Source organism: Aquabacterium sp. NJ1 (assembly GCF_000768065.1).
GTDB lineage: Bacteria > Pseudomonadota > Gammaproteobacteria > Burkholderiales > Burkholderiaceae_C > Aquabacterium.
The window spans coordinates 3,020,001-3,481,373 of the sequence record NZ_JRKM01000001.1; the positions used below are offsets into that span (position 1 = coordinate 3,020,001).

Annotated in this window: 394 protein-coding genes, 2 tRNA genes, 5 rRNA genes, 1 other RNA gene, 2 pseudogenes and 1 riboswitch (2 of these 405 running past the window's edge); of the genes and pseudogenes, 244 read left to right on the forward strand and 160 right to left on the reverse strand. The window is 64.5% G+C overall.

The genetic code is table 11. The annotated features are described in order from the left end of the window. From JY96_RS12955 to JY96_RS13010, 12 genes are all read left to right on the forward strand, one after another. Window positions 1–2,369, forward strand: a 23S ribosomal RNA gene (locus JY96_RS12955) (it extends 511 nt beyond the left edge of the window). A 207-nt stretch (window positions 2,370–2,576) separates the two neighbouring features. Then, a 5S ribosomal RNA gene (gene rrf / locus JY96_RS12960) occupies window positions 2,577–2,689 on the forward strand. A gap of 422 nt (window positions 2,690–3,111) precedes the next feature. Further along, a 16S ribosomal RNA gene (locus tag JY96_RS12965) occupies window positions 3,112–4,642 on the forward strand. 129 nt (window positions 4,643–4,771) lie between these two features. Further along, a tRNA-Ile gene (locus JY96_RS12970) sits at window positions 4,772–4,848 on the forward strand. A gap of 56 nt (window positions 4,849–4,904) precedes the next feature. Beyond that, a tRNA-Ala gene (locus tag JY96_RS12975) sits at window positions 4,905–4,980 on the forward strand. A 309-nt stretch (window positions 4,981–5,289) separates the two neighbouring features. Next, a 23S ribosomal RNA gene (locus JY96_RS12980) occupies window positions 5,290–8,169 on the forward strand. A 207-nt stretch (window positions 8,170–8,376) separates the two neighbouring features. Then, window positions 8,377–8,489 (forward strand): 5S ribosomal RNA (rrf, locus tag JY96_RS12985). The 16S, 23S and 5S rRNA genes sit together here with 2 tRNA genes alongside, the layout of an rRNA operon. Window positions 8,490–8,710: 221 nt before the next feature. Then, window positions 8,711–9,163, forward strand: coding sequence for a DUF494 family protein (locus tag JY96_RS12990; RefSeq protein ID WP_035038019.1), 453 nt, complete (start codon window positions 8,711–8,713; stop codon window positions 9,161–9,163). A gap of 257 nt (window positions 9,164–9,420) precedes the next feature. Continuing rightward, a complete protein-coding gene (locus JY96_RS22295; protein ID WP_235333916.1) occupies window positions 9,421–9,768 on the forward strand; it encodes a hypothetical protein in 348 nt (115 codons plus the stop codon). 54 nt (window positions 9,769–9,822) lie between these two features. Continuing rightward, complete coding sequence (locus JY96_RS13000) at window positions 9,823–10,635, forward strand: AzlC family ABC transporter permease (protein ID WP_081961235.1); 813 nt, start codon at window positions 9,823–9,825, stop codon at window positions 10,633–10,635. After that, a complete protein-coding gene (locus JY96_RS13005; RefSeq protein ID WP_035038020.1) occupies window positions 10,628–10,957 on the forward strand; it encodes an AzlD domain-containing protein in 330 nt (109 codons plus the stop codon). The genes JY96_RS13000 and JY96_RS13005 overlap by 8 nt, the downstream gene beginning before the upstream one ends. A gap of 108 nt (window positions 10,958–11,065) precedes the next feature. Continuing rightward, window positions 11,066–12,259 (forward strand): phosphoglycerate kinase, encoded by a 1,194-nt coding sequence (locus JY96_RS13010; protein WP_035038022.1) that lies wholly within the window; start codon window positions 11,066–11,068, stop codon window positions 12,257–12,259. A 223-nt stretch (window positions 12,260–12,482) separates the two neighbouring features. Here the strand turns inward: JY96_RS13010 and JY96_RS13015 are convergent, their stop codons facing one another. From JY96_RS13015 to JY96_RS13035, 5 genes are all read right to left on the reverse strand, one after another. Further along, on the reverse strand, window positions 12,483–13,388 hold the full coding sequence (locus JY96_RS13015) for a metal-dependent hydrolase (protein ID WP_052162478.1): 906 nt from the start codon (window positions 13,386–13,388) through the stop codon (window positions 12,483–12,485). Window positions 13,389–13,724: 336 nt separating this feature from the next. Then, window positions 13,725–14,606 carry a metal-dependent hydrolase gene (locus JY96_RS13020; RefSeq protein WP_035038024.1) on the reverse strand — a complete coding sequence of 294 codons (882 nt, stop codon included), beginning with the start codon at window positions 14,604–14,606 and terminating at the stop codon, window positions 13,725–13,727. A gap of 37 nt (window positions 14,607–14,643) precedes the next feature. After that, the gene (locus JY96_RS13025) at window positions 14,644–15,543 is read right to left on the reverse strand and encodes a metal-dependent hydrolase (RefSeq protein ID WP_052162479.1); all 900 of its coding nucleotides are present in this window, start codon (window positions 15,541–15,543) and stop codon (window positions 14,644–14,646) included. 161 nt (window positions 15,544–15,704) lie between these two features. Beyond that, window positions 15,705–16,784, reverse strand: a complete 1,080-nt coding sequence (locus JY96_RS22300) for an AraC family transcriptional regulator (protein ID WP_052162480.1) — start codon at window positions 16,782–16,784, stop codon at window positions 15,705–15,707. A gap of 10 nt (window positions 16,785–16,794) precedes the next feature. Then, complete coding sequence (locus tag JY96_RS13035) at window positions 16,795–17,646, reverse strand: alpha/beta hydrolase (protein WP_035042650.1); 852 nt, start codon at window positions 17,644–17,646, stop codon at window positions 16,795–16,797. A gap of 221 nt (window positions 17,647–17,867) precedes the next feature. On the opposite strand from JY96_RS13035, the gene pyk reads away from it, so the two are divergent. The 7 genes from pyk to JY96_RS13070 all read left to right on the forward strand — a co-directional run bounded on the left by pyk (window position 17,868) and on the right by JY96_RS13070 (window position 26,184). After that, a complete protein-coding gene (gene pyk, locus JY96_RS13040) occupies window positions 17,868–19,298 on the forward strand; it encodes a pyruvate kinase (RefSeq protein WP_035038026.1) in 1,431 nt (476 codons plus the stop codon). Between the two features lie 140 nt (window positions 19,299–19,438). Beyond that, window positions 19,439–20,503 carry a class II fructose-bisphosphate aldolase gene (fba, locus tag JY96_RS13045; RefSeq protein ID WP_035038028.1) on the forward strand — a complete coding sequence of 355 codons (1,065 nt, stop codon included), beginning with the start codon at window positions 19,439–19,441 and terminating at the stop codon, window positions 20,501–20,503. Window positions 20,504–20,621: 118 nt separating this feature from the next. Continuing rightward, complete coding sequence (locus tag JY96_RS13050) at window positions 20,622–21,608, forward strand: triacylglycerol lipase (RefSeq protein ID WP_152606491.1); 987 nt, start codon at window positions 20,622–20,624, stop codon at window positions 21,606–21,608. Between the two features lie 77 nt (window positions 21,609–21,685). After that, on the forward strand, window positions 21,686–22,339 hold the full coding sequence (locus JY96_RS13055) for a glutathione S-transferase family protein (protein WP_035042656.1): 654 nt from the start codon (window positions 21,686–21,688) through the stop codon (window positions 22,337–22,339). Window positions 22,340–22,448: 109 nt separating this feature from the next. Beyond that, the gene (locus JY96_RS13060) at window positions 22,449–23,258 is read left to right on the forward strand and encodes an alpha/beta fold hydrolase (RefSeq protein WP_035038031.1); all 810 of its coding nucleotides are present in this window, start codon (window positions 22,449–22,451) and stop codon (window positions 23,256–23,258) included. A 19-nt stretch (window positions 23,259–23,277) separates the two neighbouring features. Beyond that, window positions 23,278–25,218 (forward strand): PAS domain-containing hybrid sensor histidine kinase/response regulator, encoded by a 1,941-nt coding sequence (locus JY96_RS22305; protein ID WP_052162482.1) that lies wholly within the window; start codon window positions 23,278–23,280, stop codon window positions 25,216–25,218. Between the two features lie 54 nt (window positions 25,219–25,272). Then, a complete protein-coding gene (locus tag JY96_RS13070; RefSeq protein ID WP_035038034.1) occupies window positions 25,273–26,184 on the forward strand; it encodes a phosphoribosylaminoimidazolesuccinocarboxamide synthase in 912 nt (303 codons plus the stop codon). A 126-nt stretch (window positions 26,185–26,310) separates the two neighbouring features. Here the strand turns inward: JY96_RS13070 and JY96_RS22310 are convergent, their stop codons facing one another. Together JY96_RS22310 and yihA are read right to left on the reverse strand one after the other, a co-directional pair. Continuing rightward, a complete protein-coding gene (locus tag JY96_RS22310; protein WP_052162483.1) occupies window positions 26,311–26,862 on the reverse strand; it encodes an FxDxF family PEP-CTERM protein in 552 nt (183 codons plus the stop codon). A 157-nt stretch (window positions 26,863–27,019) separates the two neighbouring features. After that, on the reverse strand, window positions 27,020–27,838 hold the full coding sequence (gene yihA / locus JY96_RS13080; RefSeq protein ID WP_081961236.1) for a ribosome biogenesis GTP-binding protein YihA/YsxC: 819 nt from the start codon (window positions 27,836–27,838) through the stop codon (window positions 27,020–27,022). Between the two features lie 68 nt (window positions 27,839–27,906). Between yihA and JY96_RS13085 the strand changes: the two genes are divergently transcribed. From JY96_RS13085 to JY96_RS13115, 7 genes are all read left to right on the forward strand, one after another. After that, window positions 27,907–28,536 carry a cytochrome c gene (locus tag JY96_RS13085; RefSeq protein ID WP_035042665.1) on the forward strand — a complete coding sequence of 210 codons (630 nt, stop codon included), beginning with the start codon at window positions 27,907–27,909 and terminating at the stop codon, window positions 28,534–28,536. A 185-nt stretch (window positions 28,537–28,721) separates the two neighbouring features. Beyond that, window positions 28,722–30,935 (forward strand): cytochrome c biogenesis protein ResB, encoded by a 2,214-nt coding sequence (locus JY96_RS13090; protein ID WP_035038036.1) that lies wholly within the window; start codon window positions 28,722–28,724, stop codon window positions 30,933–30,935. Between the two features lie 18 nt (window positions 30,936–30,953). Beyond that, window positions 30,954–32,321, forward strand: coding sequence for a c-type cytochrome biogenesis protein CcsB (ccsB, locus tag JY96_RS13095; protein ID WP_035038038.1), 1,368 nt, complete (start codon window positions 30,954–30,956; stop codon window positions 32,319–32,321). A 20-nt stretch (window positions 32,322–32,341) separates the two neighbouring features. After that, on the forward strand, window positions 32,342–33,112 hold the full coding sequence (locus JY96_RS13100) for a Crp/Fnr family transcriptional regulator (protein WP_081961237.1): 771 nt from the start codon (window positions 32,342–32,344) through the stop codon (window positions 33,110–33,112). Between the two features lie 87 nt (window positions 33,113–33,199). Further along, window positions 33,200–33,952, forward strand: a complete 753-nt coding sequence (locus JY96_RS13105) for a Crp/Fnr family transcriptional regulator (RefSeq protein WP_081961238.1) — start codon at window positions 33,200–33,202, stop codon at window positions 33,950–33,952. A gap of 134 nt (window positions 33,953–34,086) precedes the next feature. Next, window positions 34,087–36,420 carry an IPT/TIG domain-containing protein gene (locus JY96_RS13110; RefSeq protein WP_200883515.1) on the forward strand — a complete coding sequence of 778 codons (2,334 nt, stop codon included), beginning with the start codon at window positions 34,087–34,089 and terminating at the stop codon, window positions 36,418–36,420. Window positions 36,421–36,746: 326 nt separating this feature from the next. Next, on the forward strand, window positions 36,747–37,118 hold the full coding sequence (locus JY96_RS13115; protein ID WP_035038040.1) for a hypothetical protein: 372 nt from the start codon (window positions 36,747–36,749) through the stop codon (window positions 37,116–37,118). A 12-nt stretch (window positions 37,119–37,130) separates the two neighbouring features. On the opposite strand, the gene JY96_RS13120 is transcribed toward JY96_RS13115, so the two are convergent. Next, window positions 37,131–37,976 (reverse strand): carbon-nitrogen hydrolase family protein, encoded by an 846-nt coding sequence (locus JY96_RS13120; RefSeq protein ID WP_035038042.1) that lies wholly within the window; start codon window positions 37,974–37,976, stop codon window positions 37,131–37,133. 79 nt (window positions 37,977–38,055) lie between these two features. Between JY96_RS13120 and glcE the strand changes: the two genes are divergently transcribed. Together glcE and glcF are read left to right on the forward strand one after the other, a co-directional pair. Then, window positions 38,056–39,249, forward strand: a complete 1,194-nt coding sequence (gene glcE, locus JY96_RS13125) for a glycolate oxidase subunit GlcE (protein ID WP_235333918.1) — start codon at window positions 38,056–38,058, stop codon at window positions 39,247–39,249. 2 nt (window positions 39,250–39,251) lie between these two features. Then, window positions 39,252–40,523, forward strand: coding sequence for a glycolate oxidase subunit GlcF (glcF, locus tag JY96_RS13130; RefSeq protein WP_035038044.1), 1,272 nt, complete (start codon window positions 39,252–39,254; stop codon window positions 40,521–40,523). Between the two features lie 49 nt (window positions 40,524–40,572). On the opposite strand, the gene JY96_RS13135 is transcribed toward glcF, so the two are convergent. From JY96_RS13135 to JY96_RS13180, 10 genes are all read right to left on the reverse strand, one after another. Further along, window positions 40,573–44,406, reverse strand: a complete 3,834-nt coding sequence (locus JY96_RS13135) for a pilus assembly protein (protein WP_161784321.1) — start codon at window positions 44,404–44,406, stop codon at window positions 40,573–40,575. Window positions 44,407–44,423: 17 nt separating this feature from the next. Beyond that, complete coding sequence (locus JY96_RS13140; RefSeq protein ID WP_035038048.1) at window positions 44,424–45,011, reverse strand: hypothetical protein; 588 nt, start codon at window positions 45,009–45,011, stop codon at window positions 44,424–44,426. Between the two features lie 65 nt (window positions 45,012–45,076). Further along, window positions 45,077–46,225, reverse strand: a complete 1,149-nt coding sequence (locus tag JY96_RS13145) for a PilW family protein (RefSeq protein ID WP_161784322.1) — start codon at window positions 46,223–46,225, stop codon at window positions 45,077–45,079. 11 nt (window positions 46,226–46,236) lie between these two features. Beyond that, window positions 46,237–46,647: a type IV pilus modification protein PilV gene (pilV, locus tag JY96_RS22315; protein WP_052162484.1), complete on the reverse strand. Its 411-nt coding sequence runs from the start codon at window positions 46,645–46,647 to the stop codon at window positions 46,237–46,239. A gap of 38 nt (window positions 46,648–46,685) precedes the next feature. Beyond that, on the reverse strand, window positions 46,686–47,330 hold the full coding sequence (locus JY96_RS13155; RefSeq protein ID WP_081961241.1) for a GspH/FimT family pseudopilin: 645 nt from the start codon (window positions 47,328–47,330) through the stop codon (window positions 46,686–46,688). Then, window positions 47,324–47,791, reverse strand: a complete 468-nt coding sequence (locus JY96_RS13160; protein ID WP_052162485.1) for a type IV pilin protein — start codon at window positions 47,789–47,791, stop codon at window positions 47,324–47,326. Before JY96_RS13160 ends, JY96_RS13155 begins: the two co-directional genes overlap by 7 nt. A 214-nt stretch (window positions 47,792–48,005) precedes the next feature. Further along, window positions 48,006–48,860 carry a sulfurtransferase gene (locus JY96_RS13165; RefSeq protein ID WP_035038055.1) on the reverse strand — a complete coding sequence of 285 codons (855 nt, stop codon included), beginning with the start codon at window positions 48,858–48,860 and terminating at the stop codon, window positions 48,006–48,008. Window positions 48,861–48,966: 106 nt separating this feature from the next. Beyond that, the gene (locus JY96_RS13170) at window positions 48,967–49,938 is read right to left on the reverse strand and encodes an alpha/beta fold hydrolase (RefSeq protein WP_235333920.1); all 972 of its coding nucleotides are present in this window, start codon (window positions 49,936–49,938) and stop codon (window positions 48,967–48,969) included. Window positions 49,939–50,014: 76 nt separating this feature from the next. Then, the gene (locus tag JY96_RS13175; RefSeq protein WP_035038057.1) at window positions 50,015–50,911 is read right to left on the reverse strand and encodes an alpha/beta hydrolase; all 897 of its coding nucleotides are present in this window, start codon (window positions 50,909–50,911) and stop codon (window positions 50,015–50,017) included. A 122-nt stretch (window positions 50,912–51,033) separates the two neighbouring features. Beyond that, window positions 51,034–52,011, reverse strand: a complete 978-nt coding sequence (locus JY96_RS13180) for a tetratricopeptide repeat protein (RefSeq protein WP_035038059.1) — start codon at window positions 52,009–52,011, stop codon at window positions 51,034–51,036. Window positions 52,012–52,127: 116 nt separating this feature from the next. Between JY96_RS13180 and purE the strand changes: the two genes are divergently transcribed. The 4 genes from purE to JY96_RS13200 all read left to right on the forward strand — a co-directional run bounded on the left by purE (window position 52,128) and on the right by JY96_RS13200 (window position 56,331). Beyond that, entirely contained in the window at window positions 52,128–52,634 is a 507-nt protein-coding gene (gene purE, locus JY96_RS13185) for a 5-(carboxyamino)imidazole ribonucleotide mutase (protein WP_035042689.1), read from the forward strand. After that, window positions 52,631–53,803, forward strand: coding sequence for a 5-(carboxyamino)imidazole ribonucleotide synthase (locus tag JY96_RS13190; RefSeq protein WP_035038060.1), 1,173 nt, complete (start codon window positions 52,631–52,633; stop codon window positions 53,801–53,803). Before purE ends, JY96_RS13190 begins: the two co-directional genes overlap by 4 nt. Window positions 53,804–53,827: 24 nt before the next feature. Beyond that, entirely contained in the window at window positions 53,828–54,886 is a 1,059-nt protein-coding gene (locus tag JY96_RS13195; RefSeq protein WP_035038063.1) for an L-threonylcarbamoyladenylate synthase, read from the forward strand. A gap of 155 nt (window positions 54,887–55,041) precedes the next feature. Next, window positions 55,042–56,331, forward strand: coding sequence for a hypothetical protein (locus JY96_RS13200; RefSeq protein WP_035038065.1), 1,290 nt, complete (start codon window positions 55,042–55,044; stop codon window positions 56,329–56,331). A 56-nt stretch (window positions 56,332–56,387) separates the two neighbouring features. On the opposite strand, the gene JY96_RS23995 is transcribed toward JY96_RS13200, so the two are convergent. Then, the gene (locus JY96_RS23995) at window positions 56,388–57,962 is read right to left on the reverse strand and encodes a D-alanyl-D-alanine carboxypeptidase/D-alanyl-D-alanine-endopeptidase (RefSeq protein WP_035042693.1); all 1,575 of its coding nucleotides are present in this window, start codon (window positions 57,960–57,962) and stop codon (window positions 56,388–56,390) included. A 33-nt stretch (window positions 57,963–57,995) separates the two neighbouring features. Between JY96_RS23995 and tsaB the strand changes: the two genes are divergently transcribed. From tsaB to JY96_RS13220, 3 genes are read left to right on the forward strand one after another with little or no spacing between them, the layout of a single operon-like run. Continuing rightward, entirely contained in the window at window positions 57,996–58,769 is a 774-nt protein-coding gene (tsaB, locus tag JY96_RS13210) for a tRNA (adenosine(37)-N6)-threonylcarbamoyltransferase complex dimerization subunit type 1 TsaB (protein ID WP_035038068.1), read from the forward strand. Window positions 58,770–58,794: 25 nt separating this feature from the next. Further along, complete coding sequence (gene rimI, locus JY96_RS13215) at window positions 58,795–59,301, forward strand: ribosomal protein S18-alanine N-acetyltransferase (protein ID WP_052162486.1); 507 nt, start codon at window positions 58,795–58,797, stop codon at window positions 59,299–59,301. Beyond that, on the forward strand, window positions 59,288–60,211 hold the full coding sequence (locus JY96_RS13220; RefSeq protein ID WP_035038071.1) for a uracil-DNA glycosylase family protein: 924 nt from the start codon (window positions 59,288–59,290) through the stop codon (window positions 60,209–60,211). Before rimI ends, JY96_RS13220 begins: the two co-directional genes overlap by 14 nt. 66 nt (window positions 60,212–60,277) lie before the next feature. Here JY96_RS13220 and JY96_RS13225 read toward each other — a convergent pair whose 3' ends face one another. Next, window positions 60,278–61,432, reverse strand: coding sequence for a magnesium transporter CorA family protein (locus tag JY96_RS13225; protein WP_369796199.1), 1,155 nt, complete (start codon window positions 61,430–61,432; stop codon window positions 60,278–60,280). Window positions 61,433–61,646: 214 nt separating this feature from the next. Next, window positions 61,647–62,660: a porphobilinogen synthase gene (hemB, locus tag JY96_RS13230; protein WP_035038076.1), complete on the reverse strand. Its 1,014-nt coding sequence runs from the start codon at window positions 62,658–62,660 to the stop codon at window positions 61,647–61,649. Between the two features lie 289 nt (window positions 62,661–62,949). On the opposite strand from hemB, the gene JY96_RS13235 reads away from it, so the two are divergent. From JY96_RS13235 to JY96_RS13345, 23 genes are all read left to right on the forward strand, one after another. After that, window positions 62,950–63,396, forward strand: coding sequence for a CopD family protein (locus JY96_RS13235; RefSeq protein ID WP_035038078.1), 447 nt, complete (start codon window positions 62,950–62,952; stop codon window positions 63,394–63,396). A gap of 15 nt (window positions 63,397–63,411) precedes the next feature. Then, entirely contained in the window at window positions 63,412–64,560 is a 1,149-nt protein-coding gene (locus JY96_RS13240; protein WP_052162487.1) for a VanZ family protein, read from the forward strand. 17 nt (window positions 64,561–64,577) lie between these two features. Further along, the gene (locus tag JY96_RS13245; RefSeq protein ID WP_035038080.1) at window positions 64,578–64,904 is read left to right on the forward strand and encodes a ferredoxin; all 327 of its coding nucleotides are present in this window, start codon (window positions 64,578–64,580) and stop codon (window positions 64,902–64,904) included. A gap of 24 nt (window positions 64,905–64,928) precedes the next feature. Beyond that, the gene (locus JY96_RS13250) at window positions 64,929–65,600 is read left to right on the forward strand and encodes an alpha/beta hydrolase (RefSeq protein ID WP_035038081.1); all 672 of its coding nucleotides are present in this window, start codon (window positions 64,929–64,931) and stop codon (window positions 65,598–65,600) included. 307 nt (window positions 65,601–65,907) lie between these two features. Further along, entirely contained in the window at window positions 65,908–67,017 is a 1,110-nt protein-coding gene (locus tag JY96_RS13255) for a D-alanyl-D-alanine carboxypeptidase family protein (protein WP_052162948.1), read from the forward strand. A 39-nt stretch (window positions 67,018–67,056) separates the two neighbouring features. After that, window positions 67,057–67,359, forward strand: coding sequence for a YbeD family protein (locus JY96_RS13260; protein WP_035038083.1), 303 nt, complete (start codon window positions 67,057–67,059; stop codon window positions 67,357–67,359). A 111-nt stretch (window positions 67,360–67,470) separates the two neighbouring features. Next, window positions 67,471–67,794 (forward strand): preprotein translocase subunit YajC, encoded by a 324-nt coding sequence (gene yajC, locus JY96_RS13265; RefSeq protein WP_035038092.1) that lies wholly within the window; start codon window positions 67,471–67,473, stop codon window positions 67,792–67,794. A 39-nt stretch (window positions 67,795–67,833) separates the two neighbouring features. Next, window positions 67,834–69,693 carry a protein translocase subunit SecD gene (gene secD / locus JY96_RS13270; protein WP_035038094.1) on the forward strand — a complete coding sequence of 620 codons (1,860 nt, stop codon included), beginning with the start codon at window positions 67,834–67,836 and terminating at the stop codon, window positions 69,691–69,693. Window positions 69,694–69,708: 15 nt separating this feature from the next. Continuing rightward, window positions 69,709–70,725, forward strand: coding sequence for a protein translocase subunit SecF (secF, locus tag JY96_RS13275; RefSeq protein WP_035038096.1), 1,017 nt, complete (start codon window positions 69,709–69,711; stop codon window positions 70,723–70,725). A 77-nt stretch (window positions 70,726–70,802) separates the two neighbouring features. Further along, window positions 70,803–73,121, forward strand: coding sequence for a DUF1631 family protein (locus tag JY96_RS13280; protein ID WP_035038098.1), 2,319 nt, complete (start codon window positions 70,803–70,805; stop codon window positions 73,119–73,121). 118 nt (window positions 73,122–73,239) lie between these two features. Further along, complete coding sequence (locus tag JY96_RS13285) at window positions 73,240–74,856, forward strand: PilN domain-containing protein (RefSeq protein WP_035038100.1); 1,617 nt, start codon at window positions 73,240–73,242, stop codon at window positions 74,854–74,856. Next, window positions 74,853–75,548, forward strand: coding sequence for a hypothetical protein (locus tag JY96_RS13290; protein ID WP_152606494.1), 696 nt, complete (start codon window positions 74,853–74,855; stop codon window positions 75,546–75,548). The genes JY96_RS13285 and JY96_RS13290 overlap by 4 nt, the downstream gene beginning before the upstream one ends. Then, window positions 75,545–76,027: a hypothetical protein gene (locus JY96_RS13295; protein WP_035038104.1), complete on the forward strand. Its 483-nt coding sequence runs from the start codon at window positions 75,545–75,547 to the stop codon at window positions 76,025–76,027. Before JY96_RS13290 ends, JY96_RS13295 begins: the two co-directional genes overlap by 4 nt. Further along, the gene (mshL, locus tag JY96_RS13300; RefSeq protein WP_052162488.1) at window positions 76,024–77,718 is read left to right on the forward strand and encodes a pilus (MSHA type) biogenesis protein MshL; all 1,695 of its coding nucleotides are present in this window, start codon (window positions 76,024–76,026) and stop codon (window positions 77,716–77,718) included. The genes JY96_RS13295 and mshL overlap by 4 nt, the downstream gene beginning before the upstream one ends. 12 nt (window positions 77,719–77,730) lie before the next feature. After that, window positions 77,731–79,440 carry a GspE/PulE family protein gene (locus JY96_RS13305; RefSeq protein ID WP_035038105.1) on the forward strand — a complete coding sequence of 570 codons (1,710 nt, stop codon included), beginning with the start codon at window positions 77,731–77,733 and terminating at the stop codon, window positions 79,438–79,440. Then, a complete protein-coding gene (locus JY96_RS13310; protein ID WP_035038106.1) occupies window positions 79,437–80,684 on the forward strand; it encodes a type II secretion system F family protein in 1,248 nt (415 codons plus the stop codon). Before JY96_RS13305 ends, JY96_RS13310 begins: the two co-directional genes overlap by 4 nt. Before the next feature lie 15 nt (window positions 80,685–80,699). Then, the gene (locus JY96_RS13315; protein ID WP_035038107.1) at window positions 80,700–81,110 is read left to right on the forward strand and encodes a type II secretion system protein; all 411 of its coding nucleotides are present in this window, start codon (window positions 80,700–80,702) and stop codon (window positions 81,108–81,110) included. 134 nt (window positions 81,111–81,244) lie between these two features. Beyond that, the gene (locus tag JY96_RS24235; RefSeq protein ID WP_035038109.1) at window positions 81,245–81,640 is read left to right on the forward strand and encodes a prepilin-type N-terminal cleavage/methylation domain-containing protein; all 396 of its coding nucleotides are present in this window, start codon (window positions 81,245–81,247) and stop codon (window positions 81,638–81,640) included. A 202-nt stretch (window positions 81,641–81,842) separates the two neighbouring features. Continuing rightward, on the forward strand, window positions 81,843–82,325 hold the full coding sequence (locus tag JY96_RS13325) for a GspH/FimT family pseudopilin (protein ID WP_161784323.1): 483 nt from the start codon (window positions 81,843–81,845) through the stop codon (window positions 82,323–82,325). Further along, window positions 82,315–82,935, forward strand: coding sequence for a hypothetical protein (locus tag JY96_RS23610; RefSeq protein ID WP_035038113.1), 621 nt, complete (start codon window positions 82,315–82,317; stop codon window positions 82,933–82,935). Before JY96_RS13325 ends, JY96_RS23610 begins: the two co-directional genes overlap by 11 nt. Next, window positions 82,932–83,855 (forward strand): type II secretion system protein J, encoded by a 924-nt coding sequence (locus JY96_RS13335; RefSeq protein WP_035038114.1) that lies wholly within the window; start codon window positions 82,932–82,934, stop codon window positions 83,853–83,855. The genes JY96_RS23610 and JY96_RS13335 overlap by 4 nt, the downstream gene beginning before the upstream one ends. Then, window positions 83,852–84,271 (forward strand): hypothetical protein, encoded by a 420-nt coding sequence (locus JY96_RS13340; RefSeq protein ID WP_035038116.1) that lies wholly within the window; start codon window positions 83,852–83,854, stop codon window positions 84,269–84,271. Before JY96_RS13335 ends, JY96_RS13340 begins: the two co-directional genes overlap by 4 nt. Before the next feature lie 63 nt (window positions 84,272–84,334). Then, on the forward strand, window positions 84,335–86,254 hold the full coding sequence (locus tag JY96_RS13345; RefSeq protein ID WP_152606496.1) for a DUF6701 domain-containing protein: 1,920 nt from the start codon (window positions 84,335–84,337) through the stop codon (window positions 86,252–86,254). On the opposite strand, the gene JY96_RS13350 is transcribed toward JY96_RS13345, so the two are convergent. From JY96_RS13350 to def, 5 genes are all read right to left on the reverse strand, one after another. Then, on the reverse strand, window positions 86,233–87,786 hold the full coding sequence (locus JY96_RS13350) for a glycosyltransferase family 39 protein (RefSeq protein WP_035038121.1): 1,554 nt from the start codon (window positions 87,784–87,786) through the stop codon (window positions 86,233–86,235). The genes JY96_RS13345 and JY96_RS13350 overlap by 22 nt on opposite strands. A 99-nt stretch (window positions 87,787–87,885) precedes the next feature. After that, entirely contained in the window at window positions 87,886–91,224 is a 3,339-nt protein-coding gene (locus JY96_RS22320) for an EAL domain-containing protein (RefSeq protein ID WP_052162489.1), read from the reverse strand. Window positions 91,225–91,402: 178 nt separating this feature from the next. Further along, on the reverse strand, window positions 91,403–92,245 hold the full coding sequence (gene htpX / locus JY96_RS13360) for a zinc metalloprotease HtpX (protein ID WP_035038123.1): 843 nt from the start codon (window positions 92,243–92,245) through the stop codon (window positions 91,403–91,405). 81 nt (window positions 92,246–92,326) lie between these two features. Then, window positions 92,327–93,325: a methionyl-tRNA formyltransferase gene (gene fmt, locus JY96_RS13365; RefSeq protein WP_035038125.1), complete on the reverse strand. Its 999-nt coding sequence runs from the start codon at window positions 93,323–93,325 to the stop codon at window positions 92,327–92,329. Continuing rightward, complete coding sequence (gene def / locus JY96_RS13370; protein WP_035038127.1) at window positions 93,322–93,840, reverse strand: peptide deformylase; 519 nt, start codon at window positions 93,838–93,840, stop codon at window positions 93,322–93,324. Before def ends, fmt begins: the two co-directional genes overlap by 4 nt. A gap of 223 nt (window positions 93,841–94,063) precedes the next feature. Between def and JY96_RS13375 the strand changes: the two genes are divergently transcribed. From JY96_RS13375 to lipA, 4 genes are all read left to right on the forward strand, one after another. Then, on the forward strand, window positions 94,064–95,293 hold the full coding sequence (locus JY96_RS13375) for a LysM peptidoglycan-binding domain-containing protein (protein WP_081961244.1): 1,230 nt from the start codon (window positions 94,064–94,066) through the stop codon (window positions 95,291–95,293). 140 nt (window positions 95,294–95,433) lie between these two features. Next, complete coding sequence (gene dprA, locus JY96_RS13380) at window positions 95,434–96,609, forward strand: DNA-processing protein DprA (RefSeq protein WP_035042713.1); 1,176 nt, start codon at window positions 95,434–95,436, stop codon at window positions 96,607–96,609. Between the two features lie 31 nt (window positions 96,610–96,640). Continuing rightward, on the forward strand, window positions 96,641–97,330 hold the full coding sequence (gene lipB, locus JY96_RS13385; protein WP_255352693.1) for a lipoyl(octanoyl) transferase LipB: 690 nt from the start codon (window positions 96,641–96,643) through the stop codon (window positions 97,328–97,330). 195 nt (window positions 97,331–97,525) lie between these two features. After that, entirely contained in the window at window positions 97,526–98,539 is a 1,014-nt protein-coding gene (gene lipA, locus JY96_RS13390) for a lipoyl synthase (protein WP_035038130.1), read from the forward strand. 263 nt (window positions 98,540–98,802) lie between these two features. On the opposite strand, the gene JY96_RS23225 is transcribed toward lipA, so the two are convergent. Further along, window positions 98,803–99,210, reverse strand: a complete 408-nt coding sequence (locus tag JY96_RS23225; protein WP_152606497.1) for a hypothetical protein — start codon at window positions 99,208–99,210, stop codon at window positions 98,803–98,805. Between the two features lie 262 nt (window positions 99,211–99,472). Here JY96_RS23225 and JY96_RS13395 point away from each other — a divergent pair, with 262 nt between their 5' ends. The 7 genes from JY96_RS13395 (at window position 99,473) to dsbD (JY96_RS13425) (ending at window position 108,321) form a co-directional block, all read left to right on the forward strand. Beyond that, the gene (locus JY96_RS13395; RefSeq protein ID WP_161784324.1) at window positions 99,473–102,223 is read left to right on the forward strand and encodes a choice-of-anchor D domain-containing protein; all 2,751 of its coding nucleotides are present in this window, start codon (window positions 99,473–99,475) and stop codon (window positions 102,221–102,223) included. 105 nt (window positions 102,224–102,328) lie between these two features. Then, entirely contained in the window at window positions 102,329–103,480 is a 1,152-nt protein-coding gene (locus tag JY96_RS13400; RefSeq protein ID WP_035038133.1) for a hypothetical protein, read from the forward strand. Between the two features lie 46 nt (window positions 103,481–103,526). After that, complete coding sequence (locus JY96_RS13405; protein WP_235333922.1) at window positions 103,527–104,045, forward strand: TlpA disulfide reductase family protein; 519 nt, start codon at window positions 103,527–103,529, stop codon at window positions 104,043–104,045. Beyond that, window positions 104,042–104,293 carry a DUF4266 domain-containing protein gene (locus tag JY96_RS13410; RefSeq protein ID WP_235333924.1) on the forward strand — a complete coding sequence of 84 codons (252 nt, stop codon included), beginning with the start codon at window positions 104,042–104,044 and terminating at the stop codon, window positions 104,291–104,293. Before JY96_RS13405 ends, JY96_RS13410 begins: the two co-directional genes overlap by 4 nt. Beyond that, the gene (locus JY96_RS13415; protein WP_152606498.1) at window positions 104,280–105,410 is read left to right on the forward strand and encodes a DUF3570 domain-containing protein; all 1,131 of its coding nucleotides are present in this window, start codon (window positions 104,280–104,282) and stop codon (window positions 105,408–105,410) included. The genes JY96_RS13410 and JY96_RS13415 overlap by 14 nt, the downstream gene beginning before the upstream one ends. 2 nt (window positions 105,411–105,412) lie before the next feature. After that, window positions 105,413–106,336, forward strand: coding sequence for an FAD:protein FMN transferase (locus JY96_RS13420; protein WP_035038137.1), 924 nt, complete (start codon window positions 105,413–105,415; stop codon window positions 106,334–106,336). Between the two features lie 119 nt (window positions 106,337–106,455). Next, entirely contained in the window at window positions 106,456–108,321 is a 1,866-nt protein-coding gene (dsbD, locus tag JY96_RS13425; protein WP_235333925.1) for a protein-disulfide reductase DsbD, read from the forward strand. On the opposite strand, the gene JY96_RS13430 is transcribed toward dsbD (JY96_RS13425), so the two are convergent. The 3 genes from JY96_RS13430 to JY96_RS13440 all read right to left on the reverse strand — a co-directional run bounded on the left by JY96_RS13430 (window position 108,307) and on the right by JY96_RS13440 (window position 111,777). Then, on the reverse strand, window positions 108,307–109,740 hold the full coding sequence (locus JY96_RS13430; protein WP_035038142.1) for a heavy metal sensor histidine kinase: 1,434 nt from the start codon (window positions 109,738–109,740) through the stop codon (window positions 108,307–108,309). The two genes, dsbD (JY96_RS13425) and JY96_RS13430, sit on opposite strands and share 15 nt — an antisense overlap. Next, window positions 109,730–110,413, reverse strand: a complete 684-nt coding sequence (locus JY96_RS13435; protein ID WP_052162492.1) for a heavy metal response regulator transcription factor — start codon at window positions 110,411–110,413, stop codon at window positions 109,730–109,732. The genes JY96_RS13430 and JY96_RS13435 overlap by 11 nt, the downstream gene beginning before the upstream one ends. 290 nt (window positions 110,414–110,703) lie before the next feature. Then, window positions 110,704–111,777, reverse strand: coding sequence for a PEP-CTERM sorting domain-containing protein (locus JY96_RS13440; RefSeq protein WP_035038144.1), 1,074 nt, complete (start codon window positions 111,775–111,777; stop codon window positions 110,704–110,706). A 292-nt stretch (window positions 111,778–112,069) separates the two neighbouring features. On the opposite strand from JY96_RS13440, the gene trxB reads away from it, so the two are divergent. The 3 genes from trxB to JY96_RS13455 all read left to right on the forward strand — a co-directional run bounded on the left by trxB (window position 112,070) and on the right by JY96_RS13455 (window position 114,308). Beyond that, window positions 112,070–113,011: a thioredoxin-disulfide reductase gene (gene trxB / locus JY96_RS13445; protein ID WP_035038146.1), complete on the forward strand. Its 942-nt coding sequence runs from the start codon at window positions 112,070–112,072 to the stop codon at window positions 113,009–113,011. Beyond that, on the forward strand, window positions 113,008–113,445 hold the full coding sequence (mrtJ, locus tag JY96_RS13450; protein WP_052162493.1) for a JDVT-CTERM system glutamic-type intramembrane protease: 438 nt from the start codon (window positions 113,008–113,010) through the stop codon (window positions 113,443–113,445). Before trxB ends, mrtJ begins: the two co-directional genes overlap by 4 nt. Window positions 113,446–113,642: 197 nt before the next feature. After that, window positions 113,643–114,308, forward strand: coding sequence for a chalcone isomerase family protein (locus tag JY96_RS13455; protein ID WP_161784326.1), 666 nt, complete (start codon window positions 113,643–113,645; stop codon window positions 114,306–114,308). Window positions 114,309–114,362: 54 nt separating this feature from the next. Here JY96_RS13455 and JY96_RS13460 read toward each other — a convergent pair whose 3' ends face one another. Next, the gene (locus JY96_RS13460; protein ID WP_035038149.1) at window positions 114,363–115,310 is read right to left on the reverse strand and encodes an alpha/beta fold hydrolase; all 948 of its coding nucleotides are present in this window, start codon (window positions 115,308–115,310) and stop codon (window positions 114,363–114,365) included. On the opposite strand from JY96_RS13460, the gene JY96_RS23230 reads away from it, so the two are divergent. Next, a complete protein-coding gene (locus JY96_RS23230) occupies window positions 115,297–115,479 on the forward strand; it encodes a hypothetical protein (protein ID WP_152606499.1) in 183 nt (60 codons plus the stop codon). The two genes, JY96_RS13460 and JY96_RS23230, sit on opposite strands and share 14 nt — an antisense overlap. A gap of 18 nt (window positions 115,480–115,497) precedes the next feature. On the opposite strand, the gene JY96_RS13465 is transcribed toward JY96_RS23230, so the two are convergent. Further along, window positions 115,498–117,447: an acyl-CoA synthetase gene (locus tag JY96_RS13465; protein WP_052162494.1), complete on the reverse strand. Its 1,950-nt coding sequence runs from the start codon at window positions 117,445–117,447 to the stop codon at window positions 115,498–115,500. A 243-nt stretch (window positions 117,448–117,690) separates the two neighbouring features. Between JY96_RS13465 and JY96_RS13470 the strand changes: the two genes are divergently transcribed. Beyond that, window positions 117,691–118,419, forward strand: a complete 729-nt coding sequence (locus JY96_RS13470) for a Crp/Fnr family transcriptional regulator (RefSeq protein WP_052162495.1) — start codon at window positions 117,691–117,693, stop codon at window positions 118,417–118,419. A gap of 69 nt (window positions 118,420–118,488) precedes the next feature. Here JY96_RS13470 and JY96_RS13475 read toward each other — a convergent pair whose 3' ends face one another. After that, window positions 118,489–118,956, reverse strand: a complete 468-nt coding sequence (locus tag JY96_RS13475; RefSeq protein WP_035038152.1) for a lipase secretion chaperone — start codon at window positions 118,954–118,956, stop codon at window positions 118,489–118,491. A 70-nt stretch (window positions 118,957–119,026) separates the two neighbouring features. On the opposite strand from JY96_RS13475, the gene JY96_RS23615 reads away from it, so the two are divergent. Further along, window positions 119,027–119,281, forward strand: coding sequence for a hypothetical protein (locus JY96_RS23615; protein ID WP_035038154.1), 255 nt, complete (start codon window positions 119,027–119,029; stop codon window positions 119,279–119,281). On the opposite strand, the gene JY96_RS24005 is transcribed toward JY96_RS23615, so the two are convergent. Continuing rightward, complete coding sequence (locus tag JY96_RS24005; protein WP_035038156.1) at window positions 119,253–120,092, reverse strand: alpha/beta hydrolase; 840 nt, start codon at window positions 120,090–120,092, stop codon at window positions 119,253–119,255. The two genes, JY96_RS23615 and JY96_RS24005, sit on opposite strands and share 29 nt — an antisense overlap. An 89-nt stretch (window positions 120,093–120,181) precedes the next feature. Continuing rightward, window positions 120,182–120,958 (reverse strand): hypothetical protein, encoded by a 777-nt coding sequence (locus JY96_RS24010; RefSeq protein WP_035038158.1) that lies wholly within the window; start codon window positions 120,956–120,958, stop codon window positions 120,182–120,184. A gap of 811 nt (window positions 120,959–121,769) precedes the next feature. Here JY96_RS24010 and JY96_RS13500 point away from each other — a divergent pair. The 3 genes from JY96_RS13500 to JY96_RS13510 all read left to right on the forward strand — a co-directional run bounded on the left by JY96_RS13500 (window position 121,770) and on the right by JY96_RS13510 (window position 124,114). After that, complete coding sequence (locus JY96_RS13500; RefSeq protein WP_035038163.1) at window positions 121,770–122,534, forward strand: fused MFS/spermidine synthase; 765 nt, start codon at window positions 121,770–121,772, stop codon at window positions 122,532–122,534. Between the two features lie 51 nt (window positions 122,535–122,585). After that, window positions 122,586–122,786 (forward strand): ribbon-helix-helix protein, CopG family, encoded by a 201-nt coding sequence (locus tag JY96_RS13505; RefSeq protein ID WP_035038165.1) that lies wholly within the window; start codon window positions 122,586–122,588, stop codon window positions 122,784–122,786. 281 nt (window positions 122,787–123,067) lie between these two features. Next, window positions 123,068–124,114, forward strand: coding sequence for a putative solute-binding protein (locus JY96_RS13510; RefSeq protein WP_052162496.1), 1,047 nt, complete (start codon window positions 123,068–123,070; stop codon window positions 124,112–124,114). Window positions 124,115–124,205: 91 nt separating this feature from the next. Here JY96_RS13510 and JY96_RS13515 read toward each other — a convergent pair whose 3' ends face one another. Continuing rightward, window positions 124,206–124,904 carry a TetR/AcrR family transcriptional regulator gene (locus tag JY96_RS13515; RefSeq protein WP_035038168.1) on the reverse strand — a complete coding sequence of 233 codons (699 nt, stop codon included), beginning with the start codon at window positions 124,902–124,904 and terminating at the stop codon, window positions 124,206–124,208. Window positions 124,905–125,140: 236 nt separating this feature from the next. Between JY96_RS13515 and JY96_RS13520 the strand changes: the two genes are divergently transcribed. From JY96_RS13520 to JY96_RS22325, 3 genes are all read left to right on the forward strand, one after another. After that, window positions 125,141–125,983, forward strand: coding sequence for an SDR family oxidoreductase (locus JY96_RS13520; RefSeq protein ID WP_035038170.1), 843 nt, complete (start codon window positions 125,141–125,143; stop codon window positions 125,981–125,983). A gap of 34 nt (window positions 125,984–126,017) precedes the next feature. Then, on the forward strand, window positions 126,018–127,007 hold the full coding sequence (locus tag JY96_RS13525; RefSeq protein ID WP_052162497.1) for an alpha/beta hydrolase: 990 nt from the start codon (window positions 126,018–126,020) through the stop codon (window positions 127,005–127,007). A gap of 112 nt (window positions 127,008–127,119) precedes the next feature. Further along, window positions 127,120–127,794 carry a TetR/AcrR family transcriptional regulator gene (locus tag JY96_RS22325; RefSeq protein ID WP_052162498.1) on the forward strand — a complete coding sequence of 225 codons (675 nt, stop codon included), beginning with the start codon at window positions 127,120–127,122 and terminating at the stop codon, window positions 127,792–127,794. Window positions 127,795–128,062: 268 nt separating this feature from the next. On the opposite strand, the gene JY96_RS13535 is transcribed toward JY96_RS22325, so the two are convergent. Further along, window positions 128,063–128,803, reverse strand: coding sequence for a TetR/AcrR family transcriptional regulator (locus JY96_RS13535; RefSeq protein WP_035038172.1), 741 nt, complete (start codon window positions 128,801–128,803; stop codon window positions 128,063–128,065). A gap of 421 nt (window positions 128,804–129,224) precedes the next feature. Beyond that, window positions 129,225–131,045 (reverse strand): acyl-CoA dehydrogenase C-terminal domain-containing protein, encoded by a 1,821-nt coding sequence (locus JY96_RS13540; protein ID WP_035038175.1) that lies wholly within the window; start codon window positions 131,043–131,045, stop codon window positions 129,225–129,227. A gap of 505 nt (window positions 131,046–131,550) precedes the next feature. On the opposite strand from JY96_RS13540, the gene JY96_RS13545 reads away from it, so the two are divergent. From JY96_RS13545 to JY96_RS13620, 16 genes are all read left to right on the forward strand, one after another. After that, entirely contained in the window at window positions 131,551–133,365 is a 1,815-nt protein-coding gene (locus tag JY96_RS13545) for a lipase family protein (protein ID WP_035038177.1), read from the forward strand. Between the two features lie 215 nt (window positions 133,366–133,580). Continuing rightward, window positions 133,581–134,261, forward strand: a complete 681-nt coding sequence (locus JY96_RS13550) for a hypothetical protein (protein WP_035038180.1) — start codon at window positions 133,581–133,583, stop codon at window positions 134,259–134,261. A gap of 80 nt (window positions 134,262–134,341) precedes the next feature. Beyond that, complete coding sequence (locus JY96_RS13555; RefSeq protein WP_235333926.1) at window positions 134,342–135,061, forward strand: glutathione S-transferase family protein; 720 nt, start codon at window positions 134,342–134,344, stop codon at window positions 135,059–135,061. 113 nt (window positions 135,062–135,174) lie between these two features. Beyond that, entirely contained in the window at window positions 135,175–135,462 is a 288-nt protein-coding gene (locus tag JY96_RS13560; RefSeq protein WP_035038185.1) for a hypothetical protein, read from the forward strand. Window positions 135,463–135,477: 15 nt separating this feature from the next. Continuing rightward, window positions 135,478–136,338, forward strand: a complete 861-nt coding sequence (locus JY96_RS13565) for a DUF692 domain-containing protein (RefSeq protein ID WP_235333927.1) — start codon at window positions 135,478–135,480, stop codon at window positions 136,336–136,338. Continuing rightward, complete coding sequence (locus JY96_RS13570) at window positions 136,335–137,237, forward strand: DUF2063 domain-containing protein (protein ID WP_052162500.1); 903 nt, start codon at window positions 136,335–136,337, stop codon at window positions 137,235–137,237. Before JY96_RS13565 ends, JY96_RS13570 begins: the two co-directional genes overlap by 4 nt. Before the next feature lie 117 nt (window positions 137,238–137,354). Next, on the forward strand, window positions 137,355–138,473 hold the full coding sequence (locus JY96_RS13575; protein ID WP_035042753.1) for a BMP family ABC transporter substrate-binding protein: 1,119 nt from the start codon (window positions 137,355–137,357) through the stop codon (window positions 138,471–138,473). Window positions 138,474–138,499: 26 nt separating this feature from the next. Beyond that, the gene (locus JY96_RS13580) at window positions 138,500–139,645 is read left to right on the forward strand and encodes an ABC transporter permease (protein ID WP_081961251.1); all 1,146 of its coding nucleotides are present in this window, start codon (window positions 138,500–138,502) and stop codon (window positions 139,643–139,645) included. After that, window positions 139,642–140,565 carry an ABC transporter permease gene (locus JY96_RS13585; RefSeq protein ID WP_035038188.1) on the forward strand — a complete coding sequence of 308 codons (924 nt, stop codon included), beginning with the start codon at window positions 139,642–139,644 and terminating at the stop codon, window positions 140,563–140,565. Before JY96_RS13580 ends, JY96_RS13585 begins: the two co-directional genes overlap by 4 nt. Before the next feature lie 26 nt (window positions 140,566–140,591). After that, window positions 140,592–141,656 (forward strand): formamidase, encoded by a 1,065-nt coding sequence (locus JY96_RS13590; protein WP_052162501.1) that lies wholly within the window; start codon window positions 140,592–140,594, stop codon window positions 141,654–141,656. Further along, on the forward strand, window positions 141,653–142,348 hold the full coding sequence (locus tag JY96_RS13595; protein WP_035038191.1) for a cysteine hydrolase family protein: 696 nt from the start codon (window positions 141,653–141,655) through the stop codon (window positions 142,346–142,348). Before JY96_RS13590 ends, JY96_RS13595 begins: the two co-directional genes overlap by 4 nt. Before the next feature lie 449 nt (window positions 142,349–142,797). Further along, complete coding sequence (locus JY96_RS13600) at window positions 142,798–144,399, forward strand: ABC transporter ATP-binding protein (RefSeq protein ID WP_035038194.1); 1,602 nt, start codon at window positions 142,798–142,800, stop codon at window positions 144,397–144,399. Next, complete coding sequence (locus JY96_RS13605) at window positions 144,396–145,097, forward strand: cysteine hydrolase family protein (protein ID WP_035038197.1); 702 nt, start codon at window positions 144,396–144,398, stop codon at window positions 145,095–145,097. Before JY96_RS13600 ends, JY96_RS13605 begins: the two co-directional genes overlap by 4 nt. A 65-nt stretch (window positions 145,098–145,162) precedes the next feature. Beyond that, window positions 145,163–147,124 (forward strand): allophanate hydrolase, encoded by a 1,962-nt coding sequence (atzF, locus tag JY96_RS13610; RefSeq protein WP_081961642.1) that lies wholly within the window; start codon window positions 145,163–145,165, stop codon window positions 147,122–147,124. Next, window positions 147,121–147,531: an oxalurate catabolism protein HpxZ gene (gene hpxZ, locus JY96_RS13615; protein ID WP_035038199.1), complete on the forward strand. Its 411-nt coding sequence runs from the start codon at window positions 147,121–147,123 to the stop codon at window positions 147,529–147,531. The genes atzF and hpxZ overlap by 4 nt, the downstream gene beginning before the upstream one ends. Further along, window positions 147,528–148,238 carry a GntR family transcriptional regulator gene (locus tag JY96_RS13620; protein WP_035038201.1) on the forward strand — a complete coding sequence of 237 codons (711 nt, stop codon included), beginning with the start codon at window positions 147,528–147,530 and terminating at the stop codon, window positions 148,236–148,238. Before hpxZ ends, JY96_RS13620 begins: the two co-directional genes overlap by 4 nt. A gap of 65 nt (window positions 148,239–148,303) precedes the next feature. Here the strand turns inward: JY96_RS13620 and JY96_RS13625 are convergent, their stop codons facing one another. The 4 genes from JY96_RS13625 to JY96_RS13640 form a co-directional block, all read right to left on the reverse strand. Further along, window positions 148,304–149,827, reverse strand: a complete 1,524-nt coding sequence (locus tag JY96_RS13625; protein ID WP_035042762.1) for an FAD-linked oxidase C-terminal domain-containing protein — start codon at window positions 149,825–149,827, stop codon at window positions 148,304–148,306. A gap of 74 nt (window positions 149,828–149,901) precedes the next feature. Next, entirely contained in the window at window positions 149,902–150,378 is a 477-nt protein-coding gene (locus JY96_RS13630) for a hypothetical protein (RefSeq protein WP_035038203.1), read from the reverse strand. Window positions 150,379–150,518: 140 nt separating this feature from the next. Continuing rightward, window positions 150,519–151,727 (reverse strand): FIST N-terminal domain-containing protein, encoded by a 1,209-nt coding sequence (locus tag JY96_RS13635; protein ID WP_200883560.1) that lies wholly within the window; start codon window positions 151,725–151,727, stop codon window positions 150,519–150,521. Window positions 151,728–151,796: 69 nt separating this feature from the next. Further along, the gene (locus tag JY96_RS13640; protein ID WP_152606501.1) at window positions 151,797–152,606 is read right to left on the reverse strand and encodes a PhaM family polyhydroxyalkanoate granule multifunctional regulatory protein; all 810 of its coding nucleotides are present in this window, start codon (window positions 152,604–152,606) and stop codon (window positions 151,797–151,799) included. Between the two features lie 134 nt (window positions 152,607–152,740). Between JY96_RS13640 and JY96_RS13645 the strand changes: the two genes are divergently transcribed. From JY96_RS13645 to JY96_RS13655, 3 genes are all read left to right on the forward strand, one after another. Beyond that, on the forward strand, window positions 152,741–154,339 hold the full coding sequence (locus JY96_RS13645) for an alkaline phosphatase (protein WP_035038205.1): 1,599 nt from the start codon (window positions 152,741–152,743) through the stop codon (window positions 154,337–154,339). A gap of 53 nt (window positions 154,340–154,392) precedes the next feature. Continuing rightward, the gene (locus JY96_RS13650) at window positions 154,393–154,998 is read left to right on the forward strand and encodes a TetR/AcrR family transcriptional regulator (RefSeq protein ID WP_035038208.1); all 606 of its coding nucleotides are present in this window, start codon (window positions 154,393–154,395) and stop codon (window positions 154,996–154,998) included. A 189-nt stretch (window positions 154,999–155,187) separates the two neighbouring features. Then, window positions 155,188–159,327, forward strand: a complete 4,140-nt coding sequence (locus JY96_RS13655; protein ID WP_035038211.1) for a calcium-binding protein — start codon at window positions 155,188–155,190, stop codon at window positions 159,325–159,327. A gap of 12 nt (window positions 159,328–159,339) precedes the next feature. Here JY96_RS13655 and JY96_RS13660 read toward each other — a convergent pair whose 3' ends face one another. Continuing rightward, complete coding sequence (locus JY96_RS13660) at window positions 159,340–159,897, reverse strand: HNH endonuclease (RefSeq protein ID WP_035038213.1); 558 nt, start codon at window positions 159,895–159,897, stop codon at window positions 159,340–159,342. Between the two features lie 262 nt (window positions 159,898–160,159). Here JY96_RS13660 and JY96_RS13665 point away from each other — a divergent pair, with 262 nt between their 5' ends. The 10 genes from JY96_RS13665 to JY96_RS13715 all read left to right on the forward strand — a co-directional run bounded on the left by JY96_RS13665 (window position 160,160) and on the right by JY96_RS13715 (window position 176,690). Next, on the forward strand, window positions 160,160–160,909 hold the full coding sequence (locus JY96_RS13665; RefSeq protein WP_081961253.1) for a TetR/AcrR family transcriptional regulator: 750 nt from the start codon (window positions 160,160–160,162) through the stop codon (window positions 160,907–160,909). A 74-nt stretch (window positions 160,910–160,983) separates the two neighbouring features. Continuing rightward, window positions 160,984–162,774: an acyl-CoA dehydrogenase C-terminal domain-containing protein gene (locus tag JY96_RS13670; RefSeq protein ID WP_035038215.1), complete on the forward strand. Its 1,791-nt coding sequence runs from the start codon at window positions 160,984–160,986 to the stop codon at window positions 162,772–162,774. A gap of 79 nt (window positions 162,775–162,853) precedes the next feature. Continuing rightward, the gene (locus tag JY96_RS13675) at window positions 162,854–165,253 is read left to right on the forward strand and encodes a 3-hydroxyacyl-CoA dehydrogenase/enoyl-CoA hydratase family protein (RefSeq protein ID WP_035038217.1); all 2,400 of its coding nucleotides are present in this window, start codon (window positions 162,854–162,856) and stop codon (window positions 165,251–165,253) included. Window positions 165,254–165,271: 18 nt separating this feature from the next. Then, window positions 165,272–166,495 carry an acetyl-CoA C-acyltransferase gene (locus tag JY96_RS13680; protein WP_035038220.1) on the forward strand — a complete coding sequence of 408 codons (1,224 nt, stop codon included), beginning with the start codon at window positions 165,272–165,274 and terminating at the stop codon, window positions 166,493–166,495. 613 nt (window positions 166,496–167,108) lie between these two features. Continuing rightward, window positions 167,109–167,978: an alpha/beta fold hydrolase gene (locus tag JY96_RS13690; protein ID WP_035038225.1), complete on the forward strand. Its 870-nt coding sequence runs from the start codon at window positions 167,109–167,111 to the stop codon at window positions 167,976–167,978. A gap of 138 nt (window positions 167,979–168,116) precedes the next feature. Further along, the gene (locus JY96_RS13695; protein WP_052162503.1) at window positions 168,117–169,472 is read left to right on the forward strand and encodes a pectin acetylesterase-family hydrolase; all 1,356 of its coding nucleotides are present in this window, start codon (window positions 168,117–168,119) and stop codon (window positions 169,470–169,472) included. Between the two features lie 181 nt (window positions 169,473–169,653). Beyond that, window positions 169,654–170,427 (forward strand): enoyl-CoA hydratase, encoded by a 774-nt coding sequence (locus tag JY96_RS13700; protein ID WP_035038228.1) that lies wholly within the window; start codon window positions 169,654–169,656, stop codon window positions 170,425–170,427. Between the two features lie 70 nt (window positions 170,428–170,497). Further along, on the forward strand, window positions 170,498–173,149 hold the full coding sequence (locus JY96_RS22330) for a transporter substrate-binding domain-containing protein (RefSeq protein WP_052162504.1): 2,652 nt from the start codon (window positions 170,498–170,500) through the stop codon (window positions 173,147–173,149). Then, window positions 173,142–175,682 (forward strand): cation-translocating P-type ATPase, encoded by a 2,541-nt coding sequence (locus JY96_RS13710; RefSeq protein WP_235333928.1) that lies wholly within the window; start codon window positions 173,142–173,144, stop codon window positions 175,680–175,682. The genes JY96_RS22330 and JY96_RS13710 overlap by 8 nt, the downstream gene beginning before the upstream one ends. A 78-nt stretch (window positions 175,683–175,760) precedes the next feature. Beyond that, window positions 175,761–176,690, forward strand: a complete 930-nt coding sequence (locus JY96_RS13715; protein ID WP_152606503.1) for a GGDEF domain-containing protein — start codon at window positions 175,761–175,763, stop codon at window positions 176,688–176,690. Between the two features lie 13 nt (window positions 176,691–176,703). On the opposite strand, the gene JY96_RS22335 is transcribed toward JY96_RS13715, so the two are convergent. The 5 genes from JY96_RS22335 to JY96_RS13740 form a co-directional block, all read right to left on the reverse strand. Continuing rightward, entirely contained in the window at window positions 176,704–178,218 is a 1,515-nt protein-coding gene (locus tag JY96_RS22335) for a hypothetical protein (protein ID WP_152606504.1), read from the reverse strand. 69 nt (window positions 178,219–178,287) lie between these two features. Next, window positions 178,288–180,531 carry a TonB-dependent siderophore receptor gene (locus JY96_RS13725; protein ID WP_052162508.1) on the reverse strand — a complete coding sequence of 748 codons (2,244 nt, stop codon included), beginning with the start codon at window positions 180,529–180,531 and terminating at the stop codon, window positions 178,288–178,290. 114 nt (window positions 180,532–180,645) lie between these two features. Beyond that, entirely contained in the window at window positions 180,646–181,410 is a 765-nt protein-coding gene (locus JY96_RS13730) for a PEP-CTERM sorting domain-containing protein (protein WP_035038234.1), read from the reverse strand. 43 nt (window positions 181,411–181,453) lie between these two features. Then, window positions 181,454–182,323: a PEP-CTERM sorting domain-containing protein gene (locus tag JY96_RS13735; protein ID WP_152606505.1), complete on the reverse strand. Its 870-nt coding sequence runs from the start codon at window positions 182,321–182,323 to the stop codon at window positions 181,454–181,456. Window positions 182,324–182,513: 190 nt separating this feature from the next. Then, window positions 182,514–182,909: a DUF2946 family protein gene (locus JY96_RS13740; protein WP_035038245.1), complete on the reverse strand. Its 396-nt coding sequence runs from the start codon at window positions 182,907–182,909 to the stop codon at window positions 182,514–182,516. A 153-nt stretch (window positions 182,910–183,062) separates the two neighbouring features. On the opposite strand from JY96_RS13740, the gene JY96_RS13745 reads away from it, so the two are divergent. Then, on the forward strand, window positions 183,063–183,953 hold the full coding sequence (locus tag JY96_RS13745; RefSeq protein WP_052162509.1) for a DUF6502 family protein: 891 nt from the start codon (window positions 183,063–183,065) through the stop codon (window positions 183,951–183,953). 1 nt (window position 183,954) lies between these two features. Continuing rightward, on the forward strand, window positions 183,955–185,130 hold the full coding sequence (locus JY96_RS13750) for a DUF5666 domain-containing protein (protein WP_035038248.1): 1,176 nt from the start codon (window positions 183,955–183,957) through the stop codon (window positions 185,128–185,130). Between the two features lie 34 nt (window positions 185,131–185,164). On the opposite strand, the gene JY96_RS22340 is transcribed toward JY96_RS13750, so the two are convergent. From JY96_RS22340 to JY96_RS22345, 13 genes are read right to left on the reverse strand one after another with little or no spacing between them, the layout of a single operon-like run. Then, window positions 185,165–186,460: a tetratricopeptide repeat protein gene (locus JY96_RS22340; RefSeq protein ID WP_052162510.1), complete on the reverse strand. Its 1,296-nt coding sequence runs from the start codon at window positions 186,458–186,460 to the stop codon at window positions 185,165–185,167. A 36-nt stretch (window positions 186,461–186,496) separates the two neighbouring features. After that, a complete protein-coding gene (locus JY96_RS13760; RefSeq protein ID WP_052162954.1) occupies window positions 186,497–186,985 on the reverse strand; it encodes a cytochrome c-type biogenesis protein in 489 nt (162 codons plus the stop codon). A gap of 31 nt (window positions 186,986–187,016) precedes the next feature. Further along, window positions 187,017–187,541, reverse strand: a complete 525-nt coding sequence (locus JY96_RS13765) for a DsbE family thiol:disulfide interchange protein (protein ID WP_035038251.1) — start codon at window positions 187,539–187,541, stop codon at window positions 187,017–187,019. After that, window positions 187,538–189,511 (reverse strand): heme lyase CcmF/NrfE family subunit, encoded by a 1,974-nt coding sequence (locus JY96_RS13770; RefSeq protein ID WP_035038253.1) that lies wholly within the window; start codon window positions 189,509–189,511, stop codon window positions 187,538–187,540. The genes JY96_RS13765 and JY96_RS13770 overlap by 4 nt, the downstream gene beginning before the upstream one ends. Next, a complete protein-coding gene (gene ccmE, locus JY96_RS13775) occupies window positions 189,508–189,969 on the reverse strand; it encodes a cytochrome c maturation protein CcmE (RefSeq protein WP_035038255.1) in 462 nt (153 codons plus the stop codon). Before ccmE ends, JY96_RS13770 begins: the two co-directional genes overlap by 4 nt. A 1-nt stretch (window position 189,970) precedes the next feature. Continuing rightward, window positions 189,971–190,159, reverse strand: a complete 189-nt coding sequence (gene ccmD / locus JY96_RS13780) for a heme exporter protein CcmD (protein WP_035038257.1) — start codon at window positions 190,157–190,159, stop codon at window positions 189,971–189,973. Between the two features lie 3 nt (window positions 190,160–190,162). Further along, window positions 190,163–190,927, reverse strand: coding sequence for a heme ABC transporter permease CcmC (ccmC, locus tag JY96_RS13785; RefSeq protein WP_035038259.1), 765 nt, complete (start codon window positions 190,925–190,927; stop codon window positions 190,163–190,165). Between the two features lie 19 nt (window positions 190,928–190,946). Further along, entirely contained in the window at window positions 190,947–191,603 is a 657-nt protein-coding gene (ccmB, locus tag JY96_RS13790) for a heme exporter protein CcmB (protein WP_035038261.1), read from the reverse strand. A 5-nt stretch (window positions 191,604–191,608) separates the two neighbouring features. Continuing rightward, window positions 191,609–192,205, reverse strand: coding sequence for a cytochrome c biogenesis heme-transporting ATPase CcmA (gene ccmA, locus JY96_RS13795; protein ID WP_035038263.1), 597 nt, complete (start codon window positions 192,203–192,205; stop codon window positions 191,609–191,611). A gap of 16 nt (window positions 192,206–192,221) precedes the next feature. Continuing rightward, the gene (locus JY96_RS13800) at window positions 192,222–194,738 is read right to left on the reverse strand and encodes a tol-pal system YbgF family protein (RefSeq protein WP_035038265.1); all 2,517 of its coding nucleotides are present in this window, start codon (window positions 194,736–194,738) and stop codon (window positions 192,222–192,224) included. An 18-nt stretch (window positions 194,739–194,756) separates the two neighbouring features. After that, a complete protein-coding gene (locus JY96_RS23620) occupies window positions 194,757–198,152 on the reverse strand; it encodes a cytochrome c3 family protein (RefSeq protein ID WP_052162512.1) in 3,396 nt (1,131 codons plus the stop codon). Then, window positions 198,082–200,082, reverse strand: coding sequence for a cytochrome c3 family protein (locus JY96_RS13815; RefSeq protein ID WP_200883518.1), 2,001 nt, complete (start codon window positions 200,080–200,082; stop codon window positions 198,082–198,084). Before JY96_RS13815 ends, JY96_RS23620 begins: the two co-directional genes overlap by 71 nt. Before the next feature lie 33 nt (window positions 200,083–200,115). Further along, window positions 200,116–201,075, reverse strand: a complete 960-nt coding sequence (locus JY96_RS22345; protein WP_052162513.1) for a hypothetical protein — start codon at window positions 201,073–201,075, stop codon at window positions 200,116–200,118. A gap of 180 nt (window positions 201,076–201,255) precedes the next feature. Between JY96_RS22345 and JY96_RS13825 the strand changes: the two genes are divergently transcribed. Then, window positions 201,256–202,569 (forward strand): NAD(P)-binding domain-containing protein, encoded by a 1,314-nt coding sequence (locus tag JY96_RS13825; RefSeq protein WP_035042799.1) that lies wholly within the window; start codon window positions 201,256–201,258, stop codon window positions 202,567–202,569. Between the two features lie 20 nt (window positions 202,570–202,589). On the opposite strand, the gene JY96_RS13830 is transcribed toward JY96_RS13825, so the two are convergent. From JY96_RS13830 to JY96_RS13840, 3 genes are all read right to left on the reverse strand, one after another. Next, window positions 202,590–203,324, reverse strand: a complete 735-nt coding sequence (locus JY96_RS13830) for a 2OG-Fe dioxygenase family protein (protein WP_035038272.1) — start codon at window positions 203,322–203,324, stop codon at window positions 202,590–202,592. A 70-nt stretch (window positions 203,325–203,394) separates the two neighbouring features. After that, on the reverse strand, window positions 203,395–203,931 hold the full coding sequence (locus tag JY96_RS13835) for a glycine zipper 2TM domain-containing protein (protein WP_052162514.1): 537 nt from the start codon (window positions 203,929–203,931) through the stop codon (window positions 203,395–203,397). A gap of 115 nt (window positions 203,932–204,046) precedes the next feature. After that, window positions 204,047–204,469, reverse strand: a complete 423-nt coding sequence (locus JY96_RS13840) for an acyl-CoA thioesterase (RefSeq protein ID WP_035038275.1) — start codon at window positions 204,467–204,469, stop codon at window positions 204,047–204,049. 56 nt (window positions 204,470–204,525) lie between these two features. Between JY96_RS13840 and JY96_RS13845 the strand changes: the two genes are divergently transcribed. Next, a complete protein-coding gene (locus JY96_RS13845) occupies window positions 204,526–206,385 on the forward strand; it encodes an ABC transporter ATP-binding protein/permease (protein WP_035038278.1) in 1,860 nt (619 codons plus the stop codon). 188 nt (window positions 206,386–206,573) lie between these two features. Here JY96_RS13845 and JY96_RS13850 read toward each other — a convergent pair whose 3' ends face one another. After that, a complete protein-coding gene (locus JY96_RS13850) occupies window positions 206,574–207,281 on the reverse strand; it encodes an autoinducer binding domain-containing protein (protein WP_152606506.1) in 708 nt (235 codons plus the stop codon). 65 nt (window positions 207,282–207,346) lie between these two features. Between JY96_RS13850 and JY96_RS13855 the strand changes: the two genes are divergently transcribed. Then, window positions 207,347–207,790, forward strand: coding sequence for a DUF4902 domain-containing protein (locus JY96_RS13855; protein WP_081961257.1), 444 nt, complete (start codon window positions 207,347–207,349; stop codon window positions 207,788–207,790). A 105-nt stretch (window positions 207,791–207,895) separates the two neighbouring features. Continuing rightward, a complete protein-coding gene (locus tag JY96_RS13860; RefSeq protein WP_035038281.1) occupies window positions 207,896–208,498 on the forward strand; it encodes an acyl-homoserine-lactone synthase in 603 nt (200 codons plus the stop codon). Between the two features lie 21 nt (window positions 208,499–208,519). Here the strand turns inward: JY96_RS13860 and dapA are convergent, their stop codons facing one another. After that, the gene (gene dapA, locus JY96_RS13865) at window positions 208,520–209,416 is read right to left on the reverse strand and encodes a 4-hydroxy-tetrahydrodipicolinate synthase (RefSeq protein ID WP_035042809.1); all 897 of its coding nucleotides are present in this window, start codon (window positions 209,414–209,416) and stop codon (window positions 208,520–208,522) included. Window positions 209,417–209,675: 259 nt separating this feature from the next. Next, window positions 209,676–210,512: a prohibitin family protein gene (locus tag JY96_RS13870; RefSeq protein WP_035038284.1), complete on the reverse strand. Its 837-nt coding sequence runs from the start codon at window positions 210,510–210,512 to the stop codon at window positions 209,676–209,678. A 146-nt stretch (window positions 210,513–210,658) separates the two neighbouring features. On the opposite strand from JY96_RS13870, the gene JY96_RS13875 reads away from it, so the two are divergent. Continuing rightward, window positions 210,659–211,711, forward strand: a complete 1,053-nt coding sequence (locus tag JY96_RS13875; RefSeq protein WP_161784328.1) for an AraC family transcriptional regulator — start codon at window positions 210,659–210,661, stop codon at window positions 211,709–211,711. Here the strand turns inward: JY96_RS13875 and JY96_RS13880 are convergent, their stop codons facing one another. The 5 genes from JY96_RS13880 to JY96_RS23625 all read right to left on the reverse strand — a co-directional run bounded on the left by JY96_RS13880 (window position 211,712) and on the right by JY96_RS23625 (window position 218,118). Continuing rightward, window positions 211,712–212,419 carry a lipase secretion chaperone gene (locus JY96_RS13880; RefSeq protein ID WP_035038289.1) on the reverse strand — a complete coding sequence of 236 codons (708 nt, stop codon included), beginning with the start codon at window positions 212,417–212,419 and terminating at the stop codon, window positions 211,712–211,714. A 115-nt stretch (window positions 212,420–212,534) separates the two neighbouring features. Next, the gene (locus JY96_RS13885; protein ID WP_052162517.1) at window positions 212,535–213,362 is read right to left on the reverse strand and encodes a dienelactone hydrolase family protein; all 828 of its coding nucleotides are present in this window, start codon (window positions 213,360–213,362) and stop codon (window positions 212,535–212,537) included. A 213-nt stretch (window positions 213,363–213,575) separates the two neighbouring features. Further along, window positions 213,576–214,631 (reverse strand): putative solute-binding protein, encoded by a 1,056-nt coding sequence (locus JY96_RS13890; RefSeq protein ID WP_035038291.1) that lies wholly within the window; start codon window positions 214,629–214,631, stop codon window positions 213,576–213,578. Window positions 214,632–214,841: 210 nt separating this feature from the next. Then, window positions 214,842–215,393: a cohesin domain-containing protein gene (locus JY96_RS13895; RefSeq protein ID WP_161784329.1), complete on the reverse strand. Its 552-nt coding sequence runs from the start codon at window positions 215,391–215,393 to the stop codon at window positions 214,842–214,844. 49 nt (window positions 215,394–215,442) lie between these two features. After that, on the reverse strand, window positions 215,443–218,118 hold the full coding sequence (locus tag JY96_RS23625) for a C25 family cysteine peptidase (RefSeq protein ID WP_161784330.1): 2,676 nt from the start codon (window positions 218,116–218,118) through the stop codon (window positions 215,443–215,445). A gap of 265 nt (window positions 218,119–218,383) precedes the next feature. Between JY96_RS23625 and pyrC the strand changes: the two genes are divergently transcribed. Both pyrC and JY96_RS22350 read left to right on the forward strand, forming a co-directional pair. Beyond that, window positions 218,384–219,427 carry a dihydroorotase gene (pyrC, locus tag JY96_RS13905; protein WP_035038298.1) on the forward strand — a complete coding sequence of 348 codons (1,044 nt, stop codon included), beginning with the start codon at window positions 218,384–218,386 and terminating at the stop codon, window positions 219,425–219,427. A gap of 5 nt (window positions 219,428–219,432) precedes the next feature. Further along, window positions 219,433–220,821 (forward strand): PAS domain-containing protein, encoded by a 1,389-nt coding sequence (locus tag JY96_RS22350; protein ID WP_052162518.1) that lies wholly within the window; start codon window positions 219,433–219,435, stop codon window positions 220,819–220,821. 29 nt (window positions 220,822–220,850) lie between these two features. Here the strand turns inward: JY96_RS22350 and JY96_RS13915 are convergent, their stop codons facing one another. The 5 genes from JY96_RS13915 to cysK all read right to left on the reverse strand — a co-directional run bounded on the left by JY96_RS13915 (window position 220,851) and on the right by cysK (window position 226,694). Continuing rightward, window positions 220,851–221,468 (reverse strand): response regulator transcription factor, encoded by a 618-nt coding sequence (locus JY96_RS13915; RefSeq protein WP_035038301.1) that lies wholly within the window; start codon window positions 221,466–221,468, stop codon window positions 220,851–220,853. Window positions 221,469–221,607: 139 nt separating this feature from the next. Continuing rightward, window positions 221,608–223,125 (reverse strand): PAS domain-containing sensor histidine kinase, encoded by a 1,518-nt coding sequence (locus JY96_RS13920; protein ID WP_035038305.1) that lies wholly within the window; start codon window positions 223,123–223,125, stop codon window positions 221,608–221,610. After that, window positions 223,122–224,771 (reverse strand): PAS domain-containing methyl-accepting chemotaxis protein, encoded by a 1,650-nt coding sequence (locus JY96_RS13925; protein ID WP_081961261.1) that lies wholly within the window; start codon window positions 224,769–224,771, stop codon window positions 223,122–223,124. Before JY96_RS13925 ends, JY96_RS13920 begins: the two co-directional genes overlap by 4 nt. Window positions 224,772–224,913: 142 nt before the next feature. Then, a complete protein-coding gene (locus JY96_RS24015; RefSeq protein ID WP_235333929.1) occupies window positions 224,914–225,741 on the reverse strand; it encodes a potassium channel family protein in 828 nt (275 codons plus the stop codon). 35 nt (window positions 225,742–225,776) lie between these two features. Next, window positions 225,777–226,694: a cysteine synthase A gene (cysK, locus tag JY96_RS13935; RefSeq protein WP_035038307.1), complete on the reverse strand. Its 918-nt coding sequence runs from the start codon at window positions 226,692–226,694 to the stop codon at window positions 225,777–225,779. A 93-nt stretch (window positions 226,695–226,787) separates the two neighbouring features. Here cysK and dsbD (JY96_RS13940) point away from each other — a divergent pair, with 93 nt between their 5' ends. The 3 genes from dsbD (JY96_RS13940) to JY96_RS22355 all read left to right on the forward strand — a co-directional run bounded on the left by dsbD (JY96_RS13940) (window position 226,788) and on the right by JY96_RS22355 (window position 230,313). Continuing rightward, the gene (gene dsbD, locus JY96_RS13940) at window positions 226,788–228,458 is read left to right on the forward strand and encodes a protein-disulfide reductase DsbD (RefSeq protein WP_052162520.1); all 1,671 of its coding nucleotides are present in this window, start codon (window positions 226,788–226,790) and stop codon (window positions 228,456–228,458) included. A gap of 28 nt (window positions 228,459–228,486) precedes the next feature. Then, window positions 228,487–228,924, forward strand: an RNA gene (gene rnpB / locus JY96_RS22630) — RNase P RNA component class A. Between the two features lie 105 nt (window positions 228,925–229,029). After that, window positions 229,030–230,313 carry a carbonic anhydrase gene (locus tag JY96_RS22355; protein ID WP_235333930.1) on the forward strand — a complete coding sequence of 428 codons (1,284 nt, stop codon included), beginning with the start codon at window positions 229,030–229,032 and terminating at the stop codon, window positions 230,311–230,313. A gap of 4 nt (window positions 230,314–230,317) precedes the next feature. Here JY96_RS22355 and ruvC read toward each other — a convergent pair whose 3' ends face one another. From ruvC to dusB, 4 genes are all read right to left on the reverse strand, one after another. Continuing rightward, on the reverse strand, window positions 230,318–230,872 hold the full coding sequence (gene ruvC / locus JY96_RS13950) for a crossover junction endodeoxyribonuclease RuvC (protein WP_035038310.1): 555 nt from the start codon (window positions 230,870–230,872) through the stop codon (window positions 230,318–230,320). A 119-nt stretch (window positions 230,873–230,991) separates the two neighbouring features. After that, entirely contained in the window at window positions 230,992–232,581 is a 1,590-nt protein-coding gene (gene purH, locus JY96_RS13955; RefSeq protein ID WP_035038312.1) for a bifunctional phosphoribosylaminoimidazolecarboxamide formyltransferase/IMP cyclohydrolase, read from the reverse strand. A 24-nt stretch (window positions 232,582–232,605) separates the two neighbouring features. Then, entirely contained in the window at window positions 232,606–232,842 is a 237-nt protein-coding gene (locus JY96_RS13960) for a Fis family transcriptional regulator (protein ID WP_035038315.1), read from the reverse strand. Window positions 232,843–232,851: 9 nt separating this feature from the next. Continuing rightward, a complete protein-coding gene (dusB, locus tag JY96_RS13965; protein WP_369796156.1) occupies window positions 232,852–233,946 on the reverse strand; it encodes a tRNA dihydrouridine synthase DusB in 1,095 nt (364 codons plus the stop codon). A gap of 344 nt (window positions 233,947–234,290) precedes the next feature. Between dusB and JY96_RS22360 the strand changes: the two genes are divergently transcribed. From JY96_RS22360 to JY96_RS13980, 3 genes are all read left to right on the forward strand, one after another. Continuing rightward, on the forward strand, window positions 234,291–235,085 hold the full coding sequence (locus JY96_RS22360) for an OmpW family protein (protein ID WP_052162522.1): 795 nt from the start codon (window positions 234,291–234,293) through the stop codon (window positions 235,083–235,085). Window positions 235,086–235,238: 153 nt separating this feature from the next. Beyond that, window positions 235,239–236,702: an esterase-like activity of phytase family protein gene (locus JY96_RS13975; protein WP_035042829.1), complete on the forward strand. Its 1,464-nt coding sequence runs from the start codon at window positions 235,239–235,241 to the stop codon at window positions 236,700–236,702. 72 nt (window positions 236,703–236,774) lie between these two features. Beyond that, the gene (locus tag JY96_RS13980) at window positions 236,775–237,290 is read left to right on the forward strand and encodes a YqaA family protein (protein ID WP_035038318.1); all 516 of its coding nucleotides are present in this window, start codon (window positions 236,775–236,777) and stop codon (window positions 237,288–237,290) included. Window positions 237,291–237,548: 258 nt separating this feature from the next. Here the strand turns inward: JY96_RS13980 and JY96_RS13985 are convergent, their stop codons facing one another. Then, window positions 237,549–237,854: a copper-binding protein gene (locus JY96_RS13985; RefSeq protein WP_235333931.1), complete on the reverse strand. Its 306-nt coding sequence runs from the start codon at window positions 237,852–237,854 to the stop codon at window positions 237,549–237,551. Window positions 237,855–238,304: 450 nt separating this feature from the next. On the opposite strand from JY96_RS13985, the gene argB reads away from it, so the two are divergent. From argB to JY96_RS14025, 8 genes are all read left to right on the forward strand, one after another. Beyond that, window positions 238,305–239,222, forward strand: a complete 918-nt coding sequence (gene argB, locus JY96_RS13990) for an acetylglutamate kinase (RefSeq protein WP_035038320.1) — start codon at window positions 238,305–238,307, stop codon at window positions 239,220–239,222. 113 nt (window positions 239,223–239,335) lie between these two features. Beyond that, window positions 239,336–240,046, forward strand: a complete 711-nt coding sequence (locus JY96_RS13995) for a pyrimidine 5'-nucleotidase (protein WP_035038322.1) — start codon at window positions 239,336–239,338, stop codon at window positions 240,044–240,046. Continuing rightward, a complete protein-coding gene (gene slmA / locus JY96_RS14000) occupies window positions 240,027–240,677 on the forward strand; it encodes a nucleoid occlusion factor SlmA (protein WP_035038324.1) in 651 nt (216 codons plus the stop codon). Before JY96_RS13995 ends, slmA begins: the two co-directional genes overlap by 20 nt. A 101-nt stretch (window positions 240,678–240,778) precedes the next feature. Then, window positions 240,779–241,393, forward strand: coding sequence for a PEP-CTERM sorting domain-containing protein (locus JY96_RS14005; RefSeq protein ID WP_161784331.1), 615 nt, complete (start codon window positions 240,779–240,781; stop codon window positions 241,391–241,393). Between the two features lie 66 nt (window positions 241,394–241,459). Beyond that, entirely contained in the window at window positions 241,460–243,403 is a 1,944-nt protein-coding gene (locus JY96_RS14010; RefSeq protein WP_035038328.1) for a bifunctional UDP-sugar hydrolase/5'-nucleotidase, read from the forward strand. A 173-nt stretch (window positions 243,404–243,576) separates the two neighbouring features. Next, entirely contained in the window at window positions 243,577–244,761 is a 1,185-nt protein-coding gene (locus JY96_RS14015) for a hypothetical protein (protein WP_161784332.1), read from the forward strand. 88 nt (window positions 244,762–244,849) lie between these two features. Next, on the forward strand, window positions 244,850–245,737 hold the full coding sequence (locus tag JY96_RS14020; protein WP_035038333.1) for an ATP-binding protein: 888 nt from the start codon (window positions 244,850–244,852) through the stop codon (window positions 245,735–245,737). Continuing rightward, window positions 245,730–246,215, forward strand: a complete 486-nt coding sequence (locus tag JY96_RS14025; protein WP_035038336.1) for an NUDIX domain-containing protein — start codon at window positions 245,730–245,732, stop codon at window positions 246,213–246,215. The genes JY96_RS14020 and JY96_RS14025 overlap by 8 nt, the downstream gene beginning before the upstream one ends. 26 nt (window positions 246,216–246,241) lie before the next feature. Here the strand turns inward: JY96_RS14025 and JY96_RS14030 are convergent, their stop codons facing one another. Then, a complete protein-coding gene (locus tag JY96_RS14030) occupies window positions 246,242–246,424 on the reverse strand; it encodes a hypothetical protein (RefSeq protein ID WP_035038338.1) in 183 nt (60 codons plus the stop codon). Between the two features lie 192 nt (window positions 246,425–246,616). On the opposite strand from JY96_RS14030, the gene JY96_RS14035 reads away from it, so the two are divergent. Beyond that, window positions 246,617–247,498, forward strand: coding sequence for a crotonase/enoyl-CoA hydratase family protein (locus tag JY96_RS14035; protein ID WP_035038341.1), 882 nt, complete (start codon window positions 246,617–246,619; stop codon window positions 247,496–247,498). Between the two features lie 156 nt (window positions 247,499–247,654). On the opposite strand, the gene JY96_RS14040 is transcribed toward JY96_RS14035, so the two are convergent. Continuing rightward, on the reverse strand, window positions 247,655–247,990 hold the full coding sequence (locus JY96_RS14040; RefSeq protein WP_035038343.1) for an SWIB/MDM2 domain-containing protein: 336 nt from the start codon (window positions 247,988–247,990) through the stop codon (window positions 247,655–247,657). A 331-nt stretch (window positions 247,991–248,321) separates the two neighbouring features. On the opposite strand from JY96_RS14040, the gene JY96_RS14045 reads away from it, so the two are divergent. The 6 genes from JY96_RS14045 (at window position 248,322) to JY96_RS14070 (ending at window position 254,370) form a co-directional block, all read left to right on the forward strand. After that, window positions 248,322–249,584 (forward strand): NADH:flavin oxidoreductase/NADH oxidase family protein, encoded by a 1,263-nt coding sequence (locus tag JY96_RS14045; protein ID WP_035038346.1) that lies wholly within the window; start codon window positions 248,322–248,324, stop codon window positions 249,582–249,584. A gap of 155 nt (window positions 249,585–249,739) precedes the next feature. Further along, window positions 249,740–251,035, forward strand: coding sequence for a cytochrome-c peroxidase (locus JY96_RS14050; protein ID WP_052162524.1), 1,296 nt, complete (start codon window positions 249,740–249,742; stop codon window positions 251,033–251,035). A gap of 65 nt (window positions 251,036–251,100) precedes the next feature. Beyond that, entirely contained in the window at window positions 251,101–252,561 is a 1,461-nt protein-coding gene (locus tag JY96_RS14055) for a porin (RefSeq protein WP_152606510.1), read from the forward strand. Window positions 252,562–252,563: 2 nt separating this feature from the next. Further along, window positions 252,564–253,142 (forward strand): FMN-binding protein, encoded by a 579-nt coding sequence (locus JY96_RS14060; RefSeq protein ID WP_035038349.1) that lies wholly within the window; start codon window positions 252,564–252,566, stop codon window positions 253,140–253,142. A 2-nt stretch (window positions 253,143–253,144) separates the two neighbouring features. Next, window positions 253,145–253,933 carry an FAD:protein FMN transferase gene (locus JY96_RS22365; RefSeq protein WP_081961262.1) on the forward strand — a complete coding sequence of 263 codons (789 nt, stop codon included), beginning with the start codon at window positions 253,145–253,147 and terminating at the stop codon, window positions 253,931–253,933. Beyond that, complete coding sequence (locus tag JY96_RS14070; protein WP_035038351.1) at window positions 253,930–254,370, forward strand: hypothetical protein; 441 nt, start codon at window positions 253,930–253,932, stop codon at window positions 254,368–254,370. Before JY96_RS22365 ends, JY96_RS14070 begins: the two co-directional genes overlap by 4 nt. Here JY96_RS14070 and JY96_RS14075 read toward each other — a convergent pair whose 3' ends face one another. Together JY96_RS14075 and JY96_RS14080 are read right to left on the reverse strand one after the other, a co-directional pair. After that, window positions 254,371–255,339, reverse strand: coding sequence for a TerC family protein (locus JY96_RS14075; protein WP_035038353.1), 969 nt, complete (start codon window positions 255,337–255,339; stop codon window positions 254,371–254,373). A 261-nt stretch (window positions 255,340–255,600) separates the two neighbouring features. Continuing rightward, window positions 255,601–257,247, reverse strand: coding sequence for a M48 family metalloprotease (locus tag JY96_RS14080; protein WP_081961645.1), 1,647 nt, complete (start codon window positions 257,245–257,247; stop codon window positions 255,601–255,603). 131 nt (window positions 257,248–257,378) lie between these two features. Between JY96_RS14080 and moaC the strand changes: the two genes are divergently transcribed. Further along, window positions 257,379–257,858, forward strand: coding sequence for a cyclic pyranopterin monophosphate synthase MoaC (gene moaC / locus JY96_RS14085; protein ID WP_035038354.1), 480 nt, complete (start codon window positions 257,379–257,381; stop codon window positions 257,856–257,858). Between the two features lie 13 nt (window positions 257,859–257,871). Here moaC and JY96_RS14090 read toward each other — a convergent pair whose 3' ends face one another. Continuing rightward, window positions 257,872–259,671: an O-antigen ligase family protein gene (locus JY96_RS14090; protein ID WP_052162526.1), complete on the reverse strand. Its 1,800-nt coding sequence runs from the start codon at window positions 259,669–259,671 to the stop codon at window positions 257,872–257,874. A 165-nt stretch (window positions 259,672–259,836) separates the two neighbouring features. Here JY96_RS14090 and JY96_RS14095 point away from each other — a divergent pair, with 165 nt between their 5' ends. The 4 genes from JY96_RS14095 (at window position 259,837) to hprK (ending at window position 263,505) form a co-directional block, all read left to right on the forward strand. Further along, on the forward strand, window positions 259,837–261,087 hold the full coding sequence (locus JY96_RS14095; RefSeq protein WP_052162527.1) for an MFS transporter: 1,251 nt from the start codon (window positions 259,837–259,839) through the stop codon (window positions 261,085–261,087). A 239-nt stretch (window positions 261,088–261,326) separates the two neighbouring features. Continuing rightward, window positions 261,327–261,677: a ribosome hibernation-promoting factor, HPF/YfiA family gene (gene hpf / locus JY96_RS14100; RefSeq protein ID WP_035038355.1), complete on the forward strand. Its 351-nt coding sequence runs from the start codon at window positions 261,327–261,329 to the stop codon at window positions 261,675–261,677. Between the two features lie 336 nt (window positions 261,678–262,013). Then, window positions 262,014–262,484 carry a PTS sugar transporter subunit IIA gene (locus JY96_RS14105; RefSeq protein ID WP_035038356.1) on the forward strand — a complete coding sequence of 157 codons (471 nt, stop codon included), beginning with the start codon at window positions 262,014–262,016 and terminating at the stop codon, window positions 262,482–262,484. Window positions 262,485–262,542: 58 nt separating this feature from the next. Next, on the forward strand, window positions 262,543–263,505 hold the full coding sequence (gene hprK / locus JY96_RS14110; protein WP_235333932.1) for an HPr(Ser) kinase/phosphatase: 963 nt from the start codon (window positions 262,543–262,545) through the stop codon (window positions 263,503–263,505). A 24-nt stretch (window positions 263,506–263,529) separates the two neighbouring features. Here the strand turns inward: hprK and fur are convergent, their stop codons facing one another. Next, window positions 263,530–263,976: a ferric iron uptake transcriptional regulator gene (gene fur / locus JY96_RS14115; RefSeq protein ID WP_035038357.1), complete on the reverse strand. Its 447-nt coding sequence runs from the start codon at window positions 263,974–263,976 to the stop codon at window positions 263,530–263,532. A gap of 177 nt (window positions 263,977–264,153) precedes the next feature. Here fur and JY96_RS14120 point away from each other — a divergent pair, with 177 nt between their 5' ends. From JY96_RS14120 to JY96_RS14140, 5 genes are all read left to right on the forward strand, one after another. Further along, window positions 264,154–264,690 (forward strand): outer membrane protein assembly factor BamE, encoded by a 537-nt coding sequence (locus JY96_RS14120; protein WP_052162528.1) that lies wholly within the window; start codon window positions 264,154–264,156, stop codon window positions 264,688–264,690. 47 nt (window positions 264,691–264,737) lie between these two features. Further along, the gene (gene dapB, locus JY96_RS14125) at window positions 264,738–265,565 is read left to right on the forward strand and encodes a 4-hydroxy-tetrahydrodipicolinate reductase (protein ID WP_035038358.1); all 828 of its coding nucleotides are present in this window, start codon (window positions 264,738–264,740) and stop codon (window positions 265,563–265,565) included. 27 nt (window positions 265,566–265,592) lie between these two features. After that, window positions 265,593–266,249, forward strand: a complete 657-nt coding sequence (locus tag JY96_RS14130) for a MotA/TolQ/ExbB proton channel family protein (protein ID WP_035038361.1) — start codon at window positions 265,593–265,595, stop codon at window positions 266,247–266,249. A 29-nt stretch (window positions 266,250–266,278) separates the two neighbouring features. Continuing rightward, complete coding sequence (locus tag JY96_RS14135) at window positions 266,279–266,731, forward strand: biopolymer transporter ExbD (protein WP_035038362.1); 453 nt, start codon at window positions 266,279–266,281, stop codon at window positions 266,729–266,731. Window positions 266,732–266,921: 190 nt separating this feature from the next. Continuing rightward, entirely contained in the window at window positions 266,922–268,421 is a 1,500-nt protein-coding gene (locus tag JY96_RS14140) for an AMP nucleosidase (protein ID WP_035038364.1), read from the forward strand. Window positions 268,422–268,539: 118 nt separating this feature from the next. On the opposite strand, the gene JY96_RS14145 is transcribed toward JY96_RS14140, so the two are convergent. Next, window positions 268,540–268,863, reverse strand: a complete 324-nt coding sequence (locus JY96_RS14145) for a HigA family addiction module antitoxin (protein WP_035038366.1) — start codon at window positions 268,861–268,863, stop codon at window positions 268,540–268,542. Window positions 268,864–269,012: 149 nt separating this feature from the next. Between JY96_RS14145 and JY96_RS14150 the strand changes: the two genes are divergently transcribed. Beyond that, on the forward strand, window positions 269,013–269,780 hold the full coding sequence (locus tag JY96_RS14150) for a Crp/Fnr family transcriptional regulator (protein ID WP_052162529.1): 768 nt from the start codon (window positions 269,013–269,015) through the stop codon (window positions 269,778–269,780). A gap of 30 nt (window positions 269,781–269,810) precedes the next feature. On the opposite strand, the gene purT is transcribed toward JY96_RS14150, so the two are convergent. Genes purT through JY96_RS14165 form a run of 3 tightly spaced genes read right to left on the reverse strand, consistent with a single transcriptional unit; the run spans window position 269,811 to window position 273,282 of the window. Next, entirely contained in the window at window positions 269,811–271,043 is a 1,233-nt protein-coding gene (purT, locus tag JY96_RS14155; RefSeq protein WP_035038369.1) for a formate-dependent phosphoribosylglycinamide formyltransferase, read from the reverse strand. Window positions 271,044–271,082: 39 nt separating this feature from the next. Further along, complete coding sequence (locus JY96_RS22370) at window positions 271,083–272,360, reverse strand: sensor histidine kinase KdpD (protein WP_152606512.1); 1,278 nt, start codon at window positions 272,358–272,360, stop codon at window positions 271,083–271,085. Then, a complete protein-coding gene (locus JY96_RS14165) occupies window positions 272,353–273,282 on the reverse strand; it encodes a helix-turn-helix domain-containing protein (RefSeq protein ID WP_035038372.1) in 930 nt (309 codons plus the stop codon). Before JY96_RS14165 ends, JY96_RS22370 begins: the two co-directional genes overlap by 8 nt. Before the next feature lie 358 nt (window positions 273,283–273,640). On the opposite strand from JY96_RS14165, the gene JY96_RS14170 reads away from it, so the two are divergent. Next, window positions 273,641–274,417, forward strand: coding sequence for a 5'-methylthioadenosine/adenosylhomocysteine nucleosidase (locus JY96_RS14170; protein WP_035038375.1), 777 nt, complete (start codon window positions 273,641–273,643; stop codon window positions 274,415–274,417). Window positions 274,418–274,491: 74 nt separating this feature from the next. Next, window positions 274,492–274,794 (forward strand): DUF962 domain-containing protein, encoded by a 303-nt coding sequence (locus tag JY96_RS14175; RefSeq protein WP_152606513.1) that lies wholly within the window; start codon window positions 274,492–274,494, stop codon window positions 274,792–274,794. A gap of 29 nt (window positions 274,795–274,823) precedes the next feature. Here JY96_RS14175 and JY96_RS14180 read toward each other — a convergent pair whose 3' ends face one another. Next, window positions 274,824–276,098: a diguanylate cyclase gene (locus tag JY96_RS14180; RefSeq protein WP_035038380.1), complete on the reverse strand. Its 1,275-nt coding sequence runs from the start codon at window positions 276,096–276,098 to the stop codon at window positions 274,824–274,826. After that, complete coding sequence (locus JY96_RS22375; RefSeq protein WP_052162531.1) at window positions 276,095–277,396, reverse strand: diguanylate cyclase; 1,302 nt, start codon at window positions 277,394–277,396, stop codon at window positions 276,095–276,097. Before JY96_RS22375 ends, JY96_RS14180 begins: the two co-directional genes overlap by 4 nt. 317 nt (window positions 277,397–277,713) lie before the next feature. Here JY96_RS22375 and JY96_RS22380 point away from each other — a divergent pair, with 317 nt between their 5' ends. Further along, window positions 277,714–279,576, forward strand: a complete 1,863-nt coding sequence (locus tag JY96_RS22380) for a hypothetical protein (RefSeq protein WP_052162532.1) — start codon at window positions 277,714–277,716, stop codon at window positions 279,574–279,576. Window positions 279,577–279,660: 84 nt separating this feature from the next. On the opposite strand, the gene ssb is transcribed toward JY96_RS22380, so the two are convergent. After that, window positions 279,661–280,185: a single-stranded DNA-binding protein gene (gene ssb, locus JY96_RS14195; RefSeq protein ID WP_035038383.1), complete on the reverse strand. Its 525-nt coding sequence runs from the start codon at window positions 280,183–280,185 to the stop codon at window positions 279,661–279,663. 568 nt (window positions 280,186–280,753) lie between these two features. Between ssb and JY96_RS14200 the strand changes: the two genes are divergently transcribed. From JY96_RS14200 to JY96_RS14210, 3 genes are all read left to right on the forward strand, one after another. Next, complete coding sequence (locus tag JY96_RS14200) at window positions 280,754–281,110, forward strand: chemotaxis protein CheD (RefSeq protein ID WP_235333933.1); 357 nt, start codon at window positions 280,754–280,756, stop codon at window positions 281,108–281,110. A 4-nt stretch (window positions 281,111–281,114) separates the two neighbouring features. After that, on the forward strand, window positions 281,115–282,209 hold the full coding sequence (locus JY96_RS14205; RefSeq protein WP_035038387.1) for a chemotaxis response regulator protein-glutamate methylesterase: 1,095 nt from the start codon (window positions 281,115–281,117) through the stop codon (window positions 282,207–282,209). Between the two features lie 96 nt (window positions 282,210–282,305). Continuing rightward, complete coding sequence (locus JY96_RS14210) at window positions 282,306–283,064, forward strand: class II glutamine amidotransferase (protein WP_035038389.1); 759 nt, start codon at window positions 282,306–282,308, stop codon at window positions 283,062–283,064. Here the strand turns inward: JY96_RS14210 and JY96_RS14215 are convergent. Continuing rightward, window positions 283,047–283,655: a TetR/AcrR family transcriptional regulator gene (locus JY96_RS14215; protein WP_052162533.1), complete on the reverse strand. Its 609-nt coding sequence runs from the start codon at window positions 283,653–283,655 to the stop codon at window positions 283,047–283,049. The genes JY96_RS14210 and JY96_RS14215 overlap by 18 nt on opposite strands. A gap of 110 nt (window positions 283,656–283,765) precedes the next feature. On the opposite strand from JY96_RS14215, the gene JY96_RS14220 reads away from it, so the two are divergent. The 6 genes from JY96_RS14220 (at window position 283,766) to JY96_RS14245 (ending at window position 289,861) form a co-directional block, all read left to right on the forward strand. Beyond that, window positions 283,766–284,584 carry a creatininase family protein gene (locus JY96_RS14220; protein ID WP_052162534.1) on the forward strand — a complete coding sequence of 273 codons (819 nt, stop codon included), beginning with the start codon at window positions 283,766–283,768 and terminating at the stop codon, window positions 284,582–284,584. A gap of 25 nt (window positions 284,585–284,609) precedes the next feature. Further along, window positions 284,610–285,893: a YncE family protein gene (locus JY96_RS14225; protein ID WP_035038391.1), complete on the forward strand. Its 1,284-nt coding sequence runs from the start codon at window positions 284,610–284,612 to the stop codon at window positions 285,891–285,893. Between the two features lie 159 nt (window positions 285,894–286,052). Then, complete coding sequence (locus JY96_RS14230) at window positions 286,053–286,886, forward strand: PEP-CTERM sorting domain-containing protein (protein WP_035038393.1); 834 nt, start codon at window positions 286,053–286,055, stop codon at window positions 286,884–286,886. Between the two features lie 33 nt (window positions 286,887–286,919). Further along, a complete protein-coding gene (locus JY96_RS14235) occupies window positions 286,920–287,720 on the forward strand; it encodes a PEP-CTERM sorting domain-containing protein (protein ID WP_081961265.1) in 801 nt (266 codons plus the stop codon). Window positions 287,721–288,018: 298 nt separating this feature from the next. Continuing rightward, a complete protein-coding gene (locus JY96_RS14240) occupies window positions 288,019–288,828 on the forward strand; it encodes a PEP-CTERM sorting domain-containing protein (RefSeq protein ID WP_035038397.1) in 810 nt (269 codons plus the stop codon). Between the two features lie 265 nt (window positions 288,829–289,093). Continuing rightward, entirely contained in the window at window positions 289,094–289,861 is a 768-nt protein-coding gene (locus tag JY96_RS14245) for a PEP-CTERM sorting domain-containing protein (protein WP_035038400.1), read from the forward strand. A gap of 15 nt (window positions 289,862–289,876) precedes the next feature. Here JY96_RS14245 and JY96_RS14250 read toward each other — a convergent pair whose 3' ends face one another. The 7 genes from JY96_RS14250 to JY96_RS14280 form a co-directional block, all read right to left on the reverse strand. Further along, the gene (locus JY96_RS14250; RefSeq protein WP_035038402.1) at window positions 289,877–291,055 is read right to left on the reverse strand and encodes an isovaleryl-CoA dehydrogenase; all 1,179 of its coding nucleotides are present in this window, start codon (window positions 291,053–291,055) and stop codon (window positions 289,877–289,879) included. 46 nt (window positions 291,056–291,101) lie between these two features. Next, window positions 291,102–292,031, reverse strand: coding sequence for a hydroxymethylglutaryl-CoA lyase (locus JY96_RS14255; RefSeq protein ID WP_035038404.1), 930 nt, complete (start codon window positions 292,029–292,031; stop codon window positions 291,102–291,104). Between the two features lie 9 nt (window positions 292,032–292,040). Then, on the reverse strand, window positions 292,041–294,041 hold the full coding sequence (locus JY96_RS14260; protein WP_035038406.1) for an acetyl/propionyl/methylcrotonyl-CoA carboxylase subunit alpha: 2,001 nt from the start codon (window positions 294,039–294,041) through the stop codon (window positions 292,041–292,043). Between the two features lie 137 nt (window positions 294,042–294,178). Next, window positions 294,179–294,976 (reverse strand): enoyl-CoA hydratase/isomerase family protein, encoded by a 798-nt coding sequence (locus JY96_RS14265; RefSeq protein WP_035038408.1) that lies wholly within the window; start codon window positions 294,974–294,976, stop codon window positions 294,179–294,181. Window positions 294,977–294,987: 11 nt separating this feature from the next. Then, entirely contained in the window at window positions 294,988–296,610 is a 1,623-nt protein-coding gene (locus JY96_RS14270) for a carboxyl transferase domain-containing protein (RefSeq protein WP_035038410.1), read from the reverse strand. A 7-nt stretch (window positions 296,611–296,617) separates the two neighbouring features. Continuing rightward, on the reverse strand, window positions 296,618–297,310 hold the full coding sequence (locus JY96_RS14275) for a TetR/AcrR family transcriptional regulator (RefSeq protein ID WP_235333934.1): 693 nt from the start codon (window positions 297,308–297,310) through the stop codon (window positions 296,618–296,620). Window positions 297,311–297,442: 132 nt separating this feature from the next. Further along, on the reverse strand, window positions 297,443–298,231 hold the full coding sequence (locus JY96_RS14280; RefSeq protein WP_035038413.1) for an SDR family NAD(P)-dependent oxidoreductase: 789 nt from the start codon (window positions 298,229–298,231) through the stop codon (window positions 297,443–297,445). Window positions 298,232–298,289: 58 nt separating this feature from the next. Here JY96_RS14280 and JY96_RS14285 point away from each other — a divergent pair, with 58 nt between their 5' ends. The 4 genes from JY96_RS14285 (at window position 298,290) to JY96_RS14300 (ending at window position 304,003) form a co-directional block, all read left to right on the forward strand. Then, entirely contained in the window at window positions 298,290–298,736 is a 447-nt protein-coding gene (locus JY96_RS14285; protein WP_052162536.1) for a thioesterase family protein, read from the forward strand. 137 nt (window positions 298,737–298,873) lie between these two features. After that, complete coding sequence (locus JY96_RS24150; protein WP_035038415.1) at window positions 298,874–300,442, forward strand: methyl-accepting chemotaxis protein; 1,569 nt, start codon at window positions 298,874–298,876, stop codon at window positions 300,440–300,442. Window positions 300,443–300,600: 158 nt separating this feature from the next. After that, a complete protein-coding gene (locus JY96_RS14295) occupies window positions 300,601–302,577 on the forward strand; it encodes a RecQ family ATP-dependent DNA helicase (RefSeq protein ID WP_035038418.1) in 1,977 nt (658 codons plus the stop codon). A gap of 349 nt (window positions 302,578–302,926) precedes the next feature. Continuing rightward, the gene (locus tag JY96_RS14300; protein ID WP_035038419.1) at window positions 302,927–304,003 is read left to right on the forward strand and encodes a porin; all 1,077 of its coding nucleotides are present in this window, start codon (window positions 302,927–302,929) and stop codon (window positions 304,001–304,003) included. Window positions 304,004–304,105: 102 nt separating this feature from the next. On the opposite strand, the gene metW is transcribed toward JY96_RS14300, so the two are convergent. Beyond that, window positions 304,106–304,693: a methionine biosynthesis protein MetW gene (metW, locus tag JY96_RS14305; protein WP_035042878.1), complete on the reverse strand. Its 588-nt coding sequence runs from the start codon at window positions 304,691–304,693 to the stop codon at window positions 304,106–304,108. An 11-nt stretch (window positions 304,694–304,704) separates the two neighbouring features. Then, a complete protein-coding gene (locus tag JY96_RS14310) occupies window positions 304,705–305,916 on the reverse strand; it encodes a homoserine O-acetyltransferase (protein WP_052162537.1) in 1,212 nt (403 codons plus the stop codon). A 52-nt stretch (window positions 305,917–305,968) separates the two neighbouring features. Continuing rightward, a riboswitch (SAM riboswitch) is annotated at window positions 305,969–306,043 on the reverse strand. Between the two features lie 191 nt (window positions 306,044–306,234). On the opposite strand from JY96_RS14310, the gene JY96_RS14315 reads away from it, so the two are divergent. Further along, the gene (locus tag JY96_RS14315; RefSeq protein WP_035038421.1) at window positions 306,235–307,899 is read left to right on the forward strand and encodes an FMN-binding glutamate synthase family protein; all 1,665 of its coding nucleotides are present in this window, start codon (window positions 306,235–306,237) and stop codon (window positions 307,897–307,899) included. Between the two features lie 26 nt (window positions 307,900–307,925). On the opposite strand, the gene JY96_RS14320 is transcribed toward JY96_RS14315, so the two are convergent. After that, window positions 307,926–308,546 carry a glutathione S-transferase N-terminal domain-containing protein gene (locus JY96_RS14320; protein ID WP_035038425.1) on the reverse strand — a complete coding sequence of 207 codons (621 nt, stop codon included), beginning with the start codon at window positions 308,544–308,546 and terminating at the stop codon, window positions 307,926–307,928. Between the two features lie 144 nt (window positions 308,547–308,690). Between JY96_RS14320 and JY96_RS14325 the strand changes: the two genes are divergently transcribed. From JY96_RS14325 to JY96_RS14390, 14 genes are all read left to right on the forward strand, one after another. Then, window positions 308,691–310,088: a DUF898 family protein gene (locus tag JY96_RS14325; protein WP_035038427.1), complete on the forward strand. Its 1,398-nt coding sequence runs from the start codon at window positions 308,691–308,693 to the stop codon at window positions 310,086–310,088. 38 nt (window positions 310,089–310,126) lie between these two features. After that, window positions 310,127–311,494: an adenylosuccinate lyase gene (gene purB, locus JY96_RS14330; RefSeq protein ID WP_035038429.1), complete on the forward strand. Its 1,368-nt coding sequence runs from the start codon at window positions 310,127–310,129 to the stop codon at window positions 311,492–311,494. A gap of 216 nt (window positions 311,495–311,710) precedes the next feature. Beyond that, window positions 311,711–312,397, forward strand: a complete 687-nt coding sequence (locus JY96_RS14335) for a PEP-CTERM sorting domain-containing protein (protein WP_035038431.1) — start codon at window positions 311,711–311,713, stop codon at window positions 312,395–312,397. 33 nt (window positions 312,398–312,430) lie between these two features. Next, window positions 312,431–313,270, forward strand: a complete 840-nt coding sequence (gene pyrF, locus JY96_RS14340) for an orotidine-5'-phosphate decarboxylase (protein ID WP_035038433.1) — start codon at window positions 312,431–312,433, stop codon at window positions 313,268–313,270. 63 nt (window positions 313,271–313,333) lie between these two features. After that, complete coding sequence (locus JY96_RS14345; protein WP_035038435.1) at window positions 313,334–314,497, forward strand: FtsX-like permease family protein; 1,164 nt, start codon at window positions 313,334–313,336, stop codon at window positions 314,495–314,497. 122 nt (window positions 314,498–314,619) lie between these two features. Continuing rightward, complete coding sequence (locus JY96_RS14350) at window positions 314,620–315,258, forward strand: CDP-alcohol phosphatidyltransferase family protein (protein WP_255352697.1); 639 nt, start codon at window positions 314,620–314,622, stop codon at window positions 315,256–315,258. Further along, window positions 315,242–317,041: a bifunctional alpha/beta hydrolase/class I SAM-dependent methyltransferase gene (locus JY96_RS14355; RefSeq protein WP_052162538.1), complete on the forward strand. Its 1,800-nt coding sequence runs from the start codon at window positions 315,242–315,244 to the stop codon at window positions 317,039–317,041. The genes JY96_RS14350 and JY96_RS14355 overlap by 17 nt, the downstream gene beginning before the upstream one ends. Beyond that, a complete protein-coding gene (locus tag JY96_RS14360; protein WP_035038437.1) occupies window positions 317,038–318,384 on the forward strand; it encodes a phosphatase PAP2/dual specificity phosphatase family protein in 1,347 nt (448 codons plus the stop codon). The genes JY96_RS14355 and JY96_RS14360 overlap by 4 nt, the downstream gene beginning before the upstream one ends. Further along, window positions 318,381–318,851 carry a hypothetical protein gene (locus tag JY96_RS14365; protein ID WP_152606515.1) on the forward strand — a complete coding sequence of 157 codons (471 nt, stop codon included), beginning with the start codon at window positions 318,381–318,383 and terminating at the stop codon, window positions 318,849–318,851. Before JY96_RS14360 ends, JY96_RS14365 begins: the two co-directional genes overlap by 4 nt. Before the next feature lie 13 nt (window positions 318,852–318,864). After that, window positions 318,865–319,527, forward strand: coding sequence for a 1-acyl-sn-glycerol-3-phosphate acyltransferase (locus tag JY96_RS14370; protein ID WP_235333935.1), 663 nt, complete (start codon window positions 318,865–318,867; stop codon window positions 319,525–319,527). Further along, on the forward strand, window positions 319,521–320,483 hold the full coding sequence (locus JY96_RS14375; RefSeq protein WP_035038450.1) for a phosphatidate cytidylyltransferase: 963 nt from the start codon (window positions 319,521–319,523) through the stop codon (window positions 320,481–320,483). Before JY96_RS14370 ends, JY96_RS14375 begins: the two co-directional genes overlap by 7 nt. Then, window positions 320,483–321,127 carry a hypothetical protein gene (locus tag JY96_RS14380; RefSeq protein ID WP_035038454.1) on the forward strand — a complete coding sequence of 215 codons (645 nt, stop codon included), beginning with the start codon at window positions 320,483–320,485 and terminating at the stop codon, window positions 321,125–321,127. Before JY96_RS14375 ends, JY96_RS14380 begins: the two co-directional genes overlap by 1 nt. A gap of 32 nt (window positions 321,128–321,159) precedes the next feature. Then, window positions 321,160–322,338, forward strand: a complete 1,179-nt coding sequence (locus JY96_RS14385) for an ABC transporter permease (RefSeq protein WP_035042892.1) — start codon at window positions 321,160–321,162, stop codon at window positions 322,336–322,338. Between the two features lie 24 nt (window positions 322,339–322,362). After that, window positions 322,363–323,271, forward strand: a complete 909-nt coding sequence (locus JY96_RS14390; protein ID WP_035038457.1) for a fumarylacetoacetate hydrolase family protein — start codon at window positions 322,363–322,365, stop codon at window positions 323,269–323,271. A 55-nt stretch (window positions 323,272–323,326) separates the two neighbouring features. Here JY96_RS14390 and JY96_RS14395 read toward each other — a convergent pair whose 3' ends face one another. Further along, window positions 323,327–323,986: a TetR/AcrR family transcriptional regulator gene (locus JY96_RS14395; protein ID WP_052162540.1), complete on the reverse strand. Its 660-nt coding sequence runs from the start codon at window positions 323,984–323,986 to the stop codon at window positions 323,327–323,329. A gap of 135 nt (window positions 323,987–324,121) precedes the next feature. Between JY96_RS14395 and JY96_RS14400 the strand changes: the two genes are divergently transcribed. After that, window positions 324,122–325,162, forward strand: coding sequence for an alpha/beta hydrolase (locus JY96_RS14400; protein ID WP_081961267.1), 1,041 nt, complete (start codon window positions 324,122–324,124; stop codon window positions 325,160–325,162). A gap of 615 nt (window positions 325,163–325,777) precedes the next feature. After that, window positions 325,778–328,735, forward strand: a complete 2,958-nt coding sequence (gene uvrA, locus JY96_RS14405; protein WP_081961268.1) for an excinuclease ABC subunit UvrA — start codon at window positions 325,778–325,780, stop codon at window positions 328,733–328,735. A 21-nt stretch (window positions 328,736–328,756) separates the two neighbouring features. On the opposite strand, the gene JY96_RS14410 is transcribed toward uvrA, so the two are convergent. The 5 genes from JY96_RS14410 to JY96_RS14430 all read right to left on the reverse strand — a co-directional run bounded on the left by JY96_RS14410 (window position 328,757) and on the right by JY96_RS14430 (window position 336,951). Continuing rightward, a complete protein-coding gene (locus tag JY96_RS14410; RefSeq protein ID WP_081961269.1) occupies window positions 328,757–330,364 on the reverse strand; it encodes a DUF1501 domain-containing protein in 1,608 nt (535 codons plus the stop codon). Between the two features lie 26 nt (window positions 330,365–330,390). Then, window positions 330,391–332,184 carry a DUF1800 family protein gene (locus JY96_RS14415; protein WP_081961270.1) on the reverse strand — a complete coding sequence of 598 codons (1,794 nt, stop codon included), beginning with the start codon at window positions 332,182–332,184 and terminating at the stop codon, window positions 330,391–330,393. Window positions 332,185–332,378: 194 nt separating this feature from the next. After that, the gene (metH, locus tag JY96_RS14420) at window positions 332,379–335,123 is read right to left on the reverse strand and encodes a methionine synthase (protein WP_081961647.1); all 2,745 of its coding nucleotides are present in this window, start codon (window positions 335,121–335,123) and stop codon (window positions 332,379–332,381) included. 256 nt (window positions 335,124–335,379) lie between these two features. After that, window positions 335,380–335,616, reverse strand: coding sequence for a YdcH family protein (locus JY96_RS14425; RefSeq protein ID WP_035038459.1), 237 nt, complete (start codon window positions 335,614–335,616; stop codon window positions 335,380–335,382). An 87-nt stretch (window positions 335,617–335,703) separates the two neighbouring features. After that, window positions 335,704–336,951, reverse strand: a complete 1,248-nt coding sequence (locus JY96_RS14430; RefSeq protein ID WP_081961271.1) for a patatin-like phospholipase family protein — start codon at window positions 336,949–336,951, stop codon at window positions 335,704–335,706. Between the two features lie 177 nt (window positions 336,952–337,128). On the opposite strand from JY96_RS14430, the gene recA reads away from it, so the two are divergent. The 15 genes from recA (at window position 337,129) to JY96_RS14505 (ending at window position 356,350) form a co-directional block, all read left to right on the forward strand. Then, complete coding sequence (gene recA, locus JY96_RS14435) at window positions 337,129–338,184, forward strand: recombinase RecA (protein ID WP_035038462.1); 1,056 nt, start codon at window positions 337,129–337,131, stop codon at window positions 338,182–338,184. Beyond that, complete coding sequence (gene recX, locus JY96_RS14440; RefSeq protein ID WP_052162544.1) at window positions 338,171–338,659, forward strand: recombination regulator RecX; 489 nt, start codon at window positions 338,171–338,173, stop codon at window positions 338,657–338,659. The genes recA and recX overlap by 14 nt, the downstream gene beginning before the upstream one ends. 174 nt (window positions 338,660–338,833) lie before the next feature. Continuing rightward, window positions 338,834–339,994 (forward strand): ADP-forming succinate--CoA ligase subunit beta, encoded by a 1,161-nt coding sequence (gene sucC, locus JY96_RS14445; protein ID WP_035038467.1) that lies wholly within the window; start codon window positions 338,834–338,836, stop codon window positions 339,992–339,994. A gap of 113 nt (window positions 339,995–340,107) precedes the next feature. Continuing rightward, window positions 340,108–341,001: a succinate--CoA ligase subunit alpha gene (gene sucD / locus JY96_RS14450; protein ID WP_035038469.1), complete on the forward strand. Its 894-nt coding sequence runs from the start codon at window positions 340,108–340,110 to the stop codon at window positions 340,999–341,001. Window positions 341,002–341,096: 95 nt separating this feature from the next. Beyond that, window positions 341,097–341,798, forward strand: coding sequence for a TerC family protein (locus JY96_RS14455; protein ID WP_035038471.1), 702 nt, complete (start codon window positions 341,097–341,099; stop codon window positions 341,796–341,798). A 17-nt stretch (window positions 341,799–341,815) separates the two neighbouring features. Beyond that, window positions 341,816–343,345, forward strand: coding sequence for a serine/threonine-protein kinase (locus JY96_RS24030; protein ID WP_235333936.1), 1,530 nt, complete (start codon window positions 341,816–341,818; stop codon window positions 343,343–343,345). A gap of 68 nt (window positions 343,346–343,413) precedes the next feature. Continuing rightward, complete coding sequence (locus JY96_RS14465; protein WP_035038473.1) at window positions 343,414–344,214, forward strand: Stp1/IreP family PP2C-type Ser/Thr phosphatase; 801 nt, start codon at window positions 343,414–343,416, stop codon at window positions 344,212–344,214. A 35-nt stretch (window positions 344,215–344,249) separates the two neighbouring features. Further along, complete coding sequence (locus JY96_RS14470; RefSeq protein WP_035038475.1) at window positions 344,250–344,975, forward strand: FHA domain-containing protein; 726 nt, start codon at window positions 344,250–344,252, stop codon at window positions 344,973–344,975. 30 nt (window positions 344,976–345,005) lie between these two features. Further along, entirely contained in the window at window positions 345,006–345,821 is an 816-nt protein-coding gene (locus JY96_RS14475) for a 3',5'-cyclic-nucleotide phosphodiesterase (protein ID WP_035038477.1), read from the forward strand. Window positions 345,822–346,054: 233 nt separating this feature from the next. Continuing rightward, a complete protein-coding gene (locus JY96_RS14480; RefSeq protein WP_304413407.1) occupies window positions 346,055–346,585 on the forward strand; it encodes a pilin in 531 nt (176 codons plus the stop codon). Between the two features lie 49 nt (window positions 346,586–346,634). Beyond that, complete coding sequence (locus JY96_RS22385; RefSeq protein WP_052162546.1) at window positions 346,635–348,374, forward strand: phosphoethanolamine transferase; 1,740 nt, start codon at window positions 346,635–346,637, stop codon at window positions 348,372–348,374. A 64-nt stretch (window positions 348,375–348,438) separates the two neighbouring features. Beyond that, complete coding sequence (gene tkt, locus JY96_RS14490) at window positions 348,439–350,484, forward strand: transketolase (protein WP_081961272.1); 2,046 nt, start codon at window positions 348,439–348,441, stop codon at window positions 350,482–350,484. 68 nt (window positions 350,485–350,552) lie between these two features. Beyond that, a complete protein-coding gene (gap, locus tag JY96_RS14495) occupies window positions 350,553–351,551 on the forward strand; it encodes a type I glyceraldehyde-3-phosphate dehydrogenase (protein ID WP_035038480.1) in 999 nt (332 codons plus the stop codon). 80 nt (window positions 351,552–351,631) lie between these two features. After that, window positions 351,632–354,277: an alkaline phosphatase family protein gene (locus JY96_RS14500; RefSeq protein ID WP_035038483.1), complete on the forward strand. Its 2,646-nt coding sequence runs from the start codon at window positions 351,632–351,634 to the stop codon at window positions 354,275–354,277. 267 nt (window positions 354,278–354,544) lie between these two features. Next, the gene (locus tag JY96_RS14505) at window positions 354,545–356,350 is read left to right on the forward strand and encodes a S8 family serine peptidase (RefSeq protein ID WP_035038485.1); all 1,806 of its coding nucleotides are present in this window, start codon (window positions 354,545–354,547) and stop codon (window positions 356,348–356,350) included. Here JY96_RS14505 and JY96_RS22390 read toward each other — a convergent pair. The 3 genes from JY96_RS22390 to JY96_RS14520 all read right to left on the reverse strand — a co-directional run bounded on the left by JY96_RS22390 (window position 356,331) and on the right by JY96_RS14520 (window position 358,536). Continuing rightward, entirely contained in the window at window positions 356,331–357,128 is a 798-nt protein-coding gene (locus tag JY96_RS22390; RefSeq protein ID WP_052162547.1) for a hypothetical protein, read from the reverse strand. The genes JY96_RS14505 and JY96_RS22390 overlap by 20 nt on opposite strands. A gap of 42 nt (window positions 357,129–357,170) precedes the next feature. Next, window positions 357,171–358,055 carry a biotin--[acetyl-CoA-carboxylase] ligase gene (locus tag JY96_RS14515; RefSeq protein ID WP_035038487.1) on the reverse strand — a complete coding sequence of 295 codons (885 nt, stop codon included), beginning with the start codon at window positions 358,053–358,055 and terminating at the stop codon, window positions 357,171–357,173. A 64-nt stretch (window positions 358,056–358,119) separates the two neighbouring features. Then, on the reverse strand, window positions 358,120–358,536 hold the full coding sequence (locus JY96_RS14520) for an SET domain-containing protein (RefSeq protein WP_369796200.1): 417 nt from the start codon (window positions 358,534–358,536) through the stop codon (window positions 358,120–358,122). Between JY96_RS14520 and JY96_RS24280 the strand changes: the two genes are divergently transcribed. The 3 genes from JY96_RS24280 to pstS all read left to right on the forward strand — a co-directional run bounded on the left by JY96_RS24280 (window position 358,531) and on the right by pstS (window position 362,628). After that, window positions 358,531–358,659: a hypothetical protein gene (locus tag JY96_RS24280; RefSeq protein WP_369796157.1), complete on the forward strand. Its 129-nt coding sequence runs from the start codon at window positions 358,531–358,533 to the stop codon at window positions 358,657–358,659. The genes JY96_RS14520 and JY96_RS24280 overlap by 6 nt on opposite strands. Before the next feature lie 93 nt (window positions 358,660–358,752). Next, complete coding sequence (locus JY96_RS14525; RefSeq protein ID WP_035038491.1) at window positions 358,753–361,389, forward strand: DNA topoisomerase III; 2,637 nt, start codon at window positions 358,753–358,755, stop codon at window positions 361,387–361,389. Window positions 361,390–361,554: 165 nt separating this feature from the next. After that, on the forward strand, window positions 361,555–362,628 hold the full coding sequence (pstS, locus tag JY96_RS14530) for a phosphate ABC transporter substrate-binding protein PstS (protein WP_052162548.1): 1,074 nt from the start codon (window positions 361,555–361,557) through the stop codon (window positions 362,626–362,628). A 30-nt stretch (window positions 362,629–362,658) separates the two neighbouring features. Here pstS and JY96_RS14535 read toward each other — a convergent pair whose 3' ends face one another. Next, on the reverse strand, window positions 362,659–363,375 hold the full coding sequence (locus JY96_RS14535; RefSeq protein ID WP_035038493.1) for a PEP-CTERM sorting domain-containing protein: 717 nt from the start codon (window positions 363,373–363,375) through the stop codon (window positions 362,659–362,661). Window positions 363,376–363,582: 207 nt separating this feature from the next. Here JY96_RS14535 and msrP point away from each other — a divergent pair, with 207 nt between their 5' ends. From msrP to JY96_RS14555, 4 genes are read left to right on the forward strand one after another with little or no spacing between them, the layout of a single operon-like run. Then, the gene (gene msrP, locus JY96_RS14540; protein WP_152606516.1) at window positions 363,583–364,629 is read left to right on the forward strand and encodes a protein-methionine-sulfoxide reductase catalytic subunit MsrP; all 1,047 of its coding nucleotides are present in this window, start codon (window positions 363,583–363,585) and stop codon (window positions 364,627–364,629) included. Then, entirely contained in the window at window positions 364,629–365,261 is a 633-nt protein-coding gene (locus JY96_RS14545; protein ID WP_052162549.1) for a sulfite oxidase heme-binding subunit YedZ, read from the forward strand. The genes msrP and JY96_RS14545 overlap by 1 nt, the downstream gene beginning before the upstream one ends. Window positions 365,262–365,283: 22 nt before the next feature. Then, a complete protein-coding gene (locus JY96_RS14550) occupies window positions 365,284–366,339 on the forward strand; it encodes a nitronate monooxygenase family protein (protein ID WP_035038495.1) in 1,056 nt (351 codons plus the stop codon). A gap of 48 nt (window positions 366,340–366,387) precedes the next feature. Beyond that, window positions 366,388–367,380 carry an AEC family transporter gene (locus tag JY96_RS14555; protein WP_035038497.1) on the forward strand — a complete coding sequence of 331 codons (993 nt, stop codon included), beginning with the start codon at window positions 366,388–366,390 and terminating at the stop codon, window positions 367,378–367,380. On the opposite strand, the gene JY96_RS14560 is transcribed toward JY96_RS14555, so the two are convergent. The 5 genes from JY96_RS14560 to JY96_RS24040 all read right to left on the reverse strand — a co-directional run bounded on the left by JY96_RS14560 (window position 367,362) and on the right by JY96_RS24040 (window position 379,645). Next, a complete protein-coding gene (locus tag JY96_RS14560) occupies window positions 367,362–369,209 on the reverse strand; it encodes a tetratricopeptide repeat protein (protein WP_035038498.1) in 1,848 nt (615 codons plus the stop codon). The genes JY96_RS14555 and JY96_RS14560 overlap by 19 nt on opposite strands. After that, entirely contained in the window at window positions 369,199–370,785 is a 1,587-nt protein-coding gene (locus JY96_RS14565) for a hypothetical protein (protein ID WP_052162550.1), read from the reverse strand. The genes JY96_RS14560 and JY96_RS14565 overlap by 11 nt, the downstream gene beginning before the upstream one ends. Continuing rightward, complete coding sequence (locus JY96_RS14570) at window positions 370,782–372,179, reverse strand: aminotransferase class V-fold PLP-dependent enzyme (RefSeq protein WP_081961275.1); 1,398 nt, start codon at window positions 372,177–372,179, stop codon at window positions 370,782–370,784. The genes JY96_RS14565 and JY96_RS14570 overlap by 4 nt, the downstream gene beginning before the upstream one ends. A gap of 207 nt (window positions 372,180–372,386) precedes the next feature. Next, complete coding sequence (locus tag JY96_RS14575) at window positions 372,387–373,433, reverse strand: GGDEF domain-containing protein (protein WP_035038502.1); 1,047 nt, start codon at window positions 373,431–373,433, stop codon at window positions 372,387–372,389. 95 nt (window positions 373,434–373,528) lie between these two features. Beyond that, window positions 373,529–379,645, reverse strand: coding sequence for an excinuclease ABC subunit UvrA (locus tag JY96_RS24040; protein WP_035038505.1), 6,117 nt, complete (start codon window positions 379,643–379,645; stop codon window positions 373,529–373,531). A gap of 324 nt (window positions 379,646–379,969) precedes the next feature. Between JY96_RS24040 and JY96_RS14585 the strand changes: the two genes are divergently transcribed. Together JY96_RS14585 and JY96_RS14590 are read left to right on the forward strand one after the other, a co-directional pair. Next, window positions 379,970–381,898 carry a methyl-accepting chemotaxis protein gene (locus tag JY96_RS14585; RefSeq protein WP_152606517.1) on the forward strand — a complete coding sequence of 643 codons (1,929 nt, stop codon included), beginning with the start codon at window positions 379,970–379,972 and terminating at the stop codon, window positions 381,896–381,898. A gap of 72 nt (window positions 381,899–381,970) precedes the next feature. Continuing rightward, entirely contained in the window at window positions 381,971–382,423 is a 453-nt protein-coding gene (locus JY96_RS14590) for a hypothetical protein (protein WP_035038508.1), read from the forward strand. Window positions 382,424–382,535: 112 nt separating this feature from the next. Here the strand turns inward: JY96_RS14590 and JY96_RS14595 are convergent, their stop codons facing one another. Genes JY96_RS14595 through JY96_RS14605 form a run of 3 tightly spaced genes read right to left on the reverse strand, consistent with a single transcriptional unit; the run spans window position 382,536 to window position 384,589 of the window. After that, a complete protein-coding gene (locus JY96_RS14595) occupies window positions 382,536–382,958 on the reverse strand; it encodes a universal stress protein (protein ID WP_035038511.1) in 423 nt (140 codons plus the stop codon). Beyond that, complete coding sequence (locus tag JY96_RS14600; protein WP_052162553.1) at window positions 382,955–383,833, reverse strand: metallophosphoesterase; 879 nt, start codon at window positions 383,831–383,833, stop codon at window positions 382,955–382,957. The genes JY96_RS14595 and JY96_RS14600 overlap by 4 nt, the downstream gene beginning before the upstream one ends. Window positions 383,834–383,869: 36 nt before the next feature. Next, a complete protein-coding gene (locus JY96_RS14605) occupies window positions 383,870–384,589 on the reverse strand; it encodes a UPF0149 family protein (protein WP_052162554.1) in 720 nt (239 codons plus the stop codon). A 99-nt stretch (window positions 384,590–384,688) separates the two neighbouring features. On the opposite strand from JY96_RS14605, the gene JY96_RS14610 reads away from it, so the two are divergent. After that, window positions 384,689–385,123, forward strand: coding sequence for a cupin domain-containing protein (locus JY96_RS14610; protein WP_035038513.1), 435 nt, complete (start codon window positions 384,689–384,691; stop codon window positions 385,121–385,123). 18 nt (window positions 385,124–385,141) lie between these two features. On the opposite strand, the gene JY96_RS14615 is transcribed toward JY96_RS14610, so the two are convergent. Further along, entirely contained in the window at window positions 385,142–385,918 is a 777-nt protein-coding gene (locus tag JY96_RS14615) for a glutathione S-transferase family protein (protein ID WP_081961277.1), read from the reverse strand. Between the two features lie 164 nt (window positions 385,919–386,082). Here JY96_RS14615 and JY96_RS14620 point away from each other — a divergent pair, with 164 nt between their 5' ends. After that, window positions 386,083–387,333 carry a polyhydroxyalkanoate depolymerase gene (locus JY96_RS14620; RefSeq protein WP_035038515.1) on the forward strand — a complete coding sequence of 417 codons (1,251 nt, stop codon included), beginning with the start codon at window positions 386,083–386,085 and terminating at the stop codon, window positions 387,331–387,333. 10 nt (window positions 387,334–387,343) lie between these two features. On the opposite strand, the gene JY96_RS14625 is transcribed toward JY96_RS14620, so the two are convergent. The 4 genes from JY96_RS14625 to lpxC form a co-directional block, all read right to left on the reverse strand. After that, window positions 387,344–388,027, reverse strand: coding sequence for a hypothetical protein (locus JY96_RS14625; protein WP_035038517.1), 684 nt, complete (start codon window positions 388,025–388,027; stop codon window positions 387,344–387,346). A gap of 94 nt (window positions 388,028–388,121) precedes the next feature. Further along, window positions 388,122–390,017 (reverse strand): propionate--CoA ligase, encoded by a 1,896-nt coding sequence (locus JY96_RS14630; RefSeq protein WP_035038519.1) that lies wholly within the window; start codon window positions 390,015–390,017, stop codon window positions 388,122–388,124. Between the two features lie 150 nt (window positions 390,018–390,167). Next, window positions 390,168–390,356, reverse strand: a complete 189-nt coding sequence (locus tag JY96_RS14635) for a hypothetical protein (protein WP_035038521.1) — start codon at window positions 390,354–390,356, stop codon at window positions 390,168–390,170. 9 nt (window positions 390,357–390,365) lie between these two features. Beyond that, the gene (gene lpxC / locus JY96_RS14640; RefSeq protein ID WP_035042974.1) at window positions 390,366–391,301 is read right to left on the reverse strand and encodes a UDP-3-O-acyl-N-acetylglucosamine deacetylase; all 936 of its coding nucleotides are present in this window, start codon (window positions 391,299–391,301) and stop codon (window positions 390,366–390,368) included. 350 nt (window positions 391,302–391,651) lie between these two features. Between lpxC and JY96_RS14645 the strand changes: the two genes are divergently transcribed. Then, window positions 391,652–392,653, forward strand: a complete 1,002-nt coding sequence (locus JY96_RS14645) for a DUF535 family protein (RefSeq protein ID WP_161784333.1) — start codon at window positions 391,652–391,654, stop codon at window positions 392,651–392,653. A 21-nt stretch (window positions 392,654–392,674) separates the two neighbouring features. On the opposite strand, the gene JY96_RS14650 is transcribed toward JY96_RS14645, so the two are convergent. Continuing rightward, window positions 392,675–393,859 (reverse strand): SAM-dependent methyltransferase, encoded by a 1,185-nt coding sequence (locus JY96_RS14650; protein WP_052162555.1) that lies wholly within the window; start codon window positions 393,857–393,859, stop codon window positions 392,675–392,677. Window positions 393,860–393,878: 19 nt separating this feature from the next. On the opposite strand from JY96_RS14650, the gene JY96_RS14655 reads away from it, so the two are divergent. Next, window positions 393,879–394,694, forward strand: a complete 816-nt coding sequence (locus JY96_RS14655) for an SDR family oxidoreductase (RefSeq protein ID WP_052162556.1) — start codon at window positions 393,879–393,881, stop codon at window positions 394,692–394,694. Further along, a complete protein-coding gene (locus tag JY96_RS14660; RefSeq protein WP_035038529.1) occupies window positions 394,685–395,056 on the forward strand; it encodes a dihydroneopterin aldolase in 372 nt (123 codons plus the stop codon). The genes JY96_RS14655 and JY96_RS14660 overlap by 10 nt, the downstream gene beginning before the upstream one ends. Before the next feature lie 32 nt (window positions 395,057–395,088). Here the strand turns inward: JY96_RS14660 and JY96_RS14665 are convergent, their stop codons facing one another. Beyond that, the gene (locus JY96_RS14665; RefSeq protein WP_035038531.1) at window positions 395,089–396,381 is read right to left on the reverse strand and encodes a hypothetical protein; all 1,293 of its coding nucleotides are present in this window, start codon (window positions 396,379–396,381) and stop codon (window positions 395,089–395,091) included. 128 nt (window positions 396,382–396,509) lie between these two features. Here JY96_RS14665 and ttcA point away from each other — a divergent pair, with 128 nt between their 5' ends. From ttcA to JY96_RS14685, 4 genes are all read left to right on the forward strand, one after another. Next, entirely contained in the window at window positions 396,510–397,493 is a 984-nt protein-coding gene (gene ttcA, locus JY96_RS14670; protein WP_052162557.1) for a tRNA 2-thiocytidine(32) synthetase TtcA, read from the forward strand. 20 nt (window positions 397,494–397,513) lie between these two features. Continuing rightward, entirely contained in the window at window positions 397,514–398,152 is a 639-nt protein-coding gene (locus tag JY96_RS14675; protein WP_052162558.1) for a DUF4136 domain-containing protein, read from the forward strand. Between the two features lie 21 nt (window positions 398,153–398,173). Beyond that, complete coding sequence (glmU, locus tag JY96_RS14680) at window positions 398,174–399,568, forward strand: bifunctional UDP-N-acetylglucosamine diphosphorylase/glucosamine-1-phosphate N-acetyltransferase GlmU (RefSeq protein WP_035038532.1); 1,395 nt, start codon at window positions 398,174–398,176, stop codon at window positions 399,566–399,568. A gap of 77 nt (window positions 399,569–399,645) precedes the next feature. Continuing rightward, window positions 399,646–400,542, forward strand: a complete 897-nt coding sequence (locus JY96_RS14685) for a J domain-containing protein (RefSeq protein WP_035038535.1) — start codon at window positions 399,646–399,648, stop codon at window positions 400,540–400,542. A gap of 48 nt (window positions 400,543–400,590) precedes the next feature. Here JY96_RS14685 and JY96_RS14690 read toward each other — a convergent pair whose 3' ends face one another. Beyond that, window positions 400,591–401,115, reverse strand: a complete 525-nt coding sequence (locus tag JY96_RS14690) for an Lrp/AsnC family transcriptional regulator (protein ID WP_035038538.1) — start codon at window positions 401,113–401,115, stop codon at window positions 400,591–400,593. 173 nt (window positions 401,116–401,288) lie between these two features. Between JY96_RS14690 and glmS the strand changes: the two genes are divergently transcribed. Beyond that, complete coding sequence (glmS, locus tag JY96_RS14695) at window positions 401,289–403,172, forward strand: glutamine--fructose-6-phosphate transaminase (isomerizing) (RefSeq protein WP_035038540.1); 1,884 nt, start codon at window positions 401,289–401,291, stop codon at window positions 403,170–403,172. Window positions 403,173–403,911: 739 nt separating this feature from the next. Further along, a complete protein-coding gene (locus JY96_RS14700) occupies window positions 403,912–410,592 on the forward strand; it encodes a DUF3320 domain-containing protein (RefSeq protein WP_081961280.1) in 6,681 nt (2,226 codons plus the stop codon). A gap of 85 nt (window positions 410,593–410,677) precedes the next feature. Here JY96_RS14700 and JY96_RS14705 read toward each other — a convergent pair whose 3' ends face one another. Then, a complete protein-coding gene (locus JY96_RS14705) occupies window positions 410,678–411,685 on the reverse strand; it encodes an aldo/keto reductase (RefSeq protein WP_035038542.1) in 1,008 nt (335 codons plus the stop codon). 199 nt (window positions 411,686–411,884) lie between these two features. Here JY96_RS14705 and JY96_RS14710 point away from each other — a divergent pair, with 199 nt between their 5' ends. Then, a complete protein-coding gene (locus JY96_RS14710) occupies window positions 411,885–412,787 on the forward strand; it encodes an AraC family transcriptional regulator (protein ID WP_235333938.1) in 903 nt (300 codons plus the stop codon). A 95-nt stretch (window positions 412,788–412,882) separates the two neighbouring features. Here the strand turns inward: JY96_RS14710 and JY96_RS14715 are convergent, their stop codons facing one another. Then, window positions 412,883–413,779: a hypothetical protein gene (locus tag JY96_RS14715; protein ID WP_035038547.1), complete on the reverse strand. Its 897-nt coding sequence runs from the start codon at window positions 413,777–413,779 to the stop codon at window positions 412,883–412,885. Between the two features lie 51 nt (window positions 413,780–413,830). Further along, the gene (locus JY96_RS24285; RefSeq protein ID WP_035038549.1) at window positions 413,831–414,016 is read right to left on the reverse strand and encodes a PEP-CTERM sorting domain-containing protein; all 186 of its coding nucleotides are present in this window, start codon (window positions 414,014–414,016) and stop codon (window positions 413,831–413,833) included. Window positions 414,017–414,091: 75 nt separating this feature from the next. Here JY96_RS24285 and JY96_RS14725 point away from each other — a divergent pair. Then, window positions 414,092–414,448 (forward strand): annotated as a pseudogene (locus JY96_RS14725) (GreA/GreB family elongation factor); the annotation flags it as partial. Window positions 414,449–414,482: 34 nt separating this feature from the next. Here JY96_RS14725 and JY96_RS14730 read toward each other — a convergent pair. The 6 genes from JY96_RS14730 to JY96_RS14755 all read right to left on the reverse strand — a co-directional run bounded on the left by JY96_RS14730 (window position 414,483) and on the right by JY96_RS14755 (window position 421,839). Then, window positions 414,483–415,094: a YdeI family protein gene (locus tag JY96_RS14730; RefSeq protein ID WP_035038551.1), complete on the reverse strand. Its 612-nt coding sequence runs from the start codon at window positions 415,092–415,094 to the stop codon at window positions 414,483–414,485. A gap of 115 nt (window positions 415,095–415,209) precedes the next feature. After that, on the reverse strand, window positions 415,210–416,697 hold the full coding sequence (locus JY96_RS14735) for a hypothetical protein (RefSeq protein ID WP_052162559.1): 1,488 nt from the start codon (window positions 416,695–416,697) through the stop codon (window positions 415,210–415,212). Between the two features lie 313 nt (window positions 416,698–417,010). Beyond that, entirely contained in the window at window positions 417,011–418,594 is a 1,584-nt protein-coding gene (locus JY96_RS14740; protein WP_035038554.1) for a bifunctional 3-(3-hydroxy-phenyl)propionate/3-hydroxycinnamic acid hydroxylase, read from the reverse strand. A 20-nt stretch (window positions 418,595–418,614) separates the two neighbouring features. Next, on the reverse strand, window positions 418,615–419,655 hold the full coding sequence (locus tag JY96_RS14745; protein ID WP_035038556.1) for an alcohol dehydrogenase catalytic domain-containing protein: 1,041 nt from the start codon (window positions 419,653–419,655) through the stop codon (window positions 418,615–418,617). Next, window positions 419,652–420,623, reverse strand: a complete 972-nt coding sequence (locus tag JY96_RS14750) for a fumarylacetoacetate hydrolase family protein (RefSeq protein WP_035038558.1) — start codon at window positions 420,621–420,623, stop codon at window positions 419,652–419,654. Before JY96_RS14750 ends, JY96_RS14745 begins: the two co-directional genes overlap by 4 nt. 76 nt (window positions 420,624–420,699) lie before the next feature. Beyond that, window positions 420,700–421,839: a VOC family protein gene (locus JY96_RS14755; protein WP_052162560.1), complete on the reverse strand. Its 1,140-nt coding sequence runs from the start codon at window positions 421,837–421,839 to the stop codon at window positions 420,700–420,702. Window positions 421,840–421,999: 160 nt separating this feature from the next. Between JY96_RS14755 and JY96_RS14760 the strand changes: the two genes are divergently transcribed. Together JY96_RS14760 and JY96_RS14765 are read left to right on the forward strand one after the other, a co-directional pair. Next, on the forward strand, window positions 422,000–422,695 hold the full coding sequence (locus JY96_RS14760; protein WP_035038560.1) for a TetR/AcrR family transcriptional regulator: 696 nt from the start codon (window positions 422,000–422,002) through the stop codon (window positions 422,693–422,695). Window positions 422,696–422,761: 66 nt separating this feature from the next. Further along, window positions 422,762–424,732: an acyl-CoA synthetase gene (locus tag JY96_RS14765; protein WP_052162562.1), complete on the forward strand. Its 1,971-nt coding sequence runs from the start codon at window positions 422,762–422,764 to the stop codon at window positions 424,730–424,732. 59 nt (window positions 424,733–424,791) lie between these two features. Here the strand turns inward: JY96_RS14765 and JY96_RS14770 are convergent, their stop codons facing one another. Next, window positions 424,792–425,358, reverse strand: a complete 567-nt coding sequence (locus JY96_RS14770; RefSeq protein ID WP_035038563.1) for a YceI family protein — start codon at window positions 425,356–425,358, stop codon at window positions 424,792–424,794. A gap of 328 nt (window positions 425,359–425,686) precedes the next feature. On the opposite strand from JY96_RS14770, the gene JY96_RS14775 reads away from it, so the two are divergent. Then, complete coding sequence (locus tag JY96_RS14775; protein ID WP_035038565.1) at window positions 425,687–426,568, forward strand: metal-dependent hydrolase; 882 nt, start codon at window positions 425,687–425,689, stop codon at window positions 426,566–426,568. A 44-nt stretch (window positions 426,569–426,612) separates the two neighbouring features. Here JY96_RS14775 and JY96_RS14780 read toward each other — a convergent pair whose 3' ends face one another. Continuing rightward, window positions 426,613–427,188, reverse strand: coding sequence for a flavodoxin family protein (locus JY96_RS14780; protein ID WP_035038567.1), 576 nt, complete (start codon window positions 427,186–427,188; stop codon window positions 426,613–426,615). Between the two features lie 34 nt (window positions 427,189–427,222). After that, window positions 427,223–427,717 (reverse strand): DUF2938 domain-containing protein, encoded by a 495-nt coding sequence (locus JY96_RS14785; RefSeq protein ID WP_052162563.1) that lies wholly within the window; start codon window positions 427,715–427,717, stop codon window positions 427,223–427,225. A gap of 83 nt (window positions 427,718–427,800) precedes the next feature. On the opposite strand from JY96_RS14785, the gene JY96_RS14790 reads away from it, so the two are divergent. Then, window positions 427,801–428,238 (forward strand): helix-turn-helix domain-containing protein, encoded by a 438-nt coding sequence (locus JY96_RS14790; RefSeq protein ID WP_152606519.1) that lies wholly within the window; start codon window positions 427,801–427,803, stop codon window positions 428,236–428,238. A gap of 72 nt (window positions 428,239–428,310) precedes the next feature. Here the strand turns inward: JY96_RS14790 and JY96_RS14795 are convergent, their stop codons facing one another. The 6 genes and pseudogenes from JY96_RS14795 to JY96_RS14820 all read right to left on the reverse strand — a co-directional run bounded on the left by JY96_RS14795 (window position 428,311) and on the right by JY96_RS14820 (window position 432,495). Further along, a complete protein-coding gene (locus JY96_RS14795) occupies window positions 428,311–428,751 on the reverse strand; it encodes a hypothetical protein (RefSeq protein WP_035038572.1) in 441 nt (146 codons plus the stop codon). A 203-nt stretch (window positions 428,752–428,954) separates the two neighbouring features. Further along, window positions 428,955–429,341, reverse strand: a complete 387-nt coding sequence (locus JY96_RS14800; protein WP_035038574.1) for a VOC family protein — start codon at window positions 429,339–429,341, stop codon at window positions 428,955–428,957. 53 nt (window positions 429,342–429,394) lie between these two features. Then, window positions 429,395–429,958 carry an NADPH-dependent FMN reductase gene (locus JY96_RS14805; protein ID WP_081961649.1) on the reverse strand — a complete coding sequence of 188 codons (564 nt, stop codon included), beginning with the start codon at window positions 429,956–429,958 and terminating at the stop codon, window positions 429,395–429,397. A 36-nt stretch (window positions 429,959–429,994) separates the two neighbouring features. Then, window positions 429,995–430,381: pseudogene (locus JY96_RS14810) on the reverse strand (VOC family protein); the annotation flags it as partial. Window positions 430,382–430,440: 59 nt separating this feature from the next. Continuing rightward, window positions 430,441–431,058 carry a hypothetical protein gene (locus JY96_RS14815; protein WP_035038576.1) on the reverse strand — a complete coding sequence of 206 codons (618 nt, stop codon included), beginning with the start codon at window positions 431,056–431,058 and terminating at the stop codon, window positions 430,441–430,443. Window positions 431,059–431,196: 138 nt separating this feature from the next. Continuing rightward, a complete protein-coding gene (locus JY96_RS14820; protein ID WP_052162959.1) occupies window positions 431,197–432,495 on the reverse strand; it encodes an MFS transporter in 1,299 nt (432 codons plus the stop codon). 147 nt (window positions 432,496–432,642) lie between these two features. Here JY96_RS14820 and cyoA point away from each other — a divergent pair, with 147 nt between their 5' ends. The 7 genes from cyoA to JY96_RS14855 all read left to right on the forward strand — a co-directional run bounded on the left by cyoA (window position 432,643) and on the right by JY96_RS14855 (window position 439,592). After that, complete coding sequence (cyoA, locus tag JY96_RS14825; protein ID WP_081961284.1) at window positions 432,643–433,737, forward strand: ubiquinol oxidase subunit II; 1,095 nt, start codon at window positions 432,643–432,645, stop codon at window positions 433,735–433,737. A 57-nt stretch (window positions 433,738–433,794) separates the two neighbouring features. Then, on the forward strand, window positions 433,795–435,795 hold the full coding sequence (gene cyoB / locus JY96_RS14830) for a cytochrome o ubiquinol oxidase subunit I (protein WP_035038578.1): 2,001 nt from the start codon (window positions 433,795–433,797) through the stop codon (window positions 435,793–435,795). 26 nt (window positions 435,796–435,821) lie between these two features. Further along, window positions 435,822–436,439 carry a cytochrome o ubiquinol oxidase subunit III gene (cyoC, locus tag JY96_RS14835; RefSeq protein WP_052162564.1) on the forward strand — a complete coding sequence of 206 codons (618 nt, stop codon included), beginning with the start codon at window positions 435,822–435,824 and terminating at the stop codon, window positions 436,437–436,439. 125 nt (window positions 436,440–436,564) lie between these two features. Then, window positions 436,565–436,939 (forward strand): cytochrome o ubiquinol oxidase subunit IV, encoded by a 375-nt coding sequence (cyoD, locus tag JY96_RS14840; protein WP_035038580.1) that lies wholly within the window; start codon window positions 436,565–436,567, stop codon window positions 436,937–436,939. Next, window positions 436,936–437,721, forward strand: a complete 786-nt coding sequence (locus tag JY96_RS14845) for an SURF1 family protein (RefSeq protein WP_200883520.1) — start codon at window positions 436,936–436,938, stop codon at window positions 437,719–437,721. The genes cyoD and JY96_RS14845 overlap by 4 nt, the downstream gene beginning before the upstream one ends. Further along, the gene (locus JY96_RS14850; RefSeq protein WP_035038582.1) at window positions 437,718–439,049 is read left to right on the forward strand and encodes an ATP-binding protein; all 1,332 of its coding nucleotides are present in this window, start codon (window positions 437,718–437,720) and stop codon (window positions 439,047–439,049) included. The genes JY96_RS14845 and JY96_RS14850 overlap by 4 nt, the downstream gene beginning before the upstream one ends. Window positions 439,050–439,055: 6 nt before the next feature. Beyond that, window positions 439,056–439,592 carry a response regulator transcription factor gene (locus tag JY96_RS14855; RefSeq protein WP_035038584.1) on the forward strand — a complete coding sequence of 179 codons (537 nt, stop codon included), beginning with the start codon at window positions 439,056–439,058 and terminating at the stop codon, window positions 439,590–439,592. A 22-nt stretch (window positions 439,593–439,614) separates the two neighbouring features. Here JY96_RS14855 and JY96_RS14860 read toward each other — a convergent pair whose 3' ends face one another. Then, complete coding sequence (locus JY96_RS14860; protein WP_081961285.1) at window positions 439,615–440,028, reverse strand: hypothetical protein; 414 nt, start codon at window positions 440,026–440,028, stop codon at window positions 439,615–439,617. Window positions 440,029–440,363: 335 nt separating this feature from the next. Here JY96_RS14860 and JY96_RS23630 point away from each other — a divergent pair, with 335 nt between their 5' ends. From JY96_RS23630 to JY96_RS14875, 3 genes are read left to right on the forward strand one after another with little or no spacing between them, the layout of a single operon-like run. After that, entirely contained in the window at window positions 440,364–442,853 is a 2,490-nt protein-coding gene (locus tag JY96_RS23630) for a PAS domain S-box protein (protein WP_052162565.1), read from the forward strand. A gap of 24 nt (window positions 442,854–442,877) precedes the next feature. After that, window positions 442,878–443,684 carry a protein-glutamate O-methyltransferase CheR gene (locus JY96_RS14870; RefSeq protein ID WP_035038586.1) on the forward strand — a complete coding sequence of 269 codons (807 nt, stop codon included), beginning with the start codon at window positions 442,878–442,880 and terminating at the stop codon, window positions 443,682–443,684. A gap of 48 nt (window positions 443,685–443,732) precedes the next feature. Further along, on the forward strand, window positions 443,733–444,665 hold the full coding sequence (locus JY96_RS14875; protein ID WP_035038589.1) for a class I SAM-dependent methyltransferase: 933 nt from the start codon (window positions 443,733–443,735) through the stop codon (window positions 444,663–444,665). Between the two features lie 13 nt (window positions 444,666–444,678). Here the strand turns inward: JY96_RS14875 and JY96_RS14880 are convergent, their stop codons facing one another. After that, window positions 444,679–445,146, reverse strand: a complete 468-nt coding sequence (locus tag JY96_RS14880; RefSeq protein WP_035038591.1) for a hypothetical protein — start codon at window positions 445,144–445,146, stop codon at window positions 444,679–444,681. Window positions 445,147–445,511: 365 nt separating this feature from the next. On the opposite strand from JY96_RS14880, the gene JY96_RS14885 reads away from it, so the two are divergent. Together JY96_RS14885 and JY96_RS14890 are read left to right on the forward strand one after the other, a co-directional pair. Continuing rightward, window positions 445,512–447,038: a PAS domain-containing methyl-accepting chemotaxis protein gene (locus JY96_RS14885; RefSeq protein ID WP_235333939.1), complete on the forward strand. Its 1,527-nt coding sequence runs from the start codon at window positions 445,512–445,514 to the stop codon at window positions 447,036–447,038. 42 nt (window positions 447,039–447,080) lie between these two features. After that, window positions 447,081–447,305, forward strand: coding sequence for a VF530 family DNA-binding protein (locus tag JY96_RS14890; protein ID WP_035043028.1), 225 nt, complete (start codon window positions 447,081–447,083; stop codon window positions 447,303–447,305). A gap of 27 nt (window positions 447,306–447,332) precedes the next feature. On the opposite strand, the gene JY96_RS14895 is transcribed toward JY96_RS14890, so the two are convergent. Beyond that, window positions 447,333–448,172 carry an alpha/beta hydrolase gene (locus tag JY96_RS14895; RefSeq protein WP_035038593.1) on the reverse strand — a complete coding sequence of 280 codons (840 nt, stop codon included), beginning with the start codon at window positions 448,170–448,172 and terminating at the stop codon, window positions 447,333–447,335. An 84-nt stretch (window positions 448,173–448,256) separates the two neighbouring features. Here JY96_RS14895 and JY96_RS14900 point away from each other — a divergent pair, with 84 nt between their 5' ends. Next, window positions 448,257–448,757 carry a GNAT family N-acetyltransferase gene (locus JY96_RS14900; RefSeq protein WP_035038595.1) on the forward strand — a complete coding sequence of 167 codons (501 nt, stop codon included), beginning with the start codon at window positions 448,257–448,259 and terminating at the stop codon, window positions 448,755–448,757. Between the two features lie 102 nt (window positions 448,758–448,859). Then, entirely contained in the window at window positions 448,860–450,071 is a 1,212-nt protein-coding gene (locus tag JY96_RS14905; protein WP_035038597.1) for an MFS transporter, read from the forward strand. A 53-nt stretch (window positions 450,072–450,124) separates the two neighbouring features. Here JY96_RS14905 and JY96_RS14910 read toward each other — a convergent pair whose 3' ends face one another. Next, window positions 450,125–451,768 (reverse strand): isovaleryl-CoA dehydrogenase, encoded by a 1,644-nt coding sequence (locus JY96_RS14910; RefSeq protein WP_035038599.1) that lies wholly within the window; start codon window positions 451,766–451,768, stop codon window positions 450,125–450,127. A 123-nt stretch (window positions 451,769–451,891) separates the two neighbouring features. Here JY96_RS14910 and JY96_RS14915 point away from each other — a divergent pair, with 123 nt between their 5' ends. Next, window positions 451,892–452,455, forward strand: coding sequence for a TetR/AcrR family transcriptional regulator (locus tag JY96_RS14915; RefSeq protein WP_235333941.1), 564 nt, complete (start codon window positions 451,892–451,894; stop codon window positions 452,453–452,455). Here the strand turns inward: JY96_RS14915 and JY96_RS14920 are convergent, their stop codons facing one another. Further along, a complete protein-coding gene (locus JY96_RS14920) occupies window positions 452,456–453,136 on the reverse strand; it encodes a PEP-CTERM sorting domain-containing protein (RefSeq protein WP_035038603.1) in 681 nt (226 codons plus the stop codon). It lies immediately after the preceding gene. Window positions 453,137–453,266: 130 nt separating this feature from the next. On the opposite strand from JY96_RS14920, the gene JY96_RS14925 reads away from it, so the two are divergent. Continuing rightward, window positions 453,267–453,929, forward strand: a complete 663-nt coding sequence (locus JY96_RS14925; RefSeq protein ID WP_035038605.1) for a chloramphenicol acetyltransferase — start codon at window positions 453,267–453,269, stop codon at window positions 453,927–453,929. On the opposite strand, the gene JY96_RS14930 is transcribed toward JY96_RS14925, so the two are convergent. Together JY96_RS14930 and JY96_RS14935 are read right to left on the reverse strand one after the other, a co-directional pair. Further along, window positions 453,904–454,785, reverse strand: coding sequence for a hypothetical protein (locus JY96_RS14930; protein WP_035038607.1), 882 nt, complete (start codon window positions 454,783–454,785; stop codon window positions 453,904–453,906). The two genes, JY96_RS14925 and JY96_RS14930, sit on opposite strands and share 26 nt — an antisense overlap. 44 nt (window positions 454,786–454,829) lie before the next feature. Next, a complete protein-coding gene (locus JY96_RS14935; protein ID WP_035038609.1) occupies window positions 454,830–455,417 on the reverse strand; it encodes an NnrU family protein in 588 nt (195 codons plus the stop codon). A gap of 89 nt (window positions 455,418–455,506) precedes the next feature. Here JY96_RS14935 and JY96_RS14940 point away from each other — a divergent pair, with 89 nt between their 5' ends. From JY96_RS14940 to JY96_RS14950, 3 genes are read left to right on the forward strand one after another with little or no spacing between them, the layout of a single operon-like run. Continuing rightward, a complete protein-coding gene (locus JY96_RS14940) occupies window positions 455,507–456,925 on the forward strand; it encodes a serine protease (RefSeq protein ID WP_081961289.1) in 1,419 nt (472 codons plus the stop codon). Continuing rightward, complete coding sequence (locus tag JY96_RS14945; RefSeq protein WP_035038612.1) at window positions 456,874–457,917, forward strand: FHA domain-containing protein; 1,044 nt, start codon at window positions 456,874–456,876, stop codon at window positions 457,915–457,917. The genes JY96_RS14940 and JY96_RS14945 overlap by 52 nt, the downstream gene beginning before the upstream one ends. Before the next feature lie 23 nt (window positions 457,918–457,940). Then, window positions 457,941–458,651 carry a phytochelatin synthase family protein gene (locus tag JY96_RS14950; RefSeq protein WP_081961290.1) on the forward strand — a complete coding sequence of 237 codons (711 nt, stop codon included), beginning with the start codon at window positions 457,941–457,943 and terminating at the stop codon, window positions 458,649–458,651. Between the two features lie 60 nt (window positions 458,652–458,711). Here JY96_RS14950 and JY96_RS14955 read toward each other — a convergent pair whose 3' ends face one another. The 3 genes in view from JY96_RS14955 to JY96_RS14965 are tightly spaced (at most 23 nt apart) and all read right to left on the reverse strand, a layout consistent with a single transcriptional unit that may run on beyond the window. Beyond that, on the reverse strand, window positions 458,712–460,061 hold the full coding sequence (locus JY96_RS14955; RefSeq protein WP_035038616.1) for an ATP-binding protein: 1,350 nt from the start codon (window positions 460,059–460,061) through the stop codon (window positions 458,712–458,714). Then, window positions 460,058–460,732, reverse strand: coding sequence for a winged helix-turn-helix domain-containing protein (locus JY96_RS14960; protein ID WP_035038618.1), 675 nt, complete (start codon window positions 460,730–460,732; stop codon window positions 460,058–460,060). The genes JY96_RS14955 and JY96_RS14960 overlap by 4 nt, the downstream gene beginning before the upstream one ends. 23 nt (window positions 460,733–460,755) lie before the next feature. Further along, on the reverse strand, window positions 460,756–461,373 hold the 3' portion of the coding sequence (locus JY96_RS14965) for a cytochrome b/b6 domain-containing protein (protein ID WP_052162568.1). 87 nt of this gene lie beyond the right edge of the window; only the last 618 of its 705 coding nucleotides appear in the window; the start codon falls outside the window, past its right edge — the gene reads right to left on this strand; the stop codon is at window positions 460,756–460,758.

Consider the following 461,373-nt stretch of genomic DNA (forward strand, 5'->3'; position numbering starts at 1 on the left):
CCGCATGCATACAAAAAGTCGGAGCCTGGAAACGGGTGACGGCGTACCTTTTGTATAATGGGTCAGCGACTTACATTCAGTGGCAAGCTTAACCGAATAGGGAAGGCGAAGGGAAACCGAGTCCGAACAGGGCGTCTAGTCGCTGGGTGTAGACCCGAAACCAAGTGATCTATCCATGGCCAGGATGAAGGTGCGGTAACACGCACTGGAGGTCCGAACCGACTAGTGTTGCAAAACTAGCGGATGAGCTGTGGATAGGGGTGAAAGGCTAAACAAACTTGGAAATAGCTGGTTCTCTCCGAAAACTATTTAGGTAGTGCCTCAAGTATTACCATCGGGGGTAGAGCACTGTTTAGGCTAGGGGGTCATGGCGACTTACCAAACCTATGCAAACTCCGAATACCGATGAGTACAGCTTGGGAGACAGAGCACCGGGTGCTAACGTCCGGACTCAAGAGGGAAACAACCCAGACCGCCAGCTAAGGTCCCTAAAATTGGCTAAGTGGGAAACGAAGTGGGAAGGCTAAAACAGTCAGGATGTTGGCTTAGAAGCAGCCATCATTTAAAGAAAGCGTAATAGCTCACTGATCGAGTCGTCCTGCGCGGAAGATGTAACGGGGCTAAGCCAGTTACCGAAGCTGCGGATTCACAGTTTACTGTGAGTGGTAGGAGAGCGTTCTGTAAGCCTGAGAAGGTGTCTTGAGAAGGATGCTGGAGGTATCAGAAGTGCGAATGCTGACATGAGTAGCGTTAAAGGGGGTGAAAAGCCCCCTCGCCGAAAGCGCAAGGTTTCCTACGCAACGTTCATCGGCGTAGGGTGAGTCGGCCCCTAAGGCGAGGCAGAGATGCGTAGCTGATGGGAAACAGGTTAATATTCCTGTACCGATCTATAGTGCGATGTGGGGACGGAGAAGGTTAGCTCAGCCAACTGTTGGATATGTTGGTTCAAGCCTGTAGTCGTGCCTGGTAGGCAAATCCGCCGGGCTTAGATGAGGGGTGATAACGAGGCTGCTTGCAGCCGAAGTGAGTGATACCCTGCTTCCAGGAAAAGCCACTAAGCTTCAGCTATAGACGACCGTACCGCAAACCGACACTGGTGCGCGAGATGAGTATTCTAAGGCGCTTGAGAGAACTCTGGAGAAGGAACTCGGCAAATTGACACCGTAACTTCGGAAGAAGGTGTGCCTTTAGTAGGTGAACCATTTACTTGGGGAGCCCAATGAGGTCGCAGAGAATCGGTGGCTGCAACTGTTTAATAAAAACACAGCACTCTGCAAAGACGAAAGTCGACGTATAGGGTGTGACGCCTGCCCGGTGCTGGAAGATTAATTGATGGGGTGCAAGCTCTTGATCGAAGTCCCAGTAAACGGCGGCCGTAACTATAACGGTCCTAAGGTAGCGAAATTCCTTGTCGGGTAAGTTCCGACCTGCACGAATGGCGTAATGATGGCCACACTGTCTCCTCCAGAGACTCAGCGAAGTTGAAATGTTTGTGATGATGCAATCTCCCCGCGGAAAGACGGAAAGACCCCATGAACCTTTACTGTAGCTTTACATTGGACTTTGAACAGATCTGTGTAGGATAGGTGGGAGGCTTTGAAGCATGAACGCTAGTTTGTGTGGAGCCGACGTTGAAATACCACCCTGGTGTGTTTGAGGTTCTAACCTTGGCCCGTTATCCGGGTTGGGGACAGTGTATGGTGGGCAGTTTGACTGGGGCGGTCTCCTCCCAAAGTGTAACGGAGGAGTTCGAAGGTACGCTAGGCACGGTCGGAAATCGTGCTGATAGTGCATAGGCATAAGCGTGCTTGACTGCGAGACTGACAAGTCGAGCAGGTAGGAAACTAGGACTAAGTGATCCGGTGGTTCTGTATGGAAGGGCCATCGCTCAACGGATAAAAGGTACTCTGGGGATAACAGGCTGATACCGCCCAAGAGTTCATATCGACGGCGGTGTTTGGCACCTCGATGTCGGCTCATCTCATCCTGGGGCTGTAGCCGGTCCCAAGGGTATGGCTGTTCGCCATTTAAAGAGGTACGTGAGCTGGGTTTAAAACGTCGTGAGACAGTTTGGTCCCTATCTTCCGTGGGCGCTGCAAGATTGAGAGAGCCTGCTCCTAGTACGAGAGGACCGGAGTGGACACACCTCTGGTGTATCGGTTGTCACGCCAGTGGCATTGCCGAGTAGCTAAGTGTGGAAGAGATAACCGCTGAAAGCATCTAAGCGGGAAACTCGTCTCAAGATGAGTCTTGCCGGGGCCTTGAGCCCCCTGAAGGGTCGTTGTAGACCACGACGTTGATAGGTTGGGTGTGGAAGCGCAGTAATGCGTTAAGCTAACCAATACTAATTGCCCGTGCGGCTTGACCCTATAACTTTGATGGATCTGTGCTGGAAAACTGAGCAATCAGTACCAGACGGTTCGGACTGTTTGAATACCAATACGTTATATCGATGGATCCCCAAACTCTGGGTGATTCTCTGTGACGCGCAATCAAGATACGCTGTCAAAAGCGCTGATAATCGACTCTTCGAATTGACTGCGCCAGGCCCTGCCTGGCACAGGTAACGTTTTAAGCCTGATGACCATAGCGAGTTGGTCCCACTCCTTCCCATCCCGAACAGGACAGTGAAACGACTCAGCGCCGATGATAGTGCGGATGCCCGTGTGAAAGTAGGACATCGTCAGGCTACCTATAGCGATCAAAGCCCCTGCGAAAGCAGGGGCTTTGTCTTCTCTAGGGTGTGACAGGCGAACGCCGGATTGTGAGATCCTGGTGCGCGCTTGCTTCTCCTGTGAGGCTCCAGCGCTTTGGGCGAACTTGGTAGATCAAGCATGATCGCCAGTGTTGGCAGCAAGGCGAAGCAAAAAAAGTTGCGCTGGTGCTTGACAAGATAAGCAAAAGCGAGTGATAATCTCGCTTCTGTGCTGATGACGCATCAGCAACGTTCTTTAAAAATTAACAGCCGATAAGCGTGGGTGTTTGGAGTAGATCAGCAGGTCTTAGGACTTGTCTTGAGACCAAACACTCATGGATAGATGAAGAAATGAAATTCACTTGTAGTGAAGTTCACTTCAATTCCGTTTAGTGAGTGAGTTTTAAACAGAGATTGAACTGAAGAGTTTGATCCTGGCTCAGATTGAACGCTGGCGGCATGCCTTACACATGCAAGTCGAACGGCAGCGCGGGAGCAATCCTGGCGGCGAGTGGCGAACGGGTGAGTAATATATCGGAACGTGCCCAGTAGTGGGGGATAGCCCGGCGAAAGCCGGATTAATACCGCATACGACCTGAGGGTGAAAGCGGGGGATCGCAAGACCTCGCGCTATTGGAGCGGCCGATATCAGATTAGCTAGTTGGTGGGGTAAAGGCCTACCAAGGCAACGATCTGTAGTTGGTCTGAGAGGACGACCAGCCACACTGGGACTGAGACACGGCCCAGACTCCTACGGGAGGCAGCAGTGGGGAATTTTGGACAATGGGCGCAAGCCTGATCCAGCAATGCCGCGTGCAGGAAGAAGGCCTTCGGGTTGTAAACTGCTTTTGTCAGGGAAGAAATCTTCTGGGCTAATACCCCGGGAGGATGACGGTACCTGAAGAATAAGCACCGGCTAACTACGTGCCAGCAGCCGCGGTAATACGTAGGGTGCGAGCGTTAATCGGAATTACTGGGCGTAAAGCGTGCGCAGGCGGCTTTGCAAGACAGAGGTGAAATCCCCGGGCTCAACCTGGGAACTGCCTTTGTGACTGCAAGGCTAGAGTACGGCAGAGGGGGATGGAATTCCGCGTGTAGCAGTGAAATGCGTAGATATGCGGAGGAACACCGATGGCGAAGGCAATCCCCTGGGCCTGTACTGACGCTCATGCACGAAAGCGTGGGGAGCAAACAGGATTAGATACCCTGGTAGTCCACGCCCTAAACGATGTCAACTGGTTGTTGGACGGCTTGCTGTTCAGTAACGAAGCTAACGCGTGAAGTTGACCGCCTGGGGAGTACGGCCGCAAGGTTGAAACTCAAAGGAATTGACGGGGACCCGCACAAGCGGTGGATGATGTGGTTTAATTCGATGCAACGCGAAAAACCTTACCTACCCTTGACATGTCAAGAATTCTGCAGAGATGTGGAAGTGCTCGAAAGAGAACTTGAACACAGGTGCTGCATGGCCGTCGTCAGCTCGTGTCGTGAGATGTTGGGTTAAGTCCCGCAACGAGCGCAACCCTTGTCATTAGTTGCTACGAAAGGGCACTCTAATGAGACTGCCGGTGACAAACCGGAGGAAGGTGGGGATGACGTCAGGTCCTCATGGCCCTTATGGGTAGGGCTACACACGTCATACAATGGCCGGTACAGAGGGCTGCCAACCCGCGAGGGGGAGCCAATCCCAGAAAACCGGTCGTAGTCCGGATCGCAGTCTGCAACTCGACTGCGTGAAGTCGGAATCGCTAGTAATCGCGGATCAGCTTGCCGCGGTGAATACGTTCCCGGGTCTTGTACACACCGCCCGTCACACCATGGGAGCGGGTTCTGCCAGAAGTAGTTAGCCTAACCGCAAGGAGGGCGATTACCACGGCAGGGTTCGTGACTGGGGTGAAGTCGTAACAAGGTAGCCGTATCGGAAGGTGCGGCTGGATCACCTCCTTTCTGGAAAATGCTTGGTCATTACCGCAGCCTTCGGGTTGTGAGCAGATGCCAAGACATAAACAGTAGCTGATTGAATTCAAGCACCCACACTTATCGGCTGTTGATTGAGCAAGAAGAGTGAAGACAGTTGGGTCTGTAGCTCAGTCGGTTAGAGCACCGTCTTGATAAGGCGGGGGTCGTTGGTTCGAATCCAACCAGACCCACCAACTTACCCAAGATAGCGAATCTGATTGATGAAAGATCAGGCAAGCGATTCTCAAACGGGGGATTAGCTCAGCTGGGAGAGCACCTGCTTTGCAAGCAGGGGGTCGTCGGTTCGATCCCGTCATCCTCCACCACCCACTCTTTTTAGCAAGGTTTGAAAGCAAACCTTAAGGTCTGGCAGCGGCGCGCTGTTGGGATATTAAGGTTTGCAGTTGAACTGCAAATGCTCTTTAACAATTCGTAGAGTCGAAATAATCAGCATTGCTGGCGGAAAGTACTTCGATGTACACCGTGCCGTCAGCAATGATCTTGATTGCGTCAAAACAGACATTCATTGAAAGATATGAATGATCGGCATAACGCGAAGTCACATACTTAAACCGGTATGTGGCGCTCAAACAGTCCTTGACCGACGCTCTTAGCATTGGGCGTCAAAGTTATAGGGTCAAGTGACTAAGTGCATGTGGTGGATGCCTTGGCGATTACAGGCGATGAAGGACGTGATAGCCTGCGAAAAGCTTCGGGGAGCTGGCAAATTAGCTTTGATCCGGAGATATCCGAATGGGGAAACCCACCCGCAAGGGTATCGCATACTGAATACATAGGTATGCGAGGCGAACCGAGTGAACTGAAACATCTAAGTAGCTCGAGGAAAAGACATCAACCGAGATTCCGAAAGTAGTGGCGAGCGAAATCGGAAGAGCCTAGTCCTCTTTAGCATCGAACTTATCAAAACAGCTTGGAAACGCTGGCCATAGTGGGTGATAGCCCCGTATGAGAAAAGTTTGGTGTGGAACTGAGTGGACGATAAGTAGGGCGGGACACGAGAAATCCTGTCTGAAGATGGGGGGACCATCCTCCAAGGCTAAATACTCGTAATCGACCGATAGTGAACAAGTACCGTGAGGGAAAGGCGAAAAGAACCCCGGGAGGGGAGTGAAATAGATCCTGAAACCGCATGCATACAAAAAGTCGGAGCCTGGAAACGGGTGACGGCGTACCTTTTGTATAATGGGTCAGCGACTTACATTCAGTGGCAAGCTTAACCGAATAGGGAAGGCGAAGGGAAACCGAGTCCGAACAGGGCGTCTAGTCGCTGGGTGTAGACCCGAAACCAAGTGATCTATCCATGGCCAGGATGAAGGTGCGGTAACACGCACTGGAGGTCCGAACCGACTAGTGTTGCAAAACTAGCGGATGAGCTGTGGATAGGGGTGAAAGGCTAAACAAACTTGGAAATAGCTGGTTCTCTCCGAAAACTATTTAGGTAGTGCCTCAAGTATTACCATCGGGGGTAGAGCACTGTTTAGGCTAGGGGGTCATGGCGACTTACCAAACCTATGCAAACTCCGAATACCGATGAGTACAGCTTGGGAGACAGAGCACCGGGTGCTAACGTCCGGACTCAAGAGGGAAACAACCCAGACCGCCAGCTAAGGTCCCTAAAATTGGCTAAGTGGGAAACGAAGTGGGAAGGCTAAAACAGTCAGGATGTTGGCTTAGAAGCAGCCATCATTTAAAGAAAGCGTAATAGCTCACTGATCGAGTCGTCCTGCGCGGAAGATGTAACGGGGCTAAGCCAGTTACCGAAGCTGCGGATTCACAGTTTACTGTGAGTGGTAGGAGAGCGTTCTGTAAGCCTGAGAAGGTGTCTTGAGAAGGATGCTGGAGGTATCAGAAGTGCGAATGCTGACATGAGTAGCGTTAAAGGGGGTGAAAAGCCCCCTCGCCGAAAGCGCAAGGTTTCCTACGCAACGTTCATCGGCGTAGGGTGAGTCGGCCCCTAAGGCGAGGCAGAGATGCGTAGCTGATGGGAAACAGGTTAATATTCCTGTACCGATCTATAGTGCGATGTGGGGACGGAGAAGGTTAGCTCAGCCAACTGTTGGATATGTTGGTTCAAGCCTGTAGTCGTGCCTGGTAGGCAAATCCGCCGGGCTTAGATGAGGGGTGATAACGAGGCTGCTTGCAGCCGAAGTGAGTGATACCCTGCTTCCAGGAAAAGCCACTAAGCTTCAGCTATAGACGACCGTACCGCAAACCGACACTGGTGCGCGAGATGAGTATTCTAAGGCGCTTGAGAGAACTCTGGAGAAGGAACTCGGCAAATTGACACCGTAACTTCGGAAGAAGGTGTGCCTTTAGTAGGTGAACCATTTACTTGGGGAGCCCAATGAGGTCGCAGAGAATCGGTGGCTGCAACTGTTTAATAAAAACACAGCACTCTGCAAAGACGAAAGTCGACGTATAGGGTGTGACGCCTGCCCGGTGCTGGAAGATTAATTGATGGGGTGCAAGCTCTTGATCGAAGTCCCAGTAAACGGCGGCCGTAACTATAACGGTCCTAAGGTAGCGAAATTCCTTGTCGGGTAAGTTCCGACCTGCACGAATGGCGTAATGATGGCCACACTGTCTCCTCCAGAGACTCAGCGAAGTTGAAATGTTTGTGATGATGCAATCTCCCCGCGGAAAGACGGAAAGACCCCATGAACCTTTACTGTAGCTTTACATTGGACTTTGAACAGATCTGTGTAGGATAGGTGGGAGGCTTTGAAGCATGAACGCTAGTTTGTGTGGAGCCGACGTTGAAATACCACCCTGGTGTGTTTGAGGTTCTAACCTTGGCCCGTTATCCGGGTTGGGGACAGTGTATGGTGGGCAGTTTGACTGGGGCGGTCTCCTCCCAAAGTGTAACGGAGGAGTTCGAAGGTACGCTAGGCACGGTCGGAAATCGTGCTGATAGTGCATAGGCATAAGCGTGCTTGACTGCGAGACTGACAAGTCGAGCAGGTAGGAAACTAGGACTAAGTGATCCGGTGGTTCTGTATGGAAGGGCCATCGCTCAACGGATAAAAGGTACTCTGGGGATAACAGGCTGATACCGCCCAAGAGTTCATATCGACGGCGGTGTTTGGCACCTCGATGTCGGCTCATCTCATCCTGGGGCTGTAGCCGGTCCCAAGGGTATGGCTGTTCGCCATTTAAAGAGGTACGTGAGCTGGGTTTAAAACGTCGTGAGACAGTTTGGTCCCTATCTTCCGTGGGCGCTGCAAGATTGAGAGAGCCTGCTCCTAGTACGAGAGGACCGGAGTGGACACACCTCTGGTGTATCGGTTGTCACGCCAGTGGCATTGCCGAGTAGCTAAGTGTGGAAGAGATAACCGCTGAAAGCATCTAAGCGGGAAACTCGTCTCAAGATGAGTCTTGCCGGGGCCTTGAGCCCCCTGAAGGGTCGTTGTAGACCACGACGTTGATAGGTTGGGTGTGGAAGCGCAGTAATGCGTTAAGCTAACCAATACTAATTGCCCGTGCGGCTTGACCCTATAACTTTGATGGATCTGTGCTGGAAAACTGAGCAATCAGTACCAGACGGTTCGGACTGTTTGAATACCAATACGTTATATCGATGGATCCCCAAACTCTGGGTGATTCTCTGTGACGCGCAATCAAGATACGCTGTCAAAAGCGCTGATAATCGACTCTTCGAATTGACTGCGCCAGGCCCTGCCTGGCACAGGTAACGTTTTAAGCCTGATGACCATAGCGAGTTGGTCCCACTCCTTCCCATCCCGAACAGGACAGTGAAACGACTCAGCGCCGATGATAGTGCGGATGCCCGTGTGAAAGTAGGACATCGTCAGGCTACCTATAGCGATCAAAGCCCCTGCGAAAGCAGGGGCTTTTGTCGTTTCAGGACCGAGAAGATTGCCGCGCTCGAAGGGGCTTCTGTTTCTTCCGGCTTGTCATTGGTGGGTTTTCGGTTGTCGTTGGCGGTTTGAGTCCGGGGCCCCAGCCGCGGCGCTTGTGCACGGTCTGGGGGGCAATGCACATGCGTGTCCATTCGGCTTAAGTTATAGTGATTCCATGTTTGATGTACTGGTCTATCTCTACGAACATTACTGGCGTCCTGACGCTTGCCCAGAGTCGGATCTGCTGGTGCGCAAGCTCTCTGCCGTCGGTTTCGAGGAGGAAGAGATCAGCGAGGCGTTGGCGTGGTTGGACGGCTTGCAGACCGTGACTCACGATGCCGTCGTGGCGCCGTCTGACAGGGCCTCGCGGGTTTTCGCCGAGCAGGAACTGGAGCGATTGGGCCCGGAGGCTTTGGGCTTCCTTCAGTTTCTGGAGTCGGCGGGCGTGTTGACGCCATTGCTGCGCGAAGTGGTACTGGACCGTGTGGTGGCCGTGCCGAGAGGGCCGGTTGCATTGGATGATTTCAAGATTCTGGTGTTGCTTGTTTTCTGGAGCTTGGGCGAGGAACCCGATGCCTTGATCCTCGACGAGTTGTTCGTCGATGACGAAGACCGGCTGATCCACTGAGGCTTTGCGGCTTACTCCGGGAGGAGTGGCCCGCTTTTCAGGCTTTCAAGGTTCGCAAGAAAGTGCCGTAATCATGTGGGCGTGGGCGGATTCCCGCTGCGCTTTCATCTATTTCGGCCATGTTCCTCTCATTTTTCTCCATTGATTTGCCAGCCCTTCATGGGGCGCTGGATCATCGCCGTGTTGTGGGGCGGGGGCGCTTGGTGCGGGTTGCCGCCTGGGCGGCTTGTTTCGCAGCCTTGTCGGGGTGTGACCAGTTGGGTATCGAGACGCCACAAAAGGTGGTCGAGCATCAACAGGCTGAAGCCAAGGCGATTGGCAGTGCGTGCAGGCATGCCATGCGTGCCATTGAGGATTGCTACACCCTGAACCCGAAGGCAGAGAAGGCGTCGATCTTCGCGGGGTGGCGTGAGATGGATGAATACATGAGGGACAACAAGTTGGACGGTGTTGTGCCCGTGGTGCCTCGTCCCGCGCCGCAGGCGGCATCCAAGGCCTCTGCGCCAGCGAAGGATGATGAGGAAGACACCGCTGACAAGGCCGACTCGGGTGATAACGAGGTGGCCAGCAAGCCCTCAAAGCAAGGTAAATCCAAGTCCCATTGATGCGGGCCGACGCCCCTTGCGGCGCGAAGCGGTGAATACCGTGACAATGGCGGGATGAACGGTTCCCCGTCACAGTTGAGTTTGCTCGATCGTCGCTTGTGGCGGCATCCGCAGCGGGTGCAAGGCATGAAGGACATGGCCAGGGTGATGCCCGGGCTCATGGCCTGGGGCTTGGTGACCGGCGTCGCGATGACGAAATCAGGCTTGCCGCTGGGGATTGCTCTACTGATGAGCTTGTCGGTTTTTGCGGCCAGTGCCCAACTCTCGGCCGTGCCGCTGATGCTGGCGGGTGCGCCCATCTGGGTGGTGTGGCTGACCGCGCTATGTGTGAATCTCCGATTTGTGATCTTCAGCGCGCAGATGCGGGCGCACATGATGTGCCTGCCTTTGCGCTGGCGTCTGGCTGCGGGATACCTGACCGCCGATGTGACTTACGTGCTAGCGGTGCATCGATATGGTGGCAAGCCGCCGGCAAGCCGCGAGCACGTCGAGCCGATGGCTTACTTCCTGGGCCTGGCGCTGGTGAATTGGTCGGGCTGGAACATCGCTTCGCTGCTGGGGGTGCTGTGTGCGGCATGGGTGCCTACATCCTGGGGATTGGGTTTTGCGGGTACCTTGGCTTTGTTGGCCTTGCTGGTGACCTTGGCCAAGGACCGCAAGACCTTGTGGGCGGCGGGGCTGGCGGGCAGCGCGGCGGTGGGTGCTTATGCCCTGCCGTTCCGGCTTTACATCGTGGTGGCGGTGGCAGCTGCCGTGGCGGCGGGGTTGTTGATGGAGGAATGGGCCCAGCCCGCGGCGGGTGACTCGGCCGATGCCGTGCGTGGTGGGGCCGCGAAGCGGCCTCCAGGGAGTGCGGGCCATGAGTGAGTGGGCGATGACGGTAGCGGTGCTGGGCCTGATCGTGCTGTCGGTGGTGACCCGGTCTGCGTTCTTCCTGACTGAGCGGCCATGGCGTTTGCCCGGCTGGGCGGAGCGTGGGCTGAAATACGCGCCGCTGGCCGCCCTGGCGGCGGTGGTGGCGCCCGAGATTTTGTTGACGCAGGGGCATTTTGCGCCGACGTGGCAGGACGCGCGTTTTGTGGCGGCGCCGGTCGCTGCGGCGTGGGCGTGGTGGCGCAAGGACATGCTGACGACCATCGCCGTGGGCATGGCGGTGTACCTGGCACTCAAACTGGGCTGTGGTTGGTAGCAGGCCAGGGGCGGAAATCGGCCTTGGCCACCGAATCGGGGGGCGCAAGGCGCGCAGACCTTTCTACAATGTTGGACTTTCGTTTTCACAGCCGAAGCGGCAGCCAACATGAACATCCTCCGATTTGAAGACCTCGTGGCCCAGGGCAAAGCAGCGGGCCAGCGCGTGTTCATCCGCGCCGATCTGAACGTGCCGCAGGACGATGCGGGCAACATCACTGAAGACACCCGTATCCGTGCGTCGGTGCCGGCGATCGAGATGGCCTTGAAGGCCGGCGCCGCGGTGATGGTGACGTCGCACCTGGGCCGTCCGACAGAGGGCGAGTTCAAACCCGAGGATTCGCTGGCACCGGTGGCCAAGCGCCTGGGCGAGCTGATGGGCCGTGAGGTCAAGCTGGTGAGCAACTGGGTGGACGGCGTGAGCGTGAACCCTGGCGACGTGGTGTTGCTCGAGAACTGCCGCCTGAACAAGGGCGAGAAGAAGAACAACGAGGAACTGGCTCGCAAGATGGCCGCGCTGTGCGACATCTTTGTCAACGATGCGTTCGGCACGGCGCACCGCGCGGAAGGCACGACCTACGGTATTGCCCAGTTCGCGAAGATCGCCTGTGCCGGCCCGCTGCTGTCGGCTGAGATCGATGCGATCAGCAAGGCGCTGGAGGCGCCCAAGCGCCCGCTGCTGGCCATCGTGGCTGGCTCGAAGGTGTCGACCAAGCTGACCATTTTGCAATCGCTGGCCAAGAATGTGGATGGGCTGATCGTGGGGGGTGGTATTGCCAACACTTTCATGCTGGCTGCTGGTTTGAAGATCGGCAAGTCCTTGGCTGAGCCGGATCTGCTGGGTGAAGCGACGGCCGTGATCGAAGCCATGAAGGCGCGTGGCGCCGAGGTGCCGATTCCTGAGGACGTGGTGGTGGCCAAGACGTTTGCGGCGGATGCGCCGGCCACGATCAAGGCTGCAACGGATGTGGCCGATGACGACCTGATCCTGGACATCGGGCCCAAGACGGCGGCCAAACTGGCAACGCAGTTGAAGGCGGCTGGCACGATCGTGTGGAACGGCCCGATGGGGGTGTTCGAGTTCGATGCCTTCTCGAAGGGCACGGAGACGGTGGCGCGCGCGATTGCCGAGTCGGCTGCGTTCAGCATCGCCGGCGGTGGTGACACCTTGGCTGCGATCGCCAAGTACGGCATCGAGAAGGATGTGGGTTACATCTCGACCGGTGGCGGGGCCTTCCTGGAGGTGCTGGAAGGCAAGACGTTGCCGGCGTTCGAGATCCTGAGCAAGCGCGCTGCTGGCTGATAGGCAGGATCGCGGGGAACGCGCCTGGTTGCGCGGTGACTGTCGAGGCGCTGTTGCTACGCGATGAGGCTCGCTCCAGTTGGGGCGGGCCTTTTTCATGATGGGTGCAGATGGTGGACGCGTGAGGGCGAGGGGCGCGCGGTGCTGATGCTGATATTTGGCCGTGGCCCCTTGCGCCCGGGGCCTGCGCAGATGGCAAGCCGCGGCTGCGTTCTTGATGTGATCAGGCGCGCGGCTGCAGGGCGTTGCTGGCGGCAACCGGGTCGCCGCTTTGTTGCATGACGCGCAGCCAGGTGGCGAATTCGGGTGAGGCCGGTTCGTCCCAGGGGTGAAAGCCGGGGCGGTACCAGGCGAGGTAGGGCCACAGCAGGGGGCCCATCAGGCCGCCGGGTTTGTACAGCCACCACAGGCCTTTGAGCCAGATGCCCCAGCGCTGGTGGCGCTGGTAGCCGTCAACCTTGAGCATGTGGTTGAGGATCTGGAAGACGAAGAGCGGGAACTGGATGCTGACCAGCAGCAGGGCCCAGACGCGGTGCCAGTAACCAACCTTGGCCACCTGCTGCATGATGTCGAAGGCGACGCCTTTGTGTTCGACTTCCTCGATGGCGTGCCACACATACATGGCGCGCACGCGGGGATCGGCGTCGTCGAAGTGGTGGCGGTTTTGCATGAAGGCGTGGGACATCAGCGCGGTGAGGTGTTCGGCCGCCGCGGTGAGGGCGAGCGTATGCGGCTTGCTCAGGTGCTTGCGTGCGTGCTCGAACAGGTGTTGGCGCTGGTTGGCCAGGATCTTGTCAACCTTGACGCCTTGTGCCGCCAGGTGCTGGTTGAAGGCGTTGTGGACCTTGGTGTGCTGGGCTTCCTGCCGGGCGAAGTCCAGCATGGCCTGCCGTTGCGCGGGGGTGTCGAGCTGGTCCTTGAAGTCGCGCACGCAGGCGATGAAGAAGCGCTCGCCCTCGGGGAAGAGCACGGACATGGCGTCGAAGAAGCGCGTCTTGAACGCGTCGCCGCCGAACCAGTGGCGCGGGATGTCGCCGTCGAGGCCGAAGTCCAGGCCTTCGCGCACGGTGATGGGCAGCGTGGGCGCAGGCTGTTGTGACGAGGGTGTGCTGAGATCGGGCGCGTTCATGGCTGGACCTTTCGGATCACTTTGCCATGGGCTTGATGCGTGTGGTTCGCTGCGAGGGGCTCTGAGGTGCGCGAGCCGGGCGAAAGCGTGTGGCTTGCACGGTTTGCCCGGGGGCAAACGCGTGGCTTGCCTGTTGCGAGGGGCAGACCTTGCCGCGTGAGGCGAAAAAAAGCCACGACACCCGGGGGGGTCATGGCACAAGGCGCTGGTCAGGGCTTCAGGACGGCGACCGTCTGAAGCCTGGTGGCGCGTGAGGCATCACGCTGTGGCAGGAAGGACGTGGAGAAAAAGCCGTGATGCCTCGGATTGGTCTGCTGCGCACTGCTTGGTTGGCCCTCAGGCGCCGGCAGCGTACACGGCTTCGCCGGCCTGGATGGGGTCGCCAGTGCGGTTGTAGGTGTCCAGCCAGAGCTTGTAGCTGCGCATCTGTCCGTTCTGCCAGGGGTGGAAGCCGGGCTTGTAGTATTGGATGTAGTGGCCGAACAGGGACATGAACAGGCCACCCGGACGGTAGAGCCACCACAGGCCCTTGGCCCAGAGCTTGGTGCGTTGCCAGCGGCTGAAGCCGTCCACCTTGAGCATGTAGCGGGTGACCAGCAGGGCGTGGAGGTTGAAGCCCAGCGTGACGATCATCATGGCCAGGATGCGCTGGAAGTAGTTGACCTTGGCGACCTTCTGCATCACGTCAAAAGCCACGGCCTTGTGCTCGACTTCTTCCATGGCGTGCCAGGCGTACATGGCGCGCATGCGGTGGTCGGCGTTGGCCAGCAGGGTTTTGTCTTCGCAGAAGCTGTGCGCCATGATGGCGGTGAGGTGCTCGGCGGCGGCCGTGTCGGCCAGCGTCATCTTCTTGGGCACCTTCTTGCGCACGATGTCGAACAGGATGTGATGCTCGATGCGCTCGAGCATGTCCACGTCGATGCCCTGGTCCTTCAGGCGCTGGTTGTAGGTGGTGTGCACGATGCCGTGCTGACCCTCTTGCCGCATGAAATCCTTGATCTCTTGCAGCAGCTTGGGGTCCGTGACCTGGTCGCGGAAGTCGCGCACACAGGAGATGAAGTAGCGCTCGCCCTCGGGGAAGATGGTCGACATCGCGTCGAAGAAACGCGACTTGAAGGGGTGGTTGTCGAACCAGTACTTGGGGATGTCGCCATCCAGGCCGAAGTCGAGCTTTTCGCGCGGGACGATGGGGGGCGATGCGGAGGTGGTCGGGCTCATGATGTCACTCCTTGGATTGAGTCACACAGGCGTTGGGTCAGGCGTGAGCCAGGCCTTGGGTCAGGTCGGCATGCAGGCGGTTGCCGGCTTCGATGGGGTCGCCGGTTTCCTTGAGCAGGCGCACCCAGGGTTCGTAGCTGGGCACGACCGGGTCTTGCCAGGGGTGGAAGCCGGGCTTGAGGTAAGAGAAGTACTTGCCGAGCATGGGCAGGAAGATGCCACCGGGCTTGTACAGCCACCACAGGCCCTTGGCCCAGATCTTGGTGCGCTGCCAGCGGGTGAAGCCGTCGGCCTGCAGCATGTGCTTCATGATGCGGAAGACGTGGTAGGGGAAGAGCAGCGTCACCAGCATCATGGAGCTGACGCGCGTCCAGTAGCTGGCCTTGGCGATGTCGACCAGCACGTCGTAGGCCACGCCCTTGTGTTCCATCTCTTCCATGGCGTGCCAGACGTAGAGGGCGCGCATGCGCTCGTCGGCGCCGTTGAAGATGTGCGGACGCTCAACGAAGCAGTCGGCCATGATGGCGGTGATGTGCTCGGAAGCCGCGGTGATGCCCAGCGTGAATTCGCGCGAGCAGTGCTGGCGGATGATGCCGAAGAGGCGCTTTTCCTGGCCTTCGAGGATGGCGTCCACGCCGATGCCGTGCTTCTTGAGGCGGTCGTTGTAGCGGGTGTGCAGCATGCTGTGCTGCGCTTCCTGGCGCGTGAAGTCCTTGATGTCTTGCTGCATCTTGGGGTCGGTGATCTTGTCCTTGAAGTCACGCACGCAGGTGATGAAGAACTTTTCGCCCACGGGGAACAGGGTGGACATGGCGTCGAAGAAGCGGGTCTTGAACGGGTCGTTGTCCAGCCAGTGCTTGGGGATGTTGCCGTCCAGGTCGAAATCCAGCTTTTCACGCGGGATGATCGGGGGCGGCGTCAGTTTGGTCTTGCTCATGTTTTTGTCTCCGCGGACTCCAGTTGTCACAAGTTGTGACGGGCGTCTGTCAGATTGAGACTTTAGGGATCCCCCTTGATCTGCGCTATGTGGAGCAGCGACAGCAAGGTAAGTTTGGCGACAGCCTTGACCTAGGGAAAACGCGGGGAATGAGGGGCGTTTCAGCCACGTTGGCGGCGGTACTGGCTGGGCGTGACGCCAGACCAGCGAGTGAAGGCCTGGGTGAAGCTGCGGCGGTCGGAGAAGCCCAGGCGGTCGCTGATGTCTTCGATGGCGAGCGACTCGTTTTTGAGCCATTGCTGGGCCAGCTTGTAGCGCACGCGGCCCTGGATGGCGGAGTGGCTGTCGTTGACGTCCTTGAGGCGACGCTGCAGGGTGCGGGCGTGCATGCCCAGCTCTTCGGCCAGTGCTTCGAGACCCAGGCCCATGAGGCGCGGTTTGTCGTTGAAGGCGCGTTCGATCTGCTTGATCAGTTGCCGGCCTTGGTGGCTGCCCGCCTGCGCGGGCTGGGCTTCGGTACGTTGTGCGACCTTCTGGGCCAGGCGCTGGGCGGCTTGTTCATGCAGCACCGGGAAGGCGCCACCGAGTGGCTGGTCCAGCAAGGCGCGGTCAAACCAGAGGGCGTCCATGGGCGCGCCCCATTCGACAGGCGCCTGGAAGGCCGCTTCGACCTGGTCGCTGTTGGCGTGACGCGGGTGGCGCATCGTGATGCGGCCAATCAGGGCTTGCCCACCGAGCAACAGGCGGCTGAACTTGATGGTGGTGGTGATGACGCCCTCGGTGAACGGCCAGGTGCGCTCGAAGGATTCGTCCGGGACGCTGAAATTCAGGGCGATGCGGGCTTCGTTGCCGTGCTCGGCCAGCGAGAAGGTCAGGTAGGGGTTGATCAGCGGGGGGATCCACTCCAGCGCGCGGGCGGCATCCCGCAAGGTGGCGCTGGTGGTGATGAAGGTTTCGACGTCCGACATGTACTCGAACGCGAAGGTCTCGCCCAGCGCGACGGGGAAGTGGCGGGGGCTGCCCACCCGTCGCGTTTCCTCGACGCAGCGTTGCATCAGGCGCTGCATGGCATCGCGCGAGATGGTCGAGGTCTCGGGATGCAGGCTGGCGGTGTCGATGCCTTCCTGGCGGAAGATGGCCTCGATGTCGATGCCGCACAGACGGGCCGCACGCACCCAGTTCGTCACGGTGACGAAGGGGATGGGCTGGTCGAGCGAGGTGTCCGTGGTCGGCTGGTTCATGAGGCCTTGATCAGGCGTTGGCGGGTGCGGCCTTGGCCGGCAGGGTCTGGAAATGCTGCAGCCATTTCAAGACCTCGGCCGTGGTGAGGTCGGGCATCTCGAAAGGATACAGGTGCGAGCCATTGAGCCACGACATGTTGCGCCCAACGAGTTGCTTGATGCCCTCAATGCCGACCTTGCGGGTCTCGCGCGAATGTTCGCCGCCGATGAAGGCCAGCGGGCACTGGTGCGGGTGGCGACGGAAAACCTGCAGCAGGTTGTGCGGCATCGACGCGTAGATGGCCGATTCGATGTCGCGGCGAAAGCTCAGCCTGCGCGACTTGCCGTCCAGATGGGTTTCGGTGCCGTGGGCCAGGTAGTCGTTGAGGATGCGGGGGTGGAAGGCGGCGAACTTGGGCTTGGACGAGAAGTGCTCGTGCGCGACCTGCAGGCTGGCCCATTCCTGGGTGCGCTGCGCGGCGATGCGGGCCGGTGTGACCACGCGGTCCAGCGTGCCGAGTTTCTTGGCCAGGCCCACGCCGGCGCTCTTCCAGCCGTGCAACACGGGCGAATCCATGACCACCACACCCTGGGCCAGGTGGGGGTAGCGGCTGGCGGCCATCAGACTGAGGTAGCCGCCCAGCGAGTGGCCGACCAGGTAGGCGGGGTGGCCCACTTCGCGCTCGATGAAATCCTTGAGCTGGACCACCAGGTGCGGCCAGTCCATGGTGACGGGGTAGCGCGGGTCGTGGCCGAACTTGTCGAGGGCGTGCACCTCGTAGCCGGCGGCGCGCCAACCCTCGAACAGCGCCTGGTAGGTGCTGGCCGGGAAGCTGTTGGCGTGCGAAAAAACAATGGTGCGGTGCGCGGTGCTTGGCTTCATGTTGGTCTCATCTGCAAGGCCCATGTGCCCGTTTTCGGCCGTCGGCCCGCCGCGCTGAACAGCTTGACAACATTACTTCAGATGTCATTTGTGTGTCGCCGAGTGTAAGGTCGTTGCGTCAGGGCATCAAGCTTGCGATCTGGGGATGCATTTCGGGCCTTCAAGCCAGGGGCTTTGGTGTGACACTGAAAGCAGATAGACAACCCGTTGAGCTTTTAGCCATGCAGCGTGCCACCAAGATCGTCGCCACCCTCGGTCCCGCATCCTCGACGCCGGATGTGCTCGAAAAAATGCTGCTGGCGGGGGTCGATGTGGTGCGCCTGAATTTCTCGCACGGCAAGGCCCAGGACCACATCGACCGCGCGCAGGCCGTGCGGGATGCGGCGGCCAAGGTCGGCAAGGTCGTGGCCATCATGGCCGACTTGCAAGGCCCCAAGATCCGCGTGGGCAAATTCGCCGAAGGCAAGGTGATGCTGGAGCCGGGCCAGGCCTTCGTGCTGGACGCCAGCCGCACCGAGCTTGGTGACATCAACGGCGTGGGCCTGGATTACAAGGAGTTGCCGCGCGACGTGAAGCCCGGCGACACGCTGCTGCTCAACGACGGCCTGATCGTGATGACGGTGGAGGCCGTCAAGGGCGAAGCGGTGCACACCATCGTCAAGCTGGGTGGCGAGCTGTCCAACAACAAAGGCATCAACAAGCAGGGCGGCGGGCTGACCGCGCCAGCGCTGACGGCCAAGGACATGGAAGACATCAAGACGGCGGCGAGCTTCCAGTGCGATTTCATCGCCGTGTCCTTCCCCAAGAGTGCCACCGACATGGAGATGGCGCGCCAGCTGTGCAATGTGGCGGGCGAGCCCTGGAAGCACCGCCCCGCGCTGATCGCCAAGATCGAGCGCACGGAAGCGATCCCGAATCTGGAAAGCATCCTGCGGGCATCGGACGGCATCATGGTGGCGCGCGGCGACCTGGCCGTGGAGGTGGGCAATGCCGCCGTGCCGGCCCTGCAAAAGCGCATGATCAAGATGGCGCGCCACATGGACAAGGTGGTGATCACGGCCACGCAGATGATGGAGTCCATGATCGTCAACCCGGTGCCCACGCGCGCCGAGGTGTCCGACGTGGCCAATGCCGTGCTGGACGGCACCGATGCGGTGATGCTCAGCGCCGAGACGGCGGCCGGCAAGTACCCGATCGAGACCGTCGAGCAGATGGCCAATATCGCGCAGGCTGCCGAGGGCGCGGAAGAGGTGTCGCTGGATGCGGACTTCACCAACACCACCTTCGGCCGCATCGACCAGTCGATCGCCATGGGCGCGCTGTTCACGGCCTACCACCTGGGCTGCAAGGCCATCATCGCGCTGACCGAATCGGGCTCGACCGCCTTGTGGATGAGCCGGCACAAGATCCACGTGCCCATCTTCGGCCTGACGGCGCAGCCGATTTCACAGCGCAAGATGGCGCTCTACCGCAATGTGCGCCCCCTGCTGATCCCCAGCTACTCGGACCGCGACGAGGCGCTCAAGCACGCCGAGGCCATGCTGGTCGAGCGCGGTGTGCTGCGCCCGGGCGACACCTATGCCATCACCTGCGGCGAGCCCATGGGCCACCCGGGCGGCACCAACATGCTCAAGGTGTGTGAGGTGAAGTAAAACCCTCCCCGGAAACCTCCGCCCGAAACTGGGGGTAGGTAAGGCGGCCGGGCTTCGTTAGAATTCGGCCCAGTTCCAACGCGCGAACGATGCGGTTCTGCGCGTTTCATTTTTTCTGTTTCCGCTTACCTGGGGGTTTCATGGCACTCGTTTCGATGCGTCAGCTGCTGGATCACGCCGCTGAAAACAATTACGGCATTCCGGCTTTCAACGTGAACAACCTGGAACAAGTCCAGGCCGTGATGGCCGCCGCTGATGAAGTGGGCGCCCCCGTGATCCTGCAGGCCAGCGCCGGCGCCCGCAAGTACGCCGGCGAATCCTTCATCAAGCACCTGATCCAGGCTGCGGTGGAGATGTACCCCCATATCCCCCTGGTGATGCACCAGGATCACGGCACCAGCCCCAAGGTCTGCGAAGGCGCCATCAACCTGGGCTTCGGCTCGGTGATGATGGACGGCTCGCTGATGGAAGACGGCAAGACCCCGGCTTCGTTCGACTACAACGTCGACGTGACCCGCAAGGTCGTCGAGATGGCCCACAAGGTCGGCGTGACCGTGGAAGGCGAACTGGGCTGCCTGGGCAACCTGGAAACCGGTGAAGCCGGCGAAGAAGACGGCATCGGCGCCGAAGGCAAGCTGGACCACAGCCAGATGCTGACCGACCCCGAAGAGGCCGCCGTGTTCGTCAAGGCCACCCAGCTGGACGCCCTGGCGATCGCCATCGGCACCAGCCACGGCGCCTACAAGTTCTCGCGCAAGCCCACGGGCGACATCCTGGCCATCAGCCGCGTCAAGGAAATCCACAAGCGCATCCCCAACACCCACCTGGTGATGCACGGCTCATCCTCGGTGCCGCAAGAGCTGCTGGCCATCATCAACCAGTACGGCGGCAAGATGAAGGAAACCTACGGCGTGCCCGTGGAAGAAATCCAGGAAGCCATCAAGCACGGCGTGCGCAAGATCAACATCGACACCGACATCCGCCTGGCGATGACCGGTGCCGTGCGCAAGTTCCTGTTTGAGAACCCCGACAAGTTCGACGCCCGCGAGTGGCTCAAGCCCGCTCGCGAAGCCGCCAAGCAGGTTTGCAAGCAGCGCTACATGGAGTTCGGCTGCGAAGGCCAGGCTTCGAAGATCAAGGCCATCTCGATGACCGAGATCGCCGCGATGTACGCCAGCGGCAAGCTGGCCCAGGTCGTGGCCTGATCACCTGATCAGACCCGGCATGTGCAAGTGCCCGGTGGTCGCCAATCGGTGGCCCGGGCTCAGATGGGCGAGGGCGCAAGTGCCTCGCCTTTTTTGTCTTTGAGCGTTTGGGAATCCCGTGGCGAATCGTCTGGTGAAGTGGGTCTTGGGGGGCGTGCTGGCCGTGGCCGTGGCTGGTGCGGCGGTGTTGGTGGTGCCCACGTGGCTGACCTTGTCGGGCACGCCGGTGTCGTCCACCCAGGTGGCGGACGATGCGCAGACGCGCTACCCCATCGTGCTCGCGCACGGCGTGATGGGCTTTGGCTACGCGGGTGAAGGCAAGCAGTCTTACTGGCGTGATATCCCCGAAACGCTGCGGGCGCATGGCGCCAAGGTGTACGTCACGCAGGTGTCGGCGTTCAACAGCTCCGATGTGCGCGGTGAGCAATTGATGGCCCAGGTGCGCCAGATCATGCAGGAGACCGGCGCCAAGAAGGTCAACCTGATCGGGCACAGCCATGGCGGCCAGTCCGTGCGCTACGTGGCGGGTACGCACCCTGAGTGGGTGGCGTCGGTGACGACAGTGTCCGGGGCGACGACGGGCTCCGAGGTGGCCGACTGGTTGTTCGAGTTGACCAAGACCAAGCCCTGGCTGGCCGATGCGCTGCTGGGCCTGGGCAACAAGTTGGGCGCCCTGATCAACTGGATCACCGGGGTGGACTTGCCGATCGATGCGGCAGAGGCCATGAAGTCGCTGACGCACTCTGGTGCGGCCTTCTTCAACCAGCGTTTCCCGGCGGGCGTGCCAGAGCAGGCCTGCGGCGAAGGCGCGCATGTGGTGGACGGCGTGCACTACTACTCATGGAGCAGCGTCGGGCAGTTCTACCGCGCCACGAACCTGGCGGATTACCTCATGAGCCTGTCGAGCAAGGCCTTCGTGCGCGAGACGGACAACGACGGCCTGGTGGGCCGCTGTGCCAGCCACCTGGGCGAGGTCATCCGTGACGACTACCCGATGAACCACTTCCAGGCCGTGAACCAGTTCTCCGGGCTGGTGGGGCCGGGTGCCGACCCGGTTGGCCTGTTCGTGATCCATGCACATCGCCTGAAAGAAGCCGGCTTCTGAGTGAGGGAAGGCGGCGTTGCTTGCCGTATGCTGTGCGCGGTTTTACCCACAACGATGCCCTTCTGACGGAGACCTTCATGCTCAAGCTCTACGGATTCCCGCTGTCCAACTACTACAACAAGGTCAAGCTGGCCTTGCTGGAAAAGGGCGTGCCCTTTGAAGAGGTGCAGGTGCCGTTTGGCCGCGAGGGCAAGGAAGACAAATCCCCGCTGGGCAAGGTGCCTTACATCGAAACCGAGAACGGCTTCCTGTGCGAGAGCCAGGTCATCGTCGAGTACATCGAGGCGCGCTGGCCCACGCCCGCCCTCATCCCTGCAGACCCCTGGCAGGCCGCCAAGGTGCGCGAGGTCATCACCTATTGCGACCTGCATGTGGAGCTGTGCGCACGCCAGCTGTATTCACAGGCTTTCTTTGGCGGCACCCTGCCCGAGAAGTTCATCGAGCGCGTCAAGGGTGATCTGATCAAGAACATCGCCGCGTTCAAGCAGGTGGTGAAGTTTGCCCCCTATGCCGCGGGCGACACCTTCACCATGGCCGATTGCGCCGTGTATGTGAGCCTGCCCCTGGCCGCCCTGGCCAGCAAGCTGGTGTGCGGCGAAGACCTGGTGGCCGCCGCCGGTATTGACTGGAAGAGCTACGTCAAGCTCATCGAGGAGCGGCCCACGGCGCAGAAGGTGGCCGCTGACCGTAAGGCGGACATGGCGCGGGCGTCCGCCAAAGCCAAGGGCTGAGCCCTACAGGCATGTCTCCCAATCCCGGCTGTGGTACAAAACACAGCACGGGTGCCGCCTGGGGCAAGCCAGTGCGCGACACCTGATTCAAACAACAGGAGGTGCGCACATGACCAAGGGTGTGCTGGCTCGCCACCATGTCACGGACATGGGTTCTGGCGAACGGGTGATGGTGCTGGCCCACGGGTTCGGTTGCGACCAACGCATGTGGCGTCATGTGGCGCCCGAGCTGGCCGAAACCCATCGTGTGATCTTGTTCGACCTCATGGGCAGCGGGCGCTCGGATGCATCCTGCTGGCGCCCTGAGCGTTACGCCAGCCTGGCTGATTACGGGCGCGACGTGATCGAGATCCTGGATGCGCTGGACTGCGGGCCCGTCGTGTTCTTCGGGCACTCGGTGGGGAGCGCCATGGGCATGCTGGCGGCCATCGCCCGACCGGAACTGTTCGAGCACCTGATCATGCTGTGCCCCAACCCTTGTTTCGTCAACCACCCGCCCGACTACGAGGGCGGCTTCGAGCGCGAGGACATCATCGACCTGCTGGAGCTGATGGACCGCAACATGAGCGACTGGGCCAACTTTTTCGCGCCGGTGGCCATGAAGAACGAGGAGCGCCCGGCCTTGCGCGCCGAACTGGCGCAAAGCCTGTGTGCGGGCGACCCGGTGATCGTGCGTCACTTTGCGCAACTGGTGTTCTGGGCCGATGTGCGTGACCAGTTGCCGCTGTTGCAGGTGCCCACCTTGATCCTGCAGGGCAGTGACGACAGTGTCGCGCCCTTGTCGGTGGGCGACTACATGCATGCGCGCCTGCCGCGCTCAACCCTGGTGCGCATGGCGGCCAGCGGGCATTGCCCTCACATGAGTCACCCGGCTGAAACCACGCAACTGGTTCAAGCCTATTTGAACGCCACGGCCTAGGCCCGGGGCCGTTTCGCTGATGCCCGCCTCTGCACACCATTTTGATGACCTGCCTGTCGCCGTGGCGGTGGTGAACGACGATGGCCTCTTGCGGGATGTGAACCAGACGCTGGCGGGCCTGCGAGGGCGAGAAGCCGCCCAGCTGCGCGGGCAGCAGGTCGGGGTGTTGCTGTCCCGGGCCTCGACCCTGCTGTACCACTCGTACATCTTCCCGCTGTTGAAGATGTCCGGCCAGGTCGACGAGGTCTCGATCCAGCTGCAAGGCGACAAGGGGCAACGCATCGACGCCTTGTTGAGTGCGCGCCGCGAGGTGGCGCACGACATGGGGGTGGTGCGCTGCGTCTTCATGCGCTTGAAAGAGCGCGGGCGGCTGGAGTACCAGCTCTTGACCGCCAAGCGGGCGGCGGACGAAGCGCCCGGGCTGTTGTTCCAGCTGCGCCGCATGCGTGGTGAGCCGGCCCGTTTTACTTACGTCACCGATGCCCTGAGGCGCTTGTTCAAGGTGGCGCCGGCCCAGGCGCTGGAGGATGCCGACGTGGTCTGGCGCCTGATCCACCCAGATGACGCGCCACAGTTGCGCGAGACCCTGGACGCGTCTGCCCGGGACCTGAGCCCCTGGCGCTGCGAGTGTCGCGCCGTGATCGATCAATGGCCGATCTGGCTGGAGCTGCATGCCACACCGTCCCAGGAGCCCGATGGCGCCGTGGTGTGGAACGGCTACATCGCCGACATCACCGAGCGCAAGGACATGGAGCTGGGCTTGCGCGAGAAGGCGTCGGCGGAGCGCGCCAACCAGGCCAAGAGCGAGTTCATGGCCCACATGAGCCATGAGTTGCGCACGCCCCTCAACGGCATCCTGGGGTTTGCACAGCTCTTGCAACTGCAGGATGCGGGCAACCTGCGCGCGGACCAGCGCAGCAAGCTGGGCTACATCGAGGCGGCCGGGCACAGCCTCTTGCGCCTCATCAACGAGGTGCTGGAGATCTCGCGCATCGAAGCGGGTCACATGGCCGTGGAAATGGCCCCTCTGCCTCTGGATGAAGTCATCCAGTCGGCCCTGTTGATGGCCGAACCGCTCGCGGCCAGGCGGGCGGTCAGCCTGAGCTGGGTCGGGGGCCGGGGGGCGATGGTGCAGGCCGACCGGCATCGCCTGGGGCAGGTGCTGTTGAACCTCCTGAGCAATGCCATCAAGTACGGCCCGGAGCGCGGGCGGGTTGAGGTGCAGGTGGCGCAAGGCGCTGGCGAGGCCGTCGAGTTGCACGTGCAGGACCAGGGGCCGGGCCTGAGCCCTGCCCAGCAGGCCCAGCTGTTTCAGCCCTTCAACCGCCTGGGGGCGGAGCATGGCCAGGTCGAGGGGGTGGGGCTGGGGCTGGTGATCACGCGGGGCCTGATCGAGCTGATGGGCGGGCAACTGCATGTGCGCAGCCGGCCGGGCGAAGGGGCCTGCTTCGTGGTGCGCCTGATGCCCGCCACGGTGCCAATGCCAGACAACGGCGATCCGGGCCTTCCGTTGTCGCCCGATCACCAGGAGGCGCAGGCGGCTGCGGGCTCGGGCGTGCGGCGGCGCGTGCTTTACGTCGAGGACAACCCCATCAACGCTTTGCTGATGCAGTCACTGTTCGAGGGCTCCACCGCGTTCGAGCTGCAGGTGCTGGACTCGGGTGCCAAGGCGCTGGCCGCCTTGCGTGACGGCGCGTGGCCGGACGCCTTGCTGCTGGACATGCACCTGGCCGATACGGATGGCGTGAGCCTGCTGCAGGCGATCCGGCGGCTGCCCACCTGGGCGCAGCAGCCCGTGGTGGCCGTCTCGGCCGATGCCATGCCCGACGAGATCCGCCGTGCGCTGGACGCCGGCTTCGACGATTACTGGACGAAACCCCTGGACGTCACCCGCATCCAGCCGGCGCTGCATCGTTTATTGAGCGCGCGGGGCGCCAGTGGCGGCACAATGTCGGTTTGACGATTTCGGTGGCGGGATTTTTCCGGGCCGCCGCCCAGACCTGGCGTTTCATCCATGACCTCTGCCCTGCATACCTCCGCTCTGACCTCTCTGCCCCTCCTTGCCCGTGGCAAGGTGCGCGACAACTACGCCGTGGGCAACGACCGCATCCTGATGGTGGCTTCGGACCGCATCAGTGCGTTCGACGTGATCATGGGCGAGCCCATTCCTGGCAAGGGCGCCTTGCTGACCAAGATGGCGCTGTTCTGGTTCGAGCTGCTCAAGGATGTGGCCCCCAATCACCTGACGGGCGAAGACCCCGTGAGCGTGGTGACACCGGCCGAGCGCCCTCAGGTGGAAGGCCGCGCCATGCTGGTCAAGAAGCTCAAGCCCCTGCCCGTCGAGGCGGTGGTGCGCGGCTACCTGGCCGGCAGCGGCTGGAAGGAGTACCAGCACAACGGCGAGGTCTGCGGCGTGAAGCTGCCTGCCGGCCTGCAGAACGCCAGCAAGCTGCCTGAGCCCATCTTCACCCCGGCCACCAAGGCCGACGTGGGTGACCACGACGAGAACATCAGCTACGACAAGATGGTCGAGATCATCGGTGCCGACCTGGCTGCGCAGGTGCGTGAGCTGGCCATCAAGCTGTACAAGAAGGCGGCCGACTACGCGCTGACCAAGGGCATCATCATTGCCGACACCAAGTTCGAGTTCGGCCTGGATGACAAGGGCACGCTGACCGTGATGGACGAGGTGCTGACGCCGGATTCGTCGCGCTTCTGGCCTGTGGAAGGTTATGAGGCCGCCTTCAAGGCCGGCGCGAATCCGCCCAGCTACGACAAGCAGTTCGTGCGCGACTGGCTGGAGCAGGCCACGGTCAACGGCAAGCCATGGGACAAGACCGCGCCTTCGCCCGCCTTGCCCCAAAGCGTGATCGACAACACCGCGGCCAAGTACCAGGAAGCCTTGACCCGCCTGACGGGGCAGTGAACCCTTGGCGGCAGCTGAGGCTGCCGCCATGCAGAACAAAACGAGCAGGCCAAACAAAAGGGCGTCCATTGGACGCCCTTTTTGCTGGGTTGGCGGCTTGTGAGGCTCGCCGCTGATCCAGGAAGATCAGCTGGCCTTGCGGCGACGAGCCAGCAGGCCCACCACACCCAGGCCGGCCAGACTCAGGGCCAGCACTTCGGGCTCGGGCACCGCGGCGGTCACGCCCAGGTTGCCGTAGTAGTTGCCACCGGACTTGCCTGCGGCCTGGCCGGTCAGGGCGATGGTGTAGTCGCCGGCCGTCAGCTTGCTGAAGCTGAGGCTGGTGTAGATGCCGGTGGCATTGATGGTGCCGCCGCCCATGAAGTCATTGGGGCCGGTGAGCTTGATGGAGTCGAAGACGGCGACCTTCAACAGCACATTGCCCTTGGCGTTGTACAGGGGGTCGGAGATGGCGCTGAAGCTCACGTCACTGACACCGTCCAGGTGGAAGGTGTAGTAGTCGTTGAATACCTGATTGGGGCTCAGTTGGCGCACGTCCACCGTGGCAAACGAATAGCTGGGGTCGGTGTCATCGGCCACCAGCGTCAGTGGCGCGGTGATGCTGTCGGGATTGGCGGCCAGGGCGGCGCTGCTTGCCAGCAGGGCGGCCAGGGCGGCAGAGGCGAATTTGAAGGTCATCTGGGTACTCCCGTTTATGCGGTGCAGGATGGCGGCGGGGACAAACATCCCTAGCGAATGCCATGCCAAAGCTTGTGTGACATTTTACGCGCCTGGCTTGTGCCGCATCCCCTTGTCTCGAGGGGAACAAGGGGTTTAGGGGCCGGGATATCCCTTATCAGGCCTCCTCGGGCGGGACAAACGCGTGCGCGGCGGCCAGGGTTTGCGCCAACTCGGGGGATGCCGCCCATTGTTTGAGCATCTCGGCCGCGTCGCCCACGCCCATCTTCTTGAGCGAGGAGAACAGGGTGATGCTGATGTCCGCTTCGTCCGTGGCCAGCTCGGACAGCACCTCCTGCGCCTGGCGCAGCGAATCGGCGCTTTCCTTGCGGTTGAGCTTGTCCGCCTTGGTCAGCAGCACCAGCAGCTTGATCTCGCCGTTGCGCACGCGCGGGGTGACGAACTCCAGCAACTGGCGGTCCAGATCGGTGAAGCCATGGCGCGAGTCCACCATCTGCACCACGGCCGTGAGGTTGCGGCGCAGTTTCAGGTAATTGGCCATGACCTCCTGCCAGCGCAGCTTGGCGGTGCGCTCCACCGCGGCATAACCGTAGCCGGGCAGGTCGGCCCAGACCTGGTCGGGCGCGGCCTTGGGGCCCAGGTGGAAGAGGTTGATGTGCTGGGTGCGGCCGGGTGTCTTGGAGGCAAAGGCCAGTTGCCTTTGCTGGGCCAGGGTGTTGATGGCCGTGGACTTGCCCGCGTTGGAGCGGCCGACGAAAGCCACTTCGGGCAATTCGCTGACGGGCAGCTGGTTCAGCTGGGCCGCTGTGGTGAAAAAACGAGCCGAGTGGGCCCAGGCCAGCGCCTCCTTGGCGGGATCCGGGGCTGGGGCCGGGGTATTTTGTGCAGTCTGCGCAGTGGCTTGAGTGGGGGCCTGGGCCCCCTGTTTGTCGCCCTTCTCGGGGCGCTTTGATCTGGTGGTGCTTGGACGGGTCATAGGACATTGTAAAATCTCTCGGTTTATCTGCCTAATCAACCTACAGCCCACCCGCCATGACGAACGCCATGAAGCGCTTTTTGACCCAGATTGCCTTTGCCTCTGTGGCCTTGTCCCTGTCGGGCGTGGCATACAGCTCGGAAACCAAAGCCGCTGCCAAGCCTGATCTGGCGGCCGGTGAAGCCAAGGCCACCACCGTGTGCGCTGCCTGCCACGTGGCAGACGGCTCGCGCGGCATGCCCACCTACCCGATCCTGCAGGGCCAGCACCCCGAGTACCTCGTCAAGCAGCTGACGGAGTTCAAGGAAGGCAAACGCAAGAACGCCATCATGAATGGCATGGCGGCTGTCCTGACGCCTGAAGACATGCGCAATGTGGCGGCGTTCTACGCCACCAAGAAGGCCAAGGACGGCACCGCCAAGAACCCTGAGCTGGTGGCTGCCGGCGAGCGGATCTACCGCGGTGGCATCGCCAAGAAGGGCGTGCCCGCTTGTGCCGGTTGCCACAGCCCCAACGGTGCTGGCATGCCGGCGCAGTACCCCCGTCTGGCTGGCCAGCATGGCGACTACACCAAGGCCCAGCTGACGGCCTTCCGCCAGGGTGACCGCACCAACAGCGCCCAGATGGCCAGCATCGCTGCCAACCTGAGCGACAAGGAAATCGAAGCGCTGGCCGATTACATCGCCGGTCTGCGTTGATGCCCGAAACGGCATGCCGCCCTGAAGGGCATGCCGGTTGTGAGATCCAAGGCGGGATGCCCTTTTGCGGGCTGCCCGCCTTTTGTCTTCCTGGCCTCAGCGTTTTCACCTGCGAGACAGGTCGTCTGCCCGACTTTTGTGCAGACTGGCCGTCGTTATAGTTGGCCCATGCCCGATCAGAACCTATGTCTGCTGCTGTAGTTCCTTCCCAGGCCCCGGTGCCGAATCGCCCCCTGGTGCGCGAGTTGACGGAGTTGCTGGCCTCGATGCGGTTTGCGATCGCGCTGCTGACCGTGATCTGCATTGCCTCGGCCATCGGCACCGTGGTCAAGCAGGGCGAGCCCTTTGTCAACTATGTGGACCAGTTCGGGCCGTTCTGGGCCGAGGTCTTCGGGGCGCTGGGCCTGTACCGCGTGTACAGCACCGCCTGGTTCCTGGTGATCCTGGCGTTTCTGGTGACCTCCACCAGCCTGTGCATCGCGCGCAATGCGCCCAAGATCCTGGTGGACTGGCGCACGCACAAGGAATACATCCGCGAAAAGGCGTTGCAGGCCTTCCCGCACAAGGCTTCAGGTTTGCTGGCCATGCCGCTGGAGCAGGTGCGTGAACACGTGATCAACCTGCTGGCCCTGCAGGGCTGGTCGGTCAAGACACAGCAGCGCGAGGCCTCGGCCAAGGGCGAGGCCGGTTTCATGATCGCGGCCCGCCTGGGTGCCATCAACAAGCTGGGCTACATCGCCGCGCACTCGGCCATCGTGCTGGTGTGCCTGGGTGGCTTGTTCGACGGTGACCTCATCGTCAAGACGCAGGCCTGGCTGCAGGACCTCAAGCCCTTCAAGGGCGGCGTGGAGACCGCGCACAGCCGTCTCAACGAGAACAACCCGGCTTACCGAGCGCAGCTGTTCGTGCCGGAGGGCCAGCGCACCAACACGGCGGTGATCGCGCTGGACCAGGGCATGCTGGTGCAGCCCCTGCCGTTCGACATCGAGCTCAAGAAGTTCACGGTGGATTACTACAACACGGGCATGCCCAAGCGCTTTGCCAGTGACATCGTCATCCACGACCCCAAGCTCAAGCAGGCCAAGGCCTTCACGGTCGAGGTCAACCACCCGGTGGTGTACGACGGCGTGACCATCTTCCAGTCCAGCTTCGAGGATGGCGGCTCGGTGGTGCACCTGCGCCCGCACAATCTGATCGGCACGCGTGATGAGGGCGAGCAGACCATCGAGGGCGTGGTGGGCGGCGAGCCCCGCCAGCTGCTGGGCACCGCCGCCAATGGGCAGACGGCCGCCAATGTGCGGCTGGAGGTGACCGGCCTGCGCGTGATCAACGTGGAAGACCTGTCCTCGGCGCAGCGCGCGCGCGACAACGCGGCCGATGCTGGCGGTGCGGGCAGCGGCACGGACGTACGCGGCGTCAACCTCGCGGAGCTGAGCAAGCACCTGGGATCGGGCGCCAAGCCGCCTGGTGAAAAGAAGCTGGTCAACATCGGGCCTTCGGTGACCTACAAGCTGCGTGATGCGGCGGGCCAGGCACGCGAGTTTCAGAACTACATGGCCCCCGTGCAGATCGATGGGCAGGCCATGTTCCTGTGGGGCGTGCGGGATTCGCCCGCCGAGGGCTTCCGTTACCTGCGCGCACCGGCCGATGAAGACATGAGCATGCAGGGCTGGCTGCGCCTGCGTCAGGCCTTGAATGATCCGGCCGCACGCGCCGAGGCGGCCCGCCGTTTTGGCGATGGTGCGGCGCCCGCTGACAAGCCCGAGTTGCGCGAGCAATTGACGGTGTCGGCGCAGCGCTCGCTGGACTTGTTCTCGGGTTCGGTGCAGCTCAAGCCGCAGCCAGGTGATGCCCTGCCGGCCGGGGCGCTCAACGGGGGCTTGCAGGCCTTGTCCAACTTCATCGAGCAGGTGGTGCCGGCCGACCAGCGCGAGCACACCTCGTCCACCTTGATCCGCATCCTCAATGGCGCGATGTTCGAGTTGTGGAACATCAGCCGCGAGCGGGCGGGCCTGGAGAAGCGTTCACCCGAGCAGGAGTCGGCGCGCAACTTCATGACCGCGGCGGTGCTGTCGATTTCGGATTCGATGTACTACCCCGCGCCCATGCTGCTGACGCTCGACGGCTTCGAGCAGAAGCAGGCCAGCGTGTTCCAGGTCACCCGCACCCCTGGCCGCAATGTGGTCTATCTGGGCTGCGTGCTGTTGATCATTGGCGTTTTCTCGATGCTTTACATCCGTGAACGCCGGGTGTGGGTCTGGCTGCAGGATGATGGGCAAGGCGGTACGCGCGTGAGCATGGCCTTGTCGTCGACACGGCAAACACTGGATACCGATCGGGAATTCGATCGCCTGCGTGAAAGCGTGCTGGGCCAGGATGCGCCCCGCGCCGACACCTGATTTGCAAGGATGCATGAAATGAGCAGCACCTCCACGACCAACCGCGCGCCCATGGCTGGCCTTTCTCTCGGGCAGCGCCACTGGACCGACTGGTTGTTTGCGCTGGCCGTGGCCGCCCTGGGCGGATGGGCCTTCATGAACTTTGGCGCGTCGATGGACGTTTATGAAAAAGGCATCCTGGCGGCGGCCGTGCCCAGCCTGATCGGGCTGGGTTGGTTCTGGCGGCCCTTGCGTTTGTTGATGCTGCTGGTGGGCCTGGCCACATGGGCCGCGGTGGCGCTGTACATGCGTGCCACGGATGACTATGGCGCGGACTTGTCCAAAGCGGATCAGGTGTTCTGGTTGAAGTACCTGCTGTCCAGCCAGAGCGCCATCTTGTGGATGAGCTTGCTCTTCTTCATGAGCACGCTGTTTTACTGGATCGGCGTGGCCACGCGCAGTGATACGGGCACGAAATTGGGCTCGCGCATCGCCTGGGCAGGGGTGTTCATGGCGCTGACGGGCACGATGGTGCGCTGGTTCGAGAGCCACCAGATCGGGCCTGACATCGGCCACATCCCGGTGAGCAACCTGTATGAAGTGTTCGTGCTGTTCTCGTGGCTGACCACGATTTTCTGGCTCTACTACGAGGACCGTTTTGCGCGCATGGGGCAGTCGCTGGGCTCCCTGGGGGCCTTTGTGATGCTGGTGGTGAGCGCTGCCGTGGGCTTCCTGCTGTGGTACGCCCTGGTGCGTGGTGCCAGCGAGATCCAGCCACTGGTGCCGGCGCTGCAAAGCTGGTGGATGAAGATCCACGTGCCGGCCAACTTCGTGGGTTACGGCACCTTTGCGATGTCGGCCATGGTGGCGCTGGCCTACCTGCTCAAGACCGCCGAGCCGGGCGCCTTGTGGAAGGGCCTGGTCGGCCTGCCGGTGGTGTTCATCGGCCTGCCTCTGTTGGGCTTTGGCCTGTTCGGTGGCTTGTCGGCCGATAACATGGCGGCGGTGGCCAAGGCCGGGCGCATGGTGGGTGGCCTGGTCGTGTTCTTCGCCCTGGTGATCAGCGCGCGCAGCTGGATCAACGAACGCACGCCCGCCCCTGAAGTGGCTGACGACGTCATGTACAAGGCCATTGCCGTGGGCTTTGCCTTCTTCACCATCGCCACCATCCTGGGCGCCTTCTGGGCGGCCGAGGCCTGGGGTGGCTACTGGAGCTGGGACCCCAAGGAAACCTGGGCCCTCATCGTGTGGTTGAACTACGCGGCCTGGCTGCACATGCGTTTGATGAAGGGCCTGCGCGGCACCTTTGCCGCATGGTGGGCACTGGTGGGCCTGGTCGTGACGACCTTCGCCTTCCTGGGCGTCAACATGTTCCTGTCTGGTTTGCACTCCTACGGTCAGCTGTAAACCGTTGAAAGGTCGCGTGCATGCGTGAATGGATTTCCCCCGGAGCCCTGGCCCTGTTGCGCGCCGACCCCTGGTTCGGCAGCGTGCCCAAGGACTTCGAGCAAGCCCTGCTGGACCTGGCGACCCCGCGGCGCCTGCAGCATGGCGAACACCTGTTCTTCCGGGGGGATGCGCCCGATGGCCTGTACGCCATTCTGGAGGGCACCTTGCGCGTGTCTGGCGTGACCGAGGCGGGCAAGGAGGCCATCCTGTCGCTGGTGGACGCGCCCAGCTGGTTTGGCGAGATCGCCTTGTTCGACCGCCTGCCACGCACGCACAACGCCGTGGCCGAAGGGCCGGTCAAGCTGCTGCATGTGCCCCAGCAGGACTTGCTGACCATGCTGGAGCGCCAGCCGCACTATTGGCGCGAGCTGGGCGTGTTGATGGCCTTGCGCCTGCGCCTGACCTTCATCGGCATGGAGGACCTGGCCCTGCTGCCCGCCGAAGCGCGCCTGGCGCGTCGCCTGGTGTGGCTGGTGGAGGCCTCGGCCTTGACACCCCATGAGGGCCCTTGCGTGGTGCCCATCAGCCAGACGCAGCTGGGGCTGATGCTTTCGCTGTCGCGCCAGACGACCAACCAGGTGCTGCAGGCCTTGCAGGACCAGGGCGTGCTGCGCGTGGCCTATGGCCGCATCGAGGTGCTGGACCGTGCGCGGCTGATGGAGGTGGCGGGGGTGTCGGCCACGGAAAAGCGCATCCTGGGCCAGTTGCAACCGGGTGGCCCCAAGGGCCGGGCGCCCGACCCTGCCTGACCGCTTCGTCTGACTCGGGGCGGGCTTTCCCTCGATTGTCGGGGAGGTGACATGAGCGGCTGAGGCGCGCTTGCATCATCGCCCGCCATGGCAACCCTCACGGCAGTACAGCGCGAGCTTTTGCGCAGCGACATCTGGTTTTCACAGGTGCCGCCGCCCCTGGCCGAGTCCTTGATGAACCAGGCCTTGCTCAAGACCCTGCGTGATGGCGAGACCCTGTTCAGCCGGGGCGAGGCGGTGGACGGCCTGTATGCCGTGCTGGAAGGCGCGCTGCACATCTCCGGGGTGACGCGCGATGGCCGGGAGGCCGTGCTGTCCTTGATCGAGCCGCCGATGTGGTTTGGCGAGATCGCCTTGTTCGATCGCCTGCCGCGCACCCATGATGCCGTGGCCGAAGGGGCCACCACCGTGGTGTTCGTGCCTTTGTCGGTGCTGGACACCTTGCTGGACGCCCACCCGATCTACTGGCGCTACTTTGGTGTGCTGATGGCCTTCAAGGTGCGCATGGCCTTCATCGCGCTGGAAGACCTGGCCATCGTGCAACCGGCCGAGCGTCTGGCGCGCCGCCTGGTCTGGCTGACGTATTGCGCGGTCACCGGTGGCGAGATGGGGCGGCGCAGGCTGACCATCAAGCAGACCCAGCTGGCCTTGATGATGTCCTTGTCGCGCCAGACCGTGAACCAGTTGCTGCGGGCGCTGGAACAGCGCGGTGTGATCCGCCTGTCCTACGGCCTGATCGATGTGCTGGACACCGCCGCGCTGGTGGACGCGGCCATGCTGACGCCGGTCGAGCGCCGCATGCTGGAGCGTGCCGGTTTCTTTCTGCCGGCCACGTCTTGATCTGGCCTTGCGCCCCGTATCCATCGGGGTTCTGAGGTCTTTCCCTGATTTGTCGTTGTCTTGACATGGATGAAGGGCGGCCTTGCCCACCATGACGCCATCGTTCATCCAACCAAGTGTTTGAGGAGATGGTCATGTCCAGACAATCGCGTTTTGCCCGGGCCCGCGTGCCCGTGATGGGGGCCGTGGCCTTCGCTGCGCAGGCGGCCTTGCTGGCCGGTGTGCAGGCCGCACCGGCTTTCCCGAATCAGGAGACGCTGTGCAACTTCAACGCCGCACGCGAGCAGCAGCGTGCGGCCTCGGCGCAGAACTTCGGCACACCCACGGTGTCGCAGATGCTGGTCAATGGCGCCGTGGTGTGGACGGCCGGTGCCGCCAATGCCACGCCCGTGCTCAAGCCGGGCGACACGGTCACGCTCAAGGGCAGTGGTTTCGGGCAGGGCACCGACATCGACTTCAGCAAGATCATGATCGGCAACGCGCGCGTGCTGGAGACCGACCTGGTGATGTACGAGCAGAAGCTTGACCTCATCTCGACGGCCAACTACGAAACCGGCGTGGTGCGCAGCAGCTGGCCCAAGGACGTGCTGGCCTGGTCGGACACGCAGGTGCAGTTCCGCGTGCCACCGCATGCCAGCAAGGGCCCCTTGAAGCTGCAGGTGCAAAAGCGCACGGGCTACCTCAACTCGCTGATCAAGTCCGGCCCGCACAACGTGATCGATGCGCAGGTCTACCGTGTGCCGGCGCCAGCCAACCCCAATTGCGACGTGGTGTCCACGCTGTCGGAAGAGACCAAGGCCATCACGCCCATCGATGTGGCCGTGAGCAACCCCAGCTTCGCGGCGATGGTGACGCTGGGGCGGCAGATGTTCTGGTCTTACGACTACAACCTGGGCCTGAGCCACAAGTTCAAGAACCTGGACTGGGCCAAGATCCTCAGCTACAAGACGACGGACCCGTACACCCGTGCGGCAGCCGACCCGCAGGTCCTGTTCGGGGCTTACAAGATCAACAGCAGCGAGGTGCCAGCCGAGGCTTACACCGATGTGTACTTCAAGCCTTATCCGCAGCTCAACCCCACGCCGGGCCTGCTGGGCATCGGCCCGCAACTGACCGAGGGCAACACGAGCTCGACGGGGTGGGTGGGTTACCGCAAGGCCGAGTCCATTCACCCGCTGCTGGGCAAGGGCGCATGGGCCGGCTTCAACTGCGCGTCCTGCCACGGCTACCGCATCAGCTACAGCAAGGGCGCGGGCACCATCACAAAGGTGTTCCCTGGGCTGCCCAACCCGGGCTGGTCCATGAAGTGGGCGGTGCTGGGTGACAAGACCGGCGCGACCACGGCGACCTTCTCATACATCACGGGCACCGAGCCGGGGCCAAGCTGGATGCCCGGTAGCAAGAACGTGGACAAGACCGCGCTGATCTACCACATGCCGGCCGGTGCCGCCGAGGCCACCATCACCCGCACGGCCGGTGAAGGCACGCTGTACGACAACGATTACCTCTTCTCGCCAATCGCGATTCCGAACGTCACCTTCCATTTGCCGATCCGGCGTTCGCTGTCGCACACGGAGTCGTACGTGGGCTTTGAGGGCTCCTACATCCATGCCGAGGAGCCGGACGGCGCCATGGGCTCGATGGACGCGACTTCGCTCAAGGCCCTGACCGCCTACATGTCCACGCTGGACGAGAACGATGGCGACCTGCGCAATGTGGGCCTGTACCGCTGGCTCAAGTCCAGCGGCAAGCTGGCGCAGACGGGCAGCACCAGCACGAGCGAAGGCAGCTTCGTGCAGAACGGCTGGCAGAGCTACCCACTGGTGGCCGCTTCGGTGGCCGCAGGCAAGGCCAGCTATGACCAGGCTTGCGCCAGCTGCCACGCGGACAAGGTCGGGGCGAACACGAACGAGCGCATGATCCCGCTCAACCAGGTGGGGCGCTTCTTTGAGCCGACGGACTTCCAGATCAAGCGCCAGTCGATCCGGGCCACCTATCTGCGTGACCTGTACTGGGTGACCTCGCGTGGCCTGCTGAGCGATGGCCATGTGCGCAACCTGGAGGACCTGGTCAACCCGGATCGCTGCACCGAGGGCTCGGCCCTGTACAACCAGTACTACACGCTGCATGCGCCGGTGCGCCCGGTGCCCGGCACGGCCGACCAGCCCACGCCCGCGCCGGACCTGAATCGCAAGGGCGATGTGTTCCGTGTGCCCAAGGCCAAGCAGGCCAGCATCTTCGACGGGACCTCGCCGGCGCGCAACCTGTTCATCGAGCGGCACAAGTACTTCACGGTGCCTTCGTTTGACGCGGCCAACTACTACTGGGACTTCCAGAAGATGCGCCGCGAGTTCGGGCCCGAGATGGGCGCGGCCGGGCCGATCGGGCTGCCCGCCACGCCGCACCCCTGGTGCGCCAAGTCAGGGGCGGAAGTGGCCAATCTGGTGCAGTACCTGCTGACCTTGTAAGCGCGAGATGGACCCAGGCTGGTGCATGGCCGGCGCCCTGCATGAGGCAAGGGGCAGCGTGCGAGCTGGCCTGGGATTTGCAAAGTTCACTGCAGCAGTGGTCTGCTCTCCTGTGACGCCAGGCTTGTTGGTGTGATGGCGTTGCTTCATGGCCCCCGGCTTCGGTCGGGGGCATTTTTTTGTGCGACCGTCAAGCTCGGTTCCCGCATGGCAAATCTGCATCCCGCCATGTGGATGTGGCGTGCAAAACCACCGGGCACCCCTCAAGAATGCACAAGCCCTGCCGATAAACGGACATCAGCCATCCGCTTGTTGTCGAGGTTCCCATGTTCTACGTTTTGCGCGACGCTACCGGTCAGATCAGCAGTCTGCACCGTGATCCCGTGGTCGGGGCGCAAACCCTGCCCGAAGACCACCCCGAGGTGCGGCAGTTCATGGGGCTGGACTCGGAGCAGCAACAGTTCGCGTCCCTGGACGCCAGCTTCCTGCGCGTGCTGGAAGACTTGATCGACGCCCTGATCCGCCGCAATGTGCTGTGCATCACCGACTTGCCAATGGAAGCCCAGCTCAAGCTGTTCGACCGCAAGCATTTCCGCGAAGGCGTCAGCTCGCATGCGCTGAACCTGTTCAATCCCAATGGCTCGCGCAACCCGGAGTCCAACACCGTGATCGCCGAGTGGACGGATCTGGCTGAATAAGCCGCACCAGCTTCAGCCCAGCACGCGGTGCGTCAGCGCCGGCAATTGCGTGCGCACCGTGGTCTGGCGTTCGTGGGTGATGTCGGCCAGCACCACGCCCGGGCCTTCGGCCTGCACCGCCAGCACCTCGCCCCAGGGCTCGATCACCAGTGAATGGCCAAACGTGCGGCGCCCGTTTTCATGCAGCCCGCCTTGGGCCGGGGCCAGCACATGGCACAGGTTCTCGACCGCGCGGGCGCGCAGCAGCAGCTCCCAATGGGCCTTGCCCGTGGTGTCGGTGAAGGCGGCGGGCAGCACGATCAAATCCAGCGGTTTGGCCGCGCCCAAGGTGCGGAACAGCTCGGGGAAGCGCAGGTCATAACAGACGCTCAGGCCGATGTGCCAGTGCTCGCCGGCCTTGTCCTGCATCTCGAACGACACCGGCTGGCGGCCCGGCGTCAATGAGGCGGCTTCGTCGTAGCGGCGTTCGCCATCATCAAAGCAGAACAGGTGGATCTTGTCGTAGCGGGCCACGCGCTCGCCTTGCGGGTTGAAGACCAGCACGGTGTTGAACACGCGTTCGGGCTCGTGGCTGAGGATCGGCAAGGTGCCCCCTATGACCCAGATGCCCTGTTCGCGCGCGGCTTGCGCCAGCATGTGCTGCATCGGGGTGGTGGCTGGATCGGGCTCGCGCGCATCGGCCAGCGGCTCCGCAATGGCCAGTTTGTCCTTGTCGCGCAGGCCCATCAGGCAGAAGTACTCGGGCAGGGCGACCAGCTCGGCGCCAGCCTGCGCGGCCTGGGCCATCAGCTTGCGGGCCTGGGCCAGGTTCTCGTCCACACGCGGGGTGGACACCATTTGCAGCGCAGCAACTTTCATGTGATCAGGGGCAACGAATCAGGGGTAAGAAATGGCCAGTCTGTAAGAGGGGCAGGCCAGACGGGCCTGGCCTTGCCTTATGCTTGCCGCCATCATGGCCGAACAAGACGCGAACGCGCAAGCCGAAGGCCCTTCGGCAGGCGACGCCCCCGCACAGTGGGCACAACACATTCAGGACGCTGCCAGGCGGGGCGCCTGCCTGCGCGTGCGTGGCGGGGGCAGCAAGGACCACCTGGGCGACACCACCCGTGGCGAGTTGCTGGACACCCGGGCGTGGCAGGGCATCGAATCGTATGAACCCAGCGAGCTGGTGATCCGGGTTCGGGCGGGCACGCCCCTGCGTGAGGTCGAGGCCGTGCTGGCCGAGCAGGGGCAGCACCTGGCTTTTGAGCCGCCGCGTTATGGCTTCGTGGCCAGCCAGAGCAGCGAGCCTACGCTGGGCGGTGCGGTCGCCAGCGGGCTGAGCGGCCCGGGCCGGGTTTCTCGTGGGGCGGTGCGTGACCATGTGCTGGGCTGCACCGTCTTGACCGGCCGCGCCGAGCTGCTGCGCTTTGGCGGGGCGGTGATGAAGAACGTGGCGGGCTTCGACCTGTCGCGCCTGATGGCAGGCTCCATGGGCACGCTGGGCGTGCTGGTGGACGTGACGCTCAAGGTGATGCCGCAGCCCACGGTGTCGGCCACCATGCGTTTCGACGTGAACGAGGCCGAGGCGCTGGCCCAGATCAACAAATGGGCCGCACAGCCTTTGCCCATTGATGCTTCGGCCTGGTGGGACGGCACGCTGCTGGTGCGCCTGCGCGGGGCACGTGCAGCGGTGGCCAGTGCCGTACAGGCCATGTACCGCGAGCGCCGCGGCGAGTTGCTGGCGCCACCCGTGGCAGAGGGCTTCTGGCAGGGCGTGCGTGACCACAGCGATGAATTTTTCGTGCGGGCTCGCCAGGCCGTGATGCAGGCCGGTCAGCATGGCGTCACCTTGTGGCGCATTTCGGTACCACCCACCACGGCGCCGCTGGGCCTGCACGGTGAGCTGCTGGCCGAGTGGTTTGGTGGCCTGCGCTGGGTGTGCACGCCCGCGCCTGCCGCCGCCGTGCACGAGGTGGTGGCCAAGGCTGGCGGCCATGCCCAGGCGTTCCTGTCTTTGCAGACGGGCGCTCTGGTGGCGCCATTGGCCCTTTCAGCTGTCCAGCAGCGCCTGCATGAGCAGGTGCAAAAAGCCTTTGACCCCCATGGCGTGTTTGACACAGGCCGCCTGTGGCCGCACCGCGCGGATTGACCATGCAGACCCAGCTTGCCCCCCAACACCAGAGCACCCCTGAAGGCCTCAAGGCCCAGGAGGTGCTGCGCCAATGCGTGCACTGCGGCTTCTGTAACGCCACCTGCCCGACCTACCGGGTGACCGGTAACGAGCTGGATGGCCCGCGTGGCCGCATCTACCTGATGAAGCAGGTGTTCGAGGGCCAGACGCCCACGCGCACCACGCAGGAACACCTGGACCATTGCATCGGTTGTCGCCATTGCGAAAGCACCTGCCCATCGGGCGTGCAGTACCACGAGCTGCTGGCCGTGGGCCAGCCCGTGGTGGACGCGCAGGTGCAGCGCCCCTGGCGTGAACGCCTGCTGCGCTGGGGCCTGGTCAAGCTGATGCCTTCGCCCTGGTTCACGCCCGCGCTCAAGCTGGGGCAGGCCGTGCGGCCCTTGTTGCCCGCGGCTTGGCGTGAGCAGGTGCCCTCCAGGCCGCCGATGGCGGCACCCGCCTGGCCGGACCCGCGCAAGAGCCTGCACGCCCGCCGCGTGCTGCTGCTCAAGGGCTGCGTGCAGCCGGGCTTGCGGCCTCACATCGATGCGTCCACGGCGCGCGTGCTCGATGCCATTGGCATCCGGGCTGTGGTGGCCTCGGCGTCGACCTGTTGTGGCGCCGTGCAAGGCCACATGGGGGATCTGGACGGCGCCAAGGCGCGCGCACGGCGCAACATCGACGCCTGGTGGCCCTACATCGAGTCGCCCACGCCGGTGGAGGCCATCCTGATCAACGCCTCCGGCTGCGGTGCCTGGGTGAAGGACTACGCCAGCCTGCTGGCCGATGACCCCGCTTATGCCGACAAGGCCGGGCGCGTGGTGGCCATGGTGCGTGACCCCGGCGAGATGCTCGCCAGCTGGATGCCCATGCTCAAGCGCAAGCTGGGCAAGCGGGCGCAAACAGGCCTGGGTGCGGTGACCTTTCACCCGCCTTGCAGCCTGAGCCATGCGCAAAAGCTCAGCAGTGCGGCCAAGCCGGGCCCGATCGAAACCGGCTTGCGTGAACTGGGTTTTGAAGTGAAGCTGGCCGTGCAGGACAGCCACCAGTGCTGCGGCGCGGGTGGAGCCTACAGCGTGCTGCAGCCCGAGCTGTCACGCCAGTTGCGTGACCTCAAGCTCAAGTCCCTGCAGGCCACCGAGCCGCATCTGATTGCCAGTGCCAACATCGGCTGCATCGTGCACCTGCAGTCGGGTACCGACACGCCGGTCAAGCATTGGCTGGAGGTGCTGGACGAGGCCCTGTCGCTGTAAGCAACAAGGCCTCGTCAAACCGGGTGACACCGGCCGGTGGTGGCGCTGGTCAGTTCGCGCCGATCAGTTCGCGCCAGGACAGGCGACGCGTGCGCATGCTGGACGGCGAGACCGGGGTGTCTGTGGTGATGGTCGAGCCGTCTGACAGGTTCGTGATGCCGATGATCTTGCCGTTCGGCAGGCGAACCAAGGTCGGTGCTGTGGCCAGGGCCGTGGTGGAGCCGTTGTGAAGCAGCACACCAACGGTTTTCGCTCCGGGGACTGCGAGCCCCGTGCGATAGTCCACGAAATTGAAATAGCTCGAACCACCTGCGCTGCAACTGCTTTCTGTGCTGGGGATGTTGGTGGTGAAGGCCAATGTGCCCAGCTGCAGGTCCGGATCCGTGTTCATGCGCTCACCCGACAGGGGCAGGTCGATGTACCAGCCATTCATCGTGGTGAAATCCATTGGGTAGGTTGTGGAGCTGCTAGCCACACGAACGTTCTCGGAACCCAGCACGGACTGCGTCATGTGTTGCTGCATGAAGCAGTTCGTCTTGATGGTGTCGTTGCAGCTGTTGCTGCGAGGGCTGCCGTATAGCCCCGAAGCGCCCCCCGCGGTGGCAAGGGTGTCCTTGATGGCATACATGGACTGCACGCGCGTGGTAGCGATGTCCGACACGCCCATGTAGGAGCCCGTGCCCACGAACACGACCGTCTGGTTGGCCACCTTGCCCACTTCAGGGCGAGCCGTCACAGGCTGGCGTACACCCGTGCTGTCGGCGAGCGTCGCGAGAAGCTGGACCGGTGCGGTGCCGCCGCTGGCGGTCAGTCCGCTCACGTCGATGCGCCACACGTTGCCCAGATAGTCTCCACCATACACACGCAACGCTGTGTTGTTGGTGGCACCGCTTTCCACGTAGGCACTGATCTTGGCCAGGCCCGCAGGGCAAGGCGCTGTAGAGCAACCTGCGGTGGTCGAGGTGCTACCCGCACCGGTATCGATCTTTTTGATGATCGCTCCGGTCTTGGCATTGAGAACCCACACGATGCCGTGGCCATTGCCGGGCGAGACGTTGTTGTAGCCCGATGTCACCATCACGCTCCAGGTGCCGTCCGACAGCTTGGTGATGATGGGCGAACCATACGAGTAGCCCAGGTCGGCATCGGTGGTGTAGCCGGTACCCTTGCTGGTGTCATGCGTGAACTCCCACAGCACCTTGGGTGTACTTGGGTCGGTGATGTCCAGGGCAAAGAAGCCGCGTCCACCGGCACCAAGGCCACTGACCAGGATGGTGTGCCAGGCGCCGTCGAAGTAGACATCGCCCTGGCGTGGCGTGGCGTTGATGTAGTAGTTGTGGTTGACGGCGTAGCTCTTGTCGGCAAGCTTGTACAGCTTGGGCAGCAGCATCGAGGGGATGTAGGCCCATGCCTCAACACCTGAAACCGCATTGAACGCGTGCAGCATGCCATCGTTGGCGCCCACATAGAGCATGGGTTGACGGCCCGGCTGGGTCGGCGTGTCCTGCAGGGAAGTGCGGAACTGGGTGTAACCACTGTCAAGGTACGAGAACAGGGGGGCTTTCACATAAACCGCTTGCGAGTCCACGATGTCGCCCAGGATGTGCTCGCGCTCACGGTAATACGTTGCGTTCGTGTCACCCTGGTTGCTCTGATCGCCGCGCAGGAAGTTGACAAGGTTGATGCCGCCTGCGCCTGTGTTGGTGCCGGCCGTGGTGCTGTCCACCTGCGATGTGCTGGCCAGACACAGGGTGCCTGCGCCGCACATCTGCGATAGCGAGCCAATGGCGCTCATCTTGAAGTACGACTGCATGGTCGTGCTCATCGAACTCCAGACGAAAGGCAGCAAGGGCGTTGCAGCTGTCGGGTCATAGGTGTAGATCTTGCGCGTTGTGTAGTCCAGCGTGTCCAGCAAGCCGGGCGTCTTGGTGCCTGCAGCGGTTTCAATCTGGCCCGATTCGGTCCAGCTTGGGTAGGCAGAAAGTTTGCCTGTGCTGATGTCGATCGTGTAGCGCGCCATCTCCCCATCCCAGGCCTTGGAGCGGAACGTCGACTTGAAGACGAAGTTGTCGCCAGCAGACACGTTGGGGTTGCTGGTGGTGGCAGCCGAAGCCGATGCGGTCTTCGTGTCGATGTCGTTGAGGAAGTTGGTCAGCCCAGTCCGGATGTCGGAAGGGTTGGCAGCGCTGTAGTACGTGCCGTGCCCATTCACTGCAGCGTGCCAAAGATCGTCGATGGTGGTTTGCTTGTTGCTCGCCACGGCCGGCCAGTTGCAGTTGCCTGACGTTTGCCAGGTGCATACGCCGTTGCGGGCCGTCGTGGTGCTGGTTGTGGTGCCCTGTGCCACATCGTAATAGTCGCCGGATTTGGCCGTCTGGTAGTTCGACTGGAACAGCATGTAGCCGGATGCACCCAGGCCCAGCGTGGACGTGTACATGCGTTGCTGCAGGTCTGCCAGGCCGACATTGCTGGACACGTCTGTGCCCAAAGCCCCGGTGGTGTTGCCATTGGTCGAATCGCGCAGGTCGGTGCTGTAGTAGTACTGCGCCACGTCGGCCAGGGTGTTGGCCGTGGCCGTGCCGTCGAACTGCGGGCGCTGTACAGCCGTGCCGCTGTCCTGGTCACCAATGTCCGTCGAGCCGTTGATTTGCTTGGGGTTGTTCGATTCGTTCCAGTAGCCGTCAGTCGACAACATCGTGTAGTTGCGCTGGCAGGCGTACTGCATGGGGTCGGTGGCGCTCACCGAGTTGACGGTGCTGAGCTTGCCGGCGTAATAGCGGCCCGCTGTGGACAGGGCCGTGCGCAGCGGCGTGCTGTTATTGGGCCGGGCGGCAATGAGCTTGGCGTACCACTGGGCCTTTTGGCCCGTGGCGCCGCTGGTGAGGTCGGACACGTTCAGGAAGTCGCTGCCCGTGTTGTTGTTGATGCTCATGTACCCGAGACGCTTTTGCGAATCGAGCGTCGCAAACGCAATGCTGGCAGCCGATTTGGCCATTTGCATGCGCATGCGGTAGTACGCCCACCAGTTGGCGAAGTTGGTCATCTCTTCGGCATACGTGCACGTGGTGCCGGCGCAATCCGCGCGCTGCGAGTGTTTGGCCGTCGTGCCGGGGTAGGGGTAGCTGTCGACTGCGGCGGTGATGGTTACCTTGCTGTTGCTGCCTGGAACCGTGGTGGTGACGCCGAAGCGGCTGGTCTTGTAGCTCTTGCCGGGATAGCGTGGGTAGGTGTAGGTCGAGCCGTTTGTGGGCGCCGTGTCGATGCGGGTTGCGCGGCAGGTGCCCAGATAGGTGTCCGTGCACCAGCGTAGTTTGGCTGGGACGGAGTATGCGGCGGTTGGCGCCGATTGCGTGGTGCAGCTTTGCTGGCTGGCGGTGGTGCAGTATTCGCCCGGAATGAAGACGTAGTAATACGCCGAACTGGTGAGGTCTTGCGTGGTGCCGGAGTAGGCGTCCGTGAACAGGTTGGTGGTGCCGGTATTGGGGAAGTTTGACGGCGTCTGTACGCCGAAGCCGTCATACGGCACTCTTGTCCAGCCGGTCGTGTTGGCCGACGTCATGCTCGCGTAGCTCGTACCGTCGTACTTCAACGGCGGGGTGTACGTGATGGCAGGGTTGTAGTAGATGCTGTTGTAGCCGCTGTTGCGGGCCAGCGAATCGGTGGAGCTGTTGGCCCAGTCGGGCATGAAGTCCCACGTCATGGAACCCGAGTCGTCCAGCACGAACAAGATGTTGGGCTTGACCAGCGTGGAGGCCGAGGTCTCCAGTGGCGCGGAGGCCAGGTCCGTCAGCGCTGCGGGCGCATACTGTGTCAGCGTGGCCAGAACCAGGCCACAGCCGATGGACCGGGCGAAAGCGGGGGCGTTGAGACGTGCGTGTTGCATGATGCTCTCCAGGTGCATTACAGCGCGACCATGGACTGGACGTAGCTTTGCGCGTTGCGGGGGCCGGTGACTTTGACGGTGATGCGGTAGTACACCTGGCTGACCGAGGCCAGGTTGACTTTTTGAGCGTCGCAGCTGCTGCCGCCGGAGCAGGTGCTGTCAGAGGCCACGGGGGATGTGGCGCAGTCGTTGCCGGTGGCCTGAGAGTCGCCGGCCTTCAAGCACATCCGCTGGATCACGTACGACACGCTGTTGCCTGCGTCGTCGACTCCCAGCAGTTTGGCCTGGCCGTCCAGGGTTTGATCCCAGAACGTGGCCCAGCTCTCTCCGCTGGGATCTTGCCGGTGTGCGATGTAGCCGCGCGCGGTTTGGTCACAGGCCAGCACGGTGCTGCTTTGGGGCTCGGTACAGGTGAGGGCCGTGGTGGAATTGGCTTGACCATTATTGGCTTCCAGCCAGGCGATGGCTTCTTCAATGCCGCGATCAGCCGCGTGCGTCGCGGCTTGCTGGAAAGCCACATTGCCTGCGATGGCGTTGGAGGTGTACACCGAGCGTGTGAGCGCCAGACCGGCCAGCGTCAGCGCGACCAGTACGATCAGCGCCATGAGCAGGACAATGCCCTTTTGTGGGCCTGATGCGCGCCGACGAGTACGTGGGTAGACAGAGGATGTCAGCATCCCTGGCCTCCTTGATAAGTGGGCTGGCCGCCCTGCCAGATCGCGTTGCGCAAGGGCACGGTGGTTTCCAGCGTCTTGTAGCGGTAGTTTTGCCAGTCGCTGTTGGCGCTCAGGTCGATGGGCGTGGCTGTGGGGTTCTTGGGCGAGGTACCGGATGTCACGCTGCCGCTCCACGTTGGTGCCACGGTGGTCGGGCCCGTCTTGTCATAGGCGCTGCTGCGCGCTACCACCACCAGGCGTACGGCAAGCGCCCGAGCCCATGCGCATTGCGGTGTGCCGTTCAGTGGGTCGGCCGAACTGGCGGGTGTGATCTGGTCGTAGGTGTCCACGATACCCACCATGGGGGCCGGTGGCGGCGTCGTGTCGCGCCCGTACTGCGCACGCAATCCTGTGATGTTGCCGGCGATGGGCACCCAGATCGTCGGGTCCGCTGCCGCGGCAGCCGTGGCGTTACCGCAATCGGTTGCCGTGTAGTCGCACATGGTCAGATTGCCTTTGCGGATGGCATAAGCGTGGATGACCGGGGCGCTTCCCATGTTGTAGATCACGCTGCCCAGCGCCAGGCCCGAGACGCCGGGGTCAACCGTCAGCGTCGAGGTCGTGTCATCAGCGCTGAGGACCTTGTCAGAGGTCACGGTACAAGGTTCAGGAGGCCGCACGGAGCCCTGTGCGATCAGCACATCGTCTTTGCGGAAGCTGCTGCTGGTTGCAACCTGGTAGCTGTTCGCCGTCGATGTGCTGATGAGCGCATCGCCTTCAGAGGAGCCATTGCTGTTGCCGTACACCACGAGCAACGTGTCGGTGTTGGCGTCCCCGGCGGGGACCACCGTGGCGTTGATGGTCGTCGGCGCCAGCGGCACGGAGACCGTCGTGCCCGAAGTCGTCGTGAACGTGAGCTTGCAGCCCAGGATGTTGAAGGCACTGATGCCGTAGCCAGACTCCCGGATGTCGCGCTCCAGTGTGTACAGCGCCAGTGTGCCGGTCATCTGAGCGTCGTTGCCGCCTGATGCCGTGCGCTTCATGGCGTCCGAGTTGGACAGCATCTGCATCATGATCACGACGGTGGCCATGCCAATGGCCAGGCCGACCATGACTTCGACCAGGCTGAAGCCGCGATGCTGATTTGGGTGGGTGTTGTGCATGCTCATCCCGCCTACTTGAGTTGGGCCACAAGCTCGTAGTTGTGAGTGTCTGTCTCGCCAGGTGCCTTCCAGAACACCTTGATGGTGGCCTGGGTGCTGGCCGCGCCCGTTGTGGAGGCGGGCCCGGCCGTGAACGACACAGTCGGCGGGTTGCTGCTGACGTTGGGCAAGCCCGAGTTGCGCACCGTAGCGAGCCATTGCGTGTAGTTGGTACCGGCCGGGTTGCTGGCGAAGTTGGCTTGCAGCGATTCAGGCGCCTTGTCGCTGGCCCACATGCGGCTGACCAGATCATTGGCGAGCAAGGCCGCCGTGGACCGGTACTGCGCGCCGGAGGCCTGCTTGACCGACACCGCCTGCAACTGGATCACGGCCAGCACCCCCAGCGAAAAGATGAGGATGGCGACCATGGCTTCGATCAGCATGACACCCGCCTGGGTGTGAGTGTGAGCGTTCGTTTTCATCATGAGCAGGCCATGGGTTGGGTGCTGGTGGGGCCACTCAGGCTGGGGTCGCACATGCGTGCCTGGCCAGCGGGTGAGACGACGATTTGCAGGCAGCGCACCTCGCCGCCACCTTGTTTGTCCAGGCAGGTGCCCGAAGCGCCCTTGACGAGGATCGTCATGGTGGTCGGTGCGAGGTCCAGCTCCGTGGTCTTTGTTTGTTGCCCGAAACCATTGAAGGTGACCACGGGATTGGGCGAGGCTTCAATGACCGTGCTGCTTGAGCCACTGCCCGCCACGCTCTTTTGCACGATGAAAGGCGCGACGGTGTCGGAGGCATCGCTGGCACACGAGCCCGCCGGTGTCTGGCTGGCGTTCAGGTTGATGACCCAGTTGCTGCCCGCCGTGGACAAGGCGCAGTCATTGCTTAGCGTGGTCGTGAGTTGGAAACGCACGGTCGTGTTGCGCTTGACGGCCTCGGCGCGCGCGTGATGCAGACCTGTGATGATGGACTCGGCCGCGCTGCGGATGCGCGAATTGCGGATCCAGTCAGCCAGCGAGGGCGCGCCCGAGAGCAGCAGGAAGGCCATGATGGTCAGGCCGACCATCAGCTCGATCATGGTCATACCCCGAGCAGGGCGTGGGGTTTGACGGGGGCTCAGCATACGCCGCCCTTCTTGGTGACCCAGCAGTCGTAAGGAGCTGATCCCCAACCGCTTGGTACGCCAGTTGTTTTACGTACGCCCCCCTGGTCCACGGTGAACACAAAGCCATTCAACTGGCCGGAGCCGGTGGCCGTGATCGTGTACGTGGACGTGGTGTCGTCAGCCACGCAAGTGAAGGTGAAGTACTTGCTGGATGTGGTGTCAGACGCCGGCGTGGCGCCGCAGTTGCCGGCCGCATTCTTGTATTTGCGCTGGTCCTGGAACCACTGTTCCATCTTGACCTGGTTGGTGGACAGGTAGGAGGTGGCGTCCGGGATCTTGCTGCGGACGATGTAGTCCTGATAGGCCGGGTAGGCCACAGCAGAGAGGATGGCGACGATGGCCACGACGATCATCACCTCGATGAGCGTGAAGCCGGAGGCGATCAGGCGCGCAGGCCTTTGTTTGGTGGATGTGTGCATACGCAAAACCCCTTGTCTTGAGGAAATGATGTCCTCGCGACAGGAATTCTGGGATGCCCACCCCGGGCTGGAAGGCCGGATAACCGTGACAAATCCGACGCTTTAGAAGCGGTTTACGACTTGTTGCGAGCAGCTGTTCACGGGCCTGCCGCGGCCTCAAACCGTTTGTCTGGCGAGCGCGACCGTTCAGCGGTGGCTCGATGGGCGCGGGTGTTCAGCGTTCGACGGGCCGGGCCGGGTCGGCGCACCACTCGCTCCAGGAGCCGGCGTACAGGCGGGTGGCCGGCAGGCCGGCCTGTGCCATGGCCAGCAGGTTGTGGCAGGCCGTGACGCCCGAGCCGCACTGGTGCACGACGGTGTTCATGGGCGATGCCGCCAGCAAGGCCTCGAACTCGGCCTTCAGCTGATCCGCCGGCTTGAAGCGGCCGTCAGCCTGCAGATTGAGCTGGAAGAAGCGGTTGCGCGCACCGGGGATGTGGCCGCCCACCGGGTCCATGGTTTCGTTTTCGCCGCGGAAGCGATCGGCGGCGCGCGCATCGATCAGCAGTTGCTGCTCGGGCTGGCCAAGTCGGGCTTGCACGTCAGCCGCGCGCACGACCCAGTCGGCACGCGGCTGGATCTGGAAGGCGCTGGGCGAGCGGCGTGTTGCCGCGTGCGTGTCCACCGGGCCTTGTGCGGCCAGCCAGGCTTGCCAGCCGCCATCAAGCACCTGTACCTGCTCGAACCCCGCCCAGCGCAGCAGCCACCACAAGCGTGCGGCGAACATGCCGCCTGCGTCGTCATAAGCCACCACGCGCGTGCCAGGCTGGATGCCCCAGCTTTGCACCGTGCATTCGAAGGTTTCGGGTGAGGGCATCGGGTGGCGGCCATTGGTCCCGGTCTTGGGGCCGGACAGATCCCGATCCAGATGCGCATACAGCGCGCCGGGCAAGTGGCCTTGCGCATACGCGGCTTCACCTGCGGCGGTGTTGCCCAGGTTGAAGCGGCAGTCGATGAGCAGCCAGTCTTGATCGGCGCGGCTCAGGGCCTGGCGAAGTTCGTCTGCGGAGATGAGGGGCGAGGTGGGCATGGTGGGCGTCGGATGAAGCTGGCGGATCGAGCCGGTGGTGATGGGTTGTTGATGCGTTGCCTGGTCGTGCGGATCCGTTGTTCAGCGGTCGCTCAATGGGTGCTCATCAACGTCGCAGCGCTGCCGCAATGGCCGCGCGCACTTCGGTGGGTGCTTCATGCACCAGCCAGTGCGTGGCATGGGGTAGTCGGGTGATGTGCAGATCAGGCACGTGTTGCGCCAGGCCATCCAGCAGGCAGGGCGGCAGGGCCGTGTCGGCTTCGCCCCAGATCACGCTGGTGGGCACGTTCACGCGCAGCAAGGCATCGGGTAACTGCAGCGTGTGGATCGCGTCAGTGGGTGAGGTGGGCGGGTGCAGTGGCGAGGCGCGGTAGTAGTTCAAGGGGCCGGTGAGGGCCGAGCTGGCCGTGGCCACGCCTGCGATGGGTTCGGGTGTGGCCGACCAGGCTTGGCGGTATTGCGCGCGCAAGTCGGGCGTGAGCCAGGTGGCGCCGCCAAAGCGCTCGAAGAAGCCCCACATCTGCTCAAAGTCGTTGGCGGCGAGTTGCGCTTCGATGCCGGGTGTGCGCAGCAGGTTCATGTAGCTGCTGGCGGCCTGCTGCGCCGGGTCATCGCGCAGGGCGGCCAGAAACAGCCCGGGGTGCGGCGCGTTGAGGATGATCAGCCTTTGCATGCATTGCGGCGCCGCCGCAGCCAGACCCCAGGCCAGCGCGCCGCCCCAGTCATGCGCGATCACGGCCGCGGCCGGTGTCTCCGGCGTGGCCGCTTGCTGGCGGATCAACGCGATCAGGTCACCCAGCACCACCTGCGCGCGATAGGCCTTGGCATCGGCCGGTGCGTACGAGCCCGGATAGCCGCGCAGATTGGGCGCCACGCAGCGGTAGTGCGCGCCGAAGTGGGCCAGCAGTTCGTCCCACACGAAGGCGGCTTCGGGGAAGCCGTGCAGGAAGAGCAGCAGCGGTGCACCGCGCGGCCCGGCCACACGGCAGTTCAGGAAGGGCTGCTCGGTGCCGTTGGCCGGCAGGGCGACAAGCTCCGTGGAGATCTCGGGTGCGTTCAAGGGCACGTTCATGGACATGTTCTGGGGTGCTTGGGCGGATCAAGCTGCGGCCCATTGTCCATGAAAGCTTTGCGCCGTCACCGGCCCTGCTGGCCTATCGCCCGATCTGCACATCGACCTTGGAATAGGTCGGTGCGCTGGCACCGGTGATGAAGGGCTCGTAGCGCTGGTCTTCATCGACATAACGCTTGAGCCAGCTGATCACGGTCTTGCCCACGGTGTTCTGCACGCTGGCCTTGGCCAACGATGTCGGGCACAGATGGTCGGCCGCCGCCACTTCGAGGTAGGCGTGGTTGATGTGGGGATTGAGCGTGGCGTAGTACTTGGCCGAGAAGGTCTTGTTGGGCGCGATGGCATCCTTCTCGCACGCCAGGATCATCGTGGGCACGGTGATGCCGGAGAAGTCCGAGCCCGTGGTGGCCGGGTTCATCGGGATCGCGGCTTTGAGCGTGGTGTCCTTGAGTGCGGCAGTCAGCGTCCCGCCGCCGCCCGCTGAGTGGCCCATCAGGGCGCGGCGGCTGGTGTCCGTGGCGCTGCCAAATGGGGTCTCCGGCAGGGTAGCCAGGCTGGCCACTTGCTTGAGCGCAGCGGCCATTTCGCGGGCACGCGCATCCGGCACATCCAAGATGGTGTTGGTGCCGATGTTGACCACCACGAAGCCGTGCGAGGCCACGCGCTCGGCCAGCCACTGGTAGTAGCCCGGCACGCCCAGGAAGCCCGGGGTCAGCATGACCAGGCCGAACTTGCCCTGGCTGGTGTCCCGCGGGAAGTAGACGGTGGCGCTGCCATAACCTTCGGGCTTGGCGATGGTGGCCGTGGCGATGGCAAACGGGCCCTTGGCCTCCAGCGCACCGGGCGTCGGCGCCGGGCCGCGTTCGAAGTCGGAGGCCTGAGTGCCCAGCGAGAACGTGAGGGCGCTGACGCACAGGGTGATCCGCGTCAAGGCGTGCGTCGGGCTGGCTGATTTCGGGCGGGCAGGTGGCGTGGGCATGGCTTGTCTTCCTCGTGTTCGTCAACCGATGGGTGCGCACCATGCTAGGCGGTGCGCCCTCGGTTTAACACTAGGTGTTTACACGCCAATGTGCCTGCTCGGCCCGGCCGAGCGCCCACCCATCAGAACAAGGCCATGCTCAGCTTGCGGCGGTACTGATCGATCACCGGGTCATTGCCCGTGATCTCGACTTTGCCCGAGATCTCCAGCTTGGGCTTGTCCTGCGCGCCCGGCGCGCCGGCCACAGGCTTGCCCGCCACCGGCTTGGGCTGCGGCTTGGTCATCACCTCCAGGATGGCGACATAAGTCTTGCGCGGCAGCTCCTCGTTCCAGGCCTTGTCGCGCATGATGATCTCGAGCAGCTCGTCCATGGCCATGGTGGGCTGGCTGGCCGCCCAGAAGAGTTGCGCCAGCTCGAAGCGCGCCTCGAAATCGCGCTTGTTGGCGCTGATGGCCGCTTCCAGCTCCTGCGGGGCACGGCCCTGGCGCGCGGCCTGCACCGCGGAGATGTAGCGGCTGAAAGCCAGCGGGCGCTGCTCGGGCACCGGGCCCGTGGCGCGGCCTGCGATCGGCAGGAACACGTGCTTGGCCGCTTCCACCTGGCCTTCGCCGAGCAGCAGCTTGATCAGGTCATAGCGGGCTTCGTCGTTGTTCGGGTCCTTGGACAGGGCGTCTTCCAGCTTGGCCAGGGCCGAGTCGGTGTCGCCCTCTTCGGCCAGTTCCTCCGCTTCAGCCGTCTCTTCGGCCGACGCGATCTCGCCTTCACCCGGCACATGCTTGCTCAAGAACTCGCGGATCTTTTCTGCGGGCAGGGCGCCCACAAAGCCATCCACCGGCTGCCCGCCCACGAACATCACGCAAAACGGGATCGAGCGCACCCCGAACATCTGCGACAGCTGGCCGGCGATTTCCTGCTGCTCGTCGGCATTGACCTTGGCCAGCACGAAACGGCCGGCGTATTCCTCTTCCAGCCGCTCCAGCACGGGGCCCAGGGCCTTGCAGGGGCCGCACCATTCGGCCCAGATGTCGAGCAGCACGGGAACCTGCATCGAGGTGGTGATCAGGTCGGATTCGAAGTTTTCGAGCGTGATGTCGATCATGGTGGGCAGATCTTTGCGAGGATGAAGGTGGGCGGTTAGTGTGCCAACGCCTAAAATCCGGGGTTTGACGAGTCGATTTGACGAAAAAGGATCAAGCCGTGACTGACACGACTGGCGTGAACACTGTGAAAGTGGGTGTGGTGATGGGTTCCAGCAGCGACTGGGACGTCATGCGCCATGCTGCCGACATTCTGACCGAGTTCGGCGTGCCTTTCGAGGCGCAGGTGGTCTCGGCTCACCGCATGCCGGACGACATGTTCCGCTACGCCGAAGCCGCTGCGGACCGCGGCCTGGTCGCCATCATCGCCGGTGCCGGCGGTGCGGCCCACCTGCCCGGCATGCTGGCCGCCAAGACCACGGTGCCCGTGCTGGGCGTGCCCGTGCCGTCCCGCCATCTGCAAGGCGTCGACTCGCTGCACTCCATCGTGCAAATGCCCAAAGGCATCCCCGTGGCCACCTTCGCCATCGGCACGGCCGGTGCGGGCAATGCGGCCCTGTTCGCGGTCGCGATGCTGGCCAACGGTGACGCCGCCCTGCGCGCCAAGCTGGACGCCTTCCGCGCCCGCCAGACGGAAGTGGCCCGTGCCATGACCCAGGACCTGACCATGGACACCAAGGCATGACGGTCAACAAAGACGTGATCCTGCCTGGTGCCACGCTGGGCGTGATGGGCGGCGGCCAGCTGGGCCGCATGTTCGTGCACGCTGCGCAGGCCATGGGCTACCGCACCGCCGTGCTGGACGCCGACCCGAGCAGCCCGGCCGGCCTGGTGTCGCATGAGCACATCCAGACCGCCTACCTGGACGCCGCCGGCCTGGCCGAGCTGGCCAAGGTATCGGCCGCCATCACCACCGAGTTCGAGAACGTGCCCGCCCAGGCACTGGACAAGCTGGCCGAGACCCGCCCCGTGGCCCCGGCCGGCAGCGCCGTGGCCATCTGCCAGGACCGCGCCCGTGAGAAGGCCCATTTCGTGGGCTGCGGCGTGGACTGCGCCCCGCACGCCCTGATCGAAACGCCCGAGCAACTGGCCGCCGTCGGCGACGACCTGTTGCCCGGCATCCTGAAAACCGCGCGCCTGGGTTACGACGGCAAGGGTCAGATCCGCGTCAAGACCCGCGCCGAGCTCATCGCCGCCTGGGACGAACTGCAGCGCGTGGGCTGCGTGCTCGAAAAGATGCTGCCGCTGGCTTATGAAGTCAGCGTGCTGGTGGCCCGTGGCCGCGACGGCCAGGTCGTGCACTTCCCGCTGCAGCAGAACCTGCACCGCGACGGCATCCTGGCCGTGACCACCGTGCCCGCGCCCAATGTGACCGAAGCCGTGTCGCAGCAGGCCTATGCCTCGGCCCACAAGATCGCCGCGTCCATGAACTACGTGGGCGTGCTGTGCATCGAGTTCTTCGTGCTGCAGGACGGCCGCATCGTGGCCAATGAAATGGCCCCGCGCCCGCACAACTCCGGCCACCACACGATCGACGCGTGCGACGTGTCGCAGTTCGAGCTGCAAGTGCGCGCCATGACCGGCCTGCCGCTGGTCGAGCCCGTGCTGCACAGCCCCTGCCTGATGCTCAACCTGCTGGGTGACCTGTGGTTCCCCGCTGGTGCGACCGAGCAGCAAGAGCCCGACTGGGCCGCCGTGCTGGCGCTCAGTGGCACGCACCTGCACCTGTACGGCAAGACCGAAGCCCGCAAGGGCCGCAAGATGGGCCACCTGACGGTGACCGGCGCCACACCGGCTGCGGCACGCGAGGTGGCGCTCAAGGCCGCGGCCATCCTGGGCATCACGCCTTTCTGATCGCCCAGCACCCGACCACCCACCATGCACCTGCTCGATCCCCAACACCAAGCTGATGCCATCGAGCAAGCGGCACAAAGGCTGGCCGACGGGGGCTTGCTGGCCATGCCCACCGAAACGGTCTACGGCCTGGCCGCCCGCGCCGATGACGATGCCGCCGTGGCGCGCATCTTCGCCGCCAAGGGCCGCCCGGCCGATCACCCCCTGATCGTGCACGTGCCCAACCAGGCCGCCGCCTTCAGCTTCGTCTCGGCATTTCCGCCCGTCGCACAACGCCTGACCCAAGCCTTCTGGCCAGGCCCGCTGACCGTGATCGTGCCCCGCAACCCCGAGATCGCCACGGCCGCCGCAGGTGGGCATGACACCATCGGCCTGCGCTGCCCGGATCACCCGGTGGCCCGCGCCCTGCTGGATGAATGCGCCAAGCGCGACATCCTCGGGCTGGCCGCGCCCAGCGCCAACCGCTTTGGCCGCATCAGCCCCACGCGGGCCGAACACGTGGTCGAAGAGTTCAAGGGCCAGGGCCAAGGCCTGGACGAAGTCTGGGTGCTCGAAGGCGGCCCTTGCGGCGTGGGCATCGAGTCCACCATCATCGATTGCTCGCGCGGCCACCCCGTGCTGCTGCGCCCCGGCAAGCTCACCCTGGCCGAGATCGAAGCCGTGGCCGGCGAGCCCGTGCAATGGTCCCGCCCCGAGGCGCCGGACCCGCTCGCGCCCAAGGCCTCCGGCACCCTGGAGTCGCACTACGCGCCGCGCGCCAAGGTGCGCCTGATGGACGACGAACGCCTCAACGCCGCGCTGGACGTGATGGAGCCCGAGCTCTCCGCCGCCGTCATCCGCGACCCCCAGCAAGCGCCCCGCATCGCCGTGTACTCGCGCAGCCTGTGGGCCTGGCGCCCCAAGCACAAGGCCATCGTCCACCTGTCCATGCCGGGTGACGCCGCCACCGCCGCGCACGACCTGTTCGCCGACCTGCGCGAGCTGGACGCCACCGGCGTGGAGCTGATCTGGGTGGAGACGCCGCCCGACGACCCCGCCTGGGACGGCGTGCGCGATCGACTCAACCGCGCTGCGGCATCCTGACCCTGCCAGCAGCGTCCTGATAATGGGGGCTCGTGGCCGATTCAAAGGCCTGCCAGCCCGATTGCCCTACTTTACGTGGCAGACTTCGCGACGCCCCGGTGCACCGTTATGCTCTGGGGCTGAGTGCCCTGACCCGACCGTTTGACGGAGATTTCATGTTTCGTTTCCCTGCCTCTGTGATGCCCGTGTCGCTGCGCCTGCTTGGCGCCGCGGCCGTGGTCTGTTCCGCCATGAACCTGGTGGGGTGTGGTGGCGGGAGTCGGGCGAAGGATTACCAGCCAGATCGCATTGTGGTGTTCGGGGATGAAAACAGTGCGTTCACGACCGCGACAGTGAACACGGATACCTCCTACACCATCCACGGCCTGGTCTACACGGTCAACTCGACGCCCGTGTTGCCAGGAACCGTTTATTTCTGCGGCAACCAGACCGCGACGACGGTGTGTGACGCCTCCTCCACAACAGACCTGTTTACCAGCGTAACGAACTTTGTTGCGACCGACACCAACTCCCCTCAGGGCACGGCCTATCGCCTGACCCACGCGGATCCGGTCGACTTCAACCTGCTGACCATGATTGCCGTGGGCACGGGCTCCAACACCGTGTCGGGAACGACGACCGATGGCCTTCCGATGAAGCGCAGCCTGGATGTTGTCTATGACTGCTCCGCTTCTGCAACTTGGATGCAAACCCTCGCTCACGCGTTTGGCAAGGGCTTCCAGGCCGATTGCACCAAGGACCTCGCCGGTGCGGTCACCCACGCAACCTATGGCGCCTACGTGGCTGATATTCAGACGCAGATCAATGCCAGTCTGAACGCTTCCGAGTTGGGGGATGGGACACTGGTGGCCATCTGGGCAGGCCACAACGACATCATCCAAGTTTATGAGAGCGGCACTTACGGCACGATCGACGCGAAGGTGCTGGAGATCAGGAACCGCGCCCAGCTGTTGGCCAACATGGTCATCCAAGTCATGAACACGGGAGCCAAGGTGGTCGTGATCGGCGCGGCCGACCTCGGTTACTCGCCCTACGGCAAGGATAAGAAGGCCGCGATCACGGGCACCCCGGCCTGCGACAGCGGCGTGTCGACCTGCAACGGCGACTTGCAACGCATGGCCAAGGAGTTCAATGACGCGCTGTTGCTGACCGGCTTGAGGGACTATGTCTACCAGGGGCGCAAGGTCGCCTTCATTGACCCGCGTGAGACGACGGATTTCTTGGCAACCAACTCCTCGTACGTCAACGACCGCGTCTGCGATGCCTCCAAGATGGTCCAGCCTGACGGCACCAAAAACAGCGCCGTGCAGTTCTGCAACGCCTTGGGTTTCGTTACCAATGGCAGCACCGCCACCTACCTCTGGGCTGACGACACCCATCCGGCCTGGGTCTTGCACAGCAATATCGGCGTGTCGGCCTACAACCGGGCTGCCAACCAGTTCTGACCCTCACGCCATCACGCGCCCGAACGGCCCCTCAGGCATGCCTGACGGGCCGTTTCTCATTGGTCCTTCATCGCCCACTCCAGCAGCGCCGCCAGTGCCGGCCGCGCCGCATCGGCCTGCGGGTGGTTGACCACGCCCACCACCACCCAGCGCCGGCCTGAGTCGCCTTCCACATATCCGGCCAGCGCGGCCACGCCATCCAGCGAGCCGGTCTTGATGTGGGCCCGGCCGCTCACGTTCTGCAGCTTGCGGGCCGTGCCGTCCAGGCCGGTGATGGGCAGCGAGGCGATGAACTCGGGCATGGTCGGACTGGCCCACATGGCTTGCAGCCAGCGGCCCAGGCAGCGTGCGTTGCTGCGCGCCAGCCGTGACAGGCCGGAGCCGTTGTCCAGCACCAGGGCCTCGCCTTCGCACGCCGAGCGCCCGCTGCCGTCTGGTGTGGCCTGGCGCACCACCTGGCTGACCACCGCACGCGCCTTGTCCAGCGTGGCCGGGCCTGATGCGGGCCCTGACGCGGGCCCTGGCGTGGCCCCGGATGCCGGCACCTCGGCCGAACTGGCCCCCGCGCTCGCCGCAGGCAGATGGGGCAGGGCCATGCTCAACAAGAGCTGCCGCGCCATCACGTTGTTGCTGAACTTGTTGATGTCGCGCACCTGCTGGCCCAGGGGGGCAGAGGCCCAGCTTTGCCACACGGTGGCGTCTGCCGGCCAGTCACCCGCCTTGATGTCGCCGCTCAGCTTGCCCCCCAGCTGGCGCCAGGTGGCATGCAGCAGGCGCGCCGCGTAGTCACCCGGACCTTCGCCTTGCCACAGCACCGGCCAGTCCCTGGCGCCACAGGCAGCGGGGTAGGGCCCTTGCACCGACAGCACCCAGGGGCGGAGGCCATGCTGCGTCCAGCCGCTGGCCGGGCGCATGTCCAGGTTCATGGCTTCACGCCAATCACCGCAAACACCCGTGGCCTTGAGCTGGATGCGGGCCTGCAGGCGGACCTCATCGAGCGCCGGCTCCATGCTCACCCGCACCTGCCCGGGCCGGGCCGCATCAGGCATGACATGCAGGATCACCGACTGGTGGTTGAGCAGCAGGGCATCGGGCCCCGCGTTGTACGGCTTGAAGCCCTGGCCATCGAAGGCCGCCGGGTCGTGCGCCGGCACCTCAAACGCCCCCCGATCGATGAGCAGATCCCCCTTGATGTCCTTGAGCCCGGCGCCACGCCAGCGCGCCATCATCAGCTGCACGTTTTCCAGCACCAGGCCCGGGTCGCCGCTGCCGCGCAGGACCAGCGGCCCATCCAGCTTGCCATTGGGCTTGAGCGGGCCACCGAGGGCCACGTCCGTGCGCCACACATAGGCGGGCCCCAGCGTGCTCAGGGCTGCACCGGTTGTGAACAGCTTCATGACTGACGCCATCTGCCGCACGGTCTGCGCCTGGTGGGCCAGGCGGGCCGGGCCAACATCCACCGGCAGCACCAGCAGCGACACGGCTTCAGCGGGCACGCCGGCGGTCTGCAGCGCCGAGGCGATGGCCGGTGGCAAGGTGGAGGCCGGTTCGGCTGCCCAGGCGCCCTGGTGGAGCTGAGGCAAAACGGTGGCGACGGTGGCGAACAGCGCGAGCAGGGGGAGTCGGGTCATGCCGGTGATCATAGAAGCCCTACACTCCCGCTCATGTCTTCGTCTGCTTCCGTCGCGCCCGTGTTGGTGGCGCTTGACACCGCCACCGACCGCATCCACGCCGCGCTGAGCGTGGGCACCACGGTGCACGCGCTGGATCTGCCCGGCGGCGCCCAGGCTTCCGCCAGCTTGCTGCCCGCATTGCAAGGCCTGTTGGGCCAGGCGGGTCAAACCTGGGCCGATGTGGACGCCATCGCGTTCGGGCGCGGCCCGGGCGCTTTCACCGGGCTGCGTACGGCCTGCTCCGTCACCCAGGGCCTGGCCCTGGCGCTGGGCTGCCCCGTGATCGCGCTCGACACCCTGATGGCCGTGGCCGAACACGCCCGCCAGGCCGCACCGGCCACGCTTGCGGCGGGCGACGTGGTCTGGGTGCTGCAGGACGCCCGCATGGACGAACTCTACGTGGGCGCCTTCCGCTGGGACGGGACGCAATGGCAGATCGAACAGACGGCGCAACTGTGGTCGCTGGACGAGCCCTTGCACCGCTGGGCGCCCGAAGGCGCCATCCAGGCCGGCGTGCGCTGGGCAGGCAACGCCTTGCGCGCCTACCCCGACAAGCTGGCGGCGTTGCACCCCGCGCAATGGCTGGCCCATGGCGAGCCGGCCTTGCCGGCAGGGGTTGCGCTGGCCGAACTGGCCCAACGCGCCTGGCAGCATGGCGACAAGCTGGATGCCGCCCTGGCGCTGCCGCTGTATGTGCGTGACAAAGTGGCCCAGACGACCGCCGAGCGCCAGGCGGCGAAAGCGGCGCCCGCAGTTGGGGCATGATGCGGCCTTCGCATTGACTCCTGACATGACGATCTTGCAGACCCGCTACGTTGACCGCCCCATGACCGAGGCCGACATCCCGGCCGTGATGGCCATGGAGCACGAGGCCTGCCTGCACCCGGTCCATGCCTGGAGCGACGACAACTACCGTTCGTCCATGCGCGCCGCTTACTGGGCGCGCGTGCGCTGCGAGGCCGACACCGGCCGCGTGGTGGCCGTGTGCGTGGCCATGGATGGCGTCGATGAGGTCCACCTGCTCAACATCGCCGTGGCGCGTGACCTGCATGGCCGGGGCATCGCGCGCGATTTCCTTTCGGTGCTGTACGAGCGCTGCCGTCAGCGCCGGGCCGCCTTGCTCTGGCTGGAGGTGCGCCCCAGCAACGAGCCGGCCCTGGCCCTGTACCGACGCGAGGGTTTCGTCGAGGTGGGGGTGCGCAAGAACTACTACCCCGCGGCCCTGGGCCGTGAAGACGCGCTCGTCATGAAGCGTGACATCGACCTGATCAACGGGGCGCGCCATGAGCTGGACTGAACGCCAGCGCGCCATGCTGCGCGAAATGGGCATCCCGCCGTTCTGGCCCGTCCCGGTCGAGCCTGCTGAGGCGCTGCCGGCGCAGGCTGCCGCGCCTCAGTCCGCCGATCTGGATCAGCCCATGCGTCGAGTCGCCGCGGTGGCCGAAGAGGCGATTCAGCGTGCCGCAGGTACGGCTGCACCAGCCGATACGGCCGCGCCGTTTGCCCAGGCGGGTGGGCAGTCAAGTGGGTCATCGAGTGCCCGCCCTGCTGGCCGGCCGCCCGCCGCCCCCGCCCGTTCACCCAGCGCCCAGCCCATCGAGGTGCCGCTCGGCCCCCGCCCTGTAGGCGTCGAGACGATGAGTTGGCCCGCCTTGCGCGAAGCCGTCGCGTCCTGCCAGGCCTGCAGCCTGTGCCAGAGCCGCACCCAGCCCGTGTTCGGTGTCGGCAACGAGCAGGCGCAGTGGATGATCGTGGGCGAAGCCCCCGGCGAGCAGGAAGACAAACAAGGCGAGCCCTTCGTAGGCCGGGCCGGGCAACTGCTCGATCGCATGCTCGCCGCGCTGGACCTGACCCGCGCCGAGGCCGAGTCCACCCGCCAGGTCTTCATCGCCAACGTGCTCAAGTGCCGCCCGCCGGCCAACCGCAACCCGCAGCCGCAGGAGGTTGCGCAGTGCGAGCCCTATCTGCTGCGCCAGATCGCGCTGGTCCAGCCCAAGGTGATCCTGGCCATGGGGCGCTTTGCCGTGCAGTCCCTGCTCAAGTCGGCCGAGCCCATCGGCAAGCTGCGTGGCCGGGTGCACGAGGTGGCCGGTGTGCCGGTCATCGTGACCTACCACCCTGCCTATCTGCTGCGCAGCCCGGCTGACAAGGCCCTGGCCTGGGATGACCTGTGCCTGGCGCGCGAGGTCATGCGCAGCCGGGGTTGATCGTCAAGATCAGGCGCCTGGATCAGACAGACTCCTGGATCAGCCCCTTCAGATCAGCGTGCCAGATCAGTCACCCAGGTAGCGCTGGCGGCGGAACCACCACACCAGGCCGATCCCCACCAGCACCATCAGGCCGCAGGCGATCCAGAAGCCGACCTTGGCGTGGATCAGGGGCAGGGCGTCGAAGTTCATGCCGAAGACGCCGGTGATCAGGTTCAGCGGCAGGAACACGGCCGTCAGCACGGTCAGCGTGCGCATGATGTCGTTGGTGCGGCTGCCCTGGGCTGAGAAGTGCATCTGCACGGCGCTTTCGGCGGAGCTTTCCAGCCGGCGCACATGGCCCAGCACGCGCTCGATGTGCTCTTGCACGTCCTTGGAGCGCACCCGCAGCAGCTCGCGTTCGCGCGAGGCCTGTGCCTCGGTCGGGATGGGCCATTCTTCCAGCGCGTCGATCCATTCCTGCACGGCGCTGCGCTGGTCCTCGCAGGTGTCTTCCAGCATGTGCAGGGTATTGCGCGAATCCAGCAGGGCCTGCCAGTTGGTGAACTGGTTGCGGTTGCTCAGCAGCTCTTGCTGCAGGTAGCCGAACTGCTTGGTCAGCAGGCGGCGCAAGTCCAGGTAGCTGTCCACCATGTGGTTGACGATGCGCAGCATCAGGTCGGCCGGGTTGGGTGGCAGGCGCGAGGTGCTGCCGCGGCCCTCGTGGCGCGGCACCTGGGCGTGGTCCAGCCCGTGGTCGTGCACGGGCGGCAGCACGTTGTCGTCGGTCTGGGCGTCGGCCTGGCCTGAGCTGGCTTGCGCAACTTCGCTGGCATAGCTGGGGCCTTGCGCCAGCACGCTCACGTCCTGCGCATCCTGGCGCGGCGGGTGCGGGATCATCTGGCTCAGGCGCGCCTCGAAGAAGTCGCGCACCGAGCAATCGGCCGGGTGCACGGTCAGCAAGACGCGGTCGAACAGGGCAAAACCCACGGGGCTGGTGTCGATGGCCGCCATGGCCTGGCGCGCACTCGACGCGGTGCCGCGCTCCTCATCCAGGAACAGGCGCTCGGTGCCGTGGCCGGCGGCCAGGCGGCGAAACACCAGCAAGTCGTACCACGAGGTGTAGTCGTACTGCGAAGGCAGTTGCGGGTTGAGCAGATCGGAGATGTGCAGGTCCACCAGCGTGCCGCCTGCCAGGCGATGCAGGTGCTGCTGCACCTGGGGCAGTTGCACCTCGAACACGCGCCGGCTGGTCGTCACCCACAAGAAGCCGTGGGCCGGCAGGGCCTTGGGCCAGTCCGTCAGTTCGGTGAAGTTGTCATTGATCAGGAAAAAACGCACTACCGGCTCCCGGGTCTCCACCCGAGAGCTTATGCGATTTGAGCAGGCGCACCAGCAGGCATCGGCCTGCCCGTCTGCGCTTGTGCCTGGATCAGCCGCGCACTCAGTTGCGCACTCAGCCGCGCAGTTTCTCGGCCGCGTCCAGCGCGAAGTAGGTCAGCACGCCATCGGCGCCAGCGCGCTTGAAGGCCAGCAGCGCCTCCATCATGGTGGCGTCGTGGTCCAGCCAGCCGTTCTGGGCGGCGGCCTTGATCATGGCGTACTCGCCGCTGACCTGGTAGGCGAAGGTCGGCACCTTGAACTCGTCCTTCACGCGGCGCACGATGTCCAGGTAGGGCATGCCGGGTTTGACCATCACCATGTCGGCACCCTCGGCGATGTCCATGGCCACTTCGCGCAGGGCCTCGTCGCTGTTGGCCGGGTCCATCTGGTAGACCTTCTTGTTGCTCTTGCCCAGGTTGGCCGCCGAGCCCACGGCATCGCGGAAGGGGCCATAGAAAGCGCTGGCGTACTTGGCGCTGTAGGCCATGATGCGGGTGTGGATCAGGCCCTGCGACTCGAAGGCGTTGCGGATGGCGCCGATGCGGCCGTCCATCATGTCGCTGGGGGCGACGATGTCCACGCCGGCTTCGGCCTGCACCAGGGCCTGGCGCGTCAGCACGGCCACGGTCTCGTCGTTGAGGATGTAGCCGTTGTTTTTGGGATCTGGATCCAGCAGGCCGTCCTGGCCGTGGCTGGTGAAGGGGTCCAGCGCCACATCGGTCATCACGCCCAGCTCGGGGAAGCGCTGCTTCAACTCGCGCACGGTGCGGGGCACCAGGCCTTCGGGGTTGAGGGCTTCCTGGCCGTCCGGCGTCTTCAGGCTGGCGTCGATCACGGGGAACAGGGCCAGCACGGGCACACCCAGTTCAACGCAGCGCTCGGCCGCGGCGAACAACGGGCCACGCCCCAAACGGGCTACCCCGGGCATCGAGGAGACGGCCTGTGTGCCGTCGTCCTGGTCCAACACGAACACGGGGTAGATCAGATCGGCAGATGTTAGTGCGTGCTCTCTTACGAGGCGACGCGTGAACTCATCCTTGCGCAGGCGACGTGGGCGGTGCTGGGGGAAATGCTGCGAAAAGTTCATTTTGGTCGGACGTTAAAAATCTGTGAAGGAATGCAAAGCGCGCAAAAAAACACGTCCGAAAAGGGTTTTTCCGGACATGGCCTGGAGACATGCCACCCGATCCCATCTATAATTGTTCCTGAATGATACGCCGCAAGGCCTTCATTCCCTGCTTTTCCTCCCTGAGCAGGTGCCTTACCGTGATGACAGCGTTAAGGCTTGAAAGCCCCGGCTCGCGCCGGGGCTCTTTTTTTTCTACCGTGGCATTTGGTAACCCGAGGCCGTGCAGGCAGCTGTTCATAATCCCACCATGAGCAACGCCTATCTCTGGGTCAAGGCCCTGCACATCATCTTCGTGGCCAGCTGGTTTGCCGGCTTGTTCTACCTGCCTCGCCTGTTTGTCAACCTGGCCATGGTGCCGTCTGACAGCCATGCCGAGCGCGAGCGCCTGCTGCTCATGGCCCGCAAGCTCTACCGCTTCAGCAGCCTGCTGATGGTGCCGGCGCTGACCTTCGGTCTCGTGCTGTGGCTTTACTTTGGCATGGGCAAGGGCGGCGGGCAAATCTGGCTGCACCTCAAGTTGATCCTGGTCATAGGGGTGGTGGGCTATCACCACGTTTGTCGCCGGATCCTGCGCGATTTCGAGTCGCTGGCCAACCGCCGCAGCCACCGCTGGTTCCGCGTGTTCAATGAGGTGTCGGTGCTGCTGTTTGCCACGATCGTGTGCCTGGTGGTGCTCAAGCCGGTCATCTCCTGACGCGGGTGTCGGCCCATGTCCGTGCACCGCAGTTCCGCATGGCCTTTGACCTGGGTGGCGGCCGCCCTGATCGTGTACGCCTCGCTGTTCCCCTGGAGCGGCTGGCGCTGGCCCGAGAGCCAGGTCTTCCACTGGGTCTTGCCCAAGCTGGGTTTCGAGGTGGCCAACGACCTGGTGGCCAACATCCTGGGCTATCTGCCTTTTGGTTTGATCATGGGCATTGCCCACCTGCGCAGCGGCAGGGGGCCTCTGGCGGCGGCCCTGCTCACGGTGCTGGCTGGCTCGGCCATGTCCTACCTGGTCGAGCTGATCCAGTACACCTTGCCGTCGCGCGTGCCCTCCATCACCGACTGGATGCTCAACACCCTGGGCATGGCCTGGGGCGCGCTGGCGGCCCTGACCCTCAGTGCGCTGGGCCTGGTCGACCTCTGGCACCGCCTGCGCGAGCGCTGGTTCATTCCGCAGGCCGGGCATGGGCTGGCGCTCTTGTCGATGTGGCCACTGGGCTTGCTGTATCCCACGCCCTGGCCGCTGGGGCAGGGGCAGTTGTTGCCGCGTGTGCGCATCACCCTCATGGAGTGGACGCAGGACACGCCCTTGCAGGAATGGATCCTGCCCGCTGACCCGCTGACCATGTGGGCCTCGTTCCACTCGGCCGTGGTGTCCTCCAGCTGGCTGCCGGTGGTGGAAACGTTGACCACGACCACCGGCTTGCTGGTGCCGATGTGCGTGGCCTGTGCCGTGGCGCGGCCGCGTTCGCTGCGGCTGGCGCTGATGTCGGTGCTGGTGCTGCTGGGCATCGGGGTGACGTCCTTGTCGGCCGGGCTCAATTTCGGGCCGACCCACGCCTTCAGCTGGTTGACGCTGCCCTCTGCCATCGGGATGCTGCTGGGCGCCCTGGGGGGTGCGGTGCTGGTCGGTCGCTCGCGCACCACCTGTGCCGTGCTGGGCGTGCTGATGGTGCTGTCCTTGATCGGGCTCATCCACCTGGCCCCGATGGACCCTTACTATGCGCAAACGCTGCAGGCTTGGGAAAACGGGCGCTTCATCCGCTTCCACGGGCTGTCGCGCTGGATGGGGATCTTGTGGCCCTACGTGGCCCTGGTCTGGTTGATCGGGCGCCTGGCAGGCCGAGAAACCCATCACCCCGATGCCGTCGAGTGAACACCTAAAATGCTGCCATGAGCTATTACCAGCGCCACATCTTCTTCTGCCTGAACCAGCGCATCAATGGCGAGGCCTCCTGCGGCGACCACGCGGCCAAGGACGGTTTTGATCATTGCAAGCAGCGCATTGCCGAGGCCGGTGCCAACGGGCCGGGCAAGGTGCGTGTCAACAAGGCCGGTTGCCTGGACCGCTGTGCCGGCGGCCCCGTGGCCGTGGTCTACCCCGAAGGCACCTGGTACACCTTTGTGGACAAGACCGACATCGACGAGATCGTCGACCGTCATCTGCTCAAGGGTGAAGTGGTCGAGCGCCTGGTGTTGCCACCGGACGTGGGTCGCTGAGCCACCGCGGTCAAGCCCAAAACCATGCTTGGACGCCCCGCCTCCAGCACCATCGACGGGCCCGCCGGCCTGATCGAGGTGGTGGTTGAAGACCCTCAAAGCCCGCCTATCGGCCTGGCCGTGATCGCCCACCCGCACCCCTTGATGGGCGGCACCATGGACAACAAGGTGGTCCACACCCTGGTGCGTGCTTTTGTGCTGGCGGGCTGGCGGGCCGTGCGCTTCAACTTCCGCGGGGTTGGCCAGTCCGAATCCAGCTGGGACGAAGGGCGTGGCGAGACCGTGGACATGATGGCCGTGCTGGGGCATTTCCAGGCTGATCCCGCCATGCGTGGCCTGCCTGTGGCACTGGCCGGCTTCTCGTTTGGCGGTTATGTGGCCGCGCAGGTCTACGCCCGGCTGGCCCAGGCCGCGGCCAACCAGCCGGCCATTGAGGTGCCCGCGCAACTCGTGCTGGTCAGCCCGGCCGTGTCACGCTTCGAGGTGCCGCAGGTGCCGGTGCACACCCTGGTGGTGGAGGGCGAGCAGGACGACGTCGTGCCGCTGGCCAGCATCCTGGAATGGGCGCGCCCTCAAGCGGTGCCCGTCACGGTGATCCCGGGAACGGGGCACTTCTTCCATGGGCAGCTGTCGCGGCTGCGCGAGGTGGTGCTGCGGCACCTGCAGGCGGCCTCGGTGGCGGCCAGCGGGGGCTGAGTGCCTGGCCCTGGTTTGCCTGCCTGATCCACCCGCCCGCGTCTGCGCATCTTTTGCTTTCAGCTTCTCATCGCGTGTCAATACGCTGTGTGTTGACCCTCATCCCCGTTTTTGCAGGCCTTGTATTTCCGGCCAATGGACCCCATATCGACGCATGCCCATCACCATCCCTTCCATGCCCCGCGCCCTGATGCTGGCTCTGACGCTGACCGCGCTGACCGCATCGGCATCCGCCAGCACCTCGCCGGCCAAAGCCCCCGTGCCCGCGCCGCAGGTGCCCGTCGTGTCGGCGCCTGTGGCGTCCGGCATGTTCTCGCAGCCTGCCGTGGCCATGCCCCTGCCGCCCGAGATCGCCGCGCGCGCCTTCATCCTGCAGGACATGGGCTCGCGCCAGACCCTGGCCGCGCGCAATGCCGACACGCCCGTCGAGCCCGCCTCGCTGACCAAGCTGATGAGCGCCTATCTGGTGTTCCAGGCCCTGCAAAACGGCAAGCTGAGCCCCACCAAGGAGCTGACCATTTCGGACCGCGCCTGGCGCACCGGCATGAACGGCGTCTCGCGCTCGTTCATGGAGGTCAACAACCGCGTCAAGGTTGACGACCTGATCAAGGGCATGGTGGTGCAAAACGGCAATGACGCCACCGTGGCGCTGGCCGAAGGCGTGGCCGGCTCGGTCGAGGCCTTTGTCGAGATGATGAACCGCCAGGCCCAGGTGTTTGGCCTGAAGGCCACCCACTTCGCCAACCCCGAGGGCCTGAGCACCCGGGGGCATGTCAGCACCGCGCGCGAGCTGTCCATCATCGCCGCGCGCCTGCTCACCGATTACCCCCAGGCGCTGGCCTATTTCAGCCTCAAGGAGTTCAGCTACAACGGCTACCGCCAGCTCAGCCGCAACCTGCTGCTGCACCGCGACCCGACTGTGGACGGGCTGATGACCGGCTACACCGATGCGGCCGGCTACGGCCTGGTTGCCACCGCACACCGCACGGCGCAGGGCAGCGAGCGGCGCCTGATCAGTGTGGTGCTGGGCGCCGTTTCGCCTGAAACCCGGGCCAACGAGAGCCAGAAACTGCTCAACTGGGGCTACAGTGCGTTTGACGTGGTCAAGCTGTTCGATGCCAACCAGAGTGTGGCCACGGCCCGGGTCTGGAAGGGCCAGTCCGGCACGGTGCGGCTGGGGGCCACGCAGCCCGTGCTGGTGGTGGTGCCGCGCGGCCAGGGTCGCACCGTGCAGACCAGCTTGACGCGAAATGACCCCTTGACGGCGCCCCTGACCCGCGGGCAAACGGTGGGCACCTTGACGATCACCCTGGGCAACCAGCCCTGGCAGACGCTGCCGCTGCAGGCCCTGGAGGCCGTGCCCAGCGCAGGCTGGCTGGGCCGCATGTGGGATGCCGTTCGCCTGGGCATCCAGTAAGTTGTTTCGCACCGGTTTTTGTAGAAGAAGGAGGCCGACATGAGTCAGCCAGATCACACCCCCGCCAACCCGTACATCCCGCCCGAGCAGTCGCTGATCGAGTACCCGAGCGCCTTCCCGATCAAGGTGATGGGCGCGCACCAGGAAACCTTCGTGGAGGCCGTGGTGGCCATCGTGCTCGAACACGACCCGGGTTTTGACGCCTGCACCATCGAGCGCCGCCCCAGCAGCAGCGGCAACTACCTGGGCTTGACCATCACCGTCACGGCCACCAGCCGCACGCAACTGGACAACATCTACCGCGGATTGACCGCCCACCCCCTGGTCAAGTACGTGCTGTAAGCCCCCGGCGCGGGCTGTCACGCCCGCGGCATACAATCGATCGGTTTTGGCCGGCGCGCCTGTCACTCTGCCGAGTGAGGTGCCTCGGCCCTTTGTTTGAAGGATATTGCCGTGTTTATTTCCGAAGCCTATGCCCAGGCCGCTGCCCCTGCCGCAGGTGCGCAGGGTGGTTTGATGAGCTTTCTGCCCCTGGTCCTCATGTTCGTGGTCCTGTACTTCGTCATGATCCGCCCGCAGATGAAGCGCCAGAAAGAGACCAAGGCCATGCTCGACGCGCTGGCCAAGGGCGACGAAGTCGTCACGCAAGGTGGCGTGATCGGCAAGATCACCAAGATCGGCGAGACCTTTGTCAGCGTGGAAGTGGCCAATGGCGTGGAGCTGCAACTGCAGCGCGTGGCCATCGTCCAGGTCCTGCCCAAGGGCTCCTACAAATAAGAAGCAACCCGCGCAAGCGGGCAGTCAGTCGAGGATTTCATGAACCGCTATTCCTGGTGGAAGTACCTGATCATCGCCGTGGCCCTGTTCATCGGCCTGATCTACACCTTGCCCAACTTCTTTGGTGAAGCGCCGGCCGTGCAGCTCTCCAGTGGCAAGGCCACGGTCAAGCTCAATGCCGAGGCCGTGGCCAAGGTGGAGTCGGCCCTCAAGGATGGCGGCGTGACGGCTGACTTCGTCGAGTTCGACGGCAGTTCGGTGCGGGCCCGCTTCAAGGACACCGACACCCAGCTCAAGGCCAAGGACCTGTTGATCAAGGCCTTCAACCCGGACGCCACGGACCCGCACTACATCGTGGCGCTGAACCTGCTGTCGCGCTCGCCTTCGTGGCTGCGTGCGCTGCATGCCCAGCCCATGTACCTGGGCCTGGACTTGCGCGGTGGCGTGCACTTCCTGATGCAGGTGGACATGAAGGCCGCGCTCACGCAGAAGCTCGAGAGCCTCAGCGGTGACATGCGCACCCTGTTGCGCGACAAGGACATCCGCCACAGCGGCATCCGCCGTGACGGCCAGCAGGTGATCGTGCGCTTCCGTGACGAGGCCGGCCGCAAGGCTGCCCGCCCGGTGCTGAACGATGGCTTGCTGGACCTGGTCTGGTCCGACGGCACCGATGAATCCGGTGACCTGACCCTGGTCGGCAAGCTGACCCCGAAGTCCGAGCGCGCCATCCAGGATCAGGCCATCAAGCAGAACATCACCACCCTGCACAACCGGATCAATGAACTCGGCGTGGCCGAGCCCGTGATCCAGCAGCAGGGCGCCGACCGCGTCGTGGTGCAGCTGCCCGGCGTGCAGGACACCGCCAAGGCCAAGGACATCATCGGCCGCACCGCCACCCTGGAAGTGCGCATGGTCGATGACAGCACCGAAGCGCAGGCCGCGCTCAGCGGCGCTGGCGCCGTGCCCTTTGGCGACGAACGCTATCTGGAGCGTGGTGGCCTGCCCGTCATCGTCAAGCGCCAGGTCATCCTGACGGGTGACAACCTGACCGACGCGCAAGCCGGCTTCGACGAAAACCACGAAGCCGCCGTGCACCTGACGCTGGACGCCCGTGGCGCCCGCATCTTCCGCGACATCACCCGCGAAAACGTGGGCAAGCGCATGGCCATCCTCTTGTTCGAAAAGGGCAAGGGCGAGGTCGTGACGGCGCCGGTGATCCGTGGAGAGATCGGTGGCGGCCGCGTGCAGATCTCCGGCCGCATGAGCACGGAAGAAGCCAATGACACCGCGCTGCTGCTGCGCGCCGGCTCGCTGGCCGCCCCGATGGAGATCATCGAAGAGCGCACCGTCGGCCCCAGCCTGGGCGCCGAGAACATCGCGCAGGGCTTCAACAGCCTGATCTACGGTTTTGCCGCGATCACGGTGTTCATGATCTTTTACTACATGCTGTTTGGCGTGTTCTCGACCATCGCCCTGTCGGTCAACCTGCTGCTGCTGGTGGCCGTGTTGTCCATGCTGCAGGCTACGCTGACACTGCCCGGTATCGCCGCCATTGCGCTGACCCTGGGCATGGCCATTGACTCGAACGTGCTGATCAACGAGCGGGTGCGCGAAGAGTTGCGCAACGGCTCGGCGCCGCAGTCGGCGATCGCCGCCGGTTACGAGCACGCCTGGGCCACGATCCTGGACTCCAACGTGACCACGCTGATCGCCGGCCTGTCGCTGCTGGCCTTTGGCTCCGGCCCGGTCAAGGGCTTTGCCGTGGTGCACTGCCTGGGCATCCTGACGTCGATGTTCTCCGCGGTGTTCTTCTCGCGCGGCCTGGTCAACCTCTGGTATGGCCGTCAAAAGAAGCTCAAGAGCGTGTCCATCGGGCAGGTCTGGAAAGCCCAGCAATAAGAGGGAGCACACACCATGGAATTCTTCCGCATCAAGCGCGACATCCCCTTCATGCGCCACGCGTTGGTCTTCAACGCGATTTCTTTCCTGACCTTTGCGGCCGCCGTCTTCTTCCTGGCGACGCGTGGCCTGCACCTGTCCATCGAGTTCACCGGTGGCTCGCTGATCGAGGTGCAGTACGCGCAGAGCGCCGACATCGCCAAGGCGCGCACCGCCATCGAGAAGCTGAATTACGGCGAGGTGCAGGTGCAGAACTTCGGCTCCTCGCGCGACGTGCTGATCCGCATCCCGCTGCGCGCCGGCATGAAGCAGGGTGACGTGGTCAACCAGGTGTTCGGTGCACTGTGCACGGCCGAAGGTGGCCAGGTCACCAAGCAGGATGCCGACAAGGGCCCCACCCAGGTCTGCCAGGCGGGTGCCACCCAGCCTGTGAACCTGCAACGCAGTGAGTTTGTCGGCCCGCAGGTCGGTGACGAGCTGGCCCACGACGGCGCCCTGGCACTCGGCGTGACCGTGCTGGGCATCATGATCTACCTGGCGATGCGCTTCGAGTGGAAGTTCTCGGTCGCGGCCATCATCGCCAACCTGCACGACGTCGTCATCATCCTGGGCTTCTTCGCCTTCTTCCAGTGGGAGTTCTCGCTCTCCGTGCTGGCGGCGGTGCTGGCGGTGCTGGGTTACTCGGTGAACGAGTCGGTGGTGATCTTCGACCGGATCCGTGAAACCTTCCGGCGCATGCGCAAGCTCAACACGCACGAGGTGATCGACCATGCCATCACCAGCACCATGAGCCGCACGATCATCACCCACGGCTGTACCGAAATGATGGTGCTGGCCATGCTGATCTTCGGCGGCCCGACGCTGCACTACTTTGCGCTGGCACTGACCATCGGCATCCTGTTTGGCATCTACTCGTCGGTCTTCGTGGCCGCGGCCATCGCGATGTGGCTGGGCGTCAAACGTGAGGATCTGATTAAAACGGGTAAAAAAGACCTCGATCCCAACGATCCGCACGCCGGCGCGGTGGTGTAGAGTCTTTGGCAGTATTTGAATAAATCCAGCCTGGCCGGGGAGGCTGTCACCCGGCCGGCTGCACTACTGCCACATCCATGACTGTTGGTTCACACCGCGCGCTGGCGCTGACGGCCCGCGTCTGCTTCCTGGAGTCCCTGGCCAAAGGCGTGGGCGCCCTGGTGCAGGCCTCGCTGGAGGGTGCCCGGATGCTGTCCATGCAGTCGGCCGAGGCCACGCTGCGCCAGCGTCGTCAGGATCTGGTGCTGGACCTGCCCCGCGCCACCGCGGCTTGGCAGGCCGAGATCGACAAACGCATCCACGACGCCCTGCGCGACCTGCGCACCGGGCGGCCGGTTAGTTTGCGGCCTTTGGGCAACGGTGAACCCAAGATCGACATCCCCTTGAGCCTGGTCGACGACAGCGACATGGACCGTGACCTCACGGCCTCGCGCCTGTCGCAGGCTGTGTCCGACCTGACGGGGCAGGAGTACACCGACCTCAATGCGCGCCTGCAAGCCGTGGGCGGGCAGGTGGAGTTGGCCAATGGCCAGGTGGACGTGCTGGCACCCCAATGGCTGGCCAAGGGCGTGGTCGAGGGCTGGCTGGCGGCCGGCATGACGATCGCACATTGGGCCACGCTGCAGACGGTGCTGCAAAACGAGGTGTCGCACTGGGCCCAGGAGGCCTACCACCACGCCAACCGCGTGTTGCTGGACCACGGGGTGCGCCCGGAAATCGACCTGCGCCCCTTCATCAAGCGCACGCGTGACAGCGGCCAGCCCCGCGCCACCGCGCCGGGCGGCCTGGGCGGCCCCGCGCCGCACCGTGGGCCGGGGGTGGGGCAGCCCCCATCCGGCAACAGCGGCCTGCAGCCCCTGGGCCAGGCCTACGACGAAACCCACATGCTGACGGAAACCCCGGGCATGCGTGCCCCCGCGCAGCAGCAGGTGGTGCTCAGCAAGCTCAACCAGGTGGTCTCGCGCCAGGTGCCCGGTTTTGCGCCAACGGCACCCGTGCAGGCGCCCGTGGCCCTCAGCCCGGGACTGGGGCAGGCCATCCAGGCGGTGGACCAGGTGGTGCGCCGGCATGCCGAGGACCAGCAGGGGCAGATGGTCAGCACGCCCGCGGCCTTGCTTCAGGATCTGCAACAGAGCAAGCAGGCGCTCAAACAAGCGGCCTCCACGCCGGTCGAGCGCGCCACCATCGAGATCGTGGCCCTGTTGTTCCAGGCCATCCTGCAGGAAGAGCGCCTGCCCGCCGCCATCCGGGTGTGGTTCGCACGCTTGCAGATGCCGGTGTTGCGCGTGGCCGTCAGCGAGCCGGACTTTTTTGCCACCACCAGCCACCCGGCGCGCGTGCTGATCGACCGCATGGGGGCCTGCGTGATGGGCTTCGTGTCCGGCGCGCAGGAGCATGACGACGCCCTGCACCGCGAAATCAAGCGCATCGTGCAGGTGGTGGAGGCTTACCCCGATACCGGTCGGCGCGTGTTCCAGACGGTGCTCACCGAGTTCGAGCGCTTTCTGGAGAGCTATTTCCGCGAGCACAACGAGGCCAGCCGCAAGGGGGTCTCGCTGGCGCAGCAGGTTGAGCAGCGCGAAACCTATGCCATCCAGTACACCATCGAGCTGCGCAAGATGCTCGAAGGCGTGCCGGTGCACGAAGGCGTGCGCGAGTTCCTGTTCAAGGTCTGGGCCGATGTGCTGGCGCACAACGCCGTGCAGACCAGCCAGTCCAGCGATGAAACCCGGGCGCTCAAGAAGGCGGCCGCTGATCTGATCTGGTCGGCCAGTGCCAAGACCTCGCGCGAAGAGCGCGCCGATGTGCTGATGCGCCTGCCGCCGCTGCTGAAAACCGTGCGCGAAGGCATGGCCCGCTCCGGCGTGGCGGTCGAGAAGCAGGACGAGCACATCCAGTCGCTCAACACGGCGCTCGCGGCGGCCTTCTCGGCCCGCTCGGCGGCCTTGTCGGCGGCGCACCTGAAAGCGGTCACCGACCGCCTGGAATCGTTGTCTGATGTCTTGCCTGACATCGGCGAGGTCGAGCTTGATGAGCAGACTTTGCGTGATTTGTCTGGACATGAGAGCGATAACCTGGAGATCGTGGCAGAAGGCGGCACGATGCCGACGCCGGCCATGATGGGCTGGGCCCGCGACCTGCAGGTGGGCGCTTGGTTCAAGCTGGACTACCGCGGCCACACCGAATCGGTCCAGCTGGCCTGGCAGGGCTTGCAAAAGCAGCTGATCCTGTTCGTGTCACCCAATGGTCGCGGGGTGCTGTTCCAGCTGCATCGCCTGGCCGCCTTCCTGCAGGCCGGCTTGCTCGTGCCTGTTGAAGATGAGCCATTGACCACCCGCGCCACGCGTGAAGCGCTGGCCAAGCTCGACGCCGACCCTGCGCGCCTGCTGAGCTGAAGCGGGTTCGTCCCTCGGAACAGGCTTCCGAGAAATACGACACGAACCCGCCTTTATTCCTTCCACTTGGTGGAATCCCTTCTGTCAGCATTCCGATGTAAGAGTCTCGGAGTGCGGAATGTTTTTTCGACGCCAGTCACATGATGGTTCGCAGTGGGTCACGGTGATCCAGGATGGATCGGCTGTGCACGCTGCGCAAGTGGCGTACAACGCCGAGGGCCGCCCCTGCGTGAGCTGGATGTGGCAGGGCGAGGCCGATGGCATCGGCGCAGGGCTGCGCACCTTGCAGGCTGCCAAGCGCCTGCGGGGCTGTTCGCTGGTGGGGGTGCTGGGTCGCCAGCACTACCGCATGCTCGCCACGGACACGCCCGACGTGCCTCGCGGGGACTTGCGCGACGCCATGCGCTGGCACCTCAAGGAGCAGGTGGACTTTCCGGTGGACGACGCCGTGCTCGATGTGCTGGACGTGCCCCAGAGCACGCTGCGCAGCAGCAGCGCCGTGATGAGCTTCCTGATCTCGCGCGCGGACTACACCACCATCGAACTCGCTGCGGATGACCTGGGCCTGAACTGGACGGCCCTGGACGTGCCGGAAACGGCCTTGCGCAACCTGTGCGCCCTGGCCGAAGAGGGCGAAAAAGCCCATGCCTTGATGGTGTTCGGCGACGCGCACGGCATGCTGGTCATCACGCTCAAGGGCGAGCTGCTGATGGCCCGCCACATCGAGGTGACGCTGTCGGCGGTGACCGGTGACGAAGAAACGCGCGGTGCAGCGCTCAGCCGTGCCGCCCTGGAAATCCTGCGCACGGTGGACACCTTCGAGCGCATGCACAGCCAGGTCCACCTGTCGTCGATGACGGTGGCGTTGCCTCCCGGCTGCGGTGAAGGCGCGCTGGAGATGCTGTCCGAGCTGATCTACGTGCCGCTGACGGCCATGGATCTGCGGCAATGGTTTGACCTGGACGCCCTGGGCGAGCGCGCCGACGTGCTGGCGCAAGGGGCCACCTTCAGCGAGTTGTGCGTGCTGGGCGCGGCCTTGCGTGCCCATGCGAATTTTGCCGAACGGGTGCAGTTGCAATTGCTGGACCCCAACAGCGTGCTGGGCCAGGCCCCGCCCTGGGGGGCTTTGCTGGGCGTGCGTGTGGCTGCGGGCGTGCTGGCGCTGGGCCTGGTGGCGGGGCTGGGCCTGCGGGCGGCAGCCAGTGCGATCGGCATGCGCGCCACCCAGACCGAGCAGGACATCAACGTCCTGCGCATGGCCGCCGCAGCCAACCCGCCTTCGCCCATCGTGAAGGAACTGGAAGGCCTGCGCCAGAAGGAGGCGCAGCAGCGCCAGGTGCAGGACGCCCTGCAGGGCAGCATGGTGTGGGCTTCGCAAGGCTATTCGGACTACCTGATGGCCCTGGGCCGCCAGACCTATCCCGGCGTGTGGATCACCGGCCTGAGTGTGCAGGGTGATGGCAGCGACATCGTGCTGACGGGCCGCACCACCAGTGCGTCGGTGCTGCCCGGCTACCTGCAGAAGCTGGGTGCCGAGGAGCGCTTCAAGGGCCGCCGTTTCGCGCAGCTGGAGATGACCGCGGTGGACGGCACCGGCGGCATGGTCGAAGGCGTGGTGCAGTTCACGCTCAAGGGCCTGCGCAAGGACCAGGGCGACACGACCACGCGCGAAGCCGCGCTGCGCGCGGTGAGCCGGGCGACCGAAGAAGCCAACAGAGAGGCACAAAAGAAATGAGTGCAATGCATCGCACCCTGGTGCCCTTGATCCAGACCCGCTGGCGACAGGGCCGCCGCCTGTTTGACGCGCGCCTGCTCAATGAGCGCCGCTTGATCATCGTGGCCGTGGTCGCCCTGATCTGGTTCGTGCTCGATTCGACCCTGGTGACCCCGGCGTTCAAGCAGTTTGCCGAGGCGAGCAAGCGCAGCAAGGCGGCCCATACCGACCGTGATGCGCTGGTGCTGGAAACCCAGCGCCGCAAGCAGGACATGGCCCTCAAGGAAGTCGAGGCCAAGCAGGAAATCACGCGCATCAAGGAGCGCATCGAGCGCAGCAAGCAGGCGCTGGCCCAGCAACAGGCCATGCTGATCTCGGCGCGCGAGATGCGCAGCCTGCTGGAGGGCTTGCTGGTTCAGAACGGGCGCCTGCAGCTGGATGTGATGCGGACCTTGCCGCCCGAAGACGTGAAGTTCGCCCCTGTGCCCGGCGTGGCCCTGTCGCAATCCATGCTGTACAGGCAGAGCATGGAGGTGGGCGTGTCGGGCAGCTTCATCGAGGTGCTGACCTGGTTGCGCAGCGTGGAGGCCTTGCCTCGCAAATTGTTGTGGGACGGGCTGACGCTCAAGACCAATGACCGTGGGGTGGTGAGCCTGAACATGCGTGTTCACACCTTCAGCCCCGATCGGGATGCCCTGGAGATCTCGCCATGAGACACAGCGTGCGCACTTGCGTGAATGGCTGGCTGGCGCTGCTGGCCCTGCTGCCCTTGCTGGCGATGTCCGCCGAGCCGGATCTGCGCGGCGTGGGTGACCCGACCAGGCCGCCGCCCGGCGTCTGGGCACACCAGCTGGGCGCGGCGACGGGCAGCTCGCCCGAGGAGGCCGCTTCAGCGGCTGCGGCGGCCTCTGCCGCCAGTGCAGCGGCCGCCGAGGCCGAGGCCACCGCCCGCGCCTTGACCGTCACGGCCATTCGCATCGACCTGGCCACGGGCGAGGGCGTGGCCGTGGTGGGTGAAGACGTGGTGAAGGTGGGTGACAAGGTACGGGGCATGACGGTCGTGGCCATCACGCACGACGCGGTTCAGCTCAAGGGCCCGAAAGAATCCAGGCGGCTGGTGCTGCCCGACGTGATCGAATCAAGCAGGGCTGCTGCCCGTGCCGCCAAGCGCGGTCGAAAGGAAAGAAAATGAAGTCATTGCACACCATCCCGGGCGCGCTGGTTCTGGGCTTGAGCATGGCTGGGGGAAGCGGGGCCCATGCTGCCAATGTCGATGAGTCGGGCTTGGGCGAGTCCCTCGCACTGGCCGGCCGCATGAGCACGAGCTTGAACTTGTCGCAGATGCAGGCGGCCTTGCAGGCGCGCCCACCGGCCGCAGGGCCGGCGAGCGCCAGGCAGGGTGAGGCCCGTTTCGACCTGGCCGTGCGCAATGCGCCGGCCGCACAGGTCTTTGCGCAGATCGGTGCCGGCAGCAACTACAACATGCTGGTGCCTCCCGACATCACGGGCACCATCAGCCTGACCTTGAAGAACACCACTATGCACGAAGCGCTCGACACCCTGCGCGAGATGTATGGCTATGACTACCGCATCACCGGCAACCGCGTGTTCGTGGCGTCGAACACCGTGCAGACGCGCTTGTACCGCATCAACTACCTGCCCGGCCGCCGCGTTGGTTCGTCGGAGTTGAGCATCTCGTCGGCCGCGCAGGCCAATGCCTCGGGTGCTAACGCCAATTCAGGCACGGGCGCCACGGGCAGCACCGGCACGCCCACCGGGACGACCGGCAGTGGCGGCAACAGCCTGACCTCGTCGGTGCGCACCACCTCGGATGCGGACTTCTGGAAGGACGTGAGCGAATCGCTCACCTCGATGATCGGCAGCAAGGATGGCCGCAGCGTGACGATCAATGCCGGTGCCGGCGTGATCCTGGTGCGCGCGACACCCGCCGAGTTGCGCCAGGTCACCGAGTACCTGCGTGCCGTGCAGATCACCATCGAACGCCAGGTGATGCTCGAAGCCAAGATCGTCGAGGTGCAGTTGTCCAAGGGCTCGGAGACGGGCATCAACTGGGGTGCCTTCCGCTCGCAAGGTGTGGACGGCCATTTGGGCCTGCTCAACCTGGCGCCGGGCACGACCCTGACGGGCTCCGTGCTGAGCAACAGCAATGTGTCGGTCACGCCGGGCACGGGTGTGAGCTCGACCAGCACCGGCAAGGGCTTCTATGGCCTGGCCATCCAGACGCCGAACTTCGCCGCGCTGCTCTCCTTCCTGGAAACGCAGGGCAATGTGCAGGTGCTCTCCAGCCCCCGCATCGCCGCGCTCAACAACCAGAAGGCCGTGTTGAAGGTGGGCAGCGACGACACCTTCGTGACCTCGGTGACCAACAACGTCACGACCTCGAACAATGGCAACACCGTGAACTCGCCGACGGTGGGCACCAAGACCTACTTCAGCGGCATCTCGCTGGACGTGACACCACAGATCGACGACAGCGGCACGGTGATGCTGCATGTGCACCCCGCCATCAGCGTGGCCACGACCAAGAACCTGTCGCTGCAACTGGGCGATGCCGGTACCTACCAGGTGCCTGGCGTGGCCATCTCGATCAACGAGACCGACAGCATGGTGCGCGTGCGTGATGGCCAGATCGTGGCCATCGGCGGGCTGATGCAGCAGTCGGGCAACAGCAGCACGGCCGGCTTGCCCATCCTGAGCGATGCCCCCGTGGTGGGCAACCTGTTTCGCTACAAATCGACCAGCAACACCAAGCGCGAGCTGGTCATCCTGATCAAGCCGACCGTGATCAGCGACGATGGCAATGGCGCCAACCCGGTGGTCCCTGCGACGCCGTTGCTGGATCAGGAAACCGCGTCCAACTAAGGGGGGCAGGCCATGTCACGCCCACAAAAATTCAGGCTCGGTGACCTGCTGGTCCAGGACAAGCTCGTTACCGAAGAACAGTTGAACCAGGCGCTCGGCGAGCAGCGCGGCAGTGGCCGCAAGCTCGGGCAGGTGCTGGTGGACCACGGCTGGATCACCGAAGCGCAGATCGCCAAGGCGGTGGCGCGCCAGCTGCGTGCGCCTTACATCGACCTGGCGCACTTCCCTTTGCGGCCGGAGCTCGCGCAGCTGCTGCCCGAAGCCCACGCACGGCGCATGCACGCCATCGTGCTGGACGACCCTCCCAGCGGCCTGATGGTGGGCATGGCCGACCCGACGGACATCTACGCCTTTGATGAAATCGGGCGCCTGCTCAAGCGCAGCATCGACCTGGCCGTCATCACCGAGACGCACCTCCATGCCGCGCTGGACCGGGTCTACCACAGCACCGAAGAAATCGAAGGCCTGGCGCGCGAGCTGACCACCGAGCTGGCTGGCGCGGAAACCGATCTGGGCGATTTGCTGGGTGTGGACTCGACCAGCAATGAAGACGCGCCCGTGGTGCGCCTGCTGTACTCGGTCTTCGAGCAGGCATTGCGCCTGCGCGCCTCCGACATCCACATCGAGCCGCAGGAAAAGCAGCTGCGCATCCGCTTCCGCATCGACGGTGTGCTGCATGTGCAGACAGAAGCCGACCCCAAGATCTCCAGTGCCGTGGCGCTGCGCCTGAAGCTGATGTCGGGCCTGGACATTTCGGAGAAGCGCCTGCCGCAGGACGGCCGCTTTGCCGTGCGCCTCAAAGATGGCACGGTCGACATCCGTATCTCGACCATGCCCGCGCAATATGGCGAGTCGGTCGTGATGCGTCTGCTCAGCCAGAGCACCGGCATGCTGGACCTGGAGAAGATGAAGATGCCGGCGCCCATGCTGGCTGCGCTGCGCCGCGCCATCGACAAGCCCAGCGGCATGATCCTGGTGACCGGCCCGACCGGCTCCGGCAAGACCACGACCCTGTACGGCGCGCTCAACGCCTTGAACAGCACCGAGCGCAAGATCATCACCGTGGAAGACCCGGTGGAATACCGCCTGCCCGGCCTCAACCAGGTGCAGGTGATGGAGAAGATCGACCTGGGTTTTGACCGTGTGCTGCGCGCCGCCTTGCGTCAGGACCCGGACGTGATCCTGGTGGGTGAAATCCGGGACAAGGCCACGGCCGAGATCGGCCTGCGTGCCGCGATGACGGGTCACCTGGTCTTGTCCACGCTGCACACCAACGATGCGGCGTCGACGCCGGCCCGCCTGATCGACATGGGGGTGCCCCGCTGGATGGTGGCCCTGTCGCTGCAACTGGTGGTGGCCCAGCGCCTGGTGCGCACGCTTTGCCAGGCTTGCGCCGTGCCGCACGAGCCCACGCCGCAGGAGCACACCTGGCTGCGCAGCCTGCTGGGTGCGGAGGCTGACAACGCCACCTACAAGTTCGGCAAGGGCTGCCCCGAGTGCAACCACTCCGGCTTCCGCGGCCGTACCGGTGTCTACGAGTTCCTGGAGATGAACCTGGGCCTGATCGACGCCCTCAACCACCCCGAGCCCGGCGTGTTTGCCAAGGCGGCCCGCGCGCACATGGGCGGGCACACGCTGCGCCGTGATGCGGCCCGGCTGGTCGTGGAAGGCCGCACCACGGTCGACGAGGCCATGCGGGTGAGCGCCGAGGTTGACGAATGAGTCGCTTCACCTATGTGGCCAAAGGGCCGCACGGCTCGATACAAGGCACGCAGGACGCGGCCTCGGCTGCGGCGTTGGCCGGTGAGCTTCAAGCCAAAGGCCTGGTCCCGCTGAAGATCACGCCCGATGGCCCGGTCACGCCCAGCGCCGGGGGCGGGGCGCCCAGCGGGGCCATGGCCACGCCGGAGTTCATGAAGCCCAAAGTGCTGCCCATGGACGTGATGATGTTCGCCAAGCAGCTCTACACGCTGTTCAAGGCGGGTGTGCCCATCCTGCGGGCCCTGGCCGGCCTGCAGGAGACCACGCAGAACGCCACGCTCAAGGAAGTGCTGCTGGACCTGCGCCGCAACCTGGAGGGCGGCGTGGAGCTGTCCGCCTGCATGGCCCAGCACCCCAAGGTGTTCGATGGCTTCTTCGTGGCCATGGTCAAGGTGGGCGAGGCATCCGGCCGCCTGGAAGAAATTTTTCTGCGCCTGTCCGAGCACATCGGCTTCGAGCTGTTCATGCGCCAGCAGGTGAAGTCGGCCACGCGCTACCCCAGCTTCGTGGTCATGGCCATGGTGGGCGCCCTGGGTGTCATCAACATCATGGTGATCCCCGCTTTTGCCAACGTCTTCAAGTCGCTGGGCTCCGAGTTGCCCTTGCCGACCAAGATCCTGGTGGCCACCTCCAATTTCACCATCCAGCACGGCTGGTCCCTTCTCGGGGCGGCGGTGGCGAGTTTCTTCATCTGGCGCCATTGGAAGAGCACGCCAGAGGGCAAGCTGGAGTGGGACCGCATCGTGCTGCGCATCCCGGTGGTGGGCAACATCGTGACCAAGGCGGCACTGGCACGGTTCACGCGAGCCTTCGCCCTGTCCTTGCGCAGCGGCGTGCCGCTGGAGCGCGCGCTCATCGGCGTGGCGCAAACCGCGGACAACGCCTATTTGACGCAACAGATCGATCAGATGCGCGACCACATCATGCGCGGTGAAACCCTGGCGCGCGCGGCGGCCGGTACCGGCATCTTCACGCCCATGGTGCTGCAGATGATCGCCATCGGTGAAGAAACCGGCATGGTCGACGAACTGCTGGAAGAGGTGGGCGAGCTCTACACCGAAGAGGTGCAGTACTCGCTCAAGACGCTGTCGCAGCAGATCGAGCCCATCCTGATCGTGTTCATGGGCGGCCTGGTGCTGATCCTGGCGCTGGGCGTGTTCCTGCCGATGTGGAACCTGGGCAGCGCGGCCATGAAGCATCATTGATCAAAGGCGTACAACATGAAGCAAAAGCAAGACGGCTTCACGATGATCGAGCTGATCGTGGTCATCGTCATCCTCGGCATCCTGGCGGCCGTGGCGCTGCCCAAGTTCCTGGACTTGTCCGGGGATGCCAAGGCGGCCGCGTTCAAAGGCATGACGGCCACGGTGACGAGTGCGATGACGGTCAACTACGGCGGGTGTTCGGCAACAGGCCACTCGACCAGTGGCGCCAACGCGGCCAAGTGCAAGACGGTGCGCTATTGCGACGACATCATCGCCGTGATGGTGCAGCCGATCGATGCAACCGAGTACACCATTTCGCACACTGATCTGACCACGAGCAATGGCAGCACGGGCACCTGCACGATGACGCAGGTCAGCACCGGCAACACTCTGGCGTTTTCGGGCATTTCTGCCGGAAATCCATGACCAAACAAATTCGAGGCAATGCTAAAGCTTGCCAAGAAGTGGACGAAAACGTGTTCAACCGTGCAATTTTGATAACGCCGGGCTGCACGACCGGCTACCCTGAAACGGCCTTCATCCAAACGCGAGGTACTGATATGAAACGCAACCAATCCGGCTTCACCATGATCGAATTGATCGTGGTCATCGTCATCCTGGGCATCCTGGCGGCCACGGCCCTGCCCAAGTTCATTGACCTGAGTGGCGATGCCAAGACGGCTGCCGTCAAGGGCATGGCAGGCTCGGCCAACAGTGCCATGTCCGTCAATTACGCGGGTTGCGCGGCCAATGGCCAGGTTGCGGCAAGCGGCAAGTGCGTGGCCATCACCAACTGCACCGACGTGAGCAACCTGATGCAGACGCCCCTGACCGGCTACACCGTGACCTCTGCCGCCATCGCATCGCCCGTTGGAACGGCCGTGACCTGCACGCTCACGGACGACACGGACGCCACCAAGACGGCCACCTTCACGGGCATCCGCACGATCAACTGATCGATCCTGCCTGGCTTTGGCGAGCCACCCCAACCAGCGTGCGTTCTGGTTCGGGTGGCTTGTGTCTTTTGCGCGCAGGTCTGGCAGGGGATACCGGGCTTATTCGGCAGTTTTGGATTTGCAACTTTTATCAGAATGGGTCTCAGTTCCGGCTTTGCCTCTTCAGAGGGAGCCGGGGTCATGATTGGATGGAGCGCCTGTGGTGAAAGCGTGGCAGTCAAGGGGCGAAAGCGGGTTCACGCTGGTTGAACTCGTGACGGTCATGAGCCTGATCGGCATCATGGCCTTCTTTGCCTTGCCCAAACTCACCCAGGTCATGTCCCTGCAATCGGCGGGCTTCAAGGATCAGGTCAAGGCCACCATCGACTACGCACGCAAGATCGCCGTGGCCCAGCGCCGGCACGTGTGCGTGAGCATCGCGGCCTCCACCATCACGGTGACGTCCGACGCCGGCCTGCCGGTCAACCACACGAACGGCAACTGCCCCAGCACCTTGTTGTTGCCCTCCGGCTCGAACGTCGTCACGGCGCCCACCAGCGTCACGATGAGCCCGGTGGTGTCGTTCGACTTCGACGCCGAAGGCCGTCCGGTGACCGGGGCACCCGCCACGATCACGATCACCAATGCCAGCGTGAGCCAGTCGTCCACCCTGACGGTGGAAGCGGAAAGCGGCTATGTCCACTGACCCGACAACGCAACGCGGCATCTCGCTCATCGAGCTCATCATCTTCATCATGGTGGTGGGCACGGCGCTGGCCGGGGTGGTGTCCATGCTGGACATGGGCGTGCTGCACAGCGCCGACCCGATGGTGCGCAAGCAGATGCTGACCATCGCCGAAGGCCTGCTCGACGAGATCGACCAGATGCCTTTCAGCGCCTGCGACCCGGTGACCAACACCAACCCCACGGCCACGACCACGGCGCAGTGCACGCCCGCATCGAGTTACCAGCAATTTGGCTACCCGACCGCAGGGGTCTCGCCGCGCAGCAACTTCAACAACCTGGGCAACTACTGCAGCAATGCCGGGCCCAGCGCGGCCACATGCAGCACCTTGACGCTGGGTTCGGCGTCCACGGCGATACCCGACCTGACCGGCAGCACGACCGGTGCGCCCGTGGGCTATTGGGCCACCGTGGCCTTGACGCCCGAAAGCCTGTGGGGCACCAGCTCCAACGCCACGGCGGCGACGATGAATGTGCTGCGCGTGACCGTCACCGTCTACTATGGCAGCGACAGCCTGCGCCTGGACACCTACCGGACGCGCTGGTCCCCCGCGCCGATGATCGCGCCATGAACCACGCCCGCACCACCACCCGATCGAGGCTGCGTCAGGCAGGCTTCACGCTGATCGAGATGATCATGGCCATGGTGCTGACCGGCATCCTGGCGGGCATCGTCGCGCAGATCATCATGGGGCCGGTCAAAGGTTATTTCGACTCGGCCCGGCGCGCCGAGCTCACCGACGCGGCCGATCTCGCCTTGCGCCGCCTGACACGGGAGTTGCGGCACGGCGTGCCCAACAGCCTGCGCATTTCCGACTCGGCCGGCAATGTGGGTTCGTGCGTGTCCGGGACCTGCTACATCGAATACATCGCGGCCAGCGGTGGGGGCGCCTTCTCCACGGGCACGGGCTTCTTTGCCGGCCTGACGACCTGCCTGGTCACGCCCGCCAACTGTCAGCTCACGGTGACCAGCCCCATGCCCAGCAACCCGTCCCTGGCGGTGGGCGACTACATCGTCCTGAACAACACCAACAACAACGACACCACCAGCCAGTACAACGCCTACGCCTGTGCTTCGCTGTCGAACTGCAACATCACCCGTGTCACCAGCCTGGCGGGCAGCCTGCTGACCCTGGCGGCGGGTGGCAGCGGCTTCAATGTGTTTGGCTTTCCCGCGCCGTCCACCACGCGCTTTCAGGTCGTGCCGGGCGGCACCAAGGCAGTCATGTACGCGTGCACGATTGCGCCCAGCAAGGGCACGATGAAGCGCTACTGGAACTATGGCCTCAATGGCACCCCATCCGCGGCGGTGGCGGCGGCAACCGGCGGGGGCTCGTCCACCACCGTGGCCAGCAATGCCGGCTGCAGCGTCAGCTACCCCGCGTCGGCGCAGACGTTCGGCGTCCTGATCGTGTCGCTCACGCTGACGGACACCTCCGGGGTCGACAGCGTCACGTTGATGCGCGAAATCCACGTGGACAACACACCATGAAACAGCAGGTGCAAGGCGGTTTTGCGCTCATCACGGCGATCATCATCCTGGTCGTGCTGGCCGGCCTGGGGGCCTTCGCGGCGAGCTTCATCCCGATGCAGCAACTGGGCTCGGCGGCCGACATCCAGGGCGCCCGCACCCTGATGGCCGCACGCAGTGGCCTGGAGTGGGGGGCCTATCAGGTGACCCAGGCCAGTGGCACCTGTGCCGCTTCCACCACCAACACCTTGCCTGCCACGGCGGCCTCGCTGCAGGGCATCACGGTGACCGTGAACTGCGACAACTCCAAGGCGCCGCTGTACAAAATCACGGCAACTGCTTGTAATCAGCCGTCTGGCGGGGCTTGCCCTAATACGGTATCGCCCAATGTCAGCTACGTTGAACGGCAGGTCGAGATGGTTGTGCAGTATCCATGAGTCGTCTGGCCCGGCTTCCCACCAGGATGCGCCATGGGCCAACGCGAACCCGGAGATGACAACATGAAAACGATGCTTCGATACGCCTCCTGCCTGGGCCAGCGCCGCATGACGCGCATCCTCCTGGCCATGCTGATGGTGCCGTTCGTGTTCGCGGGCTGCGCCTCCCTGGGCGTCAAGAGCGCCTACCTGGACGCCACCGAGGTGGGCACGGCGTTCCCGACGAAGGTGCCGGCGAACACCCAGATCTATACCAAGGTCGCGGGCGTCGCCTTCAGCCTGGACATCCTGGCGGGCGTCTACATGACGGACAACACCAGCATCCAGAGCAGCGTGTACGCCGGGTTTCTTTACGGCACGGTCTACGCGCAGGGCCAGTCCTACATTGATTTCGTTGATCTGACCAAATCGGGCGGCAGCTGCGGCACGGTGGGCGATGCCAACCAGGTGAGCGGCGTGACGAATGGCACCGGGGGGGTTGGCGCTTATGGCGGCGGCACCAGCATGTCGTACAACTGGACCGGCTCGGAGCACGGCCGCAAGACCTACACCTTCACCGCGTCGCAGGCCGTGGCCAAAGCCAAGGTGCGCATCTATGGCTACAACTCCAGCCAGGGCGTATCGGCCACAAGCTGTTCGATCGACTCCTTCACGATTCGCCCCTCATCCTTCACCGTCAGCTCCACGCCGGCCAGCGGGGCCACGCAGGCCGCCGGCAGCAACTACACGATGACGGTCAAGGCCGTCAACAGTGGTGGCACGACCGTCACCGGCTACACCGGGACACCCTCGATCACCACGACGGGCGTGACGGACTGGAAGTCCCTGGCCATAGCGGGGGGCTCGTTCAGCGGCAGCTTTGGCGCGGCGGTGTCCGGCGTCGCCAGTGGCAGCAATTTCAACTACGCCGACTTCGGCCCGCTGACCATTCCCGCAGGCGCCATCGTGGACAACACCTATGTGGCCAATTCGGGTTCGGGTGACGTGGCCGGTGCCGACTGCATCAGCAACTCCAGCTCGAACGTGCTGTCCGGTGGCCAGTACGGCTGCAACATCGCCAACCAGGCCAGTGTGACCACCCCCAGCTTCATCGCCCACCACTACACGGCCACGCACACGATCACGCCGGCCTGCAACAGCAAGTTCACCTACTTCGGCCAGCCGCTGACGTATGGCGTGACCATCGACGCGTTCAACGCCCTGGGCAACCGCATGACCCGCCTGACGTCGAGCGCGCCGGGCAAGCCGACCTTCACCTTCTCGCAGCTCAACAGCGGTGCAGGCACGATCAACCCGCTCACGATCGGGTCGCCCGCTTGGGTTTCCGATGCCAACTATGGTCTGGCCACCGGCGGCGAGTACGCCCTGAGCGCCACGTCCACCACCACCACGCGGCCTGCCGGGCTGTCGCCTTCGTCTGCATCGCCGCCCAGCTACGAGTCCTTCCAGGTGCGGGTGACGTCGAGCGACGCCAACATCACCACGTGCAATGGCGTGGCCGCGGCGGGCACGCAGTCGTGCGATTCGGCCGCCACCAAGCTGCGCTACGGCGTGCTCAAGTTGTCCGACGGGCAGAGCACGGCGGTGTCACCCGCTTCGATGCAGGTCATCGCCCAGTACTGGAACGGCTCGTCCTTCGTCACCAATACCGATGATGTGTGCACGGTCGTGAACTTCAATACCGGCACGATTGCTTCCAGCACCTTGCCCAGGCCCTCCGCCAAGAACAGCAGCACCACGCTGTCCAATGGTGTCGGGGCCTTGATGCTCAACGCGAGTACGGCCTCCAATGTGGCGATCAAGATGGGGGCCAGCGACAACAACTGCGTGAGCGCCACCGCCACGGCCGGCGCACCGCTCAATGCCTTGAGCGGCTACCTGGGTGGGGTGTCGTGCTCCAGCAGTTACGACAAGGACCCGAGTGCGCGGCTCACCTTCGGCACCTTGCGCAGCCCCTACATTTACCGGGCCGAGAAGTTCTGAGCCGGGCCGGGCGGCAAGATCGCCCAGGCCACAGCCACCGTGTAGGCCTTGCCCATCCAGTGGCTTTGCACCAGCAGCGTGGGTTGCACCTGCAGTGCTGGGTAGCGCGCCAGAAGCGGCGTGACCTGCTCGCGGCTGTCGGCGGGCAGCTTGCCCACATCGGCTTCACCACGGCTGAGCGGCCACACGAACAAGGCACCTTGTTGGGCGACCTGCTCGGGGCGCAGCCACAGTGATTCGCTGAAATCGGCGTCATAGAACACCGAGGGGCGGTCGGGGCTGTAGTGGGCCACCGTGCCGGCCACGAACTCTTCGCCGGCCACGATGGCCAGATCCCGGCCGGTCTGCGCGTGCCATTTCGCCGTCAGGATGCGGGCGATCTCCAGGCCCGGGTAGCCGGTGCGGTCCAGCTTGTGCTTCTTCTGCGGGCCGAGCAGGGCCGTGCTGGAGAAGATGGCCACGGTGATCAGCATCCAGGCTGACCAGGCCCAGGTGAACCGGGTGAGCTGGCTGGCGTTCGGCGAGGCGGGTTGGCGCCAGGCCAGCCACAGCGGGACCGCGCACAGGAAGAAGGGCGAGGCCCACATGTGCAGCATCTGCGCTTGCGCCAGGGTGGCCGCCAGCATGATGAGCAGCAGCGGGGCCAGGCCCAGGGTGAACAGCAGCCAGCGTTCGTGCGAGGGGCGGGCCACGGGCTGGCTGGCCCCCAGGGTGCGCACCAGCGCCCAGGCGGGCAACAAGGTCAAGGTCTGGGCCAGCACGAAGTTGATGAACTCCTGACGCCAGCTGCCTTGCTGCGCCAGCGTGTCGCTGTGGCCACGGCCAATGGCGTAGTGCAGCGTGGCCCAGTCGTGGTCAACGGCCCATTTCAGATGCGGCGCGATCACCAGCAGGAAGATGAACGCAGCGGCCCAGGGCCCGGCCGTGCGCCAGGCCCGGCGTGCCACCGGATTGAGCCAGGTGTACAGCACCAGGCAGGCGGGCAGCAGCAGGAACACATACTTGCCCAGCGCGCCCAGCCCGCAGCACAGCCCCAACGCCATCCACCAGCCCAGCTTGCCGCTGCGCAAGGCGCGCCAGCCGCACCAGGTGGCGCAGGCCCACATCGGGAACATCACCACATTGGCGTTGAACTCGGTGCTGGACATGTTGAAGTAATGGATGCCCTCCGTGGCCATCAGGCCCAGCGTGGCCAGGCGCGTGCCCAGCAGCTCGCGCCCCAGGGCCCAGCTCGCGGCCATGCCGCCGGTCACCATGAGCTGGGCCAGCAAGAAGAGGCGCCAGTTCGACGGGCCCACGCGCGCCAGCTCGGCCAGCCAGCCTGACAGCGGCGGGTGCTTGTAATAGCCCCATTGCCATTCGCGTCCCCAGGCCAGGGCCTCGACCACGTCCAGTGGCAGGTTGCGAGAGACCAGCAGGGGCAGGGCGGTCCAGAGCAGCAGGTGCAGCACCAGCAGGGCGGCGGCGGTACGGCTGTCGTCCAGGATGGACGTGGGGGCGGAGTGGGGGGCGTGGGCGAGGGATGCGGTCATGTCGGCGTCGGCATCGGGCGTGGCGGGGCCACGCGGGTGCGGTGCGGCATTGTAGGGATGCCGCGCCGTGCCAAGGGCATGCCGCGCTTCAGTCGAGCTTCAGTCGATCAAGGTGGGGCTGGCGGCTGTGCGCTCGGACGTGGGGGGCTCAGGCTCCTTGGCGGCGGGCGCCGTGGCCTTGCGCTCGGTCGGGGTGGCGGGCTGGAGCGCCTGCGCCCGGCTGTGCTCCATCAACAAGGCCTCGAAGGCGGCCTCGTTCATGGGGCGGCCCAGGTGGTAGCCCTGCGCCTCGTCGCAACCGTGCGTGACCAGGAAGGCCGCCTGCTCGGGCGTTTCGACGCCCTCGGCGACGATGCCCACCTCCAGCCGGTGCCCCATGGCGATCAAGGCGGCCACCAGGCGGCTGTCGCCTGGCGAATCGGGGATGGACGACAGGAAGCTACGGTCCAGCTTGAGCCGGTCCACGGGCAGTTCGCGCAGGTAGGCGAAGCTGGAGTAGCCCACGCCGAAATCGTCGATGGCGATGCTCACGCCCACGGCGCGCAATTGCGTCAGGATGTCGGCGGCGCGCAGCGATTCACGCACCACCACGCTCTCGGTGATCTCCAGCTCCAGCGCGGTGGGCGGCAGGCCGGTTTCTTTGAGCACCTGCGCCACCAGGCCGGGGATGTCGGCCTGGTCCAGCTGCACGGCCGACAGGTTCACGGCCACACGCAGCGGCCAGCCCGAGCGCTCGCGCCATTGCTGCGCCATGATGCAGGCGCGGCGCAGCACCCACTCGCCCATGGCGACGATGAGGCCGGTTTCTTCGGCCAGGGGGATGAAGTCAGATGGGGGCACCAGCTTGCCGCCATGCTCCCAGCGCAGCAGGGCTTCGGCGCCGCTGATTCGGCCCGTGGCGCAATCAAACTGGGGCTGGAAGTGCAGGCGCAGCTCGTCGCGCTCCAGCGCCTTGTACAGGTCGTTTTCCAGCACCAGGGCTTCGGCCGTCGGGGCCTGCATCTTGTCGCTGTAGAGCTGCACGCGGTTGCGGCCATTGCTCTTGGCCTGGTACATGGCCAGGTCGGCGTGGCGCATCAGCGTGATGGTGTCGGCGCCATGTTCGGGGTAGATGGCCAGGCCGATGCTGGGCGTGACACGCAGCTCGTGCGAGCCGATGCGCAGCGGGTCGGCAAACAGGTCCAGCACCTTCTGCGCCACACGCTCGCCGTCTTCCACGGCGGTGATCTGGGGCAGCAGGATCACGAACTCGTCGCCACCCAGGCGGGCCACGATGTCCGAGGTGCGCATGCCGGTGCGCAGGCGGCGGGCGATCTCGGCCAGCACGCTGTCGCCCACATGGTGGCCCAGGCTGTCGTTGATCTTCTTGAAGCGGTCCACGTCCAGGAACATCATGGCCATGTGGTACCCGTGGCGCTCGGCGATGCCCATGCAGGCCTTGAGCTGCTCCTGCAGCATATTGCGGTTGGGCAGCGAGGTCAGCGCATCATGCTGGGCCATGTGCTGCAGCTGGTGTTCGGCATCGCGGCGCGAGGTCACGTCGTAGGCCATCGCCAGGTAACCGCTGCGTTGGCCGTACTCGTTGCTCAACTCGGTCACGGTGATCTCGGCGATCAGGAAGCTGCCGTCATCGCGGCGCATGGTCCATTCACTGGGCAGGCCGGGCGATTCGTGCGCCAGATGCGTGAGCACATCCAGCTCCCGGACCGGCTCGTTGAGCCGCAAGGCCAGCATGCGCGCACGCTCGCTCACCTGGTCGGCATCGAAGAAGCGCCGGGTCGTGCAGCGGCCCACCAGATCCTGCGCCTTGGTGCCCAGCAGCTTTTCGCCTGCCGGGTTGACGGTCTGGATCACCCCTTGCGGGTTGAGCACGAAGATCGCATACGGCGCGTTGTGCACGATGACGCGCCGCATCTCGTCGACTTCATTGAGCTGGCGCTGGGCTTCGAGGATGGCTTTTTCGGCCGACACCTGCGCGGAGAGGTCACGCAGCACCGCGATGAACTGGGTCTGCCCATTGAGCGCCATGCTGCTAACGGCCATGTCCACGGGGAAATCGGCCCCATTGGCGCGCACCCCTTCGGTACGGCGTCCGACGCCGTCGATGCCCACGGTCTGCGCTTGCAGGAAGGCGTCCATGCGCAATGGCTGGCCCACCTGGGCGGCAGAGGGCAGCAACCGGCTCAGGTGCTGGCCGACCATGCTGGCTTCGTCATGGCCGAAGATCAGGCAGATGGCGCGGTTCACGCCGAGGATCTCGCCGGAAGGCGACAGGGTCAGGATGCCGTCCACGGTGTTGTCCAGCAAGGAGCGCAGGCGGCTTTCGCTGTCACGCGCCTGCTGGCTGAGGTCCATGGCCATCGAGGCGGCCAGGGCATGGCGGTTGGCCGCATTGCGGATGGCCCACCACAGCCCGATGGAGGCCAGGATGCCGCCCAGCAGCAAGACCAGCGGGTAGGCCTGCGTGCGCGCGCGCACGGGTTCACGCACGAAGCGCATCTCCCAATGCCGGCCACCCAGATCCAGCCGCGTGGTGCGCCGGTCAAGGTCGTCGCTGGTGGCCGCGCTGCGGTAGCCCTTGTCCATCTCGCTCGCACTGTCGAACACCAGTTGGGCCGTGGCCCGTTCCGGGTCGAGGTCCGAGCCCATGTCGTTGACCGTCCAGTGCAGGTGCTGCCAGTCCTTGAGCTGGGCAGCCTGCTTCATCAGGTCCGCCGTGCGGATGACGCCGCTGATCAGGCCGACAAAGGCGGCACGGCGGCTGTGGGTGTCATCTACGCGCGTGCCGGGCCGGTAGACCGGCACGCGCACGATGATGCCTTGGTGGTCGGATGTACCTTGCACGGTGCTCATGGGCGCAGACACCTGGGCCAGGCCGCTGTCGCGGGCGCGTTCCATCACCTCGCGCCGGGCTGGATCAAAAGCCGCGTCCAGTCCCAGCACGCGCTTGTTGGGCGTCATGGGTTCGTTGAACAGCACGGGCAGGTATTGCGCGCGCTCGCCCTCGGGCAGGATCTTGTAGCCCGGGTAGCCCTGCGCATCCAGGCTGGTATCGGCCCGCACGGCGGCCTCGAAGCCGGCCTTGTCCGGGTGGCCGATCAATTGCGCATACTGAACCGCCACGAACGCCGGGTACTCCGACGTGATGTTCATGTTCATGTAGTGCTGATGGAAGGCCGGGCGCGTGACCTTCTCGCTCACCAGGTACATGGCCTGGAAGCTGCGCAGCACGTCCAGATAGTGGTCCACAAGCTGGTCGACGTGCTCGGTGACATCGGCCGTTTGCTGGGCAAAGGTGGCGTCAGCTGCTTTCTGGATGCGGTCACTGGTACGCCACCAGGCAAAGCCGCTGAGCAGCAAGCCAACGACGAGCACCGCCCACGCGCAGCGATGCAGCCATTGCGATTCTTCTTCTGTCTTGCGAATGTCGATCAGCATCCAGTGTCCTTGACATGCCGTTGCCCGCCTTGGCAGGCGAAGCGCGTTGTCGGTGTATCGGACGGGTGCTGGCGGGCTTGACCCTCAAATCAGGGGGTGGTGCCCTTGCGTGGTGCAAGGGCTGCCCGGAGCGTGAAGACTGTCACGCCCTTTGTCATGCTGGGTAACGATTGAATGTTCAACGGACCATGGCCATCAAGCGGGCCACGCGCTCCTCGGTGGCCGGGTGCGTGGAGAACAGGCTGCGCAGGCCACCACCCGACAGCGGGTTCATGATCATCATCTGCGCCGTCTCGGGGTGGGCTTCGGCGGTTTCCAGCGGGATGCCTTGCGCATAACGGTGGATCTTTTCCAGGGCGCTGGCCAGGGCCTGCGGGTCCCCGCTGATCTCGGCGCCGCCGCGGTCGGCCTCGAACTCGCGCGCACGGCTGATGGCCATCTGGATCAGGCTGGCGGCCAGAGGGGCCAGGATGGCCACGGCGATGCCGGCAATCGGGTTGGCGGGGCGGCCTTCCGAATCTCGGCCACCAAAGAAGGCGGCGAAGTTGGCCAGCATCGAGATGGCACCGGCCATGGTGGCGCTGATGGTGCTGATGAGGATGTCGCGGTGTTGGACGTGGGCCAGCTCGTGCGCCATTACGCCGCGCAGTTCGCGGTCGGTCAGCACATTGATGATGCCGGTGGTGGCGGCCACGGCCGCATGCTCGGGGTTGCGGCCCGTGGCGAAGGCGTTGGGCGCGGCCTCGTCGATCAGGTAGACGCGGGGCATGGGCAGCTGGGCACGCTGGGCCAGCTCCTTGACCATGGCGTAGAAGCGCGGCGCGGAGGTTTCATCCACCTCGCGGGCGTTGTACATCTTGAGCACCATCTGGTCGCTGAACCAGTAGCTGAAGAAGTTCATGCCCAGGGCGACGACCAGCGCCAGCATCATGCCGGAGCGGCCACCGATCATGCCGCCAATGGCCATGAACAGGGCGGTGATTGCCGCCATGAGGATGGCGGTTTTCATCATGTTGAACATCTTGTCGGGCCTCCTGACCCGCGAATGGGGACACACCACCTCATGGTGGCAGCAAATTAGATGGGCGCACGGCCCGAAAGTTCAAGCCAGGGTTGACGGGATGGTCCTTGCGTTTTGCAGGAAATCACGTGCGGAAATGCGCTTGCCGCCCGGTTTCTGCAGCGTGCGCAAGGCCAGCGCCTGCTCGCCACAGGCCACCACCAGGGTGTCGCCCTGGGCTTGCAGGATCTGGCCGGGTGTGCCGCTGGCATCGGGCACCAGGTCGGCGGCCCATAACTTGATGATGTCCTTGATGGTGTCCCGGGTGGTGTCTGCCCCGCCGTCCTCCTCGCCAGGCCACTGGAAAGTCGTGCCGGGGAAGGGGTCGAAGGCCCGCACGCGGCGGGCGATCTGCGATGCAGGCTGCGCCCAGTCGATGGCGGCTTCGGCCTTTTCGATCTTGTGGGCGTAGTTCACGCCTTCAGCGGGCTGCGGCGTGGCCTTCAGGCCGCTGCAGGCCGCGCATTCCAGGGCCTCCACGATCAGGCGTCCGCCCAGTGCCGCCAGGCGGTCGTGCAGCGAGGCGGTGGTGTCGTCCGGTCGAATGGCTTCCTTTTCGACCAGCAGCATGTCGCCGGTGTCCAGGCCCGCGTCCATCTGCATGATGGTGATGCCGGTCTCCGCGTCGCCGGCTTCGATGGCGCGGTGGATGGGGGCCGCACCACGCCAGCGCGGCAGCAGCGAACCGTGGATGTTGAGGCAGCCCAGGCGAGGCAGGTCCAGCGTCCACTGAGGCAGGATCAGGCCATAGGCGGCCACCACCAGCACATCGGGGGCGGCGGCCTGCAAGGCGGCTTGCGCGGCCTTGGCCTCATCGGGGTACTTGCCGTCCAGCTTCAGGCTGTGGGGCTGCGCCACCGTGATGCCATGCTGCTGGGCCAGTTGCTTGACCGGCGAGGCCTGCAGCTTCATGCCGCGGCCAGCGGGGCGATCGGGCTGGGTCAGCACCAGGGGCACGTCAAAGCCTGCGGCCAGGATGGCGCGCAGGGCTTCACTGGCAAATTCGGGCGTGCCGGCGAACGCGACTCGGAGCTTGCTCATGCCGGCGTGCGTTCTTCGCGGGCCTTTTTCTGCATCTTGGCCTTGATGCGGTTGCGCTTGAGCGGCGACAGGTATTCCACGAACACCTTGCCCAGCAGGTGATCGAGTTCATGCTGCACGCACACGGACAGCAGGTCGTCGTCGGTCTCCAGCTCGAAGGTCTTGCCGTCGCGGTCGAGCGCGCGCACCTTCACGCGCACATGGCGGTGCACCTTGTCGTAGATGGTCGGCACCGACAGGCAGCCCTCTTCCCAGGTCAGCATCTCGTGGCTGGCCCAGGTGATCTCGGGGTTGATCAGCACCAGCGGCTTGTTGCGCTCTTCGCTGGTGTCGATCACGACCACACGTTCGTGCACGTCCACCTGGGTGGCGGCCAGGCCCACGCCCTTGGCTTCGTACATGGTTTCCAGCATGTCATCAACCAGTTGGCGGATGCGGTCGTCCACCTGGGCAACAGGCTTGGCCACCGTGTGCAGGCGGTTGTCGGGGTAGGTCAGGATGGGCAGCAGGGCCATGGTCAGCTCTTGTCTCAGCGAGGGAAATCAACAATATCGTTGTGGAAGCGGCGCAACGACCCGGCCGCCAATGGCTCGGCAACCACTGGTAACACGGGGCAATTTTCGTTGCGACTGCCTTCGTTTTGCGGGCAGAATCAAACGATCATTGACCAGATTTTGCCGAATTTGAGGAGCCCCTGTCTGCGGGAATCTCTTTGAACGGTAATTGGAGACTGTTTTCATGACCCAGCGATCGCTGTCCCGTACGGCTCGGATCACGCAGACTGGCGGCCCCGCCCTTGTGCGCCAGGCCCGCGCCCTGAGTGTATCGGCGCTTGCTGCGCTGGGCGTGCTGGCTGGTAGTTTGGCCACGACGGCGCATGCCGAGGGCTTCCCCAACTACCCCATCACCCCGCAGCAAAAGGCCACGGCCGCCAAGGTGGCCGAAGCCGGCGTACCCCTGTCCGAGTTGTCGCCCAATGCGCCTGACACCTACACCGTCAAGCGCGGCGACACCCTGTGGGACATCTCCAGCCTGTTCCTGAAGACCCCCTGGCGCTGGCCCGAGCTCTGGGGCATGAACATGCAGCAGATCCGCAACCCGCACCTGATCTTCCCGGGGCAGATGCTGTACCTGGACAAGAGCAATGGCCGCGCCCGCCTGCGCGTGGGTGAGCCGGTTGTGGGCTCGGGCGGCACCGTCAAGCTGTCGCCACGCGTGCGTGAAGGCAGCCTGGACGACGCCATCAGCAGCGTGCGCGTGCACCTGCTGGAGCCCTTCTTCAACGAGGCCGTGGTGTTCGACACCAGCGAAGAGCTGCTGCAGGCGCCCCGCGTGGTGGCCACGCAAGAGGGCCGCGTGGTGCTGTCCCGCGGTGAAACCGCCTACGTGCGCGGTGACCTGGGTGACCGCCGTGACTGGCGCCTGTTCCGCGAGCCCAAGCCCCTGCGCGACCCGACCACGCACGAAGTGCTGGGCTATGAGGCGCAGTACGTGGGCACCGCCACCATGACGCGCGAGGGTGCGGAAGGGACCGGCGCCGATGGCGGCCCGGTGGTCATCCCCTCTACCTTCACCATCACCAGCCTGCGCCAGGAGTCTGTGGTGGGCGACCGCCTGGCCCCCGTGCCGCCGCGCGAGTACACCAACATGGTGCCGCACGCGCCCGCTCAGGACATCTCCGGCCAGATCGTGTCGATCTATGGCGATGCACTGACCGCCGGCCAGAATCAGATCGTGGCCCTCAACAAGGGCGCCAAGGACGGCATCGAGCGTGGCCACGTGCTGGCGCTGTGGCGCGCGGGTGTGGCCATGCGCGACAAGACCAGCGACGACAAGGCCATGATGGCCCTGCCGGACGAACGCCATGGCCTGCTGTTCGTGTTCCGCGTGTTTGATCGCGTGTCCTATGCCTTGATCCTCAACGTCAAGGAGCCGGTCAAGGCGGGCGACCGTTTCACGCAGCCTTGACGAGGCCGCGTCGGGCTCTTGACGGGCCTGAGCTTCAGCGGTGCGGATGCGGCTGAGTTACAAGGGCAGATTTGGGTTTTCCAATCTGCCCTTTTGTTTATTGGATGGAAGACGGACAAGAAAAAATGGAGAGGGAGTGCATGGAGCGGGAGGAGTTGCGCACCTGGTTGCGCCTGGTGCTGACGCCACGCGTTGGCCCCGGCAGCGCCCGCAAGCTGCTGGCCGCGCTGGGTTCACCCCAGGCGGTGTTTGCCGCGGACGAGGCCGCCCTGGCTGCCTTGGTGAGCAAGCGCGAGCGCACGGCCCTGGGCAAGGAGCCCGAAGGGCTGGACGAGCAGGTGGACGCCACCCTGGCCTGGCTGGCGCAGTCACCTCAGCTGGCCAGTGGCCGCATGGTGCGGCGCCTGCTGAGTCTGGCCGATCCCGCCTACCCCCCCATGCTGCTGCAGGCCGCAGACCCACCCTTGTTGCTGTTCGCGCAAGGCAGGTTGGAACTCCTGACGCGCCCCGCCGTGGCCGTGGTGGGCAGCCGTCACCCCAGCCCGCAGGGCCGGGACAACGCCTACGCCTTTGCCAAGGCCATGAGCCAGGCGGGCGTCACGGTGGTGTCAGGGCTGGCGCTGGGGGTGGATGGCGCCGCCCACACCGGTGCGCTGGACGGCGGCCTGGGCAGCACCATCGCGGTGGTCGGCACGGGGCTGGACCTTGTCTACCCCAAGGCGCACCAGGCCCTGGCGCACCGCCTGGGCGAGCAGGGCTTGATGCTCAGCGAGTTCGCGCTGGGCACGCCGCCGCTCACCACCAACTTCCCCAAACGCAACCGCATCGTGGCGGCCTTGAGCCGGGGCACGCTGGTGGTCGAAGCCGCGGTGCAATCGGGCTCGCTGATCACGGCGCGCCTGGCCGCCGAGATGGGGCGCGAGGTGCTGGCGATCCCCGGCTCCATCCACTCACCACACGCGCGTGGCTGCCACGCCTTGATCAAGCAGGGCGCCAAGCTGGTGGAGACCGCGCAAGACGTGCTCGAAGAACTGCGCCTGGAGGGCGTTCCCCTGGGCACGCCTTTGCCCGCCGGTGCAGATGAGCGCCACGCCGATGCAGGTGCCGATGCAGGAGCCGATGCAGACGCCACCACCCCGGCGCATGAAGACCCCATCCTGGCCGCCATGGGCTACGACCCCGTCAGCCAGGATGCCTTGTCGGCCCGCACGGGCTGGGGCGCGGCCGACCTGGGCGCCCGCCTGCTGGAGCTGGAGCTGATGGGGCAGGTGGCCCGCCTGCCTGGCCAGTTGTTCCAGCGCGTGGCCTCGGCCTGATGGCATCCGGCATGGGTGTCAAAATGCACCCGTGAGCTCGACCATCATCCACAACCTGGGCCTGGTGCCCTACGCCCCCACGATGGAGGCCATGCAGGCCTTCACCGATGCCCGCACGGCCGACACGCCCGATGAAATCTGGGTGTGCCAGCACCCGCCCACCTTCACGCAAGGCCTGGCCGGCAAGGCCGACCACGTGCTGTTCAACCCCGAAGGCCCCGACCACATCCCCGTGGTGCAGACCAATCGGGGCGGGCAGGTGACCTACCATGGGCCGGGCCAGGTCGTGGCCTACCCCTTGCTCAACCTCCAGCGCCGCGGCTACTTCGTCAAGGAGTACGTGTACCGGCTGGAAGAAGCCATCATCCGCACCCTGGCGCACTTTGGCGTCACCGGGCACCGTGTGGCCGGTGCCCCCGGCATCTACGTGCGCCTGGATGACCCTTTCGCGCATGCCGCCTTGAGCACCCCCGCCGACCCGCGTGACCCCTTCAAGGGCCTGGGCAAGATCGCCGCCCTGGGCATCAAGGTCAGCCGGCACTGCACCTACCACGGCATGGCGCTCAATGTGGCCATGGACCTGCGCCCTTATGGCCGCATCAACCCCTGCGGTTACCAGGGGCTGCGCACGGTGGACCTGGCCAGCATCGGTGTGGACGTGGGCTGGGATGAAGTGGCGGCCGTGCAGGCCCATCAGCTGGACCTGCGGCTGGCACCCTGAGCCCACCTTGCACGCCAGGCGCTGGCCCTGCCTGCACGCCCTCCACACCCTCCACACCCTCCACGGGCCGTGTCCGCGTGCCTGATTCACCGGCCTGCGGCTTTCCACACCGTGGCTTTCCCCCGCCACGGGCCCCAATCGGCTAAAGTGGCAGGTGGCCCAGCCAAAAGCCGGGCGTTGTTGTCAAGCGTTGCCATGTCCACAGAAAACACCCCCGCTGATCCCGCCGCCGGCCAGACCCCTGCTGCGGCCTACGACCCCACCGCCAAGCAAAAAGCCCAGGCCAAGACGGCCCGCATCCCCATCAAGGTGGTGCCCGCGGAGGAAGTGCTGCGCAAGCCGGAATGGATCCGCGTCAAGGCGGGTTCGCCCAGCACGCGCTTTTACGAGATCAAGAACATCCTGCGCGAGCACAAGCTGCACACGGTGTGTGAAGAGGCTTCCTGCCCCAACATCGGCGAGTGCTTCGGCCATGGCACGGCCACCTTCATGATCATGGGTGACAAGTGCACGCGCCGCTGCCCCTTCTGTGACGTGGGCCACGGCCGCCCCGACCCGCTGGACGCCAACGAGCCGGCCAACCTGGCCAAGACCATTGCCGCGCTCAAACTCAAGTACGTGGTCATCACCAGCGTGGACCGCGATGACCTGCGTGACGGCGGCGCGGGCCACTTTGTCGAGTGCATCAAGCAGATCCGCGAACAGTCGCCCGCCACCCGCATCGAGATCCTGGTGCCTGACTTCCGCGGCCGCGACGAGCGCGCACTGGAGATCCTCAAGGCCGCGCCGCCGGATGTGATGAACCACAACCTGGAAACCGCGCCCCGCCTGTACAAGGAAGCGCGCCCGGGCAGCGATTACCAATTCAGCCTGAACCTGCTCAAGAAGTTCAAGGCCCTGCACCCGGACATCCCGACCAAGAGCGGCATCATGGTTGGCCTGGGTGAAACCGATGAAGAGATCCTGCAGGTGATGCGCGACATGCGCGCGCACGACATCGACATGATCACCATCGGCCAGTACCTGGCGCCCTCAGGCCACCACCTGCCGGTGCGCCGTTATGTGCACCCTGATACCTTCAAGATGTTCGAGGAAGAAGCCCGCAAGATGGGCTTCACGCACGCTGCCGTGGGCGCCATGGTGCGCAGCAGTTACCACGCGGACCAGCAGGCGATGCAGGCCGGGGTCGGTGTGGGCGACTCGAACTGAACGACTCCGCGCCTGCAAGACAAGGCCCCTGAATGGCCTGGGGCGCGGTTGTTGGCGCTTTCCTGCTCGCCTTCTTGCTGGCGCAGGAGGCTGCATAACCAGCATGCCGCCCGATTGCTGACGGATTTGTCATCTTCCGCTCAACAGGCTGTCACCTGTCGGGCTGGCCGGGAGCGGGGCCTTGGCGCGCACGCCCGCGCTGGCTGCCGATGGCTTCCCTGTTGATTCGCATGAGGTACTTGGGGCGGGGCACGAGTCGCTGCCTATTCCCCGGTACCCGGTTTCATGTCTGCACCTTTTTCAGCAGTGGCCGCCGCCCAAGCGCCCTGGCGCATCGTTGTTTCAAACAAGAGCATCGCGCAATTAATTTGAGCAGGGCGGGGCGTGCGTCGTTCGATGTGTGTGCCTCGTACAGGATTCATTTGCACCGTATCTGTGCCGCATGGAGGGTGATATGCCTGGCCCGGTTTGGGTGCTTTTGAAAGGGGTGGGTTGCCAGATTGGATTAATGGGGGCAGTCGGGTGTTTTTAATTTTTGATGACGACGTGGGTGGTTTTGAATTGGTTGCGTTTTTAATTGATTGATTTGATTGATTTGAATGATTTGGATCGTTGTGGAAATAACTCCGGTCGATGTGTTCTGACTTGTTCGCCTGACGCGATTTGTACAAGTCTCGCTCGAGCAGTGAGGGTCTACGCCAGGGTGATGTGGCTTGATGAAGTAAATGTCACCTATATTGTTATATTCATGTAATCCAGCGTGAGTGGTATCACTTGTACAGGGGGAGTTTGGTGCTATCCCGTATGACGTGATGTGATCCGCACCGCATGATTGGCCACGTTTGTTGATGCTGCTTACTTGTTTATATAAATAGGTTTTGCACGCCGGCATCAACTGGTTATGTCATGCAACTAATTTGTGAAGGATCAACCATGAGCAGGATTGATATGGGGCGTGCAGGTGTGCGTTCTATGGGTAAAACAGCTTTCAGTTTGTCGCTCCTGGCGCTGTCGATGGCGTCAGCCACAACGGCGTACGCCGCCAGTATTGACAACGGCAAGCTGCTGTACAACGACGACACTCGGACCTTCTGGAATGACTCCTGCGCGAGCTGCCACAACGCCAACCCCGCCCGCAATGTGAGCTTCATTCTCAATGGTGCCAACAACCCCGGTGCGATCCAGACGGCCATCGACAACAACGTGGGCGGCATGGGGGAGTTCAAGGGGAAGTTCACGTCCTCGGAAGTGGCGGACATGGCCGCTTATCTGGCGACCTGTAACGCCACGACCAGAACGTGCACCACGCCAGCGCCCGCGGCACAGATCGCCATGGCACCGGCTTCCGTCACATTTGCTTCCACGGCGCTGACGACATCGAGCACGGCACAGACGCTGACCGTCAGCAATGCCGGCGCCGCGCCCCTGACGCTGACAGGCATCACCTTGGCGGGCAGCAATCCAGGTGACTTCACCAAGGGCGGGACCTGCTCCACCGCCACCGCCGTGCCCGCAGGCGGCAGCTGTACGGTGACGGTCGGCTTCACGCCAACCGCGACTGGCACGCGCAGTGCCAGCCTGTCGCTCACCTCGGCAGTCGGCAACGTCTCATCCACCTTGTCGGGCACCGGCGCCCCCGCCCCCGCGCCCTCTGCGAGCGTATCCACGAAGAACCTGTCCTTCGGATCCATCGTGGTTGGCGCGTCTGCCGCATCGCAGTCTGTGACGGTCTCCAATGGCGGTACGGCCAATCTGTCGTTCAGCGCCATCGCCACGGGCACGTCCGAGTTCCCGATCACCGGTGGAACCTGCACCACAGCCGCCACCGTGGCGCCGGGTGCGAGCTGTACCGTCGGTATCGGCTTCAAGCCCACGGCGGCCGGCGCACGCAGCGGCAGCCTGACCATCACCAACAACGGCTCGGGCTCGCCCTTGGCCGTGGCCCTGTCGGGTACCGGTATCGCGGCCAACCCGGTGGCGCAGGTCTCCCCTGGCAGCCTGTCCTTCAGTCAGACCATCGGCGTGGCCAGCGCTGCGCAAACCGTCGCGGTCAGCAACACCGGCACAGCCGCGCTGACACTGTCGTCCATCAACCTGAGTGGTGCGGCCGCCGCCGACTACCAGATTGACCCGACTTCGACGTGCGCCAACGGCGGGACCGTCGCCGTCAACAACAGCTGCAACGTCAAGCTCGTGTTCAAGCCTTCGGCAACGGGTTCGCGTGCGGCCACCCTGAACGTCGCCCACAACGCGACGAACAGCCCCAGCATGGTGGCCCTCAACGGGATCGGCAATGCCGCCCCCCAAGGGACCCTGACGCTGAATCAGTCCAGCATGACCTTTGCGTCGACCGCCATCGGTGGCACCAGCCAGCAGGCCGTGACCCTGGGCAACAACGGTGCCGCGCCGCTGACCCTGTCATCGATGAGCATCACGGGCGCCAATGGCGCGGACTTCGTTGTGGGCGGCGACTGCGCCACCGGTGCGTCCTTGGCTGTGGGCAGCAACTGTACGGCGAAGGTGACCTTCTCCCCTGCCGCCGTGGGTACGCGTACTGGAACCTTGACCATCAACACCAGCGGCTCGTCGAACCCGACGGCCACCCTGGCACTGAGTGGCACGGCCGTCGCAGCGCCTGCCCCGCTGGTCAGCGTGACGCCGGGTCAGCTCGATCTGGGCAGCGTGACCGTGGGCCAGACCTCGGCCGCCAAGGCGCTTGCCATCAAGAACACGGGCAATGCCGCGTTGAGCGTCTCGTCGATTGCCACCACGCCGAGCAGCTTTGCGCAAACCAATGACTGCGGGGCCTCTCTGGCTGCGGGTGCATCCTGCACGGTGAACACCACCTTCTCCGCCGCATCGGCGGGCGCCGCAAGCGGCACGCTGACGATTGTCAGCAACGCTGCAGGTTCGCCCACCAGGATCGGCCTGTCCGCGCAAGGTGTGGCTGTGGTCTTGCCTGTGCTGTCATGGCAGTCCTCGGCGACCGGCTTGAGCTTCGCGGATACCAATGTGGGTTCCGTCGCATCGACTCAAACGCTGGTTTTGAGCAATGCAGGGCCGGGCAATGCCACGTTGACACAGATTCAGAAGTCCGGTGCCAATGCGGATGACTTTACGATCACGGGTTCGACGTGTGCCAACGGTACAAGCCTGACCGCAGGTGCAAGCTGTTCTGTTGGCGTGGCCTTCCAGCCCGCTGCAGCAGGCGCTCGTACCGCGTCCCTGGCCGTGCTCGGCAATGCAACAGGACCTGGTGCGATTGCGCTGTCGGGAACCGGGGTGGCACCAGCCGTGCCGGCCATGACGGTGGCGCCATTGGCCATCAACCTGATCCCTGCCAAGACTGGTCTCTTCATGCAGCCGCAGGTGTTTACCGTGTCCAACACAGGTTCGGGCCAACTGAAGGTGACGACCTTGGCTGCCAGCCTGCCTGTGATGCTGCTGTCTCGTCAGGTGCCGGAAGGTGGTACGTGTGACCGTGTGCCGTTCACGCTCAACGCTGGTCAGTCTTGCACGATGAAGGTGACATCGCTCGTCATGTCCTCCACCTTGAACAGCAAGATCACCGTTGTCAGCAACGCCAGCGCGACGCCTGTGGTGGTGCCTGTCACCAGCTCTCCTCGCCCCCCCAAGGCTGCGTGCCCGAGCCTGCTGGCTTTCCTGTCGCACCGCTGCGACTGATCGAGTGAGCTGAGCCGATTGAGCCGGGTTGCGTGTCGGACACGTGGCCTGGTTCACCGGCAGGCTCAGCCAATTCGGCGGCATTTGAAATCAATGGACAAGTCAATGACGACGTATCGCAGTCAGGTTCGCAGTCATCTGTTTGCCTTCACGCTGGTTTTGCTGGCGGGCTCTGGCGAGGCGCTCGCCGCAGGGGATCCCGTGAACGGCAAGCAGCTCTACAACGATGAAGCCAGAACGGGAGGGGCGAGTTGCAGTGGGTGCCACAACGTGGACCCAACACGCAACATATCGAATGTGCTCACCGGTTCAGGGCAGCCGGATGTCATCCAGCATGCAGTGGACAACAACACGGGGGACATGGGGCAGCTGGCTGGCATTTTCTCCGCCAGCGAGTACGCGGACATCGCAGCCTATCTGTCTGCCATGTCTGCAGCCAATACGCCATCACTCAGCTTCGGCGCCACGCTGAACGGCAACGACGCGCGCAGCGTCACCTTGAGCAACAACGGCGGGTTGTACTTCAGCTTGGGCAGTGCCACGCTGGAGGGCTCGGGGGCGGCCTCATTCACGATCGATTCATCAGCCTGTTCGGGCCTGGTCATCGGAGGCCCTCAAACCAAGGCCACGGCGCTGGCCGTGAGCGAGTGCCAGATTCAGGTGCGTTATGAGGCGACATCGGCATCTCAGCAGGACGCCGTGCTGGTGATCCAGGGTGATGCCATCAATGCAAGGGGTGGGGCCCTGCAAGCTGCTTCACCTGCTTTGCGCATCCCTCTGATCGGCAGCTTGTCGGCGGTCAGCCTGTCTCCCAACGCGCTGAAGTTCAACAATGTCGAGGCCGGGCATAGCTATGCCGGGTCCAGCACTTTGCTCAACGCAGGCGGTGTGGCCGTCACGGTCGGAGATATCAGCCTGAACGATGCCAGCGACCATGTTCGTCTGGCGAGTGGCCCCGGGTATTGCAACAAGGGTGACGTGTTGGAGGCGGGGCAGCAATGTTTGCTGGCTGTGATGGTCAGCGGGCCCGCGTCGGCTTCCATCCAGGTCCAGTCCAGCGCGGGTGCACAGGTCCTGGCGGTAGAGGCTGACGAGGCTTCTGTTGCAGCGGCCAGCACGTTGTCGACGCCGCAAGCCAGCAACGACGGGGCAGGTGGCTGCGCCATCGTCGGCCCCTCGGCCGATTTTGACCCCATGTTGCTGTTCATGTCCGTGGTCGCCCTGGTGGTGAGCTGCGGCCGATCGCGCCGCCCCTGACTGGCAGGGTGCTCGTCTTCAACCCCTTTCCCTCTGGAATCTATCAATGAACGACATGTATCGATTGAAGTCCCGTCTGGTGGCCTTGTCTTTGGGTGTGTTGTGCCTGTCGGCGCACGCCTTGGATGTTGGGCAAAGCCTGCCCTCATTCAATTGGGAAAAGATGGGCGGCGGTGGGCTTTCGCCTGCCGATCTGAAGGGCAGTGTGGTCTACGTTGACTTCTGGGCTTCATGGTGCGGCCCATGCAAACACTCCTTCCCCTGGATGAACGACATGCAGGCGAAGTACGGCGACAAGGGCTTGAAGATCATCGCCGTCAACCTGGATCAGAAGATGGCAGACGCGCAAGCGTTTTTGAAAGGCACGCCGGCATCGTTCACGGTGGCCTTCGACAGCAAGGGGGAGTCACCACGCAAGTTCGGGGTGAAGGGCATGCCGTCGTCGTATTTGGTTGGCCCGGATGGTCGAGTGGTGCTGGTGCATTCCGGCTTCCGGCATGACGATGGCGCAGAGCTGGAGGCCTTGATCCAGGACGCGCTCAAAGGCGCCGGGGGAAGCAAGTGAAGCACGGGCAACAGCACCTGATGCGCGTGGCGCGTTGCCTCGCCGCGCTGATCGCCATGGGTTCACTGACCGCTTGCGCAGGCCTGATCAATCCGCCCCAACCCTGGGAAAAGAGCCTGCTCGCCAAACCTGAAATGACCATGGACAGCGACGGGCTGGAGGCCCAGTTTACCCAGCATATTTTGGGGAGCAAAGAGGGCTCATCCGGTGGCTATGGCGTAGGTGGGGGTGGTTGTGGCTGTAACTGATCTCAAGGCGCTCAGCTCGATGACCGGCACGGTGCTGGTCGCGGCGCTGGCTTTGCCGGGCTTGTGTCCTTCGCCTGCCCACGCGGAAAACCCGCCCGAACAAACGACCCTGGCTTTCAAGTACCTGTACTACAAGGAAAAGCAGCCTGGCCATGACCGCATCACGGTGCATGCACCGGCGGTGTCCATTGAGGCGCCGTTGGGCTCGCAGTGGTCGATGTCGGCCACCGCAGTCAACGATGCGGTCTCGGGAGCCTCGCCCAGAAGCTATACCTATATTCCGTCCCGAGCGTCCATGCATGACAACCGGACGGCGCTGAATGGCAGCGTGACCTACTATCTGCCACGCAGTTCCTACAGCTTCTCCTTGAGCAGATCGAAGGAGCATGATTACCTGTCGGAGTCGGCGGGGCTCAACGCCAGCTTCTCCAGCGACGATCACAACACCACGTGGGCGGTTGGTGCTGCGGTGTCGAAGGACACGATCACGTCGCGCGAAAGCGCTTCATTGCACGAGCGCAAGCGCACCAACGAGTATCTGCTTGGGGTAACCCAGGCCTTGAGCCAGACGGACCTGATCCAGTTCAATGTCGGCTTCAGCGTGGGGGCGGGCTATTTCTCCGACAGCTACAAGGGTGACTCACGACCACGCCGGCGTGAGCAGTTGACCCAGTTGCTGCGATGGAACCACCACGTCGAGCCGCTTGACGCGACACTGCGAGCCAGCTACCGACATTACTCTGACACGTGGGACTTGCGCTCTCACACATGGCAGATCGAGTGGGTTCAGAACCTCAATGAGCAGTGGCAATTGACGCCCTTGCTGCGCTACTACACGCAAAGCGCGGCCTACTTCTATCTGGATCCTGTTCCGGGGACACACAACTCGCCTGACAGCGACCAGGAGTTCCTGGCAACGGATCAGCGTCTGGCCGCGTTTGGCGCGAGGACGATGGGCGTGAAAGTCACCTGCAAGTTTGCCAAGGGTTGGTCAACCGATCTGCGCGGCGACTGGTATGAGCAGCGAGCCGATTGGCGTGCCGGTGGTAATGGGTCCCCTGGGCTGGATCCGTTCAAGGCGATGAGTGTGCAGTGGGGACTCAAGCGTAGTTACTGATCATGAAGCAGTTGGATGATGAACTGGGCGTCCGCTTCCTGGCCATGGGGTGTGGTGGGGACATTCGTCTTGCCGGCGTACCCATGGACGAGGCCAGGGCGCTTGCCGAGCTGGCGATCAGAGAGGTGCTGCGCATCGAGTACAAGTACTCCCGGTACCGGAGCGACAGCATCGTCAGCCAGATCAATGCCGCTGCGGGCAATGGCGAGTTCATCGTCCTGGATGACGAAACCGCACAACTGATGGCCTACGCAGACAAGCTCTGGGACTTCAGCGAAGGGCTGTTTGACATCACCAGCGGCGTGTTGAGGCGGGCATGGGACTTCAAGTCTGGGCGCGTGCCCTCCACGGCCCAACTGGAAGCGTTGCGCCCGCTGGTTGGCTGGCGTCAGCTGGAGCTCGTGTTCGATGTGCAGATCTCCTCCACCAGCGTGCGCCTGACGCGCCCCGGCATGGAGATCGACTTTGGCGGCTTTGGCAAGGAGTACGCGGCCGATCGGGCCGCTGCGCTTTTGATGGGCAAAGGGGTTCGCCATGGCTACGTCAACCTGGGTGGAGACATCCGGCTCATGGGCCCCAGGCCGGATGGTGAGCCCTGGGATATCGGTGTGGCGCACCCACGTGAGGCTGATCACGCCATTGCCACGATGAAGCTGTCGTCTGGCGCCATGGCGACCAGCGGAGATTACGAACGCTACATGGATGTCGATGGGCACCGGTATTGCCACATCCTGCATCCGTGGACCCTGATGCCGGTGATGTTCTGGCGGTCCATCAGCGTGGTGTCATCGGTTTGCTCAGCAGCCGGTGCCTTGAGCACGATTGCCATGCTCAAGCAGGATCAGGCCCCGGCGTTTTTGCGCTCGCAAGGGGTTACGTGGCTGGGCGTGGATCAGTCTGGGCAGGTTTGCAGAGGTGCACCATGAGTAAGTTCAAGAACGTATTTGCATTTGAGAACGGGGTATCGAACATGCTGAGGATATGGACGGCTCATGGGCTTCGCGCCGGGCTGGTTGGGCTGTTGGCGTTGTTGACAGCCTTTTGCGTGAACGCGCACGCTGGTGACGACTTTTTGGCTGTCGAGGACGCGTTCAAGGTTGAGGCCAGCGTGGCGCCCTCTGGCCACGACGTGCGCATCGAGGTTGCCATTGCGCCGAGAACGCATCTGTATCGAGATCGGCTGTCGTTTCAGCCGATCTCAGATGCGATGAAACTGGGCACCCCATTCTTGCCACCTGGAAAGCGGCAGTATGACGAAACCTTCGGCAAGGTCGAGGAGGTCTACTACGACCATCTGAGCATCAGCCTGCCTGTCCTTGATGGCCTCAAGTCAAAAGGGTATGTGATGGTGGGCTACCAGGGCTGCGCCGATGATGGCTTGTGTTACCCGCCTCAGGTGCTGTACCTGAGGGTGCGACCGGGCGTGGATGGAAGGCTGGCATCGGTTGAGTTGGCGCAGGCCGAAGAGGTGGCGGGAGGGGCTGCCGCCCAGCCTGAAGGCGCTGCCAGCTTGGCTGCGCTGGCGACGTCGGCGAGCGCACCTGTTGTGAAGGATGCGTTGCCACCAAAGGCGGCCGATGGTGGCTCCAGCATTGAGCGTGCCTTGGCCTCCGGCAACCTCTTCAAGATCGTGGGTGTGTTCTTCCTGGCGGGCTTGTTGCTGTCCTTCACCCCCTGCGTCTTGCCCATGGTGCCCATTCTGTCGTCGATCATCGTCGGGGAGGGCTCGGACGTCGGGCGAGTTCGAGGCTTCGTGCTGGCGTTGAGCTATTCACAAGGCATGGCGCTGGTGTACACCGCGATGGGGGTGGCTGCAGGGCTTCTGGGCGAGGGGTTGGCGTCCTATCTGCAAAACCCGATTGTCCTTTCCGTCTTTGCCTTGATGCTGGTGGCCTTCGCCTTGTCGATGTTTGGTGCGTATGAATTGCAGATGCCCAGCTTCATTCAAGGCCACCTGACGGCGCGTTCCACTCAGTTGAAGGGGGGCAGCCTGATTGGCGTGTTCCTGATGGGCCTGCTTTCCGCGCTCATCGTCGGGCCTTGCGTGACGGGGCCGCTGGCCGGTGCCTTGCTCTACATCAGCCAGACGAGAGACGTGGTGTTCGGTGGCACCGCGCTTTATGCACTGGCCTGTGGCATGAGCGTGCCACTGTTGCTGGTGGGCGTGTCCGCAGGTTCCTTGTTGCCCAACACGGGCATGTGGATGGAGTCGGTCAAGACCTTCTTCGGCATGGTGATGCTGGGTGTGGCGCTGTGGCTGGTATCGCCCGTCTTGCCTTCCATGGCCTTGCTTGGCTTGCTGGGGGTGTGGCTGGCCTTGGGGGGTGCGTTGTTTGGCGCCTTCGACGCCATTGGTCCTCAGTCCAGTGTGCGGCACCGGGCCGTCAAGGGGCTTGGGTCCGTGTTCGTGGTGTTGGGGCTCTTTGAGCTCGTCGGGGCCTTGACCGGTGCGACCAATCCTTGGGCTCCACTGAGTGAGGTGAGGGGGGGCGCGGTGTCTTCGGCCGTTGCCGCAACGACCTCGGCGACCACTGACAAGAAGGCTGGGTTGCCATTCAGAACGGTGGCCAACGCGGCTGCCCTGGAGGCGGCATTGGCGGAGGCGTCCGCGCAGGGCAAGTTGGCCATGGTTGACTTCTATGCGGATTGGTGTGTGGCTTGCAAGGAAATGGAGCACCTGACCTTCTCGGACAAGCGTGTCCAGGACAGGTTGGCCAAGGTGGTCTTGATTCAAGCCAATGTGACCGAGACCAACGCTGAAACCAAGGGGCTGCTCAAGCGCTTCAGTCTCTTTGGCCCGCCGGGCGTCGTGTTCTTTGACGCCAACGGGCGCGAGTTGTCAGACAAGCGAGTCGTCGGCTTTCAGCGGGTGGAGGAGTTCTTGCGCAGCCTGGCTTCAGCGGGGGCCTGACGAGCCATTTTTGGGCAAGATCGCTTCAATGGCGGTCATGCCGTTGGCCGACGTGACGGTGATGCGGCCGTCATGCAGCTCCACGATGGATTTCACGATGGCCAAGCCCAGGCCCGCGCCTTCACCCTGGCGCTGTCTGGATGGGTCAACGCGGTAGAAGCGATCAAACAGGTGGGGCAAGTGTTCGGGCGCAATAGGCGGGGCTGGATTGACCACCTCCACGTGCACGTACTGACCAATTTCAAGCAGCGTGACGGTAATGGTCTGATTGGCTTGGGTGTGCAAGATGGCATTGGACAGCAAATTGCTCAATGCACGACGAAGCATCAACCGATCGCCCTGGATCCAGGTGGCGGGCCCGCTCAGGGACAGTTGAACCTGACGCTCCTCAGCAAAGGCTTCGAAGTAGTCGAACAGGTCGGTCACCTCCTGGGCGAGGTTGACTCGGCTGAATTCAGGTTTGATGCGGTGGTTGTCTGTCTGGGCCAGGTAGAGCATGTCGCCCACCATCTTGGCCATCCGCTCGTATTCCTCCAGGTCGGAATAGAGCACCTCCTGGTACTCCTCAATCGAGCGAGCTTTCGTGAGCAGAACCTGAGTTTGCGTGATGAGGTTGGTGATGGGGGTCCGCAACTCGTGCGCAATGTCAGCCGAGAAGTCTTGAAGACGCTGAAAGTCCTGGCGCACGCGCTTGAGCATGGCGTTGAAGGAATTGGCCAACTCCGCCAGTTCAATGGGGACGCGTTCAGGATCAAGCTGAATGTCCAGCCGCTCTGCTGACACACTCCGAATACGCGCGCTGATGCTTCTCAGTGGGGCGTGCCCGGTGTAGATCACCAACCAGGCGATCAGGACTGCAATCAGCCCGATAACGGGTATGGCAGTCCACATCGTGCGATGGATGCTGTTCAAAAAATTTTCGTTGAACGTCATGCTCGTGGCGACCACGGCCTGGTATGGCGCCTTGCCGCTCACGGGGTGCGCAACGAGAACGAGCGCGCCACGATAGGCCTGCCCCTGTACTCGCCAGACGCGAAGCGCGTCTTTGCTGACTCGCTCGCCGATCGGCTTGGGCCAGTCAACGTTCGTGACCTTGAAGTCGGGCGTGGCGAAGACGGGGTGGCCTGCGCTGTCCACGACGCAATAGAACATTTTGTGGCGCCCTTTGATGGCGCCAGCCAGGCGTTGGTCCACCTCGGCGGTGGGTTGCCCCAGCATGAAGGTTTGCAGCAAGTGCTGCAGCGTGGTGGCGAAGACATCGAGTTCTTCCGCGTCCTGCTCGGCAAAGCGCTGCTCAATGGTGCGTTCAATCAGGCAACCAAAGCCCATGACGGTCACGGCGATGGCCATGGCAATCAAGGTGGTCAAACGCAATGTCAGTGAGACTGGCCGCCTGCGTCGCCGGCGCTCAGTCTCCATCAGGCGCCTCCATGCAATACCCCATGCCTCGCACGGTGCGAATCAGCTTGGGTTCGAAGGGGTCGTCGATCTTGGCTCGCAAGCGTCGGATGGCCACTTCGATCACATTGGTGTCGCTGTCGAAGTTCATGTCCCACACCTGCGAGGCGATCAGCGAGCGAGGGAGCACTTCGCCTTGTCTGCGGACCAGCAGCTCCAGCAAGGCGAATTCCTTGCTTGTCAGGCTGATGCGGTGGCCCGATCGGGTTGCGCGACGACGGGTGAGGTCCAGTGCCAGATCGGCAATCTGGAGCACATCAGACTGCACCGGTGCATGACCACGGCGCAGCAGTGTGCGAACCCGGGCCAGCAGCTCCGCAAAGGCAAACGGCTTGACCAGGTAGTCGTCTGCCCCCAGTTCCAGGCCTTTGACCCTGTCTTCGATGCTGTCTCGGGCGGTGACGAACATCACTGGTGTGAGCTTGCCGGTCTCTCTCAGTGAGCGAATGATGCGCCAGCCATCAACGTCAGGCAGCATCACGTCCAACAGGATGAGGTCGTAGCTTTCTGTCATGGCCAGATAGTGCCCATCCAGCCCGGTTCGGGCCAGATCCACCATGAAGCCTGCTTCCATGAGACCTTGTTTGAGGTATTCGCCCGTCTTGCTTTCGTCTTCAACGACGAGGAGTTTCACTTCTGTTCTCACTGTTGGCTGCAGCGCCAGCCGTTCCTGTGGTGACAGGGGGGCGCTGATCGGCAGAGGGCCCCAACATGTCAAGCCGCACGGGTTACCTTGAGGTCACGGCCTACCCTTGAGCATGGCGCGCCTTGTTGGGGCGGCTGTCGACATCCTGCAGGATTCTGCTTGTCCTCACCAGAGGTGTTTCACGTAGGCTCGACTGTTCAACACCATGAGCCCCGCCACGTGCCCATCCGGTGCAGGGGCTTGGCGGGGCATCAGTGGCACAGGCTTGGCTGCAGGGTTCAGACACCTCGGGCCTTGGTGGGCCTGCTTCGTGTCAGCGCAATCCCGACCAGGCCCAGCCCCATCGTCAGCCACATGGCGGGCTCGGGGACGGCAGGGGGGCTCGATTGCAGGATCACGGTTCCCAGGTCATTGTTGCCCGTGTCATAGACGGTCATGACCAGTTGTCCCTGATCGTTGAGCCCGATTTGGGTGTCGTCAAGGCGCTGCAGCCCCAGGGAGGCGAGGTTGGCATTCAGCAAGGTCACGCCATGGCTGTCGTCCCACAGGAAGGCCTGGGTGTTGGCGTTGCTGTCAACGAACTGGCCCACGATCTGCCCGAGGTTGTTGATGTCGTATATGCGGGCGTTGCTCGCTCCTGCGTAACCGGCCAGAACGTCGGTGGCATGGCCGCTTGCATTGATCACCACGGCGCGGCCGTTGCTGATGCCTGCGGTGCTGCCTTGGTCATTGAGTCCCGCGACGGAGGTCATGGGGGCCAGCGATTGACGCAGCCCTGCCGCTTCCAGGAAGGTCTGGACCTGGCCGTTGTTGGGATCCACGGTGCTCAGGACGCGATTGCCTTGTCCGTTGATGGCCATGTAGCCCGCGTGGGCGCCGTTGACGCAGGTGGTGCCACTGACTGAGCCTGCTGGGCCGATGGCCACCCCGCATGCCATGGCACCGTTGGCCATGGTCATGCCCACGGCGGTGCCTGCGTCATTGAGGCCATTGAGGGTCAGGTTCGCCAGGCCGTTGCCCATGGCCTGCGTGGCGCCTTGACGCCAGACCGTGTAGTGCAGGCCGCCGTTGGTGTCAACGCTGTTGAACAGCACGGTGTTCTGGTTGTTGATGCCCACCACTTCCAGCGTGTCCAGGCTTGTGCCCAGCGTGGTGAATTGGCCTGCTTGCCAGACCTGCACGCTGTTGTCGTATCCGTTCAGGCCGGCTACCGTGCCCAGGGCGTTGATGTCCGTGGCCTGGAAGCCGCTACCGAGCCCGAATTCGCTGACCAGCGACAGCGGATCGGCCGAGGCCACGAAACTGGCTGAGGCCAAGAGCAGCGCCAGTGTGGGACGCAATGCAAATTTCATCTGAATCTCCAGAAAAAAGAATGGGTTTGGAGATTCTGGTGTTTGATTCAAACGGTGTGTTGGTTTGGCACCGGGATGCGGGGCGGCATCAACCCTAGGGTTATTCGTTAGCTTACGCAAATGTAATTCCGCGGAAATCCGGGCGCAATTTTCGAGCCATACATTGGGTAGCAAGAGGCGTGACGACGCCAGGGTGCGGCGGAGCAAGGTCGCACTCAAGGCGCACGGAAGCCCCTTTTGGAATTCTATTTAATTGTTTCGTTTCAAACGGATGTTATTCGTGTGAGGTGGTATGCATAGCAAGGTTTTGATATTGGGCTCCGGGCCCGCTGGATATACGGCGGCGATTTACGCCGCGAGGGCAAATCTGGCGCCAACCTTGGTGACCGGGTTGGCGCAAGGCGGGCAGTTGATGACGACCACGGAGGTCGACAACTGGCCCGCTGATGTGCTGGGTGTACAAGGCCCGGAATTGATGCAGCGCTTTGAGGCGCATGCTGCTCGGTTCAACACGAACATGGTGTTTGATCACATCCATGAGGCGGATCTGTCTCGTCGCCCGTTCGTGCTCAAAGGTGACTCGGGCGTCTATACCGCTGATGCACTGATCGTTGCGACGGGCGCTTCTGCCAATTACCTGGGGTTGCCGTCGGAGGCTGCTTTCATGGGGCGGGGGGTCAGCGGTTGCGCCACATGCGACGGCTTCTTCTACAAGGGGCAGGAGGTGTGTGTGGTGGGCGGGGGCAACACGGCAGTGGAGGAGGCCCTTTACCTCAGCAACATCGCCAGCAAGGTGCACTTGATTCATCGGCGCGACTCCTTCAGGGCCGAGGCCATCATGGTCGACAGGCTGCTCGCCAAAGTGGCCGAGGGGCGCGTGGCGTTGCACCTCTTCATGCAATTGGATGAGGTGCTGGGTGACGCTGGCGGCGTCACGGGTGTGCGGATGCGCCATGTGGTGGATGGTCACCTTCAGGCCTTGTCGCTCACGGGGTGTTTCATCGCCATTGGCCATCGGCCCAACACCGATATTTTCCGTGGGCAGCTGGAAATGCGTGATGGCTACATCCTGACCCAAGGCGGTGGGCAAGGCTTCGCCACCATGACCAGCATCCCCGGCGTTTTTGCCGCGGGTGATGTTCAGGACCATGTTTATCGCCAGGCCATCACCAGTGCGGCGTCGGGTTGCATGGCCGCCTTGGATGCGCAGCGCTACCTGGAGCAAGGTGCGTGAGCGACAGTGCCTGGCGTGCCTGGCTGGGGGATCCGCTCTTCGTGGCCGCGCTGATGCTGGCGATCCCTGTGTGGGTGCTGGCATCGTGGCTTCACATCCATGCGGCGCCTGCTGGCAGTGATGCGGGTGTGTTGCTCTCGGTTGCCGTCATTCAGCCAGTGTGTGAAGAGCTGCTGTTCAGAGGGGTGATTCAGGGCGCTTTGAGGCGACGCTTCCCTGGCTTCCATATGGGGAGCCTGAGCGGGGCCAATGTCATCACGGCGCTGCTGTTTGCGGCCGCTCATCTGTGGCGCCAGCCACCTTGGCTGGCGGGGGCCGTTCTGGTGCCCGGCTTGATCTATGGCTGTCAACGTGATCGCTGGGGTTCCATCTGGCCGGGGGCGCTTCTTCACGTTTGCCACAACGCAGGTCTGCTTGCGACGGGCTATCTGTAGGTGGTGGACGTCTGTCATTCAAACCATTGGTCAATTGGACGAGATGACGCAGCAAAACGCAGCCCTGGTTGAGAAAGGTGCAGGAGCTTCGCAAAGCTTGCCGCAACCGGCTGAACGACTGGCAGAGGTCGTCGATGTGTTTCCTTGATTCCAATCGCGCGCCTGGTCATGAGCTGTTCGTCGCGAGGAGCATGCAGATGTTGAGCTTTACCAAATATGGTGTCGGGCGCGGTCTTGCAGGCCGTGTGTGCATTCTGGGCTGGGGCAGGCAAGGGCTGGTCGCGAGCCTGCTGACGGGCGCCGTGCTGGCATCGGTACCAGCGGCTCATGCCGCCATGGTCAAGGTGGAGGGTGTGGTGGTGGAGCCCGTGGCGACCGTGGCAGGCAACCGCCTTGTGCTCAATGGCGCGGCTTTGCGCAAACGCGGCTATTTCAAGGCCAATGTGGTGGCCCTGTACCTGCCGGAAAGACTGACCGTGCCGGACTCTGTCTATCGGGCCAGTGGCGCCAAGCGCATCCAGTTGCACGTGCTGCGGGACTTTACATCCTCGACGATCTCCCGGATGTTCATCTCTGACTTCCAGAAAACCGCGACCGAGGCAGAGTTCAAGCAGTTGATCGACACCGTAGCCGAGATCGGCAGCATCTACGCGGAGGTCAAGCGCGTGGCGCCTGGCGACGTGGTCAACATCGACTGGGTACCCGGCAAGGGGATCGTGACCACCTTCAATGATCGGCCGCTGGGCACTCGCCCTATCCCCAGTGAACTGGCCTACCAAATCTTCCTGCGCATGTTCATCGGGCCGGATGCCTCTGCGGACTTGCGCAATGGTCTGCTGGGCCTGACACGCCAAACTGAATAGGCAGGCTTCTTCTGTGAAGGTCCAATCGCTGATGCCCGGCGCCGGGGCGCCATCTCACAGAAGGCTCCTTGCATCGATCCGTGCACGGAATCTGAGGTAGTCCTCGGCGGACTGCCTGGGCTGTTCAATCATGGGCGCGTGGCCGACGTGCGGCATGATGATGGCTTCTGAACGAGGCAGGAGCGACCTTAGCACGGGGGCAGCGCCTGCTGACAGCACGCGGTCTTCCGCGCCCCAGACGATCAGCGTGGGCGTTGTGAGCCCGCGGATCTCCTTGCTGACGGAGTCCAGCGCGATCTGTTTGAACACACTTCGCTCAAGCGACTGATTGGCGATGCGTTGCCGGGCCAGGACATTCATCACAGGCGTTGGCAGGTAAGGCGGATCGCTCATGGCGAACTGCATCATGGCCGGGAAGTCGCTTTCTTTCGTGATGATCAACGGGTTCGGTTTGCCGGCCAGAAGCGTTCGGGCCAAGTCTCCGTATGGTGCCTCGGCGATACCTGCGGGGTCCAGCAGCCACAGGCTTTCCACGTCTTGCGGGTGCTGTGCCGCGTAGCTCAGCGCGATGGCGCCGCCCATCGAGTTGCCCCCCAGGCTCACACGTTTCAGGCCGAGTGACTGGACGAAGTCGTGCACGCGCGCGGCCTGTGCTGCAAAGCGGTAGTCGACTTCAGGCAGGTGCGATGATTCGCCGAACCCAATGAGGTCGGGAATGATGACGCGGTAATGCGGTGTGAGCCAACGCGCGACACGCGTGAAGTTGTCCTTGTCCGTGCCAAAGCCATGGACCAGGACCAAGGGGGCGCCTTTGCCGCCCTCAAGATAGGCCATATGCGCGCCATTGGGGAGATCGATTTCCTTGCGCTGGAGATCGGATCGCCAGCGCTCTATGCTGAGTGCGGTGCGGGTCATCGGCGGGCCGATGTCATCGCATCCGGAAAGCAGGATCAAGAGACCGCCCATCAAAGAAGCAGTCAGGAGTTTGATGTTGAGTTTCATGCCATCAATCCCGCACCCTGTTGGCAAAGTGCACGGTTGCCCGTTTCAATATGTCGTGTTCTTGCATGACTTCAGTCAAGTCATTCATCAAGCGGCTGAGCGCCATGTGTCGCTGTGGATTGTTCCGGCTTCGCCATCGGGCAGCTTGACCATCAATGCCATCGATTGATGAATGGCGCCAGCCACTCTAGATGAGTGACATCGGCGTGCTCGCCGGGGTGTGCTGTAGTGGTGCTGCGCCGAATGTGTAGCGGCTTAGCGCGTCCTGCAACAGCTCGGATGAATCTTGCGCGTCATAGATGACCACAAAGCCGCGGCGCGGGTCCTGCTCAATTCGCATTTGATTGAGGGTGACATTCGCGTTTCGAGCTTCGGTTCGCACCACATCCTCGATTTCCAGCTTGATCAAGTCTGGCTTGAAGACTTTTCCTACAGCAGTCGTGGGTAGTGCCTTTAGAACATGAATGCGTTTGGGAATGGCCGCTCGTTCACCGATATGGGTTGCCACGTGTTGTGCCAGTGCCTGGGCGTCTGTATGGCAGCCTGGCCGAAGTTCGATGTAGGCAACGGGAATTTCTCCCAAGTGCGCATCGGGCCGGCCCACGGCGGCAGCCTGGGCAACGGAGGGATGCTTGTGAAGGGCCTCTTCGATTTCCCGTGGGTCGATGTTGTGTCCGCCGCGGATGATCAGGTCCTTTTTTCTTCCGTTCAAGAAGACAAAGCCATCCTTGTCAATGTGCCCTAAATCGCCGGTATTGAGCCATCGCAAAATGCGGCCGGTGCATGGTTCCGGCCGATGAATCCAGATGCCGTCGTTATGCATGGGATCCAGGTAGCCGGCAAAGGTATTGGGGCCGTGTATGGCCAAGACGCCCACTTCGTCAGTTGAAGCGTCGCGTACATAGCGGCCTTGTTCATCCAGAATCACGCTGATCAAGCGTTGGCCTGGCAGGCATAAGCCGATGGAGCCTGCCTTGCCGCCAACTTTCGGGTTGAGCGTTGATACGCAGCCTGCTTCCGTCAAGCCGTATCCCTCCAGAATCTTGACGCCTGTTTCGGCCTCGAATGTCTTGATGGTTTGTGAGGCAAGCGGCGCTGCGCCACAGATGCCCACTTTGAGGCTGGCCAAGGATCGCCCGTTGACCGGGACGTTCATCAAGGCCGTGTAGACGGTGGGCACGCCGGAGAAGGACACGATGCGGTGATGCTCAACCAGCTCCCAGAACCGTTGAATGACATCTTTGCCCCTGTATCCCTGGGGTGTCGCCAGAACAACGTGTGCACCACGCGACCACGGGACCAAGCCGCTGCCCAACTGCGCATTGACATGAAACAGGGGCAGGCCACAAAAAAGGACGGCACCGGGGTTCAGCTCTCCTGAGAGAACGCGTGCCACCATGCTGGCGTTGCTGACCTCGGTGCGGTGTGTGCGCTTGGCGATCTTTGGGGCGCCGGTCGTGCCGCCCGTGCAGAAATAGGATGCGATGTCGTCAAGGCACGGTGGCGCGAAGACCAGGTCGTTATCTCGCGAGCACCTCATCTCTTGAGTGAGGCTGTACACCTTTGCTTGACCTGCGGTCCTGGGCGTTTTCAGCCTGGCCTGCAGTCTGAGGATGGGGGCCAGGACACCGAGGTGATAGTCAAGTGGACTGACTGTGAAGACCTTTCGGACGGACGGAACCTTGGGTAGCAGTGCCGTGACTTTTTCCCACAGATCGACCATGGGTGTAGGCGCGAGCGTGACGATTGCGCGAGCGTTTGCTGCTTTCAGCAGGGATGCAATCGTGTCTGGCTCCAGCATGGGATTGACGGGCATGACGATGGCAGCTGCTTCGCCGCCCCATATCGTCCAGTGAGCCTCTGGCATGTTGGGCAGCACCATCGCGATGACGTCGCCGCGCCTCAGGCCATGGCGATAAAAGGCGTTGGCTGCGCGTACGATCTGCTGCTTGATTTCGGCGTGGGTCCATTTGAATGGTCGCTTATGGTTCTCCACGTCGAGAAAGAATGACAGAGCGGTTGCGTCGGGGGCGCTGCCGGCGCCTGCCGTGACCATGTCGAAGGTGTTCTGAGGTGCAGCCGCGAGTGGCGCGCCTGTGCCATGTGCGGCATTGTCTTGCGGGTGGGCTTTGCTCATGGGAAGGGGACCTGACGGTTCGTTGCGAGGCCTTGAGGGTTCCCGTCAGGATGGCCATATCCAGGTCACCTGTCTGCGCGAAAATCAACAATTCCGGGATTCCCCTTCCTGTACTCAGGGGGGTGTTTTCCGAGGTTGCCAAAGTCTGGTCAAACGCGTCTTGGAGGCGTAGCATGACCAGTCAACCTGACTGTGTATGCCGTGGTTCGCGGCGCATGTCGAAACTCGGATCGTGATCCTGATATGTTGGCGGATGTTGTTGAGATCATGCGCGGTGATCCCTGGTTTGCCGGCTTGCCTGTGGAGCTTCAAACGGATCTGCAGGGTATCGCTTTGATCAAACATATCAAGGCGAGAACACGGTTGTTTTCTCGGGGGGATGCGCCTTCAGGGCTATACGGCTTGCTTGCCGGTAGCCTGTGGGTGTTCAGCGAACTGGAGCCGGGTAGCGAGGGCTTGTTGACGCCCTTGCACGCGCCCGCATGGTTTGGCGAGGTCGGGCTTTTCGACGGCTTGTGCCGGACACATAACGTGGAGGCAGGAACCGATTGCACGCTGCTGTACCTGCCACAGACGCTGTTGACCAGGCTCCTGGAGCAGAAGCCGCATTATTGGCGGTACCTTGCGTTGTTGTTGACGCAAAAGTTGCGCTGGACCTTCCTCGCCTTGGATGAGTTGGTCAGAGCTTCAGTCGAGGTCAGGTTGGCTCGCCGATTGATTTTCGCGTCGATGGGGCTGGGCTCCTTGAGTGCCACCAGAGACTCTCTGGAGCTGAGCCAAGAGACCTTGGCTCAAATGGTGGGGATGTCCAGGGCATCGATTAGCCCGGTACTGCGGCAGTTCAAGGCTCGCGGTCTGGTTCGGCTGGCGTATGGGCGCATTCACATCCTCGACATGGCTGAGTTGAAGAAGGTCGCAGACGTTGACAACTGGTTGCCCACCACAAAGATGCCTGATAGTCGTCTTCCGTAGGCTGCCGCTGCTGATGGGCCTTGTTGCGCCGCCTGATCGTCGAGCGCTTCGTGCGGCGCTCGCCTCGACTCAAGGGCGGCTTGATTTCGCGGTGCCTTGGCCTTGGGCGAGTTCGTCCTGAGCCTGCTTGACCTTGTCGTCAAACGACATCTTGGGCGCCTTGTTTGCTTCGATGCGGCTCAGCAGTTCCTCGGACACGTTTTCTTCCTCGCCAAACATGAGCTTTGCTCGCTCTGGACCGAAGTACTGTTGGCGCATCTGCTTCAACTCAGCCAGTTGACGCCTGGCCTCTTCCAGCGAGTCTGCTGAAGGCTCTGCGGGAAAGGCTTGCATCACGGCCTGAGCGTATTGCGTCCATTGTTGGTAGAGGTCTTTGAGTTGACGCCTGGTCGTGTCGGGTAGCTCTGCGGAGAAGGCTTCCAGCTTCTTCGGGCCGTCATGGGCGTAAAGCGCGTGAACGCGTTCGACATCGCTGCGTGTTTGCGGGTCGATGATCAGGTTGCCCTGGCCATCGGTGCGAAAGACGGGTGGACGCACGGTATCCAGTGGAGAGGCCGCGACAGGGGGCGGTGGCTCCGCCACCCTTGCCTGAGATTGCGCCGCCTGGTTGCGTGTGCCTGAAGGGGGCGCCATCGGCATCGACCACCACGGTTGGGTCAGCCGCGATGGGGCATGGGATTCGGATGCTGGCTTGAGCCGGGCTACCCATGTGCCACTCACGATCGCCAAGGCGATCAATGCACCCATCCAGACGCGTTTTTGCAGTGCCACGGCAGTTGCCTTGTCCTTCCTTGAGCTGGAAAAGACCGGTGCCTTGACACCGGTCGTCGGCGTCAGAACGGGCCTGTCGAGGTCAGGCTGACTTCGGCTGGATCCTGTGCATTCAGGAACTGGCTGTAGCGCATGTCGCCGTCAGCAAAGCGCTTCATCCAGGAGATGTTGGTATAGCTGCTTGGCTCGGATGCCGTGGTCGGAAAGAAATGGTCCAGACCCTTGATGACGGCCAGCATCTTGGTCACGGTGGATGGGATGGCGTTGTAGTACCTCTGGGCATATTGGGAGACCGGGGCTGTTTGATCGCCCGTGGCACCAATGATGCAAGTTGGGATCTTGATGGACTTGAACTTCGTGGCGCTGAAATCCCAGGGGGCAAACGCCACGGTCGCCTTGAGGTCAGGTGCAGCCGCGGCTGCTTCAAGCGCGCCGCCGCCCCCCATCGACCAGCCTCCAACTGCTTGCCGGGAGGCGTCGACCTTGCCGGCCACCGGGCCTGTTTGAGCGGTCGTGACGGCCTTCAAGACGGCCAGCAGTTGCGAGGCGCGGCTGGCCGCAAAGTCCAGCAGGGTGTTGGTCGAGATGGTCACGACCACGAAGCCGTGCGTGGCCAGGCGTTGCCCCATCTTCTGCATGGAGCTTTGGGCCGCCCCGAATCCAGGGGAAATGGCCATGACAGCGTATTTGCCGGCGGCGGTGGGGACGTAAATCGTGCCGACACGAAAACCACTGCCCGTGATTTGTTGTGTTGTGACGGCATAAGGCCCGTCTTTCTGAATATCGGCCAGGGTGGGGGAAGGGCCATTTTCAATGGCCTGTGCGGGTGTCGCAAGCATCGCCGCGATGCTGAGGGTTGCGACGTTGATCGCAAAATTGATCGAACGCATGTCTTTCTCCATAATGGGGGCATTCAAGCGGGCTCTCGTGATGGCCCGCGAGAGAGGCGCGAAGTATTTGTTGCCTCTTTTTGCTGTTCGTCTGCAGGCTATTAAGGCCTGGCGCTGTCTCGCTTGTAAAGGCTGACGGTATAGGCCGCCAATAATCCCAGAACCATTAATTTGAGCGCAGAGGGTTCGGGAATGGGGGCGGCCGCTTTGCTGACATTCCATGTGGAAGTCATCACGCCAAAATCCGTACCCTTTGTGAGGTTGGCGGCCAGGCTTCCCAGCCCCAGTGCCTTGGTGATGTAATCCATGGCGGTACTGGTCAAGTACAAGCCGGACAATCTGGTGGAGAAAGATCCTGCCCCGGTTATGAGCGTCGATCCGGTGACGTAGTTGACGGTAAAAAAGGCCATTTGGTTGACGGTGCCCAGGTCCCCCGCAACATTGCCGACCCCATGCACATTCGCATACAGCGTCTTGGTCGCGGAGTTGTAGGACATGTCCGTCACATCCAATGTGCCGCCAGTCATCAATCCATTCTTGACGGCCACTTGGCGCCCGCCCCCGGCGCCTTGCACCTGCAGAATGGCCCCGCTTGCATTGTCGAACGTGCCATTGGTAATGGCCGCTGTTGATGTCCCCAGGAATGAGTCATAGGTGGCCGGCGCAATGGCGCTGTTGACAATGCCAGCAATATTATCGTTTCCGATCTTGGCGCCAGAATATGCCAGGACAGCCGAGCCACTCATGGCGTAATAGTTGCCGTTCAATGAAAACGTTTCATTTGCATTGACGGTGATCGGTGCCGCTTGTGCGGAAGCGATGGTCATGATCGCAAAAGCGATCGGGTAAAGTATTCTGGCCTTGCGAATTTTACTCATGGCATTGCACTCCTATGTCAGTATGAGTTTCAGTTGGTTTGACGGTGAGGTTGTCACGGATGCTTGGGGCGGCCCAAAGTGGCAAGATGAAAAATGCCCTGCTGATGGCAGCTTATCTTCTGCCACCTGTTCACCATGCTCATGGTTGCCCCTTCGCAAGTTGGTGGCGCCAAATAGACCATTTCAGGCTGCTTGGTAATAAATTCTTTAACCGCATCAACACACGCTGCAAAGCATGCGGTATAGGCGGTTTCGTGAAATGCGGGGTATTACCACCTTCCCCCTGTACGGGTGGCGTCACCGCGTCAAGATTGCGGGGAGATAACAAATTGGCGCTCACAGCCAAAAAGGCAGCGCTGCCGGGTGCGGCCTCTCCCGGAGCCTGTTTGATATGGGTATATTGCGGCGCGAGTGAGGTTGGCGGTCTGCGCGCGATGAATATGGTGTCGCGGTTTCGCCGAATTCGTCCAGATTGATTTGATAACAGAACTGAAATGAATTTGTCAGCAAAGGGCTTGTGCGCGCGGCAAGCCCTGCTCATCGCGCTGGGCCTGATGCGCGATGAAGCGCACTTCGAATTGGCGCGGCGCCAATCCTTCTGGATGCGGGGCTCAACCGGCCCGTTTTGCCTGGGGCCGCGCGCCTACTTCAAGTTCGCCTTCGGTGTGGCCCTGACCCAGGCTGGCTGGCGGGGACGTGGTTCATCTGCTCGATCGAGCGCTGGCCGTGGGCGTTTATTCAGCGATCACATTGCATGTTAATGTGATGATAATTAAAAGCGCATAAACACTGCTGCCCAAGCTGACCCCGGATGCCCGACACCCTTGACCCCGACGAGTTCGTCAAACCCTTTGTTTCCGAGACCTTGGGCTCCAAGTCCTTGTACTTTTCGATCTCGGCCATTCAAAGCAGCATGAACCTGATGCAGCCCGATGCCCTGGTGCTTGAGTACACCCGGACGATGATGGGCTTCCTGCTGTTCAACCCCAGGCCCGACCACATCGCCATGATTGGTCTGGGCGGGGGCTCCATGGCCAAGTTCTGCCACCGCTACCTGCCTCGCACCCGCCTCGTGGTGGTGGAGATCAACCCCCACGTGGTGGCCCTGCGCGATGCCTTCCTGATCCCCCCGGACGACAAGCGCTTCACGGTGCTGCAAGGTGACGGTGCGCTGTTCGTGCGCCGCCCGCCCAAGCAGTACGACGTGCTGCTGGTGGACGGTTTCGAGCTCCGTGGCATCCCGGCCAGGCTGTGTTCGCAGCGCTTTTACGAGCACTGCTACGAGGCCCTGCAACCCGGTGGCATCCTCGTGGTCAACCTGCACTACAGGCATCCGCAATTCGACACCTATGTGGCGCGCATCCAGGCGGCCTTCAAGGGTGAGGTGCGGATGGTGGTTGAACCTGAGGCGGACAACGCCACCGTGTTTGCCTGCAAGGGGCATTTGCAGGCGGTGCATGAGGCTTCGCCGGGCAAGCATGGCGCGTCGCTGCGCCCGGCCGGCTTGCCCGATGCGGCCTGGAGCCAGCTGGAAGCCGCCTTTACCCACATCGCACAAAGCCCACGCTGCGCATGAACGCGAGCGGGCTGCCTCCTACAATGTTTTGACTGACCCCTGCGCGCCATCATGGAATCCAAAACTGCTCGCCTCACGCTCCTGATCGACCCTGACAAGAAGGCCGCGTTCGAGGCCCTGTGCGCCAGCCAGGACCTCACGCCCTCGCAGGTGGTGCGCCAGATGATCCGGGACTACCTGGCCGCGCACCAGGTGACGTATGCGAGCCAGCAAGCCACGCCGGGCCGCAAGCCGGTATCGGCCCGCAAGTGAGCGGTTGATGTGCCGAATGTCGCTTTGCCGGTATCAAACACGGTGGCGCCCGTCACTTGTGTAACCGAGTGGTTCGACTGGCGCGCGCAGCCTGGCCCTGGGAAGGCGCCTTGATCGCCCGATGAGCACGTGGCCTGCACCGTGCGGGCCGCGCTGCAAGCGAATGTAAGTCGTTACATCGACGCTGGTGCGGCCCCTAGCATCCGCCGGCGTCGACCTGAACAAGGCCTGACGTGATCACTGCGGCCGTGCGGCCGTCCCCTCACACAGGAGAGAACGAAATGAAATTCCAAGCCAAGGCTGTCAAGCACGTTGGCGCCGCGCTGGCGCTGACCGCAGTTGCCGTTTCTGCGCAGGCCGCCAACACGATGTGCGTGTTCGACATCATCGGCGCCAGCGGCGATGCCTTCAACATGGCCAAGGACTATGCCGTGGCCATGCAGAAGAACGGCGTGACGGTCGAGCTCAAGGCGTACAACAACGAGGCCATGGCGGTCAACGAGTTCCGCGCCGGCAAGTGCGATGCGCTGATGGCCACGGCCTTCCGCACACGTGAGTTCAACGCGGTGGCCGGTGCCATTGACTCCCTGGGCGCCACCACCGTGGTGCGTGATGGCAAGGTGGACCTGCCCGCCAGCTACGACGTGGTGCGCAAGGTCATCCAGACTTTTTCTTCGCCGCAGGCTGCCAAGCTGATGGTCGAGGGCAACTACGAAGTAGGCGGCATCGTGCCTTTCGGTGCGGCCTACCCGATGGTCAACAACCGGGCGATCGACTCGGTCGAGGCGCTGGCCGGCAAGCGGATCGCCGCGCTGGAGTATGACAAGGCCCAGGCCCTGATGGTGGAGCGCGTGGGTGGCAAGCCCGTGGCCGTGGACATCAACAACCTGTCGGCCAAGTTCAATGGCGGCGAGGTGGACATGATTGCCGCGCCCACGCTGGCCTACAAGCCTCTGGAGCTCAACAAGGGCATTGGCGCCAAGGGCGGCATCGCGCGCTTCCCGCTGCTGATCCTGACCTACCAGGTGGTGCTCAACCAGTCCAAGTTCCCCGCTGGTTTTGGCGAGAAGTCGCGTGAGCACTGGGTGGGCGAGTTCGATCGCGCCATGAAGCTGGTGCAAAACGCCGATGCCAGCATCCCCGCCGCGACATGGATGGATGTGTCGCCCGACCACGTCAAGAAGTACACCAACATCCTGCGTGAGTCGCGCATCGCGATCACCGGCCAGGGCGTCTACAACAAGCAGGGCCTGAAGGTGATCAAGAAGGTGCGTTGTGCTGCCAACCCGGCTGAAGCCGATTGCAGCTCGCCTTCCGAAGAAGGTTGAGGCATGACCCGAGCTGACGTTTTGTCAGCTTGATGCAGACACGGGGCGGCTGGGGCTGCCCCGTGGCGCTTTGGGGTGTGCGTAAAGGGGCTCAGTCCTTGAGCTCGGCTTCCAGCGTGCGCGCGTAGCCGATGCAGGCCTTGAACAGGGTCAGCGTGTTGGTCAGCACGTCTTCGAGTGGGGCCTTGCAGCGGTCGGCCACCCATTGCGTGGCGATGCGCGTGTTGGCGCCCACGAGGCCATTGGCCAGTATCTTGAAGTTGAGTTTGCCCTGGGCGTCCAGCTTGGGGAACATCTGGTGCATGAAGCCGGCAATCAGCTGGGCAAAGTCCTGCGAGGCCTTGTCGGCCAGGATGTTCATGCCTTCGCCCACATTGAGCGCGTCGATCAGGGCCACGCGGGCGCGGTGCGGGTCCTGGCGGATGAACTCCAGGAAGTTGCGCAAGGCCGCCTCGGCCAGCTTCTCGGGGTCGGGCTGGCAACTGGCCAGCGACATGATGGTGGTCTGCATCAGCTCGCGGTTCACCGAGGTGTACACGGCCTTGAACAGCGCTTCCATGCCATCGAAGTTCTCGTAGAAATAGCGCGAGGTCAACTGGGCCTGCTTGCACACGTCCCGCACGGTCGAGTTGTGATAACCCTGCTCGCCGAACACGGCCAGGCCCGCCTCGATCAGTTTGGCCTTGCGCTGGCGCTGGCGTTCTTCGGGGTCGATGCCGCCATAACGCCGCCCGGTAGTCCCCGGAGTGGAGGGTGTTTCAGGGTTAACCCTGTTTCTGGAAACGGGCATTGTCAAATACTATTTCTGAAATTGACCATTGTCAAAATATCGGGTTTGATCCGGCAATGGTTCAGCTAACTTGCGCTGCGCAAGGCGGCATCTTGCCCCACGTTCGTGACAACGCCAATGTGGGGAATGCCTGCCTTGATCAACTACCTTCACTTGAGTGGGGCAAACGGGCCACGGGGCCGCTTTTCCGACTCGATGATGGGCCCTGACCACGACAGAACGGACCGAGCAGAGACATGAAGAACTTCAAGAACAAGGTGGCGGCCATCACGGGCGCCGCGTCGGGCATGGGCCGCACCCTGGCCCTGGAGCTGGCGCGCCGAGGCTGCCATCTGGCGCTGAGTGATGTCAACGAGGTCGGCCTGGCTGAAACCGCCCAGATGGCCGGCAAGCTGGGCGTCAAGGTCACCACCGCCAAGGTGAACGTGGCCGACCGCGAGGCGGTGACCGCCTGGGCCGATCAGGCCGCGGCCGACCATGGCAAGGTCAACCTGGTGTTCAACAACGCCGGCGTGGCGCTGGGCGCCTTCCTGGACACCGTGAGCCCCAAAGATTTCGAGTGGATCATGGGCATCAACTTCTGGGGCGTGGTGTGGGGCACGCAGGCCTTCCTGCCGCACCTGAAGAAGGCCGGCGAGGGCCACATCATCAACACCTCCAGCCTGTTCGGCCTGCTGTCGCTGCCCACGCAAGGCACGTACAACGCCAGCAAGTTCGCGGTACGCGGTTTCACCGAAGCCCTGCGCCAGGAGCTGGACATCGAGAACTGCGGCGTGAGCGCCACCTGCGTGCACCCGGGCGGCATCCGCACCAACATCGCCCGTGATGCCAAGATGGACCACAGCATCACCGCCAAGACCGGCGGCAGCGCCCAAGCCGCCAAGGAGCGTTTCGACAAGCTGCTCAACACGACCAGCGCCGAGAGCGCCGCGCTGCAGATCCTGCGCGCCGTGGAAGGCAACAAGCGCCGTGTGGTCGTGGGCCCGGACGCCAAGTTCCTGGACCTGCTGGTGCGTTTCTGCGGCTCCTGGTACCAGCCCCTGACCACCTTCTTCGCCAAAAAGGGCATGCTGGGCTGATGGCCCGGGCATGACGCTTCACAGGAGTCCCTCCATGTCGGCTGCACAAATCGATCCCGTCGCCCAACAGGCCCAGGCTCACCCGGTCATTCGCCGTTACCAGCCGCCCGCCGGGCTGCAGGAGTCGGTGGTGGCGGCCATCATGCGCGTGGCCTTGCGCGTGAGCCTCAAGCCCTTCCTGGGCCCGCCCTGGCCGTTCGCGGTGCAGCGTGCCTCGCTGGCCATCGGGTCGGCGCTGATGCCGCAAGATGGCCGCGCACAGGTCAAGGCCGATCGCATCGACCACATCCCGGTGGAGCGCATCACGCCCAAGGGCCAGTCGAAGAAGCCGCGCCACGCCATCCTGTATCTCCATGGTGGCGCTTTTGTGGCGGGCAGCCCCCGCACGCACCGCAGCATCACCCGCCGCCTGTCGGCCTTGACGGGCGCGATGGTGCTGGTGCCGGATTACCGTCTGGCCCCGGAGGCACCGTTTCCGGCGCAGCTCGATGACTGTGTGGCCTGCTACCGGCAGTTGCTCAAGGAAGGCTTCGACCCCAGCCGCATCGCCATCGTGGGTGACTCGGCTGGTGGCAACTTGACCTTCATGACCGCCATCGCCGCGATGAAGGCCGGCATGCCCGGGCCGGCTTCGCTGGTGATGATGTCGCCGGCGTTCAGCCTGCACCCGCTGCCCAACTCGACCTACCAGGAGCGCGAGGCGCGCGACCCGATGATCCGCCTGGCCTGGGGCGACGATGTCGAGCGGGCCCTGAAGGTGCCGGCGGATCACCCCTTGGGCAACCCCTTGGCGCAGGACCTGTCCAGGCTGCCACCTTCGCTGATCCAGGTGGGTGACGATGAGGTGCTGTACGACAACGCCATCTGGGCGGTGGAGGCGGCCACGGCTGCGGGCCGCACATCCGAGCTGGAGATCTACCTCAAGCGCTGGCACGTGTTCCAGGCGCATGCCAGCCTGATGCCCAGCTCCGTGAAGGCGCTGGACCGCCAGGCCGACTTCATGAAGCGCCACTGGGCGGCCTGAGCGCGGCCCCTGAGCGGCCAGGCTGGCGCACATTGTTCCTGCCGGGGTGAACGGAGGGTCGCCCGACCGGGTGATCCTCTCTAAGATGCGACTGTCGTCTTCAGAGCCCTTCATGAGCCAGCAGTCTGCCCCCCTTGATGTGAACACCGCGCGCCGCTACGGTGGCGCTTCGGCGGCCGAGCGTGCGGCCCAACGGCGTGAGCGGCTGCTCGAGGCCGCGTTCGACGTCTTCGGTCGACATGGCTGGCGCCACGGCACCATGCGCCTGATCTGTGCGCAGGCTCGTTTGAATGACCGGTATTTTTACGAGCATTTTGCGACGCTCGACGAGATATTCCTGGCCGTGCACAAACAATTATCGGCCGATGTCGCGGCGCGCATCATGTTGCAAGTGGCGCAACAACCCGATGACCCCATATTGCAGACCCGGGCGGGTTTGAAAGCCTTTTTTGAATATATCAAAGAGGATGCGCGCCGCGCCCAGATTCTGCTGGTGGATGCCGTGACCACCGGTCTGACCAATCCCCATAATCTGAATGCGCGTGTCAGCCAATATGCCGGGCTGCTGCGCGAGCGCTTCAAGGCGCGCTACCCGAAACTCACGATTGCGCTGGATGTGGAATTGGTGGTGGGCGGGTTTGTCGGCATGGTGGTCCACACGGCCACCGTCTGGTTTCAACGGCAGTTCGATACCCCGGTTGATATTCTGGTGGACCATAATATCTACGCGTGGTCCGGCCTGCACCAGTGGTTGTCTTCCCAGGGGGAAGGGCCCTCGCCAGGCTGATCGGCGCCTGATCCTGTGGCCCCTGCTGGGGGCGCTGGCATCAATCTGGTGATGTGTTTCATCAGATTAACCTGAATATCTGCACATTCAAATCCTCAAGTGCGTGCGCGCAGCCCGCCCTAGGGGTTTGTTGGTGATCCTGAAGGGGTGTTTCCCGGTGTCCGTTAATCCGGGCCTGGGGTGGCCATGTGCCTGCGCGATGAGGGCGGGCCTGGGCGCGCCGAAATTCACCGCTTAATGGGCTCAATTTGCGGCCCAATCTGGTGGCTTAATCCTTGGCCAAACCCGGTGGCACGCCAAACTCGCCGGGTTTGGGGTCCGTGGCGCGGCGCCGCATGTTTTTTTCCTTGGCGTCTGAAATCATCCGCCCGATCCAGGCCTCCAGGCCCTGCCAGGCGTACAGGTTGTAGGCCAGCACCTCTTCGATGGGCTGTTTGTAGCCACCTTGCGCCCAGTTGATGCCCACCTGCAGCGTCATGCCCAGCAGGCCCCCGGTCATCATCTCGATGTTGAAGTCCTGCTGCCGCATATTGGGGTAGAGCTCTTGCGCCAGCTGGTTGACCAGGGTGGCGTACTGGCCCATGGCGGCCTGCGACTTGGCCAGCGTCTGCTGGTTGGCGCTGAACGCGTCGATCAGCAGCACCTGGGCCCGCCGCGGGTCTTCCTTCATGAACTCGTAGAACGCCCGCAGGCCGGCCCGGGCCAGTTCCATCAGGCTGCGCGGCGCGTCCTGCATGGCGCCGGTCAGGCGTGTCATCAACTGCCCCTTTTGCCACTGGTAGACCGCCTCGAAGGCGTCTTCCGTGTTGCGGAAGGACTCGTAGAAGTAGCGGTCCGTCAGGCGGGCCACCGCGCAGATGTCGCGCATCGTCGTGCGGGTGATGCCGTGCCGCGCGAAGCTCTCGAACGCGGCCTCCAGGAGCCGCTCATGGCGCTGCTGGCGCCGGTCTTCAGCTGTGGCGCCCCGGTAGACGCGGGAGCTGCTGCTGGTGGGGGTAGGGGACTTCATATGGCGGCCGTGCCGGCACTGGACGACATGACGACGGTTTGATCGAGTTGATGCAACACAGGAATGATAACGTTGCGTAACTATATTGACGGGATTGTGAATGGAAAAGGTGGATTTTCAGAATATCGCATACCCTTATTGGGGAGGTGGGGGATTCAATCAGGGTTCGAAAAATGAATAACCATATTCAAGGGAATTCGGGGGCGATGGGCTGGCAGCCTGGCATCAACCTTCTGTTTTTCTGATATTCCACTTGGCCGGGCTGATGTCGACAATTCATCGATTGTCGGTGGTCATGCCGGTTACCTTGTTTATCTGGAGAGCGGCATGAATCAAAACATGCCCAAAGAAAAAAGCCCGCCGGGCGCGAGGCCGTGGCGGGCTGGTCGTCATGCGGCCTGCAAGCCGCATCCGTGCAGGGTCAGACGAAGCTGAAGTGCTCCTTGTCCATCTGCATGAGCGAGCTGGTGGGCGACAGCATGGCCTTCTTGTGGCCATCGGCGCGTGGCAGCAGGCGGTCGAAGTAGAACTCGGCCGTTTGCAGCTTGGCCTTGTAGAAGTCGGCCGAATCCTTGCCGCCCTTGGCCAGCTTCTCGTTGGCCACCAGGGCCTGCTTGAGCCAGAAGTGGCCCATCATGGCGTAGCCCGAGTACATCAGGTAGTCGTTGCAGGCGGCGCTGACCACGTCGCGGTCCTTGGCAGCGCGCAGCATGATGCGCAGCGTCAGCATCTTCCACTGGATGGCGCGCTTGAAGGCCAGGCGGGCCATCTTGCCGATGGGGCCACCGTCCAGCAGGTGTGGCTTGGCCTGGGCGATCATCTCGTTGGTGAACTCCTTGATGCACTTGCCGCGGGTCTGCAGCAGCACCTTGCGGCCCAGCAGGTCCAGCGCCTGGATGCCGGTGGTGCCTTCATACAGCGTGGAGATGCGCGCGTCACGGGCGATCTGCTCCATGCCGTGCTCCTTGATGTAGCCGTGGCCACCGAAGACCTGCATGCCGATGTTGGCGCACTCCAGGCCCATTTCGGTGATGAAGCCCTTGAGGATGGGGGTGTAGAAGCCCAGGCGGTCGTCGAACTCTTCGTACTTGGCCTTGTTGCCCTCGGCCACACCGGCCACCATGTTGTCGGCCAGCTTGGCAGCGTGGTAGATCATGGCGCGGGCACCTTCGGCCACGGCGCGCTGGGTCAGCAGCATGCGGCGCACGTCGGCGTGCCAGATCAGGGCGTCGTTCGGGTGATCGGCGTCTTTCTTGCCAGACAGGGCGCGCATGGAGCGGCGCTCCTTGGCGTAGGGCAGGGCGCCCTGGTACGACAGCTCGGCGTGAGCCAGACCTTGCACGGCGGTGCCGATACGGGCCGTGTTCATGAAGGTGAACATGGCTTCCAGGCCCTTGTTGGGCTCGGCGATCATGTAGCCGACGGCTTCGTCGAAGTTCATGACGCAGGTGGCCGATGCACGGATACCCATCTTGTGTTCGATGGCGCCGGCTTTCACGGTGTTGCGCTCACCCAGGGAGCCGTCGGCGTTGACCAGGAACTTGGGCACGATGAACAGCGAGATGCCACGGGTGCCCTTGGGGGCGTCGGGCAGGCGGGCCAGCACGATGTGGATGATGTTCTCGGACAGGTCATGTTCGCCGGCCGAGATGAAGATCTTGGTGCCGGTGATCTTGTAGGTGCCGTCGCCCTTGGGCTCGGCCTTGGTCTTGACCTGGCCCAGGTCGGTGCCGCACTGGGGTTCGGTCAGGCACATGGTGCCGGTCCATTCGCCGGAGACCAGCGGCGGCATGTAGGTGTTCTTCTGGGCGTCAGAGCCGAACTGGAAGATGGTGTTCATGCAGCCCAGCGACAGGCCGGGGTACATGGTGAACGACCAGTTGGCCGTGCCCATCATTTCCGACTTCAGCAGGTTCAGCGACATGGGCAGCTCCTGGCCACCGTACTGCTTGGGGTGGGAGATGCCCTGCCAGCCGCCGGCCACGTACTCGGCATAGGCTTCCTTGAAGCCCTTGGGCGTGGTCACGACGCCGTCTTTGAAGGTGCAACCTTCCTGGTCACCGGACAGGTTCAGCGGGGCCAGCACTTCTTCGCAGAAGGTGGCGCAGCCTTCCAGGATGGCGTCCACCATGTCGGGGGTGGCGTCTTCGGCATTGGGCTGCTGCGCGTAGTGCGCGCTGTAGTCAAACACTTCGTTGAGCAGGAAGCGCACGTCGCGCAAAGGGGCCTTGTACTGCGGCATATGTCACCTCGGTTCGGGTCGGGCGCCAGAGTCGAGTGGCGCTGTTGGGGGTAAGGGTTGCATTTCGAACGATCGTTCTTTTCAAACGGTCGTTCGAATCAGGACGCGTTTATACCCCAGAGTCGGCCGCTTGTGGCAAGTCTTTCCGCACGATCGTGCGGGTTTTGGCATTTCAGCGGGGGCGGCCCCCTGAATCGAAGGGGCTGTTTCGCGGCAGACGCGATGGTGGCGGCCGTGCCCGAAGCGGCGCGCCCATGCCCCGTAAGACCGGCTTTTCCGGAGGGTTAGGCGGCCTCTTTTTCTGGGTTAACCCTCTCGGGGGAGAGGGGGAACCCAAGCCAGTTTGTGTGTTTTGTATCTCCCGCGATCACGGGGTTTTGGGTGGATTTCCCGTCAGTCGCGCCAAAACCCTATTCGTGTAGCCGGCCACAGTTCGAGAGACTAACGATGACAGTTAACCGATTGTTGGCGTTCGATAAATCGCCAAGTTCACATGGAGAGACACATGATCCGTACCCTGCGCAAGTCTGTTCTGAGCGTGCCCCTGGCTGCCATCGCCCTGGCGGTGTCGTCTGCTTACGCCGCCCCGGTGATCGGCCCGTCCGACGCCACCTTCTACACCAACCCGGCTTCCTTGGGCGGCGCCCATGGTGACCTGATTCAGTACCGTCCCACCACGGTCAACCTGGGCACGGGCGCTCCGGCGACCAAGGCCTTCAACGTGCTGTACCAGTCGACCGACTCGCTGGGCAAGCCCAACGCCGTGTCCGGTACCGTGCTGGTGCCGACCACCGCCTGGTCGGGCACGGGCCCCCGCCCTGTGATCCTGTACGCCGTGGGCACGCAGGGTCTGGCTCAGGACTGCGCACCTTCGCGCCAGTTCGCTGCCGGCAGCAACGAGTATGAAAACGCCAACATCAACGCCGCCCTGAAGGCCGGTTACACCGTGCTGGTGACCGACTACGCTGGCTACCTGGCGGGCACCGAGTCCACCTACCTGTCCGGCCAGTCGCAAGGCAATGCCGTGCTGGACATCTTCAAGGCCGCAACGTCCATCCCGTCGGTGGGCATCGATGCCGCCGCACCGGTTGGTATCTGGGGCTTCTCGCAAGGTGGTCAATCGGCTGCCTGGGCTGCTGAAGTGCTGCCCAACTACGCACCTGGCCTGAACGTCAAGGGTGTGGCCGCTGGCGGCATCCCCGCCGACTTCATGGCCTCTGCCCACTTCCTGGACGGCAACCTGGGCGCCGCCTTCCTGGCCTCTGGCGTGGCTGGCCTGAGCGTGCAGTACCCCAAGACCGTGGGCAACAACTTCAACCTGCTGGCCAGCGCCGACGGCAAGGCCCAGATCGCCAAGCTGAAGACCGAGTGCGTGTTCACGGCCCTGTTCGACCTGCAGAACAAGACCCTGGCCCAGTTCACGGTTGACCCCGCCAACACCACGCTGGACGACCTGCTGGGCGTGCCCGCTGTGGAAACCACCCTGCTGGCTCAGAACCTGGGCAAGCAACCGCTGACCGTGCCGATGTACCAGTACCACGGCAAGGCTGACGAGTTCATCCCCCTGGCGCAAGACATCGACCTGAAGCGCTACTACTGCGCCAACGGTGGCAAGGTCCAGTTTGACCTGTACCCCAGCGAGCACATCGTGACCCAGTTCCAGGCAGCCCCCAAGGCCCTGGCCTGGATGGCTGACCGCTTTGCTGGCAAGGCTGCACCGAGCTCTTGCTCGACCAACACCACCGGCTACCCCACGCCCACCAACACCAACACGGCGCCTGGTGGCAACTTCGTGGTGAAGCTTGACGCCTGGCCGCTGACGGCCACGGTGGGTCTGAAGACCCTGGGTCAGACCGTGTACCTGCCCGCAGCGTCCACCTTCACGGCCACGACCGACATCACCGCCAAGACCCTGAACGGGACCTTGAGCGTGCCTGACTTCAAGCAGTCGCTGAAGATCATCGGCATCGGTTCGCAGATCGGCATGAAGGTCACCCCGAACGGCGCCACCACTGGCACCGCTTCGCTGGACAACGCTGGCAAGCTGCACGTGCATGGCACGGCTTACGCCGACATCACCATCACGTCGGTGTCGGGCATCCCTGTGGGCTCGTGCAAGACGGTCACGCCCGTGGCCTTCCCGCTGAACTTCGACGGCCCTGTGTCCTCGCTGGGTAATGGTGGCCTGAACTTCTCGGGCACCACCACCTTCCCGCAAGTCAAGGGTTGCTTCATCTCGGCCATCCTGTCGGCCCTGATGTCGGGTTCGGGTCAGACCTACTCGTTCACCGTGAACCCGCCCGCACCGACCTCTTTCTGATCGTTTTTCGATCCTGAGTGGTTGATGTCCAGCCCACCCGGTTTGCCCCGGGTGGGCTGTTTTTTTTGGCGTCAGGCAAACGGCGTTTGTCGGCTTGCATTCCCGCTCGTTCCCGGGGGGCGGCGGGGCAATCTGGGGTTACTGCTCAGGAACCGGCAAGGGCCATCCGATCAAACTGAAGGGGACGTCATCGTTGCAAACAGACAGGTCTGAAAATGGCACAAGTTCATCTGGAAAACAAATCGAACACGAAGTGGGTTGTCGTGGCTGGCAGCATGGCGGTGGTGGCGGCTGCGGCGATGTGGTGGTCGCGCTCATCACCCAATCCCGAGGATGCGGGGCGTGTGACTGCGGTGGCCCCGGCGGCTTCGCAAGCCATGGCCGCGCAGGCGCCCGCCAGCAGCACGATGACCGCTGCCCAGATCGAGGCTGAAACCAAGGTCTTGCAGGAACGCCAGCAAGAGGCGGCCAGGGAGCTGGAGAACCAGCCCGGCATGAAGCCCATTGTGGGCCCGATCACGGAACGGCCGTCGTTCGTCTCGGTCATGGAGTGGCAGATGCTCAAGGGTGTGGCGCAGCAGGCCGGAGACCCGGACCGCGAGCTCACGCGCCTGGTCAATTTCCTGCGCTTCAACAAGCAGCTGGAGCTGTGGGAAGGGATGTCGCAGTCACCGGACAAGGCGCATCGCAAGGAGTTGGCCGAGCAGCTGATGGCCGAGCTGCCCACACGCATCACCAATGGCGAGATGGACCTCACCGAAGCCAAGCGCATCATGACCGGGCTGCTCAATGACGCCGAGCCCGATGCGCAGGCGCGCGCCAAGCGGGCGGCAGCCGAGACGGCGCGGCTGGCGTCGACCGCCGAGGCTGCGGCTGCGGCCTCGCAGGCCCATTGAGCCACAGCACCATCCAAAAACCGCACCAGGGTGTTGGCCTCTGGGGTGTGGGCCAGGGTGTAGCGCGCTAAGCTGCGGGCTTGATCGCCACCGCCCTGGGAGCTTGTGTGTACGACCTCTACATCGCCAACAAGAACTACTCGTCCTGGTCCTTGCGGCCATGGGTTTTGTTCACGCAACTGGGGCTGCCGTTCAATGAGCGCCTGCAGGTGTTCGCGGCAGGGCCCAACTGGGGCGCCTTCAGGTCGTTTTCGCCCACCGGCAAGGTGCCCTGCCTGCATCACGCGGGCGAGGTGGTGTGGGATTCACTGGCCATTGCCGAGTACCTGGCCGAGCGCCACCCCGGCGTCTGGCCCGAGCGGGCCGATGCCCGTGCCTGGGCGCGCTGCGCAGCCGCCGAGATGCATTCGGGTTTTGGCGAGCTGCGCGAAGTCTGTTCGATGAACTGCGGCCTGCGGGTCGAATTGCGCGACGAGTCCCTGGCGCGCATCCAGGCTGACCTGACCCGGCTCGATGAGCTCTGGCGCCAGGGGCTCACGCGCTTTGGCGGCCCTTATCTGGCCGGTGCGGCCTTCACGGCGGTGGACGCCTTTTATGCGCCCGTGGCGTTTCGCATCCAGACCTTTGGGCTGACTCTGTCGCCCTTGGCGCAGGCCTATGCACAGCGCCTGCTGGATCTGCCGGCCATGCGGCAATGGTACGAAGCCGCCCTGGCCGAACCCTGGCGCGAGCCGGCGCATGACGAGGCCACCTTGATGTATGGCGCCTTGCTGGAAGACCTGCGTGTGAATCCAGCCTGAAGATTTTTCCGTAAGGGTGTAAGGACTGGGCGGTCTCCTCGACTACCCAGTGTCCCCGGCGAACAAAGCTGCCGTGGCATCACCTCAACACCTCACCTGACGGAGAAATCAACATGACCCAACGTACTTCCGCTTCCCTGGCCGCAGCTGCCGCCCTGATGGCCCTGAGCACCGCCGTGTTCGCCGCCGAGGCCCCTGCTGGCAGCATGGGTGGCGCCGTGGCCGCCAGCGACAAGGTGCACTGCTATGGCGTGAACAGCTGCAAGGGCAGCAGCGACTGCAAGACCACCGAGCACGCCTGCAAGGGCCAGAACGCCTGCAAGGGCCACGGCTTCAAGGCGCTGGACGCCAAGTCCTGCCTGATGAAGGACGGCACCATCGGCGACATCGGCGCCAAGTAAGGCGAGGGCGCGATCATGAGCATGCTCCATCTGGCTCATGGGCGCCTGACGCAGCCTTCGCCCGGTTTCGGGCTGGGCCTGCGCACGGCGCACTACGCGGACTTTCTGGCCCAGCCCCAGCGTGTGGACTGGTTGGAGATCATCAGCGACAACTACATGGTGCCAGGTGGCAAGCCCTTGCGCATGCTCGACGCCATCCGCGTGCGTTACCCCATGGCCATGCATGGTGTGGCCTTGTCCATCGGCTCGGTGGGCGGGCCCGATCGGGCCTACCTTCAACAGCTGAAGCACCTGGTGAACCATGTGCAGCCCTTGTGGGTGTCCGACCACCTGTGCTGGACGGGCGTGCATGGCCGCCAGTTGCATGACCTGATGCCACTGCCTTACACCGATGAGGCGCTGGACGTGGTCGTGCGCAATGTGCGCCAGGTACAGGATGTGCTGGGGCGGCGCCTGGTGCTGGAGAACGTGTCCAGCTACGTGAACTTTCAGCAATCGCACATGAGCGAGTGGGACTTCGTCGCCGCCGTGTGCGAACAAGCCGATTGCCTGCTGCTGCTGGATGTGAACAACATCTACGTGAGCAGCGTGAATCACGGGTTCGACCCCGTGACCTACATCGACCGCATGCCTGCGCACCGTGTGCAACAAATGCACCTGGCGGGCCATTCGCACAACGGGGATCACATCATCGACACGCATGACCAGCCTGTGTCTGGCCCGGTGTGGGATCTGTACGCGCACGCGTGCCGGCGCTTCGGGCATGTGGCCACGATGATCGAACGTGACGAGCACATCCCGCCTTTGCCCGAGTTGATCCACGAGCTGGACCAGGCGAGGCTGATGGCGGCGGGTGTGTGGCGGGAGGCGGCATGAACACCGTGGTCATTGACGCCGGCGACAGCCTGGCGGCCATCCAGGCGCGCATGCAGGCGCATGTGCTGGCCGCAGATGTGGCGGGTGAGGTTGCGCAAGAACCTGCTGACATGGCCACGCGTGGCACCGGGGCCCTCGCCGATGTGCAGGCCAGTGACACTTTCAGTGCGGCGCGCCGGCTGGGCATCTACCACCACGCCTACCGCGCACGTTTGCTGGAGACCTTGCGCGACACCTTTGCGCACACCCTGAGCTACCTGGGTGATGCGTGGTTTGACCACCTGGCGCGGGCCTACATCGAGCAGCACCCGTCACGCCATGCCAATTTGCGCTGGTATGGCGACACCTGGCCCGATTGGCTGGCCGGCGACCGACTGCTTGAAGCGGGGGCGGGCGAGCACCCCGAGGTGGCGGAGCTCGCCCGCCTGGACTGGTCCTTGCGGCGGGCGTTTGACGCGGCCGATCAGCCGGTGGCGACCCTGGCTGACCTGGCCGTCGTGCCCGCCGAGGCCTGGGCAGAGGTGACGCTGAAGGCGCAGCCCTGCGTGGCGGTGCTGAGCCTGCAGCACAACACCTTGAGCCTGTGGCATGCCCTGGACCAGGGCGGCGAGGTGCCCGAGGCCCAGGCCTTGCCCGCGCCGATGGGGGTGCTCGTCTGGCGGCAGGACGAGCGCCCCCATTTCCGCAGCGTGTCCCCACCAGAAGACGTGGCCTTGACCGCCATGCTGCTGGGCCGCCCCTTTGACGACATCTGCGCCCTGCTGGCCGAGCGTTTTCCGGATAACGACGTGGCCATGCTGGCCTCCAGCCTGCTGCGCCGCTGGATCGACGACGGCCTGCTGATGCCGATCACGGCGCCCACGCAGGATGAACGCGAGGAAAGAGACGCCTCGACCTGAAGATCAGGCATAGCCATTGCTTGTATACCAGCCTGTACATCACCCGGTATGTCAGTGCCGCCTCAAGGCGGTGCACGGGAGATGGGTTGCGCAACAGACTGGTGCAAGGAGAGCTGCATGGCTATGGATCAATGGAATCGTCGGACGTGGATCAAGGGTGTCGGTGCAACGGGTGCCGGCCTGGCGCTTGGGGGCTTGTCTGACCTGGTGATGGCCCAGAAACCGCTGACGATCGGCATGATCTATGTTGGCCCGAAGGACGACTTCGGCTACAACCAGTCGCACTACGAGGCGGCCTCCGAGATCAAGAAGATGCCTGGCATCAAGATCGTCGGCGAAGAAAACGTGCCCGAGACGCAGGTCGTGCAGAAGACCATGCAGGGCATGATCTCGCAGGACGGCGCCACGCTGCTGTTCCCCACCTCGTTCGGTTACTTCAACCCGCACATCCTCGATGTGGCCAAGAAGAACCCCGATGTGCGCTTCGCCCATTGCGGCGGCATGTGGGACGCGGCCAAGCACCCCAAGAACGTGGGCAGCTTCTTTGGCTACATCGATGAATGCCAGTATCTGAACGGCGTGATCGCTGGCCACATGACCAAGTCCAAGAAGATTGGTTTTGTGGCGGCCAAGCCCATTCCGCAGGTGCTGCGCAACATCAATGCCTTCACGATGGGTGCGCGTTCGGTGCACCCGGACATCACCTGCTCGGTCATCTTCACGGGTGACTGGTCCATGCCGGTGAAAGAGGCCGAAGCCACCAACAGCCTGGCCGACCAGGGCGTGGACGTGTTCACCATGCACGTGGACGGCCCCAAGGTCATCGTCGAGACGGCGGCCAAGCGCGGCAAGTTCGTGTGCGGCTACCACGCCTCGCAAGCCAAGCTGGCGCCCAATGCCTACCTCACAGGTGCCGAGTGGAACTGGGTCACGCCTTACAAGCAGATCGTGGACGCTGCTCGCACTGGCAAGCCGCATCCCAACTTCCTGCGCGGTGGCTTGAAGGAGGGCTTCGTCAAGACCTCGCCTTATGGCGCCATGGTGCCCGAAGGCGCGCGCAAGCAGGCCGATGCCATCAAGGCCGCCATGCTCAAGGACGAGTTCGAGATCTTCAAGGGTGAGATCAAGGACAACACCGGCAAGGTCGTGATCCCCAAGGGCACCACGATGAAGCAGATCGATCCGGCGCTGGAGGGCATGAACTACCTGGTTGAAGGTGTGATCGGCAAGGTCTGACACGAGATCCACCCAAGGGAGACCTCATGAGCGATTCACGCCTGGCTGTGGTGTTCGACAGCGTGGTCCTGCCCGTGCTGGCATTGGCCGGCGCGGTGCTGCTGTTCGGTGGCTTCGTGTGGCTGGGTGGCACCAGCCCGACCGAGACCTGGCTCTTGTTGTTCAAGGGGGCCTTCGGTGATGCCTTCTCATGGCAGAACACCTTGCAGCGTGCCTCACCGTTGATGCTCACGGCCTTGTGCGTGGCCATCCCGCAGCGTGCGGGCCTGATGGTGATCGGGGGCGAGGGCGCGCTGGTGCTGGGCGGTCTGGCTTGTGCGGGCCTGCCTTATCTGTTCGCGCCGCCTGCCGGCGTGGCCGGGACGGTGCTGGTGCTGCTGGCCAGTGCGCTGGCGGGGGGCGCCTGGATCGCCCTGGCTGGCGTGCTGCGGCAATACCGCGGCGTCAACGAAACCATCAGCTCGCTGCTGATGAGCTACCTGGCCATCGGCTTGTTCAAGCACTTTGTGGAAGGCCCCATGCGGGACCCGAGCAGCTTGAACAAGCCTTCCACCTTGCCTTTGAACGAGAGCAACCTGCTGGGCTTGTTGCCTGGCTACGAGGTGCATTGGGGCCTGGTATGGGGCGCGGTGGCCTGTGTCGCTGCGGGTTTCTGGCTGTTTGGTTCGACGCATGGTTTTGCCACGCGGGTGGTGGGTGGCAATGCCCGCGCGGCCCGTCTGGTGGGCCTGCCCAGCCATCGGCTCATCATCACCGCGTGCGGCCTGGGTGGCGCCTGCGCTGGCCTGGCTGGTGGCATCGAGGTGGCCGCGGTGCACACCAATGCCAACGCAGCCTTGATCGCCGGCTTGGGCTACACGGGCATCCTGGTGTCCTTCGTGGCGCGTCACAACCCGTTTGCCGTGATCCCGGTGGCGATTCTGTTTGGTGGCTTCGGTTCGGCGGGCAGCCTGTTGCAGCGCCGGCTGGATCTGCCTGATGCCTCGGTGCTGGTGCTCCAGGGCTTTGCCTTTGTGATGATCCTGGCCAGTGAAGCCTTGCGTGGTCGCATGGGCGAATGGCTGGTGCAGCAACAGGCTGTGCGGGCCGAACGGGCTGCGCACGAAACCAGCCGTGCCCGCCTGGCACGCGAGCAGGCGGCGCTGGATGCCGCGCGCAAGGAGGCCGCATGAGCGACGCGTCTTTATGGGCCGATGTGGCCGTGGCGGTGCTGGGCGGTGCGATCCGCGTGGGCACACCGTTTCTGTTCGTGAGCCTGGGCGAGTGCCTGACGGAGAAATCCGGTCGCATCAACTTGGGGCTGGAAGGCGTGCTGGTCTTGTCGGCCATGGCGGGCTTTGCGGGCAGCTACCTCACCGGCTCGCCATGGGCCGGGGTCTTGCTGGCCGGTGTGGCGGGGGCTTTGCTGGCCATGCTGCATGGGCTTTTGTGCTCGCTGCCTCGTGTCAATGACATCGCCACGGGCATCGCCTTGATGCTGCTGGGCTCGGGGCTGGCCTTCTACCTGGGCAAAGGCTTGATCCAGCCGCAGGCCGCGCAGATCCCGTCCATCGAGCTGGGCATGTGGAGTGATTCGGCGCAGGTGCAGGCGGCGCTGCGCATCAACGCCTTGTTCCCGGTCGGGGTGGTGCTGGCGGCCCTGATGGCCTGGGCGCTGGCCGACACACGCTGGGGTTTGATCGTGCGCATGGCTGGTGACAGCAGCGACGCGGCGCGGGCCCTGGGCTACTCGGTCAACACCGTGCGGGTGCTGGCCACCATGGCAGGCGGCTTCATTGCGGGGATCGGCGGGGCGTCCTTGTCGCTGTACTACCCCGGCAGCTGGAACGAAGGTTTGTCCAGTGGCCAGGGCCTGATCGCCGTGGCGCTGGTGATCTTTGCGCGCTGGCGGCCCATGGCCTGCCTGGGCGCTGCCTTGCTGTTTGGCGGCGCGGGGGCCTTGGGCCCGGCGCTGCAGTCGGTGGGCATCGGCTGGGGCTACCACCTGTTCAATGCCATGCCCTACGCCTTGACCTTGTTGATCCTGGTGTGGACCTGCAGCCCCAAGCGCTCCTTGCAAGGTGCGCCGATGGAGCTGGGTGTGTCGCGTTGAGTGGGTGATCGGTAGAGGAGCGTGTGATGAGTGGACTCAGTGGCTTGAACAAATCACCATCGGGCATGGTGATCGGTATGGTGCAGCTGCAGCTGCCGGTGGTGGAAACGCCGGCACAGCTGGCAGCACAGACGCAACGCATCGTGGACATGGTGGGCAAGGCCCGGCGCAGCTACCCGGGCATGGACCTGGTCGTGTTCCCTGAATACGCCCTGCACGGCTTGTCGATGAGCACGGCCGATGCGTTGATGGTCACGCTGGATGGCCCGGAGGTGGCGGCATTCAGGGCGGCTTGCGTGCAGCACCGCATCTGGGGTTGCTTCTCGATCATGGAGAAGAACGCGCAAGGCAACCCGTACAACACGGGGCTCATCATCGACGACCAGGGCCAGCTGCAGCTGTACTACCGCAAGTTCCACCCCTGGGTGCCGGTCGAGCCCTGGGAGCCGGGCAACATGGGCATCCCCGTCATCACGGGGCCCAAGGGCGTGAAGCTGGCGCTCATCATCTGCCATGACGGCATGTTCCCTGAAATGGCGCGTGAGTGCGCCTACAAGGGCGCCGAGTTGATGATCCGGACCGCGGGCTACACCGCGCCCATCCGGCATGCATGGTCCATCACCAACCAGGCCAATGCTTTCCAGAATCTGATGGCCACGGCCAGCGTGTGCTTGTGCGGCAGCGACGGGACCTTCGACTCCATGGGCGAGGCCATGGTGTGCAACTTCGATGGCACCGTGATGGCACAAGGCGGTGGGCGGCCTGACGAGATCGTCTGCGCGGAGATCCGGGCGGATCTGATTCGCGAGGCCCGCCAGCACTGGGGCGTGGAGAACAACATCTACCAGCTCTATCACCGCGGTTATGTGGCCGTGAAGGGTGGGGCGCAGGATTGCCCTTACACCTTCATGCAGGACATGGTCCGGGGGCAGTTCAGCCTGCCCTGGGAAGCCGACGTGGTGCACACGGATGGCCAGTCCTGTGGCTTTGCGCCACCTGAGCGTGCGTTCATGGGCCATGAGCCCAATCTGCTGGAGGCGGCCGAGCAGCCTTCTTTGTTTGCCACCCCTGCCATCAAGGAGGCCGCATGACGACCTATGTGGACGCCCAACCCTATGCCTGGCCCTACAACGGTGACCTGCGCACCAGCAACACGGCCCTGATCATCATCGACATGCAGACCGACTTCTGCGGGGTGGGCGGGTATGTGGACAAGATGGGCTACGACATCTCGGCCACACGCGCGCCCATCGAGCCGATCAAGGCCTTGCTGGCCGTGGCGCGGCAGGTGGGCATGCTGGTGATCCACACGCGCGAAGGCCATCGGCCTGATCTGAGTGACCTGCCGGCCAACAAGCGCTGGCGCTCGCGGCAGATCGGCACCAATGGCATTGGCATTGGTGATGAGGGGCCGTGTGGGCGCATCCTGGTGCGGGGCGAGCCGGGCTGGGACATCATCCCTGAGCTGTACCCGATCGACGGGGAGCCCGTTGTGGACAAGCCGGGCAAGGGCTCGTTCTACGCGACCGATCTGGAGCTGATCCTGCACACCAAGGGGATCGAGAACATCATCCTTACGGGCATCACGACCGATGTGTGCGTGCACACCACGATGCGCGATGCGAATGACCGCGGCTTCGAGTGCGTGATGTTGACGGACTGCACGGGCGCGACCGATGCGGGCAACCATGCGGCTGCGTTTTCGATGATCAAGATGCAAGGTGGGGTGTTTGGGGCGGTGTCGGATTCGAAGGCGGTGATCAAGGCGTTGCGGGCGCTTTGAGACGGGGTGGGGTGTGGCGACATGATTTGGTTTGAACGCTTCGCTCAGGGTGCTGCTTCGGTTGAGCGGGCAGAGAGGCTCGGGTGGACAGCTCCGCTCATGTCCTCCGCCCAGGCTGTGCCTGGTCTCCCCCTTTACTTCGCTGCGCCATCCACCCGAGCCTCTCTGGCCAGCAACGCTCTGGCAGCGCCTTCGCTCCGCGAAGGCTTGGGAAGTTGCAGCGGCGTGAGCCGCTGCAACTTCCCCTCCCACCCATCCCGCGGTGTGAGGGGTAGACCACTGGGGTACATGGCGAAGCGAAGTAAAGGAGGAGAAATGGGCTTAGCCCATTTCGGGGGACATGAGCGTAGCCGTGTGCCCCAGTGGTTTGCCCCGGCTTCACCGCACCACCACCACCTCCTCCTCCAAACCAACTCACTCACGCACAAAGCAGCAGGAGGACCTCACCCATGACCGCGCCCCTCGACCCCGCCCTGCAGCCACAACCTAAAACTGGCGCCCTGGCCCTGTCCACCTACCAGCTCACCAAACGCTTTGGCAGCTTCACCGCGCTGGACCACGTCTCCATCGACGTGCGCCCCGGTACCGTGCATGCCCTGCTCGGTGAAAACGGTGCGGGCAAGAGCACCCTCGTCAAGGCCATCGTCGGCTACCACCAGCCTGACGACGGTGCCGTGCTCATCGATGGTCGAGAACACGCCATCACCTCGCCCGTCGTCGCGCGCCACCTGGGCATCGGCATGGTCTACCAGCACTTCACCGTCGTGCCCGGCATGACCGTGGCCGAGAACCTGCTGCTGGCCAAGGGCGAGCTGCCCGCCATCGTGCCCTGGCGCAAGGTGCGGCAGGAGCTCGAAGCCTTCATGGCCACCACCCCCTTCAAGCTGGACCTGGACGCCCGCCCCATGGATTTGTCTGCGGGTGAAAAGCAGAAGCTCGAGATCCTCAAGCAGCTCTTCCTCAAGCCCCGCCTGTTGATCCTGGATGAGCCCACCTCGGTGCTGACCCCACAGGAAGCCGATGAAGTGCTGGGTGCACTGCGGGACCGTGCGCACGCCGGCGAGGTCAGCGTGATCATGATCTCGCACAAGTTCCGCGAGGTCATGGAAGTGGCCGACGATGTCAGCGTGCTGCGGCGCGGCCAGCTCATGGGCAGCCACCGCGTGGCCGAGACCACGCCGGCCTTGCTCGGCGCCGAGATGATGGGGTTGAGCGCCGGTGCCAGCACCGCGGCCGCGGTCGCCGCCGAGGAGATGCCCCGCGAGCCCTTTCCCGAAGCGCCCTTGCGTTTGCGCGTCAAGCAGCTGAGCGTGGCGGGCGACCGTGGTGAGCGCGCGGTGCACGAGCTGTCCTTGCAGGTGCGCGGCGGTGAGGTCGTGGGCATCGCGGGCGTGTCAGGCAACGGCCAGCGCGAACTGATGGAGGCCCTGGTCGGCCAGCGCGACCGTGAGTCCGGTGAGGTCTGGATGGCCGATGAACGCTACCACGCACGGCGCGAACAGAACCAGCGCCTGAACGTGCGCAGCCTGCCCGAAGAGCCTTTGCGCAATGCCTGTGTGGGTGACCTGAGCGTGGCGCTCAACATGGGCTTGCGCCGGTTTGACCAGGCCCCGGTGGCCCGTCTGGGCTGGATGCGCGCCAGCTTGTTGCGCGACAAGGCCCGCGAGCTGATCACCGCCTACAAGGTCAAGACCCAAGGTGAGAACGCCGCGATCCGATCCCTGTCCGGTGGCAATGTGCAGCGTGCCGTGCTGGCGCGCGAGCTCGATGGCCAGGTCGACGTGCTGCTGGTGTCCAACCCCGTGTTCGGCCTGGACTTCGCCGCCGTCGCCGAGATCCACAGCCGCATCATGGCCGTGCGCAACAAGGGCGGGGCTGTGCTGCTGGTCAGCGAGGATCTGGACGAGTTGCTCAAGCTGGCCGACCGCATCGTGGTCATGAGCGAAGGCCGCATCGTGCATGAATGCGATGCACGCGATGCCGATCGGCACGTGCTCGGCGCCTTCATGGGCGGGGCGCATCACCACCATCCCGTTGCGGAGGCCGCATGATCACCACCGTTCACGCTCAGCCCTTTGATTTCAGCTTCAACATCCGCCACACGGCGCTGCTCATCATCGACATGCAGCGCGATTTCGTCGAGCCAGGTGGCTTTGGGGCCTCGCTGGGCAATGACGTCAGCCTGCTGCAGGCCATCGTGCCCACCTGCCAGCGCGTTTTGCAGGCCTGGCGCGACATGGGCGGCTGGGTGGTGCACACCCGCGAGGCCCACCGGCCCGATCTGTCGGACTGCCCGCCCGCCAAGCTCAATCGCGGTTCACCCATGCTGCGCATTGGTGATGCCGGCCCCATGGGGCGCATCCTGATCCGTGGCGAGCCCGGTCACGCCATCATCCCCGAGCTGGCACCCATCGAAGGCGAGCTGGTCATCGACAAGCCGGGCAAGGGCGCGTTCTATGCCACCTGCCTGAGCGAGGCGCTCACCGTGCGCGAGATCACCCACCTCATCGTGATGGGCGTCACCACCGAGGTGTGCGTGCAGACCACCATGCGCGAAGCCAATGACCGTGGTTACGACTGCCTGCTCGTTGAAGACGGCACCGAAAGCTACTTCCCTGCGTTCAAGCAGGCCACGCTGGAGATGATCCGCGCGCAAGGCGCCATCGTCGGGTGGACGGCACCGAGCGCCGCCCTGCTGGCCGCGCTGGACACGTCGGTATCGCCGCCCGCCCTGGCCCGCAGTGCATGAGCGCCTGCATCACGACCCCTGCCATTCAGCCCCTGCAACAGCCCCATTTCAAGACCCCACCGAGCATGTCCTTCACCTCCGTTCAAGCTGTTGATGCCTTCCCTGCCACCATCGCCGGCTTGCTGGCCGCTTATGGCGATGGCCGCCTCACCCCCGCGCAGGTCGTGGCCACCTTGTGGTCGCGCTGGCAGACCTTGCCCATCGATCAGGACCCCGCCTGGATCACCCGCGCCAGCGCAGCCTTTCTGCAGGCGCAACTCGACGCCTTGCAAGGCCAGTCTCCTGCCAGCCTGCCGTTGTACGGCATCCCCTTTGCGGTCAAGGACAACATCGATGTCGCCGGCCTGCCCACCACGGCGGCCTGCCCCGCGTTCGCGCATGAACCCGCCGAGTCGGCCGAAGTGGTCCGCCGCCTGATGGCCGCGGGCGCCATCGTGGTCGGCAAGACCAATCTGGATCAGTTCGCCACGGGGCTGGTGGGCCAGCGCTCGCCCTATGGTGCACCCACTTCCACCTTCAGTGAAGCGCATGTCAGCGGGGGCTCCAGCTCGGGCTCGGCGGTGGTGGTGGCGCGTGGCGATGTGCCGTTTGCGCTGGGCACGGACACGGCAGGGTCGGGCCGCGTGCCTGCGGGCTTCAACAACCTCGTGGGGCTCAAGCCCACACCCGGGCTGGTGCCCACGCATGGCGTGTTGCCTGCCTGCAAGAGCCTGGACTGCGTGTCGGTGTTCAGCTTGACGGCCTCAGATGCCGCGCGCGTGCTGCACGTGGCGCAAGGCCCCATGGCCGGGCAGCCGGTCTTCAACACCGTCACGCCGCAATTGCCGCGGCTGCCTCGCCCCTTGCGCATCGGTGTGCCGGCCGCGCCCGAGTTCTTTGGTGATGCGGACTATGCCGCGGCGTTCGAGCAAGCCAAAGCGCAGTGGGCCATGCTCCGCGAGCCTGATGGCTCACCCTGGCCCGTGAGCCTCGTGCCGGTGGACATGCAGCCTTTCCTGAATGTGGCGCGCCTGCTGTACGAAGGCCCCTGGGTGGCCGAACGGTATGCAGCCATCGCTGGGTTCATCGGCCAGCATGCTGCAGACATGAACCCGGTGGTGCGCGGCATCATCGAAGGGGCGCACCGGCACGACGCCGTCTCTGCCTTCAATGGCCTGTACCGCCTGCGCGAACTGGCCGCCTTGACCACGCCCGTCTGGCGCGACATCGACGTGCTGATGGTGCCCACCGCACCCACCATGCCCACGGTGGCCAGCGTGCAGGCTGACCCCGTGGGCCGCAATGCGCAACTGGGCACCTACACCAACTTTGTCAACTTGCTGGGGCTGTCGGCCCTGGCCCTACCGGCTGGCTTCACTGCGGGCAGCCTGCCCTTTGGCATCACCCTGATCGGCCCCGGTGGCGCTGACGCCGCCCTGCTGGACGTAGGCGCTTGCTGGCAGATGGCCAGTGCCTGTGTGGCGGGGCTGGACGGCCAGGAGCCGATCGATGGCCCGGTCAATGTCTGCGCATTGGGTCACGGCTTGCAGGCCGCAGCGGACAGCGAGTTGAGCCTGCCCACGGCCTGCCCCATTGAAGCCGAGCCCGTGATCGCGCTGGCCGTGGTGGGCGCCCACCTCAGCGGCATGCCCTTGCATGGGCAACTGGTGGAACGCAAGGCCCGCTTGCTGGCCGCCACGCAAACCGCGCCACGTTACCGTCTGCATGCCTTGCCGGGCACGGTGCCGCCCAAGCCGGGCCTGGCACGCATCCCGGATGATGCCCCGCCCGAAGAAGGCCACGCCATTGACCTGGAGGTGTATGCCATGCCCTTGTCCAGCATCGGCTCCTTCCTGGCCCTGATCCCGCCGCCCTTGGGGCTGGGGTCGGTCGAGCTGGCCGATGGCAGCTGGGTCAAGGGCTTCATCTGCGAGCCCTGCGGTCTGGCCGGTGCGCAGGACATCAGCCACTTCGGCGGCTGGCGCGCCTACATGGCCCACGTCAAGGCGCAAAGCGCTGCAGCCGATGCAGACCGGAGGGCCGCATGACCCTGGGCCAGGCACAGATCAACCTGCACGAGGTGGTGCAGGAAGTCACCCGCCTCTTTCTGGATTACGAGTCCGCCCTGATGCGCAATGATGCCGACGCCCTCAATGCCTACTTCTGGCGACACCCGGCCGTGACCCGCTATGGCATCAACGACCGACAACTGGGCCACGAGGCCCTGGTGGCCTACCGCGCTGCCGTGCCCGCGCCGGACTTCACCCGCACGCTGCACGATGTGCGCATCACGGCTTTCGGGCCTGACATGGCCGTGGCCATGTGCGAGTTCAAACGCAGCGACACCGATCTGCATGGCTTTCAGACGCAGACCTGGGTGCGTCTGCCCGAAGGCTGGCGCATCGTTTCGGCGCACGTCAGCATGGTGCCCTTCCAACCTGGCCTGTCTCCATGAAACTGGTTGCCGTCACCCCACCGAGCGCGCTGCCCAACGTGACCTTGGCCGAGCGCGTCTATGCCCAGATCAAGCAGCTGATCTTCGACTTCGTCCTGCTGCCCGGCGACCGCTTTTCAGAAAGTGACCTGGCCAATCAGGTGCAGGTCAGCCGCACGCCTTTGCGACAGGCCTTGCAACGCCTGCAGCGTGAGGGCTTCCTGCTGGTCTTTCCCAAAAGCGGCTGGCAAGTGGCCCCGCTGGATTTTGAAACCTTCGACCAGCTGTATGACCTGCGCGTGCTGCTGGAAACCCACGCCGTGGCCAAGCTGTGTGAAGCCGAAGAGCGCCCCGTGCTCAAGGAACTGGCCGATGTCTGGCTCATCAAGCCGCACGAACGCCAGACGGCTTTCATCACGGTGGACAAGCTCGATGAGGCCTTTCACGCCGCGCTGGTGCGCTCTACGGGCAATGCCGAGATGATCCGCGTGCATGAGGACATCACCGAGCGCATCCGCATCATCCGCCGGCTGGACTTCACCAAGCCCGCGCGGGTCGAGGCGACGTATGACGAGCACGCCCGCATCCTGCGCGCCATCACCCGCCGGCGGGCCGACGAGGCCTTGCGCCTGCTCAAGGCCCACGTGGCGCAAAGCAAGGCGGAGGTACGGCACATCACGCTGGACATGCTTTATCAGGCCAGGCAGCGTATTGCAGCAGGCGCGTGATGCCAGGTGCAGCTGAGTGAAGTGCGGTGTGGCTGCGCGGGGCGGCCGTGACGCGCAGGCAGACCTCAGAACCTCGGCAAGTCGGCCAGCGCCTCACGCAGCGCCGGCGTCTGCCCCAGCTTCTGTCCAGGCGCGGGCCGCAGCTCCCCACAGCGCGCCAGCATCGGGATCAGCTTGCCCGGGTTGAGCATGGCCTTGGGGTCAAACGCGGCCTTGAAGGCCAGCATCTGCGCGCGTTCGGCGTCGGTGAACTGCGTGCACATGGCGTCCAGTTTTTCGATGCCCACGCCGTGTTCGCCGGTGATGCTGCCGCCCAGTTGCACCGCGGTGAGCAAGATGGCATTGCCAAAGGCCTCGGCGCGCTGGAGCTGATCCGGGTCATTGGCATCAAACAGGATCAGCGGGTGCATGTTGCCGTCACCCGCGTGGAACACGTTCACGCAGCGCAGCCCGTAGGCGCCTTGCATCTCGTTGATGGCCGCCAGCATGGTGGCCAGGGCCCTGCGCGGGATGGAGGCATCCATGCACAGGTAGTCCGGGCTGATGCGGCCGGTGGCGGGGAAGGCGTTCTTGCGCCCGCTCCAGAAACGCAGGCGCTGGGCCTCGTCTTCGCTGATGTCCAGCTTCGTGGCGCCGGCCTGTTGCAGCACCGCGCGCAGGCGCTCGATTTCTTCATCGACCTCTTCAGGGCTGCCATCACTTTCAACCAGCAGGATGGCGGCGGCGTCCAGGTCATAACCGGCATGGACGAAGTCTTCCACCGCGGCGGTCATGGGCTTGTCCATCATTTCCAGGCCCGCGGGGATCAGGCCGGCGGCGATGATGGCGGCCACGGCATCGCCGGCCTTGCCCACGTCGTCGAAGCTGGCCATCAGGCAGCGCGCCACCTGCGGCTTGGGCAAGAGGCGCACGGTGATCTCGGTGGCCACGCCCAGCAGGCCTTCGCTGCCGATGAAGGCGGCCAGCAGGTCCAGGCCGGCGGCGTCCAGCGCCTCGCTGCCCAACTCCAGCACCTCGCCCTCGACCGTGAAGCCACGCACGCGCAGCACGTTGTGCACGGTCAGGCCGTATTTGAGGCAGTGCACACCGCCCGCGTTCTCGGCCACATTGCCGCCGATGGTGCAGGCGATCTGGCTGCTGGGGTCGGGTGCGTAATACAGGCCGTGCTGCGCCGCGGCTTCGCTGATGGCGAGGTTGCGCACACCGCACTCGACCACGGCCGTGCGGGCCAGCGGGTCGATGTGCAGGATGCGGTTGAGGCGCGCCAATGACAGCGTCACACCCATGGTGTGGGGCAGGGAGCCGCCTGACAGGCCGGTGCCCCCACCACGTGCCACCACGGGCACGCCCAGCTCATGGCAGGCTCGCAACACGGCGCCAACCTGCTCATGGGTCTCAGGCAAGGCCACGGCCAGCGGGCGCTGGCGGTAGGCGCTCAGGCCATCGCATTCAAAGGGGGTGACGGCTTCGTCCTGCCACAACAGGCTGCGCTCGGGCAGCACGCGTTGCAGGGCCTTGACCACGGCTTGCTGCCGCTGCGCGCGGCTGGCCGTGGTGGCGTCGGGTGATGGGGTGACCGTGGTGTCCATCTGCATCACTGTATACCCAACGGCACCCGACGCAGAGGCCGCCGCCAGCAACGCAATGTGTCATGCCCTGGGCGTCAGCTGACGATCAGATCAGGGATGCGGCGGAGCATCATCATGTCGTGCTTGTCGATCTTCTGGCAGTCGCCATGGCCCTGGAAGCGGTAATGCCGCCCGGTGACCGATGAGCGCACGCTCAAGGCGCCATGCCCCGTGAACCGGGCTTGCAGTTCGCCGCTGGCCGGGGTGCCCGAGGCCGTGGGGGTGGCTGTGGCCGCTTGCCGGGCTGCTTGGCGCGGTGGGGTGGCGGCGGCATCGTTGGCTGCGTTCTGGACGACGTCATTGGCGGCCACGCGCACGGGGGAGCGGCGCGCGGGCGCGGTGGGTGCCAGCAAGGTGGCCACGGTCCGGGGTGGGGGGGCTGCTGCGGGCATGCCGGCCAATGGCGCGGGGCCGGATGAGGCCGCCCAACTCACGGGGCTGGTGGTTTTGCTGCCCGGTGCCTGTTCGGCATACGGGATGGGGCGGGGGCGGGTGACAGGGCGAGCGATCATGGCGTACTCCGGCTGGTGTCCAAAGCAGACAAGGCAATGCAGACAACGGGCGGGAGTGTGCGAGCCTGTTCACGCCATGAAAATCCCCTCGGGAGGTGCAGCCACAAGGGGGCCCACCGAAGGGGGAAACCGTGTCGGTTTCAGCCGCCAAATACCGTGAGCACGCCGGTGTAGCCGTACAGGTGGTGGCGGGCGATTTCGCCGCTGGCAAAGAAGCCCACCAGGGGGATGTCACCCAGTGCGTGGGCGATGATCTCCATCTCGGCATTGGGGGCGCCGAAATGCGGCCCGCCCCGGCCGGTGCAACTCACGTACACCGCGCCAACAGGGGCGCTGCCCGGGTGATCCACCGGGTCGAACTCTTCGCGGATCTCGGCGCAGATGCGCACCAGATCCTGCCGGGCGGCTGCCACATGGCGCTGGCAGAAGGCCAGTTGCATGCCGGGCTCCACCAGGTCACTCAGGGCCACGCCATAACGGCTGGGGTCCAGGCCCACGAGGTGGCGCACGCGGGTGTCGGCGCCAAAGTGCTGGCCGTGGCTGAGCAGGTCGCTGCCGGCGTCGCTCAGGCCCACCAGGGTGGCGCGCACCTTGGGCAGGGCGTCGCGGTGCCAGTCGCTCTCGCTCACGGTCACCGGCACACCCAGGTCCTTGAGCAGGCAGTTCAGGGCGGGCAGCCCGTCCAGCTCATAGACCACATTGCGGTGCGCGGCCGTGACCTCGCGCCGGGGCCCGATGGGCTCGCAGCCTTGTGTCACGCGGGACACCACGCGCACATGGTCATTGAAGGCCACGCCTGAGAGGCCGCCATGCCAGATGCCGCTGGGCGGCGCGGCGCCTGGCTCGCCATGGACTTGCGCATGAGGGTCCAGCGCCATGTGCAGGCTTTGGGATTGCCCCGCGCTGACGCCGCCAAACAGGTAGCCCGTGTCCGTGCGCTCGGCCAGCTCCTGAATCAGTTCGGGCAGGTCGGGCGAGTGGCCATCGGCATGCACCATCGCGGTGTGGGCGCGCCACATGCCTTCACGCGCGGCCAGCGGTTGGTTGGGGGCCAGCGGCTGACGGCCGTGGAACACCCGGAAGTCGCTCATGGGCATGTTGCACAGCATCACGGCCAGTGCCGGCTCGTCGATGTACTCCACGCCGCTGGCCAGCACGCCCGCACCCACGGCGCCCACCCAGGCCACATGCGGCAGGCGTTCGCGCAGGCCGCCCAGGATGGCCTGGGCGCTGTCGGCCAGCTCTTCGGTGAGGTAGCACCAGCCCAGCGTGGCCTCCATGCTCTGCGCCCCTTGCGAGGCCAGTTGCGCCCAGACCAGCTCCAGCGCCAGGTCACCGCGGGGGTGCATGGCGTGGGCGTGGAGGAAGCGCAGGGGCGTGCTCACTTTGGGCTTTCCGCAGGGGCTGTAGGCAAACGATCAGGACGAGGTCGAGGTGCCGCGCGCCGATTTGCCGCTGGCCGCTCTGGCCTTGCCGGTGGCGGGCTTGCTGGCCGTTGATTTCGTGCTGGCCCGGGCACCGGCCTTGCTGCTGGACGAGCGCGCCTGTTTGGCTGGCGCCGCCGCAAACTCGGCCACTTGTTCAGCCGCCTGGGCCTGCGCCTGCTTGATCATGTCCATGGACTCGCCCACCGAGTCGCCCACCGTCTGGGCGGCCTGGGAGGCCAGGTGCGTGAACTGCTGCGTGAGCGTGTCCCACCAGCGGATGGGGTTGATCAGCTCGGGGCTGTCCTGGCCGGAGGCGCCTGCTTGCGTGGTGTCCGCAGGGGCGTCATCCGAGCCCGAGGCGGCTGGTGCTGGTGCGGCCGAAGCCGTGGGGCCGGACGCCGGCGCCTGCGCACGGGCCTTGAGCGAATCCCGCAACGCGTCCATCGACACATTCATGCCCTTGAGCGTGGACAGCGTCATGCGCTGCACTTCCAGGCCCTGGATGGTCATGGCGATCATGCGCGCGTTCTGTTCCAGCCAGAACTGCACGGTCTTGAGATCCTGGATGCGCTTTTCCAGCTCGGCCGGGTCCAGCGTCGGCATGGTCCAGGCCGACATGCCCGAGGTGGCCGCGCCGGTGGCGCCTTGCAGATTGGGCAGGGCGCTGCCGGCGGCCTTGATCCAGTCCTGGAAGAAACCGAGGCTGGCGCCCATGCCGGCGCTGAGCGAATCAAACGGGTTGGCGCCTGGGGCGGCGGAGCTGGCGCCGGTGGGGTCCGGGCTCGGTGGGCGTGTGGGCATGGCTGTCTCCCGAAAGGGTCATCAGGGTCATCACATTGGCAAGGCCATTGTGCCCCCGGCGGGCGCGGGTGTCGCGCTTTGGTGATGCTTTGGTGGCGCTTTGCACTTTGTCGCAACGCATAATCGGCGCCTTCATGCAACGCCGCCAGCTATTGACCCGTCTCAGCCAGCTTGCTGCTGCCCTCGCCTGGCAGCAGGTGTTCGCGCCTGGGGTGCGGGCCCAAGGAGCTGATCCGGGCAATGCGGGCAACTGGAGCGAGCCCGGCGAGGTGTTCACCCTGGGCGTGGCCAGTGGCGAGCCCCGGCCGGATGCCGTCGTGCTGTGGACGCGCCTGGCGCCCAAGCCCCTGTCGCCCGATGGTGGCATGCCGGCCCGCGCCGTGCCCGTGCTGTGGGAAGTCGCCGCTGACCAGCGCTTCAACCAGATCGTGCGTTATGGCGCCGTGGTCGCCGAGCCCTTGTCTGCGCATTGCGTGCACGTCGATGTGGACGGGCTGGCACCGGGGCGAACTTACTACTACCGCTTCCGCGCGGGTGGCCAGCTCAGCCCCGTCGGGCGCACGCGCACCGCACCTGCGGCAGATGAGCGCGTCGAGCGCCTGCGCATGGCCGTGGCGTCCTGTCAGCACTACGAGACGGGTTATTACGCCGTCCACCGCGAAATCGCCGCGGCGGACCTCGACCTCGTGCTCTTCCTGGGCGACTACATCTACGAAACCGAGGCGCCGGCGTTTGCCAAGGTCCGCCAGCATCCGCATGTGTTCCCGGATGACGAGGCGCATTACAGCCTGAGCGATTACCGCCTGCACCATGCCAGCTACAAGCTGGACGCAGACCTGCGGGCCAGCCATGCGGCCCACCCCTGGCTGATGGTCTGGGATGACCACGAGGTGGTCAACGATTACGCTGGCTCGACATCGCTCGACCTGGATGACCAGCACGCCTTCCTGCGCGTGCGCACGGCGGCCTACCAGGCCTATTTCGAGCACCTGCCCGTGTCGCCCACGCGCGCGCCGGTGGGTGCCAGCATGCGCATGAACGAGCATTACCAGTGGGGCATGCTGGCCGACATCTGGACCATCGACGGGCGCCAGTTCCGCGACCCGCACGTCTGCAGCGGGGTGCACGCGCCCCAGGGCGGGCGGGCGCTGTGGCGTTGCGCCAAGGCCGAGCAGCCCGATCGCACCCTGATGGGCGTCGAGCAGGAGTACTGGCTGGCCGATGGCCTGGCCTCCAGTGAGCGGGCCTGGAAGTTCATTGCCCAGCCCACCCAGATCGCACCCGGTGGGGTGCGCACACCGTTCGGCCCGGTGGTGTACGCCGATGGTTGGGACGCCTACCCGGCGGCGCGTGAGCGGCTCATGGCGGCCATCGCGCAACCGCGTGTGCCCGACGTCGTCTGCCTGGGCGGCGACGTGCACCGCCACGTGGCGGCCAACCTGCGCCTGAACCCGCTGGATCCGAGCTCGCCCATCGTGGCCAGCGAGTTGGTCACCACCTCGGTCTCCAGCCGCGGGCTCAGCGAGTTCCTCTCCGGCCTGGTCCGCAAGAGCAACCCGGACTTGCTGCACGTGCGCGGCGACGAGCGCGGCTACCTGCTGCTGGACGTCTCCCCCCAGCAGGTGCAATGCGAGTTCCGCGCCACGCCCCACCCCGTGCACCCGGACGCCCGCTTGCGCACGCAGGCCCGCTACGTGGTCGAGCGTGGCGTGCCGGGTCCCCACAAGGCCTGAGCGCCAATCAGCCCTGTCAGACGGCGGGCATCGCAGGCCTTCTACAATGCGTCATGGCCAGACTCCCGTTCAAGCAGCAGGTTCTCAAGGCGCGTGAAGACGCCATCATCGATGCCGTCAACCGCTTGCTGGCGGAAAAAGGCTTCGACCTGATGACCGTGGACGCCGTGGCCGCCGAAGTCGGCATCGCCAAGGCCAGCCTCTACAAGCACTTCGACTCCAAGGAAGCCCTGGCCGGCGCCGCCATGAAACGCCTGCTGACGCGGGCCATGGCCCAGCTCGATCAGGTCGCCCAGGAAGACCACCTTGATGCGCTCAGCCGGCTCAAGGCCGTGACCCGCTGGACCATGGAGGTGCAACTGGCCGGCGAAATGCCTTCCTTGCCCGCGCAGAACTCCAGCCTGCGCACCGCACTCGTCAACGACATGGACTACATGGGCCAGCTGATCGCCGTGAGCGAACGCCTGGGCGCCTGGATCGGCGAAGCACAGAGCCAGGGGCAACTGAGCCAGGCCGTGCCAGCCGAAGTGGTGCTCTACACCCTGTTTGCGCGCGCCTGCGACCCGGTGCTGGGCGTGCTCAAGGCCGGTGGCCATGCGCCTGATCAGATCATCGAGTGGGTCTTGTCGACCACGTTTGACGGCTTGTCGCGCCGCTGACACGCCGAATCACCACGCAGGTGCGCCACCCAGGACGGGGGCTTGCCCCTGTTTCGCATATTGATATGCTGGCGGCGTTTTACGCACTGGGCCTCTCGGCGGGCGTCGTGAAACGATGGCATGGCGCAAAAGGCTCCGATGAGGGCTGCGCTGTGCCCCAACCCACATCAAAAAGCACAGGGAGCCAGCATGGCGAATCTCATTCAGGGTACGGATGGTGTCGATTTCTTGAGCGGCACGCCGGGTGATGACCGCATCGAAGGTGGTGCAGGCGATGACCATTTGATCGGCGATGCCGGCAACGACACCTTGTCTGGAGACGCCGGCCGCGACTTCCTGGACGGAGGCGAGGGCGCTGACACCTTCCTGTTCGGCCGTGGTGACGGCCAGGACACCGTGACGGCGGGCTGGAGCGACGCCCCCGGCGTCATCGACACCTTGAGCCTGGGAGTGGGCATCAGCCTGGCCGATGTGGACTTCAGCGCCCAGAACGGCAGTGACCTGTTGCTCAAGTTGCGCGGCAGCAGCGACAGCGTGACGCTGGCGGGGTACTTCAACACGCCTTTCGACCGCCGCCCGCTCATCACCTTTGCCGACGGCAGCAGCCTCAACGGCATGAACGTCGACACGCTGGTCAACACCGACGGCACTTCGCAGTTCGGCACACCGCAGTCAGAGCTGGTGGTGGGCGGTCGAGGCGATGACCAGCTCAACGGCATGGAAGGTGACGACACGCTGTACGGTGACGCCGGCCGTGACTTCATGGACGGCGGCTCCGGCGCCGACACCTACCTGTTTGGCCGAGGTGATGGCCAGGACACGATCGTGGCCTACAGCGGGGACGCCCCCGGCATCCAGGACACGGTGCGCCTGGGCAGTGGCATCAGCCTGGCTGATGTGGATGTGAGTACCCAGAACGGCAGCGACCTGCTGCTCAAATTGCGTGGTGGCACGGACAGCGTGACCTTGGCCGGCTACTTCAGTTTGCCCTTTGAGCAGCGCCCGCTGATCGCCTTCGCGGATGGCAGCAGCCTCAACGGCATGAGCGTGGACAACCTGGTCAACGCCTACGGCCTCTACCAGGGCGGCACACCGCAATCGGAGATGCTCGTGGGCAGCCGCGGTGACGACCAACTCAATGGCATGGAAGGCGACGACACACTGTACGGTGGCGCGGGGCGCGATCTCATGGACGGCGGCCAGGGGGCCGACACCTACCTGTTTGGTCAAGGCGACGGTCAGGACACCGTGATGGCCGGTTGGGGCGATGCCCCCGGCGTCACCGACACCTTGCGCCTGGGCAGCGGCATCAGCCTCGCCGATGTCGACTTGAGTTCCCAGAACGACATCGATCTCTTGCTCAAGCTGCGCGGCAGCAGCGACAGCGTGATGCTGTCGGGCTACTTCAACACGCCCTTCGACCGCCGCCCGCTCATCACCTTTGCCGATGGCAGCAGCCTCAACGGCATGAACGTGGACGTGCTGCGCAAGACCTACGGCAGCTACCAGGGCGGTACGCCGCAATCGGAGATGGTCGTGGGCGGCCATGGTGACGACCAGCTCAGCGGCATGGAGGGCGACGACACGCTGTATGGTGCTGCCGGGCGTGATCTCATGGACGGTGGCCCAGGCGCCGACACCTACCTGTTTGGCCGCGGCGACGGCCAGGACACCGTGATGGCCGGCTGGGGTGATGCGCCGGGCGTCACCGACACCTTGCGCCTGGGCAGCGGCATCAGCCTCGCCGACCTGGACTGGCTCATCCTGAATGGCAGCGATTTGCTGCTCAAACTGCGTGGCAGCAGCGACAGCGTGACCTTGGCGGGTTACTTCTACACGTCCTTCGACCGCCGCCCGCTCATCACCTTTGCCGATGGCAGCAGCCTCAACGGCATGAACGTCGACACGCTGGTCAACACCGACGGCACCTCACAGTTCGGTACACCGCAGGCAGGGCTGGTGGTGGGTGGCCGAGGTGATGACCAGCTCAATGGCATGGAGGGCGACGACACGCTGTACGGTGCCGCCGGCCGTGACTTCATGGACGGCGGCCAGGGCGCTGACACCTACCTGTTCGGCCGTGGCGATGGCCAGGACACGGTGATGGCCTACAGCGGCTACGGTGACGCGCCAGGCACCAGCGACACCCTGCGCCTGGGGGCGGGCATCAGCCTGTCCGATGTGGATGTGAGCGCTCAGAACGGCAGCGACCTCTTGCTCCAGCTGCGCGGCAGCAGCGACAGCGTGACCCTGGCGGGCTACTTCTACACGTCCTTCGATCGCCGCCCGCTCATCGCTTTTGCCGACGGCAGCAGCCTCAACGGCATTGGCGTGGACAACCTGGTCTGGGGCAATACCATCAACCAATCCGGTTCGCAGCAAGCCGAGATGCTGGTGGGCAGCCGGGGCGACGACCAGCTCATGGGGCAGGAGGGCGACGACACGCTGTACGGTGCGGCCGGCCGTGACTTCATGGATGGCGGCTCAGGTGCCGACACCTACCTGTTTGGCCTCGGTGACGGCCAGGACACGGTGATGACCGGCTGGGGCGATGCCCCTGGTGTCACTGACACCTTGCGCCTGGGCAGCGGCATCAGCCTGGCCGATGTGGATGTGAACACCCAGAACGGCAGCGACCTGTTGGTCCAGCTGCGCGGCAGCAGCGACAGCGTGACCTTGTCGGGCTACTTCAACACGTCCTTCGATCGCCGCCCGCTGATCACCTTTGCCGACGGCAGCAGCCTCAACGGCATGGCGGTGGACAACCTGGTCAACGCCTATGGTCTCTACCAGGGCGGCACACCGCAGTCGGAAACGGTCGTGGGCAGCCGTGGGGACGACCAGCTCAACGGCATGGAAGGCGACGACACGCTGTACGGTGGCGCCGGGCGCGATGTCATGGACGGCGGCCCCGGCGCTGACACCTACCTGTTTGGCCGTGGTGACGGCCAGGACACGGTGATGGCCGGCTGGGGCGACCTCCCGGGCGTCATCGACACCGTGCGCCTGGGTAGTGACATCAGCCTGGCCGATGTCGACCTGAGCACGCAAAACGGCGACCTGCTGATCACCTTGTTCGGCAGCAGCGACAGCGTGACCCTGTCAGGGTACTTCAACACGCCTTTCGACCGCACCCCGCTCATCACCTTTGCCGACGGCCTCAGCCTCGATGCGGCGAGCGCCGGCAATCTGGCCGATGGCACGGGCGTGTACCAGGTCGGTACCTCGCAAGCAGACGCGCTGGTGGGCAGCCATGGCGATGACCAGTTCAACGGCATGGACGGCGACGACAGGCTGTACGCAGGCGCCGGGCGCGACCTGCTGGACGGTGGCCTGGGCGCCGACACCATGGCCGGTGGTGCGGACGATGACACCTACATCGTCGACAACACGGGCGACGTGGTCGTCGAAAAGCTCGAAGCCGACAGCGCCATCAGCTACGACACCATCCTGTCCTCGGTGAGCTACACCGCCCCCGACAACGTCGAAGCCCTGGTGCTCACCGGCACGGCCGACATCAACGCCACCTCCAACAACGCCGGTTGCGACCTCACGGGCAACAGCGGCAACAACTACCTCAAGGGCGGCGACGGCCTGGACTTCATCTATGGTGACGACGGCGCCGACACGCTCGAAGGCGGCGCGGGCGACGACTACTACTACCTCACCGACAACAGCGACACCGTGATCGAGCAGGCCGGTGGTGGCCTGGACCAGATCTGGGCCTATGGCGACGGCATCAAGATGGCGGCCAACGTCGAGCGCCTGTACATGCAGAGCTACCTGGCTCGCACGGCCTATGGCAACGATGGCAACAACCTGATGGCCGGCAACAACCGCGCCAACACCCTGTATGGCAATGGCGGCAACGACAAGCTCTTTGGCTACAGCGGCAACGACACGATCTACGGCGGTCTGGGCAACGACAGCCTGTACGGTTCGGTCGGCAACGACACCTACCACTTCTCGCGTGGTGACGGCGCCGACACCATCTACGACGTGGACGCCACCGCCGGCAACCAGGACCAGCTGATGTTCGATGGCGCGGTCAACGCCGATCAGGTCTGGCTGGCCAAGTCCGGCAACGACCTGGTGGTGAGCCTCATCGGCACCACCGACAAGGTCACCATCAACAGCTGGTACCTGGGGGGGATCTACCAGGTCGAGTCCATCGTGGCCGGCGGCAATGGCAAGACGCTGTCGGCGGCCAATGTGCAGAACCTGGTCAATGCCATGGCCAGCTTCACGCCACCGGCCGCCGGGCAGACCACCTTGCCTGCCAACTACCAGACGGCGCTTGGCGGCGTGATTGCTGCCAACTGGACCTGAGGCGCTGCCTGCTCAAGAGCGCAGCCGGCTGTGCGCCGGCACGCTCGCCAGAAGGAACTCCATCTGGTCGGCCACGATGCGCCGCCCGCGCAGGATCATGTCCTCGTGCAGGCTGGGCACATAGGGCAGGTAGTACATCGACCAGCCCAGCTCATTGAGCGTGCGGTTGCCCTTGCGGCCGTTGCAGCCGCGGCAGGCCGTGATGCAGTTCATCCAGGTGTCGAGCCCGCCACGCGAGGTCGGCATGATGTGCTCACGCGTGAGGTCATCGAGGTGAAAGCGCCCGCCGCAGTAGGCGCAGACCTGGCGGTCCCGGGCAAACAGCTTGGGGTTGGACAGCGCCGGTTGCTGGCGCCAGGCCCGGCTGGGCATTGCGCCATGCACGGCCACGATCGGGTGCAGCTCCAGCCGGGACTGCAGCCCCGTTCGCCGCTGAACCCCCCCGCGCAGCACGATAAAGGGGTCCCCCAGCGTCCACGCGACACCGTTGCTGGCATACAGAACCGCCGCTTCCTTGGCCGACAGCCAAGCCTGCGGACGGCCTGACACGTCAAGTTGCAGCACGTCCATACAGCCCTCACAAGGCGATGATGAGCACAGGATAGTGCGGCTTGCATGACTTTTTCAACCATTTGAGTGCAGGGTGCCCGGTTTCTCGCGGTCGCATCGCAACACTCAGGGTGACTACCTAGGCCGAAGGGCGGGGGAAAGGCAGGTCCTGATGCACCAAGCCGCACGATGCAAGAAATGCCACAAAAAAAAGTTTGGGAAAGCTCACACAGCTGTCATCTTTTTTTGCAAAATAGCACGACCGTTCGTTTTATTCCGAGGAATGCCCTTGTCCGATTTGCTGCCCCAAGACGCCAAGCCCGCCCATGAGGTGGTGCGTGAGCGTGGGCGCGGCGCACACAAGGGCCAGCAGACCCGGGCGGCCATCCTGGAGGCCGCGCTGAACCTGGCCTCCCAGATGGGCATCGAGGGTCTGTCCATCGGTGCCCTGGCCGAAGTCACCGGCATGAGCAAGTCCGGCGTGTTCGCCCACTTCGGCTCGCGTGAGGAACTGCAGATTTCCGTCATCCGGGAGTACCACGAGCGCTTTGAAGAAGAAGTCTTCATGCCGGCCATCCGCCAGCCTCGTGGCCTGCCGCGTCTGCGTGCATTGTTTGACAACTGGGTGGCCAAGGTCGCCACTGAAATCGATTCCGGTTGCATTTACATCAGCGGTGCGGTTGAATTCGACGACCGTCCGGGCCCGGTGCGCGACGCGCTGGCCGGCATGGTCGTGACCTGGCACGGGTCACTGGTGCGCGCCATCAAGATGGCCATCGACATGGGCCACCTGCGCGCCGACACCGACCCGATGCAAATGCAGTTCGAGATCCATGGCCTGATCCTTTCGCTTCATCATGACGCGCGCTTCTTGCGTTCGCCTGATGCAATCGATCGGGCCCGCACGGCGTTCGAGCGTCTCATCCAGTACTACACCCTGGGTGCGCCGACGTCGTCTGGAGCAGCCGGGCCTTCGGGCTCGTCTACTGTCGGGGGCGCGGCCACACAGGCTGCGCCGCTGACTTCTGTTTGATCCCCCCTGTCGCCTGGCCACGTAGATCAGGTTTTTCATTGTTTAACGTGTATTTCTGACCGAGGAGCTTCACGATGCCTTCCTACAATCCCCCGCTGCGCGACATGCAATTCGTGATGCATGAACTGCTGGGCGCTGTTGATGAACTCAAGCAGATCCCTGCTTACGCAGACCTGGACGAAGACACCGTCAATGCCGTGCTCGAAGAAGGCGGCAAGTTCGCCTCCAAGGTGCTGGCCCCCCTGAACCTGGTTGGCGACACCCAAGGTTGCGTCCTGAACAAGGAAACCCACGAAGTCAAGACACCTGACGGTTTCAAGGAAGCCTACAAGCAGTACACCGAAAACGGCTGGTCGGCTCTGTCGGCTGATCCGGAGTGGGGCGGTCAGGGTATGCCTCAGCTGGTCAACCAGGCCATCTATGAAATGAACAACTCGGCCAACCAGGCCTGGACGATGTACCCTGGCCTGAGCCACGGTGCCCATGCCGCCCTGGAAGCCCACGGTACCGACGCTCAAAAGAAGCTGTACCTGCCCAAGCTGACCTCCGGCGAGTGGACCGGCACGATGTGCCTGACCGAACCCCATTGCGGTACCGACCTGGGCCTGCTGCGCACCAAGGCCGAGCCCGTGGGCGACGGCACCTACAAGATCACCGGCGCCAAGATCTTCATCTCGGCCGGTGAACATGACATGGCCGAGAACATCGTCCATCTGGTGCTGGCTCGCCTGCCGGATGCTCCCGCTGGTTCCAAGGGCATCTCCCTGTTCGTGGTGCCCAAGTTCAACGTGAACGCCGACGGTTCGCTGGGTTCGCGCAACGGCATCTTCTGCGCTGGCCTGGAGCACAAGATGGGCATCCATGGCAACGCCACCGCCCAGATCGTTCTGGAAGAAGCCATCGGCACCCTGGTGGGCCAACCTCACCGTGGTCTGCCAGCCATGTTCGTGATGATGAACGGTGCCCGTCTGGGCGTGGGCAACCAGTCCCTGGGCCTGACCCAAGTCGCTTACGAAAACGCCGTGAACTACGCCAAGGACCGCGTGCAGATGCGTGCCCTGTCGGGCCCCAAGCGCCCCGACCTGGCTGCCGACCCCATCATCGTGCACCCCGATGTGCGCAAGATGCTGCTGACCGCCCGCGCCTGGGCTGAAGGTGCTCGCGCTCTGGTTTACTTCACCGCCATCGAGCTGGACAAGGCCCACAACCACCCTGATGAAGCCGTCCGCAAGGAATCCGACGACACCGTCGCCCTGCTGACCCCGATCGTCAAGGCCTTCATCACCGACAACGCCTGGGCTGCCACGACGCATTGCCAGCAGGTCTACGGTGGCCACGGCTTCATCCACGAGTGGGGCATGGAGCAGTTCGTGCGCGACGCCCGCATCAACATGATCTACGAAGGCACGAACACCGTGCAATCGCTGGACCTGCTGGGCCGCAAGGTGCTGGGCGATGCTGGCGCCAAGCTGACCAAGTTCGGCAAGCTCGTGGGCAAGTTCGTCAAGGAAAACGCCGACAACGAAGCCATGCAAGAGTTCACCAAGCCCCTGGCTGACCTGGGCCAGAAGGTGCAAGCCTTCACCATGGAAATCGGCATGAAGGGCATGCAGAACCCTGACGAAGTCGGCGCCGCTGCAGTGGATTACCTGCGCGTGGTCGGCCACCTGGTCTACTCGTACTTCTTTGCCCGCATGGCCAAGATCGCCCTGGAGAAGCAATCCTCCGGCGACAAGTTCTACATCGCCAAGCTGGCCACCGCCCGCTTCTACTTCGCCAAGCTGCTGCCTGAAGTCGAGACCCTGATGATCACGGCCAAGGCCGGTCTGAAGCCCCTGGTGGAAATGGACGAAGCCCTGTTCTAATCAACAGGCCGTTCAAAGGGAGGTGGGTCCACTGCCTCCCTTTTCCATCTCCATTTCCCAAGTTCTGCTAGGAGAGAACATGAGTCAATTCAATGTGCGCAAGGTTGCCGTGCTCGGCGCCGGCGTCATGGGCGCCCAGATCGCGGCCCACCTGGTCAACTGCAAGGTGCCGGTCGTTCTGTTCGACCTGCCCGCCAAGGAAGGCCCCAAGAACGGCATCGTGACCAAGGCTGTCGAAGGCCTGAAGAAGCTGAAGCCTTCGCCCCTGGGCGTGGCCGAAGACGCCGTGCTGATCCAGCAAGCCAACTACGAAGAGCACCTCGAAGAGCTGCGTGGTTGCGACCTGATCATCGAAGCCATCGCCGAGCGTCTGGACTGGAAGGAAGATCTGTACAAGAAGATCGCGCCCTTCGTGAACGACAAGGCCATCCTGGCCACCAACACCTCCGGTCTGTCCATCACGGCCATGGCCAATGTGTTGCCCGAGCAGCTGCGTTCGCGCTTCCTGGGTATCCACTTCTTCAACCCCCCCCGCTACATGTTCCTGCTGGAACTGATCCCCACCGAGTTCACCGCGCCTGACGTGGTCGACAAGCTGGAGACCTTCTCGGCCTCCGTGGTGGGCAAGGGCGTGGTTCGTGCATACGACACCCCCAACTTCATCGCCAACCGCGTGGGCGTGGCCGGCATGATGCTGACCTTCCGCGAAGTCGAGCGTTCGGGCCTGGGTTACGACGTCGTCGACGACCTGACCGGCAAGAAGATGGGCCGTGCTTCGTCGGCCACCTTCCGTACCGCCGACGTGGTGGGTCTGGACACGATGGCACATGTCATCAAGACCCTGCAGAACGGCGCCAAGGATGACCCGTTCAACAGCTGCTTCGCCAACCCCGTGGCGCTGGACAAGCTGCTGGCCCTGGGCAACTTCGGCCAGAAGACCAAGGCTGGTTTCTTCAAGAAGGAAGGCAAGACCATCCTTCAGTTCAACGCTGAAACCGGTGAATACGTGCCTGCTGGCGCCAAGGCCGACAAGGAAGTCACCGACATCCTCAAGAAGCCTGCTGCCGAGCGCGTGAAGGCCCTGCGTGAGTCCGCTCACCCGCAAGCCCAGTTCATCTGGGCCCTGCTGCGCAACGCCTTCCACTACGCTGCCGTGACGCTGGAATCGATCGCCGAATCCGCTCGCGAAGTGGACTTCGCCATGCGCTGGGGCTTCGGCATGAAGCAAGGCCCGTTCGAAATCTGGCAAGAAGCCGGCTGGAAGCAAGTGGCTGAATGGGTGAAGGCCGACATCGATTCGGGCAAGGCCCTGTCGAAGGCCCCGCTGCCCGCCTGGGTGTTCGACGGCCGCGACGGTGTGCACACCGCCGAAGGTTCGTGGTCGCCCAAGACCGGCAAGTACGTGCCCATCCGCGATCTGCCCGTCTACAAGCGTCAGGCCTTCCGTGAAAACGTGCTGGGCTCGCAAGCCCCGAACGCGGCCACCGCTGGCAAGACCCTGTTTGAAGACGCCGCCATCCGCCTGTGGACCTTGGACGACGAAGTGGTCATCGCTTCGATCAAGTCCAAGATGCACACCATCAGCGCCGAAGTGACCGCTGGCCTGGCCAAGGGTCTGGAAATCGCTGAAGCCGGCTACAAGGGCATGGTCATCTGGACGCAAGACGGCCCCTTCTCTGCTGGTGCCGACCTGCAATCCATGATGCCCGCCTTCATGAGCGGTGGTGGCAAGGCCATCGCCCCGTTCGAGAAGCAACTGCAGGACTTCATGCTGTCGCTGCGCTACTCCAACGTGCCGACCGTGGCTGCGATGCACGGCCTGGCCCTGGGTGGTGGTTGCGAACTGGCTGTGCACGCTGCCAAGCGTGTGGCCGCCATGGAAACCTATGTGGGTCTGGTCGAAGTCGGCGTGGGTCTGATCCCTGGCGGCGGCGGTCTGGCTTACCTGGCTCGCCGTGCTGCTGAGCAAGTCGAAGCGTCCAAGGGCGTGTCCGGCATGGTCGGCGCCGAGCTGATGGGCTTCGTCAAGGAAGGTTTCCAGGCTGCGGCCATGGCCAAGGTGGCAACCTCTGCCATCGAAGCCCGCAAGTTCGGCTACCTGCTGGACAGCGACGTGATCGTGCCCAACAAGGACGAAGTCCTGTACGTGGCCATCGCCCAAGCCAAGGCCATGTTCGAGTCCGGCTACCGCGCACCTGCCAAGAAGCAATTCGCTGTGGCCGGCCGCAACGTGAAGGCCACGCTGCAGTCGTCGCTGATCAACATGCGTGATGGCGGCTTCATCTCTGCCCACGACTACTACATCAGCTCCTGCATCGCCGATGTGCTGACCGGCGGCGACGTCGATGGCGGCACCCTGGTGAGCGAGGAATACCTGCACGCCCTGGAGCGCAAGCACTTCTGCACGCTGTTGGACAACCCCAAGACGCAAGAACGCATCATGGGCATGCTGTCGACCGGCAAGCCTGTCCGCAACTGATCGATCGGAGACAAATCTATGTCTAAGCAACTCCGCGACGTTTACGTCGTTGCCGCCACCCGCACCCCGATCGGCAAGTCTGGCCGCGGCGTGTTCAAGAACACCCGCCCTGACGATCTGCTGGTCGCCACCATCAAGAGCGCCCTCAAGCAAGTTCCCACGCTGGACCCTGCTGCCATCGAAGACGCCATCGTGGGCTGCGCGATGCCTGAAGGCGAACAAGGCATGAACGTGGCCAAGATCGCCACGCTGCTGTCTGGCCTGCCCAAGACCGTGGCCGGTGCCACCGTGAACCGCTTCTGCGCGGCCGGTATCACCGCCGTGTCGATCGCTGCTGACCGCATTCGTGTGGGCGAAGCCGAAGTCATGATCGCCGGTGGCGTGGAATCGATGTCCATGGTGCCCATGGGCGGTTCCAAGCCTTCGTTCAACCCCAAGGTCGTGGACCTGGACGAGAACGTCGGTATCGCCTACGGCATGGGCATGACCGCCGAGAAGGTGGCCGAGCAGTGGAAGGTGACCCGCGAAGAGCAGGACGCTTTCGCTGTGGAATCGCACCGTCGTGCCATCGCCGCTCAACAAGCTGGCTGGTTCGATGCCGAGACCACCCCGATCGAAGTCGAAGTGCGTACACCTAACCTGGAAACAGGCGAAGTGACGATCACCAAGAAGGTCATCAACCGTGACGAAGGCGCCCGTCCTGACACCTCGATGGAGGGCCTGGCCAAGCTGCGTGCCGTGTTCGCTGCCAAGGGTTCGGTCACGGCCGGTAACTCGTCGCAGACGTCTGACGGCGCTGGCTGCCTGATCCTGGCTTCGAAGGAAGCTTGCGAGAAGTACGGCCTGAAGCCTCTGGCCAAGTTCGTGGCTTTCGCCGTGAAGGGCGTGCCTCCAGAAATCATGGGTATCGGCCCGATCGAAGCCATCCCCAAGGCTCTGGAATACGCAGGCCTGAAGGCTTCGGACATGGACTGGGTTGAGCTGAACGAAGCGTTCGCTGCTCAGTCGCTGGCTGTGCTGAAGGATCTGGACAGCAAGGGCCACGTGCTGGACCGCGCCAAGGTGAACCCGATGGGCGGCGCGATCGCCCTGGGTCACCCGCTGGGTGCAACCGGTGCCATCCGCGCTGCGACCGTGGTGCACGGTCTGCGTCGCACGGGCGGCAAGTACGGCATGGTGACGATGTGTATCGGTACCGGCCAAGGTGCTGCTGGCATTTTCGAGCGCGTCGACAGCCTGTGATGATCGGCTTCAGACAGGCTGTTGATCGGGTGCTTGTAGAGGCCCGGTTGATGGCGGTTTGAACGACGAGCCCGCATGGAGTGATCCTTGCGGGCTTTTTTGTATGTGCGTGTTTGGGTGAGGTTTTTGGGTTGTGGTGGTTGACGGTGAGGGTTTCGGGACGGTGGCGGTGTGTGCCTGCGCCGCTCCTGACGCGGGGCACCACCGAGCTGGTTCACTTTGGCCTCTTGAACACGGGCCTGCCCATGCAGCTGATCAGGACACCGCGAATGGTCGCTTTGCAGGCACACACCACCACCATCCCGCGACACACCGTGGCGGGGCGGGGCGGTCGGGGCAGAGGGCGGCTTGCCGCCCTCTGCCCCGACCTTCTCACCACCGCGCGCTTGCTGGCGTTGTTGGGGGGGCGGGCCTCGGTGTGGATGGGCCTGGGGGTGCGGGTGAGCGGGCGCAGCGACCATTCGCGGTGTCCTGACTCATGCCTAGCCAGGCTCGTGTTGACGAGGTCATCCATGCGTGGCGCGGTGGTGGCCCGCGTCAGGAGCGAAGCCCGATCACCCGCGCCCCCAGGTCGCGCCCAACCGCACTGAAGTCCGCCCCCAAACAAAAGACCATGCAAGACGCCCTCCACATCACCACCCAAGACGGTCATCGTCTGGCTGCACGTGTCTACACCCCCGACACGCCTCACGGCCCTGTGCAACGCGCCGTGCTGATCACCTCGGCCATGGGCGTACCGCAGCGCTTCTACGAGGCCTTTGCGCAATGGCTGAGCACGCAAGGTATCGCCGTCATGAGCTTTGACTGGCGCGGCATGGGCGAGTCCGCGCCGCCGCGCTTGCGGGGCTACAAGGCCAGCATCACCGACTGGGCCACGAAAGACTTGCCCGCCGTGGTGGATGCCTTCTGCGCCCGCTGGCCCGATGTGCCGCGTACCTACCTGGGCCACAGCCTGGGCGGCCAGCTGTTCGGCTGGCTGGACCAGCCCGAGCGCTTCGAGCGTGTGCTCACCGTGGCCAGCGGCAATGGTTACTGGCGGCTCAACGCGCCGGCCGTGCGCCTGCAGGCCCCATTGCTGTGGTGGGTGCTCGCGCCCGTGGCCATCGGCGTGGCCGGCTACTTCCCGGGCAAGCGCCTGGGCGCTGTGGGCGACCTGCCCGCAGCGGCCATGTGGCAGTGGCGCAAATGGTGCCTGCACCCTGATTATCTCGGCGCCGAAGGCCCCGCCTTGCGCGCCCGTTATGCGCAGGTGCAGGTGCCCATCACAGCCGTGGTGCTGGACGACGACGAGCTGCTGCAGCCGGCCGGCATCCGCAAGCTCTACCGCCTGTACGAAAAGGCGCCGGTGCGTTTCGAGCATCTGCATCCGCATCAGCTGGGCATGAAGCAGATCGGGCACTTCGGCTTGTTCAAGCCCAGTTCGGCCGAGCGCCTGTGGCCCATGGCCCTGGGCTGGTTGTCGGGGCATGCCCCTGCGGGATAACGCGGCCCCCTGATCGGGCTATGCCGTTTGCACCGATGCTGCGCGTTAAGCGAGTCGACACAATGCACTTCAAATTCATTCTGTGACGCTCTGATCCCTTTTCCATGGTGGCGGGCGTGACCACCCCGGAGCAACCCCATGCAACGCCACGTTGTGCAGTTCGGCCTGAGCGCCATCGCCACGGTTTTCACGGCCCTTGTCACCACCGGCCTCACCGTTTCGTCTGCCTGGGCCGTCGCCACACCCTGGACGCCCAACACCACCGGCAACGTGGGCGCCGCACCCGCCAGCTTCAACAAGTGGGAAGCCATCGAGGCCCCGGCCGAATCCGGCGCCAGCTGCGGCAATGGCACGCCTTACCGCTTCTTCGTCAACCGCACCACCAAAGCGGCCAACATGGCCAAGACCGTGATCGTGTTCGAAGGTGGTGGCGCCTGCTGGGAGCAGAACGCCTGCCAGATGAAGGACGGCGTGCTGGGTGCCACCAACTACAAGGGCATCCCCACCAACTACATGAGCACCGGCCTGGCGCTGGGTGGCCTGATCACGCCCTTCACCTCGCGCACGCACCCGCTGCAGAAGGTGCAGACGCAAAGCTGGAACATCATCTACGCGCCTTATTGCACGGGTGACGTGCACACCGGCAACAAGACGGCCGTGTACGGCGATGCCGACCCAAGCGCGCCCATCACCTACTACCACCGCGGCTTCAAGAACGGTGAGGCCATCGCCAACTGGGTGGGCCGCTACCTGCCCAGGCAGGACCAGCTGCTGGTGACCGGCTTCTCGGCTGGCGGCGTGGGCGCCACGGCCATGTACGGCCTGATCCGCCTGGCTGACCAGCCCAAGCAATCGGCGCTGATGGCCGATTCGGGCCCTTTGTTCCAGGTGGACCGCAATGCCACGCCGGACGAGGCTCCTTCGGTGCTGCTGCACAACAAGATCCGCGCGGCCTGGGGCCTCGACGGTGACAACGGCCTGGCCTCCAAGATGATCGCCACCTTCCCGACGGCGGGCACGGTGGACAACCTGGGTAGCCTGACCACCGGCCTGGCCAAGGTCTTCCCGCAGGACCGCCTGGGCTACGCCCTGTTCCAGCGCGACGCGATCTTCTCGTCCTTCTCGTACACCAAGTTCTACCCCGAGATTGCCGCGGTACTCGCTGGCGCCAGGCGCGACGAGCTGCTCAACGCCAAGTGGATCAAGGAAGTGGGCACCTGGGTGAACGCCATGAAGCCGTACAGCAACACGGGCTACTACGTGCCCTATGGCCGCGATTTCCTCAAGTCGCACACGCTGACCACCGCCACCTTCAGCGGCACGGGCATCAAGGAAGCCAACCTGCCTGACGTGGGCGCCTTCGTGGACAACCTGCTGGACTCGAGCAAGCCGGTGATGCGCGCCTATGAAACCCAGCGCACCGTGCAGAACGCCGAGGGCATCGCCCTGTTCAGCTGGATCAGCAACGCGCTGTATGCCCTGCTGGGGCTTTGACGGGTCGCTGTTTTTCACATCACGCCAGCGCGGATGACACCGCGCGTTGAACGGGCCCGGTGATCACCGGGCCTTTGTCATTTGTCGCCGATCCTGTCCTGCCGATGTCGCCCAAACCGCCCGAATGTGGCGTCTAATTCAGGCTCCCCGTGAATTTCGAAGAACCTGGAGACTGTGGCCCATGAGCGAGATCCTGCAACACCGTGAAGCCGGTGTGTTGACGCTGACCTTCAACCGCCTGGACAAGAAAAACGCCATCACGACGGCGATGTACAGCCGTCTGGCCGAAGAGCTGGAAGCCGCCACCGGCGACGACAGCATCCGCGTGGCCGTGATCCAGGGCGCCGTCGAGATCTTCACCGCCGGCAATGACCTGGCCGACTTCCTCAACAACCCGCCCGTCAGCAAGCCGGGTGGCGAGGTGGCGCCCGTGGTGCGTTTCCTCAACGCGATCCGCGACTTCCCCAAGCCCATCGTGGCCGCCGTGGCCGGCCCGGCCGTGGGCATCGGCACCACGCTGCTGCTGCACTGCGACCTGGTCTACGCGGGTGACAACGCCGCCTTCAGCCTGCCCTTCGTGAACCTGGGCCTGTGCCCCGAGGCCGGCGCCAGCCTGCTGCTGCCGCAGATCATCGGCTACCCCAAGGCTGCCGAGAAGCTGATGCTGGGCGAGGCTTTCTACGCTGAAGAGGCGCTGGAAATGGGCCTGATCAACCGCATCCTGCCACCGCACGAGGTGAACGGCTATGCCCAGGCGCAGGCCGCCAAGCTGGCCGCCAAGCCGGCGGCCTCGCTGCGTGTGACCAAGTCGCTGATGAAGATGTCGCAGACGCAACTGGCGCCCGTGATGAACGAAGAGCTCAAGCACTTCGGCCAGCTGCTGCAAGGCCCGGCCGCCAAGGAGGCGATCAGCGCCGTGATGGAAAAGCGCAAGCCCGATTTCTCGAAGTGTTGAGGACATAATGCTTCCCACAATGTTTTCGGGACAGGCCCTTGTCCAGAAAACAAACGGGGAAGCGTTCGAGATGTCTGTCCGTGAGTCTGGTTCGGGGCACCGGCATGGCGCCGGTTGGGCACGCCTGATCGTGTCCGTTCGGGCGTGGCTCGGCATCTGGCCGCTGGCGGGCCTGCTCTGCTTTTGGGGGCTGGCTGGTCTGGTGCATGCCCAGCCTATGCCCCCTCAGGCCTTGTCGTTCCAACCGGCTGGGCCTGTATCGCTTGCTGGCGCGCCGCACAGCATCACCGTTGTCATCGACGACAGCTACCCACCCTATGTGTTCCGGGACCATGCAGGCCGTCTGCAAGGCATCCGCAAGGATGTGTGGGACCTGTGGTCGGCCCGCACGGGCATCAAGGTCAACCTGGTCGGCATGGACTGGGCCAAGGCGCAGGCGCAGATCCTGACAGGGCGTGCCGATGTCATCGACACCATGTTCGAGACGGCTGCGCGCAAGGGGCTCTATGAATTCGGCCCCGCCTACAGCGACGTCGAGGTCCCGATCTACTTTCATGAAAGCATCGGCGGCCTGAGCAACACGGAGTCGCTCAAGGGCTTCACCATCGGGGTGAAGGAGGGCGATGCCTGTATCGATTACCTGACCAACCAGGGCCTGGAGTCCTTCAGGCGCTACCCGAGCTACGAGGCTGTGGTCGACGCGGCTGCGGTGGGCGAGGTGCGCGTGTTCTGCGAGGACAAGCCGCCGGCCACCTACTTCCTGGTCCGCAAGCAGCTGGAGCAACAGTTCCGCAGCACCCGGCCGCTGTACATCGGGCAGTTCCACTGGGCGGTGCGCAAGGGCGATGCGGCCACCTTCAAGCTGGTGCAGGATGGCTTTGCGCGCATCACGCCGGCGGAGATGCACGACTTGCAGGCGCACTGGCTGGGCTCGGCGATCGAGTCGCCGGTCGTGCCGGTCTACCTGCGCGATGGCGTGTATGCCGTGCTGGCCGTGGCGGTGCTGGCCCTCATGCTGGGCGCCTGGAACATCGGCCTTCGGCGTCGCGTGCAGGCGCGCACGGCCCAGCTGTCGGAGTCCCTGGTGCAATTGACCGCATCCAAGCAGGAGACCGAGCGCACGCTGGCGCAACTCAATGCCACGCTGGAGGCCATCCCCGACCTGCTGTTCGAGCTGGATCTGGATGGCCGTTATGTGGACTTCCGTGCCAGCCGCACCGATCTGCTGGCTGCACCACCAGAGGATCTGCGAGGCCGCCGTGTGCAGGACGTGATGCCACCGGAGGCCGCCGACGGGGTCATGCAGGCCTTGCATGAGGCTGCCGCACAGGGAGCGTCTTCAGGCACGCACATCAAGCTGCCGCTGCCGCAAGGCGAGCGCTGGTTCGAGCTGTCGGTAGCGCGCAAGCGCATGCCTGGCCACGGGCGGGATCACTTCATCATGCTCTCGCGCGACATCTCGGACCGCAAGCTGGCCGAGCAGGCCCTGGCGCGCCATGGCGAAGAGCTGGAGAAAATCGTGCAGGAGCGCTCGCGCCAACTGGTGCTGGCACGTGACGCTTCGGAGCAGGCCAGCCGGGCCAAGAGCGAGTTCCTGTCGCGCATGAGCCATGAGCTGCGCACCCCCATGAACGCCATCCTGGGCTTCTCCCAGCTCATCGAGATGGATGCGGGCAGCTCGCCGCGCACCAAAGGCCATGTGCAGGAGATCTTGCGTGCCGGCAAGCACCTGCTGCACCTCATCAACGATGTGCTGGACCTGGAGCAGGTCGAGGCTGGGCGGGTGGCGCTCAACACCGAAGTGGTGGAGGTCTCGGAACTGGTGGGTGAGCTGCTGTCACTGATGCAGCCGCTGGCCGACAAGCAGCAAGTGCGTCTGCACACCGGTGACATGCAGGGCCTGGCCGTGATGGCCGATGCCATCCGTGTCCGGCAGATCGTGCTGAACCTGCTGTCCAACGCCATCAAGTACAACCGGGTGGGCGGCGAGGTGTGGCTGGAGGCCCAGGTGCAGGCCGGGCAGTTTGTGCGCATCAGCGTGCGTGACACGGGCATGGGCATTGCCGAACGCCATCTCGGGCTGTTGTTCCAGCCCTTCAATCGCCTGGGGGCCGAGGCCGGCCCGATCGAAGGCACGGGCATCGGGCTGAGCCTGTGCCGGCGCCTGGCCGAGTTGATGCGCGGCAGCATGGGGGTGCGCAGCCAGGAAGGGGAAGGCAGCGTGTTCTGGGTGGACCTGCCGCAGGCCATGCCACACGTGCAAGCGCTGGATGCCCAGGGCGCCGGTGCCACGATGCCTGCGCCCATGGGGCCGACCAAGTCGGGTGTGCTGCCCTCTCCCCGCACGGCCACGCTGCTGTATGTGGAAGACAACCCCGCCAACCTGCAGCTGATGACGCAGATCGTGTCGCGCCACCAGGGCGTGTCGCTGATCTCGGCGCCGCTTGGGCAGCTCGGGCTGGATCTGGCCCGGGCGCATCGGCCTGATCTGATCCTGCTGGACATCCACCTGCCCGACATGGACGGTTATGCCGTGCTGGGGCAATTGCGCAGCAAGCCCGAGACCCGCAACACGCCGGTGATCGCGGTCACGGCCAATGCCATGCCCATGGACGTGCAGCGCATCCGGGATGCCGGCTTTGACGACTATGTGCCCAAGCCCATCCGGGTCACGCACATCGATGTGCTGCTGCACGAGCGTCTGGGGAGCACCCTTGCCTGAATTGATCGGCCTCACGGAGGCACAAGCCGCAGAGCGCCTGCGCGAGCACGGGCCTAACGAGCTGCCACAGGCGGCGCGGCGCACCGGCTGGCGCATCGCCGCCGAGGTGGCACGCGAACCCATGCTGCAACTGCTGGCCGGCGCCGGGGCCATCTACCTGGTGCTGGGTGATGTGGGCGAGGCCTGCGTGCTGCTGGCCTTTGTGATCCTGTCGATGCTGATCTCGCTGGTGCAGGAGACCCGCACCGAGCGCGTGCTGGAAGCCTTGCGGGACCTGAGCAGCCCGCGTGCCCTGGTGCTGCGGGGCGGCGAGCGCAAGCGCATTGCCGGCCGCGAGGTGGTGCCGGGTGACCTGGTGGTGCTGGAAGAGGGTGACCGTGTGCCTGCCGATGGGCGCCTCTTGCAGGCCAATGACCTGCTGACCGATGAGTCACTGTTGACGGGCGAGTCCGTGCCTGTGGGCAAGGTGCCCTGGGCTGAAGGCTTGGGCCAGCCCCGCCCTGGTGGCGACGGCCAGGCCTGGGTGTATGCCGGTTCGATGGTGGTGCGTGGGCAGGGCGTGGTCGAGGTCAGCGCCACCGGCGCACGCAGCGAGATGGGCCGCATCGGCGTGGCCTTGCGGCAGATCGAATCATCGCAGCCGGCCTTGCAACAGCAGACGCGTGCGCTGGTCCGCACCTTTGCCGTGGCCGGGGTGAGCCTGAGCGTGCTGGCCGCCTTGCTGTACATCTGGACGCGTGGTGATGTGCTGGCGGCCGTGCTGGCCGGCATCACCTTGGCCATGTCCTTGCTGCCGCAGGAGTTCCCGCTGATCCTGACGGTGTTCATGGCCATGGGCGCCTGGCGCATCTCGCAACAGCGTGTGCTGGTGCGGCGCGCCAGCGCCATCGAGGCCCTGGGCACGGCAACCGTCTTGTGCACGGACAAGACCGGCACCCTCACGCTCAACCGCATGCACATCGTGGCCATGCAGGTGCCGGGGCAGACCTGGCTGGTGCAGGACGAGGGCGGTGCCCCTTTGTCGCCCGCCTTGCGCACGCTGCTGCAGCACGGCATCCTGGCCAGCGAGCGCGACCCGTTCGACCCGATGGAAAAGGCCTTCTGGGCCCTGGGCGAGCAATGCCTGTCCGCCGACGAGGTGGCCCACATCGAGTGGGAAATGGTGCATGAATACGGGCTGAGCCCGGAGATGCTGGCCATGTCGCATGTGTGGCGGGCGCCGGGGCACGATGGGCATGTGATCGCGACCAAGGGCGCACCAGAAGCCATTGCCGATCTGTGCCACCTGGATGCCGCCAGGCTGGCCGAGGTGCGCCAGGCGGCCGATGTGTTCGCGCGCCAGGGCATGCGCGTGCTGGGCGTGGCGCGCTCGACGCACCACGGCCCCGATGCGCACAGCACCTGGCCGGCCTTGCAGCACGATTTCGACTTCGAGTACCTGGGCCTGGTGGCGCTGGCCGACCCGCTGCGCCCCACGGTGCGTGACGCGGTGCAGGCCTGTCGCGAGGCAGGCATCCACGTGGCCATGATCACCGGGGATCACCCGGTCACGGCGCTGGCGATCGCGGCCCAGGCCGGCCTGGACGTGCAAGGTGGCGTGGTGCAGGGCGAGGACCTGGCGGCCTTGTCTGATGAGGCCTTGCGTGAACGCGTGGCGCAGGCGGCCGTGTTTGCCCGCGTGATGCCCGAGCAGAAGCTGCGCATCGTCAAGGCCTTGCAGGCCAGTGGCCAGGTGGTGGCCATGACGGGTGATGGGGTCAACGATGCACCGTCCCTGAAAGCCGCCGACATCGGCATCGCCATGGGCGCACGCGGCACCGACGTGGCCCGTGAGGCGGCGGCCATGGTGCTGCTGGACGATGACTTCGGCACGATCGCGCAGGCGGTGCGCTCCGGTCGGCGCATTGACGACAACCTGCGCAAGGCCATGGCCTTCGTGCTGGCCGTGCATGTGCCCATTGCGGGGCTCACGCTGCTGCCTTTGCTGATGGGTTGGCCGCTGCTGTTCAACCCCGTGCACATCGCCTTCCTGGAGCTGATCATCGATCCGGTGTGCTCCATCGTGTTCGAGGCCGAGCCCGAGGAGCGCGACATCATGCGCCGCCCGCCGCGTGAGCCCGGCCGGCCCTTGCTGACGCGCAGCATGATGGCCTGGAGCCTGCTGCAAGGCCTGTTCGTGCTGGCCATCGTGGCCGCGGCTTATGCCTGGTTGCTGCATCAGGGGGTGGGTGAGACGGTGGCCAGGGCCGGTGGCTTCCTGTCGCTGGTGGCGGCCAATGTGGTGCTGATCCTGAGCAACCGCAGCTTCGGTGGCCACATCCTGGCCGCGGCGTTCAAACCCAATCCCGCCTTGTGGCGCATGCTGGCGCTGACGGCCGGCCTGCTGGGGCTGGTCTTCTCGGTGCCCGCCTTGAGGGCCTTGTTCAAGTTTGATCTGCCCGATGCCCACAGCGGCGTGGCGGTGGGCGTGGCCGTGGTGAGCACCATGTTGGTGCTGCAACTGGTGAAGGCCCTCAGAAGCCCCAAAGCGTGAATCCTGCGCGTGACTTTCAAACCATTACATTGATAATGTCAGATAGGTTTTGATCTCATCCGGGGCGGTGAATTGCTGTTGTCTCACTTGTTACCTGACCAGGTTCAGGACGTGCTGGATGCGCTGCCCACACCGGTGTTCTTCAAGGACCGGCGCGGTGTCTACAGCGGCTGCAACCGGGCTTTTGCACGCCTCATCGGGCGCCGCCGCCGCGAGATCATCGGGCTGACGGTGTTCGACATCTCGCCCGAGGAATATGCCAAGTCACACTTCGATGCCGATGCGGCCTTGATGCAGGCGGGTGGCGAGCAACGCTACGAGGCGCAGATCAAGCGCTGCGATGGCGAGCGCCGCCACGTGGTGTTCCACAAGGCGGCCTTGTATGACGCGCAAGGCGAGCTCAGCGGCATCGTGGGCACCATCCTCGACATCACCGAGCGCAAGGCGCTTGAAGTGCAATTGGCCGACATGGCCGAGCGTGATGCGCTCACCGGCTTGTTCAACCGCCGAGCCATCCTGGCGCACCTGGAAGCCTTGCACCGGGATCGCCGCCAAGCCAGCCAGAGTCTGTGCCTGATGATGTGTGACGTCGACCACTTCAAGCGCATCAACGATCGCCATGGGCATGGCAAGGGCGACGAGGTTTTGCGCGAGGTGGCCCACCTGTTGAACGCGCGCCTGCGTGAGGGTGACCGTGTCGGGCGCATCGGCGGTGAGGAGTTCCTCATCGTGCTGGCCACGGCCGACCTGGAAGACGCACGCCAGGTGGCGGAGCGCTTGCGCCAGCAGGTGGCGCAGATGGACGTGGTGTGCAGCGAAGGCCGGCGCCTTGAGTTGACCATCAGCATCGGCGTGGCCCAGAGCCTGCATCAGGACGAGGACTGGGCCGAAGTGATCGCACGCGCCGACGCGAGCCTGTACGCGGCCAAACGGGCCGGGCGCGACAAGGTGGTCGTGGCCGATGGCAGCATCTTGCCGGCCCATCACAAGGACTGGCATCAGCCCTGATACCGGCCCCGGTTCAGTCGGCGATCTTCGTGATCACCTGGCTGAAGGGTTCGCCGCTCATGGTGCCGACAGCGCCATAGCCCGCCGGGCTGGTGCCGGTCATGCACACCGCGCCCATCATCCCGCCGCCGTTCTGCATGCCGCCTGCTGCGGTGGGCACGCAGTCGGCGTACGCGATCCGGGCAAGCTGGGCTGGCGTCAGCGCGGCCGTGGGGTCACTGGTGTTCACGAAGATCATGGCGTAGGCGTTGCCCGGGTTGGCGATGCCGGTGGCCTTGCTGGGGTAGCCGTAGTGCAGCCCGCCCACCGCGACACCGGTCGCGGGTGACCAGTCATCGCTGCCCAGGCCTGTCCAGAAGGTGGGGGTGCTGCTGTTGCGGAAGGTGCTGACCAGCACGCCGCCCAGCGCGTCATCCTTGATCACCGAGAGCTGATGGCTCAGCGTCACTTGGGCCATGTCGAAGTAGGGGGCCGTACCGGATGCAGAGCCGGTCATCGATTCCGTGAGCGTGCCGCTGAGCTGCGAGACCGTGCCTGTGGTGGCATCCAGCATGAAGCTGCCCGTGAAGAGGGTGTTGCGGGGATAGGTGTCCGGCTCCTTGAACGTGGTGATCACCTTGTAGCGTGTGATCACGTGCGCCGCGACGGAGGCCGGGCCCTGGCCCAGGCTGTTGCGCGCCGAGACGGTGAAGGCGTAGCCCGCACAAGTCACGGGGCAGGTGAGGGTGGCAGGCAGGGTGCTGCTGTCCACCTGGATGCCTGCGGGCACGGAGGCCACGGTGTAGCGTGTGATGGGCAGCCCGCCGCTGTCCACGGCGCCGGCCTTGACGATGACGGTGCGCAGGTTGTCACCCGCCGTGGCCGTGACGGCCTGGGCTTGACCCGGCACGGAAAGGTTGGCGGGCACCTCGATGGGGATCGTCTGCGTGGCCTGCGGTGCCGGCAGGATGCCGTCTGCGCCGGCCTGATCGGCGGCGACGATGCAGTCCCCTGTGGTCAGTGCCTGGAGTTCACCACTGCGTTCGTTCACCGAGCACACCTCGGGGCTGAGGCTGCTGTAGCGCACGGGCAGGCCCGATGTGGACGTGGCCTCGACGGTGGCCGTGCCCCCGAGTGCCAGTGTGGGTGGTGTGCCAAATTGAATGAGCTGGTGCGGGTCGGGCATCACCGTGAACACGATGGCTTGCGATGTGGCCGGCGCATAAGTTTCGTTGCCGCTTTGCGCCACCTCGATGCGGCAAGGGCCTGTTGCCTTGGCCGTGACCACGCCGGTGTCGGCTTCGACAGAACACGTCTCGGGCGTGGTGCTGCGGTAGGTGGCCGGCAGTCCCGAGCTGGCTGTGGCCGCCAGCGTGACCGAGCCGTTCACGGCCATGGTTGATGAAGGGCTGGCGGTGACCGACAAGGTTTGGGGTCGCGCTTCAACCTCTGCGCCGCCACCACCGCCACCGCAGGCGCTCAGCGTCAGGGTCAGCGAAGTGGCCAGCAGCATTGACAAACAGGCTGGTGTGGAGGAGGTGATGTTCATGATGGTGCTTTGGAATGCGAGGTGCGGTTCGAGGTGCAGCGTCAAGGGCGCAGGGGGCATGGCGCCTGATCAATAGCGCAGGGTCATCGCCAGCTTCATGGCGCGACCCATGCCCGGCACCACGGTGCCCCAGGGGATGGTGTTGGTGCTCATCGAGGCGCCCTGGCCGACATAAGCGCCGCCCAGAGGCTGTTCGTAAAAGCGGTTGAAGACGTTGTCGATGCCCATGTCCAGTTGCACCGGGCCCCAGTCGCGGCTGGTCTTGACATGGACCAGGCTGTAGCCGCCTGTCTGCATCTCGTTGCGCACGGCCGAGACGCGGCGCTTGCCTTGCACGCCTTGCAGTTCCAGCGTGCTGGTCCAGCCGGCCAGCCGATGGACGAGGCCCACGCGTGCATTGACGGGCATGATGTTGTAGAGCGGTTCATCGGTGACCGTGTTCTGGCCGTGCACCAGGTTGAGCAGGGCGGTGCCACTGAAGCGGCCCCAGGTGTCGGAGCGGCCCAGCTCCACCTCGCCCGAGGCATCCAGGCCATGCAGCCGCGCACCCTGGTTGACGTACTGCAGCAGCACGAAGCCGGACGTGGCCGTCTGGTTGGCCGGGCTGCACTGGCCGGTGTGGCAACGCTGTGCGTCGATGTAGTCCTGGATGTAGGTGGCGTAGCCGGTGAGCTTGATCTGCCAGGCCTGTTGATCGGCGCCCTGCCATTGCGCGGAGGCACTCAGCGTGTGGGCCACTTCCGGCTGCAGGTCTTCGTTGCCGATGTAGCCGTTGCCGTCGCCCACGTAGTTGTTCATCAAGGCGGCCATGGGCTGGGTGGACCAGGGGTAGCGCTGGTACAGGCTCGGTGAGCGGCTCTTGCGGGCGTAGGCCAGCTCCAGCGTTTCATGGGCGTCCTGGCGATAACGGGTCAGCGCCACGAAGTCCCAGTTGCGGTCGGTGTGCGCATGGTCGCGGGCGTTGAACGCGCTGGCATCCTGGCCCCAGGTGGCCTGCAGGCCATTGTCATAGCCTTGCACGGCCGAGGTGTCGGCGTGCACGATGTCATGGCGCAAGCCCAGCTCGCTGGACCACTGCGACGTCCAGCTGGCTTCCCATTCGGCAAAGGCGCCCAGGCGGTTGCGCCGCCCGTTGTCGATGTTCCAGAAGGCGCGTGGCCCCATGGCTCCGCCCACAGGTGGCCACCAGTCGTACAAGTTGTAGCGCAGCGCTTCGCTGCCCACACGCAAGGTGTCTTGCGGCGTGAGCTGCAGCGAGGCCGTCAACTGCAGGCCGTCGGTGCTGGCCCGCGTGAGCATGGGCATGCCGGTGCCGTACTGGTAGCGGTCCGGGCCCATGTCCATGGTGTGGTGCGTGCGTTGCGTGTAGGCGCGCGCATCGAGCTCGCCCCATGCGAAGTCGCCCTTGTAATGCAGGTTGACCAGCGTGTTGCGGTTGCCGGTCATGTCCATGCGCTGGTTGGGAAAGCCCTCGAACAGCACGTGCTGTTCACCGAGCTTGAGCTCCAGCAGGTGCTCGTCATGCTGCCAGGCGAGCTTCACATCCTGGTTGATGAACTTGTAGGCCGACGAGGCCACCTCGTCAGCGGGGATGATGCGCCCGCCCTCCGTGCCGGCTTGCGCGGGCTTGAACCCGCGTGCCGCGCGGTAGTTGTCGGCCTGGCCTGTGACGCCGCTGTAGCTCAGGCTCAAAGACCGGGTGGCGTAGGTGGCAGACAGCTGGCTGCTTTGGGCCCGGCCATTGCTGCGCAGCGAAAAGCCCGCTTCACCCTGCACGAGGGGCTGGTCGTCGTCATCGGCAAAGCGCGGTGCAGCCTGGTTGACCTGGATGCTGCCGCCCAGGCTGTCGCCGCCCGCGCTGACCGGCGTGATGCCCGCGTATACCTTGATCTCGCCCACATTGGCCGGTGCGATGTAGCTCAGGGCCGAGTTCATGTGGTTGGGGCAGGCGGCTTGCAGATCCATGCCATCGACCTGCACGCGCACGCGATCATCGGCCAGGCCGTGGATGGCGGGCAGGCTCGACAGGCCGCCCGCGCTGTAAGCGCTCACACCGGGGGTCTGCTCGATCAGCCTGGTGGTGTCGGTTTCGCCGGCCTTCAAGCGGTTCAGGCCCTTGCGTTGATCCAGCTGGCTGCTGGTCGGGGACTTGGGTATGCGCCTGGCCTTGACCGTGATGGCGGGCAGCACCCCGCTGGCAGCGGTCGATGTGGCCAAGGCTGGGCTGGGCTCGTTGGCGAGCGAGGGCAGGGCAGCCAGGCACAACAGGGCGCCCAGCGTGTGGCCGGCATGGCGGTGATACAGACTTGTCATGGCGTAGGGGCGCGGTGATCGATGCCCTGTGCAGGACAGGGCATCGAGCCTTTTCAGACCGTCATGAGCGCGCGGCCAGGCAAAGGCCGCGCGCCCTGTTCAGTGGTGACGGATTCAGCAGGCGCGGCGGCGGAGCGCCATGCCCACCGAGCCCAGGCCAACCAGGGCCAGCAGCACGCTGGAAGGTTCAGGCACGGCCGCGGTGATGGTTTGCATCTTCGGGTAGCCATCCATCGAGCCGGCCGAACCATAAGCGGCCAGGCTGGTGCCGGTCATGCAGACCGAGCCCATCATGCCGCCGCCCATCATCATGCCGCCCGCTGCGGTTGGTGTGCAGTCGGCGTAGGCCAGCTTGTCCACTTGCGCCTGGGTCAGGGCGGCCAGCGGGTCATCGGGCACGAAGATGAGCGCGTAGGCGTTACCCGGGTTGCTGGCCTTGGTCGGGAAGCCGTAGAAGATGGCCCCGTTGTCCACGCCGACCTGGGGCGACCAGAAGTCACTGGCACCGGGGGCTGCGTTGTAGAAGGTGTTGGTGTTGTTGTTCTTGAAGGCCGCCGCGAATGTGCCGCCGAGCGTGGTGTCGTGCCATGACACGAGCTGGTAGCTCAGGTCCAGCCACACCATGCTGTCGTTCGGGTAGGCCAGTTTGGCGCCCGTGCGGGTCATGGCCTCGCTGAGCTGGCCTTGCAGGTTGCTCACGGTGTGGGTGGCGCTGTCGTAGTCAAAACTGCCGACGAAGACCGTGTCTCGTGGCTGCGTCTGCGGCTCGAACCAGGTCGTGGTCACGTTGTAGCTGGATGTGGCGGCGTGCGATGGCGAGGCCACGAGCACGAGGCCTGCAGCCATGGCGATGGTGGTTTGAATGAACTTGGATGTCATGGTGTTTCCTTGATGAAGATGAGACAGATGAATGAAGGGGGCGTCAGGCTCGGGTGTGATGGCGACGGACGACCAGCAGGCCAGCCAGACCGATCAAGGCCATTGCCTTGCTGGCGGGCTCGGGTACGGCCGTGGCGCTCACGCTCAGTGCGAAGGCGTAGCTGGCTGCCGAATCGGCCAGGCTTTTGCTGGTGATGTCGTTGCCACCCACGAACACGGTGTAGTCGCCTGGCCCCAGGGTCAGGGTCGTGCTGGCCACGCCGTTGGCCGTCGTGGTGGCGCCAAAGCCCATGAACTGGAAGTGGTCCAGGGCGGCGTCATCACCCGTGGGGTCGCCGTCACCGCCCAGGGCCCAGTCGCCCTTGGCATTCCAGCTGCCGTTGGTGGCCAGGTAGTTGAAGGCCGGGCCAGCTGCACCCTGGGCGAAGCTGGTGCGCCACGCCTGCGAGGCCTGGGCATAGTCGTGGTCGGCGCTGGTTTGCGGCGCAGTGAACGGCGAAGCCGCAGCCAGGCCCTGGTAGACCGAGAACGCTGGTGTCAGGCCACTGTTGTTGAGCGCCGATGCGGTGATGCTCACGTTGAGCGTGCCGTCGAGGTGCAGCTTGAAAGCCTTGCCTTTGTGGCTGTCGCCCAGGTAGAGGTCATCCGTGCCGGTGCCACTCACGAAGGCGGCCTCGTCGGTGCGCGGGGTGGTGGCCAGTGTGCTGTTGAACACCAGCGAGTCGTCCGATGCATCGGCCCAGCCGTAGTTGCTGGTGACTTTCTGCGTGGCGATGCTGGCACTGGTGCCCTCCACCAGGGTGCCGAAGTCTCGGCCGCTGTAGCTGACGTGGGCTTGTGCGGGCAGGGCCCAGGTGCACAGGCAGACGGCCACACTCAGTGCCGTCCGGCTAGGGTTAAGCGGGAACTTCAAAGGAAGTCCTTTCAGATTGGGTGGCCATCGAAGGCCGTGTGACGGGCAGGCTCGATCCCGCAAGCAAGGGGGAGCCTGTGGTCCTGACGTGCCAGTGCCAAAGGCGAGCCTTGTCGGGCCTGCTTGTCAGGCGCAACAAGACCAGGCCGAGTACCGGCCGAACGTCAAGCGGGGAGTGGGAAAGGGCCGATCAGGCCAGCACGGCAGGTGGTGCGCGTGCCTGCGCCGCAGCCCAGATGGCCAGGGTGCGGGGGGCATGCAGGAAGAGGGCAGGGACTTCGTCCCTCAGGCTGCTGGCGGGCAGCATGGCCTGTTGGGTGGGCGGCAGGCCATGCTGATCAGCCTGCAGCGTGCACAGGGGGCAGTGGTCCAGCAACACATGGTCGCCAGCCGGTGCAGTCTTGGCCTTGAGCACGATGACCGATGGGCCGGCGCTGCGGCTGACGCAGATCTCTTGCAAGGCCAGCGGCCCCGCCTGGGTGGACGCCAGCCAACGCGACACGGTGGGCGCGAGCGCCGCCATCAGGACGACCAGGGCGGTCACCCAGATGAGCCAGCGGTGATGGTGTGTGCGGCGCGCGTGCATGTATGTTGCGCAGTGTAAAGCAGCTTGGTCGTGTGACACGCGACGCGGTAAAGCCGGCTTTGTGCAAGGTCAATTTCTTCTGTCGAACGGGGTGGGTGAATTAAAATGGGCGTAGCACCCATTTCATGGTGCACCGTCTGGATTGTTTGACTGATGGCCTCCAACTCGGGCTCTACGCCGCCTACTGATCACGATGCCCTGCTGGAGGCCCTGGCGGCCGTGATGGCACCGCTGGCGGATCTGGCTGTGGCCAAGGGGCTGCCTTTTGCCACGGTCGAGGAGTCGCTCAAGCAGGCCTTCGTGCGCGCCGCCCAGCAGGCGCAACTGGCCCAGGGTCTGCCGGCACACCGTCTGGTCAGCCGCATCAGCGCGGCCACAGGCATCAACCGCCGCGAGGTCACCCGCCTGACGCAGTCCGACACGGGCGCCCCCACGCCGGCTGGCGCATCGCTGGTGTCCCAGCTGTTCACGCGCTGGGCCTCGGATCGCACGTTGCGTGTCAAGGGCAAGCCTCGGGCTTTGCCCCGGCAAGGCGCCGCGCCCAGTTTCGAGACGCTGGCCCGCTCGGTCACGCAGGACGTGCACCCCCGCACCTTGCTGGACGAGTTGTGCCGCCTGAACCTGGCGCGCTGGGATGCCAAGACCGACACGGTGCAACTGACGCAGGACGGCTTCACCCCGCGCGGCGACTGGCAGCGCATGATCGCCTTCCTGGGCGACAACGTGGGTGACCACCTGCACGCCGCCGTGGTCAACGTGCTGAGCGACGAGCCCGCGCATTTCGAGCAGGCCGTGTTTGCCGAAGGCCTGGCCCCGGCCTCGGTCGAGCAGGTGCGCACGCTGGCCCGCAAGCACTGGAAGGCCTTGATGGCTGACGCCGTGCCGCTGCTAGAGCGCCGCATCGAAGCCGATGCGAAAACCCCCGAGCAGGCCACGCATCGCGTGCGGCTGGGGCTGTTCACCTTCCATGAAGACTTGGCACAGACCGAGCCTGAAACCGGTGACGGGGGGCAGGTGCCTCGCCGTCTGCCAAGCGGGAAATGACATGTTGAGAATCATCCGACTGAGCGTTGTGCTCATGCTGAGTACCTTGCTGGGCCTGGTCAGTTGTGGCGGGGGCGGCGGTGACACGCAGGCCAATGGCAGCGGGGTGGGGTCGGGTGGAACTGGGTCCTACACCAACGGGCCGGTGTCGGGCCTGGGCTCCATCATCGTCAACAACGTGCGTTATGACGTCAATGGCGCGCAGGTCCACCGTGACGACGATGTCGACGACAGCGTGATGCACGACCCCGCCGAGGTGAAGGTGGGCATGGTGGTGGAGGTGAACGGTTCAGGCATCCTGCCGTCGCCCACTGGTAGCGGGCCATCGCTGGCCACCGCCTACACCGTGCGTTATGGCAGCAGCCTGGTGGGGCCGGTGTCGGCCGTTGATGCGAGCACATCGACGATCACCGTGCTGGGCCAGACGGTGCGCATCACGGCGCAGACCGTGCAGCCCCTCTCGTTGGGCGTCAACGATGTGGTGGCGGTCTATGGCCTGGCCAACGGCGCCGGCGTCTATGAAGCCACCCGCATTGACCAACTGGACGCCTCGACTGGCACCTACAAGATCGTGGCGCTGGTCAACAGCGTGGACAGCCAGGCCTTGCACCTGGGGCTCAATGGCAACCTGGCCGTGTCTTACGCGGCCGTGGGCTTGCCCGGTGGCGTGACGCGAGGTGCGCGTGTGCGCGTCTGGTTCGATGCCACCCCGGTCAATGGGCAATGGTCGGCCAGCCGGATCCGCGTGGACCAGCCGCTGGTGACGGATCGGGATGAGGCCAGCCTGGAGGGCTTGATCACCCGCTTGCCGGACAACGGCGTGATGCTGGTAGACGGTTCACCGGTGGATGTGAGCCGCTTGTCGCCCGCGCTCATCTTCACGCTGGGGGAGCGCGTGCGCGTGGAAGGCCGTTTGCAAGCGGGGGTGCTGGTGGCCACCGAACTGGAAGACCCGACTGCACTGGAAAGCGAAGAGACCGAGCTGTATGGCACGGTCAGCCAGTTGTCCAGCCAGGCCCAGACCTTCGTGGTGCGGGGCGTGACCGTGGCCTATACGCCGTCGGTGGTTGAAGGCACCCTGGCCAACAACGCCTGCGTCGAGGTGCACGGGAAGAACTACAACGGCAGCGGCCAGTTGATCGCCACCGAGGTCGACGTGCACAGCAGCTGCAACTGAGCCTGTGCGCTGTTGCCTGCTGGGCTCTCAGCGTTCAGCGTACAGCGTCGGTGATGTCGATCTGCAGGCCTTGTGTGCCGACCTTGACCGGCGAGGACTGGCCCGACCAGTCGCCCGGCTGAGGCATGGCGTCACCACTGTGTGACACGCGTGCTCCCACCACCACCTCGCTGAAGCCCGAGAGCTTGAACTGTGGTGCCATGGCCATGGCGTCGGTCAGCTCGAAGCGGTAGGGCAGGTCCTTGACCTGCTTGCGCACGATGGCCAGCGGCATCTTGGGGCCTTGGGCCGCCTTGGCGAAGATGAAGACCGTGTCCTCAGATGAGACCTTGCCGGCCAGCGCCTTGGACAGGGTCACCGTGCCGGAGACTGTGCCGCCGCCCACGGCCGTTGAGGCCTCCTTTTGATCCGCTTGCTGCGCCGGCACTGGTGCCGCTTGCTGTACGGGCAGGCCGGCACGTTGACGCGCATCGTCCAGTGCAACCTGCATCTGGCGAGCCAGGTCGGGGTTGTCGGCCGGGGCATGTTGTACCGCGCGCTCCCACAGGGCGGCGGCGGCCTTGAAGTCCTGCTTGTCGTAGGCGATGGTGCCCGACAGCGACAAGGCCTTGAAGTTGTTGGGGTCCAGGCTGAGCGCCTTGTCAATCAACTTGACGGGCTCACCTTCCAGCTTGCGGCCTTGTGTGACAGCCAGCGCATCGGCGTAGTCGGCATACAGCTGGGCATCGTCAGGGCGTTGCTCGATGGCCGTGCGGTAAGCGGGCAGAGCCTCTTGAAAACGTTTGAGCGCGGCATAGGTGCGCGCCAGCATGGCCCAGCCCTCGGCATTCTGGGGTTGCGCCTTGAGCTTGGCCACCAGGCCATCGACCATGGCGTTGATCTGGTCCTGGTTCATGGTGTGGGGGGCGCTGCCGCTGGCCTGGGCGCCCGGAGCCTGTTCGCCGGAGGCCGATGCGGCCTCGCTGCTGCCGCTGGCCGGGCCCACATGCCAGGCCTCGGGCGTGCCCACCAAGTAATAACCACCTGCGCCTACAGCGGCCACGAAGGCCACCATGGACCACAGCACCTTGCGCGATACCCGGCTGGCGGCGGGGGATGCGGCCGCTGGCGTGGCGCCAAGGGGGGGGGTGTGGGTGACGTTGTCATGCCCGCTGTGGGCCCCGCTGTCGGTGTGCGAAGGCTGATCAGGCGACGCCATCACGGCTTCCAGCAATTGCCGCTCCAGCCTGGCCTTGGCCGCCTGGACCTGGTCTTCGGGCAAGGCGCCGCTGCGGGCCAGTTCATCCAGTTGGCGCAATTGCGTCTTGAGTTGGTCGATGGCGCTGCTCATGGGTGCTTCAAGGTTGGGCGGGCGGGTTGGTTTGGATCAAGCCTGGTCCGGGGTATCGGGTGCATCTGGCGTGTCGGGGTCGAAGGCGTCGGGCGCCATGCGGGCACGGCGGCGCAGGTTCCACCACAGGAAGCCCAGGCCGCCGACGGCCAGCAGGCCGGGGCCGAACCACAGCAGCAAGGTGTTGTTCTCAACCGGTGGGCGGTAGAGGATGAAGTTGCCGTAGCGCGCGGTCATGTAGTCGCGGATCTGCTGCTCGTTCTTGCCTTGCTGCAGCTGCTCACGGATCTGCTGGCGCAGGTCGATGGCCAGGCCGGCATGCGAATCGGCGATGGTCTGGTTCTGGCAGACCAGGCAACGCAGCTCGCTGGCAATGGCCATCATGCGGGCTTCCTGCTCGGGGTTGGCGGCCAGGGGCGCGGCCTCGCCGGCATGGGCCGGGTCAGCCATCAGGCCTGACAAGGCCAGACAAAGGACGAGAGACAGGCTCAGCCAGGCACTGCGCCAGGCCGGCAAGAAGCGCATGGATGTGCGCGTTGATGCATGCAACACAGGTTCAGCCATTCAGTTGCCTCAGCAAAGGTTCGATCTTGTCGCGCAGCACTTCGGGCGTGATGGGGCCGATCTGCTTGTAGCGGATCACACCTTGCTGGTCGATGATGAAGGTCTCGGGCACGCCGTACACACCGAAGTCGATGCCGACGCGGCCGTCCTGGTCGAACAGGGATTCGACATACGGGTTGCCGCCTTCGCGCAGCCAGGCCTGGCCGTCAGGGCGTTCGTCCTTGTAGTTCAGGCCGTAGATGGGCACGAGCTTGCGTTGCGCGAACTCGACCAGCACGGGGTGCTCTTCACGGCAGGCACCGCACCACGAGGCCCAGACATTGAGCATCCACACCTTGCCCAGCATGTCCTCCTTGCGCAAGGACCGTTGGGCGTCGGCCAGGGTGGGCAGGTTGAAGGTGGGCGCGGGCTTGCCGATCAAGGGCGAGGGCACTTCACGCGGGTCATGCTTGAGGCCCAGGCCCAAGAACACGGCCAGCGCCAGGAAGATGCCCAGCGGCAGCAAAAAGCGTTTCATGCGGCAGCCCCTTTCACGGCTTGCGGGGTGGTGGCCTCGGCCGTCTTGCGGGCACGGTAACGGCGGTCACTGGCGGCCAGCACGCCGCCGATGGCCATGATCAGGCAGCCGCCCCAGATCCAGTCCACAAAGGGCTTGTGGTAGATGCGGATGATCCAGGCGCCCGAGTCCAGCTGCTCGCCCATGGACACGTACAGGTCACGCGTCACGCCGGCATCGATGGCGGCTTCGGTCATGGGGTTGGTCTGCACGCGGTAGATGCGCTTTTCGGGGTAGAGCGTGGTGACGGCCTTGTCGCCCCGGGTGATGGCCATCTCGCCGCGTGCCGCCACATAGTTGGGGCCCTGCACCTCGCGCACATCGCGCAGGGTGAACACATAACCGCCCACCTCGGTGGTGTCGTTGACGTTCATCTTGACGTCGCGCTCGGTCTCGTAGGTCTTGACCATGCTGACGCCAAAGGCGAAGGCGGCCACGCCCAGGTGGGCCACCATCATGCCGATCATGGCGGTGGGCAGCTTGCGCAGCCCGTTGACGATGTTGCTGGCGGGCTTGATCTTGTCCCACAGGTCCACCAGCACCGAGCTGACGATCCAGAAGGCCATCCACAAGCCGACGGAGGTGCCCAGCGTGATCTTGCCGGCCAGCCATTGCGTGGCCAATGTGGCGACCACGGACACCACCAGCGCCCAGCGCAGGCGCACGGCCAGCTCAGGCAGCGCGGCCTGCTTCCAGCGTGCCAGCGGGCCCACGCCCATCAGGAAGACCAGCGGGGTCATCAAGGGCACGAAGACGGTGTCGAAGTAGGGCGGGCCCACCGAGATCTTGCCCAGGCCCATGGCGTCCAGGAACAGCGGGTAGAGCGTGCCCAGCAGCACCGAGCCGGTGGCCACGATCAGCAGCACGTTGTTGGCCAGCAGCATGGACTCTTTGGACAGCAGGCCAAAGCGCTGGCCCAGGCCCACGGTGGGCGCGCGCCAGGCATACAGCATCAGCGAGCTGCCGATGACCAGCACCAGGAAGGCCAGGATGAACAGGCCGCGCTTGGGGTCCGAGGCGAAGGCGTGCACCGATGACAGCACGCCCGAGCGCACGAGGAAGGTGCCCAGCAGCGACAGCGAGAAGGCCGTGATGGCCAGCAGCACCGTCCAGTTCTTGAAGCTGCCGCGCTTTTCCGTCACGGCCAGCGAGTGGATCAGGGCGGTGCCGGCCAGCCAGGGCATGAAGGAGGCGTTTTCAACCGGGTCCCAGAACCACCAGCCGCCCCAGCCCAGTTCGTAATAAGCCCACACGCTGCCCAGCATGATGCCGATGGTCAGGCAGACCCAGGCGGCAATGGTCCAGGGCCGTGTCCAGCGGGCCCAGTTGGCATCGAGCTGGCCGCCCAGCAGGGCCGCGATCGAAAAGGCGAAGGCGACCGAGAAGCCCACATAACCCATGTAGAGCATGGGCGGGTGCGCCACCATGCCAGGGTCTTGCAACAGGGGGTTGAGGTCACGGCCATCGAGGGCCATGGGCAGCAGGCGCTCGAAGGGGTTGGAGGTGACCAGCATGAAGAGCAGAAAGCCCACGCTGATCATGCCCATGACCGCCAGGATGCGCGCCAGCACGGCCTGTGGCAGGTGCTGACTGAACTGCGCCACGCACAGCATCCAGAAGGACAGCATCATCACCCACAGCAGCAGCGAGCCTTCGTGGCCACCCCACACGCCGGCAATGCGGTAGGGCAGGGGCAAGGCGCTGTTGGAGTTCGAGGCCACATACAGCACCGAAAAATCATTGCGGATGAAGGACGCCATCAGCGCGAGGAAGGCCGCACCGATCAGCACGAACAGCACACGCGCCAGCGGGCGGGCCAGGCGCATCAGGGCCGCATCGTTCTTGTAGGCGCCCCACATGGGGACGGCGGAGAGCAGCAGCGACACGGCCAGCGCCAGCACCAGGGCAAGCAGGCCCAGTTCGGGAATCATTTCATCTCCTTGGCTTGCCCGGCTTCGATGCGGGCGTTGGCTTGTGCGGCGCGCTTGAGCGCTTCAGCGGCTTCAGGCGGCATGTAGTTCTCGTCGTGCTTGGCCAGGACTTCCTGCGCCACGAAGACACCATCGGGGCCCAGCTTGCCTTGGGCCACCACGCCTTTGCCTTCCTTGAACAGGTCGGGCAGGATGCCCTGGTAGCGCACCGACACCTTGCGGAAGGTGTCGGTCACCACGAAGTTCACCATCACGCCGTCGCGCGTGACCGAGCCCTTCTCGACCAGGCCACCGAGGCGGAAGGTGCGGTCCAGCGGGGCCTCCTTGGCCACGATCTGCGAGGGCGTGAAGAAGAACACCAGGTTCTTCTGGAAGGCGTTGAGCACCAGGGCGGTGGCCACGCCCAGGATGGCCAGGCCACCCAGGATCAGCGTCAGGCGCTTTTTGCGCGGGGTCATGTCAGTATTCCTCTTGTTCGGTGGCGTCCACCTCTTGGGCGGACTGCCAGGCCTGGCGGCGACGGTGTGCCGCCATCAGTGGCTCGACCACCATGCACAGCAGGGTCACGCCATAAGCGCCCCAGATGTACCGGCCGTAGCCATCCATGGCGATGAATTGAGACAGGCTGTGCCATTGCGGTGTCGACATGGCTTACTCCTTGGGGCCCGTTGGCCCGGCAGGCCCGTTTACCAGCGCCTGCACCCACTGCGTTTCACGCTCGCGCTCCAGCACGATGGCGCGGGTGCGGGTGAAGACCACGGCAAAGGCGTAGGCCCAGAACGCGATCGTCATCAGCAGCATGGCGGTGAGCATGGTCGAGGCCATCTTGGGCGCGGCCGTCATGCTGATGGAGGCGCCCTGGTGCAGGGTGTTCCACCAGCGCACAGAGAAATAGATGATGGGCACGTTGATGGCGCCCACCAGCGCAATCAGGGCGCCAGCCGCATCGCTGCGACGCGGGTCGTCAATGGCTTCGGTCAGGGCCATGTAGCCCAGGTACAGGAAGAGCAGGATCAGCTCGGAGGTGAGGCGCGCGTCCCACACCCACCAGGCACCCCAGGTGGGCTTGCCCCAGAAGGCGCCCGTCCACAAGGCGATGAAGGTGAACAGCGCGCCGGTGGGGGCGATGGCGCGCGCCAGCATGGAAGCCAACCGCACCTTGAAGGCCCAGCCCACGGCAGCCCACAAGGCCATGGCCATGTACAGCACCATGGACATCCACGCAGCGGGCACATGGATGAAGATGATGCGGTAGGACTGGCCTTGCTGGAAGTCCGTCGGGGCCACGATGAAGCCCTGGTACAGGCCGGCTGCCGACATGATCAGGCACAGGGCCCATAACCAGGGCATCAGGGCCGAGGCCAGGCGCTCGAACTTCGAGGGCGCAGCGAAAGTGGTCCAGCTCAGCTTTGACATGGTGGTGTGGTTCGGGGCATCAATCCAGGGCGATCTTCAAGGCGGCGGCGGTGGCCCAGGGCGCGCCCAGCACGGTCAGCAGCAACAAGGCGCCCAGCAGCGACAAATGGCCTTCGGGCGACAAGCCCGAGGATACGGCCACCACGGCGCCCGCGCCAAAGATCAGCACCGGCACGGCCAGGGGCAAGACCAGCAGCACGATGAGCATGCCACCGCTGCGTAAACCCAGTGTTAACGCCGCGCCCACGCCACCCAGCAGGCTGAGCACCGGCGTGCCCAGCAGCAGGCTGATGACCAGGGTGAGCAGTTGTTCGCCGGGCAGGTCAAACAACAGGCCCAGCACCGGCGAGGCCAGTACCAGGGGCAGGCCGTTGATCGTCCAGTGGGAAAAGGCTTTGGCCAGGGCCAGGCCGGGCAGCGAGCGGCCGCTCAACAGCATCTGCTCCAGGCTGCCGTCGGCGAAGTCGCTGCCGTACAGGCTGCCCAGCGAGAGCAGCGAGGCCAGCAGGGCGCAGACCCACACCACGCCCGGTGCAATGGTGCGCAGGGTTTGCGGCTCGGGCCCCACGCCCAGCGGGAACAGGCTGGCCGCCACGATGAAGAACACGAGCGGCAACAGGGCTTCGACGCGGCGCCTTGCGGCCAGTCGCCAGTCACGCAGGATCAGGGGCCACATCGCGTTCAGCTCCGTGCCAGGCTGGCCACCGCGGCCAGGTCCAGCTCGATGCGGTCGGGCAGGGTCAGCGCCTGGTGGCTGGTCAGCACCACCGAGCCGCCTGCCTGACGGTGCGCCTGCAGCAGGGCGTTGAGCGTGGCCACGCCGGTGTCGTCCAGCGCGTCGAAGGGTTCGTCCAGCACCCAGCAGGTGTCGGGCGGCGTCAGCAGCAGGCGCGCCAGGGCGACGCGGCGGCGCTGGCCTTGCGACAGGGTGCGCACCGGGTTGTGGCGCTTGCCTTTGACACCCATGTGGGCCAGGGCGGCCAGCAGCTGGGCTTCGTCGGCCTGATCACCATGCAGCTCCACCAGGAAGGCCAGGGCCTCCTGGGCGCTGAGGTCATCTTTCAAGGCGTGCTGGTGGCCCAGGTAGACCACGCGGGCGGCACGCGCCAGTTGGCCTTCAGCCGGTTCGGACAGCCCTGCCAGCAGGCGCAGCAGGCTGGTCTTGCCCTGGCCGTTGGGGCCGCGTACCCACAGCAGCTGCCCGGCCTGCACAGTCAGGTCCAGCCGGTCAAACAGCAGGCGGGCACCCCGGCGGCAGGCCAGTGCCTGGGCGCGCACGTGCCAGTGTCCGGGGTCAGTAGTCGTATCGGTAGCCAAGGAAGTAGGTGTAGCGGGTGCTGCGGTCGATGCTGGTGCCCTCGGTGCGGGTGTAGTCCACGTTCAGGTTGGACTCCAGCGTGACGGTGGGGCGAGGCTTGAATGATGCCTTCAAACCGGGCCCCCAGGCGACCGTCGTGATGTTGAGGCCTGAGGTCAGGTCCTGGCTGACGTTGCGCTGCCAGCGCAGGCCGGGCTCGACCTGCCAGGCATCACCCAGCGGCGTCATGTTGTTGTAGTTGAGCATGTAGGTCTTGATCATGCGCCCGCGCATGACCGAGGCGGTGAACACATTGGTGTCACGCTCCGAGTACAGGTTGGAGCCGATGGCCAGCAGGCTCAGCGTGCGGGACTGGCCGCTGTCGGGCTGGCCGGTGGGCAGCACCGGGTTGGGGGCGATGGGGCCGGTGCGGTTGAGGTCCACCGTGGCGCCAGTCTGCCATTGCGTGGTGACCGGCCGGGTCACCGAGAGCATGGCGTGCGTCCAGTACGACACATTGGATCGCACCAGCTCGCGCAACTGGTCGACGCTGTAGCCGTGGCTCTTCAGGTCATCGATGGTCTGCGGGATGACGCCCGCGTCCACGAAGTCCTGGAACTGGAAGAACAGGGTCTGGCTCAAGGCCGCCGGGGTGAGGGCGCGCCGCTCGTACAGGGCGTTGACCGTGGTGTTGTCTTCGGCCATGTACATGCCCTGCAGGCTGGCCACGTTGAGCTTCTTGAAGATCACGTCGTAGTCGGTCGAGCCCATCAGCGAGGCGTTCTGCGTGAAGTAGCGCAGGTCGGCGCCCACGGCGCGGCGGTCCACCTCGCCATCGACCATGCGTTGCAGCACGAAGAGGGAACCACCCAGGTTGGGTGTGAGTGCGTCGGCGTCCAGCGCCGTGCCCATGAAGTAGCGCTTTGACTGGCCCAGCTGGTCGGTGGGTGAACCCACGGCGGCCGAGACCTTGAGCTTGGGCTTGAGCAGGTAGCTGCCGGATGCGCCGTCATAACGGCCTTCGCCACCCCACATCGCCGATTGGCGGCCCAGCCGGGTGCGCAGGCCGTTCTTCAGGCCCTGGTAGTCGAAGTAGGCGGCGGTCAGGCGGTTGCGGCTGCGGCTCTTGCCCTTGAGCTGGGCGTCGCTCAGCAGGTTGTAGTCGTACTGGTCGCGGAACACCATCTTCATGTCGCGCTCGGTGTCACGTGAGCGCCAGGTGGTGTCCACATTGGTCGACAGCAGGCGCTGGTCGGTGGTGCTGATGGGGGCCTTGCTGCGCTTGTCGATCTCGTCGGCGCTCAAGGGCGAGCCGTCGGTGTCGCGCAAGGCCTGGGTTTCGGTGGTGGACTTGCCGCCGTAGTAGTACTGCGAAATCGAGCCGGTGACCGTGTTGATGGTGCGCTCGGGCTTGGCCAGCGACTCGATGGTGGTGGCCGGCTTCAGTTCGGTGGGCTGCAGGCCGGCCAGCGCCGCCTTGACGCGCTCGGCGCCCGCGCCTTGCGGGTACTGCTTGAGGTAGTTCTCGAACTCGGCCTGGGCCTTGGTGGGCTCGCCTTGCGCCAGCCGCACCATGCCCAGCAGTTCCTGGGCATCGGGGGTGATGGCGGTGGGCGGCAGTTCCAGCAACTGGTTGAGCAGCTTGGCGGCGTCGTCCAGCCTTTGTTGTTCATAGGCCTGGCGGGACTGATCCAGGAGGTCACGCGCCTGTTGCTCGGGGGCTTGCGGCGTGGCCGGTGTCGACGGGGTGGCGGGTGATGTGGCCGCTGAGGGGGCCGTGGCGGCGCCGGTTTCAGCCTTGGGCCGAGTCGGCTCGGCCAGCTTGACGATCACGGCCTGCGGGAAGCGAGCCAGCTGTTTGATCGCTGCCTCGGCCTCTGCCTGCGTGGCGAAATAACCCAGGTCCATTTCGTAGACCTGTTTGCCGTCCACGATGCGCCGCGCGGTGAACACCTGGTAGTTCTGCAAGGCCTGAGGAATGGGCACATCCACACTGATCTTGGGATCGTTGGATCGGGCCAGCGCGATGACGTAGCGCTGTTCAGGCGTGAGCGCGGGTTCGGCTTTGGCCGAAGCTTGTCTGACCGCCGCCCCCAGGCCTTCGAGCACCACCTCGATCGTGCGGTCGCCCTTGCCGGTGCGCACCTTGAACGGCGTGCTCTGGCTGAACGAGATCACCAGGCGGCGGTTGATGTCGTCGAGCTTGTCGGTGCGCACGGGCTCGTCTTCGATGGTGAGCGTGGGCAGGCCATCGTTCTTGACCACGCGGCGCTCACCGGCCACGTAGACCGGCGGCACATCGGTGAGCCGCACCTGGTAGTAGGCCTGGGTCAGGTCCTTGGTGCGAGACGTGGTTGATCGCAGCAGGCTGACTGGCGTGCTCAGGCGAATCTGCACCACGGCGTTGTTGCCGTCGCGGTGGACGTCGATGTCTTCGAGGATCTCGGCCTGCGCGGACCAGGTGCTCAAGGCGATCAGCGCGGCCAGCAGCCGGGGGCGTGTCACAAGGTTCATGTTGGTTTTCAGGGGACTTCAATCCCAGCTGCGGTAGGCCGTGCCGCGTGTGCCCAAGGGGCGGTGGCAGCCGGATTGAGAGCAGTCGGTGACACCGGTCTTTTGTCTGTGGGTCAGCGACTTGCGCTCCATGCTGCCCAGATAGGCCGTACCGGCGTTGTGGCAGGCATAACACCAGCCTGATCCGCTGCCCTGGCTGTTGTTGTGGTTCATCACGGCGGTGCCGAAGCCGCCCGCATTGGTGTTGGTGTGGCAGGCCTTGCAGTCCAGCGTCGCGCCATTGATCAGCTGCGTTTCAGGGATGTGGTTGTTGGGCTTGGCGGTGGCGCCGGCGCCGGCATAGGTGGGTGTGTGGCAGGTCTTGCAGGCCTGCGCGCTCACGGCCGTGTGGTTCATGGTGACGCTGGTCGTCCAGGCCTGCTGCGACTTGTGGCAGCTGTCGCACTTCACGCCGCCCACCTGGATGGGGATGTGGCTGCTGGGCTTGCCGGTGGCCGTGCTGCCGTTGTGGCAGTTGTCGCAGGTGCCCGTGCCTACCGCATTGGCGGCCGAGTGCGTGTAGGTGACGCTGGTCCACGAGGCGGTGGACTTGTGGCACGACTCGCAGTTGCTGGCAATGCCCGCGTGCAGCGCGGTGTTGGGCTTGCTGGTCAGGCCATAGGCTGCGGTGAGGTGGCAGGTGGCGCACTGCCCGATGATGCTGACATTGCTGTGGAAGCGGCCCGGGTTCCAGGCCGCGTAGCCGCTCTTGTGGCAGCTGTCGCAATTGGTGATGGCCACGCCCGTGATGGATTGATAGGGGATGTGGTTGCTGGGGCGGCCATCGGCTGGCGGGTAGGCGCCAGAGTGGCAGGTCGAACACACGCCTGTGACGGTGACCTGGGTGTGGTTCCACTTGGTGGGCGTCCAGCCCGTGGTGTTGTGGCAGCTGTAGCAGTTGGCTGTCACGGGGATGTGGCTGCCCGGCTTGCCGGTGGCGGCGCTGCCGTTGTGGCAGCTGGCGCACTGCGTGGCGGCGGTGAACTTGCTGTGGTCCACCTTGGCACCGGTCCAGCCACTGGTGTTGTGGCAGGACTCGCAGCCGCCGGTCACCGTGGCGTGCAGGCTGTCGGCGGGTTTGCTGGTCAGGCCATAAACCGAGCTGAGGTGGCAGGTGGCGCACTGCCCGATGATGCTGACATTGCTGTGGAAGCGGCCGGGGTTCCAGGCGCTGTAGCCGCTCTTGTGGCAGCTGTCGCAGTTGGTGATGGCCGCGCCTGTGAGCGATTGATAAGGGATGTGGTTGGCGGGCCGGCCGTCCGCTGGCGGGAAGGCGCCGGAGTGGCAAGTCGAGCAGGTGCCGGCCACGGTGACCTGGGTGTGGTTCCACTTCGTGGGTGTCCAGCCGGTCACGTTGTGGCAGCTGTAGCAGTTGGCTGTCACGGGGATGTGGCTGCCCGGCTTGCCGGTGGCGGCGCTGCCGTTGTGGCAGCTGGCGCACTGCGTGGCGGCGGTGAACTTGCTGTGGTCCACCTTGGCACCGGCCCAGCCGCCCGTGTTGTGGCAGGACTCGCAGCCCCCGGTCACCGTGCTGTGGGTGGCGTCGGCGGGCTTGCTGGTCAGGCCATAGGCGCTGTTGAGGTGGCAGCTGGCGCACTGGCCCACGATGCTCACATTGCTGTGGAAGCGGCCCGGGTTCCAGCTGCTGTAGCCGCCCTTGTGGCAGCTGTCGCAGTTGCTGATGGCCACACCCGTGAGCGATTGATAGGGGATGTGGTTGCTGGGGCGGCCGTCCGCCGGCGGGAAGGCGCCGGAGTGGCAGGTCGAGCAGGTGCCGGCCACGGTGACCTGGGTGTGGTTCCACTTGGTCGGCGTCCAGCCCGTGGTGGCGTGGCAGCTGAAGCAGTTGGCTGTCACGGGGATGTGGCTGCCCGGCTTGCCGGTGGCCGTGCCGCCGTTGTGGCAGCTGGCGCACTGTGTGCTGGCATTGAAGCCGCTGTGGTCCACCTTGGCACCGGCCCAGCCGCTCGTGTTGTGGCAGGACTCGCAGTTGCCCGTCACGGTGCTGTGCGTGCTGTCATTGGGCTTGGCCGTGAGGCCATAAGCCGAACTCAGATGGCAGCTGGCGCACTGGCTGCTGATGTTGACATTGCTGTGGAAGCGCCCGGGGTTCCAGCTGCTGAAGCCACCCTTGTGGCAGCTGTCGCAGTTGCCGATGGCCACACCGCTGAGCGACTGGTAGGGGATGTGGTTGGCAGGCCGTCCATCAGCGGGCGGGAACGAGCCGGAGTGGCAGGTCGAGCAGGTGCCGGTCACGTTGACCTGGGTGTGGTTCCAGCTCGTGGGCTTCCAGCCCGTGGTGCTGTGGCAGGTGCTGCAGTTGGCCGTGACCGGGATGTGGCTGCCCGGTTTGCCCGTGGCGGTCGAGCCATTGTGGCAAGTGGCGCATTGCGTGCCCGGTTGCAGCTTGTTGTGGTCAACCTTGACGTTGCCCCAGCCCGTGCTGTTGTGGCAGGACTCGCAATTGCCCGTCACCGTGCTGTGCGTGGGTGTGGCGGGCTTGGCCGTCAGGCCAAAGGCCGAGGTGAGGTGGCAGCTGGCGCACTGGCCCGATACCGCCACGTTGGCGTGGAACAGCCCGGGGTTCCAGCTGCTGAAGCCCCCTTTGTGGCAGCTGTCGCAGTTGCCGATGGCCACGCCGCTGAGCGACTGATAAGGGATGTGGTTGGCCGGCCGCCCGTCAGCCGGCGGGAACGAACCGGAGTGGCAGGTCGAGCAGGTGCCGGCCACATTGACCTGCGTGTGGTTCCAGCTCGTGGGCTTCCAGCCGTTCACGTTGTGGCAGCTGATGCAGTTGGCCGTGACCGGGATGTGGTTGGCCGACTTGCCGCTGGCTGTGGCGCCGTTGTGGCACGAGGCGCAGTTGGTCGACGTATTGAAGCCGCTGTGATCGGGCTTGGCGCTGGCCCAGTTGCGTGTGGTGTGGCAGCTGTCGCACGCGGCGCGCGTGGGGATGTGGGTGGCGGGCTTGCCCTGCGTGCGCACGCCATCGTGACAGGTCTGGCAACTGGTGCCGGGCGGCACGCCCGTGGTGTGGCTGAAGCGCGGGTTGGTGAACGACTGCGTGCCGTGGCAGCTGTCGCAGGTCTGGGTCGTCGTGTTGGTCGGGATGTGGGTGGCGGGCATCACCACGTTGGACTTGGACAGACGCGAGCCGGTGGTGTGGCAGGTCTGGCAGTCCTTGGGCGTGCCCTTGAAGACCCCGTTGGTGTGGCAGGACTCGCATCGCAGCGTGCTGTGCGCGCCACTGAGCGGGAAGCCCGTCTTGAAGTGGTCGAACTTGCTGGTGGCGGCGCTCTGGGCCTCAGCCCGCCCGGGCACCACACCCAGCATCAAGCCCAGAACCAGCAACAGCGCGAACGCGGCGGCTTGCATCCAGGGTTTGATGAGGTGAGTGGGTGTCATGAAGGAAGGGCGGGGTACTGCAAACGGCTACTGCAACTGCTAAATGTGAAAACTGCACATTCATTGTAGGGTCTTGTTGCTGACCCAGGCTGAAGTGTTTTTCAAGTTGTTTCCAGCCTTTGGTCGAATGGCACTGCTCGCAGCGGCCGCCGAACTGGCCGTCATGGGTGTCGTCCTTGCTGTGGCAGTCGAAGCAGCGCTGGCCCGTCTCGGCCACGGCTTTGCCTCTGGGCGCCGGCTGGGCGTGACACGCTTCACAACTCACGCGGATGTGCTCGCCGGTGAGGGGGTAAGACGTCTGCTTGTCGTGATTGAAGTCCCAGGATTTCCAGCTGCGGGTGTTGTGGCAGGTTTCGCAGCGGGCCCCGAACCGGGCCTTGTGCCGATCGTCTTTTCGGTGGCAGGCCACGCATTCGCGCTGCACGTCATTGAAACGTTTTGTTGCATGACAGGCTTTGCATTCGATGCGGTTGTGGCTTCCGGTTAACGGGAACCGTGTCTTGCCATGGTCGAACAAGGTGGTCTTCCAGTCCTTGTCGCTGTGGCATTGCGCGCATTGCTTGCCCTGCGTGCCTTCGTGCTTGTCGTCCTTCTTGTGGCAGCTGTAGCAGGCCATGTCCGTGTTGCGGAAGGCCTTGAGCCCGCCCTGGTGGCAGTCGCTGCACTTGATGGCGCTGCGCGCGTGCGCGTTGCGCAGCGCAAAGCGGGTCTTGTCATGGTCGAAGCGGCCGGCGGTGGCGCGCCAGTCGCGCTCGGAGTGGCAGTCCACACAGGCCTTGCCCAGCGTGCCTTCGTGCTTGTCGTCCTTCTTGTGGCAGGCGTAGCAGTCCATGGGCGCTTCTTTGTACATCGCGCTCTTGTGGCAGTCCTTGCAGTCTACCTTGCCGTGTTTGCCCAGCAGCGGGAAGCGCGTCTTGCCGTGGTCGAAACGGGGTGGGTCCTTCCAGCTGCTTTCGCTGTGGCAGGCCGCGCAGTCCTTGCCCAGGCTTTCCTTGTGCTTGTCGTCCTTCTTGTGGCAATCCCAGCAGGTCTCGGGCAGCTTCTGCTTGTACAGCGTGCCGGTGTGGCAGTCGGTGCAGGCGGTCTTGCGGTGCTTGCCCTTGAGGTCGAAAGACGTGTCGGTGTCGTGGTTGAAGTTGACCGTCTTCCATGACTTGGCGCCGTGGCAGGTCTCGCACTTGGCGCCGAACTGGCCTTTGTGCTCGTCATCCTTCTTGTGGCAGCCGATGCAGGTCTTGGGCGTGTCCTTGTAGCGGCCGTTGTTGTGGCAGTCGTCGCACTTGGCCTTGGTGGCGTGTTTGTCTTCCAGCACGAAGTGGGTCTTCTTGCCGTGGTCGAAATCGGTGTTCTTCCAGCCGGTCTCGCTGTGGCAGTCCGAGCACTTGCCGCTGATGCCGCCCTTGTGCACATCGTCCTTCTTGTGGCAGCTCAGGCAGTCGCTGGCGGCTTGCCAGTACTTCTTGCCAGCGGTGTGGCACTTGTCGCAGGCTACGTCCAGGTGCTTGGCCTTGAGCCCGTAGTCGGTCTGCTTGTGGTCAAAGCGTTTGGTGTCCAGCTGCACGATTTTGGCCTGCCGGCCCTTGTGGTCGGTGTGGCAGCTGCGGCAGGTGGCGTTGGGCTGGCGGCCGTGAAAGCCCGTGTGCGCCTTCATGTCCTGGCCGACTTCCTTGTGGCAGGCCATGCACAGGGCGTCCTGGCCCTTGGGGTTGAAGCGCACATGGCAGTTGGCGCATTCGTGCTCGACCTTGGCGTGGCCTGTGATGACCTCACCCGGCGCCAGCACGGATTCGATGGATTGTGCGTGCGCAGGCGAGCACAGGGCCGCCAACAGGGCTGCCAGCAGCAGCCCGATCAGCAAGCCGACGATCGCGCCACCGCGGCGCAGCCAGCGCAGGTTCATGGTGTCGCCTTGGTGCGCGGCCGATCCCGACGGTCAATAAGCATGCACGGCCACGACATGGAAGAGCGCGCACAGCACCATGATCCACACAAAGGGCACATGGGCCACGTGCCACATCGAGAACAGGCGCTCGAAGGTCTGGAACTGCGCGGCTCGCTGCACGGCCATGGCGTAATCGTCCACCTGGGCGCAGCAGGCGCGGTAGCGGGCCACGGCTTGCGTCTTGGACCAATTCTGCCCGTGTGCCGGCTCATTGGCGCCCTGCTTGATGCGTTGCTTCACCTCGGCCTTGCACTGCTGGGCCACGCGCTGGCGCTGGATGGGCAGCACGAACAGGCGCCACAGGTGGCGTGCGCCTCGCGCCGGGCCGTTTTCCAGGGCGTCACGCTCGAAGGCGTGCAGGGCTTCCAGCACACTGGGCATGGCCTGCAGGCGGCTGTCGGCGGCCTGATGCTGGTTGCTCATGGCGCTGCGCAGCCCGGCCAGGGTGGCCTTTTCGCCGCGCAGATCGGCATGCAGCCGCACATACAGGAAGCGCCCGACCACGCCGCTGAGCGCCACGATGACCATGGAAAACAACGCCACGGCCGCGTTGGTGGAGCCGATGTGAAAGGTCGAGTGCAGCAGGATCAGCCAGGGCCCCATGATGCCCAGCACCATGTGCGCCATGAACCAGTATTTGGAGGCGCCCCAGTTGTAGGTGACGCGCCAGCGCTTGCGCAAGGGGTAGGTGAACAGCAGCAGCATGGACACGCCGCCTGCGACGCCCAGCCAGTAGCCAGTGCGCGACCAGGGCGTGAACCAGCCTTGCCGCGAGACCCACCAGGCGCTCAGCGTGAGGGCGGCCACACCGAAGTAGATGAGCAGGTCGGTGCGCAGCCGGGCACGTGCTGCGCCCAGGCCGCCCTTGGCCTCGGCCTTGCCAGCCTGGCCGGCAGAGGGCGGTGCACTGGCCGTGTCGGCCGCGTTGAAGGTGGAACTGGTGGCACTCATGGGAGCCTGTGCTGCAAGCGTTGGAGGAAGGCCTGTTGAGCCTGTCGGGCCGATTCTAGCCAGAGTGACCTGTTGAAAATGTGCGATTTGCACACGTTTAACATCGCTTACAGAATTCAGGCGGGCGGGATGATCCTGGTCAGTTCGACCGAACTTCATCGCTGGCACATTCACGTCTTCATGTTGATACCTGCATATTTCGCTGTTTATGGTGGTGCGGCCGTGCTGGCCGTGGGCGTGCATCTCTTGCTGCGTCGGCGCAAGCTGCAGGCGGCCGAGCAGGCCTTGAACGCATCTCGCCAGGCGGGCCTGAACGAACCAGCCTCGCTGCACCCCGTGGTGGACCCCAATCGTTGCTTCGGCTCGGGTGCCTGTGTGAAGGCCTGCCCTGAGCAGGCGCTGGGCATCGTTGATGGCAAGGCCACGCTGATCAACGCGTCGGCCTGCATCGGCCATGGCGCCTGCGTCACGGCCTGCCCCAGCCAGGCCTTGTCCCTGGTGTTCGGCACGGCCGAGCGTGGTGTGGACATCCCGGTGCTGAGCCAGGCGTTCGAGACCAATGTGCCGGGCATTTTCATTGCCGGTGAGCTGGGCGGCATGGGCCTGATCCGCAAGACGACCGAGCAGGGCCGCCAGGCCATGCAGGCCATACGCCAGCGCGTGGCACAAAGCCGGGCCGAGGCCCCGCTCGACGTGGTGATCGTGGGCTCTGGCCCCGCAGGCATCTCCGCGGGCCTGAGCGCGCTGCACCACAAGCTGCGCTACGCCATCCTGGAGCAGGAAGACGCGCTGGGCGGCACCGTCTACCACTACCCGCGCAACAAGGTGGTGATGACCGCGGCCGCCAAGCTCGACATCGTCGGCAGCATGAACCTGGGCACCGAGGTGGCCAAGGAAAGCCTGCTGAGCTTCTGGCAGGGCGTGGTCAAACAGACCGGGCTGCGCTTCCAGTTCAGCGAGCGACTCGAAGGCATCGAGCAGCATGCCGATGGCAGCTTCACCGTGCGCAGCAGCAAGGCCAGTTACCACACGAAGGCGGTCTTGCTGGCCCTGGGTCGCCGTGGTTCACCGCGCAAGCTGGATGTGCCTGGTGAAGAGCAGGCCAAGGTGGTCTACCGCCTGATCGATGCCGAGCAGTACCGCGGCCAGCGTGTGCTGGTGGTGGGTGGCGGCGACAGCGCCCTGGAAGCCGCCATCGCGCTGGCCGAAGAGCCGGGCACCACGGTGACCTTGTCCTACCGCAGCCAGGCCTTCTCGCGCGTGAAGGACAAGAACCGGCAGAAGCTCAAGCAACTGCAGGAGGCCGGACGCATCGAGGTCTGCCTGCAATCGAACGTGCTGCGCATCGAGGCGGACCAGGTGCAGTTGAAGACGCTCGAGGGCGAGCGTGCGCTGCCCAACGATGCGGTGATCGTGTGTGCGGGCGGTGTGCTGCCCACCCCGCTGCTGCAGGCCATCGGCATCCGGCTGGAGACCAAATACGGCACGGCCTGATGCGGCGCGGCCCGTGCGCCTCAGCTCGGATCCTGGAAGGCGCTTTGGCGGAAGGTCAGTACCAGCGTGTCGCGCCAGCCGTGTTCACCCAAAGGCTGAATCGGCGTGGACTCGTGGATCACGCGTTCGTCGTCCAGCAGCAGGGTGCTCCAGGGCTGGGTGAGCGTGAAACGCACACCGTGCGGGCCATCGGCCTCGAACACGCGCGTCTCGCCGCCTTTGACCTCGTGGCGCTCCAGCATGAGCACGGCCACGAAGTCGACGCCATCGCGGTGGGCGCCCTCAGGCGTGGGGCGGCCAATGCCACCGGTGGTGTCCACGCGGAACTGGTGGGCCTCGATGTACCAGGCGGGCACGGGCTTGGCTTGCGCCAGCAGGCCACCCAGGGCGCTGAGCAAGGCGCGCCACACCGGGTGCGTGCAGACGGCGGGCTCGATGGGCTGGAACATCCGCTCGAAGCCGCCATGCAGGGCGTTGTAGGTCACCGGCTGCCAGTGGGCACGGTGCGGTGTCTGCGTCAAGGTGCCGGTCGCCGTCTCCAGCTTGAAGCAGCTGTGTCGCCGAAAACGGTAGTGACCACCGTCGCGCAGGTGTTGATCGGGGGGGAGGTCGTTCCAGCTGGTGTGCAAGGCATCCAGCGTGGCCTGGTCGGTGTGCAGCGCGTTCAGCAGGGTATCGGCGCTGATCACGGCCCAGCCTTGCTTGTGCAGCGAAGCGGGGGCCTGTTCGAGCGGGGTAGGGTTCAAAGCGTCCATCCCGCGATCCTCGCACGAACCGCGAGCCCCGCTTGCCAGCAGGGCTTGAGACGCATCAAATCAGGTGGCCTCAGTTGGCGGGTGTCAGGTTCTTGCCCGACACCTTGACCTTGGCGCCCACGGCAAACTGCTGGCTGACGGTGTACTCGTGCACCGAGCCGTCGTCGAGCTTGACCGTGGTCTTGTACACGGTGTGCTTCTTGACGTTCTTCTCGACCTCGTTGCCGGCATAACCACCGGCCACGGCGCCACCCACAGTCATGACCGTGTTGCCGGTGCCCTTGCCCATCTGGTTGCCCACCAGGCCGCCCAGCACGGCACCGGCCACCACGCCCACGCCGCTGCCTTTGCCCTTGACCTGAACGGCTTGCACGGACTGCACCGTGCCATGCGTGGCGGCTGCCGCAGAAGCCGCCGAGGCCGTGGACGGGGTGGTGGCCGTGGTGCCGGCATGCGCGTTGAGCGCCGTCAGCAAGCCACCCGCAACCAGCGTCAGGCCGACGAGGGCGCTGACCACGCGCATCACCATCCGCTGGCGTTGCGCCTGCAAGCTGATGGCACGTGCCTGGCGGGACGGGGCTTGGATGTGGCGGTAGCGGTGTGTCATGGCGGTAAGACGATGCAGTGACAGAGGGACACAGTGTGACACGCGCCGGCGCGCTTTGTTCCCCTCGCAGGGCAACATGCGCTCACATCATGGTCAATGGCCCGGCGCGGTGGCTTCAGGCGGGGCGAACCGGCCGCGGCTTGCCGTCGCGGTCGATGGCCACATAGGTGACGTGGGCCTCGGTGACCTTGACCAGCAGCGGGTCGGCCGGGCGGCGCTCGGCCCAGACCTCGACATGCACCTTGATCGAGGTGTTGCCGATCTTCTCGACGCGGGCGTAGAAGGACAACACGTCCCCCACGGACACCGCATTGCGGAAAACGAACTCGTTGACCGCCACCGTGGTGACGCGGCCTCGGGACACGCGGGCGGGCAGCACGCAGGCCGCCAGGTCCACCTGCGACATGATCCAGCCGCCAAAGATGTCGCCGTTGCCATTGGCGTCCTTGGGCATGGGCATCACCCGCATGACCAGCTCCATCTCGGGGTGCAGGTCGGTCGGGGTCAGCAGGGTATTGGGCGGTGGTGCAACGGTCATGGGGAATCGGGCTGACAATCGCCAGCTACTACATCAGAAAGAAGCATTGTTCCAGAATGCGCCGCTACGCACACATCCCCGCGCCTGAAAACCAGGCTTCCGCCACGGAACCCCCCCGTTCCGACCGCGATACCCTGGCCCGCCTGTGGCCCTATCTGTGGGCCTACAAGGGCCGCGTGGTGCTGGCCCTGGCCTTCATGATCGGTGCCAAGGTGGCCAACGTGGGCGTGCCGCTGTTGCTCAAGTCCCTGGTGGACAAGCTGGCCCCGCATCCCGACAGCGCCCAGGCCATGCTGGTGGTGCCGGTGGGCCTGCTGGTGGCTTACGGGTTGCTGCGCCTGTCGACTTCGCTGTTCACCGAGCTGCGCGAGCTGGTGTTTGCCAAGGCCACGGAAGGCGCAGCACGCAGCATCTCGCTGCAGGTGTTCTCGCACCTGCATGCCCTGAGCCTGCGCTTTCACCTGGAGCGCCAGACCGGCGGCATGACGCGCGACATCGAGCGTGGCACGCGTGCCGTGCATTCGCTGATCTCGTATTCGCTCTACAGCATCGTGCCCACCTTGATCGAGGTCACGATGGTGCTGTCCTTGCTGGCCGTCAAGTTCGACATGGCCTTTGCCTGGATCACGCTGGCCGCACTGGTGATCTACATCACCTTCACCGTGTCGGTCACACAATGGCGCACGCGCTTTCGCCGTGAGATGAACGAGCTGGACTCCAAGGCCCACACGCGCGCCATCGATTCGCTGCTCAACTACGAAACCGTCAAGTACTTCAACAACGAAGCCTTCGAGACGCGCCGTTACGACGAGGCCCTGGAGCGCCTGCGCCGTGCCGGGGTCAAGAGCCAGCAGACCTTGTCCCTGCTCAACACCGGTCAGCAGACCATCATCGCCATCGGCCTGATCCTGATGCTGTGGCGCGCCACCGGCGGCGTGGTGGCCGGGCGCATGACGGTGGGCGACCTGGTCATGGTCAACGCCTTCATGATCCAGCTCTACATCCCGCTGAACTTCCTGGGCGTGATCTACCGCGAGATCAAGCAGTCGCTGGCCGACCTGGACAAGATGTTCACGCTGATGCAGCGTGACCGCGAGGTGGCCGACTCGCCTGACGCCAAGCCGCTGCTGCTCAAGGGGCCGCCCTACCAGTCACCTTCCGTGCGCTTTGATCACGTCGAGTTTGCCTACGACCCCGCACGCCCCATCCTGCATGACGTGAGCTTCGAGATCCCGGCCGGGCAGACCGTGGCCGTGGTGGGCCCGTCGGGCTCGGGCAAGTCCACGCTGGCGCGCCTGCTGTACCGCTTCTATGACGTGCAGGGCGGCCGTGTCACCGTCAATGGCCACGACATCAAGGGCCTGACGCAAGACAGCCTGCGCCGCAGCATCGGCATCGTGCCGCAGGACACCGTGCTGTTCAATGACACGGTGGCCTACAACATCGCTTATGGCCGCCCCGAGGCCACGCAGGACGAGGTGATCGCCGCGGCCAAGGCGGCGCGCATCCACGACTTCATCACCAGTACGCCCAAGGGCTACGAGACCATGGTGGGCGAGCGGGGGCTCAAGCTCTCGGGCGGCGAGAAGCAGCGCGTGGCCATTGCCCGCACCTTGCTGAAAGACCCGCCCATCCTCGTGTTCGACGAGGCCACCTCGGCCCTGGACTCGGCCAACGAGCGCGCCATCCAGGCCGAGCTGGCGGCGGTGGCGCAAGGCAAGACGGTGCTGGTCATCGCGCACCGCCTGTCCACCATCGTGCACGCGCACGAGATCCTGGTGATGGACCATGGCCGCATCATCGAGCGTGGCACGCACCCGCAGTTGCTGGCCGCCAACGGGCGGTATGCACAGATGTGGCGCCTGCAGCAGGCCGGTGGCCATGATGCGCCGGTGAGCGAGCCCGCTCAGGCCTGATCCGCCCCGTACACGCATCCCCGCATGAACGCGGCCTGGCGGGAACTGTCAACCATGACAGTTGCCCGGATGCGGGCGCGTGCACACACTCCCTGCCCATACACAAAAATCCAGGGAGCCTTTTTCGATGTTCAAGGAGCGTGCAGACCTTCGATGAAGGCGTCAACCTGCTGAAGAAGCCGAGGAGATCAGCCCAGCAGGCCCGACATGGCCGCCTTGACCGCTGCGTGCAGCTTGTTGGAGGCGTCCAGCTTCACGATGCAGTTGCTGATGTGGAAGTTCACGGTGCGCTCGGTGATGTTCATGATCATGGCCACCTCGCCGGAGGTCTTGCCTTCGGCGGTCCACTTGAGCACTTCCAGTTCCCGCTCGCTGAGTGCGGGCCCAGGCTGGCTGCTGCGCTGGGTGAGTTTTTCCACCAGGGCGGCGTGCGTGAGTTGCCCCAGCAAGGCCAGGTTGCCTTCGATGTGGGCAAATTCATCAGGCGTGCACAGCGTCTGGTCGCGGGCCAGGGTCACCATGCCGAGACGGCCCTGGGCGTCCCGCACACCGATCGAGACCCCGTTGCGGATGCCGTGGGCCATGGCTTGTTCGCCGAAGACGCGCTCGTCAAAGGCCGAGGCATCCCACAACACGGGCGTGGGCGCCCTGGTGCAGTGCCGCACGGTGGGGTCGATCTGGACGTAGTGGTGGCTCTGGTACTGCTGTTGCCAGGCCTCGGGGTAGTTGCTGACCATCTCGATGCGGGGCTGAGAGATCGGCAGCGGGCATTTCACGCCGTAGGCAAAGAAGGGGAAGCCCAGGTTCTGGGAGACCTGGGTGAGGTGCCCGATGGCCGCGGTCAAGCCGCCACTGCCGATGGCCTCTTGCAGAATCGTCTGGCTGGACAGGATCAAGCGCACCTCTTCGACCTGATATTTCTGACATCCCGCGATGTGATCGAATCACCTAACATCATTTGATGATGAAACGATTACCGCAAACCCAGCACCACCCTGACGGTTACCTGCGCCTGACGCTGGCGGAGTTGAAAGCCATGCGGCTGGTGCATTTGTGCAGCGCACAAGACCCCAGTGTAAAAGGCATGCTGGACAGCCTTTGCATACCCTGTCGTCAGGCTGGGTATACGGAATGGTGGGTGCCGGCCATCCATCTGTCAATCGGGTGGGATTGGTATGTCGATGCGCTGACCGCACAGTGGCGCATGGTGCCCTGGGACGTGCGCAGCAACGTGATGCTGGTCACCGTGGAGGCCATGACCGACCTCGGTGCCAAGGCATCCGAGTACCTGTTGCGCCAGCACCTGGCCAGCCTGTCGTGGCCGCAACAGCTGGCGGTGGAGCTGGCGCATGTGGCGCCTCTGGTGCCCGCGGTTTCCGTGGGGGTGCCCTCGGTGCTGCACTGAGGCGCACAGGCTCGATGCACAAGCGCCAGGGCGTGGCAACTGTCATTGGTTTCAGTTGAGCGCGTGGAGGGCGTGCACTTGAATATCCCCATTTGGGGAGTGTTCATGAAGACGATCTTCGGTAAAAAAGCGGATATGTCAGATATCGCGTACAGGGATTTGTCTGCATACCGGTACGAGGTGTTCGTCAACCGATTGGGCTGGCCGCTCGATTGCCCTGTCGGGCAGGAGCAGGACCAGTTTGATCGCGTGGACACGGAATACGTCCTCGCCAGTCAGGATGACGGCAGCCTCTGTGGCTGCGCCCGCTTGCTGCCCACGGACCGCCCGTATCTGCTGGGCGAAGTGTTCCCCGTGCTGATGCATGGGCAGCCCCTGCCGGCGGATGCCACCGTGTGGGAGGTGTCCCGCTTTGCCACCTGGGCCAGCTCGGCCAACCGCGCGGATGCGGACGCCAACGACTGCATCAACCCCATCAGCAACAGCAATGGCCTGGACACCGAGGGCGACCTGATGCGCACCCGCCTGCTGGCTCACGCCGTGCTGGAGCGGGCCGCCGAGCTGGGCGCCAAGCGCCTGATCACCGTCTCGCCTTATGGCATGGAGCGCCTGCTGCGCCGCGTGGGTGTGGATGCGCGACGCAGCGGGCCCCCGGTCATGTGGGGCGGGCAGCTGTTGATCGCATGCTGGATCGACGTGCCGGCCTGATCACTGGGTCTTCAACGCGCATCACGACCCGCTGGCCAGTGCGCGCATATCGGCTTCAACGGCCTGCACGGCGCTTGAGCTGGCCTCCAGAAACGGCGGGCGCACATGCGGCAGCACCAGCCCTTGCCGCGCCAGCTCGGCCTTGACCAGCACCGGGTTGGGCTCGGCAAACAGGCTGCGCATCAATGGGGCCAGCCGGTGCTGCAGTTCACGTGCCGGTGCCAGTTGCCCCTGGCGCAGCGCCTGGTACAGGGCCATGAATTCGCGCGGGGCCACTTGCGCAGCGGCCGTGATGGCCCCCGCCCCACCCAGGCACAGGTTGTGGAAGATCAGGGCGTCTTCGCCACTGAGCACCTGCAAGCGCCCGTCGGCGATCAACTGCTGGGTCTTGTCGATCGAGCCACCGCAGTCCTTGAGGCCGATGATGTGCTCGTGCGCGGCCAGCGTGAGCAGCGTGTCCAGTGTCATCTGCACACCCGTCCGGTAGGGGATGTCATACAGCATCAGCGGCGCGCGCGAGGCATCGGCCAGCGCCTGGAAATGCGTGATCAAACCGGCTTGCGAAGGCCGCACGTAATACGGCGCGGGGCTGAGCACGGCGTGCAGGGGCAAGGTGTTGAGGTGGGCCAGCCTGGCGTGCAGGTGGCCCACATGGTTGCCCGCCAGCCCGGCGATCACCGGCAGGCCTTGTGCGGCATCCAGCACCGTGTCGAGCACGGCATCCTGTTCGGTGTCGTCCAGTGCCGAGGGCTCGCCCGTGCTGCCCAGGGCCACCAGGCCGGTCACACCGGCATCACGCAGGTGCGCGATCAGCCGGCGCAGTGAACGGTGGTCCACCGCCGGGCCTTCAGTCGGGCTGTGGTCCGGGTTGAGAAAGGGGGTGACGAGGGCCACCCAGATCCCTGAAAGATCAGTCATGAAACGCTCCAATGCACATACCAACAGACCGGTATCAAGAACCGTCCGGATGGGCTTGGGCGTTGTCTGGGCTGGGGTGGGGCTGCAAGGCCCTGACCGCTGGCAGGCTGTTACCGTCGCTCATCTGACGGCAGCAGCAGCCCCGGTCAGACGAGCAGCTGTTTTTTGGCTTTGGATGCGACGACCCCGGCTTCGCGGGTGCGGAGGCTGGTGAAGGTGGTCGAGCGCGTGTCCATGCGGGGCATTCTAGCGGTGGCGCTCAGGGCTTGCCATCCACTTGAATGAAGGGCACGGTGCCACCGGTCACATTGGGCAGCTTGCCGTCCCACTTGCGGATGGCTTCGCGCTCGTTTTCAATGCGGCGCAGGGCCAGCAGGTCGGCGGTGATCTGCTGGCGTTGCAAGGCCAGGGCATCGGCTTCGGCCTTGGCACTGGCCACCTTCTGCTTGGCCTCCACCTCGATGCGCTGCAGGTCACGCTCGGCCTTGAGTTTTTCCTGCTCGGCCTTGACCTTGGCCTCGATGGCCTCCGAGAACGAGCGCGAGAACGCAAAGTTCACGATGGCGAATTCATCGAGCATCAGGCCGTGGCGCTGCATCTTTTCACGCAGCAGCGCCCCGATGGCATCACGCACTTCGGTGCGGCGCGACACCAGCTCTTCCGCGGTGAAGCGCGCCGTCACGGCTTTCACGGCCTCTTGCGCGGCGGGGATGATGATGCGGTCGGCCGCGATGTCGGCGCTGGGCCCGATGTTGCGAAACACGTTGACGACCTCTTTGGGGTCCAGGTGGTAGTTGATGGCGATGCGCGTGTGCACGGACTGCAGGTCCTTGGAGGCTGCATCGCCTTCCCCTTCGCCCTTTTGCAGGCGCACGTCCATCATGTGCATGGACTGGGCCAGCGGGATGCGGAAGTGGATGCCGGGCTGGTAGACCTGGTCATCGGCGCGGCCGAAGGTGGTCATCACCCCGCGATCGCCCGCCGTGATCACCACCACGGGGCTGAGCAGGTACAGGCCCAACAGCACGAAGCCCGTGACCGCCACCTTGCGGACGAGGCTCTGGTTGCGGTTGGGGAAGTTGTCGATCACGGGCATGTGCCTCTCCTTTTGTTTTGATGCGTGGAGTGATTCTGTCATGGCCTTTGTGAGTGCCTTGGGTGGGTGAGATTACCGATGTGCATGCAATGCCTTGCGGTCAACAATGGCCCTGCGCGACTCCCCGCTGTTTGCATTTGGTGCCCATGCCTGCCACCCGTCTGCCCCCCGCTCTCGCACCCCGCACGCTCAACGTGACCTTTGCGCGCACGCTGGTCAGCCAGTTGCAGCAGAGCCGGCCGGACCTGATGCCCCGGCTGGATCCCGCTCACCTGCGCTACCTGGACGAGCGTGACCCGCTGGCGCGCTGCACGCTCACCGAGTGGCATGCGCTGATGGACGAGGTGGAGGCCTTGCTGGGCTTGCAGGATCTGGTGCCGCAACTGGCCGAGCAATTCAAGCCCTGGCATGCCGGGCTGCTGGGCTTCACCTTGATGACCAGCGGCACGGTGGTGGAGCTGGCCAAGCTGCTGCGGCGCTTTCACCACCTGCTCAATGACGTGTTCGAGGTGGAGCGCGGCTTCGAGGGCGCGCGCTTCTTCTTGCGCGTACGGCCTGCGTCGGCCGAGTCATCCTGCCGGCTGGCACGCTTGTCGCTGACGGTGTGGGCGCAACGGCTGCGTTGGCTGACCGGCCGGCCGGACTTGAAGCTGGACGCCGCTTTTGTGGGGCCCGCACCGACGGACGTGGCACCCTATCGCCAGATCTTCGGCGGCACGGTGCGTTTTGATCAGGAGGCGGACACCATGTGGGGTGACGCGGCCTGTGTGGATCTGCCCATCGTCTCGCATGACACGGCCAGCCACAGCCTGCTCCAAAGCCAGGCGCTCAAGCAGCTGGAGCAGCTCTCGCGGGGCGAAGATGGCATCGTTGACAAGGTGCGGGGCCTGATCCGCAGCCGGCTGGACACGGGGCAGGTGAGCCTGGAAGACATCGCGGCCGAACTCAAGCTGCCCACGCGCACGATGCAGCGCCGGCTGGACGAGGCCGGTGCCAATTTCAGGTTGATGGTGGACGAGGTGCGCAAGGTGCAGGCCCAGCGCTACCTGCGTGACACGGCCATGCCCTTGTCGGAGCTGGCGGTGGCGCTGGGCTTTGCCGACCACGCGAGCTTCAACCGTGCGTTCAAGCGCTGGATGGGGTGCTCGCCGGGGGCGTTCCGGCGTGAGCAGGCCGGGCGTGGGGCCGGGGCGGGCTGATCAGGGCTTGCTGGCTGTTTGTTGCTGCTGCCATTCGGCTTGCGCCAACTCGGCCTTTTCCTGCAGCGACAGCTTGGGGTCGGTCTGTTTGCGCATCAGCTCCAGCAGCGCCTGCGAGGTCTTCTCTTCCTGGCCAAACAAGGCCTCGGCACCTTCGGCACCGAAGTACTGCTGGCGCAGCTCGTGCAGGCCTTTGAGTTGCGCTGCGGCCTCGTCCAGCGTGCCTTCGCTCAAGCCAGGCGGGTAGGTTTGTGCCACCGCTTGCGCGTACTGGCTGTACTGCTGGTAGAGCGCCTTGAGCTCGCGTTGCGCTTGAGCGGGCAGCGTGCTGGCCTGGATGTCGAGCCGGGCCAGGGCTTCGTCACGCGGGAAGAGGGCCTGGATGCGTTCGACGTCCTGGCGTGTCTGTTGGTCCATGACCAGCGTGCCTTTGTCGGTGGCGCGAAACGTGGGCAGGGTCATGGTGTCCAGGGGCGAGGCGGGCTTTTGGTGGTCAGGTGCGGATGCGCCATCAGCCGTCGGTGTCGCTTCGCTGGTGGCTTGGCCTGGCACGTTGCCCTGGCTGAACCATGAGGCCACGCCATCACGATGGGTCACCTGGCCGTTGGTGTCGACGGCTGGGCCCGTGCTCGGGCTCAAGGCCCACAGGCCCAGGCCTGCCAGGCCAGCAGCCAGGCTCGCCATCACCAGCCACTTCTTGGGTGTCACTTTGCTTGGGTCTCCGGGAGCCATGAAAAAGAGACCGGCCCCAATCGGTTCGGGTCCGGTCTCTCAGGAAGGGCTTGAGCCACGTCCGCTCAAACAGGCGTGGCCATCAAGGCCATCAGAACGGGCCGTTGGACGAGAAGCTCGACAAGGCCGCGTCGTTGCCGTTGAGGAAGCTGCTGTAGCGCGTGTCGCCATCGGCAAAGCGCTTCATCCACGAGATGTTGGTGTAGCTGGCGGGCTCGCTGGCCTTGGTGGGGAAGAAGTGGTCGGCGCCATTGATCACGGCCAGCAGCTTGGGCGTGGTGGCGGGGATGGCGTCATAGAACTTCTGCGAGTGGCTGGCCACCGGTGCGATCACGTCAGAGGAGCCCCCGATGATGGCGGCGGGCACCTTGTTGACCTTCATCTTGGTGGTGGAGGTGTCCCACGGGGCAAAGGCCACCGCGGCCACCAGGCCCGGCGTGGCGCCCGCCGCTTCCAGCGTGCCGCCGCCACCCATGGACCAGCCCGACACGGCCTGGCGGGTGGTGTCGATCTTGCCGACCACGGCACCGGTGTTGAGTGCGCTCACGGTCTTGAGTGCGGCCAGCAACTGTGTGGCCCGGCTGGAGGGGAAGTCAAACAGCGTGTTGGTGGAGATGGCGACCACCACGAAGCCGTGCGTGGCCAGGCGCTTGGCCATGCCGGCCATGGTGCTCTGTGCGGACACGAAGCCCGGGCAGATCGCGACCAGCGCGTACTTGCCTGCGGCCGTGGGCATGTAGATGGTGCCGGCGCCAAAGCCATTGCCGGCCACGGCTTGCGAGGTGATGGCATAGGGGCCGTCGGCCTTGATGGCGTCCAGCGTGGGGTTGGGGCCGTTCTGCACGGCATGGGCCGTGGTGCCACTCAGGGCCAGAAAGCCCAGCGCCAATGCGCCGAGCGTGTGCTTGATCTTGAACATGCTGTCGTCCTTTCAGTGTGCTGTCGAAATGGGGCATCGCCGCCCTTGAATCAGAGGTGCGACGAGTTGACGCATTGTTCTGGCACGCCCGCGATCATTCTTTACTTTGGATGCGGGCCACTTGGCTCGCGGCGCCAAACGCGGGTATCTCCTGCTGGGAATAGCGCTATAAACCGAACGGGTTGGGGTGAAGGTGCGACGCGGTGGCGCGCCTCAGTTCTCCGTGGGCATCGTGCATTCCTGGTCGGCCGGGTTGAGCTTGCAGCGGATGCGTTTGAGCAGCTTGAGGCCTTGCTCGTTGTAGATGCCTTGTTCGGCCAGCTCCACGCGCGTCTGCCGCAGGAACTCGGCGTACTTGGGCGTGTTCTCTGCGGAGAGGTCCATCCAGACGCTGGCGGGCAAGTCCGCCTCGGCCTTGTTGATGCGGGCCAGCACCTCGTCGAAGTGGCTGAACCAGTAACGCCTGGAGGCATCGGCAAAGGCCGGTGCAAAGCGGGTGCGGTCGATGATGAGCTGGTAGCTCATGATCATGTAAGGAAAGCGGCAGACCGCACCTTGCGGGCCCATGCCCTTGAGCAGTTCCAGCGGCTTGAAGGCGATGGCCGGTGCGGCCGCCATGTCGGCCATGCCGTTGTTGAACTTGTTGGCGAAGTTGGTGACGTCGGCCGTGACGGGCTGCGCGCCCGCCTTGAGGATGAGGTGGGCCTGTGCCTTGTCGTGATCAAAGGCCAGGATCTTCTTGCCAGCCATGGCCTCGGGCGTGCTCATGCGCTTGTCGCGCACCACGGCGTACACCGCGCCCACGTCGATCAGGCCGGCCATCTCGTACTTGCCTTGCACCACGTAGCTCGATGCCGATGGGGCGTTGAAGATCTGGCTGGCCATGCGGATGACCTCGTGGCCGGCGGCATGGTCCACCTTGCCCTGGCGCAGGATCAGGGCCGCGCCGAAGGAGTCTGTGGCAGCCGTGACCGGGTTGAAGGCGCGTGTGCGAAAGGCCGTGGCCAGTACGGCATCACATTGCCCGGTGCGGAAGTCGTCCACCGCCACGCGCTCGTCCACATACGACTTGAGCACGAGGTTGAAGCCGGCACCCTGCATGGCCAGCGCGTAGTCCTTGGCGGCATTGAACATCTCGCCGCTGGCGCCCTGCAGGTCGAAGACGCACAGCTTCGGATCAGCGGCATGCGCGGCAGCCGGTGCCAGCAGAGCCAGGGCGGTGAACAGGGTGGCGGCCAGGATGGGCTGTCGGCGTGAAGGCTGGGGCATGGTGGGCAGGCGAGATTGGGCAGGTGAGCAGGTGACGGAGGGGCCAACAGGCCTGGCCTCGAACCCTAAGCGAAGCGCGATGCGGTGTCGATGCGCATGCGACAAAAAAGGGCCTCCGCGTCGCGAAGGCCCTTGAATCTGGTGCCAGTGGTCGCCCTGGCAGGCCAGATGCCGCTGTGTGGGGCGGTGTGCGCTTGCCTGCCCTGGTGATCAGGCGCGCTTGCGCCAGCCGATCAGGCCCATGCAGGCCACACCGGCCAGCATCAGGGTCAGGCTGGAGGGCTCGGGCACGGCCGCCACGTTCACGCTGCCGTTGACATAGGTGACGGCCACCGGGTTGCCGAGTTCATTGCCAAAAGGGAAGGAGCCCGACTCGCTCACGCTGATGGCCGAGGTGCCGCTGCCCACGGCGGTGAATTGCAGGGTGGCGGTCAGGAAGTCCCCTTTGATGGGGGCGACAAAGGTGTTGAAGTACACGTCGCTGACCGTGCCGGATGCCGGGTCCAGCAGGCCCGTGGAGGTGGCGAACTCCCACGAGGCCGGGATGGTGATGGCGTTGAGTTGCAAGATGGCCGGGTCAAAGGCGAGGTTGTAGCCGCCGCCAAAGATCTTGTCGGGGAAGCCCGTCGCGGCCACGTCCACCGAGAAGGTGTCGCCCAGGTTCACATTGCTCAGTGAGGGGGTGATGGACACGGTCTGGGCTTGAACGGCCAGGCAGGCGAACAGGGTGGCCGAGGCCAGCAGGGTGTGATGCAGTTTCATGGTGATCTCCATTGAGTGCTTGAAGGTGCTTGAGGGTGATCAAGCGGGTTTACTTGCGGGTGAGGGTGTCGAGGTGGAAGGCGGATGGGCCAGGAGCCTTGCCGAACAGCTTGGCGAACAGGCTGATGTCCAGCGAGTTGACGATGCCGTCGCCGTTGAGGTCGCCCGGCACCTTGCGCTTGCTGAACTGGTTGCGCATGGCGGCCAGGTCCAGCGAGTTGACGAAGCCGTCGTTGTTCAGGTCGGCATCGCAGGCATTGCCGTAACCGTCGCCATCGGTGTCGAGCTGGTCCTTGTTGGGCACGAGGATGCAGTTGTCGCGGCTGTCAGGGATGCCGTCGCCATCGGTGTCCGTCTCGATCGCGGCGGCTTGCGTGGTGGCGCCATCCGGCGAGCCCACGCGCACCCACACGTTGTTGCCCTTGAAGTCACCCAGGTCGATCGAGCCGTTGCCGTTGTCGTCGACCAGGCCACGCCCCACCGTGCCGCCGGTGGCCGGGTCGATGGCGATGGCGGTGATCCACTCAGGCTTGGCCAGATTGGGCGGGCAAGTCAGGCAACCAGGTTGGAAGGGCACCTTGATCTTCGCCAGGTTCGATTCCAGCGTGATGATGGGGATGCTGAACTTCCACGGCGGGGCCACGCGCAGCTTGACGGTCGGGTCACCCAGCAGGTTGTAGATGTTGAGCTCTTGCTGCAGGTTGACGATGCCGGGGCGCGTCTGGGTGCTGTCCAGTGGGTGCTGGTTGGCTTGCGAGCCGTTGGCCACATCGGCCACATAGGTCTTGGCGTAGTTCAACAGGTCGCCCAGGCGTTGCACCGGGCTGCTGGTGCCGTAGGTGGTGATCAGGCCGGGGAAGACGCCATCGAACAGGCCCAGCGTGAGCTGGTTGTTGTCGGTGGTGCTGCTCTGGCGGCTGTCGCCGATCACGGCCAGGGCACCATCGGCCTTGCGCAGGAAGGCTTCGGCCCAGTAGGTGGTGCTGGCGGACATGCCGTAACCCGATCCCCAGATGTTGCCCGGCAGGTCCACCGTTTCGTTGTCGAACACACCGCTGGCGCAGTTGATGCTGAACACGACCGGGAACTGGTTGTTGGTCACCGACACGAGCGACAGGTCGCTGGTGCTGAATGAGGGGTCACCCCAGCCATCCCACCAGCCGTGGTCGCGGTGGTAGACCAGGGCCGAGCCCTGGTTGATGGCGTTGGCGATGTCGGTGCGGGTGGCGTTCCACGCCAGCGTGGGCTTGTTCAGCGCCGCCGGCATGGGGGCACCGCTGTTGTAGAACATCGGGTTGGATGTGCTGGACGCGGTGTACAGGCGCGGCACGCTGTAGCCCAGGCCCACGGCATGGTCACGCACGCGCTCGGTGGTTTCCACAAACCAGCGCTGGTCGGTGCTGCCGTTGCCCTGGAAGTAGGAGGCAAAGGTCAGGCGGCTGTAGAAGTCCTGCCCGAAGATGGGGTTGGGTGGGGGCGAGTTCTCGAACGCCATCACCTTGGACACCACCGTGTTGGCCTGGGCCAGGGTGTCCACCGGGAAGCGGCCGATGCCAAACGGCGGGATGGTGGTAGCCGTGGCACCAGGCAGGAACTGGCCGAACCAGATGTCGCCCGCGTTCTTCGCGCTGTCCCAGATGTTCTTGGCGTCGTAGTGCGTGGGCACGTACTCGGCGTCCCCCATGAACAGCACCCACTTGGGCCGCACGAGGTGGCTGTTGTAGTAGCTGCTGATCCAGTTGCGGATCTGGGCATCGGTGGCATTGGCGCCAGCGCCCGTGATCTCGCTGGTGGTGACCACGCGTGTGGAGATGCCCAGCGCCTGCTTGTGGGCCTTGAGCGCATCGGCCGCGGCCTTGAAGTTGGGGTGCGTGATGATCAGGTAGCGCGCACCCAGGAAGGCCGGGTCCAGCGTGATGGGCGGTGCGCAGGTGAGCTCGTTGACCAGACCCTTGTTGAGCGTGAATTGCACGGCGGGCAGCAGCAGCTTTTCAATGCGCTGGTCGATGCCATCGAAGCCGGCTTTCTGCGTGCTGCCCAGCACGCCCTTGAGCTTGAGCCGGTCGTACTGGAAGCAGCTGCCCGGGTGTTTGATGGTGACCAGGTAGCTGGGGTAGTAGGTGATCAACTGCTGGCTGGGGTCGTAGCCATAGGGGCTGAGCTGGTAGCCCTGCACATTGGCGTCGCCCTTGAAGATGCTGCGCTCGCCTTGTTTCTGCCCGGGTGTCTTCACGCCCTTGGCCCAGATGTCGGCGTTGAACGCGAACTTGGGCAGTTCATGGTCACCGGTCCTGGTCGAGATGGGCGGCTGGATGGGGTACAGGCGTGCGGGCAGTCGCTGGATGCCGCCTTCGGGGGCGATGTCGATGGTGCCGCCCTTGCCGTCCACCGGCAGGGCCAGCGAGAAGCCGGCCACCGGCACTTCGGGCAGGCCGATTTCATCGCTGTCATTGCTCACGGCGCCGGGGCCGCTGCTTTGCGCAAAGCGCTGGAACACGCCGCTGCTGGTCTCCACATTGGCCAGCATGGGCTTTGGCACAGTCACGCGCAGCACGGTGGCCTCGGGGCTGATCGACACGGTGTCGATGCGCACGCCGGGTGCGGTCTGGGCCATCGACGTCTGGCTCAAGGCCAGTTGCGCCAGCAGCACCAGGCTGCCTTGGGCGCAAGCCCGCAGCGGCTGCCGAAGCAGGCGAGGGGCAGGGGGATTCAACAAGGGGTTCATGGTCACCTCCAAAAGCGGTCTTGCAACAACACCGAGCCGGACTGCGTCGGTATGGGGCGAAGACTAGGCAGCGGGCCGCGGGGCCACAAGGCTGCATGCGGGGCTTGCCCCTAAGGGTGGGGAGCGCTTTGTTGGGTGGGGCCTAGAACAGGGGCCCTAATTTCACGGACTTGGCCGGTTTGATCTCCCTACCCTTTGGGGTTTGGACAAAGGTCATGTCGGAAATGAGAAAATCCTTGTTTTCGCCTTCCGTGCCCGATTCACCATGACCGCCTCCACGCCTTCTTCCCTGGTTCTGACCCGCCCCGATGACTGGCACCTGCATGTGCGGGACGGCGCGGCCATGGCCGCCGTGGTGCCGGCCACGGCGCGGCAGTTCGCGCGGGCCATCGTCATGCCCAATCTGCGCCCGCCCGTGACCACGGCCGAGCAGGCTCAGGCCTACCGCGAGCGCATCCTGGCAGCGGTGCCTGCAGGCGTGGCCTTCGAGCCCCTGATGGTGCTCTACCTCACCGACAACACCCCCGCCGAAGAAGCCGCCAAGGCCAAGGCCATGGGCGCCGTGGCCTTCAAGCTCTACCCCGCGGGGGCCACCACGAACAGCGATGCCGGCGTGACCGACCTGCGCAAGACCTACAAGGTGCTGGAGGCCATGCAGCGCGAAGGCCTGGTGCTGTGCGTGCACGGCGAAGTGACCGACGGTGACGTGGACGTGTTCGACCGCGAGAAGGCCTTCATCGACGACAAGCTGATCCCGCTGCGCCGTGACTTCCCCGAGCTGAAGGTGGTGTTCGAGCACATCACCACCAAGGAGGCTGCGCAGTACGTGAGCGAGGCGGACCGCTTCGTGGGCGCCACCATCACGCCGCAGCACCTGCTGTACAACCGCAATGCCATCTTCATGGGGGGGGTGCGCCCGCACTACTACTGCCTGCCCATCCTCAAGCGCGAAGAGCACCGCGTGGCCCTGGTGCAGGCCGCCACCAGCGGCAGCCCCAAGTTCTTCCTGGGCACCGACAGCGCGCCGCATGCCTCGCACCTGAAAGAACACGCATCGGGCTGCGCCGGTTGCTACACCGCACCTTGCGCCATCGAGCTGTATGCCGAGGCCTTCGAGGCCGCGGGCGCGCTCGACAAGCTGGAAGCCTTCGCCAGCTTCTACGGTGCCGATTACTACGGCCTGCCGCGCAACACCGACCAGATCACGTTGCAGCGCGAAGAATGGGTCGTGCCCGAAGTCCTGCCCTTCGGCGAGGCCCAGATCAAGCCCCTGCGTGGTGGCGAAACCCTGCACTGGCGCATGGTCTGAAGCCTGTGAAGGTCGCTCCACGCATCCAGGTCCTGCTGGACGAGTTGCCCGCGCTGGTGGGCTACTGGGACACGGCCGTGCGCAACTGCTATGGCAACCGGGCCTATCTGGACTGGTTCGGCATGAGCCCGGCGCAGATGCATGGGCGCCACATGTCCGAGGTGATCGGCCCGCAGCTGTATGCCTTGAACAAGCCGTATGTGGATGCGGCCCTGGCCGGGCAGGTGCAGACCTTCGACCGCACCATCGTGGACCTGCGCGGTGACCGGCATCACACGCAGGCGCACTACATCCCCGATTGCGTGGACGGTGTCGTGCAAGGCTTTTTCGCACTGGTGTCCGACATCACGGACCTCAAGCAGACCAGCGAAGAGCTCAAGGAAGCGCAGCGCATCGGCCGTCTGGGCAGCTGGTGCTGGGACATCCAGGCCGACACCGTGGACTGGTCACCCGAGCTGTACAGCTTCTTCGGGCGCGACCCGGGCTCGGCGCCCCCTTGCTTCAACGAACTGCAAGCGTTCCACCCGCCGCAGAGCTGGCAGACCCTCCAGGCCTGCGTGACGCGGGCCATCGAAGCGGGTGAGCCTTATGCCCTGGAGTTGCCCTTCGTGCGGGCCGACGGCAGCCAGGGCTGGTTGCTGGCGCACGGGCACCCGGTGCGTGGCGCCGACGGGGCCGTGGTCAAGCTGCGTGGCACCGCGCAGGACGTGAGCGAGCGCAAGGCCATGGAGCTGGCCTTGCTGGCGTCTCGCAATGAATTGCGCGAGATGGTGGCCCACCACGAGGTGGCCTGCGAAGAAGACCGCAAGCACATCTCGCGTGAGCTGCATGACGAGCTGGGCCAGTTGCTGTCGGCCATGCGCTTGGACATCGCCCAGCTGCGCCACGAACTCGCTGGCAGCCGCGACCAGGTGGCCAGCACCATCGACGACATGCAGGGCCTGGTCGACAAGATGTTCCGGGTGGTGCGCAGCGTCAGCACCAGCTTGCGGCCAGCGGTGCTGGACTTCGGCTTGCTGCCTGCGCTGGAGTGGCTGGCGCAAGACACGGCTCAACGCAGCCGGATCGTCTGCAACCTGGATTTTGATGGCTCGGATCTCGCTTTGCGCGACGCGCAGGCGGCCACCATCTTCCGGGTGGTGCAGGAGTCGCTGACCAATGTGATCCGGCATGCGCAGGCGGCGCAGGTCGACATCAGCTTGCGTCACACCGCACTCGACCTGGCCTTGTGCATCCGCGACAACGGCCGCGGGTTCGATGCCACGGCCAAACGCCCGCGGGCGGGCTTTGGCCTCTTGAGCATGCGCGAGCGCGTGCTGTCCCTGGGCGGCCAGATGCACCTGGACACCGCACCCGGCCAGGGCACGACCATCCGGATCAGCATCCCCTTGTGACCGGCCTGAGCGGCCTCGGCTCAGGCCACTCAGCTCAAGCCGTGCTTGAGCGCGTACTTCACCAGGTCGGCGTTGTTGCCGATGTCGAGCTTGTGCATGATGCGTGTCTTGTGTGTGCTGATGGTCTTGGGGCTGAGGTTCAGGCGTTCGGCGATGTGGCCGATGGGCACGCCTGACACGATCAGCCGCAGCACCTGTTCTTCGCGTGCAGACAGGAGTTCATGGCGCGCATGTGAGAAGGACGAGGCCACCGAGTCCATCAGGGCCGGGTCGATGTACTTGCCACCTCGGGCAACCCTGCGGATGGCCGTGAGCACGCACGTCGGGTCGCTGTCCTTGGTCACGTAGGCCGATGCGCCCAGCTTCATGGCGCGCTGGATGATCTGCCCTTCGTTGTGCATGGACAGGATCACGATGGGGGGCGCTTCGTCCTGTTCCACGAGCTCTTGCAGCAACGACAGGCCTTGTGCCCCGGGGATGGACAGGTCCAGCACCAGCACGTCCAGGGGTGTCTCGCTCAGCAGGCGCAGCACCTCCAGGCGGTTGACGGCATGCCCCACCACGGCCATGTCGGTGGTGGCGGAGATCAATTGCTGGAGGCCTCCGAACACGATCGGATGATCATCGGCGATGGCGACACGAATCATCACGGTACTGCTGACTGCTTGAATGCGATTGAAATGCAAAGCGAAAGGGCCCTGGCCCACGCTCGTGCATGAGGACAGGGACTATATGGTTGTGGCCCCCGGGAAGACAATGCGGGCGCCGTTGATGTGGGTCAAGCTTTCATGAGGCCCATGCGCTTGTGGGTGCGGCGTTTTCACATGGCGAGGCTGCCGGCAGCTCCATCCAGAAGGTGCTGCCCTGGTTTTCCACGCTGTGCACGCCGATGTGGCCGTCCATGTTGTCCAGCAGCTTTTTGCAGATGGCCAGGCCGATGCCGGTGCCCTCGATGCCGCGAGCCCGGGCGCCCAGGCGATTGAAGGGCTTGAACAACTCGCTCATCTGCTCGGGGGGGATGCCAAAGCCTCGGTCGGTGATGGCCAGGCGCACGCGCCCCTCGGGGGCCGCCACCTGCGCCAGCGTGACGTGGCCACTGGTGTGGCTGTACTTGATTGCGTTGGACAGCAAGTTGAGCAGCACCTGCCGCACACGCAGCCGATCGGCCTTCACCCAGGTTGGCGCCAGCATGGTGTTGACGACGCTGATCTGCTTGTCGCAGGCCAGCGGGTGGAGCAGGGACAGGCAGGCCTGCGCCTGGTCGACCAGGTCGACGGCCTCCAGCGTCATCACATCCTGCCCGCTCTCGATCTGGGCCAGGTCCAGGAGGCCGTTGATCAGGCTCATCAGGTGCTGGCCCGCAAACAGGATCTCGCGCGCAAAGCTGGCCTGCCTGGGTTGGGTCAGATCCTTGCTCAGCAACTGGCCAAAGCCCAGGATGGCGTTGAGCGGCGTGCGCAGTTCATGGCTGATGTTGGAGAGCACCGCCGTCTTGGCGGCACTGGCCTGCTCGGCGCTTTGCTTGGCGGCGTGCAGGGCGGCCTGCCGGGCCATTTCATCCGAGCAGTCCGAGAAGATGTTGAAGATGAAGGCCGGCGTGCCTTCGTGATTGGCAACGACCCCCACATGGCTGGACGAGATCATGTGCGTGCCATCTGCCCGCAGCAGTGGCACCTTGCCCTGCCATTGAAAGTCGCATGTGGTGATGCGGTTGAGGCGTTGGAGGTAGCGCCGCTTCAGGGCCGGTGGCACGAAATCCAGGATGGACCGGCCTTGCAGGTCGGACGTGGCGTGGCCCAGCAGAGAAGCGGCTGCATGGTTGGTGTAAATCATCTGCCCGCCACGGTCGGCGATCACCACGCCCTGGTCGGTCAGGTCCAGCACCTGCGTGAGCAGGGACGAATGCGCCTGGGCCAGCAGCCGGTCGGTGATGTCGGTGCGGATGGACACGTACTCCTGCACGCTGCCCTGTGCATCACACAGCGGCACGATGGTGGACTTCACCCAGTAATAACCACCGTTCTTGCGGCGGTTGCAGATCACGCCGTGCCAGACCTGGCCACTGGCGATGGTGCGCCACAGATCCCGGTACAGGGTTTCGCCGTGGCGGCCCGACTTGAGGATGCCGTGCGTTCGGCCAATCAGCTCCTCGCGCTCATAACCGCTGATGGCGCAGAAGCGGTCGTTGGCCTGGGTGATCACGCCGTGCCGGTCGGTGACGCTCACGATGGCGTGGTGGTCGAGGGCGAGCCGCATTTTGGCCAAGGTGCTGTCGGCGGTTTCCATGGCTGGGTGCAGGTTCATGCAGGCACGTCCATCCCGGTGAAGGCCATCTGTGCCTGTCCTGGTGTCTCGGCAGGCAGGGGCGCGTGCGTGTCGGCCGGATCGTCGGTCAAGCCCGCCTGATGGCAGAGCTGGTAGATCGAGGCGGCTTCACTCAGGCGCATGGCCTGTTCATGCAGGGACATCGTGGCCGCGGCGCCGGTCTCCACCAGGTCGCCGTTTTGCCGGGTCAGGGTTTCCAGTTCGGTGATGGCCTCGTTGACACAGGCCACGCCATCGGCCTGCTGCTGCGCAGCCTGGCGGATCTCCTGCGTCAACTGGTTGAGCGTGCCCACCACGCGCTGGATGTTGTTCATGGAGCTGCCCGCCTGTTCGACCACGTTCAAGCCCGCGTCCACCTGGGTCTTGGAGGCCTCGATCACGGCCTTGATCTCGTTGGCCGCATCCGCGCTTTTCTTGGACAGGGCCCGCACCTCGGCGGCCACCACGGCAAAGCCCCGGCCGTGCTCGCCGGCACGCGCGGCCTCGACAGCGGCGTTGAGCGCCAGGATGTTGGTCTGGAAGGCGATGGCGTCGATCATGGCGGTGATCTCCGAGACGCGCTGGCCGGACTGGGCAATGCCGTGCATGGTCTCCAGGGTGCGCGCCATCATGGCCTTGCCATTGCTGGTGGCCTGGTCGGCCTCGCTGGCCAGGCCGGCGAGCGATTGCGCGGTGTCCTGGTTGGTCGTGATGGTGGCGGCAAGCTGCTCCATGGCCGAGGCGGTCTCGGCCAGCTTCTCGGTGGCGCGGCCCGTGCGGCCATACAGGTCCAGGTTGCCGTCCTGCATGGCCGCCACGGACACCTTGACCTTTTCAACCTGCCCGCGGATGTCGCAGCCCAGGGCGACCAGGTTGAGCCCGGCCTGCTCGATGCCGCGCATCAGGGCGCCGATCTCATCGGCCCGATCAGGAAACAGTGGCTGGGGCTTTTGCCCGCTGGCCACCAGCCGGGCCTGCGTCACGAGTTCGCGCAGGGGCTGCAGCACGGTGGCGCGCCACCAGGCCAGCACGAGGGCGCAGGTGCAGGCCATGATCGTGATGGCGATCGCGCGGGACGTGGTGCTTTGCGGCAGCAGGTCCAGCAGGCTGGCGGCGGCAATGGCTGCGACGCCCAGCGTCAGCCGGTGGGCCACCGACATGTTGCGCAGGCGATCCAGCCAGACCATGGCGCCGGACCGCACCAGGCGGCCCTGGCGGATGCACCAGCCGCGCAGGCGGCCGTCCCGCAGGCCCTCGTACAAGGGCGCGGTGGCGCGCACCGCCTCCGGGTCGGCGCGGGTGCGCACGGACATGTAACCCACCACCTCGGTGCCATTGCGGATGGGGGTGACGTTGGCGCGAACCCAGTAGTGGTCGCCGTCACTGCGGCGGTTCTTGACCAGGGCGGACCAGGTGGCGCCTGACTTCACGGTCTGCCACAGGTCGGCAAAGGCCTCGGGCGGCATGTCGGGGTGGCGCACCATGTTGTGCGGCTGGCCATACAGCTCGTCCTTGCTGTAGCCCGCTACACGCAGGAAGGCGTCATTGGCGTAGCGGATGCGGCCCTTGGTGTCCGTGGTGGACAGCAGGGTTTCAAATTCATCGACCGGATATTCTTTTTGTGTGATCGGCAGGTTTTCACGCATGCACGCTCCGTTATCCCTGTTGTGCGCATGGGAAATGATAGGGAGCGGGCTCTGCGCTGTCTGTCAGCAGAACACGTAATCGCATTCAGGAAATCCTGAAGGCTTGGGGCGGGATGGCGGGCATCGGGGCCCCGCCCCGACGTCAAGGCTGCTCGGCGTGCGTGGCCGGGGCTTCGTCGGTGTCAGCATCGGGCTGCTCGGCCTTCAGCGCTTCCACCACCTGGCGCAGGGCCACGAGTTCCTGCCGCACGGCTTGCAGCTGCTGGTGCATGTCACGCAGGATGTCGTGCTCGACCTTGCGCTCCTGCGTGCCCACGAACATGGCGGCGATGCTGGCCGTCACCAGTGACAGCAGGCCATAACCCAGCAGCACCACGAACACCGAGAAGATGCGCGAGGCCGTGCTGCTGGGCACCACGTCGCCATAACCCACGGTGGCTGCGGTCGAGAACGCGAGCCAGAGCCCGTCGTGCAGGGAGGTGACCTCAGGGTCCAGCCAGTAAAAACCGATGCCGCACAAGGCCAGCACCGTGCCACCCATGGCCAGCAGGCGAACCAGGCCGGTTTCGGTGAACAAGGGCAGGCTGATCTTGAGCAGGCGGTAGAGCATCAACACCGCGACGATCAGGCGCCAGATCAGGGCCGGTTCGGATTCGTTGCTCTGCGGCAGCACCGCGTTGAGCAGCAGCGCCACCCCGAGGAACCAGTCCAGCTTGAGCTCCAGTGGGTGCTGCCCCCAGGTCCGGGTCCTGCCGTTGGGCCGCGAGGCGCCACGGCCCGCCACCAGCTTCTGGACGCGCCATGCCGACACCAGGATCACCACCCCGCTGACCACGTACATCCAGGTCGCCCAACTGGCCGGTGTCGGCATCATCGAATCGTAAAAAGCCGGCACGCTCGCGATCAAGGCGATGAGCATGGGCCAGGGGGATGAAGCGTCGTCGAGGAAGCGGTGGCGTCTGGTTGGCATGAACGGTGTCTGGCGGGGTGGGCGGCAGGTGGGCCTCAGGCTGGCAGGTAGCCTTCCACCGACAGGTAACGTTCGCCGGTGTCATAGCAAAAGCCCAGGACCTTGGCCCCATAAGGCAAGTCTGGCAGTTTTTGCGCGATGGCCGCCAGCGTGGCCCCCGAGGAAATCCCCACCAGCATGCCTTCTTCACGGCCTGCTCGGCGCCCATATTCGCGCGCGTCTTCCGCGTCGACCTGGATCACGCCATCCAGCAGATCGGTGTGCAGGTTGGCCGGGATGAAGCCCGCGCCAATGCCCTGGATGGGGTGCGGTGCAGGCTGCCCACCCGAGATGACGGGCGAGGCCTTGGGCTCCACCGCAAACACCTTCAGCTTGGGCCAGGCGGCCTTGAGCACCTTGGCGCAACCCGTGAGGTGGCCGCCCGTGCCCACGCCGGTGATCAGCGCATCCAGGCCTTCGGGGAAATCGGCCAGGATCTCCTGGGCGGTGGTCTGCTCGTGCACCGCGATGTTGGCCGGGTTCTCGAACTGCTGCGGGATCCAGGCCAGCGGGGTTTCGGCGGCCAGCTCCTGGGCGCGGGCGATGGCGCCCTTCATGCCCTTTTCGCGCGGGGTCAGGTCGAAAGTGGCGCCATACGCCAGCATCAGGCGGCGGCGTTCAATGGACATGCTGTCGGGCATGACCAGGATCAGGCGGTAGCCCTTGACCGCGGCCACCATGGCCAGGCCGATGCCGGTGTTGCCCGAGGTCGGCTCGATGATGGTGCCACCCGGCTTGAGGGCGCCGCTGCGCTCGGCGTCTTCCACCATGGCCAGGGCGATGCGGTCCTTGATGGAGCCGCCGGGGTTGGCGCGCTCGGCCTTGATCCACACTTCCGGCCCGGTGCCGAACAGGCGGTTCATGCGGACGTGCGGCGTCTTGCCGATGGTGTCGAGGATGTTGAGGGCTTTCATCTTGAACTCCAGAATTGGTGTGCGTGCCGATGAACTGGCGGCAAAAGGACGCTGGCCGGACAGGATAAGCCCAGCCCGGGCAGAATGTCGGCCATGAATGACATCAAGCGGATTGTCGCGCCTTGGCGCGTGGTGTGGGTGATCCTGGGCATGATCCTGGTGCTCTGTGTGGGCAGGGCGCAGGCGCAAACCTTCCTGCCGCCGGACAAGGCTTTTCAGGCCAGCGTCAGCCAGGTGGGCCCGCATGCCCTGCAGGTGGATTTCACCCTGGCGCGTGGCGTGTACCTGTACCGCGAGCGGCTGGAAGCCCGCGTTGATGCGGGTTCGGGTGTGCCGCCCCTCTTGCTGAAGTGGGATCTGCCGCCCGGCCAGCCCAAGCATGACCCCACGTTCGACAAGGTGCTGGAGGTCTACCACGGTGATGTCTCCGGCACGGTCACGGTGCCTGACACGCTGCGCGGCGAACTGCCGCTGACCATCGTGTACCAGGGCTGCGCCGACGCCGGTCTGTGCTACCCGCCGCAGAAAAAACAGCTGCGTTTGAAGCTGGATGACCACGGGCAGATCCTGGCGGTGAGTGGGGCTGCCGGCGCCCAGGCATCGGTTTCATCCAATGGGGCGGACAAGGCCCTGCAGGCGGACGCGGGTGATGACGGCGGCATCAACCGTGCCCTGGCCACCGGCCAATGGTGGACGGTGGTGCCCGTGTTCCTGCTGGCCGGCATCCTGCTGTCGCTGACGCCTTGCGTGCTGCCCATGGTGCCCATCCTGTCGTCCATCATCGTGGGCCAGAAGGAGCACGTCAGCCGCGGGCGCGGCTTTGCCCTGGCGCTGAGCTATTCGCAGGGCATGGCCCTGGTCTACACCGCCCTGGGCGTGGCCGCGGGGTTGCTGGGGCAGGGCTTGTCGGCCTATTTGCAGCACCCCTGGGTGGTGCTGGGTTTTGCCGTGCTGATGGTGCTGCTGGCCTTGTCGATGTTCGGCCTGTATGAGCTGCAGCTGCCCCCCGCCGTACAAAGCTGGCTGGGCGCCGGCACCAGCCAACTGCCCGGCGGCAAGTTCATCAGCGTGTTCGTGATGGGTGTGGTGTCGGCCCTGGTGGTGAGCCCTTGTGTGTCGGCCCCGCTGGCTGGGGCCTTGCTCTACATCAGCCAGACGCACGATGTGGTGCTGGGCGGCACGGCGCTGTACGCCATGGCCTGGGGCATGAGCGTGCCGCTGCTGCTGGTGGGCCTGTCTGCAGGCAGCCTGTTGCCGCGCACCGGGCCCTGGATGAAAGCGGTCAAGGCCTTGTTCGGCGTGCTGATGCTGGGCATCGCCGTGTGGGTGGCGCGCCCGGCCTGGCCTTATCTGCAGTCGCTGGTGGGGCAGGCGCCAGCCGTATCGGCCCACCACAGCGTGTTGCCCTTCGAGCGGGTGCGCACCGTGGCCGAGCTGGATGCCGCGCTGGCGCAGGCCAAGGCGCAGGGCAAGCCGGTGATGCTGGATTTCTATGCGGACTGGTGCACCTCCTGCCTGGAGATGGAGCACGAGACCTTTGCTGACCCGCAGGTGCAGGCGCGCTTGAAAGGCGCCGTGCTGCTGCAGGCCGATGTGACCGTCAACACGGCCGACGACCGCGCCTTGCTGCAGCGCTTCAAGCTCTTTGGCCCACCCGGCCTGATCTTCTTTGATGTGCAGGGGCGCGAACTGAGCAGCGCCCAGGTCGTGGGCTTCCAGAAGCCGCAGGACTTCCTGCGCAGCCTCGAAAAAGCTGGGCTTTGAGCGCTGGCGGGGCGATAATCCCGCCTGTGAAGTCAGCCAGACCGCCGCTGGTGCAAGGCCCGAAAGGGCGCACTGGAGGAAGGTCCGGACTGCACAGGGCAGCGTAGGAGGTAACACCTCTCCACCGCAAGGTGAGGATCAGAGCAACAGAGACGAGTCCGGACGGGTTCCGCTACGGGTGGTCTGTGAGGCGTCGGCGTCAGCCGACGGCCCTTGCGAAGGCAAGGGCTCGTGTGAAAGCACGAACCGAGCAGCACCCCAGGCGGGCAAAGCCCGCCTGGGGTGAAACGGGCAATCTCTACGCGCAGCAACACCAAATAGGCACACATTGACCTGGCCCGGGGAGTGTGCGGGTAGGTGGCATCGAGCCGTTCTGGTGACAGGCGGCCCAGAGGAATGGCGGTCACGGCCCAGCGTCGCGAGACACGGGGCTGCACAGAATCCGGCCTATCGGCTGACTTCACACTTTTTTCACATTGATGGCCTGCGCCAGGTCATTTGTTCGCGCTGAGGCATTCAAGTTCTGCGTTTTACTGGCCGAAATCTCCGACGTATTGCGGAGAGTCCGACCATGAAAGTAGCGTTGCGCGAACGTCTTGCCCCTGTTTTTGCCCTGGCCGCCAGCATGGCCCTGGTGATGGGCGCCTATGCGGCCGAGGGCCACGGCCGTGCGGTTGACGAGTCCCTGGACCCGGGCGAGACCAAGGAGGCCAGCATCAAGCCTTCGCTCAAGCCCAACCTGAAGGCCGACGTGCAAAGGCCGGAGGCCGCCAGTGATGCCCTGGGTGAAGCGCGTGCCGAGCCGCGCAGCGAGGGCAAGGCCACCAAGGGCGGCAAGGGTGAGAAACGCGAAGCCGTGCGCGAATCCAGCCGCGAATCATCGGGCAAGGCCGAGGCCAGGGCTGACAGCGCCTCGGATGCCAGAGATGGCAAGGCCAATGTGTCCATGGCCGAACTGCGTGACCTGATCGACCAGAAGATCGCCGAGGTGCGTACCAAGCGCGAGGCCGCGCCGGTGTTGCGCTTGCGGCCCAAGCCGGTGGTCCGCGGGAACGCCAGGGCCGCTTCCGGCACCCATGGTGCGGGCAAGCATCTGGCGATGAATGATTCGCAGGGCGCGTTGCTGCCGCAGGATCCGCATGGTGCGGCTGCGACCGGGCTGCTGGACACCCATGGCCATGACGTGCACTGGGCCTACAGCGGTGACACCGGCCCTGAGAGCTGGGGCCGGCTCAAGCCCGAGTTCCAGCAGTGCATGGTGGGCAAGCGCCAGAGCCCCATCGACATCCGCGACGGCATCCCCGTGCAACTGGACCCGATCCAGTTCGATTACCGCCCCTCCAACTTCCGCGTGATCGACAACGGCCACACCGTGCAGGTCAACGTCGAGCCCGGCAACGGCATCACCGTGATGGGCCACCGCTACGAGCTGGTGCAGTTCCACTTCCACCGTCCGAGCGAAGAACGCATCAACGGCCGCCAGTACGAAATGGTGGCCCACCTGGTGCACAAGGACATGGACGGCCATCTGGCTGTGGTGGCCGTGCTGATGGAGCAGGGCAAGGCCAACCCGCTGGTGCAACAGGTGTGGAACAACCTGCCGCTGGAAAAGAACATGGAGCAGGGTGCCATGAGCCAGATCGACCTGAGCCAGCTGGTACCGGAGCAGCGCCAGTACTACACCTACATGGGTTCGCTGACCACGCCGCCGTGTACCGAGGGTGTGCTGTGGATGGTGATGAAGCAGCCCGCCGGCGCGTCACGCGAGCAGATCGGCGTGTTTGCCAGGCTCTACCCGATGAACGCTCGCCCTGTGCAGTCGCAGTCCGGCCGCCTGATCAAGGACGGGCAGTGAAGCCTCAATAAACGCGCCCGCCCTTGATCTGGGCGTGCGTGCGGCGCGACAGGTCCGTCGCCTTGGCCATCTGCGCCATGGCATGGCCGGCATGCGCATGGCAGATCGCCAGCCCCAAGGCATCGGCTGCATCGTTGTGCGGCTCACGTGGCAGGTTCAGCAGGCGCATCACCATGTGGCGGATCTGGGCCTTGGCCGCGTGGCCATGCCCCACCACGGCCTTCTTCATCTGCAAGGCCGTGTACTCTGAAACCGTCGGTGAAGCCGGCGTGCTGAGCAAGCCCGCAATGGCCGCACCACGCGCCTGGCCCAACAGCAGCGTGGACTGCGGGTTCACGTTGACGAACACGATTTCAACCGAGGCCTGCTGTGGCTCGTAGCGGCCCACCACTTCGCGCACGCCTTCGAAGATCAGCTTCAGGCGCGTGGGCAGGTCGCCCTGTGCGGCCTCTTTGGTCTTGATGGTGCCGCTGGCCACATAGTGCAGGCGCGGGCCATCGGCTTCGATGACGCCAAAGCCGGTGGTCTGCAAGCCGGGGTCGATGCCGAGGATGATCATGAGAACGACAGGATAAGCCCTGTCAGGCCTGTTGCCCGCACAGGGCCGAGCGCAAAAAACAAAAGGCCCCTCGGGGCCTTTTGTGTGTGCACTGAAGCACGTGGCGGATCAGTGACGAATCAGTGACGGAAGTGGCGCGTGCCCGTGAACACCATGGCGATGCCGCGCTCGTCCGCAGCGGCGATCACTTCGTCATCGCGCATCGAGCCACCCGGGTGGATCACGCAGGTCGCGCCCGCATCGACCACCACATCCAGGCCGTCGCGGAACGGGAAGAAGGCGTCCGACGCCACGGCCGTGCCTTGCAGCGTCAAACCAGCGTGGCCCGCCTTGATCGAGGCGATGCGGGCCGAGTCCAGGCGGCTCATCTGGCCGGCACCCACGCCCATGGTCATGCCGTCCTTGCAGAACACGATGGCATTGCTCTTGACGAAGCGGGCCACGGTCCAGGCAAACAGCATGTCCTTCATCTGCTGCTCTGTGGGCTGCAGCTTGGACACCACCTTGACGTCGCCGACCAGGTCGATGTTGTCAGCCGATTGCAGCAGCATGCCGCCGCCCACGCGCTTGAAGTCCAGCGCGTTGGACAGGCCGCGTGTGGCGTCCGTCAAAGGCACTTCCAGCAGCCGCACGTTTTGCTTCGAAGCGTAGGCAGCGCGGGCAGCGTCCGTGAACTTGGGTGCGATCACCACTTCCACGAACTGCTTGTTGGCGTTGATGGCCTCGATCACATCGGCGTCCACCGTGCGGTTGAAGGCCATGATGCCGCCAAAGGCCGAGGTCGGGTCGGTCTTGAGCGCCTTGGAATAGGCCTCCAGCGGGCCGGCACCGATGGCCACGCCACAGGGGTTGGCGTGCTTGATGATCACGCAGGCCGGCACTTCAAAAGCCTTCACGCATTCCCAGGCCGCATCGGCATCAGCAATGTTGTTGAAGGACAGCTCCTTGCCTTGAATCTGCGTCCAGTTGGCCAGCGTGCTGACCACGGGCGAAGCTTCACGGTAGAAGGCCGCCGACTGGTGCGGGTTCTCGCCGTAACGCATGCCCTGCACCTTGTGCAGCTGCAGGTTGAACACGGCGGGGTAGGCTTCCTTGGCTGGCACGGCTTCGGTCTTCAGTTCCGAGCCGGCTTCCAGCGAGGTCAGGTAGTTGGTGATCATGCCGTCGTAGGCGGCGGTGTGGGCGAACACCTTCTTGGCCAGCATGAACTTGGTCGAACGGGTGATGCCCTCGGCCTTCATTTCCGACAGCACTTGTTCGTAGTCCACCGGGTCGATGATCACGGCCACGTCCTGCCAGTTCTTGGCAGCGGCGCGCAGCATGGTGGGGCCGCCGATGTCGATGTTCTCGATGGCGTTTTCCAGCGTGCAGTCGGCCTTGGCGGTGGCTTGCGCGAAGGGGTAGAGGTTGACCACCAGCATGTCGATGGTCTCGATGCCGTGCTGCTTCAGGGCGGCCATGTGCTCGGGCAGGTCACGACGGGCCAGGATGCCACCGTGCACGCGCGGGTGCAGGGTCTTGACGCGGCCGTCCAGCATCTCGGGGAAGCCGGTCACTTCCGACACCTCGGTCACGGGCAGGCCCTTTTCGGCCAGCAGCTTGGCGGTGCCGCCGGTGGACAGCAGGCGCACGCCCTGGGCATGCAGGGCCTGGGCAAATTCAACGATGCCGGTCTTGTCGGACACGGACAGCAAGGCGGTCAAAGCCATGGTTTTTCCTTCAGTTCAAAAATATCACTTGATGAGCTTGTGCTCGAGCAGCTTGCGGCGCAGCGTGTTGCGGTTGATGCCCAGCCATTCGGCGGCCTTGGACTGGTTGCCCTCGGCGCGTTGCATCACCACCTCCAGCATGGGGCGCTCCACCGCGTTGACGACCATGTCGTACACGGCATTGGGTTCGGCGCCACGCAGATCGTGGAAGTAGCTGTCCAGATTGTCTCGGATGCAGTCTTGGATGTTCTTCTTGCTCATGATGCTCGTTCAATTCGCGGCACACGAGGCTGCGCTGTCCTCGTGGGCGTTGTCTTCTTCGTCGATGGCGGGCGCCGCGTCCGGCAGGCGGTCGTGGTGCAGGCTGAGTTCGTCGAAGAAATGGGTCACGGCCTGGATCTGGCTGTCGATGCTGTCCAGGGTGTTCATGTGGGCACGGAAATCCTCCCCACCGGGCAGGGCGCGCACCGCCCAGCCGATGTGTTTGCGTGCCGTGCGCACGCCGGCGAATTCGCCGTACAAACCATAGTGTTCGTGCAGGTGCTCGACCAGCCACTGCCTGACCTGCAGGGTCAGGGGCCGGGCACGGTGCGTACCCGTGGCCAGGTAGTGGGCGATGTCTCCGAAGATCCAGGGGCGGCCCTGCGCGGCGCGGCCCACCATGATGGCGTCCGCACCGGTGAGCTTGAGCACCAGCTCGGCCTTCTCGGGCGTGGTGATGTCGCCATTGGCCACCACGGGCACCTTCACCGCGGCCTTGACGGCGGCGATCGTGTCGTACTCGGCCTGGCCTTTGTAGCCCTGCTCGCGCGTGCGGCCGTGCACAGTCAGCATGGCCACGCCGGCGCTCTCGGCCGCGCGGGCAATGCGCACGGCGTTCTTGTTTTGCTGGCTCCAGCCCGTGCGCATCTTCAGGGTCACGGGCACCTTGTGCGGCGCGCAGGCGGCCACCACGGCTTCCACGATCGCCAGTGCCAGGGCCTCGTCCTGCATCAGGGCCGAGCCCGCCCACTTGTTGCACACCTTCTTGGCGGGGCAACCCATGTTGATGTCGATGATCTGGGCGCCACGGTCGATGTTGTAGGCGGCCGCCTCGGCCATCATGGCCGCATCCGTGCCGGCGATCTGCACCGAGATCGGGGCGGTTTCACCCTCGTGGTTGGCGCGGCGCGAGGTCTTCAGGCTGTGCCACAGGTCCTTGCGCGAGGTCACCATCTCGCTGACGGCGTAGCCCGCGCCCAGGCGCTTGCACAGCATGCGGAAGGGGCGGTCCGTCACCCCGGCCATCGGCGCCACGAACAGGCGGTTGGGCAGCTCGATCGAGCCGACCATCAGCGTGCTGGTGGGAAGGGCGGAGGTGGACATCGGGGTGGCGCGACAACGGTTGCTTCAGAAAAACGGACAAGCTCGTTTGACCGAAAGAGACAGGAAAGCCCTGACCGACCAGACGCGTGGCGCGGGCTCAGGGCTGCTTAAAAAGGAGGCAGAGTATAGCCGTCCGGGTGAACCCTGTGCACCCCCTTTGATCAAATTTTGATCTGCGGATTTGGGCCGTGCCATACGTCACAAGTGGACGTTGTGTGGCGCCCTGATCCGGGCATGGCTTGGGGTGTGTTGCATAGAATGTGCAACTGTTGCAGTCAATCTGCAATGTTGTACGGTCCCAGCCAGAACCCTCGGGGGCGGCATTTTTACCTCCATCGGAACTTATGAAAACATCCTTCTTCCAGCTGAACGCTCGTGCGGTTTTGTGTGCGGTCGCTTGCGGCGTGATCCCGTTTGCCGCCTCGGCTCAGACCTATACCTTCAAGATCGGCGCTGGCCGGATTGACCCGCGCGCGACCAGCAGTGATCTGGAAGGTACCTTGCCTGCGGCCAATCCCTTGCGCGCCACCTACGGTCTCGGCGTGCCGACCGGCTTGCAAATGGAAGTGCAGCCCAAGTCGACATTGCTGTTCAGCATCGAGCGCGCTTTCAACGACCACTGGGGCGTTGAGCTGGTATTGGGCGTTCCCCCCAAGCATGACGTGAAGCTGCGCATCAATGACGCGTCCAAGCTGGCTCCGGCCGGTTATGGCGCGTTGAGCAGCATCCCCACCGCCAGCTACGGCTTGTTTGCCACGACCAACAACCAGGTGGTGGCCACCGTCAAGGAAGTTGCGCCCACGGTGTTCTTCAATTACAAGTTTGGCGAGGCAACCAGTGCGTTGCGCCCCTATGTGGGCGTGGGGGTGAACTACACCCATTTCAAAGCCGATGCCACGCAGACCGGTACCAATTTCTACACCGATGGTCCGGTCAAGATCGAGTTGACCGACTCTTTCGGTTTGGCCTTCCAGACTGGCGTCAACTACAAGTTCGACAAGAACTGGCTGCTCAGCGCGGGCTGGTCGACAGCGGCGGTCAAGAACAACATGACCATTTCGACCAACACGAGCAGGCAGACGGCTTCCTACCGCTTCCACCCCTCCGTGTTCTCGCTGATGGTGGGTTACAGCTACTGATGAGATGACGCATCGGGCGCAGGCCCCTTCATCGCCAAAGCAAAGCCGGGCATGCCCCGGCTTTTTTCATGTGCATGGCGTGCCTTCAAGGAACTGTCACGAAGCGCAGGCAAGCTGCCGCGCAACGTCGTCATCCCTGTTGGAGAAGTCCCCATGCGTTTCGCCTTGAGCCCTGTGGCTGCCCGTCTGGCCAGCGTTTTCGTTCTCACCACGGCCATGGGGTCTGCCCATGCGGCATTCGAATTGATCGGCATTGGTTCGCTGGGCGGCACCAGCGACCTCTCGGGCCTGACCGGCACGCTGGAGAACGGCAACGCCGCCAACATCCTCGGTGGGATGGGCTCGGGCCTGGCCTGGGCTGGCGACAACACCTTCCTGGCCTTGCCTGATCGCGGCCCCAACGCCGCGGCCTACACCGGCGGCGCGGCGGTGGACAACACCACCTCCTACATCGCCCGCTTCAACACCATCAGCATGAACGTCACGGCCACGCCGTCGGCGGTCCCTGCTGGCACGCTGCCTTACACGGTCACCCCGACGCTGCAGAGCACCACCTTGTTGTGGAGCAGCACGCCCTTGAACTACGGCAGCACCGCGGGCCTGGCCAGCGGCGTGCCCGGCATCAATGCCGACGGCAAGTACTACTTCACCGGCCGCTCCGACGGTTTTGTGGCCGGTACCTCGGGCAACCCCAACAATGCGCGCCTGGACCCGGAATCCATCCGTGTCTCCAAGGATGGCAAGAGCGTGTTCGTGTCCGATGAATACGGCCCCTACGTCTACCAGTTCGACCGCAGCACCGGTGAGCGCATCCGCTCGTTCACGCTGCCCACCAACCTGGCGGTGACCAACCAGAGCGCCATCGGCGCCAACGAGATCAGCGGCAACACCGTGGGCCGCGTGGCCAACAAGGGCATGGAAGGCCTGGCCATCAGCCCGGACGGCACCAAGCTCTACGGCATCATGCAAAGCTCCCTGCTGCAAGACGGTGGCGACACCTCGGCCGGCAAGACCAACCGCATCGTCGAAATCGACATCGCCACCGGCAACACCAAGGAATACGCCGTCAGCAACCAGATCGGCACCAAGGGCTACAACAACAGCGAGCTCGTGGCCATCAACGACCACACGCTGGCCTTCCTGCCGCGTGACGGCAAGGGCCTGGGCGATGGCACCAGCGCCGTCATCAAGCAGATGTGGTCCATCGACCTCAATGGTGCAGCCGATGTCACCGCGCTGAGTGGCGATGCCGCCTTGCAGGGGCAACTGCTGGCCAAGACCCAGTTGGTGGATTTCGTCGCCTTGCTCAAGGCCGCCGGTTTTGCCGACACGCAGATCCCCTCCAAGCTGGAAGGCCTGTCCTTCGGGGCCGACCTGGTCGAGGGTGGCACGACCTACCACACCCTGCTGCTGGCCAATGACAACGACTTCGTGCCCGGCGTGGCCGGTGACAACAAGTTCTTCATGTTCCGCTTCACCGATGCCGACCTGCTGGCCAAGGGCGTGAGCGGTGGCCTGCAGATGCAGAGCATCAATGCCGTGCCCGAGCCCGAGAGCTATGCCCTGGCCTTGATGGGCCTGGGCCTGATCGGCCTGGTGCGTCGCCGCCGCGCCTGATCGGTCCTGGCCCGCGTGCGTGCCGAGGCCACGCACGCAACAGGGCGCTCACAACCCCCGCACAATGCACCCATGGAAGATGCATTGATGGCGGGGGTTTCCGCTTTGCTGCACTGGCTGGCCATCCCCGAGGTCGGGCTGGGTGCGATTTTCGTGATTGCCTTCGTGTCGGCCACGCTGCTGCCGATGGGCTCGGAGCCGGCGGTCTTTGGCCTGGTCAAGCTGCAGCCGGAGTTGTTCTGGCCGGCCATCCTCGTGGCCACGGTGGGCAACACCCTCGGTGGCGGGCTGACCTGGTGGATGGGGCTGGCTGCCCGGCAGGCGGCTGACCGCGTCCGGCATGAGCGAGGGCATGGGCCCGAGCTGCAACCCGGGCACGATACTCCGGCGGATCACCGCGCCCTGCGGTGGTTGCAACGTTATGGGGCGCCCGCCTGCCTCTTGTCCTGGCTACCTGTGGTGGGCGACCCGCTGTGTGCCGTGGCCGGCTGGTTGCGCCTGCCGTTCTGGCCCTGCCTGCTCTACATGGGTGTCGGCAAATTCCTGCGCTACCTGAGCATGACCGCCGTCCTCATCCATGTGATCTGATTTCACCTCATGGGATGAGGCGTGGTCACATGAACATGGGATTGCATCTTGTAACCACTTCCCGGGCGAATATGCCAACTTTGACATGTTCGGACACTAGACTTGATGGAACTGCACACGACAGGCATGACGCCCACACAACAAGTGCAGCTTCAACGCTGTCTACACAGAATCACGTCCAGGGAGGACTAATGCAGCGAGACAGGCCCCAACGGTCGCCGTTGGGGCCTGTTTTTTTATGTGCGTTTTGATGCGCGTTTATTTGCGCACTTCGATCGCGGTGATGGTGAACTGGCCGCCCACCTTGTCCGCAGAAAACCGGACCTTGTCATGCACCTGCAAGGTCTTGAGCCAGTTGGGGTCAGCCACCCGGAAGGCCATCTGCATGGCGGGGATGTCCAGGTTCTTGATCTCGCCGTGCTTGAGGGTGATCTTGCCGGCTTCCTGGTCGATGCGCATGACTTCGCCATCAACAGGCTGGGCCGCGGCAGCCACGGCCACACCAAGTCCCAGCATCAGGCCGGCAAGTTGGCGAGCAAGTGGGCGGGCAAAGTTCAGTTTCACGTCGTGCTCCTAAAAAAGGGCAGGGCCCTTGTGATCTTCAACGGGGCAGGCCGCCTGGGCGTTGACCCGGCGAGGGCCCCCTCATCTGGTGGGTTTTCAAATGCTGACATGACAAGCGACGGGCTTGTTCACCGTCCGTGCGGCAAGCCCTATTTGAACAGGGCCTTCCCGTGTCTGGCGAGGCCCAATCGTTTTTCCGCACCCTGACGCCCGTGGCCCTGGCCGCCGGTGGCACCCAATTGACACCTGAGACCCCACGGCTGCGCTGACCTTCACCGCCGCCGCTCCCGCGCCCGCACCGATGCCTGAGCCCACCACCTGGGCCATGCTGATGGTCGGCTTGACCGGGCTGCCAGCCACACGTGGGGCTTCGGCCATGCGTGTGGCTTTTTTCTTGTGCCTGCCGATGGCTCTTAAAATGCACGTCCCGTCCATCGCTCCGAGTTGTCCATGACCGCCTCCACCCACCTGCCGCAATCCGACTCCGTTGCCAGCATCGCCCCGCGTGACAAGGCCGAGATCCTGGCCCAGGCGCTGCCCTACATCCGCAAGTTCCACGGCAAGACCATCGTCATCAAGTACGGCGGCAACGCCATGACCGACCCGGAGCTGCAGGCCGACTTCGCCGAAGACGTGGTGCTGCTCAAGCTGGTGGGCCTCAACCCGGTGGTGGTGCACGGCGGTGGCCCGCAGATCGATGCGGCGCTCAACAAGATCGGCAAGAAGGGGCAGTTCATCCAGGGCATGCGTGTCACCGACGAAGAAACCATGGAAGTGGTCGAGTGGGTGCTGGCCGGTGAAGTGCAGCAAGACATCGTCGGCCTGATCAACGCCGCAGGTGGCAAGGCCGTGGGCCTGACGGGCCGTGACGGCGGCATGATCCGCGCGCGCAAGCTCAAGCTGATCGATCTGGAAGACCCGACCAAGGAGCACGATGTGGGTTCGGTCGGCGAGATCGAGGCCATCGACCCCAGCGTGGTCAAGGCCCTGCAGGATGACCAGTTCATCCCCGTCATCAGCCCCATCGGCTTTGGCGAGCACAACGAGAGCTACAACATCAACGCCGACCTGGTGGCGTCCAAGCTGGCCGAGATCCTCAAGGCTGAAAAGCTCATGCTGCTCACCAACATCAAGGGTGTGCTGGACAAACAAGGCAACTTGCTGACGGACCTGACCGCGCGCCGCATCGACGAGCTGGTCGCCGACGGCACCATCAGCGGCGGCATGCTGCCCAAGATCGCCGGTGCCCTGGATGCTGCCAAGAGCGGCGTCAACGCGGTGCACATCGTGGACGGCCGCGTGCCGCACGCCATGCTGCTGGAGATCCTGACGGAGTCGGCTTACGGCACCATGATCCGTAGTCATTGAGACTGATGCCCCCCAGCTTGTCGCTTCGCGCCTTCGCAGCCCCCCGAGGGGGAGGCGCCGGCCTTGGGGCGGCCCGGCGGCCGGCCTGCCCGCAATAAGGAACGCTGCGCCCCATGCATCCGGATTCGCCCATCTGGTTATTTGATCTGGACAACACCCTGCACGACGCCAGCCGTGCGGTGTTCTGGCGGCTCAATGGTTCGATGACCGATTACATCGAACAGCAACTGGGCCTGCCGCGTGATGAGGCCGATCGCCTGCGCATCCATTACTGGCGGCGTTATGGCGCCACCTTGCTGGGCCTGGAGCGCCACCATGGCATCCGGGCTGCGCACTTTCTGGCGCAAACGCATGTGCTGCCGGGGCTGGAGGCGCAGCTGCACATGCCGCCCGCCGACCGCGCCGCGCTGCGCCGCCTGCCTGGCCGCAAGTTCCTGCTGACCAACGCGCCTGCCGAGTACGCCAAGCGCGTGCTGACCGCGCTGGACCTGGCCTCGTGCTTTGAAGGTGTGATCGCCATCGAAGGCATGCGTGTCTTTGGCGACCTTCGCCCCAAGCCGGATGCCCGCATGCTGCGCGTGGTGCTGGCGCGCTACAAGCTGCCGGCCTCACGCTGCATCCTGGTCGAAGACACCGTGGCCAACCTCAAGAGCGCCCGCCGCGTGGGGCTGCAAACCGTGTGGATGCAGCACTACCTGCGCCACAACCCGCACGGGCCCGAAGTGGGCATTCACCTGCACGGCCGCCCGCCTGCTGTCTGTGTCAGAATCAAAAAGCTCAGGGCACTGCACGCTTGGAGACGACATGGCACCACAGGGGCTTGATGACCCAGACAAGGACGCACCAGATGGTGCGCCTGCGGCCCCCGCGCGCAAGCGCCCCAAGCCGGGGGAGCGGCGCGTGCAGATCCTGCAAGCCCTGGCCACCATGCTGGAGCAACCCGACGCCGACCGCATCACCACGGCCGCCCTGGCCGCGCGCCTGTCGGTGAGCGAGGCCGCCTTGTACCGCCACTTCGCGAGCAAGGCGCAGATGTTCGAGGCGCTGATCGAGTTCATCGAGCAGTCCATCTTCACGCTGGCCAACCAGATCGCCGAGCGCGAGGCCGACCCGACCGTGCAGATCCAGCGCATCCTGTCCATGGTGCTGCAGTTCGCCGAGAAGAACCCGGGCATGACGCGCGTGATCGTGGGCGATGTGCTGGTGTTCGAGCACGAGCGCCTGTCCGCGCGCATGAACCAGTTCCTTGACCGGCTGGAGTCCCTGCTGCGGCAAAGCTACAAGGCCCTGGCCGAGGCACGTGGCTCGATGTCGCCCACGGTGGACGCCCAGGTGGGCGCCTCGCTGGCCGTCAGCTTTGTGCTCGGGCGCCTGCAGCGCTTTGCACGCACCGGCTTCAAGCGTTCACCCACCGAACACCTGGCCAGCACGCTGCAGCACCTGTTCATGGCCTGATGTCCGCAAGGGGCTGATGCCCATCGGATCATGTGCAGGCCATCGCGGTGTCATGCCGCTTTGTTCAGATGCGCTCCAAGCCTTTCAATCTGGAGCGTGTCATGTTGTCCTTCAAACCCGCCTTGCTGGCCACCGTCCTGGCCGCATCGTCCCTGGCCGCTCAGGCCACGGCCGTCAACCTGGCTGCCAATGCGCAATGGCAGGCCTTTGGTGTCGACAGCTTCTCGTCGCTTTCTTCGGGCACCGAGTGGATCGACAACAACGACAGCAGTGCAGTCGGCTTCGGCACGCCGCTGTCGTTCACCTTCACCATTGTTGACGGCTTCGTGGGCCAGTTGACGGTGGTGGATGCCAGCCTGGCCGGCGACACCTTCAAGGTGTTCAGCAACGGCCAGCTGCTGGGCAGCACCAGCAGCGTGCCCGTGCAGGTGTACGGCAGCGCGCCTGATGTGGGTTATGACTATGACGCGGCCTTGCAGAACAGCGCTTTCAGCCGTGGTGTGTTCACCTTGGGTGCAGGCAGCTACAGCATCACCGGTGCGCTGGCCCAGTCCTTGATGATCGACGACGGCATGGGCGGCCTCAGCCCGCTCAATGCCACAGCCGGTGCCGTCAAGCTCAGCGTGAGCGCCGTGCCCGAGCCTTCTTCGCTGGCCCTCGTGTTCGCCGCCCTGGGCGTGACCTGGCTGGTGTCGCGTCGCACTGAAACGCGCTGATTCGTTTGCGCAAGCTCATTGAGCGGCCCATCTTGCGCTGCCCACCCCCCATCGAGGAGACCCCACATGATCATTCGCACCCTGTGCCTCAGCCTGGCGCTGGCTTTTTCTGGTGGCGCCTTTGCCCAGACCGCCTCGCCCAAGTCGGCCTTCACCGTCAAGATCATTGGCTTCAATGATTACCACGGCAACCTGGAGTCACCTGGCACTTTTGGTGTCAACACCCTGGTGCCCGCGGCCAGCCGCCCTGCAGTGGGTGGCGCCGAGTACATGGCCGCCTACGTGGCCCGCATGAAGGCAGCCAACCCGCTGAACGTGGTGGTGGGTGCAGGTGACTACATTGGCGCCTCGCCCTTGATCTCTGCGCTGTTCTTCGATGAGCCCGCCGTCGAAACGCTCAACAAGATCGGCGTGGAGTTCAACGCCGTGGGCAACCACGAGTTCGACAAGGGCAAGGACGAGCTCAAGCGCCTGCAGAACGGTGGTTGCAAGTTCACCGCGGGCGTGCAGGATCCCAATAGCTGCAAGGGCTTTGGCTCGGCTGCGCCGGGCAGCTTTGATGGCGCCAGGTACAAGTGGCTGTCTGCCAATGTGATCGACACCGCCACCGGCAAGACCTTGTTGCCCGCCTACGGCATCAAGACCTTCAATGGCGTGAAGGTGGCCTTCATCGGCATGACGCTCAAGGGCACGCCCGGCATCGTGACGCCCACCGGCGTGGCCGGCCTGAGCTTCCAGGACGAGGCCGACACGGTCAATGCCCTGGTGCCTCGCCTGCGTGCCCAAGGCATCGAATCCATCGTGGTGCTGGTGCACCAGGGCGGCTTCCAGAACGTGGTGACCGGCACGACCAACCAGCCCACCACCAGCGACATCAACGGTTGCACGGGTGACCTGCTCAACACCAACGGTACCGACTCCGACATCCGCGCCATCGTCAAGCGCCTGGACAACGCCGTGGACCTGGTCATCAGCGGCCACACGCATGCGGCCTACAACTGCTCGGCCAACACCATCGACGTGCGTGGCACCACGCTGGCCAACGCCGTGACCACGCCGCGCCCCACAGGCATGCCCAACAAGATTGGTCGCCTGATCCCGGTGACCAGCTCCAGTGCCTTTGGCCGTGTGCTGACCGAGGTGGACGTGAGCATTGACCCCGGCACGCGCGACATCGTGGCCGTGAGCCCGCACAACGTGCTGGTGGACCGCACCGATGCGGCCATCAACGCGGCCATCATCGCCAACCCCGAGGTCAAGAACGTGGTCGCGGCCTACAAGGCGGCCGTGTCCCCGTTGGCCAACTCCGTCATCGCCAGCATCACGGCGCCGATGACCAACGCGGCCAACACCGCCGGTGAAATGGAAGCGGGCGACCTGATCGCCGATGCCCAACTGGCGGCCACACAGCCCGCCTCGCTGGGCGGGGCCGTGATGGCCTTCATGAACGCGGGCGGCGTGCGCAACCCGGGCTTTGTCAACACAGCGGGTGTGTATCCCTATGACCTGACCTATGGCGATGCGTTCACCACCCAGCCTTTCGGCAACAGCCTGGTGACGATGACGCTGACGGCACAACAACTCAAGGATGTGCTGGAGCAGCAGTTCGCCAACTGCAATGGCCAGGGCTCGGCCAACCGCATCATGCAGATCTCCAACGGCCTGAAGTACACCTGGGACTCGGCTGGCACCTGTGGCACCCGCATCGTGGACGTGACCTACACGCCCACCGACGTGACGGTGGCCCCGCCGGTGGTCACCGGCCCGACCGAGTTCATCGTGCAGGGCGGCGTGGTGCAGAACCCGGCCAAGACCTACCGCGTGACGGTCAACAACTTCATGGCCACGGGCGGTGACGGCTTTGGCGTGCTGGTGGGCGGCACGAACCAGTTGGGCGGCGCGCAGGACATCGATGCCCTGACTGCTTATCTGGCCAATTACAAGGCCCCGAGTGCGGCCTACAACCCGGCCAGCGCGGTGCTGGGCAAGCCCCGGATCACGCGCCAGTGATGCGTGTGCGTGGGTGCCTTCGCTGGTGGGTTCGTGGATGTGCCTGGGCTGCGCGGCAGGCCTTGGCGCCGGGCCTGCTGGCAGCCGCAGGCGCCTGGTGCGCGCCGGCGATGAGTCAGGCAGTGAGCCAGGCAGCAAGCCAGGTGACGGGGCCGACGGTGAATCAGGCGCTCGTGCCCACCGAGTCTCGGCATGAACACGAGCACGAACATGCGCGCGGCCACGGGCCTGACCACCGCCACGAACCTGGGCACGATCACGATGCCGGCAGCACGCCGCAGGCCCTGGCCGAGCGTCAGCGCCTGCTGGAAGAGGGCGAAAGCCGCTTGCGTGCCGGTGATGCCGAAGGGGCGCGTCAGGCCTTCGAGCAGGCGGCCTTGCAAGCCCATGAGGCCCACATCGAGCTGGGCATCTTGCGTGCGCAGATGCAGGCAGGCAACTACCGCCAGGCCCTGGCGTTTGCCGCGCACACCGCCGGGGTCCACCTCGATGAAGTGCAGGGCCGGGTGTTCTACGCCTGGCTGCTGAACCTGGGCGGGCAGGAGGCCATTGCCGCGCAAACGCTGGCACAGGCCGAGGCCACGGCGCCCGGGCACCCCATGGTCCAGGCGGTGCGCCGTGGTGTCCAGTCCGGCAGGTATGCGGCTGAGGGTGTGCTGCTGTCCACGCCTGCCAGGCTGGCACCGTTTGCCAGCGGGGCGGTGGTGGCACGGGGCGCGCGTGTGGTGTCGTCGGCGCTCTTGCTGGCCGACGGGCGCCATGCGCTGGCGCCGCAGTCCGTGTTGCCGGCTTCCGGCTCGATCTGGCTGCGTAATGGCCTGGGCCAGACCGTGGCCGCCGAGCCTGATCCACAAGATGCGACGCCAGGCCTGGGCCTGGTGTTGTTGAAGCTGGCCGAGCCGTTGCCCACGCCAGGTGCGATGGTGGTGCCGCTGCGTGATGCCTTTGCCGGCTCGCCGGCCTACGCGCTTGACTACACGCCCGATGCAGCTGGTGAGGCCGCCTGGCCCGTGATGCGCCTGGGTTTTCTGGGGGCGCCTATCGCTGTTGCTTCAGCTGGGCCTGCGGGCTCAGCGGGTTTGGTGGGCTCGGTGATGAGCCTGCGCCGCCTGGGCGTGGCCTTGCCAGGGCATGGGCCGCGTGGTGGCCCGGTGTATGACCAGGGTGGCCGCTTGGTTGGCTTGGCGCTGGGCGGCGAGGCTGCGGACAGCCTGATCCCGGCCGGTGCCTTGCGTGGCCGTTTTGGCGAACGCTTTGGCCAGCAGGACAGCACGCCGCGCCCCGTGCCGCTGGCGCCGGATGAGTTGTACGAGCAAGCCATGAAAACCAGCCTGCAGGTGCTGGTGGGTGCACCTTGAGCGCGCACCAGATGGACGGGCCAAGCTCGGAAGTGGGCCGCGCGCAAGTGGTCAGCGTGCATCGAGCACGAAGGCTAAACTAGGGCACATGGCTCAACCTGCTCTCGACTCTTTGCTGATCCGCGCCGAACGGCTCGTCGCGCAACTGGAATCTTTGCTGCCGCATCATCTGAGCGAACCCGATTGGGGCGCATCGGTGGCCTGGCGTTATCGCCGGCGCGGTGGTGCTTCGGCCTGGGGCGGCGCCGCGCTGGAGCCCGTGCGCCATGTGGCCGTCATCCGCTATGAAGACCTGCAGGAGGTCGACACGCAAAAGGGCCGCTTTGCCCGCAACCTGGCGCAGTTCGTGGCGGGCAAGCCAGCCAACAACGTGCTGCTGTCCGGTGCGCGCGGCACAGGCAAGTCCTCGCTGGTCAAAGCGGGCTTGCAGGCCCACGCGGCGCAAGGCCTGCGCCTGATCGAGGTCGACAAGGCCGACATGATCGACCTGCCTGACCTCATCGACCTGGTCAGCGGCCGGCCCGAGCGCTTCGTGATCTTCTGTGATGACCTCAGCTTCGATGAGGGCGAACCCGGCTACAAGGCGCTCAAGTCCATCCTGGACGGCACCGTGTCGGCCAGTGGTGACAACGTGATGGTCATCGCCACCTCCAACCGTCGCCACCTGCTGCCCGAATACCATTCGGACAACAAGACCTACAAGCACACCGCCGATGGCGAGCTGCACCCGGGTGAAGTGGTGGAAGAAAAGATCTCCTTGTCCGAGCGCTTCGGCTTGTGGATCAGCTTCTACCCCTTCACGCAGGAGGAGTATCTGGCCATCGTGGCGCAGTGGCTGGCGCACTTTGGCTTGCCTGACACGGCCATGGAAACCGCACGCCCCGAGGCCCTGGTCTGGGCCATCGAGCGGGGCTCACGTTCGGGACGTGTGGCCTATCAATTCGCGCGTGACTTTGCGGGCCGTGACCATGTCTGAGCGCAAGAGCTACCACGTGATGGACGCCACCGATCGCACGCCGGTGGAAGTGGCTGTGGGTGTGTTGATCGAGCGTGATGCGCAGGGCCGGGAAGGGCGCTTCCTGCTCACCTCGCGCCCCGAGGGCAAGGTGTACGCAGGCTACTGGGAGTTCCCGGGTGGCAAGCTCGAAGCCGGTGAAACGGTCGAGCAGGCCTTGCGCCGCGAGTTGCATGAAGAGATCGGCATCACCATTGGTGAAGCCCACCCCTGGCAGGTCGAGGTGATGGACTACCCCCACGCACGGGTGCGCCTGCACTTCTGCAAGGTCTACCAATGGCAGGGTGAGTTCGAGATGCGTGAAGGCCAGCACATGGCCTGGCAGAGCCTGCCTGTCGAGGCGGTGCCGGTGTTACCGGGCACCATCCCCGTGTTGCAGTGGCTGGCTGCGGAGCGAGGCCATCAAGGCCTGACCCATCAAGAGGCCCAGGCCGACTGAGTGCAGCCCGGGGCGCTGTCTCGCGCTTATTGCGAGGCCGCGCTGGCAGGTGCGGAGGCGGGTGCCGCATCGTGCGGGGTTTCATGTGCAGGCTCGGTGGTCTCGATGCCATGCTTCTCGCCGCCCATGTCCACATTGGCGCCTCCCTTCATCAGCAGGAACACCGCGAGTGCGGCGAAGATGATGAAACCCACGAGCAATTTCCACATGCTTGATCTCCAGTTCAATGGTTGAGCGGGCGCATTGTGTGCGCCTTCCCGCGGTCTCAGGACCAGGGGGATGACCCTGCCTGCCGCATGCGTGAATCTATAACAGATCGCATGCGTTATCCTGCGGCGCAGGCCGGTTGCGTGTATTGACCGTCCTCACACAGACCCCATTCAGACCGAGAAGAGACAAGCATGAGTGACTACAACACCTTGAACTACGCCGTCGGTGACGATGGCGTGCTGCTGCTGACCCTCAACCGCCCCGAGCAACTCAACTCGTTCACGGTCGAGATGGCCAATGAACTGGTGGACGCGTTCACCAAGGCCAGCGATGACGACCGTGTGCGTGCCATTGTGGTGACCGGTGCCGGCAAGGCCTTCTGCGCCGGCATGGACCTGAGCGTGCCGGGCAATGTGTTTGGCCTGGACGAGACCCAGCAACCCAGCATGCAGGACATGCGCGAGCGCCTGGACGACCCCGCCATCTTCAACGGTGTGCGCGACACCGGTGGTCGCGTGGTGCTGTCCATCTTCAATTGCAAGAAGCCGGTCATCGGCGCGATCAACGGCGCAGCGGTGGGCATCGGCGCCACCATGACCCTGCCCATGGACATCCGCATCGCATCCGAGAAAGCGCGCATCGGCTTTGTGTTCGGTCGCATCGGCATCGTGCCCGAGGCCTGCTCCAGCTGGTTCCTGCCGCGCATCGTGGGCATCTCGCAGGCCCTGGAGTGGACCTACATGGCCGACATCTTCGATGGCCACGAAGCGCAACGTGGTGGCCTGGTCAAGGCCGTGGTGCCGCCTGAGCAGCTGCTGGACGAGGCCATGAAGATCGCACGCCGCATTGCCACCGAGCGCTCGGCCGTGGGCATCGCCTTGACGCGCCAGATGATGTACCGCAACTCGGCCCAGCCGCACCCGCTGGCCGCGCACCAGGTGGACTCGCTGGCCATGTTCTACACCAGCATCGGTGATGGCAAGGAGGGCGTGCAGGCCTTCCTGGACAAGCGTCCGGCGCAGTTCACCAGCAAGACGTCCGAGATGCCGCCGTTCTACCCTTGGTGGGAATGAGTGACTGAGTGAATGCGGGCCTTTTGCGCACAAACGTAAAAGGCCCAAGTAAACGCAAGCACGAGCAAGCAGGCGCAAAAAAGCCCGGTCAGACCGGGCTTTGCTTCTGGTCAGCACCATCTGCCTCGTCAGGCTCGATGGTGCATCCCCACTGAATCAGGACAGTTGGTCGCTGATCAGCTTGGTCAGTTCGAACATCGTGACCTGGGGCTTCTTGAAGATGACCTTCAGCTTGTCATCTGCATTGATGTTGCGCTTGTTGGCGGCATCTTGCAGATTGTGCTTCTTGATGTACTCCCACACCTTCTTGGTGACTTCCGTGCGTGGCAGCGGCGCGGCGCCGATGACGGCGGCCAGTGCAGCGCTCGGGGTCAGAGGTTTCAGGAAAGCAGCATTGGGCGCGCGCTTGACGGCGGCCTTCTTGGCAGCAGGTGCTGCAGCTTTCTTGGCGGGAGCGGCCTTTTTGGCCGGGGCTTTCTTCGCAGTTGCCATGTGAATTCACTCCATCGAAGGTCAGATCTGATGCGGCTTTGGGCGCTTGCTCATTACGCAGGCGTTCCTCAAAAGCTGTGCGTTGCGATGGTAATGCCCTTTACCAGGGAAAAACAGCCCGCCCCCACCTTTGTGGCCCTCGAACATCAAGATTTTTTGCGTTGAAACAGGGCTTGTACCGTCTTGGGGCATGTTTGGGCCTGTTGGTGCACACCGCCAGGGCCTGATTGGGCGGTGTCGCCGTTCTTCCGAAACCTGTCGTGAATGTTCTCTGCAGGCTTGGCCCAATTGGTGTTCAATCTGGGCTTTCGCTGATTCTCCGGAGTAATTGATGACGCCTCAGGCTGTGCTGGCTCAACCGTTCACCCTGCCCAATGGGCAAGTGATCAAGAACCGTTTGTTCAAGTCTGCGATGAGCGAGGCCTTGAGCGACCGCACTTGTGTGGCCACGCCGGAACTGGCCCGCTTGTATGGCGCCTGGGCGGACGGCGGCATCGGCTTGTGCGTCACCGGCAACGTGATGATCGACAAGCGCGCCCTGGGTGAGCCCGGCAATGTGGTCATCGAAGACGACTCGCATCTGCCGGCACTCAAGGCCTGGGCACAAGCAGCCACACGCAACGGCACGCAATGCTGGGTGCAACTCAATCACCCGGGCAAGCAATCGCCCAAAGGCCTGAACAAGGAAACCGTGTCGCCCTCGGCCGTGCCCTTCAGGCCCGAGATGAAGATGATGTTCGCCACGCCACGTGAACTCACGGAAGCCGAGATCCACGGCCTGATCCAGCGTTTTGCCAATGCCGCCGCCATCGTCAAGAAGGCGGGCTTCACGGGTGTGCAGATCCACGGTGCGCACGGCTACCTGGTCAGCCAGTTCCTGTCACCACACCACAACCGCCGCAACGATGCATGGGGTGGCACACCCGAGAAGCGCCGCCGCTTTGTGCTGGAGGTCTACCGCGCCATGCGTGAACAGGTGGGGCCGGACTTCGCCATCGGCATCAAGCTGAACTCGGCGGATTTCCAGCGTGGTGGCTTCACTGAAGAAGAGTCGCTGGACACCATCCGCGCCCTGGCCGATGCCGGCATCGACCTGGTCGAGATCTCGGGTGGCACGTATGAAGCACCCGCCATGACCGGTGTGAAGGCCAGCAAGGAGCCCGTCAAGGAAAGCACGCGTCAGCGTGAAGCCTATTTCCTGGCCTTCGCTGAAAAGGCCCGCAAGGCCGTGAAGACGCCGCTGGTGGTCACGGGCGGCTTCCGTTCGGTGCGCGGCATGGCGGACGCCATCTCCTCGGGCGCGGTGGATTTTGTGGGCCTGGCGCGTGCGCTGGCCATCGAGCCCGATGTGCCCAAGCGCCTGTTGGCCGGGCAGGAGCCGCGCGAGCAGGTGCGCCCGCTCAAGACCGGCATCTCCTTCGTCGACAAGACCGGCTTGATGGAGGTGTCCTGGTACACCGGCCAGCTCAAGCGCATCGGCCGGGGTCAGGCGCCCAAGCCGCGTGAATCGGCCCTGTGGGTCTTCGTCAAGATCATGGCCCAGCAGGCGGGCCTGGGGCGCAAGAAGGCGCCCAAGCGGTTGCGCGCGACCTGAGCCTTGGCCGCGATCGAGCTCGCGGTACCCCGTTTGATTTGAGCGTCAACCGCCCCTGTTCGCGGGGGTAGTTGACTGGCTTGCTGCGCCAGATCAAGGCAGGCGAATCAATAAACATGATAATGCGAACCATTGTCATTTAGATTCGCTTGAGCATGACCCCCGCCTTGTACCCGCCCTCGCTGAGGGCAAGCTGGCGCCTGATCCTGGCGGCCGGCGCCAGCCTGATCCTGAGTGCCTGTGGTGGTGGCGGCGGTGGTGCGCCCTCGGGCAGTTCGTCGTCGACATCGCAGTCGGTGGGTTTGACGGCCACGGCGGCGCTGGGCGAGAAAATCTTCAAGGATCCCAGCCTGTCGCTCAACGGCAACCAGTCCTGCGCCAGTTGTCATGTGGCCGATCGCGGGCACGCCGGGCCGTTTTCGGCCGACCCTGCCCATGCCACTGAAACCGGGTCTGACGGGGTTTCGCTGGGCGGGCGTGTGGCGCCGTCCATCCGCTATCTTGTTTTCAACAACGTGCCTTTCGGTATTGACTCGGAGGGCACGGCCGCGGGTGGCTTCTTCTGGGATGGGCGTGCGGCGACGCTGGCCGAGCAGGGCAAAGGCCCCTTCCTGAACCCCAAGGAAATGGCCAATGCCGATGTGGCCACGGTCATTGCCAAGCTGGCTGCCGCGACGTACGCCAACGAGTTCAAGGCTTTGTACGGGCAGGCTGTCTTCAATGATCCTCAAGCCGCTTTCGAAAAGGTCGCACTGGCCTTGCAGGCCTATCAAAAAGAGTCACCCGAGTTCACGCCGTTCAGCAGCAAGTACGACGCTTTCCTGCGTGGACAGGCCAGCCTGAGCGCCAGCGAATTGCGGGGGCTGGCCCTATTCAACACAAGAGACAGCGAAACGGACCCGAGCAAGAACAAGGGCAATTGCGTAGCCTGCCACCCCAGTGCCATTGGCAAGGACGGCAGCTTCCCCTTGTTCACCGATTTCTCCTACGACGCGCTGGGCGTGCCCCGGAACTGGAAGGTGGCCACCAACCCTGCTCAGTTCGATCTGGGGTTGTGCGACAACGGCACGGACACCATCAATGCCTTGAACGCATCAACCAAAGCCGCGTTGTGCGGCAAGTTCAAGGTGCCTTCGCTGCGCAATGTCGGCTTGCGCAAGGCCTTCTTTCACAACGGGCGCTTCACATCCTTGACCGATGTGGTGACCTTCTACGTGCAGCGCGATATCAACCCGGATCAGTTCTACCTGGATGCCCACAACCAGCCTGACGTCAAGTTCAATGACTTGCCCCCGGCCTACCGCGGCAACGTCAATACCACGGAGGGGCCCTATAACCGCGGCCCTGGTGACAACCCGGCACTCAGCCCTGCAGAGATCGCCGACGTGGTCAGTTTCCTGTGCACGCTGACAGACGGCTGGGCCGGCTCGGACCTGGCCTGCCAGCGTTGATGGCGCTCACCGCGCCACGACTTGCGCTTCCATTCAAACCCATCGAGCTAAACGGAACTTTTGTCATGAACCAAGTGCATCGTCTTACCTTGCTGGCCGGCGCCTGCCTGAGCCTGTGTTCGGCTGCAGGCGCTGAGACCGCCGCCAGGCCATCCCACAAGGCCGCTATCAAGACGGCGGCAGCCGTGGCCGTGGCGCAGCCCTCTGCGCGCGAAGCCGAGTTGATGCAGCGCCTGGACAAGCTCGCTGCTGAAGTCGAGCAGCTGAAGTCGCAACTGGCCGAGGTCAAGCAACAGCAGGTTCAGCAAGCGGCTGCACCGCAGCCCGCAGCGCTTGCAGCGGCGCCGCTTGCCGCCACACCTGCAGCACCTGCTGCCGCGACCAACGGTGCGGTCAATGGCGCGATCAATGGCGCGATCAATGGTGTGGACAGCGTGGCGGGTGCGCCCACCGCCGAGCCTGCCACCGTGCTGACCGGTTATGGCGAGATCAACTACAACCGCTACAAGGACGCCTCGCGCAACCAGGCCGATGTGCGCCGTGCGGTGCTGGGCGTGCAGCATCGACTGGATGCCAAGACCAAAATCGTGACCGAACTGGAAGTCGAGCACGCGGTGAGTTCGGCCGACGACAAGGGTGAGGTGGAGATCGAACAGGCTTATGCCGAGCGCCAGCTCAATGACCGTTGGGCCTTGCGTGCAGGCCTGTTCCTGATGCCCTCGGGCTTGCTCAACGAGAACCACGAGCCCACGGCGTATTACGGTGTCGAGCGCAACTTTGTGGAAACCGCCATCATCCCCAGCACCTGGCGTGAAGGCGGCCTGCAACTGGTGGGCAACTTCGACAACGGCCTGACGCTGCAAGCCGGCTTGAGCACGAGCTTTGATGTGTCCAAGTGGCAAACAACCGGTGACGAGGCGCCTGAAACCGCCGAGTCCCCCCTGGGTTCGGTGCACCAGGAACTGTCGCAAGCCCATGCCAAGGATCCGGCCGTGTTCGTGGCCCTGAACTGGCGCGGTGTGCCTGGCCTGCAGCTGGGCGGTTCCTGGTTCTCGGGCAACGGTGGCCAGGGCCAGGCCGCGGCCGTGGGCAACAGCCTGCGCGTGACGCTTTGGGATCTGCATGCCCGCTACACCCTGGGCGCACTGGATCTGTCGTCCGTGTATGCACGCGGCACGATCTCGGGCACGGCGGCTTTCAACACGATCAACATCGGCAGCGGCCCGGACTGGTTCCCCATCCCCAAGAGCTTCGATGGCGCCTATGTGCAGGCGGCCTACAAGCTCTGGTCATGGGATGACCTGATCCTGTCACCCTTCGTGCGTGCCGAGCGCTTCAACACACGCAAGTCCTATGCTGACATCGGCCAGGGCCTGACGGCAGATGCCGCACCCACCGAGCGCGTCTACACCCTGGGTGCCAACCTGAACGTGGGCCAGGGCCTGGTCTTCAAGGCCGACATCCAGCGCTTCCAGCAGAACAAGGACAATAACCGTTTCGACCTGGGCCTGGGCTGGAGCTTCTGAACATGCGCTTCAAACTGATCGATGGGGCAAGTGCCTTGCCTGGTGTGGCTTTGGCGGCGGCTGCCTTGCCGGTGACGGCCTACGCCGTGGACTACATGACGCCCCAGCAGGCGCAGCAGGCCTTGTTCCCGCAAGCTGATCGGTTCGAGCTGCGCGAGGTCAAGTTGTCTGCCACGCAGATGCAGGACATGGCCACACGCCTGGGGGTGCCCGCACGCTCGGCCCAATGGAAGCTGCTGGAGGCCACGCAGGCCGGCAAGCGCCTGGGCTGGGCGGTGGTCGACAACGTGGTGGGCAAGTTCGAACTGATCACGTATGCGGTGGGCATCTCGGCTGACGGCGGCATCAAGCAGGTGGAGATCCTGTCCTACCGTGAAAGCCATGGTGGTGAAGTGCGCCTGCCGGCCTGGCGCCAGCAGTTTGTGGGCAAGACCGTGCAGTCGCCCATCAAGGTGGGCAACGACATCGCCAACATCAGCGGGGCCACCTTGTCGTGTACGCACCTGACCGAAGGCATCAAGCGCATCGCCGCGGTGATCGACCTGGCCCGAAGCAGTGGCCAGCTTGGAGCCGGTGCGTGAGCATGTTTGCCGTGCCCCCGCTTGACGGGCACGGCTGGTTGAGGCGCGCCCGGCCCATGCTGGGCACCTTGGTGGACATCGGCGTGCCGGCGGGCGCGGAGCAAGCCCTGCACGAGGCCTTCAGCGCCATCTGGCAGGTGCAGCAAACCATGTCGGTGTTCGAGCCGGGCAGTGACCTGTCACGCAGCCATGCGGCTGGCGTGGGCGAGCCGGTGCGCCTGCACCCCTGGACGGCCCAGGTGCTGCAACTGGCCCAGACCTTGTCTGCTCAGACCGACGGCCTGTTCGATGTGGCCCTGGGCTCTGGCGCCTGGCAGTTGCAGGAAGATGGCGAACACACCGACCTGCTGCGCCTGAGCCCGGCCACCCGCCTTGACTTGGGCGGCCTGGCCAAAGGCTGGGCCGTGGACCGCGCGGTGGAGGCTGCGCTTGATCAGGGCGCCGAGGCCGTGTGGGTCAATGCCGGTGGCGACCTGCGCGTGCAAGGCCTGACGTTGCCCGTCGTCTTGCGTGACGAGTTGACGGGCGGCGTGCGCCCCTGGGCCGAGCTGGCAGACGGCGCCATGGCCACCAGCGATTTCAGGGCCGGGGCGCGTTCGGCATTGAGCGGCACGGTGCAGGCTGGCCACCTCAGCGTGGTGGCGCCCCAATGCGCCTGGGCCGATGCGCTGACCAAGGTGCTGGCGCAACAGGCGCCACAACTGCATGGGGCACAAGGCCTGGCGCACGATTTGCTGCAACACTATCAGGCTCAAGTCTGGGTTCACGACACGTCCACAAGCTCGCCATGAAGCAACGCAACCGTCTCTCCCGCGCACAACGCCGCATGCTGTATGCCAGCACGGCGGCCCTGGTGTTGACCGGCTTGATGTGGCTGAGCGTGCACCAGCTGGCCTGGCCCGTGATGTCGCGTGCCAGCATGGAAGGCCTGCCCAGCCCTTGGGAGCCCTGGCTGATGAAGCTGCATGGTGCGGCCATGATGGTGATGCTGTTCATGGTCGGGCGCATCTCGTCCACCCATGTGATGCGGGGCCTGCGCCTGCACTGGCGCGTGCGTGATGGCATCGGCCTGCTGGTGGGGGGCGCCTTGCTGGCCTTGACCGGCTACAGCCTCTACTACCTGATCCCCGATGACTGGCGTGATGCGAATGGCTGGGTGCACGCCGCCATCGGCACCCTGTGGGCGGCGACGCTGCTGTGGCACCGCCGCCGCCCGCCGGGCCGTTGATCAACCCGCTGTCTTGCTGGGGCCGATGGCCGGTGCGGTCTTCACGCTCCAGATCATGGTGATGGCCAGGATGCCCATCACCACACCCAGCGAGGCCAGCACGGGGATCTTCACGATGTCGATCAGCATCATCTTGCTGCCGATGAACACCAGGATCACGGCCAGGCCATAACTCAGCAGGTGGAATTTGGCTGCCATCGCCGCCAGCAGGAAGTACATCGCACGCAGGCCCAGGATGGCAAAGATGTTGGACGTCAGCACGATGAACGGGTCGGCCGTGATGGCGTAGATCGCGGGGATCGAGTCCACCGCAAAGATCACGTCCGTGAAGCCGACCAGGGCCACGACCAGCAGCAGCGGGGTAGCAATGCGCACGCCGTTCTGCCTTGTCCACAAGCGTTCACCGTCAAAGTGCTTGCTCACGGGCAGGATGCGGCGCAGCAGCTTGAGCGCCGGGTTGTCTTCCAGGTTGGGCTCCTTGTCTGCAGCCCACCACATCTTGATGCCGGTGAGCAGCAGGAAGGCGCCAAACACATACAGCACCCAGTGGAACTGCGCGATCAGCCAGCCACCGACCAGGATCATCGCCGTGCGCAGCACGATGGCCCCGATGATGCCCATCATCAGCACGCGCTTCTGGTAGGCCGGCGGCACCGAGAAGTAGGTGAAGATCATCAGGAAGACAAAGATGTTGTCGACCGCCAGGGACTTTTCGATCAGGTAGCCGGTGAGGAACTCAAGTGCCTTGGTTTGGGCGATGACGTTGCCTTGCTCTTGCGCAAAGGCCCACCACAACAGGCCATTGAAGGCCAGGCTGAGCGCCACCCAGATGGCCGACCAGCGTATGGCCTCCGGCACGCTCACTTCATGGGCGCCTTGTTTGCGCAGGACGACAAAGTCCACGAACAAGGCGGCGAGTACGAACAAGACGAAAACGATCCAGAGCCAGAGTGGCGCCAGGGTTTGCATGGTGGTTCTCCAAAAGGAACATTCATGGCGAAGCCGACATGGCTTCGCACCTCAAGCGCCGAAAAATCTTGCTGGACAGACGGGCGTCTGCTGTGAACCCCGGAAGAGCCTGCATTGCACAGGCCTTCGTGTTGACGGGGTGACACCGCAACCCTGACGGGCTGCGCGCTACTCCTCTTTCGGACAGACGGATTCTAGCCGGGGTGGGCTTTGCCCCCGTGCGGTGTAAGGATTTGAGGCGAGCCTGCTGGCCGGGCGGCTTCAGCTGCCGCCGTTTTCCTCGCGCATGTCTTCGCGCTGCTGGCGCTGCCAGGTCTTGAGGCGCGACTCCATCACGCTCAACTCGACCACATCGGCCGCATTCGGCTGGCGGAAGCGCTTTTGTGCGCCCTGGATGCGGTCGATGGCACCGGGCAGGTCGCCCAGGGCGGCGGCGGCTTCGGCCTCGGCCCGCACGGCGCGCAGCGGCTCGCCCAGGCGTTGCCACAACTCGCCCAGCACGGCCCAGGCTGCGGCATCGTGCGGGTGCACGCTGACATGGGTCTGCAGCCGCGCGGCCGCATCGGCCCAGGCCGATTGCTGTGCGCGCCCTTCAGGCAGGGACAGCGCAATGTGCGCGGCCAGCAGCAACTCGGGACGTGCATCCGCATGCGCCGCGACGCGGTTGTCGGCCAGTTCGCGGTTGAGCGTGGCCGCGGCTTCAGTAGGTTGGTGCGCAATGAGCTGGTTGTCCACCACCGCCAGCGACAGCACACGTTCCGCCATGGCCTGCTGGCCCGTGGGCAAGCCCCGCGCCGACTGACGCGCCTGGTTGAGCAGGGCCAGGCCTCGTGTGGCGTCACCACTGCGCTGGGCGGCCAGGCCGGCGGTGTAGTAGGCGGCCACGGCCTGCAGCGGCGTGGCACCCTTCTTGATATCGGGGTTGGCCAGGTTTTGCAGCGACACGCTGCGGGTGTCCATCAGCACCTTGGCACGCGCCGCCATCAGCGTGTGCTGGGCCCAGATGGCCGAGTCATGCCCGGGGCTTTGCTCGGTGGCCACGCGCCAGCCGCCCGGGCCCAGGCGGGCATGCGCCTCGCCAATGCGCTCGGTGGTCAGTGGGTGGGTGCGCAGGTAGGGGTAGCTGCCGTCATCGTTCAGGCGCGAGGCCTGCTGCAGGTGCTCAAACATCTCGGCCATGCCGGCCTGATCAAAGCCTGCTTCGCCCAGCACGCCAAAGCCCACGCGGTCGGCTTCGCGTTCCATGTCGCGCGAGAAGTTCAACTGGCCTTGCACCGCCACGGCCTGGCCACCATAGATCATGGCCTGGGCGGCTTGCGGGTTGCGGCTGGCCGCCAGGATGCCCAGCACCATCGAGGCCAGGCTCACCCACGACTGTTTCGATTGCTGCCCGATCATGCGGGCGATGTGCCGCTGCGTCACGTGGGACAACTCGTGCGCCAGCACCGAGGCCAGCTCATCGGGCGTGCTGGTCATGGCCAGCAGGCCCAGGTGCACACCGATGTAGCCGCCAGGCAGCGCAAAGGCGTTCACCGTGCGGTCGCGCACCAGGAAGGGCTCCCAGGCGTGCGAGGCCTCCAGCTCGGGGCCGATCTCGCCGCGCTGCTTGGCGCCGGCGATCAGCCTTGCCCAGACCTGGCCGATGTACTCCAGCACCAGCGGGTCGTCCACCACATCCGGGTCGCGCAGGATGGAGCGCATGATGCGGTCACCCAGGCGGCGCTCGGCCATCGGCGACAGTTCTTGCGAGGCCGCATCACCCAGGGCCGGCAAGGGCGACGAGCTGCTGGGCGCGGGGGCGTCCTGCGCATGCACCGACAAGCCCAGGGGCCAGCCCAGCAGGATCAAGGCCGCAATGCGCCAGCGCGACAGCGTGGCACCGGAGGGTTGTCGAAGGGTCAAGGGCATGAACACAAACCGGGTGAACTGAGTGCGCAGTATGCTGCGAACCATGCGTGCTTGGACGGCGGAATCACCCACAGGTTCAGGCACTTGAATTTCTTTACCCGCCCTAGCTGGGGGCACATTGGCGATTTTCCATGAGCGAGCTCACCCATTTTGATCAACAGGGCCAGGCCCACATGGTGGACGTGTCCGACAAGGCCGCCACGACGCGCGTGGCCGTGGCTCAAGGGCGCATCGTCATGTTGCCCGCGACCTTGGCCTTGATCGCCGAAGGGCGTGCGGGCAAGGGCGATGTGCTGGGTGTGGCGCGCATCGCGGCCATCCAGGGCGCCAAGCGCACGGCGGACCTGATCCCCCTGTGCCACCCGCTGGCGCTGTCCAAGGTGGCCGTCGAGTTCGAGCTGGATGAGGCGGCGTCGGCCGTGATCTGCCGCGTGACGGTGCAGACCGTGGGCCCCACCGGGGTCGAGATGGAGGCCCTGACCGCCGTGCAGGTGGGCCTGCTCACCATCTACGACATGTGCAAGGCCGCTGACCGCGGCATGGTCATGACCGATGTTGGCTTGCTGGAGAAGGTGGGCGGCAAGTCCGGGCATTGGGTGCGCCAGCCTTGATCCCGGTCCGAGCTCAAGGCAACAGTTGCTTCCAGGTGTAGCTCTGCTGCGGCGGTTCGCACTGGAAGGGGGGCTCTTCACCCGGTTCCGGTTGGGTCTTGCACACGGACAGGAACTCGTCACCCAAGGGGTTGCGGAACTCCTTGAGGCGCTGCACCACATAGCGCCCCTTGTCCACCTGGCCATGCTCGGCCAGTGAGCGGGCATAGGCGGTCATCAGTCGGGCATCCAGCAGGTTGTGCAGCGTGCGCTTGAAGGCCTCGGGCGGCTTGCTGGGGTCTTCGTCTTCCAGGCTGGTCACGTCCGCGTAGTCGGCCTGGTAGCCCCACCAGGGCATCTTCTTGCCGAATTCGATGCGCTGGTCCAGCGGGCCGGCGCCGGCTCGGGGTGCGTAGATGTTGACGGCAGCCTGGTAGTCGGCTGCACACCAGACGGCCAGCAAGGCCATGATCACGCCGCCCGCCAGCATCGACGGGCTGGTGCGGCCAGAGGCGGCGGCTGCCGGCTCACTGCGGGTACCCGATTGCGCGGCCAGCCCGGCACCCCATGCAAACGCCGTGGGCAGCAGGAAGTAGCTGTACCAGAGTGGGTACTCCAGCAGGCTGTGCAGGGCCGCGATGGCGACGATCACCGCGCACGCGCCCACCGTCGAGCGCGTGGGTTGCCCCTGGGCATCGAACTCGTCACGCAGCAGGCCGCTGAACAAGGCCTTGAGGGCCAGCAGGCACAAGGCCAGCAGCAGCACCGTCAGGGGGATGCCGAACTCCACGGCCCATTGCAGGGGCAGGTTGTGGGTGTGGTCGAAGAAGGCGATCGGACGGGTCGGGAAGGGCGTCAGCGTCCAGGCCACATTGAACTCGCCATAACCCACGCCCAGCCAGGGGTTGGCCTTGATCATGTCCAGCACATTGGCCCAGATCTTGAAACGCGAGCTGGAGATGTCGCTCTTGTCATGCAGGCGCGCCTCGGCGGCGAACGTCACGTTCTTGTCTGCGTGCGCCAGGAGCCACATGCCGCCCCAGAACAGCAGGTAGATCAGCGGGGCGCCCACCAGGGTGATGCGCAGCAGGCGGGGCAGGCGCCGGTCGAGCACGCCCCACAGGGTCAGGAAGGCCATGCCGATCATGCCGGTGCGCGAGGCCGTCAGTACGATGCCCCAGATGAACAGGGTGATCAGGCCGGAGGCCACCCAGGCCGGCAGCCGCTGGCGTGCGCCCAGCCAGGCCGCGCCACAGCACGAGAACACCAGCAGGGTGCTGAAGTGATTGGGTTGGCGCAGGTTGCCCACCGCGCGGCCCGGCATGGTGGGCTCGGCAATCAACAGGCCATCGGCCCAGGCTGGGTGGAAGGCTTGCACCAGAGCCAGCACCATGCCGACGCAACCGGCTGCCGTCAGGGCGCCAAAAAAGGCCTCCAGGACGGCATCCTGGTCCTGGCTGCTGGCGCTGCGCCAGCCTGCCCAGAGCACCAGCAGGGCCGCCAGGCTCATGCCGCTGCCCATCATGCCCAGCCCGGCGGGCAGTTGCCCCCACACAAAAGCAGACCCCAGCGCCTCTGCGGCCAGGATGAGCAGCACGGCGCTCAGGCAGCGCAGGGCCATGCCGGCAGAGCCCTGTGCACCCGCCCGGGGCAGCCCGGCCAGCACGGCGACAAACAGCCCCCAGCCCAGCACGGCCAGGGCCTGGTTGTAGAACGTCACAGAGGGCGGCTCGTGGACCGCCAGCAGGGTCGGGGCCAGCACGGCCAGCAGGCCGAATGACCACCACAGCGGGCGATGGCGAACAGCGGAATCTTCAGAGGCGGGCGTGATCATGGCCGCTATTGTCGCGGCAGATCGGGCTGACGCCGGCGAGGCGCTCATCCCAAGCTCGCCACAGATGGCCACAGGTCGCCACAATAGGCCCGCCGCAACAAGGTTGAACAAAAGCGTCGACACTGTCGGGCCGCGTCACCATCTGCCCTCCATCCTGACATCGCCATGAGCTCCAGCGCTTCGACGGCCACCTCCGTGCCCTCCACCCTGATGGTGCGTGAGCGCCTGCTCCTGTGGAGCCTGGCCGCCGTCAACTTCACGCACATCGTCGACTTCATGGTGATGATGCCCTTGGGCCCGCAACTCACGAAGCTCTTTCATGTGAGCGATGCCGAGTTCGGCTTGCTGGTCTCGGCTTACTCGCTGGCCGCCGGCCTGTCGGGCCTGATGGTGTCCATGGTGATCGACCGCTTCGAGCGCAAGCGTGCGCTGCTGCTGGTGTACGCAGGCTTTGCCGTGGCCACGCTGGCCTGCGGTCTGGCGCCGACTTATGGCGCCTTGTTGGCAGCACGCGTGGCCGCTGGTGTGTTTGGTGGCGTGCTGGGTGCGCTGGTGCAGACCATCGTGGGTGATGCCGTGCCTTTCGAGCGGCGCGGCCAGGCCATGGGGTTGGTGATGTCGGCGTTTTCGATGTCCACGGTGGCCGGCGTGCCCCTGTCGCTGTGGCTGGCCAGCCGCTGGGGCTGGCACATGCCGTTTTTTGCCATCGCGGCCGCCTCGGTCGTGGTCTGGCTGACGGCCTGGCGCTCGGTGCCCTTGCTGCGCAGTCACATGACGGGCGTGTCGGCCCAGCCGCCCATCACGCAACTCAAGCGCGTGCTGGCCGAACCCAACCACTGGCGGGCCTTTGCCTTGTCCATGCTGATGCTCTCGGGCAGCTTCAGCATCATCCCTTACATCACGATCTACACGACGGCCAACGTGGGCTTGAGCCAGGCGCAGGTGCCCTATGTGTACTTTGCAGGCGGCGTGGCCACGCTGTTCACGGCCCGCCTGTGGGGGCGCCTCACCGACCGCTGGGGCAAGGTCTTCATGTTCCGTGTGATCAGCGTGCTGGCCGTGTTGCCCATGCTGGCCTTGACCCATCTGCCCGTTGTCGCCCTGCCGGTTTTGCTGGTCGTCACCACGGCATTCTTCGTGTTTGTCTCGGGCCGCATGGTGCCGGGCATGGCCTTGCTGACCGCGGCGCCCGAACCCTCGGTGCGCGGCTCGTTCATGAGCGTCAACGGGGCCTTGCAATCGGCCGCCATGGGCGTGTCGGCGTGGGTCGGCGGGCTGATGATCTCGCGCACCCCGGATGGCCTGGTGCAAGGCTATGGCCGGGCCGGCTGGCTGGCGCTGGTGACCACGCTGATCATGGTCTGGTGGGTGGGCCGCCTGCGCCTGCATACACAGCCTGCGGCGGCTCGTGGGTGAGGGTTTGACAGGGGTTTTGACCTGTCGCAAGCGATAGCGGGTTTTCTTCACGGCCCCGCCGACCTCCATACAAATACTGAGGCGATGCACTTGTCAGGCCGCGCTGACAGGCGCACACTGGTCTTCCGGTCGACGGTTTTCAGCAATGAAATCGGTAGTGAAGCCGTACCCAAAAATGGCTTTGCTGCCGGCTCGCCAGCCGGGTGTCTTCAACGCTTCTGCTCTCGAAAGGAGGCAGTATGAATTTGACGATCAGTGGCCACCATCTGGAAGTTACCCCTTCGCTACGTGAGTACGTACTCACCAAGTTGGATCGAGTGACCCGTCATTTCGATCAAGTCGTGGACGTCAATGTCTTGCTAACCGTTGAAAAGCAAAAGGAAAAGGATCGCCGTCAAAAGGCCGAAGTTACCGTGCATGTGAAGGGCAAGGACATATTCGTCGAGACATCTCACGAAGATCTGTACGCCGCCATTGATCAACTCATGGACAAACTGGATCGCCAGGTCTGCCGCCACAAGGATCGCGTGCAGGACCACCATCACGCATCCCACAAGCGCCAGGATTCGTCCTGGGACGCTATTCAATAAGCACGCGCTGCCGCCGCAAGCCTCAAACAGCGTGCTTGGTGTGCCTGATTGCGGGTCGCCAGCGCAGGTAGACACCAAGTTAACGGCCCTTCGGGGCCGTTTTTCATGGGCTGATGCGGGCCGATCGGGCTAGAGTCGATTTCACCTGGTCATTGGGGTGTTCCGGGGCGTTTTGGGGAATTTGCCTCTTGCTGCGGTGCAGCAAAGGGTGCAGAATCCCTCAAATCGAGGGTCCATGTGATAAGTCATCACCGTCACACGCTCCCTATAATCCGCCCCTCATCCGTCCCGGGAGCCGGGGTCAAGGTGCTTGCCGTCACCCCTGCTTGAATCAAGATGAATCGACTATCAGCCATCCTTCCCTCCAGCCAGGTGCTGGTGGACGTGGACGCCAGCAGCAAGAAGCGGGTCTTCGAGCATGCTGGGCTGCTGTTCGAGAATCAGCACGCCATCGCCCGCGCCATCGTGACGGACAACCTGTTTGCCCGAGAGCGCCTGGGCTCGACCGGCCTGGGGCACGGCGTGGCCATCCCGCACGGCCGCATCAAGGGCTTGAAGAATCCGCTGGCCGCTGTCATCCGACTGAGCCAGCCCATCCCCTTTGACGCGCCGGACGACGAGCCCGTCAACCTGCTGATCTTCCTGCTGGTGCCCGAAGCGGCCACCCAGCGCCACCTGGAAATCCTGTCCGAAATTGCCGAATTGCTGTCGGACCGGGAGTTGCGCGAACGCCTCAAAACCGAGGGGGATGCGGCTCAGGTGCACGATTTGATCGAACGTTGGCAGCCCCTGAAGTCTGTAGCCTAGTCTTTTCGGGCTGGGCTGGGGCATCATGAGATCCTGTCGTTAACCAAACAGATCACTCGTGAGCGTCAAAGATCTCGCCATCATCAGTGCCGAAGCGCTTTTCGAAGCCAACCGCGGGGCTTTGCGCTGGGAGTGGATCGCCGGGCACGCACACCCTGAACGTCGGTTCGACGAAGAAGCCGTTCAAACCGCGCAGTCCGCCGCCGACCTGGTGGGCTACCTCAACTACATCCATCCTTACCGCGTCCAGATCGTGGGCCGGCGTGAGGCCGCCTATTTTTCGGGCTCGACGCCGGAGGACCAGGAGCGCCGCATCCAGCGCATCGTGACGCTGGAGCCGCCCGTGGTGGTGGTGGCCGACGCCCAGGCGCCGTCCGACAAGCTGGTGGCCATGTGCGGCCGCGCCGGCATCCCGCTGTTTGTGACACAAGAGCCCGCCGGCCACGTCATCGACGTGCTGCGCAGCTACCTGACCCAGCATTTCGCCGAGCGCATCACGCGTCACGGCGTGTTCATGGACATCCTCGGCCTGGGCGTGCTGCTGACGGGCGAGTCCGGCCTGGGCAAGAGCGAACTGGGGCTGGAGTTGATTTCACGCGGCCATGGCCTGGTGGCCGATGATGCCGTGGACCTGTTCCGTGTGTCGCGCACGGCCATCGAAGGCCGTTGCCCCGAGTTGCTGCTCAACCTGCTGGAAGTGCGTGGCATTGGCCTGCTGGACATCAAGGCCATCTTTGGTGAAACAGCCGTGCGCCGCAAGATGCGCCTCAAGCTCATCGTGCACCTGGTCCGCAAGGAAACCATGGAGCGTGAGTTCGAGCGCTTGCCCTATGAGCCCCTGTTCGAAGAGGTGATGGGGGTGCCCATCCGCAAGGCGGTGATCGCGGTGGACGCCGGCCGAAACCTGGCCGTGCTGGTGGAAGCCGCTGTGCGCAACACCGTGCTGCAACTGCGGGGCATCGACACCTACAAGGAATTCATCGACCGCCACCAGCGTGCGATGGAGCGCGGCGGCAACTGAGCGTGGCTCGCCGCAGGGCGCCGTTCAGCGGCCGGCGGCCTTGCCTGCGCAGCCGTCGCGCTCGCAGATCACGTACAGCGCCAGGGCGTGGTCCTGCAGCTTGTAGCCACGTTCCTTGGCGATCTCCTGCTGACGGCGCTCGATTTCCGCGTCGTAAAACTCTTCCACCCGGCCGCAGTTCACGCAGACCAGGTGGTCGTGGTGCTTGCCCTCGTTGAGCTCGAACACGGCCTTGCCGGCCTCATTGCCCGCCTCGAAATGGTTGCGCGACAGGATGCCTGCCTGCTCGAACTGCATCAACACACGGTAAACCGTGGCCAGGCCGATGTCGGACCCCTCGTTCAACAGGACCTTGTAGACGTCTTCCGCCGTCATGTGGCGTTGGGCGGCCTGCTGGAAAACTTCCAGGATCTTGATGCGCGGCAGGGTGGCTTTGAGCCCGCTGCTCTTGAGTTCTTCTGCGTGGGTCATGGGTGAGGGCTCCGGCTGCGGAGCAACCTTGACTGGCCCCCGCTAGAATGCCCAATGATATCGACATGGGCGCGACCTGTGAAATGGCCGGGCCTTGTCGCTGCGTGGCATTCCTGCCGTGCGGGCCGATTTCCGATTTTCGTCTGCTGACCCGGACACCAACCAAGCTGCTCATCCATGACGCTGAAACCCCTTCGCCGCACTGTGTTCTGGCTGGCCCCTGTGGCCATGCTGTCGGCCTGCAGCAATTTCTCGCTGAGCAAGCCCGAGACACTCTTCGGCCTGCTGGAGCCCTACAAGGTGGACGTGGTGCAGGGCAATGTGGTCACGCAGGAAATCATGGCGCAGATCCAGCCGGGCCTGGGCCGCATGCAGGTCAAGGAAATCCTGGGCACGCCCTTGCTGGCCGACCCCTTCCACACGGACCGCTGGGACTACGTCTTCACCATCCGCCGCCAGGGTGTGGCCGACCAGCAGCGCCGTGTCAGCGTGTTCTTCAAGAACGACGCGGTGGAGCGTTTTGACACCGAACCCCTGCCCAGCGAGCGTGACTTCGTGGCCTCCATCGACAAGCCTGTCAAAGGCAAGGACGTCCAGAACCTGACGCCCGAGCAGATCGCAGCCCTGCCTGTGCCACCCAAGAGCGAGGTGGTCAAGACGGTGCCCCAAGGTGCCGTGCGCAGCTACCCGCCCCTGGAAGCCGGCAAGCGCTGAGCTGCGTCCCACCGGAAGATTCAACCTGTTTACCGAGATTTGACTGCATGAGCACCGCCGCCAACGCCAGCCCCGTTCACCAGATTGCCATTGCCGGCGCCTCCGGCCGCATGGGCCGCATGCTGATCGAGGCAGTGCACAACGCCGCCGACGCCCAGCTCGCAGGTGCACTGGACATCGCGGCCAGCCCCGCCATCGGCGCCGACGCCTCGGCCTTTCTGGGCGCCAACAGCGGCGTGACCATCACCTCTGATTTGCGTGCCGGCCTGAAGAACGCGCGCTACCTGATCGACTTCACCCGCCCCGAAGGCACGATGGAACACCTGCGCGTGTGCCGTGAACTGGGCGTCAAGATGATCATCGGCACCACCGGTTTCACCGATGCCCAGAAGGCCGAGATCGAGGACGCGGCACGTGACATCGGCATCATGATGTCGCCTAATATGGCCGTGGGCGTGAACGTGGTCTTCAAGCTGCTGGAGCAGGCCGCCAGGGCGCTCAAGGAAGGCTATGACATCGAGATCATCGAAGCCCACCACCGCCACAAGGTGGACGCGCCCAGCGGCACCGCGCTGAAGATGGGCGAGATCGTGGCCGAAGGCGTGGGCCGCAACCTGCAGGAATGCGCCATCTACGGCCGCGAAGGCGTGACCGGCGAGCGTGCCCCCAGCACCATCGGCTTCGCGACGGTTCGTGGCGGCGACATCGTGGGTGACCACACCGTGCTGTTTGCCGGCATCGGCGAGCGCATCGAGATCACGCACAAATCCTCCAGCCGCGCCACGTATGCGCAGGGCAGCTTGCGCGCCGTGCGTTTCCTCGCGAACCAGCCCCATGGCCTGTTCGGCATGGACGACGTGCTGGGCCTGAAGTAATCCACGGTCATTCAACAAGGGCTCGGCATGGGTGGCTTGACGCAGTATTGGGAACAGGGCGACGCGATCGGGCGTGCGGTGGCCATCATGCTGCTGCTGATGTCGATCGGCGCCTGGGTGGTGATCTTCTGGAAGGGCTGGCTGCTCAAGCGTGCCCGCCGCGACCTCACGCTGGGCGTGCAGGCCTTCTGGCGTTCGCCGGACATGGTCTCGGCCCGCCAGGCCCTGCAGGGGTTGGATCGCGAAGGCGTGCTGCTGCCCCTGGTGGACGCCGTGAGCGAGCCTGCCGTTGCCGGTACGCTGGAAGCCCAGGCCCTGCCCGAAGCCCAGTTGACCCGCCGCCTGCGCGACAGCCTGCATGGCGTGCTGGCCCGCCTGCAAGTGGGCCAGGTGCTGCTGGCCTCGGTGGGGGCCGTGTCGCCCTTCGTGGGCCTGTTTGGCACCGTCTGGGGCATCTACCACGCCATGATGGGCATCGCCACCGAAGGTTCGGTCAGCCTGGACAAGGTGGCCGGCCCGGTGGGCGAGGCGCTGATCATGACGGCGGCCGGCCTGGCCGTGGCCATCCCGGCCGTGCTGGCCTACAACATCTTCGGCAAGTTCGTGTCCGCCTGCGAGGCCGACCTGGAAGGCTTTGCCCATGACTTGCGCGAAGCCCTGCTGGGTGCGCAAGCCCGCGACTGAGCAAGCAAGCTGGAAGGTAAGGAACAGCCATGGCATTCGGGCGTCTGGAGCGACCACAGGGCAGCCAGCCCATGAGCGACATCAACATGACACCGCTGATCGACGTCATGCTGGTGCTGCTGGTCATCTTCATGCTGACGGCGCCCTTGATGACCTCCAAGCTCAAGCTGGACCTGCCCAAGGCGGATGCCCCGCCCGCACCGCAGACCGACCAGCCTGTGCTGGCCGTGGCCCTGACGGGTGATGGCGCCATCCACCTGGATGACCAGGCCAGTACGCTGGAGGTGGTGGCTGCTCAAGCCGCCGACCTGGCCAAACGCCGTCGGGACACCGAGGTGCAACTGCGTGCCGACAAGGGCGTGCCTTATGGCCGCGTGGCCGAGTTGATCGGCGTGCTGCAGAAGGCGGGGCTCAACCGCATCGCCTTCGTGACCGAGGCGCCGGATGCCGCTGGTGCAGCCGCCGCTGCTGCGTCGAAATAACAAGCCATTTTAAGGCGCGCCAGCGCATGCCGAGGCATCGGCCCGCCTGTGCATGGGGCTGATATGGGGCGATGTGGGGGCGGATGTCGGCCGCGAACGACAAGGGGCCACAAGCCGTGCATTTCGCCGGGCCGGGCCCGACAGCCGCGCGCACAATGGTCTGCAAGTTGACTGTTGGTCAGGACCCCAGATGGCTGCCCCCAAGTTCCCCACCCAGCGATTCGACAACGCGCAGGCCGCGCTGGATCAGGTCACCCGCCTGTACGACTCGCAGATCGCCTACCTGCGTGACGCGCTGCAGCGCTTCGTGGCCGGTGACAAGCTCAAGGGCCATGTACGCGCCAAGTACCCCTTCGTGCGCATCCACACCGACACGGTGGCCCGTGCGGACTCCCGCCTGTCGTACGGCTTTGTGGCCGGGCCGGGCACCTACGAGACCACGCTGACACGCCCCGATCTGTTTGCCGACTACTACCGCGAGCAGTTCGATCTGCTGCTGGCCAACCACGGCGTGTCCATCGAGGTGGGCCTGGGGGCCGATCCGATCCCGGTGCACTTCAGCCTGGCCGAGCACCAGCACCTGGAAGGCAGCATGTCGCCCGAGCGCCGCTTGTTGCTGCGCGACCGCTTCGACCTGCCCGACCTGGCCTCGATGGACGATGGCATCGCCAACGGCACGTACGAGACGCGTGGTGGCGCGCCGCGGCCACTGTCGCTGTTCACGGCACCGCGTGTGGACTACTCGCTGCACCGCCTGCGCCACTACACGGGCACCTCGCCCGAGCACTTCCAGAACTTCGTGCTGTTCACGAACTACCAGTTCTACATCGACGAGTTCGTGCGCATGGGCCATGAGCTGATGCGCCGTGCCCCCGACCCCAAGAACCCGCGTGACGACGACGACTGCATCGCCTTTGTCGAGCCGGGTAATGTGATCACGCGGCGCGTGGGCCAATCCATCGAGGTGTCGGACGCCTTGGGCTCGGTGCCACCGCGTTTGCCGCAAATGCCCGCCTACCACCTGATCCGCAAGGACCGCAGTGGCATCACCATGGTCAACATCGGGGTGGGGCCGGCCAATGCCAAGACGGCGACCGACCACATCGCGGTCTTGCGTCCGCACGCGTGGATCATGCTGGGGCACTGCGCCGGCCTGCGCAACTCGCAGCAGTTGGGTGACTATGTGCTGGCCCACGGTTATGTCCGCGAGGACCATGTGCTGGACGAGGATCTGCCCTTGTGGGTGCCCATCCCGCCACTGGCCGAAATCCAGCTGGCGCTGGAAGGCGCGGTGGCCGATGTGACCCAGCTGCACGGCTACGAGCTCAAGCGCATCATGCGCACGGGCACGGTAGCGTCCACCGACAACCGCAACTGGGAGTTGCTGCCGCAACGCGAACCCGAGCGTCGTTTCAGCCAGAGCCGTGCCGTGGCGCTGGACATGGAAAGCGCGACCATCGCGGCCAATGGCTTCCGATTCCGGGTGCCATATGGGACGCTGCTGTGCGTGAGCGACAAACCGCTGCACGGCGAGCTGAAGCTGCCGGGCATGGCCAACCAGTTCTACCGCGAGCGGGTAGACCAGCATTTGCGCATCGGTTTGCGCGCCATTGAGCGTTTAAGGGCCAATATGGCTGGTCAACTGCACAGCCGCAAGCTGCGCAGCTTCGCCGAGGTGGCGTTCCAGTGAGAGGCTAACCAGTTCAGGTGGAACTGGCTGCGCGGTGCTGACCGGTTTGCCCGGTGTCAGGCCGCGCGACAGGCGACAAGCGGGCTCGATGCGAGCGCTTGCGCCTGTTGGCAGACGTTCAGGCCGCAGCCAGAACAGGCTTTTCTGGAGGGGCGGGCACAGGGGCCACTTCGCGGCGGATCTGTTCGCCGGCCAACTCTTCGGCCACGCGCAGGTCGTAGGCCGTCTGCAGGTCCATCCAGTACTGGGGCGTGGTGCCAAAGAAGCGGGCCAGGCGCAGGGCCGAATCAGGGCTGATACCGCGGCGTTCGCGCACGATGTCGTTCACACGGGGAGCCGGGACGTGCAGGCGAATGGCCAGACCGCTGGCCGACAGGCCGTGTTGTTCCATGAACTTGGCGCGCAGGATGGCGCCGGGATGCACAGCTTGTGAGTTGCTCATAGGACTAAGGGTTTTTCATAGATACTGGTCTGATCGTATGAGGTTTGTCTCATTAACATTGTCAAAACTTGGACAATTACACGCAATTCATCTAACCATTTCGGGGTATTGCGGGAAAACACTTAGAACATTTACCGTTTGACGAAAACATGGCGCGCCGAACCGAATCCACTCCGCTGACTTTGTTGCCCGCGCTCAAATCCCATCTTTGGTTTGCCGGTTGCCCGCCTGCTTTTCAGCAGGCCCTGGTCGAGCGCTCGCGCCTGTGGCACATCGGGCCGGGCGAGATCCTGTTCTCACGCGGCGAGGCGCAAGACAGCCTGTGCTGCGTGGTGGCGGGGGCCCTGAAGCTGGGCTCCATCAACCCCAAGGATGGCTCGCACCATTTGACGATGTACGTGGAGCCTTACCACTGGTTCGGCGAGATCTCGATGCTCGATGGCTTGCCGCGCAGCCAGGACGCGATCGCCGACACCGACAGCACGGTCATGGTGGTGAGCGGCCCCTTGCTGACGGAGTGGCTGGCCGAGCACCCGGAAAACTGGCGGGATCTGGCGCGCCTGGCCTGCGCCAAGCTGCGGCTGATCCTCACGGCGATCGAGGACAACGCGTCCTTGTCCATCGAGCAGCAGGTGGCGCGGCGGCTGCTGTTTTCGGCCACGAACTTCGGGCAGTCGACCAACCCGAGCGTGCGCCGGCGCGTGCGGCTGCCGCAGGAGTACCTGGCGCGCATGCTGGGCGTGTCGCGTCAGACGATCAACAAGTCCTTGCGTGCGCTGGAGCGCGAGCGTGTGCTGGCCTTGCACTATGCCGAGATCGAGATCGTCGACATGGCCGCGCTGGTCACCAAGGCCGGGGCGATCTACCCCGGCTTGCCCTACCCGATGCCAGGCCCCGACGCGGACATCACGGGCTGACTGCGCTGGTGTGCGAGCCAGCGCTGTATCTCAGCGCACAGCGCGCGGCTTGACCTTGGCGGCGGCCGTGCGGGCCTTCTGGCGGGCGGCGTCCACCGTGGTGTCGGTGGCCAGGGCCACACCCATGCGGCGTTTGACGAAGCTCTCAGGCTTGCCGAACAGGCGCAGGTCGGTGCCGGGCTCACTCAATGCCTCGGCCACGCCGTCGAACACCACCTCTTGCGCGTCCACCCCGCCGTAGATCACGGCCGAGGCGCCGGGCGCGCGCAGGCTGGTGTCCACGGGCAGGCCCAGGATGGCGCGGGCATGCAGTTCGAACTCGCTTTGCACTTGCGTGGACAGCGTGACCAGGCCGGTGTCATGCGGGCGCGGGCTCACTTCGCTGAACCAGACCTGGTCGCCCTTGACGAACAACTCCACCCCGAAGATGCCCTGGCCGCCGAGGTTGTTGGTCACGGCTCTGGCGATCTCGCGGGCCTTGCGCAAGGCTTCCGGGCTCATGGGGTGGGGCTGCCAGCTCTCGACGTAATCGCCGCTGACTTGCAGGTGGCCGATGGGCTCGCAGAAGTGCGTGGCGATCTGGCCTTGCGCCGCGCCGTGCCCGGCTGCGCGCACAGTCAGCAAGGTGATCTCGTAGTCGAAGTCGATGAAGCCTTCGACGATGATGCGGCCGTGACTCACGCGGCCGCCGGCCATGGCGTAGTCCCAGGCCTTTTCCACATCGGCCGGGCCATCGATCTTGCTCTGGCCTTTGCCTGATGAGCTCATCACCGGCTTGACGATGCAGGGGTAGCCGATGCCGTCATCGATGGCGGCCTGCAACTCGGCCAGCGAGTCGCAGAAGCGGTAGGGGCTGGTGGGCAGGCCCAGGGTTTCGGCGGCCAGGCGGCGGATGCCTTCACGGTCCATGGTCAGGCGGGCGGCGCGCGCGGTGGGGATGACGCGCACCACGCCCTGGGCTTCGAGCTCTTCCAGCACGGGCGTGGCAATGGCCTCGATCTCGGGCACGACCAGGTGGGGGCGCTCGGCTTCGATGAGCGCGCGCAGCTGGGCCGGGTCGCTCATGGTGATGGTGCGGGCGTGGTGGGCCACCTGCTGGCCGGGCGCGTGCTCATAGCGGTCCACGGCGATGGTCTCGACCCCCAGGCGTTGCAGGGCGATGAGGACTTCCTTGCCCAGCTCGCCCGCGCCCAGCAGCATGACCCGTGCGGCGGAGGGAGACAGGGGGGTGCCAAGAGGCAGCGTCTGGACGGGCTGGGTCATGGTGGACTGGCTTGCGGTGGTTGGATGAGGCCTTGATTGTCAGGCACGCAGCGGCAGGTCGACCGCGAAGCAACTGCCTTGGCCAGCCTCGCTGCGCAGGCTCACTTCGCCGCCAAGGCGTTCGACCAGGCGCTTGACGACCGCCAGGCCCAGCCCCGAGCCATCCACCTTGCCGATACGTTGGTCATCCAGGCGCACATAGGGTTCGAAGATGCGTTGCTGGTCTTGCTGCGGGATGCCGATGCCGGTGTCGATGACCTCGATGAGGACGCTGGCGTCATCCGTGGCGTTCAGGGCGATGCGCACGGTGATGCACCCGCTGACGGTGTACTTGAGCGCGTTGGTGATCAGGTTGGACAGGATCTGCCTGACGCGGGCGGCATCCGTCCAGGCATCGTGCAGTGCCTGCGCGTCCTGCGGGGGGCATTCGCAAACGATGTCGAGGCCTCGGCTTTGCGCTTGCGGTCGGTAGGTGTCGCAGACTTCTTGCGCCAGGGCGGGCAGGTCCACGGCGGCCTTGTGCAATTGCCAGGCGGGGTTTTCCAGCCGCGTGTACTCGGTGACGTCGCGCAAGTGGGTGTCGAGCTGGGCGGCGGCCGTGCGGAGGCGGTCAATGGCGCGCCGCTCCGGCGGCGTCTGGGCCTTGAGCGCCAGCAGGTCGATGGAGCCCAGCATGGCCTGCAGCGGGCTGCGGATCTCGTGCGAGAGCATGGCCAGGAAGCGTTCCTTGCTTTGATGCGACGCGAGCTCCGTGGCGCGCAGCCGCCCTTTGAGCGCGGTGATGTAGTGCAGGGCCACGATGCAGGCGGGGTGCGCAACCAGCAGCACCAGCAGGACGTGCGCGTTCATGGCCGCTTGTGATGACAGGCTGTGTTGCAGTGTCGGGCCGTACTGAAAGAGGTAGATGCTCAGCAAGCCCAGGTAATGCAGCCAGCAGATCAGGTTCGCGCCACGCTGCAGGGCCACGAAGGCCTCGATGTAGAACACCACCATGAACTGGGAGTCCGAGGCCAGCTTGAACAAACCGGTCACGGTGTGGTCCTGCGCGGCCATGTACACACAGCCTTGCATGTAGAAGCTGGTGGGCACGAGTGCGGTGAACATGATGGTGTTCATGCGCGCAGGAAACCGCCACAGGCAAAAGGCGGTCACACCATACAGGGCGGACATGAGCGGCACACCGATGCGGTCCCAGCTGCTGATTAAACCACTGTAGGTGATGTAGGCAGCCCCCAGGCTCACCAAGGTGCACAACCAGAAGACGATGCGCGTGTCTTTTCGCTCGGGAGGCGGCGATGGCAAGGGTGCGTCAGTCATGCTGGTGGCGCAGCCGGTCCAGGCCACTCTGGATGGCGGCAGTCAGTACCGCGGGGCGCACCGGTTTTTCAAAGAAGGTGACGCCCTGGGTGCGCAAGATGGTGGCCAGCGTGGCCTCCGAGGCGGCGCCGCCTCGCAACTGCCCCGTGAGCAGGACGATGGGGGCGTCGGGTTGTTCGCGGCGGATGCGCTCGACCAGGGCCTGCGAGGTCTGGCCGCCTGCCAGGATCAGGTCCACGACAAAGGCATCGTGGTGGGCCAGGGGCAGCGCCAGCAGGTCCTCGGGGCGGGTGTAGGCCTGGGCGTCGTAGCCCACTTCGTTGAACCAGTCGGTCAGCGCGTCAGCCGAGCCGACGTCGTCGTCCAGCACGGCGATGCGCGCGCGCGTCTGCTCGCCCTGGTTGCGCCATTGCAGTTGCGCGACGGCATAACATGCCCCGGTGGCGGCCTCTTTTTGCCACCGGGCCTGGACGGTCACCAGCCAGCCTTCCTGCGGATGATGGTAGGCCACCAGACTCGGGCAGGACGAGGCGGTGTCTGTCGTGCACAGGGCGCCGAGTTCGATGTCGCAAGGCAGGCGCTGCCCGTCCATCAACAAGGTGGCGGGGTAGGTGCTGACGGGCCGGGCATGGCTGCTGACAGCGGGGGCGCGACCTGCTGGTGTGCCGGCCGCCAGCACCGCGTCGATGCTCTCCCCGAAGTACTGGCAGATGGCCTGGACTTCATCGAACAGCCAGACCGCGCCGCGCAGTTTGCGACGTGCCTGGCTGACCGAAATCGCGCAAATATGCGCGATTTCGGTGGCCTGATGCCGGATCGCCACACCATGGCGATCCAGCAGGGCAGACAGGCAGGCACTGACCCGCGCGTCGCGCTCATCCTGGGGATGACCCTGGTGATCTTTGTCAAAGTCAGCGTCCATGGTGCTCAGGTGGGGGGGGGGCAATCAGGCGGGTTCGATGGATAAAAACACCACTTTTGCGCGAAAGCGTCAAATATGCTCGATACAATGCATTGTGCGCTGAAAACACAACACGATTCATGGCGCCGCTCAGGGAATTTTCATGATTTCGACGCTGGTGACAGCATCGAACAGCCGGATGCTCAATGGCTTGTCCATTGAGGCTTCTGGCTGGTGCCTTCGGGCCTTCCAAACCACCTCTCGAGGTGGTTTTTTCATGGCCGCACGGCAGCGGGCGGCGAGGCGCTGCCGAATGCGTGGATGATGGGCGCCTGGCCCCGTCCTGTTCCCTCCCACCTCCCACCTCCTGCCTGCGCATATGAACAAGCCCGCTGGTCGCATCGGCATCATGGCCGCCATGCCCGAAGAACTGCAAGCCTTGCTGGACGTCATGCCCGACGAAAGCCTGGAGCGCCGTGCCGGGCGCGAGTTCTGGGTCGGCCACCTGCATGGGCGCGAGGTGGTGGTGGTGCTGTCGCGCATTGGCAAGGTCGCCGCAGCCACGACCACCACGGTGCTGCTGAGTTGTTATGGGGTGGACCAGATCATCTTCACCGGGGTGGCTGGTGGCCTGGGCGCGGGCGTGCGGGTGGGTGATGTGGTGGTGGCCGATGCCCTGATCCAGCACGATATGGATGCCTCGCCGCTGTTCCCGCGCTTTGAGTTACCCGGTCAAGGCGTGAGCGCCCTGGCGCCTCCTGCTGCGCTGACCACGTCCGTGCGCGACACGGTCGAGCAGGTGCTCAGCCCGGCTGCGTTGGCGGCGGGTGGCGCCTTGGCCGACGTGCACCTGGATGCACTGGGCCTGTCGCAGCCGCGTGTGCACCAGGGCCTCATCATCAGTGGCGACCAGTTCATCCATTCGGCTCAGGCTTGCCGCGACTTGACGCAGGCCTTGCCCGCGGCGCTGGCCGTGGAGATGGAGGGCGCCGCCGTGGCCCAGGTCTGCCATGACTTTGGCGTGCCGTATGCCGTGATCCGCACGATCTCGGACCGGGCCGATGACGACGCCCACATCGATTTCCCGCGCTTCATCGAGGCGGTGGCCCGGCACTATTCGCTGGCCATCGTGGAAGCCTTGTTGAAAAGGGGCTGATCAGCCTTGATTTCGATCAGGCCCGGCGCTTAAGCTGGCGCCTGCACTTTCCCAACATGACCTGGAGACACGATATGGCGCGCTATGCATCTTTCAGCGCCTTCTATCCCTTCTACCTCTCGCAGCATCAGGACCGCACCTGCCGGCGCCTGCATGTGGCCGGGTCGACGCTGGTGCTGTCGGTGCTGATCTGGGCATTGTTCACCCAGACGTGGTCCGCCTTGTGGCTGCTGCCGGTGCTGGGTTACGGCTTTGCATGGGTGGGCCACTTCCGCTTCGAGCGCAACAAGCCGGCCACCTTCACCTACCCGCTCTACAGCCTGATGGGCGACTGGGTGATGTGGTGGCAGACGCTGACGGGCAAGCTGCCACTGTGATGCCGCGGTGATGCTGCGGTGAGCGGCCCTCACAAGGACAGCGACACCACCTGGTTGCGCCCTGCCTGCTTGGCCTTGTAGAGCGCGGAGTCGGCGGCGGCGATCAGGTCCTGCTCCTGCACGCCCTCGCGCGCGCGGCAGCTGACCACACCGATGCTGGCCGTGACCATCGCGGCCGTGGCCGAGGCCTCGTGCACGATGCCCTGCTTGATGATGGCTTCGCGGATGCGCTCGGCTGCCTGGTGGGCGGTGTCCTTGTCGGCGCCGGGCAGCACGGCGATGAACTCTTCGCCGCCGTAGCGGGCCACGAGGTCACCGGGGCGGCGCAGGCTGTCCTGCATGGCGTGGGCGACCTGCATCAGGCACTGGTCGCCCACGGGGTGGCCATAGCGGTCGTTGTATTGCTTGAAGTGGTCCACGTCCAGCATGAGCACGGCCACGGGTGTCTGGTCGTACTGGGCACGCTGCCAGGTTTGTTCCAGGTATTGCTGGAAGTGCCGGCGGTTGAACAGGCCGGTGAGGGTGTCCATGCGCGAGAGTTGCTGCAGGCGTTGCTGCACCTCGCCCAGATCCTGCAGCAGGTGCTTGCGGCGCAGCGACAGCAGGTACTGGCGCCGCTCGTCGCGCTCCAGCGCGTAGTTGGCCATCAGCGTGAAGACCATGGTGGCGCCAATGAGCAGGGCAATCGGCAGGATCAGCCTGGGGTTGAAGGCCGGCACCATCATCACGCCGCCGATGTGGATGGCGTACACCGTCAGCGAAAAGGCGACCGCGAACCAGAAGCGCAGGCGCTGCACCACGTTGCCGTACATGATCACCACCATCAGCCCCACGTGGTAGTACTGGCTGGTGGCGGCGCGGCTGTTGGTCAGGAGGTAGGCCAGGCAGGCGGCGGCGAGCGCGCCGCTGATCACCACCAGACACTCCCCCACCAGGGTCGGGATCTGCGTGACCATCTTGTCGCGCAAGAGCCAGACGCTCACCAGGGCGATGATCGCAAAGGGGGTGAACATGCCCAGCCGGATTTTCACGGCCAGCCAGAACACGTCGGGCACCATGAGGTAGTCCACCAGCAGGAAGCCGTTGAACACGAACAAGGACAGCAGGCTGCTGAGCACAAAGTAGCGCAGCCTGCGTGGTGCGCAGTCGTTGACGAACTGGTGCTCCAGTGCCGCGGGAAAGCGCAGCCTGGACCAGGACTTGTTGAATTGCTCGGTGGCGGTGGCCACCTCGTCGCGGCTGGCAGGGCCCGTGGGTTGGACGGTGCGCTGTGCGGGCGGCAGGGCGCGGCTGTAGGTGCTCACGTGTGGCCGGCCTCCTGCAGGGTGCAGGCCTGGTTGCGGCCCATTGATTTGGCTTTGTAGAGCGCTTCGTCGGCTTGCGCGAGCAAAGCCGGGACGCTGGCTTGCTCGGCGTTGGCGCGCAGGCAGGCCACGCCGATGCTCACGGTGACCCAGGGCTGCACGGGCGAGGCCTCATGCGGGCGCTGCAGGCGCCACACCGCTTCGCGCACACGCTCGGCCGCCGCCATGGCTTCGGGCAGCGAGGTCCGGCTCAGCACGGCGATGAACTCCTCACCCCCGAAGCGCGCGACCAGGTCCCCCGGTTTGCGCAGATGGCGGCTCATGGTGGCCGCGACTTCCTTGAGGCAGGCATCGCCCACCGGGTGGCCATAGTGGTCGTTGTAGAGCTTGAAGTGGTCGATGTCGATCATGAGCAGCGCCACCTCTTGCCCATCCTGGCGGGCCCGCGCCCAGACCTGCGCGAGGAACTCATCAAAGTGGCGGCGGTTGGCGATCTCGGTCAGCGGGTCGAAGCGGGTGAGCTGGTCGAGGCGCTTGTTGCCTGCTTCCAGCTTGTCAAGCAGCAGGTGCTCGTGCTGCAGCATCAGCCAGTTGGTGCGCTCTTCGTACTCCAGCCAGTAGCTGCCGTACAGCGTGAACAGGATCGTGGAGACCATCACCAGCGCCGTGCCCACCATCACGGCAAAGTTGGCGTGGGGGATGCTCAGGGCTGCGAAGGCAAACAGAGCCAGCACGATCAAGTCGATCAACAGGGCGGGCCAGAAACGCAAGCGCTCCAGCCCGCCGTTGAACAGCGGGATCAGGCTCAGGCTGACCAGATAGGGCGCGGCCAGCTCGTCGGTGCTGCTCATGCACAGGTAGACGATGATGCCGGCCCCCAGCACACCTCTGAGCGCGCCGACCCATTCACGCCAGGCGGGCCTGATCAGTGGCAGCAGGCTGACGCCCAGCATCAGCAGCGGCACGAAGACCAGCAGGCGCAGGGTGAGGGCGGCCAGGAAGCGGTCCGGCACCATGATCCAGTCGGGCACCAGCAGGATGCTGGTCAGCAGGATAGACATGCCCGCGCCGGTGCGCATCTGTGCCATCCGCTCGGGGGCCTTGTCAGCCTGGAAATGGGCCTCCACCGAGGGGGGAAAGCGCAGCTGGGGGAAGCCCTGCTGCTGCACGATCTCGAACGTGCTGGCCGACATGGGCTCCGCCGCGTCCTGCCCTTGCGGGGACGGTGCGGGGGGCGCCAGCGGTGTCCATGAAGCCAGATTGATCATGCCAATGCCATGCGAGTGCTTTTTGCACATGCGGTCTGTCTATTTTCGGCCTCATCCGCAGGAGCTTGACGCAATGCGTTCCGTGGGGAGGCTCCTGCCGCGTGATGCAATGCACGACCCCGCCTGGGCTGGTCGGTGGCTTGACAGGAAAAAACCCCTGATCTGACCGGGCCTCTGCCCGGGCGCTCGCACAGCGCGTAGAGCGCTGGGGCCGCAATGAGCGCGCGCTATGGGCGTCTGTTTGCCGAATCGCCCCCTGTTTGGCTTGCCTAGGATTTGCGAACAAGCAAATGAGACCTCGTGTTGTGTGAGGTCTTATCCCATTCACGCTACACGGGGAGTGCCCTTTGCGATCCTTCAAAGTCTTTTGGCGCGTCGCCGCGCTGTGCTCGGTCTTCCTGTTCCATGGTTGCGACAACGGCGGTGCCGCGCTGTATGACTGCGGCAACATCACGGTGACCACCTTGGCCGGCTCGGGCCAGACGGGCACCGCCGATGGCAGTGCCACATTGGCGACGTTCAGCAGCCCGCAAGGTGTCGCGACAGATGGCGTCAACCTGTATGTGGCGGATCGAAACAACAACAAGATTCGCAAGGTGGTGATCGCCACAGGCGCGGTGAGCACGCTGGCTGGTTCTGGCGCGGCGGGTGCCGACGAAGGCATCGGCGCTGCGGCAACATTCAATCAGCCCCTGGGGGTGGCCACGGATGGCACCAACTTGTATGTCGCGGATACCGGCAACAACAAGATTCGCCAGATTGTGATCGCCACGGGCGCAGTCAGCACGCTGGCCGGCTCGGGCGTGGCTGGTGCCGATGAGGGGACGGGGGTGGCCGCCACCTTCAATCAGCCGATCGGCATCGCCTTCCATGGTGGCAACCTGTATATCGCGGACACCAACAACATCAAGATCAGAAAGCTGGTGATTGCCACTGGTGTGGTCAGCACCTTGGCCGGCTCCGGAAGTGTGGGTTCCACTGACGGCAATGGTGCGTCGGCAAGTTTTACGATTCTGGGCGGCATTGCCACCGATGGCACCAATGTGTATGTCACAGATGAGATTGCGGAACGGATTCGCAAGGTTGTGATTGCCACGGGTGAGGTTTCGACGTTGGCTGGGTCGGGCGCGGATGGCTCTCAGGACGGCACGGGCTCAGCGGCCACATTCTTTTTCCCGACAGGCGTAGCCACGGATGGCACCAACCTGTATGTCTCAGATTCACAAAATCGCAAGATCCGCAAGGTGGTGATTGCTTCGGGTGCCGTCACAACCCTGGCGGGAAGCGGTGCTTACGGGAGCCAGGATGGCAACGGCCAGACAGCTCAATTCCGTTCGCCCATCGGGATCGTGACGTCAGGCGCCAGCCCTGATGGCGTCAACCTGTATGTGGTGGACAGCAGTGACAACAAGGTTCGCAAGATCAACTACGTCCCGGGGGTTTGTGCCAGCGCGAATGGCTACCTTGTCGGTGGCGAGGTCAGTGGCCTGTCGGGCACGCTGGTGCTGGCCAATAACGGCGGGAACAACAAGACACTGACCGCCAACGGCGTGTTCAGCTTCTCCAGCTCGGTGGGATCTGGTCAAGGCTACAACGTCACGGTGTTGACCCCGCCTGCCGGGCAGACCTGTACGGTGGCCAATGGCAGCGGCACGGCGACCGGGCGGGTCAGCAACGTGGCTGTCACCTGCGTCAACAACGGCCCCTACACCGTGGGAGGCTCGGTGAGCGGCTTGTCCGGCTCCCTGGTGCTGCAGAACAATGGCGTGGATAACCTGACGCGCAATGCCAACGGCAGCTTTACCTTTGCCACAGCCGTGAATTCAGGCAGCGCCTATGCGGTGACCGTGCAGACGCAACCCGCCGGGCAGTTTTGCACAGTCAGCAATGGCAGCGGCACGGCCAGCGGCAATGTCAGCAATGTGGCGGTCACGTGCAGCACCAACGTCTACAGCATCAGCGGCATCGTCAATGGCCTGAGCTTCCCTGGCCTGGTGTTGCAAAACAATGGGGGCGACGATCTCTCTGTGTTCCCCGGTATGCCTGGTGCCCCGTATGAGCCGTTCACGTTCGCGACATCGGTCAACCATGGCAGTGCATACGGGGTCACCATCCTGACGCAGCCAGCTGGCCAGACTTGCAGCGTGACCAGCGGCGGCAGTGGTACGGCCACCGCCAATGTCACTGACGTGGTGATTGACTGCATCTGATTTCAAGCCGATTTGGTGCTCAATGCAAAAGGCCCGCAGCATCACGCTGCGGGCCTTTTTTGCTGACAACCGGGAATGCCGTTGTCAGAACGGGATGTCGTCATCCATGTCGTCAAAGCCGGTGGACGACTTGGGCGCGGGGGCCGGCGCCGGGCGTTGTGCCGCAGCCGGACGTGCAGCCGGACGGCTCGGTGCGGACGGGGCTTCCTGATTGAAGTCATCGCCACCACCCTGGTTGCCACCGCCGTAGCCGCCGCCACCACCACCGCCGCCTTCACGGCCGCCCAGCAGTTGCATCTGCTCGGCCACGATTTCGGTGGTGTAGTTGTCCTTGCCGTCCTTGTCCTGCCACTTGCGGGTCTTCAGGCGGCCTTCCACGTACACGGGGCGGCCCTTTTTCAGGTATTCACCGGCGATTTCGGCCAGACGGTCGTAGAACACCACACGGTGCCATTCGGTTTCCTCAACCTTGTCGCCGCTGTTCTTGTCCTTCCAGTTGCGCGTGGTGGCAACGGAGACATTACAGACGGCGGCGCCATTGGGGGTGTAGCGCACTTCGGGGTCGCGACCCAGGTTGCCGATGAGGATGACTTTGTTGATGGAGGCCATGGCCTGATTCCTGAAAGCTGATGGTTGGTTAATTCGGCAACGTGGTGTTGCCTTGCGTGCCGTTAGTTAGCGGCGCAATTATCACCGTTCTCAGGATCAGGCCTTTCCCTCGGGGGAGGGCGCACCGTCGGGGGTGACACATGGTGGGATGCGGGCGGTGATAAATCCGCGGCCAGTACGGCCTTATTGCACGTCAGCACGCTGGCAGGTCCTCAACCATCATGGCGTCCGGCCGAAAAAATGTTGCACTTCGTCAATCTCAAAAACAGGGCCGTTCCCCGGTGTGTGAGCATGGCATCCAATGCCCTCGATGGATCTCTCCTTGCAGACGCTGCCTGCTCATCCGGCCCTCATGAATCGCACATGCTGATGTCGCGCGGTAACCTGACTGCTGTCCATGCTGGAACATGATGATGAGGCATTTGGCCGACGCCAACCCACTCCAAGCCATCAGGTATTCCTGCTGCCGGGCCAATGGTACTTTGGCCATGCAGGTGAGATTGTCAAGACTGTGCTCGGTTCATGCGTCGCCATCACCTTGTGGCACCCGCAACGGCGGATAGGGGGCATGTGCCACTTTCTGCTGCCCAACAGGCGACGCAGGTCAGACGGCAGGCTGGATGGCCGCTTCGGTGATGAGGCCATGGCCTTGCTGGTACGAGAAATCGAGGCGGCAGGCACGCATACCGATGATTACGAAGCCCATGTCTACGGTGGGGCAGACACCATGCCCGATCAGCTCAAGGACAAGCTCAATATTGGTGAGCGCAATGTGGAGAAGGCCTGGACGCTCATCGACGAGTACGGTTTTCAGTTGCAATCGGTCGATGTCGGTGGCAATGAGCCACGCAGCCTGGTGATGGATCTGGGCCATGGCGAGGTGGTGCTCAAGCGCGGCCTGCTTTCCCAGGTCAAGAGAGGGTGATCTCATGAACGAGATCAATGTGATGATCGTGGACGATTCGGCGGTGGTGCGCAGGTACCTCTCCGAGCTCCTGACCCGAGCGGGCTTCACAGTCATCGGCGCGGCAGCGGACCCCCTGTTTGCCATGCAGCGCATGAAGCGCAATTGGCCTGATGTGCTGGTGCTGGATGTCGAGATGCCTCGCATGAACGGCATCGCCTTTCTCAAGCAACTCATGGCTGAGCGGCCCACACCCGTGCTCATGTGTTCCACGCTGACTGAGCAAGGCGGGCAGATCACGATGCAGGCCATGTCAGCCGGCGCGGTGGGTTTTGTGACCAAGCCCAAGGTCGGCCTCAAGGAATTCCTGGAAGACGACCGCAACGGCATCGTCGCTGCTGTACGTGCTGCGGCCAAGGCCGATATGTCGGCCTTGCGGCGTACCAGCCCAGGCGCGCCCAGACCCGCCGCCCATGTTCATGCCCACGCCCGATCGCCGTTGGCGCCTGGGGCGCAGGACGCCACGGCGGTGGCCTCTGATCGGGTGATCGCCGTGGCCATCTCCACGGGCGGCGTCCAGACGATCGAGTCCGTGCTCACCCGTTTGCCTCGCACGGCGCCGGGGATGGTCATCGTGCAGCACATGCCACCGAATTTCACGGCCAGCCTGGCAGAGCGCCTCAACGGGCTTTGCGAGCTGGAAGTGCTGGAAGCCAAGAACGGGGACCGCGTCGTCAACGGTCGCGTGCTGTTTGCGCCGGGCGGGCGTCACATGCGACTCAAGCGCAGCGGTGCACAGTATGTGGTCGAGGTGTTCGATGGCCCGCTGGTCAACCACCATCGCCCGAATGCCGACGTGCTGTTCAAGTCGGTTGCGCAATGTGCCGGGCGCCATGCCATTGGCGTGGTGATGACGGGCATGGGCGACGACGGTGCCTGTGGCTTGAAGGACATGGCCAATGCTGGTGCGAAGACCGCCGCGCAGGATGAGGCCAGCTGCGTGGTGTTTGGCATGCCCAGAGAAGCCATCCGGCAGGGCGGTGCCCAGCAGGTCGTGAGCCTGGATGAGTTGCCGTCCTGGCTGATGGCCGCTGCGCGTTCGTCTGACGCCGATGCCTGAATCTGCTGATGGTGCCATGGCCTGCAGGCGCGTTGGGGGGCTAACATGCCAAATCTGCTTATGCCTTGATGCGTTTTTCCCCAGGAGTGCCTCACCATGTGCCAGTTGCTGGGCATGAACTGCAACACCCCCACCGACATCGTTTTCAGCTTCTCGGGTTTTGCCACCCGGGCCTGTGAGCACGCCGATGGTTTCGGCATCGCCTTTTTCGAGGGGCGCGGCCTGCGCCTGCTCGTGGACCACCAGGCGGCCAGCGTGTCGCCCGTGTCCGAGCTGATCAAGCGCTATCCGATCAAAAGCCGCAACGTGATCGCCCACATCCGCAAGGCCACGCAAGGGCGCGTGGCGCTGGAGAACTGCCACCCCTTCGTGCGCGAACTGTGGGGCCACTACTGGGCCTTTGCGCACAACGGCAACCTGCTGGATTTCCAACCCAAGCTGCACGCGGCCTTCCGCCCGGTGGGTGATACCGACAGCGAGCGGGCCTTCTGCTGGTTGATGCAGGAGCTGGCCAAGAGCCACGCCAGCATGCCCAGCGTGACCGAACTGACGACCACCCTGCGTGAGCTGGTGCCCCAGGTGGCGCGGCACGGCACCTTCAACTTCATGCTCAGCCAGGGTGAAGCCTTGTGGGCGCACTGCTCGACCAAGCTGCATTACCTGGTGCGCCAGCACCCCTTTGGCATGGCCCGCCTGCAGGACCAGGACATCGCCGTCAACTTCGCCGACATGGCCCAGGAAGGCGACCGCGTGGCGGTGATCGCCACCGAGCCCTTGACGCTCAACGAGCCCTGGCAGGCCATGGGCCCGGGCGAGCTCAAGGCCTTTGTGGACGGCTTACCGCTGGGGGCCTGATGTAGCCGCTGTGGCAGAGGCGTACAGCCCCAGCACCTGCTCGATGAGGGCGTCGGTCTGCTCGTCCAGAAACGCGAGTTGCCCGTCCAGGATCAGGTGGCTCAGGCCGTGCACCATGCTCCAGCGCGCGATGGCCTGGCGCAGGGCCTCGGGGCTGTGGGGCTCGGTGCCGGTTTCCTGGGCCGACCAGGCCAGCAGCCCGTCGAACGAGGCTTTGGCGGTCTGCAGCAGGTCCGGGTCCTGGCTGGCATGCAGGAAGTGGCTGAACATCAGCCTGAAAAGGGCAGGGTGCTGGCGCGCAAACCCGATGTAGGCGCGGCCCGCGGTCAACCGCGCGTCGCCTGTGTCGCGGGCACCAGCCAGGGCCTCGGCCTGGGCCTGGGTGAAGCGCCGGAAGCCCTCGGCGGCCAGGGCACTCAACAGCGCCTGCTTGTCTGCAAAGTGGCGGTAGGCCGCATTGGCCGACACGCCCACATCCCGCGCGATGGCGCGCAGGCTCAAGGGGCCGTCTTCGCCTTTTTCCAGCGCCGCCAGACCCGCTTCGATGAGCGCGGCGCGCAGGTTGCCATGGTGGTAGCTTCGCTCTGTCATGCGGGCATTGTCTCCGCATCGCGCTGGCCCCGGTTTGCCGAGGTGCACCGCTGTTGTAAACCTGGTCTTTTTCAGCCATCCCCGGGTGGCTTCCGTTTTAGGATGCGCGCATGAAGACGCGAACCCACTGGCTGACCGGCCCGCTGACGCTGCTGCTCGGCCTGGCCCTGAGCGCCCAGGCGCTGGCCGCCACCAGCCCCTACATCGAAGAGATGACCTCGCCCGAGTTGGCGGCGCGTGTCGCCGCCGGCACCACCACCGTGCTGGTGCCCATTGGCGGGACGGAGCAAAGCGGCCCCCACCTGGTGCTGGGCAAACACAATGTGCGCGCCCGCACCCTGGCTGGCCAGATTGCCCAGCGCCTGGGCAATGCCGTGGTCGCCCCGGTGATCGCCTACGTGCCCGAGGGCAGCATCGAGCCCCCCGTGGCGCACATGCGCTTTGCCGGCACCATCTCCATCCCCGAGGCCGCCTTCGAGGCCATGCTGGAGGGCACCGCGCGCAGTTTCAAGCAGCACGGTTTTCGCGACGTGGTCTTCCTGGGGGACCATGGCGGTTACCAGAAGAGTGAAGAGCGCGTGGCGGCCAAACTCAACAAGGCCTGGGCCAAAGACCCGGCCTGCCACGTGACGGCCTTGAGCGCCTACTACCGCGTCACACAGACCGACTTCGTGGCCGAACTCAAGCGGCGCGGGTACAGCGAAGCCGAGATCGGCACGCACGCTGGCCTGGCCGACACCGCCCTGAGCCTGGCGATCGACCCCCACCTCGTGCGGACCGAGCTCATGGCGCAGGGCTTCAAGCCGGGGGCGCACAATGGCGTCACCGGCGACCCACGCCGTGCCAGCGCTGATCTGGGTCAGATCGGTGTGCAGCAGATTGTGGAATCATCCGTCGCGGCGATCCGTGCGGCGCAGCGCGCGCGTTGATCCCTTATTCGTCCCTGGAGAGCGCATGTCCTCGAACAACAAGATGCTGGCTGGTGGCCTGACCCTGGCCGCCACCGCCGCTGCCGTGTCAGCCTTGCTGGCTTACCGCACCGTTTCGGCCCAACAACCGGCCGCCCCCATTGCTTCGGCCACCCCGGCGGCCATTACCACCGTGCCGGGCATGCCGCCGGTGGTTGATGCGCGCAACCTCTACAGCGAAACCAGCGGCCCGGCCAAGATGCTGCCCGCCGTGCGCGAGGATCTGGAGCGCATCTACGTGCCCAATCTGCGTTCGCACGATGTCTACGTGATCGACCCGGCCAAGATGAAAGTGGTCGACAAGTTCAAGGTGGGCGACGCGCCGCAACACGTCATCCCCTCATGGGACCTGCGCACCCTGTGGGTGGCCAACAATGCCGAACGCAAGCTCACCGGCAGCCTCACCCCGGTGGACCCGCGCACCGGCAAGCCCGGCAAAAACGTGGCCGTGGACGACCCCTACAACATGTACTTCTCGCCCGATGGCAAGTCCGCCATCGTGGTGGCCGAGGCCCGCCATCGCCTGGACTTCCGTGATCCGCACACCATGGCCATGCAGTACGCGATCGAGGTGCCGCAATGCGGTGGCATCAACCACGCGGACTTCTCCATCGACGGCCGCTACGCCCTCTTCACCTGCGAGTTTGAGGGCAGCGTGGCCAAGGTCGACCTGGTCAAGCGCGAGGTGATGGGCTACCTCAAGCTCAAGATGCCCGCCACCCGCCTGAAGGACAAGCCCGTGCCCCAGGGCTTGCCCGACACCGAAATCTGCACCTCCAAGAAGGGCATGCCGCAGGACATCCGCATCTCGCCGGACGGCAAGCGCTTCTACGTGGCCGACATGGAGGCCGATGGCGTGCACATCCTTGATGGCGACGCGCTCAAGGAGATCGGCTTCATCACCACCGGCGTGGCCGCGCACGGCCTGTACCCCAGCCGTGACGGCAAGAGCCTGTATGTGGCCAACCGCGGCTCGCACAAGATCCATGGTGGCCGCAACGGCCCCGGCGGCGTGACCGTCATCGACTTCGCCACCGACAAGATCATCGCCCGCTGGCCCGTGCCCGGTGGCGGTAGCCCCGATATGGGCAACGTGAGCGCCGACGGCAAATGGCTGTGGTTGTCAGGCCGGTTTGACGATGTGGTCTACCGCTTCGATACCGCCAACGGCAACGTCCAGCAGATCAAGGTGGGCGCCGAGCCGCACGGGCTGGTGGTGTGGCCGCAGCCGGGGCGGTATTGCCTGGGGCATACGGGTAATTTGCGTTGATGGCCTGAACGGCCCCCATTCAATCGAGGGGGCTTGTGCACGACTGAAAGCCCCCTCAGGCGGGGCTGAACTGCTATGCTTTTTGCACCCGGTCGATGACCGGCTGTCTGCACAAATCCAATCAACCTGAGGGAGTCAAGTATGTGGATGCGTACTTGTTTGGCCGCTGCCGTTCTGGCAGCCAGCACGTTCACCGCACAAGCCAGCACCGTGGAAATGGTGGTGGATGTCATGGCAACCAACCTGCAACAGTCGCACCTGGAACAAGGCGGCGTGGTCACCACCAATGACCCGTCTTTCGTGCCTGCGCAGTTCCAGTGGTTGATCCGTTTCGACCTGGATCAGCCTACCGTCTACCCGGTTCAGTCCACCAACGGGACGGGTGGCGAGCAGCTGACGACCAGCACCTTTTTCCAGGGCGGCGAAACCTCGCTGACACCGTATTCGGCCACGCTGATCGGCCTGGTGCCCCCTGGTGCGCCGGTGCTGTCGCCCGGCACGACGCAGGTGTATGCCGAGTCGTCCACCAGGGACCTGTCGTTCTTCCCCATGGCGGGTGCGCAGGCGGTGAACATCCAGACCGGCTTCGCGGGCGGCGGCGCCTGGCAAGCGGTGGCTGATGGGCTGGCCACGACGATCGCCTATGGTCGCAGTTTCAATTTCGCCGGCGCTGCTGCGCCCGTGCCGAACAGCCAGTTCCAGCCCATGAGCTCGCAGGAGTTCGTCAGCTATCTGCAGTCCAAGGTGGGGCAGACGCAGGTGGGCGCGTTCAACGAATCGATCACGAAGTGGGTGCAAAAAACGAACCCGCCAGGCGATGTGATCCTGATCTCTGACGCCCCCGATGCCCTGGTTGCACAGGATGGCATCTGGATCAGCGGCGATGTGTCGATCCGCTCGGTGGCCGTGGTGCCGGAGCCTTCGACTTACCTGCTGATGGGCCTGGGCCTGTCTTCTGTGGCGCTGGTGCGTCGCCGCCGTCAGGCTGCCTGAGCCGGCCAGCAAAAAGTCCAAAGGGAGACCTTCATGTCATGGAAGACAACGCTGGCTGCTGCCGCCGTGCTGTGTATGGCACAGGCGCAAGCCGCGACCCTGGAGCTGGTGGCCGATGTGGCGGCCAACGTGTACCAGGCCGGGCGTGTGGAGCAAGGTGCCGTGATCTACGACAGCGTTGCGGGTTTTGTGCCGCAACACTTCGAATTCACGGTGCGCATCGATCTGGATCACCCGTTCACCGAGGAAGGGGCGCTGACGGTCAACCCTTTGCTGCGCAACGCCACATCGACCTTCATCGACAGCCCTGCCAACTGGGTCTCTCAGAGCCCGTTTTCTGCAGCCATGATGGCGCTGCTGCCTGATCCGGCAGGTGCCGTGACACCGGCCAGAGCTTTCGCCTACATCGAGCAATCCACGCCTGTCGTTGATGTGCCCACGGAGCCTGTGCATATCCTGGGTAGCGTCGGGACGGGGCAAGTCTGGCTGTCCAGTGGCGCGCCGGGCACGGCCTCGGTGGCCTACCGGCGTGGATTTGATTTCAGCGCGCTGGGTGAGATCATGCCCAGCGACGCGCTGCATGCGATGACAGGCGGGCAGTTCGCCAGCTTCTTGCAATCGAAGGTTGGGCAGGCCGGATTTGGTCGGTACGAGGAGTCGGTGGGCTTGTTGTATGCCGGCGGCGAACCGGTGATCTCCATGGACGCGCTGCGCGTGCTGGGGGATGTCACGATCCGTTCGGTGGCCGTGGTGCCTGAGCCTTCCACTTACCTGTTGATGGGCCTGGGCCTGTCCTTGGTGGCGGTGGTGCGCCGCCGCAAGCAAACAGCCTGATCGCCCACAAGCGTGGGGCGAGAGGCCACCCAAAAGCCGGTCCTGGTGACCGGCTTTTTCTTTATTGCAGCGCAGTGTGCCGCGCCCGCCTCACATCGTCTCGGCAAACAGCTCCCGCCCGATCAGCATGCGACGGATCTCGCTGGTGCCAGGTGGGCCGGTTTGACGACCTGGCCTACCGACCGGATAACTGCAACGGCGACATCACGCAGATGAGGGGGCAAGCATCGCCCCACGGCTGGCATCTGAACTGGTAAGCTGCCCCGGCACATGTAGTACAGAGGCAGGGGGGCACAGGATGAACATGCGTCCAGTTTGGATTGCTTTGGTCGTGGCGTTGGCGAACCAGTGCGTCCATGCTCAATCCGTGATGGTGACCATGGACGTGATGGCCAAGTCGCGCGCCGTGGGGCACGTTGTCAATGGCACGTACACCGTCACCGATGATGCTGGCTTTGTGCCGGAAACGTTCAGCTACTCGGAGAGCTTTGGCCTGAGAAGGGACGGTGCCCTGTTTGCCCCGTCTTTGAGCGCGAGTAACGTCGTTCAGTCGGGGCTTTTCTACGGCGCTGTGACCACGCCATCACCTTTTGCTGCCTCTTTGGTGGCGACGGCACCTTGGAATGTGTCAGTCCTAATCAATAACGGCTATGCGGGCTACCTGCTGTTCGTGCCTAAAACTGCGACTGTGGTGGCACCTGCGGCCGTGTCTCAACGGGCATTCCTGAGCGTGGGGCTGTCCTGGTCAAGTGAGGCCGGATATGAGCAGTATGGCCGTAGCGTATCGTGGGAAACCCAGGGCACACCCATTGCCGCCTCAAGCTTGAAGCCATGGTCTCCCGATGAGTTCGTGGCGCACTGGCAGTCGCTGGTCGGGCAGACACTCGTGGGCGCCTATAAGGAGTCGTATGACCTCAGCTCCCAGTCACCCTACGCACTGTTGGGTGGGGTGACGCCGCCGCCACCCACCCTGCATGACAATGTGTCCATATATGGGGATGTGGTGATTCGCTCTGTGGTGGTCGTGCCCGAGCCTGCCACCTACCTGTTGATGGGGCTTGGCTTGTCTCTGGTGGCCGCGGTGCGTCGTCGTCAACAGACTGCCTGATCACCTGCAAGCTCGCGCCGAGAGGCCACAAGAAAGGCAGGTTTGCATGGCCGGCTTTTTCTTGGAGATCAACTCACATCGTCTCGGTAGCCATGAGGATCAGGGTGGCAGGGGCAAGTCCCTCAAGTCAAGGGATGCGCCGGCCAACGATCTACCTGCATTGCACCGCCAATGTTAGGCTCTTGGTCATCAACAGAGCGATGACTGGGCGCGGATGGCCCATGTGTCCGCCTGTCAATGTCTTGAATAAAAAGGGGAGCGTTTGATGCGTTATCGCGGCATGCTGGCCATGGTGGCCCTGTCCTTGACAAGCCTGGCGGCGCAGGCCGAGGCATACGACCTCACATTCGATGTGACTGCCACGTCACGGATCGTCGTAGGGACCCAGGATGGGGCGTACGTCGAAAGTCGGGATCAGCTGTTCCAGTCGCAGCGCTTCAGCTATGTGGTGCACTTCGAGCTGGGCGAGGCAATCCAGCCCCCGGCCTTCTCGGAATTGCAGGGCATGAAGCTGTTCGGTGCTGTTTATGCCAGCGGCCCTTCCTCGACCTCGCCGTTTACCGAACAAGTCAGAGGTGCCCTGTCCAACCTGGGCGAGCCCATGTCGAGCTACAACATGGCCTATTACGACCTGTACACGCCGGCTTCTGGCGGGGCTCCCTCGTACATGGTTGCGGGCACGCAACTGACCCTGAGCACAGACTCGGAGTGGCTTTCGACCGATGGCAATGCGTCGTACATGCGAGGCATCTGGTTGACCGAACCTGGTGAGCCGGCCAAATGGGATGCTTGGACCAATGCTGACTTCATGGCTTTCCTGCAGGCGCGGGTCGGCCAGTTGCATCAGGGCGCGTACATGGAGCAAGGCCGCAGTGTGATTGGCGCCGGTGCCGGCGCCATCGTGAATGACGTCAAGATATATGGCGATGCAACGTTGGTGTCCATCACGGCAGTCCCGGAGCCCGCCACCTTCGCCTTGATGGGCTTGGGCCTGGTCGGCATCGCCGCTGCAGCCCGTCGCCGCCAGGCTTGATCCGATCTTGCCGGATCACATCGTCTCGGCAAACAGCTCCCGCCCGATCAGCATGCGGCGGATCTCACTGGTGCCGGCGCCGATCTCGTACAGCTTGGCGTCGCGCCACAGGCGACCCAGTGGGTAGTCGTTGATGTAGCCGTTGCCACCGAAGATCTGGATGCCTTCGCCGGCCATCCAGGTGGCCTTCTCGGCGGCCATCAGGATCAGGGCGGCGCAGTCCTTGCGCACATGGCGGGCGTGCTGTTTGCCCAGTGCGTCCAGGTTCTTGGCCACGGTGTAGGCAAACGATTTGACGGCCTGCTGCATGGTGTACATGTCGGCCACCTTGCCTTGCAGGAGCTGGAACTCGCCGATGGCCTGGCCAAACTGCTTGCGCTCGTGGATGTAGGGCACGATGTTGTCCATCACGGCCTGCATGATGCCCAGCGGGCCGCCTGAGAGCACGGCGCGTTCGTAGTCCAGGCCGCTCATCAGCACCTTGGCGCCGTTGCCCACGCCACCCAGCACGTTTTCAAAGGGCACCTCGCAGTCCTCAAAGAACAGCGGATAGGTGTTGGAGCCACGCATGCCCAGCTTGTCGAGCTTGTTGCCCTTGCTGAAGCCCTTGAAGCCCTTTTCGATGATGAAAGCCGTCATGCCCTTGGCGCCCATTTCGGGTTCGGTCTTGGCGTAGACCACCAGCGTGTCGGCATCACCGCCGTTGGTGATCCACATCTTGCTGCCGTTTAGCACGTAGCGGTCGCCCTTGGCATCGGCGCGCAGCTTCATGCTCACCACGTCCGAGCCGGCATTGGGCTCGCTCATTGCCAGCGCACCCACGTGCTCACCGCTGATCAGCTTGGGCAGGTAGGTGCGCTTCTGTGCTTCGCTGCCGTTGCGGAAGATCTGGTTGACGCACAGATTGGAGTGCGCGCCATAGCTCAGGGCCACGGCCGAGCTGCCCCGGCTGACTTCTTCCATGGCCACCATGTGCGCGAGGTAGCCCAGGTTGGTGCCGCCGTATTCCTCGGTCACCGTGAGGCCGTGCAGGCCCAGGTCACCCAGCTTCTTCCAGATGGGGGTGGGGAAGGCGTTCTCGCGCTCGACATCGGCGGCGATGGGGGCCAGCTCCTTGGCCACGAAAGTGCGCACGGCGTCGCGCAGGGCATCGATGTCTTCACCCAGGTGGTGATTGAGGCCTGGCAGGTTCATGTGGGGGTCTCCTCGGTCGCTTGTGTGTTCGGGTGAATGTGAAAGATCAATGCGTGGGGTGGGCGCGCTTGGCCAGCAAGGCATTGCTGACGCGGGAGACGGGCTTGCGGCCCAGCACGCCCGAGATGAAGTCGGCGGCGTCCACCAGTTTTTCCAGCTTGATGCCGGTGTGGATGCCCAGGCCATGCAGCAGGTAGACCACGTCCTCGGTGGCCACGTTGCCGGTGGCGCCCTTGGCGTAAGGGCAGCCGCCCAGGCCGGCCACGCTGGTGTCGAAGGTGTGGATGCCCAGCTCCAGGCAGCCGTAGATGTTGGTCAGCGCCTGGCCATAGGTGTCGTGGAAGTGGCCGCTGAGTTCGGCCAATGGCACATGTTTGAGCGCGCGTTCCATCACGGCCTTCACGCGGCCGGCCGTGCCCACGCCGATGGTGTCGGCAATGCCGATGTGGTCGCTGCCGATGTCCAGCAGGCGCTTGACCACGTCTTCCACGGCTTCCACCGTCACCTCGCCTTGATAAGGGCAGCCCAGCGCGCACGATACGGCGGCACGCACGCGCTTGCCCGTGGCCTTGGCCGCGTCCACCACGGGGCGGAAGCGCTCGATGGATTCGGCAATCGAGCAGTTGATGTTGCGTTGGCTGAAGGCCTCGCTGGCCGCCGCGAAGATCACGACCTCGTCGGCACCCGCTGCCAGCGCGCCTTCAAAGCCCTTCATATTGGGTGTGAGCACCGAGTAGCGCACGCCCTCCATCCGCTGGATGCCTGCCATCACCTCGGCGTTGTCGGCCATCTGTGGCACCCACTTTGGGCTCACGAAGCTGGTGACCTCGATCTGGCGCAAGCCCGCGTCCTGCAGGCGGTGCACCAGGGCGATCTTGTCGGCGGCGTCCACGGGGCGGCCCTCGTTTTGCAGGCCATCGCGCGGGCCCACATCAACCAGCGTGACGTGCGAGGGGAAGTTGGATGGCTTGTACATGATGGCACCTCAGTCTTCGATGCGCAGCAGCTCGACGCCCTCGGCCACCTGGTCGCCCACGGCGCACAGGATGGCAGAGACGGTGCCCGCTTGCGGCGCGGTCAGCGTGTGTTCCATTTTCATGGCTTCGGTCACGGCCAGGGGCTCGCCTTGCTTGACGACCTGGCCTTCCTTCACGAGCAAGGCCACGACCTTGCCGGGCATCAAGGCGGTGAGGCGGCCGGTGCCATGGTGGCCCTGGTCGACCTGGGTCAGCGGGTTCACGTCCTGCAGGTGCACGGCGCCTTGAGGCGTGAACACGTGGATGTCGTCACCATGGCGGTACACCGACACGCGCAGGCGCTGGGTATGCGCGCCGGTGGCCAGGCTGATGTCCAGCGTGTCAGCGTGCGCACCGTGCAGCGTCAGCATGACGCTGTGCTCGCCGAATTCGAGCTGGTATTGCGTGGGGCCCAAGCGGGTGCTGGTCACCGTGACGGGCTGGCCCTCGTGCAGCAGCACCTCGCGGTGGCGAGGGGCACCATGCAGGCGCCAGCCATCCGGTGTGGACCAGGGGTCACGTGGGCTGGCTGTGTGGGCTGGTTCGGTGGGCAGCAGGCTGGCCATGGCCGCACCAATGGCCACGTCCGTGCCCACGCCGGGCGCCTGGAACAGGGCCGCATGCTCGCGCTCGATCAGGGCCGTGTCCAGCTTCGCTTGCGAGAACGATGGCGTGTGGATCACGCGGCGCACGAAGCCCACATTGGTGTGCAGGCCGGTGATGTGCAGGTCGCGCAGGGCGGCATCCAGGCGGCTCAGGGCGGCGGTGCGGTCCTCGCCCCACACGATGAGCTTGGCGATCATCGAGTCGTAGTAAGGCGAGATCACATCGCCTTCGCGCACGCCGCTGTCAATGCGAACGGGGGATACCTCGAATGATGAAGCCGGTGGCGTGCGCATGACCTGCAGCGCGCCGGTGGCCGGCAGGAACTGCTGCGCTGGGTTCTCGGCGCAGATGCGGGCTTCGATGGCGTGGCCCTTGATCTGCAGTTGGTCCTGCTGCAGAGGCAGGGGCTCGCCCGCGGCCACGCGCAGTTGCCACTCGACCAGGTCCAGGCCGGTGATGGCTTCGGTGACCGGGTGCTCGACCTGCAGGCGGGTGTTCATCTCCATGAAGTAGAAGCGGCCGTCCTGCTCACAGATGAACTCGACGGTGCCCGCGCCCACATAACCCACGCTGCGTGCGGCGGCGATGGCGGCTTCACCCATCTGGCGGCGGCGCTCGGGCGTCATGCCGGGTGCCGGGGCTTCTTCCAGCACCTTCTGGTGGCGGCGTTGCACCGAGCAATCACGCTCGAACAGGTGCACGTAGTGGCCGTGCGTGTCGCCAAAGACCTGGATCTCGATGTGCCGCGGTTGCTGCACATAGCGTTCAACCAGAACATGGGCGCTGCCAAAGCTGGCCTGGGCTTCGCGCTGGCAGGATGCGAGCGCGGCTTCAAGGTCCGCCGCTTGCTGGACGGCGCGCATGCCCTTGCCACCCCCACCGGCACTGGCCTTGATCAACACGGGGTAGCCCATGATGCCGGCCTGCTCCTTGAGGAAAGCCGGGTCTTGCTGGTCGCCGTGGTAACCGGGCACCAGCGGCACGCCGGCCTTTTCCATCAAGGCCTTGGCGGCGGATTTGCTGCCCATGGCCGCAATGGCCGAGGCGGGTGGGCCGATGAAGGCAATGCCGGCGGCCTCGCAGGCCTGGGCGAAGTCTTCGTTTTCGCTCAGGAAGCCGTAGCCGGGGTGCACGGCTTGGGCGCCGGTGGCCTTGGCCGCTTCGAGGATACGGTCGGCGCGCAGGTAGCTTTCACGCGGGCTGGCCGGGCCGATGTGCACGGCCTCGTCGCAAGCCTGCACGTGCAGGGCGTGGGCGTCGGCATCCGAGTAGACGGCCACGGTGCGGATGCCCATGCGGCGTGCGGTGGCAGCCACTCGGCAGGCGATTTCACCGCGGTTGGCAATCAATATCTTCTGGAACATCACAGCTCCCGCGGTGAACTCGCCTGCGACACGCTGTGCGTGTCCATGCGATTTGGCTGCGCCGCAAGGCCGATGGCCTTGTCACCGCGGTTGGCGGTCAGGATCTTGTTGAACATGTTGAAGTGATCCCGTCGTGTTCAGTCTTTAGGCTTGGCATCAAGCTGCCAGGCCGGAGTGCGTTTATTCAGGAAGGCCTGCACGCCCTCGCGGCCTTCGTCGCTGGCGCGGATGTCGGCAATGCGGCGTGCGGTCAGGTCGCGCAGGTCGGTGCTCAGGGGCATCTTGCCGATGTCCTTGACCAGCTGCTTGCAGGCGCGCACGGCCACCGGGCCGTTGTGCACGATGCTGTGCACCACCTGCTGCGTGGTCTCGTGCAGCGTGTCGGCATCGCACACCTCGTGCACCAGGCCGATCAGCTGCGCGCGCTCGGCGCTGAAGCGCTCGGCCGTCACGAAGTAGCGGCGCGCGGCACGTTCACCAATGGCATCGATCACATACGGGCTGATGGTTGCGGGGATCAGGCCCAGCTTGGCTTCCGACAGGCAGAAGCCCGCCTGGCGAGATGCCACCACCACGTCGCAGCAGGCCACCAGGCCTACGCCGCCACCATAACAATCGCCTTGCACCTTGGCGATCACCGGCACCGGGCTGCTGGCAATGGTCCACAGCATGTTGGCCAGGCGTGCGCCGTCGGTGTGGTTCTCGGCCCAGGAAAAATCGGCCATGGCGCGCATCCAGTTCAGGTCGGCGCCTGCGCAGAAGGCCTTGCCATGCGCGCCCAGCACGATGGCGCGCAGCGTCGGGTCTGCCGCCAGCTCCGTGAAGGTGTGCGTCAGCTCGGCAATGGTCTCGGCATCAAACGCGTTGCGCAGTTCGGGCCGGTTCAGGTAGACATGGGCTACGTGGCCTTCATGCTGGATATCCAGTCGGGACATGCGTGCGCTCCTTACATGCGGAACACGCCGTAGCGTGTGTCGCCAATCGGTGCGTTGAGGCTGGCACTCATGGCCAGGGCCAGCACGCGGCGGGTGTCGGTGGGGCGGATCACGCCGTCGTCCCACAGGCGGGCAGAGGCGTAATACGGGTGGCCCTGTGCCTCGTACTGTTCGCGGATCGGTGCCTTGAAGGCCTCCTCGTCATCGGCGCTCCAGGCGGCTTCGCCCTTGAGGCCCGTCTTGGCCTCGATGCCATCGCGCTTGACCGTGGCCAGTACGCTGGCGGCCTGCTCGCCACCCATCACGCTGATGCGCGCGTTCGGCCACATCCACAGGAAACGCGGGTTGTAGGCGCGGCCGCACATGCCATAGTTGCCGGCACCGAACGAGCCGCCGATGATCACGGTGAACTTGGGTACCTGTGCGCACGACACGGCGGTGACCATCTTGGCGCCGGCGCGTGCAATGCCTTCGTTCTCGTACTTGCGGCCCACCATGAAGCCGGTGATGTTCTGCAGGAAGAGCAGGGGGATCTTGCGCTGGCAACACAGCTCGATGAAGTGCGCGCCCTTGTTGGCGCTCTCCGAGAACAGGATGCCGTTGTTGGCCACGATGCCCACGGGCATGCCTTCGATGTGGGCAAAGCCGCAGACCAGGGTGCTGCCGTAGCGCGCCTTGAACTCGTCGAACTCCGAGCCGTCCACCAGGCGGGCGATCACCTCGCGCACATCGAAGGGCTTGCGCGTGTCGGTGGGGATGATGCCGTTGAGTTCGGCCTGGTCGTACAAGGGCGCACGTGGCTCGATCAGGGCGATGTCAGCTGTCTTGCGCCAGTTCAGACGGGCCACGCATTGGCGGGCCAGGGCCAGCGCATGGGCGTCATCGCGCGCCAGGTGGTCGGCCACGCCGGACAGGCGCGTGTGCACGTCACCACCGCCCAGGTCTTCCACGCTCACCACTTCGCCCGTGGCGGCCTTCACCAGCGGCGGGCCACCCAGGAAGATGGTGCCCTGGTTCTGCACGATGATGGTCTCGTCGCTCATGGCGGGCACATAGGCGCCGCCGGCCGTGCACGAGCCCATCACCACAGCGATCTGCGGGATGCCGACAGCACTCATGTTGGCCTGGTTGTAGAAGATGCGGCCGAAGTGGTCGCGGTCCGGGAAGACCTCGTCCTGGTTGGGCAGGTTGGCGCCGCCCGAGTCCACCAGGTAGATGCAGGGCAGGCGGTTCTGCGCGGCGATCTCCTGGGCACGCAGGTGCTTCTTGACCGAGATGGGGTAGTAGGTGCCGCCTTTGACGGTCGCGTCGTTGCACACGATCATGCACTCGACGCCCGCTACACGGCCCACCCCGGCGATCACACCGGCGCTGGGCGCGGCGTTGTCATACATGTTGAGCGCGGCCAGCGGCGCCACTTCCAGAAACGGCGAGCCCGCATCCAGCAGTTGTTCCACGCGGTCACGCGGCAGCAGCTTGCCGCGGGCCAGGTGCTTGGCGCGCGGCGCTTCGCCACCACCCAGTGCGATGCGGCCCAGTTGGGCTTCCAGGTCGTCCACCAGGGCCTGCATGGCCTGGGCATTGGCCTTGAAGGTATCCGAGCGTGGGTTGAGTTGGGTCTCGATGACGGGCATGGCGGGTTCAGTCTTTCGGGTGGATGTGGCGCAGCGCCTCGCTGACTTCATCCTTGAAGCGGCTCAAGGCCGCCAGGGACGCGTCACGCGGCATCAGCGCGCTCCAGATCAGTTCGGTCAGTTGCTCGGCCGTGGTGTCGATGCGCGGGCGCTTCATCGTGGTGATGGCGTCCCACAGCACATGCTCCATCGAGCCATACACCAGGTCGCGAAGCAGGCGCAGCGGCATGTCGGCGCGGACCTGGCCTTGCGCTTGTGCCTCGGCTAGGCAGTCCATTAAGGGCGCGGTGTAGCGGCGTTTGCAGTCGGCAATGACCTTGGCCAGTTCGGGCTCGGCTGCGCGGCCCTCGCCGAGCACCAGGGCGCACATGCCCGAGCCATCGGCCAGCAGGGTGACCAGGTGGGCGCGCACCACGTGGCTGAGCTTGGCGTGCACGCCGTGCAGGCGGGGCACGTCACGCTCCAGCTCGCTGCTGATCTCGTCGTACCAATCCTTGATGACCTGGATGCACAGCTCGCGCTTGCCCGGGAAGTAGGTGAACACCGTGGCCTCGGACACGCCCGCCGCTTCGGCAATCTGGGCGGTGGTGGCACGCTGGTAGCCGTGCTGCGAAAACACCTGCCGAGCCGCACTCAGCAAAGTCTGAATGCGCTCCAGGGATTTGGCGCGGCGAGGGGTGGTGCGTTGCAGGCTGGGCACGGAGAAAATTGAGTGACACTCAAGAATGCCGAGATCATGCCATGTGCAGCGCCAACTGTGCCCGGCTATTTGTCAGGGTTCCTACTGATTTTTCGTTTGCAAGCATGCCGGCCAAGTTACCTTGAGCACGACTCAGCCAGCAGCCAGGCGAAGCCCACCGTCCAGCCTGATCACCTCGCCATTGAGGTATTCGTTTTCCACGATGTGGCGCACCAGGGCCGCGTACTCGGCGGGTGCCCCCAGGCGTGCAGGGCAGGGCACGTTGGCAGCCAGCACCGCGCGGGTTTCCGGTGGCAAGCCGGCGGTCAGTGGTGTGCTGAAAGCCCCCGGCGCAATGGCCATGACACGGATGCGCTCACGCGCCAGATCACGCGCGGCTGGCAAGGTCATGGCGGCCACCCCACCTTTGGAGGCGGCAAATGCCACTTGCCCCATCTGCCCTTCAAAGGCGGCCACGGACGCCGTGTTGATGATCACGCCCCGGCAGGCGCCCGCAGCCTCATCGGCGCGCGGCGGCGAAGCCATCATCACTGGCACGGCCAGCCGCATCATGTTGAAGCTGCCCAGCAGGTTGACCTCCATCACCTTGCGGAAGGTGGACAACTGGTGCGGGCCCTCGCGGCCGTGCAGGCATTCGGCGAAGGCCACGCCGGCGGCATTGACCAGCACGTCCACACGCCCGAAGCGATCCTGCGCCATGTAGACGGCGGCCGAGCCCTGGGTGTCGTCGCTGACATCGGTGTCTTGCCAGCACCAGCGCTCCTGATGCGGGTCAAGCTGGGCCAAGGGGTGCGTTGAAGCGGGCGCGCTGCGGTCCGCCAGCAGCACACGGGCACCGGCCTCCCAGGCCATCTGGCTGGTCGCGGCACCCAGCCCCGAACAGCCGCCGGTGACGATGAACACGCACTTCGACAGGTTCATGGCAGGACTCCCAGGGCCGAAATGGCATCATTGCGCCAATCCGGATCAAACGCAAGCCATGACAGCCATCCAATGGGATCACCCCCATCCCCACCTCTTGAATGTGACCGTGCAGGATCAGCATATCGACCTGATGCGCCACACGAACAACGTCGTGTACCTGCAGTGGCTGGAGGACGTGGCCTGGGCTCATTCCATCGCGCTGGGCCTGGGGCCGGCTCAGTACGAGGCGCTGGGCCATGGCATGGTGGTGCGCCAGCATGAGCTGACCTACATCCAGGCCACCCGCCTGGGCGACGAGCTGGTGCTGGCCACCTGGTTGACGCATGCCGACAAGCTCACGCTGCAGCGCCACTACCAGTTTGTCCGCCAGGCAGATGGCGCGACCGTTTTCCGCGGCAAAACGCATTTTGTGTGCGTGGACATCGCCCAGGGCAAGGTCCGGCGCATGCCCGAGGCGTTTTTCTCGGCTTACTCAGCGGCCGTGATCCCTCAAGTCAGCTGAGATCCAACCGATAAAGCGGTTTACTTCAGCCGGAGAAGTTGCACGCTGGGTCGCATCGCATCAAGGCGCGAACCAGCCACCGGCTATTCGCCAACGGGCTGGCGATGCCAAACAGCCCGTATGAACCAGGGGCGGTGATGAACTTCGGACAACTGAAGATTGGTACGCGTGTCGCCGTGCTGGGCGGCGTCATGAGCATGGCGCTGCTGGCCGTTGGCGGCACGGCCTTGTGGGCACTCAAGGCTGACGAGGCCCAGTTCGAGGCCTGCGCACAAAAAGCACAAAACTTCGAAAACGCCATTGACCTGGCTCGGGGTGCGCAGGTGGCCTTCAAGATCCAGATCCAGGAGTGGAAGAACACCCTGCTGCGCGGTGGCGATCCGGCCTCGTTCGACAAATACAGCAAGGCCTTTGTCAAAGAAGGCGAGGTGTCGGTGGCCAAGCTTCATGACTTGAAGCGCGTGATGGCTCAGCTGGACCTGCCCACCTCCGACATCGACGAGGCGCAGGCCGCCTTGATCGATCTCAAGACCAAATACCTGGACGCCCTGACGCACTACGATCAGGCTGACCCGGACAAGGGCGCACATGCCGTGGACAAACTGGTCAAAGGCATGGACCGCCCACCCACCACCAAGATCGACGGCATCGTCGCGGGTGTGATGTCATCAGCCAAGACCATGCAGGCGCAAGCCGTGGATGTGGCCAAGGCCCGCATGCAGTCGGCCATCTGGGGCATGTTGGGCCTGGTCGTGCTGGCCTTGGGTGCCGGGGCCACAGCGGCCTGGCTGATCCTGCGCAGCATCACCGACCCGCTGCATCAAGCCGTGTCAGCGGCGACCGAGGTGGCCAGCGGCAACCTGCGCGTGGCCATCCACGCTGAAGGCGAAGACGAGGTCAGCCAGTTGCGCGCCGCCATGGGCAAGATGAACGACAGCCTGGTGCGTGTCGTCAGCCAGGTGCGCGATGCCGCCGACATGGTCTCGCATGCCTCCAGCGAAATCGCGTCGGGCAACATGGACCTGTCTGCGCGCACGGAAGCCCAGGCCTCCAACCTGCAGGAAACCGTGGCCACCATCGGCCAGCTGAGCACCGGCGTGCAGCACAGCGCCGACCACGCCGCCCAGGCGCAGGATCTGGCCACCCGAGCCAGTGAAGTGGCCGAGCGCGGTGGCGCCGTCGTCAATGACGTGGTGCAGACCATGAACGACATCAACACCAGCTCGCGCAAGATCTCCGAAATCATCGGCGTGATCGACGGCATCGCCTTCCAGACCAACATCCTGGCCCTGAACGCGGCTGTGGAAGCAGCACGCGCTGGCGAACAGGGTCGGGGCTTCGCCGTGGTGGCGTCCGAGGTGCGGGCCCTGGCCCAGCGCAGCGCCAACGCCGCCCGCGAGATCAAGTCGCTCATCAACGCCAGCGTGGAATGTGTGGACCGCGGTGGCAACCTGGTGGGCGAAGCGGGCAACACGATTGCCGAAGCCGTGCAGGCCGTGCGCCAGGTGCGCGAGGTGATCTCCGAGATCACGGTGGCCGCGCGCGAGCAGGCGTCCGGTATCAGCCAGGTCAGCCAGGCCATTGGCGCCATCGACAACACCATGCAGCAAAACGCCGCATTGGTGGAACAGGCCGCAGCCGCCGCCTCCTCGCTGCAGCAGCAGGCGCAAGCCTTGCAAGGCTCGGTCAGCTTCTTCCGTACCTGACGTCAAGCACACCTTTGGGCGCCCTCCGAAAGGGGGCGGGTGCCGCGAGGCGATTTCACCGGGGCGACTCCGGCGACAATACGCGCTGTGCGCCCCCCGGATTTGTGCGATGTGTTTCATGATGTGGGCGCTGACCATTGCCGTCACCCCCACCATCTGTGTCCGCCCTGCCTGCCGCCGATGCCCTTGAGGCATTGCCCACCCAGCCCTTGACGATCCTGCAGGAGGTCTTCGGCTATGCCGCTTTCCGAGGGCAGCAACAGGCCATCGTCGACCACGTCACGGCGGGCCACGATGCCCTGGTGCTGATGCCCACCGGCGGCGGCAAGAGCTTGTGCTACCAGATCCCGGCCATTGCGCGCCACCGTGGCGGCAAGGGTGTCACCGTGGTGGTTTCGCCCCTGATCGCCCTGATGCACGACCAGGTCGGCGCGCTAGAAGAAGTCGGCGTGCACGCGGCCTTCCTGAACAGCACGCTGAGCCTCGAAGACACCCAGCGCATCGAGCGCGAGATGATGGCCGGCCGCATGGTGATGCTGTATGCGGCGCCCGAGCGCGTGACCAACCTGCGCTTTCAGGCGCAACTGGCCAGCCTGCACGAGCGCGGCCTGCTCAGCCTGTTTGCCATCGACGAGGCGCACTGCGTCAGCCAGTGGGGCCACGACTTCCGCGAAGACTACCTGCAGCTCAGCCTGCTGCACGAGCGCTTCCCCGACGTGCCCCGCCTGGCGCTGACCGCCACCGCCGACGACCAGACCCGCGCCGACATGATCGAGCGCCTGCAGCTGCAGGACGCGCGCGTTTTCATCAGCAGCTTCGACCGGCCCAATATCCGCTACGCCCTGGTCGAAAAAGACGAACCCCGCAAGCAACTGCTGCGCTTCATCCAGGACGAGCACGACGGCGACGCGGGCATCGTCTACTGCCAGAGCCGCAAGAAGGTGGAAGAAACCGCCGCCTGGCTCAACGAGCAGGGCATCAGCGCACTGCCGTATCACGCCGGGCTGGACGCGGCCCTGCGCAAGAAACACCAAGACCGCTTCCTGCGCGAAGATGGCCTGGTCATGGTGGCCACGATTGCGTTCGGCATGGGCATCGACAAGCCCGACGTGCGCTTCGTGGCCCACCTGGACCTGCCCAAGAACATCGAGGCCTATTACCAGGAGACGGGCCGCGCCGGTCGCGATGGCCAGCCTGCCGACGCCTGGCTGACCTACGGCCTGGCCGACGTGGTCAACCAGCGCCGCATGATCGACGAGAGCCCGGCCAACGACGACTTCAAGCGCGTGCAGCGCGGCAAGCTCGATGCCCTGCTGGCGATGGCCGAAGCCCATGACTGCCGTCGCGTGCGGCTGCTGGCTTACTTCGGTGAGAACTATGGAAGCGAGCCGCCCGCCGCCGGGCCGCCCCAAGGCGGGCAGCGCCCCCTTGGGGGGCAGCGAGACCCGGATGGGGTGAGCTTGGGGGCCCGTTGCGGCAACTGCGACAACTGCCTGAACCCACCTGCCACCTGGGATGGGACCGAGGCCGCCCGCAAGCTGCTCAGTTGCATCTACCGCTTCTGGCAGCACGGCCAGCAACGCTTTGGCGCGGGGCACCTCATCGACGTGCTGCGTGGCAAGCAGACCGACAAGGTGCAGCAATACGGGCACCAGACCTTGAGCACTTTCGGTGTTGGCGCCGATTTGTCGGAGAACCAGTGGCGCGCCGTCTTGCGCCAATTGGTGGCCCTGGGCCATGTGGTGGCGGAAGGCGAGTACAACACCCTGGCGCTCACCGACAGCGCCCGCGCGGTGCTCAAGGGCGAGATCAAGCTGACCTTGCGAGAGGCCGTCGAGGTACCCCGCAAGGGTCGCACGGGCAAGACCGGCAAACCGGGAGCCGGCAAGCCCGCCTCGGCGCCTGCCGACCTCACCGGGGACGCCCTGGCCCGTTTCGCCGACCTGCGTGCCTGGCGCGCCGGCGTCGCGCGCGAGCACAACCTGCCGGCTTACATCGTGTTCAACGATGCCACCCTGGCCGACATGGCCCGCATTGCCCCCCAGACATTGGGCGAGCTGGCCGGCATCAGTGGCGTCGGTGCCAAAAAACTGCAGGCTTACGGCGACCAGATCCTGTCCGTTCTGAACCCCTGAAACGGCACGGCGCGCGCCCCATTCAGGGGATAAATGTCCGAATAGAAATGATGGGCCAACACGCTTCGCACCATTGTTGTGCGTCTGTGTTGTTGATTGCCTGGGCAATTAATTTCGAACTCAAATCGAGTGATTTGCCTGCAAAATGTCCTGAAAACGTATGTGTAAATTGCATTTTGTAGCCTGTTGACAACGAAAATGGGCCAAAACCAGGGACTAAAGCTGTCACGATTCTTGCTTATCGAATCTCCGGCGGACTTTCCGTCCCACAATGAACTTCACGGTTGGGAGCCTGTTTGGGCACCCTCCTTGTTCAAATTTCTGTTCATCTCATTGCTAGGAGAACTCAATGTTTGCAAAGAAGAACCTGGTGGCTGTGGCCGCCTTGCTGGCTATGGCTGGCGCTGCCCAAGCCCAATCGAGCGTCAAGCTGTACGGCTACCTGGAAATGGACGCTGGTTCTTATGAAACGGCTCACGCCAAGGGTACGTCCTCTCGCGTGACCAAGGTTCAAAGCGGCGACATGATGACCAGCTTCGTTGGTCTGGCCGGTTCTGAAGATCTGGGTGGTGGCCTGAAGGCTGAATTCACGCTGGAATCCTTCCTGGGTGTCGATACGGGCGAAGCGGCCGGTAACTACGCCAACAAGGCTGGTGGCTTCTGGAGCCGTGCTTCCAACGTCGCGCTGAGCGGCGGTTTCGGTAAGGTCGCACTGGGTCAATACGACAACCCCCTGTTCACCTCGGCCTACACCTACAACCCCTTCGGCAGCTCGATGACGTTCTCGCCGACGATGCGTCACCTGAACTACCTGACGCCGGCTGTGCAAACCAGCATCCCCAACTCCGGCGTCAAGTTCGACACCGGCTGGGTGAACTCGGTGACCTATGAGTCGCCCGTGTTCTCTGGCTTCCAGGCCATCGGTCAGTACGCTGCCAAGGAAACCTCCACGCCCGACACCACGAACAGCTACGCGCTGGCTGGTTCTTACAACGCTGGCCCGTTCAGCGCCATGCTGACCTATGTGAAGGGCGGCCTGACCGACAAGCCCAATGCCACGACCTACTACGCCAAGTCCAAAGTGACGGACCTGGGTGCCAGCTACGATTTCGGTGTGCTCAAGGCCTTTGCCCAGTACACCTACATCAAGGACGACACCAACGATCTGAAGGACAAGATCTATCAACTGGGCGTGAGCGTGCCGGTGACCGAGAAGGCCTCGGTGATGGCTTCGTTCGGCAACCTGAACCACAAGGTCGCAGGCCAGGCATCCAACAAGGATGACGTGTTCTCGATCGGCTACAACTATGACCTGTCCAAGCGCACCAGCGTGTTTGGCGCGTTCATGAACAACCGCCAGAGCGCCAACACGGGCAATGACTCCTCTGGTCAATCCTACGCCGTTGGTATCAAGCACAACTTCTGATCGACCCCAGTCGATTTGAAGCACCCATGAAAAACGCCCCGCGAGGGGCGTTTTTCTTTTGGGGCAACCGTGCGCGCGTTCAGGCCAGCCGGGGCGCGGCCATCAACCCCGCTCGAACTTGAACACCGCCGTGCTGGCCAGCAGATTGGGCCAGCGGGTGACCACCTCGCCGCCATGCAGGCCGAAGGATTCCAGGATGCGCAGCCCGTTCTTGCGCGCCAGCACCTCGAAGTCGGCCAGCGTGGCCACGCGGATGTTGGGCGTGTCGTACCACTGGTAGGGCAGGGTCCTGGTCACCGGCATGCGCCCGCGCAGCACGCTCAGGCGGTGCGCCCAGTGCGCGAAGTTGGGGAAGCTCACCAGGCCGATGCGGCCGATGCGTGCCGTCTCGCGCAGCATGGCTTCGGTATTGCGCAGGTGTTGCAGCGTGTCGAGCTGCAGCACCACGTCGAAGCTGTTGTCCTCGAACAGGCTCAGGCCTTCTTCCAGGTTGCGCTGGATGACGTTGACCCCGCGCTTGACGCAGGCGATCACCTTGGTGTCGTCCAGCTCCACCCCGTAGCCGGTGCATTGGCGGTGGTCACGCAAGTAGGCCAGCAGGGCGCCATCACCGCAGCCCAGGTCCAGCACACGGGAGCCCGGTGGGATGAGGTCGGCGATGATCTGGTGGATGGGGCGGTCGTTGCTCATGCTCTTGTCCATCACACGGCCATCTTCACGGCTTGGCCATTGAGCGTGCTCAGCGGGGCCGCCTGCTCATTGAGGCTCAGGGCGATGCGCTCGAAGTAGGCGCGCACCACCTCGTGGTAGCGCGGGTCGTCCAGCAGGAAGGCATCGTGGCCGTGCGGCGCGTCGATCTCGGCATAGCTCACGTCGTGGCGGTTGTCCACGAGCGCCTTGACGATCTCGCGCGAGCGTGCCGGCGAGAAGCGCCAGTCCGTCGTGAAGCTGATGACCAGGAACTTGGCCAGGGCCTTGGCCAGCGCGGCAGACAGCTTGCCGCCATGGGCGCGGGCCGGGTCGAAATAATCCAGCGCGCGCGTGATCAGCAAATAGGTGTTGGCGTCGAAGTAGTCGCTGAACTTGTCGCCCTGGTAGCGCAGGTAACTCTCCACCTGGAACTCGATGTTCTGCGTGCTGTAGGCGGGCTCTTCATTGGCCTCGCGCCCGACCATGGCGCGGCCGAACTTCTCGTCCATCACGTCGTCGGACAAGTAGGTGATGTGGCCGATCATGCGCGCCACACGCAGGCCGCGGCGAGGCACCACGCCGTGCTCGTAGAAGTGGCCGTGGTGGAAGTCCGGGTCGGTCACGATGGCGCGGCGGGCCACCTCGTTGAAGGCGATGTTCTGGGCCGACAGGTTCGGCGCGGTGGCCACGGCCACGCAATGGCGCACGCGCTCGGGGTATTGCAGCGTCCAGCTCAGCGCCTGCATGCCGCCCAGGCTGCCGCCGAGCACGGCCGCCAGCTTGTCGATGCCCAGGCGATCCAGCACGCGGGCCTGCGCGTTGACCCAGTCCTCCACCGTCACCACGGGGAAGTCGGCACCATAAATCTTGCCGGTGTCCGGGTTGGTGTGCATCGGGCCCGTCGAGCCAAAACACGAGCCCGGGTTGTTGATGCCGATGACGAAGAACTTGTCGGTGTCCAGCGGTTTGCCGGGGCCGATCATGTTGTCCCACCAGCCTTGGCTCTTGGGCAGGGGCTGGCCGTTTTCGTCGGCGTGCAGGCCGGCCACGTGGTGCGAGGCGTTCAGGGCGTGGCACACCAGCACGGCGTTGCTGCGGTCGGCGTTCAGGCGGCCGTAGGTTTCGTAGACGAGGGTGTAGTCGCGCAGCACCGCGCCGCTTTGCAGCGACAGCGGCGTGCCGAAGTGCATGGAAGCAGGGGTGACGACCCCGAGAGTGGACATGACGCTAGCAGATCGAGTGGACAACAAAAAACCGGCCTCGCATGAAAGCAGGGGCCGGTGTGCAGCGCCCTCTTTAGCGGAATTTCTTGAGCGCCCGCAATCCGGACAAATCGGCGCTATAGGTATCAGTGTAGCGCCATTTGCCGCCGAGTGTCGCGCGGGCATATTTCACAATCTGAGGTCGTTTTGTCGCGTTGTGCCGGGGACTGGCCTGCGCAGGCGAGACTTAGCATGGTGTCAGGGTGCCCGAAGTGCGCGGGGCCACCGCCGTTGGCGGTGTGTTGCCGCAGGCGCCCTGGCATCTACAAGGAGACATGCATGCCCAGGTGGTTACTCTGGCTCAACGAGTATGTGCCCGTTCGTTATGGCGCCTGGGCCTTGTCGGTGTTGGTGGCCGTGGCGGGGGCGGTCGTGTGGACCTTCACGCGCCACGAGTCGGGCGTGTGGATGGCCGGCCTGGGCGCGGGGCTCACCCTGCTGGGCCTCAACGACATGCGCCAGACCAGCCGTTCGGTGCTGCGCAACTACCCCGTCATGGGGCACCTGCGCTACCTGCTGGAGTTCATCCGGCCCGAGATGCGCCAGTACTTCATCGAGAGTGACAACGAGGCGGCGCCGTTTTCGCGCCAGCAGCGCTCGCTGGTTTACCAGCGCGCCAAGGGGGAGTCTGACAAGCGGCCTTTCGGCACCCAGCGGGATGTCGGGGCCACGGGGTATGAATGGATCAGCCATTCCATCGCGCCCAGCGAGGTGCCCTCCCAGGATTTCCGGGTGACGATCGGCGCGGGTGGCTCCTCCTGCACCCAGCCCTACAGCGCCAGCGTGTTCAACATCTCCGCCATGAGTTTCGGGGCGCTGAGCGCCAATGCCATCCTGGCCTTGAACACGGGTGCCAGGAAGGGGCGGTTTGCCCATGACACAGGCGAGGGCTCCATCAGCCAGTACCACCGCGAACCGGGCGGCGACCTGATCTGGGAGATCGGCTCGGGCTACTTCGGCTGCCGCACGGACGATGGCCGTTTTGATGCGGACAAGTTCATGGCCAATGCGCGCGAGCCTCAGGTCAAGATGATCGAGCTCAAGCTCAGCCAGGGCGCCAAGCCGGGCCACGGCGGCGTGCTGCCAGGCCCCAAGGTGACGATCGAGATTGCCGCCACACGCGGCGTGCCGGTTGGCAAGGACTGTGTGTCGCCGGCCATGCACTCGGCCTTCTCGACGCCCATCGAGATGATGCAATTCATCGAGCGCTTGCGCCAGCTGTCGGGCGGCAAGCCGGTGGGTTTCAAGTTCTGCGTGGGCCACGTGTGGGAGTGGTTCGCGATGGCCAAGGCCATGCGCGAAACCGGCATCTGGCCAGACTTCATCGTGGTGGACGGGGCCGAAGGTGGCACCGGGGCTGCCCCGCTGGAGTTCACCGACCACGTGGGCGCGCCTTTGCAGGAGGGCTTGCTCCTGGTCCACAACACCCTGGTCGGGCTGGGTGAGCGCCACCGCGTCAAGATCGGTTGCGCCGGCAAGGTCATCAGCGCGTTCGACATTGCCCGCATGATGGCCCTGGGCGCCGACTGGTGCAATTCAGCACGCGGCTTTATGTTCGCACTGGGCTGTATCCAGGCGCAGAGCTGCCACACGGGCGAATGTCCCACCGGCGTCACCTCGCAGGACCCCTGGCGACAGCGTGCCCTGGTCGTGCCGGACAAGGCCGAGCGGGTGTACCGCTTCCATCACAACACCCTGTATGCGCTGCGGGAGCTGGTGCAGGCTGCTGGTTTGCAGCACCCCAACGACATCACGGCCGATCACATCCTCAGGCGGGTGTCGGGTTTCGAGGTGGGGCGGCTGGCGAACCTGCTGATCTACTTGCGCCCAGGCGAATTGCTGGCTGCAGAGCGGGGTGAAGTCGCCTGGCGCACACCAGGCTTCGAGCAGTACTGGCGCCGTGCGCGCGCCGATTCTTTCGAGCCGGCGGACGGCGTGCACTGAGCCTTGAGGGGCCGGCGCTGGAAGGATCAGGCGCTGGGTGGTGCCGTGTCGATGAAGCTCTGGCGTTGCATGAGCTTGTCGTGCAGCTTGCCCAGGTTGGGGTAGTCGTCGCGCCAGTCGATCTGCGGGAAGCGGAAATCCAGGTAACCCAGGGCACAGCCCACGGCGATGTCGGCCAGGCTGTGGTGGTTGCCATTGCACCAGGGGCGGTCACCCAGGCCCTGGCTCATGGCCTTGAGGCTGCCCTTGACCTTGTCGAGCTGGCGGTCTACCCAGGCCTGGCTGCGCTGGGCTTCTGTGCGGCCCACCCAGGTTTGCTCCAGGCGCGCGAGGATGGCCGCGTCCAGCAGGCCGTCGGCCAGGGCTTCCCAGGTACGCACTTCCACGCGTTCGCGCCCGCTCAGGGGGATCAGCTTGCCGACCGGGGAGAGCGTGTCCACGTATTCCACGATGACGCGCGAGTCAAAGATGGCCTCGCCACCTTCCATCACCAGACAGGGCACCTTGCCCAGCGGGTTGGATTCCGAGATGGTGGAATCAGCCGCCCAGACGTCCTCGATGTCGAATTTGTAGTCGAGTTTTTTCTCGGCCAGCACGACGCGTACCTTGCGGACGAAAGGGCTGGTCAGGGAACCGATCAGTTTCATTCTGTGTGGTGATGTGTGTTTGAACTGATTTTAGCCACCACAGGGCGTCCGCCGGGGATTGGAGGGTCATCTGTATGACACCCACCCAATCAGGGGGAGCGCCTGCACGCAGGCTCGTTCGATATTGTTACATTTGATGCTGAAATGCACAATTCCGGTGTTCGCTCTGCAGTACGAGTCATCCGGCTGGACGAGTTCAAGCCCAGGCAGGCCCCGCAGCCTCCTGCCCCCCCGGTTGAAGAACTCGAACCCGAATGGTCGAGCCTGCCTCCCGTTTTCTGGCCCGATCCCATCGGGTCGGTGCGGTCGCGCGCGCTTTTTGTACCGCAAGAGGGTGAGACGGAGCAGGGCGAGGACGATGGGATCGAGCTGGCGTCACCAACCTTGTCGCCCGCATCAACGGTGCCTGCGGCCGCTGGCGGCAAGATCCCGCGTCTGCCCAATGGGGTGGTGACATCCTGGCCCTTGCGTTTTCAAGGTTCGGAGACGGAATACGCGCGGCTGTGGGCCATCAATCTCTTGTGGACCGTGCTTACCCTGGGGCTGTATTGGCCCTGGGCGCGGGTGCGCACCCAGCGCTACCTGATGCGCCACACCATGGTGGCCGGCCACGTGCTGGACTACCACGAGCCACCCACCCACCTGTTGCCGCGTTACCTGATGGGGCTGGGCTTGACGCTGGGGGTGGCAGGCGCCTGGGCTGGCGGGTCCATGCTGGCGGGCATGCTGGCCTTGTCCCTCGCCCTGGCTGTGTGGCCGCTGTTTGTGTTCATGAGCCTGACGCACCGCATGGCGCACATCAGCTGGGCGCACCGGCGGCTGGCGTTTGATGCCAGTTGCGAGGCGGTGTACCGGGCCATGTGGCGCCCACTGGTGGGTGGGGCGGTGGTGGCGTGGCTGCTCATGGCGTCGGCCATCTTGCGCCACCCCGGCAGCTGGGTGGCCTGGGGCGTGGCGGTCAGCCTGTGGGGGCTGGCCATGCCGGCTTTTGTCTGGACCTGGTACCTGTTTCGCCAGCGTCATCTGCGCCTGGGGCCCATGCACCTGTTGTGGAAGGCCTCGCGTGCGGCGGTGGCCATGATGTTCCTGCGCATCACCGTGTGGGCCATGCTCACCACCATCTTCAGCCTGGGTGTGGCCGCCATGGTGCTGGCTGGCGTGCTGGTGGTGCGAGGGCGTTTGGCCATGAGCCTGCAGGCCGAGCTGCTGTTCATGGCCGCGCTGGCCGTGTGCGCGGCGGTGCAACCTTATGCCCAGGCGCGCCTGCAGAACCTGGTGTGGAACAAGTCCGGCAACCGCTACCTGCGCTTTCGCAGCAAGCTGTCGATTGCCGACTTCGTGCTGCTGCAGTGCAAGCATGCGTGCTTGCTGGTGCTGACGCTGGGGCTGTACTGGCCCTGGGCCGTGGTGGCCACGCGCCGCATGCGCGCCCAGTCGCTCACGGTGTGGTCGCGGGTGGATGCCGACGTCCTGAAAGCGCATTGGCCTGCCCACGAGCTCGCTGCGCCCGGTAAAATGGCGGGTTCGCCTGTGCGTCTGTAGTTGTCCGATCCGGACCAATCTGCCTTGGATCCCTGCCCATGAACCTGTCTGCCCTCTCCGCTTTGTCGCCGCTTGACGGCCGTTACGCTGCCAAGGTCGCCGCACTGCGTCCGCTGTTGTCCGAGTTCGGCCTGATGCACCGCCGCGTGCAGGTCGAGGTTGAATGGTTCATCGCGCTGTCCGACGCCGGCCTGCCCGAGTTCCCCTCGCTGACCGAGGCTTCGCGCGGTTACCTGCGTGGCCTGGTGGCGCGTTTCTCCGAGGCCGATGCCCAGTCCATCAAGGACATCGAGAAGACGACCAACCACGATGTGAAAGCCGTGGAGTACTGGATCAAGCAGCGTTTCGCCAACCACCCCGAGCTGGAAAAGACCGGTGAGTTCGTGCACTTCGCCTGCACCAGCGAAGACATCAACAACACCAGCCACGGCCTGATGCTCAAGGCCGCACGCGAGCAGGTGCTGCTGCCCACCATCGATGGCCTGATCGGCACGCTCAGTGGCCTGGCCCACAACCTGGCTGACCTGCCCATGCTCAGCCGCACGCACGGCCAGACAGCATCCCCCACCACCGTGGGCAAGGAAATCGCCAACGTGGTGGCCCGCCTGGCCAACGCCCGCGCCCGCATCGCCGATGTCAAGCTGCTGGCCAAGATGAACGGTGCCGTGGGCAACTACAACGCCCACCTGTCGGCCTACCCGGACAAGGACTGGGAAGCCTTCAGCCAGTCGGTCATCGAGCACCAGCTGGGCCTGACCTTCAACCCTTACACCATCCAGATCGAGCCGCATGACTACATGGCCGAGCTGTTTGATGCCGTCACCCGCACCAACACCATCCTGATCGACTGGTCGCGCGATGTGTGGGGCTACATCAGCCTGGGTTACTTCAAGCAGAAGACCAAGGCGGGTGAAATCGGCTCGTCCACGATGCCGCACAAGGTCAACCCCATCGACTTCGAAAATGCCGAAGGCAACCTGGGCCTGGCCAATGCCGTGCTGACGCACCTCAGCCAGAAGCTGCCCATCAGCCGCTGGCAGCGCGACCTGACCGACTCCACCGTGCTGCGCAACATGGGCGTGGCCCTGGGTTATGCCCTGCTGGCTTACGACAGCCTGGCACGTGGCCTGGGCAAGCTGGAAGTCAACCCGCAAGCCCTGGCCGATGACCTGGACAGCTCGTGGGAAGTTCTGGCCGAGCCCATCCAGACCGTGATGCGCCGTTATGCCTTGCCCAACCCGTACGAGCGCCTCAAGGAGCTGACACGCGGCAAGGCCATCACGCGCGAATCCATCCAGGCCTTCATCGAAACCCTGGAGTTGCCTGACGACGAAAAGGCCCGCCTGATGGCCATGACGCCGGGCAACTACATCGGCAAGGCTGTGGAGCTGGCCAAGCGCGTCTGAGGCGCCTGTTGAGCCTGGCTTTGCCCAGGCAGCCTGGATGGCCTGCGATCACGTGCCCGCTTGAAGCGGTGCACACGTGATTGGCAGGCCATTTCCGCCATGGGGCTGGCCCCCTAAGGTGAGCACGCCCTCGCCCCTAGCGCTAGGGATGCGCCATTCGCCGTGCGTTCCTACATTGGCGACTCCTGTTTTACGCATTCGACTAGGAGTCCCAACATGCAACACCTTTCGCGCTTCGCCCTGCCTGTCATCACCTTGGGCGTGGGCCTGCTCGCACAGACCGCCGCGCAGGCGGTTGCCCTGACCGAGCCCGTCTCGCCCGCGCCCTTTGCCGACACGGCCTTGGGCGGCACCACTTCGGCCGCCCGCCCCGAGCTGGCTGGCACCGTGCTGGAAGACGTCATCACCCCCTTCAGCTTCAGCGGCGTGAGCGGCACCGTGCAGAACCGCGTGGTGCGCGAAACCGGCACCGGCACGCTGGACTTTTACTGGAAGGTCAATGTCGACCCGTCTACCTCCGGCGTAGGCGTGAGCGCCTTCCGCCTGGCCGATTTCGGCTACAGCCACCTCAAGGATGCCGACTACCGCACCGATGGCCTGGGCACGACGGGGCCTGACACCGCCCGCCTGTTCAACCCGGCCAGCTACCCCACGGGGGATCTCAACTTCCTGTTCGCCAACGGCGTCAACCCGGGCAGCGAGTCGCGTTTGTTCTTCCTGCATACCAACGCGCTCAGCTATGACCGCATCGCCACGTACGACATGCTGACCACGGGTGCGCAGAACCTGTCCGGCACTTTCACCACCTTTGCACCGGCCGTGCCCGAGCCCGCCAGTTTTGCCTTGACTGGTGCGGGCTTGCTGATGATGGGCGCGCTGCTGCGCCGCCGCCGCCCGAACTGACCCTGGGGATGCACAAGCCGGTAAAATTCAGGGATGAACTTCACCGACCAGCTTGCGCAAGCCCAGCGCCAGAACGATTCCCTGCTTTGCGTGGGGCTGGACCCCGAACCCTCGCGCTTCCCCGGCGCCTGGAAGGGCCAGAGCGACCGCATCTATGACTTCTGTGCGGCCATCGTGGACGCCACGAAAGACCTGGTCTGCGCCTTCAAGCCGCAGATTGCGTATTTCGCCGCCCACCGCGCCGAAGACCAGCTGGAGCGCCTGATGGCGCACATGCGCCGTGTGGCGCCTTACGTCCCCGTGATCCTGGACGCCAAGCGCGGGGACATCGGCAGCACGGCCGAGCAGTACGCCCATGAGGCGTTTGACCGCTACCAGGCTGATGCCGTCACGCTGTCGCCCTTCATGGGCTTCGACACCATGCAGCCCTTCCTGAAGTACCCGGGCAAGGGCGTGATCCTGCTGTGCCGCACTTCCAACCCGGGTGGCTCGGACCTGCAGAACCTGCGCCTGGCCGACATCCCCGGCCAGCCCCGCGTGTACGAGCACATCGCCGCGCAGGCACAAGGCCCCTGGAACACCAATGGCCACATGGGCCTGGTGGTGGGCGCGACCTTCCCTGAAGAAATCGCCCGTGTGCGTGAGCTGGCCCCCACGCTGCCTTTGCTGATCCCCGGTGTGGGCGCGCAAGGTGGTGATGCGGCGGCTACCGTCAAAGCGGGCTTGAAGACCGACGCCTCGGGGGCCATCACCGGCACCATCATCGTCAACAGCTCGCGTGCGGTGCTGTACGCCAGCAGCGGCGAGGACTACGCCAGCGCGGCGAGCCAGGCGGCGCAAGCCACGCGTCTGGCACTGAACGCGGCGCGCTGATGCATTCAGCCTGATCGGGGTAGGGTGGGGCAAGGTGCCCTGGCCCATGTCAGACTAGGGCCCATGTTCCTGCTCAGGCTCTTGCTCAAGAACGCGTTCAGGCATCGCCTGCGCGCCTTGCTGACCATGATCGGTCTGGTCGTGGCCATTGCCGCCTTCGGCCTGCTGCGCACCATCGTCGACGCCTGGTACGCCGGGGTGGACGCCACGTCCAGCACGCGTCTGATCACGCGCAGCTCGATCTCGCTGACCTTTCCCTTGCCCCTGAACTACGCCGAGCGCATCAAGTCGGTGGACGGGGTGAGCGGCATCTCATGGGCCAACTGGTTCGGCGGCATCTACATCACCGAGCGCAACTTCTTTGCGCAGTTCGCCGTCGACCCGCCCAGCTACCTGGCGCTGTACCCCGAGTTCATCCTGAGCGACCAGGAGAAGCAGGACTTCTTCCATGACCGCCAGGGCTGCGTGGTCGGGCGCAAGCTGGCCGACAAGTTCGGCTGGAAGGTGGGCGACACGATCGCGATGCGCGGCACCATCTACCCGGGCACCTGGACCTTCACCATCCGCGGCATCTACAAGGGCAAGGACGCCAAGACCGATGCGCAGCAGATGTTCATCCACTGGAAGCTGCTGGCCGAGACGATCCGTGCGCGCATGGGGGGCGGGCCGCAGGCCGACCATGTGGGCGTGTACGTGGTGGGCATCAAGAACCCGGATGACGCCCCCTTGATCTCGCAGCGCATCGACGCGCTGTTCAAGAACTCGCTGGCGGAAACGCTCACCGAAACCGAGAAGGCTTTTCAGCTCGGCTTCGTGTCCATGAGCGAGGCCATCTTGCTGGCCGTGCAGGCCGTGAGCTTCATCATCATCCTGATCATCATGGCGGTGATGGCCAACACGATGACGATGACGGCGCGCGAACGCCTGGCCGAGTACGCCACGCTCAAGGCGCTGGGTTTCGGGCCGAACTTCGTGGTCAAACTGCTGTTTGGCGAAAGCCTGTTGATCGCCCTGATCGGCGGGTTCATCGGCATGGCCGTGACCTTCCCGCTGGCGCGTGCTTTTGTGAACGCGGCGGGCACGCTGTTTCCCATCTTCAACGTGTCCATGCTGACCATCAGCCTGCAGTTGGGGGCCAGTGTCGTGGTGGGCACCGTGGCGGCGGCCTGGCCGGCCTGGAAGATGTCCCGCATCGACATCGTGCAGGGACTGCGGCATGTGGCTTGAGGGCTGACACCCCCTATGTGGTGATGGTGGCAGGGGGCCGTTGGCGATATCCTCCGGCCTCATCAAAAAAATGATCAGGGAAGAAGCCTCGGATGCCGCGATGTGGTGTTCGGGTGTTGCGCATGGCGCTGTCGATTTACCAACTCAAGCCCCGTTTCCAGGCATTGCTGCGGCCGATGGTTGCCAGGCTGGCGCGTCTCGGCGTTACCGCCAATCAGGTGACCTTGAGTGCCTGTCTGGTGTCTGTGGCCGTCGGCCTCGGGCTCTATCTGGCGAATACCCCGTGGGCCTGGTATGCGCTGATACCGGTTTGGATGCTGCTTCGCATGGCCTTCAATGCGGTGGATGGCATGCTGGCTCGCGAGCATGGCCAGCAATCCGTGTTGGGGGCCTACCTCAACGAGCTGACGGACGTCCTGTCCGACGCGGCCCTCTATATGCCGTTCGCGCGTGTCGCGCCCTTTGATCCCTTCTGGCTCGGGGTGGTGGTGCTGGCTTCGGCCTTGTCCGAGATGGCGGGCGCCTTGGGTGCCACCGTGGGCGGCGTGCGCCAATACGACGGGCCCATGGGCAAGAGCGACCGGGCCTTCGTGTTCGGCCTGCTCGGCGCGCTGGTGGCCTTGTTCGGTCAAGGCGCGGGCCTGCCCAGCCATTGGTGGCCAGTGGCCTGGGTGCTGCCGCTGGTGGCGGTGCTGACCAGTTGCGCCATCTACAACCGCATTCAATCAGGGATCCAACATAGCCATGAGCGCCGTTCTTGAATCGACGGGTGCGTCTGCCCCGGCTCCGCGTCGCCACACCGAGCACCATTTCGTCACCCACGACGGGCAGCAACTGTTTTACCGGTATTGGCCGGCTACCTCGGGGGTGGCTCGGGGTGCGATCGTTCTGTTCCACCGCGGGCACGAGCATGGCGGGCGCATGGCGCATCTGGTCGACGAGCTGGATTTGCCCGACATGGCCTTCTTCGCATGGGATGCACGCGGGCATGGCCAGTCCCCGGGGCCGCGCGGCTACAGCCCCAGCTTTGCCACCTCGGTGCGCGACATCCAGACCTTCATGGCGCACCTGCAGGCCGAGCATGGCGTGGCCCAGTCCGATGTGCATGTCGTGGCGCAGAGCGTCGGTGCCGTGCTGGTCTCGGCCTGGGTGCATGACTACGCGCCTCGCCTTCGTGGCCTGACGCTGGCTTCGCCGGCCTTCAAGGTCAAGCTCTATGTGCCCTTCGCGCGCGCCGGCATCCGTTTGTGGCAAAGCCTGGTGGGGCCCTTCTATGTCAACAGCTACGTCAAGGCGAAGTTCCTGACGCACGATGCCGAACGCATCGCCAGTTACGAGGCTGATCCCTTGATCGCCCGGCCGATTGCCTCGCACATCCTGCTGGGCCTGTACGAAGCCGCCGAGCGTGTCGTGGCCGATGCGGCCGCCATCACGGTGCCCACGCAGTTGCTGATCTCCGGTGCGGACTGGGTCGTGCACCAGGGGCCGCAGCGTGCGTTCTTCCAGCGCCTGGGCAGTGCGGTCAAAGAGGTTCATGAGCTGCCGGGCTTCTTCCATGACACGCTGGGTGAGAAGGACCGTCATGTGGCGGTGGCGCGCATCCGCGATTTCGTGAACAAGCGCTTTGCAGTGCGCGCGCCGGCGCCGGTGGATCTGCGCATGCCGCACAGGCAGGGCGCGACTTTCGATGAGGCCCAGGCACTGGCTCGTCCGCTGTCGCCCTGGTCCTTGCGTGGGTTGTACTGGGCCAGCGTGCGCACGGGCTTGCGCGTCGGCGGCTGGCTGTCCAAGGGGATTGCGCTGGGGCATGCCACCGGCTTTGACTCGGGCAGCACGCTGGACTATGTTTACCGCAACCAGGCGGCAGGCATGGGCCCGATCGGGCGACTGGTGGATCGGGTCTATCTGGATTCGATCGGGTGGCGTGGCATCCGCGTGCGCAAGCAGCACGTGCAGGAACTGCTGAACCACGCCATGGCGCGTGTCAGGGATCAAGGCATGCCGGTTCGGCTGATGGACATCGCTGCAGGGCACGGCCGTTATGTGCTGGATGCCGTGGCCGACTCGGCGGTGAAGCCAGAAGCCATCCTGCTGCGCGACTACAGCGACATCAACGTGCAGGACGGGACGGCCCTGATCCAGGCGCGTGGTTTGCAGCAAGTGGCCCGTTTCGTGAAGGCGGATGCCTTTGACCGGGCCTCGCTGCGCAGCGTACAGCCGGCACCGACGGTCGCCGTCGTGTCAGGCCTGTACGAGCTGTTTGCCGACAACCAGATGGTGTCGGAGTCCCTGGCGGGCATCGCGGACGCCATGCCCGAAGGGGGCTGCCTCGTGTACACCGGCCAGCCCTGGCACCCTCAACTGGAGATGATCGCGCGGGCGCTGACCAGCCACCGTCAAGGCCAGGCCTGGGTGATGCGCCGGCGCACCCAGCAGGAGATGGACCAGCTGGTCGAGGCTGCGGGCTTTCGCAAGGTGAGCCAGCGTGTGGACGAGTGGGGCATCTTCACCGTGTCGCTGGCGGTGCGGGTGAGGTCGGCTTGAGTCTGGTACGCGTGGCGCCCATGTGGCGTCCCGGCTTGCTGGCCCTGCTGGTGCTGGCCCCGCTCTTTTTTGTGAGTTATGGCGCGGCCAATCATTGGGCCGCCGCTCAGCCTGCTGTGCCCAGCGTGGTGTTTGGCTGGGAGGCGCACATCCCCTTGCTGCCCTGGACGATCCTGCCGTACTGGTCGATCGACCTGTTCTATGGCCTGTCGCTCCTGTTGGCTACGAACGCCCTGGAACTGCGCCGCCAGGTGCTGCGGCTGTTGACGGCGCAACTGGTGTGCGTGAGCTGCTTCTACCTCTGGCCCTTGCGCTTTTCGACCCCGCGCCCCGCGCTGAGCGGCTGGGAGGGCGCCTTGTTCAATGCCCTGGCGGGCTTTGACCTGCCCTATAACCAGGCGCCATCGCTGCACATCGTGCTGCTGCTGATCCTGTGGGATTACTACCGGGCGCGGTGGGCTGGTTTTCGGGCGGTACTGGTGCACGTGTGGAGCGCCTTGATCGCGGTGTCGGTGCTGACCACCTACCAGCACCATTTCGTGGATGTGCCCACCGGCGTTCTGGCCGGGGCGCTGTGCATGTGGCTGTGGCCCTTGCAGGGCGGGCTGCCCTGGCATGCGTGGCGCCAGATGGCAGCTCGCCATGGCCTGGCCGGTACGTATGCCCTGGTGGCGGCCGCGTGTGCCCTTCTGGCTGTGTGGCTGGGACAGCAGTGGAGCCCGGCGGCCTGGTGGCTGTGGTGGCCCGCGGTTGCGATGGCGCTGGTGGCGCTGGCGTATGCGGGCCTGGGCAATGGGGTGTTCCAGAAGGGCAGGCAGGGAGCGCCGTCCGTGGCGGCAGCTTTGCTGCTCTGGCCTCATCGTGTGGCGGCCTGGTTCAACGCCCGTTGCTGGACGGCGCGCTTGCCTGCCAGTGTGGCCGTGTGCGAGGGCCTCTGGCTGGGTCGTCTGCCCTTGCCCTGGGAGGCCGATCACGCTCGCTTTGCCCATGTGCTGGACGTCACCGCAGAACTCCGCGCCAGGCATCCTGGTGTGGTGTCGGTGCCGATGCTGGACCTCATCCCACCGTCGCCTGACAAGCTGCGCGAGGCGGCAGCTCAGCTGGATGCCTTGTACAGCGGCCGCCGTGGCCCGGTCCTGGTGTCGTGTGCATTGGGCTTTTCGCGTAGCGCGGCCGTCGTGCTCACCTGGCTGTGCGCCAGCGGGCGGGCTCGGTCGGTCCAGGATGCCCTGACCTTGCTGCAGCTATGCCGCCCTCAGATCGTCGTGCCCGGCGCGCTGTTGCGCGCGGTTGAAGAAGCCGCTTGTGGCATCCAGGTTGTACCGGCGGAGGCCTTGGCATGAGCGCGTCTCATCACGATGCGATGGCAAGCGATCAGGCAGCCGACAAGGCAGACAGCGCCGTGTGCGCGGCCGTGCTGCGCACGTCTCTGGTCTGGTGGGGCTGGATGAGCCTGTGTGGCCTGACCTTGGCGGGGCTGTGCCTCGTGCAAGGGGCCTGGGTGTGGCTGGGCCTGGCCTGGCCACTGTGGTTGGCCGGCACCTGGCTGACCATGCGCTTGTGGCTCGATGCGGCCCTGTTCAAAGGCCTGTCGCAAGCGGCGGGCCCAGTGAACACCGGCCCATTGCTGGACGGCGCCCTGAGCAGGGTGCTGGGCGTGCAGCCTCGGTTGGCCGCCGACGGTACGCCGCGCACGCTGGCCGTGCGTGTGGCGGGTGCGATGCGGCTGTTGCGCATGTTGGTGGCCGTGTGCGTGGTGCATGGGTGCTTGTTGCTGGCGGCGGTCCTGCAACGGGTCTTCAACGGGTGATGAGGGGGTGAGCGTGGCTGCCTTGAAGGAATGGTCTTTGCGCTTCCTGGCCTGGTTGGTCAGTGAATTGCTCTTGTTCAGTTCCAGGGCCTGGACGGGTGTGCGCCCCTTGTGGGTCGGGTCTGTGCCGCGGCTCAAGCAGCGGGTGTATTTCGCCAACCATGGCAGCCACGGTGATTTCGTGATGATCTGGGCCTGCCTGCCACCCCATGTCCGTCGTACCACGCGACCCGTGGCCGGGCAGGATTACTGGCTGGCGTCCTGGGCGCGCCGCTTTGCGGCATCTCGTGTGTTTCGCGCCTTGCTCATTGACCGGCATCCGAAGCCGGATGCGCCATCGCCTGTCTCGCTCATGGGCGAAGCCCTGCATAACGGCGAGTCGCTCATCCTCTTTCCGGAGGGCACGCGCAACACGTCGGATGCCAGCTTGTTGCCTTTCAAGAGTGGCCTGTACCACCTCAGCCGACAAAGCCCTGAAGTCGAATTTGTGCCCGTCTGGATCGACAACATCCGGCGGGTCATGCCCAAGGGCGAACTCATTCCCGTGCCCATGGTCTGCACGGTGAGTTTCGGTGCCCCCCTGTTGCTGGATGCGCAAGAAAGCAAGGACGCCTTCTTGCAGCGCGCGCAGTCGGCCGTGCTGGCCTTGCGCCCTGAGGAAAGCTTGCCATGTTGAGCATGAACCACCTTTTGTTTGACGAAGCCACCCGCTGGCTGTTTGCGGGCACGCTGGGCGTGCTGGTGCTGGCCTCCGTGATCGGCGGATTGCTGAAGTGGCGCGTGGCCAAGGGCTTGCCCCACGGCGTCATCGACAACCTCAACAGCCGCATCAAGGCCTGGTGGGTGATGGTGACGCTCATCGGCCTGTCCTTCATCTTCGGCAAGACGGGCGTGATCATCCTGTTCGCGTTCATGTCGTTCGCGGCCTTGCGCGAATACATCACGTTGGCCTACACGCGCTCGGGTGACCACATGTCGCTGGTGCTGATGTTCTATGTGGCCCTGCCCATGCAGTACTTCCTGATCTGGATCGAGTGGTACGGCTTGTTCTCCATCTTCATCCCGGTGCATGTGTTCCTGGTCCTGCCGATCGTCTCGAGCCTGCGGGGCGATACCACGCGTTTCCTGGAACGCACCGCCAAGATGCAGTGGGGGCTGATGATTTGCGTCTTCTGCGTGTCGCATGTGCCCGCCCTGCTGACGCTGCAGATTCCGGGTTACCAGGGGCGCGAACTGCTGCTGATCGCCTACCTCATCGCGGTGGTGCAGGGCAGCGATGTGCTGCAGTACGTGTGGGGCAAGCTCATGGGCAAGCGCAAGGTGGCGCCTGAGTTGTCGCCGTCCAAGACCGTGGAGGGGCTGGTGGGCGGGGTGGTGTCGGCGACCCTGCTGGGCGCGGCCATGTACGGCATCACACCCTTCACGCCCTGGCAGTCGGCACTGATTGCGCTGGCCATCTGCCTGATGGGTTTTCTTGGCGGGCTGGTGATGTCCGCCATCAAGCGTGATCGGGGCGTCAAGGATTGGGGCGCCATGATCGAAGGCCACGGCGGGATGTTGGACCGCCTCGATTCCGTGGTGTTCGCCGCCCCGATGTTTTTCCATGTGGTCCGTTTCTGGTGGGTTCCCTGATGCGTGTGCGCGCTTCTTCCTCTGTCTTGCCTCTTTGGGCCAAGCTGGCCTACACCGCTTTCGTGGCGGTGCTGGTGCCTCATTACTGGCAGGCCTATGGGCCCAGCAACTTCCTGTATTTTTGCGACATCGCCTTGTTGCTGACTTGCCTGGCCATGTGGACGGAATCCGCTTTGCTGGCCTCTGCATGCGCGGTCGGGATCCTGTTGCCGCAGTTCCTGTGGATGATCGATTTCATCGGCACCTGGCTGGGTCTGCCTGTCACCGGCATGACGGGCTATATGTTCCAGGATGCGATCCCTCTGTTCGCACGTTTTCTGTCCTTTTTCCACTTCTGGTTGCCGCTGGTGCTGCTGTGGCTGGTGATCCGGCTGGGTTACGACCGTCGAGGGCTCTGGCTGTGGTGGGCGCTGGCCTGGGCGGCCATGTGGGCTTCCTACCTGTTTCTGCCGATGCCGCCTGCACCGGCCAGCAACCCGGGTCTGCCGGTGAATGTCAACTATGTGTTTGGCATCAATGACAAGGCGCCGCAGACCTGGATGTTACAACAGGCCTTCTTTGCCCTGATGCTGACGGCGCTGCCTGCGCTGATCTGGGTGCCGACCCATCTGGTGCTCCACAAGACCGTTCGCATCCGGGCCTGAGATGAGGCCCTGCGCAGGGCACAATGGCTTTCATGGCGGCCCTGCGCATCGTTCCGTTCAGCTACATCGCCCGCAACCTGTGGGTGCGGCGCGTGACCACCTTGCTGACCGCTGGTGGCATGGGGCTGGTCGTGTACGTGTTTGCCACGGTGCTGATGATGAGCGAGGGCATCCGCGCCACGCTGGTGGCCACGGGCCAGCCCGACAACGTGATGGTGCTGCGCAAGGGGGCCGGGGCCGAGATCAACTCGGGCATCACGCGGGACCAGGCCGGTGTGATCGAAAGCCTGCCGCAGATCGCCATGGACGGCAACGGCAACCGCCTGGTCAGTACCGAGCCGGTGGTGCTCAATACCTTGCCCAAACGGGCCAATGGCAAGCCCAGCAATGTGACGGTGCGCGGCACCTCGGCCATTGGCATGGCCTTGCGCCCGCAGGTGCAGTTGTTTGCCGGGCGCATGTTCCGGCCGGGCACCAGCGAGATCATCACGGGCAAGGCCGTGGCTCGGGGCTTTGCGGGTGCAGGCCTGGGCGAGACCATGCGCTTTGCCGGGCGCGACTGGCTGGTGGTGGGCGTGTTCGACGCGGGGCGCAGCGGCTTTGATTCCGAAGTCTGGGGCGACAGCGAGCAGATGATGCAGGCCTTCCGCCGCCGGGCCTATTCCAGCGTGGTGTTCAAGCTGACGGACCCGGCTGCGTTCGATCAGGTCCGCCAGAGCCTGGACGAAGACCCGCGCCTGACGCTGGAGGCCAAGCGCGAGGCCATCTTCTACGCCGAACAATCCGAGGCCTTGGCTACCTTCATCCGCCTGCTGGGGCTGGCGCTGTCCATCATCTTCTCGATCGGGGCGGTGGTGGGCGCCATGATCACCATGTTCGCGGCCGTGGCTTCACGCATCGGCGAGATCGGCACCTTGCGGGCACTGGGCTTTCGGCGCACGGCGGTGTTGTCGGCTTTTCTGAGCGAGTCGCTGTTGCTGTCCCTGGTGGGCGGCATCATGGGCCTGGCTGCCGCCGCCTTGATGCAGACGGTCAACATCTCGACGGTCAACTTCCAGACCTTTTCCGAGCTGGCATTCCAGTTCACACTCACACCGCGCATTGCCGCGCAGTCCATCGGTTTTGCGCTGGCCATGGGCCTGGTCGGTGGCTTTGTGCCGGCCTGGCGTGCGGCGCGCATGAAGATCATCGATTGCCTGCGTCAGGCTTGATCGTTTTGTTCCTGGAGACACCCCATGCACTTGTGCAGCTATGAGTTCGAAGGCCAGACCCAGGTGGGCCTGGTGCACGGTTCGGGCATCGTCAACCTCAGCCGCGCGCTGGCCGGCGAGTTGTCGGCGCACCAGCCCATGATCGATCTGATCACCCGCTGGGCTGATCTGAAAGACCGCGTGGCCGCATTGGCCAACGCCCCGGCCGATCTCACCGTGGACGAGGTGCACCTGCTGGCGCCCGTGCCGCGCCCGGGCAAGGTGCTGGCCATCGGGCTGAACTATGTCGAGCATGTCAACGAGGCGATCATCGGTGAGAGCCGCACGGTGCCCGAGCACCCCATCTGGTTCACCAAGCTGGGCAATGCCATCAACGGGCCCTTCGACCCCATCGTGCTGCCGCGCATCTCGGCCATGACGGACTACGAGGCCGAGATGGTGGCCATCATCGGCCAGCGCTGCCGGCATGTGCCGCGTGAACAGGCGCGTGACGTGGTGTTTGGTTACTGCGTGGGCAACGACGTGTCCGTGCGCGACATCCAGAAGCGCACCTCGCAGTGGATGCTGGGCAAATCGTTCGACACGCATGCGCCTTTCGGCCCCTGGATCACCACGGCCGACGAGGTGGGTGACCCGCATGGGCTGGAGATGCAGTGTCTGGTCAATGGCGAGGTGCGCCAGCACAGCAACACGCGGCTGATGATCCACAACGTGTGGGACCAGATCGCCCAGCTCAGCCAGGTGATGACGCTGGAGCCGGGCGACGTGATCTTCACCGGCACCTGCAGTGGCGTGGGCGCGGCTTCCAATCCGCCCAGGTTCCTCAAGGCGGGCGACACGGTGCGCGTCGAGATCGCCTCGCTGGGCGCCATCGTGGCGCGGTGTGTGGATGAGGTGGCCGAAGAGGTTGCAGGCGAGGGCGCCCAGGCCTGATGCTGCGTGCCTGCCGTGTCGGCGAGGCGGCTCAAGCAGAGCCCTGGCGGGCGAATCAGCCGGCGCCGTTGCCCGCTTCCAGTGGTGCTTCCAGGGACTGGATCACCGCCTGCACGAACTCGGTGACGGTGGGCGTGAGGCTGCTGAGTTGATGCGTTTCGCCGCGCTCGATGGCCTGCAGGATCAGCTCGTTGATGCCACCGACCACGGCGGTGGCCAGCGCGGGCGTCAGCGGGCGTTTGCTGGGCTCGACGGCCCGAAACGCTTCGACCTGCATGATCAGGAACTGGCCGAAGCGCTCACCCATGCGGCGCCGCAGGGCCAGGCCCTCGGGACCGATGGTCATCATCTCGATGAAGGCGGCCCGCATCACGGCGGCCTGGCTTTCCAGGCTGCTCAGGTAGGCATGCGTGACCTTGCGCAACTGGGTCACCCAATCTTCGTCGAAGCGGTAGTTGGCGGCGATCAAGGCCAGGGTCTGGTCGCACAGGCGCTCGCCCAGGCCCAACAGGCAGGCTTCCTTGCTGGCGAACTGCTCGTAGAAGGTGCGTTTGGACACGCGCGCACGCGCCACGATGTCGGCGATCGTGATGTCGGCAAAGGCCTGGGTTTCCAAGGCTTGCGCCAGGCCATCCAGCAGGCGCTGGCGGTGCTCGGTGGCCGCGGCATGGAGGCCGGCTTTGGGCGTGTTGGGAGTGGCGTTGACCTGGTCCATGAATGAGGGGGATTAGGCCATATCTTGTGTTTGGTACTTGACGGTACCAATCTTGTTCGGTAAGGTTGCGCTCATTGGTACCGAACGGTACCGATTTCAAGAGCAAGTGTCCCTACCGACCGAGGAGAGAAGTTCATGCGTCCTGAGATGTTCAAGGCGGGCCGTGCCGCCACCGCGCTGTTGCTGACCGGTTTGAGCGCCCTGTCCGGGCTGGTTCAGGCCCAGCCCCAGGCTGCAGGCGAGGCGGCCAGGCCCTACACCGTGGTCAACGCCAGCTTTGCCTGCCAGCAGACCACCTGCGACGCCGAGTTGTGGCTGCCCCCTCAAGCCGCGGGCGCCGCCAAGCCGCCGGTGATCGTCATGGCGCACGGTTTTGGCGCCCTCAAGGATTGGGGCCTGCCGCCGTTTGCCGAGCGTTTCGTGAAGGCCGGTTTTGCTGTGGTGCGTTTTGACTACCGTGGCTTCGGCAAGAGTGGTGGCCAGCCGCGCCGCGTGGTGGATGGCAAGGAGCATGTCAAGGACTGGCTGTCCGCCATCGATGCGGTCAGCCAGCGCGCGGATGTGGACGGCCAGCGCCTGGGCATCTGGGGCACGTCGTACAGCGGTGGGCAGGTGCTGGTGGCCGGGGCGGAGCGCCCGGGCGTCGTCAAGGCGGTGAGTGCGCAGGTGCCGTTTGTCAGCGGCATTTCCAGCAGCCTGAACTACCCGATCAAGTACCAGCCTGTGGCCGGCTGGTATGCCTTGCGTGACCTGCTGCGCAGCGACAAGGACGAGCCTTTGTACGTGCCCATCGTGTCGACGGATGGTTTTGCGGCCCTGATCTGCCCGGAGTGCGCCGAGGGCTACAAGAAGCTGGTGCCGCCCGGTGTGGGGCAGACTGAAAACAAGGTGGCGGCACGGGTGTTCATGAGCCTGCCGTTCTTCTCGCCGGGCAGCTATGCCAAGGACATCCAGGCCCCTACGCTGATCATTGCAGCTGACAACGATGGCCTGATCCCCGTTGCCAAGGTGCGTGAAGTGGCCAAGTCGGTGCCGCATGGCGAATATGTCGAGCTCAAGGGTGCCGATCACTTTTCGCCTTACACCGGCCCCTTGTTCGAGCAGGTGGTGGCCAAGCAGACAGCGTTCTTCGTGAAGAACCTGATGGCGCCTCAGAACGTGGCCAGCAAGCCCTGAGCTGGCTGTGGGGTGGTGGGTTGGTGCTACTTTGTTGAGCTTGCTTCGACCGAGCATGACCAGGTGAACCGGGTGGGCGGCTGGCGCTCCTGACGCGGGCCACGACCGCGCTTGGCCGCCCGGGCCTCGTCAACACGAGCCAGGTGGTTCACCAGCCAGGACACCGCGAATGGTCGCTTCAGCCGCCCACCCAATTCACCCGGTCCGGCGGCACCCAGGCGCGCGCGGAGGGGCGAGCGCAGCTCGCCCGCATTCTTTCGTGCACCGCGAGACTGTGTCGCGGGATGGTGGTGGTGAGCGCCTGCGAAGCGACCATTCGCGGCGTCCTGGCTTTGTGCATGGGCAGGCTGGTGTTCACGAGGCCAACGGTGCGCGCCTCGGTGGTGCCCCGCGTCAGGAGCGGCGCAGGCGCTCGCCGCCGCCATCCCGTTGAACCACCCCTGCGCATGAAGCCTTGCGCAACTCGCTCGCACTGTTCACCCCAGCGAGCCAGTCAGCGTCCGCCCCTCCGGTAGCGCTGCACATCGAAGCCGACGTATCATGATCGGTTGCTTTTTTGCCGAGGGGTCGACGCTGAGCGGGCCCTGAGGGCACTTTTCTTGCTCCGATCCGCCGATGTCCCGCCCCGATTCCCCAGAAGCTGCCGCCCAGCCCCCCGCGCCTCGCCAACCCGGCGAGCCCGCCCGGCCAACGTCCCCCAAGCCCCGGGGTGAGAACCCCCTGATCCAGATCCGCGGGGCGCGCACCCACAACCTCAAGAACATCGACCTGGACCTGCCCCGCCACCAACTGGTGGTGATCACCGGCTTGTCCGGCTCGGGCAAATCCTCTCTCGCGTTCGACACCCTGTACGCCGAAGGCCAGCGCCGCTATGTTGAGAGCCTGAGCGCCTACGCGCGCCAGTTCCTGCAGCTGATGGACAAGCCCGACGTGGACGTGATCGAGGGCCTGTCGCCCGCGATCTCCATCGAGCAGAAAGCCACCAGCCACAACCCGCGCTCCACCGTGGGCACGGTCACCGAGATCCACGATTACCTGCGCCTGCTGTATGCCCGCGCCGGCACGCCCTTCTGCCCGGACCACCACCAGCCCCTGCAGGCGCAAAGCGTCAGCCAGATGGTGGACATGGTGCTGGCCCTGCCCGAAGACACCAAGCTGATGATCCTGGCGCCCGTGGTGCGCGACCGCAAGGGCGAGCACGCCGAGCTGTTCGCCGACATGCAGGCGCAAGGTTATGTGCGCTTTCGCATCAATGGCCAGATCGTCGAGGCGGCGGACCTCAAGCCCCTGGTCAAGAACGAGAAGCACGACATCGACGTGGTGGTGGACCGCCTCAAAGTGCGCTCGGACATGACGCAGCGCCTGGCCGAAAGCTTCGAGGCCGCCTTGCGCCTGGCCGATGGCCGCGCCCTGGCCTACGAAATGGACACCGGCACCGAGCACCTGTGCTCGGCCAAGTTCGCCTGCCCGGTGTGCAGCTACTCGCTGGCCGAGCTGGAGCCGCGCCTGTTCTCGTTCAACTCGCCGGTGGGCGCCTGCCCCACGTGCGATGGCCTGGGCCACGTGATCGCCTTTGATCCACAACGCGTGGTGGGCTTCCCTTCGCTGAGCCTGGCCAGCGGTGCCATCAAGGGCTGGGACCGCCGCAATCCCTACACCTACAGCCTCATCGAATCGCTGGGCAAACACTACAAGGTGGACATGGAGCAGCCCTTCGAAGAGCTGCCCCCCCACATCCAGCAGGTGGTGCTGTACGGTTCAGGCGACGAAGAGATCGAGTTCGTCTACGAGGCCGAAGGCGCCAACGGCAAGAAGCGCAAGGTCAAGCGTGCGCACCCCTTCGAAGGCATCCTGCACAACTTCGAGCGCCGTTTCAAAGAGACGGATTCGGCCGCCGTGCGCGAAGAGCTGGCCCGCTACCAGCAACCCAAGGCCTGCCCCGATTGCCATGGCACCCGCCTGCGCACCGAGGCCCGCCACGTCAAGCTGCTGGACGCCAACACCGGCGAGACCCGTGCCATCTACGAGATCGGCCATTCGACCCTGGCCGAAGCGCACCAGTATTTCGAACACCTGCATCTGCAGGGCGCCAAGGCCGAGATCGCGGCCAAGGTGGTCAGCGAAATCCGATCACGCCTGCGCTTCCTCAATGATGTGGGCCTGAACTACCTCAGCCTGGACCGCAGTGCCGACACGCTCTCGGGCGGCGAGGCCCAGCGCATCCGCCTGGCATCGCAGATCGGCTCGGGTCTCACGGGCGTGATGTACGTGCTTGACGAACCCAGCATCGGCCTGCACCAGCGCGACAACGACCGCCTCATCGGCACGCTGCAGCACCTGCGCGACCTGGGCAACAGCGTCATCGTGGTCGAGCACGATGAAGACATGATCCGCGCCGCCGACCACGTGGTCGACATGGGGCCGGGTGCCGGTGTGCACGGTGGCAAGGTGCTGGCCCAGGGCAACCCGGCGGACATCATGTCCAACACCAACAGCCTCACCGGCCAATACCTCGCACGTGCCCTGCGCATCGAGGTGCCGGCCAAGCGCCATGCCTTCAAGGAAGACACGCCGCGCCTGCAGGTGGTCAACGCACGTGGCCACAACCTCAAGGGCGTGACCGTGGAGGTGCCCGTGGGCCTGTTCACCTGTGTGACGGGGGTGTCAGGCTCCGGCAAGTCCACCCTGGTCAACGACACCTTGTACGCCGCCGTGGCCAAGAAGCTCTACCAGAGCCATACCGAGCCCGAACCCCATGACGAGATCGAAGGCCTGGAGCTGTTCGACAAGGTCATCAATGTGGACCAGTCGCCCATCGGCCGCACACCGCGCAGCAACCCTGCCACCTACACCGGCCTGTTCACGCCCATTCGCGAGCTGATGGCCGACGTGCCTGCGGCCCGCGAGCGCGGCTATAACGCGGGGCGCTTCTCCTTCAACGTGGCGGGTGGTCGCTGCGAAGCCTGCCAGGGCGATGGTGTGCTCAAGGTCGAGATGCACTTCCTGCCCGATGTCTACGTGCCTTGCGACGTTTGCCACGGCAAACGCTATAACCGCGAGACGCTGGAAGTGCAATACAAAGGCAAGAACATCCACGAGATTCTGGACCTGACCGTCGAGGCCGCGCTGGCGTTCTTCAATGCCGTGCCCTCCATCGCCCGCAAGCTGCAGACGCTGATGGATGTGGGCCTGGGCTACATCCGTCTGGGGCAGGCCGCCACCACGCTGTCAGGCGGCGAAGCACAGCGCGTCAAGCTGGCGCTCGAATTGTCCAAGCGGGATACGGGCCGCACGCTCTACATCCTGGACGAGCCGACCACGGGCCTGCACTTCCACGACATCGCCTTGCTGCTCAAGGTGCTGCATCAACTGCGCGATGCGGGCAATACCATCGTCGTGATCGAGCACAACCTCGACGTCATCAAGACAGCCGACTGGCTGATCGACATGGGCCCCGAAGGCGGATCGGGTGGCGGCACCTTGCTGATCGCGGGCACGCCGGAAGACATCGCGGCACACCCGGCCAGCCACACGGGGCGTTATCTCAAGCCCTTGCTGGCCGAGACAGCCTGATCGTCTACAAGCACCTGGGCATCAGGCCCGCATGAAGCCCAGGTCATAACTCGAGCTGTTGAACTGGCTCAGGTTGGGCAGGATGGCCTGCAAGTTGCTGTCCGACACGCCCATCCACTTGCCCAGTGTGTAGGCGTACTGATCCACCGAGGTGGTGGGGATCAGCACACCGTTCTGGATCTGGTCCGGGCTGCTGAACACCCCGCTGGTATTGGCAGTGCTGTAGGTGGGGAAGGTGCCATACACCTCGGTGCCGATCACCGCGCCACCCATGATCAGTTGGTGCCCGCCCCAGCCGTGGTCCGTGCCATCGCCGTTGCTCGTGAACGTGCGCCCGAACTCGGAGGCCGTGAAGGTGGTGACCTGCGAACGCATGTCACCCGCGGGCATGCCACCCAGCACGCGGTCGAAGTAGGCCAGCGCATGGTCCAGCTGTGCCATGCGCTCGGCATGCTCGCTGATCTGGCTGCTGTGAGTGTCGAACCCCCCCATGTTGACCATGAAGAACTGTCGGTTCATGCCTAGATTGGTGCCGCGATTGGTGTCGATCAGGCGAGCCACCATCTGTAGCTGCACAGCAAGCGGGTTGATTTTGCTCATGCCGCTGACAGGGCTGGTGTACTTGAGCAGCGGATCCAAATAAGCGTCGCCCACGCCACTGGTGCTCCACGGCGCGCTGCCCAATGCAGACAAACTGGAGCCCAGCAGTTCCGCAGCCTGCAAGCCACGCTGCGTGATGTTCTGCATGTCGGCGGCGAACAGGTTGCGTGGCGCTACAACGGGTGTGCCGCTCTGGCTCAACTGACCCATGATGTTGGCGACGCCCTGGTACAGCCTGCTGTTGCTGTAAATGCCCTTCTCGTAGCCGAGTTGCATCACATTGGTAGGGTGACTTTGATAAGGTATCACGTTGCGGCCACTCAGCCATACCGACTGCCCCGCCGGGGTCATGCATGTGAAGGACTTCTTGATCAGCGCAGCCTCGGCGCCTGTGCGACCGGTGGCGTTCCCCGACATGAGCAGATCACCCATCAGCCCGCCCCAGCCCGCCGAGGCACCTTCAGGCCGGAAGGATTGCCAGGTTGATTGCTGGTCGTTATGCGAGAACAGCTTGGTTGGCTTGCTGGCGCGTGCATCGCTCCAATCGGTCTTGGTCGTGGGGCGTGTGAGTGTTCCGACATTGGCCAGTACCGCCATGCGGCCCGCCTGGTAGAGACTTCGCGCTTGTGTCAGGGCTGGGTGCATGGCGAATTGCCTGCCCGTGTGCACGGCGCGGCCGGCATGGGCAATCGGCAGTACGCCGCCGAGCCGGTCAGGGCTCGTGCTGGTCGCACTTGAATTCGGGGCCACACCGGCCTGGGGTAGTGCGATGGGCACGCTGCCATCGGCCGGTTTGCGGGTGTTCTGGTAGTGATTCCAGGACGTGGTGTCTGTGGCCAGCACGGTGTTGAAGGCGTCGTTGCCTCCTGTCAGGAACACGCAGACCAGGGCGCGATAGCCGCCGCTGCCGGTGGATTGGGCAGCTGCCTGGGTGATGGCGCTGAGGTTCAGCGCCATTGGAAGGGCTGTACCTAAGGAGGAAGAGAAGGCGGCTTGGCGCAGGAAGTGACGGCGGCTGACGTTGCTCATAGCGAGAGGAAACCTGATTGACTGACTTATTGCTGGATGACGAAATTTGGTGAAACCGCCACCATCAGGATGGCGGCCTGAATACGTTGGCGTCGTTGCTTGGCCGTGGTTTTAGGCATGGCTGTGACGGAGGCGATCGCCTCGGCCTGCACATCGGCGGGCAGCGTGGTGCCCAACAGCTTGGTTGCCACGGCATTTACCAGTGCAGTGGGGTTATCGACCAACCCATTCCACAAGCTCAGGTCGAACTGCACGTCCCATCGGTTGGTGTGGCTGTTCCACTGCCCCCAACCTAGATCCAGAATGGTTGCGATGGCGTTGGCATAGCCCAGCATCGAGGTCTCGCTGGTGATCTGCATCTCCGGCGCGACCAGCCCGGCATTGGTTAGTTGCGTCTGCGGTGGCTTGTAGCCTGGACGGAAGAAGTTGAAAACCGAGGGCGAGGCCATAGGCGTCTGGCCGAGTTGCGTGCCGGGGTCGCTGGTGTCGTCTGCCAGATAGAAGGGCAGCTTGCCCGCCTGCATGCTGGACTCATACACGTCGCTGGTATGAGGGATCGCTCGCAGCAGATGGGTCAGGCGCAGAACGGGCTCGCGGAGCTTGCCATAGCCGCTGCTCAGCGCTGTGGCCGAAGGGGTGCGCGCCTCGTTGTGCAGCAGGATGGCCTTCACGACCGCGCGCAGGTTGCCGTTGGTGGACCGGAACACATTGGCGATGTCGGCCACATAGGCGTTGCTCGGGTTGCTGGTTACCAGGCGTTGGATCAGTTGCTTGCTGATAAAGGGCGCTGTGTTCGGATGGCTGGCTAGCCGATCCAGCGCAGCCTTCAGGCTGGTTTTTGGGTCTGCAACGGTCTGTGCGGGCACGGTCACCCCCAAAAACTGCTTGACTGAGGTCGAGTGCTCCTGGAAGTAGCTGCTCATCGGCATATAGGAGAAGCTATCCGACTGGCACTCAGTGGTGCGGTAGAAACAGAACCACCATGACTGGTTGCTCATGGCATCAGGGCGATACCAGCTGAATCCGGTGAAGACCTTGGCCAGGCCTTTGATGTCGTCGGCCGTGTAGGTCTCGACAGGGCTACCGTTGACCAGCTTGGGGTTGCCGCTGTCGTCGAGCTCGTACAGGCCGATCGAGAACAACTGCATGATCTCGCGAGCGAAGTTTTCGTCGGGCACGCGGCCGGTAACCGTGTCCTCCTTGCGGTTGCCTTGGTGAGAGAGATACAAGCCCATGGCGGGATGCATGGCCACAGCCTCGAGCAGGTCGCGGTAGTTGGCATCAGCCTTGTCGGTCAGCATGTCCAGGTAGCTGGCGACCATGCGCCCGTTGTCCAGCGTGGCAGTTGACACCACGAAGATCTCCGATAGCGCGAAGGCCACGCGTTGGCGCAACTGAGCGGGGTCTTTGACCGCGTGCGTCCACCAGCTGTAGATCAGGTGGTTCGGGCGCGGGAGCGGCGAAGATTGCAGCGTGACTGCGGCGTCTACCATCTCTCGGTGCGTGCTCTGCAGGTGCATGCCGAACTGCTCGTCGATCCAGTTGTCATAGCCGATGGCCTTGACGCGCGCCACGTCTTCGGCAGTCGGGCCGAACGAGGCCTGGGTCAGAAAGCGGAAGGCATCGGCATCGCTGGTGGGCAGCATGCCTGCACTCAGCGTCATGCTCTGGCGTGGTGCCGAGCTGCTGTCCGTGCTCGCACCGCCGCCACCGCCCCCCCCGCACGCAGCGAGGCTGTAGCTCAGTGCCAGCACCGTGGCCCGCATCAGGTGGCGCCAGCCACCCGACAGTTTGGAACGTGAAGAAACAGTAGCAAGCATGGACGCAGATATCGCAATGACAATCAATGGCCATTGCGCTGCGTCGTGATCTCAATCAGGGCTGATCGAGCGAGAGCGTTGACCCACTGGCAATGAATTTGCCTGTGGGTTATCGGATGATGTGAAGCGATCTTGCGTCGTTTGTAAGGGAACGCAAGGCTGGCATCAAGAAGTCGGGCAAGCCGTGAAATCGATCACAGCAGTGGCGCCAGGGCTTTGGCTGCTTGCTCGTGCGACAGCCCCATGCGCAAGGCCCAGTCCTCCACCTGGTCGCCCGCGATCTTGCCCACATTGAAGTAGGCCGCTTCGGGGTGCGCCATGTAGAAGCCGCTCACGCTGGCCGCCGGCATCATGGCCAGGCTCTCGGTCAGGTGCATGTGGATGTCGTGGGCTTCCAGCACCTTGAACATGTCCCGCTTGACCGTGTGATCCGGGCAGGCCGGGTAGCCCGGCGCCGGGCGGATGCCGCGGTACTGCTCCTTGATCAGGGCCGTGTTGTCCAGCGTTTCACCGGCGGCGTAGCCCCAGAACTCCTTGCGCACGCGCTCGTGCATGCGCTCGGCAAAGGCCTCGGCCAGGCGGTCGGCCAGGGCCTTGAGCATGATGGCCGAGTAGTCGTCCTCATGACCCAGGAACTCGGCTTCTTTCTTCTCGATGTTCAGGCCTGCGGTCACCGCGAACAGGCCGATGTAATCGGGCTTGGCTTCACGTGGCGCGATGAAGTCGGCCAGTGAACGGTTGGGGCGCTTGACGCCGTCCACCACCGGGCGCTCGGTCTGCATGCGCAGCGGGCACCAGCTCATCAGCACCTCGCTGCGCGATTCGTCACGGTAGATCTCGATGTGGTCGTCCTGCACCGTGTTGGCGGGGTACAGCGCGATCACGCCATTGGCCGTGAGCCAGCGTCCATCGACGATCTTCTTGAGCATGGCCTGCGCATCGGCGTACACCTTCTTGGCTTCCTCGCCCACAACGGCGTCATCCAGGATGGCCGGGAAGGGGCCCGCCAGGTCCCAGGTCTGGAAGAAGGGACCCCAGTCGATGTAAGGGGCCAGTTCGCCCAGGTCGTAGTTCTTGAACACCCGGCGGCCGATGAACTTGGGTGCCTCGGGCGTGTAGGTGGCGAAGTCGGCCTGGTGCTTGTTGGCACGCGCCTCGGCCAGCGTCACCATGGGCGTGGCCTTCTTGTTGGCGTGCTGCACGCGCACGCGCTCGTAGTCGGCGTTCAACTCGGCGATGTAGGCTTCCTGGCGCTCCGGGCTCAGCAGCTCCGAGCACACACCCACGGCGCGCGAGGCATCGGGCACATAGACCACGGGGCCGCTGTAGTTGGGGGCGATCTTCACGGCCGTGTGCACGCGCGAGCAGGTGGCGCCACCGATCAGCAGCGGCGTCTTGCGCGAGCGGAAGTACTCGTCGCGCTCCATCTCGGCGGCCACGTACTGCATCTCTTCCAGCGAAGGCGTGATCAGGCCCGACAGGCCGATGATGTCCGCGCCCACTTCCTTGGCCTTGTCGAGGATGTCCTTGCACGGGACCATCACGCCCATGTTGACCACCTCGAAGTTGTTGCACTGCAGGACCACCGTCACGATGTTCTTGCCGATGTCGTGCACATCGCCCTTGACGGTGGCGATCACGATCTTGCCCTTGGCCTTCGCGTCACCGCCGCCTTCGATCAGCAGCTTCTTTTCTTCTTCGATGTAGGGCAGCAGGTGGGCCACGGCCTGCTTCATCACGCGGGCGGACTTCACCACCTGCGGCAGGAACATCTTGCCCGCACCGAACAGGTCGCCCACCGTGTTCATGCCGGCCATCAACGGGCCTTCGATCACGTGCAGCGGGCGGCCGCCACCGGCCTTGATCTGCTGCCAGCACTCTTCCGTGTCGGCGGTGATGAAGTCGGTGATGCCGTGCACGAGGGCATGGCTCAGGCGCGCTTCCACCGTGGCGGGGTGCTCGGCGGTGCCACGCCAGGCCAGCTTGGCGCTGTCGTCCTTGGCTGAACCTTTGACCTGCTCGGCAATGGCCAGCAGGCGCTCGGTCGGTGTCAGGCTGGTGTCTTCGCCATCCTTGAACACCGGTTGGCGGTTGAGCACGATGTCTTCCACCAGTTCGCGCAGGTTGGCGTCCAGGTCGTCGTATACGCCCACCATGCCGGCGTTGACGATGCCCATGTCCATGCCCGCCTGGATGGCGTGGTACAGGAACACGGTGTGGATGGCTTCACGCACCGGCTCGTTGCCGCGGAAGCTGAAGGACACGTTGGACACGCCGCCCGACACCTTGGCGCCCGGAAGGTTCTGTTTGATCCAGCGCGTGGCGTTGATGAAGTCCACGGCGTAGTTGTCGTGCTCTTCAATGCCCGTGGCAATCGCGAAGATGTTCGGGTCGAAGATGATGTCCTCGGGCGGGAAGCCCACCTCGTCCACGAGGGTGCGGTAGGCGCGCTCGCAGATCTCGATCTTGCGGGCATACGTGTCGGCCTGGCCCTGCTCGTCAAAGGCCATGACCACGGCCGCCGCGCCATAACGCTTGACCAGCTTGGCCTGCTCCTTGAAGTTCGCCTCGCCTTCCTTGAGCGAGATCGAGTTGACGATGCCCTTGCCCTGCACGCACTTGAGGCCCGCCTCGATCACGTCCCACTTGGACGAGTCGATCATGATGGGCACGCGCGCGATTTCCGGCTCGCCGGCGATCAGGTTCAGGAAGCGCACCATGGCGGCCTTGCTGTCGAGCATGGCCTCGTCCATGTTGATGTCGATGACCTGGGCGCCGTTTTCAACCTGCTGGCGCGCCACGGACAGCGCGTCTTCAAATCGGCCTTCCAGGATCATCCGGGCAAAGGCCTTCGAGCCCGTCACGTTGGTGCGTTCACCCACGTTCACGAACAGCGTGCCCTGGCCGATGTGCACAGGTTCCAGGCCCGACAGGCGCATGGGCGGCACGTTGGTGGCGAAGGGCAGGGCGCCGGCAGGCGCGGCGGAGGAGGGGCCGGATGGGGCGGAGGTGGGCTCGGTCATGCCCGGCATTTTACGAGGGTGCCAGCCCTCTCTCGCCCCGCAGGTACGCCCTGAATGCGTGGCGCCCCAAAAAGGAAAGGGCGCGGTGCTTGTGACACCGTGCCCCGAGGCGCTGTCGACCTACCCGATCAGGTAGCGTGCAGCGATTGCCTTAAGCGTTGCGGCCTGGTGATCAGGCCTTCAGCAGGTTGTAGAGCTCGTCCTTGAGCGAAACGCGCTGCTGCTTCTTTTGTTCCAGTTCGGTGCTGGAGCCGTGCTCCACGCCGGTTTCGAGTCGAACGATGGCCTTGTCCAGGTCTTCGTATTCACGTTCCAGCTTGGCGAAATGCGTATTCGAGGTCTTCAGCGCGTGGATCTTGTCCTTGAACTCAGGAAAGTCCTTGGCCAGCGGGTGGTGATCTTGAATCATTCGTGGTTCCTCTTCTTGTCGGTCAGTCAGCGTTGATCGCGACAGCCTCATCTTCGGGTTTGCACGAGGCTCACGCCTTGCGGTAGATCAAGCCTTGTGCCCCGGTGCCAGGAAGATCGCATCGATGTCAAAGGTGCTGTGGCGGCCGACGTCGTCACGGTGCGCCGTCAGCCAGTGGCTGGCGGCCTTGTGGCCCAGGTGATGCAGCTCCTGCAGAAACGCCCAATCCGTGTTGAACTTGCTGGACGCGTTGTACGGCAGCATGCCGTGGTCATCGGCCACCATGTGCATGTGCAGGTTCTTGTAGCGTTCAGGGTCGAGCTTTTCGTCCTTGATCAGCTTCTTGACGAAGGAAATGGCCCGCATCTCGCTGATCAGGCTGGCGTTGAAGGTGATCTCGCTGAGCCGGTCGATGATGTCGATGCTGCGTGTGGGGTTGTCGTCGCGGCGCAGCGGGTTGATGCGCACCAGCATGATGTCGCTCAGCTCCGTGTTGTAGATCAGCGGGTAGAGCGCCGGGTTGCCGGTGTAGCCACCGTCCCAATACGGCTCGCCGTCGATCTCCACCGCCTGGAACACAAAGGGCAGGCAGGCAGACGCCATCAAGGCATCCAGCGTCAGCGCTTCGGCCGTGAACACGCGCGCCTGGCCGGTGTGCACCGAGGTGGCTGTCACGAACAACGGGATGCCGCAGTGCTGGCAACCGGTGTGCAGCGCCTCGACATCCACATGCCGGTTCAGCACGTCCTTCAAGGGGTTGAGATTCAGCGGGTTGAACTCATAAGGGCTGAATGAACGCATGAACAGGTTCAGCCACTGATAGGCCGGGAACTGGTCATAGTTGAACTGGTTCTTGAGCAGGCCGTTGGACTGGATGGTCAGCGGCGAAAACAGCGGGCCGTGCTGGCTGACATCGCGCCAGAAATCGTGCAGGGCCTTTTGCGCCTGTTTGCGGGCGGCCGCCTCGTTGCCATCCTGGAACCCCTTGACGTAGCCGCTGAGCAGCACGGCGCCATTGAGGGCGCCTGCACTGGTGCCCGACAGGCCGGCGAAGTCCAGGCCATCGTTGTCCAGCAGGCGGTCGATCACGCCCCAGGTGAAGGCCCCGTGCGAGCCACCGCCTTGCAGCGCCAGGTTGATGCGGGGGCGGCCGACGGGTTTGGTCGGGGCCTTCTGGGCCGCTTTGGGTGCGGGTTTGCTGGCCGCCTTGACGGGTGTTTTGGCTGGTGCGCGGGATGCCTTCTTCGCGACCACCTTGACTTCGGGCTTCTTGGGGGTCTTGCTGGCGCTGGCCGAAGGCGCTTTCTTTCTGCTGGCTGGGGAAGGAGTCTTCATGCGGGCAGTCTAGTCCCAATTGCTGCGCTGCAGCAAAACCGCGTGAAATCGCGGCACGCATCCCTCGCAAGGGTGATCAAAAATTTTTTCAAAGACACTGTACAAACATCCAGGCTTTGCCATAATGGCGCTCACATTCAACAACCCGCATCCACGGAAACAAACGGAGTCACACGCATGGAAGCCACCAGCAAGTCCGCCCTCAGCGCCGAAAAAGCCAAAGCCCTGCAAGCCGCATTGGCCCAGATTGAAAAGCAGTTCGGCAAGGGTTCCATCATGCGCCTGGGTGAAGGCGAAGTCGTGGAAGACATCCAGGTGGTGTCCACCGGCTCCCTGGGTCTGGACATCGCGCTGGGCGTCGGTGGCCTGCCCCGTGGTCGCGTGGTTGAAATCTACGGCCCTGAGTCTTCCGGCAAGACCACCTTGACACTGCAGGTCATCGCCGAAATGCAGAAGCAGGCCGGTGTGTGCGCCTTCATCGACGCCGAACACGCTCTGGATGCCCAGTACGCGCAAAAGCTGGGCGTGAACCTGCAGGACCTGCTGATCTCCCAGCCCGACACCGGCGAACAAGCCCTGGAAATCGTCGACGCGCTGGTGCGTTCCGGCTCCGTGGACCTGATCGTGGTGGACTCGGTCGCCGCCCTGACGCCCAAGGCCGAACTCGAAGGCGAAATGGGTGATGCCCTGCCCGGCCTGCAGGCCCGCCTGATGAGCCAGGCCCTGCGCAAGCTGACGGCCACCATCAAGAAGACCAACTGCATGGTCATCTTCATCAACCAGATCCGCATGAAGATCGGCGTGATGTTCGGCAGCCCCGAAACCACCACCGGCGGTAACGCCCTGAAGTTCTACGCCTCCGTGCGCCTGGACATCCGCCGCATTGGCTCCATCAAGAAGGGCGACGACATCATCGGCAACGAAACCAAGGTCAAGGTCGTCAAGAACAAGGTCTCGCCCCCCTTCAAAACAGCCGAGTTCGACATTCTCTACGGCGAAGGCATCAGCCGCGAGGGCGAAATCATCGACCTGGGCGTGACGGCCAAGGTGGTCGACAAGTCCGGTGCCTGGTACGCCTACAACGGCGAGAAGATCGGCCAGGGCAAGGACAACGCCCGCGAATTCCTGCGCGAGAACCCCGAGCTGGCCCGCGAGATCGAAAACAAGATCCGCGAGTCGCTGGACATCGCCTTGCTGCCACCGGCCGCTGCTGCCGCCGATGCTGGCGAATAAGCAGGATAAAGTCGCCCGCCCGGGCCGCCCCGGGCTCTCTCTCAAAGGGCGGGCGCTGAAATACCTGGCGGCGCGCGAACACTCCCGCGTGGAGCTGACGCGCAAGCTGGCGCCACACGCCGAATCGCCCGAGCAGGTCGATGGCGTGCTCGACGAACTGGAAGCCAAGGGCCTGCTGTCCGCCCAGCGCTTCGCTGACTCGATGCTTCACCGCAAGGCCGCCCGCTACGGTGCGGCCCGCATCCAGGCCGAGCTGGCGCAACACCAGCTCCCGCCCGATATCGCCCGCGAAGCCACCCAGGCCTTGCGCGACACCGAGTTCGAGCGCGCGCACGCGCTTTGGGCGCGTCGCTACGGTGAAATCCCTGAAACGCCCGAAGAAAAGGCGCGCCAGATGCGCTTTCTCGCAGGGCGAGGCTTCTCCGGCGAGGTGATCCGGCGCGTCGTTCGTGGCGAAGGTTTCACACAATCCTGATCTCTGCGCCCGCCTTGTCATCAGGCCTTTTTGTTCTCCGGGCCTGCGGTGCTATGCTGGTTGCTGCACTGCAAACAAGTAACCCTGTGCGCAGCGCGTCCGCCCAGACCTGATCGGTTTTGGCGGCCTTTGTCATGTTCGACAAGAACGCAACACCATCCTGCGAGTTCCCCCATGAAGATTCATGAGTACCAAGGCAAAGAGATCCTGAGCCGATTCGGTGTGCCGGTCCCAAGAGGTATCCCGGCATTTTCTGTAGACGAGGCAGTGGCCGCTGCACAAAAGCTGGGTGGCCCGGTCTGGGTGGTCAAGGCCCAGATCCACGCAGGTGGTCGCGGCAAAGGCGGCGGCGTGAAGGTGGCCAAGTCGCTGGATGACGTCAAGCGTCTGGCAAGCGAGATCCTGGGCATGCAGCTCAAGACCCACCAGACTGGCCCGGAAGGCCAGAAGGTCAACCGTCTGTACATCGAAGACGGTGCTGACATTCAAAAGGAATACTACGTCTCGGTCGTGACCGACCGGGGCACGCAGAAGGTCGCCATCATCGCCTCCAGCGAAGGCGGCATGGACATCGAGGAAGTCGCGCACAGCACGCCTGAGAAGATCATCAAGGTCTTCGTCGACCCGCTCGCCGGCCTGACGGACGCGCAGGCCAAGGAAGTCGCCGACGGCATCGGCATGCCCGCCGACTCCACCGCGCAAACGGTTGACATCCTCAAGAAGCTCTACCAGTGCTACATGGAAACCGATGCCAGCCTGGTGGAAATCAACCCGCTGAACCGCGATTCCAAGGGCAAGGTCATGGCCCTGGACGCGAAGTTCAACTTCGACGCCAACGCGCTGTTCCGCCACCCTGAAATCGTGGCCCTGCGCGACCTGGACGAAGAAGATCCTGCTGAAATCGAAGCCTCGAAGTTCGATCTGGCCTACATCCAGCTCGACGGCAACATCGGCTGCCTGGTGAACGGTGCCGGTCTGGCCATGGCCACGATGGACACCATCAAGCTGTTCGGCGGCGAGCCTGCCAACTTCCTGGACGTCGGCGGTGGCGCGACGGCCGAGAAGGTCACCGAAGCCTTCAAGATCATGCTGAAGAACCCGGATGTCAAGGGCATCCTGGTCAACATCTTCGGCGGCATCATGAAGTGCGACACCATCGCCGATGGCGTCATCACCGCCTGCAAGGCTGTGAACCTGAATGTGCCTCTGGTGGTCCGCATGAAGGGCACCAACGAAGACCTGGGCAAGAAGATGCTGGCCGACTCCGGCCTGCCCATCATCGCCGCAGACTCCATGGCCGAAGCAGCGACCAAGATCGTTGCTGCGGTTGCATGACCCACCCCCGTTGCGCCTGCGGCGCTCCCCCTCTAGGGGGCGTCGCCAACGGCCCGGCAAAGCCGGTTCCGTGGCGCCCGCTGGGATCAACATCTTCGAGCTAGGTACCCATCATGAGCATTTTCATCAATAAAGACACCAAGGTCATCACCCAAGGCATCACGGGCAAGACCGGTCAATTCCACACCCTGGGCTGCCAGGCCTACGCCAACGGCAAGAACGCATTCGTCGCCGGCGTGAACCCCAAGAAGGCCGGCGAGAAGTTTGCCGACATCCCCATCTTCGCCTCCGTCAAGGACGCAGCCAAGAACACCGGCGCCACCGTGTCGGTGATCTACGTGCCGCCCGCTGGCGCCGCTGACGCCATCTGGGAAGCCGTCGAGGCCGACCTGGATCTGGTCATCGCCATCACCGAAGGCATCCCTGTGCGCGACATGCTGATGGTGCGCAACAAGATGAAGGCCAAGGAAGCGGCCGGCGGCAAGAAGACCTTGCTGCTGGGCCCCAACTGCCCCGGCCTGATCACGCCTGAAGAAATCAAGATCGGCATCATGCCCGGCCACATCCACCGCAAGGGCCGCATCGGCGTCGTGTCCCGTTCGGGCACGCTGACGTACGAAGCCGTGGCACAGCTGACCGAACTCGGCCTGGGCCAATCCAGCGCCGTGGGCATCGGTGGCGACCCCATCAACGGCCTCAAGCACATCGACGTGATGAAGGCCTTCAACGACGACCCCGATACGGACGCCGTCATCATGATCGGTGAAATCGGCGGCCCCGACGAAGCCGAAGCTGCTCAATGGTGCAAGGCCAATATGAAGAAGCCCATCGTCGGCTTCATCGCCGGTGTCACCGCCCCTCCGGGCAAGCGCATGGGCCATGCCGGCGCGCTGATCTCCGGTGGTGCCGACACGGCCGATGCCAAGCTCGCCATCATGGAAGAGTGTGGCTTCAAGGTCACGCGCAACCCGTCCGAAATGGGCCGCATCCTGAAGTCGCTCATCTGACGACATTGCAGAGTCTGTGCATTCCTGGGTGACCCGTCCGGGAAACCAAACCAATCAGCCCCTACACTCAGGGGCTGATTCATTTTTGTAGCGACATGGAAGCATTGATGACCCCGGAGTTCTGGCTCGCCGTTGGCCAGATTGTGATGATCGACATCCTGCTGGGGGGCGATAACGCGGTGGTCATTGCGCTGGCTTGCCGCAACCTGCCGCCCGAATTGCGCACCAAGGGCATCATCTGGGGAACGGCCGGCGCCATCGCGCTGCGCGTGGTGCTGATCTTCTTTGCGATGTCGCTGCTCAAGCTGCCTTACCTGAAACTGGTGGGTGCTGTGCTGCTGCTGTGGATCGGCATCAAGCTGCTGGTGCCGGACGACGACGACCACGGCAACCTGCAGGCCAGCGATCGCCTGCTGGGCGCCATCAAGACCATCATCGTGGCCGACTTCGTGATGAGCGTGGACAACGTCATCGGCATCGCCGGTGCCGCGCAGGGCGCGGGCCACGAAGGCCATCAGATGCCGCTGGTGATCTTTGGCCTGCTGGTGAGCATCCCCATCATCGTGTGGGGCTCGACCATGGTGCTCAAGCTGATGGACCGCTTCCCCATCATCATCACGGCCGGCGGCATGCTGCTGGGCTGGATTGCCGGTACGCTCGCGGTCAGTGACCCGGTGGCCCTGCCGCATGTGCCTGACGCGGCCTCCACCCGTTATTTCGCGGGGGTGTTGGGGGCCTTGCTGGTGCTGGTGGTGGGCACCGTGCTGGCCAAACGATCTGACACGACGGAGGCCTGATCCCGATGTCGTCGGCCTTGCTTTCGATCATTCTGGCGCTGCTGGTGCTGATCGGCGTCGGGCTGCTGATGTGGTTGCTGCGCCAGCGTCGCCAGCCGCCTTTGGCACGCAACGGCTTTGTGCACACTCGTCCTGTCTTTGTTGATACGGACCCGGTCACGGGCGCGAGTCCGCAGGCCAGAGCATCCGCACACGGCTTGGCCGATCCTGACGAGGATGCCGGCCCCGAGACGGTGCTGTCCTACCTGGATACGCCCAGCAACTCGGCCTTCCAGTCTCAGTTCTCCAACAGCCACCCCTCGCTGTTCCACGAGGACTTTGCCTCCAGCACGATGCCCCAGGCCCTGATGAACCTGGGCCCGCACACACCCATCGAACAGATGGGCGTTCAGCGCATCCAGCGCGCCATGCAGGCCCTGGGTGACGGGCCGGTCGACCAGGCCTGGCAGACCATGCAGGGCTTCTTCCCGGATGCCGGCAACCGCCACGCCGCACTGGAGACCCTGGAGCGCATCGCCGTGGCCTTCGAGAGCGAGGCCCGCTACGACTGTGCCCGCGACGTCTACGAGCACATCGCCGACATCGACCCGCAATGGCACCAGGTCAAGGTGCGCCTGATGCGCGCGCGCGGCCTGGCCCAGGTGGCCACGGCCAACACCTGGGGCACCGTGCCTGCCCGCCCCATGCCGCAAGTGGCCCAGGGCCAGATGGGCAAGTACCTGGTCGAAAAGCAGATCGGCAAAGGTGCCATGGGCGCGGTGTACCTGGGCTACGACCCGGCCACGGACCGCAAGGTGGCGCTCAAGACCATGGCGCTGGCCCAGGAGTTCAGCGGCGCCGAACTGGCTGACGCCCGCAACCGCTTCCTGCGCGAGGCCGAAATGGCGGGCCGCCTGCAGCACCCGGACATCGTCAGCATCCTGGATGCGGGCGAGCAGGGCGGCGTGGCCTACATCGCCATGGAGCTGGTCGACGGGGTGGACATGAGCCACTACACGCATCCTGATCGCCTGCTGCCGCTCAACCAGCTGCTGCCCATCATGGCGCGCGTGGCCGATGCCCTGGCTTACGCCCACACGCGTGGCGTGACCCACCGCGACATCAAGCCAGCCAACATCATGGTCGACCTGGGCCGGGGCACGGTCAAGGTCATGGATTTTGGTGTGGCACGCGTGGCCGACGCCACCCGCACGCGCACGGGCGTGGTGCTGGGCACGCCCACCTTCATGTCACCCGAACAACTGTCCGGCCAGACCATCGATGGCCGCAGCGACCTGTACTCGCTGGGTGTGGCCCTGTTCCAGCTGCTCACCGGGCAGTTGCCTTACCGCAACGATTCCATGGCTGCCCTGATGCGGGCCATTGGCCGCGAAACAGCACCCAATGTGTGCAGCATCAGGCCCGATCTGCCGCCCGCGCTGGGTGATATCGTCGCCCTGGCCCTGGAGAAACACCCCAATACGCGCTACGCCACAGGCCAGCAGATGGCCGAAGACTTGCGTGCGGTGGCGCATTCACTGCAAAGCCTGGACCTGGACCTGGGCTGAGCCCTGCCAGCCCTGCCTAGCCGACATCCCTGATCCTTCCACCATGAAAACCCAGCGACAATCCCGCCATGGACTTTGAGTTCTTTAGCCAGACCGACACCGGGCGGGTGCGATCCAATAATGAAGACTCCATCGCCGTGGACGAGAGTTGCGGCGTGGCCGTGCTCGCCGACGGCATGGGCGGTTACGCGGCCGGTGAAGTCGCCAGCGGCATGGCCTGCGATTTCATCAAGAGCGAATTGGGGCGCTGGCTGCACGAGGCCTCCAGCAACGCCAGCGACGGCGACGTCAAGCGCGCCATGGATATCTGCGTCGACAACGCCAACCGGGCGATTTTCGGGGCCGCCAATTCCAACCCGACTTACGCCGGCATGGGCACCACCCTGGTTCTGGCGGTTTTCCGGTCAGGTCGCCTGTTATTGGGGCATATTGGTGATTCGCGCGCCTACCGCTGGCGTGACGGCCAGCTGCAGCAGATCACAAAAGACCATTCGTTACTGCAAGAGCAGATCGATGCTGGCATCCTTACGCCAGAGCAGGCTCAGTACGCCGCCAACAAGAACCTGGTGACCCGGGCCCTGGGGGTCGAGGATCTGGTCCTGATGGAAACGCATCTGCACGATATCCAGTCCGGCGACGTCTATTTGATGTGCTCGGACGGCCTGTCCGATATGCTGCGAGATCAGCAGATCGCCGAGGTCATGGCTGCCCACACCAGCTTGCCCGATATGGGTGCGGCCCTGGTGGCAGCGGCCAATGACGCAGGTGGCCGGGATAATATTGCCGTCGTGCTGGTGCGTGCACAGGGAGCAGCCGATCCGGCGCCGAGGTCCTGGTGGCCTTTCAAGCGCTTGACTGGTTTAAATTAAACGCCAAATAGAGATCAATACCCGAGAGGTTCCGAATGGGAAAACTGGTCGTCTCGCTAGACGGGGTCGTCATCAAAGAAGTCCAAATCACCAAGGACAAAACCTCGCTTGGGCGCCGCCCATATAACGACATCGTGATCGACAACCTGGCGGTCAGCGGCGAGCACGCCGTGCTGCAACTGGTGGGCAACGATGTTTTCATCGAAGATCTCAACAGCACCAACGGCACCTACATCAACGGCAAGGCCGTCAAGAAGCAGCTGCTGCAGCACAACGACACGGTCGAAATCGGCAAGTACAAGATCAAGTACCTGGTCGAAGAGGGCTCCGACTACGAGAAGACCATGATCATGCGGCCCGGCACGCCCCTGCCCACGGCCATGTCGTCTGCGCAGGGCGGCATGAGCGTAGGGGGCTCGTCGTCCGTGCCCCAGGCCGCGTTTGGCAGCACCATGGGGGCGGCCACACTGGGCTCAGGCTTTGGCGGCCTGAACACGCAGTCGCCGGCCTCCATCAAGGTGCTCAATGGCGCCGCGGCAGGCCGTGAAGTCGCCCTGACCAAGGTGGTGACCACCGTGGGCAAGCCCGGCGTGCAGGTGGCCTCGATCACCAAGCGCCCGGGTGGTTATGTGTTTGCCCACGTGGAAGGCGGTGCACGCCCCACCGTGAACGGCAACCCCGTGGCTGGCGACCCCGTGCACCTCAAGAATGGTGACGTGATCGAGCTGGCCGGCACGCAAATGCAATTCGTGCAGGCCTGATCAGGTGGGCTGCCAGCCAGGAGCCCAGCCATGATCCGCGTATTAGGTTGTTCCGGGTCGATCGCCGCGCGTTGCCACACGACGGCCTTTCTGCTGGATGACGACATCCTGCTGGACGCCGGCAGCGGTGTGGGCGAATTGCGGCTGGACGAACTGGCGCGCATCGACCACATCCTGCTGAGCCACAGCCACCTGGACCACATCCTCAGCATCCCCTTGCTGGCTGACAGCGTCATGAAGCTGCGCGCTGGCCCGGCTGGCAGCATGAGTGACCTGCGGCCCATCCATGTACATGCCCTGCCGGAGACGCTGGAGGCCATGCGCCGCCACATCTTCAATGGCGTGATCTGGCCTGATTTCACGCGCCTGCCGAGCGCGGCACGCCCGATCCTGGTCTTTCATGAGTTCACCGTGGGGCAGGTGCTGACCTTCCCGGCGCGTGGTGGCATGGCAGACCGCCAGATCCATGTGCTGCCGGCGGCGCACACCGTGCCGGGCGTGGGCTTTGGCGTGGACACGCCGCAAGGCTGGTGGGTGTTCTCCGGTGACACAGGGCCCAACCCGGCGCTGTGGAAGGCCTTGAACGGCCAGCGCATTGCGCAACTGGTCATCGAGACGGCCTTTGGCGACGAAGAAGCCCATCTGGCCAAGATCAGCGGGCACCTGTCGCCACAGAGCCTGGCCCAGGAACTCGAGCAGCTCGATGGCGAGGTCAGCGTCTTCATCACCCACCCCAAGCCGGGTGAGGTGCCCTCGGTGCTGGCGCAGATCCGCGCGCTGGACACCCGCCACCGCATCGAGCCGCTGCGTGAAGGCCAGCGCTTCAATGTGCCGGTCGAGGACTGACAAATTTTGTCAGTCCTTTTGGGTGATTGACAGTTTCTGGCGTTTCAATCGAAACAAGGTCGACCAAAGCTGTCTCCCCTGAGTTTGGCACTAGGGGAAAGTGCCAACAAAATCACGATTTTTCGGCCACTGAAAGCTGGCACGCTGTCTGCGTTGTATTGAGCGTGGCCCCCGGTTGTGTGGGGTCGGTCAAAAGGCAAGTTCTTAGCGGGTCGCGGCCCAAGGAGTTAATCATGCAAGTGATGAAGCAAGTGCAAAAGGGTTTCACCCTGATCGAACTGATGATCGTGGTGGCCATCATTGGTATTCTGGCTGCCGTGGCGCTGCCTGCTTATCAGGACTACACCGTGCGCTCGCAGGTTTCTGAAGGCCTGGCGTTGACGGGAGGCTTGAAGACTGCCGTGTCTGAATACTACGCAGCCAAGGGTGCATTCCCTGCTACCAATTCCGATGCCATCTGCGGTGGCGCCAGCGTGTCCAACTGCACGGGCAACAATGCTGCGGATAACCAGGGCAACTACGTCTCTTCCATTACGGTCACGACTGGTGGCGGTCTGGATGTCACGTTTGGTAACAAGGCCAACAAGAACATCGCAACAAAGGTGCTGTCATTGCGACCCGCCCTTGATGCTGCCAAGAACGTTACTTGGATTTGCGGCGGTGCTTCTGTGCCTTCTGGTGTAACGGTGGGTGATGGTACTAATGTCGCCTCCAATGGCACAACCATCGATGCGAAGTATCTGCCAACTTCCTGCAAGATCTAATTTCTGATTTTTCAAGAAATGGCGCCCGACGGGCGCCATTTCTCCATTCATGAGCAAGAAAAGTTTTGCTTGGTTGACGCTCGCTGCCTACGTTGGCTTGCTTGTCTTGCCGGATTTATTGTCTCTGGGTGATTCAACCCCGATGGGGCAATTGGAAAACGTCGAGCGCGTGGCCTATGGCGTGGCAGCGTGGGTACTGTGGTTCGCGCTTTTTGGGCGCCGCTTGTGGTTGGGCGTGGCGCTATCCATACCATTGTTTCTGGTTTGGTGGCCCGCTGAGGTTTACTTGCGCATGCAGGTGGGGGCATCAGTGACCGCCGCCTTTATTGGTCTGTTGTTGGAAACCAATCAGCGCGAGGTATCTGATTTTCTGTCGGTGTATTGGCCCTGGGTGGCACTCGGCCTGCTGCCTTTTGCGTTTGGTGTGATGGTTGCCCGACTGGCGAAAAGCGAGGGCCTAGCCTGGGTCCATCGGACGAGGATGTGGTTGCTTATCATCCTGCCGTGCTTTGGTTTCATGACCTTCTGGGTGTTTGACCAGCAACAACAACAGTTGGATCGCGGGCTCCAGAGTCGATCAGATGTCTTCTGGATCCAACCTATGGGCTATTGGGCCGGCAAGTGGGGCTCCATCTACCCCCTGGATCCATATCTGGCCATACAACGCTATGCCGAAGACTGGCGGCGTGTAAAAGACATGCGCCAAGTCGTCGATCATTTCCGCTTTGGCGCGGTACAGCAGGCTATGCCGGCGGCGGACTTGATCGTGCTGGTCATCGGTGAGTCGGCTCGGGCGGATCGCTGGCAATTGGGCGGCTACCCTCGCCCGACCACCCCGCTTTTGTCCAAGCTGTCAAACCTGATCTATTTTTCCGATGTGGTGACCTACTCGACTGCTACACGCAGTTCGGTACCGATGATTGTTTCTCGTTCGCCGGTCGTCAACCCGGTGGGTGCGGTGGGGCCGACAGTGGAGCCGTCCTTCCTGAAGGCACTATCCGAGGTCGGCTACAAGACCTACTGGGTGTCCAATCAGTCGGCCAGCGGGTTCTTTGACACCTCGGTGGTGTTCTATGCGCGGGACGCTGATTCGGTGCAGTTTGTTAACCCAAGTAATTTTGGCGCAGAAGGTTCGTACGACGAGAGCTTGTTAGGTGGCTTGCGCGAAGCAGTGTCTCTGGGCCGCCCGGCAGCGGTGGTGTTGCACACCCTAGGCAGCCATTTCAATTATGCACACCGCTATCCCGAATCATTTGACGTGTTCAAGCCTTCCATCAAGCAAAAGGAACGGGCCTACAGCCAAGAAGTAGTTCGAAAGGTCGAAGTCAACAATGCATATGACAATAGCATTCGCTACACCGATTTCTTCTTATCTCAGGTGATTGAGGTCGTGGAGGCCTCGGGGCGATCAGCAGTGGTGATCTATGTATCCGATCATGGGGAGGACATCTACGAGCCTGGCTGTATCAGCGGGGGTATTGTGCGCAATAGCGTGGCGTCCTACCGGGTGCCAGCTTTCGCCTGGTACAGCAATCAGTTCGAGCGGCAGCGTCCTGACATAGTTGGCCACATGCGAGAAATGGCTGCCAAGCCAATGCAGACCGATTTTGCGTACCAAGCTATGCTGGATGTCGCCTCTGTCAGGCTGCCCAAATCCGCTGGGCGACCGATGCCAAGCTTCGCGACGGGGAATGTGACGGGCGCTGTGCGTTTAGTGGCTGGGCTGGGTAGTGCAGTCGTCGACTTTGATGAGGCTGCCAAGCGCGATCATTGCCGGGTTGCCAAATGAAGAAGTGAGGCGTGTTGCGGCCAAGCTAAAATCCCCGTTTTCGCGACCCAACAACCCTTCCACCATGCCCAACTCCACCAAGAACATCACTGCCATGGCCAACGCCATCCGTGCGCTTGCCATGGATGCCGTCCAGCAGGCTAATTCCGGTCACCCAGGCGCCCCGATGGGCATGGCCGACATGGCAGTGGCGTTGTGGAGCCGCCATCTGCGCCACCATCCGGCGCAGCCCCAATGGGCGGACCGTGACCGCTTCGTGCTGTCCAACGGCCACGCCTCGATGCTGATCTACTCGCTGCTGCATCTCACGGGCTACGAGCTGTCGATCGACGACCTCAAGGCCTTCCGCCAGATGCACAGCAAGACACCGGGCCACCCTGAAGTGGGCGTCACGCCGGGTGTCGAAACCACCACGGGCCCGCTGGGGCAGGGCATCACCAATGCCGTGGGTTTTGCGTTGGCTGAAAAAATGCTGGCAGCCGAGTTCAACCGCGAAGGCCACAGCATCGTCAACCACCACACCTATGTGTTCATGGGTGACGGTTGCCTGATGGAAGGCATCAGCCACGAAGCCGCCGCCCTGGCTGGCGCCTGGAAGCTCAACAAGCTGGTCGCCCTGTACGACGACAACGGCATCTCGATCGACGGCCAGGTTGCCCCCTGGTTCGTGGACGACACCCCCAAGCGTTTCGAGGCCTATGGCTGGAACGTGATTGGCCCGGTGGACGGCCATGATGTGGACGCCGTGGACGGCGCCATCGAGAAGGCCAAGATGAGCGCCGACAAGCCCACGCTGATCGTGTGCAAGACGGCCATCGGCCATGGCTCGCCCAACCGCGCCAACACGGCCAAGGCCCACGGCGAGCCCCTGGGTGGCGACGAGATCAAGCTGACCCGTGAAGCCCTGGGTTGGCCGCACGAGGCCTTCGTGATCCCCGAAGAGGTGTATGGCGACTGGAACGCCAGGGCCGATGGTGAGCTGCTGGTCAATGACTGGAATCAGCGTTTCGACGCCTACAAGGCCGCCTTCCCTGAGCTGGCAGCCGAGTTCACGCGCCGCATGGCCGGCGAGTTGCCCGCCAACTTCGCCGAGATCGCGGTGCAGGCCGTGGCGTCTGCGCACGATAAGGCCGAGACCGTGGCCAGCCGCAAGGCCAGCCAGATCGCGCTGGAGTTCTTCACGGCCGCCGTGCCGGAAATGCTGGGCGGCTCGGCCGACCTGACCGGCTCGAACCTGACCAATACCAAGAGCACCCCCGCCTTCCGCGTGGACGAAGAAGGCGCCGTGGTCCTGACCGACGGCAAGCCCGGCCGCCACATCAACTACGGTGTGCGCGAGTTCGGCATGGCCGCCATCATGAACGGCGTGGCCCTGCACGGCGGCTACATCCCCTACGCCGGCACGTTCCTGACCTTCTCTGACTACAGCCGCAACGCCATCCGCATGGCCGCGCTGATGAAGCAGCGCGTGATTCACGTGTTCACGCATGACTCCATCGGCCTGGGCGAAGACGGCCCGACCCACCAGTCGGTCGAGCACGCCGCCAGCCTGCGCCTGATCCCTGGCCTGGACGTGTGGCGCCCGGCCGATACGACCGAAACGGCCGTGGCCTGGACCATTGCCCTGGCCAACAAGAACCGCCCCTCGGCGCTGCTGCTGTCGCGCCAGAACCTGCCGTACGCACCCAAGCAGGATGCGGATGTCATCACGCAAGGCGCGTATGTTTTGGCCGAGCCCTCAGAAGTGGGGTTGAAGAAAAAGGCCGTTGCCGTGATCATCGCGACCGGCTCCGAAGTGCAACTGGCGCTGCACGCCCAGGCCGAGCTGGCCAAGCTGGGCATCCCTGTGCGCGTGGTGTCCATGCCCTCGACCACCGTGTTCGACCGCCAGCCGGTCGAGTACAAGAAGGCCGTGCTGCCCGCCAACCTGCCGCGCATCGCGGTCGAGGCCGGCGTGACGGACGGCTGGTGGAAGTACGGTTGTGCGGCGGTGGTCGGCATCGACACCTATGGCGAATCGGCCCCGGCTGGCGTGCTGTTCAAGCACTTCGGCTTCACCACCGAGAACGTGGTGGCCACGGTTCGCAAGGTGTTGTCGCTCAAGAAGTAAGTCAAGGCGCTTCTTGACCTGCTCAGGCACAGTTTCAGTTTCAGTTCAACTTTCAAGGTAAAGCAATCATGGCTATCAAGATTGGTATCAACGGCTTCGGTCGCATCGGCCGCATGGTGTTCCGCGCTGCCATCCAGAACTTCAACGACATCGAAATCGTCGGTATCAATGACCTGCTGGAGCCCGACTACCTGGCCTACATGCTGAAGTACGACTCGGTGCATGGCCGCTTCAAGGGCGAGGTTTCGGTTGACGGCAACACCCTGATCGTCAACGGCAAGCCCATCCGCCTGACCGCCGTGAAGAACCCCGCTGAACTGAAGTGGGACGAAGTCGGCGCCGACGTGGTGGTCGAATCGACCGGCCTGTTCCTGACCAAGGAAACCGCTGAAGCCCACATCAAGGCTGGCGCCAAGAAGGTCATCATGTCGGCCCCCTCGAAGGACGACACCCCGATGTTCGTCTACGGCGTGAACGACAAGACCTACGCCGGCCAGGCCATCATCTCCAACGCTTCGTGCACCACCAACTGCCTGGCCCCCGTGGCCAAGGTGCTGAACGACACCTTCGGCATCAAGCGCGGCCTGATGACGACTGTGCACGCAGCGACTGCCACGCAGAAGACCGTGGACGGCCCGTCGAACAAGGACTGGCGCGGCGGCCGCGGCATCCTGGAAAACATCATTCCTTCGAGCACTGGCGCTGCCAAGGCCGTGGGCGTGGTGATCCCTGAGCTGAACAAGAAGCTGACCGGCATGGCCTTCCGCGTGCCCACCTCTGACGTGTCGGTCGTTGACCTGACCGTCGAGCTGAACAAGGAAGCTTCGTACGATGACATCTGCAAGGCCATGAAGGCCGCCTCCGAAGGCGCCATGAAGGGCGTGCTGGGTTACACCGAAGACAAGGTGGTCGCCACCGACTTCCGCGGCGAAAGCTGCACCTCGGTGTTCGATGCCGAAGCCGGTATCGCCCTGGACAAGACCTTCGTGAAGGTCGTCTCCTGGTACGACAACGAGTGGGGCTACTCGAACAAGGTGCTGGAGATGGCGCGCGTTATCGCCAAGTAACATTTCTGTTACCGCCGTGATAAGCTGAATGACAGGGCCCACAGAGGCCCTGTTTTCACATCCAGGGGTGGATCACGGTGATGGGTCGGCGTTTGTGGTTGGTGCTGTGGACAGTCTTTGTGCTGTTGGGGCACCTGTTGTTCGATGCAAACACGCTGTATCAGCAGGCGTTGTCGCAGCAGTCCGGGGCGTATGCGCTGAGTGAGCGCCGCCTGACGGACCGTGTCGTGCTGGTGGTGCTGGATTCATGGGCACTGCGCACCCTGGCCGATGACCGGCTGATGCCCAAGCTCTACGCCCGCCAGAAAGGCGGCGCATCGGGTGTGTTGTGGGCACCGCGCCAGACCGGCACCATCCAGGGCATCCTGACGCTGGGCACGGGCATGGCGCCCAGCGGGCTGGCGGCCATCGGCCTGATGTCGTCGGCGCGCTTCGAGGGCTGGACCATCTTTGACGATGTAGCGGCGCGCGGCGAGAACGTGTCCTTCCATGGCGGCCCGGCCTGGCTGCCCTTGTTCGGTGACCGTGGCAAGGGGCATTTCCGCGAAACGGGGCATGGCCCCAACTTCCGCGACGAAGATGTCGAAGGGCTGGCGCACTCCCGTCAGGCCTTGTTGTCCGAGCATCCCCCAACGCTCAGCGTGGTCCATATCACCGAGACCGATGTGGCTGCCCACCAGTACGGCACGGAGCGCCCGGAATACGCCGCCGTGCTGAAGTTCTGGGACGATGCGCTGGACGACTACCTCCAGCAGGTGCTCAAGCCGGGCACGACCGTGATCATCACGGCGGATCACGGCAACGACGTCAACGGCAGCCATGGGGGCAGCGAGCCCATCTACCGCAAGGTGCCTGTGGTGTTCCTGGGGCAGGGCATCGACCGGGACAACCACATCGAGATGAATGCGGCCGACATGCCCGCGACCATCGCGGTGTTGCTGGGCATACGGGCGCCCGGCGCAGCGGTGGCCATGCCAGCCGTGCACGCCTTGCAGCTCACGATGGTGGAGCGCGGGCGGGTCGCCTTGATCTCGTATGCCCACAGTCTGCTGAACCGGGCAGCCTTGAAGGACCGCCCCGACCTGCTGGCCAAGGTGCAGGGTGCCTTTCCGAGCCGCACCGACGACCCGAAGTTCAGGTGGCTGACCGATCACCACGTCAAGGACATGTTGCCCCGGCTGCAGTCCACCTTCCGGGAGCTGGAAGAGCATGTGGGTTTCGTGCGCGTGGTCAACACGGTGGACTGGGTGTTCGTGGTCATGACGTTTGTGCTGGCCGTGCTGATGCTGTGGTCGGTGGCGCCGGCGGCAGCGGCCTTGCGCCCACCGCTGTGGGCGGGCACGACCGCCTTGTGTGCGGCCTTGCTGGGGATCGAGCTGTTGTTTGGCCTGCGCATTACCCACGCCGACGCCATGAAGGGCCTGATCAGGGGCGGTGCGCAGACCGCAGTGCTGCCACTTGTGCTGGTGGCCGGCGGCGGGCTGTCGCTGGCGGTGCTGGCCTGGCGCAAGCGCGCCCTGGGGTGGCAACTGGCGCGTGAGCAGCGTTTCCTGCTGGTGGTGCTGGGTTACCTGCTGACGAGCGTGCTGTATCCGGTGAACATGGTCGGCCTGATCGTGGCCATGTTGCTGGCGGCCTGGCTGTGGCAAAACCCCTTGCCATCGACCTGGCGTTGGCGCTGGCTGCTGTGTGCGCTGGTGGTGCTGACGGCCGGTACCAAGGTCTGGTCAATACTGGGTGAGAGCGCGCCCAGGCGGATGGCGGTGGGGGCGGCCCTGGCCTTGGCGGTCTCGGCCTTGATGCTGCACTGGCGCGCTTCGCTGAAGCTGGGCTGGTGGTGGGCGGCGCTGGTGCTGGCCCTGTTGATGCTGCCCTTTTCGTGCTTCAACCTGTTGGGGCTGGCAACGCAGGCGCAGTTGATGGTGGCCACCGCCGTGTCCGTGGGGGCGGGCGTGTGGGCCTACCGCTTGTGTGGCCGTGACCGCTGGCTGATCTGGCCTCTGCTGCCCACGCTGTGGTTCTGGTGGTGGGGCGTGTCGCAGCCTTGGGGCTTGTATCTGGCCTTGCTGGCAGGAGGCGGTTTGGCCGCGGCGGCGTATGTGATGGCGGCGCCTGTGGGCAACACGCGGCATGTGCGCCTGCTGGTGTCCACGCTGTGCATGTTGATGACGCTGAGCCTGCCCATGCATGTGCCGTCCGTGCTGGGGTTCGTGCTGGTGACGTTGGCCTTCTTCCAATGGCAGCCGTTGTTGGTGCAGCGTTGGCCCGCGGTGGCGATGGCTGCCGTCGTCCTGGTGGCGGCGCGGTACGGGTTGTTCGACGTTTACGGTTATGCAGACTCGCCCGCGCAGGTTTATCAGCTCAAGCACCTGGATCTGGCCGCCGCCTACCTGGGCGACGAGTCCCGCTCGATACACGGTGCGGTGCTGATGGTGGTGCTCAAGATCTGGCTGGCCGGGGTGGTGTTGATGCTGGCGGCGGGCTTGTTCAAGCCATGGCGCGGCTGGCTGGATGATGTGATGGCGGTGGCCGCGGTATTGGTGTTGCTCCAGATCGGGCAGGCGGCCGTTCGCGCCAGCCTGGCATTTGCCGAGCGGTCCCATCAGTACGATTTCGCGGCGTTCTCCATGCTGGTCCACACGGGGGTGCTGATCCTGGGCATGCTGGCTTACGGGCCACTGCGGCGCTTGCGCCTGATGCAAACGCCCCCCGCCGTTTCACCATGACCATTTCGCCATGAGATAGCGGCGTGTGATGGTGGGCATTTTTTGTGCGCAATTGTCAACATGGGCCGTACGGGCCATCGCGCGACCCATGCGCGGCCACATAATCCGGACTCTTTGGCGTTCGTTGGCACCATGTCCGTGCGCGGCGCGGCATGAAACCCTGGTAGTTGGATTGCATTCTGGATGAGCGCGGCGTTGCACATGGCTCGGGCGGCCCTGCTCGGCTTGACTCTGATTCTGGGTTGCGGAGCCTCCTCGGCAGCGAGCATGGTGTCGACATCACCGCGGCTGGCCAAGGGGCTCATCGTCAAGCTCAAACAAGCGGACAGGCGACCCGACGCGACCCGTTCCGTGGTGCGCCTGCAGGCTGCGGCCATGTCGACCGAGTCCATGCAAAGTGCGCGCTTGCGCATGGCATCCGTGGCCCGGCGGCACGGGGTGAATTATCTGGTGCAGCGCCCCACGGCCTTCGCGGCCCAGCTCATCCATTCCGGCAAGCTGGAGCCCTTCGAGCAGGCCCAGGCTGAGGCCGAGCAGCTGCGCGCCGACCCCGATGTGGAATGGGTGATCGTCAATGAAGTGGCGCACCCGGCTGGCGTGATCTCGCCGGGCTTCAATGACCCGGCCTACGAGCAGCAAACCTGGTTGCATCAGCGTGAGACCACGCTGGGCGGGCGCCAGGGCGTGGCCAATATCGCCCCGGCGTGGGGCGCCATGATCGGCAAGACCATTTCGCCGGTGGTGGTGGCCGTGCTGGACACAGGCAAGTTGCCCGCGCCTGACCTGGACGGCCGGATGGCCCAAGGTTATGACTTTGTCTCGGAAGTCGAGTATTCGGATGACGGCAATGGCCTGGACGATGATCCCTCCGATCCCGGCATTTCGCCAGAGAAGATTCGTGACCCGGCCTTGCGCACCGGCTGCAGCGCGGCGCCCTTGCAGTGGCATGGCCTGCGCATCGCTTCCATGCTGGGCGCCCAGGCGGGCAATGCCCTCAATGGTGTGGGCATCCTGGCGCCGGTGCCCGGGCCGGTGGTGCTGCCGGTGCGGGTGGCGGGCATGTGCGGCGCAGAACTCAGTGACATCATCGAAGGCATGTTGTGGGCGGCGGGCATCGATTACCAGGGCTCCCCGCCGCGCAACCTTCAGCCCGCCCGGGTGATCAACCTCAGCTTTGGCGGTGACGGTTCATGCAGCGACTCGGGCACCCACGATGCGGCCTGGTTGTACCGCGACACCATCAAGACGCTGGAGAGCAAGGGGGCGCTGGTGGTGGCCTCTGCCGGCAATGGCAGCCCCGATAACTGGCTGGGCCTGGCAACGCCCACCCGCCCGGCCAGCTGCCCCGGTGTGCTGGCGGTGACGGCGCTCAACCAGCAGGGCTACAAGGCCAATTACGCCAATCTGGTCGATGGCACCCAGCAATACGGGCTGGCCGTGGCCGGGGGCGACATGGTGATGACGCGGGATGCGAACAACCAGCCGGTCTACACCCTGGTGGATGACGGCATAGTGGCCCTCGCCGACCAGGGGACGGACCAGGGTATCGATACCAAACCGCTGGGGGTGTACGAGATGCAGGCCGCGGTGGGCACCAGTTTTTCTGCGCCCACCGCAGCCGGCGTGGCCGCGCTCATGCTGGCCGTGGCGCCCGATCTGACGGTGGCGGAGCTGCGTAACGCCTTGGTGACCCATATCGCACCCTTCCCGACCGTGTTCCCAGCGGCTTTGCCGGTGTGTCAGCCTGGGGTGAATGCGCAGGGTAATTGCGTCTGCACCACGCAGACTTGCGGCACCGGCGTGCTGGATGCCTATCGCGCGGTGAACTGGGCCATGGATCAAGCCAGTGGCGCGGCATCAGGGGCGGTCACGGTGGCGTCATCCGACAGCAGTTGCTTCAGGCCCAATCGTCTGGGCGGCGGCAGCTCCTGCAGCGATGGCGACAGCGGCGGTGGAGGCGGTGCCCTGGACACACTGAGCTTGCTGGCCTTGCTGGCCGCGTGCCTGACCAGCATGGTGATGGCCGCAGGCGTCTGGCGCGGTGCTGGTGACGTCAGGGGCGACAGGGGCTGAAGCCCTTGCCCTGTGGCAGCTTCATGCCGGCCAGCGCGACCTGCATGTTCACCGTGGCTTGCGGCACCCTCAGCACCTGCACCTCCATGCTGGGGCGCAGGTTGACGATCCTGGCGGTGCGGATGCCCCGGTTGCGCATGGTGTTGAGGCCGACTTCCGCATCTTCCAGGCGGGTGTAGCGGCCCAGCGAGATGCCCTGGGCCAGATGGGCTGGCGTGCGCACCTCTTCAAAGCTCAGGCCCTTGATGCGGCGCAGTTCGGCCTGCTTGCGTTCCAGCATGTCGGGGTCGGCGTAGGGGCCCATGTAGACCAGCCAGAGGCCCTGGATGGCCACGGTGCGGCTGCTCCAGCTGCCGGCAGGCAGTTTGGCGCGCACATTGGCCTCCACGCCGGCGTACTCCGCGGCACCGAAGGGGCCGGCCTCCACGCACTTCATGTCCTTGTTGCTGGCAGCCGCCGCCACGGCAAGGCTGGCCGCCGACGCGTTGGCCGATGCTGCGTCTGCCGGGCCAGAGGCGGCGCTCGCCTCAGCCGTGGCGCTGGTTGCGGCACTGGCGGCATCTGGTGCCACAGCCGGGCTGGCAGGGCGGCCCTTGTCATGGGCGGACGAGCCTGCTGCCAGCACCACGATCTTGTCGGCGTGAATCTGCTTGTTCAGGCGCTCGGGTTCGTGCTGCGCGTTGGGCTGCACGCCCACCAGCTGGTTGAGCCAGCCCTGGCTCCACGCGAAAAACGCGGCGTTGACGATCAACAGGATCAGCACCAGGGAGCGCAGCATGGGTGGGTGTAGGCGGGCGTGATGGGGCGTAAAGGGCAGAGGTCAGAGCGGCGTGCCATGCAGGCGCACGCTGACTTCACCGGTGGTCCAGGACTGGAGGCCTTTGTCAGTATGCACGAGCAAGGCGCCGGTTTCGCTGACGCCCTGTGCCATGCCGGTGTCGGACGGGGGCACGCCCGTGGCCACGCCTTGGCCTGGTGTGGCCCACAGCCCGACGGGCTGGCCGGCCAGCACATCGCGCTGGCTGTAGGCTGGCTGCAACGGTGCAAAGCCCTGCTGCTCGAACAAGCGGGCTTGCGTCAGCAGCCAGGGTGCAATCCACGACCAGATCAGGCCTGGCGTGAGGCCCGCATGGGCAAAGGGCCCCGACTGCAGCGCTGCCGAGCCCTCAGGGGCCTGCCCCAGCCGCACATTGAGCCCGATGCCGATGACCACCCACCGCTGGCCCTCTGCCAGGCCAGGCGCGGGGCTGGCTTCGATCAGGATGCCGCCCAGCTTGCGGCCGTTGAGCCACAAGTCATTGGGCCATTTCAGGCCAATGGCGGGCGTGATGGGGCTGGTCCGCAGCTGCTGCAGGCCCGATTCGAGCGCCTGGGCGACAGCCAGGCCGACCGCCAGCGACAGGGCGCTGCCGCCCCCGGGGATGTCGTCCAGCCGCATGGGCAGGCCCAGCGAGAAGGTCAGGCTGTCCCCCAGGGATGCCTGCCAGACGCGGCCCTGGCGGCCTCTGCCCGCCGTCTGGCTGCAAGCGGCCAGCAGGGTCGGGCTGACTTCGCCACGCCGACCGCGTGCCATCAACTCGGTGTTGGTCGAGCCGATCTCGGGCACCACCTCCAGGCTGAGCGTGGGGCAGGCCGGTGAGGCGGCCTCCCAGATGCGCTCGGCATGGGCGTTCAAATCAGCCAGGGCGGCATTCAGATCGGGCATGGCAGATCAGGCGTGGCAGATCAGACGTGACAAAGGCGGGCTCGCGCGAGCAAGGCCAGACGGCTCAGCGCCGGCGCGAGGCCAGCATGGTGCCGCGGCACTTGGGCGAGCCGCACCAGCAGGCGTATTCCTTCTTGAGCTTGGCCGTCATGCGGGCGTCGATCACCAGGCCGTAGTCGAAGAACAGCTCTTCGCCCACGTCGATGTCGCGCAGGGCCTTGAGGAAGACGCGGTCGCCGTCCTGCTCGGCTTCCAGATTGGGGTCGCACGAGTGGTTGATCCACTTGGCCGAGTTGCCCTTGTACTTGCCGTCGATGACGTGGCCATCATCAAGATGGAAGTAAAAGGTGTGGTTCGGTTGTGACGGATCGTGCGGGTGGCGGTCCAGCGCCTCCTGCCAGGTGATGATCTCGCCCTTGTACTCCAGCACGGTGTCGCCAGCCTTCAAGGGGCGGATGGCGTAGACGCCTTTGCCGTGAATACCCGACTCGCGGACCTGGGTGCGGCGGCCAGAAGTGGGTTCATCAAGAGGGGCGTGGGCCGTCCGGGCGGCAGGCTGAGGTTTTTTTGCGGCTTGCGTCATCGGCCAGATTGGGTACATTGAATTGGTGGGCGCGCGTGCCCGCGTGTGTACACACGTATGTGTGCGTGCGCGTGCGCGAGAAGCCCGATTGTAAGAAAAGATATAAAGACGCCCATGAGCAAAGCCCTGGTCATTGCAGAAAAACCGTCGGTAGCCCAAGACATCGTGCGCGCATTGACGCCGGTGGACGGCAAATTCGACAAGCACGACGAATACTTCGAGAGCGAGCACTATGTGGTCAGCTCCGCCGTCGGCCATCTGGTCGAGATCAAGGCGCCCGACGAATTCGATGTCAAGCGGGGCAAGTGGAGCTTCGCCAACCTGCCGGTCATCCCGCCGCACTTCGATCTCAACCCGATCGACAAGAGCAAGGGGCGCCTCAACGCCCTGGTCAAGCTGATCAAGCGCAAGGACGTCACCACCCTGATCAACGCCTGTGACGCGGGGCGCGAGGGTGAACTGATCTTCCGCCTGATTGCGCAGTACGCGGCCGACAGCACGGCCACCACACGCGCCAAGGGCCTGGGCAAGGAAGTCAAGCGCCTGTGGCTGCAGAGCATGACGCCGGCGGCCATCCGCGACGGCTTCGAGGCCTTGCGTACCGATGAGCAGATGATGCCGCTGGCCAGCGCCGCCCGCTGCCGCTCCGAGGCCGACTGGCTGGTGGGCATCAACGGCACGCGCGCCATGACGGCCTTCAACTCACGCGATGGCGGCTTCTTCCTGACCACCGTGGGCCGGGTGCAGACCCCGACGCTGTCCATCGTGGTGGAGCGCGAAGAAAAGATCCGCAAGCACGTCTACCGCGATTACTGGGAAATCAAGGCCAGCTTTGGTGTCGATGCCGGTGCCTACGAGGGCAAGTGGTTTGATCCCAATTTCAAGAAGGACAAGAACGCGGCGGAAGGTTCGGCCGAAGCCGAGCTGAAGGCTGATCGTGTCTGGTCGGCCGCCGAGGCGCAGGCCATTGCCGATGCCGTTCAGGGCAAGCAGGGCACCGTCACGGAAGAGGCCAAGCCCAGCAACCAGTCCAGCCCGCTGTTGTATGACCTGACCACGCTGCAGCGTGAGGCCAACTCGCGTTTTGGCTTTTCTGCCAAGACCACGCTGGGCCTGGCGCAGGCCTTGTATGAAAAGCACAAGGCCCTGACCTACCCACGTACCGATTCACGCGCGCTGCCCGAGGACTACCTGGGCGTGGTCAAGGACACCATGGGCATGATCGCCGACGAGGACATGCCCGGCCCGCTCAAGGAGCTGGCCCAGCACGCCCGCAAGGCCGTCAACGATGGCTATGTGAAGCCCAACAAGCGCGTGTTCGACAACGCCAAGGTGTCGGATCACTTTGCCATCATCCCCACGATGCAGGCGCCCAAGAGCTTGACCGAGGCCGAAGCCAAGCTGTACGACATGGTCGTCAAGCGCTTCATTGCGGTGTTCTACCCGGCGGCCGAGTTCATGGTCACCACCCGCATCACCAAGGTGCCGGCTGCGGGCAAGGAACACTGCTTCCAGACCAACGGCAAGGTGCTGGTCAAGCCGGGCTGGATGGCGGTGTACGGCAAGGAAGCCTCGGAAGAGGGGGACGAGCGCACGCTGGTGGCCGTCAAGCCCGGCGAGGCCGTGACCACGGAAGACGTGGCCGTCAACGCGCTCAAGACCAAGCCGCCTGCCCGCTACTCGGAAGCGACGCTGCTGAGCGCCATGGAAGGCGCGGGCAAGCTGATCGACGACGAAGAGCTGAAGGCCGCGATGACCGAGAAGGGCCTGGGCACACCAGCCACCCGCGCGGCCATCATCGAAGGCCTCATCACGGAAAAGTACATGTACCGCGAAGGCCGTGAGCTGATCCCCACGGCCAAGGCCTTCCAGCTGATGACGCTGTTGCGTGGCCTGGGTGTGGAAGACCTGACCAAGCCCGAGCTGACCGGCAACTGGGAGTTCAAGCTCTCGGAGATGGAGAAGGGGCGCCTGAGCCGCGAAGCCTTCATGGCCGAGATCGCCGCCATGACCCAGCGCGTGGTGCAAAAGGCCAAGGAATACGACCGCGACACCATCCCGGGCGACTACGCCACCTTGAGCGCGCCCTGCCCGAACTGCGGTGGCGTGGTCAAGGAAAACTACCGTCGCTTCACCTGCACGGGCAAGAACGGTAGCGACGATGGCGCGGGTTGCGGTTTCAGCATGACCAAGATCCCGGCCGGCCGCAGCTTCGAGCTGCACGAGGTCGAGCAACTGATGCGCGAGCACAAGATCGGGCCGCTGGAAGGCTTCCGATCCAAGGCGGGCTGGCCCTTCACGGCCGAGCTCAAGCTGGTACGTGACGAAGAAGCCGCCAACTGGAAGATGGAGTTCGACTTCGGCGAAGACGCCAAGAAGGACGACGAAGGCGGCGAGGCCGTGGACTTCAGTGGCCAGACCAGCCTGGGCGCTTGCCCCAAGTGCGGCGGCAATGTGTACGAGTACGGCAGCAACTACGTGTGCGAGAACACGCAGGGCGCCACCAAGGCCAAGTGCGACTTCAAGAGTGGCAAGATCATCCTGCAGCAGCCCATCATGCCCGACCAGGTCAGCAAGCTGCTGGAGACCGGCAAGACCGACCTGCTGGAGGGCTTCGTGTCCAACAAGACGCGCCGCAAGTTCAAGGCCTTCCTGAGCTGGGATGCCAAGGCGGGCAAGGTGGGCTTCGAGTTCGAGCCGCGTGCGCCGCGCGTGCCGGCCAAGAAAGCGGCCGCGAAGAAAGCGGCTTGAATGGCGCGTGAATGGCCGCCTGCGCGGCCGTCATCGTTGTAAGCAAGCTGTAAAGGGGCCGGGCAACCGGCCCTTTTTCCGTTTTGACATGAGCCGACAGGACCAAGGGTTGGCCCGCTGGTGTATCTTCGCCTCCTCGTTAATCGGACATTGAAGTTGTTGGTGATGTTGTTGCGTTCTATCTGGGTGAAGAAGTGTCTGGCGCTGGCCATGGTGGCAAGCCTGAGCGCGGTCAGTGCGCAGGCCTGGGCCGAGGTGCAGATCAAGGGGGCCGGGGCCACCTTCCCGTCACATGTCTATGAACGCTGGACGCGCCGCTTTGCCGAGCTGAACCCAGGTGTGGCCGTGCGCTACAGCCCCACGGGCTCGGGTGATGGCATCAAGCAGATCAAGGTGCGTGCTGTGCACATCGGGGGCACGGACAGCCCTTTGAGCCCGCAGCAGCTCAGCGAAAGCAAGCTGGTGCAGATCCCCATGGTGGTGGGGGGCTTGGTGCCGGTGATCAACCTGCCCGGCGTGGGCGCCAACCAGATGGTGCTCACCGGCGAGGTGCTGGCTGACATCGCGCGCGGTGAGATCAAGCGCTGGGACGACCCGCGTGTGGCGGCGCTGAACCCGGGCCTGAACCTGCCGGGCCAGGCCATCAAGCGCATCGTGCGTGAGGAAGCCTCCGGTTCGACCGAGGTCTGGACGCGCTACCTGGGCCAGTCGTCGGCGAAGTTCGCCTCGGCCGTGCCGGTGTCGCAAAAGCCCGCCTGGCCGGGCAGCACGCTGAGCGCCAAGGGCAACGACGGCGTGGCTGCCTTGCTCAAGGACACACCCGGTGGCATCAGCTATGTGTCGTTCGACCGCGTGCTCAAGGACCGCTTGATCGGCGTGAAGCTGCGCAACCCGGCCGGTAATGTGGTGGCGGCCTCCGAAGAGACATTCCGGGCTGCGATCCTCGCGTCTGACGTCTACCGCAAGGGTGAGGACATGGCCAGCCTGGTGGGCGTGGCCCGCCCGGATGCCTGGCCGCTGACCGCCACCAGCTACGTGTTGCTGGACGCCGAGCCCAAGGACATGGCTTCGGCCGATTGGGTGGCCCGCTTCGTCTACTGGTGCTTCATGCACGGCGATGAGCTGACGCGGGGTACCGGTTTTGCGCCCCTGCCCGAGCGCGTGCAGGCCAAGTTGTCCGGCCGGCTGCTGCAGATCCATGGCCCTGGTGGCCAGGTGCCCCGATTCATCGCACCCTGACCTCAAGGCCTGCCGCTCGCACTGCCGTGCTCAGCCTGGCCGGCGGCCTCGTGCGTTCGCCAGCAGCAGGCTGGCCAGGCCCAGCCCCATGAGCGCCATCGTGGATGGCTCGGGAACCGCTGCCGTGACCGATGCACCAGCTGCCGCCAGGGTCACCTTGTCGAAGGTGAAGCCCATGTTCGTGCAGGACGAGGCGAACGGGCAATTGCCCAGCACATAAAGGCTGGCGGACACCCCAGCCAATTGGCCCTTGGACAGCGCCTGGAGATAGTCGGCGGCGTCCGCACCCGTGCCCAAAGCCCCGGATGCAAAGTTGAGCTGGGCGCTGATCTTTGCGGCATAGTCGCCCACCGGCAGCATCGAGCTGGCAATTTCGCTCAGGCCCAGGCTGGTCGGCGTGGCATGGCCCCAGGCATTGAATGACACGCTGCCTTCACCGGCCTGGCCCGCTTTCAGCGTGAGCGTGGCGGGGGTGTAGAGCGCGTCCACCACGGCGGGGTCGACCTGGAAGGTGAACACGGCCTTGTCACCCAAGGACAGCCCGCCGAAGCTGCTTGGGTACTGGTAGCTGGTCGTGTAGCTGGGCGGTTCGGGGCTGTAACCGGGCTGGGTCGGGGACGACTGAACCTCGTAGACCGTGCGCTGGATGTAGTTGAGCGAGCCCTCCAGCGTGACGGTCACCGGCGCGGCATGCGCTGCGGTGGCCAGAAAAAGCGATGCGGACAGGGCGTGTAGCCTTGCTTTCATGTTGATTCCCTTGGATTTTTTGGATGGTTGTGGTGCACGAACCTCGTCTAATGCAACTCGGTTGGCGCCACCGAATCATGCATGAGCACACAGGCGGAAAAAACCGTGTTTCCCCGGGATGTTCCCAAGGTGTAAGAATCTGGCCGGGATGGGCGACTGACGCAGTAAAGCATCTGGTGCACCCGATGCATCAACAGGAGTTTGAGCATGGCCATGATCCGAACCTCACGTCATTTTTCGCACCCTGACAGCGGGATGACCCACGGCACGCCCAGCGAGATCACGCCCCGCGCGGTGTACGAGGGCCGTCGTGCCTGGCTGAAACAGGCCGCTGTGGGTGGTGCCGCAGTGGGCTTGAACGCGGCCGCCGGGCTGTGGCTGGGCGACGAAGCGGAAGCGGCCACGGCTGCTGCCCCCCTGGTGGCGCGCCCGGGTGTGCTGGCGCCCTTGCCGGGTGTGCGCAGCACGGTGGCCGGTGCCTACGCCATGGACAAGGTCACGCCCTACGAGAAGGTGACCCGCTACAACAACTTTTACGAGTTCGGCACCGACAAGGAAGACCCCTGGCAGAACGCCGGCACGCTCAAGCCCCGCCCCTGGACGCTGAGCATCGAAGGCGAGGTGGGCAAGCCTTTGAAATTGGGCCTGGACGACCTGCTCAAGCTGGGCGCCATGGAAGAGCGCATCTACCGCCTGCGCTGTGTGGAAGGCTGGTCCATGGTGATCCCGTGGGTGGGCTACTCGTTGTCGACGCTGATCCAGCGGGCCGCGCCCACCAGCCGCGCCAAGTACGTCGAGTTCATCAGCCTGGCCGATGAAAAGCAGATGCCGGGTGTGCGCTCCGGTGTGCTGGACTGGCCTTATGTGGAGGGCCTGCGCATCGACGAGGCCATGCACCCGTTGACCATGATGGCCTTTGGCCTGTATGGCGAGGTGCTGCCCAACCAGAACGGGGCGCCGCTGCGCCTGGTCGTGCCCTGGAAGTACGGCTTCAAGAGCGCCAAGTCCATCGTGAAGATCCGCCTGGTCGACAAGGAGCCCGTGTCCTCGTGGACCAAGGCCAATGCGCGTGAATACGGCTTTTATTCGAACGTGAACCCGACGGTGGACCACCCACGCTGGAGCCAGGCCACCGAGCGCCGACTGGGCGAGGGCGGTTTCTTCGCACCTCGCAAACCGACCCTGATGTTCAATGGCTACGGTGCTCAGGTCGGGCAACTCTACGCCGGCATGGATTTGAAGAAGTACTACTGATGACCCTTTCTACCTTGAACCAGTGGCTGCTCAAGCCTTGGGTGAAGCCGCTGCTGTGGCTGCTGTGTGCCGTGCCCTTTGCGGGCCTGATGGTGGGCCTGGCCACCGACAAGCTGGGCGCCAACCCGGCTGAAAAGCTCATCCGCGAAACCGGCGAGTGGACGCTGCGCTGGCTGTGGTTGACCCTGGCCGTGTCACCTTTGCGTGAGGTGGCTTCGCTGCCCGCCGTGTTGCGCTACCGGCGCGCACTGGGTGTGACAGCCTTCGTGTACGCGGTGCTGCACTTCCTGGCCTATGCCTGGCTGGACAAGGGCCTGGTGCTCGACGACATCATCAAGGACGTCTACAAGCGCAACTTCATCCTGGTGGGCGTGGCGGCGCTGCTGCTGATGACCCCGCTGGCGCTGACCTCGTTCAATGCGGCCATCCGCAAGCTCGGTGGCAAGCGCTGGCAGGCGCTGCACAAGCTGGTCTATGCCGTGGCCCTGCTGGGCCTGCTGCACTTCTACTGGAAGAAGGCGGCGAAGAACGATGTGGGCGAGGTCATGGTCTATGCGGTGATCCTGGCCGTGCTGCTGGGTTGGCGTGCGATGCGCAAGGGCGGCATCATGGCGATGCTGCGTACGCGCTGATGGGCCACACGGAGGATCGTTGATGAGTCAGACCCTGCGCGAACTGCTGTCCATCGAGCTGCCCATCTTCCAGGCGCCCATGGCGGGTGTGCAGGGCAGTGCCTTGGCGATGGCGGTGAGCGGTGCAGGGGGCTTGGGCTCCTTGCCTTGCGCGATGTTGTCGCCCGATGCCATGCGCCAGGAGTTGGCGGCCATGCAGTCGGCACTGGATGGCAGGCCATACAACGTCAACTTCTTTTGCCACACCCCGCCGGTTGCGGACGCCGCTGCCGAGCAGCGCTGGCGTGAAGCCCTGGCGCCGTATTTCGACGAGTTTGGCGTGGATGTCTCGCAGATCCCTGTCGGGCCGGGGCGACTGCCCTTCAGCCATGAGGCGGCCGATGTGCTCGAAGCTTTCAAGCCACCGGTGGTGAGCTTCCACTTCGGTCTGCCGGACGCGAGCTTGCTGGCGCGCGTGCGCGGCTGGGGCGCCAAGGTGCTGTCATCTGCGACGACGGTGGAAGAAGCGCGCTGGCTGGCCGATCGCGGCGTGGACGCCATCATTGCCCAGGGTGCCGAGGCGGGCGGGCACCGTGGCATGTTCCTCACCGATGAGCTCGGCACGCAGGTGGGCACGATGGCCCTGGTGCGGCAGATCGCGCAAGCCGTGAAGGTGCCCGTGATCGCGGCGGGTGGCATGGCCGATGCCGAAGGGGTGGCGGCCGCCCTGCAACTGGGCGCTGCGGGTGTGCAGGTCGGGACGGCCTACCTGCTGTGCCCGGAGGCCACCACCACGGCCATCCACCGGGCGGCCTTGCAAAGCGAGTCGGCCCGGCACACGGCCTTCACCAACCTGTTCACGGGGCGGCCGGCGCGCGGCATCGTCAACCGCTTCTTGCGCGAGATGGGGCCCATGAGCCCCTTGGCGCCCGCGTTTCCCCTGGCGACGGCTGCGGTCGGGCCTTTGCGTGCCGCGGCCGAAAAGCAAGGCCTGGGGGACTTCTCGCCCTTGTGGGCCGGGCAGAACGTCGGCGGTTGCCGCGCGGTGCCTGCCGCGCAGCTCACCCGTGACCTGGTTCGCCTGATTGACCAGCGCTGATCGCGTCCCCGGGCTGGCCTGCCTGGGTGCGAGGCGACAATGTCACCCATGATCGACCTGTTGCTGCTGTTCATTCCCTTCTTTGCGCTGGTCTTGCTGGGCTGGGCCGCAGCGCGCCGCGGCGTGGTGCCGATGGATGGCATCGGTTCGCTCAACAGCTTCGTGCTGTATTTCGGCCTGTCGGCCATGGTGTTCCGGCTCAGCGCCAGCGGTGCCTTGATGCAAGAGGGCCTGCTGGGCCTCTTGCTGGCTTATGGCGTGGCGGGTGTGGTGGTCACGGCGCTGGCCTTGGTCTGGGCGGTGCGGGCGGGGCTGGTGCGCCGTGATGGCGGGTTGGTGGCCCTGGTCACGGCCTTTCCCAACACGGGCTTCCTGGGCCTGCCCTTGCTGACCGGTTTGCTGGGCCCGCAGGCCGCCGGCCCCGTGGCGGCAACGCTGATCGTGGATGTGCTGCTGCTCAGCTCACTTTGCCTGGCCTGGGCACACTCGCATGCCGCACAGGACGCGCCGGGGGACGACCCGCAAGAGGTGTGGCACGCGGTGCAGGCTTCGCTCAAAGGGGCTTTGCGCAACCCGCTGTTGTGGTCCATGGCCGTGGGCATGGCGTTCGCCGCGCTGCACTGGCATTTGCCCAAGCCGGTGGACGAGACCGTGCGCCTGCTGGGCCTGTCGGCCACGCCCACGGCCTTGTTCACGCTGGGTGCCATCCTGGCGCGGGCGCAGATGCAGCCTTCGCATGGGGATGTGGCCCTGCCCGGCATCCAGGTGCCGGCCGTGCTCAAGCTGGTGGTTCACCCCATGCTGGTCTGCGCGGTGGGTTGGGGCCTGCACCGCGCGGGCGTGACCCTGATCGATACCGGCCTGCTGACCGTGACGATGGCGGCGGCCCTGCCCTCAGCCAGCAATGTGTCGATGCTGGCCGAGCGTGAGCGGGCGAATACCGCATTGGTCGCGCGCGTGATCCTGTGGACGACGGCCTTGGCTCTTGTGAGCGTGGCCTTGTGGGCGCATGGATTGGGGGTTCAGGCAGCCGCAGCCTGAATGGCGTTGGCGCGGCGGCTGACCATGGCGTTGAACGCAGCCTTGATGCGGGCCACGTGGGGGTTCTTGTAGACGAAGTCCGGGTCCTGCTCGTCGTGCACGAGCATGGTGGCATTGACTTCAAACACGAGCAGGCGCCCGTCATGATCGATGCCGCAATCGATACCGCCGTAGTCCAAGCCCGTGGATGAGAAGATCGCCTGCAGCGCCTGCCAGCTTTGCGCATGGAACACGCGCTGGGGCTGGTCGAGAAACGCCGCTTCTTCCTGGCGCTTCCAGGCTTGCTGGCCCATGTCCGTGCGGAAGTGGTGGACCATCCAGTCCTCGTGAATCGCCAGGTGGTAAGGCAGGATCTCCCCGTCGATGCAGATCAGGCGGTATTTGCGGTAGCACCCGTCGCTGGAGCGGTAGTCCACGAATTCGGTGACGTAGTACTGGCCCTCGCCGTGTTCGTTCAGGAAGCCCAGCAGTTGCACCCAGTTGTCGACCTTGGCGAAGGCGTCGCCACCATGGTTGCCGGTTTGCCTGACCAGCATGGGCATGCTGAAGCCATCGAGCCGCTGTAGCACCGCGGCGTTGACCAGTTCGGCCTGGCTCAGCCTGCGGGTGAGGGGCATCTTGCAGCCGGGAATGTCCTTGAGGCTCTGGGCGATGGATTCGCGGTCCGTGCGCAGAATCACGCGCGGGTGGTTGATGATGGGCAGGTTCAATGCATCGGCCAGGGCCAGCGTGTCGGGCAGGATCTCGGCCCCGTTGTCTGCGTCCGCGATGATGTTGATCACCACCTTCGCCTTGGCGCGCAGCATGGCGATGTCGGGCGGGCTGTCAGGCAGGACGCAGTAGAAGTGCCGGTTGTAAGGGGTGTCGCTGGTCAGGTAGTTGACGGGGGTGCTGCCAGCGCCGGGGGTGTCGAGCAACAGGGCGTCAAAGGTCGGTGGCACCTGGTTGGCCGGCCAGGTGACCAGGGGCCGAAGTGCCTGTGCCTGGCGAAAGCAGGTGCGCCATTGCGCGGGCGTGCCCGTGCGCAGCAGGGCGTTGCCCAGGTCGATGTGGGCGTCAGGGTTGTCGGGGGTGAGTTGCACGGCCCGGGTCAGGCAGGCAATGGCTTGTGCATCATGCTGCCCCATGAGGGTGAGCAGGCGGCCCATGCAGCGCAGGGCGATCGGCGAGTCCGGGTAGAGCGTCAGTGCCTGCTGATAGGCGGCACGGGCTTCTTCCAGGCGTTTCGTGTCCAGCAGGGTGAGGCCGAGGTTGAGCCAGGCATCCAGGTTGGCGGGCGCCAGGGCGAGTGCTTGCTGAAAGTGCGAGCACGCCAGCTCAAACTGCTTGAGGTGGCGGTAGGTGTTACCCAGGTTGTTGTGGGTGGCGGGTGATGCGGCGTTGACGCGCAGCGCTTGCTGCAAGACGGCTTCCGCCTGTGCGGGGCGCCCCGTGGCGTTGAGCAGCGTGGCGAGGTTGTTCAGGTTTTCGGTGGAGCGCGGGTCAAGTTCAACGGACCGCCGGTAGTGCCGCTCGGCTTGTTCGAATTGCCCGAGGTTGAACAAGGCCAGCCCGAGGTCGCCGTGTTTGTCCGCTTCGTTGGGGGCGATTTGGACAGCGCGCTGCAGGGCTTGCGCGGCCTCCTGGTTGCGCCCTTGTTGCAGCAAGGCCTTGCCCCTGGCCAGCCAGGCCAGGGCGTTGTTCGGGTACTGCTGGGTGAGGGCTCTGGCCTTCGCTTCCAGTTGAGGCCAGTTGGCGGTATTGAACAAGGCCACCAGTTCATTGACCGCGGTCTGCGGGATGATCGTGGTGATGCGTGCAGGTGCGGCGTGGCCGGTCTTATATCGCATGAACGTCTTCCTTGTAGATCAGGGTGGATGACTGGAGCAGCCACTCGGCCTTGTCCAGTACCAACATCGCCCTTTGAAGCACGCGCTCGGCATGGCTGCCGCTGCCTGACAGCGCCTCCACCACGAGCCGGCTGCTGATGCTCAGGCGCAGCGCGCTGACGGGTACGCCCTGGCGCGTGCCGCAGGGAACAGGTTGCCCCAGCTGGCAGCGCGTGCGCGCGCGCTGGGCCTCGCGTGCGGGGGCGTCTGGCGGGCAGATGTCGGAGAGGTCCGTCTGCAGGAGGTGGTAAACCCGTTGCGTTTGTGCGCGGGTCAGTGGCGTGCGACGCCCCTCGGCATCGGCCCCATACAGCACGAAGGAAAAAATGGTGGGCAGCGTGTCCCAACTGGATGGGGTGTTCAACTCAGGGCGGCCGAGCCCGTGTGTGGCCAGGGATTCGAAGGTTTCGCTGCTGTCCAGGCGGCGCTGGATGGCGTTGCCGAACACCCGCAACAGGTGGCGTGTGTGCCCTTGCGGGATGCGCTTGAAGGCGCGCAGTTCGGCCAGTGCGGCTTTCCAGCGCAGGAGCAGGCCAAAGTTGGCCGTGTCGGGCAGCAAGTGTCGATCAGGCCAGTGCGCGGGCCAGTCGGCACGGGCACAGTGTCCGGACAGTGCACGCATGGAGCTGGGGGTGCCTCGCTTGGTTGGCCAGGCGGCAGGCACGAACAGGGCGCCGCAAAACGAGGGGCCCGTCAGGAACTTGGAGCCCGTGACGGCGACGAGGCAGCCTTGGCGCAGGTAGGCGCTCAAGGTGGCCCCGGACAGCCGGAACTGGCTGGCATCAACCAGCACGGTGACGGTGTCGGGCCATTGCTGTTTCAGGCTGATGGCAAAACCAGGGCCAGGCGCCAGCATGCCGGTTTTGGAGACATCCAGGGTCACGAGCAGCACAGCTTGCCCCGCGAGGACGGCACGGCGTACCCAGGTTTCGATCTCGGCGTGGACATCGGCCTGGGGACGCGGCTGCCCGTCCGGCTGGCGCAAGGCGACCTGGACAAGTTGAGGCTCCTGCCCCGCGGGCTTGACGGGGGCGCCGACCGTGCCCGCCCGACCCTGTGCCGTGTGGCGGCCAAAGTGCCGCATGCGCAGGGCGTTGGTCACGCCGCTGCCCGTTTCCGTCGGGTCCATCATGATCACCATGGGGGCGTGCTGACCGCGTCGGGTGACCAGGTGGGTGGCGATCAGGTGGAGGTCGGTGCCGGATGCCGCGAACAGCACGTCGGGTTCGGGCAGGTCGCCGAGGTCGCACAGCGTCAGCAGTTCTTCACGGATGGCCTGCAGTTCAGCCTGGTAGAGCTGGGCGGCCGGCTGCTCGGGTGATGCGGCCATCAGCTTGCGCCGCAATTGATCTGCAGCGGCAAAGCCCCGCCTGGAGACCGAGCTGGCCGTGCTTGACCCGAATGCCGCCAGATCGGGGTCAGGTGTGGGGCGGCATCCGTATTTGTTGACGCCCAGAGCGGGATCAAGGTCCAGCCGTTCGTCGCCGCCTTGCAGCAGGAGGCTGGCCGTGCTGTGCGGATCGGCTTTCCTGGTCATGCCTGCTCACCCTGTGCAGCCCGTGACATGGTCAGCCTGTCGCCTTCGGCGAGCGTGGCCTGTAGCAGGGTGTCGATGTCTGCCATCGTGGTCCGGTGGTTCACGATGGCGGCGCGGATGGCGAATCGACCCTCCACCATGGTGGAGGAGGGCAGGCAGACGCCGGATGATTGCAATGCCAGCACAAGCTGGGCATTGATCTGATCGGGATGGGCGCAGCGGTACCGGAAGCAGACGATGTTCAGGGTGACGGGCGCCAGCAATTCCAGCCGGGGTTCGTCTCGCACACGTTGGGCCAGCGCTTGAGCGAGTTCACAGGTGCCCGCGATGACCTGCCCGAGCCGGTCGCTGCCATAGACCTTGAACGTGAACCAGGTCTTGAGCGCGCGAAAGCCCCGGGAAAGATCGGGGCCCAGGTCGCAAGGCCAGAGGGTGCCTGCGCTTGGTCCCTGGCATTCTCGGCGCAGATAGGCGGCAGGCGCGGCGAACGTGGCCTGGTGGGCTTGGCCGTCCCTGACGAGCAGGAACCCGGCGTCATAGGGCACTTGTCCCCATTTGTGGAAGTCGAAGGCGATGGAATCCGCTTCTTCGATGCCACGCAGGAGGGGCGCAATGGCGGGTGAGAGCATGCCCAGGGCGCCATACGCACCGTCCACGTGAAACCACATGCCGTGGGCTTGGGCCAGTCGGGCGATGGCATGCAGCTCGTCCACGGCCCCGACGTCCACCGAGCCGGCGGTACCGATGACGAGAAAGGGCGTCAGGCCGGCGGCCTTGTCCTGTTCGATCTGGGCTTCGAGCGCGGCCAGGTCCATCTGATGCCGGGCGTTGACGGGCATGCGCCGCAGGGCGTCCGTGCCCAGGCCGCACAGGTCCATGGCCTGGGCGACACAGCCATGTGCCGCGCTGGAGGTATAGGCCACCAGTTTGCCGCTCGTCTGCGGGACGCCTTGTTGCCGAACCGTCGGGCCTGCAGCCTGGTGGCGTGCCACCAGGACGGCCATGAGGTTGGCCATGGACGTGCCGGTGACAAACAGGCCGCTGGCGGTGGTGGGGAAGCCGAAGAGGTCGCGCATCCAGTGGCAAACCTGGCGCTCCAGCTCGACCGGCGCTTGCTGGCGACCGCCGACGTTGGCGTTGAGGCCGGCTGCGAGCATGTCGGCCACCATGCCAACGGCCGTGCCACCGCCTTGTACCCATCCCATGAAGGCAGGGTGGGCATTGAGGCAGGTATAGGGCAGGATCTCGGTGAGGAACTGTTGATGGACGTCGGCCAGCTCGCTGGGCGCCTCGGGGAGGGAGGCCGCCCGTGCTTGTGCCACGCCAGGTGGGGTGGGCTGCCAGACCGGTCGCTGCCGGATGTCCTGGGAAAAGTCCAGGATGTCGTCGAGCATGCGGTGCGCCTGGGCGCGAAAGCCCTGCCAATCGGACGGATCCAGTCCTTGTGCTGATGCGACCACCCTTGCTCCTTACCCGGAAAGTTAGCTGCCCCGATTCTTGCGGTTTCGCAGGGGGCGCCATCCACGTAAATGGCGCGCCGGGAAGGGCTAGTTCATGCCTTTGTATTTGTACAAAACTAAATGGGCGCGGGTCACCCGGGGTCAGTCCGGTTCGGCCACGACCTGATTGCGGCCACTCACCTTGCCCTGGTAGAGGGCGGTGTCCGCGCGGTTGATGGGGGCGTCCACCACTTCGTCGTGCCGGTGGGTGCTCACGCCAAAGGTCATGCTGACCTGGATGACCGTGCCGTTGAAGGGCACCTCCAGCGCCTGGACTTGCTGGCGCAAGCGCTCGGCCACCTTGATGGCCATGTCCTTGGCCGCATCCGGCATGAGGATGAGGAACTCCTCGCCGCCCCAGCGTGCGATGCTGTCCTGCTCGCGTGAGGCCTGGCGCAAGGTCTGGCTCACGGCCTTGAGGACGGCGTCACCAGCGGCGTGGCCATATTGGTCGTTGATGGACTTGAAGTGGTCGATGTCCGCCAGGATGAAGGCCAGCGGGCCCTCATGGCGTTTGCGTCGCACCACCTCGTATTCGGCGATCTCCATCAGGCTGCGGCGGTTGAGCAGCTGCGTCAGCGGGTCGGTGGTGGCCAGGACGCGCAGCTCCTTCTCGGCCTTGGTGACCAGGCGCAGGTAGATGCCTGACAGGTAGGTCAGGAGCAGGAAGGTCACGGTGATGTTGAAGTAGCGCAGGCCTGAGAGCGTCTGCGCGGTCAGCACGTCATAAGGCGGCAGGTCCCGCATGACCTTGTCCATGCCGAGGTAGATGAGCAGCAGGGCCACCAGCATGATGGGCTTGAAGGCCGGGATGCGGGTCTTGCTGATCACCAGCACGGGGACAACGACCAGCAGGTAGTAGTGAAAGCCGCTGTCCCAGCCAATGGCGCGCACGGCCAGCAGGGCGTGGCCAATGACCTCCAGCAGGATCAAGGCGACAGCCAGGAGGTTGAGCCGCTTCTTGAGGCAGACATAGCTCGTGGCGAACAACAGCACGCTGCCCAGGTTGACCTTGGCCAGGGTGTGGGCGCCCAGCTCATAGAACAGCCCCATGAACATCACGTGGGTGGCGCCAGCGACGGCCGCCACCTTGTACATCAACCCCCAGAAGGCGGTTGAGGTGTTCCGTTTGCCGAGTTTGTCTTTCATCTGAGACCGTGTCCCCCCGAATCGTCTTCGGATATCGGCGGGGGCGGTCCGGACTTGAGGGTGATGGGCGCGCCCGGCGCCAGGCCGCTGTGGTGTCAACCGCGGTGCAGCACCCCCTTGAGCGCCACGCCGGTGTGCGTCTTCTTGGCGACGATGTGGTCGGGCGTGCCTTCGGCCGCGACCTTGCCACCGCCGGTGCCGCCTTCGGGGCCCATGTCGATGATCCAGTCGGCTTCAGCGATCACATCCAGATCGTGCTCGATCACGACCACGCTGTGGCCGCCGTCCACCAGCCTGTGCAGCACGCGGATGAGTTTTTCCACGTCGGCCAGGTGCAGGCCCACGGTGGGTTCATCCAGCACATACAGCGTGTGCGGCGCCTTGTTGCCTCTGCGCGTGATGTCGTCGCGCACCTTGCTGAGTTCGGTCACCAGCTTGATGCGCTGCGCTTCGCCACCCGACAAGGTGGGTGAGGGCTGGCCCAGCGTGAGGTAGCCCAGGCCCACGTCCTGCAGCAGCTTGAGCGGGTGCGCGATGGACGGCATGGAGGCGAAGAACTCGACGGCCTCGTCCACCTCCATCTTGAGCACGTCGCCGATGTGCTTGCCGCGCCAGGTGGCGGCCAGCGTCTCGGGGTTGAAGCGCATGCCGTTGCACGTTTCGCAGTGCACCTTCACATCGGGCAGGAAGGCCATCTCGATGGTGCGGATGCCCTGGCCTTCGCAAGCCGGGCAGCGGCCTTCACCCGTGTTGAAGCTGAAGCGGCCGGCGCCCCAGCCGCGTGCGCGGGCTTCGAGCGTGTCGGCAAACAGCTTGCGGATGGTGTCCCAGAAGCCGATGTAGGTGGCCGGGCAGGAACGTGGCGTCTTGCCGATCGGCGTCTGGTCGACTTCGAGCACGCGGTCCACGGCGCCCCAGCCTTCGATGCCATCGCAGCCCACCCACAGCGGGGCGGTCTTGTCGCGTTCCCTGGGTGGGATGCTGACGGCGGCCTGCACATTGGCCAGCAGCACGTCGCGCGCGATGGTGGACTTGCCCGAGCCTGATACGCCGGTCACGGCCACGAGGCGTTGCAGCGGCACCTTGACGGTGACCTTGTCCAGGTTGTGCAGGCGGGCCTTCTTGATGGTGAGTTGCGGTGTGTCGGCGGTGACGGGGCGGCGCTCGCCTTCGTTGCCGTGCAGCGGGTGGGCCATGGGGGCGCGCAGGCAGCGGCCGGTGACCGAGTCGGGCGAAGCCATGATGTCGGCCACCGTGCCTTCGGCGACCACCGTGCCGCCTCGCACGCCGGCACCAGGGCCGATGTCGATGATGTGTTCGGCGCGGCGGATGGTGTCTTCATCGTGTTCGACCACGACCAGGGTGTTGCCCTCTTTGCCCAGGGTGTGCAGGGCTTCGAGCAGCAGTTGGTTGTCGCGCGGGTGCAGACCGATGGTGGGCTCGTCCAGCACGTAGCAGACGCCTTGCAGGTTCGAGCCCAGTTGCGCGGCCAGGCGGATGCGTTGCGCTTCACCGCCAGACAGGGTGGGCGCGGCGCGGTCCAGGCTGAGGTAGCCCAGGCCGACTTGCTCCATGAAGCTCAGGCGGGACTTGATCTCGCTGACGATGTCGCGGGCGATGGTGGCTTCGCGGCCATCGAGCTTGAGCTTCTCGCCCCACTTGCGCGCGTCCTTCACGGACAAGGCAGACAGCTCGGCGATGGACTGGCCACGCAGCTGCACCGCACGCGCCACCGGGTTGAGGCGTGCGCCATGGCAGGTCTCGCATTCGGCGTCGGTCACGTCTTCCACATCGGGCTCGGCGAAGGTCTGTTCGCGGCCCTTGTTGTCGTCGGTCTGCGAGTCGTCCATCACCTTGCGTTGTTCGCGGGTGAGCGCCAGGCCCGTGCCCACGCAATCGGGGCACCAGCCGTGCTTGCTGTTGTACGAGAACAGGCGTGGGTCCAGCTCGGGGTAGCTGGTGCCGCAGCTGGGGCAGGCGCGCTCGGTGGAGAACACCTTGACGCGGCCCATGTGCAGGGTGGACTTGCCCGTGGCCAGGGCTTCTGACAAGCCTTCCAGCCCGGTGATGAGGTGGACCACGCCCTTGCCATGCTCCAGTGCCGATGCCAGCAGCTCACGCAGGCGCGCTTCGTTTTCAGGTTTGACCACCACATCACCCACAGGCAGCTCGATGGTGTGCTCGCGGTAACGGTCGATCTTGGGGCCGCCGGCGGTGCCCCAGCCCGCGCTGGGCAGGAACTCGCCGTCCACGCGCAGGTGCGTGAAGCCGCGTGAAGAGGCCCACTTGGCCAGCTCGGTGTAGATGCCTTTGCGGTTGACCACCAGCGGCGCCATCAGGCCGATGTGCTGGCCACGGTAATCACGCACCCACTGGGCCGCGATGGCTTCGGGCGTTTGCGGCAGCACGGCCATGGGGTGGCCGTCTGCATCACAACAGGCCGGGTTGGTGCAGTGCTGCACGCCCAGCTTCACGAACAACAGGCGCAGGAAGTGGTGTACCTCGGTGGTGGTGCCCACGGTGCTCTTGCGGCCACCGCGAGACAGGCGCTGCTCGATGGCCACGGTGGGCGGGATGCCATACACGGCGTCCACTTCAGGCCGGCCGGCAGGCTGCACGAGCGAACGGGCATACGCGTTGAGCGATTCCAGATAACGGCGCTGGCCTTCATTGAACAGGATGTCAAATGCCAGCGTGGATTTGCCCGAGCCCGACACCCCCGTGATCACGTTGAACTTGCCACGCGGGATGTGCACGCTCATGCCCTTGAGGTTGTTCTCGTGGGCATTGATCACCTCGATGCTGTCGTGGCCGGGGGCCTTGGCAGCAGCTTCACGGCGGCGTTCGCGGCGGGCCTTGATGATGGCCTGCAGGCTGGTGCCTTCATCGGCGCGCAGCTTGTCGCTCAAGCCCAGCTCATAAGCGGCTTCGCGCTCCATGGCCACGACAGCTGCATTGGCTTCGGTCTCATGGGCGGCAAGCTGGCTGGCGCTTGCCTTGCTCTTGCTGCCCTTCGTGCTTTTGCTCGCCTTGGTGGCCTTGTCAGCTTTCGCGGCGGCGTCCTCGCCCCCTGGCGCATCCAGCCCCAGCGCATCTTCGTATTCACGCAGGGCCACGCCGGTGGCCGTGTTCTTCAGTCGCACTTCTTCTGGCGGGCCATAGGCCACCAGCTGGCCACCCGCATCGCCGCCTTCAGGGCCCAGCTCGATCAGCCAGTCGCAAGCGCGGATCACATCCAGGTTGTGCTCGATCAGGATGATGGAGTTGCCGGCATCCAGCAGCTTGGCAAAGGCCCGCATCAGCTTGGCGATGTCATCGAAGTGCAGGCCGGTGGTGGGCTCGTCGAACATGAACAGCGTGCCCTTGCGCGCCATGCGCTGGCCGGACTTGCTGGCCTGCTGCGCGGTCTCGACCAGATGCCCTGCGAGCTTGAGGCGCTGCGCTTCACCGCCCGACAAGGTCGGCACGGGCTGGCCCAGCTTCACGTAGTCCAGGCCCACATCGTGCAAAGGCTGCAAGGCGCGCACCACATCGACATCCTGGCCGAACAGGCGCACGGCCTCGGCCACGGTCAGCTCCAACACGTCCGAGATGGACAGCGGCTTGCCCAGGCGCTCGATCTTGACCTCGCGCACCTCGGCGCGGAAGCGCGTGCCATCGCAATCGGGGCAACGCAGGTAGACGTCGCTCAGGAACTGCATCTCCACGTGCTCGAAGCCCGAGCCGCCGCAGGTGGCGCAGCGGCCGGTGCCGGCGTTGAAGCTGAAGGTGCCCGCGGTGTACTGGCGTTCACGCGCCAGCGGCGTCACGGCAAACAGGGTGCGCACGGCGTCGAACGCGCCCACATAACTGGCGGGGTTCGAGCGGGCCGTTTTGCCAATCGGCGATTGGTCCACGAAGTTGACGGCGCTCAGCCAGTCGGCGCCCAGCAGCTCATCGTGCTCGCCGGGCGAATCCGTGGCCAGGCCAAAGTGGCGCAGCAGCGCGGGGTGCAGGATGTCCTGGATCAGGGTGGACTTGCCCGAGCCACTGACGCCTGTCACGCCCACCAGGCGCTGCAGCGGGAACGCGATGTTCAGGTTCTGCAGATTGTGTTGACGCGCGCCCTGCAGGATCAGCTTGGGCGTGTTCTCTTGCACCACGCGGCGCAGGCCCATGCCGATGGTGCGGCGGGCGCCCAGGTAGGCGCCTGTCAGCGTCTCGGCTTTCTTCAGGTCATCGGGCGTGCCGTCGAACACGATGCGGCCACCTTGATGCCCCGGGCCAGGCCCGAGGTCGATCACGCGGTCGGCGGCCAGCATCACGGCGGGGTCATGCTCGACCACCACCAGCGTGTTGCCGGCGTCCACCAGTCGCTGCATGGCCACGTTGATGCGGTCCATGTCGCGCGGGTGCAGGCCGATGCTGGGCTCGTCCAGCACGAACAGGGTGTTGACCAACGAGGTGCCCAGGGCCGTGGTCAGGTTGATGCGCTGCACTTCCCCGCCCGATAGGGTGCGGCTCTGGCGATCCAGCGTGAGGTAGCCCAAGCCCACGTCCACCAGGTATTTCAAACGGGTGCGGATCTCGTCGAGCAACAGCGCGAGCGCATCGTTGTCGCCCCGGTTGGCCAGCGTCACGAAGGAGAAGAAGCGCTGCAGTTGCGAGATCGGCATCAACATCACGTCGTGCAGATTCAGGCCCGGCAGTTGTTCAAGCTTGGCGCGCGGCATCGCGATGCCATGCGTCAGGAAACGCTTGGCCGGGGCCAGCACCGCGTCGGCGTCTTCACGCGAGCCCAGGCGCCACAGCAGCGATTCGGTCTGCAGGCGCGCGCCATCGCAAGTAGGGCAGGTGGTGTAGCTGCGGTACTTGGACAAGAGCACGCGGATGTGCATCTTGTAGGCCTTGCTCTCCAGGTACTCGAAGAAGCGCTTGATGCCGTACCACTGCTTGTTCCAGTTGCCCTTCCAGGCCGGGTCGCCATCGAGCACCCAGGCCTTGTGCTCGGGCGTCATCTGCGCCCAGGTGGTGTCACGCGGGATGCCGGCGTCGCCCGCGTACTTGATCAGGTCGGCCTGGCAATCGGCCCAGGCGGGTGTTTGCAGCGGCTTGATGGCGCCGCCCCTCAGCGTCTTCTTGGCATCGGGGATGACCAGGCCCCAGTCCACGCCGATGACGCGGCCAAAGCCCCGGCAGGCCGGGCAGGCACCGGCGGCCGAGTTGAACGAGAACATGCCGGGCGTGGGCGCGCTGTAGCGGCGGTGGCTGTCCGGGCAGTGCAGGCCGGCGGAGAAGCGCCATAAGGTGGGCTCCGGCTCGCTGCCGTCGGGCAAGCTGTCGCCGGATTCGGGCAAGGCATACACGGTGATGTGGCCGCTGCCGCGCTTGAAGGCCACTTCCAGGGCCTCCATGACGCGGGGGCGGTCCAGATCGGCACCGCTCGGGTCGGCCCCGATGCGGAAGCGGTCGGCCACGACGTCCAGCACCAGGCGTTCATCCGAGGCCAGGTCGGTGCTGGCCTCGTTGTTCGTCTTTTTGCCTGCCGCCTTGCTGGTCTTCTTGGCTGCGGCTTTCTTTTTGGCAGGCTTGGCATCGCCTTCCGCGTCGGCCGCGGCCGCGGCCGAAACCTGCGACGACGTCAAGGCCGCCGAGGGCAACAGGCTGGCCTTGACCACCCGCTGTGCCTGGATGCGCGAAAAACCGCTGGCCGACAGCCATTCCTGCATCTGCTCAGGCGTGGTGTTGGCAGGCAGCTCGGCGCCGAAGGTGATCACCACGCGGCGGCCACCTGGCGTGGCAGCGCAGCGCGCCAGCAGCTCGTCAAACACCGATTGCGGCGAGTCCTCGCGCACCAGCAAGCCGGTGTCCTGGTCAAACAGTTGCGCCGCGCGCGCGAACAACAGCTTGAGGTGGTCGTTGAGCTCGGTCATCGTGCCCACCGTCGAGCGCGAGGTACGCACCGGGTTGGTCTGGTCGATGGCAATCGCGGGTGGCACGCCTTCCACACGGTCCACGGCGGGGCGGTCCATGCGGTCGAGGAACTGGCGCGCGTAGGCGCTGAAGGTCTCGACGTAGCGGCGCTGGCCTTCGGCGTACAGCGTGTCGAACACCAGCGAAGATTTGCCCGAGCCGCTGGGCCCGGTCACCACCGTCAGTTCACCCGTGCGGATGTCCAGATCGAGGTTCTTGAGGTTGTGCTGGCGGGCACCGCGTATGCGGATATCGGACATGGGACACCTTGCGCTGGGGAGCCGCTGCAGGAGGATGCCGGCAGCAGGAGCGCAAACATTCTAGAGAGGGATTCATGACGGCGCCGGGCCGGGGCATGAATACCTTGTCCGATACGAGGGGGGCTTCATCGATTTTTACATTTCTGCGCTCAAGTAAGGGCGGGAGCGGACGTTATGCACGGGGTAGCGGGGCATGACATCTGCCCATGCACCCATCAGGTGCTTCGCCTTGCGTCAAGCGCGCTGCTGTGGACGCACACCGCATGAGCCTGGCGTGCCGTCAAGCCGGCTCCTGCATTTCTGGATGCAAACGAGGAGCCTGACGTGATATCGACCTGGATCGCCAATTTGCCATTGCGACACAAGTTCATCTTGTTGAGCATCGTGGCTTTGCTGATGGCCGGCGCGCCTTCGGCACTCGTGCTGAGCGAATCGGTCGGCAACCTTCAAGCCCTGAAGGACGAGGACAAGGGGCTGGCCCCCTCCAAGGCCATGCTCAAGCTGATCAAGCTGACGCAGGAACACCGGGGCCTCTCGGCCGCCGTGCTGAGCGGGGACAGCAGCAAGCAGGCTGTGCGCCAGGAGCGCCAGGCCCAGGTGGCGCAGGCCTTCGAGGCGGTGACGCAGGCCCTGGTGCCCATCTCGGACACCGGCCTGACCGACAAGATCAAGTCGCTGCAAGCGCAATGGCAGACCCTGGCCCAGGACGTGGGTGGCGGCGGCCTGAGCTTGCCGGCGAGCATCAAGCGCCACACCCAGCTGGTCAGCGGTGAACTCCTGCTGCTGGAAGATGTGGTGGGCGTGTCCGGCCTGGCGCTGGACGCCGATGCCCAGTGCTACTACCTGATCACCGCCGCCTTCCGCGACCTGCCACGCTTGAGCGAAAAGCTCGGCCTGTCGCGTGCCAAGGGTGCGGCCATGCTGGTCAGGAAAGAGGCGAACACGAATGAAGCCCTTGCGCTGGCGAGCCTGCTGGATGGCATCCAGATGCATGCGCTGGATGCACAGCGTGATGTCGACAAATCCGGTGTGCTCAAGGATGAGCACGTGGCCGACCTGCAGCATGCCGTGAAGGACGCCCAGGCGGCCCTGGTGCGCGGCCAGGACCTGATCAACAAGGTGGTGCAGGCCGAAGACCTCTCGGGCATGGACTCGACCGCCTACTTTCGTGACCTGACCGGTGTGATCCAGGCGCAGTTCGGTGCCAGCGAGCAGATCGTGGCGCACCTGGATGCCCGCCTGCAGGAACGCATCGACGGGGAGACCCGCCAGGTGGTGCTGACTGCGCTGGTGATGCTGATCATGTCGGTGCTGGGCGGCGCGGTGGCCACCCTCATCACGCGCATGACCACCCGCACGGTCAACGGTGCCGTGAAGGCCGCCCAGGCCATGGCCGACGGCGACCTGAGCCAGGCCATGCACGCCGAACAACGTGACGAGATCGGGCAACTGGTGCGGGCCATGGGCACGGCTGTGGCGCACTTCAAGCAGGTGATCTCGGGTATCAAGGACGCCAGCGAGTCCGTGGCCACCGCGTCCACGCAGATTGCCCAAGGCAATATGGACCTGAGCGCCCGCACCGAGAACCAGGCTTCATCGCTGCAGCAGACGGCCTCGTCCATGGAAGAGATGTCGGCCACGGTGAGCCACAACGCCAGCACGGCGCAGCGCGCCAATGAACTGGCCCTGCAGGCCGCATCCGAGGCCGCACGCAGCGGCGAGACCTTCTCGCAGGTGGTCCAGAAGATGTCGGCCATCCAGCAGTCCAGCCACCGCATCGCGGAGATCAACGCGGTGATCGACGGCATCGCCTTCCAGACCAACATCCTCGCTTTGAATGCGGCCGTGGAAGCGGCCCGGGCCGGCGAGCAGGGCCGGGGCTTTGCCGTGGTGGCCGCCGAGGTGCGCAGCCTGGCGCAGCGTTCGACCCAGGCCGCCCGCGAGATCAAGACGCTGATCAGCGCCAGCTCCGAGAGCGTGGACGAGGGCTGTGCCCTGGCCGCCGACACCGGCGAGTCCATCGAGCGCCTGGTGGCGCAGGTGCAGCAGGTCAGCCAGCTGATGAACGAGATCGCCTCGGGCAGCGAGCAGCAGCACCTGGGCATCGTGCAGGTCAACCAGGCGGTCAACCAGCTGGATCAGACCACGCAGCAGAACGCCGCGCTGGTCGAGGAGTCCAGCGCCGCGGCCGACAGCCTGCGCGACCAGGCGCAGCAACTGCTGCACGCCGTGGGGCAATTCAGGCTGGCCTGACGCGGGGCGTGAAGCGCCAAGGTTTCATGTCAACATAGCGCCTGATCCTTCCATCAGGCGCTGTTTTTCGACATGACCATCAAACGCATCTTCATTGCCCTCCTGATCCTGATCGTGCTGCCCACGCTGTACGTGATGGGTGCCCTCAAGTGGAGCTACTCCAGCGGCGAGCGGGCCGGCTGGGTGCAAAAGCTCTCAAAAAAGGGCTGGGTCTGCAAGACCTGGGAAGGCGAGCAGGTGCTGGTGACGCAACCCGGCGCGCTCTCTGAAAAATTCCTGTTCACCGTGCATGACGAGGCCGTGGCCGAGCAGATCAACCGCTTGATGGGCCAGCGCGTTTCCCTGCACTACGAAGAGAAGGTGGGGCTGCCCACCAGCTGCTTTGGTGACACGCGCTATTTCGTGACCAAGGTGGTGTCGGTCGAGGACGCCGCCATGCTGCCGGGGCCGGCGGGGCATGTCGCCCCGGCACCGGCTGCGGCTGCGTCGGTCCCCTCTGCGGCATCCGCAGCGTCTGCCCCCTGACCTCGGCTTGATCCACGCTCGAGCGCCGTTTGCGCCCGCAAAACAAAGGCCCGCTGGATGCGGGCCTTTTTTCTTGATGGCGATCAAGTCGCCAGGGACGAGTCAGCGGGCGTCAGCGCACCAGCAGAACCGGCACCTTGCTGCGCGCCAGCACCTGCGTGGTCACCGAGCCGGTCACCAGGTTCATCAGGTTGCTGTGTCCGTGCGAGCCCATGATGACCAGGTCGAACTTGCCCTTGTCGGCCATCTTGGAGATCACCTCAGGTGCATGGCCGGTCTTGGCCACATAGGCCGTGGCGAGGTCGTGCTTGGCCGTGAACTTGCGGATGGGCTTGAAGATGGCCTCGGCCGTGTCGTCGTAATACGTCTTGAGCTGGTCGGCCGGGAACATCGAGGCGGCGTGCGGCGGGATCAACGGCACCACCGTCAGCACCGTGTACTCGTGCTGGCCACTGAGCCACTCTTCGTGTGTCGTCAACCAGGCCAGCATGCGCTTGGTGTAGGGGCTACCGTCCACGGGGAGCAAGATCTTCATGTGGTTCCTCTTTCTGTTGCGGTGTCAGGGTGTGAGCGTAAGTCTAGGTCAATCACGAACTGCTCGACAAACGTCTCCTGCTCGCCCTTGCTGACATAACCGCGCGGGTTGGCGGCCACGCGGCATTGCCAGGCTTGCCCTTCGTGCAGGCCACGCTTGAGGTAATCGATCGGGCAGTGCAGGTGGCCGTGCACCCACAACTGGGCATGCCGCAGCAGCTCGTCCAGGCCATTGCAGAAGCCGGCGGTGCCGGGCGTCAGGCCGTAACGCGGGTCGGCGCTCAGCAGGCTGGGCGCGAAGTGGGTGACCACCACGGTGCGGCCCTCGAAGGGCTCGGCCAGCGCGGCGCGCAACCAGTCCTGGCATGACAACGCCAGCTCGCGCATGGCCTCGGCCAGCATGGGCTGGCCATCGAGCAGGGTGGTGTTCTTGCGCAGGTAGAAGTTGGCCGCGCGGTAGGCCTTCTCGCGTTGCTGCAGCTGCCGCGTCAGGTTGGATTCTTCGGCTGCGAAGGCGTCGAAGTCGCTCCACAAGGTCGTGCCCACAAAGCGCACATCGCCGATGGTGTGCACGGCCTGATCCAGCCAGATGATGCCCAGTTGGGCACAGATCGCTTGCAGACGCTCGCGCGTGGGTGCGAACTCCAGGCCGTCGTACTCGTGGTTGCCCGGGATGAACAGCACCGTGCGCCAGGGCGAGCCGGGCCGCAGGGGCGAGAACTGGCCCAGCCCGAAATCGTCGGTCTCGAGCCGGCTGCCGGCCTGGTAGGAGCCAATGTCACCGGCCAGGATCAGCACATCCACATCAGGCGCAGCCTGGGCCTTGAATTGCGGGTAGCGCTCGAGGTGAAGGTCGGAGAGCAGTTGAAGACGCATCGGCGCTCAGCCAGCCCGCGGGCTGGCTGCATCAGATCAGTTGGCGCCGTGGCAGTTCTTGTACTTCTTGCCGCTGCCGCAATGGCAGGGGTCGTTGCGGCCGATCTTGGGGCCGTCGCGCACCACGGTTTCCACCTTGACGCGCTCGGCGATGCCGATCTGGGCCAGGTCCACCACATCGAACACCAGGGCCTCGATGGCCTCGTCCATGCTCTTGAGCGGGTGCTCTTCGTCCAGCGCCTTGGTCATGGCCTGCTGGGTTTCATCCTGCTCGGGCAGGTGGCGCCAGATGGAGTCCAGCAGGTCGGGCACGCCGGGCAGGGCGGCCTCTTCCAGCTGCGGGAAGTTGGCCAGGGCCCATTCGAAGCCGGCGGCCCAGTAGCCGATGCCTTCCATGGCGTCCTTGCCTTCGAGCACCTTGCCATCGTCATCCTCGATCATGGGGATGATGGGGTCGAACCAGCCCTCTTCCAGGATGCCGCGCAGGATCTCGTCCTTGCGGCGGGTGATCAGCTTGATCAGCTTGTCGTGCTGCTCTTGCGTCCAGCCGGGGATGCCGGGCTCGGGCATGCCGTCCGTGCCGAAGATGGGCGGCAGCCACTGCTCGGGCTCCAGCACCACGGGCTGCACCAGCACACCGGCCAGGTAGCCGTCCAGGATGACCGCGTCCACGGTTTCGAACGGTTCTGGCACGGCGCCCAGCAGCATGTCGATTTCGTTGATGTCGGCGTCGCTCAGTGCAGGCGTGTTTTTCATCGTGGGGCTTCTTTTTCGGTGCATCAAAACCTGCATTGTGCCGGGAATGCTTTATGCGTGGCCAGCTTCCGCATCGATTGAGCGCAAAGGAGCTGCACCATGCTGGATACCACGGCGACCAAGTTCTCTCATGTTCGGCCCGAAGACACCGATTGGCACGGCGAGGGACTACGCGATTTTTTCCTCTACAAGGACCTGGGGATCAAGGACGCGACCAATGGCCGCGTCATCGCGCACCTTGTCAAGGCGAACAGCGCGCCAGAAAAGGGCACGGGCTGGCACCGACATGAGGCCGATTTCCAGATCGTCATCATGACCAAGGGCTGGGCCCGCTTCATGTACGAGGATCAGGAGACCCTGGTCAAGGCCGGTGACTGCGTGCACCAGCGCCCCGGCGTGCGCCACTACCTGTTCGATTACTCACCGGACATGGAGTACCTGGAGATCGTCAGCCCGGCCGACTTCCGCACCGTGGATGTGCCCGCCGTGTGCGACATCCCCGATGCCACCCCGTGGGATGGCCCGGAGGCCTGAGGGGCGCGTGGAGCAGGCTCAGAACTCCACGTCCAGCTCGTCGATGTCGGCGGGCTCGGCCTTGGCGCCCTTGAGCCATTCCTTCATCTCGGGCTGGCTCAGCATCAGGTCGCAGTAGGCCTGGCAGACGGCGTCGAGCTTGACGTCGTAGGTGGCGAAGCGGGTGCACACCGGCGCGTACATCGCGTCGGCCACCGTGCGTTGTGCGCCAAACAGGTAGGGCCCGCCATAGGTGCTGATGCAATCACGCCAGATCGCGGTGATGCGGTCGATGTCGGCCTGCGCGCGCGACCAGATCTTGAACTTGGGGAAGTGGTTGCGCAGGTTCATCGGCAAGGACGAGCGCAGGGCCGAGAAGCCCGAGTGCATCTCGCCACTGATGGCGCGGCAGTGCGCGCGCGCCTTGGCGTCGGCGGGCAGCAAGTGGGCTTCGGGGCAGACCTCATTGAGGTATTCGGCAATGGCCAGGGTGTCCCACACGCGGATGCCCTGGTGTTCCAGGCAGGGCACGAGGATGGACGATGACAGCAGCAGGATCTCGGCACGGGTGGACGGGTCTTCCGGCGGCAGCACGTGTTCCACGAAAGGCAGCCCCGCAAAGCGCGCCAGCAACCAGCCCCGCAGCGACCACGACGAGTAGTTCTTGCTGGTGATCGTCAGCGTGGTCGTGGTGTCGGGCAGGGCCTTCACGGCCGCCGGTGCCACGGCCTTGATGGGGGCCTTCCTGGCCACTGCTTTCTTGGCCGCCGCTTTCTTCGCGGGTGTGCGGGCAGGTGCTTTGGCAAGGGTGGCCATGAGGTCTCCTGTTGTTGGGGGTGCCGCGGGTATGCCAGCTGAAGACAGCAAGCGTTGTGCCATGTGGCGAGGGCGCGTCTGACACGGCGCGTTCAACAAAAGGTGGCTCGCAAATTGCAGAACAGCTGGCAACGCCTGTTCACGGCTCTACGCGAAAGTCCCGCATGCTTTACACGACCTATCAGGCCCAACACACCATCCTGGAGCCCTGGCGCGTGATGGCCCAGGGGCTGGCCGACTGCCTGCACCAGATCCTGCCTTCGGGCCCGGCCGAATCCTCCATGGAGGAGCTATTGGCCGGTGGCGTGTTCTCGCGCAGCGTGGCGGCCGCCCAAGAGGTGTTCGCCCGACTGAAGCTGACCCACGCGCGCCCTGCGTTCGACATCCCCTCCGTGGTCTGCCAGGGCCGCGAATACGCCATCACCGAAGAGAAGGTGATGAGCACGCCGTTCGGCACGCTGCTGCGTTTTCGCAAGGAGGGCGGCCCCGAGTTGCCGCGCGTGCTGCTGGTGGCGCCCATGTCGGGCCACTTCGCCACCTTGCTGCGTGACACGGTTCGCACGCTGCTGCAGGACCACGACGTCTACATCACCGACTGGCACAACGCGCGTGACGTGCCCTTGCGCCACGGCCCCTTCGGCCTGGACGACTACACCGAGCACCTGATCCGTTTCCTGGACCGCATGGGCCCCGGCTCGCACCTGATGGCCATCTGCCAGCCCTGCGTGGCCGCGCTGGCCGCCACCTCCTTGATGGCGCAGGACGCCCACCCGGCGCAGCCCCGCAGCCTCACGCTGATGGCCGGCCCGATCGATTGCCGCGTCAACCCCACCGGCGTGAACGAGCTGGCCACCAGCAAGCCCATGAGCTGGTTCGAAGAGAACATGATCCACAAGGTGCCCTGGACCCAGCGCGGCGCGGGCCGCAAGGTCTACCCGGGCTTTGTGCAGCTGTCGGCCTTCATGGCCATGAACCGCGAGCGCCATCAGAAGGCCTTCGAGGACATGTACGCGCACATCGCCGCCGGCGAGCACGACAAGGCCGCCCACACCAAGGCCTTCTACGAAGAGTATTTCGCCGTGGCCGACCTGCCGGCCGAGTTCTACCTGGAAACCGTCGGCAAGGTCTTCCAGACCTATGACCTGCCCCGTGGCGCCTTGAGCTGGCGCGACACCATGGTGGACCCGCGCGCCATCCGCCGCACGGCCTTGTTCACCGTGGAGGGCGAGCGCGACGACATCTGCTCAGTGGGGCAGACCGTGGCCGCGCAGGACCTGTGCACCTCGGTGCGCCCCTATTGGCGCAACCACCACGTGCAGACGGGCGTGGGCCACTACGGGGTGTTCAGCGGCCGCCGCTGGCAAAACGAGATCTACCCGCGTGTGCGGGATGTGATCCACCAGACGGCGGCTTGAGGGGCGCCTGTCAGGGCTGGGAGACCACGGTCGGGACGGGCTGGTCGCTGGGTGCCGTCGTGCCCACGGTGGGGCCGGTGATCACGATCGAACCGCCAGTGCGGGTGCCGCTGCTGTCATTGCTCAGGGCATTGACCTGCAGCACCCAGCCAAAGTTGGCGCTGATGGTCACGTACTTGGCTGGGTCGTTCAGCGAGGGCACGCGCAGGGCGGTCACCTGGATGCGGTGTGTGCGTGTGTCGATGGTCATGCCGCTTTGGCAGACGGGGATATCCGTCCTGTTGAAATCAGCGGCCAGGCGCTGGATCTCGGCGGCGCTCCAGGCGCTACTTCTGCAGGCGAAATCCGTGACGGTGTTGGTGGCGTTGTCGGTGAACACCACGGCAAACTTCTGCGCGTTGCTTTGCGAGAAGATGAAGCCTGCGTCAAACGCGGGGGACTCCGGGCTGATGTATTCCAGCGTGTCCACGTCGAATTGCTGCGTGCCGGAGGCCCCTGTGTAGTTGGTGTCCAGCTGGTAGGCGCCTACCTTGACGGTGCTGGTGCCGCCATCCACCGACAGGTAGCCATCAGCCGGCAGTTTTGACGAGGGCGTGGCCAAGGTGTCGCCACTGTCGCCGCCGCCGCCGCAAGCGGACAAAGTCAGAACCGTGAAGGCGCACGCGAACGCGCGCAGCTGTGTGAAACGAGCCACCGTACTCTCCCTGAAGTGCTTTTGAATGGACTTCGGGACTGTACGGTGTATCGGTGTCAATTCAACGCAGCCTGCCCCCCGTAGAAGCGGGGGATCAGTGCTTCACCGCCTCCTGCAACTGGGCCAGCGCGGTCGGGTCCTCGATGGTGGTGAGGTCGCCGGTTTCGCGGCCCTCGCACACGGCCTGGATGGCGCGGCGCAGCAGCTTGCCTGAGCGCGTCTTGGGCAGCACATTGACGAAGTGCACGCGGGCGGGGCGGCCCACGGCGCCGATCTGCTGGTCCACCGTGGCCATGATCTCGGCCTCCAGCGCCTTGCGGCCGGCCTCGTCGGCCACACGGGCGGCATCGCGTGGCACCACGAAGGCGCGGGCCACCTGCCCCTTGAGCTCGTCGGCCACGCCCACCACGGCCACCTCGGCCACGGCCGGGTGGCTGCTCACGGCCTCTTCGATCTCGCGCGTGCCCAGGCGGTGCCCGGCCACATTGATCACGTCGTCGGTGCGGCCCAGGATGAAGTAGTAGCCGTCCTCATCGCGGATGCCCCAGTCGAAGGTGTTGTAGACCTGCTTGTGCTTGAAGGTGCGCCAGTAGGTCTTGACGAAGCGTTCGTCATCGCCCCAGATGGTCTGCATGCAGCCGGGTGGCAGCGGGCCTTCGATGGTCAGCACGCCCTTCTGGTTGGGCTGCGTGAGCTCTTCGCCCGTGAGGTCGTCCAGCAGCTTGACCTGGTAGCCGGGCATGGGCACACCGGGTGAACCCAGGCGTGGCTTGGCGTTCGGGTCCACGCCGCGCGCCAGGCTCAGGATGGGCCAGCCGGTTTCGGTCTGCCAGTAGTTGTCGATGATGGGTTTGCCAATGGCCTCGCCGATCCAGCGTGCCGTGGGTTCATCCAGCGGCTCGCCCGCCAGGAACAGGTGCTTGAGGCTGGAGAGGTCATGGCGCTTGAGGCAGTCCGGGTCCTGCTTCTTGAGCACGCGGATGGCGGTGGGCGCCGAGAACATCACGCTGACCTTGTACTTCTCGACCAGGGACCACCAGATGGCGGCATCAGGCCGAATCGGCAGGCCCTCGTAAATGATGGTGCTCATGCCGGCCAGCAAGGGGCCGTAGACGATGTAGCTGTGGCCCACGACCCAGCCGATGTCGCTGGTGCAAAAGAAAGTCTCGCCGGGCTGGCCGCAGTAGATCTGCGCCATGGAGGTGGCCAGGGCCACGGCATAACCGCCGGTATCCCGCTGCACGCCCTTGGGTTTGCCGGTGGTGCCGCTGGTGTAGAGCGTGTAGCTGGGGTGGTTGGACTCGACCCATTCGCAAGGCACCTTGGCATCCAGCACGGCCTTGCGGGCGCTGGCGTAGTCCACATCGCGCGGCGCAACCAGGTCGGCAGGGGCCAGGCCCCGATTGACCAGCAGCACGTGCTTGACTGGGTGCTGACACAGGCTCAGGGCCTCGTCCAGCAGGGGCTTGTAGGCGATGACCTTGCCGCCGCGCGAGCCGGCATCGGCCGTGACGATCACGGTGGGTTTGGCGTCATCGATGCGGGTGGCCAGCGAGTGGCTGGCAAAACCGCCGAACACCACCGAGTGAATCGCGCCGAGCCGGACCGTGGCCAGCATGGCGATCACGGCCTCGGGGATCATGGGCATGTAGATCAGGACCCGGTCACCCTTGCCGACCCCCATGTTGACCAGCAGGGCAGCCATGCGCTGCACTTCCACAAACAGCTGGCCGAAGCTGATGATCTGCTCTTTGCCCGTTTCGGTGGAAACGTGGATCAGGGCGGGCTGATCGGGGCGGTGGGGCACGTGGCGGTCCACGGCGTTGTGGCACAGGTTGGTCTGGCCGCCCACGAACCACTTGGCAAAGGGCGGGTGGCTGTGGTCGCACACCTGCTCGAATGCTGTCGCCCATTCAATGCGCTCGGCCTGTTCGCGCCAGAACGCATCACGGTCGGCGACCGACCGCTTGTACACAGCTTCATAAGTCATGTCGAGTCCCTTTAGCGCGCGTGTTGCGCGTCATTTGTTATCTCGACATACTAGATTTTCCTCACCCCCCTTAGATGAGTGGTATCCCCATGAAGATGGGAGTGGGTCGGTGTTTCGTCCTGATATCCGGGGGGGAGCGCTGAAAAATGCCTAAATGAAGACGGCGCCTCGGCGCAGGATGAGGGCGCCGAAAAAAACCAGCGCCAGCACCACGCCCCACTTGAGCACTTGCATGGCGCGTTGGCGCCAGATGGCCTCGCCCGTCACCGTGTGCAGCAGCATGCTCACCACGAAGCCGCCGACCAGCAGCAGCGTCATCAAGCGGAAGACGGCACCCATGTCTGGCGATTACCAGGCGGGGGCCAGTTCGGCCATGCCGCGGGGGGCTTTGGCCTCGTCCTCGAAGGTGACGATGTCCCAGGCATCCTGCTGGGCCAGCAGGGCGTGCAGCAGCTTGTTATTGAGCGCGTGGCCGGACTTGTAGGCGGTGTACGAAGCCAGCAGGGGGTGCCCCACCACGTACAGGTCGCCAATCGCATCCAGGATCTTGTGCTTGACGAACTCGTCGTCGTAGCGCAGGCCGTCGCTGTTGAGCACGCGGTAGTCGTCCACCACGATGGCGTTGTCCATGCTGGCGCCCAGGCCCAGGCCACGTGCACGCATCATCTCCACGTCCTTGGTGAAGCCGAAGGTGCGGGCGCGGGCGATGTCGCGCTTGTACTGGCCGGAGGCGAAGTCGAACTCCACGCGCTGGCCGGTCTGGTCCACGGCGGGGTGGTCGAAATCGATCTCGAAGGCCAGCTTGTAGCTGTTGTAGGGCTCCAGGCGGGCCCATTTGAGCGTGCGGCCTTCGCCTTCACGCACTTCCACCATCTTGTTGACGCGCAGGAACTTCTTGGGCGCCTTCTGCAGCTCGATGCCGGCGCTTTGCAGCAGGTACACGAAGGCGGCAGACGAGCCATCCAGGATGGGCACTTCCTCGGCCGTGATGTCCACGTAGACGTTGTCCAGGCCCAGACCGGCGCAGGCCGACATCAGGTGCTCGATGGTGTTGACCTTGGGGGCGCCGGGGTCACCATCGGGCGAAATGGTGGTGGCCATGCGCGTGTCGCACACCGATTTGGTGTTCACGGGGATGTCGACCGGCTGGGCCAGGTCCACACGCCGGAACACGATGCCGGTGTTGGGCGGCGCAGGGCGCAGCGTCAACTCGACGCGCTGGCCGCTGTGCAGGCCCACGCCCACGGCTCGGGTCAGGGATTTGAGTGTGCGTTGTTGCAGCATGGGCGACATTATCGCTGCGGCGCAGCAAGGCTGCCAGCCAGCAGGCTATCGGTCAGGGGGCAAGCGGCTGCGGCCGCGCCGTAGGCAGGCTCAAGCTGCGCGGCGGCGTGCCGCAACGCCCAGCACGGCCAGGCCGCTCAAGGCCGCTCAAGGCCAGGGCGATGCTTTCAGCTTCCGGCCAGCGGCGATGTCCACCGTGTGGCCTTGATTTTGGTGTTGCCAGGCACACGGCCTGCCCGACTTGAGGGGGATTGCACAAAAAACGCCCATTAATGAGCGTGAACCCTCACGTGCCGCGAATCAGTTTTCCGTATGCTTCAAACGTAAATTTATGTTTCAGGTTGCGTTTGATGCCCCCTCTCAACATGTCCGCCAGTTTGACCGTGGCCCGCCCAGGCGCCAGCGCTTCCGCGGCCATGGGTCAGGCGCGCCCGGTCGGCATGTGGAGGCACTTGCTCGAAAAGCTGTCGGAGCAAGGGGTGGGTGGGCTGGCCTCGGGTTTGATGCGCATGGGCGGTGTGATGCTGACCTGGGGGCAGCACCAGGCCTTGCTGAAGGTCATTGACCAACCCGGGACCCGTGCGGTGCGGGCCGCTTTTCCGCGCATGCCCTACCGCTACACGCTGCCCTATCTGTCGACCAGTCTGGACTGGCACGAGCGTTGGGCCGCGCTGATGTCGCACTACGCCTTTGTCAACAAGGCCTTCTCTGCTGACTTCTCCAGGTTGGTGCTGGAGGGCACGCTGGAAGTCTGGCGTGCGCAGGTCGACGACCAGTGCATGAGCGTCAATGTGCAGGGCCTGTGCCCGGTGACGCGCCACCGCGAGGGGGAGTTGACCCTGTGTTTCAAGATGGGCGGGGCCGCGATCTACAAGATGTCTTTTTCCATCGTGCGTCTGGCGGATCTGAATCTGCCGCACACGGGCCTCGCCGGGCGTGCGCCTCATGCTTTGTACGTCGGGCGTGTCCAGGGTGTCTCGGGTGCCATGGACGCCATCCGGCAGGCCACGGCCTTGATGGGTGACGTGGCACCTCAGGATGTGCTCATGTCGGTGCTGACGGGCCTGGCGGGCGCCTTGAACATCGATACCGTGCTCGGGGTCAGCGATGGCACCTGCGTGTCGCGCGACACCATTGCCCAGTCCGGCAGCAGCTTCTGCTACGGCCAGTTCTGGGCGCGTCATGCCGGGCAGGTGCTCGAAGGCGGGCACCACCTCATGAGCCTGCCCATGGCCGAGAAGCCCTTGAGCGAGATCGCGGCCAAGCACCGCAAGCGCACGCAACGCAAGCGTGAGTTCAAGCGCCAGGTGGCCGCGGATTGCGCACAGGCTTTTCGGGCCGTGATGGCCTAGTGGCCTGGCCTGCCCCTCGCATCACAGTGTGTGGGTGCGGTCGCCCTGTGAGAACCCGATGGCATCGAACCACGGGCCTTTCACAAAGCCGATCACCTTGAACAACTCGCCCATCTCGTGTTCGGCCACCAGCATCTGCATGGCCGCACGCGATTTGAGCTCGGCAGCCGTGCTCGCCTGACCGGTGCTGGCCAAGGCTTCAGCCAGGCCGCAGTTGGTCAGGAAGCGGCCTTGCGAGGTGTAGCCCAGCACTTCCCAGCCGGCCTCTTGCCCCGCCAGCGCGATGCCGGTGAAGTTCACGTGGGTGGTGATGTCCTTGTCGCCCACCATGGCCAGTGGGTCCGGGTCGGCTGTGTGGGCGTGGTGGCACATCAAGGTGCCGCCCGTTCGTTGGGGCAGGTAGTACTCGGCCTCCGGGAAGCCGTAGTCGATGAAGAAGGCTGCACCACGTGTCATGCGCTGGGCCAGCGTGGCCACGAAGGCTTCGGCCTGGCCATGCGTCTCGGTGACGGTGCCGGGCAGGTAGACGTCATCGATGTGCTCGGTGGGCGGGCGCACGCCCTCCGGGGCCGGGCGGTCGGCCCAGATAAAACGGTTGGCAGTTTCCGGGTCGGGTGACAAGGCCACACCACGCTCCAGCCAGGCTTTGCCTGTCCAGGTCAGCAGGTGCACGGGGATGGCGTCCAGCACCTCGTTGCCGATGATCACGCCGGTGATCTCGTCGGGCAGGCTGTCGGCCCAGATCACCTTGTGCGCCATCTGCGGGTGGGCCTTGACGATGGCCTGATGCTGGCGGTTGCGCAGGCTGCCAGACAGGTCGACGATGGTGTAGCGCTTGATGCGGTCGCCCAGTTCGCCCAGCAGCTGCACGGCCAGCGCACCGGTGCCCGCGCCAAACTCCCAGATCTCGTCGGTGCCCGTGGCCTCCAGGGTCTGGACCAGCTGGTGCGCCAGGGTTTCGCCAAACAGCGGCGTCAGCTCGGGGGCGGTGACGAAGTCGGAGCCATCCTGCGGGCGGTGGCCCAGCACACGCCGGCCACCGCTGTAGTAGCCCAGGCCGGGGGCGTACAAGGCCAGCTCCATGAAGCGCTCGAAGCGCATCCAGCCGCCACGTTCGCGGATCTCATGGGCAATCAGGTCGCCCAGCGGGTGGCTGGACACGGGGGCGGCCACTACACTGTGGTCCGAGTTCGTCGGGCGATGCATGCCCTATTGTAGAAAGCTCATGTCTGCTTCGCCTGATTCTTCTGCTGCTTTGCCAGAAAGCCCCGTTCGCCGGGTCGCCCTGGTGACCGGCGCGGCCAAACGGCTGGGCCGCGAGATCGCGCTCACGCTGGCCCGGCAGGGTTGGGATGTGGCCGTGCATTGCCGTGCTTCGCGCGACGAGGCCGATCTCACGGCCGATGCCATCCGCGCCATGGGCCGCGAGGCCTGCGTGTTGAGTGCTGATCTGTCTGACGAAGCCGCGGCCCGAGGCCTGGTGCCTGAGGCCGTTGCTGTGCTCGGCCAGCTGGATGCCGTGGTCAACAGCGCCTCCACCTTCGAATACGACAACGCCGCCTCCTTCAGCTACGCCATGCTGGAGCGCCACTTGCGCGCCAACACCGCGCCGGCCATCGTGCTGGCGCAGGCGCTGGCCGAGCACGTGTCGGCGCGGCAGGCGCAGGGCGCCGTGGTCAACCTGCTGGATCAGAAGCTGTGGAACCCCAACCCGGATTTCCTGAGCTACACCCTGTCCAAGGCGGCGCTGGAGTCGGCCACCACCTTGCTGGCCCTGAGCCTGGCGCCGCGTGTGCGCGTGGTGGGCGTGGCCCCTGGGCTGACGCTGACCAGCGAATGGCTGCAGGGTGAGCAGTTCGAGCAGGCACACAAGCTGTCCCCTCTGGGGCGGTCGTCCACGCCGCAAGACGTGGCCGCCACCGTGGCCTTTGCCCTGGCCAATCAGTCCATGACGGGCACCACGCTGCTGGTTGATGGTGGCCAGCACCTCCAGCGCTTCGAGCGCGATTTTTCCATGATGCGAGACGCCCCATGTCCCTGACCAAAGGCAACCAGATCCTCAAGCTCACCGGCCTGCGTTTTGACGCCAACCTCGGTGTGCTGGACCACGAGATCGGCACCCCGCAGCCCATCCAGGTGGATGCCGAGCTGAACATGGGTAGCCAGCCCCTGCTGCCGCACGACGACGAGATCCTCAATGTGCTGGACTACCGCAAGGTGCGCGCCATCATCATCGAGGACTGCACGGCCGTGCACGTCAACCTGCTGGAGACGCTGATCGGCAAGCTGTGCAAGCGCCTGATGGAGCTGCCCGGCGTGCTGGGCGTGCGCGTGAAGATCGCCAAACTGGAAATCTTCGAGGACTGCGAAGTCGCCATCCGCATGGAAACGGGCCAGTGGTGAGTGGCCTGGGCTGAGCCCCCTCAGGTCAGGCCTCAAGGCTTGGCGTTGATGCGCACCCAGGTGACGGTGACGGGCTGGGCCATGGTGTAGTAGTAGGTCAGGATCGCGCCGCTGTTGTTGATGGCCAATGGGCAGCCCCAGCGGGTGCCCGCAGGCAGGCTGGCCCCTTTGGTGGACAGCTCCTGGGTCAGGTCCAGCAGCACACCGTTCTTCCACAGGAAGGGCCTCGCGTCCACGCTGCGCTGGTCCGCCGCGGCGCGCAAGGCGCAGCCCACCACGGTGCCCTGGTCGTTCATGGCCGTGGCCCGCACCGCCTCGTTGTCGGGGCTGAGCAAGGGCGTCACCGTGTTGTTCGCCCAGATCACGCTGTCGGCGCGCAAGGGCAGCAGGAAGTCTTCGATGCTGCCCGGCACCACCGGCCGGCTGAGGCCCACCAGCAAGACCTGCCCCGCGTTGTTGATGCCCAGCGGCTCATGGTTGGCGAGCCTGTCGTCACCCACCGCAACCAGCTGCTGGTTGACCCACAGCACGGGCAGGGTCTGGTAGCCCGAGGCGTTGCTGTAGCGGGTGACCTGCCCCAGCACGGTGCCCGCATCATTGATGTCCAGCGGGTTCACATTCTGGTAGGGGCCGGTGTCCAGCGTGGTGTAGTTGCCATTGAAGTACACCAGCGGCGTCTTCACGAACGTGATGTTGCCATTCGTGCTCACCGGGCGGTCGAAGAACCCGGCAATGGCGCCGGCATTGTTCATGCCTTTGGCTGCAAAGATGCTTTTGGCGCTGCTGGTATTGGAGGCGCCCAGGCGCTTGGTCAGCAGCGCGGTCAGGTCGGTGTCGGTGCTGCCTTGGCGCAGCATCGTGGTGGAGCCCACGCCGGGTGCATTCACGCTGGCACCCTTGAAGGTGGATGCTGACGACGGGTAGACCTCAGGCATCAAGGTGTTCTGGAGTTCCGTGACCTTGCTGTAAGGGCCCACCTGCAGGCCGCTGTTGTTGCTCAGACGCGGGAAGAGGTACTTGCCGCCGAGCGTGGCGGTCGCGGTGGGCGTGGTGCCGCTCCAGGACACCGCCTGCGTCAGGTAGGCCGGGAGGAAGCCAAAAGCGCCAGCACCGATCACGAACTTCAGCCCGGACCGGTAGTACATGCCACCGCGCACCACGCCCTGGTCGTCCAGCGTCGTGGGGGCGAACGAGAAGGCACCGCTGGGTTTGCCCAGCACCGTGATGCTGTAGGCTGACTGGGCCAGGGCAGGGCCACAACAGGCGGAGGCGGCCGCCAGGGCCACCAGTGTCGGCATGCGCCGCAGAATCGTCGATGACAGCATGGCCAGGCTTTCAATGGTTGAGCGTGCCTGAATGTAATTCGTGCCGTTAAATGGATTAAGCGTGCGGCACCCCTCAAGTCCGGGTGAATTGTGTCGCCGACAGGGGGCAGATCAGCGAAAATGCCGGGATGAACGACGTCGTCCCCCCCCAGATCCTTGCCCAGGCCGGTTTGCCTGAGCTCGACACCCAGGCCCTGGCCCAGGCCAAAAAAGCCGCCTTTGAGGCCAACAAGCTCAGCAAGCGCCTGCACCGCGAGGTGGGTCAGGCCATCACCGACTTCAACATGATCGAAGACGGTGACAAGGTCATGGTGTGCATGTCCGGCGGCAAGGACAGCTACAGCATGCTCGACATCCTGATGAACCTGCAGAAGCGGGCGCCCATCCAGTTCGAGATCATCGCTGTCAACCTGGACCAGAAGCAGCCCGGCTTCCCCGAGCACGTGCTGCCCGAGTACCTGACCAAGGTGGGTGTGCCCTTCCGCATCGAAGAGCAGGACACCTACAGCGTGGTCAAGAAGGTCATCCCCGAGGGCAAGACCACCTGCAGCCTGTGCTCGCGCCTGCGCCGCGGCATCCTCTACCGCGTGGCCACCGAAGTGGGCGCCACCAAGATCGCCCTGGGCCACCACCGCGACGACATCCTACAGACCATGTTCATGAACATGTTCTTTGGCTCCACGCTCAAGGGCATGCCGCCCAAGCTGGTGACCGACAACGGCGAGCACGTGGTGATCCGCCCCATGGCCTACTGCCGCGAGAAGGACCTGGCCACCTACGCCGAGCACCGCGCCTTCCCCATCATCCCGTGCAACCTGTGTGGCAGCCAGGAAGGCCTGCAGCGCCAGCAGATGCGCGAGATGATCAACGAGTGGGACAAGAAATTCCCAGGCCGCGTGGACAACATGTTCACGGCCCTGTCCAACATCGTGCCCTCGCACCTGATGGACCGCAAGCTCTACCCCTTCGAGACCATCAAGGCCACCGGCACGCCCATGAAGGGCGGCGACATCGCCTTTGATGAAGACGAAGGTTGTGGCGACCCGAGTGATGGCCTGCCGGCCGAGACCAAGGTCTCGCTGTCGACCATCAGCATCCGCAAGGCCACTTGAGGCCAGCAAAAGAGGCACACATGACACGGCTGAGCGCGCACCTTTGCAAGCCCTTGGCCTGTGTCGTGCTGGCCAGCCTCACGGCTTGCGCCGGGCCGCAAGCGCTGACCAGCCAGGTGTCCAGCTACGGCAGCTGGCCCGAGGGCCGCAAGCCCGGGCGTTATGTGTTCGAGCGCCTGCCTTCGCAACAGGCGCAGCCCGACATGCAGGACAAGCTGGAGGCCGCGGCCCAGCCCGCGCTGGCCACTGCCGGTTTCCAGCTGGTGCCCGAGGCCGACAAGGCCGACGTCACCGTGCAGGTGGGCTCGCGGGTTCGCATCGAGCAACGCGCGCGTTACTACGACCCGTTCTGGGGCCCCTATGGCCCTTATGGCCCCTGGCACCCCGGCGTGGGCGGCTGGTGGGGCGGTGGCGGTCGCGGCGGCGTGGCGTTCAGCATGACCATGGAGCCGCCGTACGTGCAGATGACGGTGGACTTGCTCATCCGTGATCGCAAGGGCAACCAGGTGCTGTACGAAACACACGCCCGGTACGACCGCCTCGGTGCAGCCGATGACCGCCTGCTGCCTTATCTGTTCGAGGCCGCCATGAAAGACTTCCCGCTCCAGGCCGTGAGCCCGCGCGAAGTCACCGTCACCATCCCGGCGGAAGACCGCTGATCCAACTACAGGTTTTTTTCAATGTCGCTTTCCATTGTCATCATGGCCGCGGGCAAGGGTACCCGCATGAAATCGGCGCGCCCCAAGGTGCTGCACAAGCTGGCCGGTCGCCCCATGCTGTCTCATGTGATCAGCACCACCTCGTCGCTCAAGGCGGCGCTGGAAGTGGTGATCACCGGCCACGGCGCCGAGCAGGTCGAGTCCAGCATGAAGGCAGCTTTTGCCGATGCGCCTTTGAAGTTCGTGCGCCAGGAGCCCCAGCTGGGCACGGGCCACGCCGTGCAGCAGGCCGTGCCGGTGCTGCCCGATGAAGGCATCACGCTGATCCTCAATGGCGACACGCCCCTGATCGAAGCCGCCACCGCGCAAGCCCTGGTGGATGCCTGCGCCGGCGAGAAGCTGGCCCTGCTGACCATCAACCTGGACGACCCCACCGGCTACGGCCGCATCGTGCGCGATGGCTGGGGCGAGCAGGTGCTGGCCATCGTCGAGCACAAGGATGCGACCGAAACCCAGCGTGCACTCAAAGAGGTCTACACCGGCATGATGGCCGCGCCTACCCGCCTGCTCAAGGGCTGGTTGAGCCGCCTGAACAACAACAATGCCCAAGGCGAGTACTACCTGACCGACGTGGTGGCCATGGCCCGCGAAGATGGCGTGGGCGTGGTGGCCGCGCAGCCGCGTGATGAGGTCGAAGTGCTGGGCGTCAACAGCCCGGCACAACTCGCTGACCTGGAGCGCCGCTTCCAGGCCGTGCAGGCCGGCAAGCTGATGGAGCAGGGCGTGCGCCTGGCCGACCCGGCACGCTTTGACCTGCGTGGCACCCTGCAATGCGGCAGCGATGTCGACATCGACGTCAACTGCGTGTTCGAAGGCAGCGTGACCCTGGGTGATGGCGCCCAGATCGGTGCCAACTGCGTGATCCGCAATGCCGTGATCGGCGCGGGTGTGGTGGTCCACCCCTTCACCCACATCGATGGCGACAAGGACGGCGTTCGCGTGGGCGATGGCTCGCTCATCGGCCCCTTCGCCCGCCTGCGCCCCGGTGCAACCCTGGGCCGGGAAGTGCACATCGGCAACTTCGTCGAGGTCAAGAACAGCACCATGGCCGATGGCGCCAAGGCCAACCACCTGGCCTATCTGGGCGATGCCGATGTGGGCGAGCGTGTGAACTACGGCGCCGGCAGCATCACCGCCAACTACGACGGGGCCAACAAGCACCGCACCGTGATCGGCAACGACGTGCACATCGGTTCCAACTGCGTGCTGATCGCGCCCATCACCCTGGGGGCGGGCGCCACCATCGGCGGGGGCAGCACCCTCAGCAAAGATGCGCCCGAAGGTCAACTGACAGTGGCGCGCGCCAAACAGGTTTCGCTTTCCGGGTGGCAGAGGCCGCAAAAAATCAAGCGCTGAGGTGATACCGGTGTAACGCAGCGTGTTGAGCCGCTAATATCGTGCCCACACGATCTAGATTGCAGGACCCTCACGCTGTGAACCACTACGAACGCCTGAAAGTCTCCCAGGATGCGCCGCCGGAAGTGATCCGCGCGGCCTACCGGGCCTTGGCGGCCAAGTTGCACCCGGATCGCCAGCAGCAAGGGGGCTCGGACACCGGGCCGGACGACGCCATGCACGCGCAGATGGCGGCCCTGAACCAGGCCTACGAGGTGCTGATCGACCCCAAGCTGCGCCTGGAGTACGACGCCACGCTGGCCCCGTCCCGCCCGACCGTGGCGGCGCCCTCAGGTATCGATTCTGTGGGGCCCGACCTGTCCAGTGAGCCGCCCACCCGTGTGGACATGGAATGGCTGACGCCCAAGCCGGCCGCATCCCCCGTGTACTGGCCGCCCAACCGGCGCACCATGGTGCTGGGTGGTGGCCTGGTCGCCGCGGTGGCCTTGATGGGGGGCAGCTGGCTCTACAAGATGGAAGGGCAGCACCGCATGGAGCAGGCCTTGTCTGATCAGTATGTGCAGCCTGCGGCCACGATGGAGCCGGCCACGCCGGGCGTACCGGGTGCGGCGCCTGGGGTGACGCCGAGCGAGATCAGCGCGGCAGAGCGCATCATCCAGCAGGAACTGGCCGCAGCCGAGAAGAGCGGCAAGTCGGCCGGCGGCCACCGCCCTTCGGTGGAAGAGTTGTCGCGCATGTCCGACGAGGAGTTGCTCAAGGTGCTGCCGACGCTGGATGGCCAGGGCCGCAGCAGCGCGGAACCCTCAGCCGTGCCCGCGGCAAGCGGTGGCGGCAAGCAGGCCACGGCCACGCGCCCCACGCCTTCTTCGGTGCGCCACCCGCTGGATGGCAAACCCCTGCTGGGGCTGCGCACCGACATGCAGTTGCCGGAAGCCATGCCCGGCCAGCCCGTGGCCAACAAGCCCAACCGCTGACCCCCACCGTTGCTGACTGCCGGCCGGCTGCTCGCCTGGCCTGGCTGATCAATCCGCGCGCTTCACGCCTGGTGCGGTCGACACAGGCGGCAAGGGCCACTGTGTGCCGAACTTGGCCCGCTTGACGGCAAAGAAGGCCCGCACATTGCGCACCTGGCTGTCCTGCGTGAACAGGCGGCGGGCCAAGGCCTGGTAGGCCGGCATGTCCACCACCTGCACCACCAGGATGAAGTCCGGGCCGGGTGACACCCGCCAGCACTGCTGCACCTCGGCCTCGGCCAATGCGCGCTGCTCGAAGGCGTCCAGCGCCTCTTGCGTTTGCACGTCCAGGCTGATCTCCACCAGGGCGCTCAAGCCCCAGCCCAGGGCATCCGCCATCTTCTGCGGCGACAGGATGGCCACCTGGCCCTCGATGTAACCCTCGTCCTTCAGCCGTTTGACGCGGCGGTGGCAGGTGGCGGGCGACAGGCCCAGCCGATCCGCCAGGGCCTGGTTGGACAGGCTGGCGTCCTGCTGCAGCAGGCTCAGCAGTTGGATGTCCGTCTCATCCAGATCAGGGGTGGGGGTGTTCATGGTGAAAGATTATTTCAAATAAGTTGATGTCTTGCTTGAAATAATCTCCTCCAATAATGGATTGGATGTTTGTTCTGAAAATCACAAAAAAAAGGAAGAACATTTCACATCAAGCCCGATAGGATCACAGCCTATTGCGCTGTATTGCAGTGCACAAGCAGGAGTTGAGATCTATGTGTGGCATCGTCGGCGCCGTTGGTTCGCGCAACATCGTTCCCGTTCTGGTTGAAGGCCTCAAGCGCCTCGAATACCGGGGTTATGACTCCTGCGGCGTGGCCGTGTTGCAAGAAGGCCAGTTGCGCCGCTCGCGCAGCACCGCACGCGTGGCCGAACTGGCCGTGCAAGCCGCGCAAGAAGGCATCGAAAGCACCCTGGGCATCGCCCACACCCGCTGGGCCACCCACGGCGTGCCCGCTGTGCGCAACGCCCACCCGCACTTCTCGCATGGCCCCGGTGCCGATGCCCCGGACACCAAGCCCGGCCGCGTGGCCCTGGTGCACAACGGCATCATCGAGAACCACGAAGAACTGCGCCGCGAGTTGCAAGCCAAGGGCTACGTCTTCCTGAGCCAGACCGACACCGAAGTCATCGCCCACCTGGTGGACCATTTGTATGACGGCGACCTGTTCGCCGCCGTGAAGGCCGCCACGCTGCGCCTCACCGGTGCTTACGCCATTGCCGTGTTCCACCGCGACGAGCCCCAGCGCGTGATCGGCGCCCGCTACGGCTCGCCGCTGATCATGGGCGTGGGCGGCGTGGACGCCTCCGAACGCTTCCTCGCGTCGGACGCCATGGCCCTGGCCGGCGTGACCGACCAGATCGTCTACCTGGAAGAGGGCGACGTGGTGGACCTGCAGCCCGGCCGCCACTGGATCGAGCACCGCAAGGCCGGTGAAGCACAGCACACCCGCGTCGAACCCGAGCAGCGCCCCGTGCGCACCGTGACCGCGCACAGCGGCGCCGTGGAGTTGGGCCCGTATCGCCACTACATGCAAAAGGAAATCTTCGAGCAGCCGCGCGCCATTGCCGACACGCTCGAAGGCGTCGAAGCCATCGTGCCCACGCTGTTTGGCCAAGGTGCCGAAGCCGTGTTCAAGCAGATCGACCGCGTGCTGATCCTGGCTTGCGGTACCAGCTATTACTCGGGCTCGGCGGCCAAGTACTGGCTGGAATCGATTGCCAAGATCCCCACGCAGGTGGAGATCGCCAGCGAGTACCGCTACCGCGACAGCGTGCCTGACCCGCGCACCCTGGTCGTCACCATCAGCCAGTCTGGCGAAACGGCCGACACCATTGCCGCACTCAAGCACGCACGCAGCCTGGGCATGGAGCAGACGCTGACCATCTGCAACGTGAGCACCAGCGCGATGGTGCGCGAATGCAAGCTGCACTACGTGACCCGCGCCGGCGCCGAAATTGGCGTGGCCTCGACCAAGGCCTTCACCACCCAGCTGGCCGCCTTGTTCCTGCTCACGCTGACCCTGGCCAAGCTGCGCGGCAACCTGAACGCCGAAGAAGAAGCCAAGCACCTGACGGCGATGCGCCACCTGCCCGCCGCGCTGCAAGCCGTGCTGGCACTGGAGCCGCAAGTGGTGGCCTGGGCCGAAGCCTTTGCCCGCAAAGAGAACGCCCTGTTCCTGGGCCGGGGCCTGCATTACCCCATCGCCCTGGAAGGCGCGCTCAAGCTCAAGGAAATCAGCTACATCCACGCCGAGGCTTATCCCGCAGGCGAGCTCAAGCACGGCCCGCTGGCACTGGTGACCTCCGAGATGCCTGTGGTGACCGTGGCCCCCAACGATGCCCTGCTGGAAAAGCTCAAGAGCAATATGCAGGAAGTGCGCGCACGCGGCGGCGAACTGTACGTGTGCGCCGACAGCGACACGCACATCCAGGCCGAGCCTGGCCTGCATGTGATCAGGTTGCCTGAGCACTACGGTGCGCTGTCAGCCATCCTGCACGTGGTGCCGCTGCAGCTGCTGGCGTATCACACGGCTTGCGCGAAGGGGACGGATGTGGACAAGCCTCGTAACCTCGCGAAAAGCGTCACGGTGGAGTGAGCGACAAAGGGACTTTGACTCCATTGTTCCTTGCCAATAAAGTCGTAGACAGCGCAATAGAGTCGTAGACGTCATGTCTGTATGGCCCAAAGAAGGCTCTGCGACGTTTTGCTGTGATCTGATTTGCGTAAGTGCCACCTTAGTGGGCAAATCAGATGGGGAAAATGGAAGCCAGCAACGTTCCTGCGGGGGCTGCTGGCTTCAGTCTTTGATGGGCGCCACCAAATTTGGTTCGGCAGTCCAGCACGCTATGGCGACCGGTGGCTATACGGCGAATGCTGCCTGTTGGCGGGTCCGTCACGAGCGGCTGATGCCGGCCAAGAGCGACCGCTTGTATGCGGAGAGGTCGGTGATTCGACGCCCTCTATTGCGATCGCAAAATGGGCTGACCGACCGAGCCCTTTCGTACCTCCCGCAAACTGCGCCGAAGTCGGCGGCTACCCAGCACGTAGCTGCACTCAAGCTCACACGAACAGAGCGGCATAAGCAGCTACTGATGGATAGCCACTGCTCAGGCGGGTAGGCAAATCCATATGTCAAGGAGTGCGGGAAGCTCTGGGAATTCTGCGGTGATCCAGACAGCCGAAGGCTGATTCTCTTCCTTCCCCTTAATTAGGTGAATTTCCTGCAGGTAGTTTTGGCGTGATACTCCCTGTTACTGGTGAGGTCGACTCGTCCAGTTAAGCCTGAGCGCATTTGCTCGGCACGACCAAAACGAAATATTGACAGGGGCGAGTGCATGTCCGAAAAGGAAGAGCTCAGAGGCTTCTTGCCACAGGCACAGGATGGCCTGAGCGAGCCAGTGAATCCAGGTAGTGAACAGAGCAGCGAACGTGCGGATTTGAATGTTCCTACGCTGTCAGTTCAGGCGGTGATGGCGCCGAAGCTTAGCCTTGCTGACTTTCAAAATGCTGTCCCGTTGATCAGGGAGTTGGCTGTTGTCAGCACGTTGACTGAAGATGCCGGGCAGTTAGAGTTGTCCCTCTTGTCTGCGCCAGCTTTTGTGAGGCCCAAGACCTGGCGACTGGACGCTGTTCGGTCAGGTGAGACCTATTGCATCCGCGACGTGGACGTTCAGCTGGATGGTCCGTTGTTGACGCGCCTGACCGAGGCAGAGGTAGCGACTGTGACCTTGTCTCTGCGAGCGGTGGGGGGCAACGGTGATCCCTTGGCAGAAGCGACAGTCAATGTCGAACTTCTGCCTCGCAACCAATGGGGCGGGCTGTCTCACTTGCCGGACATGGTGGCTGCATTCGTTCAGCCGAACGACCCTGCGATAGACCGGTTGCTGAAGAAGGCTGCAGATGTGCTGCGAGATCACGGCAAAAGCGCAGCCTTGGATGGATACAGGCAAGGCGGTCCAAAGCGTGCCTGGGAGCTTGCCAGCGCTTTGTGGGGCGCTGTGATTTCGATGAAGCTGGACTATGCCCTGCCGCCAGCAAGCTTCGAGCATCGCGGTCAGAAGATCCGTGGGGCAACGCAGATTGCAGACTCAGGCTTGGGAACCTGCATGGACCTGGCATTGCTGTTTTGCTCTGCACTCGAGCAGTTGGGGCTCAATCCATTGGTGGTGTTCACACGGGGGCATGCCTTTGCGGGTGTTTGGCTGAAGCCGGAAGAGTTTTCAACCACGGTGGTGGACGATGTCACCGCGCTCAGAAAGCGACTGAAGCTCAAGGAGCTCGTGCTGTTTGAGACGACTCTGGTGACTCAGCGTCCTCCTGTGCCTTTTGGTCTTGCGACTGAAATGGGGGCGGACCAAGTTGCCGAGGGGAAGGACGATACGTTCGAGTTGGCCATTGACGTGCGCAGAGCTCGTTTGCAGCGCATCAAGCCCATCGCCAGCCCTGAGAACGTTCAGCCGGCCGTGCCAGTCGAGTCGTCACTGGATGAAGATGCACCTCTGGATGAGGCTCCTGATTTGCCAGAGGATGATCCGCACGAGGTTGACGAGTCCAGGCTTGATCCCAAAGATCGCCTCGCACGTTGGCAAAGGAAGTTGCTTGACTTGTCCCTGCGCAACAACCTGCTGAACTTCCGCGCAGCGAAGAAGGCGTTGAAGCTCAATGCGCCTGACCCCGGATCCCTGGAAGACCTTCTCTCAGACGGGAAGGAAATCAAGCTACTGCCGCGACCGGATTTGATGGATGGTAGTGACCCTCGGAGTCAGGTCATTCATGAAAGCCGAGATAGAGAGAACCTGCGCCGGCAGTTCGCTTTGGATGCCTTGAATCGCCGAGAGGTGTTCATCGATCTTCCGCAAGACGAGCTTGATGTCCGGCTGGTGGATATGTACCGCAATGCACGGACCACTCTGCAAGAGGGTGGCTCCAACACCTTGTTCATCGCACTGGGCTTTCTCACATGGAACCGAGCGGATAAAGAAGACGTCAAGTACCGAGCACCACTGATTTTGATTCCAGTCTCCCTCAACAGGCGGAGCGTGCGATCGGGCTTTACGGTGTCTCTGCATGACGACGAGCCGCGGTTCAACCCGACGCTCATCGAGATGCTCCGTCAGGACTTTCAGCTGAATTTGGGCGTGGCGGAGGGGGAGTTGCCTCGCGATGAGCACGGGTTGGACATCGCAAAGATCTGGAACTCTGTATCTGCGGCCATCAAGGACATCAAAGGCTGGGAAGTGTCGGAAGAGGTGGTTTTGTCCACCTTCTCCTTTGCTAAGTACTTGATGTGGGTAGACCTGGTGCAGCGTACAGATCAATTGCGCCAGAGTCCCGTCGTGAAGCATCTGATCGACACGCCTCGTGACCCGTATCCCAGTACGACGACATTTCCGCATCCGCGAACCCTCGACAAGAGCTTTGCGCCGCAAGATACGTTCTGCCCGCTGCCAGCCGACTCGTCCCAGTTGTCGGCTGTAATGGCCGCTGCACGAGGTAAGGACTTCGTGTTGATCGGCCCGCCTGGAACAGGTAAGAGCCAGACGATCTCAAACCTGATTGCGCAGTGTCTGGCTGAGGGCAAGCGCGTGCTGTTTGTTTCAGAGAAGATCGCCGCACTGGATGTCGTCTACCGACGCCTGCGTGAGGTGGGCCTGGGTGAGTTTTGTCTGGAGTTGCATTCGAGCAAGGCACGTAAGGCAGACGTTCTAGCGCAGCTGAAGAATGCGTGGGATGCTCGCGGGGCGGTCGATGCTACGGTTTGGCAACAAGAGGCGGATCGCCTCAAGCGAACCAGAGACGAGCTCAATGCCTACGTGGAGCGGCTTCATCATCGACATTCCAATGGTCGATCCATTTATGAGGCCATCGGCGTGGTGGTCGACGGCTCGGACGTTCCGGTACTTCCCTTTTCGTGGGCAACGCACTCCGCGCATACGGATAGCGACACTGAGTTGCTTCGTGAGGTAGTGGATCGGCTTGAAGTCAATGCATTGGCCGTTGGCCCTCAGGCATTGTCCAGCGGTCCCCTCGTAGAGGTTGGGCACTCAGATTGGTCGCCATCCTGGCAGCAGTCACTTATCGATGCCGCCCGGCAATTGCTCCCAGTTTGCGACGGCGTTCAATCTGCGGCCGAGCGCTTTTTCGCCTCGATCAGGCTGGAGACCATGCCGCTGTCGCGTCGAGCGCGCATTGCTTTGGCGTCGCTGGCTAGGTCCTTGCCGTCTGCTTCTGGGCGTGACTGGCGCTTCGCCTTTAAGCCAGATGCTCGGTCTACCGTGGATCGGCTCCAGATTGGCAAGGAATTCCTACTGCAACACTGGGCGCTGTCTGCCCGGCTTTCTCCCGGCTGGGATGCGGCGACCAGGCAAGAGGTACAAAAGGCCCAGGCCGTTCTACAGCAGCGTCGAGAGGTGCATGCCAGTCTTACCCATCCCTGGTCGCCATATGCGCAAGACAGCTTGCGCGCAGGTATTACGCTCCTGGAGGAGATTCAACGTCTTGAGCAGTCTTTGTCGGTTCGCTACAGCGAATCGATCGAGCAGGTCAATGTCTACCAGCTGAGTCGTGATCACGCTAAGGCTAGCAAGTCGGTCTGGCCGATGTCTTGGTTTGGGCTGCGCAAAATCCGCCAGGTGTTGGAGGGAGCCGTTGCAGGACAGGGTGAATTGGATGTGGCCAAGGACCTCGCGACACTTGTCGCGATTCGAGACAAGCGGTCGGAAGTCGAGAAGCTGGATGTGGTCGATGTGGTGAGCGTTGTCTGGCGTGGCTTGAAGTCACGTACAGAGGTTCTCAAGGCAGCGCTTAAGTTGCAAACGGCGTTGAAGGCTGCACATGAGAACGCCACCTATGACTTGACTGAGTTGGAGCAATTGGCCGCTGGCAAAGGCGGCGATGCCTTGGCCGCCGAAGTCAAGAAGTTGGAGCTGTTGGCTCAATTGGATAGCCAGCTACTTGGATGGTCGTCCCTGGCCGAAGTCACCCAAGGCGTGTGGGCGGGTCTGAATACGGACGGCCCTGCCATCGAGGAGGCGCTGGCTTTCACTAAGGCAATGTCTGGCCTGCGCGACTTTGGCTCTGTGCCCGGCGAATTCGATCTGGTTGCGGCGGGAGCATGCGGCGCAACACTCGAACAAGACTTGGAACTCTTGAGGGAGCGTAGGGGCATTGAAACTCAGTTGGACGGTCTGGGGGAACTGAGTGCGGTCTGTCGCGGTCTTTGGAAATCTCTAGAAACTGACTTGGCGGAGTTGGACGCTGCTGTGGCATTTCAACGGTCGGTGGCCGCAGCGATTGCTAACCTGGCGTCGGGACCAGAAGCGGTCTCGGCTGTATCGGAAAAGCTGGAGCAACTTGCCACTGCAGGCAATGCACTCTTGGCAGAAGGAGGACCCGTTGAGGAGTCCGGTCAGGCTTATCTAGCGGCCCTGGAGCGTCTTCAGCCGTTCATTGACCAATTGGCAAGTCTCGGTTCCTTCAATCAAGAAGGCGCAGCGAGTTACGCCGAGTCTGATGTCAGCGTCATCAAGAGCAAGTGCGAGGCGATCATCACCTCGGAGCACAAGCTCAATGCGTGGTGTGCCTGGCGTAAGGTCAGCCAGCAGGCCATGGCGTTGGGCCTGATCTCGCTGGTGACTGGACTTGTGAATGGCGCTGTTGCACCCACGGGTGTGCGCCGTGCGTTTGAGGCGAACTACTGCCGGTGGTGGCTCAATGCCGTAGTGGACAGCGAACCAGTGATTCGCTCCTTCGTGTCGGCTGAGCATGAAAAGCGAATAGGTGACTTCCGTGCGCTTGATCGCCGGTTTACCGAGCTGACGAAGTCATGGTTACGGGCCAACCTTTGCAAGGGGTTGCCGTCGCAAGACGATGTGACTCGGAGTTCAGAGTGGGGGTTCCTGAAGCACGAGATCACAAAGAAGCGGGCACACAAGCCCCTTCGTGAGTTGATGAGCAATATCCCGACGGCCTTGACCAAGTTGACGCCTTGCCTGCTGATGAGCCCGCTCTCGATCGCGCAGTACCTGGCCGCCGATGCAGAGCCCTTTGACGTCGTTGTCTTTGACGAAGCGTCCCAGATCCCAGTCTGGGACGCAATTGGTGCGATCGCTCGAGGTAAGCAGGTTGTGATGGTAGGTGATCCCAAACAGCTTCCGCCCACGAACTTCTTCGATCGAGCTGAGTCCTCGGTTGACGAGGAGGACGTGGAGGGAGACATGGAGAGCATCTTGGATGAATGCATGGGGGCCAGCCTGCCCACAATGGATTTGTCATGGCACTACCGCAGCCGCAATGAGAGCTTGATCGCCTTCTCCAACCACCGCTACTACGGCGGTCGTTTGGTGACGTTCCCGTCTCCTGTTACAGAAGACCGAGCTGTGAGCTTCCATCACGTCAATGGGACATATGAGAAGGGGGGCGCCCGCGTCAACAAGCAAGAGGCTAAGGCGCTCGTGGCGGACATTGTTGCAAGACTGCGCTCGCCTGGTTTCCGCGCCTCAAAGCTGACCATCGGTGTGGTGACTTTCAACACAGAGCAGCAAAAGCTCATCGAGGACTTGCTGGATGAGGAGCGGAGGCAGGACCCGAGCCTGGAGCCATTCTTCGCAGAGTCTGAGTTGGAGCCGCTGTTCGTGAAGAACCTTGAAAGTGTTCAGGGCGACGAGCGCGACATCATGTACTTCTCGATCACTTACGGTCCGGATGGAGGCGGTCACGTATCAATGAACTTCGGGCCGATGAATCGAACCGGTGGTGAGCGCCGCTTGAACGTAGCGATTACACGTGCGCGTCAGGAGTTGCGTGTCTTCTCGACACTGAAAGGTGAGCAAATTGATCTCTCTCGCACTCAGTCTCATGGTGTGAGAGACCTCAAGCACTTCCTGGAGTTTGCAGAGCGAGGGCCTCGGGCCTTGTTCGAGGTGACGCATGGCAGTTTGGGTGGATTTGAGAGCCCATTCGAAGAAGCCGTTGCGGGTGCGTTGGCATCCAAAGGCTGGGTGCTGCATACGCAGGTGGGCGCCTCTGCTTTCCGTGTTGACCTGGCAGTTGTTCACCCGGATGCGCCTGGTGCGTACTTGGCAGGTGTCGAATGCGATGGCGCGACCTACCATCGATCGGCAACTGCGCGGGATAGAGACATGCTGCGTGAGCAAGTGCTCCGAGGCCTTGGCTGGGAGATCCTTCGCATCTGGTCCACCGATTGGTGGGTCAATCCCAGCGGCACGCTTGATCGAGTTTGCAGGCAACTGAATGCCTTGCTGGAGGCTAGTCGTGTGAAGCGCGCTCTGGAGGCCGAGAGGGACGCTGCTGCGGCTGAGGCATTGGCTGTCATCCAGAGTGCCAAGGCTGAGGAAAGGCGTGTCCCCAACGCCGTCGTCGATGTATCAGACTCAACGTTGCCGAGTACACAGGATGTTCAGTACTCCTTCAAAGAGGCCTCTGATGCCATCTATACCGGCATATCGGTGAACCCGGTTGTCTCCATGAATGAATTGCCGAGACGGCAATACACAGAGTGCGATTTAAGCACCGAGGTTGATGCATGCGATCCAGACTCCTTCCATAACAGTTCATACGATGAACAGCTATTGGGCTTGATTGGCAGGATTGTGGTCGTTGAAGGGCCTGTGCTCGACGTAGTGCTGGCAAGGCGAATCTCGCGTGCTCATGGCTGGCAGAGGACTGGAGCCCGGATCCAAGAGCGTGTGGAGCAACTCGCTCGGCAGGTCTACAAGACAACGGAAGAGGACGTCGGGACCTTCTATTGGCCGGACTCCTTGACACCAGGTGGGGAAGTTGAGTTCAGATGGCCTGCGAGGGACACCCAGCGATCATTCGACGAAGTTTGTATGGAGGAGTTGAAGGCCTTGGCAGTCATTCTCGACCGGCAAGGCTTGAGCGACGATGAGGTCTTGGTTGGAATGGCGAGAGAGCTAGGGGTTCTGAGATTGAGAGCCGCAAGCCGGGGCCGGCTGGAGGCGGCGTTGTTCAAGTCCCGGAACTTGGCTTCGTAAGGGCTAGTGGCAATGAACAGCCCTTTTTGTTTTGGCCAACTTTTGTTGGCTTATTTGGCTGGCTGTATGACCGCGCTGCCCGCGCTCAGGCATTGAGCGCGTTCATCGCCGCCTCCGGGTAGCGTGTGCCTGCCACTGGGTGGGCTGCCAGCATCGCAGCCATCTGAGCACGCTGGGCATCGCTGAACTGGATGCAGGCTGCCGCCGCGTTCTCATCCAGGCGTTCGATGCGGCGGGTACCGGGAATGGGCACGATGTCCGGGCCTTGGTCCAGCAGCCAGGCCAGGGCCAATTGGGCAGGGCTGTATCCCCAGGCGGTAGCCAGTTCGCCCAGTGCATCGGCCAGGGCCAGATTGGCTGACAGGTTGTCACCCTGAAAACGTGGATTGGCTCGGCGCCAGTCGCTGCTGTCCAGGCTATCGACGTTGCGGATCGTGCCGGTGAGGAAGCCGCGGCCCAGCGGGCTGTAAGGCACCAGCGCGATACCCAGTTCGCGGCAAGTGGGCAGGATTTCAGCTTCCACGTCGCGCGTCCAAAGCGAGTATTCAGTTTGCAGCGCTGCAATCGGGTGCACCGCCGCAGCCCGGCGCAGCGTGGCGGCCGAGGCTTCCGACAGGCCCAGGTGGCGCACTTTGCCCTGGCGCACCAGATCGGCCATGGCCCCCACCGTTTCTTCAATGGGCACGGTCTTGTCCACCCGGTGCTGGTAGTAGAGGTCGATGTGATCCACACCCAGGCGCTGCAGGCTCGCTTCACAGGCCTGGCGCACGTATGCGGGGCTGCCGTCGATGCGGAGCAACTTGCCGTCCGGTGCGCGCACATTCCCGAATTTGGTGGCCAGCACCACCTCGCTGCGTCGCGCGCTCAGCAACGGTGCCAGCAGGCGCTCGTTGGCGCCCACGCCGTACATGTCGGCGGTGTCCAGCAGCGAGACTCCGATGTCCAGTGCATGGTTCAGCACGGCCAGCGAGTGGGCATCGTCGGCGGTGCCATAAAAGTCCGACATGCCCATGCAGCCCAGGCCCAGGGCTGAGACTTGCGGGCCATTGCGGCCCAAGGTACGTTGGGGGATGGTGGGTGTGGATGGGGTCATGGCGAGGCTCCAGTTGGCAAGAAGTGGCTTCAGGAGAACGCCTCCTGAAGGCTGGAAGCCAGTCTGCCCCGCGCGGCCTGGCCATGCACCAGGCTGCGGCTCCGCCATGCTTGCCTGATCCTGCGGCCTTGATGCCTGGCTTGCCCATATGGCCCCGGATGCTTGCACAATCCTGCGTATGCCTGAATCACCCACTCACTTGGAAGCTTTGCGCCAGGACGCGTTGGCCATTGCATTGCGCCATGCGCCCAGCGATGGCCTGCATGACGGCCGGGTGCCGGGCCTGCAATTGATCCGCGCCAGCATGCCGGCCCAGCCATTACCGGCTGTGTACGAACCCGGCCTCGTGCTGGTGCTGCAAGGGCGCAAGCAGGCCACGTTGGGTGCGGAGGTGCTGCACTACGACCCACTGCATTGCCTGCTGGTGTCCATGACACTGCTGCCCGTAGGTCAGATCACCGAGGCCAGTGTCGAGCAGCCCTATCTGTGCCTGCGCTTGCAAAGCAGTCCGACCGATCTGGCGGCGCTGTTGCTTGAGGCTGGGCAAGCCACGGCCTCGGCTGATATCGAAGAGGGGCCGACCCGTGCGCTCAACCTGGCCCCTGTGAGCACGCCGCTTCTGGACGCCACGGTACGCCTGCTGCGCTTGCTGGACGAACCACAGGACGTGCCCGTGCTGGCTCCGCTCCTGCAGCGCGAGGTCTTCTATCGGGTGCTCACTGGCCCCCTGGGCCCGCGCCTGCGCGCCTTGGCGCAGTCCGACAGCCAGACGCGCCGCATCGCCCGTGCCATTGAGTTGCTGCGCCAGCGCTATGACCAGCCGCTTCGGGTGGACGAGTTGGCGGCCGTGGCGCACATGAGTGCTTCCACGCTGCACCTGCATTTCAAGCAGCTGACGGCCCTGTCGCCCTTGCAGTACCAGAAGCACCTGCGGCTGCATCACGCTCGCCGCTTGATGCTGGCAGAGGGGCTGGATGCCGCCCGTGCAGCCGTCCAGGTGGGTTATGAGAGCCCGTCCCAGTTCAGCCGCGAGTACCGGCGCCTGTTCGGCAGCCCACCTCGGGCCGATGTGACCCGTGTCAGGGCCGGGGCCGCCGCGTAGCGATCCCCCATCACTTGCTCAGACCGCTGCGAGGAGCTTGCCCGGTCTGTGCGTCTTTTCAGTCCGTCCTGGAGGTCGGCCAGTCTTTGGCCTTATCAAGTGGGGTACATGGAAAACAGGAAGTCGCCCTTTTCCTGATTGGCCTTGAAGATGGCCACAATGCCGGTCACGGGCTTCTGCTTGATGACCTGAATGACGACGGCGTCGATGATCGCGCCGGCCAGATCGGAATTGGCCTTCTTCACGCCGCCAAGCTTGTCGTAGAGGTCGTAGATGGTCGCAGCGACTTCCGGGAACTTCAGGTCCATCTTGTAGCTGACGACCAGGTTGGCCGGGTTGCCCTGCAAGATCGCGATGGGTGCGACGATCTTGTACCCGTTCTTGCCGGGGTCGAACGTGACCTCCAGGGTGTGGCCACCATAGCGATACCTGCCCGAACTTCTCTGCAGTTTGCTTTGCTTGAGATGGAAGTACGCCTTGGACAGCCACAACAGCGCGGCATTGAAGTCGTCCGACGTGAGGAAGGCAGACGAATCCGACTTCGTGGGATCGTCGTCGAGCGCGCCTGTGTCTGGGTCGATCCCGATGACCCGACGCTTGAGCATGCCTTCTCCCGTTTCAGGCAGCCGATGGGCGTTGCCCTTCTTGATCGCGTTGGATACCAGGATGGATGTCGTGTTGTTGATCTTCTTGCCCTTGTTGGCCTTCAGGCCGTCCATCGTCCGTAACCAGTTTGGAGCCTTGTAGCGCATCATGTCCAGGCAATGCTTCTCGATGCCGTGGCCGTTTCCTACGCCGCAGAAATCACGCACAACCCTGCTCAGCACTGGGGCGACCGAGTTGCGTACCGTGGCGCTGGTGGCGAGCAAGTTGTTCACGCCTGCCAGATCGAGGTGACGCAGGATGCCCGTGTTGACGCCGTCCATCTCGAGAAGGTCACTGAGCTCAGCCATGATGATGTTCCGGAGTTTGTTATAGGCGCGATGCGGCATGCGCCAGGAAGAGGGACAGAAGCTAACTGACCCCGATGGCCAACGCAATCCCTAGTACCGGCCCGAGCGGCGGAGGACCAACCCGAGCAGGGCCAGGGCCGGGAGGTCCATGGCCCAGGTCGATGGCTCGGGCACGGCGGCGCTCAGGTTGAGTGTGGTGACATCGCTCAGTCTGATGGGGCCGCTGACGCTGGCGTACACGCGCTTCTGGGTTAAGTCGATGCTGATGTTGCTCACCTACAGGGGGCCGCCCAGGGACACGTCAGCGGTCTTGGGAGCCGTCATCATCCAGCCGCCGGATGTGGCGATTGACACGACACATTGGGGCTTGAAGCCGCCTACCTGGCCACCGGCCAGGCGCGCCGAGCCGAAGCCATCCGCCAGGCGATGGCCAACTGGCGCCAGTTCCGTCCGCGCCCTTACGACGCCAGCAAAGGCATACAACTCGGCGCGCTGGTCTGCCTGGTCGATGCCGACGACAAGCAGCAACAGCTCTTTCTCGGCCCGGATGGGGGCAGCATGAAGTTGGTCAGCGGCGCTGAGTTCGTTCAGGTCATCAGTCGAGAAACCCCTCTTGGCAGGGCTTTGCTGGGTAAATGCGAAGGGGATGAGGTGTCGATACAGGGCGCACCAACCCGACTGCAGTTTGAGGTGCTGTGGGTTCAGTAAGCCGTCAGCAAGTTCACGCTCGGGCCAAAGCCAATCAATCCTTGGCTTTGGCCTTGGGCTTGAATATATGAACGGTCTCCCCGCGCGCGAGCATCTCCACGAGCTGCGTGATTCGCCTCGCACGCGTCTCGGGTTTCACGGCCGTTTGGATGCGCCACAAGACCGCGTAGCGGTTTGAGGCATTGATCGTTGAGAAGAACGCTTTTGCTGCCGGGGCGGCGTCGAGCGCAGCGATCAGGTCTTCGGGTACCTCGGACGTGCGCGCGCCGTCGTACGCCCGCGCCCATCGGCCGTCGGCCTTGGCCGCCTCGATCTGCGCAAGGCCCGGCGCTTGCATGCGGCCCGCCTTGATGAGGGCCTCGGCCTTGTCGACATTGACTTTCGACCAGACGCTGCGGGCGCGCCTGGGGGTGAATCGTTGGAGGAAGTATTGTTCGTCCAGGCTCTTCTTCTGGCCGTCGATCCAGCCCCAGCAGAGCGCGATCTCCACCGCTTCTGGGTAGGTGACGCTGGCTTCGTTGGCATGGCGCTTGGCGATCTTGAGCCACAGGCCATCAGCCGTGGCATGGTGCCGTTTCAACCAGGTTTCGAACGCCTTGGCGTTCTTGAACAAGGCTGGTTCATCGGCAGACGGATCAATGGGCATGCGCGAAGTATGCGGCAAGGTCGTTCAAGCACCGCGATGTTGCCGGGGGTGCTGAGCCTGCGGCGGGCTCAGTGGCAGTGTTCCCGCTGCCACTGAGCGCCTGACAAAGGCCTGTTTATTTGCCTGCGTCACGCTTGGGCAGTGGCGCTCCCGTGTACTGATTGAAGCGCTGCGCAGACACCGCTGGTTCGGATTCCACGGCCCCGACAGCAGCCTTCGGTGTCGGGTGCGTCGCGGCCCACCACATGGGCAGGGACTTGAACGAGAAGACCTCATCGAAGTCCATCGCCACGGATCCCTTGTCCATCGGCTGTGTGCCCAGGCGGTTGGTGAACCACTTCATCCAGGCTGCTGAGGCGGGCGCTGGCGAGCAGATGTTCTGGCCTTTGTGCTTGGGCTTGCCGTCGTCGCCACACAGCTTGAATCCCGGGGGCGCGTCTTGCGAGAAAGAGGGCAGCAAGAAGGAGTCCATGCGGTGGCGGGCCACGTTCCATTGCGCGGTGCTGTGGCAGCTCATGCACGATGAGTCAGGTGCATTCTCGATGACCTTGCCATTGACCGCGATGTTGTTGCGCGCACCGTCATTGGGGCCCGACAGGCGCCCCATCCAGCCCAAGGTCTGGGTGGCGTACTTCGGTGCTTTCGGGTTGATCCAGTTCTCGACCAAGGGCTGGCCAGGCTTGGTGGCTTGCGGGTCATTGCCCCACTGCGCACCCAAGGGGATCATCTTGTCCCACGCGTCGCCAGGCACGGCGTTGTCATACACCAGGGTCATGAAGACCCAACCCGTCTTGGGTGCCGACTTGCTGTCTTTCACGATGATGTCGAACTGCGCCACATAACCTGGCCAGACCTGAGGCTTGGCGGGTGAGGTGCCGGTCGGGTCAATGTAGAGCTGCCAGGGTTGCGCGCCCTTCATGGCGTCCCACCAATCCGTGGGCTGCTTGGGGTCGGTCGAGGTGAACACGGCCGCCTTCACGATCACGGAGCCTTCGGCGAACTGGGCATTGGCGGTTTTGATGGCCGGGTCCATCGCGCTGGTGCCCCACAGCTTGTAGAGCGAGTAGGCGGCGCGTGCATCGTAGTAGGTCAGCACATGCGTGCTGAAGGTGGCGCGCAAACCTGTGCCCGGGAAGATGCCGGGGCCGAACTCACCTGCCGCATAGGTGCCGCGGATCGCTTCGCGGAGGCTGCCCAGCCACGGTTCGTTGTACCAGCCCGCCTTGCTGGCATCCCAACCGTCGTAGTTCATGATCAGGGTCTTGGCGTTCGGGGCCACGTAGTCACGCAGGGCATTGGCATAGGCCTGTGCGTTCTGGGTGTTGATCTGCTGCCCGTTGATCGCAGCTTGCCAGGGCGGGTTCTTCAAAGGCGGCAAGGCCTTTTGTGGCCACGCACCATTGAGCTTGAACAAGGGGCCCGGGTAGACGCTCTTGGGTGGGAGCTGGCCGTTGTTGTCAGCGAAAGGCGAGGGCGAGGTGGTGGTGTCACCAGGCGCTGCCAGCATGGCTGGACGGTGGGTGGTCTGTGCATGGGCGGACATGGCTGTGAACACAGCCAGTCCGATCGCGGACGCGCGTCGCAATGCATGCGTGAAGGTCATGGGCTTGCTTCCTGATTGAAGGTGGGGGAGAAGAAACGTCAAGCAGACGGCTTCGCACGCAGCGTTTCACGGCTGCGTGAAGACCATCCGGGTACAGCGGGTACAACGACGAAACGTCAACGTCGAGCGCGCAGATGCGCCCATGGGCATTGCGCGTCAACTCTCCCTGACTTCTTTCAGGCCCTCTTGAGGGGCATTTGCCTTGAACCATGCGACTGCCTGCATGGCAAAGCGTCAACGACTATAGCTGTGAGCGCGTGTGACGCAACTTAAGCCATTCTGAAGAAGGTCTGATGCTTGCAAGGAAGCCACATCAGGTGGCGCACAACAAGGCCAGGCTCTGCTGAGCCAGCTGCGTGGTGGAAGCCAAGGGGCCATCCGCCATGACCACGCGATCTGGCCGCACGGCCGCCACCCAGCCTGCTGGCACCTTGGGCGAGCCAAATGAATTGTCGAGGTCTTCCCAGGTGGGGACGGTGGCTTCATTTGCCGGTTGCCCGCGCGGTGCGATGCGCAGGAACTGCCCACCGGCCTGACGCCACTTGTTGCGCACGTCCTGGGGCAGGCTGGCGGCGGGGTCCACACCAAAGCCCACCAGCACCAGCCCCTGCCCGAGTGCGTCGTCGCTGAGCATGTGCTCGCGGTCGTGGAGGGCGCGCACCCAGCCCTGAGGCAATTGCCCGCCACGGATCAAACCCGCACAGGCTTTGCCGGGCGCAAAGCAGCCCGTCTTGAAGCGGTTGGCCGGTTTGATCTCCAGGTTCTCGAACAGGTTCTTGATGCGCGGGATGGATGACAAGGTCTTCATCATGCCGTGCGTGAGCCAGGCCTGCATGCTGTTGCCCGGCATGACCAGGCGCCCCATCCATTGCGCCAGCTGGATCATCTCGCGGGCATGGGGCTGGCGCTCGCGGCTGTACGTTGGCAACAGCGCCTCCTGGGCTCGGCCTTGCACCACCCAGGCCAGCTTCCAGCCCAGATTGGCGACATCGCGCAGCCCCGCGACCAGGCCCTGGCCCACAAAGGGGGGCGTGATGTGGGCGGCATCCCCCACCAGAAAGGCGCGCTTCACCTGGAAGGTGTCGGCCACGCGTGCGTGGAAGCGGTAGACCGCCACACGCTCGATGTCTATCTCCTGCCCTTGCGCCCAGGGTGCCAGCAGGCGACGAACGGTTTCGGGGCGTTCCATCTCTTCTCGCGTTTCACCGGGCTGCAGCTTGAACTCCCAGCGCTGGCGATCACCGGGCGCCACCATGTGCGGCGTGGGGCGTTGGGGGTCGCAGATGAACTCGACATGGTCTATAGCTTGCGGCAGGCGCTTGGCGTCCACCACCAGCCAGTCTTCGGCGTAGGTCTTGCCTTTGAAGTCCAGGCCCAGCAGGCTGCGCACCAGCGAGTTGGCACCGTCGGCCCCGACGATGTACTTGGCGTGCACATCGCGTGGGGTGCCGCTGGCATCGCTGATCTGGGCGCGCACGCCGGATGCGTCCTGCTCGAAGCCCTGCAGGCTGGCCCCCAGGGCGACGTGAACCGTGGCGTGCGCCGCCAGCCGTTCGCGCAGGACCTGTTCGAGCTGCGGTTGATAGAAGGTCACCAGCTTGGGGTGGCCGTCAACGGCGCCAGCGGTATTGGCGCGGCTGTAGAAGCCGAAGTGGGGCGAGTGCATGCGCACCTCCGGGATGGCGATGGTGTCGATGTCGCCATCGTGGATGCCGCACATCTGCAGCACGCGCAAAGCCTCGTTATCCAGGGCGATGGCGCGGGGTGCCTTGAAGATGTCGTTCGCCTTGTCGATGGCGAGCACCTGCACGCCATACTGGCCCAGCAGGTTGGCCAGTGCGGCGCCCACGGGGCCGAGACCCACCAGCAGGACATCGGTCTGGTTTGGCAAGTTCATGTCTGATCCTTGTGTCATATTCAAATCTCGGCCATCAGCACCGCCCGGGTGGGGCGGCCTTGGCCAACGTGTGAAAAGGCGCTGTCCGCTTGCGAGAACGGTGTGCGATGGCCCACTTCAAGCAGCAGCGGGCGAGAGAGCAGGCTGCGCTGCAGCGTCTGCATGGCGCCTTCGTCTGGCTTGAAGACCGTCCAGGCATACCGGGCCTTGGGTGCGGTCGCATGCAGGCGCAGGCGCATGCTTCGCCAGGCGCGCCAGCAGGCCAGGCCACCGGCCAGCCAGCCGCGCGCGTCGATGTCGCCAAGCAGCGGGTGCACGGTGGTGGCATGCCCCAGCGCATGGGGGTGGAGCCTGCCCATCACCTCGGCCTCATCGGCCCAGGCGCCAAAGTTCAAGCTGGCATCGCAGTTCGATGGCAGATCGGCCAGGTGCGTCGTGTGCCGGTCGATCACCTGGCTGGCGCCCAATGCGATGCAGCGCGCAGCCGATGTGGCGCCGCAGACGGCGGTGACGGAGGCACCCCATCGAGACAGCAGCTGGATGGCCAGTTGGCCCAGCGCACCACCCGCGCCATTGACCAGCACATGGCGGCCCGCGGCGTTCTGCTCATGGAGCCCGATGCCTTGCAGGGCGCGCCACAGTGTGGTGAAGGTGTAGGGCAGCACCGCAGCCGACACCATGAGCATGCCGGACGGCAGCGGGCGTACCCAGCGCGAAGGCACGCAGACCTCGCTGCGGTGTGCACCCTGCGGCCCGGTGGGCACCAGCCCCCAGACGCGGTCGCCGGTGGCGACGTGCAGCACATCGCGGCCCGCCTCCGTGACCACGCCGGCGAAGTCGTTGCCCAGCACCAGCGCCGGTCCACCCGCCCCCATCAAGGACAGAACCCGTTGCCCATACCCGGTGGCGCGCTTGACATCGATCGGGTTGACCGATGCAACGTGTACCCGGACCCTCACTTCGTCGGGTTTGAGCGCCTGCGTGTCAACAGGCTCCCAGCGCAAGGCGCGTGATGCAGGGGCCTTGGCCACACGGCACACCAAGGCCATGTTGGTGCTCATGCCGGCACCACCTTGTTGCGCTGCAGGCCCAGATCAAGGCGGCCATCGTCGGTGCGGATGCTGAGCTCCATCACGTCGTTGGGCTGCAGGTACATCGGGTCGTTCAGGCCTTTGCGCACGAAGAGCTTCCACTTCGTGGCGTCCGAAATGAAGTGCTTAGCCAGGAACATGGGCAGCTTGCCTGGCGCCCGGGCGGCGCAGCCTGCAGGCGTGCCGGTGGCGATCAGGTCGCCCGCATGCAGGTCCTGCAGGGCCGACAGCTCGCTCAGGGTCTGATGCGGCTTGAACAGCATCGAGCCGCACAGGTCGTTCTGGCGCTCGCTGCCATTGACGGTGAGCTTCATGCGCAGGTTGGGCCACAGCGCCCACTCATGCGGCTCCAGCAGCAAGAGGCTGGGGCCGACCGGGCCGAAGGTGCGGTAGCTCTTGCCCTTGTAGAACTGGCCTTGAGGCAGCTGCACATCGCGCGCCGACACGTCGTTGACGATGGTCAGGCCAGCGAGTACTTCATGCAGGCGGTCGGCCTTGATCTCGCGCGCACCCGTGAGGTCTTCCGAGAGCACCAGGCCGAGCTCGATCTCGTAGTCCAGCAGGTGCACGTGTCGGGGCCGGATCACGTCATCCGAAGGGCCGGTGATGCACGACGAGGCTTTCGTGAAGATCGTGTTGAAGGGGAAGTTCTTCGGGTCCAGGCCCGACTCGCGCACATGGCTTGCATAGTTCACACCCTGGCAGATGAACTGCTGGTTGGATGTCACTGGAGACAGCAGCCTCACCTCGTCCAGGCTCAAGGTGGCTTGTGCGCGGGTGGCGGCACGCGCCTGCGGCAGCGCATGGCGCACGAACTCACCGGTCGTGGCCGCCTGGATGGGCAGGACGGCGATGCGGCGATCAAACAGGACGCCCCACTGCGGTGTGGCGTTGGCAGGGCCCGTGATGGGTTGGAAGCGAATGACGGAAGTGGCCATGAGGATGCTGCTTGAAGTGATGGGTTGAATGGGGCTTTTGGGCGCTTGAGGAGGCTTGATGGCGGACGAAGGGTGATCAGAGCCAGGGCCGCGCCGGGGTATCCAGGACCTTGCCGGACTGGATCAGGCGGGGCAGATCGAGGCGCCCGGATCGCCAGAGCTTGAACACCTTCCACAGGAGGGCGGGGCTCTTCTTGGGCAGCATGGTGGGCGGCACGTCGTCGCCCCAGGCCCAGATGCTGCCGGGGGCAAAAGGCACATAGCGCGTCTCGTGATCGGCGGTGAAGACGTCACCATCGGTGTAGTGCTCGAACTCGAAGCCGTCCGGGTCATACCAGTAGTCGAACAACTGGCTGCCCAGCACGTGCCGGCCGATGCCCCACATGTGCCGATGCCCGTTGGCCTTGAGCACCTGCTGGCCTTGGCCCAGCGCATCGATGTCTTCGACCTCCCAGGCACTGTGTTCGTACTTGGGCTCCAGGCCGCCTGCGATGACCACGGTGTGGTGGTCACTCGGGGTGCCGCCCAGATCCAGACGGAAGAAGGTCAGCAAAGGCTGCCCGTCAGGCAGGTACTGCACATCCGTCGGGATGATGCCCAGCACGCGCATGTACCAGTCCGCCATGAGCCGGAAGTCCGTGGTCTGCATCACCACGTGGCCCAGCCGGCCGATGCGCGCTGGTGCAATGGGCGGGCGCACCGTGGCGTTGACGCGGGGCGTCTGCGTCAGGGTGTTGATCTGGTTGGTGATGGGCTCTCGAACCGGCAAGGGGTCCACACGAGCCGAACCCTGGATGAGCCAGACGCGGTGGCCATCAGGGTCACGCAGGCTGATGGCACGCCCGCCGCCCGGCACCTGGTCTGGCGGCACGGCTTGCCCGCCCAGTTGCCGGGCGATGTGCGGCAGATCAGCCCCTTCGGGCGCCACGAACGCCGCCCCCACGTACCGCGAGCGCCTGGCCCGGGTGGCCACGAGCACGGCGGGCGCGCCGCCTGCTGCGCGCATGACCAGCCTGTCGGCCGTGCGCGAAACGGTGATCAACCCGAAGTCCTGCCAGAAGCGCTCGGCACGGACGAGGTCGCGCTTGTCGAACATCAGAAAGGCCAGTTCGCGTGCCTTCATCAAGGGTTCGGGGCGATGGAGCCGCTGCACGAAGTCAGGGCGTTGGCTCTCCGGGTACTCCGGAGGCGTGTGAAGAACGGTGGGTGAGGTCATGGCATCCAGGGGTTGAACACACATCAGGGCTTGCACACCCCGCGCTGTTCAGTAATAATGACATAAATGTCAGGATGACATCAAAGTCAATTTGCGGGATGGCATGAACAACACCACGAGCTCGTGAGACATTTCTGCCATTGCCACCTGTCTCGACCCCATGAATACCCTGGATCACCGTTCCCGAGTTGCCGCAGAAAAGCGTGAACGCATGCGCATGCGCCTGATTGAGAGCGCGCTGCATGTGTTCGCGAACAAGGGGGCGGATGCCGCGGTGATCGAAGACGTGATCGCCATGGCCGAGGTGTCGCGCGGCACCTTCTACAACTACTTCCGCACCAACGAAGAGCTGCTGGCCGCCGTGGTCAAGGAGCTGGGCGATGAACTGCTCGCGCTGGTCGAAGCGGTGGTCATCCAGTGCAAGGACCCTGCCGAGCGCCTGGCCACGGGGGTGCGCATGGCCCTGCACACGATGCAGGCCCACCCGCTGCTGGCGCAGTTCGTGGCCCGCGCGGGCCTGTCCATGGCCGCCCACAACAGCCTGGCCATGGCTTATCTGCCAAGAGACATCCAGGCCGCCATGGACAGCGGCCGGTTCAACCTCGGTTCGGTCCACGTGGGGCTGGTGATGGTGCTGGGCACGGCCCATGCGGCGGTGACGGCCTTGACCTTGCCGCCGCCCGTGTCCACGTCCTTGCCGGCCAACTACCCTGAAGAAGTCACCTATCACCTGCTGCTCGGCCTGGGCATGACCAAGGCACAGGCACGCAAGCTGGTGAGCACACCCATCAAGCCCGTCGAGTTCCCTGAGCAGGCGCTGCTGGCGCGAACCAAGCCCAACGCCCAGCTCGCCTGATCGTGCGCTCCGGGTGGTGCCGGCGCGTGCGTGCATTGCTGTCACCCACCCGTATCGGAGTCACCCATGCCCTCTGTCGCCACTCTGCGACCCGCCCCGACCATCTCGATCGCCGCTGGCGTCCGGCAGCTGGACGATGTCCACGCCATCGAAGCCGGCGAGCCTGATCTCATCGGCCCTGTGCGCAACACCTACGAGCTGCTGCAACGCGGCGCGCAGCGGCATCCTGATGCGCCGGCCTTGAGCTTCTTCTTGCGCACGGAGGACCACACCACGCCGGTGGTCTGGACGCATCGCGAGTGGATGGCGCGCATCACCCAGGCGGCCAATGCCTTTCGCCAGCTCGGCGTGGGCCGCGATGACGTGATCGCCTTCATCCTGCCCAATTTGCCCGAAACGCACTGGACCATCTGGGGCGGCGAGGCGGCCGGCATCGTGTTCGCGATCAACCCGCTGCTGGAGCCGGCCTTGATGACAGAGCTCATGAATGCCGCGCGGCCCAAGGTGCTGGTCACGCTGGCACCTACGCCGGGTGCCGACATCTGGGAGAAAGCCTCACAAGCCGCAGCCCATGTGCCGAGCTTGCAGCATGTGCTCACGGTCAGCCCCCTGACGTACTTGCGCCATCGGCTGGCGCCACTGTTGCGCTGGGTGGCCCGATTCAAGACGCCGCGCCAGCTTGCGCAGGCCAGGGTCCAGCCCCTGTTGCCTTTGATCAGCAAGGCTCCGGCACAGGCGCTCAGCTTTGAAGGGCCCTCGCTGGATGACAAGGCCTCGTACTTTTGCACGGGCGGCACCACGGGCCTGCCCAAGATCGCCGTGCGCACACATCGCACCGAGGTGGCCAACGCGCTGGAACTGGCCGCCACCTTTGGCTCGGAGATCGAGGGGGCAGGCCGCGCGGTCTTCTGCGGCCTGCCGCTGTTCCATGTGAACGCGCAGATCGGCACGGGCCTGACGCCCTGGTCGGTGGGTGCACACGTGGTGCTGGGTACGCCGCAGGGTTACCGCGCGCCCGGCCTCATCCCGCGCTTCTGGGACATCGCGGCGCACCACCGCTTTGTGTTCTTCTCGGGCGTGCCCACGGTCTACTCGGCCTTGCTGCAGCATCCGCCCAAAGGGCAGGACCTGAGCGAGCTGAAGTACGGCGTGTGCGGGGCCGCGCCGATGCCGGTGGAGCTGTTCTACCGCTTCCAGGATGAGACGGGCGTCAAGATCCTGGAGGGCTATGGCCTGACCGAAGGGGGCTGTGTGTCCAGCATCAACCCGCCGCACGGTGAAGCACGACTGGGCTCGATCGGCCTGCGCTTGCCCTGGCAAGACATGGCCGCCTTCGTCCTGGATGATCAAGGCCGCTGGCTGCGCGATGCCGAGTGCGACGAAGTCGGTGTGCTGGCCATCCGCGGGCCCAACCTCTTCCAGGGTTATTTGAACGCCGCCCACAACCAGGGCCTGTGGATCGACCGCCCCAACGGGCGCGGCGAGACCGAGCGCTGGCTCAACACCGGCGACCTGGGGCGCCAGGATGCCGATGGCTACTTCTGGCTGACGGGTCGCAAGAAGGAGCTCATCATCCGCGGCGGCCACAACATCGACCCCAAGCTGATTGAAGAGGCCTTGCATGTGCACCCGGCCGTGGCGCTGGCGGCCGCTGTGGGGCGCCCTGATGCGCATGCCGGCGAGGTGCCGGTGGTCTATGTACAGCTGCGCGAGGGCAGGGGGGCCACGGAGGCCGAGCTGATGCAGCATGCGCAGACACAGATCGCGGAGCGGGCCGCCTGGCCCAAGCGCATCCAGGTGGTTGAGACATTACCGACAACGGCCATCGGCAAGATCTTCAAGCCAGCCTTGACGCTTCAGGAGCTGGCATCCGTGGTGCGCGAGGAAGCGCAGGCACTGGGGACGGATCTGCTTGCTTGCGACGCGATCCAGGACCCGCGCATGGGCGCCGTGGTGCGCTGGCAAGCCGCTGACAAGAACGACGAACTGAGCGCCCGCCTGGCTCGGTACACGTTCAAGCAGGAACGCCTGCACTGAAGGCTTGACTTCGGCTGCCTACCCGCCAGTCGCATGAACGCGGCCCTTTCAGGGGCGCGTCATTCCTTCGCGACGGCTTCCACCTGGATGCGCAGGTTCACGTCCATCTTGAAGCCCCAGTCCTTGCCCGCATCCAGGCCGAACTCGTCGCGCTTGAAGCTGCCCGAAGCGTCTGCGCCACAGTAGTCGCGTTTGTACATCGGGTGCGACATGCACTTGAGCTGGTGGATGGCCAGGGTCATGGGCCTGGTCTTGCCGTTCAGCGTCAGCTCGCCCACCACCTGGCTCGGCACACCGGCCTTGGCGCCGTCGAAGTGCCCCTTGAACGTCGCGCTCGGGTTCTTCTCGACGTTGAAGAATTCCTTGCCGGTGGCCCAGGTGTTCATCGCATCCAGCCCGAAGTCGATGCTGGCCAGGTCCATCTTCACGTCGACGCTGCCGGCGCCGGTGACCTTGTCGTACACGATGGTGCCGGTGTTCTTGTTCAGCTTGCCGCGCCAGTAGGACATGCCCATGTGGTCGGCTTCGAAGCTGGGGTAGGTGTGCGCGGGGTCGATCTCGTAGGTCACGGGCGCGGCCTGAGCGGCGAAGGCAAGCAGGGCGGGAACGAGCAGCAGCGACTTCATCGGTGATCCTTGCGGTGAGGCTGGGCAGGGGTACCCGCCAAACGGTGAGCGGGGGGCTTGGGACAACGCGGCATTATCCCCGGCAACCATCCTGCGGTGCCAACGGCCGCTGGCGTCTCGGCGCTGCCATGCCCATGACACGTTGGCAGCGTCTTCCCTGATCCTCAAGCCCCTCAGGACATTCAAATCGTGTTCAATCATGATGCAGCCGGGGCTGATGACGCACAGCCTGCCCTCTTGTCGCCGAGGGTGCCTTGCAGTCGGGAGGCATGCTCCTAACATTGACTCAAATCAATTCACGCACCCCAAGAGGTGAACGGAGACAGACATGAGTCAGCAAGCACTGCACAACGCAAAAGAACTGGTTGCTCGCGAGAAGCTGGATTTCGGCCTGGACGGCGAACTGCCGCGCTGGTGGTACGAGAACAACCCCTACAAGTCGCGCTTGATCGACGCCCTGCAGGCTGCTTTTCCTGACGGTGAACGCTACTTCATCTCCTGCGTGCGCGCCTACCGCGAGCAGACCACGGACCCCAAGCTGCTCGCCGAGATCAAGACCTTCATCCGCCAGGAAGGCCAGCATGGCATCGTGCACTCCAAGTACAACCAGCGCCTGCGTGAGCAGGGCCTGGACGTGGACGCCATCGTCGACTTCATCAACTGGAACAACGAGGCCCACACCAAGCATTTCTCCAAGGAATACAACCTGGCGTTGACGGCCGCCTTCGAACATTTCACGGCCATGCTGGCCGAGATCTTCTTCGTGGAAAAGAAGACCATGGCCAACGCCGACCCCAAGCTGCGCGCCATGATGGCCTGGCATGCGGTTGAAGAGATGGAGCACAAGGCCGTGGCTTACGACGTGATGCAAAAGGTGGCCAAGGTCGGTTACTTCAAGCGCAGCCTGGCCATGGCCCATGTCATCCTGTTCCTGAGCTTCCTGACGCTGCGCTTCACCAACCGCCTGCTCAAGAACGACGGTTTCTCGTTCGGCCAGCGCATGTGGATGATGGCCAAGTGCCGCTGGTGGCTCTTTGGCTACAAGGGCATCATCTCCAGCCACCTGGGCAACTTGCTGGCCTACTTCAAGCCTGGCTTCCACCCCTGGCAGCAAGAAGCCATCCACAACTACGACGCCTGGGTCGAGGCTTACGAGCGCACGGGTGACCCGATGCAGGCTGGCGCGGCGCTTTACCAGGCTGCGCACTGATCGTGTCGCGGTGCCAGACCTCGCGGTTTGACGAGGTCGGCCGATCAGCTTGCCGGTTGCGCTGAAAGCCTCGTCACCGTCGTGGCGACGTGCTGGCCGAACAGCCGCGCTGTCTTGGTATCGCCCGGTGCGAAGGCATCAGCTGGCGAGCCGTGCCCGGCCTGGGCCATCAAGCCTGACCAGGAGCCCAGCCGGTTGACGGCGTCGTCATACGGCACGCCCTGGTGCTGCTCGGGCAGAAAGGGGTTGCCCACCCACAGCATGCCGTGCTGCATGCTGAAGACAAACATCGACATCAAGGTGGATTGTTTGTCCCCCGCAGGCAGCGAGGACACGGTGAACCCGGCCGCGACTTTGCCCTTCAGGGCCTGGTGGCGCCACAGGCGCCCGGTGGCATCCATGAAGGACTTGAAGGCGCCCGAGACGCCGCCCAGGTAGATGGGCGAGCCCAGGATGAACCCGTCGTAAGCGGTCAGGGCATCGGGGGTACGAGTCAGGTCTTCGGCGCGCAACAGCGTCGCGTTGGCACCCGCGATGCTGCTGGCGCCTTCCACGATGTGATGGGCGATGTGCTCGGTATGCCCGTGCGCGCTGTGATAGATGACGGCAAGCTTGTTCATGGTGGTGCTTCCTTGAGTCAAAAAGGGGGCGGCTTCAAGCCGTGATGAACGCCATCAGCGAGGCCGACAGGTAAAGGCCCAGGCCAAAGACGCTGTGGTTGGCCAGGCTGCGCATGCAGTTCTTCAGGGGCGCGGGTGTCTTGCTGGCCAGGAAGCCAGCCCCCATGGCGGGCTGCATGACGAGCAAGGGCGCGGCCACGGTGAGCGCGCCCACGGCCAGTGCCGGCGCAAGCGTGGGGTTGGCCAACCAGGCGCGGCCGGCGAGCACCGCGAGCAGCGCAGCAAAGGCCGTGCCGACGGCGTAGTGCGTGAGCCAGCCCCAGGCCAGTTCACCCACAATGGGTTCACTCCTGGCGATGGCCGCATGGGCAACCTTGCCGCGAAGCAGGTGCCCGACCCAGCGGCCGATGAGGGCGAAACTCTGGGTGTTCACGCCCAGGCGTTTGAGGAGGGTGAGCCACAAATCCATGATGGCCGTGGCCCCGATGCCGATCAGGGCGATGCGAGAAATGTCGTGCAGGATGTCCATGTCCGTACCTCTTTGGCTTGACCAAGTGCTTGATGAAAGTCACTATAGAAGTTGAAGTCAACTTCAAGTCAAGAGGTCTTGTGATGGACATTGCCGAGGTCGCCAAGCGCTCGGGCGTTCCCGCGTCAACGCTGCGTTATTACGAAAAAGTGGGGCTGATCGCCTCCATCGGCCCGCAAGGTGTGCGGCGCCAATTTGCGCCTGCCGTGCTGGACCAACTGGCTCTGATCGCACTGGGGCAGGCGGCAGGTTTGTCGCTCGACGAGGTCCACACCATGTTGTCACCCGGTGGGGGCGTCAACATCGACCGGCAGTTGCTGGTGGCCAAGGCCGATGACATCGACGCGACCATCAGGCAACTCAAGGCGGTCAGCCGGGGGCTGCGGCATGCAGCGGCGTGCCCCGCGCCCAGCCATGCGGCGTGCCCGACGTTTCAACGCTTGCTCAAATCTGCCGCCTCGGGGGCGCTGGATCGCCAGCGCGTGGGCCGCAAGGTGGCGCCCAAGCGCGCCAGGCCTTGATCGTCGTCGGGCACCAGGCTGAAGCGCCCGTCGGGAGCGGGGTAGCCTCCGCCTAGCTTCAGCCTGTAGAGATCAGCCGTGCTGACTCAGCACCACCGCCTGCGTTCCCACGGGCAAGACACGCCCACCATGTGCCTGGGCATAGGCCTGCGCTTGCGTCGGGCTTGAGAACCACAGATTGGGGTAGCCCGCGCTGGCTTGCAGCACGTCCAGATGGGGCAACTGCTCGGCCGTCATGCCCGGCAAGGCGCGGCTGTAGTGCTCCCAGCTGGGGTGACCAGCTTCAATCGCCAGCGTGCGCAAAAGGTGTTTGCGCTGAACCATGGCGCGTTGCTGAAACAACTGGGGCAGCGAGAGATCACGCAGCGTGTGGGTGGCAAGAATGCGCCGCAAAACAGGCAACGACACCCGCAAGGAATCGGAGGTCGCAGCGCGGTGCAGCTGTCTGGCCAGGGCGCGAACGAGGTCTGCCGCCTGGGTGCGTGGGGACTGAGGGGAATGGGTTGGTTGCATACCAGCTCCTGGATCACGGCCTGCTCGCTGTCGGCCTGTGGAGGGTATGCAAGCACATGGCTTGCGGATGAGCGGTGCGTCAGCTTTCGCGAGGTGGGCGCCCGGTGAGCCCGCTGCCATTGTATGGCGGCGAGATCGTCGGCGTCGTGTGTCGGTCTTTTCCTGACCTTGGGCGGCTTCCCGGCCCGGCAGCGCTTGCCAAGTCAAGCGGTATCGTGGCAGACCGCCTCGATGTTGTGCCCGTCAGGGTCCAGCACAAAAGCGCCGTAGTAATTGGGGTGGTAGTGCGGTCGCAAGCCGGGGCCGCCATTGTCTCGGCCGCCCGCTGCCATCGCGGCGCGGTAGAACGCGTCAACCAGTTGGCGGGAAGCCACCCTGAATGCGATGTGAACAGGCGGCTGGTTGGGCTGGCCTGCGCTGATCCAGAAATCCGGCTTCGGTGGTTCACCAAAGCCCGCGACATCGGTGTGGCCGGTGACCGAAGCCGGCAGGGCCATCAGCAATTGGTAGCCAATGGCGCCCAGGGCAGCCAGGTAGAAATGTTTGCTGCGCTCGATGTCGCTGACGACAACGCCGGTGTGATCGATCATGGCTTGCCTTCCCGAATGTCGATGCGCGCCAAGGTGGCATCGTTCAGGTCATTTTATGGTGAGCCCGTCGGGTGGCGGGGCGTGTTAGCCGCGGTGTCACATGCGCTTGCCTGCCTCAGGCCTTCAAGGATTTTTGCGGAGGCGTCGATGACCAGCCTGGTCCGAGCCAAGTCATCAAGGTGAATGGGGGAGCCCAGTAACGGTATGGTGATCGACGCTTCCTCAATCAGCCGGGCGTTCATCGTGATCAAGGTTTCACGGAGTGCATCGTCGGCATGGTGTGCCCGGTCTGAGGTGTTGACCACGGCAACGGGTTTATTGACAAACGGCTCATGGCTGACCAGCCAGTCCAACGCATTCTTCATCGCACCCGTGATGCCATGCGCATATTCCGGGCTGGCAATGAGCAGGGCATCGGCTTGGGCAACCAGGGTGCGCCACTGCGCAGCCTGCGCTGGTGGCGTGCCATCCAGGTCAGGGTTGAAGATGGGCAGCAGGGCCAAGTCTTCGTAGGCAGTGACCTGAACGTCACTGGGCATTGATTGCGCCACAGCGCGCAAGAACGCCGTGTTGATGGACGCGGCACGCACGCTGCCAGAGACGCTCAGGATGCGCATGGTGCCGGTTTTGGCGGGTGCCGGGCAGGGTGGCTCGGGCTTGTGGCACGCCACGCAGACCTTGTTGCCGTCGGGATCTCGAAAGTACGCGCCGTAATAGTGCGCGTGATAGTGGGGCCTCAGGCCCGGTGGCCCTTCGCAGCGGCCGCCCATTGCCAAGGCGGTTTGGTAGGCCGCGCGAACCATCTCGCGATGGGCCGCGGTGAAAGCCACCATCTGGCCATTGCCGGGGTCATGGGGCTCGCCATTGAAGGGTTTGCAGATCACGAAGTAGGGGCGTGTGCCGCCCGCGCTGTGCCAGCCCGCCCAGGGTTTGTCGGGTTCACAAAATCGCTGTTCGATGTGGAGTTGGCTCAGGACCTGGCTGTAGAAAGCCAGCGCCCGCTCAAAGTCGCTGACGCTCACAAAGATGTGTGAGAACACTTCAGGCCTCCTGGATTGAATGTGGCCTGAATCTTACGGTGACAGGGGCGCCGCTCGGGCTAACTGCCCTGGTTCATCAGCTCGAAGATTTCCACGGCACTGATGCGGCGGCATTGCTCGCGGTCGTGGATGTCGCTGGTGTCGAAGAAATAGGCGTATTGCAGGTAGACCTCGGCCTGTTGTTCAACGATTTCCCAGGCCCGGCACGATGCAGGGTCGGAGATCTCGTCACGCATGGCATCGCGTTCGGGTTTGGTGGCCAGGTACTCGGCCAGGGCCTCTCGCGTGCGGTGGTAGTGCACGCGGTCGGGCAGCGGCAGGCCACTGCTCATGTAGCCGCAGCACATCATCTGTTCCAGGTCGTCGTAGACCTTGGCGCGGTCCGCCATCTCCTGGGCGCGCCGCTTGGCGTTGTCGTGCTCGAAAAGCTGTTGCCACTCGGGCGTGCCCTTGGTGTGCAGGGCATCTTCGGCCATCTGCAGGAACTGCGCCTGCCGGATCCGCATCTCCTGCGCCAGCACGCCGGGGGTCTGGTTGGAGGGGGTGTTGGGCACCTCCACGCGCTCACCGTTGTCCAGGTACTGGTAGACCAGAAAGGGCGACTGTGCCGCGTCCTCACCCGCGGGCATGGCCAGCTTGTGGGGGCGTGTCTTGTCGATGCTGTCGGCGCGTGTCATCACAGTGAGGCTTGGGGACCAGTTCGGTCCAGCCCAAGCTTAGTTGAGCTGGACCTGGCTGTGAGGAGGCCCGGCGCATGGCCGGGCCACAACCGTGCAAATTGAACGGCCTTGCCCGTTGATCTCGGTCGCGTACGCTCAGTCGCGCACGGCCGACAGGCTCTTGTTGACGCGCAGGGCCAGCAAGGTGGCCACGGCACCGGTCATCATGTAGACGCTCACGGCGAGCAGACCAAAGTGCATGGACAGCCCCAGCGCGATCAGCGGGGCAAACGCGGCGCCCAGCAGCCAGGCCAGGTCCGCCGTCAGGGCCGCGCCTGTGTAGCGGAACTTGGGCAGGAAGTTGGAGGTCACCGAGCCCGCGGACTGGCCGTACGACAGCCCCAGGAGCACGAAGCCGATCAGGATGAAGGCGTCCTGCCCGATGGCGCCGCCGTCGATCAGCCAGGGGGTCACCACACTGAAGGCCGCGATCGCGATGGCCAGCGTGCCCAGCGTGCGACGGCGTCCGATCTTGTCGGCCATGATGCCCGAGAGCGGCATGGCGATGGCACACAGCACGGCGCCCACCAGCTCGATGGACAGGAAGCGGCCAATGGCCTGACTGGCGTGCAGGGCCACCCAGGACAGTGGGAACACCGTCACCAGGTGGAAGAGGGCGTAGCTGGCCAGGGCGGCGAATGCGCCGATCACCACATTGAGGCCCTGTTCCTGGAACAGCTCCTTGGGGTTGCAGGGGTCCAGCTCGTGGGCGTCCAGCTCGCGTTCGTATTCATGGGTCACGACCAGCCGCAGCCGCGCAAACAGGCCGACCACGTTGATGGTGAAGGCCGTGAAGAAGGGGAAGCGCCAGCCCCAGCTCAGGAAGTCCTCGGTGGACAGGCTGCCCCACAGGTAGGCAAACAGCCCGCTGGCCAGGATGAAGCCCAGCGGCGCGCCCAGCTGGCCCAGCATCGCGTACCAGCCCCGTCGGCTTTCCGGCGCGTTGAGCGCCATCAGCGAGGGCAGGCCGTCCCAGGAGGCGCCCAGCGCCAGGCCCTGGCCGATGCGGCACAGCGTCAGCATCGAGATGGCGACCCAGGCGCCGGATGTTTCGCTGCCTGGCAGCAGGGCCATGCCCACGGTGGAGCTGCCCAGCAGGAAGAGGGCGGCCGTCAGCTTGGTGCTGCGCCCCCATTGCTGCTGGATGGCCATGCCCACCAGGGTGCCGATGGGGCGCACGACGAAGGCCAGCGCCAGCAGCGTGAAGGCGAACAAGGTGCCTTGCAATCGGTCAACGAAGGGAAAGAAGAGCGCCGGGAAGACCAGCACGGACGCGATGCCGTAGACGAAGAAGTCGAAATACTCGGATGCCCGTCCGATCACCACGCCCACCGCAATGTCGCCCGGCGCGACAGAAAGCGATTCGATGGGGGGCGCTTCAGGAGCATTTTTCATGATGTGAATTGCATGGGTGCCTGCAGTACTCATATCGGTGGTCTCCTGGTGCATTGGACAAAATGTCCAATGGTTGATCCACCTCAATCAAGATACATTCGGGCCCGCTGCACAACTCTCGTTTTCCCGCCCGCGCGGGTAACCCTGATGTACCCTTCCCGTCCGTCCCGTCGACCCTTGGCCCTTCTGGGGCTCCTGGGCGCCACAGCCGCGCTGTCCGGCTGCAACTTCGTCGTGATGAAGCCACATGGCGACATCGCCCGGCAACAGGCTGACCTCATCGTCACCTCGACCCTGCTGATGCTGCTGATCATCGTTCCGGTGATCGTGCTGACGCTGTTTTTTGCCTGGCGGTATCGCGCTTCCAACACGTCTGCCACGTACACGCCCGATTGGGATCACTCCACCCGTCTGGAATTGATGATCTGGGGCGCGCCGCTGCTGATCATCATCGCCCTGGGTGCGATCACCTGGATCAGCACGCACAAGCTCGACCCCTACCGCCCGCTGGACCGCATCGACGCCGAGCGCGCCGTACCGGCTGACGTCAAACCCCTGGTGGTGGAAGTGGTGGCCCTGGACTGGAAGTGGCTGTTCATCTACCCCGAGCAGGGCATTGCCACCCTCAACGAGCTGGCCGCCCCGGTTGACCGCCCCATCCAGTTCAAGATCACCGGCTCCAGCGTGATGAACGCGTTCTACATCCCCGAGCTGGCCGGCATGATCTACGCCATGCCCGGCATGGAGACCAAGCTGCACGCCGTGATCAACAAGCCCGGTGTCTACCAGGGCATGTCGGCCAACTACAGTGGCGGCGGCTTCTCGGACATGCGCTTCAAGTTCCATGGCTTGTCCAACGAGGACTTCGAGCGCTGGGTCGCCAGCAACAAGGCTGAAGGCCAGCCCCTGGACCGCGCCGGCTTCCTGAAGCTGGAGCAGCCCAGCTCGCGTGATGGGGTGCGCCGTTACGCCAGCGTGGACGCCGCCTTGTATGACGCCATCCTCAACCGTTGCGTGGACGCCAGCAAGATGTGCCTCAACCAGATGGCGGCCATTGATGCACGGGGTGGTCTGGGCAAGGGCAGCGTGAGCGGCCTGACCAAGCAAACCTGGCGCACGGCCGACGGCATGCAGGAGCGCATCGTGGTGGCGGCGCAGTGCACGCCGGTCAACACACGCGGCACTGCCACCTTGGCCTCTTCCGTGATGGCACCTGCCCGCACGGAAATCGCCCAGCCCTGAACTGAATCCCGCGCGGCCCTTTGAAGGGTTGCGCTTCACGCTCTTGCGAGATCGAAGATGTCCCCCGAACTCAGCCAATTGATCTTCGGACGCCTCAGTCTGGAGGCCATTCCGTACCACGAGCCCATCCTGGTTGCCACCTTCGCCGCTGTGGCCCTGGGTGGCCTGGGCGTGCTGGCCCTGCTCACCAAGTTCCGCCTGTGGGGCCCGCTGTGGCGCGACTGGATCTGCAGCATCGACCACAAGAAGATCGGCATCATGTACATCGTGATGGGCCTGATCATGCTGCTGCGTGGTTTCGCCGATGCGGTGATGATGCGCGCCCAGCAGGCCATGGCCTTTGGTGACAACGCCGGCTTCCTGCCGCCGCACCACTTTGATCAGGTCTTCACCGCCCACGGCGTGATCATGATCTTCTTCGTGGCCATGCCCCTGGTCACGGGTTTCATGAACTACGTGGTGCCGCTGCAGATCGGTGCGCGCGACGTGGCCTTCCCCTTCCTGAACAACTTCAGCTTCTGGATGACGGCCGGTGGCGGCATCCTGGTGATGGTGTCGCTGTTCATTGGTGAATTCGCCAAGACCGGCTGGCTGGCCTACCCGCCGCTGTCGGGCCTGATGCAATCGCCTGACGTGGGGGTGGACTACTACCTCTGGTCACTGCAGATCGCGGGTATCGGGACGACGCTCTCAGGTATCAACCTGATCGCCACCATCATCAAGATGCGCGCGCCCGGCATGACCATGATGAAGATGCCTGTCTTCACCTGGACCTCGCTGTGCACCAACGTGCTGATCGTGGCCTCCTTCCCCGTGCTGGCCGCCACCCTGGCGCTGCTGACGGCTGACCGCTACCTGGGCACCAACTTCTTCACCAACGACATGGGCGGCAACCCCATGCTGTACGTGAACCTGATCTGGATCTGGGGCCACCCCGAGGTCTACATCCTGGTGCTGCCCGTGTTCGGCATCTTCTCTGAAGTGGTCTCCACCTTCAGCGGCAAGAAGCTGTTCGGTTATGCCTCCATGGTCTATGCCACGGTCGTGATCACGATCCTGTCCTACCTGGTGTGGCTGCACCACTTCTTCACCATGGGTTCGGGCGCGAGCGTGAACTCCTTCTTCGGCATCACGACGATGATCATTTCGATCCCGACGGGCGCCAAGATCTTCAACTGGCTGTTCACGATGTACCGTGGCCGCATCAAGTTCGAAGTGCCCATGCTGTGGACGGTGGGCTTCATGATCACCTTCGTGGTGGGTGGCATGACCGGCGTGTTGCTGGCCGTGCCGGCCGCCGACTTCGTGCTGCACAACAGCCTGTTCCTGATCGCGCACTTCCACAACGTGATCATTGGTGGCGTGGTGTTCGGCCTGTTTGCCGGCATCAACTTCTGGTTCCCCAAGGCCTTCGGTTATCGCCTGGATGCCTTCTGGGGCAAGGTCTCCTTCTGGTGCTGGTTCATCGGCTTCTGGGTGGCCTTCACCCCGCTGTATGTGCTGGGCCTGATGGGCGTGACCCGCCGCATGAACCACTTCGATGACCCCTCGCTGCAGATCTGGTTCCAGATCGCTGCTGTGGGCGCGGGCATCGTGGCACTGGGCATTGGCGCCTTTGGCGTGCAGCTGCTGGTCAGCTACCTCAAGCGCGACCAGCTGCGTGACGAAACCGGTGACATCTGGGGTGGCCGCACCCTGGAGTGGTCGACCGCTTCGCCCCCGCCCGACTACAACTTCGCGTTCACGCCCATCGTGCATGACAACGATGCCTGGCATGACATGAAGCAACGTGGCGCCAAGCAACCGATGGTCGGCTTCAAGTCCATCCACATGCCCAAGAACACGGCCTCCGGCTTTGTGATCGCGATGCTGGCCACCGGCACGGGCTTCGCGCTGATCTGGCACATGTGGTTGTTTGCCGGCCTGGGCTTCGTCGCCACCATCGCCGCCGCGATCGTGCACACCTTCAACTACGACCGTGATTTCTATATCCCGGCCGATGAAGTGGCCCGCTCCGAGCAAGCTCGTGCAGGCAGCTCGATGGCCTCGGCGGCCTGATCGAACAAGGTAGTAAACACAACACCATGGCTATCGCATCTACGCATGTAAACGGGGCGCCGGTCTTCTACGACAACGGCGACCACCACCCTCAGCAAGGCACGCTCCTGGGCTTCTGGCTCTACCTGATGAGCGACTGCCTGATGTTCGCGGTGCTGTTCGCCGTGTACGCCGTGCTGGGTCACAGCTACGCGGCCGGCCCCTCGGGTGCCGACCTGTTTGACCTGCCGCTGGTGGCGGTCAACACGGCGCTGCTGCTGTTCTCGTCGATCACCTATGGCTTTGCCATGATCGCGATGCAAAAGGGCAGCAAGGGCGGCGTGCTGGGCTGGCTGGCCATCACCGGCCTGTTCGGCCTGGGCTTTTTGAGCCTGGAACTCACCGAGTTCGCGCACCTGATCCACGAAGGCGCGGGCCCCTGGCGCAGCGGCTTCCTGTCCTCGTTCTTCACGTTGGTGGGCACACACGGCCTGCACGTGACCTTCGGTTCCATCTGGCTGGTTACGCTGATGGTGCAGGTGAGCAAGCTGGGCCTGACGCCCGAGAACAAGCGCCGCCTGATGTGCCTGTCGATGTTCTGGCACTTCCTGGATCTGATCTGGATCGGCGTGTTTACCTTCGTTTACCTGATGGGCACGATTTAAGGACCACCCCCTACGGCCTTCGGCCGCCCCCTCAAGGGGGCAACGCTGACGGACCGGCGAAGCCGGATCCGTGGCGTTCGCTGGGTCAGGGCCAAGGCGCAGTCTGGTACGTATTGGAGTTATTTATGGGTCAACATTCTCACGACGACCACCACGAAGAAGGCGGCTACCACGCCACCTACAAGGGCTACCTGATCGGCTTCCTGCTGTCGGTCGTGCTCACGGCCATCCCGTTCTGGCTGGTGATGGGCAAGGTGCTGCCTTCGCCGCGTGTCACGGCTTTCGTGATCCTGGGTTTTGCCGCCGTTCAGATGATCGTGCACATGATCTATTTCCTGCACTTGAACGCCAAGGTGGAAGGCGGCTGGTCGCTGCTTGCCATGGTCTTCACCGTGGCTTTGGTTGTGATCATGTTGTCGGGTTCGATCTGGGTGCTCTACCATCTCAACACGAACATGATGCCCAGCATGGACCCTGCGGCCATGCGCAACATGCCGTGACCCTGACCAAGCAGCAACATACCCCCCGCTCAAGCAGAACGCTGGCCGCGATTTTCATCGCGGCCGCTTTTGCTTTGGCGGGCTTCTTGTCCCTGGGCGTCTGGCAGGTCGAGCGTCTGGCCTGGAAGGAGGCACTGCTGGCCCGCGTGGCGCGGCATGTGCACGCGGTGCCTGCGCCTGCACCTGGGCCGGCTGACTGGCCGCATCTGCAGCGCGAGGCGGACGAATACCGGCGCTTGAGCGTGCGTGGCCGTTTCGCCCATGAACGTGAAACGCTGGTGCGGGCCAGTACCGAGTTGGGATCGGGCTACTGGGTGCTCACGCCGCTGCAAACGGATCAGGGCTTCTGGGTGCTGGTCAACCGGGGCTTCGTGCCCACCGAGATGAGTGCACGTGCCGCGCGGCAGACACCCGAGCCGGTTGGCGAGCAGACGGTGATCGGCCTGCTGCGCCTGTCCGAGCCGGGCGGCAGCCTCTTGCAGAAGAACGATGCGGTACATGGCCGCTGGTATTCGCGTGATGTCCCGGCCATGGCGGCGGCGCAAGGCCTGAGCGCTCAGGCCGTGGCGCCTTATTTCATCGATGCGGTTGTGCCGGACGGGCAGGGCGCCGATACCAGCTGGCCACGGCGTGGCCTGACCGTCCTGCAGTTCAGTAACAACCACCTGGTGTATGCCTTGACCTGGTTTGCGCTGGCAGCCATGACGGCGGGCGCCATGGGCTACCTGGTGGCCGACGAGCGGCGCTTGCGCCGGTTGAGCGGGCAGCGCAACAAACCATGATCAGCCCGCTCGCCGCGCTTCCCGCCGAGCCTGTCTCACCCACGGGTGACGTGGCTTTGGCGCCGGAGCGGCTGGCGCACAGCAACAACCTGCTGCAGCTGATCCAGATGCGCTGGCTGGCCGTGGCGGGCCAGTTGTTCACCATCCTGATCGTCGAGTTCGTGCTGGGCATGTCCCTGCCGGTCATCGAGATGGTCACGCTGCTGGCGGTGCTGGCGGTGTTCAACATCGCGAGCTGGTTGCGCCAGCGCCTGGCCCTGCCGGTGAGCAATGGCGAGTTGTTCGCGGGTCTGCTGGTGGATGTGGGTGTGCTGACCTGCCAGTTGTATTACTCGGGCGGCAGTGCCAACCCTTTCATCTATCTGTACCTGCTGCAAGTGGCCGTGGGTTCGGTGCTGCTGCGGCCCATCTACACCTGGGCCATGGTGCTGGTCACCAGCCTGTGTTTCGTGGCGCTCACGCAATGGCATCGTCCGCTGGCCTTTCCGGATGTGGGTGGGCCCGCGCCGTCTGCACACTATGTGGGCGGCCTGCTGGCGTGTTTCCTCATCAACGCGTCGCTGCTGGTCATCTTCATCGGGCGCATCGGGCGCAATCTGCGGCAACGCGACGCGCGCCTGGCCGATTTGCGCCAGCGTGCCGCAGAAGAGGAGCACATCGTCCGAATGGGGCTGCTGGCATCGGGCGCGGCGCACGAACTGGGCACGCCGCTGGCCACGCTGTCGGTGATCCTGGGCGACTGGGCCCGCATGACGCCGTTTGCGGCCGAGCCCGAGTTGCGCGAAGAGATCGAGCAGATGCAGGTGCAGGTCAGCCGCTGCAAGTCCATCGTCACCGGCATCCTGCAATCGGCTGGCGAGACGCGTGGCGAGGCGCCTGAAGAAACCACCTTGCACGATTTTCTGGATGAGCTGGTGGAAGAGTGGCGCCAGACCCGGCCGGTCAAAGAGCTGATTTTCGACCGCCACAACTTGCCCGACGTGCCTTTCATTGCCGACACCGCACTGCGGCAGATGATCGACAACGTGCTGGACAACGCGCTGGAGGCCGCACCACAAGGCCTGTTGCGCGTGCAGGCCAGTTGCGAGGACGACACCTTGACCCTGCGCGTGCAAGATCAAGGGCCGGGCTTCACACCGCAGATGCTGCAGCGCTTTGGCAAGCCGTATGAATCGAGCAAAGGCCGGCCTGGTGGTGGGCTGGGCTTGTTCCTGTCGGTGAACGTGGCGCGCACGCTGGGTGGGCGCATCGAGGCGCACAATCGCCCGGGCGGTGGGGCCGAAGTGGTCATCACGCTGCCATTGGCATCGCTGATGACCTCAAAATAACGCCCCATGCAAGCCCAACGCCAACTGCTCATCGTCGAGGACGATGACGCCTTCGCCCGCACCTTGGCACGCTCCTTCGAGCGCCGGGGTTACGAGGTGCTGCGCGCGTCCTGCCTGGCCGAGGTGAAGGGGCTGCTGCAAACGCATCGCCCGGCTTATGCCGTGGTGGACCTCAAGCTGGCCAGTGGTGACTCAGGCCTCGCTTGCGTGCAAGACCTGCAGGCCCATGACCCCGACATGGTGATCGTGGTGCTGACGGGGTACGCCAGCATCGCCACGGCGGTGGAGGCGATCAAGCTGGGCGCGCGCCACTACCTCGCCAAGCCGGCCAACACCGATGACATCGAAGCGGCGTTCTCGCGGGTCGAGGGTGACACCGATGTGGAGTTGACCGAGCGGACGACCTCGATCAAGACGCTGGAGTGGGAGCGCATCCACGAAACGCTGGCCGAGACCGGCTTCAACATCTCCGAGACGGCCCGGCGCCTGGGCATGCACCGCCGGACCCTGGCCCGCAAGCTGGAAAAGCAGCGCGTGAAGTGAGCCTGCGCGACCAGCGGGCTGATCAGTAGGTGGACATGGGCGTTTTGCCCGCTGCCGGGGTGCTGCTGGCCGACGCCGTTGATGGCACGACGTGCCAGACACCGTTGCGGCCATCGCCATTGCGGTCGCCCGCCTTGGTGTCGCCGGCGAAGTAGTACAGCGGCTTGCCATTCCAGGCCCATTGCTGCGCGCCATCACGCTCGAAGCGACTGGCCTCGGGGGCGAGCTTGGCATCCGCTGCGGGCGCCGCGGTGTAGGCTGGCCAGTTCTGGGCGCAGGGCCCTTGGCAACTGCTCTTGCCGGGCTGGTCTTTGTCAAAGGTGTACAGCGTGCGGCCACTTGCATCGGTCAGGATGCCGCCCTGCATCACGGGTTGCGCGTGTGTGGCCGTGGTCATGATGAGCCCACAAAGGATCAGCAAAGGCAAGCGTTTCATGGTGCATTCCTGGTTTTGAATGGTTGGTCATGCCATCGGATGGCGCGGTCAGGCTGAAGTCGACGAATATTCTGATGCTGACCCTCGCCGCCAGCAATAACCCTTTTGTAATCAGGTATTCAAGCTGTTTCACTGGATACCGTGGAGGGTTTGAATCCCCCTTTCTTGCGTGAAAAGTAGCTCCCTTTCAGAGAAATTAAAGTCAATCCGCTGGTGCTTCTGACGAAACTCCTGACTGAGGTGGAACGGGTTTGCCTGGATTTGCCTCCCGCCATTGATTGGCGTTTCGGCGTATTCAACTTTTCGTTCGGTGTCTCAAAGGGATCGGAATCACCATGAGCCAAGCCCAAGCCTCCTTGCTCGCACGCCTGTTTGCGCGCGCCCCATTGAAACAGGCCGCAGAAGCCTTGCAGCAGCAGACACAAGCACGAGCGGAGGCCGAGGCCATGCTGGCGGCCGTGAACAGATCGCAAGCGGTGATCGAGTTCAAGCTGGATGGCACCGTTCTTCACGCCAATGACAATTTCCTGAAGACCCTGGGTTACCAGCTCGATGACATCAAGGGCCGGCACCACAGCATGTTTGTCGAACCCAGCTACGCAGCCTCGCACGAGTACCGCGCCTTCTGGGACAGGCTCAACCGGGGCGAGTTCGATGCGGGCGAATACAAGCGCATCGGCAAGGACGGCAAGGAAGTCTGGATCCAGGCCTCGTACAACCCCGTGCTGGACGCGCAAGGTAAGCCCATCAAGGTAGTCAAGTACGCCACCGACATCACCCAGGCCAAGCTGCGTGCCGCCGATTTCGAAGGGCAGCTCAATGCGGTTGGCAAGGCGCAGGCGGTGATCGAGTTCGGCCTGGACGGCAAGATCCTGCACGCCAACGACAACTTCCTGAACACGCTGGGCTACTCGCTCAGCGAGATCGTGGGCCAGCACCATTCGATGTTCGTCGACCCGGACTTTCGCAACAGCGTGGACTACCGCCTGTTCTGGGAAAAGCTCGGGCGTGGCGAGTACGACGCGGGGCAGTACAAGCGCCTGGGCCGGGGCGGCCGTGAGGTCTGGATCCAGGCTTCGTACAACCCGATCCTGGACATGAACGGCAAGCCCTTCAAGGTGGTCAAGTACGCCACCGACATCACGCAGGCCAAGCTGCAGGCTGCCGACTTCGAAGGCCAGCTCAAAGCCATCAGCAAGGCGCAAGCGGTGATCGAGTTCAGCCTGGACGGCAAGATCCTGCACGCCAACGAGAACTTCCTGAGCACGCTGGGCTACACGCTCAGCGAGATCAAGGGCCAGCACCATTCGATGTTCGTCGACCCGGACTTCCGCAACAGCGTGGACTACCGCCTGTTCTGGGAAAAGCTCGGGCGTGGCGAGTACGACGCAGGGCAGTACAAGCGCCTGGGAAAGGGCGGCCGTGAGATCTGGATCCAGGCCTCGTACAACCCCATCATGGACATGAACGGCAAGCCCTTCAAGGTGGTCAAGTACGCCACCGACGTGACGGCCGAGGTCCATGCCAACAACATGTTGAGGCAGGCTGTGGAGCAGGCTCAGCACGTGACCAGCGCCGCCAAGGATGGCGACCTGAGCCAGCGCATCCCGCTGGAAGGCAAGAGCGGCCCGATCGAGACCCTGTGCTCGGGCGTGAACGTGTTGATGGAAACCACCGCGGTGATCTTTGATGATGTGGGCCGTGTGTTCGGCGCCCTGGCCGAGGGCGACCTGACCCAGCGCATCACGCGGGATTACAGCGGCACGTTTGACCAGGTCAAGCGCGACGCCAATGCCACCAGTGAAAAGCTGGCCGCCATCATTGCCGATGTGGGGCGCGTGTTCTCGGGCATCGCCACCGGTGACCTGACGCAGCGCATCACCCGTGATGCACAAGGCACCTTCGAGCAAGTGAAGAACGACGCCAATACCAGTTGCGACACGCTGGCCGGCATCATCCAGGAAGTGCGTGCGGCCGCCGATGCGCTGACGGGCGCGGCCACGCAGGTCAGCAGCACGGCGCAGGCCCTGTCGCAATCGGCCACGGAGCAGGCTTCGTCGGTGGAAGAGACCACCGCGTCCATCGACCAGATGTCGGCCTCGATCACGCAGAACAGCGAGAACGCCAAGGTGACCGACAGCATGGCCTCCAAGGCCAGCACGGAAGCGGGCGAGGGCGGGCATGCGGTGACGCAGACCGTGGACGCCATGAAGCAGATCGCGCAGAAGATTTCCATCGTGGACGACATTGCCTATCAGACCAACCTGCTGGCCTTGAACGCGGCCATCGAAGCGGCGCGTGCGGGCGAGCATGGCAAGGGCTTTGCCGTGGTGGCCGACGAGGTGCGCAAGCTGGCCGAGCGCAGCCAGGAAGCCGCACAAGAGATCGGTGACCTGGCTGGCAACAGCGTGTCGACCGCCGAGCGCGCCGGCAAGCTGCTGGGTGAGATCGTGCCCTCGATCCAGAAGACCAGCGACCTGGTGCAGGAGATCGCCGCCGCCTCGCAAGAGCAGAGCCAATCGGTCGCGCAGATTGGTGGGGCGATGGGGCAATTGAGCAAGGCCACGCAGCAAAATGCATCGGCATCTGAAGAGCTGGCCGCCACATCGGAAGAGCTCTCAGGCCAGGCCGAGCAGCTGCAGCAGGCGGTGGCCTTCTTCAACCTGGGCCAGGGCAATGCATCCAGCATGAAGGGCCGGCCTGATGCCTTCAACGGTGCGGATCGCCGCGCGCCCAACTCACCCATGCGCACCCTGAACAAGGTTGAGCCCGCCGCACCGAAGATGGCGGCAACCGGCACGCACGGCAACTTCCGTCCGTATTGATCGAGCAGGCAGGAGGGCTGGCGTATGGAGGCGCTGCGTGACGACACCTTTCACCGCATCACGAACCTGATGCATGCGGAGATCGGGCTGTCCTTTGCCGAGAGCAAAAAACCGCTGGTGACATCCCGGCTGTCGGCGCGCGTCCAGCGGCTGGGCCTGCACAGCTTCGACGAGTATGTCGACCTGATCTCGGGGCATGAAGCGGGCGGCGAGTTCCAGATGGCCGTGGACTTGCTGACCACCAACGAGACCTACTTCTTTCGTGAGCCCGCGCACTTTGATCTGCTGGCACGCGAGGTGATGCGGACCAAACCGCGCCGGCTGTCGGTGTGGAGCGCAGCCTCATCGTTTGGCGACGAGGCCTACAGCATCGCGATGCTGCTGGCCGACTTGCAATCGCAAGGGCGCATGGGTGCCGACTGGTCGGTACTGGGCACCGACATCAGCGACCGTGTGCTGCGCAGTGCCAGCACGGGCATCTACCCGGCTGAGCGCTTGCGCCATGTGTCCACCGAGCGGCTCAAGCGCTACTGCCTGCGTGGCGAGGACGAATCCGAAGGCCTGGTGCAGATCCAGGATCGCTTGCGCGAACACGTGCGCTTTGGCCAGCTCAACCTGTGTCAGGACGCCAGCTGCGTGGGGCCCTTTGACGTGGTCTTCCTGCGCAATGTGCTGATCTACTTTGACGCGGCCACCAAGCGCGCCGTGGTCGATCGCGTCCTGGGGCGGCTGCGGCCAGGCGGCTTGTTCTTCATCGGCACGGCCGAAGGGCGCGCACCTTGCACCACACCGTTGCAGCCATTGGCACCAGGGGTCTTTCGCAAGGCATGATGTGGGCCGGGCACCATCCCGCCCGGTTCATTTTTGACGCCTGACCCCATGCAAGCCTTGCTGCAAGCCATCGCGACGATGGCCATGCCCCTCGACGCCCAGCGTATCTTCCACGGACGGGGCGGCCTGTACCCCGGCAGCGAACAATGGGTGCTGGACGCCTTCCCGCCCGTCTGGGTGCTGACCAGCTTCGGGCCGGTCACGGATGAAGCCCTGGCCACCATCGAGGCCGCACTGACGGTGCGCTGGCAGCAGCTCGCCCCTGATCAGCCTTTGAACTGGGTCTTCCAGAGCCGGTATGAAGGCCAGGCCGAGACCCGCCTGATGGCCGGCGAGGTGCCCCAGCCGCATGTGGTGAGCGAACAGGGCGCGCGCTATCGGGTGCATGTGCTCAAGGGCCAGAACCATGGCCTGTTTCTCGACATGGCCGAGGGCCGGCGCTGGGTGCGCGAGCATGTGGCGGCTCGCCCCGGCATCAAGGTGCTCAACCTGTTTGCCTACACCTGTGCCTTTTCGGTGGTGGCCCTGCAGGCCGGCGCGCGGCACGTGCTCAACCTGGACATGAGCGATGGCGCGCTGGCCATCGGCAAGCAGAACCACGCGCTCAACGGCCTCACGGATGGCGCCAGCTTCATGCCGCACGATGTCTTCAAGACCTGGGGCAAGATCACGCGCATCGGCCCTTATGACCTGATCATCGTGGACCCGCCCAGCTACCAGAAGGGCAGCTTCGTGGCCACCAAGGACTACGCCCGCCTCATGCGGCGTCTGCCTGATCTGCTGATGCCGGGTGGCTATGCGTTGTTGTGCCTGAACGCGCCCGAGCTGGATCTGGCCTTTTTGCAGGATCAGATGCGTGAGCTGGCCCCCGAGCTGACGTTCGAGCAAAGGGTGGCCAACCCCGCTGTGTTCGCCGACGTGTCACCCGAGCGTGCGCTCAAGGTGCTGGTCTACAAGGCTCCGGCCTTGCCGCCTGCCTGATGCGTGTGAAGCCTCAAGGCTTGGCTTGGGTGGCCTGGGCTTCTTTTTCCAGCAGCCTGTCCACCCGTGCGCTGGCGCGGTTCTTGACGATGAAGCGCTCCAGCCCGCTCACGTCTTCCATGAGCTGCTCGGCCTGCGTCACGCAGGAAGCCAGGCGTTTGGCCTGATCGCGCTTGCTCAGTTGGCTCCAACGTTTTTCGGCGGCCTTGAGCATCTCGTCGGCTGCGGGGTTGCGCAGGCCGCGCCGGTAAGCCACGCCGATGTAGACAAAGCCCAGTTCGGTGTCGTGCAGGATGGCCTGGTTGCGGGCCTCTGATCGGGGTTGCGCCTTGCGCTCGATCACACGCGCTTCGAACGCGGCCGCGCAATCCGCTGCTTCCAGGAAAAAGGGGTTGGGGGGCGCGGAGGCCGCCTCACTTTGCGCCGCAGCAGTGTGGCCCAGCAGTGCCGCGCAGGTGACGATGACAAGGTGTCTGAACATGGTTTGACTATGTCACAAGCCGGATCGCCCATGCCCCAGCGCAGGTTGTGATGCCTGATATTTACAAGCCCTTTCGATCATAAATAATTAATAAAATCATTTATTGATATTCGTGGCGAGATTCATATTCCTTATGAATGGGTAAACCGGTCTGAAGCGATAAATAGTGGCCATTTCAGTCAGTAATCGCACCAGCTGCTTTCTGGCATCACACCTAGACTTGGTCCTCAAGAGACCTTCCCGCATTCATTCATCCAATCTGGGCAGCACGTCCGGCTTCTGGCCGTTTGCCCGTCAGGCAGTCCATGCGCAGTAATTTGCCCATCCTTGATGAGGCCTTCCCTTTCCCTGTTGGTGAATCTCTGGTGTCCACGACCGACCTCAAGGGCCGGATCACCTATTGCAACCCGGCTTTCATCCACGTCAGTGGCTACACGCGCGAGGAATTGCTGGGCCAGCCGCATAACCTGATTCGTCACCCCGATATGCCGGCCGAGGCGTTTCGGGACATGTGGGCCACGATCCAGTCCGGGCAGCCCTGGACGGCCTTGGTCAAGAACCGCCGCAAGGACGGTCGCTACTACTGGGTGCGGGCCAATGTGACGCCGCTGATCGTGGATGACAAGCCCGTGGGCTACATGTCCGTGCGCACGGCCCCTTCCGCGGCGGACATCGCGCAGGCCGGGCAGTTGTATGCCCGCTTGAACGCGGATGCGCAGCGCGCTGACAAGCAACTGGCGCTGCGTTGCGGGCATGTGATTCGCCTCGACTGGGTGGGGCGTGTGCGCGCCCTGTTCAACCTGGACCTGGCGGGGCAGTTGACACTGGCGGCGGTGATCCTGGCTTCGCTGTCTTTCCTGATGGGGGCGGTGGCCGCGGGAGGCCTGTCCTTGCTGCAGGGGTGGGCCAGCCTGATGGCCAGTGTGGTGCTGATCGGCCTGGTGTCGCTGGGGCGTGCGGCTTTCGTGCGCGTCGCCTTCAGCCCGATCAAGGGCTTGCTGCGTTACGCCAACGTGCTGGCGGCGGGCGACCTGTCGGTCACCTGCCACTCGGATCGTGCCGATGTCATCGGGCAGTTCACCCGCTCGCTCAACCAGTTGCAGGTCAACCTGCGGGCCATCGTGCGTGACGCGCGCACCGAGGTCGACCACATGCTCGTGTCGACCCAGGAGATCGCGCAAGGCAATCAGGACCTGTCGGCCCGCACCGAGTCTCAGGCCAGCAGCCTGGAGCAGACCACCGCATCGATGGAGCAGATCACGGGCACGGTTCGCCAGAGCGCCGATACCGCCGAGCACGCCGCCAGCCTGGCTGTGCAGACCACGTCCATGGCGCAGCAGTGCGATCATGCCGTGGGTGACCTGACACAAACCGTGGTGGACATGGAGGCCTCCTCCAAGCGCATCAACGACATCATCCAGGTGATCGACAGCATCGCCTTCCAGACCAATATCCTGGCCTTGAACGCAGCGGTTGAAGCGGCACGTGCGGGTGAGCAGGGCCGTGGCTTTGCGGTGGTGGCGGCCGAGGTGCGCGCCTTGTCGCAGCGCACGGGCAATGCGGCCAAGGAGGTTCGGCAGCTGATCACCGTTTCTGGTGAGAAGGTGCTGGCATGCAGTGAACTGAGTGGCTCGGCACGAGGCGCCATGCAGCACGCGCTGCAGTCGGTCGACAGCATGGGCACCCTGGTCGCCGAGATCAGCCATGGGGCGAAAGAGCAGCTCACGGCGATCTCGCAGGTGAACACGGCCGTGACGCAGCTGGAAGACATCACGCAGCAGAACGCGGCGGCGGTCAACCAGATTGCTTCTTCCTCTTCGTCGCTGGCCGAGCGTGCACGCGTGCTGGCCGAAGCGGTCAAGGTGTTCCGGCTGGAAGCGTCTGCGCATTGAAGCCTGCGAGGGGTTGCCGCCATTTTGTGGCATGGTGTTGGCATGAACGACCAGCCCAACAACCCCTTGCATGGCGTCACCCTGGCGCGCATGGTGGAAGACCTCTCTGACTACTACGGGTGGGAGGAGCTGGGACGGCTGATCCCGGTTCGCTGCTTCACCTTCGAACCCAGTGTGTCTTCCAGCCTGAAGTTCCTGCGCAAGACGCCTTGGGCGCGTGAGAAAGTCGAGGCGCTCTACGTGCACACCTTGCGGCTGACGCGCTAAGCGGAGCCGGCCTGGCGCGGTGCCAGGTCACAGGCCTTGCAACTGGGCCATCAAGGCCTCGGTATAGGCTGGCAACTGATGGATGTCGCCATGGCCTGCCTGCGGGAAGCGCAGCAACACGGCCTGCGGCTTGATGGCCTGGAGTTGCTCTGCGTGCGCGATGGGGATCAGGGTGTCGCGCTCACCATGGAAGATCACGACCTTGGCCTGGACATCGGGCAGCCAGCGATCGGTGTGCAGCGGGTAGCGCAACACGGCGCCGGGCACCCAGGGGTAATGTGCCTGGGCCATGGCCTCGATGCTCGTATAGGGCGAGACCAGCAGCAACAGATCGGTGGGCACTTGTGTGGCCAGGTAGGTGGCCAGGCCTGAGCCGAGCGAGCGGCCGAAGATCACGTGCTTGAGTCCCTGGTATTCGGGGGCCACCTGTTGCCAGGCGCGCATCACGTCGTCCAGCAACTGGGCTTCGTCCTCCATGTGGCCTGAGCTTTTGCCATAACCCCGGTAGTCCAGCATGAACAGGTCGTAGCCGCTGCGCCGCCAGAAGTCCGCATTGGTGAACCAGGTGGCCACATTGCCCGCGTTGCCGTGCAGATAGAACACGATGCCGCGCGTGTGCCGTTGGCCATTGACCAGGGGCTGGCGCAGGTGCAGAGCGTGCAGGCGCGCGCCGGGCACGTTCACCCACTCTTCCTGGGTGTCTGCTTCATGGAAGGTGTGGTCCTGGGCCAGCACCGTGGGCACGAACAAGAGCTTTTCTTGCCTGGACCAGATGTAGCCCACGGCAGCGGCCCAGCACAGGACGGGCAGCAGCACGAGCGCCAGCGCCAGGCGCCGAAACCAGCGAGAAGAATAAGTGGTGGACACGTGTGAGGTCTGTGATCGGTTGTGGGCTCTTTATGCCACAGTGCGTCAGGGGATCGAGCCCCATGATCAAAAACGCAGGATGGTATGAACCTTCGGATTCGGGATTTTCAGCCGGCAGACAAGGACGCCGTGGACACGCTGGTGCGCGAAGCGTGGCTGGAGTTGGCACCCATCATGCCGGGCTGGCATGAGCTGGCGCCGCGCCTCACGGCCTTGACGCAGCATGCGGACCACAGCGAGGTGCTGGTGGCCGAGCGGGGCGGCCGGCTCATCGGCGCAGTGGGCTATGTGGGGGCGAATCAGCCTCGCCCCGATTTCTTCGCGCCGGAGTGGCCCATCGTGCGCCTGTTGTCGGTGGCGCCGTTCGGGCGTGGTGCCGGCGTGGGCCAGCGCCTGCTGGAAGAATGCATCGCGCGTGCGCAGCGTGACCATGCGCCTGCGCTGGCCTTGCACACCACGCCAGTGATGGCCAGCGCGCAGCGCTTGTATGCGCGGGCAGGCTTCGAGCTGGAACGCACGCTGCCCGATATGTATGGCGTGCCGTATGTGCTGTTGCTCAAGAGGCTGAACGAGCCGGCTGCTTGAGCATGCGGCAAGAGTCCCGTGTGCGGCAAGGTTGATCCGAAGCCCGTATGCTGGCTGGCTTGGCAGGCCATTCGTCGATGGCTGCAAGCACGTTGGTGAACCATGTTGATGTCTCATTTGCGCGAGCTGTTCGCGCAGACGCAGTTCGTGCGTTTCTGGGTGTCTCGTCTGGCCGGGATCATGGCCAACCAGATGTTGATGGTGGCGGTGGGTTGGCACATGTACGACCTCACCGCCAGTGCGTGGGACCTGGGCATGGTGGGCCTGTTCCAGTTCGTGCCCGCGCTGGTGATGACCTTGCCGGCCGGGCAGGTGGCCGACCGCTTCAACCGGGCGCGCATCTTCGCCGCTTGCATGCTGACGCAGGGGGGTGTGGCCTCCTTGCTCTTGTGGGCCACGTTGTCGGGTCATGCTTCGCGTGAGCTGATCCTCGGGCTGTCGGTGGCGCTGGGCCTGGCTCGGGCCTTCCAGATGCCGGCGCAGCAGGCACTCACGCCCTTGCTGGTGCCACGCCATTTGCTGCAGCGGGCCATTGCCGTGAGCTCCAGCGGCATGGAGGTGGCGGTGATTTCCGGGCCGGCCCTGGGTGGCTTGCTCTACACAACGGGCGCCAGCACCGTGTATGTGACCTGCACGGCGCTGCTGCTGTTGGCCTTCACGCTGGCCGTGTTGATTCGCTATGACTTCGTGCCCGCACGCAAGGCCAGTTCATGGGGCGATGTTTTTGCCGGCCTGCACTTCGTGTGGCAACGCAAGGTGCTGCTGGGCGCCACCTCGCTGGACTTGTTCGCCGTCTTGCTGGGTGGGGCCACGGCCTTGTTGCCCATCTATGCCAAGGACATCCTGCACACCGGGCCGATGGGGCTGGGGCTTTTGCGGGCGGCACCGGCCGTGGGTGCCTTGAGCATGTCGCTGGTGCTCACGCGCTGGCCGCTGGACCGCAAGGTGGGCCCCAAGCTGTTGATGGCCGTGGGCGTGTTTGGCCTGGCCACCTTGGTGTTCGGCCTGTCGTCGAGTTTCTGGTTGTCCATGGTCGCGTTGGCCGTGACCGGGGCGGCCGACAACGTGAGTGTGGTCACGCGGCTGACGCTCACACAGCTTGAAACACCCGACGAGATGCGGGGCCGGGTGGCCGCCGTCAACTCGATCTTCATTGGCGCCTCCAATCAGCTGGGCGAGTTCGAATCGGGCGTCACGGCCGCCGCGTTCGGGGCGGTGGGCTCTGTGGTGCTGGGCGGTGTCGGCTCCATGCTGATCGCGCTGGCCTGGACCAGACTGTTTCCGGATCTGGCCAAACGTGATCGCATGACGTGATGGGCGCCCATGTGAGCCATCAAGGCGCCACGCGGTCGCGAACGGTGCCTGCTTCAGCCCGGGTAGGCGCGCTGCAGGATGGCGTCCACGGCCAATGAGCGCGTGTCGATGCTGCCCACCACGCGGCCCCATTGCGGATCCAGCCTGGTCTGGATGAAGGCATCGGCCACTTGACTGGGCGCATGGCGCTGCAGCAGGCAGGCCTGGGCCAGCAGCACCAGGCGCTCGGCAAAGCGGCGGCCCAGGGCTTCGAGCTGCTCAGGCGGTTCCTTGAGCATGTCCAGCAAGCCTTGTCGCGCGGCCTTGAGCCGGGCATCGCCGCCCATGCCTTGGGCCAGGTCGTCCAGCAAGGCCATGGCCGCGGCAGGCTCCTTGCTGATGGCGCGCATCACATCCAGGCACATCACATTGCCTGAGCCTTCCCAGATCGAGTTGACGGGTGCTTCGCGGAACAGGCGGCCCATCACACCCTCGTCCACATAACCATTGCCACCGAAGATCTCCATGGTCTCGCCGGTGAGCTCGACCGCGCGCTTGCAGACCCAGAACTTGGCAGCCGGCGTCATCACGCGCTTCCAGGCCTTTTCGACTGGGCTGTCGTCGCGCTCGTAGGCCTGGGCCAGGCGCATCATCAGCACCACATTGGCTTCGTTTTCCAGCGCCAGGTCGGTGAGCACGGCGCGCATCAGGGGTTGGTCCACCAGCAGGCGACCGAAGGCCTTGCGTTGACGGGCATAGGCCAGGCCTTGCACCAGGCCCTGGCGCACCATGCCGGCGCTGCCCACCACGCAATTGAGCCGCGTGTACGTGGCCATCTCGATGATGGTGGGGATGCCGCGGCCGGGTTCGCCCATCAGGATGCCGTGGGCGTCCTTGAACTCGACTTCGCTGCTGGAGTTGCTGCGGTTGCCGACCTTGCCCTTGAGGCGTTGCACTTCGACGGGGTTCTTGCTGCCATCGGGGCGCCAGCGTGGCACGAAGAAGCAGCTGGGGCCGCCCTCGGCGGTGCGTGCCACCACCAGGTGGGCATCGCACATGGGCGCGGAGAAGAACCACTTGTGGCCGCGCAGGGTGTATTCACGCTCGCCCTGGCCGGTGGGCGTGGCCAGGGTGGTGTTGGCGCGCACGTCCGAGCCGCCTTGTTTTTCCGTCATGCCCATGCCGATCCAGATCGATCGTTTGCTGGCCAAGGGCAGGTCGCGCGGGTCGTAGTCCGGGCTGAGCAACTGATCCTTCATGGCCGACCACAGCGCGGGTTCACGCTGGATCAGGGGAATGGCGGCCTGCGTCATCGTGGCGGGGCACAGCGTGCCGGCTTCGACCTGACCATGCATGTAGAAGCCCGCGGCCCAGGCCGCCCATCGGCCCTGGCGATCATCTGCAAAGGGCATGGCGATCAGGCCTTGCCCGCGGTACAGCGCCATCAGGCCGTGCCAGCTGGGGTGAAAGTTCACCTGGTCCACCCGGCGCCCGCGGGCGTCAAAGGACTTCAACTCGGGCGTGTAGCGGTTGGCCTGGTCAGCCAGGGCATAGGTTTCCGCCTGGCCCAGCGTGGCACCATAAGCCTGGAACTGTGGGGCGAAGTCGGATGCCCCGGCACGTTCCAAGGCTTCCCGCAGGGGTGCATCGGTGTCGAACAGGTTGTAGTCTTGCAGCTCGTCGAACTGGTTCGTGATCTCGTGCGTTTGCCAGGTCATGGGTCGTCTCCATCCAGCCCTTGGGGCTTGTCTTGCATGCCAGCCAGTCTAGGAAAAAAGCCTGCCTCAGGTGTTCGGGTTTCAGCAGCCACACGGCGCAAGCCGCGGCAGGCGCGGGCGCGCGTGAGTTCGGAGGCCTTGCAGGAGGCCTTTGTTCGGGTTTTGATGGATCGCGGTTATGCCGGGGTGACCATCCGCGAAGTGGCGGCCGTGGCCGGCGTGGGCGTGGGCACCTTCTACGAGTACGTGGCCAACAAGCAGGCACTGGCCGCCTTGACCATCCACATGCGTGTCAAACGGTTGGCACAGGCCATGGGGGCGTACGTGCAGGCGCACCAGGGGGCGCCCATGCTGGCGCTGGTGCAGGGCCTGATCGACGCACAACTCGGCCTGGTGATGGACGAGGGGGCGGTCTGGGCCGCGCTGTTCATGCTGGAGCGCCAGGTGTCCAGCCCTGATGCCTACCGCAAGCACTACGACCAGTTCGTGGCGCTGTGGGCGCAGGCCTTGTCGGCGTCTGCCCAAGCGCCAGCGCCAGAGCGGGTGCCGGTGGTGGCGCGCATGGTGCACACCATGGTGTATGGCTGGGTCACACAGAGCCTGCTCACGCAGGGGCCCGAGCTGGACAGGGCCGCACTGCACGCCGAGGTGCAGCGGGCCGTGGGGGCCTATCTGGCGGCCTTGTGATCAGGCGCGGGGCTGGCGCAGCTTGCGGGCTGCGAACAGGCCGCCCATGGCCAGGCCTCCTTGCAGCAGCAGGGCCAAAGAGGTGGGCTCGGGTACCACCGACACATTGGTGATGGCCGCGTTGAACGTGTATTCGTCGTGGGTCGAACCCAGTTCGCTGCCGCTGTCCTTGCTCAGGAAGACCTGACCGCCGCCGCTCGTGGCCGCTTGTTGCGCTGCAAACAGCGCGAAGGCGCTGGACGAGTCCAGCAGCGGGGTGGCGTCCGTGGTGGCCTCGAACGAGAAGGTGAACGCATCGGTGTGGCTCACGCCTTCTTGCGACCAGGCATTGCTCAGGTCCAGCGAGAGACCATATGTGCCGCCGAACTGGTAGAGCGAGCCAATCTGCTGTGCTTCCGTGTCACTGGGGTGGGCGCCATCCAGATGCAGCTCGGCCGTGTAGGTGGGCGCAAAGGTGGTGGTGGCGCCGTCGGTCAGCAGCGGGGTGCTGTCATCGAAGGTCAGCAAGAGGTAGCCCGACTCGGCCAGGCTGGGCGACAGGGCCGCGCCCGAAGCCTGCTGCAGCGTGAAGTCGATGCGCAGCGGCGCCGACGATTGCGCCTGGGCCTGACCGGCTGCAAACAGCAGGGGCAGGGCAAGGATGCTGCCCGACTGGATGACTTTGCTGGTAAAGGCTCGCATGCTGGTCTCGTGTTGTGTGTTGTTGATCGTTTGTCGTTGAATTGTTGCATCCGACGTGCCGGAGCGACCTCCCTCAAGTCGGTGTAGATTGGGGCGATTTCCTGAGCGAACCCATCAGCAGAGAGCCCCGATGCCGCCCTCCAAGCGCCCGATCGACCTGAACACCTATGCCCGCGCGGACATCCTGCGCGCCTTCAACAGCCGCTTGCTGCCGCAGTTCAGCACCACGTGTGAGGTGGAGGTGACCGGCATCAAGCGGCAGGCCGAGGCCGCGGGCGTGTCGTTTTTCGTGGCCTTGAGCCATGCGGTGTCCAGTGCGGTCAATGCGGTGCCCGAGTTGCGCCACCGCATGATCGATGGCGTGCTCTACGAGTTCGAGCGTGTGGACCCGGGCTACACCGTGGCGCGCGAGGGCGACCTGTTCAGCTTCTGCGACGGCGAGCACACCTCCGACTTCGGCCGCTATTGCGAAGAGACGCAGCGCCGCATGGACGCCGTCAAGCGGCAGCCCGATCTGAGCGTGGGCGAGAAGCACCACATGTTCTTCATCACCAGCATCCCCTGGTTCAGCTTCACGGCGTTCACGCACCCGTATGACCCGGTCTACGGCTACATCCCGGTGATCACGCTGGGGCAGTACACCGAGCGGGCCGGCGCCGTGGTGATGCCCGTGGCCGTGCAGGTGCACCATGGCGTGGTCGATGGCCTGCACGTGGGCCGCTTCTATGCAAAATTGAATGAGCTGAGCCGCCAGGCGGCGTCATGGCTCAAGCTGGGGCCTGATCGGGCTTGATCGTTTCACCGAGCTGGGCTTGGGCATCGGCCAGGTCATCAGGCCGCCATGGCGTGGACTTGGCCAGCGCCATCCAGACAGGAAAGGGCAAGGGGCGGTGGACGTGTCGGGCGGGCCGCACTTGCTCAAGCTGCCCGGTGTCGATGTCGCCATGCACCACCCAGATGCCGAAGGCTTCGGGGATCTCGTTGGGCTTGGCGATGCCGGCCGGGAACACGTAATAGCAGGCGCCACCCAGCCACTGATAGGCCTCGCGCTTGGCCGCATGGCGCAGGTCGGACAGCAAGTCAGCGCGGCTGACCTTGATCTCGTGCACGACGGGCTGAAGGTAGGCCTCGACCGAGGTATGGCGCACCGAGAACACATCGGGGCGGGCCATGCGCCAGCTGCCTGTGGATTCAGGCGCCGGGGTGGTGGCTGCGGCTTCCAACGGCCACAAGCCCGGATCAGGCAGGGCTTCTGAGGCCACCCATGCGGGATCGGCGGCGGCTTGTTCGGGCGCCTGAACATGGGCTTGAACGTGGGCCTGAACATGGGCTCGCAAGGCCAGCTCCAGCCAGACCAGCCGGCCCGCATCGACCAGTTGCCGCGCCACGCGCTGCGCCAGCCGTTCGTGCCGGCTCATCGCGCGCAGATTGCGCTGCCGACTGGCGGCCAGTGCTTCGAAGCCCGAAGGACTCAGGCGCAAGGTGTCACGGCCGGCTTCGTCCGTGTGGGCCTCGATCAGGCCCGCGGCCAGCAGATCCAGCTCGATCGGGTCACGGCAAGGCCAGCCCGCCGAGCGCCAGATCTTCATCAGGCGCGACAGATGGGTGCGTCCCAGTGTCCAGGATGGGTCGTGAGAGGCGTGCTCCATAACTGTATAAGTATACAGTTACGAGGCTGCCGAGCCGGCATCAATCAGCCCGCGCGGGCCATGGGCGCCACGCCGATCAAGGCCTGGTGGCCCCAGAAGGCAAAGGCCGCCCAGGCCACCACGCCCACCACCACGGTGAGCGCCGTCCCGATGGTATTGCCGCTGGGGTAGGTGGTGCCAGCGGCACGGTCGCGTTGGCGCGAACTGCGGAAGTCGAGGATGGCCCAGACCAGGAAGGCGGCGAACAGCACCACGTCGGCCAGCTTGCCATTGGCCAGCAAGTGCGCCAGCGCCCAGACCTTCACCGCCAGGATCATGGGGTGATGCAGGCGGGCCTTGATCGCATTGCCCGGCACATAGGCGGCAGCCAGGAAGACAAACGAGATCAGCACCAGCAGCGCGGCGATGTGGCGCATGGCCACCGGAGGTGTCCACAGCACTTCAGGCTGCAGGCGTGCCTGACCGAAACCCCAGACCATCAAGGCGAAGCCGGCGATCGACACCAGCGAATACAGCCCCTTCCAGGGCAGCTCGCCGATGCGCGCGCGCATGTGCGTGCGCCAGCCCTCGGCCACGATGCGCACGGAGTGCACGCCCAGAAAGACCACCAGACCCAGAATCAACCACGTCATCGCCAAGCCCCAAGCAAAGATCAGTGAAGGGCCCATTATGGTTGTTTCGCGTCCACCACCGGGCGCAGTAGGCTGGCTAGAATGGGCCGATGACCATCCGCTTCATGCCTGCAGGGGGGCTGCGTGCCGTGTTGTGTGGGGTAGCCGGCGCCTGGTGCGTGGCTGCTCATGCAGCGTCGTCTCTGCCAGCTGTTCAAACAGATTCACCGGATGCCGCGCCCCCGGCTGCGGCGGCCTCGGCACCCGAGCCCGAGCCCGTGTCCTCGTCGGCCCACAAGCTGTATGAACAGGCCCGCCACCAGCTGGTGCAGGTGCGCACCTTGTTGAGCGGGCAGGGCAGCCAGTCTTCGGTTGGATCAGGTTTCTTCGTGGGTGAAGGTGGCTTGATCATCACCAACTACCACGTGGTCAGCCAGGTGGCCTTGCAGCCCCAACGCTATCGCCTGACTTATGCCGGTGTGGACGGCCGACAGGGTGCACTGGACCTGCTGGCTTTTGACGTGGCCCACGACCTGGCCGTGGTGCGGCCCAGCGAGGCGGGTGGGGTGGCCATCAAGGGCTTGTCGTTCCGGTCACGCGCCACGCCACTGGACAAGGGCGAGCGCATCTACTCCTTGGGCAACCCGCTGGACGTGGGCTTTGCCGTGGTGGAGGGCACCTACAACGGCCTGGTGGACCGGGGCTTCTACCCCACCGTGTTTTTCAGTGGTTCGCTCAACCCCGGCATGAGCGGCGGGCCCACGCTGGACGAACAAGGCCGTGTCATGGGCGTGAACGTGGCCACGCGCCTGGACGGGCAGCAGGTGAGCTTCCTGGTGCCGGGCGAGTTTGCCGAAGACCTGCTGGCGCGGGCCCGCAAGGCCACGCCCATCAAGCAGGCCGTTTACCCCGAGGTGACGCGGCAGTTGCTGGTGCACCAGGACTTGCTGACCCAACGCTTCATGGCCCAGCCCTGGCGCTCGGCCGGGCACGCGCACTACCGCATCCCCGTGCCGCAAGAAACCTTCATGCGCTGCTGGGGCAACAGCACGCAGCCTGATAGCAAGGGCCTGGAGTTCGAGCGCTCGGACTGCTCCATGAACCAGTCGGTGTTCATCAACAGCAGCCTGTACACCGGCAACCTGGCCACGCGCCACGAGATCTACGACGGCAGCAAGCTGGGTGCCTGGCGCTTTGCGCGGCAGTACTCGAAGAGCTTTCGCAACGAGTACTTCGGTGGTGCCGGCGCGCGCACGGCCGCCCAATGCAGCGAGCGCTTCGTCACCAACGATGGCCTGACCATGCGCGCCGTCATCTGCCTGAACGCCTACAAGAAGCTGCCGGGCCTGTATGACATGGGCGTGCTGGTGGCCACCCTCAATGACGACACCGCCGGCGCACAAGGCCGGTTCGACGCCAAGGGCGTGAGCTTTGACAACGCCATGAAGCTGGCGGATTTCTACCTCAAGGGTTACGGATGGATTCCCACGAAGAAGGCCGAAGCCGAATCGAAGCGCCCCTCGCGCTGATCGAGCGCCTGGACCGCGATGGCCACGTGCTGCAGAGCACGCTGGTCTACCGCTGGCCCATGAAGATCGGCCGCTCTTTCGAGGCCGACCTGGTGCTGGATGACCCGCATCTGGCGCCGCTGCATGCCGAGCTGGACGAGGTCAACGGCGAAGTGCAGCTGCGGGTGGGCGAGACCATCAACGGCGCGGTGGTGGGTGCCACGCACCTGAAGGCGGGCGAGGCCATGGCACTGGGCGTGGCGCGCGCGCTGCGGCTGGGCAACACGCGGCTGCGCGTGCGCCTTGCCAGCGAGCCCATGGCCCCCGAGCGGCCGCTGGACCGCCATCTGGTGCAGGCGGCACTGGCGCCAGCGGGCACCTCGCTGTGGCGCGTGGTGCTGCCTTTGTTGTTGATCTCGCTGCTGGCCATGCTGTTTGACGAGTGGCTGGACAACGACCCTGGTACGCCACTCAACAACTACCTCAGCTCGGGCCTGATCCTGCTGTCGGTGACGCTGGGCTGGGCGCTGTTCTGGTCCTTGGGCAGCAAGCTGTTTCAGGGCAAGCTGGACTACCTCGCCCATTTGAGATTGACCTTGATCTATGGCCTGGTGTGGACCGTGCTGGACGCGGTGCTGCCCTTGCTGGCCTTCGCCACGGACTGGTCTTTCCTGTCGCATGTATCGGGTGTGGTGGGGGCCGGTGTGCTGTGCGCGCTGGTCTGGGCCCATCTGGGTTTGATCCTGCCGGGGCACCGTGCCGGTTTGACCGTGGGCGTGGCCACCATGTACCTGGTGGGGCTGGGCTTGCACATCTGGCTCAACGAGCAACGCATCGGGCAGGCCTTTACCGAACGCTACGTGACGGCCTTGCCGCCGCCCGCCTGGCGACTCGCACCGGCGCAACCCACCTCGGTGTTGATCCAGGACGCACGCGGGCTGAAAGCCAAGCTGGACCGCCAGGCCAAGGAAGACCAGGCGGATGATGCGACCGATGTCGGTGGTGACGACTGAGCCATGGCCGTAGGGGCTGTCAGATGATGCGAAAGCCCCGACGCGCTGCTGCGATGGCTGCCTTGGCGGCAGCGCTGATGGCGGGCATGTGCGCCTTCCAGGCGTGGGCCGAGCCGCCTCAGGCAACGGCGCTGGAGTCCGCTGCAACGGCGTCAGCGGCTGTTTCGATCAAGGCCTTTCCTGCTTATCAGGACGCCGCCTTGCTGGCACGCGCCTGGGCCTTGCCCGTGGCCTCGCGCTACAAGCCGCTCATCGAGTACCAGCGCAACGCCACCTTCTGCGGGCCCACCAGCCTGGCCAATGTGCTGCATTCATGGGGGCAGGCCGCTGATCAGAGCCATCTCCTGGAGGGCACCGATGTCAGCACGGTGCTGGGCTACCTGCCCAAGGGCCTGACGCTGGACGAACTCGCCGATGTGGCCCGCCAGAAACTGGGCAAGTCCGTCACCGTGATGCGGGGGCTGGACCTGGCCGCGTTCCGCCAGCACATGAAGCGCAGCAACGACCCCACCCGGCGTTACGTGATCAACTTCTCCCGGCAGCCCTTGTTTGGATCAGGCGGCGGGCACCACTCACCCATCGCGGGTTATCTGACCGACGAAGACCTGGTGCTGGTGCTCGACGTCAACAGCGATTTCGGCCCCTGGCTGGTCAAGACTGATCGCCTGTGGGCGGCCATGAACACGGTGGACGGCCGTTCGAACCAGCTTCGTGGGTTGTTGCTGATCGAGTGAGGGCCACAGGTCTGTTTCAAGCCCGCATCCAACACGCGGTGAGAACGGCATCAGTCCATGTCAGGTCTTCAAAGGCCAGCGCACATGCACCGCCAGGCCCCCGAGTTGAGCCGAGCGTTCGGTGTCGATGCGGGCGTGGTGCACGGCCGCGATGCGGCGCACGATGGACCACCCCAGCCCACTGCCGCTTTGCCCGCTGCCCAGCACCCTGAAGAAGCGTTCGCCCAGTCTGGGCAGGTCGGCTTCGCTCAGGCCCGGGCCGCTGTCTTCCACGCTCAGTTGCGGCGCCTGCTGGCCATCGCTCATGGTGACCAGAATCCGTGCGCCATCCGGGCTGTAGCGGGCCGCGTTGTCAATGAGGTTGCGCACCAGCACGGCCAGCAAGGCCGCATCACCTTGAATGGGGCTGTGATCCACGCCTTGCAGCTCGATGCTTTGCCCGCGCGCCAAAGCCTGGGGGGTGATGTCGGCCATGATCTGCCGCGTGAGGGGGACCAGGTCCACCGTGCTCATGGGCAAGGGCTGGCCGGCTTCCAGCCTGGACAAGGTCAGCAGCTGTTCGACCAGCCGGGTGGCGCGGTCACAGCCTGCCAGCGTGGCCTGCAGGGCATGTTTCCGCGCGGCCTCTTCGGTCTCGGCCAGTGCCACCTGGGCCTGCGTGTGGATGGCGGCGATCGGCGTGCGCAGCTCATGGGCCGCGTCCGCGGTGAAGCGCCGCTCTGCATGGAGCAGTGAAGAGATACGCCCGAACAAGGCATTGAGCGCCTCCAGCATGGGCGCCAGGTCGGCGGGCAGGTTGGGCAGGTGAACCGGGTCCAGTGCATCGGCGCGGCGGCTTTGCAGCACGTCGCGAATCTGGCGCAAAGGCAGCAGGCCGCGGCGGATCGCCAGCCAGACAGCCAGCATCAGCGCCGGCAAGGCAAAAGCGATGGGCCACAACACGCTGCGCAAGATGGCCTTGAGGATGTCGGCGCGCGAGTCGATCTGCTCGCCCACATAGACCTGTACATCTCGCTCGGCGCCATGCGTGGCGAAGATGCGCCAGCGCACGCCGCCAATGTCGACGGTGCGAAAACCTTCGCGCCAGTGCTCGGCCATGTCCACCATGGGTTGAGCGGGGGCGTTGGCCGTGCGCATGGACAGCCGACCTTCATGGAAGATCTGGAAGGCCACCTTGGGCGCATAACGGTGCAGCACCGGGGCGTCCAGCCCGCGTTCATCATCGTCGTGTTCGAAGTCTTGCTGGGCCACCAGCAGCGCGGCGGCCTGTGTCAGGTGGCCGTCGAGCAGTTCATCCAGTTCATGGCGCGCATCACCCCAGGTCAGGCCTGCGGCCACCAGCCACACGGTGAGCACGCTGCCGATCACCAGCAGCAGCAGGCGGGTCTGGATGGACGTGGCTGGTTTCATGATTGGCTTGCGATCACCTTGGGCAGGATGTAGCCCACGCCCCGCACGGTTTGGATCAGGCCATTGCCCAGCTTGCGCCGCAGGTGGTGCACATGCACTTCCACAGCGTTGCTGTCGATCTCCTGGCCCCAGCTGTAGAGATGCTGTTCCAGTTGCTCCCGTGACAGCACGCGGCCGGCATTGAGCATCAAGGCATGCAGCAGGTCGAACTCGCGGCCAGAGAGGTTCACGGGCTCGCCCGCCTGAAGCACCGTGCGCGAAGCCGGGTCCAGCTCGACATCCTGCGCGCGCAGGTGCTCGACCGGCTGGCCATGCGCCCGGCGGATCAGGGCGCGCAGGCGGGCGGCCAACTCATCGAGGTCCACCGGCTTGATGACGTAATCATCGGCACCCTGGTTCAGCCCCTTGATGCGGTCGGGCACGGCATCACGCGCGGTCAGCACCAGGATGGGCAGGGTCAGGCCGGCACGGCGCGCCATGGCCAGCACGTCCATGCCATCGCGTTTGGGCAGGCCGAGGTCCAGCACGGCGGCGCCGTAGTCTTGCGCGCGCAACTCGCGCTCGGCGGCTTCGCCATCACGCACCCAGTCGACCTGGAAGCCATGCAGGCGCAGGCCGGCTTGCAGGCCATCGCCCAGCAGGGGGTCGTCTTCAGCAAGCAGGATGCGCATGGTGTGGTCTGGCCGTGGGTTGCTCAGTCATCGTCATCATCATCGGTGGCGCCACCAGTATGGGTTTGACCCATCGCATGCTGGGCGGTTTGTTGCGGTGCAGTTTGCCACTGCTGCCACCAGAACCCCAGCACGGCCACCAGCATCAGGGCCGCCACGGTGGCCCAGGCTCGGCGGATGCCATCCTGTGCCTGGCCTGGCTTGCGGCCCGTGACCATGGCACGCACCAGGTTCTCCTTGTGCAGCCAGCTGCTGAGCACCACGCCGGCCACGTGCACGCCCACGAGGAGCAGCATCAGGTTGGCCAGCACCTCGTGGGTTTCTTCCAGCCATTCGCCGCCCAGCTCGTTGTAGTTGGCCCAGCCGGTGCTGGTCACCATGGCCGTCAGCCCGAGGATGAGCATGATGGCCAGCGCACCGGCAGGGTTGTGCCCCACATGGTGTTCAGGCTGGCCGCCGGGCAGCGAGCGCAGGTAGCGCAGCACCGTGCCGGGCCCGCGCACAAAGCTGCTGAAGCGGGCGTAGCGTGTGCCCATCAGGCCCCAGACCAGGCGGAAGGCCACCAGGCCGGCCATGGTGTAGCCCAGGGTCACGTGGACCAGGCGAAAGCGTTCGGTCTCGGCCGTGAGGTAGGCGCCGGC

Bases quoted from the DNA above. Each gene is read 5' to 3' on its own strand.
- JY96_RS14135 (WP_035038362.1), top strand. From the start codon at position 266,279: ATGGCATTCGGGCGTCTGGAGCGACCACAGGGCAGCCAGCCCATGAGC.
- JY96_RS14870 (WP_035038586.1), top strand. From the start codon at position 442,878: ATGGAGGCGCTGCGTGACGACACCTTTCACCGCATCACGAACCTGATG.
- JY96_RS14425 (WP_035038459.1), bottom strand. From the start codon at position 335,616: ATGATTCAAGATCACCACCCGCTGGCCAAGGACTTTCCTGAGTTCAAG.
- JY96_RS14255 (WP_035038404.1), bottom strand. From the start codon at position 292,031: ATGTACAAGCCATCCAACTTCCCCTCGCACGTCACGCTGGTTGATGTG.
- JY96_RS13590 (WP_052162501.1), top strand. From the start codon at position 140,592: ATGAGTGGACTCAGTGGCTTGAACAAATCACCATCGGGCATGGTGATC.
- JY96_RS13565 (WP_235333927.1), top strand. From the start codon at position 135,478: ATGAGCATGCTCCATCTGGCTCATGGGCGCCTGACGCAGCCTTCGCCC.
- JY96_RS13640 (WP_152606501.1), bottom strand. From the start codon at position 152,606: ATGCCCACACGCCCACCGAGCCCGGACCCCACCGGCGCCAGCTCCGCC.
- JY96_RS14400 (WP_081961267.1), top strand. From the start codon at position 324,122: ATGCGTCCTGAGATGTTCAAGGCGGGCCGTGCCGCCACCGCGCTGTTG.
- JY96_RS14705 (WP_035038542.1), bottom strand. From the start codon at position 411,685: ATGACCCCATCCACACCCACCATCCCCCAACGTACCTTGGGCCGCAAT.
- JY96_RS13830 (WP_035038272.1), bottom strand. From the start codon at position 203,324: ATGGACGCTTTGAACCCTACCCCGCTCGAACAGGCCCCCGCTTCGCTG.
- JY96_RS14630 (WP_035038519.1), bottom strand. From the start codon at position 390,017: ATGACTTATGAAGCTGTGTACAAGCGGTCGGTCGCCGACCGTGATGCG.
- JY96_RS14235 (WP_081961265.1), top strand. From the start codon at position 286,920: ATGTCATGGAAGACAACGCTGGCTGCTGCCGCCGTGCTGTGTATGGCA.
- moaC (WP_035038354.1), top strand. From the start codon at position 257,379: ATGAGCGAGCTCACCCATTTTGATCAACAGGGCCAGGCCCACATGGTG.
- JY96_RS14080 (WP_081961645.1), bottom strand. From the start codon at position 257,247: ATGCCCTTGACCCTTCGACAACCCTCCGGTGCCACGCTGTCGCGCTGG.
- JY96_RS22370 (WP_152606512.1), bottom strand. From the start codon at position 272,360: ATGACTGACGCACCCTTGCCATCGCCGCCTCCCGAGCGAAAAGACACG.
- JY96_RS14365 (WP_152606515.1), top strand. From the start codon at position 318,381: ATGAGCGCGTCTCATCACGATGCGATGGCAAGCGATCAGGCAGCCGAC.
- JY96_RS23995 (WP_035042693.1), bottom strand. From the start codon at position 57,962: ATGACCCGACTCCCCCTGCTCGCGCTGTTCGCCACCGTCGCCACCGTT.
- JY96_RS13840 (WP_035038275.1), bottom strand. From the start codon at position 204,469: ATGACCGTTGCACCACCGCCCAATACCCTGCTGACCCCGACCGACCTG.
- msrP (WP_152606516.1), top strand. From the start codon at position 363,583: ATGGCCATGATCCGAACCTCACGTCATTTTTCGCACCCTGACAGCGGG.
- metW (WP_035042878.1), bottom strand. From the start codon at position 304,693: ATGAGCAACGACCGCCCCATCCACCAGATCATCGCCGACCTCATCCCA.
- JY96_RS13835 (WP_052162514.1), bottom strand. From the start codon at position 203,931: ATGACACACCGCTACCGCCACATCCAAGCCCCGTCCCGCCAGGCACGT.
- JY96_RS23620 (WP_052162512.1), bottom strand. From the start codon at position 198,152: ATGCAAGCCGCCGCGTTCGCGCTGTTGCTGGTTCTGGGCTTGATGCTG.
- JY96_RS14955 (WP_035038616.1), bottom strand. From the start codon at position 460,061: ATGAAACCAGCCACGTCCATCCAGACCCGCCTGCTGCTGCTGGTGATC.
- dapA (WP_035042809.1), bottom strand. From the start codon at position 209,416: ATGACTGATCTTTCAGGGATCTGGGTGGCCCTCGTCACCCCCTTTCTC.
- JY96_RS14285 (WP_052162536.1), top strand. From the start codon at position 298,290: ATGACAGCCATCCAATGGGATCACCCCCATCCCCACCTCTTGAATGTG.
- dapB (WP_035038358.1), top strand. From the start codon at position 264,738: ATGAGCACCGCCGCCAACGCCAGCCCCGTTCACCAGATTGCCATTGCC.
- JY96_RS22300 (WP_052162480.1), bottom strand. From the start codon at position 16,784: ATGAACCAGCCGACCACGGACACCTCGCTCGACCAGCCCATCCCCTTC.
- JY96_RS14960 (WP_035038618.1), bottom strand. From the start codon at position 460,732: ATGCGCATCCTGCTTGCTGAAGACGACCCCCTGCTGGGCGATGGCCTG.
- JY96_RS13155 (WP_081961241.1), bottom strand. From the start codon at position 47,330: ATGCTGAGCCCCCGTCAAACCCCACGCCCTGCTCGGGGTATGACCATG.
- JY96_RS13730 (WP_035038234.1), bottom strand. From the start codon at position 181,410: ATGACATCCAAGTTCATTCAAACCACCATCGCCATGGCTGCAGGCCTC.
- JY96_RS12990 (WP_035038019.1), top strand. From the start codon at position 8,711: ATGTTTGATGTACTGGTCTATCTCTACGAACATTACTGGCGTCCTGAC.
- JY96_RS13305 (WP_035038105.1), top strand. From the start codon at position 77,731: ATGTCACGCCCACAAAAATTCAGGCTCGGTGACCTGCTGGTCCAGGAC.
- JY96_RS22335 (WP_152606504.1), bottom strand. From the start codon at position 178,218: ATGAACATCACCTCCTCCACACCAGCCTGTTTGTCAATGCTGCTGGCC.
- JY96_RS14240 (WP_035038397.1), top strand. From the start codon at position 288,019: ATGAACATGCGTCCAGTTTGGATTGCTTTGGTCGTGGCGTTGGCGAAC.
- atzF (WP_081961642.1), top strand. From the start codon at position 145,163: ATGTCCTTCACCTCCGTTCAAGCTGTTGATGCCTTCCCTGCCACCATC.
- JY96_RS13085 (WP_035042665.1), top strand. From the start codon at position 27,907: ATGAAGCGCTTTTTGACCCAGATTGCCTTTGCCTCTGTGGCCTTGTCC.
- JY96_RS14105 (WP_035038356.1), top strand. From the start codon at position 262,014: ATGAATCGACTATCAGCCATCCTTCCCTCCAGCCAGGTGCTGGTGGAC.
- JY96_RS13800 (WP_035038265.1), bottom strand. From the start codon at position 194,738: ATGAACCTTGTGACACGCCCCCGGCTGCTGGCCGCGCTGATCGCCTTG.
- JY96_RS14615 (WP_081961277.1), bottom strand. From the start codon at position 385,918: ATGGCCACCCTTGCCAAAGCACCTGCCCGCACACCCGCGAAGAAAGCG.
- JY96_RS14165 (WP_035038372.1), bottom strand. From the start codon at position 273,282: ATGGACGCTGACTTTGACAAAGATCACCAGGGTCATCCCCAGGATGAG.
- JY96_RS13290 (WP_152606494.1), top strand. From the start codon at position 74,853: ATGAGTGCAATGCATCGCACCCTGGTGCCCTTGATCCAGACCCGCTGG.
- JY96_RS14930 (WP_035038607.1), bottom strand. From the start codon at position 454,785: ATGGAGCACGCCTCTCACGACCCATCCTGGACACTGGGACGCACCCAT.
- JY96_RS22375 (WP_052162531.1), bottom strand. From the start codon at position 277,396: ATGTGCAAAAAGCACTCGCATGGCATTGGCATGATCAATCTGGCTTCA.
- cyoB (WP_035038578.1), top strand. From the start codon at position 433,795: ATGTCCCCCGAACTCAGCCAATTGATCTTCGGACGCCTCAGTCTGGAG.
- JY96_RS14655 (WP_052162556.1), top strand. From the start codon at position 393,879: ATGTCTGCTTCGCCTGATTCTTCTGCTGCTTTGCCAGAAAGCCCCGTT.
- JY96_RS14350 (WP_255352697.1), top strand. From the start codon at position 314,620: ATGGCGCTGTCGATTTACCAACTCAAGCCCCGTTTCCAGGCATTGCTG.
- JY96_RS13860 (WP_035038281.1), top strand. From the start codon at position 207,896: ATGAAGACGATCTTCGGTAAAAAAGCGGATATGTCAGATATCGCGTAC.
- JY96_RS13675 (WP_035038217.1), top strand. From the start codon at position 162,854: ATGAGTCAATTCAATGTGCGCAAGGTTGCCGTGCTCGGCGCCGGCGTC.
- JY96_RS22305 (WP_052162482.1), top strand. From the start codon at position 23,278: ATGCCCGCCTCTGCACACCATTTTGATGACCTGCCTGTCGCCGTGGCG.
- JY96_RS14055 (WP_152606510.1), top strand. From the start codon at position 251,101: ATGAACCAAGTGCATCGTCTTACCTTGCTGGCCGGCGCCTGCCTGAGC.
- JY96_RS14545 (WP_052162549.1), top strand. From the start codon at position 364,629: ATGACCCTTTCTACCTTGAACCAGTGGCTGCTCAAGCCTTGGGTGAAG.
- pyrC (WP_035038298.1), top strand. From the start codon at position 218,384: ATGACCGCCTCCACGCCTTCTTCCCTGGTTCTGACCCGCCCCGATGAC.
- lpxC (WP_035042974.1), bottom strand. From the start codon at position 391,301: ATGCTGCAACAACGCACACTCAAATCCCTGACCCGAGCCGTGGGCGTG.
- JY96_RS14535 (WP_035038493.1), bottom strand. From the start codon at position 363,375: ATGAAAGCAAGGCTACACGCCCTGTCCGCATCGCTTTTTCTGGCCACC.
- JY96_RS14570 (WP_081961275.1), bottom strand. From the start codon at position 372,179: ATGCTCGACGACATCCTGGACTTTTCCCAGGACATCCGGCAGCGACCG.
- JY96_RS13740 (WP_035038245.1), bottom strand. From the start codon at position 182,909: ATGCACGCGCGCCGCACACACCATCACCGCTGGCTCATCTGGGTGACC.
- ccsB (WP_035038038.1), top strand. From the start codon at position 30,954: ATGAGCAGCACCTCCACGACCAACCGCGCGCCCATGGCTGGCCTTTCT.
- purH (WP_035038312.1), bottom strand. From the start codon at position 232,581: ATGGCTTTGACCGCCTTGCTGTCCGTGTCCGACAAGACCGGCATCGTT.
- JY96_RS14415 (WP_081961270.1), bottom strand. From the start codon at position 332,184: ATGCTTGCTACTGTTTCTTCACGTTCCAAACTGTCGGGTGGCTGGCGC.
- ccmE (WP_035038255.1), bottom strand. From the start codon at position 189,969: ATGACCCCGCGCAAAAAGCGCCTGACGCTGATCCTGGGTGGCCTGGCC.
- hpf (WP_035038355.1), top strand. From the start codon at position 261,327: ATGAATTTGACGATCAGTGGCCACCATCTGGAAGTTACCCCTTCGCTA.
- JY96_RS13545 (WP_035038177.1), top strand. From the start codon at position 131,551: ATGATCCGTACCCTGCGCAAGTCTGTTCTGAGCGTGCCCCTGGCTGCC.
- purB (WP_035038429.1), top strand. From the start codon at position 310,127: ATGAACCTGTCTGCCCTCTCCGCTTTGTCGCCGCTTGACGGCCGTTAC.
- rimI (WP_052162486.1), top strand. From the start codon at position 58,795: ATGACGATCTTGCAGACCCGCTACGTTGACCGCCCCATGACCGAGGCC.
- JY96_RS14730 (WP_035038551.1), bottom strand. From the start codon at position 415,094: ATGCCCATTGATCCGTCTGCCGATGAACCAGCCTTGTTCAAGAACGCC.
- JY96_RS13980 (WP_035038318.1), top strand. From the start codon at position 236,775: ATGGAAGATGCATTGATGGCGGGGGTTTCCGCTTTGCTGCACTGGCTG.
- JY96_RS14375 (WP_035038450.1), top strand. From the start codon at position 319,521: ATGTTGAGCATGAACCACCTTTTGTTTGACGAAGCCACCCGCTGGCTG.
- JY96_RS13655 (WP_035038211.1), top strand. From the start codon at position 155,188: ATGGCGAATCTCATTCAGGGTACGGATGGTGTCGATTTCTTGAGCGGC.
- JY96_RS13815 (WP_200883518.1), bottom strand. From the start codon at position 200,082: ATGAACCTGCGCTGGCTGCGCCGCGGTGGCGCGATCGTCGGCTTGCTG.
- JY96_RS14035 (WP_035038341.1), top strand. From the start codon at position 246,617: ATGAGTGACTACAACACCTTGAACTACGCCGTCGGTGACGATGGCGTG.
- pstS (WP_052162548.1), top strand. From the start codon at position 361,555: ATGTTGTTGCGTTCTATCTGGGTGAAGAAGTGTCTGGCGCTGGCCATG.
- JY96_RS14475 (WP_035038477.1), top strand. From the start codon at position 345,006: ATGATCCGCGTATTAGGTTGTTCCGGGTCGATCGCCGCGCGTTGCCAC.
- JY96_RS13570 (WP_052162500.1), top strand. From the start codon at position 136,335: ATGAACACCGTGGTCATTGACGCCGGCGACAGCCTGGCGGCCATCCAG.
- JY96_RS14145 (WP_035038366.1), bottom strand. From the start codon at position 268,863: ATGAGCAACTCACAAGCTGTGCATCCCGGCGCCATCCTGCGCGCCAAG.
- JY96_RS22360 (WP_052162522.1), top strand. From the start codon at position 234,291: ATGAAAACATCCTTCTTCCAGCTGAACGCTCGTGCGGTTTTGTGTGCG.
- JY96_RS24040 (WP_035038505.1), bottom strand. From the start codon at position 379,645: ATGTCCGATATCCGCATACGCGGTGCCCGCCAGCACAACCTCAAGAAC.
- JY96_RS13885 (WP_052162517.1), bottom strand. From the start codon at position 213,362: ATGTTCAAGATCAAGCACACGCTCGGCGCATTGGCGCTGGGCTTTCTG.
- JY96_RS14140 (WP_035038364.1), top strand. From the start codon at position 266,922: ATGGCTGCCCCCAAGTTCCCCACCCAGCGATTCGACAACGCGCAGGCC.
- JY96_RS14800 (WP_035038574.1), bottom strand. From the start codon at position 429,341: ATGATCGATCACACCGGCGTTGTCGTCAGCGACATCGAGCGCAGCAAA.
- JY96_RS13010 (WP_035038022.1), top strand. From the start codon at position 11,066: ATGAACATCCTCCGATTTGAAGACCTCGTGGCCCAGGGCAAAGCAGCG.
- JY96_RS13020 (WP_035038024.1), bottom strand. From the start codon at position 14,606: ATGAGCCCGACCACCTCCGCATCGCCCCCCATCGTCCCGCGCGAAAAG.
- JY96_RS13105 (WP_081961238.1), top strand. From the start codon at position 33,200: ATGGCAACCCTCACGGCAGTACAGCGCGAGCTTTTGCGCAGCGACATC.
- JY96_RS14395 (WP_052162540.1), bottom strand. From the start codon at position 323,986: ATGGACCAGGTCAACGCCACTCCCAACACGCCCAAAGCCGGCCTCCAT.
- JY96_RS14075 (WP_035038353.1), bottom strand. From the start codon at position 255,339: ATGCAAACCCTGGCGCCACTCTGGCTCTGGATCGTTTTCGTCTTGTTC.
- JY96_RS13630 (WP_035038203.1), bottom strand. From the start codon at position 150,378: ATGATCGCTCGCCCTGTCACCCGCCCCCGCCCCATCCCGTATGCCGAA.
- JY96_RS13180 (WP_035038059.1), bottom strand. From the start codon at position 52,011: ATGATCGACATCACGCTCGAAAACTTCGAATCCGACCTGATCACCACC.
- JY96_RS13890 (WP_035038291.1), bottom strand. From the start codon at position 214,631: ATGCCCCAGCCTTCACGCCGACAGCCCATCCTGGCCGCCACCCTGTTC.
- pyk (WP_035038026.1), top strand. From the start codon at position 17,868: ATGCAGCGTGCCACCAAGATCGTCGCCACCCTCGGTCCCGCATCCTCG.
- gap (WP_035038480.1), top strand. From the start codon at position 350,553: ATGGCTATCAAGATTGGTATCAACGGCTTCGGTCGCATCGGCCGCATG.
- JY96_RS13025 (WP_052162479.1), bottom strand. From the start codon at position 15,543: ATGAGCAAGACCAAACTGACGCCGCCCCCGATCATCCCGCGTGAAAAG.
- JY96_RS14595 (WP_035038511.1), bottom strand. From the start codon at position 382,958: ATGAAGATCTTGCTCCCCGTGGACGGTAGCCCCTACACCAAGCGCATG.
- JY96_RS13295 (WP_035038104.1), top strand. From the start codon at position 75,545: ATGAGACACAGCGTGCGCACTTGCGTGAATGGCTGGCTGGCGCTGCTG.
- JY96_RS13975 (WP_035042829.1), top strand. From the start codon at position 235,239: ATGCGTTTCGCCTTGAGCCCTGTGGCTGCCCGTCTGGCCAGCGTTTTC.
- ttcA (WP_052162557.1), top strand. From the start codon at position 396,510: ATGAACGACGTCGTCCCCCCCCAGATCCTTGCCCAGGCCGGTTTGCCT.
- JY96_RS13015 (WP_052162478.1), bottom strand. From the start codon at position 13,388: ATGAACGCGCCCGATCTCAGCACACCCTCGTCACAACAGCCTGCGCCC.
- JY96_RS14790 (WP_152606519.1), top strand. From the start codon at position 427,801: ATGGACATTGCCGAGGTCGCCAAGCGCTCGGGCGTTCCCGCGTCAACG.
- JY96_RS13770 (WP_035038253.1), bottom strand. From the start codon at position 189,511: ATGATTCCCGAACTGGGCCTGCTTGCCCTGGTGCTGGCGCTGGCCGTG.
- JY96_RS22345 (WP_052162513.1), bottom strand. From the start codon at position 201,075: ATGAGTGCCACCAGTTCCACCTTCAACGCGGCCGACACGGCCAGTGCA.
- metH (WP_081961647.1), bottom strand. From the start codon at position 335,123: ATGCGCCTGTCGGGCCTGGAACCTGTGCACATCGGCCAGGGCACGCTG.
- JY96_RS23625 (WP_161784330.1), bottom strand. From the start codon at position 218,118: ATGAACCCCTTGTTGAATCCCCCTGCCCCTCGCCTGCTTCGGCAGCCG.
- JY96_RS13760 (WP_052162954.1), bottom strand. From the start codon at position 186,985: ATGCGCTTCTTGCCGGCCTGGCGCAGTGCCTGGCTGAGCCTGTCTCTC.
- JY96_RS13165 (WP_035038055.1), bottom strand. From the start codon at position 48,860: ATGCCCACCTCGCCCCTCATCTCCGCAGACGAACTTCGCCAGGCCCTG.
- ruvC (WP_035038310.1), bottom strand. From the start codon at position 230,872: ATGATCATCCTCGGCATCGACCCCGGCTTGCAGACCACCGGCTTTGGC.
- JY96_RS13960 (WP_035038315.1), bottom strand. From the start codon at position 232,842: ATGAGCAAGAAGAACATCCAAGACTGCATCCGAGACAATCTGGACAGC.
- uvrA (WP_081961268.1), top strand. From the start codon at position 325,778: ATGTCCCGCCCCGATTCCCCAGAAGCTGCCGCCCAGCCCCCCGCGCCT.
- JY96_RS14590 (WP_035038508.1), top strand. From the start codon at position 381,971: ATGACCATCAAACGCATCTTCATTGCCCTCCTGATCCTGATCGTGCTG.
- JY96_RS22365 (WP_081961262.1), top strand. From the start codon at position 253,145: ATGTTTGCCGTGCCCCCGCTTGACGGGCACGGCTGGTTGAGGCGCGCC.
- JY96_RS13535 (WP_035038172.1), bottom strand. From the start codon at position 128,803: ATGAAGTCCCCTACCCCCACCAGCAGCAGCTCCCGCGTCTACCGGGGC.
- JY96_RS14325 (WP_035038427.1), top strand. From the start codon at position 308,691: ATGCACAATTCCGGTGTTCGCTCTGCAGTACGAGTCATCCGGCTGGAC.
- ssb (WP_035038383.1), bottom strand. From the start codon at position 280,185: ATGGCCTCCATCAACAAAGTCATCCTCATCGGCAACCTGGGTCGCGAC.
- JY96_RS14850 (WP_035038582.1), top strand. From the start codon at position 437,718: ATGATCAGCCCGCTCGCCGCGCTTCCCGCCGAGCCTGTCTCACCCACG.
- JY96_RS13575 (WP_035042753.1), top strand. From the start codon at position 137,355: ATGGCTATGGATCAATGGAATCGTCGGACGTGGATCAAGGGTGTCGGT.
- JY96_RS13505 (WP_035038165.1), top strand. From the start codon at position 122,586: ATGGAATCCAAAACTGCTCGCCTCACGCTCCTGATCGACCCTGACAAG.
- JY96_RS13695 (WP_052162503.1), top strand. From the start codon at position 168,117: ATGCAACGCCACGTTGTGCAGTTCGGCCTGAGCGCCATCGCCACGGTT.
- JY96_RS13520 (WP_035038170.1), top strand. From the start codon at position 125,141: ATGAAGAACTTCAAGAACAAGGTGGCGGCCATCACGGGCGCCGCGTCG.
- yihA (WP_081961236.1), bottom strand. From the start codon at position 27,838: ATGACCCGTCCAAGCACCACCAGATCAAAGCGCCCCGAGAAGGGCGAC.
- JY96_RS14500 (WP_035038483.1), top strand. From the start codon at position 351,632: ATGGGTCGGCGTTTGTGGTTGGTGCTGTGGACAGTCTTTGTGCTGTTG.
- JY96_RS14550 (WP_035038495.1), top strand. From the start codon at position 365,284: ATGAGTCAGACCCTGCGCGAACTGCTGTCCATCGAGCTGCCCATCTTC.
- JY96_RS14260 (WP_035038406.1), bottom strand. From the start codon at position 294,041: ATGTTCCAGAAGATATTGATTGCCAACCGCGGTGAAATCGCCTGCCGA.
- JY96_RS14095 (WP_052162527.1), top strand. From the start codon at position 259,837: ATGAGCTCCAGCGCTTCGACGGCCACCTCCGTGCCCTCCACCCTGATG.
- JY96_RS24150 (WP_035038415.1), top strand. From the start codon at position 298,874: ATGAACTTCGGACAACTGAAGATTGGTACGCGTGTCGCCGTGCTGGGC.
- JY96_RS14245 (WP_035038400.1), top strand. From the start codon at position 289,094: ATGCGTTATCGCGGCATGCTGGCCATGGTGGCCCTGTCCTTGACAAGC.
- JY96_RS13255 (WP_052162948.1), top strand. From the start codon at position 65,908: ATGTTCTCGCAGCCTGCCGTGGCCATGCCCCTGCCGCCCGAGATCGCC.
- trxB (WP_035038146.1), top strand. From the start codon at position 112,070: ATGCATAGCAAGGTTTTGATATTGGGCTCCGGGCCCGCTGGATATACG.
- JY96_RS13280 (WP_035038098.1), top strand. From the start codon at position 70,803: ATGACTGTTGGTTCACACCGCGCGCTGGCGCTGACGGCCCGCGTCTGC.
- JY96_RS14010 (WP_035038328.1), top strand. From the start codon at position 241,460: ATGATCATTCGCACCCTGTGCCTCAGCCTGGCGCTGGCTTTTTCTGGT.
- JY96_RS23230 (WP_152606499.1), top strand. From the start codon at position 115,297: ATGTTGAGTTTCATGCCATCAATCCCGCACCCTGTTGGCAAAGTGCAC.
- JY96_RS14795 (WP_035038572.1), bottom strand. From the start codon at position 428,751: ATGCAACCAACCCATTCCCCTCAGTCCCCACGCACCCAGGCGGCAGAC.
- JY96_RS13400 (WP_035038133.1), top strand. From the start codon at position 102,329: ATGACGACGTATCGCAGTCAGGTTCGCAGTCATCTGTTTGCCTTCACG.
- JY96_RS13285 (WP_035038100.1), top strand. From the start codon at position 73,240: ATGTTTTTTCGACGCCAGTCACATGATGGTTCGCAGTGGGTCACGGTG.
- JY96_RS14650 (WP_052162555.1), bottom strand. From the start codon at position 393,859: ATGCATCGCCCGACGAACTCGGACCACAGTGTAGTGGCCGCCCCCGTG.
- cysK (WP_035038307.1), bottom strand. From the start codon at position 226,694: ATGAAAGCCCTCAACATCCTCGACACCATCGGCAAGACGCCGCACGTC.
- JY96_RS14020 (WP_035038333.1), top strand. From the start codon at position 244,850: ATGGCTCAACCTGCTCTCGACTCTTTGCTGATCCGCGCCGAACGGCTC.
- JY96_RS13550 (WP_035038180.1), top strand. From the start codon at position 133,581: ATGGCACAAGTTCATCTGGAAAACAAATCGAACACGAAGTGGGTTGTC.
- JY96_RS14215 (WP_052162533.1), bottom strand. From the start codon at position 283,655: ATGACAGAGCGAAGCTACCACCATGGCAACCTGCGCGCCGCGCTCATC.
- recX (WP_052162544.1), top strand. From the start codon at position 338,171: ATGCTGGCGAATAAGCAGGATAAAGTCGCCCGCCCGGGCCGCCCCGGG.
- tkt (WP_081961272.1), top strand. From the start codon at position 348,439: ATGCCCAACTCCACCAAGAACATCACTGCCATGGCCAACGCCATCCGT.
- JY96_RS14645 (WP_161784333.1), top strand. From the start codon at position 391,652: ATGCCCCCTCTCAACATGTCCGCCAGTTTGACCGTGGCCCGCCCAGGC.
- JY96_RS14635 (WP_035038521.1), bottom strand. From the start codon at position 390,356: ATGGGTGCCGTCTTCCGCTTGATGACGCTGCTGCTGGTCGGCGGCTTC.
- JY96_RS13090 (WP_035038036.1), top strand. From the start codon at position 28,722: ATGTCTGCTGCTGTAGTTCCTTCCCAGGCCCCGGTGCCGAATCGCCCC.
- JY96_RS14345 (WP_035038435.1), top strand. From the start codon at position 313,334: ATGTTCCTGCTCAGGCTCTTGCTCAAGAACGCGTTCAGGCATCGCCTG.
- JY96_RS13875 (WP_161784328.1), top strand. From the start codon at position 210,659: ATGCCTGCCACCCGTCTGCCCCCCGCTCTCGCACCCCGCACGCTCAAC.
- JY96_RS14150 (WP_052162529.1), top strand. From the start codon at position 269,013: ATGGCGCGCCGAACCGAATCCACTCCGCTGACTTTGTTGCCCGCGCTC.
- JY96_RS13140 (WP_035038048.1), bottom strand. From the start codon at position 45,011: ATGGCGCTGATCGTACTGGTCGCGCTGACGCTGGCCGGTCTGGCGCTC.
- JY96_RS13395 (WP_161784324.1), top strand. From the start codon at position 99,473: ATGAGCAGGATTGATATGGGGCGTGCAGGTGTGCGTTCTATGGGTAAA.
- JY96_RS14220 (WP_052162534.1), top strand. From the start codon at position 283,766: ATGAAGACGCGAACCCACTGGCTGACCGGCCCGCTGACGCTGCTGCTC.
- JY96_RS13600 (WP_035038194.1), top strand. From the start codon at position 142,798: ATGACCGCGCCCCTCGACCCCGCCCTGCAGCCACAACCTAAAACTGGC.
- JY96_RS13190 (WP_035038060.1), top strand. From the start codon at position 52,631: ATGACGGTCAACAAAGACGTGATCCTGCCTGGTGCCACGCTGGGCGTG.
- JY96_RS14770 (WP_035038563.1), bottom strand. From the start codon at position 425,358: ATGAAGTCGCTGCTGCTCGTTCCCGCCCTGCTTGCCTTCGCCGCTCAG.
- fmt (WP_035038125.1), bottom strand. From the start codon at position 93,325: ATGAGCAAGCTCCGAGTCGCGTTCGCCGGCACGCCCGAATTTGCCAGT.
- JY96_RS14785 (WP_052162563.1), bottom strand. From the start codon at position 427,717: ATGGACATCCTGCACGACATTTCTCGCATCGCCCTGATCGGCATCGGG.
- JY96_RS13525 (WP_052162497.1), top strand. From the start codon at position 126,018: ATGTCGGCTGCACAAATCGATCCCGTCGCCCAACAGGCCCAGGCTCAC.
- JY96_RS13460 (WP_035038149.1), bottom strand. From the start codon at position 115,310: ATGAAACTCAACATCAAACTCCTGACTGCTTCTTTGATGGGCGGTCTC.
- JY96_RS14050 (WP_052162524.1), top strand. From the start codon at position 249,740: ATGACCCCCGCCTTGTACCCGCCCTCGCTGAGGGCAAGCTGGCGCCTG.
- JY96_RS14815 (WP_035038576.1), bottom strand. From the start codon at position 431,058: ATGACACGCGCCGACAGCATCGACAAGACACGCCCCCACAAGCTGGCC.
- JY96_RS13195 (WP_035038063.1), top strand. From the start codon at position 53,828: ATGCACCTGCTCGATCCCCAACACCAAGCTGATGCCATCGAGCAAGCG.
- JY96_RS14905 (WP_035038597.1), top strand. From the start codon at position 448,860: ATGTTGATGTCTCATTTGCGCGAGCTGTTCGCGCAGACGCAGTTCGTG.
- JY96_RS22320 (WP_052162489.1), bottom strand. From the start codon at position 91,224: ATGCTGATCGACATTCGCAAGACAGAAGAAGAATCGCAATGGCTGCAT.
- JY96_RS14515 (WP_035038487.1), bottom strand. From the start codon at position 358,055: ATGCCCGATCTGAATGCCGCCCTGGCTGATTTGAACGCCCATGCCGAG.
- JY96_RS22390 (WP_052162547.1), bottom strand. From the start codon at position 357,128: ATGCTGCGCTCCCTGGTGCTGATCCTGTTGATCGTCAACGCCGCGTTT.
- JY96_RS13470 (WP_052162495.1), top strand. From the start codon at position 117,691: ATGTTGGCGGATGTTGTTGAGATCATGCGCGGTGATCCCTGGTTTGCC.
- JY96_RS13580 (WP_081961251.1), top strand. From the start codon at position 138,500: ATGAGCGATTCACGCCTGGCTGTGGTGTTCGACAGCGTGGTCCTGCCC.
- JY96_RS13100 (WP_081961237.1), top strand. From the start codon at position 32,342: ATGCGTGAATGGATTTCCCCCGGAGCCCTGGCCCTGTTGCGCGCCGAC.
- JY96_RS13595 (WP_035038191.1), top strand. From the start codon at position 141,653: ATGACGACCTATGTGGACGCCCAACCCTATGCCTGGCCCTACAACGGT.
- JY96_RS13200 (WP_035038065.1), top strand. From the start codon at position 55,042: ATGTTTCGTTTCCCTGCCTCTGTGATGCCCGTGTCGCTGCGCCTGCTT.
- JY96_RS14575 (WP_035038502.1), bottom strand. From the start codon at position 373,433: ATGAAAGACAAACTCGGCAAACGGAACACCTCAACCGCCTTCTGGGGG.
- JY96_RS14775 (WP_035038565.1), top strand. From the start codon at position 425,687: ATGAGTCAGCAAGCACTGCACAACGCAAAAGAACTGGTTGCTCGCGAG.
- JY96_RS14620 (WP_035038515.1), top strand. From the start codon at position 386,083: ATGCTTTACACGACCTATCAGGCCCAACACACCATCCTGGAGCCCTGG.
- JY96_RS14070 (WP_035038351.1), top strand. From the start codon at position 253,930: ATGAAGCAACGCAACCGTCTCTCCCGCGCACAACGCCGCATGCTGTAT.
- htpX (WP_035038123.1), bottom strand. From the start codon at position 92,245: ATGTTCAACATGATGAAAACCGCCATCCTCATGGCGGCAATCACCGCC.
- JY96_RS13240 (WP_052162487.1), top strand. From the start codon at position 63,412: ATGTCCGTGCACCGCAGTTCCGCATGGCCTTTGACCTGGGTGGCGGCC.
- JY96_RS13115 (WP_035038040.1), top strand. From the start codon at position 36,747: ATGTTCTACGTTTTGCGCGACGCTACCGGTCAGATCAGCAGTCTGCAC.
- JY96_RS14740 (WP_035038554.1), bottom strand. From the start codon at position 418,594: ATGAACTTGCCAAACCAGACCGATGTCCTGCTGGTGGGTCTCGGCCCC.
- JY96_RS14025 (WP_035038336.1), top strand. From the start codon at position 245,730: ATGTCTGAGCGCAAGAGCTACCACGTGATGGACGCCACCGATCGCACG.
- JY96_RS13995 (WP_035038322.1), top strand. From the start codon at position 239,336: ATGCATCCGGATTCGCCCATCTGGTTATTTGATCTGGACAACACCCTG.
- JY96_RS13725 (WP_052162508.1), bottom strand. From the start codon at position 180,531: ATGACAAGTCTGTATCACCGCCATGCCGGCCACACGCTGGGCGCCCTG.
- JY96_RS14660 (WP_035038529.1), top strand. From the start codon at position 394,685: ATGTCCCTGACCAAAGGCAACCAGATCCTCAAGCTCACCGGCCTGCGT.
- JY96_RS13680 (WP_035038220.1), top strand. From the start codon at position 165,272: ATGTCTAAGCAACTCCGCGACGTTTACGTCGTTGCCGCCACCCGCACC.
- JY96_RS22330 (WP_052162504.1), top strand. From the start codon at position 170,498: ATGTCTGTCCGTGAGTCTGGTTCGGGGCACCGGCATGGCGCCGGTTGG.
- JY96_RS13895 (WP_161784329.1), bottom strand. From the start codon at position 215,393: ATGAAACTGCATCACACCCTGCTGGCCTCGGCCACCCTGTTCGCCTGC.
- JY96_RS14735 (WP_052162559.1), bottom strand. From the start codon at position 416,697: ATGACCTTCACGCATGCATTGCGACGCGCGTCCGCGATCGGACTGGCT.
- JY96_RS14170 (WP_035038375.1), top strand. From the start codon at position 273,641: ATGAACAAGCCCGCTGGTCGCATCGGCATCATGGCCGCCATGCCCGAA.
- JY96_RS14945 (WP_035038612.1), top strand. From the start codon at position 456,874: ATGGATTCCCACGAAGAAGGCCGAAGCCGAATCGAAGCGCCCCTCGCG.
- JY96_RS14205 (WP_035038387.1), top strand. From the start codon at position 281,115: ATGAACGAGATCAATGTGATGATCGTGGACGATTCGGCGGTGGTGCGC.
- JY96_RS24010 (WP_035038158.1), bottom strand. From the start codon at position 120,958: ATGAGTAAAATTCGCAAGGCCAGAATACTTTACCCGATCGCTTTTGCG.
- JY96_RS13060 (WP_035038031.1), top strand. From the start codon at position 22,449: ATGACCAAGGGTGTGCTGGCTCGCCACCATGTCACGGACATGGGTTCT.
- JY96_RS14300 (WP_035038419.1), top strand. From the start codon at position 302,927: ATGTTTGCAAAGAAGAACCTGGTGGCTGTGGCCGCCTTGCTGGCTATG.
- JY96_RS13310 (WP_035038106.1), top strand. From the start codon at position 79,437: ATGAGTCGCTTCACCTATGTGGCCAAAGGGCCGCACGGCTCGATACAA.
- JY96_RS13585 (WP_035038188.1), top strand. From the start codon at position 139,642: ATGAGCGACGCGTCTTTATGGGCCGATGTGGCCGTGGCGGTGCTGGGC.
- dsbD (WP_052162520.1), top strand. From the start codon at position 226,788: ATGAATGACATCAAGCGGATTGTCGCGCCTTGGCGCGTGGTGTGGGTG.
- JY96_RS14005 (WP_161784331.1), top strand. From the start codon at position 240,779: ATGTTGTCCTTCAAACCCGCCTTGCTGGCCACCGTCCTGGCCGCATCG.
- JY96_RS14780 (WP_035038567.1), bottom strand. From the start codon at position 427,188: ATGAACAAGCTTGCCGTCATCTATCACAGCGCGCACGGGCATACCGAG.
- JY96_RS14715 (WP_035038547.1), bottom strand. From the start codon at position 413,779: ATGCCGCATCGCGCCTATAACAAACTCCGGAACATCATCATGGCTGAG.
- JY96_RS13340 (WP_035038116.1), top strand. From the start codon at position 83,852: ATGAAACAGCAGGTGCAAGGCGGTTTTGCGCTCATCACGGCGATCATC.
- JY96_RS14935 (WP_035038609.1), bottom strand. From the start codon at position 455,417: ATGACGTGGTTGATTCTGGGTCTGGTGGTCTTTCTGGGCGTGCACTCC.
- JY96_RS14335 (WP_035038431.1), top strand. From the start codon at position 311,711: ATGCAACACCTTTCGCGCTTCGCCCTGCCTGTCATCACCTTGGGCGTG.
- JY96_RS14210 (WP_035038389.1), top strand. From the start codon at position 282,306: ATGTGCCAGTTGCTGGGCATGAACTGCAACACCCCCACCGACATCGTT.
- JY96_RS13625 (WP_035042762.1), bottom strand. From the start codon at position 149,827: ATGGACACCACGGTCACCCCATCACCCGACGCCACCACGGCCAGCCGC.
- JY96_RS13500 (WP_035038163.1), top strand. From the start codon at position 121,770: ATGCCCGACACCCTTGACCCCGACGAGTTCGTCAAACCCTTTGTTTCC.
- JY96_RS13925 (WP_081961261.1), bottom strand. From the start codon at position 224,771: ATGCGTGAAAACCTGCCGATCACACAAAAAGAATATCCGGTCGATGAA.
- JY96_RS24235 (WP_035038109.1), top strand. From the start codon at position 81,245: ATGAAACGCAACCAATCCGGCTTCACCATGATCGAATTGATCGTGGTC.
- JY96_RS14940 (WP_081961289.1), top strand. From the start codon at position 455,507: ATGACCATCCGCTTCATGCCTGCAGGGGGGCTGCGTGCCGTGTTGTGT.
- JY96_RS13420 (WP_035038137.1), top strand. From the start codon at position 105,413: ATGAAGCAGTTGGATGATGAACTGGGCGTCCGCTTCCTGGCCATGGGG.
- JY96_RS13335 (WP_035038114.1), top strand. From the start codon at position 82,932: ATGAACCACGCCCGCACCACCACCCGATCGAGGCTGCGTCAGGCAGGC.
- JY96_RS13700 (WP_035038228.1), top strand. From the start codon at position 169,654: ATGAGCGAGATCCTGCAACACCGTGAAGCCGGTGTGTTGACGCTGACC.
- JY96_RS14130 (WP_035038361.1), top strand. From the start codon at position 265,593: ATGGGTGGCTTGACGCAGTATTGGGAACAGGGCGACGCGATCGGGCGT.
- JY96_RS13175 (WP_035038057.1), bottom strand. From the start codon at position 50,911: ATGCCCACGCCACCTGCCCGCCCGAAATCAGCCAGCCCGACGCACGCC.
- JY96_RS13235 (WP_035038078.1), top strand. From the start codon at position 62,950: ATGAGCAACGCCTATCTCTGGGTCAAGGCCCTGCACATCATCTTCGTG.
- JY96_RS22385 (WP_052162546.1), top strand. From the start codon at position 346,635: ATGAGCAAGAAAAGTTTTGCTTGGTTGACGCTCGCTGCCTACGTTGGC.
- JY96_RS14760 (WP_035038560.1), top strand. From the start codon at position 422,000: ATGAATACCCTGGATCACCGTTCCCGAGTTGCCGCAGAAAAGCGTGAA.
- sucC (WP_035038467.1), top strand. From the start codon at position 338,834: ATGAAGATTCATGAGTACCAAGGCAAAGAGATCCTGAGCCGATTCGGT.
- hpxZ (WP_035038199.1), top strand. From the start codon at position 147,121: ATGACCCTGGGCCAGGCACAGATCAACCTGCACGAGGTGGTGCAGGAA.
- JY96_RS14605 (WP_052162554.1), bottom strand. From the start codon at position 384,589: ATGAAAAACACGCCTGCACTGAGCGACGCCGACATCAACGAAATCGAC.
- JY96_RS13145 (WP_161784322.1), bottom strand. From the start codon at position 46,225: ATGCACAACACCCACCCAAATCAGCATCGCGGCTTCAGCCTGGTCGAA.
- JY96_RS13405 (WP_235333922.1), top strand. From the start codon at position 103,527: ATGAACGACATGTATCGATTGAAGTCCCGTCTGGTGGCCTTGTCTTTG.
- JY96_RS14200 (WP_235333933.1), top strand. From the start codon at position 280,754: ATGTGCCACTTTCTGCTGCCCAACAGGCGACGCAGGTCAGACGGCAGG.
- JY96_RS13170 (WP_235333920.1), bottom strand. From the start codon at position 49,938: ATGTCCATGAACGTGCCCTTGAACGCACCCGAGATCTCCACGGAGCTT.
- JY96_RS14925 (WP_035038605.1), top strand. From the start codon at position 453,267: ATGCCGCCCTCCAAGCGCCCGATCGACCTGAACACCTATGCCCGCGCG.
- ccmD (WP_035038257.1), bottom strand. From the start codon at position 190,159: ATGTCGACACCGCAATGGCACAGCCTGTCTCAATTCATCGCCATGGAT.
- JY96_RS13765 (WP_035038251.1), bottom strand. From the start codon at position 187,541: ATGAAACGCTTTTTGCTGCCGCTGGGCATCTTCCTGGCGCTGGCCGTG.
- JY96_RS13690 (WP_035038225.1), top strand. From the start codon at position 167,109: ATGCAAGACGCCCTCCACATCACCACCCAAGACGGTCATCGTCTGGCT.
- JY96_RS14280 (WP_035038413.1), bottom strand. From the start codon at position 298,231: ATGAACCTGTCGAAGTGCGTGTTCATCGTCACCGGCGGCTGTTCGGGG.
- ccmC (WP_035038259.1), bottom strand. From the start codon at position 190,927: ATGTCAAAGCTGAGCTGGACCACTTTCGCTGCGCCCTCGAAGTTCGAG.
- JY96_RS13540 (WP_035038175.1), bottom strand. From the start codon at position 131,045: ATGCCGCAGTACAAGGCCCCTTTGCGCGACGTGCGCTTCCTGCTCAAC.
- JY96_RS14380 (WP_035038454.1), top strand. From the start codon at position 320,483: ATGCGTGTGCGCGCTTCTTCCTCTGTCTTGCCTCTTTGGGCCAAGCTG.
- JY96_RS13665 (WP_081961253.1), top strand. From the start codon at position 160,160: ATGCCCTTGTCCGATTTGCTGCCCCAAGACGCCAAGCCCGCCCATGAG.
- JY96_RS14675 (WP_052162558.1), top strand. From the start codon at position 397,514: ATGACACGGCTGAGCGCGCACCTTTGCAAGCCCTTGGCCTGTGTCGTG.
- JY96_RS14505 (WP_035038485.1), top strand. From the start codon at position 354,545: ATGGTGTCGACATCACCGCGGCTGGCCAAGGGGCTCATCGTCAAGCTC.
- JY96_RS13160 (WP_052162485.1), bottom strand. From the start codon at position 47,791: ATGCACACATCCACCAAACAAAGGCCTGCGCGCCTGATCGCCTCCGGC.
- glmU (WP_035038532.1), top strand. From the start codon at position 398,174: ATGTCGCTTTCCATTGTCATCATGGCCGCGGGCAAGGGTACCCGCATG.
- JY96_RS13000 (WP_081961235.1), top strand. From the start codon at position 9,823: ATGAACGGTTCCCCGTCACAGTTGAGTTTGCTCGATCGTCGCTTGTGG.
- JY96_RS13825 (WP_035042799.1), top strand. From the start codon at position 201,256: ATGTTGATACCTGCATATTTCGCTGTTTATGGTGGTGCGGCCGTGCTG.
- cyoA (WP_081961284.1), top strand. From the start codon at position 432,643: ATGTACCCTTCCCGTCCGTCCCGTCGACCCTTGGCCCTTCTGGGGCTC.
- JY96_RS13515 (WP_035038168.1), bottom strand. From the start codon at position 124,904: ATGCCCGTTTCCAGAAACAGGGTTAACCCTGAAACACCCTCCACTCCG.
- JY96_RS14470 (WP_035038475.1), top strand. From the start codon at position 344,250: ATGGGAAAACTGGTCGTCTCGCTAGACGGGGTCGTCATCAAAGAAGTC.
- JY96_RS14525 (WP_035038491.1), top strand. From the start codon at position 358,753: ATGAGCAAAGCCCTGGTCATTGCAGAAAAACCGTCGGTAGCCCAAGAC.
- JY96_RS13220 (WP_035038071.1), top strand. From the start codon at position 59,288: ATGAGCTGGACTGAACGCCAGCGCGCCATGCTGCGCGAAATGGGCATC.
- JY96_RS14315 (WP_035038421.1), top strand. From the start codon at position 306,235: ATGCCCAGGTGGTTACTCTGGCTCAACGAGTATGTGCCCGTTCGTTAT.
- JY96_RS13645 (WP_035038205.1), top strand. From the start codon at position 152,741: ATGCAACGCCGCCAGCTATTGACCCGTCTCAGCCAGCTTGCTGCTGCC.
- secF (WP_035038096.1), top strand. From the start codon at position 69,709: ATGGAATTCTTCCGCATCAAGCGCGACATCCCCTTCATGCGCCACGCG.
- JY96_RS14890 (WP_035043028.1), top strand. From the start codon at position 447,081: ATGAACGACCAGCCCAACAACCCCTTGCATGGCGTCACCCTGGCGCGC.
- JY96_RS14920 (WP_035038603.1), bottom strand. From the start codon at position 453,136: ATGCGAGCCTTTACCAGCAAAGTCATCCAGTCGGGCAGCATCCTTGCC.
- JY96_RS14175 (WP_152606513.1), top strand. From the start codon at position 274,492: ATGGCGCGCTATGCATCTTTCAGCGCCTTCTATCCCTTCTACCTCTCG.
- JY96_RS14700 (WP_081961280.1), top strand. From the start codon at position 403,912: ATGTCCGAAAAGGAAGAGCTCAGAGGCTTCTTGCCACAGGCACAGGAT.
- JY96_RS13250 (WP_035038081.1), top strand. From the start codon at position 64,929: ATGCTTGGACGCCCCGCCTCCAGCACCATCGACGGGCCCGCCGGCCTG.
- JY96_RS13650 (WP_035038208.1), top strand. From the start codon at position 154,393: ATGGCCAGACTCCCGTTCAAGCAGCAGGTTCTCAAGGCGCGTGAAGAC.
- JY96_RS14600 (WP_052162553.1), bottom strand. From the start codon at position 383,833: ATGCGTCTTCAACTGCTCTCCGACCTTCACCTCGAGCGCTACCCGCAA.
- JY96_RS22340 (WP_052162510.1), bottom strand. From the start codon at position 186,460: ATGAGCAGCGCCATCGACCAACTCAAGACGCAATTGCGCCAACTGGAT.
- JY96_RS13110 (WP_200883515.1), top strand. From the start codon at position 34,087: ATGTCCAGACAATCGCGTTTTGCCCGGGCCCGCGTGCCCGTGATGGGG.
- JY96_RS22355 (WP_235333930.1), top strand. From the start codon at position 229,030: ATGAAAGTAGCGTTGCGCGAACGTCTTGCCCCTGTTTTTGCCCTGGCC.
- glmS (WP_035038540.1), top strand. From the start codon at position 401,289: ATGTGTGGCATCGTCGGCGCCGTTGGTTCGCGCAACATCGTTCCCGTT.
- JY96_RS13035 (WP_035042650.1), bottom strand. From the start codon at position 17,646: ATGAAGCCAAGCACCGCGCACCGCACCATTGTTTTTTCGCACGCCAAC.
- glcE (WP_235333918.1), top strand. From the start codon at position 38,056: ATGCTTGCCGCCATCATGGCCGAACAAGACGCGAACGCGCAAGCCGAA.
- JY96_RS14270 (WP_035038410.1), bottom strand. From the start codon at position 296,610: ATGCCCGTCATCGAGACCCAACTCAACCCACGCTCGGATACCTTCAAG.
- JY96_RS13430 (WP_035038142.1), bottom strand. From the start codon at position 109,740: ATGGAGACTGAGCGCCGGCGACGCAGGCGGCCAGTCTCACTGACATTG.
- JY96_RS14385 (WP_035042892.1), top strand. From the start codon at position 321,160: ATGGCGGCCCTGCGCATCGTTCCGTTCAGCTACATCGCCCGCAACCTG.
- JY96_RS13750 (WP_035038248.1), top strand. From the start codon at position 183,955: ATGTTGAGAATCATCCGACTGAGCGTTGTGCTCATGCTGAGTACCTTG.
- JY96_RS14430 (WP_081961271.1), bottom strand. From the start codon at position 336,951: ATGAAGACTCCTTCCCCAGCCAGCAGAAAGAAAGCGCCTTCGGCCAGC.
- secD (WP_035038094.1), top strand. From the start codon at position 67,834: ATGAACCGCTATTCCTGGTGGAAGTACCTGATCATCGCCGTGGCCCTG.
- sucD (WP_035038469.1), top strand. From the start codon at position 340,108: ATGAGCATTTTCATCAATAAAGACACCAAGGTCATCACCCAAGGCATC.
- JY96_RS13260 (WP_035038083.1), top strand. From the start codon at position 67,057: ATGAGTCAGCCAGATCACACCCCCGCCAACCCGTACATCCCGCCCGAG.
- JY96_RS23610 (WP_035038113.1), top strand. From the start codon at position 82,315: ATGTCCACTGACCCGACAACGCAACGCGGCATCTCGCTCATCGAGCTC.
- JY96_RS13915 (WP_035038301.1), bottom strand. From the start codon at position 221,468: ATGATTCGTGTCGCCATCGCCGATGATCATCCGATCGTGTTCGGAGGC.
- JY96_RS13605 (WP_035038197.1), top strand. From the start codon at position 144,396: ATGATCACCACCGTTCACGCTCAGCCCTTTGATTTCAGCTTCAACATC.
- JY96_RS13660 (WP_035038213.1), bottom strand. From the start codon at position 159,897: ATGGACGTGCTGCAACTTGACGTGTCAGGCCGTCCGCAGGCTTGGCTG.
- JY96_RS14120 (WP_052162528.1), top strand. From the start codon at position 264,154: ATGACGCTGAAACCCCTTCGCCGCACTGTGTTCTGGCTGGCCCCTGTG.
- JY96_RS14910 (WP_035038599.1), bottom strand. From the start codon at position 451,768: ATGACCTGGCAAACGCACGAGATCACGAACCAGTTCGACGAGCTGCAA.
- JY96_RS13350 (WP_035038121.1), bottom strand. From the start codon at position 87,786: ATGACCGCATCCCTCGCCCACGCCCCCCACTCCGCCCCCACGTCCATC.
- argB (WP_035038320.1), top strand. From the start codon at position 238,305: ATGACCGCCTCCACCCACCTGCCGCAATCCGACTCCGTTGCCAGCATC.
- JY96_RS13560 (WP_035038185.1), top strand. From the start codon at position 135,175: ATGACCCAACGTACTTCCGCTTCCCTGGCCGCAGCTGCCGCCCTGATG.
- JY96_RS14480 (WP_304413407.1), top strand. From the start codon at position 346,055: ATGCAAGTGATGAAGCAAGTGCAAAAGGGTTTCACCCTGATCGAACTG.
- JY96_RS14310 (WP_052162537.1), bottom strand. From the start codon at position 305,916: ATGTCCACTCTCGGGGTCGTCACCCCTGCTTCCATGCACTTCGGCACG.
- lipA (WP_035038130.1), top strand. From the start codon at position 97,526: ATGTCCACAGAAAACACCCCCGCTGATCCCGCCGCCGGCCAGACCCCT.
- JY96_RS13315 (WP_035038107.1), top strand. From the start codon at position 80,700: ATGAAGCAAAAGCAAGACGGCTTCACGATGATCGAGCTGATCGTGGTC.
- JY96_RS24005 (WP_035038156.1), bottom strand. From the start codon at position 120,092: ATGGAGAAAGACATGCGTTCGATCAATTTTGCGATCAACGTCGCAACC.
- tsaB (WP_035038068.1), top strand. From the start codon at position 57,996: ATGTCTTCGTCTGCTTCCGTCGCGCCCGTGTTGGTGGCGCTTGACACC.
- JY96_RS14665 (WP_035038531.1), bottom strand. From the start codon at position 396,381: ATGCTGTCATCGACGATTCTGCGGCGCATGCCGACACTGGTGGCCCTG.
- JY96_RS22325 (WP_052162498.1), top strand. From the start codon at position 127,120: ATGAGCCAGCAGTCTGCCCCCCTTGATGTGAACACCGCGCGCCGCTAC.
- JY96_RS14855 (WP_035038584.1), top strand. From the start codon at position 439,056: ATGCAAGCCCAACGCCAACTGCTCATCGTCGAGGACGATGACGCCTTC.
- JY96_RS14410 (WP_081961269.1), bottom strand. From the start codon at position 330,364: ATGAGCAACGTCAGCCGCCGTCACTTCCTGCGCCAAGCCGCCTTCTCT.
- JY96_RS14805 (WP_081961649.1), bottom strand. From the start codon at position 429,958: ATGCGCATCCTGAGCGTCTCTGGCAGCGTGCGTGCCGCGTCCATCAAC.
- JY96_RS13855 (WP_081961257.1), top strand. From the start codon at position 207,347: ATGATGAAACGATTACCGCAAACCCAGCACCACCCTGACGGTTACCTG.
- JY96_RS14320 (WP_035038425.1), bottom strand. From the start codon at position 308,546: ATGAAACTGATCGGTTCCCTGACCAGCCCTTTCGTCCGCAAGGTACGC.
- JY96_RS13870 (WP_035038284.1), bottom strand. From the start codon at position 210,512: ATGCCCGTGATCGACAACTTCCCCAACCGCAACCAGAGCCTCGTCCGC.
- pyrF (WP_035038433.1), top strand. From the start codon at position 312,431: ATGAACTTCACCGACCAGCTTGCGCAAGCCCAGCGCCAGAACGATTCC.
- JY96_RS13345 (WP_152606496.1), top strand. From the start codon at position 84,335: ATGAAAACGATGCTTCGATACGCCTCCTGCCTGGGCCAGCGCCGCATG.
- JY96_RS14560 (WP_035038498.1), bottom strand. From the start codon at position 369,209: ATGCGATATAAGACCGGCCACGCCGCACCTGCACGCATCACCACGATC.
- mshL (WP_052162488.1), top strand. From the start codon at position 76,024: ATGAAGTCATTGCACACCATCCCGGGCGCGCTGGTTCTGGGCTTGAGC.
- fur (WP_035038357.1), bottom strand. From the start codon at position 263,976: ATGACCCACGCAGAAGAACTCAAGAGCAGCGGGCTCAAAGCCACCCTG.
- JY96_RS13510 (WP_052162496.1), top strand. From the start codon at position 123,068: ATGAAATTCCAAGCCAAGGCTGTCAAGCACGTTGGCGCCGCGCTGGCG.
- fba (WP_035038028.1), top strand. From the start codon at position 19,439: ATGGCACTCGTTTCGATGCGTCAGCTGCTGGATCACGCCGCTGAAAAC.
- ccmB (WP_035038261.1), bottom strand. From the start codon at position 191,603: ATGTGGCCCCTGATCCTGCGTGACTGGCGACTGGCCGCAAGGCGCCGC.
- JY96_RS14225 (WP_035038391.1), top strand. From the start codon at position 284,610: ATGTCCTCGAACAACAAGATGCTGGCTGGTGGCCTGACCCTGGCCGCC.
- JY96_RS13070 (WP_035038034.1), top strand. From the start codon at position 25,273: ATGACCTCTGCCCTGCATACCTCCGCTCTGACCTCTCTGCCCCTCCTT.
- JY96_RS14690 (WP_035038538.1), bottom strand. From the start codon at position 401,115: ATGAACACCCCCACCCCTGATCTGGATGAGACGGACATCCAACTGCTG.
- JY96_RS13455 (WP_161784326.1), top strand. From the start codon at position 113,643: ATGTTGAGCTTTACCAAATATGGTGTCGGGCGCGGTCTTGCAGGCCGT.
- JY96_RS14390 (WP_035038457.1), top strand. From the start codon at position 322,363: ATGCACTTGTGCAGCTATGAGTTCGAAGGCCAGACCCAGGTGGGCCTG.
- JY96_RS13745 (WP_052162509.1), top strand. From the start codon at position 183,063: ATGGCCTCCAACTCGGGCTCTACGCCGCCTACTGATCACGATGCCCTG.
- JY96_RS14745 (WP_035038556.1), bottom strand. From the start codon at position 419,655: ATGAGCACCAACATGGCCTTGGTGTGCCGTGTGGCCAAGGCCCCTGCA.
- JY96_RS13375 (WP_081961244.1), top strand. From the start codon at position 94,064: ATGACCCAGCGATCGCTGTCCCGTACGGCTCGGATCACGCAGACTGGC.
- cyoD (WP_035038580.1), top strand. From the start codon at position 436,565: ATGGGTCAACATTCTCACGACGACCACCACGAAGAAGGCGGCTACCAC.
- JY96_RS14750 (WP_035038558.1), bottom strand. From the start codon at position 420,623: ATGGCCACTTCCGTCATTCGCTTCCAACCCATCACGGGCCCTGCCAAC.
- dusB (WP_369796156.1), bottom strand. From the start codon at position 233,946: ATGTCCACCTCCGCCCTTCCCACCAGCACGCTGATGGTCGGCTCGATC.
- JY96_RS22310 (WP_052162483.1), bottom strand. From the start codon at position 26,862: ATGACCTTCAAATTCGCCTCTGCCGCCCTGGCCGCCCTGCTGGCAAGC.
- JY96_RS14880 (WP_035038591.1), bottom strand. From the start codon at position 445,146: ATGTTCAGACACCTTGTCATCGTCACCTGCGCGGCACTGCTGGGCCAC.
- slmA (WP_035038324.1), top strand. From the start codon at position 240,027: ATGGCACCACAGGGGCTTGATGACCCAGACAAGGACGCACCAGATGGT.
- dprA (WP_035042713.1), top strand. From the start codon at position 95,434: ATGGAGCGGGAGGAGTTGCGCACCTGGTTGCGCCTGGTGCTGACGCCA.
- glcF (WP_035038044.1), top strand. From the start codon at position 39,252: ATGCAGACCCAGCTTGCCCCCCAACACCAGAGCACCCCTGAAGGCCTC.
- JY96_RS14820 (WP_052162959.1), bottom strand. From the start codon at position 432,495: ATGAAAAATGCTCCTGAAGCGCCCCCCATCGAATCGCTTTCTGTCGCG.
- JY96_RS14355 (WP_052162538.1), top strand. From the start codon at position 315,242: ATGAGCGCCGTTCTTGAATCGACGGGTGCGTCTGCCCCGGCTCCGCGT.
- JY96_RS13005 (WP_035038020.1), top strand. From the start codon at position 10,628: ATGAGTGAGTGGGCGATGACGGTAGCGGTGCTGGGCCTGATCGTGCTG.
- JY96_RS23630 (WP_052162565.1), top strand. From the start codon at position 440,364: ATGAGCCAAGCCCAAGCCTCCTTGCTCGCACGCCTGTTTGCGCGCGCC.
- JY96_RS14565 (WP_052162550.1), bottom strand. From the start codon at position 370,785: ATGACCAGGAAAGCCGATCCGCACAGCACGGCCAGCCTCCTGCTGCAA.
- recA (WP_035038462.1), top strand. From the start codon at position 337,129: ATGGAAGCCACCAGCAAGTCCGCCCTCAGCGCCGAAAAAGCCAAAGCC.
- JY96_RS13465 (WP_052162494.1), bottom strand. From the start codon at position 117,447: ATGAGCAAAGCCCACCCGCAAGACAATGCCGCACATGGCACAGGCGCG.
- JY96_RS14875 (WP_035038589.1), top strand. From the start codon at position 443,733: ATGCAAGCCTTGCTGCAAGCCATCGCGACGATGGCCATGCCCCTCGAC.
- JY96_RS14950 (WP_081961290.1), top strand. From the start codon at position 457,941: ATGATGCGAAAGCCCCGACGCGCTGCTGCGATGGCTGCCTTGGCGGCA.
- JY96_RS14755 (WP_052162560.1), bottom strand. From the start codon at position 421,839: ATGACCTCACCCACCGTTCTTCACACGCCTCCGGAGTACCCGGAGAGC.
- JY96_RS14465 (WP_035038473.1), top strand. From the start codon at position 343,414: ATGGACTTTGAGTTCTTTAGCCAGACCGACACCGGGCGGGTGCGATCC.
- JY96_RS13120 (WP_035038042.1), bottom strand. From the start codon at position 37,976: ATGAAAGTTGCTGCGCTGCAAATGGTGTCCACCCCGCGTGTGGACGAG.
- JY96_RS13440 (WP_035038144.1), bottom strand. From the start codon at position 111,777: ATGAAATTTGCATTGCGTCCCACACTGGCGCTGCTCTTGGCCTCAGCC.
- JY96_RS13245 (WP_035038080.1), top strand. From the start codon at position 64,578: ATGAGCTATTACCAGCGCCACATCTTCTTCTGCCTGAACCAGCGCATC.
- JY96_RS13845 (WP_035038278.1), top strand. From the start codon at position 204,526: ATGCGCCGCTACGCACACATCCCCGCGCCTGAAAACCAGGCTTCCGCC.
- def (WP_035038127.1), bottom strand. From the start codon at position 93,840: ATGGCCCTGCTGCCCATCCTGACCTACCCCGACAACCGCCTGCACACG.
- JY96_RS14060 (WP_035038349.1), top strand. From the start codon at position 252,564: ATGCGCTTCAAACTGATCGATGGGGCAAGTGCCTTGCCTGGTGTGGCT.
- JY96_RS13055 (WP_035042656.1), top strand. From the start codon at position 21,686: ATGCTCAAGCTCTACGGATTCCCGCTGTCCAACTACTACAACAAGGTC.
- JY96_RS14040 (WP_035038343.1), bottom strand. From the start codon at position 247,990: ATGGCAACTGCGAAGAAAGCCCCGGCCAAAAAGGCCGCTCCCGCCAAG.
- JY96_RS14090 (WP_052162526.1), bottom strand. From the start codon at position 259,671: ATGATCACGCCCGCCTCTGAAGATTCCGCTGTTCGCCATCGCCCGCTG.
- JY96_RS14265 (WP_035038408.1), bottom strand. From the start codon at position 294,976: ATGTCCCGACTGGATATCCAGCATGAAGGCCACGTAGCCCATGTCTAC.
- JY96_RS13920 (WP_035038305.1), bottom strand. From the start codon at position 223,125: ATGAACCTGCACCCAGCCATGGAAACCGCCGACAGCACCTTGGCCAAA.
- JY96_RS14900 (WP_035038595.1), top strand. From the start codon at position 448,257: ATGAACCTTCGGATTCGGGATTTTCAGCCGGCAGACAAGGACGCCGTG.
- JY96_RS14765 (WP_052162562.1), top strand. From the start codon at position 422,762: ATGCCCTCTGTCGCCACTCTGCGACCCGCCCCGACCATCTCGATCGCC.
- purT (WP_035038369.1), bottom strand. From the start codon at position 271,043: ATGACCCAGCCCGTCCAGACGCTGCCTCTTGGCACCCCCCTGTCTCCC.
- JY96_RS13620 (WP_035038201.1), top strand. From the start codon at position 147,528: ATGAAACTGGTTGCCGTCACCCCACCGAGCGCGCTGCCCAACGTGACC.
- JY96_RS14860 (WP_081961285.1), bottom strand. From the start codon at position 440,028: ATGAAACGCTTGCCTTTGCTGATCCTTTGTGGGCTCATCATGACCACG.
- JY96_RS14250 (WP_035038402.1), bottom strand. From the start codon at position 291,055: ATGAACCTGCCAGGCCTCAATCACCACCTGGGTGAAGACATCGATGCC.
- JY96_RS13635 (WP_200883560.1), bottom strand. From the start codon at position 151,727: ATGCACCCCCGCGGTGACCTGGCGCTGGAGCTGGTCTGGGCGCAACTG.
- JY96_RS14455 (WP_035038471.1), top strand. From the start codon at position 341,097: ATGGAAGCATTGATGACCCCGGAGTTCTGGCTCGCCGTTGGCCAGATT.
- JY96_RS14030 (WP_035038338.1), bottom strand. From the start codon at position 246,424: ATGTGGAAATTGCTCGTGGGTTTCATCATCTTCGCCGCACTCGCGGTG.
- JY96_RS13135 (WP_161784321.1), bottom strand. From the start codon at position 44,406: ATGCAACACGCACGTCTCAACGCCCCCGCTTTCGCCCGGTCCATCGGC.
- JY96_RS24015 (WP_235333929.1), bottom strand. From the start codon at position 225,741: ATGCCAACCAGACGCCACCGCTTCCTCGACGACGCTTCATCCCCCTGG.
- JY96_RS14610 (WP_035038513.1), top strand. From the start codon at position 384,689: ATGCTGGATACCACGGCGACCAAGTTCTCTCATGTTCGGCCCGAAGAC.
- hemB (WP_035038076.1), bottom strand. From the start codon at position 62,660: ATGAACTTTTCGCAGCATTTCCCCCAGCACCGCCCACGTCGCCTGCGC.
- JY96_RS14555 (WP_035038497.1), top strand. From the start codon at position 366,388: ATGATCGACCTGTTGCTGCTGTTCATTCCCTTCTTTGCGCTGGTCTTG.
- cyoC (WP_052162564.1), top strand. From the start codon at position 435,822: ATGGCTATCGCATCTACGCATGTAAACGGGGCGCCGGTCTTCTACGAC.
- JY96_RS13670 (WP_035038215.1), top strand. From the start codon at position 160,984: ATGCCTTCCTACAATCCCCCGCTGCGCGACATGCAATTCGTGATGCAT.
- JY96_RS14045 (WP_035038346.1), top strand. From the start codon at position 248,322: ATGACGCCTCAGGCTGTGCTGGCTCAACCGTTCACCCTGCCCAATGGG.
- pilV (WP_052162484.1), bottom strand. From the start codon at position 46,647: ATGCTGATCGAAGCCATGGTCGCCATCCTCATCTTTTCGCTGGGGGTG.